Here is a 450,304-nt window from a genome sequence, read left to right as displayed (position 1 = left end):
CCCGCACAGCGGACAACACCCCACACCGCCAGGCGAAACAACGCCGCAGGCGAAACAACAAGAACCCCCACGGCGGGAAAGCCAAAAACGTGGGAAGCCAGCCAAGCGCAGCGAACCCGTTAGCGCCCCATCTCCTCGTGGATCGCTTTCAGGAAGGCGTCGATGTCGTCCTCGGTCGTGTCGAAGGCGCACATCCAGCGGACCACGCCGGCGCGCTCGTCCCAGAAGTAGAAGCGGAACCGCTTCTGGAGGCGTTCGGTGACGTCGTGCGGGAGGCGGGCGAAGACGCCGTTGGATTGGACGGGGTAGAGGATCTCGACGCCGGGGATCTCGCGGACGCCGGTGGCCAGGCGTTGGGCCATGGCGTTGGCGTGGCGGGCGTTGCGGAGCCAGAGGTCCTTGGCCAGGAGCGCCTCCAGTTGGACGGAGACGAAGCGCATTTTGGACGCCAGCTGCATGGAGAGCTTGCGCAGGTGCTTGATGGCGCGGACCGCGTCGGGGTTGAGGACGACGACGGCCTCGCCGAAGACCGCGCCGTTCTTGGTGCCGCCGTAGGAGAGGATGTCGACGCCCACGGCGTTGGTGAAGGCGCGCATGGGGACGTCGAGGGTGGCGGCGGCGTTGGCTATGCGGGAGCCGTCGAGGTGCACCAGCATGTTGCGTTCGTGGGCGTGGTCGCAGATGGCGCGGATCTCGTCCGGGGTGTAGACGGTGCCGAGTTCGGTGCTCTGGGTGATCGAGACGACCTGCGGCATGGCGCGGTGTTCGTCGTCCCAGCCGTACGCCTCGCGGTCGATGAGTTCGGGGGTGAGTTTGCCGTCCGGGGTGGGGACGGTGAGGAGTTTGAGGCCGCCGACCCGCTCGGGGGCGCCGCACTCGTCGACGTTGATGTGTGCGGATTCGGCGGTGATCACCGCGCCCCAGCGGTCGGTGACGGCCTGGAGCGCGACGACGTTGGCGCCGGTGCCGTTGAACACCGGGAATGCCTGGGCGCGCTGCCCGAAGTGGCTGCGGAAGACGCGCTGGAGGTGCTCGGTGTAGTCGTCCTCGCCGTAGGCGACCTGGTGGCCGCCGTTGGCGAGGGCGAGCGCGGCGAGCACTTCGGGGTGCGCACCGGCGTAGTTGTCGCTGGCGAAGCCGCGGATCTGCGGGTCGTGGTGCTGCCGGGCGTCGGTCTTCGCCCGGTTCACGGCGTGGGGGTCAGCCACAGACGCTGTCCATTCACTTCCTGGGCGGGCCGGTTCCAGACTCCGGCGATGGCCTCGGCCAGCTCCGTGACGTCGGTGAAGCCCGCGAACTTTGCGTTGGGTCGCTCGGCGCGCATCTGGTCGTTGACGAGCGCCTTCACGATCAGGATGGCAGCCGCGGCGCGCGGCCCTTCCTCGCCTCCCGACTTGCGGAAGCCGTCTGCCATGGCCAGGGTCCACGCCTCGGCGGCCGCCTTGGACGCGGCGTAGGCGGCGTTGCCGGCGGTGGGATTGCTCGCGCCGGCCGCGCTGATCAGGACGTAGCGGCCGTTGCCGCTGCGTTCGAGGGCGTCGTAGAAGGCGAGGGAGGTGTGCTGGACGGTGCGGATCAGGAGTTTGTGCAGGGTGTCCCAGTCCGCCAGGTCGGTCTCGGTGAACGTGGAGCAGCCGCGCCAGCCGCCGACGAGGTGGACGACACCGTCGACCCGGCCGAATTCCTTCTCCGTACGGGCGGCCCATTCGCGGGTCTGGTCGAGGTCGAGGAGGTCGACGGTCTCTCCGATGACGGTGGCACCGCCGTGGGCGTAGCGGGCCGCGTCGACGGCCTCCGCCAGCCGCTCGGGGTGGGAGTCGGAGCCGACCACGACCGCGCCGGCCTCGGCCAGTCGCAGCAGGGTGGCCCGGCCTGCCGGGCCGGCCGCTCCGGCCACCGCGATGACCGCACCGTCCAGCGGCCCCTTGCCGCCCGTCGAAGTACCCATCTCCGTCGCCTCCTCGTCCTGCCCCTGGACGGCCATTGGCCGGGTGTTCCGGTCGGTTCGCACGCTCTGCTGTCCGTTCTGTTCCTGGTCGGTCCGCATGTTCGTCACGCCGCCGCCGGCACGTCGCTGTGGGCGGTGATGCCCTTGGTCGAGGCGATCACGGTACGCAGCTTCTTGGCGAGCGCCTCGTAGAACATGCTCAGCGGGAACTCGTCGGGAAGCACGTCGTCCACGAGCTTGCGCGGCGGCTGGTCCAGGTTGAGGGCGTCCGGACCCTTGGCCCAGACCGAGCCGGGGTGCGGGGCGAGGTAGGTCGAGACGAGGTCGTAGGCGGCGAACCAGTGGACCAGCTTCGGTCGGTCGATGCCGTCGCGGTAGAGCTGTTCGATCTCGCCGCAGAGCTGGTTGGTGACCCTGGGCGCCCGCTCCCAGTCGATGTGCAGTGTGTTGTCCGTCCAGCGTACGACGTCGTGCTTGTGGAGGTACGCGAAGAGCAGCTGGCCGCCGAGGCCGTCATAATTGCGCACCCGGTCGCCGGTGACCGGGAAGCGGAACATCCGGTCGAAGATCACCGCGAACTGTACGTCGCGGGCCTGCGGGTAGCCCTCGGCCTCCAGTTTCACGGCCTCCTTGAAGGCGGTGAGGTCGCAGCGCAGCTCCTCCAGGCCGTACATCCAAAACGGCTGGCGCTGCTTGATCATGAACGGGTCGAACGGCAGGTCACCGTGGCTGTGGGTGCGGTCGTGGATCATGTCCCAGAGGACGAACGCCTGCTGGCAGCGCTGCTGGTCGTCGAGCATGGCCTCGACGTCCGGGGGGAGTTCGACGCCGAGGAGGTCCACGGCGGCCTCGCTGACCCGGCGGAAGCGGGCGGCCTCGCGGTCGCAGAAGATGCCGCCCCAGCTGAACCGCTCGGGGGCCTGGCGGACCGCGATGGTCTCGGGGAAGAGGACGGCCGAGTTGGTGTCGTAGCCGGCGGTGAAGTCCTCGAAGGTGATCCCGCAGAAGAGGGGGTTGTCGTAGCGGGTGCGCTCCAGGTCGGCGAGCCAGTCCGGCCAGACCATGCGCAGGACGACGGCCTCGAAGTTGCGGTCCGGGTTGCCGTTCTGCGTGTACATGGGGAACACGACGAGGTGCTGGAGGCCGTCGGCGCGCTGCTGGGCGGGCTGGAAGGCGAGCAGCGAGTCGAGGAAGTCGGGGACGCCGAAGCCGTCGTCGGCCCAGCGGCGCAGGTCGGCGGCGAGCGCCTGGTGGTAGGCGGCATTGTGCGGAAGCAGCGGGGCGAGTTCGCCGATGGCGGCCGTCGCCCGCTCGACCTCGTGGCGGACGGCCGCGGCGGTCGGTGCGCCGTCCGCTGCGAGGTCGATCGAGCCGTCCTTGGCCTGCCACGGGCGGATGGTCTCGATGGCGTCCTTCAGTACGAGCCAGGCGGGGTGCGCAACCACGGACTCGTCGGACAGGGTGCCACCCCGGACACCCACAGGCGAAAGAATTTCCGTCATGACTGCCCTCCGGCGGTAGATCGTCCTGTGAGGACACCGTAACCAGCCAAGGATCGCCCATTCAAGTGGGGTCGGTGAAAATTATTCTGCCCACCCCCCGTGGTCACGACTGTTTTTCCTGTGAGGTACGGGTTCGGCCTCACTTCCTGGCATACAGGGCGCCGGATTCCGCGTTTTCTCCGGAGCGCGGCGGGGTAGGCGTTGGAGTCACGGCCCGGCCTGGCGGGTGACGGGCGCCGGGCGGACGCGGTCCCCGGCGAAGTGCGGAATGACCCTTTCACCCCATTGGCGGATGGTCTCCAGACAGGCTTCCTGCGGCACGGTGCCCATCTGGATCAGGCACATCACCTCGTCGGCGCCGGCCGCCCGGAGCCGCTCCACGTAGGCGATGGCGTCCTCGGCCGTCCCGTAGGCGTGGTCGGCCCGGAACGTCGCGGTGGCGTTCGGGCGGACCGGGATGCGCTGCTCTTGGAGGTGGGCGACGACCGCCTCGGCGGCCCGCCGCAGTTCGGCCGCCTCGTCCGCGCCGTCCACCACGGCCTCGTCGGGGATTCCCGCCCCGCCGTACCAGTGCGCGATGGCCTGGGCGAAGAAACGCTGGCCGCGCAGGCCGACGGCGCGGGCCCGCTCGCGGTCGGCCAGGACGATGGTCGGGCAGAGCACCCCGCGAAGTGGTCGTTGATCCGCCCGGAGACCAGCCGGTCGCCGGTGCGGGCGGTGCGCGCGGCGTCGTACGCGGTGCGCAACTCGGCGACCGCCTCCGGGCCGGCGAAGCCCATGACGAGGGCGCCCACGCCCAGTTCGGCCGCCTGCCGGAGGGTCTCGGTGCGGCTACAGGCGAGGAACAGCGGCGGGTGCGGCATCTGGTGCGGCCGGGGCAGGATCGGGTGCGGCGGGATGTCGATCAACTCGCCGTGGTAGGAGAGCTGTTCGCCCTGCCAGGCACGGCCGATGATGCGCAGCGCCTCCTCCACCTCCTGGGTCGTGCGGTCCCGGTCGACGCCGCACAGTGAGGTCTCTTGTGCGGTGCCGCCGCGGCCGGCGCCGAGGTCGAGTCGGCCGCCGGAGAGCAGGTCGAGGGTGGCGGCGCGCTCGGCGACCCGGGCCGGGTGGTTGAAGGCGAACGGCATGCAGACCACGCCGTGGCCGACGCGGATGGTGCGGGTCCGGGCGGCGACCCAGGTCAGGAAGACCTCCGGGGCGCTCATGTGCGCGTACCACTTCAGACAGTGGTGCTCGACGGCCCAGATCCGGTCGAAGCCCATCTGCTCGGCGAGCACGGCCTGTTCGACGCAGTCGTGGAACAGCTGGTGCTCGTGCCCGACGGTCGGATCGGCGAGCTGGGCCTCGAAGATGATCGAGAACTGCATGGCGTCTCCTGGCTTGTCCGGCGGCCAACTCACTATTTCAATCAGCTATATGACTAATCGTCAGAGGTTGGAAGGGGCGGAACTGCCGGACCTCCCGCCGACCGCGTGGGCGGTGCTCGGACTGCTCTCCTTCCGCGGTGCGCGCACCGGCTACGAGCTGAAGAAGTGGGCCGACTCCTCACTGCGGTTCTTCTGGGCGGACGGCACCGACGACCCGGGTCCGCCGGTCCTCAGGCACCCGCTGGTGCTGCGCCTGTGGCTCGGCCACCTCGCCGCCCCGGAGACCCTGCGCGCCCTGGTGGAGCGGCACCTCGCGCGGACCCGGGACGCATTGGCCGAGGTCCGCGGCGCCCTGCGGCGCGCCGAACAGGTCCCCAAATGGGCGTTCCCCCGCGTCGCGCTGGCCTGGAGCGAGCGTCAGCACCTCGCGGAACTGGCGCTGGCCGAGGCGATGCTGGCGGATCTGGCGCGGATGGCGGCATCCGGTTCGGCCGACGGTGCGTAGACGGCGCGGCACGGGGGCACTCGTACGGGCTAGAGGGCACTTGTCCCTACGGCGCTGCCGCTGTTGCGCGGATTAGGCTGTGGGCCATTTCGGGCAGCAGTGCGCCGGCGGCCGACATGTGCGCGGAGCCGATAGCAACCGAGCCGACAGAAGCGAGGCAGCCTTGTCCTTTCTCACCATCGGGCACCGCGGAATGATGGGTGTGGAGCCGGAGAACACCCTGCGCTCCTTCGTACGGGCCGAACGTGAGGGCGTCGACGTCATCGAACTGGACCTGCACCTGAGCAAGGACGGCGCGCTGGTGGTGATGCACGATCCGGACGTCGACCGGACCACCGACGGCACCGGCACGATCGCCGAGCGCACCCTCGCCGAACTGCGGGAGCTGGACGCCGGGCAGGGCGAGCGGATCCCGGTGTTCGAGGAGGTGGTGGACGCGGTGCGGCTGCCGCTCCAGGCGGAGATCAAGGACATCGCGGCGGCCCAGGCACTGGCCGAGGTGGTGCGCTCGCGCGATCTGACCGGCCGGGTGGAGGTGATCTCGTTCCACGACGAGGCACTGGCGGCGATCCGCACGCTGCTGCCGGAGGTGCGGACCGGGCTGGTGGGCGAGCGGTACGGGGCCGATGTCATCGACCGCGCCAAGGCGGTGGGCGCGGAGCTGGTGTCGCTCGACATCCGGCGGCTCACCCTCGAACTCGTCGAGCAGGCGCACGCCGCGCAGTTGAGGGTGCTGGGCTGGACGGTGAACACCCACGATCAGCTGCGGCTGGCGCGCGGGTTGGGGCTGGACGGGGTGGTGACCGACCAGCCGGAGATCCGGCGGGCGGTGCGCTTCACCGCGTAGCCGGCGAGTCGGCGAGTCGACGGGCGGGCCGGCCGAGCCTGGCACACGGGGGCCGCCCGGCGGGAAACCCGCAGTTCACAGCGGCGCAACGGACTTCCAGCATGTGGACGTTCGCCCCGGTGATCTCGACAGGGAGGCCGGTGCGCTGCCACTCTCCCGACATGTACCTGTCGCCACGCCCCGTACGTCGCACCGTCTGCGCCACCGCCGTGCTGCTCGTCACCGCGGTCGGCTGCGCTCCGCAGGACGCGTCCCCCAGCGGCTCGCAGGCCGCCGAGCAGGGGAAGCAGAGCTGTACGCCCGGCAAACTGACCACCGTGGCGCCCGGGAAGATCACGGTCGGCACCGACAAACCCGCCTACGCACCCTGGTTCAGCGACGACGACCCGGCCAACGGCAAGGGCTACGAGTCGGCGGTGGCCTATGCCGTCGCCAAGGAGCTGGGGTACGGCAAGGATGCGGTGCGCTGGCAGACCGTGCCGTTCAACAGCGCCTTCGCGCCCGGTGCGAAGTCCTTCGACTTCGACGTCAACCAGGTGTCGATCAGCGCCTCCCGCAAGCAGGCGGTGGCGTTCTCCTCCGGCTACTACGACGTGCGGCAGGCGGTCGTCGCGGTCAAGGGCTCCAAGGCGGCCGGTGCCAAGAGCATCGCCGACCTCAAGGACGTCAAGCTCGGCGCCCAGGTCGGCAGCACCAGTCTCGACGTCGTCAACGACACCATCCGCCCCCACCAGGCCGTCGCGGTCTTCCAGAAGAACGATCTAGCCAAGTCCGCCCTGAAGAACGGTCAGGTGGACGCGATCCTGGTCGATCTGCCGACCGCCTTCTACATCACCGCAGCGGAGCTCAAGGACGCCGTGGTCGTCGGCCAGTTCGCCCAACAGGGGCCGGCCAAGGAGCAGTTCGGGCTGGTGCTGGACAAGGAGAGCACGATCACCGGCTGCGTCACAGCGGCGGTGGACGCGCTGCGCCGCAAGGGCACCCTGGCCGCGCTGGAGAAGCAGTGGCTGGCCGACGCCGTCAACGTGCCGGTGCTGAAGTGACGTCCGGGACGGCGAAGGTGGCGGAGAAGGGGACGGGGAGAAAGAAGGGGAGGGGGAAGGGGACCGTGCCGGACGGGGTGGGTGGATCCGCCGACGACGACGGGTACGTGCCGTCCCGGCGGCGGATCGAACGGGAGCGGTACAAGCGCACCCGGGCGCGCCGGGCCACCGCCCTCGCGGCGCTGAGCACGCTGGTCACCGGCGCGGTGCTGTACTTCGTGGTCACCGCCGCGCCCGGCTGGCCGCGCACCCGGGAGACGTTCTTCAGTGCCGCCTACGCACGGATCGCGCTGCCGAAGGTGCTGGAGGGGCTGCTGCTGAACCTGCGGCTGCTGGTGGTGTGCGGGGCCGCGGTGCTGGTGCTCGGCCTGCTGCTGGCGGTGGTGCGGACACTGCGCGGACCGGTGTTCTTCCCCCTGCGGCTGCTGGCCACCGCTTACACCGACTTCTTCCGCGGCATGCCGTTGATCATCTGCCTGCTGATGGTGGTGTTCGGGGTGCCGGCGCTGCGGCTCCAGGGCGTCACCACCGATCCGGTGACCCTCGGCGGCGCAGCGCTGGTCCTGACGTACTCGGCGTACGTGGCGGAGGTCTTCCGGGCCGGCATCGAGTCGGTGCACCCCTCGCAGCGGGCCGCGGCCCGGTCGCTGGGGCTCTCCGGCGGGCAGACGCTGCGCTTCGTGGTGCTGCCGCAGGCGGTGCGGCGGGTGGTGCCGCCGCTGCTGAACGACCTGGTGTCGCTCCAGAAGGACACCGGGTTGGTGTCGATCGCGGGCGCGGTGGACGCCGTCTACGCGGCGCAGATCATCGCCAGCAAGGACTTCAACTACACGCCGTACGTGGTGGCCGGGCTGGTCTTCGTGGCGCTGACGATCCCGATGACCCGGTTCACGGACTGGGTCACCGCCCGGATGGACCGCCGGCGCGCCCAGGGAGGGACGGTATGAGCACGACGGACGGGACCGCGACGGCGGGGGCGGCGGCCGGGGACGGCGGGCCGGTGCTGCGGATGGAGTCGGTGCGCAAGACCTACGAGCGCGGTGGCACCGTCGTCCTGCGGGACGTGGACCTGGAGGTCGCCCCGCACAGCGTGACCGTGCTGATCGGGGCCTCCGGGTCCGGCAAGTCCACGCTGCTGCGCTGCACCAACCTGCTGGAGGAGATCGACGACGGGGCGATCTTCCTGGACGGCGAGGAGATCACCGACCCGCGGGCCGACGCGGACGCGGTACGCCGCCGGATCGGGGTGGTCTTCCAGGCGTACAACCTCTTCCCGCACATGAGCGTGCTGGACAACATCACGCTGGCACCGCGCCGGGTGCACCAGGTGGCGCGCGCCGAGGCCGAGGACCGCGCCCGTGAGCTGCTGGAGCGGCTGGGGCTCGGCGGGCGGGCCGGCGAGTATCCGGACCGGCTCAGCGGGGGCCAGCAGCAGCGGGTGGCGATCGCCCGGGCGCTGGCCGGGCGGCCGCGGTTGCTGCTGCTCGACGAGATCACCGCGGCGCTCGACCCGGAGCTGGTCGGCGAGGTCCTCCGGGTCGTCCGGGACCTCAAGGAGGACGGTATGACGATGGTCATCGCCACCCATGAGATGGGCTTCGCCCGGGAGGTCGCCGACCAGGTGTGCTTCCTGGAGGGCGGGGTGGTGCTGGAGCGCGGGGCGCCCGGTGAGGTCTTCGGCGCGCCCCGGCACGCCCGGACCCGGCAGTTCCTCCAGCGGATCATCGAGGCCGGGCGGCTGTAGGGCCGGCCGCCGCGGCCGGCCCGGCGGTCAGCCCAACGGCTTGATCAGCAGCTCGAACTCCAGGTCGGCGCGCTGCGGGATGCCGAACCGCTCGTCGCCGTACGGGAACGGGGTGAACTCGCCGGTGCGGCGGTAGCCCCGGCGCTCGTACCAGGCGATCAGTTCCTCGCGCTGCCGGATGACGGTCATCCGCATCTCCGGGGTGCCCCAGGTGGTCAGTGCGGTGCGTTCGGCCTCGGCGATGATCACCTTGCCCAGGCCGCTGCCCTGGAGGTCCGGGCGGACCGCGAACATCCCGAAGTAGGCGTGGTCCCCGCGGTGCTCCAGCTGGCAGCAGGCGACCAGCTCGCCGTCCCGCTCGGCGACCAGCAGGCGGCCGCTCTCGTTGCGCACCACCGCGGCGACGCCGTCCGGGTCGGTCCGCTGGCCCTCCAGCAGGTCCGCCTCGGTGGTCCACCCGGCCCGACTGGCGTCCCCGCGGTAGGCCGATTCGACCAGTGCGACGAGCCCGGGGACATCGGCGTCGGTGGCGGTGCGGAAGGTCAGCGAGGTGGTGGGCATGGTGCGCGGGATCCTCTCGGGCCGTAAGGATGGCTGTCAGCGAGGCTAACAAGAGGCGGCAGCCGGCGGCAGGGCCGGAAGGCCCGGAGGCCCGAAGGCCCGGAAGGCCCGAAGGCCCGGCGGTGCGCCGTGTCCGGCCCGTCGGGGCGGTCCGGCGGCGTAGGGTCCGTGCCATGGTGCAGGTACTGAGCAGCAGGGTGCTGGTGCGGCCGGCCGATCCGGAGCGGTCGCGGAAGTTCTACGGCGAGGCACTGGGGCTGGCGATCTACCGGGAGTTCGGTACGGGGCCGGAGCGCGGCACGGTGTACTTCCTCGGCGGCGGGTTCCTGGAGGTCTCCGGGCGGGCCACGGACGCCCCGACGCCGACCCTCCAACTGTGGCTCCAAGTGGCCGACGCGGCGCGGGCGCACGAGGAGCTGGTGGACCGGGGGGTGGCGGTGCTGCGGCCACCGGTCCGCGAGCCGTGGGGGCTGATCGAGATGTGGATCGCCGACCCGGACGGGCACCGGATCGTGGTGACCGAGGTGCCCGCCGACCATCCGTTGCGCTACCGGCCCTGACCTGGCGGGCCGGCGTACGGCCGGGGGGCGGCCCGCTGCCGGGGGGGCGGCCCGCGCTGTCCGGCCGTACGCCCGGGGAGTGCGTCCGGTGCAACTCTGGCCTGCACAGCGGTAACTGGTGATGGGTGCCCGCGGTCGCTAGCGTCGCGGGCATGACCACTACTGAACAGCCCCTCGGCGGGGAGCACTTCGACGTCGTCATCGCGGGCGGCGGGCCGGTCGGCATGATGCTGGCCGCGGAACTGCGACTGCACGGCGTCGCGACCCTCGTCCTGGAGCAGGGGCGGCGCGGGCAGGGTGAACCGCGCACGCTGACGCTGCACTCCCGGACGCTGGAGACCCTGGACCGGCGGGGCCTGCTGGCGGAGTTCACCCGCGCCCAGGAGAGCCTGCCGGGCCTGGCGGACTACCGGCGGCTGCTCGCCGACCAGGCCACCCGCGGCCACTTCGCCGGGTTGTACCAGCTCGGCCAGCACTCGGCGGAGCCGGCCGAGCAGCCGCACGGCCTGACCCTCCCCCACCACGTCCTGACGGAGCTGCTCGCGCGGCGGGCCGACGGCCTCGGCGCGGTGGTCCGCTACGACCGGGAGGTGACCGGCCTAGCGCAGGACGCGGACGGCGTCACCGTCCACGTGCGGACCGCGGACGGCGACTCCGCGGTGCGCGCCGACTTCGTGGTCGGGTGCGACGGCGGGCGCAGCGTGGTCCGCAAGAGTGCCGGGATCGACTTCCCCGGCACCGACCCGTCGCTGGTGTCCCGGATGGGGCGCGGCGCCATCGAGGTCCACGGGGGCGGGGAACTGCCGGCCGGCTGGCGGCGCACCGACGGGGGCTGGTTCATGCGGATGCCCGACGGGCGGATAGCCGTCACCGAATGGGAGGTGCCGGAGGACCTGGAGAGCCCGGCGACCGCTGACGAACTGGCCCGGAGCATCGAGCGGGTGACCGGGCGGCGGATCACCCTGACCGACGTGGACTTCGTGAGCCGCTTCACCGACAGTGCCCGCCAGGCGAGCCGGTACCGCGCGGGCCGGGTGCTGCTGGCCGGGGACGCGGCGCACATCCACTTCCCGGCCGGTGGGCAGGGCGTCAACCTCGGCCTTCAGGACGCCTTCAACCTGGGGTGGAAGCTGGCCGCGCAGTGCCGGGGCTGGGCGCCGGAGGGGCTGTTGGACAGCTACCAGGCGGAGCGGCATCCGGTCGCCGCGGAGGTGCTGGAGAACACCCGGGCCCAGGTGGCGCTGATGGCGCCCGGCCCGCAGGTGGACGCGTTGCGGGCGTTGTTCACCCGGCTGATGGCGATGGAGGAGGTCAACAAGTACCTCAGCGACGTCATCTACGGCACCGGCATCCGCTACGCCGCACCCCCCGCTGCCGCCGGGGGTCTCCCCGAGCCGGGCGGGCATCCGCTGGCGGGGGCGTTCGCCCGTGATCTGCCGGTGGCGACGGCGGGCGGGCCGGCCCGGCTGGCGGAACTGCTGTGCCCGGGGCGGCCGTTGCTGTTGGGGCTGGACGGTTCGGGTGCCGGTGGTGCCCTCAAGGCCGCGGCGGGCTGGAGCGACCGGGTCGAGGTCGTCCCGGCCACCGCCCAACGCCCCTACGCGGCGGCCCTGCTGGTGCGGCCGGACGGCTATCTCGCCTGGGCGACCGACGGGCCGGTGGCGGAGGACGCGCTGCGCGCGGCGCTGACCACCTGGTGCGGGCCGGAGCGGCCGGCGGCCGGCTGACCGCACCCCACCGCGGCGCGCGGTACGGGGCTCCACCGGCGCCCGAGTCGGCCGGCCGGGCCGCGCCCTAGCCTGGCGCCGACATCCGACCCGGCGGCGAGGGGGTTGTGCGATGACGGCGGACGCGGCGGCGGTACTGGCGCGGTTGCGGGAGCTGGTGCGGGAGGGCGGCGGGTACGGCGAGGTGCGGGCGGCGCTGGACGAACTCGCCGGCGGTCCGGGCGGGTTCGCGGACCTGGCGCGGGCTGGGCGGCTGCTGGCCCGCCACGCCCCCTCCCGCACCGCCCCGGACGCCCCGGAGGAGATCGGGATCGCGGTCACCGGGCACGGCACGCTGGCCGCGCTGGTGCCGTCGCTGACCGCGGAGTGCGCCCGGCACGGCCTGTGGGCGCGGGTGGCGCTGAGCGACTTCGACGCGTACGTGCGGGACCTGCGGGACCCGTCGAGCGCGGTCTACGACGCCGGGCACCGGCTGGTGCTGTGCGTCCTGGATCCGTACGTGGTGCTCGACGAGCTGCCGGTGGCGTGGCGGGTCGGCGAGGTGCGGGCGGCCGCGGACCGGGCGCTGGCCGGGATCGGGGGGTTGGCGGAGCGGTACGCGGCGCACGGCTGCGGCACCCTAGTGCTCAACACCGTTCCGTTGCCGCGGAGTTGGTCGCAGCAGCTGGTGGATCTGGCGTCCCGGGCCGAACTCGGTGTGGTGTGGCGGGAGTTCAATGCCCAACTGCTGCGGCTGGCGGCGCGGTATCCGCGGGTGGTGGTGCTGGACCTGGATCCGCTGGTGGCCGCCGGTGGGCCCGCCGAGGATCCGCGGCTGGCGGTCTACGCCAAGGCGCATCTGAGCGAGGAGCTGTTGGCCCGGTACGCGCGGGAGGTCGGGCACCTGGCCCGGGCGCTGTCCGGGCGGACGAAGAAGGTGCTGGTGGTCGACCTCGATCACACCCTGTGGGACGGGGTGCTGGGGGACGACGGGCCGGACGGGATCGCGGCGGCCGGCACCTTGCGGGGTGAGGCGTTCGGGCGGTTCCAGCGGGTGGTCAAACAGCTGGGGAGTCAGGGCGTGGTGCTGGCGGTCAGCAGCAAGAACGAGGCCGCGGCGGTGGCGGCGGTGCTGCGGGACCACCCGGACATGGTGCTGCGGGAGGCCGACTTCGCCTGCGTGCGGGCCAACTGGGCGCCCAAGGAGGGGAACCTGCGGGAGATCGCCGCACGGTTGAACCTGGGGGTGGACAGCCTGGTCTTCGCCGACGACTCGGCGTTCGAGACCGGGCTGGTGGCCGGGACCCTGCCCGAGGTGGCCGTGGTCCGGCTCGGCGACGAACCGGCCGTGCACGGTCATCTGCTGCTCGCCGACGGCTGGTTCGACACGCTGGACCTGACCGAGGAGGACCGGGTCCGGGGTGCCCACTACCGGACCGAGGCGGCCCGTGCGGAGCTGCGCGCGGACACCGACTCGTACGCGGAGTACCTGCGGCGGCTGGACGTGCGGGTCGGGATCCGGACGGCGACCGGCGGCGACCTGGCGCGGGTGGCCCAACTCACCCGACGGACCAACCAGTTCAACCTGACGACGCTGCGGATGGGGCCGGCGGAGGTGGCGGCGTACGCCGCGGCGCCCGGGCGGGCGGTGCTGGTGGTCACGGCCGCCGACCGGTTCGGGGACGCCGGGGTGGTGGGGGCGGTCTTCGCGCGGTGCGCGGACGGGGTCCTGGAACTGGACAATGCGCTGCTGAGCTGCCGGGTGTTCGGCCGGGGGATCGCGGCGGCCACGGTGGGCCGCGTGCTGGGGCGGGCCCGGGAGTGCGGGCTGGTGGCGGTGCGCGGACGGTACCGGGAGACCGCGAAGAACGGGCGGTTCAGGGAGTTCTATCCGTCGCTGGGGTTCGAGCGGGAGGGCGGGGACGAGGCGGCGCCGGTGTTCCGGCACGGCCTCGACCCGCTGCCCCCGGTGCCCGGCCATCTGCGGGTGACCGCGGCGTTCGACGCCGGGCCGCTCAGCGGCCGGCCGGGGTGACGGCGCCGGCGTGCGGCCGGTCCGCCGGGGCGGTGTGCCGGGGCGCGTAGTGCAGGCGCGGCACGCCCGGCAGGGTGATGCCGGCGAACAGGTCGGTCTCCGGCAGGTGGGTGTCGACCAGGGAGCGCGCCAGGGCGTAGTCCTCGGTCGGCCAGATCTCCTGCTGGAGGGCGAGCGGCACCGCGAACCACGGGCCGTCCGGGTCGATCTGGGAGGCGTGCGCGATCAGCGCCCGGTCGCGCACCGGGAAGTACGCGGCGCACGGGACCCGGGTGGTGATCGGCGGCTGGTGCCGCAGGTCCCGCCAGATCGGCGCGTACGGGGAGGGCAGGCCGCGGTCGCGGAGGGCGCGGTGCAGGGCGGCGCGGCGGGCCGGGTGGGAGCCGTGGTTGTAGTAGAGCTTGAGCGGCTGCCAGGGCGGGCCGGTCTCGGGGCAGACGTCCGGGTCGGCGGCGGCGTCGAAGGCCGCGACCGTGACCCGGTGGGTCATGACGTGGTCCGGGTGCGGATAGCCGCCGTCCGCCGCGTAGGTGGTGACCACGTGCGGCCGGAACTCCCGGATGACGCGGAGGAGTTCGCTGGCCGCGTCGGCGACGTCCAGGCGGGCGAAGCAGCCCAGGGGCAGCGGCGGGGCGGGGTTGCCCTCGGGCAGGCCGGAGTCGACGAAGCCGAGCCATTCCTGGCGGACGCCGAGGATCCGTCGTGCCGCCTCCATTTCGCGGGCGCGGACCTCGGGCATCCGGGCGGCGAGTTCCGGGGCGCCGCGCAGCGCGGGGTTGAGGACGGAGCCCCGTTCGCCGCCGGTGCAGGTCGCCACCAGGACGTCGGTGCCCTCGGCGGCGTACTTGGCCATGGTGGCCGCGCCCTTGCTGGATTCGTCGTCGGGGTGGGCGTGCACGGCCAGCAGCCGCGGCCGGACCCGGTCGTGGTGGGGTTGACTGGTCTGGGTCACCGGTTCTCCTCGGACGTGGCTCACCGGCCCGCCACCGGTACCAGCCGGTCGGCGAACTGCTCGAGCCGTTGCGCCTCCCAGTCCAGGAGCCGCAGCAGGTAGTCGCCGTAGCCGCTCTTGCACAGGGGTTCGGCCAGGCGCCGCAGTTGCCCCTCGTCGATCAGGCCGGCGCGCCAGGCGGCCTCCTCGACACAGCCGATCTTCAGGCTCTGCCGCTCCTCGATGACCCGGACGAACTCGGCGGCCTGGACCAGGGAGTCGAAGGTCCCGGTGTCGAGCCAGGCGGTGCCGCGGTCGAGGAGGGTCGCGTGCAGTTGGCCGCGCTCCAGGTAGGCGGTGTTGACGTCGCTGATCTCCAGTTCGCCGCGGGCGCTGGGGCGCAGGCCGCGGGCGATGTCGACGACCGCGCCGTCGTAGAAGTAGAGGCCCGGTACGGCGTAGCGGGAGCGCGGCACGGCGGGCTTCTCCTCTATGGAGAGCACCCGGCCGGCCGGGTCGAACTCCACGACGCCGTAGGCGGTGGGGTCGGCGACCGGGTAGGCGAAGATCCGCCCGCCGGTGACCGTGCCGCGCTCGCGCAGGCGGCGGCCCAGGCCGACGCCGTGGAAGATGTTGTCGCCCAGGATCAGTGCGGCGGGCGCCCCGGCGAGGAAGTCCTCGGCGATCAGGAACGCCTGGGCGATGCCGCGGGGTTCGGGCTGGACCGCGTATTCCAGGCGCAGGCCCCAGGGGTGCCCGTCGCCCAGCAGCCGCTGGAACTGCGGGCGGTCCTCGGGTGTGGTGATCACCAGCACCTCGCTGACGCCCGCCATCACCAGGGTGCTGAGCGGGTAGTAGACCATCGGTTTGTCGAAGACCGGCATGAGTTGTTTGGACACCGCCCGGGTGATCGGCCAGAGCCGGGAGCCGGTGCCACCGGCCAGAAGGATTCCACGCACAAGAGCCACCTCCGGGGGCCGATGTTCCCGGCCCGCCCGGTGGCGCTCCGCTCATAACTGAGCATGGGGGCGGTACGGGATGCCGAGGCGGCCGGTCGGTGCCGGTCGGTGCCGGTCGGTGCCGGTCGGGCGTGCAATGTTGAGCAGACGGCCGATGGCGGGACGCCCAGTCTCGGGGGATCCGTCCCCCGTGTCCGAGGAGCCGAACTGCCATGTCCCCGGTTTCCGGCGTCGCCCGACGCCGTTTCTTGCAATGGACCGCGGCCGCCGCGGGAGCCACCGCGGGCGCCGGTGCGCTGTCGGCGTGCAGCGGGGCGCGGGGCGGCGGCTCGGCGTCGGTGGCGGCCGACGGGGCGCTGCTGCGGGTCGGGGCCGGTGACGCCACCGGCAGCACCGGGCTGGATCCGCGCGATGCGGGGTTCGGCGCCAGTTATGTGGCGCTCTACCACGTCTACGACTCGCTGATGTACCTCCAGGGCGGCCGGTACGTGACGGGGCTGGCCCGGTCGGTGGAGCCGAACGCGGACGCCACCGAGTGGACCATCCGCCTGCACGAGCACGCGGTCTTCCACAACGGGGCGCCGGTGCGGGCCGCCGACGTGGCGTACTCACTGCGGACGCTGGCGGCCCCACCGTCCAAGCGGGCTTCGGTCTTCGCCGATCTGGATCCGACGCGGATCAAGGTGGTGGACGCGACCACGCTGCGGGTGGGGCTGACCCGGCCGCGGGGGGACTTCCGGGAGTCGGTACTGGTGGTGTTCTCGCCGGTGTTCCCCGAGGGGACCCGGGACTTCGCCAAGGGCATCGGCTCGGGCCCGTACCGGCTGGAGGAGAACGACGGGAAGAACCTGCGGCTGGTGGCGCATCGCGGCTACTGGGGCGGGCGGCCGTCGTTCGAGCGGATCGAGCTGGTGCGGATCGCCGATCCGGCGGCCCGGCTGAACGCGCTGAAGAGTGGTCAGATCGACTATGCGATGGGGATCTCGGCGACCGGGGCGCGGGCCGAGCGGGCCAACCCGGGGGTGCGGATCCTGCGTGGCGGCGCCGCCAACTCCAATGCGCTGTCGTTCGCGATGAACGCGCGACTGGCGCCGTTCGACGATCCGGACGTGCGGCGCGCGGTGCGCCTGGCGGCCGACCGGGACGCGCTGGTCGAGCGGGTGTTGATGGGGTGGGGCACGCGGGGCGACGACCTGGTGGGCAAGCAGTTGCCCGGTTACGCCACAGGGGCGGGGCCGCGGCAGCGGGAGGTCGCCGAGGCGCGGCGGTTGTTCGCCCGAGCGGGGGTGCGCGAACTGACCCTGCGGGCGGCGGACACAGTGCCCGGCTTCGTCACCGCGGCCCGGCTGTTCGGGCAGCAACTACGGGATGTCGGCGTCGAGTTGCACGTCGAGCAGGTTCCGGCGGACACCTACTACGCGGATCTTCCCGGGCTGACCCGGGCGCCGTTCCAGACCTTCTACTACACCAACCGGCCGGCCGCGGTGCACCTGTCGGCGACCACCGCCAAGGGTGCGTTCTTCAACGTCACGGGCCTGGCCGAGGACCATTGGAAGCGGCTCGCGGCGGCCCAGGCGACGGTGGACGACGACCGGCGGGCGGCGCGGTTCGCGGCGATCCAGCAGGGGTTGTACGCCTCCGGCGGGGATCTGCTGTGGGGGTTCCAGGAGCAGGTGGACGCCGCGGTGCCCGGGCTGTCGGGGGTGGCGGTCAGCCAGTCGGTGCCGTTGTTCGCGCGGGCGACGGTGCGCGGGTAGACGGGGTGCGGGTGAGCGGGATGCGGGTGCGTGGGATGTGGGTGCGCGGGGTGCGGCGGTGGCCGCTGGTGCCGCTGGCGGTGGCGTGCGGGCGGCGGCTGGCCGGTGCCGCGGTGACCCTGCTGGCCGCGTCGGCGGTGCTGTTCGCGGCGGCGGAGGTACTGCCTGGGGACGCCGCGACGGCGGCACTCGGAGGGTCCGCGACAGCCGACCAACTCGCCCGATTGCATGCCCAGTTGGGCCTGGACCGCCCCCTGGTGGTGCGGTACGCGGACTGGATCGGGGCGGCGCTCGGCGGGGACCTGGGGCGGAGCACCGCGGACGGGCGTCCGGTGCGCGCGATCATCGCCGGGCCGCTGGCGGACACCCTGCTGCTGGTGGGGGTGTGCGCGGTGCTGACGGTGCTGCTGGCGCTGGCGGTCGGACTGGCCGCCGGGCTTCGGCCGGGCGGGCGGCTGGACCGGGTGCTGTCGGGCGGGGCGGTGGTGCTGGTGTCGCTCCCCCAGTTCGTCACCGCGGGGCTCCTGGTGCTGGTGTGCGCGTCGTGGCTGGGGGTGCTGCCCGCGGTGTCACTGGTGCCGTTCGGGGCGTCGCCGCTGGCCCGGCCGGAGGTGCTGGTGCTGCCGGTCGCCGCGCTGACGCTGTTCTCGGCCGCGTGGGCGAGCCGGATGGTGCGGGCGGCGGTGGCCGATGCCGCGGCGGCCCCGCACGTGGCGGCGGCGCGGCTGGCCGGGCTGAGCGAGCGGCGGGTGGTGTGGCGGCATCTGCTGCCGACCGCGGCGGGGCCCTGTGTGCAGGTCTTCGGCTGGCTGGCGGGCGCCCTGGTCGGCGGCACCGCGGTGGTCGAGCAGGTCTTCAACTATCCGGGATTGTCAAGGGAGTTGGTGGCGTCGGTGGAGCACCATGACACTGCGGTGCTGGAGGGTGTCGGGCTGCTGATGGCGGCCGCGGTGGTCGGTGGGCTGGTACTGGCCGACCTGGTGGGGATGGCGGTCGATCCGCGGTTGCGGAGGGCGCGATGAGCGCGGTGCAGGCATCGCGGTCGGGTGCGCAGGGTCCGCCGAAGCCGGACCCGGCGCGCCCGCACCGGACGGGGCGGCGCCGGCCGGCCGGTGCGGTGCGGGCGCTGCTGCCGCTCCTTCCGCTGCTGGCGGTGGTGGTGTTGGCGGTGGCCGGCCCGTGGTTGGCGCCGCTGGACCCCGGGCGGATCGTCGCGGCCCCGTACGAGGCGCACGGCGCGGGGCTGCTGGGGACGGACGGCGCGGGCCGGGACGTGTGGGCGCGGTTCCTGGCCGGTGGGCGGCCGTTGGTGCTGATCCCGTTGCTGGCGACCGCGGTCACCACGGTGGTGGGGACGGCGATCGGGGTGCTGGCGGCCTATGCCGGGCGCCGGCCGGCGGCGCTGGTAGCGCGGCTGGACACGCTGCTGTTGGCGCTGCCGCCGGTGTTGGTGCTGCTGGTGCTGCTGCACGGCTGGGGCTACCACACCGGGACGCTGGTGACCGCGGTGGCGGTGACCGGGGTGCCGTTCGTGTCCCGGGTGGCGCGGGCCGCCACCGCGCAGGTCCTGCACGCCGGTTACGTGGACCAGGCGGTGGCCCTCGGGGACGGGCCGGTGGCGGTGATGGCGCGGGAGATCGTGCCGAACATCGTGCGTCCGGTGCTCGCCGACGCCGGCACCCGGCTGGCCGTCGCGGTGGCCCTCACCGCCTCGGCGGGCTTCCTCGGCTTCGGACCGGACAGTCCCAACTGGGGCGCGATGATCAGCCAGAACATGGAGGGCGTGACGCTGGCGCCCTGGGGCGTGGCGGCCCCGGCGGCCGGGCTGGCCGTCCTCACCGTCTCCGTCAACCTCGGCCTGGACCGACTGACCGCGAGGATCGCACCGTGAGCACTGTGAGCACCACGAGCGCCACGAGCGCCACGAGCACTGCGAGCACTGTTCGCGCCGCGAGCACTGTTCGCGCCGTGGACGGGGAACGCACCCGGCCCGACGGCCACCGGGACGCACCGCTGCTCGACGTCGAGGCGCTGACCGTCGCCGATCCCCGGGGGCGGACCGTGCTCGACGGTCTGTCCCTGCGGGTGCGGGCCGGGGAGGCGCTGGGCGTGGTGGGTGAGTCCGGGTCTGGGAAGACCACGCTGGCGATGGCGCTGCTCGGCGCCCTGCGGCCGGCCGCCGGCGGTGCCGCGGCCGGCCTGCGGATCACCGCGGGCCGGGTCCGGGTGGCCGGGCGGGACGTGGCGGCGCTGTCCGGGCGGGAGCTGCGGGCGGTACGGCGGCACACGGTCGGGTATCTGCCGCAGGACCCGGCGGGGGCGCTCACTCCCACGATGCGGGTGGCTGCGCTGGTCGGCGAGCTGGCCCCGGATCGGTCCGCACGGGCGGTGGCCGGGACGTTGGAGAGCGTCGGGCTGCCTGCCGGACGGGACTTCCTGCGGCGTTTTCCGCACGAGTTGTCCGGTGGTCAGCAGCAACGACTGGCGCTGGGACGGCTGTTGGCGGCCGAGCCGGCCGTGGCGGTGCTCGACGAGCCGACCACCGGTCTGGACGTGCTGACGCGGCGACTGGTGCTCGACGAGATCGGCCGGCTGGCCTCGGAGCGCGGTCTGACGCTGGTGTTCATCACCCACGACCTGCCCGCCGCGGCCCGGCTCACCGACCGGTTGGCGGTGCTGCGCGGCGGCCGGTTGGTGGAGGACGGCCCGGTGGGCGAGGTGCTGCACCGGCCGCGGGCGGCGTACACGGCGGAGCTCGTGCGGGCGGTACCGGACGTCACGGAGGCGACGCGCGACCGGCCGGACCGCTCCCCCACCGGCGGGCCGCCGGCTGTGACGGCCGGTGGGCCGGCGGGTGCCGGTCCGGTGCTGGCGGTCCGCGGGCTACGGGCCGGGCACGGCCGCGGCGCCCGCCGGGTGACCACCGCCGAGGGAGTGTCCTTCGCCGTCGCGCGGGGCGAGTGCGTGGCACTGCTGGGGGCCTCGGGGACCGGGAAGACGACGCTGGTGCGGTGTCTGAGCGGGCACCACCGGCCGGATCAGGGCGTGGTGGAGCTGGCCGGTGCGCCGGTGGCCCCGCGGCTGCGGGACCGGTCGGTCGCACAGCGGCGGTGGGTGCAGCTGATCGCGCAGGACGCGACCGGTTCGCTCAATCCGCGGCGCACGGTGGCTGCGGCGCTCGCCCGTCCGCTGCGGGTGCTGCGCGGCCTGGATCGGGACGCGGCGGCCGACGAGACCCGGCGGCTGCTGGGGCTGGTCGGGCTGTCGTCGGAGTGCGCGGACCGGTTGCCGGGCGGGCTGTCCGGCGGCCAGCGGCAGCGGGTGGCGTTGGCCCGGGCGCTGGCGGCCGGGCCCGAGGTGCTGCTGTGCGACGAGATCACGGCGAGCCTGGACGTGCGGGTCCAGGCGGAGATCCTGCGGCTGTTGGCGGAGCTGCGCCGGGACCTGGGCCTGGGGCTGCTGCTGGTCAGCCATGATCTGGGCGTGGTGGCGCGGCTGGCGGACCGGGTGTTGGTGCTGGACGGGGGCGGGGTGGTCGAGGACGGTCCGGCGGCCGAGGTGCTGGGCGCGCCCCGCCATGCCTGGACGCGGGAGGTGGTGGCGGCGGCCCCCCGCCTCACCCTGACCTGAGCCAAGCCAAGCCGAGCCGAGCCGAATTGCAGTGAATTGAATTGAACTGAACCGAGCTGCTTGCCGAGCTGACGACGCGTCATATTCGTTGTACGTACGCACCAGTGGGGCGGACCGGAACTTCCGGTCCGCCCCGCGCCGCGTTCCTCAGATCCGGTCGGCGGCCTCCTCGCGCAGGCGGAGCCGGTCGGTCTTGCCGTTCGGGTTGAGCGGCGGGTCGGGCCGCGCCCACAGGTGCTTGGGGAGCATGTACGGCGGCAGGAGTTCGGCGAGCCGTTTGGCGAGTGCGGTCAGGTCCGGGGTGTCCTCGCCGAGGACGAACGCGACCAGCACCGGGCCGGCCGGGCCGGGGACGGCGAAGGCGGCGGCCTCGGTCTGCGGGGCGGCGGTGCGCACCGCCCGTTCCACCTCGGAGAGTTCGATGCGGTAGCCCTGGATCTTGACCTGGCCGTCGCTGCGGCCGAGGTGGGCCAGGCCGCCGTCGGCGGTGCGGCGGGCCCGGTCGCCGGTGCGGTACCAGCGCTGGCCGTCGTGGTCGAGGAAGCGGCCGGCGTCGTTGGCGGGATCGAGGTAGCCGTCGAACATCTGGGGCCCGGTGACGCAGAGTTCGCCGGTGGTGGCGTCGGTGCGGCCGTCCTCGTCGAGGAGGAGGCCGCGCAGGCCGGGGTTGAGCCGGCCGATCGGGACGGTGCCGGTGGTCGCGTCGGTGGCCGGGTCCCAGCGGTGGCCGGTGCAGGCGACGGTGAGTTCGGTGGGGCCGTAGAGGTTGTCGAGGACGGTGTGCGGGGCGACCGTGCACCAGTACGCGGCGTTCTCGGCCGGTAGTGGCTCGCCACAGAAGACCGTGTGGCGCAGGCCGGGCAGGTCCCCGGGGCGGAGCAGGTCGCGGGTGCGCACCGCGGCGACCAGGCTCGGGGTGGAGGTCCACACCGTGATGCCGTGGTCGCGGAGGTAGCGGCGGGGGTTGAGGGCCTGGAGGCGGTTGAGGACGGTCAGGCAGGCGCCGGACGCCCAGGCGGCCCAGACCTCGAACATCGAGAGGTCAAAGGTGAGTTCGTAGACCTGGCCGAAGGTGTCGTCGGGGCCGAAGGTGAAGCGCGGCAGGGTCGCGGTGAGGAAGGCGGAGATGTTCCCGTGCCGGATCGGTACGCCCTTGGGGCGGCCGGTGGAGCCGGAGGTGAACAGGATGTAGGCCAGGCCGTCGTCGGGGCCGGTGGCCGGCGGGTGGTCGGCGGCGGGGTCGGGGACGCGGACGGGGGTACCGGCCGCGGCGGGGGCCCACAGGTCGTGGCGGGGGGCGAGGACGACGGCGGGGTGGACGGCGGCGGCCAGGGCGTCGAGTTGCGCGGCGCCGGCCGGGTCGACGATGAGGGCGTCGAGGGCGGCGGCCGCGGCGATGTCCTGGTTGCGGGCGACCGGGTACTCGGGGTTGAGGGGGACGGCGGTGGCGCCCGCGTACAGGGCGGCGAGGAAACCGAGGTAGCTCTCCTCGGACTTGGCGGCGAGGATGCCGACGCGGCGGGGCGGGCGGGGCCCGGTGTGCAGGGCCGCTGCCCAGGAGCGGGCGGTGCGGTCGGCCTCGTCGTAGGTCCAGCGGCGGTCGTTGAGGCGCAGTGCGGTGCCGTGCGGGTTGCGGGCCAGGCCGTCGAGGAACCAGTGGTGGAGGCGTTTGACCGGGGTGTCCGGGGCGACCGCGGTCATCGGCCGACTCCGCTGCCGGCGGCGGTGATCAGCGGCCGCAGGGCCGTCCAGATGGCGCCGGGGGTGGCGAAGATGGCGGGGGCGATGACGGTCTCGGGCAGGGCGAGGCCGTAGGTCTCCTCCAGGGCGACGATCAGGCCGACGGTGGCCATGGAGTCGAGGCCGAAGGCGGGCAGCGAGAGGTCCGCGGTGAGCGGGGTGCCGGGGTCGAGGCCGGGCAGGCGGTCCCGGACGAGCTGCTCGAACTGCTGGTCCCACATGGGGTTGTCACCTCGTGATGGCTGGGTGGGTGGGGCGGGGCCGGGGCCGCCGGGTCAGGCGGTGGCGAACCGGACGAGGTCGGGGACGAGGTCCGCCGGGCCGGGCAGGGTCTCGGTCTCGGAGCGGACCTCGGCGGCGGCGTGGGCCAGCTTGTCGTCCTCGGTCAGGCGGCGCAGCAGGTCGGGGGTGAGGTCTTCGGGCGCCGCGGCCAGGGCCAGGCCGCGGGCGGTGGCGGCGTCGGCGTTGATGTGGCGGTCGGCGCCGTCGGGGAGCATCAGTTGCGGGACGCCGGCGCCGGCCGCCGTCATGGTGGTGCCGGCGCCGCCGTGGTGGACAATGCCGGCGCAGGTGGGCAGCAGGGCGCCGAGCGGCAGCCAACCGCAGGGGCGGACGTTGGGCGGGAGGTCGCCGAGGGAGCTGAGGTCGATGTCGCCCAGGGCGAGGACGAACTCGGCGTCGACGTCGGGGGCGTGGCGGAGCAGGTGCTCGACCGGGCCGAGGCCGGTGAGCTTGGGCGCCATGGTGCCCAGGGTGACCGCGATGCGGGGGCGGCCGGGGTTCTCCAGCAGCCAGGGCGGGAGGACGCCGCCGCCGTTGTAGGGGACGTAGCGCACGGTGCGGCCGCCGGGCTCGGGGGTGACCATGCTGGGCGGTGCCACGTCCAGGACCAGGCGGGCGGGGAGTCGGCCGGCGGCGTGCCGTTCCCGGGCGTCGGCCATGTGGTCGGTGAACTGGGCGGTCTCCAGGGCGCCGCTGCGGGCGAAGCCGTAACCGTGGCTGACCGCGGGGACGCCCAGCGCGGCGGCGGCCAGGGTGCCGGCGCTCCACATCTGGGAGTGGACGACGAGGTCGGGCCGCCAGTCCCGGGCCACTTTGACGGTGCCGTCGCCGAGTTCGCCGGCGGCCATCCGGGCCCACATCACGGACATCAGGCTGAGGTCGCGGGGCGGGTTCTCGGTGAGCTGGCGGACGATGTCGGGGCATTCGGCGGCGATCGTGGTGCGGAGTGCGGCCATGTCGCAGTCGGGGGCGACGTCGGCGACCTGGAGTCCGGCGCCGGCCGCGGTCAGCCCGTCGCCGGTGGTGGCGAGCAGGACCTCGTGCCCGGCGGAGCGCAGCGCCCAGGCCAGCGCGATGGTCGGAAAGGTGTGGCCGATGTGCGGGTTGGTGGCGAAGAGGACGCGCATGGTTGCTCCTGTCTAGGCGGACGGGGTCTCTGGGCGGACGACATCTCTGGGCGGACCGGGTCTCTAGGCGGACCGGGTCTCCAGGTAGGCGGCGAGCCGGCGTTGGTCGACGACCAGGTGGGATTCGGCGGTGACCTCGACCAGGCCGACGTCACGGAAGTGCTTGAGGAAGTGGCCGACGCGGGAGCGGGTGGTGCCGACCATGCCGGACAGCTCCTCGTGGGTGATCCGCTCCTCTATGCGGGGCCGCTGCCGGTCGCCCTTGCCGAGCTTGCGGGCGAGGTCCAGCAGGATCTCGCCCAGGCGCTGTTCGCTGTCGACGGTGACGAGGTGGGTGATGGACTGCTGCTGTTCGGCCAGCCGTCGGGTGAGGTGGTTGATGAACGCGTCGACCAGGCCCTCCTCGGTGAGGGCGGTGAGGAACTGCCCGTAGGGCACTCTGCGGACGATGCTGTCGCGCATCGCGGTGGCGGATTCCGCGCGGACACCGCCGAGCGAACACAGCTCCCCGAAGAGGTCCCCGGGGGTGTAGATCCGCAGCAGGCATTCCTTGCCGGAGCGGGAGAACATCACGGTCTTTATCTGGCCGCTCTCCACGTAGTAGACGTTGCGGTCCTGGTCGCCGCAGCTGTAGGCGTTCTGGTTGCGGTCGACCGTCACAGTGGAGGCCCGCACCGAGTCCTTGTAGAGCACGCCGTGCATCCGGGCGCGGAATCCGGCGGGAGCGGAGACGTGCGACGACGGGTTCATGTGGCCTCCCCAGGGCGATCGACCCGAAGCTCAGGTCCCGACCGTACGAAGGGGTCGTTGAGCGGTGGTCGATTCCCGGTGCACCGTGGACAGGGCGGTGCGGAGGGCGGTCATCAGGCCGTCGGGGGCCTCCTTGAGGTAGAAGTGGTCACCGGGGAAGACCCGTAGCAGGAAGTCGCCGCTGGTCACCTCGCGCCAGCGGGCCACCTGGTGGGGCGAGGCGAGCGGGTCGGCGTCGCCGGTGTAGGCGAAGACCGGGCAGGTGAGGGCGGGCGCGGGCGGCGGGACGGGCCGGTAGGTCTCGTTCAGTTCGTAGTCGGCGCGCAGGGCGGGCAGGAACAGTCGCAACAGCTCGCGCTGGCGCAGGACCTGCGGCGGGGTGCCGCCGAGCCCGGTGACCTCGGCGAGGAACTCCTCGTCGGGCAGGTGGTGGACGGCGGGCCGGTCGGTGGGGGCGTACGGGCCGCGGCGGCCGGAGACCAGTAGGGCGGCCGGGCCGGTGGCGCCGCGGTCGCGCAGCAGGCGGGCGGTCTCGTAGGCGACGATCGAGCCGAGGCTGTGCCCGAAGAAGGCGTAGGGGCGGTCCAGGTGGGGTGCCAGGCCGTCGGCGAGGTCCTCGATGAGCGGTCCCATCCGGGTGTAGGGGGTCTCCCGGCCGCGGCTCTCGCGGCCGGGCAGGACGACCGGGCAGACCTCGACGTGCGGGCGCAGTGCGGTGCGCCAGGGGTGGAAGAAGGCGCCGCCGCCGCCGGCGTGGGCGAAGCAGAAGAGTCGCGGGGCGGAGCCGGTGGGGTCGGCCCGTCCCGCTATCCATGAGCCGGACAAGGTGAATCTCCTTACGCGCAGGGTGAGTTCAGCGCCAGGCGTACTGGCGGTGGTAGTCCTTGACGCCGGTGAACGTCAGGATCTCCTTGCGGTCGGTGACCCGGGCGAGGATCGGCTCCCAGGGCTCGGGGTCGATGGTGCGGTGCGGGACCGGCTCCAGGCAGCGGAGGTTGTGGTCGAGCATCCGCAGGTACTCGTCGAAGGTGATCCGGGCGCGGTGGTCCAGGTGGGCCTTGATGCCCTGGGCGGCGACCGTGGCGGCGGAGCGCTCGTCGGCGACGCCGCTGAAGAATTCCGAGGAGCAGCCGGATCCGTAGGAGAACAGGCCGATCCGGCGCGGGCCGGTGAGGGCGCCGGAGTCCAGCAGGCTGGCGAGGGCGAGGTAGACCGAGCCGGAGCAGAGGTTGCCGACGACGCTGGGGTAGACCAGGGACGGGGCGACCCGGCGGGTGAAGTCCGCGTCGATGGTGTGCGGTGCGGCGCCGTGCTCCCGCATCAGCTTGCGGTGGCCGGCCTTGACCAGCCCGGCGAACGGGGTGTGCATGACGAGGTGGTCGAAGTCGGTGGCGACGTCGACGTCCACGACGCGGGAGGCGTAGTCGGCGTAAGAGTGCTTGAGACAGTCGAGGTAGGCGAAGAGGGAGCGGTCGACGTCGGCGATGTCGAAGCGGGGCGAGGGGCGGGCGGAGTCGAGGGTTTCGTAGCTGTAGTTGCCGAAGGCGCCCAGGTCGAGGGCGAGGACGCGCGGGTCGTCGCCGAGGAGGAGTGCGACGGCGCCGTGTCCGGCGGCCGGTTCGGAGTACTCGGCCTTCTCGTCGACCACCGCCACGTCGGTGGCGATGACCAGGGCCTTGGCGCCGGGTGAGATACCGGACGCCAGGTAGCCGACGGCCGTCTGGAGCGCGGCGGTGGCGCCGAAGCACGCCTGTTTGACCTCCAGGAGGCGGCAGTGGCGGTTCAGGCCGAGGTGTTCGTGGACGTAGGAGGTGAGCGATTTGCTGTAGTCGACGCCGGATTCGGTGGAGGTGACGACCAGTTCGATGCGGTCGCGTTCCTCGGGTGGGAGGGCGTCGACGAGCGGGCGGGCGGCGTTGACGGCGTTGGTGACCGGGTCCTCGATCGGCAGGCCGATGGAGCGTTCGGTCATCATCAGGTTGTCGAGGCGGGCCGGGTCGAGGCCGCGGCCGGCGAAGAGGTCGGCGGTGGTGATCCGGGCGAGGCCGCACCAGGCGTTGAGCGCCTCGATGCCGTAGGCCGTTCGGTCGGTGGCGCCAGCGGCGGCGGTGGCGGTCATCGCTGCGCTCCGCTCAGGAAGTCGATCAGGCTGTCGATGTCGGGCAGCTCGCTGAAGGCGGACATCGGGGCGTCGGTGCCGGTGCGCGCCATCAGCTCCGAGATGATCTCCACCCGATCCACGGAGTCCGCTCCCAGGTCCTTCAAGTGACGTTGTCCGCCCACGAGTTCGGGGTCGAGGCCGGGCAGGATGGCGGTGACGACCGCGCGGACCAGTTCCGCCGTCGCGGCCCTGTGGGCGGTCGGTGCCTGGGTCATGCTGCTTCCCCCTCGGGGTCATGGACGGTGTGCAGGGTGCTGACGGCGATCACGCGTTGGGTGCCGCGGTCGCGGATGACGACGTCGGTGAGTTCGTCGCCGGGGTCGGTGGTGCTGACCCGCGAGGTGGCGCTGAGCACCAGCACGGAGTCGAGGTCGGCGTTGCCGAGGTAGCAGATCTTCTGGTCGAGGACGGTGCGCCGCAGGAACGCGGCGTCGGACCGGTCGCGCTGTCGCCACAGGGCGAGGGCCGCCTTGTCGGCGAGGGCGAAGTACGAGGCGAAGTAGAGCAGTCCGACACCGTTGACGTCCCGGGTGAGGTCGACCGGGTGCTCGACCAGGCCGATGCCGGGCAGTGGCCGGTAGCCGCGGTCGGTGCGGTCGCGGAAGGTGTGCTCACTGCGGGCCCGGCGGTAGACGGCGCGCGGCGAGTAGCGGACCGGCAGGGCCGGCAGCCCCTCGTGGCGGAAGTCGGGCGGCGACGCCTTGACCAGGTCCTGGTTGCTGCCGGGGGTGCTGCGGGTGACCCAGCGGTTGAAGTTCTCTACGTAGAGGGAGCCTTCGCGGGGCTGCGCGTAGAACTCGGCGAGGTCCAGCGGTCGGTCGGCGCCGGGGGTGCCGGTACGGTCCAACCGGTGCAGGGTGAGCACCGATTCGCTGCCCTGGTCGTAGCAGCCGGAGGTGACGGTCAGCCGGTCGCCGAAGGTGAGCGCGCCCTGGTGCAGGGTGCGGCTGCCGTGCACCCGGAAGTAGTAGAACGCCAGGTAGGTGGGGTTGCCGGCGGTGTCCCGGGCGGCGAAGACGTCGGTGCCGCACAGGGCGCTGACGGTCTCCCAGGTCCAGTCGCCGAGCTGGCCCTGGAACAGGGAGTTGGGGCCGCACATCCCCGGGCGGACGGTGATGGTCCGCTTGACCTCCTGCCGGATGTCGAGGGCCGGCGTGGTGAGCGTGGGTGTGGGTGTGGCTGTGGCTGCGTCTTTGTCTGTGGCTATGCCTGTGGCTGTGCCTGTGCCTGTGGCTGTGGCTGTGGCTGTGCCTGTGGCCGTGGCCGTGGCTATGCCTGTGGCTATGGCTGTGGCTGTCGCTTCGTCTGTGCGTGTGGTGGTCATGCCGGGTCTCCGTCCAGTCATGCCGGGTGCCGCTCCAGGTGGGCGGCGAGGGTCGCGTTGAACTCGTCGGCGCTGGTCAGGCTCGGGAAGTGCCCGGCGTCGGGGATCTCCTGGTAGGTGGCGTCGGGGATGGCACCGTGGAGCAGATGGGCGGTCTTCAACGGGATCACGGTGTCGTACCGGCCCTGGACGAGCAGGGTGGGCGCGGTGATGTCGCCGAGCCGGGCGAGCAGGTTCGGGGCGGCCGCGAAGACGTCGAGGTAGCGCAGCCCGGTCTGCGGGTCCATGCTTTCGCAGCGCAGCAGATGCCGCTCGTAGCGGGCCCGTTCGCGCACCAGCCGGTCCGATCCGCTGTGCGCGACGACGTGGTCGAAGTCCTCGGTGGCGACCACCGCGAGCCGGTTGACCTCGCCGGACCGGTTGCCGAGCTTGTACGAGCTGCCGATCAGGGTGAGCGAGGCGGTCGCGTCGGGGTGGCGCAGCGCGAAGGTCTGGGCGGTGAGCCCACCGAAGGAGGCCCCGGCGACGTGTACCCGGCCGCGGACCCCGAGCCGGTCCAGGGTCCGGCGGCACAGGTCGGCGATGCCGTCGTAGGTCAGGTCCTCACAGGCGGTGGTGGCGCCTACGCCCGGGTGGTGCACGACGGTGACCCGGTAGCGGTCGGCGAGCGCCGCGAACTGCGGCCCGTAGATCCCGGCGCCGATGTTGAAGGGCAGCATCAGCAGCAGCGTCGGCCCGTCCCCGGCGGTAAACACCTCGACATCGCCGCCGCCGGCGCCCTGCGGCAGCCGGACGAGGTGCCGTTCGGTGGCCGGCTGGTGCTCGCGGAGCACCGTCCAGTTGTCGTTCTCGGCCTGGTGGCCCTCGACCATGGCCTCCCGGATGTCGTCGGGGACCCGGTCGAGTGGGTGGTACCAGGCCAGCGCGGCGGGCCCGTCGCCGGGCGCCGGCAGGAGGTCGGGGACGTCGTGGGCGGCTGGGCCGGTGAACAGGTCGGTGAGCCGGGTGATGATCTCGTCGGTCGCGGCGTCGGTGAGGCCGACCGGGACGGCCAGTCGGATCAGGGCCGGGCCCTCCGTGCGGTCGTCGAGGTGGGCGGCGGCCCGGATGCCGGTGTGCCGGTAGAGCCAGGCGAGGGCGGCCGGAACTGGGTGGGCGTGGCCGTCGAGGGCGGGCATCCGCCGGGTGTCGAGCAGGACGCAGTGGGTGGCGGTGCCGGCGGTCACCGGGGCACCGGCCGCGGCCAGCGCCCGCTGGATCCGGGCGACCCGGTGCACCCGGTCGCGGACCGCCGGGACCGCCCAGGCGGTGTCGGCGAGCGCGGCGGCGGCCAGCGCCCGGCCGGAGCGGCTGATCTCCGGACCGCGCAGGGTGATCCGTTCGCGCAGGTGGTGGGCGACGGTCGGGTCGTCGGTGGCGACGATGCCGCCGGTGTCCACGCCGAAGTCCTTGGAGAGGCTGATCGTGACGGCGTCGGCGAGCGCGAGCAGGTCGCGCGCCACGTCCAGCACTTCGCGGTCGCGGTGGTCGTCCTCGTGCTCGGTGATCAGTACGGCGTTGTCGAGGACCCGGGTGGCGTCCAGGACGAGCGGGACGCCGTGCCGGTCGGCGGTCTCGCGGACCGCGGCGAGGTTCTCGTAGGAGAGCGCTGCGCCGCCGTCGGCGTTGTTGCTGACCTCGATGCACAGGAAGGCGATCCGGCCGGCGTCCTTGGCCAGCAGTTCGTCCAGGTGGGGCAGGTCGAGGTCGCCGCGGAAGACGGGGTCGGGGTCCGCGGCGCGGCGTACCGCGCTCGGGGTGAAGCCGTGGTCGAGGTGGCTGAAGTACCAGGTGGGGAAGAGGGAGTTGTGCAGGACGACGGGTCCGCGGTGCGGCCAGGCGCGGCACAGCGCGGCCTCGGCGGCCCGGCCGGACGGGGTGGGCACCACGCACGAGAACGGCAGCAGGTCCAGGCCGTCGAGGGTCTGGCCGGTGGGGCGGTGCTCGGCCGCGGCGCGCAGGGCGGCGGTGTGGGCGGCGATGTCCGGCCGGTCCAGCTCGGCCCAGGAGTCGCTGAGCAGGTCGAAGTCGACGGCGGAGGCCGGGAGGTGGAGGGGGTTCCAGCCGTGTGCGGCGAGGTGGCGGTCGCGGGGGGCGGCGGGCGCGGGGCGGTCGGCGGCGGGCGCGGGGCCGTCGGCGGCGGGCGCGGCGTCGGCTACGGCAACGGCTGCGTCGTAGGCAACGACTTCGTCGTAGGCAACGGCTGCGTCGTGGGCAGTGGCTCCGTCCGCGCTAACGGCTGCGTCGGCAGTGACGGCTTCGTCGGCGGCAGCGGCTTCCCCCTGGGTCGCCACCTCCGGGTTGGCGATCATCAGGATCAGCCGGGAGACGTCCGTGCGGGCCGTGTCGGCGGGCTGGCAGAGGTAGAGCGGCAGGTTCTCGGTGCGGAACTTGTTCTTGAAGCGGAGGTTGCCGTCGCCGGTGAAGATCCCGCGGGAGCGCAGTTCCTCCAGTGCGGCTTCGGCCTCCGGTGCCGCGTTCGGCGACTCGCAGACCTTGGCGCCGAAGCTGCCGCCGAAGCTGAAGACCGTGCAGCCCTCGGCCGCGGTCTGCTCGATGATCTTCACCACGGTGTGGTCGAGGCCGCCCAGCGGGGCGTCCTTGGGGTAGAACTCCAGGTCCAGCAGGTAGCCGTCCTCGGACGGGATCTTGGTGACGATGACCGCGTTGACCAACCGGTCGTCCACGTAGGTCAGGAACATCCGGTGGCGCGGGGCGAGGATGCCCCGGCCGATCTCGTCCCGCACGGTGTGCACGTACGGGTTGACCATGTCCTTGGCCTCGCACCACCGGTCGATCAGCTCGGTGATCGACCGGTCGGTGTCAGGATCGGAGCCCACCGGGTACTCGACCGTGCGGCACTCCCCCGCCTTCTCGAACTTCCGGATCATGTAGCGCAGTCGCTGCATCCGGCCGCCTTCGAGGGTGAAGTCCCCGATCCCTTCGAGGCGTTGCAGGGCGCCGAAGGGAGTGGCGGTGAACCGCACCCCGTCCGCCTCCTCCAGGCGGATCAGGGAGACGATGTTGGGGCCGATGCCGTGCGCCTGCCCGTAGCGGACGTACTCGGCGGCCAGCGCCGGCATGTCCTCGGTGGGCCCGACGTAGCTCCAGGTGAGCATGGCGTCGCCGCGGCGGGAGAAGTTGAAGTAGGCGTTGCGGGCCGCGCCCAGGAAGATCAACGGGGCGATGTCGCGGCCCGGTAGCCCGCCCTCGCGGCCGTGGCGGCGCTCCAGGTCGGCCACGGTGGCGGCGAGTTCCGGGTGGTCCGGCAGGTCGGTCTTGGCGATGACCAGGGCGCCGTCGTCGTACCGCAACGGGTCGGTGGCGGCGGGCGCGGCCGGGGCTGCAGCGTCGGTGGTCGAGGCGGTCGCCAACAGGCGGGCGGCGTCCGGGCCGTGGGTCTCGGTGAGGTGGGCGGCCAGCCGGCCGAGCGTGGGGTGGTCGAAGAGCAGGGTCTTGCGGAGCGCGCCGAAGCCGCGTTCCAGGGCGGCGACCACCCGCAGCATGTCGAACGAGCTGAAGTCGTTGTCGGTGAAGGTCTCGCGGGGGTCGAAGGGGCGGCCCAGTTCGGCGGCGATGGCGTCCTGGAGGAGGTCTTCGAAAGAGCGCTCTTCGGGGGCCGGGGCGGGGGCCGGGGAGTGAGCCGGGACCGGGACCGCAGTGGTCACGGGCGTGGGCGTGGGGGCGGTGGCGGTGGCGGTGGCGGTGGCCTGACCGTGCGGGCCTGCGCACAGCGGGGCGACGAACCTGCTCAGCAGGCCGACCGTGTCGTAGTCGTAGAGTTCCGCCGCCTTCAGCTCCAGGCCGAAGGTCTCGTTGAGCGTACGGACCAGGTCCATCCGGTAGATCGAGTCCAGCCCCAGCTCGCCGAACGGCGCGTCGTCGTCGATCTCGTCGATGCCCATGCCCAACAGGTGGGAGAGCTGGCCGCGCAGCAGGGCCGCGATGTCAGGCCCACCGACGGCGGGAGCGGGGTCGTGGACGGGGGTGGGGGTGGGGGTGGAGGCGGAGGCAGGTACGACCGGGGTGGACGGGGCCGGGGCGGACGGGGCCGGCTCGGGTGCGGCCTGGGCGGGCGCGACCGGGGCGGGCGCGACCGGGGAGGGTCGGGCGCCGCCTGGGGCCGCCAGCCGGACCTTGGGCCCGCGCCGCACCGGGTGCGGGGGGCGGATCGGGGTGGGGGTTTCCATCACGGTCTCCTCAAGGGCCGGTCGAGGCGGGCGGGCCGGGCGGGCCAGTTGGTCCGGTTGAGCCAGTTGGGCCGGGCGGGCCAGTTGGTCCGGGCGGTGTGGTTGGTCCGGGCGGTGTGGTTGGTCGGGTTGATCTGGTTGGGCCGGTGCGTCGGTGGTCTGCGGTTCGGCGGCCGGTGCCGCGAACCAGTGGCGGGTACGGGCGAACGGCGCGGCCGGCAGCGGGATCCGTCCCGGCACCGACGTCCACAGCCGGTGCCAGGGCACCTCGGCGCCCTCGCACCACAGCTTCATCAGCAGCTCGCGGTCCTCGTCCCCGCCGGCCGCCGGGGCGCCGCGCCGGGCGGTGCCGGTCAGTGCGCCGTCCGGCAACTCCCCGGCGGCGCACGTCTCCAGTGCCCGCACCAGCTCCGTCCGGTCGCGGACCGTCACCGCGAACCGCTGCCGGTGCTCGGTGCGCCCGGTCTGGAGGGTGTAGGCGACCCGGGCCGGATCGGCCTCCGGGAAGCGGCGCAGATGCCGGGCGAGCCGTCCGGCGTAACTCCGCAACCGGTCGTCGTCGCCGGCGGAGAGCGTGACGACCCGCGGCGTGAACTCGTCTACAGGTGGCGGCAGTTGACCGTCATACGCCTCAAGGACCAGGTGGGCGTTGGACCCGCCGAAGCCGAAGGAGCTGATCCCGGCGCGCCACACCGGACGCCCATCGGCGGTGTGGGCCGGCTCCCAGGTGCGGTGCCGGTCGTTGACCCGGAACGGCGTCCCGTCCAGCCGCAGGTACGGGCTGAGCTCCCGCACGTGCAGGCTGGCGGGGAGCTCGCGGTGGCGCATGCACTGCACCACCTTGAGGACACCGGCGATCCCGGCCGCGGTCTCCAGGTGGCCGATGTTGGTCTTCACCGCGCCGAGGGCGATCCGCCCGGTGTCGGGCAGCGGTTCGCCGCGCTCCTCGTGGAGGGTGCGGAACGCCTTCTTCAGGCCCTCGGTCTCGATCGGGTCGCCGAGCCGGGTGCCGGTGCCGTGCGCCTCGACGTAGCCGATGGTGCCGGGCTCGATGCCCGCCGCACGGACCGCGGCGGCGATCACCCGGGCCTGGGAGTCGGGGTTGGGCGCGGTGAGGGAGTTGCTGCGGCCGCCGTGGTTGACCGCGCTGCCCTTGATCACCGCGTAGATGTGGTCGCCGTCCGCCGCGGCCCGGGCCAGCGGTTTGAGCAGCACCGCACCGACGCCCTCGCCGCGTACGTAGCCGTCGGCGGACGCGTCGAAGGTCTTGCAGCGGCCGTCCGGGCTGAGCATCCCCGACTGGCTGAAGGACTCCAGCAGTCCCGGGGTGAGGATGACGTTCACCCCGCCCGCGACGGCCAGTTCGCACTCACCGTCCTGGATGGCGCGCACCGACCGGTGGATGGCCACCAGCGAACTGGAGCAGGCGGTGTCCACGGCCTCGCTGGGCCCGTTGAGGTCCAGCAGGTACGAGACGCGGTTGGCCAGGACGGAGTGCGCGATGCCGGTGGCGGTGTGCGCCTGGACCGGGATGCCGCTCTCCTTGAGCAGGTCGTCGTAGTCGTGGGTGGCGACACCGACGAACAGTCCGCACGAGGAGCCCGCCAGGTCGGCCGGGCGGTACCCGGCGTCCTCGAAGACCCGCCAGGCGGTCTGGAGGAACAGCCGCTGCTGCGGGTCCATCAGCGCGGCCTCGTTGGGCGAGATGCCGAAGAGGCGGGCGTCGAAGGCGTCGACGGAGTCCAGGAAGCCGCCGCGCAGGTCGCGGGTGGCCGGGTTGGCGCGGATCGCGGTGCGGTCCTCAGGCACCGGGCCGACCAGGTCGTCCCCGGCTGCCAGGTGCTCCCAGAAGGCGTCGGGATCGTTGGACCCGGGGAGGGTGCCGGCGATGCCGATGATGGCGATCTCGGTACGGGCCGGAACGGGAACGGGAACGGGAACGGGAACGGCAAGGGGGGTGGCGGCGGGTGCCGGGGTGGGGAGGGGGAGGGCGGTGGGGGCGGGGACGGTGGGCGGCTCGGGCCCGACGGCCGGGGCCGTGGTTACTGTCGCCGTCGCTGTCACTACCGCCGCGTGCGCTGTCGTCCCCGCCTCCGTCTCTGTCGTCGCCTCTGCGGTCGCCTCTGCCGTCACGTCTGCGATCGCCTCCGCCTCCGCCTCCATCTCCGTCTCTGCCGTCACCTCCGTCTCCGGAAGTCCGGTGCCCCCGTAGTGTCGGGACAGCTCGGCAGCGTGCTGCGCCACCAAGTAGTCGGCGAACGAGGCCAGATCGGGGCATTCGAAGAGGACGGTGGGCAGGAGATCGAGGCCGAACCGCTCGTTGACCTTGTTGACCAGTTCGGTGAGCGTGATCGAGTCGAAGCCCAGCTCCAGCAACTCGGCCCGGACGTCCACGTCCGTCTCGTCGACGAGCAGGAACCCGGAGGCCAGCACCCGGGCCTCGCGCTCCACGAGGTCGCGGAGCCGCGCGCCGTCGAGGGAGGGTGCCGCGACCGGCCGTTCCGGGGCGGCGGGCTCCGGAGCGGCGACGGCCGGTTCCGCGTCCGGTGCGTCGTCGCGGACCAGCCCCTCCACCACGCACAGCGCCGGCAGCTCCGACGCCAGCCCCCGGACGAACGCCAGCAGGCCGGCGCGGGTGGGCAGCGGCACCATGTTCCAGGTGCGGGCGAAGAGTTCGCGGGTGGCGTCGTCGACGGTCATGCCGCCGTCGGCCCACAGCGGCCAGCCGATCGACAGGCTGCGGCCGGCCCGCCGGCCGGTGGCGCGCAGGGCCTCGCGGCGCACCGCGAAGGCGTTGAGGAAGGCGTTGGCGTAGGCGTAGTCGGCCTGGCCCGGGTTGCCGGACTCGCCCGACATGGAGGAGAAGAGGACAAAGAAGTCCAGCGGCTGGTTCGCCGTGGCCGCGTCGAGGTGCAGGGTGCCCTGCACCTTGGGCCCGAGCACCGCGGTGACCTGGTCCGGCGTCTTGGCGACCGCGCGGGCGTCGTGGGTGACACCGGCCGCGTGGATCACCCCGTTCAGCGGGCCGTACTCGGCGGTGACGGAGTCCACCAACTCCCTTACGGCGGCCGGGCCGCGCAGGTCCGCGCGCCGGTGGACGACCCGTACGCCGTCCTCGGTCAGCTCGTCCAGGCGCCGGACAGTGGCCGCGTCGGGCCGGGAGCGGCCGGTGAGCACGAGGGTGGCGGTGCGGGCGCGATCGGCGAGGAAGGCGGCGAAGTGCAGCCCGAGGGCGCCGGCCCCGCCGGTGATCAGATAGGTGCCGCCGTCCCGGAGCGGGAAGTCGCACAACCGGACGTCCGGCGGGGTGCAGGGCGCCAGGTGCTTCTCGGTGCGGGTGCCGTCGAGGGCGTAGGCGGTCTCGACGACGCCGGGGGTGGCGGCGGCCAGCTCCGCCACGATCGGCCGCGCCGCCAACTCCCCTTGTTCTGACGATAGTTCGACTCGGACCGCGGCGAACTTGTGGTGTTCCAGGGCGAGGGTGCGCAGGGTGCCGCCGATGGCGGTGTGCCGGGGGTCGGCGGTGCCGGGGCCGTCGGGGCCTGCGGGGTGGACGTACACCAGGCGGAGGGCGGGCCGTTCGGGCCGGGCGAGGACCGCCACCGCGGACCAGAGGACGGGCGGCAGCTCACGGCCGACCACCGCGGCGTCGTAGGTGCCGGTGTCGATGCCGATGCCGATGCCGGTATCACTGCCGGTGCCGGTGCCGGTGCCGGCGTCACTGTTGCGGCCAGTGGGGCGGTGGCTGTGGCCGGCGTCGGGGGCGGCCAGGTGGACTATGGCCTCGGGGAGTTGCCCTCGGTCGGCCAGTTCGGTCATCAGCCGGGTGTGGTGGGTGGGGTCGGCGGTGCGGAGGGTGTAGGTGGGGTGCGGGTGTCCGTCGTTCTCGGGAGCCGTGAAGTCCGGGCCGTCGGTGGCGTGCAGGACGGTACTGCCGTGGTCCGTCAGCTGGCGGGCCAGGGCGCGGCGGGTCGGTGTGTCGGCACCGAAGACGAGGACGGTGCGCGGCGGGCGGTCCGCGGCAGTACGGAGGGTGGCCGGGGTCCAGGTGGCCCGGAGGTAGCGGGTTTCGGTGGGCTCGGGTGCGGCGTCGCGCGGGGCGATCTCCAGCCCGTCGACGGCCTGGAGCACCCGGCCCTCCCCGTCGGTCAGCCGGAGGTCGAAGCGGCGGTGTCCAGTGGTCCGGTCGTCGGGCGTGACCTCACGCACGTACGCCCAACTGTCCGCGGGCAGCGGCCCATAGGCCCGCAACTCGGCCATGCCGACCGGTAGATAGCTCCGTTCGCCGGTACACAGTGCCGAGACGGCCTGGAGGGCGCCGTCCAGCAGGGCGGGGTGCAGGGCGAAGACCGGGCCGATCCGGCGCAGCACCCGGCTCAGGCTCAGCCGGGCCAGGCACTCCCGGTCACCAGACCACAGCCCAGCGACGGTGCGCAGCGGACGGCCGTACTCCAGGCCGCTGTCGGCGAAGGCGTCGTAGAACTCGCAGAGGTCCTGCTGGGTGGGGCAGCGGCGGCGGAGCGCGGCCAGGTCGAGGCGCCCGGGGGGCTCCGGCGAGACGTCCGGGCCGCCCGCGGCGAGGATGCCGCGGGCGAGGGTGCGGCCGCCGGCGTCCGGGTCGGTGATCTGGAAGGTCGTACCGGTCCCGGCGCGGTCGGTGTAGGCGAGGGCGATCCGACGGGTGCCGGCGTCGAGGTCGGCCGGCGCCAGCCAGCGCACCGATTCGATGCGGAAGGGGAAGTCGAGGCCGCCTTCCGGACCCGCCTCGCGGGCGGCCTCCAGCAGGGCCACTCCGGGCACCCAGCGGGCTCCGGCGATGCGGTGGTGATCGGCGAAGGCGAGGGCGGGGTGGTTGGCGCGGCGCTCGACGACGCCGGGCGGGAGGGGGGCGGGCGCGGGCCGTGGCTCCGGGGCGGGGTCCTCCTGCGGGGCCTGGGCGATGCCTTGGGGCGGAACGTGCCCGGGGTGCGTGACCGCCGTCGCCCGCGGGACCGGCGGCTGCTCCTGATGCGGAGCCGCCTCCTGATGCGGAGCCACCGTCGCATCACCGGCCGCCGTCGCGTCACCGGCTGCCGTCGCCGGGACCGTTCGGACCGCCCCCGATGCCAGGTGCCGGGGGTCGTCGGTCACCCAGTGGCGGCTGCGGCGGAACGGGTACGTCGGGAACGCCACCCGCCGGCGGGCCGCCGCACCAGGCGCCTCGCGCCAGTCGACCCGGCCGCCGCGCACCCAGTACGCGGCCGGTCCGGCCCATTGACGTCCAGCCAGCGCGGCGGCGAGGGCGTCGCCGTCCGGGCCGTCCACGGGTCCACCCTTGACGGCCGTGCCCACGCACACCGCCCCCGGCGCCGAGGAGACTTCCCCGTTCCGCGTGAACTCCCGTAGCAGTGCCGAGAGTTGGGTGTGCGACGAGGCCGTCACCGCGAGGCGTTCCGGCAGTTCCCGGCGGCCGAGCCGGCTGGTGTGCGCGAGGTCGGCGAGCGGGGTGGCCGCGCCCTGGGGGCCGTCGAGGAAGTCGGCAACCCGTCCGGCGTGCACCGCGAGGGTGTCACGGTCGAGGGCGGACAGCACGAACAGTTCCGATTCTCCGGTGGCGGTGGTCGGTTCGGCGACCGCCACCGGGGTGGCAGCCGGGTCCGGGCCGGGGCCGCGGTATTCCTCCAGCACCATGTGCACGTTGGCTCCTCCCGCTCCGAACGAGCTGATTCCGGCGCGGCGCGGCCAGACCCGGGCGCCGGTGCCGAGGTCGGCGACCGGTCGCTCCCAGGGCTCCGCGGTGCGCTGCGGCCGGAACGGCGAACCCGCGAAGTCGATCTTCGGGTTGAGGGTGTCGAGGTTGATGGTGGGCACGAGGGTGCGGTGCTTGAGCTGGAGCAGCACCTTGGTCACCGCGGCGATCCCGGCCGCGCCCTCCAGGTGGCCGATGTTGGACTTCACCGAACCGACGGCGCAGTGGCCGGTGGCGGCCGCGACCGACCCGGCCGGGCCGGCGGTCTCGGCGGACCCGGCGGACCCGGCGGTCTCGGCGGACCCGGCGGACCCGGCGGTTTCGAGGGTTTCGGCGGTTTCGGCGGACCGGAACGCCTTGGTCAGCCCGCCGATCTCGATCGGGTCGCCGAGCGCGGTGCCGGTTCCGTGCGCCTCTACGTAGGAGACCGTGCGCGGGTGCACGCCCGCGCGCCGGAGCGCCTCCGCGACCAGCTTGGCCTGGGCGTTGGGGTTGGGCACGGTGTAGCCGCTGACCTTGCCGCCAGCGTTGCTGACCGCGCCCTTGATGACGCCCCAGATGGTGTCGCCGTCGGCCTCGGCCCGGTCCAGCGGCTTGAGCAGCACCGCACCGGCGCCCTCGCCGGGCACGAAGCCGTCGGCGCCGGCGTCGAAGACCCGGCACCCGTCGCCGGCGGACAGCATGGTGCGGGCGCACAGGGCGGCGTAGTGGGCGGGGTGCAGGATCAGGTTGGTGCCGCCGGCGATGGCCATGCGGCACTCGCCGCGCCGCAGGCTCTCGCACGCCAGCTGGATGGCGCTGAGCGCGGAGGAGCAGGCGGAGTCGACGGCGAGACTGGGGCCCTGGAGGTCGAAGGTGTAGGAGACCCGGTTGGCCATCGACCAGAAGGCGGAGTGGCCGGTGGCGTAGCGGCCCTCGGGCCAGTCGGTGGCCGCCGAGAGCAGCCCGTACTCGCCGTACATCAGCCCGGCGAAGACCCCGGTCTCCGGCTCGTGGGTGTGGGTGCCGAGGTGGCCGGTGGTCTCCAGCAGTTCCCAACAGGTCTCCAGGAAGAGGCGTTCCTGCGGGTCGAGGTCGGCGGCGTCGCGCGGCAGGACGCCGAAGAGCGGCGCATCGAACATCTCGATGTCGCGCAGGAAGCCGCCCCAACGGCTGTAGCTGCGGTGCTTCTTGCCCTTCTCGGGGTCGAAGTGGTCGCGCCAGTCCCAGCGTTCGGCGGGGATCTCGGTGATGCAGCTACGGCCCTCGGCGAGGTTGCGCCAGAAGGCATCGAGGTCGGGTGACTGGGGATAACGGCCGGTGACGCCGATGACGGCGATGTCCTGGGATGCGGTGACGTCCTGGGGTGCGGAGACGGGCAGGGGTGCGGTCACGGCCGAGGGTGCGGAGACGGGTGGGGGTGTGGTGACAGCCGAGGGTGCGGTGACGGGTGGGGGCGCGGGTGCGGCCGTGGGGGTCGGCGTCGCCGTCGGTCCCTCGGCTGTTCTCGTCGGTTCCCCGGCCGGAGTCGTCGGTTCCTCGGCCCTTGTCGACGGAGGACGACTGGTTGCCGTCGTCGAGAGTCGGGGCTCCGGCGCCAGCACTGTTGCCAGCCGCTCCGCCCGCTCCGCCGCCAGGTACTCCGCCAGCCGGTCGATCGTCGGGTACTCGAAGAGCAGGGTCGCGGGCAGGTCCCCAAGGTCCTGTTCGAAGCGGTCGATGAGGTTGAGGCCGACGAGCGAGTCCACTCCGAAGTTCTCGAAGGTCGCCGCCGGGTCCAGTTCGGCCGCACCGTATTTGAGTACCTCCGCGAACACCCCGCTCACATAGGCGCGGACGGACTCCGCGGACGGATCGCCCCCGCCGGTCGGGTCCTCGGCCGGGCGCTCGGCGATCACCAGCGACTGCTCCAGCTCGTCGACCGGGATGCCGGGTAGGCCGCGGGTGCGGACGGTCCGCAGCCCGGCCGCCGCCGCGGTGTCCCGCCACTGGGCCGGGGCCAGCAGCGGCGAGTGCGGCAGACGTCGGGTGGCGTCCTCGTACATCCACCAGCCGGTGGTCAGCCCGAAGGTGAGGGTGAGAAAGTCGGAGAACCGGGTGATCTCGTTGACCAGGAGCAGGCCGCCGGGGCGGAGCAGGGTGCGGATGTTGCGCAGGGTGCGGTCCATGTCCGGTGTGGCGTGCAGGACGTGGGTGCCGAAGATGACGTCGAAGCTGCCCGGGTCGAAGCCCTGTTCGCGCGGGTCGCGCGAGATGTCCAGCGTCCGGAAGGACATGAACGGATGGCCGGCGCCGAACTCCCGCTCACCGTGCCGCAGGAACGCCGGGGAGATGTCGGTGTACCAGTAGTGGGCGGTGTCCGGGGCGGCGGCCAGGGCGGGCAGCACGGTCTGCGAGCTGGCGCCGGTACCGGCGCCGATCTCCAGGATCCGGGCCGGCCGGCCGGTCTCGGCGTGGATCCGGCGGGCGGCGTCGGCGATCTCCTCCGCCAGCAGCTGGTTGTAGTGGTCGGCGATCGGTTGGCCCTTGTAGATCGGCTCGACCAGTGCCACCGATCCCTTGGGGAACAGCACATCCATCGGGTTGCGGCGGCCGGCCAGCACCTCGGCGAGGGCGGCGGCGGTGCGTTCGACGAGCGTCACGTGGCCGCGCATCTCGGGGTAGCGGGCGGCGACCTGAGCGCCGTCCACCCGGGCGGCGGGCGAGGCGGCGTCCGCGGCCAGCCCGAAGGCGGCCCGTTCGTCGGTGCCGATGCCGGTGCCGATGGCAGTGCCGACTTCGCTGCCGATGGCGGGCTCCGGGCCGGTCGCCGCGCCCGACCGGCGCAGGATGCTCAGCGCCGCGTCGAAGAGCCGCCGGTGCCGGTCCACCACGCCGAGGCGGGAGCGCAGCTCACCGACGGTCGTGTACTCCCCCGGGCGCGGAACCGCGTCCCAGCCGAGGACCGTGCGCCGCAGCAGGTCCCGGCTGTACGCCTCGACCTCGGCGAACGCCTCCTGGGCACGGGTGAAGACGGCGGGGGTGGTGTCGGCGGCGGTGGTGTCGGCGTCGTCCGTCGAGGGCGTGCCCCGGGTCGGAGACGGGGACGGGGAAGGGCTCGTGGTCAGGCTCGGGGACGGGGCGGCGATTGAAGCTGACGTAGCGTCACCTCCACTACCCAGCAGGGTGGTCAGTGGTTCCGCGTAGGTCTCCCGGAAGTGGTCCGTCAGCTGGTCGATCGTCATGTGCTCGAAGAGCAGGGTGGACGGCAGGTCGCCTAGGTCGCGTTCGAAGCGGTTGACGATGTTGAGGCTGACGAGGGAGTCGACGCCGAAGTTCTCGAAGGTCGCGGCGGTGTCCAGGGCGGTCGCGCCGTACTTGAGCACCTCGGCGAAGACCCCGGTGACGTAGTCCCGGACGGCGTCGACGGAGAGCGTGGTGGGGGTGGAGGTGGAGGTGGGGATGGTGGTGCCGGCCGGGGCTTCCGGGGCCGGCGCGGGCGCCGTCGGGCTCGCTGTGGGGGTGTCGGCGCCCGCCACTCGGATGCCCATCGCGGGCAGTGCGGCCGGATCCGCCTTCATGGCGAGGGTCTGCGGTAGCCCGGCGCTGATGATGCGGCGCAGCACGGCCATGCCTTCGGCGGGTTCGATGGAGCCGATGCCGAGCTTGGCGAAGGCGTCCCGCATCCGGTCGGTGGCCACCGCGCCGACGCTGCCCCAGAAGCCCCAGTTGACGACCGCGACGGGGTACGGCCGCTGCCGGTCCAGCCACTGGGCGTAGGCGTCCTCGAAGGTGCTGGCCGCCGCGTAGTTGGCCTGTCCGCCGGCCTCGACGAAGGAGACCGCCGAGGAGAAGATCAGCAGGAAGTCCAGCGGTTCGGCGCCGAAGACCCGGCCGAAGGCGGTGACGCCGGCGACCTTGGGGGCGAGTCCGGCGCGGAAGGTCTCCTCGTCCATGTGGGCGAGGGTGCGGTCACGCAGGTCGAGGGCGGCGTGCAGGGCGCCGTTGACCGGGCCGAACTCCGTGTGGACGGTGGCCAGCGCGGCCCGCAGCGCCGACTCGTCGGCGACGTCCGCCTGGAGGTAGCGGACCTGACCGCCCAGGGCCGCGATCTCGGCGGCCTTGGCCCGGTGTTCGGGGTCCTCCGGGCGGCGGCCGAGCCAGACCAGTCGGGCGCGGGCGATCCGGGCGAGCAGCCGGCTGAGGGCGAAGCCGATGCCGCCGGCGCCGCCGGCGATCACGTACACGCCGCCCTCCCGGAACGGCTCGACGCCCTGCGGCGCGGGCACCCGCACCGGCGCGAAGACCCGCTCCAGGCGGCGGGCGCCGCGCAGCAGCACCACGGGTTCGGTGCCCGGCTCGGCGGTGATCCGCTCGGCGGTACGGGCCGGGTCGGTGTCCGGGCCGGCGCCGACGTCGAGGCAACTGACGCTCCAGCGGGGGCATTCGGATGCGATCGCCCGGGCCAGGCCGAGCAGCCCGGCGGCGTCCGGGCGGACCGGGTCGGCGGCGTCGGCCGGGACCGCGCCGCCGAGCACGAGGCGCAGGGCGAGCCGGTCCCGGGTCCGGCCGGTCGTGATCAGGTGCTTGACGAGCCGGAAGAGCTCCAGGGCGGAGCGGTCGGACTCGGGGGCGGTCCGGTCCCCGTCGTCCGCGGTCGCCACGAAGTAGAGGGTGTCCAGGGGCTGTTGGAGGGCGGGGCGGTCGGTGGTCCGGTCGGTGTCGGCGGAGTCGGTCAGCGGGACCAGGGCCGCTCCGGTGCGGGCCGCGAGGGCGGTGGCGAGCCGGGACGCGGCGGCGGTGTGCACGACGGCGGTGCGGCCGGTGTCGGGTGCGGGGACGGGTGCGGAGCGGGTCGCGTCCTGCCAGACGGGCCGGTGCATCATCGCGTCGACGGGGTTGCGGCGGGCCCGCAGGGCGAGGCCGTGGTAGCGGACGCAGACCCGCCCGTCGGCGTCGGCGAGGCGCACGGTGTAGCGGTGCTGTCCGGCGCGCTGCACGTGGGCGTGGGCCGGCCGGGCGCGGTCGTCGAGGATCTCCACCCGCTCGACGGAGAACGGCACGAGGGTGGCGTCGTTGCCGGCCTCCAGCGCCGCGATGGTCTGCTGGGCGCCGTCGAGCAGTGCGGGGTGCAGGGCGAAGCCTTCGGCGCCGGGCGGGGTGCGGAGGGCGCCCAGGACGTCGTCCGCGCCGAAGGCGATCGCCTCCAGGACCTGGAAGGTCGGGCCGTAGGCGATGCCGCCGGCGCGGAAGTCCGCGTAGAAGCGGGCGGCCGGGATCGTGTGCGGACAGCGGGCGGCGAGCGCGCGCAGGTCGAGGGTTTCGGGGGTCGGGGGCGGGCCGTCGGGCGCGGCGGTGAGCTGTCCGCGGGTGCACAGGGTCTCGCCGTGTTCGCCGGTGGTGAGGGTGAAGCGGTAGGTGCCGGCGGTGGTTCCGTCGCGGGTAAGAGTCAGGCGCAGCGAACCGGCGGCCTCGGCGTCGATCAGCCGGAGCCACTGGACGCCGTGCAGGGTGAGCGGGCCGGACAGGCCGCAGCGGGCCGCGGCGGCCACCGCCAGGTCGAGTCCGGCGGCGCCGGGGAGGACCGGGGCGTCGCCGATCCGGTGGTGGTCCAGCACCCAGTGGTCGGCGGGGACGGCGGCCGGCAGGGCGGCGCCGTCGGGGTCGTCGGGCGAGCCGGCCGGGATGCCGAGGAACGGGTGCGGGGCCGGGCCGGTGGCCTCCGGGTGGGTGCCGCCGGTGGCTGCCGAGAGTTCCACCCAGTGCCGGTCCGCGGCGAACGGATAGGTCGGCAGCGGTGTGCGGCGCGGGTGCGGCCCGTGCGGCAGGGTGCGCCAGTCGACGTCGTGGCCGGCGGTGTAGGCGGCGGCCAGGGTTTCCAGGGCGGTGCGGCGGACGTCGGGGTCGGCGGCGCCGGTGCGGGTGGTGAGGTCCTGGCCGCTGGTCTCCTCCGGTGTGGCGGTGGCCGCGGGGCTGTCCGATCCGGTGCGGTAGCAGCCGGGCGCGGTCGAACCGACGGCCAGCAGCCGGAGTTTGCGGCGGAGTTCGGGGGTGTCTCGGGCGATGACCGCGGCGCGTACGGGGAGGTGGGCGCGGCCGACGCCGAGGGTGAAGGCGAGGTCGGCGGGGTGGGCGTCGTCCGGGATGGCGTCGGCGAGGGCGCCGAGCAGTCGGCCCAGCGCGGCCTGGTCGCGGGCGGAGACCGGGAACAGTCGTTCCCCGTCGGGCCCTTCGGGGCGGGCGGTCGGCCGTGGGGCCTCGGCGAGCACCGCATGGGCGTTGGTGCCGCTGAAGCCGAAGCTGCTGACGGTGGCGATCCGGGTGCCGCCGGGGCCGGGCTCCCAGGGCCGGCGGTCCGGGACGACGTAGAAGGGGCTGGTCGGCAGGTCGGTCTTGGGGTTGGGGGTGTCGAAGGCGGGTGCGGGCGGGAGTTCGCGGTGGCGCAGGGCCAGCAGGACCTTGAGCAGGCCGGCGATTCCGGCGGCCATCGTGGTGTGCCCGATGTTGGCCTTGACGGTGCCCAGGCCGCAGTAGCCGACCCGGTCGGTGTGCCGGCGGAAGACCTCGGTGAGCGCCTTGACCTCGATCGGGTCGCCGAGGGCGGTGCCGGTGCCGTGCGCCTCGACGTAGCCGATGTCGGCGGGGTGCACGCCGGCCCGGTCGTGGACGTCGGCGATCAGGGCGGCCTGGGACGCGGCGCTGGGCGCGGTGATGCCGTTGGTGCGGCCGTCGCCGTTGACGCCGGTGGCCTTGATGACGCCGTGGATGTGGTCGCCGTCGGCCAGGGCGCGGTCGAGGCGTTTGAGGACGACGGCGCCGACGCCCTCGCCGAGCACCGTGCCGTCGGCCGCGGCGTCGAACGGTATGCAGCGTCCGCGCGGGGAGAGCATGCCGACCTTGCTGCCGCGGATGTGGAGTTGGGGGGTGACCATCAGGGCGACCCCGCCGGCGACGGCCATCGCGCATTCGCCGCGCCGGATGCTGTCGGCGGCCAGGTGCACCGCGACCAGGGACGACGAGCAGGCGGTGTCGACGGCCATGGTGGGGCCGTCGAGGTTGAGGAAGTAGCCGATCCGGGCCGGCAGGAGGGAACTGGTGGTGCCGAGGAAGGCGTGGCCGGTGTCGGCCTTGCCCGCCCGGTCGAGCAGCAGCGAGTAGTCGCCGGGGGCGCAGCCGACGAAGACCCCGCAGTGGGTGCGTTCGGGGCCGCCGACCGCGTATCCGGCGTGTTCCAGGGCGGCGTGCGACTGCTGGAGGAAGAGCCGCTGTTGTGGGTCCATGACCTCCGCCTCCAGCGGCGAGAGGTGGAAGAACGCGGCGTCGAACCGGTCGACGTCGGGCAGCATGGCGGCCCATTTGCTGTAGGTGCGGCCGGGCGCGAGCCGGTCGGGGTCGAAGACGTGGTCGACCGCCCAGCGGTGGGCGGGCACCTCGGTGAAGCTGTCGCGGCCGGCGGCGATGTTCGCCCAGAAGGCGTCGAGGTCCTCGGCGCCGGGGAAGCGGGCGGACATGCCGATGACGGCGATGTCGGAGGTATCGGAGACGTTGGCTGGGGCAGTGGAGGCGGGGGCTTCGGTGGTGGGCGCCGCCGCGGGGGCGTCGTCGGTCCCTTGGGGCCCGTCGGGCGCCGTGGGCTCCGTACGGGCCGGGGTGCGCTGCCACAGGTCTTTGATGTGGTCGGCCAGACGGGCCACGGTCGGGTGGTCGAACAGCGCGACCGGGTCGATCTCCACGGCGAAGCGCTCGCCCAGACCGCGGACGATCTCCACCGCACCGACCGAGTCCACGCCCATCTCCTGGAAGCTCAACCGGGCGTCGATCTCGTGACGTTCGAGGTAGAGGCGGGCGCAGACGGCGTCCTCGACGGCCCGGACGACCTCGGCGCGGTCGAGGGCGGGGCGGCCGGGGGCGGCAGAGGGCGTCGGGGCCGGTGTCGGCCGGGCGGTGACCGGTGCGGTCGGTGCGGCCGGGGTGCCGGTGTCCGGGGCGACCGCGGGGTGTCGGCGCTCGGCTCGGGCCCGCTGCCAGCGGCCGATCCAGTACGGCCGCTCGTCGAGCGGGTGGGCGGGCAGCGGGACCCGGCGCGGACGCGGGCCGTCGGCGGGCCGGCACTCCTCCCAGGGCACGTCGGTGCCGGCGGCCCAGAGCCGGGCCAGGCCGTGCAGCCGCCCCTGCCGGAACAGCTCGACGGCGCGCCCGCCGGCCGCGGCCCGCGCGTCAGCGCCCTGCGGTCGGTCCGCGCCCCCGGCCGGCTCCGCGACGCCGGTGAAGACGTCGTCGCCGAGCGCCCCGCCCGCCAGGAAGGCCGTCAACGTGGCGTGCAGTGTGGGGAGTTCGGAGGCGACGACGGCCAGGCGGGCGGGTAGTTGGGCGCGGCCCACCTGGAGGGTGTAGGCGATGTCGGCCAGGGGGACGGTGCGCGGGTCCGCGGCGGCCCGGGCGGCCAGTTCGGCGATCGAGGCGTCGAGGGCGATCGAGGCTTCGAGGACGGCCGGTGCGCCGCCGGAGCGGCGGTGCTCCAGCCGGCGGCGGAGATCGGTGGCCGCGACCGGGTCGAGGCCCAGGTCGGCGAGGGGTTCGCGGGGGTCGACCGCGGCGCGGGGCACGTCCAGGACGGCGGCGACCTCTTCGGTGAGCAGGGCCACCGCGGCCTCCTCGACCGTACCGGCGCCGTCGGCACCCTCGGCGGCCAGCCGGTCGAGGTGGGCCAGCTGGCGCCGGACGACCTCGCGCAGCCGCGCCTCGTCCGGCGCCGAGTACACGAACAGCTGGGGTCCCGCGGGGGTGGCGTCGGCCGGTTCCGGCGGTGGGCTCTCCAGTAGGACATGGGCGTTGGAGCCGCCCGCGCCGAACGCGCTGATCCCGGCGCGGAGCACGCTGCCGCCGGCCGGGGGCCGCCAGGGTGCGCGGTCCCGCTGGACACGGAAGGGCGAGGCGGCGAAGTCGATGTACGGGTTGAGCCGTTCGGCGTGGAGCGAGGGGGCGAGTTCGCGGTGCCGCATCTGGAGCAGCACCTTGGTCACCGCGGCGATCCCGGCCGCGCTCTCCAGGTGGCCGATGTTCGACTTCACCGAGCCGATCGGACAACTACCGGGCTGCACACCGGAGTTGGCGTATGCCTGGGTGAGTCCGGCGATCTCGATCGGGTCGCCGAGCGAGGTGCCGGTGCCGTGCGCCTCGATGTAGCCGATGCTGTCCGGCGCCAGGCCGGAGCGGGCCAGGGTCTCGCCGATCAGGGCGGCCTGGGCGGCGGGGCTGGGGACGGTGAAGCCGCTGGTGCGGCCGGAGTGGTTGAGGAACGAGCCGCGGATCACGCCGTGCACGGTGTCACCGTCGGCCTGCGCCCGCGCCAGCGGTTTGAGCAGGACGGCGCCGACGCCCTCGCCGGGCACGTAGCCGTCACCGTCGGCGCCGAAACTGCGGCAGCGGCCGTCGGTGGACAGGAAGCGGCCCTGGGCGAGTTGGAGGTACTTCTGCGGGTGGACGGAGAGGTTGACGCCGCCGGCCACGGCCATGGTGCACTCGCCGCGGCGCAGGCTCTCGACGGCCAGGTGGAGGGCGGTGAGTGAGGAGGAGCAGGCGGTGTCGACGGCCATGCTGGGGCCCGCGAGGCCCAGGCAGTAGGAGAGGCGGTTGGCGACCGCGCAGTGCAGCGCGGTGGGTGCCACGCCGCGATCCGCGCCGCCGTCGGGGTCGGGGTCGGGGTCGGGGTCCGCGTCGGTGAAGAGCTGGTAGTGGTTCCACATCACGCCGGCGAAGACACCGACGCGGGAGCCCACCAGGGCGTCCGGCCGGTAGCCGGCGTGCTCGACGGCCTGCCGGCCGATGGTGAGGAAGAGGCGTTCCTGCGGGTCCATCCGCTCGGCCTCGCGGCGGGAGATGCCGAACGCGGCCGCGTCGAAGCGGTCCACGCCGTCGAGGAAGCCGCCCCAACGGCCGTAGGTGCGGCCGTCCTTGCCGGGTTCGGGGTCGTGGATCGCCTCGTGGTCCCAGCGGTCGGCCGGGACCTCGGTGACGCAGTCGCGGCCCTCGGCGAGGTTGCGCCAGAAGGCGTCCAGGTCGTCGGCGTGCGGGTAGCGGCCGGCGAGGCCGATGACGGCGATGGCGACGGCGTCCGACTGGTCGGTGGGGGCGTCCCCGGCAGAGCCTGACGAGGCGGAGGAAGCCGAGGTAGCGGAGGAAGCCGAGCCGGATGCGGACATCGGCCGGTCATCGGACCGGGCCGGCTCGGGGGTCGACTCTTGGGCCGGCTCGTGGGCCGACTCGGGGGCCGGCAGCAGGTCCTCGATGCGCCGCTGGTCCCCGTAGGTGACCACGGTCCGCGCGCCCCGGTCGTCGCCCAGCAGCGCGAACAGGGTGTCCAGGCCGGCGTCGGTGGGCAGGGCGTGCAGTCCGGTCCCGGCGGCCGAGCGGTGCCGGGCGTCGTCGGAGACCCGCATCCCGCCGTCGGCCCACAGCGGCCAGCCGACGGCCACCGTGGTGCCCCGGCGGTCGGTGCGGGCGGCGCGCCGCTCGGCGAAGTGCTCCATGAAGGCGTTGCCGTAGGCGTAGTCGGCCTGGCCGGGGTTGCCGACGGAGGCCGAGACGGAGGAGAACAGCGCGAAGAACGCCAGGTCGTCGTCGGCGGTGGCGGCGTCCAGGTGGCGGGTGCCGGCGGTCTTGGCGGCCAGCACGGCCGCGGTCTGCGCCGGGTCCTTGCGGAAGAACATGCCGTCCTTGACGGTGCCGGCGCAGTGGAACACCCCGTCGATCCGGCCGTACAGCTCGCGGGCCCGGGCGGCGACCGCGTAGGCGTCGTCGAGGTTGCCGATGTCGCCGCGGACGTAGTGCACGGCGGCGCCGCGGTCCTGCCAGTCGCGGATCCGTCCGGTCAGGTCGGGGCCGGGCGCGCTGCGGCCGGTGAGGAGCAGCCGGACCGGTCCGCGGCCCACCAGCCGCTCGGCGATCAGCGCGGCGAGCCCGCCGCCGCCTCCGGTGATCAGGTACACGCCGTCCGGACGCAGCGCGTCGCCGCCGGTGGGGGCGGGCCCGGACGCGTACCGGACCGCCTGGCGGACGTCGTCGGCGTACCGGACCTCGGACTCGGCGGAGAGGTCGGCGGTTTCGTCGGCGAGGAGCCGCGCCAGCCGGTCGGGGGGCAGGTCCGCCGGGTGGCCGACGGCGCGGGCGCGCAGTACCGGCGCCTCGACGGCGACGGTGCGGGCCAGCGCGCCCAGCGCGGCGTCCTCCGGGTGCGGGCCGGTGGGGGTGGTGTCGTGCGGGTGGAGGAAGAGCAGGGCGGTGGGGTGCAGCGGTCGAGTGTCGGTGACGGCGGCGGCCAGCGCCCAGCATTCGCGGTACGCCTCGGGCACCGGGGCGGTGTCGTCGGCGCGGGCCGGGACCCGGGCGAGCCGGGCGTAGCCGGCCGGAGTGGTGCCCTCGTCCCGCAACGAGCCCAGCATCCGGCCGAGTTGGTCACGGTCGGTGGGGTCGAGGCGGTAGTGGTCGGGGCCCAGTCGCTGGTAGCCGGAGGCGCGTTCGGCGCGGATGACGCGGGTGCCGGGGCCGGCGGCGGTGCGCAGTGCCGCGGCGGTGGTGGCGGCGGCGCCGATCAGGACGAGGGCGCGGTCCGCGGGCGTCCCGTCGGCCGGGGGGCGGGTGGCCGCCGGGGACCAGACGGGACGGTGGCAGCGGAGGGTCAGTTCGGCGGTGTCGTCGGGCGCGGGCGGGGCGTCCGGTGCGGCGGGCTCCGGTGCCGGGTCGCGGTCGGGGGCCGGGCGGAGCCGGGGCGCGTACTCGGTGTGCAGGTGCGCGGCGAGCGAGTCGATGTCGGAGAACTCGAAGAGCAGTGTCGGGTACAGCGGGGCGCAGACGTACTTCTCCAGTTCGCGGCTGATGTCGAGCATGTGGCCGGAGTCCAGGCCCAGTTCGTAGAAGCCGGTGCTGGTGGAGAGGACGGCCGGGTCCTTGCCGAGGATCCGGGCGATCATGCCGCGCAGGTGGCCGGTGACCTCGGTGGGGTCGGCGGTCCGCTCGTCGTCGATACCGGGGTCCGCGCAGCCGGCGGTGCGGACCGCGGTGGGGCGGCGGACGGCGTCGACCGAGCCGTCGTCGGCCCCGTCCGGGCCGTCCTCGGTGACCAGCCGGGTGATCAGCCCGGCGTGCCGGATGCGCTTGCACATCAGCTTGGTGAAGCCGGCGAGGAAGCGGCCGTCGGCGTCGTAGAGCGCGCAGTCGTTGTGCATCACGTCGCCGGACTGGGCGAGCGTCTCGGGGTGCGGCATGTAGGCGTAGGCGGTGCCGGTGAGCGGGCGCGGGGCGCGGAACGACTCGATGAAGACCGGGATGAACGGGTCGTCGCTCTCCGGCGGGACCTGGGCGAAGGCGGCGATGGTGGTGCAGTCCATCTTGGCCGGGTGCAGGTGGAAGTGGTCGTCGAGTTCGGCGGCCTCGGGGTCCAGGCCCAGTTCGGCGAGCAGCCGCCCGTCGCCGTAGTAGAGCCGGCCGAAACAGCGCATCGCGGAGCCGTGCCGGATCTCCTCGGCGCGGGCCCGGGCGTACATCTCGTCGAGGTCGACGACGCGCAGGGCGGTGGTGCGCAGGGTGTCGAGGTCGAGCGGCGGCGGTTCGGGGGCGTCGCGGAAGACCAGTTCGCCGCGGAAGTTCTCGCGGTAGGTGGTGACCGGGGCGCCGTTCTCGCGGCGGCGGCTCTCGGCGGTGATCCAGCGGCTGCCGTCGGTGGGGACGGACACCGAGACCCGGATGTCGCAGTCGAAGCCCTCGGCGGTGGCGATGGCCTCGTGGAAGAGGACGTTGCGGAGTTCGGCGTGGGCGGTGTCGAAGCCGCGGTCGCGCAGGATGCGGAAGACGATGTCGAGGAAGGTGACGCCCGGCATCACGGACACCCCGTGCACCCGGTGGTTCTGCATGATGAAGTCGGAGTGCGCAAGGACCAGGTGGCAGACCAGTTCGTGGCCGGGGTCCGGTGCGGAAGGGGAGTTCAACACGGCTGTCCTTCCTGCGTGGCCGCTGCGGTGTCGAGGGCCGGGACGGTGGTGGTGGGTGCGGGGCCGGCCGGGGCGGGGGCGAAGTTCAGGCCGAGGATGGAGGCGCTGAGGCGGCGGCGGGGCGCGGTGGCCCGGGCGGTCCGGGCGACCGGTTCCGGCGGCGGGCCGGCCGGCCGGGCATCCGCCGGCTTCTCCAGCCACAGGCGGCGGCGCCGGAAGTGCGGATCGGGCAGTGCCGGCCGCGGGGTGTGCCGGGCCGCCAGCGCCGGGTCCAACTGGCTGGTGATCACATGGGCGTTGGTGCCGCCGAGGCCGAACGCGCTGACGCCGGCGGCGCGGATCCGGCCGTCGTCGGGGGCCCATTCCTGGACGGTGCGGGCGGGCCGGAACGGCGAGGTGGCGAAGTCGAAGCGGGGGTTGGGCCGGTCGCAGAAGAGCGTCGGCGGGATCCGGCCCTCGCGCACCGCGAGGACGGCCTTGAGGAAGCCGGCCATGCCGGCGGCGCTCAGCAGGTGCCCGACGTTGCTCTTGACGCTGCCGATGGCGCAGAAGCCGGTGCGGTCGGTGGCCTCGCGGAACACCTCGGTCAGGGCGCGCAGTTCGATCGGGTCGCCGATCATGGTGCCGGTGCCGTGCGCCTCGATCAGCCCGATGTCCTCGGGGCTGCGGCCGCCGGCGGCCAGCGCCCGGCGGACGACCTTGGCCTGGGCGGCCGGGTTGGGGGTGGTCAGGCCCATGGTGCGGCCGTCGTTGTTGACCGCCACCGCGTCGATGACGGCGTGGATCCGGTCGCCGTCGCGCAACGCCCCGGCCAGCGGTTTGAGCAGGACGACGCCGCAGCCCTCGCCCGGTACGAAGCCGTCGGCGCGCTCGTCGAAGGTGGCGCAGCGGCCCCGCCGGGAGAGTGCCCGGGCGGCGCTGAAGTCGAGGTAGGGCTCCTCGTCGAGGAGGATGTCCACCCCGCCGGCCAGGGCCAGTTCGGATTCGCCGTCGCGCAGGCTGCGGCAGGCGAGTTGGAGGGCGACGAGCGAGGAGGAGCAGGCGCTGTCGACGACGAGGTTGGGGCCGTGCAGGTCGTAGTGGTGGGCGACCCGGGCGGCGATGAAGTTCTGGTCGGAGCCCATGCCCACGGCGTCCCGGCGGTCGCCGGCGCGCCGTCCGTAGCCGGACATCCGCGCCCCGGCGAAGACCCCCACGTCGCGGCCGGCCAGCTCCGTCTCGCGGTAGCCGGCGTCCGCGAGGCACTGCGCGGTGCCTTCCAGGAAGAGCCGGACGGCGGGGTCCAGGCAGCGCGCCTCGTCGTCGGCCATCCGGAAGTACTCCGGGTCGAACTCCTCGATGCCGTCGAGGAATCCGCCCCATTTGCTGATGCTGCGGCCCGGTGCGTGGTCGGGGCTGTAGAGCGCGGCGGTGTCCCAGCGGGCGACCGGCACCTCGTCGACGGCGCACGCCCCGGCAAGCAGGTTCTCCCAGTACGCGGCCGCATCCGGGGCGCCCGGGAAGCGGCCGGCCAGACCGATGACGGCGATCTTGTCGGGGCCCACGGCGGGGGGCTCGGGGGCCGGTGCCGGGGCGACTGCCGGGGCGACTGCCGGGGCGGGGGTGGCGGGTGCCTCCCAGCCGGACGGGGCCGGAGCGGCGTCGGTGGCCGGAGCGGCGTCGGTGGCCGGAGCGGCGTCGGTGGCCGGGCCGGTGGTCATCGGGGCGCCGAGGGCGGCCAGGTGCGGGCCGAGCTGGTCGAGGGTGGGGTGGTCCAGGAGGGTTCCGGGGTCCAGTGGGCGGCCCATCTTCTCCTCGATGCGTTCGAGGAGTTCGCCCAGCATCACGGACTCCACGCCCAGGTCGCCGAAGAGCTCGGTGGGGTCGAGGTCGTCCTCCGGGATCGCCAGCAGCTCGCTGAACAGGGGGGCGAGCCAGGGCGGCGCGGCAGGTGACGGCAGCCCGTGGTCCGGGGTGGTCCGCACGGCGGTCTCCTCCTCAGAGGTGGTGGGGTCGGTGGCGGGGGCCGGCTCCGCCGGGTGCCCCAGGAGCGCCCGGGGGTCGGCCGGTACGCCGTCCAGCGGTGGGCAGGGCACCACCCGTACGTGCTCGGGCGGCAGTTGCAGCACCCGTTCCAGGACGCGCAGCCCGTCCACGTCGGTGAGCGGTCCGACGCCGGCCGCGGCGCAGCCGTCCGGCTTGGCGGCGCCCATGCCGGCCTCGCTCCAGGTCGGCCAGAGCACCGACCGGAACCACGGCCGTCCGGACCGTGCCTGGTGTTCGGCGAAGGCGTCGAGGAAGGCGTTGGCGGCGGAGTAGTCGCTGACGCCGGCGGCGAGGGCGGGGGCGAGCGCCGACAGCGAGGAGAACAGCACGAAGAACTCCGGCCGGTCGGCGGCGCACAGCTCGGCCAGGGTCTCCAGCCCGGTCGTCTTGGGTTCGAGGACCGGGGCGAAGTCGGCGAGGTCCTTGCCGACGAACGAGGGGCGGCCCAGCGGTCCGCGGCCGGCGCAGTGCACGACCCCGCCGAGCGGCCCGAGGGTGCGGCGCACCTCCGTCAGGAAGTCCGCGGTGCGGTCCCGGTCGCTGAGCGGCCCGGAGTGCAGCAGGACGTGGGTGCCCGCGGCCTCCAACTCGGTGACCAGGGCGGCGGTGGCGCCCTCGGGCGTCCGGGGGTCGAGAGCGGCCCATTGGGTGCGCGGCGGCAGGGTGCGGCCGCCGGTCAGGGCGATCCGTCGGGCGCCGCGCCGGACCAGGAGCCGGGCCACCAGGGCGCCGATGCCGCGGGTGCCGCCGGTGACGAGGTAGGACCGGTCGCCGGCGCAGCGCAGCGGGCCCGGGTCGGTGGCGGGCAGTGCGGTGAGGGCGGGGCGGTGGCGTACGCCGTCCCGGAGGCAGACCTGGTGCGGGGCGTCCGGTGCGGCGCGTTCGGCGAGGATCTGCCGGGCGGTGTCGGTCGGGCCGGCGGCGGCCGGGTCCAGGTCCAGTACGGTGGCGGCGACCTTGCCGTACTCGGCGCCCAGCATCCGTACGAAGCCGGCCAGTCGCGCGCCGGCGAGGGTCGGTGCGGGGCCCGGCAGGCCGTACAGTCCGCCGGTCACCTGGAGGATTCGGCAGCCGGTGCGGCGGAGTTGGCGCACCAGTCGTTGGAGCATCAGGAGCCGGCAGGTCCAGGGGCCGGGGCCGTCGAGGGCCGGTCGGCCGAGGTCGGTCAGGTCGAGCCAGTGGGTGAGGTCGGGGTGCTGGGCCAGGGCCCGGTTGATGATCCGGGCGGCCTCCCGCTCGGAGGCGAAGGCGGGCACGCCGTCGCCGGCGTCGGCGCCCTCCCGGACCAGCAACACCCTTTCCGGGCCGAGGAGTTGGGCGAGCGTGCGGGCCAGTACCTCGCTGTGTTCGGCGAAGAGGCACAGGGTCCGGCCGCGCACTTCCCCGGCCGGATGCGGGCCCGGTACGGGCTCCCAGCCGCAGGCGTACAGCGGGATCCCGGGGCGGGCGGGGGCGGCCGACGGGGCGTGCGGCTGCCGGGGTTCGGGCAGCCAGTAGCGGTGCCCGGCGAACGGGTACGACGGGAGGGCGATCAGCCGGGGGCGCGCCGGGTGCAGGGCGGACCAGTCGACCGCGCCGCCGCGGGTCCAGTGCCGGGCCAGTCGCCACAGCTCGGCGACCGGGTCGGCGCCGGGTTCCGGGGCGGCGATCGGGCCCTCGGGGTGCGCGGCCCCCGGGGTGCGGTCGTGGACCGCACCGTCCGCCGCGCCGGCCGCGAACCGGTCCAGGTGCCCGACGAGTTCCGGCAGGTCGTGCACGACCACGGCGAGGCGCTCGCGCAGCGGTTCCCGGCCGCTCTGGAGCGTGTGGGCGACGTCGGCGAGTGCGGGCGGCGGGACGGTGGCGGGGTCCTGGGTGAGGTGGTCGCGGAGTCGGGCCGCCAGGGCGCGCAACCGTTCCGCGTCGTGGGCGGACAGCACGAGCAGCTGCGGTCCGGAGGCGGCGGGCACCGGGGCCGCCGGGGCCGGCAGGTACTCCTCCACCACCACGTGGGCGTTGGCGCCGCCCGCCCCGAAGGAACTGATCCCGGCCCGGCGCGGCAGTGCGGTGCCGTCGGAGCCGCGGCGGGCGTCCCAGGGCCGGGACTCCTGGGGGACGTGGAAGGGCGAACCGGCCCAGTCCACGGCCGGGTTGAGGTCGCGGGAGTGCAGTGACGGCACCAGGGTGCGGTGGCGCAGCTGGAGGACGACCTTGGCGAGACCGGCCATACCGGCGGCGGCCTCGGCGTGACCGATGTTGGACTTCACCGAGCCGATCGCGCAGCTGCCGCGGGCCGGCATCGCCCCGTCGAAGGCCCGGGTCAGACCGTTGATCTCGACCGGGTCGCCGAGTTCGGTGCCGGTGCCGTGCGCCTCCAGGTAGCCGAGGTCGGACGGTTCGACGCCGGCCCTTCGCAGCGCGGTGCGCACCAACTCGCCCTGGGCGACGGGGTTGGGGACCATGTAGCCGTTGGTCTTGCCGCCGTGGTTGACGGCGGTGGCCCGGATGACGGCGTGGATCCGGTCGCCGTCGGCGCGGGCGGCGGAGAGCGGTTTGAGCAGTACCGCGCCGACGCCCTCGGCGGGGACGAAGCCGTCGCCGCCCGCCCCGAAGCTGCGGCAGCGGTGGTCGGCGGAGGCCATCTTCAGCCGGGCCTGCTGGCGGAACTTGTGCGGGTGCAGCGAGAGGTTGACCCCGCCCACCAGGGCCGCGGCGCACTCCCCGCGGCGCAGGCTCGCCACCGCCAGGTGCAGTGCGGTCAGCGACGACGAGCACATGGTGTCCACGGCCAGGCTGGGGCCGTGCAGGTCGAGGAAGTACGAGACGCGGTTGGCGATGCCGGCCACCGCGGATCCGGTGTCGGCCGGCTCGCCGAGCAGGGAGCGCTCCACGCCGAAGAACGGGTACTCGTTGTACATCGTCCCGACGAACACCCCGACCCGGGAGTCGAGTCGGTCACGGATCTTGGCCCGGGTGCAGCCGGCGTCCTCCAGCGTCTCCCAGGCCACCTCCAGGAACTGCCGTTCCTGAGGGTCCATCAGCTGGGCGTCCCGCGGGGAGATCCCGAACAGCAGCGGGTCGAACCGGTCCACGTTGTCGAGGAAGCCGCCCCACATCAACTCGGTCGGCCAGCCCTCGCGGGCCCGCTCGGCGGGCAGCGGTCCGACGCAGTCCCGGCCGTCGACCAGGTTGCGCCAGAAGCGGTCCAGGTCGGGGGCCTGGGGGTAGCGGCCGGCGAGGCCGATGACGGCGATGGGGTCGTCGGTGCCGGGGTCCTGCATGCCGGAGTCCGCGGTGCCGGGTGCCGGTTCCTGGTGCGATGCGGCGGTCGGGGGCTCCGGCTCCGTCCACGGTCCGCGGTGGTGGCGGACCAGATGGCCCGCGACGCCGGCGAGGTCCGGGTACTCGTAGAGGACGGTGGGTGAGACCCCGCCGATCTCCCGCTCGAAGCGGTCGTTGAGCAGGGAGACCAGGTGGGAGCTGAGCCCGTAGTTCTCCAGCGGGACGCGGGGGTGCAGCCGGTCGGTCGGGATGCCGCTGGCCTCGGCGTAGCGGTCGAGGAGGTAGCGCTCGGCGGAGGCCGGGACGGCCGGGGCTGTGGGGGGCGTCGGGGCGGCGATCGGGGTGGGCACCGGGGTGGTGACTGGGGTGGTGACCGGCTCCGGCGCCCCCGGGGTCGGCTGCTGCGGCTCCGCCGGCCGCTCGGGCGCCAGCCGGTGGCGTTCGCCGCCCAGGGCGCCGACCGGCAGCGGGATGCGGCGGGCGGGGACGGTCCACAGCCGGGCGAAGTCGACCGGGTGGCCGCGCCGCCAGTCCGCGGCCGCGGTGGCGGGGTCCGGGGCGGCGACCGGCGGGGCGGCGGCCAGGGCCGGGTCGGCGGTGCCGGTGGCCAGGCCGGGGTGGCGCCGGCCGTCGAGGAAGGCGGTCAGCCCGGCACGGACGCCGTCCAGGCCGTCGGCGTCCAAGGTCAGCCGGGCGGCGAGCGGGACCCGGCCGGTCTGGAGCGTCCAGGCCAGGTCGTCCGGGTCGGTGTGGCGGCCGGTGGTGGCCAGGTGGTCGCGGAGCCGGCGAGCGGCGTCGGTGAGCCCTTCCGGGGACTCGGCGGAGAGCACGACGGTGCGGGGGCCGCGCGGTGCCGCGGGGTGCGGCGCGGCCTCCCGGGCCCGGTCCGCGCGGTCGCCGGCCGGGACGTCCCGGTGGGGTGCCCGGATCAGCGCGTGTCCGTACGAGCCGGTGGCGCCGACCGCGTTGACCAGGGCCGTGGCGCGGCCGTCGGCGGCCCGGACCGGCCATGCCCGGGGCCGGTCGACCACCTCCACGGGGAGGCCCGGCCAGTCCACCAGCGGGCTGCGGTCGGCGGCGACCAGGGTCGGGGCGAGGGTGCCGTGCCGCATCTGGAGCAGCACCTTGATGAGCTGCGAGATGCCCGAAGCGGCCTCCAGGTGGCCGATGTTGGGCTTGAGGGTGCCGATCGGCACCGGCGGGACGTCGGCGCCGCGGGCCAGGACGGAACCGAGGGCCTCCAGTTCCGCGGCGTCCGCGATGCCCGCGCCGGCCGCCGCGCACTCCACGTAGTCGAGGTCGTCGGGGGTCACCCCCGCGTCGGCGAGCGCCCTGGCCAGGGAGTCGGTGAGGGCCTCGGTGCGCGGGGCACCGTAGCGCGGGGCGCGGCCGGCGTGGGCGATCCGGGTGCCCTCGATCAGGCCGTGCACGGTGTCCCGGGCGCGTTCGGCGGCGGCCGCCGGCCGCAGCAGCAGCACCCCGGCGCCCTCCCCCGGGCGCCAGCCGCTGCCGTCCGCGGCGTACGCGCCGCGCGGGGCACCGGTGGCGAGCAGTTCCATGCCGTCAAGCAGGCCCCAGTGGTACGGGTGGCCGAAGAGGTTGACCGCGCCGACCACCGCGGCCCCGCACTCGCCGCGGCGCAGGCTCGCCACCGCCAGGTGCAGCGCGGCCAGCGACGACGAGCAGGAGGTGTCCACGGCGAGGCTGGGGCCGCGGAAGTCGAAGAAGTGCGAGACGCGGTTGGCGATGTCGGAGGCGGTGGCGGGGGTGTGCGCGGGGCCGCCGTCGGCCCAGTGGTCGGCGCCCTGCTGCCGGTGGTCGTGCCACATCGCGCCGATGAACACCCCGACCCGGCCGGCCGACTCGCGCAGCGACCGGGCGGTGTGTCCGGCGTCCTCCAGGCACTGCCAGACGGTGTGCAGCATCAGCCGGGCCTGCGGGTCGACGGTGCCCGCCTCCTGCGGCGCGACGTGGAAGCGCAGGCTGTCGAAGCGGTCGATGTCGTCCAGGAAGCCGCCGGTGGCGGGGGCGCCGGGCGGGGCCGCCTCGGTGCGGGTGGCGGGCAGTGGGCGGACCGCGTCCCGGCCGGCCAGCAGGTCCTCCCAGAAGGCGTCCAGGTCGTCGGCGCCGGGGAAGCGGCCGGCCATCCCGATGACGGCGGTGGGGGTGGCGGCCGTGGGCTCCGCCGCCGGGGCTGCCGGGCCGGTCGGCTCGGGGTCGGCGAACACCGGACGGGTGCCGGCCGCCGAGCGCTCCGGGTGTGCGGCGGCGCCGCCCAGGAACGCCTGGAGGAAGACGTGTCCCTCGTCCAGTCCCAGTCGGTCGCGCAGCCGGTCGGTGTTGAGGGCGCCGATCGGGCACAGTCCGATACCGCAGGCGGCCTGCCCCATCAGCAGCAGCTGCCCCATGTAGCCGGATTCCAGGGTGAGGTAGCGCAGGCTCTCGTCCCCGTACAGCGGCTCGATGCCGTGCCGCTGGCCGAAGAGGTAGACGCCGAACCGCGAGCGTTCGAAGACCGGGCGGTTGTAGTAGAAGTGGCTGCGGCCGTCGAGCCGGCCGTCGGCGTCGAGGAGCCGCAGGGCGTGCCGGTCCGGGTCGTAGTAGTAGAGCCCGGCGCCGAGGCCGTCGACGGCGTCCGGGGTGAGGTGGAGGTAGACCTGGACGGCGTAGGTGTCGCCGGCCGAGGGGTACAGAGCGCGGGCGGTCCCGTCGGCCGGTGCCGCGCGCAGCAGGCTCAGCAGCCGGCAGAAGTCGGCGTACGGGACGGGACCCGCACCGAAGTCCCGGCGGCTGGCCCGCCAGGCGTACAGCTCGGCCTCGAACTCCACGGTGTCCAGGGCGGTTTGGGAGGTGGCCGGCTCCTCCGGGCGCCGGTTCCAGTGCTGCTGTTTGAAGCGGTCCCGGTCCTCCGGGGAGAAGAAGTCGACGGAGGCGGGGGCAGGGGTGGGCGTGGGAGCGGGGGCGGGAGCTGGGGTGGGCGTGGGCGCCGGTTCGGGCGTGGGCCCGGGCTCGGGCTCCGGTTCGGGCTCGGCCGCTCCCAGGAGATGGGTCCGCACCCACCGCGCGATACCGCTCACCGTCGGCTCGTCCAGCAGCGCCGATACCGGTACCCGCTGCCGGTGGGCGCGTTGGAGGGCACCGGAGACCCGGACCATGGTGAACGAGGTCGCGCCCTGGTCCCAGAGGTCGGCCTCGGCGTCCACCGACGGCACTCCCAGCGCCTCCGCGAACAGCCGGGCGATCTCCGCGCACAGCTCGGCGTGCGAGGGCCCGGTGGGCCGGGGCGCCGGAGCCTCGCCCGGTCCGCCGGCCGGCGCGGCGGCGACCTCGGGGGTCCCGGCGCTCTCGGCGGTCGGCCCGGTCAGCTGGTCCTTGGTCAGCGGCCAGGGCAGCGCCGACCGGTCCAACTTGCCGTTGGCGGTGGCCGGGAAGGCGGTCAGGAAGCCGAGGAAGTTGGGGATCATGTACTCCGGCAGGGCCTGGGCCGCGAAGGCCCGCAGGTCCCGTCCGGTGCACGCGGCGCCGGGGCGCGGGACGACGTAGCCGACCAGTTTGCGGTCGCCGCAGCCGTCCTCGCGGGCCAGTACCACGGCTTCCTTGACGGCCTCGTGGGCGCGCAACCGGTGTTCGATCTCGGCGAGTTCCACCCGGAAGCCGCGGATCTTGACCTGGCCGTCGGCCCGGCCCAGGAAGCAGAGGTTGCCGTCGGGGAAGTAGCAGGCGCGGTCGCCGGTCTTGTACAGCCGCTCGTCGGGGTCGTCCCGGAAGCGGAAGGGGTCGGGCAGGAAGCGTTCGGCGGTGAGCGTGGGCTGGTTGACGTATCCCAGCGCCAGGCACTCACCGCCGATGTAGAGGTCGCCCTCGACGCCGACGGGACAGGGGCGCAGCTGGGCGTCGAGCACGTGGTAGCGGCAGTTGTCGAGGGGCTTGCCGTAGGGGATGCTGCGCCACTCCGGGTCGATGGCGCCGATCCGGAACCAGTTGGACCAGACGGTGGCCTCGGTCGCACCGCCCAGGCTGATCAGATCGGCGCGGGGGAAGACCGCGCGGATCTCGTCGGGCAGGGACAGCGGGGTGTAGTCGCCGCTGAGGAAGACCAGTCGCAGGTCGCCGGTGCCGGGGGCGTCCTGCCGGCCGTCGAGCAGCGGGCCGATCTGGGCGAGGGTGGTGGGCGCGGAGTTCCAGAAGGTGACCGGTTCGTCGAGCAGGACGTCCAGGAGGAGCGCCGGGTCGCGCTGCTGCTCCTCGTCGGCGAGGTAGAGGGCGGCGCCGCGGCCCAGCAGCCCGAAGACGTCGAAGACCGAGAGGTCGAAGCCGAGCGAGGTGACGCACAGGCCCATGTCGTGCGGGCCGAAGTCGAAGGTGCGGTAGCACCAGTTGAGGAGGTTGAGGACCGGGCGGTGGGCGACCGCGACGCCTTTGGGGCGGCCGGTGCTGCCGGAGGTGAAGATGATGTAGGCGGTGTGCTGGGGCCCGGTCGTCGGGTCGGGGTCGTCGTCGGCGTCGGCGGGGTGCGGGCCCCGGGTCGCGGCGGTGGCGCAGAGCCGGCCGACGCCGTCGGGGACGGGCCAGCCGTTGCGGTCCTCGGTGGTAACGACCAGGGCGGCGTCCGCCTCCTCCAGGATGACCGCGGCGCGTTCGGCGGGCAGGTACGGCTCCATCGGGAGGTAGACGCCGCCGGCCTTGAGGACGCCGAGGACCGCGGCGATCATCATTGGGCCGCGCGGCACGCTGACCGCGACCACGGTCTCAGGGCCGACGCCGCGGGTGCGCAGTTCCCGGGCGAGGCGGTTGGCGCGCCGGTTGAGTTCCCGGTAGGTCATGGTGCCGCCGCGCCAGCGCAGCGCCTCGGCGTCCGGCCGCTGGGCGGCCTGCTCCTCGAAGGGCTGGTGCATCAGGCGGTCGGCGGGGAAGTCGTGGGCGGTGTCGTTCCAGGTGTGGAGGAGGGTGTGGAGTTCGGCGTCGGTGAGGGCGCCGGCGGCCGGGGCCTTCGCCGCAAGCGGCTGCGGGGCGTCCGGCGCGGACCCGTCCCATGCCGCGTCGTCCGTCGCCAACCGCCGTACGGCCGCGGTGTACGCCGCGAACGCCTCGTCCCAGCCGTCCTCCGGGGCTTCCGGCTCGACCGCGTCCCAGGCGAGGTGGAGCAGTCCGGCGTCCACGGTGGTGATGCAGTCCAGGGTGACGTCGGGGGTGCAGCTCAGCCAGGGGCCGGCGGTGCTGCCGGGAGGCAGTGGCCGGTCGGTGAGGTCCAGGAGGGAGGTGTAGACGACTCGGTGGCCGGCGGTGCCGGTGCGGGCGGCGGTGCGCCGTAGCTCGGGCAGGCCGCTGGTGGGGACCGTCCGGTCCTGGTCGAGGGTGTGCTGGCAGTGGCGGGCGCGGTCGGTGAACGGCAGCGCGGGCGGGGCGCAGGGCAGCCAGCTGAGGGCGGTGTGTTCGGCCGGCCGGTGCTGGTCGCCGATGTGGTCCCAGCGGACGACGGGCAGTGCGAAGCCGGTGCCGTGGCGGCGGGCCAGCGCCTCGCAGAAGGCAGTGAACAGGACGGCGTCCGGGGACAGTCCGTGGGCGGCACAGCGGTCGGCGAACGGCTGCCAGGCCAGCGGGACGGCCTGGAGGCGGATCCGGCGCGGCGGGGTGTCGTCGGGGGCGGTGCGGGCGGCGGGGATGCCGGGCGGGAGGTCGCGCAGCCGCCGCGGCCAGTGGTCGGGGTCGGCGGGCGGTGCGGTGCCCTCCTCGGGGCGGGGTTCGACGGGGCGCGGGGTGGCGGCCGGGTCGGCGTACAGCCGCATCAGTTCGCGGCCGATGAGGTGGATGCTGCGGGCGTCGGCGAGGGTGAGGTCGACGGCCAGGTGGACGGTGTCGGTGCCGGTGCCGGTCGCGGCCGGGCCGGTCGCCTCGGTGGGGGGCGTCGCGGCGCCGCGGGTGACGCGCACCTCGAACTGCGGGTGGCGGCCGAGCGGGAAGGGCGCGGCGGCCATCGCCTCACGGACGGCGTCCGGGCAGGGGGCGGCGCCGTCGGGGCCGGGGCCGATGACGGGTACCGTCCACTGCTCGGGCGCCCGGGCGCACACCTCGATGGTGCCGTCGTGGGTGACCGCGCTGCGCAGGACGTCGTAGGCCGCGGCCAGCTTGGTCACGGCGGCGGACAGCCGGACCGGGTCGATCCGCTCCTCGCTGTCGTAGGAGGTGACGACCTGGCAGCCGCGCCAGGGGCCGGGGTCGGCGGTGGCGCGGGGCACGAAGTACGCCTGTTGGAGGTCGTTGAGCGGACGGGGGGTGGGGTCGGTGGCGAGGGCGGTGGCGCGCAGGCCGTTGCAGAGGGCGGCGAACGCGGCGTCCGCGGTGCCGGGGGTGAAGCGGGCGTCGGCGGTGTCCCAGCGCAGGTGGAGCGCGCCGTCCTGTTCCCACATCTGGTGGTCGAGCCAGATGCCGGTGGTCTGGCTGACGGCGTAGCCGGGGCGGGCGGCGAAGCCGCGCTCGCGCGGGCGGCCGGCGATGTCGAGCATGCTGGTGAAGACGACCGGCAGCGGCGCGGGGCCGCGGCCCCGGTCGCGGGCGCGCAGTTCGCGCCCGGCGGCGACCGCGCAGGCCCCGGAGTGCTCCAGTGCGTCCCACAGTTCGCGGTGGGTCAGCCGGGCCGCCTCGTCGAACGGGTGCGGGTACGGCGGGACCGCCTCGACGAGCGCGGTACCGGTGAACGGGCCCACCAACTGGTCCGCTTCGGGCGGGAGGTGGGGCCGGCGGCTGGTGGTGACGACGAGCGCGTACGGGCGGTGGGCACCGTGCCGGGCGAGTGCCTCGGTGAAGACGGTGAGCACCAGGGCGGTCGGCGAGACCTCCAGTGCCGCCGCGCGGTCCTGGAGTGCCTGCCACACGGCGGGCGGGAGGGCGGCGGTGCGGGTGGTCCGGCGCAGGCACGGCAGGCCGTCGGGGCGCTCTTCCGGGGCGTCGGTGAACAGGGCCGGGGCGCCGGGGAGTCGGCGGATCCGGTCCACCCAGTGGTCGAGGTCGCGGCGGTGGCCGGGGGTGTGCCGGGCGGCGTCCAGGGCGGTGACGCAGTCCCGGACGGTGAGTCCGGTGGCGGGGGCGGGGAGGGTGTGCCGCGGGTCGTCGTAGCACGCCTGCCACTGGGCGGTGAGCAGGTCCAGGCCCTGGCCGTCGGTGATCAGCGCGTCGATGCTGAGGTGGATCCGGCCGCCGCCGTCGGCGCGGCGGGTGGCTTCGACGGTGAAGGGGGGCCACTGCCCGGCCGGGTAGTGGCGGTGCGCGAGTCGCCCGCGGACCTCGGCGGCCCGGGCGGTGAACGCGGCGCGGTCCGCGGCCTCGTGGACGCTCAGGGTCCAGGGCGGGGCGGTGGCGCGGATCTGCTGGCGGCCGTCGTCGGTGAGGACGGCGCGCAGCATGTCGTGGTGGTCGACGAGGCGCTGCCAGGCGGTGCGCAGCCGCTCGGCGTCGAGGGCCGGGAGGTCGAACTCGCGGTAGAGGTGGCAGCCGATGGCGTCGGCGGTGAGTTCGGGCTCCTTGCCGCTGAGGTACGCCTCCTGAAGGGGCGTCAGGGGGAACGGCTCGTGGCGGGCGGCCGGGTCGGAGGTGGCGGACGGGGCGCCGGGGCCGGGCTCCGGTCGGGTGTCGTCGGCGGCGAGGGCGGCGACCCGCCGAGCGTAGTCGGCGAGGGTCGGGGCCTCGGCGAGCCAGCGGAGCGGGACGTCGAGGCGGTGCTCGTGCTGGACGGCGAGCCAGAGCCGGGCCGCGGTCATCGAGTCCAGGCCCAGCCGCCGCAGTGCGGTGTCCGGGGCGGCCGGCGGGTCGCCGGGCCGGGCCTCGGCGAGGACGCGGGTGAGCGTCCGGGCGATGCGCGCGGCGAGTGCGTCGCCGGTGGTGGCCGGCGCTCCCGCAGGGCTGGTTCCAGGCTCCATGTGCTTGCTCCCCCAGGTGTGGGACCGGTGGACGGCCAGGTGAGCGGCCGCGCGGTGCCGGGTGCGAGGCCGGTGTGCGGCGCCGGTGTGAACCCTAGGAACAGCGCGCCCGCGGGCCCGCTCAGAAGTGAGCAGGCCCGCGGGCGTCGGGGCGGGGGGCGAGTGCGGCTCTAGTGGGCCTCCGCCAGGGGTGCGAAGGCGATGTCGGTCATGGTGTCCTCGACGAAGAGCCGGTTCCAGGTGCCGCCGCCCTTCTCGGGGGCGATGATCTCGTCGAGGTAGATGGCGCGGGTCTCGTCGTCCAGCCGCATGTGCATGTCGATCAGGTCGTAGTAGGCGTCGACGCTCTTCATGTGGATCAGCCAGTGGACCCGGTCGGCGGGGCCGAACGCCTCCTCGTAGAGGAAGGAGGAGGCGATGCCGGGCAGTCGGGTGGTGATGGAGGCGGTGATCCGGCGGGCGAAGAGCCGGGCCTCGGCGCGGAAGGCGTATTTGGGCTGCGCGGTGCGGTGGATGATCAGGCCGGAGTTGGCGGAGTGTTGGGTCCGTGCCGGGCTGATCGAGGTTTGCCGTTGGGCGGGCGGGACCCGCAGGTCGGGGGCGGCCGCGTCGATGACGGTGCCCTCGGGCAGCGCCTCGTCGGTGCCGTACATGCCCCAGTGCTGCGGGATCAGCGCGGTCTCGTGGAACGAGCCGTCGGTGAACCAGCCGTGCCAGTCGGCGGCGGCGGCCGGGCCCTCGTCGCCGTCGAGGAGTGGGGCGAGGGCGCGGTAGCCGCCGAGGGCGGGGAGGTGGATCAGCCAGTGCAGTCGGTCGCGGGTGCCGAAGGCTTCTTCGTGCACGGTGACGGTGGCCTGTCCGGCGTGTTTGGCGTTGAGGAAGGCGGCCTGTTCCAGGGCGAGCCGGCGGCCTTCGGTGCGGTGGGCCTGCTTGAGCTGGGCGGTGCGCTGCACGATCACACCGCTGTTGGTGGAGTGGAAAACCGGGGGTGCCGGGGCGGCTTGGGTGGTCACCTGGTGCTCCTGTGGTGAGGGAACGTCATGACGGGCTGTGCGAGGGCGAGTTCAGGACGGGAGGCGGCGGGCCAGGACGTCGGCGGCGCCGGTCATCAGACAGGCGGCGATGGCGTCCACGTGACGGTTGCGCCAGTCCTCCAGCGGGGTGCCGCGGACGACGTGGTTGAAGGCGCCGATCGCCGGGCCGCACTGGATCTGGAAGTTGACCTTCTGGGCCGGGTCGCCCTCCAGTGCCCAGCGGACCGAGCGGGCGAAGTACCAGCGGAAGGCGAGGGCCATCTTGTGCTTGGGCGAACGCTCGGCCTTGTCGATCTCGGCGGCGCGTCCGCGGCCGAGGTGGTAGGCGCGGGTCTCGGCCCACACGTCGTCGAAGGTCCGCTTGAAGTAGGTCTCCTCGACGGAGCGCCGGGTGGCGGGGTCGATGGACTCCCAGCCGTCGTGGGCACGGTAGAGCTGGTGGAGCTTGTTGCCGCGGGCGGCGAACAGGGTGCCCTTGCGGACGACCTGGACCCGGGCGCCGATCTCGAACATGTCGCCGGCGGGGGCGTAGGCGGTGTCCTGGACGTCGAGCCCGGCGAGGATGTCCTTGACCGCGTCGGAGGTGCCGGCCTGGGGCGAGCACTGGTTGACGGTGCCGGTCAGCACGAAGTCAGCGCCGAGGACGAAGGCGGCGGCGACGGCTTCGGGGGCGCCGATGCCGCCGGCCGCGCCGACCCGGATCGGCTTGCGGTACCCGTGCCGGGCCATCGCCGCGTCGCGGTGCCGGAGCATGGCGGGGAGCAGGGTGAGCGCGGCGCCGCCGTCGGTGTGCCCGCCGGAGTCGGCCTCCACGCAGAGGTCCTCGCTGACCGGCAGTTCGGCGGCGATCCGGGCCTCCTCGGCGGTGAGCCGGCCGGCGGCGCGGAGCTTCGTCACGATCGGCTCGGGGGCCGGGCCCATGAACGCGGTGGCGACCTCGGGCCGGGAGACCTTGGCGAGTACGTGGCGGACGGCGATCGGGCGGCCGTCGGGGTCGCGGTGGGCTCCGGTGTAGCGGAACTGGACCACGGCGGGGGTCAGTTGGGTGAATCCGGCGGCCTCGACGTGCCGGACGCCGTGCCGGAGGCAGCACGCGACCACCGCGTCCTCGTAGGCCGGGTCGTCGATCGCGTGCAGGAGGTTCATGCCGAAGCGGCCGTCCGGGCCCAGGGCGCGGGTGAGGGTGGTCAACGCCTCCTCCACCCGCTCCAGCGCGAGGCCGCCCGCGCCGAAGAAGCCCATCAGGCCGGCCCGGGCCATCCGGATGACGAGGTCGGTGGAGGCGATCCCGCGGAACATCGCACCGGCGAGGTAGGCGTAGCGGATGCCGTAGTCGCGCCGGAACGCGGCGCTGCCGAGGTCCTCGGCACGGACCGGGGCGGACCGGGGCGGCGGGGCGGCGGGGGGTGCGGGGGCGGCCGGTGGCGCGGATGGGGCCACCGTCGCGGGTCCCGGCGAGGCCACGGGTCCTGGCGAGACCGCGGGTCCCGGCGAGGCCGCGGGCGCGGGTGGGATGGGTGCCCGGCGGTCGTACGTAACCGGACGGTCACCCGTTGCCGGACGGTCACCCGTTGCCGGGCGGTCATCCGTTGCCCGGCGGTCGTCCGTAACCGGACGGTCCTCCGTGGCCGAGTGGCGGCCCGCGGTGGCCCGTTCCCGCACCGGCCGCCACAGCCCGGTCAGCACCCGCCCCGGCCCGACCTCCTCGATCTCCCGCACCCCGTCCGCGACGAGCCGGTCCATGATGCCGGTCCAGCGCACCGGATGGTCGATCTGCCGGGCGAGCAGCTCCGCGACCTGCCCGGGGCCGTACGGCCGGGCCGTGACGTTGGAGAGCACCGGCAGCCGCGGATCGCGGAAGGCGAACCCTTCGAGGAACCGGGCGAACTCCTGGGCGGCCGGGCGCATATGTCGGGAGTGGAAGGCGGCGCTGACCCGCAGCGGCACACACCGCACGCCGGCCCGCCCGGACAGCTCTGCGGCCACCTCGCGCAGGGCGTCCAACGGCCCCGACAGCACGGTCTGTGCGGGCCCGTTGTAGTTGGCGATGTCCACGCCGCCCACGCCGCCCACACCTGCCGCACCTGCCACGCCGTTGTCGGCGAGCAGCCCGGCCAGCGCATCGCCGTCCGCGCCCAGCACCGCCAGCATCCCGCCGCCCTCGGCACGGCCCATCAGCGCGCCGCGCGCCTGGACCAGCCGCACCCCGGTCGCGAAGTCGAAACAGCCGGCCGCGAACAGTGCGTTGTACTCCCCCAGGCTGTGCCCGGCCAGGTGGCTGGGCTCGGGCAGCCCGGTCTCCCGGGCCAGGTAGGACAGCGCGTTGACGATGAACAGGGCGGGCTGGGAGAACTGGGTGCGGTCCAGCTTCCCGTCGCCGCCGGTGCGGCACAGCTCCTCGACGGAGTAGCCGAGGAGGGCGTCCGCCCGCTCGGTCAGGTCGGGGAAGCGGCCGAACAACTCCCCGCCCATGCCCTTGCGTTGGGATCCCTGGCCCGGAAAAACCAGTGCCACCATCGCGTCGTCCCTCACTTGTCCGGGGCTACTCCCAGGGGAGCTGCCGTGCCGTGGTGTAGTCGGTGATCCGGCGCCGGGCCACCGGGGAGGCGACGGCCCGGGTGAACTCCGCCAGCGCGAAGGCGTCGGTCTCCTCGTCGGTGAACCACAAGGACCGGGCGTACCGCTTGAGTTCGCCGATGGTCCGCGGGTCCAGGCGGGTCAGCCGGACCAGCAGCCGGCGCACCGCCGCGTCCGGGTCCGGGACCACCTCGTCCACCAGCCGGAACGCCTCGGCCCGCCGGGCGGACACCGGCTGGGTGCACAGCGCCATCGCATACGCGGGCTGGAAGCCGGTGCGGCGCATCAGCGCGGGCAGCACACAGCACGGCAGCAGCCCCCACAGCGCCTCGGGCAGGCTGAACTGGCTGCGCTCGGTGGCCAGTACGAGGTCCGCGGCGGCGGCCAGCCCCACCCCGCCGCCGGCGACCCGGCCGTCGACGGACGCCACCACCGCGACCGGGGCGGTGCCGAACCTTCGCATCAGGGCGAGGAAGGCGGCGCCGCCCTGGCCGGCACCGGTGGCCGGGCCGCCGTCGGCCAGGTCCGCACCGGCCTCGTCGAAGTCGAGTCCGGTGCAGAAGGTGCCGCCGGAGCCCTCGATGAGCAGCACCCGGCACTCCGGGTCGGCCACCGCCCGGTCGAGCGCCGCGGCCAGGGCGTCCAGCACCGGGCCGCTGAGGCTGTTCTGCCGGTCCGGACGGCTGAGCGTGACGCGCAGGACGTGCGGTTCGGCGGTGAGGCGGACCGGCGGCCCGTCGGCGGGGCGGGTACCGGTCCTGGGCGGGCGGCGGGTGTCCACCGTCAGAAGCCGATCGGGGCGCCGCCGTGCAGCGGGGTGAGTACGGTGTCGTGGATCGAGGCCGGGACGAAGGTCTGCTCCCAGCCCCCACCGCCCTTGTGCGCGGGCACGAACTCCCGCCCGAACAGGGCCCGGTAGGCGGCGTCGGTGCGGCTCAGCTCGGTGAGCTTGCGGTACACATCGAGGTTGTCGAGGTGGATCATCCAGTGGATCCGGTCCTGCTGCCCGAAGGTCTCCTCGTAGAGGTAGACGGTCAGCTCGCCGCCGAGCGCCCGGTTGACCTCGGAGGCCCAGGCGAAGGCGAACTCCCGGGCCTCGTTGCGGAAGCGGTAGAAGGTCTGGGCGGTGCGGATGACGGTCAGCCCGCTGTCGGCGGAGCTGCGCAGGCGGCTGTCGGGGAGACCGGTCTGGTGACGGGCCGGCGGCACGAAGGTCGTGGCGTCCGCGTCGTGGTCGTGGCCGTGGCCACCGTGGGCGTCATCGTGGCCACCGTGGGCGGCGCCACGGTCGTCGTGGGCGGCACCACGGTCGTCGTGGTCGGTGTCGTGGTCATCGTGGTCGGTGTCATGGTCGTCGAGGCCGTGCTGCGGGACGTACACCCGCTCCCGGAAGGATCCCTCGACGAACATCCGCTCCCAGTTGCCGCCCTGTCGCTGCGTCAGTCGGTCGGCCTCGGTGATCTCCTTGAAGGAGCGGTCGTGGTCGGCGATCTCCAGGAACCGGCGGTAGTCGTCGGGCTTCTTCATGTGGATCAGCCAGTGCAGCCGGTCCACGGCACCGAGCACCTCCTCGTGGACGAGGACGGTGGCGGTGCCCGCCATCACCTTGTTGAGGTGCTCGACGAGGTCCGCGGCGAACGCCCGGCCCTCGGTGCGGTAGGCGTGGTCGAGCTGGCCGGCCCGGTGGATGATGAATCCCGCGTTGCCGGAGTGCAGCAGGTCGCCGTCGGCCCCGGCGGGTCCCGTCAGCGCCGCGCGGAACGCTCCCGTTGCCGCGCTCACCGTGTCGGTCATCGGTCAGTCCCCTTCTTCGTGCGACGGGCCGTGCGCGGCCCCGTATCGGATGACGCTAGGGAGGGGCGCCCCGCGGTGCCGCTCACAATTGAGCGGGGGTGCGGGGCGCCCCGGTGGGCTCGACCGCCCTTAGGAAGGCGGTCAGCAGTCCGGCGATCTCGCGCGGCCGGTCGTGCATCGAGTGGTGGGTGGCGCCGGCGAGGTGCCGGTAGCGGGCGTCCGGGAAGCGGTCCACCGCCGCCGCCAGCCGCTCCGGCGACGCGATCCGGTCGTAGGCGGCGCCCACGCACAGCACCGGGACCCGCACCTGTGGGGCGTGCGCCAGGGCGTCGTCGGCCCAGTAGTCGAGGAGTTGGCGGGCGTAGGCGACGAGGACCGGGCCGGTGGCGAACGGGCGGCGCAGTTCCTCGTCGAGGGCGCGGGCCGGGCGGGCCAGCACCTCTTCGGCGAAGCGGTACGGATCGGTCTCGGGGGCGGTGTCGGTCTCGGGGGTGGTGTCGGAGCCGGCCCCGGTGCTGGCGGCGGGGTCGGCGGCGGGGTCGGTTCCGCCCCCGCCGTCGAATATCCGGCGGAGGGTGTCGGCCATGGTCGGCCGGGCCGCCACCGCCCGGCACAGTTCCTCCAGATTGCGCTCGTAGGGGGTGTCCGGTTCCCGGCCGCCGGCGTCGTCGGTGCGGCGGAACGAACCGTGCAGCCAGACCATCGACCGCACCGCGTCCGGGCGGCGGCGGTGGAAGGCCATCGCGACCTTGGGGCCGGTGCACCAACCGACGAGGTGGCAGGCGGTGGCGCCCTCGGCGACCAGTACCGCTTCGAGGTCGGCGGCATGGTCCTGCACCCGCAGCGGCCGGGAACCAGGGGCGGTGCCCCGCGGCGCCCACGTCACCACCCGGTGCTCCTCGGCGAGTTGCCCCATCAGCGGGTACCACAGGGCGGGGCCCATGCCGAGGGCGTTGAGGAGGACGACGGGCGGGGCGTCCTCCCGGCGGGGGCCGGCCGCGGCGTAGTGGAGCACGCCGCCCATGACGCCGGTCCGCTCCGGGGGGCGGGCGGCGATCCGTTCGGCCGCCGCCCGGTCCAGGCGGTCGCGCTGCTGCTGAGCGGTGGCCACCGAGCGCAGCACGGCGGCCAGTTCGGATTCCGGCGGAACGGCGGCCAGTTCGGGTTCCGGCGGGACGGCGGCGGGAGCGCCGGCCGCACCGGGTCCGCCGGCCGCACGGGGTCCGCCGGCCGCGCGCTCCGCGACCAGCCGGTCCACGGCGGTCAGCGCCTCCGGGCCGTCGGCCGGCTCGACGGTCAGGCCGTAGGTCTCCCCGATGAGCCGGGCCAGGGTCCCGCCGGCCATGCCGCCATAGCGCCCCAGGAGGTCCCGGTCGAGGCGCAGTGGCTGGTCGGCGAAGTAGTCGGGGCATTTGCCCCGGACCTCCGCGGCGGTGTCGTGCACCGCGTCCAGCAGCGGACGCAGGCGGTTCGCGGCGTCCACCGGCTCAGCGGTTGAGGAGTTCGAAGGAGGCCGCCGGCCGGCCGCCGAACCGCTCGCCGATCTGCCGGGCGAACCCGGTGATCGGCGCGCGGACGTCCCCGATCCCGGCCCCGTCCAGATAGACCCGGTGTGCCTCCAGGGAGGCCACCGCGGTGTCCAGGGTGGCGGTGAGGTCGACGGCGTGGGTGGGTTGCGCGGAGGAGGCGATGGCTACGTGCCGGACGCCGCTCCAGGGTTCCAGGCCCTGTTCCAGCAGTTCGGGGAAGACCCAGCGGTTGGCGGCGTCGGCCACCGCGTCCAGCGCGGCCCGCCCGGTGTTGCGGTGGTCGGGCATGTTCCAGCGGTGGTTCACCCAGGCGAGGTCGCGGTGGTTGTAGGTGAGGACGAGGTCGGGGCGGTGACGGCGGATCGCCGCGGCGATGTCCCGGCGCAGCGGCAGCCCGTACTCGATGACGCCGTCCCGGTGGTCGAGGAACTCGACCTCCTTGACGCCGACGATCTGGGCACTGTCGCGCTGCTCCGCCTCGCGGACCGCCCGGGCCTCCTCCGGTGCCATCCCGTCGATGCCCGCCTCGCCACGGCTGGCCAGCAGGTAGACGACCTCCTTGCCGGCGGCGGTCCAGGCGGCGATCGCGCCCGCGGAACCGAACTCCAGGTCGTCGGGGTGGGCGACGACGGCCAGCGCCCGCGCCCAGTCCTCGGGGAAGGGCGCCAGCTGGCCCTCGGTGGTGGATGTCGCGTCGGTCATGGTGCGCGGCCTCTCCTTCGGTCCGTCTCCGGCCGGCCCGCGGACCCTCGCAGGTGCGGGCCGGCCTGCCACCATGCGGCCGGCCGCGGCGCCGCGTCTGCTCAGGAGTGAGCGGCCCCGGATCCGGCCCTCCAGCCGGCCTCGACCGGCGCTGTGGACCGCCGGGCGATGCTCACTGCGGCCGCCCGCAGCCGCCCGGCCCACCCTTCCCGGCCGCCCCTCCCTCCCTCCCTCCTCCCTCCCGTGCACCGCCGCAGCCCCGGAGGCACCATGACCGACCGCGCCCCTGCCGCCGCCCCCGTGCGCGACTACCCCTTCACCCGCCCCTCGGCATCCGAAGTACCCCCGGTCTACGTCGAGTTGACGGAACGGGAACCGGTCTGCCCGGCCCGGTTCCCCAGCGGCGACGAGGGCTACGTGGTCTCCCGTTACGAGGACGTCCGCACCGTACTGGGAGATCCCCGGTTCAGCCGGGCGGCCACCGTGGCGCCCGGCGCGCCCCGGCTGACCACGGTGGCGTTCGAGCAGGGCGGGCTGTTCACCATGGACCCGCCCGAACACACCCGGCTGCGGTCCCTGGTCGCCCTGGAGTTCACTCCGCGCCGGGTCGCGGCCCTCACCCCACGGATCGCGGAACTCGCCGGCGGACTACTGGACGCCATGGCGCGGCACGGCGGCCCGGTGGACGTCCTGGAGGCGCTGGCCCAGCCGCTGCCGGTGGCGGTGATCTGCGAATTGCTCGGGGTGCCGCCGGCCGACCGGGCGGACTTCCGCGACTGGTCGGAGGCGGTGCTGTCGATCACCGCACTGGACCGCGAGGAGGCACTGGCCCGGCGCGCCGCCCTGCTGGAATACCTGGGCTCGCTGGTCGCCGCCAAACGGGCGGAGCCCGGTGACGATCTGCTGAGTGCGTTGATCGCGGCCCGTGACGAGCGGGGCCGGCTCGCCGAGCGCGAACTGCTGACGATGGTCCTCACCCTGCTCGTCGCCGGCTACGAGACCACCGCCTCCGTGCTGGGCACCGCCGTCTTCACCCTGCTGCGCCACCCAGGCGCGCTGGCCGCGCTGCGGTCCGCGCCGGACCAACTGGACGCGACCGTCGAGGAGTTGCTGCGCATCAACCCCATCGGGGACGGCGGGCCGCTGCGCGTCACCCTGGAGGACGTGGAGCTGGCCGGGTGCCGGATCCCGGCCGGCAGTGCGGTGATCGCCGCGGTCTGCGCCGCCAACCGCGACCCGGCCCGCTTCCCGGACCCCGCCGCCTACCGCCCGGACCGCCGGGACGGTGCCCATCTCGCCTTCGGCCACGGCCCGCACTTCTGCCTGGGCGCGCCGCTGGCCCGCGCCGAACTGCGGATCGCCCTGGGCGCGTTGGCCGACCGCTTCCCCGGCCTCCGGCTCGCCGTCCCCGAGGACCGGGTACGGATGCGGTCCGGATTGATGCTCAACCGCCTGGAGGCCCTACCGGTCACCTGGTGACACCCCCGGAGCAACGCCCCGCGTCCGCCCCACCGACCATCACCACGGCCTCGCCCCAGCGAACGAGGTGGGCTCGAAGTCGCCCGAGCGCTGCCCATGGGTGTGCGAGTCGCCGTAGCAACGCACCGTGTGCGCGGCCGGGTTGGTCATCGTCTTGTGGACGTTACTGGGGCCCGACTGGGGGTCAGGGTCGGCGAGGTCCTGGGGCGGCCAGACCCGGCCGGGCGGTTCCCGCCCGGTCCGCCCGGAACCCGCCCTCACCGGCGCGCTCGCGGCCCGCGACGAATCCGTCCGCGTCCCGTGGTCCGTAGCCCCAGGCCCGGTCCCAGCCCAGGTGTCCGAACCAGGCCAGGCCGGCCACCAGCAGTGAGCGGTGGCGGGTCAGTGCGGCCGCGGTGAGCAGGGCGGCGGGCACGGCCGGGGAGTGCAGGGCGTTGTAGGGGCCGATGGCGTACCGCGGGAGTTGGCGCCAGGTCGGGGCCGCGGACGCGCCGAGGAGCAGTGCGGTGTCGGGGGCCAGGGCGGCCGTCCACAGCACCTTGTTGCGCGGGCCGGCGATGCGGGCGCCGGCCAGGAGTGCCGCGATTCCCAGGGTCCCGCTCAGCGCCCGGCCGGCGGGGGCGGTCCAGGTCCAGGTCATGGGCGTCATGCGGTACCGCCGGGCAGGGCGCGGCGGGCCCGGGCGGTTGCGGCCAGGCCGCCGAACAGTGCGCGCCGGGCCGGATGGGCCCGGGCGGCGCGCACCGCGTGGGCGAGCAGATAGGGGCGGACGACCGCCAGGTGCGCGGGGGCGCCGTGGACGTCGTCGAGGACCAGTGCCCGGCTGCGGGCGACGGTCCGGCGGAGCAGCCCCACCTCGGTGAGCGGCACGATCTCGTCGCGGAGGCTGGCGACGTAGGCCACGTCCACGTCCAGGCTGCGTAACTGGGCGCCGGTGAGGGCCAGTTCGGGTAGGACGTGGTCGGTGGTGCCGTCGGTGAGGTGGTCCAGGGTGCGGCGGGTGGTCTGCGGGACGTGGCGGCGCCAGGCCGGGTCGCGGAAGAAGGGGCCGAGCGGGGCGCCGACCGTGGCGACCGAGCGGATCCGCGGGTCGTCGAGGGCGCAGCGCAGCGCCAGGTGGCCGCTGAAACTGAGCGCGAGGGCGTGCGTGCGGGTGGTGTCGGCACGGCCGGTGAGCGTGTCGAGCAGGGCGGTGAACGCGAGGTGGGCGTCGGGTCCGTAGCGGGCGGTGTGCTCGCCGACGCCGGGCAGTTCGGCGGCCACCACAGCCATGCCGAGGACGGGTGCCAGGCGCAGCAGGGGCGCCCACTGTTCCTTGACGCTGACGATCCCGCCGGTGATCAGCAGCAGGGGCCGGGCCGGGTCGCCCAGTCCGGCGGCCCAGGCGGTCTGGGTACCGGCGGGGTGGGTGACGGTGAGCCGCTCCACGTGGATCCGGCGGCCGCCGGATCCGCGGCGCCAGCGGTCGAAGGCGGCGGTGCAGGCGCCCTGGGCGCGCTGCCGCCCGGGCCCGTCGACGTACGGGAAGCGGCCCAGGGCGTAGTGCCGGCAGGCGTCCAGCAGGCGGCCGCGGGCGGCGAGCCGGTCGCCGGCCGCGCACCACTCCCCCGCCCAGGAGCCGGGCCCGTCGCTGTCCCCGTCGGGGGTGCGGATCCGGGAGAGCAGGGTCCGGCAGGGGTCCGGGGGCAGGCCCTGGGCGCGGGCGTGCAGCATGACCAGGTCGCGCAGTTCGTCGAGGTAACCGGCGCTTGCGGTGGCGGCGGTGGTCACGGGGTCTCCAGGGGGCGGGCCGGGCGGCGGAGGCGCTGCCGGCCGGGGAAGTAGACGGGTTCCAGGACGCGGCGGCGCAGGGCGGGGGTGTGGTGCAGGACGCGGTAGGCGCCGCGGCGGAGGGCGACGGCGAGCGGAGCGGCGAAGGTGAAGATCCGCTCCTGGCGGAGTTGGAGGGCGCGGGCGCGGCGCACCACGGGTGCCCGGTGGGCCTGGTAACGGGCCAGCGCCGCATCCAGGGCGGGCAGGTCGCGGTGGTGCAGGGCGGGTGCGGTGTGGGCGGCGAGGGCGACGGCGTCGGCCAGTGCGTGGTTGACGCCCTGGCCGAGGACCGGGGAGAGGGTGTGGGCGGCGTCGCCGACGAGGGCCAGGCCGGGGGCGTGCCAGCGCGGGACGTCGGTCGAGAAGATGTCCAGGAGGGCGGTGCCGGACCAGCCGGTGAGGGTGTGGCAGGCGGTGTCGGCGAGTTCCGGGGCCAGCTCGGCGAGACGGCGGTGGAGGGCGGCTACGCCCTGGGCGCGCAGCTGCTTGAAGCCGCCCTTGGGGATGTTGAGGCCGACCCGGAGCCGGCCATCGGCGCTGGGGAGGAAGAGGCCGTGCCGGTTGCCGCGGATCCGGACCTGGTACGCGTGGCGGTCCCAATTGCCGTGCGGGAAGGGGAGTTTGAGCCAGATGACGTCGCGGTCGAGGGGGGTGCTGTGCCAGGGCAGCGCCGCGAGGTCACGGACCGTGCTGTGCCGGCCGTCGGCGCCGACGGTGAGGGCGGCGCGCACTTCGACGGTGCCGTCGGGGGTGGTGGCGGCCACCCCGCGGATCCGGCCGGTGTCGTCCCGTACCAGCGCGGTGACCGTGGCCCGTTCGAGGGTGGTGACCGTGCCGGTCCGGTGCGCGGCGGCGGCGAGGGCGGCGGTCAGGGTGGGTTGGGGGATTTCCAGCGGGGTGCGGTAGGCGTACGGGAAGGAGTCGAAGTCGACGGCGAGGACGGTGCGTCCGCCGTCGGCGACGGTCAGCCGGCGTACCGGCAGGGCGGCCGCGCGCAGGTCGTCGAGGACGCCGAGGCCGGCCAGCAGCCGTACCGCGTCGGGGGCGACGGACTCTCCGCGGAAGGCCCGGCGGGCGGCGCCGTTCTTCTCCAGGAGGACGGTGGAGCGGCCGTGCCGGGCCAGCGCGAGGGCGAGCGCCCGGCCGGCGGGACCACCACCCACGACGCAGACGTCCGCGGTCAATTGACGCTCCGTCATGCCAGTCCTCGCCTGCTTCGTCGCTTCCGGTCCGGTCATCGCCCCTCCTGTTCGGTCGATTGAGTCGGTTCGTGTGGTTCGGTCGGTTGGGTCGCTTCCTTCGGTTCGTACGGTTCCTTCGGTTCATGCGGTTCATGGGGTTCATGGGGTTCGTTCCGCAGCACCGGCCGACGTCGTCACCGTCCGGCCCAGTCACCCCCCGGCACAGCCCCCCGGCGCAGTCACCCCCCGGCCCAGTCACCGTTCCGTGTCCGCGATCTCCATTAGGGCCTGCATCAGGCCCTCGTCGAGCATGGTTCCGGCGGCGGTGTCGCCGGTGTCGCCGAAGCCGGCGTCGTACCGCGCGATGCTGATGGTGTAGTCGCCGGACACGGTGTGGGTGGCGAACGACCACTCCTCTCCGGTGCCCGGCGCGCCGTCGGGGCACAGCACGGTGACCGGGCGGTCGCCGGGCCCGAAGCCGAACTCGGTGAACGGGAAGCGCATGCCCTGCCCGATCGCCTTGCTGTACGCCTCCTTGAGGGTCCACAGCCGGATCAGTGCGGCATTGCGGTCGGCTTCGGGGACGGCGTCCAGCATGCGCCGCTCGGCGGGGGTGCAGACCTGCCGTTCGATGCCGGTACGGGCCATCCGGCGGTCGGAGAGTTCGGCGTCCACCCCGATCCAGCCGCGCCGGGTGAGGCCGACCAGCAGCAGGTCGTCGGTGTGGCTGAGGCTGATGTCGATCTGGTCGAGACCGCGCAAGTAGGGCCGGCCGCCGGGTTTGTAGGCCAGTTCGACGGAGTGCGGCGCGGCGTGGATGACCGAGCAGGCGGCGTACTTGAGCAGCAGTCGCGAGGCGACGAACCGGCCGCGGACCTGCGGGTGCGACATCTTGCGGTAGCGCGGGTAGTCGCGGCCGAGCAGGGGGCGCAGCCGGGGGTCGTCGGGGTCGGCGGGCAGCCAGCCGGCGGGCCGGGCGTGCACCACCACCGAGCCGCTGCCCGCGAGGGCGTCACGCACCGGCTGCCAGGGACCGTCCGGTCCCGGTGTGTGCAGGACGGCGACCGCCGGCCCGGCCGGGCCGACCGTCGGGAGCCCCGGAAGGACCGGCATCCCATTCCTCCAAGCGGCGCACCAGATCGTCCAGGAGTTCCGCGGCCGCGGCGCCGTCCAGCACACGGTGGTCGAAGGTGAGGCCCAGCCGCATGACGGGGGCCGGGACGATCCGGCCGTCCCGGACCACCGGGCGCGGGGCGGTGCGTCCCGCGCAGAGGGTGACGGCGGTGCCTCCGTAGGAGTGGAAGGTGTCCACCCGGCGGTGCCCGAGGGAGCTGACGGCGAACGTGCCGAGGAGCGCCGCCCGCCGGTCCGGGGCGCGGACCGCGGCGCGGAAGGCGAGCCGTCCCAGGGGCGGTGGCAGTCGGCGCAGCAGCCGCAGGCCGGCCGCGCCGGGCAGGCTCGCCGGGTCGTCGTCGCGGCAGTGTGCGACCCACTCCTGGAGGGCGTCCAGGTCGAGCCGGTCGGCGTCCGGGAGGACGGCGGTGCGGACGGTGCGGCGGCCTTCGTGGGTGCGGTCGAGGGCGAGTTTGGCGTTGACGGTGCGGTAGTGGGCCAGGCGGGGGCGGGCGGTGCCCAGGGCCGCGGCGTTGGCCTCCGGGTGGGCGGCGAGCGTACGCGCCCCGGCGAACAGCAGGTAGCTGACGACGGAGTAGCGGTGGCCCGCCTCTCGGGCGGCGGCCCGGTGGGCCTCGACCGCCGACATGTCGACCTCGGCGGCCAGGTGGACCGGGGCGGCGGTGCGGGCCCAGTCGAGGAAGTAGCGGGTGTGGCGGCGGGCCCGGTCGGGGTGCCGGGTGGCGGTGCCGGGGATACGGCGGGCGCGGCGGGCGGTCACGGGCGCACCGCCAGGTCGAAGAGGGCGGTGAGGCTGGCGGCGCCGAGGACCTCGGCGACCGGTACGGGCCCGCCGAGCGCGTCCTCCAGGGCGGTCACCAGGCGCAGCAGGTGGACGGAGTCCCACTCCGGCAGGTCATCGAAGGCGGTGCCGGCGTCCTCCGGGCGCAGGTGCAGTCCGAGTTCGTCGTTGGCCAGCTCGATCAGGTCCAGGACGGTGCGCACGGTCGTGCCTCCCCTCTCATGCCGCTTCCAGGGCGAATGCGGCTTCGATCCACTTGCTCGACTCGATGGCGACGGCCAGTGCCCGGTCGCCGGGGGCCATCTTGGGCAGCAGCCGGGCCAGTTGCAGGAACGGCAGGGCGTTGCCGGTGTTGCCGGTCTCGGTGACGCAGGAGACCGCGGTGCAGTCCGCCCGCAGTCCGACGGCCTCGCGCAGTGTGGCGTCGAGGGCGGCGGTCATCTTGCCGCCGAGCTGCGGCGGCAGCAGGAAGTCCACAGTGGCGGGGGGCCAGCCGGTGGCGTCCAGCAGTCCGGCCAGTGCGGTGCGGGCCATCGGCGGGACGTGTTCCTCGACGGCCTTGTAGTCCTCGCTGACGCCGGGGGCGGTGCGGTCCCGGTCGGCGCTGCCGAACCATTCGACGATCTGGCCGGGCTCGCGGTCCCGGCCGTGCATGCGGTGGGTGGCGTGCCGCAGTTCCACGGCGTGGCCGAGTGGGTCGCCGGTGAGGACGGCGGCGCCGGCGCCGTCCCCGAACAGTGCGTAGTTGACCAGCGCGCGGGGCGGGAGGCGGTGCAGCGGGCGGCCGAGGTCGAGGTGTTTGGTGCAGACGTCGCCGCCGAGGACCAGGACGGCGGGGGCCCGGTCCGGCGGGGGTGGGGTCTGCCCGAGCAGGGCGGCGGCGAGGGCCAGGGCCTGGACGGCGCCGGCGCAGCCGGACTGGAGCTGGTAGCCGGGGACGCCGTCGATGCCGAGCCGGTCGGCGACGGTGGCGGCGGTGGTCGGCATCAGGGTGTCGGGGGTGGCGGTGGCCAGTACCACCGCGTCGATCTCGTGCGGGCCGATGCCGGCGGTGTCCATCGCCTGTCGGGCGGCGGCGGTGCACAGGTCGGCGAGGGTGTGCCGGATCCGGCCGTCGGTGAGGTCCACCGCGAAGTGCCGGGTGCGGGTCCCGATGAAGGACTCCACCCATGCGGGCAGCAGGCCCAGGCGCTCCCCCAGGGTGGCGTTGTCGACGGGCGGCCCGGGGAGCGCGGTGCCGGCGGCGGCCACGTACACCGGGGCGGTCATGCGCGTACCCCTGAGCAGCGCAGCCAGAGGTGTTCCGCCAGGCCGCGCGGGTCGGTGACGCCGTCGAGGAGTTCGGAGAGCGGCACCGCGGCCAGGGCGGGGAAGCGCTGTTCGATGCGGTGCCGCAACTCCATGATCATCACGGAGTCGAAGCCGAGGTCCTCGTAGAAGCGGGCACCGACCGGTACGTCGGAGGGCTCCCGCCCCAGGACGGCGGCGGTGGTCGCGAGGACGGTGTCGAGCATCGCCTCGGGCCCCTTTGGCGGTGCGGCGGCCGGCGTCGGGGTGGGCGCGACGGGCCGGGGGGTGGTCTCCGGGCGGGCCCAGAAGCGGGCGGCCGTGGCGAAGGCGTGCGGGCGGAGGCGGTGGGGGGTGCGCTCGGCCGGTGCGTAGAGCGCCGTCCAGTCCGGGTCGAGTCCGCAGCGGTAGAGCGCGGCGGCCAGTTCCGCGGCCTCCCCGCCGGTCGATTCCGGGCCCTGGCAGGCGGTGCGGCACGCGTCCTTCGGTAGCGGCACCAGCCGGTGCGCGAGCGGGGCGAGGACCGGGCGCGGCCCGATCTCGACGAGGTGGGTGGGGCGGTGCTCGCGGTACAACCCGCGCAGGGCGTCCGCGAACCGTACGGGGGCGGTGAGGTGATCGGCCCAGTAGGCGCCGTCGAGCGCTTCCCCGTCGCCGCAGCGCCGGCCGTGGACGGTCGAGTGGAACGGCACGGCGGGCACCCCGCCCGACACCTCCGCCGCGGCCCGCGCGAACGGCTCCCGCATCGGCTCGACCAGCGGCGAGTGCGCGGCGTGCGAGACCGGCAGCCATCGGCTCCCAATCTTCCTCTCCGTCAACTCCCTTTGGATGAAGGTGAGTTCAGTGTGGGAGCCGGACAGGACCACGGCGCGGGGGCCGTTGATGGCGGCCAGCGCCACCGTCGCGGTGTCGCGCACCAGTTCCCGGGCGTCCTCCGGTCGGCAGTGGGCGGCGAGCATCGCGCCGCCGGGTGGCAGTGCGCCCATCAGCCGGGCTCGCCGGACGACCAGCCGAGCCGCGTCCGGCAGCGACAGCGCCCCGGCGGCGCAGGCCGCGGCGAACTCCCCGCTGCTGTGGCCGAGCACCGCGACCGGGCGGACCCCGAGGTCGGTGACCATCCCGGCCAGCGCGTACCCGACGGCGAAGAGGGCGGGCTGGGCGCACTCCGTACGGGCCACCCGTTCGTCCCCCGAGAGCACCAACTCCCCTATGGAATAGTCCAGATGGCGGTCGAGGACGGCGGCCGCGGCGTCGAAGTGGCGCCGGTAGGACGGTACGGCGGCGTACAGCCCGGCGCCCATGGCGGGGTACTGGGAGCCCTGCCCGGTGAAGAGGAGGGCGACGGACGGCGGGCCGTCCGGGCGGGCGAACCGGTCGGAGTGCCCGAACACGTCCGCGTCCAGCGCCGCCGCCCGCAGCTCCCGGGCAACGGCGGCCGGGTCGTTGGCCACCGCCGCGAAACGGTACGGCAGGCGGGTGCGGACGGTGTTGCTGGTCCAGCAGGCGGCGGCGAAGGCGGACCGGGGGACGTCCGGCAGCGCCTCCGACTGGACCAGCAGGTTCCGCTGGAGCCCGGCGGCACTGTCCGCACTGAGCGTGAACACCCTGGGGACGGCACCCGAAGCGGGTGGCGTCGAGGGCCCCTCCGGCGCGGTGCCCAGCACCACGTGGGCGTTGCTGCCGCCCATCCCGAAGCTCGATACGCCGGCCAGCACCTGCCCCTCCGGCGGCAGCGGCACCGGCCGGTCCGGGAGGCACAGCCCGGCCCGTTCGGGCCCGGGACCCGGGGCGTCGTCCCCCACCGCGTAGCCGGGCGGCAGCGTCCGGTGGTGCAGCGCCAGCACCGCCTTGATCAGCCCGGCGATGCCCGCCGCGCCCTCGGCGTGCCCGATGTTCCCCTTCAACGAGCCGATGTGACAGGGCAGTTCACGCCCCTCGGCGCCGTAGGTGTCCGCGAGGGCGCCCAGCTCGATGAGGTCGCCCAGGCGGGTGCCGGTGCCGTGCGCCTCGACGAAGGCGACCTCGGCGGGGCGGACCCCGGCGCGGTGGCAGGCCGCGGTGATTACCTCACGCTGGGCACCCCGGCTGGGGGCGGTCATGCCGTTGCTGCGGCCGTCCTGGTTGATGGCGCTGCCGCGGATCACGGCGTAGACGGGGCGGCCCTCGGCCAGGGCGTCCTCCAGGCGGCGCAGCACCACCGCGCCCACCCCTTCCGCCCGGCCGATGCCGTCGGCCGCGGAACTGAACGGTTTGCAGCGGCCGTCCGGAGCGGCCAGCCCGGAGCGCGCGTAGACCGCGTCGAGCGCGGCGGTGAGCAGGACGTTCACCCCGGCGGCCACCGCGTGGTCGCACTCCCCGGCCAGCAGCGCGGTGCAGGCGAGGTGCACCGCGACCAGGGAGGAGGAGCAGGCGGTGTCGACGGTGAGGCTGGGGCCGCGCAGATCGAGCTGGTAGGAGAGGCGGTTGGCGAGCATGGCGTGGCCGGTGCCGGTGCCGGTGCGGGCCGAGACGGTGGCGGGGTCGGCGAGTTGGAGGGCGGCCCAGTCGTCGGTCATGGTGCCGGTGTAGACGCCGACCTGGGTGCCGGCCAGGGCCGCGGGCGGCGTACCGGCGTCCTCCAGGGCCCGCCAGACGCATTGGAGCAGCAGCCGCTGACGCGGGTCCATGACCTGGGCCTCGGCGGCGTCGATCCCGAAGAAGGCGTGGTCGAAGGCGTCCGCGTCGTCGAGGTAGCCGGCTGGCTGCTCGCCGCGGCGGCCGTCGCCGCGGGCGGGCGGCGGCGGGCCCACCGCCTGCCGGCCGTGGCCGAGCAGCCGCCAGAACTCCTCGGGGTCGGCGGCGCCGGGGAAGGCGCAGTCCAGGCCGGTGACGGCGATGCCGAGCATCAGTGGGCCCCGGGGGCGGGGCGGGCGGCGACCGCGGCGCAGGCACACAGGTGACGGGAGAGGGCGGCGACCGTGGGGTGGTCCCAGACCACGGTCGGCTCCAGGACCAGCCCGTAGGCGTCCTCGATGTCGCCGCACAGGCTCAGCGCCGCCACCGAGTCCAGGCCGCTCTCGGCGAACGGCACCGCGGTGTCCAGGTCTTCGACGGGGCGCTCCAGGTATTCGCCGAGGCGGGCCAGCAGCCAGGCCCGGAACTCCGCCTCGTCGGGCCGGTTCTCCATGGTGAACTCCTTTTGCAGCGGGGGCCCTTCGCGGACCCGGGCGGGGGCCGCGCGGGGCGGCCGGGTCCGGTTCAGCCGGCGAGCGGGGTGTCGTACAGGTCGTAGCTGCGGGCGTCGCGGTGGCGGGCCAGGACCTCCTCGACGACCCGCGCCTCGCAGCCGTCGGGGCGTTCGGGGGTGTCCAGGCCCAGGCGCCGGGCGATCCGGTGCAGCGCCCCGGCGAGCCAGCCCGGATCGCCGAGGAACGCCTGGTCGGGGCCGCCGGCGGGCACGGTGTGGTGCAGCCAGACGCCCAGGCAGGCGGCGCCGGCCAGGACCAGGGCGTAGCGGTCGGCGAGGGCGTAGGCGTGCGGACTGGCCAGCGCGGTGCGGTCCTTGGGCGAGAGCCGGCCGCAGGCGTCCTGGAGGCGGTGGAGTTCATCGACGAGGGAGGTGGCGAGGGCGGTCAGGGCGGGCCGGTAGGCGCCGAGGTCGGTGCGGGCGGTGAGCGCGTCGGCGTGCGCGACGAGGGAGGCGGCGAGCGAGTCGCGGGGGCCGGCCAGCGCCAGGCGCTGGAAGTCGACCGGTGGCAGGCCCTCGCCGGGCCGGAACAGGGTGGCCGGCGCCGGCTCGTCGTGCAGCCACGAGCGGCGGGCCAGGCGGGGCAACTGCGGGATGATGGTGGCCTGGCAGGCGGCGGTCCCGGCGTGCCCGAGGCTGATCACCGGCAGGTCGCGGACGTGCTTCTGGAACATCCCGTAGCGCCCGTCGCGCACGTAGAAGCTGGCGCCGAGCACGGTGGACAGGTCGTAGGTGCTCTCCCCCAGCATCTTCGGCACCAGGTACTTCACCACCGCGGCCAGCACGCTGGTCTCGGCGGGCAGTACGTGCACCGCGCGGGTGGCGGCCAGCGCGAGGCTGTCGCAGATCAGCAGGTCGAGGAAGGCGCCGGCCAGGGTGGACCGGGCGTGCGGGATGTCCAGGACGGGCCGGGAGTGCAACTGCCGGTCCAGGGCGAAGCCGACGACGGTGCGCAGCGCGGAGTCGGCGCCGCCGAGCAGCATGGAGGGCACCGCGCTGCGGGTGAGTTGGAAGGAGCGCAGGGCCAGTTCGACGCCGTCGCCCTCGCCGCCGACCAGGGCGTCCCCGGGCACCGGGCAGTCGGTGAAGTCCAGGCCGCCGAGCTGGCAGCCGCGCATCCCGACGCTGGGGTAGGCCGGGAGGTACGCCAGTCCGTTGGGCGGCAGGAGTTCCTTGTCGACCAGCAGCACGGAGTGGCTGCGGCTGCCCGGCTCCGGGCTGGTGCGGGTGAACAGCACCAGGGCCTCGGCGCGTTCGGCGTTGTTGATGACCTCCTTGCGGCCGTTGAGGAGGTAGCCGTCCTCGTGCCGGTCGGCGCGGAACTCGTTGCGCACGAAGTCGTTGCCGTGGGCGAGTTCGTGGTAGGCGACGGCCAGTCGCCCGCCGCCCATCAGCAGGTCGGCGGTCCACTGCTGCTGACGGGGGGTGCCGGCGGCCCAGACGGCGACCGCGGCGAGGAAGGAGGAGGCGCCGTAGCCGAGGCCGAGCGCGCCGTCCCGGCGGAAGACCGTGCGCAGCACCCGGGCGAGGGTGTCGACCTGCACGAACCGGCCGCCGAGGGCGGTGGGCACGAACTCGGCGTTGAGCCGGTACTCGGCGAGCATCCGCTCGGCGGCGGGCAGGAGTTCGGCCCGCTCGTCGGCGTCCAGCAGCGCGGTGTCGCGCAGCGGGTTGGCCAGGTCGGTCCGACTGCCGAAGCGCTTCTCCAGTGAGGCGATCCGGGCCCGTACGGCGCCCTCCTCCGATACGGAAGGGGGGCGGGTGCCCTGGGCCGGTGACAGGTTCATCGCAATCTCCTTGCGTGGATGCCCCGGCCTGCGGGCAGAGGAGGAACAGCGTCTCCGGCACGGGACCGCGCGGCGATGTGCTGCTCTTCGAGCCTGCGACGGTGGGGAGTTCGCTCCTCGGAATTCGGCACGGTAATCTGCGGAAAATGTCCGTCCGCCCGGTGAAGCGCGCCTTCAAGTACCGCTTCTATCCCTCCGATGCGCAGGCAGCTGAGTTGTCGCGCACGTTCGGGTGCGTGCGGAAGGTCTACAACCTGGCACTGGCCGTCCGCACCGAGGCGTGGGCACGGCGGGAGCGCACTACCTACGCGCAGACGTCGGCCCTGCTGACAGCGTGGAAGAAGACGGAGGAACTGGCCTTTCTCTCCGACGTGTCCTCGGTCCCTCTCCAGCAAGCGCTCCGGCACCTCCAGAGCGCATTCGTCTCGTTCTGGGAACGGCGCAGCAACCATCCGCGCTTCAAGTCCCGTAAAAGGTCCCGGGCGAGTGCGGAGTACACCCGCTCGGGATTCGGCTTCCGCGACGGGAGGCTGACGCTTGCGAAGATGCGCGAACCACTGGCGATCGTGTGGTCGAGGCCGCTGCCCGAGGGAGCACGCCCCACGACCGTGACGGTGTCGCGGGACGGAGCCGGGCGATGGTTCGTCTCTCTCCTGTGCGAGGACACGCCGGTCCCGATGCCGGCAAGCAGGCGGGCAGTGGGCATTGACGCCGGGATCACGGCACTGGTCACGCTCTCCACCGGGGAGAAGGTCGCCAACCCGCGTCACGAACGTCGGGACCGGAGCCGCCTGGTGCGTGCGCAGCGCCGACTTTCTCGCAAGGCCAAGGGGTCCAAGAACCGGGAGAAGGCCCGTCGCAAGGTGGCCGGTATCCATGCCCGGATCGCTGACCGCCGGCGCGACCATCTGCACCAATTGACCACTCGACTCGTGCGTGAGAACCAAACGCTCGTGATCGAGGACTTGGCCGTACGCACCATGGTCAAGAACCACCGGCTGGCCCGCGCCATCTCCGATGCCGGTTGGTCCGAGCTGCGGGCCATACTGGAATACAAGTGCGCCTGGTACGGGCGGGAACTGATCATCGTGGACCGGTGGTTTCCCAGTACGAAGTCGTGCAACGCCTGTGGGGCTCTCGCTTCGGCGATGCCCCTGGACGTACGGACCTGGACATGCAGCTGCGGGGCGACCCACGACCGGGACGTGAACGCAGCGAAGAACATTCTGGCCGCCGGGCTGGCGGTGTCGGCCTGTGGAGCGGGTGTAAGACCTCAACGGGAGTCCTCCCGGTCGGGGCGGCGCGCGGTGAAGCAGGAAGCCTCACCTGCGAAGGTCGGGGTTCCTTCCTCGTAGGGAAGGGAGGAAGTCAACTGGGGGCTCCTTCGGCCGTCGTTGACGGCAGCAGTGAGAAGACCTCGCCGCGGAGGTACTGGTCGGTCAGCCGGTCGGTGAGCGGGCCGAAGACCGCGTCGTCCGCGGCGGCCCGGGAGGCGGTCCGGTCCCCGGTGGTGAGGCCGGTGGGGCCGGTGGCGTCCAGCCGGGCCAGCAGGCGGCGCAGGGCGGGTTCCAGCCAGGTGGCGGCGGGCCAGTGGCGGCCGATCCGGGGGGCGTGGCGCCAGACGCCGAGGCAGGCGGCGCCGGCCGTGCACAGGGCGAGGGCGGCGGCCCGGTCGAAGCTCTCCGGTGGGGTGCCGGTGACGGTGTGGGCGGCCTTGGGGAGTGCGGTGAGCAGGTGGGCGGCGCGGGCGGTGAGCAGGTGGGCGGCGCGGGCGGCGCCGGCCAGGGCGGGGTCGGCGGCGGCCGCGGCGGTCAGTGCCGCGGTGTGGTCGGGCAGGGCGCCGAGGATGCTGCTGCCGTGGCGGGAGATCAGTGCCAGGTCCGTCAGGCGGGCCGGCGGCAGGGGGGCGTCGGGGTCGTAGAGGTCCGGGTCGGGCAGCCGGTCGGGGGTGGCCGGGTGGTGCCGGGCCAGGGCGCGGAACTGGGAGATCAGGCCGTAGAGGTTGACCATGGTGTTGCCGTCGAAGACGGCCACGATGCGGTGGTCGCGCTCGGTCTTCTGGAAGCGGCCGTCGGCGAATTCGGCGGTGAGGTAGGAGCGGGCGCCGAGGAGGCCGCCGAGCCGGGTGAGGACGTCGTCGACGACGGTGGGCACCAGGTACTTGGCGACGGCGGAGGTCAGGCTGAGTTCCTGGGGCAGCAGGTGGATGCTGCGGGCGGCGACGGTGCTGAGCGCCTCCATGGCCAGCAGGTCGGCGTAGATCTCGCCCAAAGTGCGGCGGGTCAGCGGAAGTTCGGCGAGGGTGCGGCCGTAGAGGCGGCGTTCGCGGGTGAAGCGGACGGCGAGGCGGAGGGCCTGGTCGGCGGCGCCGAGGGACAGGGCGGGGCACAGGGTGCGGGAGATCTGGAGGGACTTGAGGACGATCTCGGCGCCGGCGCCGGTCTCACCGACCAGGCTGTGGGCGGGCAGTACCGCATCGTCGAAGGTGATGCCACTGATGTCGGCGCCGCGGATGCCGTGGGTGGGGATCTTGGGCAGTTCGCGGTAGGCGGGGGCGGGCAGGTCGCGTTTGTCGGCGAGCAGGATGCTGAAGGCGCGCGGGCCGGGGTCCGGTCCGGTGCGGGCGAGGAGGCAGACCAGTCGGGCCCTGGTGGCGTTGTTGATCAGCCATTTCTCGCCGTTGAGGAGGTAGCCGGCGGCCACCGGCCAGGCGGTCACCTCGCCGGCCATCAGATCGCTGCCGTGGTAGCGCTCGGTCAGGCCCAGGGCGACCGCGTCGCCGGCGTGCACCCGGTCGGCCAGCCGGCGGGCGGCCACCCGGTCGCCGGAGACCCAGACACAGACCGAGCCGAGGAAGGTCTTGGCGTGTGCGACGGCGACGGTGAGGTCGCGCCGGGCGAGGGTGCGGACCAGGCCCAGCAGTTCCTGGTAGCTGCGGAGTCGGCCGCCGTGTTCGGCCGGGACGTAGTGGTCGGGGAGGCCCCACAGGTCCAGCAGGGCGCAGGCTTCGGCGGGGAAGGTCTCGGTGGCGTCGGTGGCGGCGGCGCGGGCGTAGGACAGCATGCCCGCGGGGTCCTCGGGGTCGCCGAGGTAGCTTTCCAGGCGCTCGGCGGGGGTGCGGCGGGGTGTGGTGTCCTCGTCGGGCGGGGTCCACAGGTGGCTCATGGTGCGCGGCATCGGCGGCGTCCCTTCAGTTCTGTCCGGGCTGGCCGGCGGGCCGGTCGGGGTCGCGGGCGAGCGGGCCCAGCAGGCGGTCCAGTTCGGGGCCGGCGACGCGGTGCAGGGCCTGGAGTTCGCCGGCGAGGAAGAGGGCGCGCATCGCGCCGCGTTGGACCTTGCCGCTGGTGGTGCGGCGCACGGTGCCCTGGGGGACGAGCAGCACGCAGTCGGCGCCGACCTCGAATTCGGTGGTGACGCGGTGGCGGACGGCGGAGGCCAGGGCCGGCATGTCGGTGCCGTAGGTGCCGCGGTCGCGGAGTTCCTGGACGACCACGACGTGGTCGCGGTCGTCGCCGACGCCGAAGACGGTGCAGCAGCCGAAGAGGGAGCTGACCTTTTGGACGGTGCGTTCGATGTCCTGCGGGTAGATGTTGCGGCCGGAGACGATCAGCATGTCTTTGAGGCGTCCGGTGACGTACAGCTCGCCGTCGTGGAGCGCGCCGAGGTCGCCGGTGCGGAGGTAGCCGCCCTCGCCGTCGGCGCGGGCGCAGCGGAAGACCTCCTGGGTCTCGTCGGGCCGGTTCCAGTAGCCGTGGGCGACGCTGCCGCCGCGCAGCCAGATCTCGCCGACCCGGCCGTCGGGCAGTTCCCGGCGGGTCTCGGGGTCGACGATGCACACCTCGATGTCCTGGGGCCGTCCGCTGCTGACGAGTTCGCGGGTGGGGCGGTCGTCCTCGGGGGCGGTGAGGCGGTGGTCTTCCAGGGCCGCGGCGTCCACGGTGCGGGTGACGGCGCCGGTGTCGGGGGTGGCGCCGCTGACGATGAGGGTGGCCTCGGCCATGCCGTAGCAGGGGTAGCACGCCTGGGGGCGGAGTCCGACGGGCCCGAACCGGTGGGCGAAGGCGCGCAGGGTGTCGGCGCGGACGGGTTCGGCGCCGTTGACGGCCCGTTCCCAGTGGGAGAGGTCGAGGCCGTCGAGTTGGTCGTCGCGGATCCGGCGCAGGCACAGGTCGTAGGCGAAGTTGGGGCCGCCGCCGGCGGTGATGCCGTGGTCGGTGACGGCCTGGAGCCAGCGGACGGGGCGGCGGACGAAGGTCGCGGCGGGCATCAGGACGCCGGTGCCGCCGAGCCAGAGCGGGTGCAGCAGGTGGCCGATGAGGCCCATGTCGTGGTGGAAGGGGAGCCAGCTGCCCATCCGGGTCTCCTGGTGGGTGCCCAGGGCTCGTGAGATGGCGAGTTGATTGGACATCAGGTTGCGGTGGGAGACCATGACGCCCTTGGGGTCGCTGGTGGACCCGGAGGTGTACTGGAGGAAGGCGATGTCGTCCTCGGAGACGTCGGGGTGGGCCCAGGCGTCCGGGTCGGCGTCCTCGGGGTCCATGGCGTCGGTGGCCAGGCAGGGCAGGCTGCCCTGGCCGTGGGCGGCGAGGAGCCGGGAGATGTCGGGGGCGCCGGCGCTGTCGGTGAGCACGCTGTGCGCGGCGGTGTCCTTGATGATCCCGAGCAGTCGGTCGACGTTGTGGTGGGCGCCGCCGGGCAGCGGTGCGGGGACCGCCATCGCCCCGGCGTAGAGGCAGCCGAGGAAGGCCGCGGCGAACAGTCGGCCCTGGCTCTGGATGACGATGACCGGGCGGCCGGAGGCGCCGTGGCGTTGCAGCCAGCAGGCCACCGCGCGGGCCGCACGGTCGAGTTGGGCGTAGTCGAGGCGTTCCGGGGTGAGTGCGGTGCCGTCCTCGGTCAGGAAGACCAGGGCGTCCTGGGTGGGCCGTTCGGCGGCCCGGTCGGTCACGAGCTCGATGAAGTTCCGGTGCTGTGGCACGGCCGGCCCCCTCGCCGTCTTCGTATGTGCGGGCGATTCCGAGGATGGGCGGGGGCGCTCGACCTCCGCTTGAGCAGCGGTCGTCCGGCGGCCGGCACGCTGGGCGGGTCGACTGCCGTCGGGATGGGGTGATGCGGGTGCGTCCGCTGGGGATCGAGGGTGTGTGGCTGTGGGAGCCGAGGGTGTTCCCGGACGAGCGGGGCACGTTCCACGAGTGGTTCGCGGAGGCCGGGTTGCGGGGTGCGGTCGGGCACGGGCTGCACCTGGCGCAGGCGAACGTGTCGGTGTCCCGGCGCGGGGTGGTGCGTGGTGTCCATTTCGCGCAACTCCCGCCGGGTCAGGCCAAGTACGTGACGTGTGTGCGGGGCGCGGTGTTGGACGTCGCGGTCGATGTGCGCACCGGGTCGCCGACGTTCGGGCGGTGGGAGGCGGTGCGGTTGGACGACCGGAACCGGCGTGCGGTGTATCTGGCGGAGGGCCTGGGGCATGCGTTCATGGCGCTGGCAGAGGACAGCACGGTGATGTATCTGTGCTCGGCGCCGTACGCGCCGCGGCGGGAGTTCGGGGTGGATCCGTGCGATCCGGCGCTGGGCATCGCCTGGCCGCGCGGTATCGCGCCGGTGCGGTCGGCGAAGGACGCCGGGGCGCCGTCGCTCGCGGCGGCGGCGCGGGCCGGGCTGCTGCCGTCGTACGCGGCGTGCCGGGAGTGGTACGCGGGCCTGCGGGGCTCAGCCGACGGTGTCGTGGAGTGAGCGGGCCAGCGCGTCGTGCCAGTGGGGCAGGGCGGGGAGTCCGGCGGCCCGCCAGCGGTCGTGGCCGAGGACGCCGTAGGCGGGCCGGGGTGCGGGCTGGGCGAGGTGGGCGGTGCCGGTCGGGTGGACCCGGTCGGGGTCGGCGCCGGTGAGGGCGAAGACCGCGCGGGCGAGTCCGTACCAGGTCGTGGCGCCGGCCGAGGTGGCGTGGTAGATGCCGGCGGGCGCCCGGCCGGTGCGGGCGGCTCGGCCCAGCAGGAGCAGTTGCCGGGCCAGGTCGCGGGCCCATGTGGGCTGGCCGTGTTGGTCGTCGACGACGTCGACGTGGTCGCGTTCGGCCTGGAGGCGGCGCATGGTGCGGACGAAGTTGTGGCCGTGGCCGGCGTGCAGCCAGGTGGTGCGGACGACGTAGCCGGTGTCGGGGAGCCGTTCGAGGACGGCGCGTTCCCCGGCGAGCTTGCCGCGTCCGTAGGCGTTGACTGGGGCGGTCGGGGCGTCTTCGGCGTAGGGCGTGGTGGCGTCGCCGGGGAAGACGTAGTCGGTGGAGAGGTGGAGCAGTCGGGCGCCGTGGTGGTGGCAGGCGTCGGCGAGGTGGGCGGGGCCGTCGCCGTTGATGCGCCGGGCGCGGGCCTCGTGTCGTTCGGCGGCGTCGACGGCCGTCCAGGCGGCGCAGTTGAGGACGACGGCGGGGCGGTTGGCCTGGACGGCGGTGTGCACGCTGTCGGGGTCGGTGACGTCGAGGGCGGTGCGGTCCAGGCCGGTGACGTGCTGGCCGGCGGCCCGCAGTACCGTCAGGCACTCCCGGCCGAGCATGCCGCCCGCGCCGGTGACCAGCCAGCCGGTGGGGCGGCCGGTCACGGCAGTGCGGCGCGCTTCAGCAGCGGTTGCCACCAGTCGCGGTGGGCGGTGTACCAGGCGACGGTTTCGGCGAGGCCGGTGGTGAAGTCGTGGCGCGGGGCGTAGCCCAACTCCTTGCCGATCTTGGTGTGGTCGACCGAGTAGCGGCGGTCGTGGCCCTGTCGGTCGGCGACGTACTCGACGCTTTCCCAGCCGGCGCCGCAGGCGTCCAGCAGCAGTCCGGTCAGTTCCTTGTTGGTCAGTTCGGTGCCGCCGCCGATGTTGTAGATCTCGCCGGGGCGGCCGGCGGTGCGGACCGCTTCGATGCCCTGGACGTGGTCGTCGACGTGCAACCAGTCGCGGACGTTGAGGCCGTCGCCGTAGAGCGGGACGGTGCCGCCGTCCAGGAGGCGGGTGATGAACAGCGGGATGACCTTCTCGGGGAACTGGTACGGGCCGTAGTTGTTGGAGCAGCGGGTGACCCGCACGTCGAGGCCGTGGGTGCGGTGGTAGGCGAGGGCCAGCAGGTCGCTGGACGCCTTGGAGGCCGCGTAGGGCGAGTTGGGGTCGAGCCGGTCGGTCTCCAGGGAGGAGCCGGTCGGCACCGAGCCGTAGACCTCGTCGGTGGAGACGTGGACGAAGCGGCGGCCGCCGGCCCGCAGTGCGGCGTCGAGGAGCACCTGGGTGCCGAGCACGTTGGTGCGGACGAAGTCGCCGGCGCTGCTGATGGAGCGGTCCACGTGCGATTCGGCGGCGAAGTGCACGACGGTGCCGTGGGCCGCGACCAGCTCGTCGACCAGGGCGGTGTCGGCGATGTCGCCGCGGACGAAGCGGTAACGGGGGTGGTCCTCGACCGGCCGGAGATTGGCCGGATTTCCGGCATAGGTGAGCTTGTCGAGCACGGTGAGGGTGATGTCGGCCGTTTCGGGGCCGGCGAGGAGCGTGCGGACGTAATGGGATCCGATGAATCCCGCGCCGCCGGTCACCAGAATTGCGTTGTCGGTCATCGTTACGTCCTTCTCCTGGGGTCGGCCCGCGAGGCCGGGGCCGCGCGGTGGCGCGGCACCCGGCGCGTCTGCGGGACGCAGACGATGCGGTGGCTATTCGGCCGCCCAAACGGGCCGTACCTCTAGCGTTTCGGGCGTCGGCCAGGTCTTGGCGATCTCGACGGCGGCGGCCCGGTCGGCCGCCTCGACGAGGATGTATCCGCCGAGGGTCTCGTCGCCGTCGGCGAACGGCCCCTCGGTGGCCTCGCGGGTGCCGTCGGCGGACCGGCGGACCGTCACCGGAGCCACGGTGGCGGTCTCGAACGCCTCACCGCCGACGAGGGTACCGGCCTGCGCCTGCTCCCCCATCCACCCCTCGATCTGCTTGCGGTAGGCGAGGTGGTCGTCGTCCAGCAGCTTCCTGGACTCGGTGTTCTCCAGCATGACGATCGCGAACTTCATTCGTGCTCTCCTTGTCACAACGTTCCGGAGCAGACCGGAATTCAAGCATTCTGCAATTCCGGAATCCCATCCTCCAGGAATCCCGGAACCCAGGAATCCTGGGGAATACTCAGCGATGCGACGAAGTCGTGTCAAGCCGCACCGAATTTTTCGCGCCCGCGGGCGGCGAAGGAAATTGGGCAGGCCGGCAGAATACCTGGCGGCGGGAGGTTTCCTTGACTTCCCACACTCTCACCGCGGGCAATTCGCGCGTATTTCCGTATTCGGTTTCACCGGCCCGATTCACCGGCTCGATTCACCGGCCGGCCGTGGTCATTTCTCGGCGACCGTCACGCAACAGCGCCAGCACTGTTCGCGCGCCCGGTCCTGGCCGGGCAGGGCACGCACCGCCGTCAGTACCGGTTCCACCACCTCCTCCCACTCCGGTTCACCCAGTCCCATCAGGTACGAGAACTGCCGCCCGGTGATCGCCCGGGCCAGGTCCCGGGGCGACATCCGGGCCCACTGCTCGACGGCCCGGCGCTGGACGACGAGCGGGGCGCCCAGTCCGCCCAGGGCCGCGGCGACCTCGGCCGGTCCGTCGGGCCGGCGCTGGAGGACGTCGAGCCCGGCCGCCGCGGCCATCAGGTCGGTGGGTTCCGGTTCCGGGCGGCCGTGCAGCGCGACCAGCCGCCCGCCGGGGCGCAGCACCCGCACCGCCTCGGCGAGGGTGCCGCCCACGTCCCCGGTCAGGTGCAGGACGTTGACCAGGACGACGTTGTCCACCGCGGCGTCGGCCAGCGGCAGCGCCCGGGCGTCACCGACCGCGACCACGTCGCCGAGCCGCTGCCGGGCGCGGGCCAGCATCGGCACCGCGAGGTCGATCCCGGCGACGGTCCGGCCGCGTTCGGCGAACGCGGCGGCCACCAGGCCGGTGCCGATGCCCGGTTCGAAGACCGCGCCGGGGGCCAGCCACGGCTCCAGCGCGTCGGCGATCCGGCGGCCGTGCGGCAGCCCGCCGAGCGCGGTGTCGTACCGTTCGGCGGCCGCGTCGAAGGCCACCGGCGCGGAGGTCATCCGTCCGACCCGTCCGGTGCGGGGCCGGCGAAGTCGTAGGTCAGGACGAAGGGGTGGCTGCCGTCGGCCGCGTCGAGGACCCGGCCGGTCCCCCGGATGCCGCGCAGTTCGCCGGTGCCGGAGTCGGGCAGGATGTCGATCTGCGCCTCCCGGCCGGCGGCCGAGGCGCGGGCGCTGTGCCGCAGCACGAAGGTGCCGGTGCGGTCGTGGACGCGGCCGGTGAAGCGTTCGAAGCCGACGTAGGCGGCGGAGGTCTCCACCTGCCCCTTGGCCATCAGCATCTCGCCGGTGCTGGCGCCCTCCAGTTCGCCCCAGAACTTCTTGGTCATGCTGGTGCGGGTCAGGCGTGCCCCCTCGGCCTCGTCGTACGGGGTCTCCTCCCAGGTCTCGCCGCGGAAGTTCCCGGTCGCGGTCAGGCTCACTGTGTTTCTCCTCGTCTGTGCCGTGGTCGTCGGTGGGGTCAGCGGCGTTCCTCGGCCGAGGCCACCGGGCCGGTGTGGTGCAGCAGTCCGCGGTGGGCGGCCCAGCCGGCGGCGGTGTCGGCCTCCAGTTGGCTGAGCCGGGCGGTCACCGCCTGGTCGAAGCCGTCCAGGAAGAATTCGTCGCCCTGGGCGGGGACGATGTGCGGGTCCTCGGCGAGGTACTTGCCGATCACCTCGCGCAGCCCGGTCTGCGGGCTGACCCGGCCGGCGATGTAACGGTCCGCCCCGGGGAGTCCGGGGAAGCCGGCCTCCCGGTAGAGGTAGACGTCGCCGAGGACGTCCACCTGGACGGCGACCTGTGGGTGGGCGGCCGGCCGCATGGTCTGCGGGGTGATCCGCAGCAGCTTGGTCTCCCGGCCCTGGCGGAGGCTGTTGAGGGCGTAGCCGTAGTCGACGTTGAGGGTCGGGGTGCGGCGGCGGGCGTACTCCTCGAAGGCGAGCAGGGTGTCCTGGAGTTCGGCGCGCTCGGCGGGGCTGATCCGTCCGTCGGGCTCGCCGCTGTAGTCCTCGCGGAGGGTGAGGAAGTCGACCGGGCGGTCCGGGGCGGCCTCGTTGATCTCGGCGAACAGGTCGATCAGGCGGCGCAGGCGGGCGACCTGGCCGGGCAGGACGACGTAGTTGAAGCCGACGCGGAGGTCCGAGCCGCGTTCCCGTCGCATCCGGAGCAGGTTCTTGATGTTGTTCTTGACCCGCTCGTAGGCGCCCTTCTTGGTGGTGGTGGCCTGGTATTCCGCCTCGTCCGTGCCGTAGAGGGAGGTGCGCAGGGCGTGCAGGTCCCACAGGCCGGGCTGGCGGGTGAGGGCCTGCTCGGTGAGGGCGAAGGAGTTGCTGTAGCAGGAGAGTTTGAAGCCGCGCCCGGCGGCGTGGGTGATCAGTTCGCCCAGGCCGGGGTTGGTCAGCGGCTCCAGGCCGCCGGAGAGGTAGAAGCGGTAGGGGTCGTCGGTGGGGGCCTCGTCGATCAGCGCGGCGAACATCTCGTTGCCGGGCGTCACGGCCCCGGCCTGGTAGCGGGCGCCTGTGACGCGGATGCAGAAGCTGCACCGGAACATGCAGGTCGGGCCGGGGTAGAGGCCGACCCGGTGCGGGAAGGCAGCGCGGCCGGTGAGGACCGCGTCGATCGCGCCGGACGCCTCCAGCGGCAGGAAGGTGTTGTCCCAGTACTTGCCGGTCGGCCCCTGGGTGACGGCCCGGCGCAACTCCGGTACGGCGTCGAAGAGTTCCAGGTGTCGGGCGAACTCCGCGCGGTCCAGGCCGAGGTGGGCGCGGGCGGTCTCCAGGTGGGTGAAGGGGTCGTCGATGTAGAGCTGGGCGAGTGCGGCCAGCCGGCCGGCGGCGGCTCGTTCTCCCTCGGGCAGTCGCGCCCCGACGGCGTCCTCCAGTTCCGTCGCGGCCACACGGGTCGAGTCCAGTGCCATGTCCGGTTCCTCACTCATCGGGGGTGTCCGTCGGGGGCGTGCGCCGGGGTGGCGGCCGCGCGCCGCTCGCGGACCCGGTGGGCGGTCAGCGGCCCGTGGTCCACCGCGACGCGCAGGATGTCGCAGATCACCCGGGCGTCGTCCGGGCCGAGTTGGGTCCCCGTGGGGAGGGCGAGGACCTTCGCCGCCAGGGCCTCGGTGTGCGGGAGGACCGGCACCGCGGTGCCGGGCGTGCGGTAGGGGCGCATCTGGTGGCAGCCGGGGGCGAAGTAGCGGCGGCCGATGACGCCTTCGGCGCGCAGCACCTCCAGCAGGTCGTCCGGGCTCAGGCCGCAGGCCGCCGGATCGGCCTCGACGATCGCGTACTGGTAGTTGTTGGTCTCCCGCTCGTCGAAGCCGGCCAGCCGTAGTGCGGGGACGCCGGCCAGGCCGGCCCGGTAGGCGTGGTGCAGCATTCGGTTGTGGGCCACGGTGCGGGGCATCGCCTCCAGGGAGGTCAGGCCCATCGCGGCGGAGCTCTCGGCCATCTTGCCGTTGGTGCCCGCCCACTGGACCTCGCGGGCGTCGTCGAAGCCGAAGTTGCGCAGGCTGCGGACCCGTTCGGCCAGGGCGTCGTCGTCGGTGAGGACGGCGCCGCCCTCGAAGGCGTTGACGACCTTGGTGGCGTGGAAGCTGAAGACCTCGGCGCTGCCGAAGCCGCCGACCGGCCGGCCGGCGCTGGTGACGCCGATGGCGTGCGCCGAGTCGAACAGCAGGGTCAGTCCGCGGGCCGCGGCGAGCGCCTCCAGCTCCCGCACCGGGCAGGGCCGTCCCCAAAGGTGCACGCCGATGATGCCGGTGGTGCGCGGGGTGAGGACGGCTTCGACGGCGGCCGGGGCGAGGTTGCCGGTGGCCGGGTCCACGTCGCAGAAGACCGGGTCGAGGCCGAGCCAGCGGACCGCGTGCGCGGTGGCCGCGAAGGTCATCGCGGGAACGATCACCTCGCCCGTCAACTCGGCCGACCGGATGGCGAGTTGGAGTCCGATGGTGGCGTTGTTGGTGGCCACGGCGTGCCGGACGCCGGCGACCTCGGCGACCCGTCGTTCGAACTCCCGGACCAGCGGCCCGTCGTTGCTGAGCCACCGCCGGTCCAGGGCCTCGCCGATCCGGGCGAGGAGCCGGGCGCGGTCGCCGATGGTGGGGCGGCCGACGCTCAGCTCCTCCCGGAAGGCGGCCGGCCCGCCGAATACGGCCAGGTCCGTGACGGTGCGCTTGGCCCGGCCGGCGCGCGCCGTTGCCGGTGGCCGCTCCGCGAGCCGGCCGCCTGTCGTCAGCATGTCGGCCTCCTCAGACCGCCGAGGCGGGAGCGTCCTGGGCCGGGCCGCCCAGGGTGGCGGTACCGGGCACTTCGGCCGTACCGGGCGCTTCGGCCGTGCTGCGTTGCCGGCCGATCAGCACCCCGGCCAGCGCCCCTCCGACCAGCAGCGCCGCGGAGGCGACCAGCAGGCTCAGCGACATCCCGGAGGTGAAGGCGTGCTGCACCTTCGCCAGGACGCCGGCGTCACCCCGGCGGTGTGCGGCGTCCAACGCCGCCGGCAGTGAGCGGTCCGCCGCGGCGGACACCGAGGACGGCACGAGGGACACGAAGCGGCCCATCAGGATCGCGCCGAGCACCGCGACACCGAGGCCGGTGCCGAGCTCCTGGAGGGCGCTGTTGACGCCCGAGCCGGTGCCGGCCCGCTCCGGCGGGATGGCGCTCATCAACGCGTTGGCGGTGACCGGGATGGCGATGCCGAGGCCGGCGCCGATCAGGACGAGGGCCAGCAGCATCCCGCCGTAGCCGATGCCGTCCGCGGCGACCCAGGCGAGGACCGCGAGCCCGACGCCCGAGACCGCGAGGCCGGTCGCCGCGGTGCGCGGTGCGCCGAGCCCGGCGACCACCTTGGGGCTGACCACGCTGCTGCACACGAACACCGAAACGGCCATCGGCGCGACCCGCAGGCCGGCCTCCAGCGCGCTGTAGCCCAGCACCAGTTGGAGGTGCTGGGTGAGCAGGAAGAGCGCGCCGCCCATGCCGAGCGCGGCCAGCACCCCGCCGGCCACCGCGCCGCTGAACCGCGGGTCGCGGAAGAGCGCCACGTCCAGCATCGGGTAGGCCGCCTTGCGCGACCAGACGCCGAAGCCGACCGCGGCCACCGCGCCGACCAGCGCGGACAGCAGGACCTGTGCGGAGGTCCAGCCGTACTCGGGGATGGCGGTCACCGCGTAGAGCAGGCCGACGGTCGCCACGATCGACAGCAGTCCGCCAAGCAGGTCGGGCCGCTCGCCCTCCGGGTCGCGGGTCTCGGGCACGAGCACCGCCACCGCGATCGCCCCCAGCAGCGCGATCGGCACGTTGACCAGGAAGACCGAGCCCCACCAGAAGTTGGTCAGCAGGAAGCCGCCGACCAGCGGGCCGATGGCGATGCCCAGTGCGGCGGTGGCCGCCCAGGCGCCGAACGCCTTGGGCCGCTCGGCGTCGTCGAAGACCCGGACCAGGACGGCGAGCGAGCTGGCCATCAGGAAGGCCGCGCCGACGCCCATCGCCGCGCGGGAGGCGATCAGCTGCGCCGCGGTGCCGGACAGCGCCGCGCCCAGTGAGCCGGCGCCGAACAGCGCGAGGCCGCCGGCCAGTGCCCGCTTGCGGCCGTAGCGGTCACCGAGGCCACCGGCCGCGACCAGCAGCCCGGCCTGGACGAGCGAGTAGGCGTTGAGGATCCACTGGAGCTGGGTGGTGGTGGCGCCGAGCTCGGACGACATCGACGGGATGGCGACGTTGAGCACGGTGTTGTCGAGTACCGCGGTGAGTACGGAGATGCAGATGACGGCGAGAATCCACCACCGCTTGGGGTGGCGCTGATCGGCCACGATGTCCCCTCTTTCTGTCCGTGATGGTCCGGCGGGTGGTCCGGTGGTCGGGTGGACGGGTCTGGTGGTCAGGTGGACCGTCCGGTGATCGGGTGGACCGTCCGGTGGTCGGGTGGACCGTCCGGTGGGTGGTGCGGCGGACGGTCCGGTGTCGGCGGGTACGGGTACGGGTGCGGGTGCGGGTGCCGGCCCGGGTCAGGCACCGGCCAGGTCGGCCAGGCGCGGGACGAGTTCGGCGGGGCTGGGCATGGCGGCGATCTCGGCGCGCACCTCGCCGGCCGCCTCGTACAGCGACCGGTCCGTGAGGAGCCGCCCGATCAGCGCGGTGTCCAGGCCACTCGCCGGCGAGACCAGGCCGACGCCGCGGCGCGCCATGGCGTTCGCGTAGATGCTGCGGTAGCCGCCGCCGGGCAGGGCGACCTGCGGGAGTCCGGTGTGCAGTGCGGTCAGGGTGCTGGCGGCGCCGCCGTGGTGGAGGGCGGCGGTGCAGGTGTCGAGCAGGGCGTTGAGCGGCAGCCAGCTCGCGGTGCGGACGTTGTCCGGCAGGGTGCCCAGGCCCTCGATCTCGGCCTCGGTGAGCGCGCAGACGAACTCCGCGTCGAACTCCGGCGCGGCCTCGATCACCTGCTGGAGCGGGCCGAGCCCGTTCGTCAGGGACGACACGGTGCCGAACGTGACGCCGATCCGGGGGCGTTCGGGCCGCCGGGTGAGCCACTCCGGCAGCACTCCACCGCCGTTGTAGGGCACGCAGCGCATCGTCCAGCCGCCGCTGCCGGCCGCCATGCTGGGCGGGGTCACCTCGATCGTGGCGCGGCGCTCGGGGAGCCCGGTGACGCCGTGCCGGTCCGCGGCGTCGGTCATGTGCTCGGCGAGCAGTTCCGGGATGCCGGTGGCGTCGGCGAAGCCGAAGCCCTGCTCGACGGCGGGGACGCCGAGCTTGGCCGCGGCGATCAGGGCGGCACCGTTCATCTCCGAGTGCAGGATCAGATCCGGCCGGAACGCCTCTGCGGCGGCGACCGTGCCGTCGGTCAACTGCGAGCAGAGGTAGGCGAATCCGGGCACCGCGCCCTTGAGGTCGGGGATGCCCTGCTCGATCTCCCGCATCAGGTCGGGGCGTTCCTGCGCGAACTTGCCGAACAGTTCGGCCATCGTCAGGTGCGGCAGGACGTCGATGACCGGGAAGCCGGCCGAACGGGCGACCAGGCCGTCCTGCGCGGCCGCGTACGCCACTTCATGGCCGGCGGCCCGCAGGGCCCAGGCCAGACTCACGGTCGGGAAGACATGACTGACGGCGTGGGTGCAGCAGACGAGTATCCGCATGACGGCTCTCCGGTCGCAGGCTTCAGGTCCGCGACCACGCTAGAAACCGCGCGTCGAGGGTGACTTGAGTCCCGCCGGAAGCGCCTCCAGCCCCGGGTCCCCGGCGAGGACCGCGCGTTGCAGCCGCTGGAGCCGGGCCGAGGGCTCCAGCCCCAGTTCCTCCACCAGTCCGGCGCGCAGCCGCTGGTACGCCTCCAGGGCGCGCCAGGCACTGCCGGAGCGGTAATGCGCGATCATCAGCTGCGCGCAGAAGCTCTCATGCATGGGGTGACGGGCCATCAGGACGCGGAGTTCCGGGACGAGTTCGGCATGTCGGCCGAGCATCAGATTGGCCTCGATGCACAGTTCCTGGACGGCCAGCCGGTCCTCGTCCATCCTCAGCACCTCCAGTTCGAGGACGCTGCCGGCGCGGACGTCGACCAGTGCGGGCCCGCGCCACAGGTCGAGGGCCCGGCGCAGCACCTCGGCGGCGTCGGTGTGGTCGCCGGCCTCGAAGGCGGCCCGGCCGTGGGCGGCGAGCCGGCCGAACTCCTGGGTGTCGACCGTGCCGGGCCGGACCCGCAGCAGGTAGCCGCCGTGCTGGGTGACCAGCACGTCCTTTGCCTCCCGGGACGGATCGCCGGCCAGCGCGGCGCTGATCAACCGGCGGAGCTGGAGGATGTAGGTCTGCAGGGTGGTGGCCGCGCTGCGCGGTACGGCCTGGCCCCAGATCTCCTCCATCAGCGTCGACACGGTCACCATGCGGTCGGCGTTCAGCGCCAGCAGCGCGAGTACCTGGCGCGGTTTGCCCGCGGTCGGGACCACGCAGGCGCCGCGTTCGTGGGCCGCGAGCGGCCCCAGCAATGAGATGTCCACTTCCAGCTCTCCCCCTTCGTCGTCCCCGGCAGCGCGGGGCTTAGCGGAGCATGTCCGGAGAGTCGCATTACCGGAGGTCGCGGGCCCAGTGAGCGGCACACGAGGGCGGGCGTGAATTTTTCATGCCGGAGAGGTGAGCCCGGCACTGTCCGCACCCCGGGGGCCTCCGCAGAATCCTTCCCCAACGGCTCCACGGCGACGGCCGCACACCCGCATCCCGGAACGGCCCCGTGGCCACCGCCCCACGGCTCGGGCACGACCTGCACCGGTACCACCGCACAGCCATCGCACAGTCACCGCATGTCCGGCGCGCCCGGCTCACGTGGCGCGCCCGGCGCATCCGTCTCATTCGACACAGGGGGATCCACCGATGAGCTCTACGGCCGGCTACACCTCGCAGGACTGGCGCTTCGCGGTACTGGCCGCGCGCAGCGGACTAGAAGCGGAGCTGGGCGCGCGGTTCGGCGTCGACCCGGTGGCGGTACTGGCCGAGTTCGGCCTGGCGGAGCACGCCCCGGCGGAGCTGCCGGCGCTCTGCACGGGCCTGGTGATCGAGGACCTGGACCGGCCGGCCCCGGCCGGCGCCCTGACCGCCAGCAACGTCTGCATCACGGGCAACTTCGCCGAGTACGCCGAGTACGCCGGGCACACCGAGTACGCCGGGTACACCGGGGACATCGAGTGCGCCGGGTACGCCGGGGACCGCGGGGACGCCACCCCGTTCCCCGTCGCGCTCGCCACCGCCCGGCCGGTCGCGTGTTGACGGCCGCCGACGGGCCCCGGGTCGGCTTCAAGCGCCACCTGCGGACCGACATCGTCGCCGGCGAGGCCGTCTACCTCCGCTCCGAACAGGGCGTGACGGCGCTGCACAGCCCGCACATGGCCGAGCTGGCCCGGCTGCTCGACGGCACCCGCACCCTGCCCGACCTGCTGCGCGAGGCGTCCACCGCGATGCCGGCGCTGGAGGCCGGCCGGGTCATCGGCCGGCTCGCCCAGTCGGGTCTGGTCGGCTACCGCGACCCGGCCGCCGAAGAGACCTGCGACGCAGCCGCGTTGGCGTACTGGGACCTGCTGGGCCTGCACGGCGACACCGCGGGCCGCGGGGTGGCCGGCACCCCCGTCGCCCTGCTGGCCCTGGGCCGGGCCGACCTCGGCGCGGCCCGCGCCGCCTGCCTCGCCTCCGGGCTGACCCTCGTCGCCCCCGAGGCCGAACGGACCGCCGGCCTCTCCCTCGTGCTGTGCGACGACTACCTGCACCCGGGCCTGCGCGGTATCGACGCCGCCCACCGGCAGGCCGGCCGCCCCTGGTTGCTGGCCAAACCGTGCGGCCCGAACCCGTGGGTGGGCCCGGTCTTCGGCGCCCCCGACGGCCCGTGCTGGTCGTGTCTGGCGCACCGGCTGCGCGGCCATCGCACCGCCGAGGTCCCCGTCCAACGGGCGCTCGGCTGCGCGGGACCGGTCGCCGTCCCCGAAGCGTCGCTGGCGGCGAGCCGGGCGATGGCGCTGCACACCGCCGCGCTGGAGGCCGCGAAGTGGCTGGCCGGGGTGCGGACCGACGGCCAACACGCGGTGTGCGCGCTGGACACCCTGACCCTGCGCACCGAGCACCACCCGGTCACCCGCCGCCCGCAGTGCCCCGACTGCGGCGACCCGGGGCTGCTCGGCGCGCGGCTGCGGCGCCCGCTCACCCTCACCTCCCGCCCCAAGGTGGACGGCGGCGCCAACCACCGCGCGCTGCGCCCCGAGGAGGTGCTCGACCGCCACCGCCACCTGATCGGCCCGGTGACCGGGATCGTGGCCGAGAACCGGCCCGACGAGCGCGCCCCCGACGGCATCAACTGCTTTGTGTCCGGCCACAATCTGGCGCTCACCGGCCGCAGCCTCGCCGGGGTCCGCAGCTGTCTGCGCAGCCGGAGCGGCGGCAAGGGCGTGACCCGCGTCGAGGCCGAGGTGAGCGCGTTGTGCGAAGCGGTCGAGCGGTACAGCGGCACCCGCCAGGGCGATGAGCCGGCCGTCCGCGACACCCTGACCGGCCTCGGCCCGGCCGCGCTGCACCCCAACGCCTGCCAGCTCTTCGACGCCCGCCAGTTCCGGGACCGTGCGCGGTGGAACGCCCGGCACTCCGCCTTCCAGCAGGTCTGCCCGCCCTTCGATCCGGACCGTCCCACGGAGTGGACGCCGGTCTGGTCGGTCACCGGACGCACCCACCGCCTGCTGCCGACCTCGATGCTCTACTACTCCCCGCACTGCGCCGAGGCGGTGCCCGATCTGCCCTGGGCCGACTCCAACGGCAACGCGGCGGGCGCCAGCCTGGAGGACGCGGTCGTCCAGGGCTTCCTGGAGCTGGTCGAACGCGATGCGGTGGCCCTGTGGTGGTACAACCGCACCCGTCAACCGGCCGTCGACCTCGGCGCGTTCGACGAGCCCTGGATCAGCGCACTGGCCGAGGTCTACGGCCGGCTGCACCGCCGCGTCTGGGTCCTGGACCTCACCGCCGACCTCGGCATCCCCGTCATGGCCGCGCTGTCCCGGCGCACCGACGGCCCGGCCGAGGAGATCGCGTTCGGTTTCGGTGCGCACTTCGACCCGCGGCTGGCACTGCGCCGGGCGCTGACCGAGATGGGCCAGCTGCTGCCCACGGTCGTAGACGCCCCCGCGCCGGGCAGCACCCCGTCGGCGGCCGAACGCGAGCTGCGTGCCTGGTGGTCCGGTGCCACCACCGCCAACCAGCCGCATCTGCTGCCGGATCCGGCGCAGACCCCGCGCACCCCCGGCGGGTACGGCTACACCCCTCGCCCCGACCTGCGCGACGACCTCGACGCGATCGAGGACCTGGTCCGCGCCCACGGCATGGAGTTGCTGGTCCTCGACCAGACCCGGCCCGACATCGGCCTCCCGGTCGCGAAGGTGCTGGTGCCCGGCCTGCGGCACTTCTGGGCCCGGTTCGCGCCGGGCCGGCTCTTCGACGTCCCGGCGGCGCTGGGCCGGACCGACCGTCCCACCGCCTACGCGCAGTTGAACCCGATCCCGATGTTCATTTAGGGCCTGCTGTTCAGGTGGACGGCGGCACGCCCCACGATCGGCGCCCGGCGTCGCCGAGAACGGGCACTCCGAACACATACCTGACGAACCGGCATCCCGCTCACGCGCCTTCAGGAGATAGATTCGGGCAACCACTCTGCCGCAGGCCGTGAAGGGGGATCCGAGGGTGGCCCATTTACGCATGCCCACACCCTTCGCCGGAGACGAGGACCAGGACGGGGAACCGGCCGGTGCGACGCCCGGCCGGCCGGGCCAGCGGCTGCCCGAGCGGCACATCCCGCCGCCCCGCCTGGCCCGGGCCGTCACCGTCACCGTGCTGGTCGGCTACGGCGCGGTGACCCTGCTCAACGTGCTGCGCGGCCACCCCCGACCCCAGGAGACGCTGGCCTGCCTCGCCTCGGTCGCCGCCGTCTTCACCGTTCAGTTCGTGCACTCCGCCCCGGCCACCCGCCACTGGCCGCCCCGCCGCAAGGCGCTCACCCTGGGCCTCCAGGCGCTGCTCACCTACCTCCCCTTCTTCTGGTTCGGGATCAACTGGGGCAGCATGGCCGGTCCGTTGGCAGGATCGATTCTGCTCATGCTGCCGGGGCTGCTGGGCTGGTCGCTGTACGCCCTGGTCTGCGTCAGCATGCTGACCTACTCGCTCTCCCTGGGCCTGTCCGTCCTGGACGTCTGCTACTTCACCATCGCCAGCGTGCTGACGGGCCTGGTCATCTTCGGGCTGACCCGACTCACCGACCTCGTCCAGGAAGTGCACGCGGCCCGCAGCGAACTCGCGCACCTGGCCGTCGCCAACGAGCGGCTGCGCTTCGCCCGCGATCTGCACGACCTCCTCGGCTACAGCCTCTCCGCGATCACGCTCAAGAGCGAACTGACCCACCGCCTGGTGCTGGTCCGCCCCACTCAGGCCCGCGAGGAGATCACCTCGATCCTGGAGATCTCCCGCCAGGCACTGTCGGACGTCCGGGTCGTCGCCAGCGGCTACCGCGAGATGTCCCTGGAGGCCGAAGTGGCCTCCGCGGAGTCGATGTTGGCCGCGGCGGGCATCGAGGCGGAGGTCTCGGTCGGCGGCGGCCGGCTGCACCCGGTCGTCGGCACGGTCCTGGCCACCGCCCTGCGCGAGGGCATCACCAACATCCTCCGACACAGCAAGGTTCAGCACTGCTGGATCACGGTGACCTACGTGGGGGACGACGGGACCGAGGGGGACGCGCAGGACGCGGCCGGAACGGTGCGGTTGACGCTGGTCAACGACGGTGTCCCGGAACGACTTTCCTCCCGCGAGGAGCTCAACGACGGCAGCGGACTGGGCAATCTGTCCACCCGACTCACCGAGATCGGCGGCCGCCTGACCGCCGGCCCGGAAGACGACGGCCGCTTCCGGCTGGTCGCCACGGCCCCGCAGACGCCGCTTCGACGGCCGGATGCCGCGCACCCAGGAAAGGAAACTTCCCCCCACAATGAACAGCACCACGGACAGCACCACGGACAGCAGCCCGCAGATCGGTCCGGAGCGGAATCCGGACACCAGGACGGACAGGGGGAATCGCAGCGATGTTAGAACTCAAGGTTCTGCTCGCGGAAGACGTTCACATGATCCGCGGCGCCCTCGTGGCTCTGCTCGAACTGGAGCCTGACCTCTCGGTCGTGGCCGCCGTCGACCGCGGGGACGCCATCCTCCCCGCCGCGCTGGAACACCGGCCCGACGTCGCCATCATCGATATCGACCTACCCGGCATCAGCGGCCTCACCGCCGCCGCCCAGCTCCACGAGGAACTGCCCAGCTGCCACACCCTGATCCTCACCAGCCTCGGCCGACCCGGCACCCTGCGCCGGGCGCTGACCGCCCGGGTCTCCGGCTTCCTCCTCAAGGACGCCCCGCCCGACCAGCTCGCCGAGGCGGTCCGCGGGGTCGCCGCCGGCCGTCGGGTGATCGACCCCCAACTCGCCCTGACCGCCTGGGACTCCCAGGAGAGTCCGCTCTCGCCGCGCGAGCTGGAGGTACTGCGGCTGGCCGCCCAGGGCGCCGACGCCGCCGAGATCGCGGGCCTGCTCTACCTCTCGAAGGGCACCGTCCGCAACTATCTGACGGCCATCGTCAGCAAGCTCAACGCCCGCAACCGGATCGACGCGATGCGGATCGCCGAGGACGCCGGCTGGATCCCCTGAACCGCGCGGCCGACCGGTCGGCGGCTCAGCCGACCCCGCCGCCGGATTCCCGGGGCCCCGGTGCCGACACGGTGGAGACCAGCCGCGTCTCGGTGGTGCGGACCCCCGCCAGCCCCGGCAGCCACGGCTCGTGGGCGAGGTAGGTGGCGCCGTCCATCGCGGTGCGCGCCACCTCCCGATCGGTCCACCAGATCGCCTCCAGGTACCGCTCCGGCGAAACGGTGGAGCGCAGCAGCTCCACGGCGCGGATCCCCTCGACACCGGTCAGCGCGTCCGCCCGGACCGCCAACCGCTGCTCGAACTCCTCCGGGTCGTCCACCTCGTAGTCGACGAGCACCACCACACCGCGGCCCGCCCCGCCCGCCGTCCGACCGACGCCGCGCCGCAACACCGCGGCCATCTTGTCGCCCTGGGTCTCCACCAGGGCGCCCAGCCGTCGCACCTGGTCCAGGAACTCCTCGTTCCGGGTCACCTTGACGAAGGCGTCGTCGTCCTCCCAGGAGTTGAGGTGCACATAGCTGCGCGGGTTGCCGGTGTGCCGGACGAGGGTCGAGGCGACGAAGCCGGCACGGGCGCCGAGGAACTCCGCATGGCCGCGGAAGCAGCGTTCGAAGCGGTCCGTGTTCCCTTTGACGGAGAAGCGGTTGACCACCGTCAGCGCCCCGTGCGGATCGTGGGCGAAGCCAGGCATCGGGCAGCCTCCCTCTGCAATTCGGGTACCCCACTGTGCCAGCGCACTCTCGATTCCCGCTTGAGTCCGACTCTCCCGCCGCCCGCGCCCTGCGCTCCCGGATTGCGTCCGTGCGCTCCCGTGTGCCGCGCCGTGGCCGGGCATCCTGCCGATGCTCACCGTCCCCCCGTACGGGAGGTGTCCCCGTGCACACACCACCGCTGGTCGGCTGGCTACTGGTACTGCTGTGCGCCGCCACCGGCGGCTACTGCCTGACCCGTGCCCGCACCGGCCCCCCGGCACAACAGGTGACGGCCCGCGGCGAGGCCCTGATGGCGCTGGGCATGGCGGTGATGGCGGTGCCGGCGTCCGCGGTGGCGCCGCCCGCGTGGGCGCCCTGGGTGTTCACCGCGGTGTTCGGCGCGGTCGCGCTGTGGGGGCTGGTGCGACGCCATCTGCACCACGCGGTGGGCGCGCTGGCGATGGTCTACATGGCGCTCGTCATGGTCGGCATGCCCGGGATGTCCGAGACGCACGGCATGCCGGGCGGCGGGCACACGACGGCCGGGATGAGCGGCATGAGCGGCATGACGGAAACAGCCGGTGGACCACACACCACCCCGGCCGGCATCCCCCTGCTGACCGGCCTGTTGCTCGCCTACTACGCGATCTACGTGCTCACCGCCGGGACCCGACTGGCCCCGGCGGGCACCGCTACCGGCGGAGCCCGCTCCGCGTGCGCCGGCCCGCCCACGGTCCTGCGGGCCTGTCAGGTGGCCATGGGGCTGGGCATGCTCGCCATGCTGCTGGCACTCTGAGACCCGGCATCCGTCCCGGGTCCGCACCCGCCCCGCGCACCACACCTGCCCGGGGCGTGGTGTACGTCACTTCCGCCGCAGGACCGTACCAACCGGTAGTGGGGCGCTCATAGGCTGACGCCATGATGGTCCCCCTCACGCTGATGATCCTCGGCGTGCTGGCCGCGGCGATGGCGCCGCGCCTGATGGCCCGTTCGGACTGGCCCGACCGCGAGCCGGTCCTGGCCCTGTGGGTGTGGCAGTGCGTGGTGTCCGGCGTCCTGCTGTGCTGTGCGCTGGCCATGTCACTGAGCGCGGCCGCCGCCTGGGACGCGGTCCGCAGCCCGGTTTTCCGCTTCGCACCGCGGGTGGTCGTCGAGGCGTACGCGCTCAATACGTACGGGCCGTGGGCCGGTGTGTTGGCACTGTTGCTGGCCGGCGGCGGCGCGTGGACGGCGGTGGCGCTGACCCGGGAGGTGCGGGCGGCGCGGGCCCGCCGGCGGCGGCGCCGGACCGAACTGCGGCGCCGCTCACCGCTGCTGCCCGGCGAGGACCCGCGCGGCGGCCGCCTGGTGGTCCTGGAGGGCGACCGGCCGGGAGCGTTCTGGCTGCACCACCCCTCGCGGCAACTGGTCATCACCACTGCGGCGTTGCAGCGCCTGAAGGGTCGTCAGGTCGATGCGTTGATCGCCCACGAGCAGGGCCACCTCCGGGCCCGCCACGACGTCCTGCTGCACTGCGCATCGGCGTTGGCCGGCGGCTTCCCGCAGATCCCGGTCTTCGCCGCGTTCCGGGACCAGGTCCACCGGCTGGTCGAGATGGCCGCCGACGACGTCGCCTCGCGCCGCTTCGGCCGCCTGACCATCGCCCTGGCACTGGTCGAACTCAACGAGGACAGCGGGGTGTTCGGGCCCTGCCCGCCCCAGCTCGCCCAGGTACCCCAACGGGTCGACCGGCTACTGGCCCCGGCCGCCCGGTTCACCCCCGGCCGCCGCCTGCGGATGACCGCGTACGCCCTGCTGCTCCCCGCCGTCCCGCTCCTGGTCGCGTTCGGGCCCGGACTCAGCGCGCTCACCTGACCGGCCACCGAAGAACCGTCACCATGGTCACCATGACGACCACCAACGGCGCACCCGGCGGTACGGCCGGCGGCGGCATCGACGGCGTGCTGTTCGACTTCTCCGGGACTCTGCTGCGCATCGAGCCGACCGAATCCTGGCTCCGCGCCTCCCTCGCCGCCTTCCACGCCGCACCCGGCACCGCGCCCTGCCCGCTCACCGAGGCCGAGATCGCCCAGTTGGCCGCCGCCCTGGAACAGGCCGGCGCCCTCCCCGGCGGCGCGACGCCGGCCACGATCCCCGACGCGCTGACCGCCCTCTGGGACGTCCGGGACCGCGACGCCCACCACCACCGCGCGCTCTACACCGGCCTCGCCCGCCAAGTCCCCCTTCCGTTCCCCGAGTTGTACGACTCGCCGGGCGCCACCCGGTCGCTCTACGACGTCCTCTACGAGCGCCACCGGACCCCGGAAGCCTGGCTGCCCTACCCCGACGCCGCCGAGGTGCTGACCGCGCTCCACCACCGCGGCATCCGCACCGGCGTCCTCAGCAACATCGGCTGGGACCTCCGCCCGGTCCTGCGGGCCCACGGCCTCGACCACCACCTCACCGCCTGCGTCCTCTCCTACGAGCACGCCCTGCAGAAGCCCGATCCGCGCCTCTTCGCGCTCGCCTGCCGGGAGTTGGGGGTGGCACCGCCACGGGTCCTGATGGTCGGCGACGACCGCACCGCCGACGGCGGCGCCACCGCCGTCGGCTGCGCCTACTTCCCGGTCGATCACCTCCCCGTCCACCGCCGCCCCGGCGGCCTGCGCCCGGTCCTGGACCTGATCGACTGAACGGACGGGCACGGGGCACCTCGGAACGGGGCACCTCGGAACGGGCCACGGAACACCGCGGTACGGGGCACGGGGCAGGGGGAAACGCGGGCATGAGGCCGTCGCTGTCCGGAAGGAGTGGCGCGGCACAGGGCGGTATGTGATCGTCGAGGAGCCCGACGCCCTGCCGCACCACACCGACGCGCGGCGTTCCGTCCGACCAGGAGGCCGATCCCGTGCCCACCCCGTACCTCGACGCGCTGTTCTCGCTCGCCGGCCGCCGGGCCCTGGTGACCGGGGGCAGTTCCGGGATCGGGCGGGCCATCGCCGAGGCGCTGGGCCGTGCCGGGGCCACCGTCGTCCTGATGGCGCGCCGCCCGGACCCGTTGCGGTCCGCCGCCGAGGAGTTGCGGGCGGCGGGCTGCACCGCGGACTGGGTCGCCGCCGACCTGGGTGACCGGGCGGCGGTCCGGGCGGGCGCCGACGAGGTGGCACACCGGTTCGGCGGGCCGGACATCCTCGTCAACGCCGCCGGAGTCAACCCCCGGCCGCCCATGGACGAGTTGAACACCGAGGAGTGGGACCGCACGATGGCGGTCAACTTGGACGCCCCGTTCCTCTTGGGCCAGCGCTTCGGGCCCGGTATGGCGGAGCGGGGCTGGGGGCGGATCCTCCACATCGCCTCCCAGCAGTCGATCCGGGCGTTCGGCAACAGCGGCGCCTACGGGGTGTCCAAGGCAGGGCTGGCGGCGCTGACCCGCTCCCAGGCCGAGGCGTGGTCCCGGCACGGGGTGAGCGTCAACGCCCTCGCCCCTGGCTTCGTACGCACCCCGCTCAACGCGGCGGTCTTCGCCGATCCGGTGCGCACCGAGGCGATGGCGCGCCGGACGATGGCCGGTCGCAACGGCGAGCTGGCCGACTTCGCGGGCGCCGCGGTGTTCCTCGCCGGCCCCGGTGCGGCGTACGTGACCGGCCAGACGGTGTTCGTCGACGGCGGCTTCTCGGTGACCTGAGGCCCCGCCCACCGCGCCTTCCGCCCCCCTCCAGCCTTCCTCCCCGGCCTTGGACCTGTCCGACCCTGATCCACCGGACAGGCCCTAACTCCCCTCCACCACCAGGGAGTTCAGGATGCCGTCGACCGTCTCCTCGCTGATGCCCGGGTGCAGGAACGCCAGCCGGGCGACGGTCTCGCCCTCCCACACGCTGGGGGTCACGAAGGCCACCCCGGAGGCCAGCAGCCGCTTGGACCAGGCGTAGTAGTCCTCGGGCCGCCACCCGGTGCGGCGCACCAGGACCACGGTCAACTCCGGCTCGCGCAGCAGCTCCAAGCCGTCGGTCGCCCGTACCCGGTCGGCGGTCCAGCGGGCGATGCCGGCGCCCCGGGCGATGGCGTCGCGGTAGGCGTCGGTGCCGTGGACGGCCAGCGAGAACCACAGCGGCAGTCCGCGCGGGCGGCGGGTGAGGTGGTAGGCGTAGTCGCTGGGGTTCCACTCTCCCGGGGTGTCGCCGTCGGCGCCGTGGATGGCGTCGAGGTAGGAGGCGTCCTGGGTGTGCACCGCGCGGGCCAAGTGCGGTGCGCGGTAGAGCAGGGCGCCGCAGTCGAAGGGCGCGAACATCCACTTGTGCGGGTCCATGACCAGCGAGTCGGCGTGCTCGATGCCGCGCAGCCGGTCGCGCAGTTCGGGGACGAAGAGCGCGGCGCCGCCGTAGGCCGCGTCGATGCGGCCACCGCGCCGGACGCCTCCAGCCAGGACACGCCGTGCAGCGAGGACGCGGAGAGCACCATGTCGAAGAGGGCCGCGGCCTTGGTGGGCGCACCGGGGATGAACGCCAGGAAGGCGGGGTGGTCGCAGGAGGCGACGGTGGGTTCGAGGTCCTCGGCGTAGGTGCGCAGCACGTCGGCCACCGGGCGCGGGCCGGTGCCTATCGCGTCCTTGAGGGCGACGGAGAGCTCGCCGGCCTCGCCGAGGCGGCCCAGCGGCGGCGGGTCGAGCCGGAGCCGGTGCCGCAGGTGGTCCATGACCTGCTGGGCGAGTTCCTCGTCGTAAGCGTGCACGGGCGTCTCTCCTGTCGCGTAGCGGGATCCCCACACTCCGGATCCAATGGATCTCAACCAGGCCCATTTTCGGGAGCGTAAGCGGCCACGGTACGGAGCGTCAATCAAGGCCCGCCGAGGACGGCGAGGAACGACAGGGGACGACAGGGGACGACAGGGGACGGCATCACGTCGGCCGCGGCCCATCCGACCTCACCCCACCGCCCGGACCCTGGGGCGGGTCCGGTGGGTCATGGCCGGGTCCGCGGCCTATCCGACCCTGACCCACCGGACGGGCCCTATTCGTGCGCGGCGAACTGGTCCAGCACGGCGAGGAACTGCCGGTGCGCGTCCCGCAGATGCTCCCGCATGGCCGCCTCCGCGGCCGCGCCGTCCCCGGCCAGTACCGCGAACGCGATCGCCTCGTGCTCCTCGCGGATGGCCAGCCCGAAATCCCGGTCCGTGGGATAGACCCGGCTCCAGTCCGAGCCCAGCCAGAGCGCGTTGCCGGCCACGAACATCTCGGCCCGCGCCCGGGTCACCGCCGCCGCCAGCACCTCGTTACCGCCCGCGGAGGCCAGGCCGAGGTGGAAGCGGGTGTCGATCCGGTGGTACGCGCCCAGGTCCGCGACCTTGGCGTCGAGCAGCGCCACCAGTTCCCGACGCGCCGCACCGCCCCCGCGCTCGGCGGCCAGCCGGGCCGCGTACGGCTCGATGGCCTGCCGGTATTCCATGTAGTCGCGCAGCGACGCCCGGATCCCGGCGGTGACCGCGGCGCGCGCACTGTCGCCGCCCGGCCGGGCCGGGGCGATCCGGGTGCCGCCCGAGCGCCCGAGGGTGGTGTGCACCAGCCCCTCGTCCGCCAGCTCGCGCAGCGCCTGCCGCACGGTGTTGCGCCCCACGCCGAACGCGGCGGCCAACTCCCGCTCCGGCGGCAGCCGGTCGCCCGGCCCGAAGCCGCCGAGCGCGATCCGCTGCCGCAGCGCCTCGGCCACCACCGCCCGCGAGGACTGCTGCCCCGCCCCGTTCATCCGCTCGCCGTCGCCACCGCGGCCCGGCCCGTCGGAACCCTCGTCACGCACGCCCTCACTCACACCCCCAGCTTATTGGACTTCCCCGGGAACCTATTGACAGGCGCCCAGCCCCCTCCTACGGTCACCTCATCATTTTTGGATCCCAGGTAAACCCATTGGATTGACCGGCCGGACCGGGCACCGCCCCACCTCACCCCGCAGCGGTCCACCGTCCCGTGGGACCGCCGTGAGGAGCGTCATCATGAGCACAACCGCAGGTGCCCCACCGAGCTCCGCCCCAGAGCCGAGCACCAGCAACAGCAGCGGCACCGGTCCCGCGCAACCGTCCAGCCCGTGGAAGATCGCCACCGCCTCACTGATCGGCACCAGCGTCGAGTGGTACGACTTCGGCATCTACGCCACGGCGGCCGCGCTGGTCTTCCCCGAACTCTTCTTCCCCGAGATGAACCGCGCCCTGGGCACCCTGATGTCCTTCGCCACGCTGTTCGTCGGCGCGCTCGGCCGCCCGCTCGGCGCGATCGCCTTCGGGCACATCGGCGACCTCCCCCACGCCTTAAGGGCAATGCCGTTGCTTTAGTGGTCGTGTCACCGGTGGTTCAGGGTGACGACGACCGGTGAACGACGGTGGCTGGCGGGTTCTCCGGGGGCCTTGCTGCCGTAGCCGGTGATGCACGAGCGGATTTTGCGGGGGCAGTCACGGGGGCGGCGGCGGGGCAGCAGGCTCTGTCCGATCTCGTTGAGGCCCAGGCGGCGGTCACGTCTGCGGGCGGAGGGGGGAAAAGCCGCTCGGTGCGATCACCGTGCGGCGGACGACGTGCAGGGCCCGGGTGAACGAGGTCCGCTCGGCGACGCTCTCGTGCAGCCTGGCTGCCTCGTCCAGCAGACCCCGGGGGGCATGGTGGACGATCAGGTGCGCGTAGATTTCCTGCCGCACCCCGTCCGGCGTCTGTGATCTCAGGCGCAACGCCTGGCGGACCTGGCTGTTGGCCTCCGGCGCGTTCCTGATCACCGTCGGCGGCTACTACATCGTGGTCACCTTCATGTCGACCTACGCCGTCGACGATCTGGGCTTCACCGACGCGCAGACCGCCGGCGCCGGCACCGCCGCCTCCCTCGTGGTCATCGTCTGCACCCCGCTCGCCGCCCTGGCCGCCGACCGGTTCGGCCTGCGCCGGATCACCCCGATCGGCATCCTGCTCCACGTCGTGGTCGCCTTCCCGATGTTCTGGCTCGCCGAGACCCGTTCCGTCCCCGGCCTCTGGCTCGCCATGTGCCTGCCCATGCTGGCCAGCACCATCGCCTACGCCGCGATCGGAACCCTGGTGTCCGGATGGTTCGCCCCCCGCACCCGGTACACGGGCCTGTCCATGAGCTTCCAGACCGCCGGGCCTGGCCGGCACCCTGGCCCCGGCCGCCACCACCTGGCTGTTCACCGCGTCCGGCAATTCCTGGACCCCGGTCGCCCTCGCGTTCGCCGCCATGGCCCTGCTCAGCGCGGTCTGTCTGGTCACCCAGGGACGGCGAAGCACCCGCGGAGAGTCCGGCTGACACCGAGCGGAACGAAAAACCAACGGAACGGTCGGAAAGGAAGGGTCGGAAAGGAAGGGTCGGAACGGGAACGTTTCAACGGTTTCGGAAGGGGACGGTCCGCGGGATACCGCCTGCGGGCCACCGGCCCGTCCGGCTCGCGACCGGCGCCCGTTACCTCCGAGGTAATCGCCGCATCCGCCCGCCCCCGCCAGGATGAGGACACCCCGGCAACACGGGCAAACCGCCCCCGCCGCACCGCATCGACCAACCGACCGACCGATCCACCAGCCGAAGGGGCACCCCCACCATGACCACGACCGCACCGACGGCCACCACCCGCACCATCGTGGAAGAGCTGCTGCGCCGTATCGGCGAGGGTGATCCCGAGCGCATCGCGGAGCTGTACGCCGACCACGCCGACTGGAAGCTGGACTGGCCCGAGGCCGAGCACGGCCGCGCCGCCACCCCCTGGATCCGCCACCGCACCACCCGCGCCGACGCCGCCGCCCACTACCGCGAACTGGCCGAGCACCACGTCGCCGGGGCCGCGGCCACCCAGATCGAGCGGATCCTCGTGGACGGCCCGGACGCCGTCGTGCTCGGCGAGATCCGCCAGACCGCCCGGGCCACCGGGCGCGCCTACCGCGCCCGCTTCGCCTTCCACCTCACCGTCGAGAACGGCGCGGTCACCCGACACCACATCTACGAGGACAGCCTCGCCGTGGCCCGGGCGTTCGCACCGGCGGACCAGGACCCCGGGCGCTGACCGGAATCACCCGCGCCCGAGAAGAACGGGAAGCCGCCGACCCCACTCATCGCGCGGCGCCGCTGCCCCCTTGGTTGCCCGCCGAACTCCCCACCGAGGGCAGATACCGCGGCGCCCGCCAGGCGTGCAGGCGGTTTTCCACCGCGGCCCCCAGCGACAGCAGTTCGCCATCCTGGCGATCACCGGCCATCAGCAGGAGCCCCACGGGGAGTTCGTTCACGAATCCGGCCGGCACCGACAACGACGGGTATCCGGCCACGGCCGCGGGCGTGGAGGACGGAATGACGTCGTTGTCGCCCCGTGCGCAGTCGGTCGTCCAGGCGGGCGGGTTCGTCGGCGCGGCGATGGCGTCCAGCCGGTGCGCGGCCATGGTCTCGTCGATGGAGCGCCGGGCGAGATCCGTCAACTCCGCGCGTACGGCCCGGTACTTCGGATCGGTGGTGGACGGCGCGGCAAGTGCCCGCTCGAACAGTTCCTGGCCCGCGAAGCAGGTGCGTTCGGCCGGGTGGGCGCGGTTGAACGCGATGAGCGCGGCGAGGTTCTGCGGCCCGCCCCGGGTGGGGAGGTAGGCGTCGATGTCCCGGTGGAACTCGCTCAACAGCGCCGGGAATTCGAGGTCCGCCAGGCGCTTCTGGTACGGCGGGGTCACCTCGACGACCTCGGCTCCCGCAGTACGCAGCCGCTCCGCGGTCCGGGTCAGTACGGCGTCCACCTCCGGCCCGAGCTCGGGCAGCCGCCACAGGCCGATCCGTTTGCCTCGCAGACCGTCCGGGCGCAGCAGCCCCGCCGGGCGGCCGCCGGATCCGCCGTGGCGCGCGGCCTCCCCACCGCTGAGCACCGCAAAGGTGAGCGCGGCGTCGATCACGTTGCGCGCCATGGGCCCCGCAGTGTCCTGCTCGGCGGAGATCGGGACCACTCCGGCCTGGCTGACCAGGCCGAGAGTGGGCTTGTGGCCGACCACCCCGTTCATCCCGGCCGGGCACACGATGGAACCGTCCGTCTCGGTCCCGATCGCCACCTGCGCCAACGACGCGGCGACCGCGGCGGCCGAACCCGCGGAGGACCCGCACGGATTCCGGTCCAGTACGTAGGGGTTGTGGGTCTGCCCGCCCACCGCCGACCACCCCGAAGTCGGTTTCTCCGCGCGGAAGTTGGCCCACTCGGACAGATTGGTCTTACCGAGGATCACCGCTCCCGCCTCGCGCAGACGGGTCACCAGGGCGGCGTCGCGGTCCGGCGGGCTGCCGGCGAGCGCCAGCGAACCGGCCGTGGTGGGCAGGTCACGGGTGTCGATGTTGTCCTTGAGCAGAACGGGGATGCCGTCGAGCGGGCCGCGGGGTTCGCCGCGCCGGTGCCGGGCATCGCTGGCGGCCGCCTGGCGCAGGGCCGTCGGGTCGGTGCGCAACAGGGCCCGGATCTTGGGGTCGATGGCCTTGATCCGCCGCAGGTAGGCAGTGGTCAGCGCCGACGAGGTCAGGGAACCGTGCGCCATGCGCGCCTGGAGTTCCGGAATGGTCACGGTGTCGAGGTCGACGCCGATGTCGGCATCCTGGTCGTAGCGGTCGGCATCGTGGTCGGCGTGGCGGTCGGCGTCGGTGCCTGGCGTCGCCGACCCACCGCCCAACGCCGACCCACCGCCCGACGGCGACCCTCCGCCGCCGCGGTACCCAGCGGCTTCAGCGGCGCCCGCACGCGGCGTCGGTACGCCCGCGCACAAGGACCCCACCACCAGCGCACCGATCAACGTGGCGATGCTCCGCTTCCTCCTGCTCCTCATGAAACCCAGCGGACTACAGGCCGACGCCCCCGCACAAGAGCCTTTCGCGCCGCGTCCGGTGGCCGGGCCCAGGGACGTCGGGCCCCGCGGAACGCCGCCCCACAGAGGAGAACTGCTCCCCCACAGCCACCCGTTGGCCTCAGCGTGTTCCAACGTGCCCGAGACCGCGGCCAGTCGCTCGGCCGGGCCGTCCAGCCCGTGACCGGTCCTCGCCCCGGAGGTAGCCGTGCCGTTGTCGATGACCTCCACCCGGTCACGTCCAGTCGAATGGAGCACTGCTCGGCGTTGGAGTGCCGCAGCACGTTGGTGACCGCGTGCGTGGCGCTAGCCCATCGCCCCCGCCGACCCCGCCGCGCCCTTCTCCCCCTTCTCCTCCTTCGCACCCGTCGTCCCCTTGCGGGAGACCACGGTCTGGGCCATGCCGGGCAGGAAGTCGGTGAACAGTTCGTGCACCTCGTGCACCAGGGGCCGCAGCACCCGGAAGCGGGCCAGTGACACCCCGCGCGCCGTCAGCCGGGCGCCACGACCGGCCAGCCGGCGGCTGCGCTCGCGCCCCTCGGAACGGTCGAACACCCAGTACAGCACCAGGCCCATCTGGGACAGCCACATCAGCTCGGGCAGAATTTCGGCGAGTTCGGCCGGCACCTTCGCCTTCGACCCCGCCAACACTTCGCGGTGCACGGCGATGGCCGCCTCGCGGGCGTGCTCGGACTCGGCCGAGAAGGGGCTGAGCGGGCTCTCCGGGTCCGCGGCGTTCTTGAAGAACTGGGCCGCGAACTCGTGGTACGGCGCGGCAATGTCCAGCCACACCCGCAACACCCCGGTCAGCCGCTCCTCCAGGTCCGTCTCCCGGTCCAGTACGTCACGGACCGCCGCCTGGTGCTCGGCGGCGATCCGGTCGTAGAAGCCCTGGATCAGGTGCTCCTTGCCCGCGAAGTAGTAGTACGCGTTCCCGACGGAGACCCCGGCCTCCTTGGCGATGGCCCGCATCGTGGTCTTGTCGTAGCCCAGCTCCTGGAACAGCCGCATCGCCGTCTCCAGGATCAGGGTGCGGGTCTGCTCGCTCTTGGCCGGTCGGGGCTGGTTCTCTGCTGGCACGGTCAGAGCCTAATCGCGCACCGCGCAACCGCTGCGGCAGCCCTGCGGAGCGGCCGAACCCGTCGGGGCCGCACCCCTCGGGTGGGATACCTCCCCCTCAACGGGCCGGGGGCGCCGGTGCGTCTCGCGGTACTGCGCCGCGGCGAGCACCGCCCCGCGGGCAAACCGGAGCCCGGAGCGGGTACTGAGCCGGTGGGCCAGCGGCCGGTACTTCGCCAAGGCCCACAGGCACACCACCCAGGCGGCGGCACCCCGGTACACCTGCCCGCCGTCCCCGACCACGGTGATCTCCTCCAGCGTGCTGGCGTGGTCCAGCTCCGGCAGCCGCTGCCGGGCCTCCGGCGTACCGGCCGGCACCAGGTCCAGCGGCACCAGCTGATGCTGCCGGACGAGCCAGTCGCGCACGAAGGCGCACAGCGGACAGTGCGCGTCGTACAGCACGGTCAGTCGGCGGACCGGGGCGCTCGCGGCACCCCGGTCCCCCAAGACGGTGGTCACCGTCACGCCTGCGCCGGCCCGGCGGCCACGGGCTGGGTGTACCCCTGCGGCAGCACCGGCGGGGTCTGCTCCCGGTCCATCATCCCGCGCCGACGGAACTTGTTGAGCGCGAAGACGTTCCCGAGGTGCATCAGCCCGAGCACCAGCAGTACGACACCGAGCTTCGTCGACAGCGCCTCGAACACCTGCCGCGAGGTGGCGATAGTGGCGTCGTCCTGGAGGTACAGCGCGACGAACCCGAGGTTCACGAGGTAGAAGCCGACCACGAGCAGGTGGTTGACGGCGTCCGCCAACTTCTCGTTCCCGCGCAGGACGTCCGCGAGGAAGACCCGCCCGTTCCGGCTGAGGGTGCGGGCCACCCAGACGGTGAGATCCACGCCCCGACTCCTTCTTGAACGTGTTCAAAACTCTTACCGAAAGCGACTGTAGCCCCGTTTTTGAACGCGTTCAAGTGAGGGTGGAGGGCGGCGGGGGTGGATGAATGGATGGGTGGATGAATGGATGGGTGGGTGGGTGGATGGACGAATGGACAGATGACCTACGGACCCACCGACCATTGCCCGCGGGTGAGACGGGGCACGACGACACCCCAAAATCACAGCGGCGCGACCCCTGACCACCACACCGGCAAGTCAGGAACCGCGCCACGCCGGGGGCCACGCCCCGCCGGAGAACGCTCCGCACCAGGAACCGCGCCCTACTCAGACCACCGCTGGCGCCGCCCAGCTGGCCAGGAGCTTCAAGCGTTCCTCCGTCTGCGAGCCCGGCTCCGGCGTGTAGACCACCAGCATCTGCCCCGACTCCCCCGGCACCGTCAACGTCTCATACGGCATGTCGAGTTCGCCGACCACCGAGTGCATCAGGCGCTTCGCGCCGTACGACTTCTCCTTGACCTGGTGGTCCGCCCACAGACGACGGAAGTCCTCGCTCCCCAGCGACAACTCACCCACCAATGCGCCCAGTTGCTCGTCCTGCGGGTGGTTGCCCGCGTACAGCCGCAGATGGGCAACCGTTTCCGCGGCCACCGCCGACCAGTCCAGGTACAGCTCACGCGCCCGCGGTTCGAGGAACACCTGCCGCGGCATGTTGCGGTCCTCGGGGGCCATCTGCGAGAAGCCGACGACGGCGTCGGCCAGGCCGTTCCACGCGAGCACGTCCATACGGCGGCCGAGCACGAACGCCGGGGCCTTGTCGATGGTGTCCAGGAGGAGCCGCAGGCCGGGGCGGACCTTCTGGACCGCGGGACCGCCGGCGGACTCGCGGCGGCCGGCGGACGCCCGCCGGGCGGCGGGCCTGGCCACCCGCCGCAGGTATTCCTGCTCGGTGTCGTCGAGACGCAGCACCCGCCCGATGGCGTCGAGGACGGCGTCCGAGACCGAGGGGCCGCGGCCCTGTTCCAGGCGGATGTAGTAGTCGACGCTGACGCCGGCGAGCTGGGCGACCTCCTCGCGGCGCAGGCCCGGCACCCGCCGCCTGCCGTGACCCGGCAGTCCGACCTCCTCGGGCTGGATACGGGCGCGCCGGGAGCGCAGGAAGTCGCCGAGTTCCCGGCCGATGGCTATGTCCATGTCGGCGATCCTAGGCCCCGCCCCCTCCGTTCCTGGTACTGCCAGACCCAGGAAAAAGGCCACCCTGGGTAAGCCCGGCGACAGAGCGCAAGGTGGGTGTCGTCACCGGGAAACGCCCGACGACGACACCCACCGCACCAGGAGTTCCCATGTCGTACGACACCCTCACCGGCCGCACCGCCGTCATCACCGGAGCCGCCAGCGGCATGGGCGAGGCCACCGCCCGGTTGCTCGCCTCGCACGGGGTGCGGGTGGCGCTGCTCGCCCGCCGGGCCGAGCGGCTGACCGGGCTGGCCGCCACGATCGAGGCGGACGGCGGGCAGGCCCTCGCGGTCGCCACCGACGTCACCGACACGGCCTCCGTGGATGCGGCGGTGGAGCGGGTGCACGCGGCGTACGGCGAAGTCGACCTGGTGGTCAACGCGGCCGGCGTGATGCTGCCGAACCCCGTCACCGAGGGCCGCGCCGACGAGTGGCAGCGCATGCTCGACACGAACGTGGCCGGCGCACTGCACGTCATCCGCGCCTTCACCCAGGACCTGATCGCGGTGGCCGCGGCGGGCCGGACGGCGGACCTGGTGAACATCTCGTCCATCGGCGCACACATCCCGTTCCCGAACTACGCGGTGTACGGCGCGACGAAGGCCGCGCTGACCTACCTCTCGCAGTCCCTCCGCACCGAGCTGGGCCCGCGCGACGTCCGCGTCACCAACATCGAACCGGGCCTCACCGACACGGAGTTGGGCGGCCACATCGACAACGCGGAGCTGTCCGACCAACTGGACGGCATGTTCGACGCACTGGTCGGCCTGTCGGCGGACGACATCGCGGACCTGATCGCCTACACCACGAGCCGCGCCCGCCATGTGAACCTGCGCCAGGCGATCGTGCTGCCGACGCGGCAGGCATGACCGGTGAGCCGGGGCCGCCCGGCGATTCACACGCCCGGCGGAGCACCGGCAGGCAAGGCCGCCCACCTAGTCGAGTGCGGTACCCGTGCCCTGCTGACGGCCGCCTTCGGCCCCGAGCAGGAGGGCGAACTCGCCTACACCCGCCGTCTGCTGCACGCGCTGGACGACTCGATGCTGCTGCTCGCCGACTGCGCCTTCGACGCCGGCCGCTTCCTGGCCGGCATACGCGAGCGCGGCGCGCAGTTCCTGGTACGCTCCTCCGCCCGCCGCGTCCCCACCCCGTCCAGCGCCTGGCCGACGGCTCCTACCTCGCCCGCATCGGCTACGGCGTCCTGCCCAAACTGCTGACCGTCCGCGTCGTCGAGGCCGAGGTGACCCGCACCCTGGCCGACGGCTCGACCACCTGCGAGCAGTGGCGGCTGGTCACCAGCCTGACGGACCACCACCGCTACCCGGCGAGCGAGCTGGTCGAGCTATATCACGAGCGGTGGCAGGCGGAGACCACCTACTTCTCGATCAAGGCGACGCTGCTGGACGGCCGGGTCCTGCGCTCCCGCAGCCTGGACGGCCTGGACCAGGAGGTCTACGCCCTCCTCACCGTCTACCAGGCCCTCATCCACGCCGCCGCGGACGCCGCACACGACCGGCCCGCCCTCGACCTGGACCGCATCAGCTTCACCGTGCTCCTCACCACCGCCCGCGAGCAGGCCGTGCTCGCCCAGGGCATCGTCCCCGCCCCAGGCCCGACAGCCCTCGTCGGAACGATCGGCCGCGTTGCCCTGAACGCGCTCCAGCCCGCCCGACGACGACTCCGCGCCAAGGCTCGCCCCCGCAAGAACCCCGGCAGCAAATACAGTCCCAACACCGGACAGCACCCCCAGCACGCCCAGACCTACACGATCAGCACGAAGATCACCTACTTCGAAAAGGGACTTGCAACCCGCCCCAGAAGGTGAACGCAACGGTGTTGACGCGATGGCCGCCTCCGAGGCGTCGCAGAGGTCGGCGATGGCCCGGCTCCGGTCGTCGGAGAAGGTGATCGAGTGCTGCTGGAGCAGGGAAAGAGCTCGCGGGGGCCCAGACGCACCGACGTCAACTCGGTGAAGACCTGTACGGCGCGTTATTTTCGCTCTTGCCCGGAGCCGTGCTGCGGACTGCACGTACCACCTCCCTCGCCTCGCCGTTGTCGGTGTGGTTGGCGAGGTCGCCCACAGCTAGTGACACCCGGACAACAGGCGACGGGCGACGGGCGACGGGTCGCAGATGACTCCAGACCTGGAGCGCATTCGCGTGACCCGTCCGGCTGGTGGCCAGCCTCGCACCCGGCCGGACCACTTGAGCGGCGACACCGCGTGCTCGTCTCGCCGCACTCACCGGTACCTGCGGCGCCGGCAGATCAAGCACACCATCCCCGAACGCCGTGCCAAGCAGGCCCACCCCCAGTCCTCTGGCCGGGAAGGTTCGCCGGGGTGGCGGCTCCGGGGGTTGGAGTGCGGTGACGTCCTCTCCGAATGCTTGGGGCGTGGTGGCTGAACTTGTTCGTGTGCGCAGGCTGACCGACCAGGAGGGGCAGAAGCTGCAGCAGATCGTGCGCTGGGGTAGCACGAGTTCGGTGCGGTTCCGGCGCGCGATGGTGCTGCCGACCTCGGCTGCCTCGGCGCGGGCGGGACCTTCGCCGTGCCCGCAAGCCGCGACAGGAACTCGACGCGCATCAGCGGTCTGTCAACCAGGCCCATGCCGGGCTGCGCTACCCGGTCGAGCGAGGGGTCGCCCGGCTGAAGACCTGGAGGATCTGCCGACATGCCCGCTGCAGCACCGCCTGGCTCACCACCGTCACCAAAGCCGTCCTGGGTTTCCTACTCGGACGGGGGGAGGGAGCGGATGAGGTGGGTGGCCATGCGGGTGATGTTGGCCAAGTTGGTCTCGACGGCGTTCGTGTAGAAGTGGACGCCGCGGGTAAGGGGGCCGACGAAGTAGATGTGGGTATCGGGCTGTCCGCCGGCGGTGTGGGCCTGCAGTGTGTCGAAGTCGACGTCGACTCCGCCGTGAGGATGTGCGGTCAGTACTCCGCGGTCGAGGAGCGCGCCGAGCAGTGGGTGCGCGGCGAGCCAGGGTTGGAATCCCGTGCCGATGGCGTTGACGAGGTGGTCGACGTGCCACTGGGAATATCGTCCCTCGTGGCGGCAACGGACTTCGAAGCCGCCGTTCCGGGTCGCCCTCACGGTTTTGATTCCGGGGTGCCAGTGGAGTTGCCCGGTCTTGATGAGATTGTGCAGGCGTCGGGCGTTGGGTAGGGGCATGGGGTGCCGCCAGGTGGCCCACAGGCCCTGATGGTGTGCCAGGAACTCGGTCTTGGCCCGAGGATGTAGGGCGCGCCACAGGCTGGGTGCCAGGGGCGAGGTTGCGTCCAGGGCTTCGTACCAGTTGGTGCTGTGGGATTGGGCCTCTTCGATGTCGGTGGCGAGGTCGTCGTGTCTGCGGGCGCGGGATACCAGCCGTGCTGCGCCGATCTGGCCCCGGGTGGCGTCGCGGATTTCCTCGATGATCAAGTCGGCGACCTGGACGAGTGTGAGGCGAAGGTGCGATGCGGTGAGGTGGGCGATGCGTTCTTCGGTCAGGTGGCGCAGGGTGTAAGGGTGTATGTCGGGGGGTTGGACCATGGGAAACGGACGGGTGCGGGAGAAGCAATGTATGGGGCTTGTGTGTCCAGTGGCGTGGAGGTGGGCCAGGGCGTCTACGGCGGACAGTGAGGTGCCGAGTATCCCGACTGTGGCAGCGTGGGGAATGGAGTCGTCCAGTCGCCATGGGTCCTGGTGGTAACGGGGGTGGCCGACGAACTCACGATGAGTGGGTCCGGGAAGATCGCCCAGGCACAGGACCGCCCGGTCGGCGCTGGGGAGTTGGAGGGCCCGGTCGCATTCCAGGGTGAGCCGCTGGCCCCAGGGGTGGCAGTCGAGGACCTCCGCCTGATGCACCTCCAGGCGGACGCCGGCCTGCCCCGCGGCCCGGACGGTCTCGGAGAAGCGATGCCGGAGATAGGCGGCGAAGCGGTGGCGCGGGAAATAGGCGTGGTGCAAGGTTGGGTCGTCTGCGGTACGTGTCGTGCTCGGCACGGCGGATGCTCTCGCGTCGTACGGAGCCGCCGCGTAGGCCGCCTGGTGCGGCGTGCTGTTGTTGGTGGCGGGACCGCCGGCCCGCGCCGTGGGGGCGTGGTCGCTGCCCTGGAGCCACGTGACGAAGTCGTCGGGGGCGTTGGGGCAGATGCTCATGGTGGCAGCCTGCATGTTGAGAAGGTGCCAGTCGTAGGGGCTTGCGTAGGCAATGCCGTCGCCGAGGCGTTGCTGTTTCTCCACCAGGTGCAGTTCCAGGCGGGTGCGACCGGTGGCAGCCGCTTCACGGACCAGGGCGGCGCAGGTCGCGATCCCGCAGGCGCCGCCGCCCACGACCGTCACCACCGGCGTGCGCGTAGCGTTCACGTCGTCAGCCCAGGAGCTGACGGTGACAGTCCAGCAGGGAGGTAGCAGCCTGCCGTACGTCCTCTTCCGTGGTGGCCCAGTTGATCAGGCAGAAGCGCAGTACGGTCTGCCCACGCCAATGGCTGCTGGAAGCCCAGCTTCGGCCTTGCGTACGGAAGAGATCTGCGACCCGGGCCGTATGTGCGTCAGCGGCGATATCAGGGGCTTCCTCCGCGTTGCAGGACACATGCGGTCGGAAGCGGACCAGGACCTGGTTGAGGGACACCTCGTTGACCACCTCGACCATTGAATCCTGGGCAAGAAGCTCGGCGAACAGGCGGGCGTTGGCGCAGCAGCGGTCCACCAGTTCGGCCACGCCCGTCCGGCCCAGGGTCCGAAGGACCGCCCACAGCGGGAAGACGCGGGATCGGCGAGAGATCTCCAGACCCCACTGGGCTGGATGGCGACGGCCGTCGTCGGTGTTGAGGTAGTCGGCGGCGAGTGGCACGGCTGCCCGGTGCGCCGCCGGATCGGCGATGATGGCCACCCCACAGTCGTAAGGAGTGTTCAGCCACTTGTGGGCATCGGCGGCCCACGAGTCAGCGCGTTCGATCCCCTTGAGCACGTCCGCGCGCAAGGTGGGCGAGGAGGCCGCCCACATGCCGATCGCCGCATCCAGGTGTACCCAGCCCCCTTTCTCGTGGACGCGGTCGCACAGGTTCCCCAACCGGTCGATCCCACCAGTGTTGATCTCGCCGACTTGACCGCATACGATCAGCGGCCCGCCGGTGTGGGCGTCCAGGGCCCGCTGCAGCGCCTCCGGTCGGATCCTTGCCTCGTCGTCGGTGGCCAGATACTCGATGTTGCCGCCGAGGCCCAGGATCTGCAGGCAGCGCAGCACTGCTGAATGTGTGTCAGCGTTGGCCAGCACACGCACATAAGGGGCGTTCTGGAGGCCCTGCGTGGTGACGTCCCAGCCGTGTTTGGCCAGTTCCCGGTGCCGGGCCGCGGCCAGGCAAAGCAACTCACCGTGGGTACAGGCGGGTACGTACGCTACCGACGCACCCCTGGGCAGATCGAGGAGGTCCAGCAGCCAGTCGGCGCACACCTCCTCGGCCACCGCCGTGGCCGGTGAGCCGTCGTGCACAATGCAGTTCTGATCCCACGCGGATGTCAGCCAGTCTGCGGCCATGCCCACCGGCAGTGTGCCACCCACAACGTAGCCGTAGTAGCGCCCGTTCCCGGACGGAACCAACCCGCGCTCCACACCCTTGACAAGGGCCTGCAGCACGGTGCCGGCGTCGCCCGGTTCCTCGGGCAGCGGCCCGCCCATCAGCTCGCGCAGTTCGTCGTCTTCCGCGAGCAACCGCACCGGCCGCTCGTCCAGCCCCCTCAGGTACTCCAGGGCGTGCCCGGCTGCCTGGTCCAGCAGCGCAGTGTACGGATCGGGCTCCATGTGTAAATCTCTCTTGTCCGGCACGGGATCTCCAGGGCTTGCGATGTCGCCGCTTGCGCGCGGGGTGAGGCTTGCGTGTTGTCGTCGTGGTGAGATGCCGGGCTGTACCGGCCAGCGGATGCCAGGCAGGGTGATCAGGCGGAGGAAAGTCTTCAGGAGACCTGTGTCCCCAAGGCATTCAGGGACCTCGGCACGGGGCAGTCCCTCGGCAGGACAGCGCTCGCACCTCAGCCCGTCCATGAAGTCAGCAATTCAGCTCCAGCAGAACTGCCTACCTGTCGGTAACTGGGTGAACGTGTTGAACGGCAGCCCCAGACATCCACACAATTTCGCGATGCGCCGTCAGCTTTACCTTCATCTGTTCCGACCGGCTTGACGGCCGGAACAGTGTTGCTCTTCTTGGGAGTTGGGCATCATTTGCCTGTCGATTGGTGGGCAAGGCTGCCGCAGAGTCCGATCGGTCGAGCGGAGTTGCTGGGCACAGCGTGGTGACGATGTTGTGAGGACCGGTGGGAGGTGCAGGTACAAGACAGGTCAGGTGCTCCACGCAAGATCCCCTCCCCCACAAGGAGGGGCCTTTCCCCTTGCCCGGACGTCGGCACGGCGGCGGACGCGCTCGTGCACCTCACCGGCGATCCACACCTCGACTGGGATGTCTACAGCGGCCTGGAGTTCACGCACGACGCCCAGCCGTCCGCGGTCCGCTGGCAGCGCACCCGGCTGGACCACGCCGAGCTCGCCCGCGCTCTCGGCGAAGGCGCGGTCGCCGCATGGGTGCAGGGGCGCTGGGAGATCGGCCCATGCGCGCTCGGCCACCGCTCCCTGCTCGCGAGCCGTTTCGGGCCAGCACCCGGGAACGACTCAACGCCATCAAGGCGCGCGAGAGCTACCGCCCCATCGCAGGCGGATTCGAGGACCCCTACATGCTCTACTTCCGAAAGGTGCGCTGGACCGGACGGCTTCGCGGGGCGCTCGTCGTACGGGAGTTCGTGCCGGACCGCGACCAGGCCAGCCGCTACGTCCTGTACGCGGGGCAGGAACTGGCACGCTCCGGGCACCGGGTTCACCTGGTGTCAGAGCGCGGCGAGTTCGAGATCGCGCAGCGACACGGCTTGGAGCCTATGCCCCTGCCCGAGCCCCCGACGGGCACGAATTCCTGACCCCGGCGCATGCCCACGCGCACCGCGTGTACACAGCACTGCGAGCCCTCCACGCGCAGAGCCCGCTGGATGCAGTGGAGTTCCCCGACCGTGACGGCTAGGGGTTGACCGCGATTCGCGCCAAGCGGCTCCTCGGCGAGTTCGAGAACACCGCGCTTGCGGTGCGCCTGCACGCACCGGCCGCGCTGGTCGGCCCGCTCTCGGGTGACCACCCCGGTGACACGGACTGGACGATGGCCGCGCATGCGGAGGAGTACTGCACTCGCCATGCCGACCTGCTGCTCGCGCCTTCGGACCGTGTCACCGCGTATGCCCGCGAGCGCAACGGCCGGGTCCGGACTGCCCCTTATCCAGTTCCGTCCACCGACCCAGCACCAGACGCGTCCGGATCGGCCGCCCGGCATGTCGTGTACGCGGGCCCGCTGGATCCCCTCGGCGGCGCCGACGTGTTCCTGACCGCCGCGCTGCGGCTGGCCCGCACCAACCCCGACCTGCGCTTCACGCTCTTCGGCCCGCGCACGGACCGTCACCGCCTCGGGCTGCCATACGTTGATCGCCTCCTGCGCCGCATCCCCACTCGCCTGCGCGACCGCATCCTCGTGCGGGAGCCGGCCGACATGCCCGATCGTAAGTGCCTGGTCAGCACAGTGGCCAGGCATTTTTCGCTGTGTGTCCGAGGTCCGAGTTGAACCTCACTCACATGCCGGTGATGCAGGGCCGATTCCTCTTGCCATAGCTGTCGCGCCATACCTGTCGTAGGCGAGGCGCACCCGAGGCAGGGGATCGTGCGCCGTGGCGGCTCGGCCACAGCCACAGCCACAGCCACAAGAGGAGACCTCGAAAGTCACCCGAACGGGGTGTTGGAGCAGGGGCCCCAACCAGCGCTCGCGGTCGCCAGCGTCCGTGGCGGTTCCGTCGACGTCCACGCCAATGGTCAGCGTTCGTAAGTGCCCACGAGCATGCCGCTCGCCAGCTCCCTGCCTTTTACGGCGCGATGCACCGCGTCGACTGTTGGTTTTCCGTGCAAGGGAAGCGATTCCGTCACGGCCCACAGGCGGAAGAAGTAGCGGTGCGCCCCGTGCCCCGGAGGAGGCATGGGACCGCCCCAGCCCAGCCGACCAAATCCGTTGGGCCACTCGTGCCCGCCGGGAGGCGTCTCACCCTCCGCCGCGCCAGAACTCCGCGGATCAATACCGGTGACCAGCCAGTGCAGAAACGACCCGCCTGGGGCATCAGGGTCCTCGCAGAGCAGGACCAACTCCAACGTACTGTCCGGCACCACCGACCAGGTCAGCGGTGGCGAGACGTCGTCGCCCTCCCCGCTGTGGCGTCGAGGGATCGCCCCGTGATCACGGAACGCCGCGCTCCTGAGTTCAACACCCGTCATACGCACGGCTTTACCCACAACAGACCTGCCGGCACCGGTCCAGATGGACACAACACCTGACTGGCCCGCGTACGCCGCCGGGTGCAGTGGAAACCTCGTAGAACGGACCTGATACGGAGCGCGAGATGCCTACGCGAATCCTGCTTGAGGGACGACCAGCCGTGGGCAAGACAACGGTTGTCCGCAGATTGGCCATGCTGCTGCACACCCGTAAGACTGTCGGCTTCACCACGGAGGAGATCCGGCAAGGCGGCACCCGGACCGGATTCGCGCTGGAGACGCTGACGGGCGGTCTGCGAGCCGTGCTCGCCCATGTCGACTTCACAGGTACACCCCGGGTGGGCCGGTACGGCGTCGACCTGGGCGTCATGGAACGGCTCGCACTGCCGCCGCTCAGGTCAGCGGCGACGGAACCGGTTCCTGGGACGCTCGTGCTGATCGACGAGCTCGGGCGTATGGAGCTGGCGTGCACCGCGTTCCAGGACACGGTCCGGCGCCTGTTCGAGACTGAGATCGACATCGTCGCCACGGTCCACGCGAAGAGTGACCCGTTCACCGACGCTCTGAAGCAGCGTGCCGGCGTCGAACTCGTCCAGGTGACCCGAGCGAACCGGGACGCCCTTCCCGAGACTCTGGCAGCCCGGTTGGAAAGTCCGTGATGACCGTCAACCGACACAGTCATGGCTTCATCAGAGCCGCTCATCGTCCCGGCCCTGTCCTTGGCGATAACCTCATCCGCCCAGGTCAGAGCCGATTCGCCACGGTCGATGCGCTGTCGGCACCGTCGCTGGCATCGGTGCGGCAGGGCTGACGAGCTCTGCGCCGTGATCACCGAGGGTGCTGCTGCGTGGAACGCGACGCGATGCTGCGACTGCTACCGATGAGCGACCGGCTGTTCAGTTCGCAGCGAGCGACCGGGCCGGAGACCTCGACGGTGACGACGAGGAAGTCGAGGAGCGCGGCGAGGAGGGCGAGGCGGGAGGCCGGTACCCCGTCGAGGAGGTGGGCCCGCAAGACGATGCCGCCGCCGATGTCGTGCCCGACGAGCACGGGTGCGGTAAGGCCCCAGTCGTCGACGAGCTCGGCAAGGGTACGGGCCTGCTGGGCGATGGAGGGGGTGCCTCCCGGAGTGATGCGGGAGGCGTCGAGGCCGAGGAGGTCCCAGACATGGACGGTGTGGTGGCGGGGCGAGTGTGGCCGGCTACGAACTCAAGAGCCCCAGCTTGCGGTGGAGGCGGCGCAGAGGAGGTGGCGCCCACCAGTTCGCCCGCCCGGCAAGTCTCATCACGGCCGGTACGAGCACGCCTCGCACCAGCGTGGCATCCAGCAGCACGGCCAGGGCCAGGCCCACGCCCAGCAGCTTCAGGAAAGTGATCCCCGACGTGGCCAGCGCGAGCATGACGACGGCGAAGAGTACGGCCGCAGCGCTGACCAGGCGTCCCGTGCGCTCCAACCCGGCGGCGACGGCCCGGGTGTTGTCCCCGGTCTCGGTGTACACCTCCTTGATCCGTGAGAGCAGGAACACTTCGTAGTCCATGGAAAGTCCGAATGCGACGCAGAACATCAGTACCGGAATGGAGATATCCACCGAGCCGGTGACCGTGAAGTCGCCAACCAGGGAGCGTAGATGGCCTTCCTGGAAGACGTACACCATCGCGCCGAAGGTTGCGGTCAGGCTGAGCAGGTTGAGCAGTACGGCCTTGAACGGGACCAGCACACTGCCGGTGAACAGAAACAGCAGCACCACCGTCGTGGCACCGATGATCAGCGCTACCTCGGGCAGCCGGGCGGCGAGCGCGTCACGTGTGTCCGCGAGTTCCGCACCGTCGCCTCCGACGAGCACCGGGCCCGGTGCGCTGTCCGCCCGCAACCGCTCCGCCAGTTTGACGCCGGCGGAGGAGTCCGGCTCGACCGAGGGCACCACGGACAGCCAGCTGGCATCACCCGCGGCGAAGGAGGCTGCGGACACGGCCACCACCTGCCGTCCTGCGGCGTAGGAGCCTGTGACGGTGTCCACCCGGGCCACGTCCGGCAGAGTCGACAGGCGGGCGGCGTAGGCGGCGATCCGCTCGAGGTCGGCGGAGCCACTGACGGTGGGCAGTACTACGGACAGGGCGGAAGTCTCGCGACTGGAGAACTCCTCCCGCACGGACTGTGCCGTACGGTGCGCGGGCGCGCTGGTGGGCAGGACCCGGTCGTCAATGAGGCCGAAGGAGATCCGGGTGAACGGCAGGCCGAGCAGCACCAGCAAGGTGATCACCCCAGCCGCACACAGCACCGGTCGCCGCATGACGGCAGTGGCGAGCCGGTGCCAGAATCCGCCTGTCGCGGTCCCGGCGGCCGGCCCGGCCAACGTGTCATGGTCGGCGCCTGGTTGCGGTCCGCGGCGGAACAGCCGCCGCACGTCCAACGCGTCGATCCGTGGGCCGAGCAGGCCGAGCACCGCGGGCAGTACCACCAGGGCTGCGATGGCCGAGAGCGCCACCACTGCCACGCCCGCGTAGGCGAAGGAGCGCAGGAAGTACAGCGGGAAGACCAGCAGAGCCGACAGCGCGAGCGCCACTGTCAGCGCGGAGAACAGCACGGTGCGCCCGGCCGTGCGGACGCTCTGTGCGACCGCCTCAGTGGTGTCCAGGCCACGCGCCCTCTCCTCCCGGTAACGGGTGACGATGAACAGGCTGTAGTCGATGGCCAGGCCCAGGCCCAGCGCGGTGGTGATGTTGATGGCGTATACGGACACCGAGGTCAGCTCGGACAGGACCCTCAATACGACGAAAGTTCCCACGATGGAACACACGCCGATGAGCAGGGGCAGGACGGCCGCCACCGCACTGCCGAACACAAAGAGCAGGATCAGCAGCATGACCGGGGCCGCGTACGCTTCGGCCCGGAAGAGATCCTGGTCGCTCTGCTTCTGGACTTCCACATACACCTGCGCAGTCCCGGTCGCAGAGAGCCTCAGCACCCCCTGACGGCCGGTGAAACGGGGGACCAGTTCCTTCGCGATGTCCCGTACCCGGTCCTCGTCGCCTCCCAGCCGCAGGAGCACCAGCGCTGAGCGCCCGTCACGGGCCCTCAGCGGCGACGCCAACTCGTGCGGGGTCGTCCAATACGACGCGACCGACAGCACGCCCGGCTCCTGGGCGAGCCGGCGGCTGAGGTCTCGACCGTCGGTCGCGGCCCGCGGGTCATCGACCGAACCTGAGGTGCGGGCCAGTAACACGAGATTGGGCGCACCCGATCCGAAGCGGTCGGCGAGGAACTTCGCGGCCTTCGACGACTCCGCCGCCGGGTCGGTGAAGCCACCGCCGGACAGCCGGTCGGCGACACCTCCGCCGATCGGGACGGCGGCTGCCACGGCCAGCAGCACGGCAACCAGTACGAGTACGCGGCGGCGGACCAGGAGGCGTCCGAGAGCGGCGAGCCGGGAACGGTCGGCCCGCTTCCCGAGCCCGGGTCCGGGGGGCGGGCTTCCGGCGGTGGTGGTTCTGGTGGCGTTGGACACGGTGAAGTCCTGTGGTTCCACTAGAAGTTCGGTTCCCTTCGCGCGATCAGAAGCCCAGGCTCCGCCTACTGCTGGTCCCGTACTGCGTCCTCCCTCGCTTCCACCAGCCCTTCTCCCCCTGTCACCCAGGGAGCCGGAAAGGCCGACCAGCGGATGTGACCGACGTGCCGTCGTCATCGGCGCCCACTCTGATCCTGCGGCGGAGGCCGGTTGATCCGGGGTAACCCGGTGGCAACGGCCTAGGCCGAGCGTCTGGGTGGGACAGAGTGGACGGCCTCGACCCTGCACCCGCCGCTGAATGCGGCGGTCCGTCACGTCCCCACTCCACCACACAGCCGAGAGCATCGCCATCGAGCCATGCCTGTCGCGCGCGAGGCAGGGGCGGGAGGAGCCCCTGTCGCCCTGCCGTTCTTGGCTTCCCGGGTGGGGTGCGTCCCGTGACCGCTTGCTTGGCACCGAGACTGGCCCAGTCGAGCGGATGTCTGAGAAGGGATCGTGAGACCCAAGTCGGCACGTGCAGGTGGGACGCTCGTCTCCGCACCGGAGTCGTCCGATGCGCTCATTCCCCTGCAAACACCAAGACGGTGTTGTGCCCGCCGAAGCCGAAGGAGTTGCTGACGGCGGCGTTGATGGCCGCGGCTCGGGGAGCCTGGGTGACGATGTCCAGTTCCCAGTCGGGATCTTGGCGGTGGAGGTTGGCAGTCGGGGGAATGAGCTGGTGCTGCTGGGTGAGGACGGTGAGGGCCGCCTCGATGGCACCGGCCGCTCCGAGAGAGTGGCCCAGAATGCTCTTCGGTGCGGTGACGGGGGGCGGCACCGGGCCGAAGACGCGATGCAGGGCACGTGCCTCGACTGTGTCGCCAACTGAGGTGGAGGTGCCGTGGGCATTGACATGCCCGATGTCGCGGGAATCGAGGCCCGACTCCTTCAACGCGGTACGCAGAGCGTGTTCGACGCCAATGCCCTCAGGATGCGGGACCACCGGATGGTAGGCATCGCAGGTGCAGGCATGCCCACAGAGCAGTGCACGCTGGTCGGCACCGCGACGTAGGGCGTGTTGAGGGCTCTCAAGGACGAGGACCGCAGCGCCCTCTGCTAGGACGAAGCCGTCGCGGTCGACGTCGAACGGACGTGAAGCGAGTCGAGGAGCGTCGGTGCGCCGTGAGAGGGCGTGCATCTGGTGGAAGCCAGTGACGGTCATCCGCGAGAGTCCGGATTCGGCGCCGCCCGCGAGAGCGACGTCGCAGGCGCCCGAGGTGACCATGCTGGCGGCGACCGCCAGGGCGGTGGCACCGGAGGCACACGCGCTGGAAACAGTGAAGTTCGGGCCGCGGGCCCCCAGGGCGATGGCGACCTCGGCGGCAGCCATGTTCGGAACGCTGCGCGGCAGCGCGAGGGGGGAAACCAGTTCCGGGTGACCTTGGCTCAAGAGTTCGAACTCGCGGAAGTAGGTGCTCATGCTGTTGCCACCGACGCCGAGGACGACGGCCACGCGGGGAGCGTTCCAGGCGCCCGGTTCGAGTTTGGCGTCCCTGACTGCCTGCTGGGCCGCGGCGAGAGCGAGGTGGGTGAAGCGGTCCAGGCGTCGGGCCAACCGCCTGCCGTGAACGGCGTCGGCGTCGAACCCGTCGACCCGGCAGGTGATGTCCACGGGGAGCCCGGCCAGGTCGGGATCGGTGCGAGCCAGGCTTTGTCCCTGGCACACCGTGGCCCAGGTGGCTTCCGTGGTGAGTCCGCCGGGGGTGATCATCCCTATGCCGGTGACAGCAGCCTTGCATCGCATGTCCGCTCCCTTCGGTAGGGCGTGGCGACGTGGTGGCAGAGCGGCGGGTCGCCAATGCTCTTAGGGCGACCGCGATGGCACGTACCAGTGCCGACAGCTCGCTACCGGGCGAGCATGTGGGCCGCGTGGTTCGGAACGGCGGTCAGGACTTCGTGGACTTCGCCGCTTCTTCCCTGACGGTCCGGTGGGCGGCAGCGCCGGTGGTGCGGACGGAGCGAAGCTCGGCGGAATCGGCCGCATCGGATCACGGCGGCAGGAGCTGTCCGACAACCTCAAGGATCCGGTCAACCTGCTGCGGGGTGTGCGCGGCCGTGACCGAAAGGCGGACGACGAGCCGGTCCCCCGCCACGCTGGGGGGCAGAAATGCCCCTGTATAGACACCCGCTTCGAGCAACGCCCGCCATGTCTTCAGGCCCTCTTCCAAGGTCTTTAGACCCTGTTCGGGCTTCCCCGCCGGCAGGGCGACCGCGGGGCCCGGCCAGGACGGCAAACGGTGCCCTTGCTGCGCCAGGCCGCGGTGCAGACGTCGAGCCGACTCCCACAATGCGGCGCGGAGCTCGGGCCGGGCGCGAGCCGTCCGTACGGCCGCCAACGCGGCGGCCGCGGACGCAGGTGCCATCGACGCCGAATACACCGCCGCATTTCCGAAGTGGCGCAGGCTACGGATGGCCTTCACGGAGCCCGCGACGAACCCGCCGACGGAGCCGAACGCCTTGCAGAGGGTACCGGTGATGAGGTCGATCCCCTCCTCCACGTCGAAGTGCTCGCTGACGCCTCGCCCGTTGGTTCCGAGCACACCGATGTCGTGCGCACCGTCGATGATCAGGCCGCCGCCGTAGCGCTTGACGAGTGCGGCGAGTTCCGGAACCGGGCAGAGGTCTCCGCCGAGGGAGAACGCGCCCTCAGTGACAATTACGGGGACCTTTCCCTTATCGGCAGAGATCCGCATGAGCCTTTCGGCATGGGCGACGTCATTGTGCCCGAACCGGCGACACTCAGCTCGTCCGAGGCGGACGGATTCCAGCAGGGAGGCGTGGATGTGCTGGTCCGCGATCACCATGTGACCGGTGCCGAAAAGGGAGGACAGAGTCAGGTTGGCCTGGAATCCCGTTACGGTCAGCATGACCGCGGGGCGGCGGAGAAAGTCGGCCAGCTCCTCTTCCAGCTCATGATGGAGTCCGACAGTGCCGAGCATCGGAGATCCTGTCCAACAGGTACCGTACTTAGCGGCGGCATGTGAGGCCGCCGCGCGCACGCTGGCGTCGGCGGTGAGCCCGAGGTAATCCGTCGAGGCTGCGTTGACCGCGCGTATGCCGTCGACGACGACCTCGCCCGGCGTCGGCCGGTCCTCGATGACGTGGTAGTAGGGATAGATGTCGCGACGGGAGGTGAACTCGTCGAGCAAAGGAGCATCAGCGATCCAGTCAGTCATGGTCATCCTGTCGATATGGTTCGATACCTCTTCACGGACCGGGTGGTCGCCCGCAGCCCACGAATGCGGTGAAGAAACTTCCTACTGGGACACAGACTGCGAACTCCGAAATTTCCATGGAGTCTGTCACTACAGCCGCTGCGCCGTGTAGAACACGGCTCGGATGCCACGTCGCCGTTCCTTTTCTCACTGAATGCCGAGCAGTAAGCGGCGCACTCACACACTCCGACAATACCTGTCCCGCGACTGTCGGGCCAGCCATTCACGTTCAATTCGGCGCCCGGAGGGCTGAGAGCGTCTGCCCGATCAGCCGGCCGCGGCGCTCCCTCAAGTGTTCCCAAATGACCGGGTGTTCAGGATGCCGCAGCGGCACCCAGCCGCGCCTAATCCAGGACGGAATGCATGGAATCCCCGGGTGGAGCGGCCCCTTCGTCGGACGGGACGAAGTGCGTGGCAATCTCTTCGAGCGTACTGTCGAGCGTCACACCATCCTCGTCGAACCGTAGTCCCGTCCTTTCCGTGATCATCACTGTTAGCTCCGCCAACGACAGTGAGTCGATTTCGAGCGCTCGGGCCGTTGATTGAGGATGGACCAGATCTGACGATATCCCGAACTCCTGGACCAACAGGCGGGAGAGTGTCTCGTACATGAGGGAACACCCTTCTCGTACCGATGTCTTCGCGTGCAACACAGACCACGGACTTACCATGGACTCCGAGCCTTCAGTGGAGTCTGCCACCGCGGCCCTTGCGTTTGCGCGGCGCAGTTCAGGTTCAGGTGGCACGTCGCTTTCTTTCTTGAATTCTGCGCGGGGAGTGACGCGCTCATGCACGCCGACAATGCCTGTCCCGCGAGCGACTCCGGCCAGCCGCCTTATTGATTCTGCACCCGGAAGGCGGTGGCCGCCCGCCCGATCGGCCAAACGGGATAGTCCCTCAACTGGCCTTGTTGAGTTGCTTGGGCGCAAATTCATGCTCCGCGCCACTGCGCATGCTCTGTCGTTGCGGTCGAGGATCGTGCTTGAGTGCGCCGAGGACTTGTCCATCTTGGAGGTGCCGCGTCGGCTGCGGATCGCTGCGGATACCGTCCGCAAGTGGCGTCGGCGTTTCCTGGAAAGTGGCCTGGATGGCCTGTGTGACGAACCTCGGCCCGGTGGTCCGCGGAAGATCACCGATACCGACGTCGAGCGGGTCATCGTCAAGACGCAGGAAGAGAAACCGTCGAACGCCACCCGCTGGTCGACGCGATCGATGGCCGCGGCAACGGGAATGTCACAGTCGGCGATCTCGCGGATCTGGCGGGCTTTTGCCCTGACCCCGCACCATCGCAGACATTCAAGCTCCCCACCGCTCCTTTGTTCATCGACAAGGTCCGTGACGTTGTTGGCCTCTACCTCGCCCCGCCGGAGAAGGCTCTGGTGCTGTGCGTGGATGAGTCGAGTACGTCAAGCGCCCGGTGACCGGAGCCACCGGCGGCCGCATGAACCTCATCAACGACAGCGACCGCCACATGGCCCGCATGATGTGCGTGATGGCGCTGAAGCCCTCCGAGGACACCGCGCGCCGCGTCGCCCGTTGGCGGCGACCGACTCGCTGCTCGGCTACGCAATCGAGCCGGATCCCGACCCTCTGACGGTATCCACAGCCAAGGACCCGGTGAACGGCCGGCTGAACATCACGGTCAGCCCCGGGAATTCAGGCCCGACCTACTGCCAGAAGGTCACAGTCCGGATCCTGATCGGCGCGGACGCCTCAGCGCTCACCGAGAACCGCGCACAGCTCACCTCGTCCGTCGACGCGAGCAACTGGACCCCACGCCCCAAATTCTCCGAAGGCACCTGGGAGGTATTCGAGTTCGTGCCGGACCGCCCGGTGCAGGTCACAGAGGGCGCCGTCACCCTGATCGTCTCGCAGATCGAGGTGAACAAAACGGTTGGCGAGGCGGGCATCGAGATCATCGAGGAGACCTCCCCGACCAACGGATCCTTCACCCCGAAAACGACCGAAGCCCAAGTGACGAAGTTCCCGGCGGAGTTCGTGTTCCGCAACCTCCGCCCGACCAAGGTCATGGTCGCCAACGGCGAGAAAGCGGTCCTGAAATGGGACGGCAGCACGGACGCCGCCTACATGATGTTCTGGGACAGCAACTCCCAGGACGTCGCGAAGGTCCGCGAGTGCCCCCCCAATCACTGACCGACCCAACCGGATTCATGCTCCAGGCGACGGTGACCGCCGGCGGCCAGACACTGACGCACACGCTGACCACCGTCGTGATGGTCGAACGGCCCGACCTTAAGATCGGCCGCCTCGACATCGCCGGGCGCACCACCTTCCGCGGCGGACCTCTGGAAGGACTGATCCAGACTCCCGTGGAGCTTCATGTCGCAAAGCCGGAAGACACTGAAAAACTGCCCGTCTTCCAGACGCGGGGCCCGGGGATCGTTCGGTATGCGTGAGGATGAGCAGGGGCCCGCAGGAGAGTGGTCGCGTAGCTGGGTGACAGGCGGAGCTTGGTCAAGATCCGCCAGTTCTTCAGGTGGGCGAAGGCATTGTGACGCCGCACGAGCACCTCTCCAACGGTGACACCGTGACGATCGAGATTGAAGACGCTCACCCTGGCGAGACGTACTACGCCGCAGAGTGTGCGCACCTGGGGGGCCACACCATGGTGTGCGACCCGTCCACCCTCGTCACGTTCGTCCCGGATGGGCATGGCACGGCCACGTTCACGATGACGGTGCACAAGGACTTCCAGATCACCGCGCCCGACGGCAGCGCCGAGGGCTCTGTGGACTGCGGTTCCGCCATGTGCTTCATCGGTGCTGGCCACGCCGGCGCGGACCTCGGCAACGTGGAGATCTCCTTCAGGGGGGGACGAGTAGCAGTAGTTGCGCCGGCGCGGATGTGCCGACCGTACCGGGCCGCTGCCGGCGGCCCGGTACAGCCATGCCCGCAGGTTCGGCCCGGAGCGCGAGGGTCAGGCGACCGTCTCCACCCGGGCACGGCCACCGACCGCGAGGCGGTGACGGCTTCGCCGCTCTGGGTCGGCGTCACGGTGGCACAGCGGCCAATGATCGAGCGGTACAGCCGGTGGCCGCGAAGATCGGCCCTCAAACGGAGCCTTCCGATGCACAGTCGGGCCCGCGACCAAGCCCAGCTCGTGGCAGAAACCCGTATGTTCTTCCACCGCCGCCAACGCCAGCCGCACATGGTCCGCGGCTACTTCGGCGGCCCCACACATCCGCAACACCCTCGAATAGAACCCTTTGAGTTTCGGGTCAATACTCGTCCGTTACACCACTACCGCCCCCACCCTGCGGCCTCACCGACGCTGGGGAGCGCTTGGATGACACGCTTCGGCACCCCATCGTCCATGACGTAACTCAGGGCTCTCTCCCAAGTTGCCGCGTAGCCAAAACCTCAGCCCAAGCCTGCATTTGGCGCGGCCGGAATTCCGAGCTACAACAACACACTCTGGTGGGAAGACCCGTCGGTGCCGCTCGGACGGATTGGCACGGAGTTGGCGACGGTAGTAGACAAAGGTGTTGGTGCGCCCGGCAAGCGGTGGCTCGTAAGGTACCGGGAGCCCGGCGGGCGTAGCGCCCGGCAGCGTGAGAAGTCGTTCAACCGCAAGAAGGACGCGGTGGATTTCGCCACCAAGATGGAGAACGATAAGCGGGAGAACAGCTACGTCGATCCTTCTGCCGGTAAGGTGTCGATGCGGCGCTATGCAGCCGACTGGCTCGCTCTGAAGCCCATGGCGGCCGGCACGGAGGAGTCCTACGAGCGCATCATGCGTCTTCACGTCCTCCCACAACTGGGGGAGAAGACCATCTCCCGGGTCACTGCGGCCGACGTGGAGGAGCTGTACGCGCTCTGGCGCCGGCGGGGCGCGATGCCCAACACCATAGATTCCCGCCGCATTGCTCTGTCGGGCATGTTCTCTCACGCGGTTCGCCACAAGAGGATCCGCGAGAATCCGGTCAAGCAGGCTGAGAAGCCTGCCAACCCCATCATGCAAGTGGATGAGAGGACACTTCCCAGCTTCGATGAGATTTCAGCCCTGGCCAAAGAGATTGGCCCACGCCTGGAGCCTGCTGTGTGGTTCATGGCGTGCTGCGGATTGCGTATCGGAGAGTCGCTGGGAGTCTTTCCAGAGGACATCGTCGGCGGCACGTTGCGTTGCCGGCGGCAGGTTGTGCGTATCAAGGATTCCTCAGGTAAGTACGTTGCCCTCTACGCCCCGTTGAAGCATCGGAGAGAGGGAGAATGGCGCGATATACCGGCGCCCGCCGCCCTGGAGCCGATTGCCGAGAGGCTGCCCATTCAGAATCAGGCCGGAGGTATGAGCTACCCCGACCTTGTCCGTAAGTCCTGGGACCGGGCACTGAAACGCCTCGGCCTTCCCAACTACAACCCGCACGACCTGCGGCACAAATGGGCCACCGTAGCCCTGAGCAACGGCGTACCCATCCACGAGGTGTCCCGGTGGATGGGCCACAGCTCGATCAAGATCACGGTGGACCGGTATGGCCACCTCACCCTCGACGGCAGCGAGCGCTGCCGTCAGGTCATCGAGGCCACCTTCGGGAAGCACATGCTCAGCGGATTCCCAGCTCCGCGAGTACCCGGTGCTGAGTTGGTGCTGGCTTAGCCGGGAAGTAGAGGTAGCAGACACCCCCGGAACCACTCTTGACCTGCCCTTTGTCGTCGTGGCGCTTCGTCCTGAGCCAGATGTTCTCGAACTGGCGCCGCTTGTAGACGCGGCGGACGGCGGGGTCGTCGGGGGAGGCCGGGTCGTTGGCGATGACGTCGCCGGTCCGGGTGAAGCCGATGACGGTCATCAGGTGGCCGGCGGTGCCGTAGCCAGCGCCGTCGAGTTCGGACTTGAGGAAGGACTGGGAGGTGATGACGGGGATGCCGGCGTGGACGAGGTGTTCGACGTCGGTGAGGGAGGCGAGACGGGTGACGATGCCTTGCAGGTCCCGGTAGGTGGCGGCGTAGGCGGCGTTGAAGGGCCAGTTGCCGCAGCCGTTGTACTGGTAGTCGAAGGTGTAGCGGGCGGCGTGGCAGACCTGGGGGTCGGCGTAGGAGGGGTCGACCCAGGAGAGTTGCTGCTGGGTGGGGCGGCGGCCCCAGTGCTCGATGATCATCTGGGAGGAGGTGGGGCTGCACCACGCCTCTCCCCCGTTGTCGTACTCGGGGTACTGGCCCTTGTGGATCTCCTGCGAGTAGCGCGGGACGTGCAGTTCGTGGCCTACGAGGCTGGGGGTGGAGGCCGGGACCTCGAAGCGGTCGGGGAGGTCGGAGGCCATCGCGCCGAGGCGCCAGACGGTGGGGGTGAGGGTGCTGCCGGGCCGGCGGTAGAGGGTGAGGCGGAGTTCGTAGGCGGCCAGCCGGAGGCCGCTCGACGGGTCGTCGACGGCGAAGGTGTCGGTGGAGACGGCGCTCCGGCCGTCCTTCTGGTCGTCGACGGAGGTCCGCCGGATGTCGGTCTCGCCGTCGCCGGCGGTCCAGCGGCCCATGACGTACCAGGGGGTGTGGCCGCCGTCGGAGTACGTGCCGCGCAGTTCGACGGCGATCCAGGTGCCGGCGGGGGTGTGCGCGTTCCAGGAGGCGACGGCCTCGGTGGCCGGGACCGGGAGGCGGTGCGCCGGACTGGTCCAGGTGGCGTACTCCCAGGTGGCCGCCTTGCCGGTGTGCGGGTCGTGGTAGTCGGTGGTGCCGGCGGGGCGGGCGAGGGCGATGCCGGGGCGGGGACCGGACAGCACCCGGGTGCCGTGGCCGGTGCCCTGACGCCAGTCGGCGGCGGTGGTCCAGGCGTGGTATTCCACGGGGCTCTTCGATCGGGGGGTGGCGGGAACCGGCGGGGCGGGGCGCCGGCCGGGCTCGCCGGCGGCCGCGGCCAAGGGGGTGGCGGCACCGGCTGCGGCGGCGAGCGCGGCGGCCAGGACGGTGCGCCGGGGCGCGGAGCTGGTCATATGGGGTCCCCCAGTCGGTGCGGATGGGTGGCGGTGCGAACTGGTGCGGGTGGGCTCAACTATCTCCGCTACGGGCGGGCTTAGGAAGGCGGTCCGACGCGCGTCGCGCCACGAATATTGGTGTGGACCACTGGCGTACGCTGGTGGGATGACCCCCGCCCCGGACCCCGTACTGACCTCGCTGGCCGCCCGGCTGCGCACCCTGGCGCCCTCTTGCGGCCCGGTGCGGCTGATCGCGGTGGACGGGCACGCCGGCTCCGGCAAGAGCACGTTCGCCGGGCGGCTGGCCGAGGCGCTCGGCGACGCCCCGGTGGTGCACACCGATGACCTCGCGACCCATGAGGAGCTGTTCGCCTGGAGCGGCCGGTTCCAGGAGCAGGTGCTGGCGCCGCTGACCCGGGGCGAGACGGCGCGCTACGAGGTGTACGACTGGGTGCGTCGGAAGTTCACCGAGGTACGGGAGTTGGCGCCGGCGCCGGTGGTGCTGGTCGAGGGCGTGGGCACCGGGCGGCGCGCGCTGCGGCCGTACACCGCGTGCCTGCTGTGGATGGAACTGGCGAGCGAGCGTTCATGGGAACGGGGCCAACTCCGGGACGGGCCCGGGCTCTCCACGTTCTGGGATGGCTGGATTCCGGCGGAGCGCGCGCACTTCGCGGCGGATCCGTCCCGTCCGCACGCCGATCTCCTGGTGCACCAGGGGCAGATGGGGTACGAGGTGCACGTGGGACCGGCCGACATGCCGTGACCGGGCCCGGATTTCACCCTGCGTAGCCGACCATGGCTGACACGCCGACGGTTGCCGAACGGGTCCCGCCGAGTGCGCCAACTCGGCTTGACCTAGGGGGCGTACAGGACTTACGTTCTCAATGTGCGGTTCAACGGACCGCCCGCAGACGCGAAGCCCCCGGTTGTTCCCCCGTGATCGGGGGCTTCGTTCTGTGCGAAAGCACCTTCCGCGGCACTCGCCGCACACCACTTCCCTCACCCAGGGTCACCACCTTCTTCGCGCCGATGCGCCCCCTCGCCCGCCCCCGCTTCCACCTCGTGCCGCCCTCTACGGCCTGCACCGACAGCGCAGGTACGATGCGAGTCTGTGCCACCGCAGGATCCGGACCCGGGTGCGTGGCAGGGCAACTCCCGCCCGCCGCACGCCGGTTCGGCCAGGGCCGGCCAGGCCCTGGGACCCACGGCCCGGCACACGTCCGGTGGTACACCACGGGGGGACGTTTTGTGGGGGGACGGGATGGATGTCGGCGCTCAGGGTTCGCCCGCCCCGGCCGAACTCGCCTGGCTGCGCGCGGTCGACGCCTACACCATGGGGGCCTACCCCCAGGCCGAGGAGGAGTTCCGGTCCGCGGTACGCCTCGACCCGTCGATGGCCGACGCCTGGCTCGGGCTGCACGCGCTGCGCGCCGACACGGCCATGGCGCTGCTGCGGATGCACCAGCACCGGGACCGCTTCGGTGAACAGCGCGCCCGGCACCGACGCGCCCTCAACTCCTGGTACTGGCTCGGTTGGTGGGTCCAACCCGTCCTGGAGACCAGCCGCGACCTACTGCTCGCGCACGCCTCCCATTGGCTCGACGGCCGCCACGTCGCCGAACTGGACCAGGCGTTGGCCGGCTGCCCACCGGTGGAGACCGATCCCCAGGTGCGCTTCCTACACGCCTGCCGCTCCTATCTCGTCAAGGACTGGGACCAGCTCGTCCGGCACACCGAACCGCTGCTCGGCGATCCGGTGCTGGGCATCGAGGCGGGGCTGTTCGGCGGGATGGCCCGGGTGCGGCTGGAGATGTACGGGCAGGCCGAGCCGCTGCTGGCCGCGGCGCTGATGCGCTGCCGCAGCGAGCAACCGCAGCGCAAGGAGTTGCGCTACTGGCTCGCCCGCGCCTACGAGGGCACCGGCCGCAGCGCCGCCGCGCTCCCTCTGTACCGCGCGGTGCACCGGGTCGACCCGACTTTCATGGACACCGCGGCCCGGCTGGCCGCCATCGCCGAGGCGGACGGCCTGGACGAGGGCGCCGGCCTCGCGACGGTCTCCGCCCAGGGCCCGGTCCAGGAGGCCGGCGGCGACCTCGACCCGCTGGCGCCGCTGGACCCGATGGACGGCCGGGAACTGCTACTGGCCGACGAGCCGGCCGGCCCTCCCACCGAACCGCCGGGCCCGCCCACCGGGGACGGCGGCGCGGCCCGCATCAAGACCACCGCACCGGGCCGGCGCGGCGGCGAACTCCTGCCCACCGGGCCGGCCGACCCGGTGCTGCTGGAGAAGGCACTGGCGGAACTGGAGCGGATGGTCGGCATGGAGCCGGTCAAACGGCACGTACGGGCACTCTCCGCGCAGCTGCGGATGGCCAGGCTGCGCGCGAGCCAGGGCCTGCCGGTGGCGCCCCCCAAGCGGCACTTCGTCTTCTCCGGCCCCTCGGGGACCGGCAAGACCACGGTGGCCCGGATACTCGGCCGGGTCTTCTACGCGCTGGGGCTGCTGGGCGGCGACCATCTCGTGGAGGCCCAACGGGCGGATCTGGTCGGCGAGTTCCTGGGCCAGACCGCGGTCAAGGCGAACGAACTGATCGACTCGGCGCTGGGCGGGGTGCTCTTCGTCGACGAGGCGTACAGCCTGTCCAACTCCGGCTACAGCAAGGGCGACGCATACGGCGACGAGGCACTCCAGGTGCTGCTCAAGCGCGCCGAGGACAACCGCGACCGGCTGGTGGTCATCCTGGCCGGCTACCCCGAGGGCATGGACCGGCTGCTGGCCACCAACCCCGGCCTGTCCTCGCGGTTCACCAGCCGGGTCGACTTCCCCAGCTACCGGCCGCTGGAACTCACCAAGATCGGCGAGGTGCTGGCCGCGGAGAACGGCGACCGCTGGGACGAGGAGGCCCGCGACGAACTGTGCAGCATCAACGGCCACGTCGTCGAGCAGGGCTGGATCGACGAGCTGGGCAACGGCCGCTTCCTACGCACCCTGTACGAGAAGAGCTGCGCCTACCGCGACCTGCGGCTGTCCACCTGGCAGGGCATCCCGACCCGGGACGACCTCGCCACCCTCCGCCTGCCGGACCTGATGCAGGCCTACGGCGAGGTGCTCTCGGGGCGCGGACCGGATCCGCAGACACCGCCGAAGGGGTTCGACTTCTAGGGCCTGCCCGGCGGATCAGGATCGGCCCCGGCCGTGATCCACCCGGCAGGCCCCAGGGCCGAAGACGCGTGGGGGCGCGCCGGTGGTCCGGCGCGCCCCCAGGCGGCGTGATCGTCCGGCGGTCAGCCGGCCAGCGCGGGGTCCTCGGTCGCCAGCGGCGCCCCCTCGTGCTGCCCGCCGACCCGTTCGGTCCCCTTCCAGGGCGCCGAACCGGCCTTCGGCTCCGTCCGGTGCGCCGGATCGCGGACCTCGCCGACCAGCATTTCCAAGACGTCCTCCAACGCGACCAGGCCGAGCACCCGGCCGGTGGCGTCGGAGACCGCGGCCAGGTGGGAGGCGGCCCGGCGCATCGCCGTCAGGGCGTCGTCCAGGGGCAGTTCGGCGCGCAGCGTGGCCATCGGGTGCCAGATCCGCTGCGGCACCGCCCGGTCCCGGTCCTCCAGGTCCAGGACGTCCTTGACGTGCAGATAGCCCATGTAGGCGCCGCCCGGTGCGCAGACCGGGAAGCGGGAGTAGCCGGTCCGCACGGTCATCGCCTCCACCTGACGGGGCGTCACCGTCGGCTCGACGGTGATCAGCCCGGCGGGGTCGAGGAGCACATCGGTGACCGGGCGGCTGCCGAGCTCCAGGGCGTCGGAGAGCTGCTCCTGCTCGGCCGGGTCGAGCAGGCCCGCCTGGCCGGAGTCCTCGACGAGGTGGGTGAGCTGCTCACTGGTGAAGACCGCCTCGACCTCGTCCTTGGGCTCGACCCCGAAGAGCCGCAGCACACCACGGGCCAGCGCGCCGAGCAGCGCGGTGACCGGGCGGCACAGTCGGGCGAAGGCGACCAGTCCGGGGCTGAACCACAGGGCGGTCTTCTCGGGTGCGGCCATCGCCAGGTTCTTGGGGACCATCTCGCCGATGACCAGGTGGAGGAAGACCACCAGGGCGAGGGCGAGGGCGTAGCCCAGCGGGTGCACCAGGGCCGCGGGCAGCCGGACGGCCGCGAAGACCGGCTCCAGCAGGTGGGCGACGGTCGGTTCGGCGACCGCGCCGAGGGTCAGGGAGCAGATGGTGATGCCGAACTGGGCGGCGGCCATCATCTGCGGCAGGTTCTCCAGGCCGTGCAGGACCCGGCGGGCCCGTTTGGAGCCCATCGTGGCGAGCGGTTCGATCTGGCTGCGGCGGACCGAGACCAGGGCGAACTCGGCGCCGACGAAGAAGCCGTTGGCGAGCACGAGCAGGACCGCGAAGAGGAGCTGAGCCATGGTCATCGGGCCACCTCCGCACCGGCCGCGACCCGCTCGCGGGCGGCCTCGGGGACGACGGGGGCCAGCCGGACCAGTCGTATCCGCTCGGCACGGTGGTGCGTGACCAGCCGTACCCGCAGCCGCCAGCCGTCGAGTTCCGCGGTGTCGCCGGGTGCCGGGATCCGGCCGAGTATGTGGGCGACCAGCCCCGCGACCGTCTCGTACGGGCCCTCGGGGGCGTCCAGGCCGATCCGGCGCAGGGTGTCGACCCGGCAACCGCCGTCGGCGTCCCACGCGGGGCGGCCGTCCTCGGGCGGGGCCTGGCCCAGTTCGGGCAGGTCCACCCGGTCGTGCTCGTCGCGGACCTCGCCGACGAGTTCCTCGATGATGTCCTCCAGGGTCACCACGCCGGCGGTGCCGCCGTACTCGTCGACGACCACGGCGATCGGCTGCTCGCTGCGCAGCCGCTCCAGCAGCGGCTGCACCGGCAGCGTCTCGGGCACCAGCAGCGGCGACACCGCGATCCGGGCCGCCGGAATGCGCAACCGCTCCTCCGCGGGGACCGCCAGCGCGTCCTTGAGGTGCACCATGCCGACGACCTCGTCGAGCCGGGTGCGGTAGACGGGGAAGCGGGAGAGCCCGGTGGCCCGGGTGAGGTTCACGACGTCCTCGGCGGTGGCGTTCGCCTGGAGGGCGCTGACCCGCACGCGGGGCGTCATGACGTTCTCCGCGGTGAGGTCGGCGAGCGAGAGGGTGCGGACGAAGAGGTCCGCGGTGTCCTGCTCGATCGCCCCGGCCCGGGCGGAGTGCCGGGCCAGCGAGACCAGCTCGCCCGGGGTGCGGGCGGAGGCCAGTTCATCGGCCGGTTCCACGCCCAGGGCGCGGACCAGCCGGTTGGCGACGGTGTTCAGCAGGGTGATCACCGGCCGGAAGAAGCGGGAGAAGGCGTCCTGCGGGCCGGCGACGAAGCGGGCGACCTGGAGCGGCTTGGAGACCGCCCAGTTCTTGGGCACCAGCTCGCCGATGACCATCTGGACGGCGGCGGCCACCAGCATGCCGATGACCACCGCGATGCCCGGGACGGCGCCCCGCGGCAGGCCCAGGGCGAGCAGCGGGCCGGACAGCAGCTCGGCCAGCGCCGGCTCGGCGAGCATGCCGACCACCAAGGAGGTGATGGTGATGCCGAGTTGGGTGCCGGAGAGCTGGAAGGAGAGTTCACGCAGCGCGGCGACCACGGTGCCGGCCCGGTGGTCGCCGTCGGCGGCGGCCCGTTCGGCGTCCGCCTTCTCGACGGTGATGAGGCCGAACTCGGCGGCCACGAAGAAGCCGTTGGCCAAGATCAGTACGAGTGCCGCAAGGAGGAGCAGCAGGGGGCCGGTCATGCCGCCGCCTCCGTCGTATGCGGGGGTTCGGGAGGGGCGGCGCAGGTACTACAGGACGATCCGTCCATTGCCGGAGGGAGTCACTCCTCGGGTCGTTGGGTCCCATTCAAGGGGCGGGGCGCGGGCGCACCCCGGAGAACAGAGTAAACAGCGGGGCCCGCGTTAGGGCAGGCTCATCGGGCCGTGTGGTCGACGGCACCGTGGGTCTCGACGAGGTCGCGCAGTGCGCGGGCATCGCGGATGGCCTGGTCCCGGGCGATGCCGGGCTGGATGCCCATGGCGGGCAAGCTGGTGCCGTCGGCGAGGTCCAGATGGACCCAGGGGTCGCCGGCACGGAGGTTGACGCGGAGGACCTGGGCCCAGGCCAGGTCGCGCCGGGTGGTGAGGTTGACGACCGTGACGCCCTCCTGCCGCGCGACCACCTTGGGGCGGCCGAGCAGCAGGAGGACGGCGCCCACCAGCACTCCCGTGCCGACGAAGCTGATCCGCTCGCCGCCGCTCAGCTCCGGCAGCAGCACCGCGATCGCGGTGAGGGCTACGAGCTGGGCGATGCCCACGGTGTACAGGACGGCCCGGGTGCGGGTCGGCCGGAAAGTCACCGGGAGGCCGGGCAGGGAGGGAGCAGGGGACGCGGGCGCGGACACGTGTCGTCTTCCGTCGGGGGGGGTGTGGGAGTGCTGATTGTGGTCCGTGTCCGTCAGAGCCGGCAGGCGTGGATGCCGGTGGTGAGGATCGCGCGGGCGCCGAGGTCGTAGAGCTCGTCCATGATGCGCTGGGCGTCCTTGGCCGGAACCATGGAGCGGACCGCGACCCAGCCTTCGTGGTGCAGCGGGGAGACGGTCGGGGATTCCAGGCCGGGGGTGAGCGCCACGGCCTTCTCGACCTGGTCGACGCGGATGTCGTAGTCCATCATCACGTACCGGCGGGCCACCAGGACGCCCTGCATACGGCGGAGGAACTGGCGGACCTTCGGGTCGTCGTCCGGGGCTCCGGTGCCGCGGATGACCACGGCCTCGGACTTCAGGATCGGCTCGCCGATGATCTCCAGGCCGGCGTTGCGCAGGGTGGTGCCGGTCTCCACGACGTCGGCGATGATCTCGGCGACGCCGAGCTGGATGGCGGTCTCCACCGCACCGTCGAGGTGGACGACGGAGGCGTTCACCCCGTTCTCGGCGAGGTGCTTGGTGACCAGGCCGGAGAAGGAGGTGGCGATGGTCATCCCACCGAACTCGCTGACGTCCTGGGCGGTGCCGGGACGGGTGGCGTAGCGGAACGTGGAGCCGGCGAAGCCGAGCTGGAGGATCTCCTCGGCCGGCGAGCCGGAGTCCAGCAGCAGGTCGCGGCCGGTGATGCCGATGTCGAGCTTCCCGGAGCCGACGTAGACCGCGATGTCGCGGGGGCGCAGGAAGAAGAACTCGACCTCGTTGTCGGCGTCGACCAGGACCAGTTCGCGGCGGTCCTTGCGCTGGCGGTAGCCGGCCTCATGGAGCATCGCCGACGCAGGCTCGGACAGTGAACCCTTGTTGGGGACAGCGATGCGCAGCATGAGAGCGATTTCCTTTGCAGCTCAGGGAGTTGGGGAAGTGCGGAGGGGGCTGGATCAGAGGTGCGCGTAGACGTCGTCGAGGGAGATCCCCTTGGCGACCATCATCACCTGGAGGTGGTAGAGGAGCTGGGAGATCTCCTCGGCGGCGGCGTCGTGGGACTCGTGCTCCGCGGCCATCCACACCTCCGCGGCCTCTTCGACGATCTTCTTGCCGATCGTATGGACACCGGCCTGCACCAGCTCGGCGGTGCGGGAGGTGGCGGGGTCGCCGGTGGCGGCCTTCTGCTGGAGCTCGGTGAAGAGCTCCTCGAACGTCTTCTTGGACATGATGCCGCCTACCCTACGCGGTGATGCCACAGCGACGTGCAGCGCCTCGTAGGAAGGACGGTGGTGGGCGACGGGTCGGCTCAGCGCCAGGGCTCCGCGACGGTGCGGAGCGTGGTGGCGGTGGCGACCGCGGCGGTGACCGCCTCGTGGCCCTTGTCCTCGGCGGATCCGGGCAGCCCGGCGCGGTCCAGCGCCTGCGCCTCGGTGTCGCAGGTCAACACGCCGAAGCCGACCGGTACGCCGGTGTCCACCGCGACCTTGGTCAGGCCCTGGGTGACGCCCTGGCAGACGTAGTCGAAGTGCGGGGTGCCGCCCCGGATGACCACGCCGAGCGCGACCACCGCGTCGTAGCCGCGGTCGGCCAGGACCTTGGCGACCACCGGCAGCTCGAAGGTGCCGGGCACCCGCAGCAGCGTCGGTTCGTCGATGCCCAGCTCGCCCAGGGCCCGCAGCGCGCCCTCCACCAGGCCGTCCATGACCTGCTGGTGCCACTGTGCGGCGATCACGGCCACCCGCAGGTCGCCACAGTTCTTCACGGTCAGTTCGGGTGCGCCCTTGCCGCTCATGCTTCTCCTCGTACGGGGAATGGTGCCGGTGACTGGTTGACGGGGTGGTCGGGGGTTACTGGTTGCCGCAGGTGGTGGGCGCGCCGTCCAGCCAGGGCAGGTCGTGCCCCATTCGGTCGCGCTTGGTGCGCAGGTACCGCAGGTTGTGCTCGCCGGCCTGGACGGGCATCGGCTCGCGACCGGTGACGGTGAGGCCGTGGCGCACCAGGGCGGCGGTCTTCTCGGGGTTGTTGGTCATCAGGCGCAGCGAGCGGACGCCGAGGTCCCGGAGCATCTGGGCGCCGGCGCCGTAGTCCCGGGAGTCGGCCGGCAGCCCCAGTTCGAGGTTGGCGTCGAGGGTGTCCCGGCCGCGCTCCTGGAGTTCGTAGGCGCGGAGCTTGGACAGCAGTCCGATGCCGCGTCCTTCGTGGCCGCGGAGGTAGACCACCACCCCGCGGCCGGCCTCGGCGATCCGGCGCAGCGACTCCTCCAGCTGGGGGCCGCAGTCGCAGCGCAGCGAGTGGAAGACGTCGCCGGTCAGGCACTCGGAGTGGATCCGGACCAGGACGTCCTCGCCGTTGCCGAGCTCCCCGGCGACGAGTGCGATGTGCTCGACGCCGTCGACCGTGGAGCGGTAGCCGTACGCGGTGAACTCGCCGTGTGCGGTGGGCAGCCGGGTGGTGGCCTCGCGGCGGACGGTGGGTTCGGCGGACCGGCGGTAGGCGATCAGGTCCTCGATGGAGATGATCGCCAGGCCGTGCTTGCGGGCGAACGGGACCAGCTCGGGCAGCCGCAGCATGGTGCCGTCCTCGCCGGCGATCTCGACGATGGCGGCGGCCGGGCGCAGTCCGGCCAGCCGGGCGAGGTCCACCCCGGCCTCGGTGTGGCCGTTGCGGACCAGGACGCCGCCGGGCTTGGCGCGCAGCGGGAAGACGTGGCCCGGTCGGACGAAGTCGCCGGGGGCCGAGCCGCCGGCGGCCAGCAGCCGGAGGGTGGCGGCGCGGTCGGCGGCGGAGATGCCGGTGGAGACGCCGTGCGCGGCGGTGGCGTCGACCGAGACGGTGAAGGCGGTGCCCATCGACTCGGTGTTCCGCTCGACCATCTGCGGGAGGTCCAGCCGGTCCAGGTCGGTGCCCTCCATAGGAGCGCAGATCAGGCCGCGGCACTCGCTCATCATGAACGCGACGATCTCCGGGGTGGCCTTCTCGGCCGCGATGATCAGGTCGCCCTCGTTCTCCCGGCTCTCGTCGTCCACCACGACGACCGGCCGGCCGGCGGCGATGTCGGCGATGGCCCGTTCGACCGGGTCCAGCGTGAGGTCGCCGGTCTCGGTCTCGCCGTACCAGCTCTGTAGTGCGGTCATGCCGCGGCTCCTTCCAGTGCGGGGCGCTCAGCGGTGGCGGTCCGCGAGCGGAGCCACCAGTCGCGCATGCCCCAGGCGACCAGGGCGAGGTAGACGACGTAGACGAGGCCGGAGAAGGCCAGGCCGCTGCTGAAGGCGAGTGGTACGCCGACCACGTCGACCAGCAGCCAGGCGAACCAGAACTCGACCAGCCCGCGAGCCTGGGCGACCATCGCGGCGAGCGTGCCGACGAAGATGTAGGCGTCCGGCCAGGGGTTCCAGGACAGCTGCGGGACCAGGGTGAACAGGCCGCCGACGGCCAGGGTGCCCAGCGCGGTGCCGCCGATCAGCAGCCCACGCTCGCGCCAGCTGGCGAACCGGACGGCGATCGAGCCGTCCTGGGCCTGCTGGCGGCCGCGCTGCCACTGCCGCCAGCCCCACAGCGCCACCCCGATGACCAGCAGTTGTTTGCCGACCCCACCGCTGAGGTGGGCGGAGGCGTAGGCGGCGACGAGGATGACACCGGACAGGAACTGGGTGGGCCAGCTCCATATCGAGCGCCGCCAGCCGAGCGCCAGGGCGGCCAGGCCGACGGTGTTGCCGATCATGTCGGACCAGATGACGCGCTGTCCGAAGGCCGTGAACGCCGGCCCGTTGAGCCAGTCCAGGACGCTCACCGGTCCATCTCCTTGATCTCCGTGAGGTCGTCGGTGTCCTTGTCGCCCCGGCCGAGCAGTCGCTCGACGTACTTGGCGAGCACGTCCACCTCCAGGTTGACCGGGTCGCCGGGCTGCTTGATGCCGAGGGTGGTCAGGGCGAGGGTGGTGGGGATGAGGCTGATGGTGAAGTAGTCGTCGGCGGCCTCGACGACGGTGAGGCTGACGCCGTCGACCGTGATGGAGCCCTTCTCGACGACGTAGCGGGCGAGTTGGGCGGGCAGCGCGACCTTCACCAACTCCCAGTGTTCGCCGGGGGTGCGCTCGACGATCGTGCCGGTGCCGTCGACGTGGCCCTGGACGAGGTGTCCGCCGAGCCGCCCGCCGAGGGCCATCGGGCGCTCCAGGTTGACCCGGGAGCCGGTGGTCAGCGCGCCGAGGCTGGAGCGGTGCAGGGTCTCGGCCATCACATCGGCGGTGAACTCGCCGGCCTCGGTTTCCACGACGGTCAGACAGACGCCGTTGACCGCGATCGAGTCGCCGTGCTTGGCGCCTTCGGTGACGACGGGGCCGCGGAGCCGGAAACGGGCGGCGTCACCGAGGTCCTCGATGGCAGCGACCTCACCCAGTTCTTCGACGATTCCGGTGAACACTTCAGTTCTCCTCGGGACGAGAGGCAGAGGCGGGCGCGGAGTGCCTCGTTGCAGGGGTGGTGGTGGGCGACGGGTGGGCAGGGGTGGCGGTGATCCGCAGATCGGAGCCGAGCCGGGCGGTGTCGGTCACATCGAGCCGCAACGCCTGGGTGATGGTGGAGATTCCGGCGTCACCGACGGCGGCCGGGCCGGCGCCGAGCAGCACCGGCGCGAGGTAGCCGACGACCTTGTCGACGGCCCCGGCGGCGAGGAAGGCCCCGGCGAGCGTGGGCCCGCCTTCGAGCAGGACGGACCGCACGTCGCGGGCGTACAGGGCCTGGAGCAGGGCGGGGATGGACAGGCCGCGCCCTTGGGGGGCGCGGGGCAGCCGGACGAGCGGGGCGAGCCCTTCGAGGTGGGCGGCGTCCGCGTCCTCGGCGACCGCGATCAGGGTCGGCGCGGTGCCGTCCAGGACCCGGGCACCGGCCTTGACGGCACTGGCGCCGGAGTCGACGACCACCCGCAGCGGCTGGCTGACCTCGTCGCCGGCGAGCCCGGCGATCCGCGCGCCGAGCTGCGGGTCGTCGGCCCGGGCGGTGCCGGAGCCGACGATCACGGCGTCCGCTGCGGCGCGCAACCGGTGCACGTCGGCGCGGGACTCGGGCGAGGAGATCCAGCGGCTGGTGCCGTCGGCGGCGGCGATCCGGCCGTCCAGGGTGGCGGCGTACTTCCAGAGCACGAACGGGCGGCCGCGCAGCACCGAGGTCAGCCAGGCTTCGTTGCCGGCCGCCGCCTCATCGGCGAGCAGTCCGCCCTCGACGTCGATCCCGACCGCGGCCAGGGTGAGCGCGCCGCCGGTGGCGGAGGGGGTGGGGTCGGCGACGGCGTAGACGACCCGGGCGATCCCGGCGTCGATCAGCGCCTGGGCGCAGGGACCGGTGCGACCGGTGTGGTTGCAGGGTTCCAGGGTGACCACCGCGGTGCCGCCCCGGGCGCGTTCGCCGGCGGCGTGCAGGGCGTGGACCTCGGCGTGCGGCCCGCCGGCCCGCCGGTGCCAGCCCTCGCCCGCGGTACGGCCCGCGGAGTCCAGGACGACACAGCCGACGACCGGGTTCGGGCTGGTGTGACCGAGGCCGCGGGCGGCGAGCTCGATGGCTCGGCGCATCGCCGCGGTCTCTACGGGGGCTGGGGTGGCCACCGGGTCCTCCTGCCTCTTCGGGCACGGACTCCGGGGCTGTCTGGACGACAGGAGCGGACGCTGAAGCCACCGCACACCAGGTCGGCACCACACGACCCGACCGGAAAAAACGTCCGGACGCGCCGCCGACGGCGGTGTACGTCAAGCTCGCCCGCCGCGCACTGCCTCCCATCCGGACTTTCACCGTCGGTGCAGGAATTTCACCTGCTCAACCGGCCGCTGGCTGCGGACGGGTCGCGGACTATTACCGCCGGTTCGGAATTACACCGACCCCGGAGTGCGCTGCTGCTTATGTCAGTACAGCCTCAGTCTGCCACGGCCGCTCGTCGCCCATGCGAGCGAAGCCCTGTGGGCTGCCTCACAGGATGCGGGCGCGCCGCATGTCACGGCCGTGCCTGGTGCTCCGTCATAGGGCGGTACCCCTCTCCTCACTTCAAGGACGGATCCGCGATGACGGAAAAGACGGAAATCCTCGTCACCGGCGGCACAGGCACCCTCGGGCACGCGGTGGTCGGCCGGCTACTGGACGGCGGCCACGGCGTCCGGTCGCTGAGCCGGCACCCGCACACCGGCACCGGGCGGCCCCGCCCCCGGTCGTACGCGGTCGACCTGCGGGACGGCACCGGGCTGGCGGAGGCGGTGGCGGGCGTGGACACGGTCGTGCACTGCGCCTCCACGCCCGCCGGCGGCGACACGGAGGCGGCCGGGCGGCTGATCGAGGCGGCGCGCCGGGCCGGGGTCCGGCACCTGGTCTACATCTCGATCGTCGGTGTGGACCGGATCCCGCTGCGCTACTACCGCACCAAGCTCGCCGTGGAGCGCCTGGTGGCGGGGGCCGGGATCGGCTGGACGGTGCTACGGGCGACGCAGTTCCACGACCTGCTGCTCGAATTGGTCAAGACGGGCGCCCGTTCGCCCGTGATCCCGGTACCGGCCGGGATCCGCTTCCAGCCGGTGGACTCCGGTGAAGTGGCCGACCGGCTGGCCGAGTTGGCGCTCGGACGGCCGGCCGGGCGGGTCGCCGACATGGGTGGGCCCGAGGTGCTGACGGCGGACGAGGTGGTCCGGATGACGCTGACGGCGGGCCGGCGGCGGCGACTGCCGCTGCCGGTGTGGCTGCCCGGCGCGACCGGGGCGGCGCTGCGGCGCGGGGAGAACCTCGCCCAGGAGGACGCGGTGGGCCGGCGCACCTACGCGGAGTTCCTGGCGGCACGGGCGGGCGGGTGAGCCCGGTGGCCGGTACGGGGCGGTGACACGTCGGGCCCGGCCGAGGCCGAGGTCGGCCACGGGTCGGCTCAGCCCGTGGCGCCGAACAGGTCGTTCTGCGCGGCGTCCCGGGCGGCGAGCACCGCGCCGCGCAGCACCGCCCGGCCACCGACCGTCCCGGCCCGGACGTCCGTGCGCAGCGGGGAGAGCCGGGCGAGGTGGCCGGCGACGCGCTCGGCCAGCGGGTCGCCGCCGGCCCGGCCGATCTCGCCGCCGAGCACGACACACCCGGGGTCGAGCACTGCGCACACCCCCGACACGCCGAGCGCGATCCGGGCGGCCAGGGCGTCGAGGAAGGCGGCACCGCCGGCGCCCGCGGCCACCGCGTCCCGGACCAGTGCCTCGGCGGGCGGCGCCTCGGTGCGTTCGGTTCCGTCGGCGGTGTCGTCGGCGGCGGCGGTCGGCGCGCGACCGTGTTCCGCGGCGAGCCGGCTGATCGCGGCGGAGCCGGCGAGGGAGTGGAAGCCGCCGTCGCAGCCGTTGGCGGAGGGCAGGCCGCCGGTGCCGGGGACCGGCAGGAAGCCGATCTCGCCGGCGCCGCCGGAGGCGCCGCGCCGCACCGCCCCGTCCAGGACCACGGCGGCGCCCGTGCCGTGACCGAGCCAGAGCAGGACGAAGGTGTCGCGGTCGCGGGCGGCACCGTCCCGCTGTTCGGCGAGGGCGGCGAGGTTGACCTCGTTCTCCAGCAGGAGAGTGCCGGTCCTGCGGTCGCGCAGCGCACCGATCAGCGCGTCGTGCCAGGTGGGGGCGGAGCCTCCGAGCCGCCCGGTGGCCGGGTCGACCAGGCCGGGCGCGCCGATGGCGAGGGTGTGCGGGCCGGCGACCCCGGCCTCCGTGAGCGTCCCGTCGACGGCGGCGAGTGCGCTGGTGAGGGCCGCCGCGGTGGTGTCGGGCGGGTCGGCGGCGGGCCCGCCCGCGGTGCCGGGCGCGCCGGGCAGGCCGATGGGGACGGTGCGTTCGGCCCGTACCTGCCCGAGGAGGTCGGCGACCGCGACGGTGAGGGTGTGGGTGCGCAGGTCGAGGCCGAGCAGATGGGCGCGGTCGGCGACGATCCCATAGAGCCGGGCGTTGGGTCCGCGCCGCTGGGCGCCGCTCTCGCCGACCACGGCGATCAGTCCGGCCTCCTGGAGGCGGTCGACCAGGTCCGCGACGGTGGGGCGGGACAATCCGGTCAGCTGCTTGAGCTGACCCGCCGTCAAGGAGCCCTCGGACTGCAGGAGTTCGAGGGCCAGCCGGTCGTTGATCAGCCGGGCGGTGGCCGGCGAGGCGGTACGGCCGGCGGCTGCCGCGAGCGGTGCATGCATGGCTGGATCCTTCCATCCTCACGAACCGTCACCCTTATTATCAGGCAGGGTCCCTGATAATTTGCCGGCCATGGCTGGCAACGGCGTTCCCGACGCCACTCCCCGTGCCCCGCTCCCCCGACTTCCCGACCACCGACTGCGCCGCGCCCGCTGGGCGATCGCCGCGGTGTTCCTCGTCCACGGCTCGGTCAGCGGCAACTTCGCCACCCGCATCCCCTGGATCCAGGACCACACCCAGATCCCGCCGAGCCAGCTCGGCCTGGCCCTCGCCTTCCCGGCGATCGGCGCGTCGCTGGCGATGCCACTGGCCGGCCGGATCAGCCACCGCTTCGGTGCCCGCGCCGCGCTGCGCGCCCTGCTCGCACTGTGGACGCTGTCGCTGGCCCTGCCCGCCCTCTCCCCCAACGTGTTCGTGCTCTGCGGCACGCTGCTGATCTACGGCAGCGTCTCGGGCATGGCGGACGTGACGATGAACGCGCTGGGCGTGGAGACCGAGGACCGCCTGGGCCGGCCGATCATGTCCGGGCTGCACGGCATGTGGAGCGTGGGCGCGCTCCTCGGATCGGCGGCCGGCACCGTCGCCGCGCACACCGGCACCGATGCCCGACTCCATCTCGCCGGTGCCGCCCTGGTGATAACCCTGCTCGGGGCGCTCGTCTGCCGGGGCGTACTGGATCTGCGCAGCGCCCCCGAGGAACATCCGCCGCCGCGCTTCGCGCTCCCGCCCCGGTCGGCGCTGCTCATCGGCGCCATAGGGTTCTGCGCGGTGTTCGCCGAGGGCTCCTCGCTGGACTGGTCGGCGGTCTACCTCCGTGACCGGCTGGGCACGGACGCGGGGCTGGCGGCCGCCTCCACCACCGCGTTCGCCTGCACGATGGCGGCCGCCCGGCTGGCCGGGGACAAGGTGGTGGCCCGCTTCGGCCCGGTGCGCACGGTCCGGGCGGGCGGGCTGCTGGCCACCGTCGGCGGGCTGCTGGTCGTCACCGCGGGCCACCCGGCGCTGGCGATGGCCGGCTTCGGTCTGGTCGGTCTGGGGATCGCGATGGTGGTCCCGCTGGCGTTCGCCGCGGCCGGCCGCAGCGGCCCGGCGCCCAGCCAGGCCATCGCGGGGGTGGCCACGATCACCTACACCTCGGGGCTGATCGCCCCCTCGGCGATCGGCGGCATCGCCCAGGCGACCTCGTTGACCGGCTCGTTCGCCCTGGTCACGGTGCTGACGTTCGGCCTGGTGGCGGGGGCGCGGGTACTGCGGGTGCCGTCCCGGACGGCCTCGACGGGCGCGCCGGCCGCCGCCGACAGCAGTAGCAGCAGCGGCCTGGAACGCTCCTGACCTCGGCGGCTCAGGCCGCTTCGACCCCGGCGGCCGACACCTCGGCCGCCGGCTCCGGCCGCAGCAGGTCCGCGGCGATCGTCCGGCCCCGGTCCGACCACGGGGTGGGCCGCAGCGTCTGCGGGTCGACGCGGACCAGGACGCGGTGGCCGCGGGCGTGGGTCTCGGTGCCGTCGGCGGAGCAGAGCCGGAAGCCGTAGGTGAGGCCGGTGCGGCCGAGGCGTTCGACCCACAGGTGCACGGCGATGGGGGTCCCCCCACGCCGTTCAGGCGTGGGGGACGCCGGCGCGGGTGACCGGGCGCTCGTAGGAGACCTTCATCTCCTTGACGACGTTGCACATGTCGCCCGCGGCGGCCCAGTCACCGTCGAAACCGAAGCCGAACCCGTGCCAGTACTCGGCCCAGGCCCGCTCGGCCAGCAGCGGGTAGCGGGAGTTGTGGAGCATGCCGAGCGCGTCGAGGTCGTCGAAGTGGACGGTGACGGGGACCAGTTGCCCGTAGGCGACGGGGTCGGCGACCTGGAGGGGTTCGACGCTCACGGGTGGTGCTCCTGGGGAATTCGAGGGGGTGGTCCGGTGCTCGCGGCACCGGTCGGGGCCGGCGCGACAAGCCCGAGCCATCCTAAGCGGCCGCTTAAAAGGCGTTTCACTCGGTAAGCCGGTGACACCAGCCGCCGGAACGGCACCCACGACTCGCCCCGGCGGCGACGCCGGGGCGACCGAGGTGTGAAGAGGGTGAGAACGGGTCCGTCCGCAGCGGACCAGAAGGGCGAGGGGGCAACAGCCGCTCCTCGCCACTTTCAACGTATAGCGCACCAGGGGGCTTGCGGCAAGGCCCCGGTCGTACCGCAGAATCGCTGGCCGAAGCCCCGGACCTGCGGAAAGAGGAGATTCACAAGGTGTGTGCGGTGTTGTCAGTTCAGGCGGTGTGCGGCGCCGTCGAGCCGGTGGTGGAACGCGCGCTGCGGGTGCGGGCCCTCGGTGCCGACGTGCCGGTGTGCGCGTGGTCGGACTTCGCGGGCGCGACCTCGGATCGGAGCTGATGACATGAACCCCCACCTGACCACCAGCGCGTTCGACCTTCCCGACCAACTCTCGCCCAAGGCCGACCCGCTGCTGATCGCCGGCGACGAAGCGCACTTCGCGGCCATCGCGGAGAGCCTGGAGCAGACGATCGCCGAACTGTCCGACCGCCTCGATGCCGAACGCAGGGCACCCGGTGGCCTGGGCCGGGCGGCGATGGAGCGGGACGCCGAGATCCACCGGCTGACCGGTCGGCTGCGCGCCCTGCGTCGCTTCGGTTGGGACTTGTGCCTCGGACACACCGTCAGCGCGGACGGCTCCGAGCCCGTGTACATCGGACGGCTCGGCCTCACCGACAGCACGGGGCGTCGGCTGCTGATCGACTGGCGCTCCCCCGCGGCCGAGCCGTTCTTCGCGGCGACCCACGCCAACCCGATGGGTCTGGCAAGCCGCCGCAGATACCGCTGGACCCGCGGCCGGATCAGCGACTACTGGGACGAAGTGTTCACCGCCGACGGGCTTGAAGGGCACGCCGCGCTCGACGACCAGTCCGCCTTCATCGCCAGCCTGGGCAGCACCCGGTCGACCCGGATGCGCGACGTACTCGCCACCATCCAGGCCGACCAGGACGCCATCGTCCGGGCGGGATCGCGCGGCGCTCTCGTCGTCGACGGCGGCCCGGGGACGGGCAAGACCGTCGTCGCGCTGCACCGCACCGCCCACCTCCTCTACTCCGACCCCCGGCTCGGTCACCGTCGGGGCGGCGTGCTGTTCGTCGGTCCGCACCAGCCCTACCTGGCCTACGTCGAGGACGTCCTCCCCAGCCTCGGCGAGGAGGGCGTGCAGACCTGCACCCTGCGGGACCTCGTGTCCGAGGGTCCTGGCGCAGCGGACGAGACCGACCCGGACGTGGCCCTCCTGAAGTCGTCAGTGAACATGGTGAAGGCGATCGAGAAGGCCGTCAGGTTCTACGAAGAGCCGCCCACCGAGGGGATGACGGTCGCCACCTCCTGGTCCGACGTCTGGCTGAGCGCCGACGACTGGGCCGAGGCGTTCGAGGCGCCGGACCCGGGCACTCCGCACAACGAGGCGCGCGAGCAGATCTGGGACGAGCTGGCCGCGATCCTGCTGGACAAACTCGACGGTGACGTCGCGCCCGACCTGTTCCGGAGGTCGCTACAGCACGACGAAGAGCTGGTCACCACCCTCAACCGCGCCTGGCCGCTGCTCGAAGCCGCCGACCTCGTCGGAGACCTCTGGTCGGTATCCGCCTACCTGCGGATGTGCGCTCCCTGGCTCAGCCGCGACGAGGTGCAAAAGCTTCAGCGCAAGGAGGCTCCCCAGGCGTGGACGGTGTCCGACCTGCCGCTCCTGGACGCGGCCCGGCAGCGGCTCGGCGACCCCGCGGCGGCACGGCTGAAGCGTCGGCAGCGAGCCGCCGTCGCCGCCGAGCGGGCGCGCATGGCCGACGTCATCGACACCGTGCTCGCGGCCGATGACGACGGCGAAGGTGCGGTGACGATGCTGCGCGGAAAGGATCTACAGGACAGCCTGGTCGACGAGACCGCGCTGCCCGGCACCGACCCCGCACCGCTGGCCGGCCCGTTCGCGCACATCGTCGTGGACGAGGCCCAGGAACTGACCGACGCCGAGTGGCAGATGCTGTTGCTCCGCTGCCCGTCCCGGAGCTTCACCATCGTCGGGGACCGCGCCCAGGCCAGGTACGGGTTCACGGAGTCGTGGCAGGAGCGGCTGGAGCGGATCGGGCTGGACCGGATCGACGTGGCCTCCCTGAGCGTCAACTACCGGACGCCGGAGGAGGTCATGGCGGAAGCCGAGCCGGTCATCCGGGCCGAACTCCCGGACGCCAATGTGCCGACCTCCGTCCGCAGCAGCGGCGTCCCCGTCGTCCACGGATCCGTTGCGGATCTGGACTCGGTCCTCGACGCCTGGCTCGGTGCGCATGCCGACGGGGTCGCCTGCGTCATCGGCACCGGTGACAGCGGAGCGGGCACGTTCCGGGCGACGTCCCGCGTCCGGTCGCTGACCCCGGGGCTGTCGAAGGGGCTTGAGTTCGACCTGGTCGTCCTGATCGACCCGGAGGCGTTCGGCGAGGGCGTCGAAGGAGCGGTCGACCGCTACGTCGCGATGACCCGGGCGACCCAGCAGCTGGTCATCCTCACCGGCTCCTGACGTCGGCCGCAGGGTGTCGACCGCGCGGAGCAGCGGAGGGCCTCGGTCGTTGCGGTCAGACGTTCGTCGCGGTCAGTCGTTGCGGTCAGCGGATCCGTCGTAGTCGCTGGTTCCGGCGTCGAGGAGCGGCATGTGGCGCTGGCCGGCTGCCTGCGAGAGCCAGCGCAGGGAGTGGTATCCGGTGAGCACGATCAGCGTCCCGAGGGCGATTCCGCTGAGTTCGAAGTGTTCCGTGAACTTCAGCGAGACGCCGCCGATGGCGATGATGATGCCGGCCGCGGCGGGGATGAGGTTCAGCGGCAGGGTGAAGTCCACCTTGTTGCGAATCCAGATCTGGGCGCCCAGCAGGCCGATCATGCCGTAGAGGATGACCGTGATGCCGCCCAGCACCCCGCCGGGGATCGCGGCCACCACCGCGCCGAATTTCGGGCACAGTCCGAAGAGCAACGCGAAGGCGGCTGCCGCGGAATAGGCGGCGGTGGAATAGACCCGGGTCGCCGCCATCACGCCGATGTTCTCGGCGTACGTCGTGGTGGCGGGGCCGCCGACCGCGGTCGAGAGGACCGTTGCCGTGCCGTCGGCGACGATGGCCATGCCCATCTTGTCTTCGAGGGGGTCACCGGTCATCTCCCCGACCGCCTTGACGTGACCGGCGTTCTCCGCGACCAGTGCCACCAGGACGGGAAGCGCCACGAGGATCGCCGAGGCCGAGAAGTTCGGTGCGTGGAACGTCGGGAGGCCGATCCAGTCGGCCTTCTCGACGGCGGAGAAGTCGATGCGCCAGTGGTCGGTCACCTTCCCCGCGCCGTCGGCCGCATGAATCATTCCCGTGGTGCGGTCGAGAACCCAGGACAGTACGTACCCGAAGACCAGACCCAAGAAGATGGCGATCCGCGACCAGAAGCCTCGCAGGACGACGAGGGCCAGGCCGGTGAACAGCATGGTCGCCAGGGCCGTCCACTGATCCTGCGGCCAGTACGTGGAGGCCGTCACCGGGGCGAGGTTGAAGCCGATGAGCATGACGACCGCGCCGGTCACCACGGGCGGCAGAACCGCGTGGATCACGCGGGCGCCGAGAACGTGAATGACGATCCCGCAGCCCGCCAGACAAGCACCCACGACGAGCATCGCGCCCGTCAGCGTGCCGGCATCACCCCCCTGACCTGCGATCACGGCGGATACGCCGACGAAGGAGAGCGACGAGCCCAAGTAGCTGGGGATGCGCCCGCGGGTCATCACCAGGAAGAGGACCGTGGCCACGCCGGATGCCATGAGGGCCAGGCTGGGGTCCAGGCCCATCAGCACCGGAGCGACGAAGCACGCGCCGATCATCGAGACGACGTGCTGGGCTCCGAGCGCGATGGTGCGGCCCCACGTCAGACGTTCACCGGGTTTGACCACCTCCCCCGGCTTCAGATGCCGCCCGTCTCCATGAAGCTTCCACCCGAAGCCCGCCATGATCACTCTCCACTTCTGCGACGCCCTGCACGCCACAGAGCCGAAGTGATTCATAGTCGAACCACCGCGTCAGGACAAACGAGGCACCATCGTGGTGCGCACCCGCCCCCACCTGCTGCGCGCCCCGGCTCCCCCGCACGCCAAGCAGCGACGGCCACCACCGCCGACGGTCCGTGGGCGCGGGCGGTCCGTGGGTGCGGGCGGTGGCCGCGCCGCGCCGCGGACCGTCGTCGGGCGTCACTTACCGAGCTTCTTGACGGCCTCGTAATACGTCCAGGCCAGCCCGTTGCAGGAGGTCTTCTTCGCGCCTGAATAGCGGGCGCAGACCCGCTTCAGGTCCGCATAGAGGGCACTGTCCAAACGCGCCTTGTTGGCGGAGAAAGTGCCCGCTTTCTTGTAGTTGCGGTAGCCGAAGTCGTGTCGGGCGCAGGAGAGTTTGAACGGGAAGCCGAAGGGGTTGTCCGGCGACTTGGAGCAATAGTCGGTGGACCAGTCGAAAGCGTAGGCGGCCCATCTCCCCTGATTGTTGCGGGCCGCCAGCCAGTTGCCGTAGCTGGCCGCGCTGGTTTGCGTGAAGCCCATCATCACCTGCGGCTTGTCGGCGGGGGCGGCCTGGGCCGGGGCGGCGGCCACCGCCAGTGCGGAGACGGTCAGCAGCGGCGTGACCGCCATGGCGGCAAGTCTTCGGGACACGGATCAACCTCCGGAATTCTGCGCCGTGTTCATACGGCGTTTCCTGGGATGCCGAATGGATCAGTCCGTATGGACCTGGGTGTTCTCACGGGCTTTCGCGGGGACAGCACCGCTGCTTGCGTGCACCGCTGCTTGCGGCCCGACCGGAAATGCGCGGCACAAATCGACGCGGTAGGGGCACCACGGGAGCTGAACGGCGCGGGACGGTAGGAAGGGCCTCAAGACGGCGCGCCGATTATTACCCCGTTCCGGTCAACTCGCCACAGTCATCGGCATATTTAGGGGTACCGCGATGTCACGCTGAGCGGATGACGACCCTTCAGCAGCACGGCCGAAACGGCCCGCAGCACACCGTCGCAGAACCCGCCGCCCGGTCCGTCGACCGCTCCGGACCTGCGGCGACGGCCGAGGTGACGCACGTACTGGCGCGGATGCGGGCGCTGGACCGGGCGCTGCCCGCCGACGACGGGGTGGCCGTCTTCAACCGGGTCTACCTGGCCGTCACCGAGGCCGTCGTCCAACGGGTAGGGAGTGGCGCCTTCGAGGACCCGGAGGCCGCCGGCGCATTGGACGTCCAGTTCGCCCGCCGCTACTTCACCGCGGTGGACGCCGACGCCACCGGGCTGCGGCCGCCGGCCTGCTGGCGGCCGCTGTTCCAGCTGCGCCGGCACCCCAGGGTCCGCCCGCTGCAGTTCGCGCTGGCCGGCATCAACGCGCACATCGGCCACGACCTCGCGCTGGCCGTCGTGGACACCTGCCGGGCGCTGGACTGCGAACCGCCCGCCCTGGAGGGCGACTTCGACCGCATCGGCACGCTCCTGACCGGCCTGGAGGAGGGTATCCGGGAGACCTTGATGCCCGGCCCCGACCTCCTGGACATCGCCGATCCGCTCACCCACCTCGTCGGCTCCTGGAGCCTGGAGATGGCCCGCGACGGTGCCTGGGCCGCGGCCCGCATGATGTGGGGCGTCCGCCGGCTCCCGGAGGTCGCGGAGGAGTTCGCCGACCGCCTGGACGCGAGCGTGGGCCTGATCGGCCGCTGTCTGCTGACCCCGCTGGGATAGTCCGCGGCGCGGCGGCCGGCCGACGGCGGCGCGCCACGGCCGCCGCCGGCTTCGTTCCGCTGCCGGGCGCCCCGCCGTAGGGTGCCGCCCATGACGTTACGACTGGGACTGGGGCTGCCCCAGATGCCGCAGTACGACCCGCGGCGCGCGGTGCGGGACGTGGCCCGCGCCGCGGAGGAGATCGGTTTCGACAGCGTCTGGGTCTTCGAGCGGACGGTGTTCCCGCGCGAACCCCTCGACGGGCTCTACGGCGTGCCGGGCCTGCCCTGGCCCGACTTCTACCGCCGGTGCGCCGACCCGCTGGTCACCCTCGCGCTGGCCGCCGCCGTCACCGACCGGGTCCGGCTGGGCAGCAGTGTGCTGGTCTCCGGGCTGCACGCGCCGTTCCCGTTCGCCCGGACGCTGGCGACGCTGGACGCGGCCAGCGGCGGGCGGGTGCTGGCGGGCCTCGGCACCGGCTGGTCCCAGGACGAGTACCGGGCGGCCGGGGTCACCGCGTATGCCGACCGCGGCGCCCAGTTGGACGAACTGCTCGACGTCTGCGCGGCGGTCTGGGGCCCCGACCCGGTCGCGTACCGGGGCCGCTGGACGGAGATCGCACCGGCCTCGGTCGGGCCCAAGCCGGCCCGTCCGATCCCGGTCTACCTGGCCGCGGGCGGCGGCCGGGCCCTGGACCGGGTGGCGCGGCGCGCCGACGGCTGGCTGCCCGCCCACCTGACGGGTGAGCAGCTCGCCCCGCTGCTGGCGCGGCTGGCCCGGGCGGCCGAGCGGCACGGCCGCGACGCCGGGGAGTTGGACGTCGTCCTGCGGGTCGGGGTCGAGCTGACCGGGGCGCCCCTGCCGGAGGCCGAACGCCGCCCGTACACCGGCAGCCACGACCAGGTGCTGGCGGATCTGGCCGGCGCCGCCGAAGCCGGGGTCCAGGAGGTTCTGGTGGATCTCCAGGTGCACTGCCGGGACGGCAAGGAGCTGGCCGACCGGGCCGCCGAACTGCACGGCCGGGTCCGGGCGGCCGGCCTGTAGCACCGCGCCGGCGGGACCGCCCGGGCTCCCGGACCCGGCCCGTACGCGGACGTGCGGAGGGCCCCGGATCAACCGGGGCCCTCCGCACGTCAGTTGGCGCGCACGCGAGCGGAACGTTCAGGACCCGACGCGCCCGCGCCTGCGCAGCGCTGCGGAAGCACTCAGTCCTCCGGGAGCTCCACCGGCGCGATCTCGTCGTAGACGTCGCCGGGGCCCGGGTTGGTCCCGTCGGTGCCGCCGCCGAGGTGGTGCATCACGCCCCACACCGCGTTCAGTGCGGTCTGGATGGCGCCCTCGGCCCAACCGGCCGTCCAGGAGATGTCGTCACCGGCGAGGAAGATGGCGCGCTTGTCCTCGGGGAGCAGTTCCTGCATGAAGTGGGTGAACAGGCGCCGCTGGTAGCGGTAGTGGCCGGGGAGGTTGGCCTTGAACGCGCCCATGAAGTAGGGCTCGTTCTCCCAGGACACGGTCACCGGGTTGCCGATGATGTGCTTCCGGATGTCGACCTTCGGGTAGATCTCGCCGAGCGACTTGAGCATGACCTCCATGCGCTCGTTCGCCGACAGCGGCAGCCACTTCAGACTGTCGTCGCACCAGGTGTAGGAGAGGCAGATGACGGCCGGCTGGTCCGGGCCGTTGTCCAGCAGGTAGGTGCCGCGGGTCATCCGGTCGGTGAGCGTCATCGACATCACGTCGCGGCCCGTCTCCTCGTCCTTGTCCAGCCAGAACGGCCGGTCCACCGGGACGAAGAGCTTGCTGGACTCCATGTAGTGGGTGCGCTCGATCGCCGTCCAGTGGTCGATCGGGAACAGGTCGTCATCGCAGTCGATCTTCGACAGCAGCATCCAGCTCTGCGCGGTGAAGACCACCGCCTTGTACGAGCGGATGTCGCCGGAGGCGTCGGTGACGGTGATGCGGTTGCCGGCGGTGCGGTGCAGCCGGGTCACGGCCGGCCGCGGCGCGCCGTCGTGCAGCGACGACAGCGAGGTGCCCTGGGCCCAGTGCACGATCTTCTGCGGCGCGCGCTCCCACAGGCGCAGCGGCAGCTGCTGGGAGCCGCCGACGATGCCGCGGTGGTGGTCGTCGGCCTCGGTGTAGACGACCCGCAGGATCTCCAGGATGGAGTTGGGGAAGTCGGTGTCCCAGCCGCCGGTGCCGAAGCCGACCTGGCCGAAGATCTCGCGGTGCCGGAAGGACGTGAACGCCTTGGAGTCGCAGAGGAAGCCGTAGAAGGTCTGGTTGTCGAGCTTCTCGACGAGCTGCGCCCAGATCTCGCGGATCCGCGGCACGTCGCGCTCGCGCATCGCCTGGTTCATGTCGGAGAAGTCGGCGCCCTCCTCCAGGCAGGCGTTCCACGCCTCGGCGACCTGGCGGTAGACCGCGGGCAGGTCGTCGACGGTCTCGGCGTAGTGCGACTCGCCCTTGAGGTCGACGACGGTCGACGGGGTGGCCTCGGCGAGCGGGTTGGGGAACGGCGCGGTTTCCAGGCCCACCAGGTCGATGTAGTGCTGGAGCGCCGTCGAGGACGGCGGGAAGCGCATCGCGCCCAGTTCGCAGTTGACGGACTCGTCGCAGCCGTCGAAGCCGACGGTGCGCAGCCGGCCGCCTATCTGGTCCGCCTCGTAGACGACGGGCTTGAGGCCCATCTTCATCAGCTCGTACGCGGTGACGATGCCGGAGAGGCCGCCACCGACGATGGCCACCTCGGTGCCGTGCTCGGTCGCCGGGATCTGGCCGAGGCCCGCCGGGTGCGCGAGGTAGTCGTCGTACGCGTAGGGGAAGTCCGGGCCGAACATGGTGATCGGCGGCTGCACGGCGGTGTGCGGGACGGCGGGGGGCACCGTGGACGTCATCGGGGCGGACTCCTTGCGGGCGGGGGCGGGGCGGGGCGGATCAGGGCGTATCGGGCACGGGCGGGCGCGGCGGGGCGCGCTCGGGCGCGGTGGGGCGGTGCGGGCGCGGCGGGGCGCTACGGCGGACCGGGGAACGGCACTGCGGCGGGCGGATCCACCGGCCGCGGTGGGGCGCCGGTCAGGCGAGGTCGGTGTAGAGCTCCGGCCTCCGGTCGTGCAGGTAGGGGTTGTTCTCCCGGGCTTCCTTCAGGAACGCCGGGTCGACCGCGGCCTGCACCAGCTGCTCGGAGCGTCCGGCGCGGGTGCGGACGACGCCGTCCGGTCCGGCCAGGCAACTGAGGCCGACGAACTCGAACTCGCCCTCCGCGCCGACCCGGTTGACGTACCCGACGTACATCTGGTTCTCGAAGGCGCGCACCGGGATCATCTGCTCCGGCACGATCTGGAACGGGTGCATCTGCGCGGTGGGCACCAGCAGCAGATCCGTCCCGGCCAGCGCGTGCGCCCGGACGTTCTCCGGGAACTCCACGTCGTAGCAGATCAGCAGGCCGATCCGGATCCCGTCCAGCTCCGCCTGGACGACCGCCCGGTCGCCCGGGGTGAACCACTCGCGCTCGAAGCAGCCGAAGAGGTGGGTCTTGCGGTAGTTGGCGAGCGCCGTGCCGTCGGGGCCGATCAGCTGGGCGGAGTTGTAGACCACGCCGGTCTCTTCGGGGGCGCGCTCCGGGTAGCCGTAGAGCACCGCGATGCCGTGCTCGGCGGCGATCCGGGCGACGGCCCGGGCGCTGGCACCGTCGGCCGGCTCGGCGAGGCGGTGCACGTCACCGCCGATCGCGTAGCCGGTGAGGAACAGCTCGGGGCAGGCGAGCAGCCGGGCGCCGGTCGCGGCCGCCTCGCGGGCCGCGTCGGCGAGCACCGTCAGGTTGTGCGCGACGTCGCCGGGCCGTCCCGAACTCTGGAGCAGGGCGGTGTGCAGCGGCGGCATGGGACCCCTCGGCGGTGGCGGTTCGGGTGGGACGCAATGACGGTACGGTCCGTCGACGATCCGGGACAAGGCGCCACCGTTGCGTGGCGACGGACGATTCGTTGCGCGTTCAAGGGTCACCGCGGCGATTCGTTGCACGCGGCATGCGGCCAGGTCGGGCGGGTGCCGGCGGGGTGACTCAGGCCACCGCGGCGGCCACCGTCTCGCGCACCACGCGGCGCAGCCACCGGTGGCCCGGGTCGGCCTCCTGCCGCGGGTGCCAGGCCATCGCCATCGGCATCGGCGGCAGGTCGAACGGGATGGGCAGGGTGCACAGGCCCAGCCCGCGCACCATCGGTGCCGCGGTCCGCTCCGGGGCCATGCCCACCACGTCGGTGTCCCGCACCATCATCAGCGCGGCCGCGACGGTCGGCACGGTGGCGATCACCCGGCGGCGCAGCCCGCGTTCGGCCAGCGCGGTGTCGATGGGGCCGGCCAGCCGGCCGCGCCGGGAGAAGCTGAGGTGCTGGGCGGCGGCGTACCGGCGGGCGGTGAGCGGCCAGGTGGTCAGCGGGTGGCCCTCCCGGACGACGGCGACCGCGCGGTCCTCGAACAGCCGCTCCGTACGGATCTCCGGCTCCGGGCTGTCGATCATGCCCAGCTCCACGTCGGCCACCCCGTCCCGGAGCAGCGGCAGATCGACATGGCTCTCGCCGAGGAAGCGCAGCACCACCCCCGGCGCCTCCCGGGCGACCCGGGCGACCAGTGCGGGCCCGAGAGTGGTGACGAACAGGTCGCTGGCGTTCAGGGCGAAGATCCGGGTGAGCTGGGCCGGATCGGCGGGGGCGGACGGGGCCAGCACCCCGTGCGCGGCCTCGACCAGCCGCCGCACCTCGGCCTTGATTTCCAGCGCGCGGGGGGTCGGCACCATGTGCCGGCCGGCGCGGACCAGCACCGGATCGCCGAGGGTCCGCCGGATCCGGCCGAGCGCCCGGCTCATGGCAGGCGCGGAGAGCCCGATCCGGTCGGCGGCCGCGGTCACGCTCTCCTCTTCCAGCAGCGCATCCAGGGCGATCAGCAGGTTGAAGTCGATGTTTGCGTTTCGCGCAATCATGGCGTGCACACCTTGCATTTGAGATCAACTGAACGGGACTCTAGCGTCCCCGCCATGACCACGTCAGCACCGCCGTCGGCCGACGGCACCTCGCCCCCGCGCGCCGGCCGGCGCTCCGTCACCGCCGTGATGTGCGCCTGCGTCCTGGTGGCACAGTCCCTCGTGGCCGCCATGAACCTGGCCATCCCGAAGATCGCCGCGAGCGACCTCCACCCCACCCCCGCCCAACTGCTGTGGATCGTCGACACCTACGTACTGGTCTTCGCCGGTCTGCTGATCCCGGCCGGCGCACTCGGCGACCGCTACGGCCGGAAGGGCACCCTGCTCACCGGGCTCGCGGTCTTCGGCACCGGCGCGCTGCTCAGCGCGCTGGCCCCGACCCTCCCGGTACTGCTGGGCGGCCGCGCCGTCTCGGGCGCCGGGGCCGCACTCCTGGTGCCGGCCACCCTGTCCGTACTCCTCCACGCATCCCCGCCCGGACGCAAGGCGGCGGCGATCGCGGCGTGGAGCACCGCGATGGGCGTCGGCGGAATGGTGGGGAACGCGGGCGGCGCACTGATCCTCCAATACCTGCCCTGGCAGGGGCTGTTCTGGGGGTACGTGCCGCTGGCGCTGCTCCTGTTCGGTTGGGTGGCGCGGTCCGCGCCCGCGGTGCCACGGCAGACCGCGACGCTGGACCTGCCGGGCTCGGCGCTGCTGATCCTCGGGTCCTTCGCCCTGCTCTTCGGCATCATCGAGGGCCCCGGCCTGGGCTGGGCCTCGACGCCGGTCCTCGGCGCCTTCGCCCTGGCCCTGCTGCTGTTCGCGCTCTTCGTCCGGCACGGCCTGCGGGTCGCGCACCCGGTACTGGACCCCCGGCTGTTCCGGCTGCCGCGGCTGCGCGCCGGCAGCGCCGGGATCGCCGTCGGCTTCTTCGGGATGTTCGCCCTGTTCTACGTCAACGCGCAGTTCCTCCAGTACGTGAAGGGCTATACGCCACTGCGGACGGGCTTCGCGATCGTGCCGCTGGCCTTCGGGATGCTGGCGGTGACGCGGTACGGGCTGCGCCTGGCACAGCGGATCGGCGAGGCCAAGACGTCCGGCGCCGCACTGCTCCTGGTGGCCACCGGCCTGCTGCTGCTCTCCACCGCCGACGTCGAAACCCCTTACCCGCGCTACCTGGCGTACCTGCTGCTGATGGCGGCCGGCGCGGGCCTGGCGATGCCGACGCTGTCGCACGCGATCGTGACGTCGGTGCCGGCTCACCAGGCCGGCATGGGCTCCGGACTCCAGGGCGCGGCACGGGAGTTGGGCGCGGCACTGGGCATCGCGGTGGTCGGCACCGCACTGTCGGTCCGTTACGCCGCGGGCACCGGGCACGGGACGGCCGCGGCGGCCGCGTTCACCGACGCCGCCGCGCTGGGTTACCGGATCGCGGCGGCCGTGGTGCTGGTGGTGGGCGCCGCGGTGACGGTCGGTCTACGCTCCCGGCGCCCCGCCGGCACGACACCCGTGGAGGCCCCCGCCTCCCCCACCCTTGACCTCAAGTCCACCTGAGGTCGCAGGATCACCGCATGACCACGCACGAGGCCACAGCCACCGACCCCACCCCGCCGACCGCCGAGCCCGCCCACCTCCGGACCGCGCGGCAGCTCCAGCACCTCACCGACCGCGCCGACATCGCCGACCTGTTGGACCGCTACCTGCGCTCCCTGGACGAGGGGGTGTTCGACGAGGCGTGGGGCCGCGCCTTCTACGCCGAGGACGCCACGGCCGAGATGCCCCTCGGCACCGTCCGCGGCCGGGACGCCGTGGTGGCCCGGATCCGGGAGGGGATGGCCCTGTTCGACCGGACCGTGCACCTGGGCGGCAACGCCGTCATCGAGATCGACGGCGACCGGGCCACCGCCCGCGGGGCCCAGCTCAGCACCCACGTGCTGGCCGACGGGTCCGAGGCGCTCTTCGTCTCCGGCGGCCACGCCGACACCGAGCTGGTACGGACCCCGGACGGCTGGCGGATCGCCGCCTCCGCGCTCCGCATCGTGTGGACCGGGGGCACCCCGCCGCACCTGCCGGCGGGAATGGGCCCGGCGCACGCCGCGTAGCGGCCCGGCCCGGACAGGCCCTAGCCGGGCGCGCCCGACCCGTAGCGGCGCAGCAGCGGGGAGAGGACCAGCACGGACTTGGTGCGCTCGACGAAGGGTTCGCCGGCGATCCGCTCCAGGACCCGCTCGAAGTGCCGCATGTCGGACGCGAAGACCTGCACCAGGGCGTCCGCCTCACCGGTGACGGTGGAGGCGGACGCCACTTCCGGGTAGCGCGACAGACCGCGGTGGATCGCTTCGGGCGAGGTGTTGCGGCGACAGAAGATCTCGATGAACCCCTCGGTCTCCCAGCCGAGGGCGGCCGGGTCGACGCGCACCGTGAACCCGGTGATCGCGCCGTCCGCCCGCAGCCGGTCCACCCGGCGTTTGACCGCCGGTGCGGACAGTCCGACTTCCTGGCCGATGTCCGCGTAGCTGCGGCGGGCGTCCTCGGCGAGGGCGTGGACGATGCGTTCGTCGAGATCGTTCAGTCGCACTGCGGGTGGGTCACTTCTCTGCGGTGGCCAATCGGGAGCGGCGCATGCCGTATCCGAAGTAGATCACAAGGCCGACCGCCATCCAGACACCGAAGACCACCCAGGTCACCAGGCCGAGACGGGTCATCATGAAGGCGCAGAGCAGGAAACCGATCGCGGGGAAGATCGGGGAGAACGGGGTACGGAACGCCCGCGGCATGTCCGGCCGGGTCTTGCGCAGCACGATCACGGCCACGTTGACCAGCGCGAACGCGAAGAGCGTGCCGATGCTGGTGGCGTCGGCCAGCTCGCCGAGCGGCACCGCGGCGGCGAGCACCCCGCAGAACAGGGAGACGATCACAGTGTTCACCCGGGGCACGCCGCTCTTGGGGTGAACCTTGGAGAACGTCTTGGGCACCAGCCCGTCCCGGGACATCGCGAAGAGGATCCGGGTCTGGCCGTAGAGCACGGTCAGCACGACGCTGGCGATGGCGACGACGGCGCCGAAGGCCAGCAGCACCGACCAGTAGTCGTGCCCGGTGACGGTCTTGAGGATCCCGGCGAGCGCCGCCTCCGAGCCCTTGAACTCCTGCCACGGCAGGGCGCCCACCGCGATGGCCGCGACCAGGCAGTACAGGGCGGTGACGATCACCAACGACAGCATGATCGCGCGGGGCAGGTCGCGCTGCGGGTTCTTGGCCTCCTCGCCCGCCGTGGAGGCGGCGTCGAAGCCGATGTAGGAGAAGAACAGGGTGGCGCCGGCGGCACTGACCCCCGCCATACCCATCGGCATGAAGTTGGCGAAGTTGCCGGACTTCACGCCCTGGATCGCGACGCCGCAGAAGAGCAGCAGCGTGGCGATCTTGACGACCACCATGATGGTGTTGGCCCGGGCGCTCTCCCTGGCGCCGCCCAGCAGGAACACCATCGCCAGCACCACGACCAGCAGGGCCGGCAGGTTGAAGTAGCCGCCCTGGCCCGGAGGGGCGGAGAGCGCGTCGGGGATGGTGAAGCCCAGCGTGCCGCCGAGGAACTCGTTGAGGTACTGGCCCCAGCCGACCGCGACGGCCGCCACCGAGACGCCGTACTCCAGGATCAGGCACCAGCCGCAGACCCAGGCGATCAGCTCACCGAGGGTGGCGTAGGCGTAGGAGTACGACGAGCCGGAGACCGGGATGGTGCCGGCCAGCTCGGCGTAGGAGAGCGCGGAGAACAGCGCCGTGACGCCGGCGATGACGAACGAGAGCACGACCGCCGGCCCGGCGACCGGGACGGCCTGGCCGAGGACCACGAAGATGCCGGTGCCGAGCGTGGCACCGATGCTGATCATGGTCAGCTGCCAGACGCCCATCGAGCGGCGGAGCGTGCCCCCCTCGCCCTGGCCGCCCTCGGCGACCAACCGCTCGACCGGCTTGCGGCGCATCAGCCGAGTGCCGAGTCCGCCGCCGACGGGCGGCGGGGAATAGCTGTCCCCTGGGGGCGGGACGGCGCCGTTCTCCAACACTGGGGGCTCCTTCGTCGCTGCCGGTCAGACTGACACATTCCGGCACATTCCGGTGACTAGACCGCAGCGGCCAGGCAGGCAGGACGAACCACCCTGCAGCAGGAGACCGCCGAGCAGGCGGTCTCCGCCACTCCACGTACAGCGCATGACACTACGGCCCCTCGTTGACCTGCCGTAATGCAGGATCCTTGCGCAACTACGGTGGTTCGTTGCGCACGGCGGCGAAGGGCAGCGGAACGTTGCGCTCCACCGCAGTCAATCACGGTCGTACCCGGAGAACGCCACCGGCCCCGCACCAGGTCGGTGCGGGGCCGGTGGGCGGCGCGTCGGAGCCGTCAGCGGGCTCCGGAGGTCAGCTCCAGCTGTCGTGCAGCGGCTTTCCCTCGGCGTAGCCGGCGGCGCTCTGCACGCCGACCACGGCCTTCTCCGTGAACTCCGCCAGGGAGGCGGCGCCGGCGTACGTGCAAGAGCTGCGGACGCCCGCGATGATCGAGTCGATCAGGTCCTCGACGCCGGGACGGGCCTGGTCGACGAACATCCGGGAGGTGGAGATGCCCTCCTCGAACAGCGCCTTGCGGGCGCGGTCGTAGGCCGACTCGTCGCTGGTGCGGTTGCGCACCGCACGCGCCGAGGCCATCCCGAAGCTCTCCTTGTACGGCCGGCCCTCGGCGGTGTGCTGGAGGTCGCCCGGCGACTCCAGCGTGCCGGCGAACCACGAGCCGATCATGACGTTGGACGCGCCCGCGGCCAGCGCCATGGCCACGTCGCGGGGGTGGCGGACACCGCCGTCGGCCCAGACGTGCTTCCCGTACTTCTTCGCCTCGGCGGCGCACTCCAGCACCGCGGAGAACTGCGGCCGGCCCACACCGGTCATCATGCGGGTGGTGCACATCGCGCCCGGCCCGACACCGACCTTGATGATGTCCGCGCCGGCCTCGATGAGGTCGCGCACACCGGAGGCGGCGACGATGTTGCCCGCGACGATCGGGACGTGCGGGTCCAGCGCCCGGACCGCCTTGATCGCGCTGATCATCGACTCCTGGTGGCCGTGCGCGGTGTCCACGACGAGGGTGTCCACACCCGCGTCCAGCAGCGCCTTGGCCTTGCCGGCCACATCGCCGTTGATGCCGACGGCGGCCGCGATCCGTAGCTTGCCGCCCGCGTCCGTGGCGGGGGTGTACAGGGTGGCGCGCAGCGCGCCCTTGCGGGTCAGGATGCCGACCAGCCTGCCGTCCGCGTCGACCGCGGGGGCCAGCTTGCGGTTGGCGGCGTCGAGGCGGTTGAACGCCTCGCGGGGGTCGATGTCCGCATCCAGGACCAGCAGGTCCTTGGACATGACCTCGGACACCTGGGTGAAGCGGTCCACTCCGGCCAGGTCGTGCTCGGTGACGACGCCGACCGGCCGGCCGCCCTCGACGACGATGCCCGCGCCGTGCGCCCGCTTCGGCAGCAGCGACAGCGCGTCCGCCACGGTCGAGACCGGGGAGAGCACTATCGGGGTGTCCAGCACCAGGTGGCGCTGCTTGACCCAGGTGATGACGTCGGTCACGACGTCGTTCGGGATGTCCTGGGGGATGACGACCAGACCACCGCGGCGGGCCACGGTCTCGGCCATACGGCGGCCGGCGATCGCCGTCATGTTGGCGACCACGAGCGGGATGGTCGTGCCGGAGCCGTCGCGCGAGGCGAGGTCCACGGCCTGGCGGGAGCCCACCGCCGAGCGGCTGGGCACCATGAACACATCGTCGTAGGTCAGGTCGTAGGGCACCGAAGAACTCTCTTCGAGGGCGCCGTTCTTCGGATTGAGGAATCGCATACTGCCAGGATACGGGCCCTGACCAGGACTCATGTGATAGTCCTACGGCCTCGTGGGCCGTGTGTGTGATCCGCCAATCCGGTGTCCACACACCGGGACGCCGGCTCACGGGACGCACGCGTAAGGTCGCGGAACGGCGCCCACGGGGGCCGGCTCCCCGGGCTACGCCCCCTGCCGGCCGCGCCCGCCGGCCATGATCACCGCAAGCCCAGTGTCGGTGTCCCGCCAGTACCCCACGGAGTCCGCCAACACCCCCTCCACCACACTCCAGTCCTCCGGCGCGGCGGCCGCGTACTCCTGCCAGCCGGTGATGACCAGCAGCCGACCGCGCGACGGAGGGCACCAGGACAGGTCGGTGAGGCAGTCGACCAAGGCGTCCCAGTTGTGGCCGAAGTACGCCGGGAATTCCAGGGCGGCGGCGCACCGGTCCAGGAACCCGGCCTTGTCCGCGACCCCGGCGAGGTCCAGCGCGGCACCGTCCCACCCCGCGTCCCGGGCCGCGGCCAGGGCGTCCGCGACCGGGCGGTCGGCCGGCCAGGGCAGCACCCCGGCGGGCGTCCGCCCGTCGAGCACCGCGGCCAGCGCCCGGGGCACCTCGGCGCTCACCGCAGCACCGCCTTGAAGCTCTTGTAGTGATCGTCGGTGTAGAAGAACTCGTGGTGCTTGCCGGTGATCAGGCGGCGGGCGCCGCGGGTCCGGGAACCCGGGGTGTCGACCGTGTACTCGTGGTAGTAGCCGCGCGGCTCTTTGGGCAGCTGCTTCTCGTAGTTGCCGAAGACGGTGCCGTCCTTGGGGTACGGGAACGGCCCACCGGCGTCGATCAGCTTGAGGGTGCGCTGCGCCTGCGCGGGCAGCCGGTCCGCCGGCACGGTCGGCAGGCCCTTCGCCCAGCCCGGTGCGGCGCCGCCGCCGGGCGACCGGGTGCCGGCCGTGGCGGTCGCGGCCGGCCGGTGCGTGCCGGCCGAACTCCCTTTGCCGTCACCGCCGGTGGAACAGCCGGTCAGGACGAGAAGCAGCGCGGCGAGCAGCGCGCCGACGACGGCGGCGGCCCGGCGCGGGGCGGTGTGGATCAGCATGCGCCGATGCTGTCACAGCCACGCGCCGGCTGCCCGCCGGCGGGCGCGCCGGGCCCGCTCACTTCCCGTCGGGATCCGCCCGGTCCAGGGCCGGCCGCGGGCCCGGACCGGTCTCCAGCAACAGGTGGTCGGCGGCCGCGGTGTCGGTCACCAGGCTTGTCACCAGTCCGGAGCGCAGCACCGCGCCGATGGCCGCGGCCTTGCGGCGGCCGCCGGCGATCGCCACCACCTCCGGGATGCGGCGCAGCCGGTCCGCCTCGACGGTGATGCACCGCTCGCCCAGGTCACGGCCGATGCGCCGCCCCTCGCCGTCGAAGAGGTGCGCGGACATTTCGGCGGCCGCGCCCAGCGAGGCGTAGTGCTCCCGCTCCTCCTCCGACAGCATGTCGTAGACGGTCGAGACGCCCGGCTCCCAGGAACCGATGGAGACGCAGGCGACGGTGACCTTGTCGAAGTACTCGAAGGCGCGGGCGATGCCGGTCTGGCCGCGCAGCGCGGCGGCGGTGGCCGAGTCGGGCAGCAGCATCGGCGCGTAGATCGGGTGCGCCTCGCCGCCGGAGACGTCGGCCGCGCGGCGGACCGCCTCGACCGAACCGCGGTCGGCGGTGCCGGCGTCGTAGACCCCGGTCAACTGGACGACCGTGCACGGCGGCAACCGGTGCAGGGCGGCCGCCATGTGGATCGTCGAGCGGCCCCAGGCGAGCCCCAGCACGTCGCCCTCGGCGACGAGCTCGCCGAGCAGGTCGGCGGCAACCTCACCGAGGTTCTCCGGGTCGGCGGCGTCCTCGGAAGCGTCCGCGGGCGATTCGACGACGACCGCGTGCCGCAGGCCGTAGCGGGCGCGCAGGGCGTCGGAGCGCTCCGCGTCGAGTTCGGAGGGCACCCGGATCTCGATCCGTACGAGATCACGCTCCAGGGCCGTCTCCAGCACGCGGGCGACCTTGAAGCGGCTGACGCCGAACTCCTCCGCGATCTGGATCTTGGACTTGCCCTCAAGATAGAAGCGGCGGGCCATGGCCGCAGCCTGCACCAGCTCGGCGGGGCCCATTCCGGACTGTGGGCGGCTGGCTACCACGAAATTCTCCCCTTTTGCGCATCTGATCGAGTCTTTGCTCATCCTTTCAGAAACCCGAGGTGTACGGGGACCACGAGCGGCACGACAGGCATGAACGCTCGGTTGCCACCAGGTCAACCGATGGCGCGGACCACACCGGACGGACCGGCTCCGGGCCCCGTACGGGCCGGGCCGACTCGATCAATGCGCGCAGCCCCAGCTACCGGCCGTCGCCGCCTCGGCCTTCTCCCGCAGGTCACGGACGGCCTTGGCCGGATCGTCCGCCCCGTACACCGCGGAACCCGCGACGAACACGTCGGCGCCGGCCTCCGCGCACCGCTCGATGGTCTCCGCCGAGACGCCGCCGTCCACCTGGAGCCACATCTGAAGGCCGTGCCGCGAGATCAGCTCACGGGTGCGACGGATCTTCGGCAGCATGATGTCCAGGAACGCCTGACCGCCGAAGCCGGGCTCGACGGTCATGATCAGCACCATGTCCAGTTCGGGCAGCAGGTCCTCGAAGGGCTCGATCGGGGTGGCCGGCTTGAGCGCCATCGACGCCCGCGCACCCTTGGCCCGGATCTCCCGCGCCAGCCGCACCGGCGCCCCGGCCGCCTCCGCGTGGAAGGTGACCGAACCGGCCCCGGCCTCCACGTACTGCGGCGCCCAGCGGTCCGGGTCCTCGATCATCAGGTGCAGGTCGAGGGGGGTGTCCGTCGCCTTGCTCAGCGCCTCGACGATCGGCACGCCGAGGGTGAGGTTGGGGACGAAGTGGTTGTCCATCACGTCGACGTGGAGCCAGTCGGCGCCCTCGACGGCCTTCGCCTCCTGGGCGAGGCGGGCGAAGTCGGCGGACAGGATGCTGGGGTTGATCAAGGCCATGCCCCCAGTATGGCGGTCCCTGCGCGGCCGGACCCCGCCGGGCGGGGAGAGCCCCGTCACCCCGCGGCCCGGTGCGCACCGGGCCGCCCCGGCCAGACGCGCGGCCCGGCCGGGGCGGACGAGGTGGTGCTGCGGCGATCAGCCCTTCAGGGCCGCCAGCGCCTGGTTCAGCGTCTGCGACGGACGCATCACCGCGGACGCCTTGGCCGGGTCGGGGCGGTAGTAGCCACCGATGTCGACCGGGGAGCCCTGCACCGCGATCAGTTCGTCGACGATGGTCTGCTCCTGCTCGGACAGCGTCTTGGCCAGCGGCCCGAACGCCTCCGCGAGCTGCGCGTCGTCGGTCTGCTTGGCCAGCTCCTGGGCCCAGTAGAGCGCCAGGTAGAAGTGGCTGCCGCGGTTGTCGATGCCACCCAGCTTGCGGCTCGGCGACTTGTTCTCGTTGAGGAACGAACCGGTCGCGCGGTCCAGGGTCTCGGCGAGGACCTTGGCACGGGCGTTGTCGGTGGTCGTCGCGAGGTGCTCGAAGCTGACCGCGAGCGCGAGGAACTCGCCCAGGCTGTCCCAGCGCAGGTAGTTCTCCTTGACCAGCTGCTGGACGTGCTTGGGGGCGGAACCACCAGCACCGGTCTCGAACAGGCCACCGCCGTTCATCAGCGGGACGACCGAGAGCATCTTGGCGCTGGTGCCCAGCTCCAGGATCGGGAACAGGTCGGTCAGGTAGTCACGCAGGACGTTGCCGGTGACCGAGATGGTGTCCTCGCCGCGGCGGATCCGCTCCAGGGAGAAGGTGATCGCCTCGACCGGGGCCAGGATCTTGATCTCCAGGCCCTCGGTGTCGTGCTCCGGCAGGTACGCCTTGATCTTCTCGATCAGCTGGGCGTCGTGCGCACGGGTCGCGTCGAGCCAGAACACCGCCGGGTCGCCGGTGGCGCGGGCACGGGTGACGGCCAGCTTGACCCAGTCCTTGATCGGCGCGTCCTTGGTCTGGCACATCCGGAAGATGTCGCCGGCGCCCACGGTCTGCTCCAGGACGACATTGCCTGCGCCGTCGAGGACCCGCACCGTACCGGTGGTCGGGATCTCGAAGGTCTTGTCGTGGCTGCCGTACTCCTCGGCCTTCTGCGCCATCAGACCGACGTTCGGCACCGAGCCCATGGTGGCCGGGTCGAGCGCGCCGTGCGCCCGGCAGTCGTCGATGACGGCCTGGTAGATGCCGGCGTAGCTGCTGTCGGGGAGCACCGCGAGGGTGTCGGCCTCCTGACCGTCCGGGCCCCACATGTGGCCGGAGGTGCGGATCATGGCCGGCATCGAGGCGTCCACGATGACGTCGCTGGGCACGTGCAAGTTGGTGATGCCGCGGTCGGAGTCGACCATCGCCAGCTCCGGGCCCGCGGCCAGCTCGGCGTCGAAGGACGCCTTGATCTCGGCGCCGTTGGGCAGCGCCGCAAGGCCCTTGTAGATGCCGCCGAGGCCGTCGTTCGGGGTCAGCCCGGCGGTCGCCAGCGCCTCGCCGTACTGGGCGAAGGTCTTGGGGAAGAAGGCCCGCACGACGTGGCCGAAGATGATCGGGTCGGAGACCTTCATCATCGTGGCCTTCAGGTGCACGGAGAACAGCACGCCCTCGGCCTTGGCCCGGGCGACCTGCGCGGCCAGGAACTCCCGCAGCGGACCGACCCGCATCGCGGAGGCGTCCACGACCTCACCGGCCAAGACCGGAACCGACTCGCGCAGCACGGTGGTGGAGCCGTCGTCGCCGGCCAGCTCGATGCGGAGCGCGCCGTCCTCGGCGATCACCGCGGACTTCTCGGTGGAGCGGAAGTCATCGGCGCCCATGGTCGCCACGTTGGTCTTGGAGTCGCCGGTCCAGGCACCCATGCGGTGCGGGTGGGCCTTGGCGTAGTTCTTGACCGACGCGGGCGCCCGGCGGTCCGAGTTGCCCTCGCGCAGCACCGGGTTGACGGCGCTGCCCTTGACCTTGTCGTAGCGGGCGCGGATCTCGCGCTCCTCGTCGGTCTGCGGGTCGTCCGGGTAGTCCGGAAGCGCGTAGCCCTGCTCCTGGAGCTCGGCGACGGCCGCCTTCAGCTGCGGGATGGAGGCCGAGATGTTCGGCAGCTTGATGATGTTCGCGCCGGGCGTCTTGGCCAGCTCGCCGAGCTCCGCGAGGGCGTCGGCGATCCGCTGGTCCTCCTTCAGGTACTCCGGGAAGCTGGCGATGATCCGACCCGACAGCGAGATATCGCGGGTCTCCAACGTCACCCCGGCCGTCGAGGCGTACGCCTCGACCACCGGCAGGAACGAGTACGTCGCCAGGGCCGGGGCCTCGTCAGTGTGGGTGTAAATGATGGTCGAGTCAGTCACCGGGTACTCCGCTCCATCCACGTCTCAAATATTGCTCGACATCAAGATATCAACATTGCTCGACATCAAGATATCTCGGGCATCGACCCGCTCCCCCGGTGGCCGGTTCCCCTCATGAGGAGGGGGAAACCAGCCACCGCGGCCGCGGACCCGTCAGGCGGTCCGGCGCAGCAGCGCCAGATACATCGCGTCGGTCCCGTGCAGATGCGGCCACAGCTGGACGTCCGGCCCGTCACCGAGCTCCGGCACGCCCGGCATCAGCGGCCGGGCGTCGATCCACTCGGCCTCGGCAGCCGGGCCGCCGCGCCCCTTGAGGACGTCCTCCACCACGGCCCGGGTCTCCGCCGGATGCGGCGAACAGGTCGCATAGCCCACCACGCCCCCGATCCGCACGGCCGCCAGCGCCTGCCGCAGCAACTCCCGCTGGAGCGGCGCGAAACCGTCCAGATCCTCGGGGCGCCGCCGCCACCGCGCCTCGGGCCGGCGGCGCAACGCCCCCAGGCCGGTGCACGGCACGTCCACCAGCACCCGGTCGAAGACCCCGGGCCGCCACGCCGGACGGGTGCCGTCGGCGGCGATCACCGCGTACGGGCCCGGATTGCCGTCCAGCGCCCGGGCCACCAACCGCGCCCGGTGCGGCTGCTTCTCCGACGCCACCAGTGCCGCACCCCGCTGCGCCGCCAACGCGCCCAGCAGCGCCGCCTTGCCGCCCGGTCCCGCGCAGCCGTCCAGCCAGATGCGGTCCGGGCCGTCCAGCGGCGCGGCGGCCAACGCCAGCGCCACCAGCTGACTGCCCTCGTCCTGCACGCCGGCGCGCCCCTCGCGCACCGCGTCCAGCGCACCCGGCTCCCCACCCTCGGCGAGCCGGACCGCGTACGGCGACCACCGGCCCGGCACCGCGCCGTCCTCGCCCGTAGCCGCCAGCAGTTCCTCGGCGGTAGACCGGCCCGGCCGCGCCACCAGCGTCACCTCGGGACGCTCGTTGTCCGCCGCCAGCAGCTCCTCGATGCCCGCGCGGCCGCCGCCGAGGGCGTCCCAGAGCGCGGAGACGACCCAGCGCGGATGGGCGTGCACGATCCCCAGATGGTCCTCCGGGTCCTCGTCGTACTCCGGGGCCACCCGCTCCAGCCAGCCGTCCAGATCGTGCGCGGTGAGCTTGCGCAGCACCGCGTTGACGAACTTCGCCCGGCCGTCGCCCAACACCACCCGGGCCAGTTCGACGGTGGCGCTGACCGCGGCGTGCGGGGGGATCCGGGTGCCGAGCAACTGGTGCGCACCGAGCGTCAGCACGTCCAGCACCGGCGGGTCGACCTCGCGCAGCGGCCGGTCGACACAGTTGGCCAGGATCGCGTCGTAGGTGCCCTGGCGGCGGAGCGACCCGTAGACCAGCTCGGTGGCCAACGCCGCGTCCCGGGCGTCGAAGTCACCGGCGTCCCGCGCCTTGCGCAGCAGCGGCGGCAGGACCAGGTTCGCGTACGCGTCCCGCTCGTCCACGGCCCGCAACGCTTCGAACGCGAGGATCCGGACCGGGTCCTTCTTCGGGCGGCGGTAGGGCTTGCGGGTGCCATGGCGGCGCGGCGGCTGCTGACTCACAGAAAAGGTGCTCCGGTATTACGAGACGGGGGTTCGCCCCAGCCTACGCGGGCCCGAAGCCGGCGGCGCGCGGACGGCCCCTTCGAACGCGCCCCGCCCCGGTCAGCCGCTCAACTGCTCCCCGGTCGCGATCCGGACCCCGCGCGCCCAGTCCGCCGCCTGCATCGGCTTCTTGCCCTGCGGCTGGACCCAGAGCAGCTGGACGGGGTGGCTGCCGGTGCCCACGTGCACCGCCTTCTTGGTGACGGCCAGTTCGCCCGCCGGCAGGGCCGCTCCGTCGTACTCGGCGGCGGGGGCGGCCGACATCACCTTGAGCCGCTCCCCGCGGAAGACCGTCCAGGCACCGGGCGCCGGCGCGCAACCCCGCACCACCCGATCCACCCGCAGCGCCGGGGCGGTCCAGTCGATCCGGGCGTCCTCCACCTCGATCTTCGGGGCCAGCGTGACCCCCTCCTCCGGCTGCGGCACCGCATTGAGGGTGCCGTCCTCGATGCCGTCCATCGTGGCGACGAGCAGACCGGAGCCGGCGAACGCCAGCCGGGTCAGCAGATCCCCGCTGGTGTCGGTCGGCCGGATCTCCTCGGTGAGCACCCCGTACACCGGGCCGGAGTCCAGCCCCCGTTCGATCTGGAAGGTGGTGGCACCGGTGATCTCGTCACCGGCGAGCACCGCGTGCTGTACGGGCGCCGCCCCCCGCCACGCGGGCAACAGCGAGAAGTGCAGGTTGACCCAGCCGTGGGCCGGGATGTCCAGCGCGACCTGGGGCAGCAGCGCGCCGTAGGCGACCACCGGGCAGCAGTCCGGCGCGATCTCCCGCAGCCGGGCGAGGAAGTCCTCGTCGCGCGGCTTGGCGGGCTTGAGCACCTCGATGCCGGCCTCCTCCGCGCGCTCCGCGACCGGGCTGGCCACCAGCCGGCGGCCCCGCCCGGCCGGCGCGTCGGGCCGGGTCACGACGGCCACCACCTCATGCCGGTCCGAGGCGATCAGGGCATCGAGGGCGGGTACGGCAACCTCGGGGGTACCTGCGAAGACAAGCCTCATGGGTGACGGACTACCTCTCACACGCTGCGGAACGACGCACCAGTCTAGGGGCCTTGACGCAGGTCATGGGCCGGAACGCCGGGGGGCGTGCGAAGTCATCCGCGCCCCGCGCACACGCTCATACGCCCCTGCACCGTGACCAGAGCCGCTCCTGGCGCGTTGGTCAAACAGCATTGACCGATTCCGGGCCGCTTTGGCGGCCCGAACGCTTTCACCCATCCTTTCCACGCCGGTTCGAGAGGCTTGCTCATGGCCGACCACGCAACCCACGACGCCCAGGCGCGCGCCAGCCTGCATCTCCTGGTGCGGGACATCGAGCGGGTCCGCCGGCAGGTGGACGCCCTGCGCACGCTCACCGCGCAGCTCGGCAACGTCTACCGGCCGCGACGCACGGGCCCCTCGGCGGGCTTCGTCGTCTACGGACGGGCGCCCGCCCCCACCGTGCGTCTCGCCCAGGAACTCCGCGACAGCATCGAAACGCTCGTCACCGCGGCGGTCGACTTCGACCGCTCGCTGGGCTTCTCCTGGGACGCGGTGGGCTCCGCACTCGGCGTCACCAAGCAGGCGGTGCACCGCCGTTACGGCGCCCGACGGGCCACCGCCCAGCCGTCCGGCGACGGCGGCGAGACCGCGGTGCGCCCCTCCGACGCCTCCGCGGCCCGCGCGATCAGCATGGCCGGCGGCCTGACCGGGAGCCCGGCCGCCCGCTCCCTGCCCACTCAGCCCTCCGCCTCCTCCCGCGACGAGGCACGCCCCGGCGCCTTCCCCGGCCCCCGCAACGGCTGACTCCCCCCTCCGACTTCCCCCACGGACGCCCCGCACCGGAACCCGGGACCGCCCGCCGACCACGGTCCCGGGCGACGTGCGGCACGAACGGAGCCTGGAGACGGGGCCTGGAGACCGGACCCGCGCACCCGGCTCAGCCCAGATCCGGCGGATCGATCCGCACCCGGACCGGCTCGCCCTCCCGCTTGACCAGCCGGGCCGCCCGCGCGGCCTTCAGCGCCGCCGCCAGTGCCGCGCCCTGCCCCGGGCGGACCCGGACCAGCGCACGCTCCCAGACCTCGCCCGACGGAGGATCGCCCGGCCGCCGCGGCCGCCCGGGATCCGGCACCGGCAGCGGCACCGGGCCCAGCACCTCGGCCCCCTCGGGGAGTTCGGCCGCCCGCAACAGACCGGCCACGTCCTCGGCACGGCCCGCCACCGCAGCCATCCGCGACACCGGCGGGAACCCCAGCTCCGCCCGCTCGGCCAACTCGCGCACCGCATGGCCGACCGGGTCCCAGCGCACCAGCGCCTGGACCGGCCGCAGCGTCGGTTCCGCGATCACCGCGACCGTGCCGCCCTCCGCCTGACCGCGGACCAACGCGGCCGCACCCAGCCAGCGGCGCAGCGCCTCCTCGCCGGCCCGCAGGTCCGGCCGCCCCAGCAGTGCCCAGCCGTCCAGCAGCAGCGCGGCGGCGTAACCCCCGCCCTCGGCGACCGGTTCGGCGCCGGGCGTGCTCACCACCAGCGCGGGGGCGGCGGGCACCGACGCCAGGACGTGATCACGCCCCGACGTACGCACCGGAACCGCCGGGAACGCTCGGCCCAGCTCCTCCGCCGTACGCCGCGCCCCGACGATCTGCGCCCGCAGCCGGGTCCCGCCGCACTCGGCGCAGTGCCAGTCCGACTCCTCGCGGCCGCACCAGGCGCAGGCCAACTCGCCCGCCTCGCGCGCCTCCAACGGGCCGGCACACGCCCGGCAGCGGGCTGCTTCCCGACACCGCTCGCACGCCAACCGGGGGGCATAGCCCCGCCGCGGCACCTGCACCAGCACCGGACCGCGGGTGAGCCCGTCCCGCACTATCTGCCAGGCCATCGACGGCAGCCGGGCGGCGCGCGCCGCGGAGTCCCGGGCCTCGTCGCCGTCCCCGACCGTACGCACCAAGGGGGCGGCGGCCCGCACCCGCTCCCGGTCGGCGGCCAGTGGCCGCGCCCAGCCGGTCTCCACCAGTTGGGCCGCCTCGACCGTGCAGCTCAGCCCGCCGACCAGGAAGCCGGCCCGCTCGCCGACCGCACGCTGGAGGAGCACTTCCCGGGCGTGCGGCTGGGGGGCGTGCGGATCGCTGTGGCTGGCGTCCCCGTCGTCCCAGAGCGCGACCAGCCCCAGCCCGGCGACCGGCGCGAACATCGCGGCGCGCGTCCCGATCACCGCGCGCACCGAGCCCCGGCTGACCGCCAGCCAGCGCCGGTACCGCTCCTCGGGCCCGCACTCGGCCGTCAGCACCACATGCCGGCCGGCCCCGATCAACTCACCGAGCGCCGCGTCCACCCGGGCCGCGGCCCGCCCGTCGGGCACCACCACCAGCGCCCCGCGCCCGCCGGCTAGCGCCGCGGCCGCCGCCCGCGCCAGTTCCTCCGGCCAGCTCGGTCCGGGCAGTGCCGTCCACACCGCCCGCGGCGCGTCCCCTCGCGCCAGCGCCGCCAGGAACCCCGGACCGGCCCCGTACCGCTCCCAACTCCCGGGAGCCGGCGGGGCGTTGGGCGGCAGGGGCGCGGGCGACGGCTCGGCCTCGACCTGCGCCCGGCGCGGCGGCACCGCCAGCTGCACCACATCCGCCAGCGACCCGGCATAGCGGTCGGCGACCGCCCGGCACAGCCCCAGCAGCTCCGGGGTCAGCACCCGCTCCGGCGAGAGCACCTGGGCGATCGGCGCCAGCACTCCGCGGAACTCACTCTCCGCCACCCGCTCCACGATGAAGCCGCTGACCAACCGGCCGCCCTCGCGCCGGCCGCCCTTCTCCCCCGCCCCGAACCGCACCCGTACCCGCACCCCGGGCTGCGCCTCGGCGTCCAGCGCGGCCGGCACCGCGTAGTCGAAGAACCGGTCGAGGTGCACCAGCCCCTTGTCCACCAGCACCCGCGCCACCGGCAGCTCCGCCGCCAGGGCAGCCCCCCGCCACGTGCGCGGCTTGGCCCGCTCCGCCTTCGTCTCCCGTACGGCCTCCCGGATCAGGGCCAGCTGCTCGCCCTGCTCCCCCGGATCCCGCCCGTTCTCCCTGCTCACAGCAACCAGTCTTAGCAGACCCCACCGACAGTGGCCGGAGCTCACGAACGGCCGAGGGCCCGGACCGTCCAGCGGTCCGGGGCCCTCGGGGGAAACCCTGGTGGTACGGAGCCCTTTAGAGGCCCGCGGCCTTGCGGAGGGCGTCCACCCGATCGGTGCGCTCCCAGGTGAAGTCCTCCAGCTCACGGCCGAAGTGGCCGTAGGCGGCGGTCTGGGAGTAGATCGGGCGGAGCAGGTCGAGGTCGCGGATGATCGCGGCCGGGCGGAGGTCGAAGACCTCACCGATGGCAGCCTCGATCTTGTCGATGTCGACCGTGTTGGTACCGAAGGTCTCGACGAAGAGACCGACCGGCTCGGCCTTGCCGATCGCGTAGGCGACCTGAACCTCGCAGCGCGAGGCGAGGCCGGCGGCGACCACGTTCTTGGCGACCCAGCGCATGGCGTACGCGGCGGAGCGGTCGACCTTGGACGGGTCCTTGCCGGAGAAGGCACCGCCACCGTGGCGGGCCATACCGCCGTAGGTGTCGATGATGATCTTGCGGCCGGTCAGGCCGGCGTCGCCCATCGGGCCACCGATCTCGAACCGCCCGGTCGGGTTGACCAGCAGGCGGTAGTCGTCGGTGTCCAGCTTGATGCCGTCCTCGACGAGCTGGTTGAGAACGTGCTCGACGACGAACTCGCGGATGTCGGGCGCGAGCAGCGAGTCCAGGTCGATGTCGCTGGCGTGCTGGGAGGAGACCACCACGGTGTCGAGGCGGACGGCCTTGTTGCCGTCGTACTCGATGGTGACCTGGGTCTTGCCGTCGGGGCGGAGGTAGGGGATGGTCCCGTTCTTGCGGACCTCCGACAGGCGCCGCGAGAGGCGGTGCGCCAGGTAGATCGGGAGCGGCATGAGCTCGGGGGTCTCGTCGCAGGCGAACCCGAACATCAGGCCCTGGTCGCCGGCGCCCTGCCGGTCCAGCTCGTCGTCGTCGCCTTCGACGCGGTTCTCGTAGGCGGTGTCGACGCCCTGGGCGATGTCCGGCGACTGCGCACCGATGGACACCGAGACGCCGCAGGAGGCGCCGTCGAAGCCCTTCTTGGACGAGTCGTAGCCAATCTCCAGGATCTTGTTCCGGACGAGATTGGGGATGTCGGCGTACGCCTTGGTCGTCACCTCGCCGGCCACGTGCACCAGGCCGGTGGTGATCAACGTCTCCACGGCGACCCGAGAGGTCGGGTCCTCCTTGAGGAGCGCGTCGAGAATGGTGTCGCTGATCTGGTCAGCGATCTTGTCGGGGTGGCCCTCGGTGACGGACTCCGAGGTAAACAGGCGGCGGGACACATCGCTCCCTGGGGTTGCAGCGGCTGCTGGCTGATCATTTAGCGGAACGGCCGAGAGCTGCGCTCGGCCAAATCCACTGCCAGTTTATCGGTCGAATGTGGCGCTTGGGCACGCAGTCTCGATTTATGGAACCCCCGTGACCTGGGACACCACTGACTCACGGTAGTGACGATCACCTTGAGAATCAGTCGGGTCAAGAGGACACGCCGATTTTCATGGCTCGATAAGGGCCCTCGACGGCCCGCTCCGGGGGTTACCCGCAGGAGTGACCGTCAGGGGCGCGGATCGGCCAGACGGGCGATGACCAGGTCCCAAACGGTGTCGGCGAGGGCTTCCTTCGGACCGTAGGGGACGGGGGTCTCGGTGCCGTCCGTGGCCAGGATCACGGCCTCGTTCTCGGCCGAACCGAAGGTCTTGTGTTCGCCGACCTCGTTGACGACCAGGAGATCGCAGCCCTTGCGGGCGAGCTTGGCGCGACCGTTGGCGAGGACGTCGTCGGTCTCGGCGGCGAAGCCGACGACCAGCTGACCGGGGCGGGCCCGGTCGGCGGAGAGCTCGGCAAGGATGTCCGGATTCCGTACCAGCGTGACGGGTTCCGGCTCCTGGCCCTCCCGCTTCTTGATCTTGCCGGTGGCGTAAACAGCAGGGCGGAAATCGGCCACCGCGGCGGCCATCACCACCGCGTCGGCGTCCGCCGCGGCCTTCAGCACGGCCTCGCGCAGCTGCCGGGCGGTGCCGATCCGGATCACGTGCACGCCGGCCGGGTCGGGCAGCTCGGTGTTGCCGGCGACCAGGGTGACCCGGGCACCGCGGGCCGCGGCAGTGCGGGCGAGGGCGTAGCCCTGCTTGCCGGACGAGCGGTTGCCCAGGTAGCGCACCGGGTCCAGCGGCTCCCGGGTGCCGCCCGCGCTGACCACGACGTGGCGACCCACGAGGTCCTGCGGCAGACCCTCGGCGCCGCGGGCCAGCACCTGGCGGCACAGGTCGAAGATCTCCACCGGGTCCGGGAAGCGGCCCTTGCCGGTGTCGACGCCGGTGAGCCGGCCCACGGCGGGCTCGATGACGAGCGCACCGCGGCGCCGCAGCGTGGCGACGTTCTCCTGGGTGGCGGGGTTCTCCCACATCTCGGTGTGCATCGCGGGCGCGAAGATCACCGGACAGCGGGCGGTGAGCAGGGTGTTGGTCAATAGGTCGTCCGCGAGGCCGTGGGCGGCCTTGGCCAGCATGTCGGCGGTGGCCGGGGCGACCACGACGAGGTCGGCGGCCTGCCCGATGCGGACGTGCGGGACCTCGTGGACGGACTCCCAGACCTCGGTGGTGGCCGGGTTGCCGGACAGTGCCGACCAGGTGGCCTCGCCGACGAAGTGCAGCGCCGAGGCGGTCGGCACCACCCGTACGTCGTGACCGGACTCCGTGAGTCGGCGTAGCAGCTCGCACGCCTTGTACGCGGCGATCCCGCCACTGACCCCCAGGACGACCCTGGGCCGCTCCCGCTTGTCCATCGATTCCCCGCTCCCCGAGCCTAGGTCCGCACGCATGTCCCTCAACCTATGCCCTCATGACACACCAAGGGCCCGGCAGGTCCCCCCGGCCACCTGCCGAGAGGGCCCCTGCCGGGCCCTTGCTGAGGAATGCGGTGCCGCCTACTGGCCGGCCGGACCCTCGATGGCCTCCGAGGTCAGCAGACCGGCGTTGATCTCGCGGAGCGCGATCGACAGCGGCTTCTCGTGCACGTGGGTGTCGACCAGCGGGCCGACGTACTCCAGCAGGCCCTCGCCGAGCTGGGAGTAGTACGCGTTGATCTGGCGCGCGCGCTTGGCGGCGTAGATCACGAGGCTGTACTTCGAGTCGGTGGCCTCGAGAAGCTCATCAATGGGCGGGTTGATGATGCCCTCGGGTGCAGTGATGGAAGAGGACACTCTCTGACCTTCCGAAAGGGGATGAAGCAGGTGATGGCGCACAGGCGCCGAAATCCGTGGCGCCGCGAGCGGGACCGGAGTCAGTCGCCGGTGGTCCGGTCTCCAGGGCGGCGCAGCATCAAGGCTAGCAGCTCACGGCTGACGTCCTCGACGGAGGTGTTGACGAGCGTCACGTCGAACTCCTTCTCCGCCGCGAGCTCGATCCGGGCCGCCTCCAGGCGCCGCTCGATGACCTCCGGCGCCTCCGTGCCGCGGCCGGTGAGCCGGCGGACCAGCTCGTCCCAGCTCGGCGGTGCCAGGAAGACCAGGTCGGCGTCCGACATGGACTCGCGCACCTGGCGGGCGCCCTGCAGGTCGATCTCCAGGAGGACCGGCTCGCCGGCCGCCAGCCGGTCCAGCACCGCCTTGCGCGGGGTCCCGTAGCGGTTGCCGGCGAACGCGGCCCATTCCAGCAGCTCACCGTTGGCGATCAGCTTGTCGAATTCCTCGTCCTCGACGAAGAAGTACTGGACGCCGTGGCGCTCCCCGGGGCGCGGCTTGCGGGTGGTGGCCGAGACCGAGAGCCAGATTTCGGGATGGACCTTGCGCAGATGCGCGACGACCGTGCTCTTGCCGACCCCCGAAGGGCCGGAGAGCACGGTCAGGCGCGGTTGTCTGGCCGGGGGTACGGGGGCGGACCCCCGGGAGACTGCTGAACTCATGCAGCGATTATTCCAGCAACCCGGCAGTGCCGAGAAACTCAGGAACCCGTGCTGCCGAACTCACGCTCCAGTGAGGCGATCTGGTTGGAGCCCAGACCGCGCACCCGGCGGCTCTCGGAGATCCCGAGTCGCTCCATGATCTGCTTCGCGCGGACCTTGCCCACGCCCGGCAGGGACTCCAGGAGGGCGGAGACCTTCATCTTGCCGATGACATCGTTTTTCTGGCCCTGCTGAATGACCTCGTGCAGGGAGGCCCCGGAGTGCTTGAGCCGATTCTTGACCTCGGCGCGCTCCCGGCGAGCCGCGGCGGCCTTTTCGAGCGCGGCAGCGCGCTGTTCAGGGGTAAGGGGCGGAAGAGCCACGCCTACGTCACCTCGGATGTCGAACTGTCGGATACGGACCGGTGTGGAACCTAGTCGCCCCGCAACAGCGGAGCAACGAGCAACGCGCTTACGTGCAGTGCTCTCGACGGAGACTAGCGGCCGATGGCGCTGGAGTCAGCGAGAACAGACGAAAAGTCCTGGTCAGACTCAGCTGACCAGGACATTTCGGGACCAAATAACCGCGTTATGCGACCGCCGCGCGCACTTCGTCGGCGCAGCGGGTCGCCGCCGCGCGCAGTGCGCCGGTGTCCGGGCCATGCTTCAGCACTCCCCGGCTGACGCTCGGCACCACGTTGCGGACCGCCTTGCCGAAGACGGTGGGCAGGTCGGCGGGGGTGGCGCCCTGCGCCCCGATGCCGGGTGCCAGCAGCGGGCCGTTGATCGCCAGGTCGAAGGTGGAGAGATCGCCGAGAGTGGCACCGACGACCGCGCCGAAGGACCCCAGCGGCTCCGCCCCGGCGTTCTCGGCGGCCAGGTGGCCGAGCATGGTGGCGGCGACCGTGCGGCCGTCCTCGCGGACCGCCCGCTGGACCTCCGCGCCCTCCGGGTTGGAGGTCAGGCCGAGCACGAAGAGGCCGGCACCGCTCTCCCGCGCCAGCTCCACGGCGGGCTTCAGCGAGCCGAAGCCGAGGTACGGGGAGACCGTCAGCGCGTCCGAGAACAGCGGCGAGTCCGGGCGCAGGAACGCCTCGGCGTAGGCGCTCATGGTGGAACCGATGTCGCCGCGCTTGGCGTCCATGAGGATCAGTGCACCGCGCTCCCGCGCCTCCTCGACGGCGGTCTCCAGGACGGCGATGCCGCGCGAGCCGAACCGCTCGAAGAAGGCCGACTGCGGCTTGAAGACCGCGACCTGCTCGCCGAGCGCCTCCACCACGGTCCGGGTGAACCGGGCCAGGCCCGCCACGTCGTCGTTCAGGCCCCAGTCGGCCAGCAGCGAGGCGTGCGGGTCGATGCCGACGCAGAGCGGGCCGCGCTCGTCCATGGCACGGCGGAGACGGGCACCGAAGGGTTCGAGGCTCATCCGGTCACCTTCTTGTGGTCGGCGCCGACCGCGTCGGCGAGGGTGGCGTACGGGCTGTTGCGCAGGCGCGCGGCGAGGCCCTTGTGGATCGCGCGGCACCAGAACGGGCCCTGGTAGATGAAGGCGCTGTAGCCCTGGACGAGGGTGGCGCCGGCGAGGATGCGCTGCCAGGCGTCCTCGGCGGTCTCGATGCCGCCGACCCCGACCAGGGTGATCCGGTCGCCCACGCGGGCGTACAGGCGGCTCAGGACCTCCAAGGAGCGCTCCTTGAGGGGGGCGCCGGAGAGGCCACCGGTCTCGGCGATCAGCTTCGGGTCGGAGGCCAGTCCCAGGCCCTCACGGGCGATGGTGGTGTTGGTGGCGATGATGCCGTCCAGGCCCAGTTCCAGGGCGAGGTCGGCGACCGCGTCCACGTCCTCGTCGGCGAGGTCGGGGGCGATCTTGACCAGCAGCGGGACCCGGCGGTCGGTGACCGTGCGGTCGGCGGCCTCGCGGACCGCGGTGAGCAGCGGGCGCAGGTGGTCGACGGCCTGGAGGTTGCGCAGCCCCGGCGTGTTCGGCGAGGAGACGTTGACGACCAGGTAGTCGGCGTGCCGGGCCAGGCGCTCGGTGGAGGTGACGTAGTCGGCGACCGCCTCGGCCTCCGGAACGATCTTGGTCTTGCCGATGTTGACGCCGACCGTGGTCCGGAAGACGGGGTTGCGGGCGGCCAGGCGGGCGGCGACCGCAGCCGAGCCGTCGTTGTTGAAGCCCATCCGGTTGATCAGCGCGCGGTCCGGCACCAGCCGGAACAGTCGCTTCTTGGGGTTTCCGGGCTGCGGCTGGGCGGTGACGGTGCCGATCTCGACGTGGTCGAAGCCGAGCATGGCCATGCCGTCGATAGCCACGGCGTTCTTGTCGAAGCCGGCGGCCAGGCCGAAGGGGCCGTGCATCCGGCGGCCCAGGGCCTCGGTGCGCAGTTCCTTGTAGCGGGGGGCGAGGGCGGCCGCGGCGAAGGTGCGCAGCACGGGGAGGCGCGCGGCCAGGCGGATCCAGCGGAAGGCCAGGTGGTGGGCCTTCTCGGGGTCCATGCGCTGGAAGATCAGCTGGAAGAACAGGCGGTACATGGTGGGCGGGCCTTTTCGCGAGGAGGGTCGGTGGGCTCATGAAGAGGGGGACACCATCTGGTGTCCCCCTCTCGGGCCTACTCCTCGCGGGCCGAGGTCAGATGTCGGGCGTGCTCCTGGAGGGAGCGCACCCCGACGTCGCCGCGGGACATCGCCTCGATGCCCTGGACGGCGGCGGCCAGCGCCTGGACCGTGGTCAGGCAGGGGATGCCGCGGGCCACGGAGGCGGTGCGGATGTCGTAGCCGTCGAGCCGGCCGCCGGTCCCGTAGGGGGTGTTGACGATCAGGTCGACCTGGCCGTCGTGGATCAGCTGGACGATGGTCTTCTCGCCGTTGGGGCCCTCGCCCTCGGACTGCTTGCGCACCACGGTGGCCTTGATGCCGTTGCGGCGCAGCACCTCGGCGGTGCCGGAGGTGGCCAGCAGCTCGAAGCCGTGGGCGACCAGCTCACGGGCCGGGAAGATCATCGAGCGCTTGTCGCGGTTGGCGACGGAGACGAACGCGCGGCCCTTGGTGGGCAGCGCACCGTAGGCGCCGGCCTGCGACTTGGCGTACGCCGTGCCGAAGACCGAGTCGATGCCCATGACCTCGCCGGTGGAGCGCATCTCCGGGCCGAGGATGGTGTCCACGCCGTGGCCCGAGGCGTCCCGGAACCGCGACCAGGGCATGACCGCCTCCTTGACGGAGATCGGCGCGTCCAGCGGCAGCGTGCCGCCGTCCCCGGTCTTGGGGAGCATGCCCTCGGTGCGCAGCTCGGCGATGGTGGCGCCCAGCGAGATCCGGGCGGCGGCCTTGGCCAGCGGGACGGCGGTGGCCTTCGAGGTGAAGGGCACGGTCCGCGAGGCGCGCGGGTTGGCTTCGAGGACGTAGAGGATGTCCCCGGCCATCGCGAACTGGATGTTGATCAGCCCGCGGACGCCGACGCCCTTGGCGATGGCCTCGGTGGAGGCGCGCAGCCGCTTGATGTCGAAGCCGCCGAGGGTGATCGGGGGCAGCGCACAGGCGGAGTCGCCGGAGTGGATGCCGGCCTCCTCGATGTGCTCCATGACGCCGCCGAGGTAGAGCTCGTGACCGTCGTAGAGCGCGTCCACGTCGATCTCGATGGCGTCGTCGAGGAACCGGTCGATGAGGACCGGGTGCTGGTCGATCAGGCCGGCGTGCCGCTCCAGGTACTCGGCCAGCGAGGGCTCGTCGTAGACGATCTCCATACCGCGGCCGCCGAGCACGTACGAGGGGCGGACCATCACCGGGTAGCCGATCTCGGCGGCGATGTCCTTGGCCTCGACGAAGGAGAAGGCGGTGCCGTACTTGGGGGCCGGCAGGCCGGCCTCGGTCAGCACCCGGCCGAACGCGCCGCGCTCCTCGGCGAGGTCGATGGCCTCGGGCGAGGTGCCGACGATCGGCACGCCGTTGTCCTTGAGTGCCTGCGCCAGGCCCAGCGGGGTCTGCCCGCCGAGCTGAACGATGACCCCGGCGACCGGGCCCGCCTGGGATTCGGCGTGCACGATCTCCAGCACGTCCTCCAGGGTGAGCGGCTCGAAGTAGAGCCGGTCGGAGGTGTCGTAGTCGGTGGAGACGGTCTCCGGGTTGCAGTTGACCATCACGGTCTCGTAGCCGGCGTCGCTGAGCGCGAACGAGGCGTGGACGCAGGAGTAGTCGAACTCGATGCCCTGGCCGATGCGGTTGGGGCCGGAGCCGAGGATGATCACCGCGGGCTTCTCGCGGGGCGCGACCTCGGTCTCCTCGTCGTAGGACGAGTAGAAGTACGGGGTCCGTGCCGCGAACTCGGCCGCGCAGGTGTCGACCGTCTTGTAGACCGGGCGGAGGCCGAGCGCGTGCCGCACCTCGCGGACGACGTCCTCGCGCAGACCGCGGAGGTCCGCGATCTGGGTGTCCGAGAAGCCGTGCCGCTTTGCTTCCGCAAGGATTTCCGGGTCGAGCGTGTCGGCGGCCTGGACCTCGTCCGCGACCTCCTTGATCAGGAAGAGCTGGTCGACGAACCACGGGTCGATCTTCGTGGCGTCGAAGACCTCCTGCGGGGTGGCGCCGGCCCGGATCGCCGCCATGACGGTGTTGATCCGGCCGTCGGTGGGGACCTTGGCCCGCTCCAGCAGCTCAGCCTTGTCGCCGGGCTCGCCCGTGAAGGCGAACTGGCTGCCCTTCTTCTCCAGCGAGCGCAGCGCCTTGTTGAGCGCCTCGGTGAAGTTACGGCCGATGGCCATCGCCTCGCCGACCGACTTCATGGTGGTGGTGAGGGTGGCGTCGGCGGCCGGGAACTTCTCGAAGGCGAACCGCGGCACCTTGACGACGACGTAGTCGAGGGTCGGCTCGAACGACGCCGGGGTCTCCCGGGTGATGTCGTTGGGGATCTCGTCCAGGGTGTAGCCCACGGCCAGCTTCGCGGCGATCTTCGCGATCGGGAAGCCGGTGGCCTTGGAGGCCAGGGCCGAGGAGCGGGAGACCCGGGGGTTCATCTCGATGACGATGACCCGGCCGTCCTCGGGGTTGACCGCGAACTGGATGTTGCAGCCGCCGGTGTCCACCCCGACCTCGCGGATCACGGCGATGCCGATGTCGCGCAGGACCTGGTACTCGCGGTCGGTGAGCGTCATCGCCGGGGCCACGGTGATCGAGTCACCGGTGTGCACGCCCATCGGGTCGAAGTTCTCGATGGAGCAGACGACCACGACGTTGTCGTGCTTGTCGCGCATCAGCTCCAGCTCGTACTCCTTCCAGCCGAGGATGGACTCCTCCAGGAGCACCTCGGTGGTCGGGGAGAGCGTCAGGCCCTGGCCGGCGATCCGGCGCAGTTCCTCCTCGTTGTGGGCGAAGCCGGAGCCGGCGCCGCCCATGGTGAAGGACGGGCGGACGACGACCGGGTAGCCGCCGAGCTCCTCGACGCCGTTGAGGACGTCGTCCATGGAGTGGCAGATGACCGAGCGGGCGGACTCGCCGTAACCGATCTTGGCGTTGACCGCCTCGACGACGTCCTTGAAGAGGTCGCGGTCCTCACCCTTGTTGATCGCCTCGACGTTGGCGCCGATCAGCTCGACGCCGTACTTGTCGAGGGTGCCGGCCTCGTGCAGCGAGATGGCGGTGTTGAGCGCCGTCTGGCCGCCGAGGGTCGGCAGCAGCGCGTCCGGACGCTCCTTGGCGATGATCTTCTCGACGAACTCCGGGGTGATCGGCTCGACGTACGTGGCGTCGGCGATCTCCGGGTCGGTCATGATCGTGGCCGGGTTGGAGTTGACCAGGATGACGCGCAGGCCCTCGGTCTTGAGGACCCGGCAAGCCTGGGTGCCGGAGTAGTCGAACTCGGCGGCCTGACCGATGACGATCGGGCCGGAGCCGATGACCAGGACGGACTGGATATCGGTGCGCTTAGGCACGCTGGCCCTCCATCAGAGAAACGCTGTGCTGATTGTTGTCTCGCATGAGCTCGACGAAGCGATCGAAGAGGTACGCGGCGTCGTGCGGGCCGGCGGCCGCCTCGGGGTGGTACTGGACGCTGAAGGCCGGCTGGTCGAGGAGCTGGAGCCCCTCCACCACGTTGTCATTCAGGCAGACGTGGGAGACCTCGGCGCGACCGAAGGGCGTGTCGGAAACCTTGTCGAGCGGCGCGTCCACGGCGAACCCGTGGTTGTGCGCGGTGACCTCGACCTTGCCGGTCGTACGGTCCTGCACCGGCTGGTTGATGCCGCGGTGCCCGTACTTGAGCTTGTACGTGCCGAAGCCCAGCGCTCGGCCCAGGATCTGGTTGCCGAAGCAGATGCCGAACAGCGGGGTCTTCCGGGAGAGCACCTCGCGCATCACGCCGACCGCGTGGTCGGCGGTGGCCGGGTCGCCGGGCCCGTTGGAGAAGAACACGCCGTCGGGGTCGACCGCGTAGATGTCCTCGGCGGTCGCGGTGGCCGGCAGCACGTGCACCTCGATGCCGCGCTCGGCCATCCGGTGCGGGGTCATGCCCTTGATGCCGAGGTCGACGGCGGCCACGGTGAACTTCTTCGTGCCGATCGCCGGGACGACGTACGTCTCCTTGGTGGCGACCTGCGCGGAGAGGTCGGCGCCCTGCATCTCGGGGTGCTGGCGTACCTCGGCGAGCATCGTGCCCTCGTCGGGCAGCGCGTTGCCGGAGAAGATGCCGACCCGCATCGCACCGCGCTCGCGCAGGTGGCGGGTGAGCGCACGGGTGTCGATGCCGCGGATGCCGACGACGCCCTGGTGACGCAGTTCGTCGTCCAGGGAGCGCCGGGAGCGCCAGTTGGACGGCATCCGGGCGGGGTCCCGGACGACGTAGCCGGCGACCCAGATCCGCGCGGACTCGGGGTCCTCGTCGTTCACGCCGGTGTTGCCGACGTGCGGGGCGGTCATGACGACGACCTGACGGTGGTACGAGGGGTCGGTCAGGGTCTCCTGGTAGCCGGTCATGCCGGTGGAGAACACCGCTTCACCGAAGGTCTCCCCCACGGCCCCGTAGGCGCGGCCGCGGAAGGTGCGGCCGTCCTCCAGGACGAGTACGGCGGGGATTTTGGCGGTCCCCTTGGTGGAGGTCGTCATCGTGCGCCTTCCGTTTCACTGTGCTCGGTGGTGTGCTCGGTGCTGAGCCGGTCGATGGCCTCGACCCAGGCCGGGTGCTCGCCGGCCCGGTCGGAGCGGAAGCCGGAGTCGATCTGCTTGCCGCCGTGTTCCCAGATGACGACCAGCAGGCCGCCCTCAGGGAGGACCTTGCCTGCGATGCCCGCCTCAAGGCGGGCGCCACGCAGGGCGGTGACCGGTACGAAGAAGTCCGTGGCGCCCGGCCGTACGACGGCAAGACCCTGGTCGGTCAAGGTCAGTTCGACCCGGCTACGGGTGCCCAGGCCGTGGGCGACGATCCGGTCCAGCCACTGCCCGGCGGTGGTCGAGCCGTGGTAGCGGCCGCTGAGGGTCAGCCGGGGCTCGCCGGCGTCGGCCGGGGCGGTCGGCAGCTCGGGCAGATCGCCCTGGAGGGTGCCGCGCCACTTCCAGCCCTGGCGCATCAGCCAGTAGACGAAGACGACGAACACCAGGAGACCGACCACCCAGGCGATGCGTCCGGCCCAGTCGGTGACCGGGGCGGAGTGCGGTGCCGCGGCCAGATGGATGAGTGCAGGAGTCACGCGAGCTTCCCGTCGACGAGCGTTGCGCGGCCCCGCAGGAAGGTGTGGGTGACGCGTCCCGGCAGCTCACGGCCCTCGTAGGGGGTGTTGCGGCTGCGGGAGGCGAAACCCGCGGGGTCCACCTCTCCACGGTAAGCGGAATCGACCAGGGTGAGGTTGGCGGGCTCACCGGCTGAGATCGGGCGTCCGTGGCCGGCCTGCCGGCCGATCCGCGCCGGGGTGACGGACATCCGGTCGGCGACGCCGGCCCAGTCCAGCAGCCCGGTCTCGACCATGGTGTGCTGGACGACGGACAGCGCGGTTTCCAGGCCCACCATGCCCATCGCGGCCGCGGCCCACTCACAGTCCTTGTCCTCGTGCGGGTGCGGGGCGTGGTCGGTGGCGACGATGTCGATCGTGCCGTCGGCGAGGGCCTCGCGCAGGGCCAGCACGTCGCGCTCGGTGCGCAGCGGCGGGTTGACCTTGTAGACCGGGTTGTAGCTGCGCACCAGCTCGTCGGTGAGGAGCAGGTGGTGCGGGGTGACCTCGGCGGTCACGTCGATCCCACGGGACTTGGCCCACCGGACGATCTCGACGCTGCCGGCGGTCGAGAGGTGGCAGATGTGGACCCGGGAGCCCACGTGCTCGGCGAGCAGCACGTCCCGGGCGATGATCGACTCCTCGGCGACGGCCGGCCAGCCGCCGAGCCCCAGCTCGGCCGAGACGATGCCCTCGTTCATCTGGGCGCCCTCGGTCAGCCGCGGCTCCTGGGCGTGCTGGGCGACGACCCCGCCGAACGCCTTCACGTACTCCAGGGCCCGCCGCATGATCACCGCGTCGTCGACGCACTTGCCGTCGTCGGAGAAGACCGTGACGCCGGCCGCGGACTCGTGCATCGCGCCGAGCTCGGCGAGCTTCTTGCCCTCCAGCCCGACGGTGACGGCGCCGATGGGCTGTACGTCGCAGTAGCCGCTCTCCTTGCCCAGCCGGTAGACCTGCTCGACGACGCCGGCGGTGTCGGCGACCGGGAAGGTGTTGGCCATGGCGAACACCGCGGTGTAGCCGCCGCTGGCCGCGGCCCGGGTACCGGTCAGGACGGTCTCGGAGTCCTCCCGGCCGGGCTCGCGTAGATGGGTGTGCAGGTCGACCAGGCCCGGCAGGAGGACCTTGCCGTCGGCTTCGACGACGTCGGCGCCCTCGGCGGACAGGCCGTTGCCCACCGCCTCGATGAACTCCCCGTCGATCAGCACGTCCTGCGGAGCGCCACCGAGCACCTTCGCACCGCGGATCAGAATCTTGCTCATGGTCTTACTTCTCCTCGGAACGGGGGTGGGTGACGGCGGGCTCGTTGCCGCCGAGCAGCAAGTAGAGGACGGCCATGCGGATGGAGACGCCGTTGGCGACCTGTTCGATGACCGTGCAGCGGTCGGAGTCGGCGACCTCGGCGGTGATCTCCATACCGCGGACCATCGGGCCGGGGTGCATCACGATGGCGTGCTCGGGCATCCGCGCCATCCGGTCGCCGTCCAGGCCGTAGCGCCGCGAGTACTCGCGCTCGGTCGGGAAGAAGGCGGCGTTCATCCGCTCGCGCTGCACCCGCAGCATCATCACGGCATCGGACTTGGGCAGCACGCTGTCGAGGTCGTAGGACACCTCGCACGGCCAGGTCTCGACGCCGACCGGCACCAGGGTCGGCGGCGCGACGAGGGTGACCTCGGCGCCGAGGGTGTGCAGGAGGTCGACGTTGGAGCGGGCGACGCGGCTGTGCAGCACGTCACCGACGAGGGTGATGCGCTTCCCGTCGAGGTCCCGGCCGAGCCCGGCATCCGGGCCGATGAGCCGGCGCCGCATGGTGAAGGCGTCCAGCAGGGCCTGGGTGGGGTGCTGGTGGGTGCCGTCGCCGGCGTTGATGACGGGGGCGTCGATCCAGCCGGACGTGGCCAGCCGGTACGGGGCGCCGGAGGCGCTGTGCCGGATGACGACGGCGTCGACGCCCATCGCCTCCAGGGTCTGGGCGGTGTCCTTGAGCGATTCGCCCTTGGAGACGCTGGAGCCCTTGGCGGCGAAGTTGATGACGTCCGCGGAGAGCCGCTTCTCGGCGGCCTCGAAGGAGATCCGGGTCCGGGTCGAGTCCTCGAAGAAGAGGTTGCAGACGGTACGCCCGCGCAGGGCGGGGAGTTTCTTGATCGGCCGGTCGGCGACCCGGGCCATTTCCTCGGCGGTGTCGAGGATCAGTACGGCGTCGTCCCGCGTGAGATCGGCGGCCGAGATGAGGTGGCGCTTCATCCGGTTTACTCCGGGAGTGAGGGAGGTGTACGGGAATGTCCGTTGAGCGGGCATGGGTGCGGGCCCGGGGTCACCGGGTCCGCACGCGCGTGCGCTAGCGCTCGCCGGCTGGGGCGGTCGGCTCGGCCGCCGGGGACTCACCATCGGAGCCGGGGCGGGACGGAGCCGAGCGCAGGCCGAGCAGCACGGCGTCGCGACCGTCCTCCTCGGTCAGCTGGACCTTGACCGCCTCCCGCAGCGACGTGGGGAGGTTCTTTCCCACGTAGTCGGCGCGGATGGGCAGCTCGCGGTGGCCGCGGTCGACCAGGACCGCGAGCTGTACGGCGCGCGGGCGCCCGATGTCACCCAGGGCGTCCAGGGCGGCGCGGATGGTGCGTCCGGAGAAGAGCACGTCGTCGACGAGGAGGACGAGGCGCCCCTCGATGCCGTCGGTGGGGATCTCCGTACGAGCCAGCGTGCGGGCCGGACCCAGGCGCAGGTCATCGCGGTACATCGTGATGTCGAGCGAGCCGACCGGAATGGCACGACCGGTGATCTCTTCGAGCTTGGCGGCCAACCGCCGGGCGAGGAAGACACCGCGGGTGGGGATTCCCAGCAGCACCACGTCGTCCGCGCCCTTGGCGCGCTCGACGATTTCGTGGGCGATGCGGGTGAGCATCCGCGCGATGTCGGGGCCCTCTAGCACCGGCCGGGCCGGGGTTTGAGTTCTCGATGCGGAACTGCGTGCGTCCATACGAAACGGACCTCCTTCTCCGCCTCACGGGACGGACTTTAAAGGACGTCGGAATTACGAGATTCAGGCTATCAGGAGCCCCTCTCGGCCCCGTACGCCCCCCTGACGGGTGATGGTCTGCCCCATTCGGCTTGACGAAGTCAGATTACGCTGCGTAACCTCACAGTGAGTTACCAGCCACGCGGCGGAGCCGCATGTCGATACAGCCGTCTGGGGAGCTTTATGTCCAGCGAATACGCTAAACAGCTCGGGGCCAAGCTCCGCGCCATCCGTACCCAGCAGGGCCTCTCTCTCCATGGCGTCGAGGAGAAGTCCCAGGGCCGCTGGAAGGCCGTGGTGGTGGGGTCGTACGAGCGCGGCGACCGTGCCGTGACCGTACAGCGCCTCGCCGAGCTGGCGGACTTCTACGGCGTGCCGGTGCAGGAGCTGCTGCCGGGCACGACGCCGGGCGGCGCCGCCGAGCCGCCGCCGAAGCTGGTGCTGGACCTGGAGCGTCTGGCCCACGTCCCGCAGGAGAAGGCCGGCCCGCTCCAGCGCTACGCCGCCACGATCCAGAGTCAGCGCGGTGACTACAACGGCAAGGTCCTCTCGATCCGTCAGGACGACCTGCGCACCCTCGCGGTGATCTACGACCAGTCGCCCTCAGTGCTCACCGAGCAGCTGATCAGCTGGGGCGTGCTGGACGCGGACGCCCGCCGGGCCGTGCAGCACGACGAGATCTGACCGGCCCGAAGCCCCGCGCTTCACACGCAGAAACGTACCGCCGCCCTGGGCTTCCCAGGGCGGCGGTACGCGTTTCCCGCGCGGCTGCGGCCACGGGTCGACCTACGGGCCGTTGGACGGGCGATCGGGCGCACAGAGGGACGACGACGGGCCCGGAGCGATGTCGCATCGCTCCGGGCCCGTTCCGTGCCTCGGTTCTCAGCCGATCAGCGGCCGCGCGGCCGGATCAGCGCGTCTCCTCGCGGCGCAGCCCCGGCTTCAGCTCCTTGAGCCGGGCGAGCAGGCCGTTGACGAACGACGGTGAGTCGTCGGTGGAGAACTCCTTGGCCAGCTGCACGGCCTCGTCGATCGCCACCGCGTCCGGCGTGCCGTCCACCCAGAGCAGTTCGTAGGCACCGAGCCGGAGGATGGAGCGGTCGGCCGCCGGCATCCGGTCCAGGTCCCAGTCCACGGAGTAGGTGGAAATGAGCTCGTCGATGCGGGCGACGTGCTCCGCGTACCCCTCGACCAGTTCCAGGGTGTACTCGTGCACCGGCGGCTGGCGGGAGTCGGTCCGGGCATGGCGCATCCAGTCCGCGAGCACGGACTGCACATCGGCACCGCGCTGGTCGGCCTCGAAGAGGATCTGGAAGGCGCGCTTACGGGCCTTGGTGCGGGCAGCCACGGTTAGCTGTTCACCCGGCCGAGGTAGTCGCCGGTACGGGTGTCGACCTTGATCTTCTCACCGGTGGTGATGAAGAGCGGGACCTGGATCTCGTAGCCGGTCTCCAGCGTGGCGGGCTTGGTGCCGCCGGTGGAACGGTCGCCCTGGACGCCCGGCTCGGTCTCCTTGATAACCAGCTCGACGGCGGCCGGCAGCTCGACGTAGAGGACCTGGCCCTCGTTCTGCGCGACGACGGCCTCGAAGCCCTCCAACAGGAAGTTGGCGGCCTCACCGACGGTCTTGCGGTCGATGTGCAGCTGGTCGTAGGTGTCCATGTCCATGAAGACGAAGTAGTCGCCGTCCATGTACGAGAACTGCATGCCGCGCTTGTCGACGGTCGCCGTCTCGACCTTGGTGCCGGCGTTGAAGGTCTTGTCCACCACCTTGCCGGAGAGCACGTGCTTGAGCTTGGTACGGACGAAGGCCGGGCCCTTACCGGGCTTGACGTGCTGGAACTCGACGACGGACCAGAGCTGGCCGCCTTCGAGCTTGAGCACCATGCCGTTCTTGAGGTCGTTCGTGGAAGCCACGGTTGCGGAATCTCCTGGACTACAGGTGGTGGGTACCTCGAAACCGCCCGCAGCGAGCTCGGTGGCTCACAGGGCGAGCAGCTCCTTGGTCGTGATCGTGAGTAGCTCGGGTCCGCCGTCCGCCTCGGGGCGGACGACGAGGGTGTCGTCGATCCGGACACCACCACGGCCCGGGATGTGGACCCCTGGCTCGACGGTGACCGGCACGCAAGCGTCCAGTTTACCCATGGCGCCGGGTGACAATTGAGGGTCCTCGTCGATTTCCAGTCCGACACCGTGTCCGGTCCACGGCCCGACCCCCTCACCGTGCCCCGCCCGCTCCAGGATCTGGCGGGTCACCCGGTCCACCTCATGGCACTCCACGCCCGGCGTCAGCGCCTCCCGACCGGCCTTCTGGGCTGCGAAGACCAGGTCGTACAGGTCGATCTGCCAGTCCGCCGGGGTGGTGCCGATGACGAAGGTCCGGCCGATCTCGCAGCGGTAGCCGCGGTAGTTCGCGCCCAGGCCGACGGTCAGGAAGTCGCCCTCCTCGACCCGGCGGTCGGTCGGCAGATGGCCGGCGCGCCCGGAGTTCGGGCCGGTGGCGACGGAGGTGGGGAAGGCCGGGCCGTCCGCGCCGTGGTCGACCAGGCGGCGCTCCAGTTCGAGCGCGAGGTGGCGTTCGGTGCGGCCGACCAGGATCGACTCCAGGAGTTCGCCCAGTGCCTGGTCGCTAATCTCGGCGGCGATCCGCAGGCAGGCGATCTCGTCGTCGTCCTTGACCAGCCGCTGCGCCTCGACGGCGCAGGCCAGGTCGGCGAGGCGCATCCGGGGCGCGATCTGGGACAGCGCCCGGTGGCGGGTGACGGTGAGGTGGTGCTCCTCCACGGCGAGGATCTCCGCGCCCGCCTTGGCGGCCAGACCGGCGGCGGCCACCACGGGGTCACTGCCGCGGGCGGGCAGCACCGAGACCCGTACGTCGTCGGCGGGATGCCCCTCGGTGGGATCACCGGTGAGCGGCCGGCCGCAGACCAGAACATCGTCCCCGGGGTCGCCGGGGCCCAGCAGCAGGGCCGCGCCGGGTGGGGTGCAGCCGGTGAGATAGCGGACGTTGGCGGGACGCGAGATCAGTGCGGCGGTACTTCCGGTTGCGGCGCAGCGGTCGCGCAGCTGCGCGCGTCGGACCGCGTACAACTCGGACATATCGTCAGCGTACGACCGCTCTCCCGGACCGGCCGTTCGAGACGGCCGGCCGGGGGACGGCCGGCTACCAGCTGGGGGGACTGGCGATGCTGCGGGCGACGACCTCGTCGAGCGCCCGCACGGTGGTGGCGACGTCGTGCTGGGAGTTGTCGATGATCGGCAGCCCGGAGCCGTACCAGCCGGCCATCCGGCCGTGGATGCGGGCCACCTCCTCGTCGGAGAGGCGGCGGTTGCCGGTGCGCCGGGCGTTGCGCTCCAGGACGACCTCCAGGCCCGGGAGCAGCACGATCGGCAGCAGTCCGGGGCCGACGTGACGCTTCCAGCCGCCGAGGCCGACGACCGGGCGGTCCGGGAAGACCGCGTCGTCGAGGATGCAGGAGATGCCGTTGGCGAGGAAGTTGCGCGCGGCGAAACCGCAGGTGCGGCGGGCGAGGCGGTACTGCGCCTCGGAGTGGTCGTTCCAGCCGGACTGCGGGTCGGCGAAACCGGACCGGACCCATTCGCGGACGTCGTCCAGGCTGATGTGCGCGGTCGGCACCCGCCGGGTGTCGGCCCAGTGGCGGGCGACGCTGGTCTTGCCGGCGCCGGCCGGGCCGATCAGCAGCACCGCCACGGCGGCGTGCGCGGCATCCGGGGCGGCGTTGCCGGGCGGCGTGCTGGGCAGCGGGACGGGGGCACCGGAGGGCAGCTGGACGTGGCCGGTGATGTCGTTGCTGTGCGGGGTGGGCGGGGCCTGGTGGGGCGCGGGGGCGTGCCAGCCCTGACCCGGGGCGGTGTGCGCCGGCGGGGCGGGGGGTGGCGGTGCCGCGGGGGTGTGCGGCACGCCGGGCGGGTGGGGCTGGCCGGGGTGCGGCGTCCAGTTCATGGTCATGCCGGCGCCTTGGGGGTGAAGTGGACCGCGGGGCGGTGGCAGCGGAGCCCCCACTGCGTACTGCATCCGGTGGCTCTCCGTCTCGTGCGGTCGACGTGGTGCGGGGCGGCGCACCGGGCGGGGTGGCCAGGTGCGCCGTGGCGGCAACTGCGGGGCGGGTACGGGCCGTTGCCGCCCCACCGCCGGGTGGTGCTGCGGTGAACCGTACTCCCCCGGCAACTGCCAGGAGGGTTCCCTACCCCCGGCGTCCGTCGAATGAACGGCCGAGGGCACGGGTGTATGGACGACGCACCGGTCAGCCGGTCAGTTCCTCGGCGAGGGCGCGCAGCGCCAGGCGGTACGAGCCGATGCCGAAACCGGCGATGGTGCCGCTGGCGACGGCCGCGATGACCGAGGTGTGGCGGAACTCCTCGCGGGCGTACGGGTTGGAGATGTGCACCTCGATCAGCGGGGCGGTGCGCTGGGCCGCCGCGTCCCGCATCGCGTACGAGTAGTGCGTGAACGCACCGGGGTTGATGACGACCGGGACGGCACCGTCGGCGGCCTCGTGCAGCCAACGGACCATCTCGCCCTCGTCGTTGGTCTCCCGCACCTCGGCCTCGAAGCCGAGTTCCTTGCCGAGCCGGGCGCACTCGGCGACCAGCCCGGCGTAGGAGGTGGCGCCGTAGACGTCGGGCTCGCGGGAGCCCAGCCGGCCGAGGTTGGGGCCGTTGAGGACCAGCACGCGGCGGCTCACCGGGCTCACGCCGCGATCTCGGCGTGCGCCGCGAGCAGCATCGCTGGGTCCGGGCCCTCCAGGACGGTCGGCTTGGCCAGGCCGTCCAGGACGATGAAGCGGAGCCGGTCGCCGCGGGACTTCTTGTCGACCTTCATGGTCTCCAGCAGCTTGGGCCACTGGTCGCCGCGGTAGGTCAGGGGCAGTCCGACGGAGGCCAGGACGGCGCGGTGCCGGTCGGCGGTGGCGTCGTCCAACCGGCCGGCGATCCGGCCGAGTTCGGCGGCGAAGACCATGCCGACGGAGACCGCGGCGCCGTGCCGCCAGTTGTAGCGCTCGTTCTTCTCGATGGCGTGGGCCAGGGTGTGGCCGTAGTTGAGGATCTCCCGCAGACCGGACTCCTTGAGGTCGGCGGAGACCACCTCGGCCTTGACCCGGATCGCCCGCTCGATCAGCTCGGAGGTGTGCGGGCCGTCGGGACGCTTGGCGCCCTCCGGGTCCGCCTCGATCAGGTCGAGGATCGCCGGGTCGGCGATGAAACCGGCCTTGATGACCTCGGCCAGCCCGGAGACGTAGTCGTGGACCGGGAGGCTGTCCAGCGCGGCCAGGTCGCAGAGCACCCCGGCCGGCGGGTGGAAGGCGCCGACGAGGTTCTTGCCCTCGGCGGTGTTGATGCCGGTCTTGCCGCCTACCGCGGCGTCCACCATGCCCAGGACGGTGGTCGGTACGGCGATCCAGCGCACCCCGCGCAGCCAGGTCGCGGCGACGAAACCGGCCAGGTCGGTGGTGGCGCCGCCGCCCACGCCGACGATCACGTCGGTGCGGGTGAAGCCGGTCTGGCCGAGCGCCTTCCAGCAGTAGGCGGCGACCTCGGCGGTCTTGGCCTCCTCGGCGTTGGGCAGCTGGATGGCGATCGCCTCGTAGCCCTGCCCGGCCAGGTCCTCGCGCAGCGCCTCACCGGTGGTGGCCAGCGCCTCGGGGTGCAGCACGGCGACGCGCTTGGCCGCATCGCCGATCAGGCCGGGGAGTTCGCCCAGCAGCTGCCGCCCGACGAGGACCTCGTAGGGGTCGGTGCCGGCGGTACCGCCGACCTGAATGCGGGTGGCGTGCTCCGTCATGCCTGTTCCTCCCTGCCGGCGGACCGCGCGGCGTCGGCGGCCGGCCGTAGCTCCAAAGCGTCCACGATCGCGTCGGCGGCGTCCTCGGGGGTGCGGCCCCCGGTGGCGATCACGGCCTGTGCGACCTCGGTGTAGAGCGGGCGGCGCCGCTCCATCAGCTCGCGCCACTGCTTGCGCGGGTTGACCGCGAGCAGCGGGCGGGGGGCGTCCAGTCCCACCCGCTTGACGGCGTCGGCGAGTTCGACGTCCAGGAAGACCACCGGCAGGCCGGTCAGCAGCTTCCGGGTGCCGTCGTCCATGATCGCGCCGCCGCCGAGGGAGAGCACACCGGGGTGGCCGTCGAGGGCGGTACGGACCGCCGCCCGCTCCAGCTCGCGGAAGTGCGGCTCGCCGTCCTCGATGAAGATCTCGGCGATCGGCTTGCCGGCGGTGGCGACGATGTCGGCGTCGGTGTCGCGGTAACCGACACCCAGCCGCTCGGCCAGCAGCGCGCCCACGGTGGACTTGCCGGCCCCGGGCGGACCGACCAGTACGACGACGGGCGCGGTCACTTGATCGCCAGGTTGTCGAGGAAGCTCCGGACGTTGCGGCGGGTCTCCGGCACGCTGTCGCCGCCGAACTTCTCCAGCACCGCGTCGGCCAGCACCAGCGCCACCATCGCCTCGGCGACGATGCCGGCGGCCGGGACCGCGCAGACGTCGGAGCGCTGGTGGTGCGCCTTGGCCGCCTCGCCGGTGGCCACGTCGATCGTCGCCAGCGCCCGCGGCACGGTCGCGATCGGCTTCATCGCGGCCCGGACGCGCAGGAGTTCACCGGTGGTCAGGCCGCCCTCGGTGCCGCCGGAGCGGCCGGAGGCGCGCTTGATGCCGTCGTCGGTGGCGAGGATCTCGTCGTGTGCCTTCGAGCCGGGCACCCGCGCCAGCTCGAAGCCGTCGCCGACCTCGACGCCCTTGATGGCCTGGATGCCCATCAGGGCGGCGGCCAGCCGGGCGTCCAGGCGGCGGTCCCAGTGGACGTGCGAGCCGAGGCCGACCGGCACGCCGTAGGCCAGCACCTCGACGACGCCGCCGAGCGTGTCGCCGTCCTTGTGGGCCTGGTCGATCTCGGCGACCATCGCCTTCGACGCGTCGGCATCCAGGCAGCGCACCGGGTCGGCGTCCAGCTTCTCGACGTCGGCGGGCGTGGGGTAGACGCCGTAGGGAGCCTTGGCCGAGGCCAGCTCGACGACGTGCGAGACGATCTCGATGCCGGCCGTCTCCTTCAGGAAGGAGCGGGCGACGGCGCCCAGGGCGACCCGGGCCGCGGTCTCGCGGGCGGAGGCGCGCTCCAGGATCGGGCGGGCCTCGTCGAAGCCGTACTTCTGCATGCCGGCGAGGTCGGCGTGGCCGGGGCGGGGCCGGGTCAGCGGGGCGTTACGGGCCTGCTCGGCCAGCACGGTCTCGTCCACCGGGTCGGCGGCCATGACCTGCTCCCACTTGGGCCACTCGGTGTTGCCGACCATGACCGCGACGGGGGAGCCCAGCGAACGGCCGTGCCGCACGCCGCCGAGGAAGGTGACCTCGTCCTGCTCGAACTTCATCCGGGCACCGCGGCCATAGCCGAGCCGGCGGCGGGCCAGGGCGTCCGCCACCATCTCCGTGGTGATCGGCACGCCGGCGGGAAGGCCCTCCAGCGTCGCCACGAGTGCGGGGCCGTGCGACTCCCCCGCCGTCAGCCAGCGCAACCTGCTCAACGGTGCTCCTCAGTTACTGCTCATGTGCTGCTCATCCGCGTACGGTCTCCTCTGATCCTCCCACGTCGGGCGGGGCGCGCGGCGCGCCGTCCAGGGTGCGGACCGCAGGGACCACTCAGCGGGCGGCGAGTGCCGCCTCGCCGGCCCGGCGCATCGCGGCCAGCGGCGCCGGCGCCCGACCGGTCATCTGCTCGACCTGGAGAACGGCCTGGTGGACCAGGAGGTCCAGCCCGCCGACGACGGCGCCGCCGCGGTCGGCCCAGGCGCCGGCCAGCGCGGTCGGCCAGGGCTCGTAGAGCACGTCGAAGAGGGTGCTGGGCCGGTCGGGTACGGCGGCGGCGAGCGGGTCGGTGCTGCCCGCCGGGGTGGTCGCGATGACCAGTGGTGCCTCGAAGGCCGCGGCGGCGTCGTCCCAAGGGGCGGTGCGGACCGGGACGCCGAGCCGTTCGCCCCAGCCGCGCATCTCGTCGGCGCGCGCCGCGCTGCGCACGTACGCGGTGACCTCACCGGTGCAGATCCGGGCGAGCGCGGCCAGCGCCGAGGAGGCGGTGGCGCCGGCGCCCAGGACGGCGGCCCGCTCAACCTGCTGGACACCGCGCTCGCGCAGCGCGGCGAGCATGCCGGGGATGTCGGTGTTGTCGCCGCGCCGGCGCCCGTCGGGGGTGAACACGACGGTGTTGACCGCCTCGACCGAGGACGCGGTGGGGCTGATCTCGTCCAGCAGCGGGATCACCGCGCGCTTGAGCGGCATGGTCAGCGACAGTCCCGCCCACTCGGGGCCGAGCTTCTCCAGGAACGCGGGGAGCCCGGCCTCGTCGACCTCGTGGCGGCCGTATTCCCAGCCGGTCAGCCCGAGTTCGTCGTAGGCCGCGCGGTGCAGCACCGGCGAGAGGGAGTGCGCGATGGGCGATCCGAGGACCGCCGCCTTCTTGTGCTCAGGACTGTGGGACACCGGCCGGCCTTCAGTTTCCGTTCTTCTGCTCTTGCTGCCGCTTGTTGAATTCCTGGACGAGCTTCTCGTGGGCGGCGTAATTGGTGGTGAAGTCCGTCTTCTTGCCGTCCACCGAGATGAAGTAGAGCCACTTATCGGAGTTGTCCGGGTTGATCGTGGCCTTGAGCGCGTCCCCGCCGGGATTTCCGATCGGACCGGGCGGGAGCCCCCGGTAGAAGTACGTGTTGTAGGGATCGTCGTAGTGCCGGATCTCCTGCGTACTGATATTGATCTTGCTCTGGTTCTTGAGGTAGTTGAACGTCGAGTCGAATTCCAACTTCTGGTTCGTGGCCGTGTTGGTCGGGGCCAGTCGGTTGTAGACGACGGCCGCCATCTTCCGGAAGTCATCGTGCGTCATGCCTTCGGCCTGGGTGAGGCTCGCGACGGTGATGAGCTGGAGCGGAGAATCCAGATGGAATTTCTTCGCATTCGATTCGAGATCGTACTTCTGGTATTCCTGGGTGGCCCGCGAGACCATTTGCCGGAGCACGTCGGCGGGTTTGGCGTGATCACCGACGCTGTACGTCGAGGGGTAGAGGAAGCCTTCCAGCGGGTCCTTGATCTTCTGAGAGTCGTCGGCCCACGACGGAAGTCCGAGGTTCTTCGCCTGGCTGTGCGCGATGTCCTTGGTGGTGCCCGCCGCGAGCTTGAGCTTCTTGTCGATCAGCGTGTAGACGGCGCCGGCCCGTAGCCCCTCTTGGATCGTCAGGCCGTTGCGACTGCGCGGATCCGACATCAGGGCCACGGCCGAGGCCGCGGACATCTGCTTGCGCAGCGAGTACGAACCGGGCTGGAGGACCTTGTCCTTCTTGCTGTCGACCGCCGCTTCGGAGAACGCGTCGGCGCTCTTGACCACGCCCTCGCGCTTCAGGATCAGGCCCATCTGCAAGATGGTGGAGCCGTCGGGGATGTCGACCTGCACGGCCCCGCTGCCCTCGCCCTCGTAGTCGGGAGCCGAGCCGAAGTGGCGCATGAGGAAGTCGTAGCCGAAGTACCCGACGCCGCCGACGACACCGGCCAGCGCCAGGGTCACGACCAGACAGGCGGTACCACTGCGGCGCTTGGTCTTCTTGTTCTTGTTCTTCCGGCCCCGGCGCTCGCGGCCCGATCGGCCGTCGTCCTCGTCGTCGTAGCCGTCGTCCTCGGCGTCCGGTTCGTCGGCGAAGAACGGGTGGTCCGGTTCCCGCTTGCGCGGCCCCGGTTCGTCGGCGTCCGGCGTCGCCCGCCAGTCGTCGCCCTCGGCGGCCGGCTCCTCGAACGGCGCCCCGGCCGGCGGGTGCTGCTGCGGACCGGGTCCCGGCGGGTAGTCGCCCGGCCGCTGAGGGTGCGGGGCGTGACCGTACTGCTGCTGGTGCGGGTCGGCCAGCGCCTGCTCCGACATCCCGTGGTACTGCGGGGCCGGCGGCTGGGCGGGCAGCTGCTGGGTCCCGTGGAGTCCGTAGCCGTCCTGCCCGCCGTAGTAGTCGTGACCCGGGAAGTTCTGGCCGGTCTGGTGCGGGGCCGGGTATTCCTGGCCCGGCTGGAGGTACGGGTCGGCCGGCTGGTGCTGCCCGTAGGGGTCGTACGGGTCGTACGTCGGCTGGCCGCCCGGCGGCTGGGTGCCGTCCCAGCCGCCGTGGCCCGCCGGGTACTGCTGCTGCGGGTGCTGGAGGTGCTGCTCGTGCGGCGGGTGCTGCGGGTGCTGCTCGTGCTGGGGGTAGTGCTGTGGGGGATACCCGGTGGGCTGCTGTCCGGCCCACTGCGGCTGCTGCTCCTGGCCTCCGTAAGGACCCCGATCTCCGTAGAGCGGGTCGTCCGGATGCCACGGTTCGGAGCCGTAGCCCCGGCCATACTCGGTCATCGATCCCCTAGAGCCGAGAGGCGGGGCGCTCCATCCGGGTAGCGCCTGTCGTACCGATCCGCCTCTACTTGCACGCGCGGCTGTTCGAACCGCCGCCACAACGCGCGGAACGTTACCGTACCGCGATCAGATGACCACTTCGACGTGCTCCCCGGGCGGCCGCCCGGAAGTGCGTTCGGTTTCCAACGCGCTCTGCAGGATGACCACCGCGGCGGCCTGATCGACCACCGAGCGGCCCTTCTTGCTGCGGACTCCGGAGGCCCGCAGCCCGTGGGTCGCGGTGACCGTCGACATCCGCTCGTCGACCAACCGGACCCCAACGGGGGCGATGTTCCTGGCGAGTTCCTGGGCGAAGGCCCGGACCTTGGCCGCGGCCGGCCCCTCTCCCCCACTGAGGGAGCGGGGCAGACCGACCACGACTTCGAGCGGCTCGTACTCCTCGACGATCGCCTTGAGCCGTCGGTGCGCCGCCGGGACGTCACGCCCCGGCACGGTCTCGACGGGGGTGGCGAGGACCCCGTCGGGGTCGCACGAGGCGACCCCGATCCGGGCGTCCCCAACATCCACGGCGATGCGGCGGCCGCGTCGCATCTCACTCACGTCGGTCAGGCCGCCTCGACCACGAGGCGCTCGACGGCCTCGATGGCCTCGGGCACCGCAGCGGCGTTCTGGCCACCGCCCTGGGCGACGTCCGGCTTGCCGCCGCCCCCGCCGCCAAGCGTCTTGGCGGCGGTGCGGACCAGGTCGCCGGCCTTGATGCCGCGCTCGCGGGCAGCCTCGTTGGTGGCGATGACGGTCAGCGGGCGGCCGTTGGCGACAGTGAAGAGGGCCACCACGGCGGGGCGGTCACCGTGGATCCGGCCGCGCACGTCGAGGACCAGCTTGCGCAGGTCGTCGGCGCCGGTGCCGTCCTGGACCTGGGCGGCGACCAGGGCCACGCCACGGACGTCCTTGGCGCCCCCGGCCAGCCCGGCCGCGGCCTGCAACACCTTCTCCGCGCGGAACTTCTCGATCTCCTTCTCGGCGTCCTTCAGCTTGGCCAGGACACCGGAGATCTTCTCCGGCAGCTCTTCCGGACGCCCCTTGACCAGCTCGGTGAGCTGCGAGACGACGGTGTGCTCACGCGCCAGGAACCGGTAGGCGTCCACGCCGACCAGCGCCTCGACACGGCGCACGCCGGAGCCGATGGAGGACTCGCCGAGCAGCTTCACCAAGCCCAGCTGTGCGGTGTTGTGGACGTGCGTACCGCCGCACAGCTCCTTGGAGAAGTCGCCGATGGTGACCACCCGGACCCGCTCGCCGTACTTCTCGCCGAACTCGGCGATGGCGCCCTGCTTCTTGGCCTCGTCCATGCTCATGACCTCGGCGTGCACGTCGAGCTCACGGGCCAGGACGTCGTTGATCTTCTGCTCGACGTCGGTGAGGACCGAGCCGGGCACGGCGGCCGGCGAACCGAAGTCGAAGCGGAAGCGGCCCGGGGAGTTCTCCGAACCGGCCTGGGCGGCCGTCGGGCCCAGCGCGTCGCGCAGCGCCTGGTGGGTGAGGTGGGTGGCGCTGTGAGCGCGGGCGATGGCCCGGCGGCGCTGGATGTCGATGGCGGCGTACGCGGCGGAGCCGAGCAGCACCTCGCCGACCTGCACCACGCCCTTGTGGACGATGACGCCGGGGACCGGCTGCTGGACGTCGCGCACCTCGATGACGGCGCCGTTGTCCAGCTTGATGCGGCCGGTGTCGGCGAGCTGGCCGCCGCCCTCGGCGTAGAACGGGGTGCGGTCCAGTACGACCTCGACCTCGTCGCCCTCGTGGGCGGCCGGCGCGGAGACGCCGTTGACCACGAGGCCGGCGACGGTGGACTCGCCCTCGGTGTCGGTGTAGCCGGTGAAGATCGAGGAGCCGGACTTGTCGGCGATCTCGCGGTACGCCGACATGTCGGCGTGGCCGTGCTTCTTGGCCTGGGCGTCGGCCTTGGCGCGCTCCCGCTGCTCCTTCATCAGGCGGCGGAAGCCGTCCTCGTCCACCGACAGGCCCTGCTCGGCGGCCATTTCGAGGGTGAGGTCGATCGGGAAGCCCCAGGTGTCGTGGAGCAGGAACGCCTTGTCGCCGGCGAGCACCGTGCCGCCGGCGGCCTTGGTGTCGGTGACGGCGGTGTCGAGGATGTTGGTGCCGGCCTTGAGGGTCTTGAGGAAGGCGGCCTCCTCGGCAAGGGCGACCGTCTCGATCCGCTTGCGGTCCTCCAGGAGCTCCGGGTACTGCTGGCCCATCGCCCGGATGACCACGTCGAGCAGGTCGGCGACGACCAGGCCGGTGGCGCCCAGCAGCCGCATGTTGCGGATGGCGCGGCGCATGATGCGGCGCAGGACGTAGCCGCGGCCCTCGTTGCCGGGGGTGACCCCGTCGCCGATGAGCATCGTCGAGGTGCGCATGTGGTCGGCGACCACGCGCAGCGAGACGTCGGAGTCCTCGGCGGCGCCGTAGCGGACGCCGGTCAGCTCACCGGCCTTGTCGATGACCACCCGGAGGGTGTCGGTCTCGTACATGTTCTGGACGCCTTGCAGGATCATGGCGAGGCGTTCGAGACCGAGGCCCGTGTCGATGTTCTTCGACGGCAGGTCGCCGAGGATCTCGAAGTCCTCCTTGCCGGTGCCGGCGCCGCGCTCGTACTGCATGAAGACCAGGTTCCAGATCTCCACGTAGCGCTCGTCGTTGACGGCCGGGCCGCCCTCGACACCGAAGGCGGGGCCCCGGTCGTAGTTGATCTCCGAGCACGGGCCGCACGGGCCCGGGACGCCCATGGACCAGTAGTTCTCCTTCTTGCCCAGGCGCTGGATGCGCTCCTTGGGCACCCCGACGACCTCGTGCCAGATGCGCTCGGCCTCGTCGTCGTCGAGGTAGACGGTGATCCAGAGCTTCTCGGGCTCCAGGCCGTAGCCGCCCTCCGCCATGGGAGTCGTCAGCAACTCCCAGGCGTACTTGATGGCGCCTTCCTTGAAGTAGTCGCCGAAGGAGAAGTTGCCGCACATCTGGAAGAACGTGCCGTGCCGGGTGGTCTTGCCGACCTCTTCGATGTCCGGCGTACGGACGCACTTCTGGACGCTGGTGGCGGTCTTGAACGGGGCCTTGACCTCGCCGAGGAAGTACGGCTTGAAGGGGACCATGCCCGCCGGAACCAAGAGCAGCGTCGGGTCGTCCGCGATGAGCGACGCCGACGGCACGACGGTGTGCCCGCGCTCCTCGAAGAAGCGCAGCCAGCGGCGGCGGATTTCAGCCGACTCCATCAGTGGTCCTCTTTTCCGGTCGGTCCGGTCAGCCCGGGTGTTCTCGTGGTTCGGTACGACGTTTCGAGCACCGCACGGCGCGGTGCGGGCAGCTCGCGCGCCTCGGTGGACTCCGCGAGCCCAAGGGCGTCGTGCAGTTGCTCTTCACGGTCCGCCATTCCGGCCCGTACGTCCAATGCAAATTGACGCAGCCGGTGTCCGGTCTCGACGGCCTTGTCCGCGGCCTGCGCGGCGAGGCTGTCGGGCTGCAACTTGCGCAGCTTTTGGTGGACCTTGTTGGTGGCCCACACTCCGGCGGCGGCGCCGGTGGTGAACCAGAATGCGCGGCGGAACATCGCGGTGATCAGTCCTTGGAGCGACGGGAGCGGCGCCCGCCGCGGCGGGCGCCGGGCAGGGTGCGGCCGACGACGGTGCGGTCCGGTTCGGGCAGGCCCTTCTTGCCGATCGCGCGCCGTACGCCGTAGCCGAACGCGGCGACCTTGACCAACGGCCCGCCGAAGGCGGTGGAGACGGTCGAGGAGAGCGCGGAGGCGTTGGCGGTGACCTCTTGGACGTCGGCGGCGATGGCGTCGACGCGGGCGAGCTGGGTGTGTGCGGAGCGGACGGTCGCGGACGCGTCGGCCAGGAGCGGAACGGCCTGCTCGGACACCTCGGTCACCATCTTGGTGGTCGCCTTGAGCGTCTGTGCGAGCCTCACCAGCACGAGGGCGAGGAAGGACACGAGGATCGCCCAGAAGACGGCCACGAGGATCCCGGCCACCTCTCCACCGGACACGCTGGCACCACTCTCCGACTGGTCTGCTCTGGTCTGGTCTCGTCCTGCTCGAACGGCAACCTTGACCTTATCGCGCCGTGACTGTCCGTCCGTACCGCGTTCCCGGTCCCGTCCGGCCACCGGAAGGGGTGATTGTACGGTCCGCATCGCCGCGAGTACGCTCCGTGTGCCATGCGACGCCTCAAGCGCCCTGGCCCCCCTTCCCGCCGCTCCCCCGCCCGCCCGCGGACCCGCGGGAACCTCCCCGCGGAGCTGAACCGCTTCGTCGGCCGCGCGGACGAACTCGCCGCGCTCGATCGGCACCTGTCCGCCGACCGCCTCGTCACCCTCATCGGCCTGGGCGGCGTGGGAAAGTCCCGGCTCGCCCGGCACAGCGCAGCGATCTTGCAGGATCGCTTCTGCGACGGGGTGTGGCTGGTCGAGGTGTCCGCACTGCGCGAGGGGCACCTGCTGGACCACGCGGTCGCCGAGGCCCTGGCGCTGGCCGACCACTCCGGCCGGCCGGTGCGCACGGCGCTCGGCGACCATCTCACCGATCGCGAGTTGCTGCTCGTCCTCGACGGCTACGAGCACCTGGTCGACGACTGCGCCGAGTTGACCGCCGAACTGCTGCGGCGCGCCCCCCGGCTGCACGTACTGGCCGCCGGCCGCCGGCCACTGGACCTGCCGGGCGAGCAGACCCTGCCGGTGCCCCCGATGGGCGATGTCGACGCCGCCGCGCTGTTCGCCGACCGGGCCGCCGCCGTGCTGCCCGGTTTCGCCGTCGGGCCCGGCAACGAACCGGCCGTCACCGAGCTGTGCCGCCGCCTGGACGGCATCCCGCTGGCGCTGGAACTGGCCGCCGGTCGGCTGCGGGCGCTCTCCCTGGAACAGGTGCTGCACCGGCTCGACGACCGTTTCCGACTGCTGGCCGGCACCGTCCGCGGGACGCCGGTGCGCCACCGGACGCTGCGCACCGCGATCGGCTGGAGCCACGAGCTGTGCACCCCCGAGGAGCGGCTGCTGTGGGCCCGACTGTCGGTGTTCGCCGGGCAGTTCGACCTGGAGGCGGCCGAGTACGTCTGCTCGGGACCGGAGCTGCCCATCGAGGAACTCCTCGACGTCATCGGGGAGTTGGTCGCCCAATCGGTGCTCGTCCGGGAGGAGACCGCGGCCGGGGTGCGCTACCGGATGCTGGACACCGTAGGGGCCTACGGCGCGGACTGGCTGGCGGCGACGGGGGACGGCGAGCGGCTGCGGCGCCGGCACCGCGACTGGTACCTGGGGCTCGCGACCTGGTGCGAGCTGGACTGGTTCAGCCCCCGACAGGCCGAGATCGCGGCCCGGATCGACGCCGAGCTGCCCAATCTGCGGGTGGCGCTGGAGCACAGCCTGGAAAGCCCCCGGGACACCCACCTCGGCCAATACCTGGCCGGCACGCTGTGGTTCTACTGGGTGGGCTGCGGACGCCTGTCGGAGGGCCGGCACTGGCTCGACCGGGCACTGGAGCTGGACGGCGGCCACGACGAGGCCCGACTGAAGGCGCTGTGGGTGGCGGGCTACGTGGCGGTGCTCCAGGGGGACACGGTGGGGGCGTTGGGGATGCTCCAGGAGTGCCGCGAGGAGGCCGAGCGGACCGGTAACGCCACGGCCGCCGCGTACGCACTGCACCGCACCGGCTGCCTGGCACTGGTCTGCGACGACATGCCGCGCGCCGAGAAGCTGCTGCGCGGGGCGCTGCACCACTACCGCGAGATCGGCGAGCTCAACAGCAACGTGCTGATGGGACAGGTCGAACTGGCGCTGGCGGTGGCCTTCCAGGGCGAGCTGGACGACGCGGTGCGGCTGTGCGAGGACGTCCGGGAGGTGTGCGGGGACCACGGGGAGCGCTGGACGCTGGCGTACGCCCTGTTCGTGCTGGGGTTCGCGGCGTGGTCGCGCGGGGAGGGAGGCCGGGCCCGGGCACTGCTGGAGGAGGCGCTGGCGATCGACCATTCCTTCCACGACCTGCTGGGCGCGGTGCTGGCGATCGAGCTGCTGGCCCTGGTCACGCTGAGCGAGGGCGATGTGGAGGAGGCGGCGGTGCTCCAGGGCGCGGCGGGGCGGATCTGGCCCGCGGTGGGGCTTCCGCTGTTCGGCTCGCGCCATTTCAACCAGCCGCACGCGCTGTGCGAGCGACAGGCCCGCGAACGACTGGGCGCGGCGCGCTACGAGCACTGCCTGCGGGCCGGCGGGCGGCTGAACCTGGACGCGGCGGTGGCGCGGATCCTCAAGCCCGCGGACGGCGTACCGGGCCCGCGCGGGGAGCTGCGGATCGCCGCGCCGGCTCCGCACCGGCCCGCCGCCTCCCCGTCCGCGAGCGGAGGGGAGTCGGCGGGCTGAGCGGTGCGCCGGCCGAGTGGATCAGCGAGCGTAGTACTCGACGACGAGCTGCTCGTCGCAGATCACCGGGATCTCCTTGCGGTTGGGGTCCCGGTCCAGGCGGAACGCCAGGGCCTGGAGGTTGACCTCCAGGTAGCGCGGGGTCTCGCCGTCGGGGGCGTAACCACCCTCGCGGGCCACCTGGAAGGGGTGCTTGTCACGGCTGCGCTCGCGGACCATCACGACGTCGCCGGGGCGGACGCGGAAGGACGGCTTGTCGACCTTGCGGTCGTTGACCGAGATGTGGCCGTGGACCACCATCTGGCGGGCCTGGTAGATCGTCCGGGCCAGGCCCGAACGCAGGACGAGCGCGTCCAGACGGCGCTCAAGCTCGATGATCAGGGCCTCGCCCGTCTTGCCTTCGACCTTCCGAGCGCGGTCGTAGGCGCGAGCCATCTGGCGCTCGCTGATGTCGTACTGGGCGCGCAGACGCTGCTTCTCCAGCAGTCGGACCTTGTAGTCACTGCTCTGCTTGCGGCCGCGGCCGTGCTCGCCGGGCGGGTAGGGACGGGCCTCGAAGTACTTGACGGCCTTCGGCGTCAGCGCGATGCCGAGCGCACGGGACTTCTTGACCTTGGGACGCGACTGGTTCACGTGGAACGTTCCTCCATGTAAGTTAGGTGAGGCTTACCTTAGCGCGAGGAGAACGCATGTTTCGACCTGGGATCCCCCTGCCCGGCGCAGACCGCACCGGGACGGGTCAGCCGCGTCCCGTGGAAGACGCCCAGCGGCCCTCGGCGGCTGAGCGCGTACGAACTCTCGTCGAGTCCCATGGTATGGCGTCACTGGACATCCCCGGAGTCGAGGATCCCGACGAGACCGGCCTCTCGGCGCCCGTCTGCCGGACCGTGACGCCCGAAGGAGACGTGCTGCTCCTGGCTCCTGGGGACTCCTCGGCCGCCCGGGCGGCCGCACACGCCCAGGACGACGACCTGCCGGTCGTGATGGAGATCACGGATGTGGCGCCGGTTTCGGTGCCCCATCGGATCCGCGGTCGCGCCTGGGTGGCCGGTTGGCTCACCCCCGTGCGCAACGAGCAGCGCGCCCGGGCCGCGATGCTGCTCGCCGAGCGACACCCGGTCGGCGAGCTGCTGGGCATCGGCGAGGCACTGGCACCGGACCCGGCCCCGAGCGCCTACGGGCGCCCCGCCTGGATGCTGCTGCGCCTGGAGGTCGGCGAGGGCGCGGTGGACGACCTGTGGGGCGCGGAGTCCTTCGAGCCGGAGGAGTTCGCCGCCGCGGCACCCGACCCGCTGGTCACCCACGAGGCGGAACTGCTCCAACACCTGCACGCGGCCCACGCCGAGCAGGTGCGCGGGCTGTGCGCACTGCTCGGCGACCGCGAGGAGGTCTGCGGGCTGCGGGACCAGGCCGTTCCGGTGGGCCTGGACCGCTTCGGACTGCGGGTCCGCTTCACCGACGGCGACCGGCGGACCTTCGACGCCCGCTTCGACTTCCCCGAGCCGGTCCGGGACGTCGCCGAGCTGCGCCGGGCGATGCACGTGCTCTTCGAGGCCGCGGCCAGCTGACCGGCCGCCCCGGCCCCGCCGGCCGCGCCCCGGTCAGTCGCCGTGCTCGCCGCGCAACCGGGCCCGGACCCGCTCGGCGACATCGGCGTAGCGCGCCTCGGCGCCGTGCCGGGTGGGGGTGTAGTAGCGCGTGCCGTGCACCTCGTCCGGGGCGTACTGCTGGGCCGCGATACCGCCCGGCAGATCGTGCGGGTACTGGTAGCCCTGGCCGTGGCCGAGCTTCTGGGCGCCCTGGTAGTGGCTGTCGCGCAGGTGCGGGGGGACCGGCCCGGCCTTGCCGGCCCGGATGTCCGCCAGGGCGGCGTCTATCGCCACGTACGCGGCGTTCGACTTCGGGGCGAGGGCCAGCGCGATGGTGGCCTGGCTCAGCGTGATCCGGGCCTCGGGGAAGCCGATCAGCGCCACCGCCTGGGCGGCGGCCACCGCGGTCTGCAGCGCCGACGGATCGGCCAGACCGATGTCCTCACTGGCCGAGATCATCAGCCGGCGGGCGATGAACCGCGGGTCCTCCCCCGCCTCGATCATCCGCGCCAGATAGTGCAGCGCGGCATCGACGTCGGAGCCGCGGATGGACTTGATCAGGGCGCTGGCGACGTCGTAGTGCTGGTCGCCGGCCCGGTCGTACTTCACCGCCGCACGGTCCACCGCCTCCTCCAGGGTCTGGAGGGTGATCTCCTGCTCCCCCTTGGCCAGCGCGGAACCGGCACCCGCCTCCAGCGCCGTCAGCGCCCGCCGGGCGTCGCCACCCGCGATCCGCAACAGATGGGCCGCGGTGTCCTCGGGGAGGGTGACCGCCCCGCCGAGCCCGCGCTCGGCGGTCAACGCGCGGTGCAGCAGGCCCCGCAGGTCGTCGTCGGTGAGCGGTTCCAGGGTCAGCAGCAGCGAGCGGGAGAGCAGCGGGGAGATCACCGAGAAGTACGGATTCTCGGTCGTGGCGGCGATCAGCGTCACCCAGCGGTTCTCCACCGCGGGCAGCAGGGAATCCTGCTGGGCCTTGCTGAAGCGGTGGATCTCGTCGAGGAAGAGGACGGTGTCCTTGCCGTAGCCGCCCGAGGCGCGGCGGGCGCCGTCGATGACCGCCCGGACCTCCTTGACGCCGGCCGTGATCGCGGAGAGCTCGACGAAGCGCTTGTTGGTCGCCTGGCTGACGACGTACGCCAGGGTCGTCTTGCCGATGCCGGGCGGCCCCCACAGGAACACCGACGAGGGCCCCGCCGGGCCGCCGGCGCCCTCGCCGACCAGCCGCCGCAGCGGCGAACCGGGCTTGAGCAGATGCTGCTGGCCGACGACTTCGTCGAGGGTGCGGGGGCGCATGCGTACGGCGAGAGGGGACCCCGCGGGGTCCTTCTCCTGACGGTCTTCTGCGGCGGCGGTGAACAGGTCGGGCTCCACGTCTACGGAGCCTATGCCACCGCACTGACAACGCCCCGGCCGCCGGGGTCGGCGGGCCGGGGCGCGGAAGCGGTTCCGGAGGCGTCCGGGACGACTCCGGGGGACGGCTCAGAGCAGGCTGCTCCAGTACGACCACCAGCGGGTCAGGATCAGCAGCGCGATCACGCCGTACCAGAGCACCGGGACCACCCAGTGGAACTCCACGACCGCGTCGCGCAGCCCTCGGGGCGCCGGGATGATGCCGTGCTTGAGGTTGTGCACGGTGGTGTACCAGAACATCAGGAGGGTCACGCACCAGGTCAGCGTGCACCACAGGCAGAGCGCGTTGATGTCGTACAGCGACTGGGTCATCAGCCACATGCAGAAGACCGTGGCCAGCAGCGTGCCCACGTTCAGACCGAGCCAGTACCAGCGGCGGAAGCGGGCACCTGCCAGCAGGGCCATGCCGATCGCGATGACCACCGCGAAACCGATCAGCCCGGCCATCGGGTTGGGGAAGCCGAAGACCTCCGCCTGCTTGCTCTGCATGACGCTGCCGCAGGAGATGATCGGGTTCAGGCTGCAGGCCGGCTTGAAGTTCGGGTCCTTCAGCAGCTCGAACTTGTCCAGGGTGATGATCCAGGCGGCCAGTCCGCCGAGCGCGCCGGTGATCACCAGGAGCAGGGCGAAGCCTCGACCGGAGCCGATGGTTTCCGCGGCGCTCGCGTGGTCGTCGTCGGTGGACACGTCGTCAAGCGCTGTCGTCGTCATATGGCCGTTCCGTCGGTCCCGTGGGGAGGTGGGGCTCGGCCGGCGCTTCCCGGCCGCGTCCTTCATTGTGCCGCACCTCCCTGTGAACCAGGGGTGCCCTGGGCGGATCCGGGGTGATTCGGCACCACCCGGCGTTGACGCGAGGGGGCCCGGACGGCGCACTGCCGTCCGGGCCCCCTCGGGGTCGGTGCCGCCCGGCTCAGGCCAGCGCCCGCCGGACCTCGTCGACCACCGCGTCCAGCGCGATCGGGGTCTGCTCACCGCTCTGCAGGTCCTTGAGCTGGACCACGCCCTCGGCCAGGTCCCGCTCGCCGGCCACCAGGGCCAGCCGCGCGCCGGAGCGGTTGGCGGACTTCATGGCGTTCTTCAGGCCCTTGCCGCCGTAGGCGAAGTCCGTGGCCACCCCGGCCCGGCGCAGTTCGGTGACCTTGCCGAAGAGCACCCGACGGGCCTCCTCGCCGAGCGGGACCGCGTAGACGGAGGTGGCGGCCGGCAGGTCGAGGGTGATGCCCTCGGCCTCCAGGGCCAGCACCGTGCGGTCGACGCCCAGCGCCCAGCCGACGGACGGCAGCGCGGGACCGCCGATCATCTCCGAGAGGCCGTCGTAACGGCCACCGCCGCCCACCGCGGACTGCGAACCGAGACCGTCGTGGACGAACTCGAAGGTGGTGCGGGTGTAGTAGTCCAGGCCGCGGACCAGCTTCAGGTCGTCCTCGAAGGCCACACCCGCCGCGGTCAGCAGCTCGCGCACCTGCTCGTGGTAGCTCTTGCACGCCTCGCAGAGGTAGTCGCGCAGCATCGGCGCACCGGCCAGCTGCTTCTGGACCGCCTCGCGCTTGTCGTCCAGGACGCGCAGCGGGTTGATGTCGACCCGGCGCCGGGTGTCCTCGTCCAGGTCCAGCCCGCGCAGGAAGTCCTGGAGCGCGGCGCGGTAGACCGGACGGCACTCCTTGTCGCCCAGCGAGTTGAGCAGGATGCGGAAGTTCCGCAGGCCGAGCGCACGGTAGGACTGGTTGGCCAGGATGATCAGCTCGGCGTCCAGCGCCGGGTCCTCGACCCCGATCGCCTCGGCGCCGACCTGCGAGAAGTGCCGGTAACGGCCCTTCTGCGGGCGCTCGTAGCGGTAGTACGAGCCGGAGTACCAGAGCTTGACCGGGAGGTTGCCGCCCTTGTGGAGGTTGGCCTCCAGCGCGGCGCGCAGCGTGGACGCGGTGCCCTCGGGCCGCAGGGCGAGCTGGTCGCCGCCCTTGGTCTCGAAGGCGTACATCTCCTTGGTGACGATGTCGGTGGACTCACCGACACCGCGGGCGAACAGCTCGACGTTCTCGAAGCCGGGCGTCTCGATGTAGCCGTATCCGGAGTTCTTCAGCGGTGCGGAGATCGCCTCGCGCACCGCGAGGTACGTCGCGGAATTCGGCGGGATCAGGTCGTAGGTGCCCTTGGGTGCCTGAAAGGTGCTCACGGAAGGTTCTCGTCACATTCCTCGTCGCGGAGCGGCGGTCGGGGTGCCGTCTCCGAGGCCGGCGGCCACCTGCCGGAGGAAGGGGTTGGTGGCGCGCTCGTGGCCGATGGTGGTCTGGGGGCCGTGGCCGGACAAGACGACGGTGGAGTCCTCCAGGGGCAGGCACACACGTGCCAGCGACCGGAGGATCTCGGCGTGGTCGCCGCCCGGCAGGTCGGTGCGTCCGATGGAGCCGGCGAACAGCAGGTCGCCCGAGAAGAAGACCGGCGGAACGTCGGCCTGCTCGGGCATCCGGAAGGTCACCGACCCCTTGGTATGGCCCGGGGCGTGTGCGACCGAGAACTCCATCCCGGCCAGCTCCAGCGCACTCCCGTCGGCCAGCTCCTTGACGTCGTCCGGCTCACCCACGGTCAGCTCGCCCATGAGCTGCTGCCCGATGGAGCGGCCGAGCGCCTTCTCCGGATCGCTCATCATGAAGCGGTCCTCGGGGTGGATCCAGGCGGGGACGTCGTGCGCGCCGCACACCGGGACGACCGACGCGACGTGGTCGATGTGGCCGTGGGTCAGGATCACCGCTACGGGCTTGAGCCGATGCTTCCTGAGCGCGTCCTCGACTCCTGGGGCCGCCTGGTGGCCCGGGTCGATGATCACGCACTCCTCGCCGGCGGCGGGGGCGACCAAGTAGCAGTTGGTCCCCCAGGCCCCGGCGGGGAACCCGGCAATCAGCACGTTCGTCCTTAAAGATCGGGGGGGGCGGCCTGCGGGACCGCGCCCGGAACATCTCGGCAGCTCCAGAGCCTACCGGCGGGACTCCCGGCAGGGCGAACCCGTATACGGTACGGCCACGGCTGGGCCCTGCCGTCAGACTCCCCTCGTCCGCCCGGAGGGCGGGCCGGACGTCGAACGGCAGGCGGGAGTCCGACGGCAGGGCCCAGCGGCAGCGATCGACGCTCAGGACAAGGAGACGACCGGTGGCCAGCAAGGACCGGCGGCGGCGCGAGCTCGCCCGGCAGAAGTACGCGCGCCAGCACGAGCGGCGGGTCGAGTCCGTACGGCGCACCAAGCGCCGCAACGTGATCATCGCGGGCGTCGTGGCCGTCGCGCTGGCCGCCGGTGCCACCGCATACGCCTCGGTCACGCTGATCGGCGGCGATCGGAAGACCACCGACGACGCGGCCGCCCCGACCGGCGACCCGTGCGCCCGGCCCGTCAAGGGCACGCCGTCGAAGAAGACCTGGCCGAAGGAGCCGGCGATGACGGTCGACACCTCGGCGTCGTACACCTCCGAGCTGGCCACCACCTGCGGGCGGATCACCTTCACCATGGACGCGGCCAAGGCGCCGCACACCGTGAACTCGTTCGCCTTCCTGGCGGGCCAGGGCTACTTCGACCACAGTCGCTGCCACCGCCTGGTCGACCAGCGGATCTACGTCCTGCAGTGCGGCGACCCGAAGGGCACCGGCGAGGGCACGCCCGGCTACACCCTCCCGGACGAGAACCTCAAGGACCCGCACCTCAAGGGCGACGTCTACCCGGCGGGCACGGTCGCCATGGCCAACCGCTACGACGGCAGCAACCCCAAGACCCGCAACTCCGGCGGCAGTCAGTTCTTCCTCGTCTACCAGGACAGCCAGCTGCCCGCGAACTACACGCCGTTCGGGCGGATCACCGGCGGGATGGACGTCCTGAAGAAGATCGCCGACGCCGGTTCGCACCCCGACCCGGCGACCGGCAGCACCGCGCCCAACGCCACGGTCGTCATCAATGAGGCGGTGGTCAAAAAGTCCTGATCGGGGGCGGCAGGTGGGGGACGCGTTCCGTCGTCCTCGCTGGAATTTCGGTCGTGCTGGATGCGGACAGCCGACCGCCGGTCGCCTAGATTGGCGTTGTGTAGGGTGCCTGCTCCGACGGCCTGCCACCCTCACCGCAATTCAGCCCGTCGGACCGGCCGGGGCGCTGCCCCGCCGGACAGAAACTGTGGACGATGCCGGGGGGCCACGGGCCCGCGTCGGCATCATGTGGAGGAGGCGCTGTGAGCAGCGACCCATGGGGCCGCGTCGATGAGACGGGGACCGTGTACGTGCGTACCGCCGACGGCGAGCAGGTCGTCGGATCGTGGCAGGCGGGCACTCCCGAAGAGGCCCTCGCCTACTTCGAGCGCAAGTATGAGGGCCTGGTCGTGGAAATCGACCTCCTGGAGCGACGGGTCAGGACCACCGACCTCTCGGCGAAGGACGCCCAGGCCGCGATCGACCACCTGCGCCAGCAGGTCGACGAGCACCACGCGGTGGGCGATCTGGAGGCACTGAAGAAGCGACTGGACACGCTGGTCAGCGCGGTCGAGTCGCGGCGCGAGGAGCGCCGGGTGGCGAAGGCCCGGCAGAGCGACGAGGCCCGGCAGTCCAAGGAGAAGCTGGTCGTCGAGGCCGAGGAGTTGGCCGCCAGCGAGCAGTGGCGGGTGGCGGGCGAGCGGCTGCGGGCGCTGGTCGACACCTGGAAGGGCCTGCCGCGGCTGGACCGCAAGACCGACGACGAGCTGTGGCACCGCTTCTCGCACGCCCGGTCGGCGTTCTCCAAGCGGCGCAAGGCGCACTTCGCCTCGCTGGACGCGCAGCGCGAGGAGGCCCGCAAGGCCAAGGAGAAGCTGGTCGCCGAGGCCGAGGCGCTGTCCGGCTCCACGGACTGGGGGACCACCGCCGCCCGTTACCGCGAGCTGATGCAGGACTGGAAGGCCGCCGGCCGTGCCCAGCGCGAGCACGAGGACGACCTGTGGAACCGCTTCCGCGGCGCGCAGGACGTCTTCTTCCAGGCGCGCAGCGAGATCTTCGCGGAGCGCGACGCCGAGCAGCAGGAGAACCTGACCCGCAAGGAGGAGCTGGCCGCCGAGGCGGAGAAGCTGCTCCCGGTCACCGACCTGAAGGCGGCCCGGGCCGCGTTCCGGGCGGTCAACGAGCGGTGGGAGGCCATCGGTCACGTGCCGCGCGACGCCCGTCCCAAGATCGAGGGCCGGATGCACGCGGTCGAGCGGGCCATCCAGGAGGCCGAGGAGACCGAGTGGCGGCGGACCAACCCTGAGGCGCGGGCGCGCGCCGCGGGGCTGACCGGTCAGCTCCAGGACGCCGTCGACAAGCTCCAGAAGCAGATCGACGCGGCCCGGGCGGCCGGCAACACCGCCAAGGCCGACAAGCTCGGCCGGGAGCTGGAGGGCCGCAAGGCGCTGCTGGACCAGGCGCTGAAGGGCCTGGAGGAGTTCGGCGGCTGAGGCGCCGCGCTCGTCCGTGACGGCCCGCCGGGGTTTCCCGGCGGGCCGTTTCGCGCGGTCGGGGCGGTTCACCGCCGGCTGCGGCTGCCGGTCTCCATCAGGTCCAGGGCGTGTTTGAGCACCTCGCACGCCTGGATGTGGTTGCCGGACTCCTGGAGCAGGTCGGCCAGCCGCCGGCAGACCAGCACGGCCTCCGGGCCGTAGACCTGACGGGCCCGGTGGAACGCCTGCTCCAGGACCTCGATGGACTCCTTGATCTGCCCGGTCTCGGCGAGGAGTTCGGAGAGCTCCAGTTGTACGGGCAACAGGTCGCCCCCGCCGTCCGGGCCGCGCTCCCTCAGGGCGAGCCGGAGCACCGGCAGCGCATCGCGGCTGTTGCCGGCCGCCCGCAGCATCCGCGCGAGGCTGAGGCCGGACGCCACCATGGCGGCGCGGACCTCGGCGTCGAGCACCGGCCCGGCGGGCGCGCGGCGCTGCGCCAGCGCGCGGTTGCGGGCCAGCGGCAGCCGTCCCACGCCGTTCTCCTGGGCGCGCTGCGGCAGCGGCCGGTTCTTGGCCCCCAGCCGCTCCTCCAGGGCCCGGTAGAGGGTGTCGAGGTCGATCAGCTCGGGGCCGTCGGTGATGCCGTACCGGAGGATGCCGAGCAGTTCGCCGGTGAAGGCGGTGTGCCGCTCGCCGTCCGGGGCCAGCGCCACCCGGTCCCGCGGGGAGGCGGTCAGCACGTAGGCGCCGTCCACCGCGGCCTGGGCGGCCAGGACGTCCTGGCGGCCGGCGAGCGTGCGGACGGCCCGGCCGCTGAAGCAGCAGTCCAGGACGACGACCTTGCGGCGGGCGCGGGCGGCCCGGATGGCGCCGCGCAGGTGCTGGTAGGCGACCGCGGTGTAGCCGACGCTGTCCCGGGAGCCGGTCAGGCCGAGGTAGAGGTCGGCCGACTCGGTGTCGCGCATGCCGTGGCCCGCGTAGTAGACGACGAGGGTGTCGGTGGCCTCGTCGCCCGCGCGGTGGACGGGATCGAGCATCGCATCGGCGCTCCCCGGGTCGAGCACCACCTCGCAGTGCGACTCCGGCAGCCCCCAGACCGTGGCGTCGCCGAGGGTCCCGGCCAGGTCGCGGAGGTTGGTCCCGACGGCCGGGAGCGCGTCGAGGTGGCGGTAGGAGGCGGTGCCGAGCAGCACGGCCCGGGAGGCGGCCGGATCAGGCAGTCCGGTCATCGCCCCCGGGCTCCTGGGCCTCGTCGAGCAGGGCGACGATCCGGCGTACGGTCTCCGGGTCGGCGGCCGCACCGCGCGGGATGCGGACCTCGATCTCCCCGGCGCGCAGGGTGAGTTCGGGGGCGCGGCGGCGCGCGTCGCGCCACTGGAGGACCGACACCGCGAGCGAGCCGCCGGACACCGCGGTGCCGAGGGCCAGCTGGAGCAGGTCGAAGCCGAGGCCCATCTCGCCGGGCCGGGGCCCGCGGGAGGCGGTGAGGCTGCCGCGCACCTGGCGGTGCAGTTCCTCGTCGTCGTGCAACCAGCGCATCAGGGAGCGGAGTTCCTCCTCCGCGTCGCCGCCCGGCTCCGGTACCGCCCGTACTTCGAGATCAGTCACGATCCCGCCCCCTCCGCTGCTCGGTTGCTGCATTGACCCGTGAGAACAGTTCCAGTGCCTCGGCGCCCGCGCCCAGCCGCGCCAGGCACACCGCCTGCCAGTACTGGCTGGTCAAGGTGGTCGGATGATCCGGTCCCAGGGCCGAGGCGCAGACCTGGGCGACCGCGGTGAGCATCCGCACCGCTTCTTGGATGTCGCCGCGCAGGACGAGATTGACCGCCTCGCGCTGGCGGGACCGGGCGTTGTCCGCCGTCATGCTGCTGAGCAGCAACTGGCGGGTGCCGTCGCTGAGCGTCAGCGGCCGGTGGACGTCCTGTGCGGCCGGCTCCGTCTGCGGGATCGCCGCCCAGTCCAGCAGCTCGGGGGCCGAGGAGTCCTGGGCCGGCGGGCTGTAGACGAACTCCACGGCCTGCTCGCGGACGCGGTCGGCCACCAGCCGGCGTAACGCGCGCTCGTCGTCCGCGCTCGGCAGCGAGGCCAACAACGCATCGACATCGGTGGTGGACGGCCGGTGGCCGGGTTCCTGCCCGCAGAGCGCGTCCACGAGGTGTGCCAGGGCATGCGGAACACCGCTGCCGATCCGCCCGGCCAGCTTCGGGATGCCCGGCCCGACCGCCCGTTCCACCAGCACGCCGACGTCGACCGGGTCGGTGCCCAGCGGCGGGGTGCCGATGAGCATCAAATACAGGCAGGCGCCGAGCCCGTACATGTCGGCTTCGGGGCCCGGGAGTTCACCGCGGATCAGCTCCGGGGCCATGTACTGCGGGGTGCCGATCAGCACACCGGCCTGGGTGATCGCCGGCTCCTCGACGATCCGGGCGAGCCCGAAGTCCTGGAGCACCACCCGGCCGGCAGCGGTGACCATGACGTTGGTCGGTTTGACGTCGCGGTGCAGCACGCCCGCGGTGTGGGCGGCGGCCAACGCCCGGCACATCCCCAGGCCGATCGCCGCCGCCACCGACGGCGGCAGCGGGCCGTGCGCCTCCACCAGCTTCGCGAGGTCCACCCCGTCCAACAGCTCCATCACGAGGTACGGACGGTCCTCGTGACGGCCGCTGTCGTGGACCTGTACGACGCCAGGGTGGCTGATCCGGGCCAGCGCCTGAGCCTCCCGGCGAAGGCGCGTCAGGGCCAGCGCGGCGGCGTCCCGCCCGCCCGCGCCCCGCAGTTGCTTGACCGCCACCCGACGGTCGAGCTCGGTGTCCACCGCTTCGTGGACGGCCCCCATCCCGCCCCGCCCGATCAGCCGGACGAGGCGGTACCGCCCGCCGAGCACGTCCTCCCCCATCGTCTCCCCCTCGCCCCGGTCAGGGCCGTCGTGCCGAGGTCACCCGGTAGACGTCGTAGACCCCCTCCACGCCCCGGACCGCCTTCAGGACGTGCCCCAGGTGCTTGGGGTCGCCCATCTCGAAGGTGAAGCGGGAGGTGGCGACCCGGTCGCGGGAGGTCTGCACCGCCGCGGAGAGGATGTTGACGTGCTGGTCGGACAGGACGCGGGTGACGTCCGACAGCAGCCGGGAGCGGTCCAGCGCCTCCACCTGGATGGCGACGAGGAAGACCGACGACTGGGTCGGCGCCCACTCGACCTCCAGGATCCGCTCGGGTTGCCGGGAGAGCGAGTCCACGTTCACGCAGTCGGCGCGGTGCACCGAGACGCCGCTGCCTCGGGTGACGAACCCGATGATGGGGTCGCCCGGCACCGGCGTACAACAGCGGGCCAGCTTCACCCACACGTCGTCCACGCCCTTGACGACCACGCCCGGGTCCGCGCTGGACCGGCGCTTGGAACGCGGCCGGATCGGCGTCGACTCGGCGATGTCCTCGGTGGCCTCGTCCTGTCCGCCGAGCGCCTGCACCAGCTTCTGGACGACGCCCTGCGCGGCGACGTGGCCCTCGCCGATGGCGGCGTAGAGCGAGGAGATGTCCGGGTAGCGCATCTCGTGCGCGAGGGTCACCAGGGAGTCGCCGGTCAGGATCCGCTGGATCGGCAGGTTCTGCTTGCGCATCGCCCGCGCGATGGCGTCCTTGCCCTGCTCGATGGCCTCGTCGCGGCGCTCCTTGGAGAACCACGCGCGGATCTTGTTGCGGGCCCGCGGGGACTTCACGAAGCTCAGCCAGTCGCGGGACGGGCCCGCGCCGGTCGCCTTGGAGGTGAAGACCTCCACCAAGTCGCCGTTGTCCAGCGTCGATTCGAGCGGCACCAGACGGCCGTTGACCCGCGCCCCTATCGTGCGGTGGCCGACCTCGGTGTGCACCGCGTAGGCGAAGTCGACCGGGGTGGCGCCGGCCGGCAGTGCTATCACGTCGCCCTTGGGCGTGAAGACGAAGACCTCGTTGCGGGAGAGGTCGAAGCGCAGCGACTCCAGGAACTCGCCCGGGTCCTCGGTCTCCTTCTGCCAGTCCAGCAACTGCCGCAGCCAGGCCATGTCGTTGACGGTGTCCTGGCCGACGCCCTTGCCGCTGCCCTTGGGCGCGTCGGTGCGCACCTTGGAGGCACCGGCGACCGCCTCCTGCTTGTACTTCCAGTGCGCGGCGATGCCGTATTCGGCACGCCGGTGCATGTCGAAGGTGCGGATCTGGAGTTCAACGGGCTTGCCGCTGGGGCCGATCACCGTCGTGTGCAGCGACTGGTACATGTTGAACTTGGGCATCGCGATGTAGTCCTTGAACCGGCCGGGGACCGGATTCCACCGCGCGTGGATGGTGCCCAGGGCCGCGTAGCAGTCCCGGACGGTGTCGACGAGGACACGGATGCCCACCAGGTCGTAGATCTCGGCGAAGTCGCGGCCGCGCACGATCATCTTCTGGTAGACGCTGTAGTAGTGCTTCGGCCGGCCGGTGACGGTGGCCTTGATGCGGGCGGCCCGCAGATCGGCCTGGACCTCGTCGGTCACCACCGCCAGGTACTCGTCGCGTTTGGGCGCGCGCTCGGCGACCAGCCGGACGATCTCGTCGTACATCTTGGGGTAGAGGATCGCGAAGGCGAGGTCCTCCAGCTCCCACTTGATGGTGTTCATGCCCAGCCGGTGCGCCAGCGGGGCGTAGATCTCCAGCGTCTCGCGGGCCTTCTTCTCCTGCTTCTCCCGCTTGAGGTAGCGCATGGTGCGCATGTTGTGGAGGCGGTCGGCGAGCTTGATGACCAGCACCCGCGGGTCCTTGGCCATCGCCACGACCATCTTGCGGACCGTCTCGGCCTGCGCGGCCTCGCCGAACTTGACCTTGTCCAGCTTGGTGACGCCGTCGACGAGCAGCGCGACCTGGTCGCCGAAGTCCCGGCGCAGGGTGTCGAGTCCGTACTCGGTGTCCTCGACGGTGTCGTGCAGCAGCCCCGCCATCAGCGTCGCCGGGTCCATGCCGAGCTCGGCGAGGATGGTGGTGACCGCGAGCGGGTGGGTGATGTACGGGTCGCCGCTCTTGCGCTTCTGACCGCGGTGCCAGCGCTCGGCGACCTGGTAGGCCCGCTCGACCTGGCGCAGCGTGGCGGTCTCGATCTTGGGGTCGTTGCTGCGGACGGCCCGCAGCAACGGTTCCAGGACCGGGTTGTAAGGGCTGGAGCGCTGCACACCCAGCCGGGCGAGGCGGGCCCGGACGCGGTTGGGCGAGCCCGAGCGGCCGGCCGACGCGGTCGACACCGACTTGCCCGGCAGCTGCGGCACGGGGGCCTGGCGGGACCGCCCGGCGGGGGCCTGGGGCGCGGTGGGCGCGGCGGTGCCGTCGGCCGCGTCCTGCCGCTCGGGCTTCGACGCGTCGGAGGAAACCGCGGGCTGCGGCTTCGGCTCATCCGGGCGCACGGCGGGGGTTTCCGCCGGACGCGGTCCGGGGGAGAGCGGCTGGGCCTCGTCTGGCAAGGGCACTCCTCATGCGGGTACGGACCCCAGGGCCTCGAAGCGGCCGGGGTGCCATGGTATCCAGCCCATGGCCATGGCTGCCGCGCGGCCATGGGTCTGCACATGACACAGCAGCGGGGGCACCCGGAATGTTCCGGATGCCCCCGCTGCTCAGGCAGCTGCCGGACGGTGCCGGCGGCGGCTCAGGTCGTGATCTCAGACCGTGATCAGGGCCTCCAGCGGAGCGCCCTTCAGACCCGACTCCAGCCGCTGTCGGCCGTCCAGGAAGCCCAGCTCCAGCAGCACCGCAAGGCCGGCCACCTCTGCCCCGGCCCGACGGATGAGCTGCATCGACGCGTCCGCGGTGCCGCCGGTCGCCAGCACGTCGTCGATCACCAGGACCCGGTCGCCGGGCGTCAGCGCATCGGCGTGGATCTCGATCTCGGCGGTGCCGTACTCCAGCTCGTACGCCTGGCCGAGGGTCGCGCCGGGCAGCTTGCCGGCCTTGCGGACCGGGACGAAGCCGACCCCGGCGGCCACCGCGACCGGCGCGGCGAGGATGAAGCCGCGGGCCTCCAGGCCCACCACCTTGTCCACCCGGAAGCGCTCACACAGGTCGACGAAGGCGCCGGTCAGGGCACGGAACGCGGTCGGATCGGCGAGCAGCGGGGTGATGTCCTTGAACACCACGCCCGGCTGCGGATAGTCCGGCACGTCCGAGATCCGGCTGAGGAGCAGCTCGCGCAGCTCGGCGGGGGCGCTCATCGACGCCCTCCCGACGGGCGGCCGCGACCGCGGTTGCGAGACGACGCCGACTGGGGGCGCGGGCCGACGACCGCGGCGCCCTCGCCGTCGTCCTCGGCACCGTCGTCCGCCCCGGCGTCGGTCCCCTCCTGGCGGGCCGCCTCCTTGGCGGCGGCCGAGGCACGCTTGGCGGCGACCCGCGTGGCCAGCGCCTTCATCTGCGGCTCGCCGTTCTTCAGGTCGGCGACCAGCGGCGTCGCGATGAAGATCGACGAGTAGGCACCGGCGGCCAGACCCACGAACAGGGCCAGCGAGATGTCGTTGAGCATGCCCGCGCCCAGCACACCGCCGCCGACGAACAGCAGGCCGGCGACCGGGAGCAGTGCCACGACCGTGGTGTTGATCGACCGCACCAGGGTGCCGTTGATGCTGCGGTTGGCGATCTCGCTGTAGGTGAAGCGGCTCTGCTTGGTGATGTCCTTGGAGGCTTCCTTCAGGCTGTCGAAGACGACGACCGTGTCGTACAGCGAGTAGCCGAGGATCGTCAGCAGACCGATGACCGTGCCCGGGGTGACCTCGAAGCCGACCAGGGCGTAGACGCCGACCGTGATCGTCAGGTCGTGGATCAGGGCGACCAGTGCGGCGACCGCCATCCGCCACTCGAAGGCGACGGCCAGGTAGAGCACCACGAGGATCATGAAGATCCCCAGGCCCAGCCACGCCTTGTCGGCGATCTGCTCGCCCCAACTCGGGCCGACCAGCTGGGTGTTGACGTCCTTGACCGGGACCTTGAGGTCCTTGGCGATCTCCTCCTGGACGGGCAGCGACTGCTTGGTGTCCAGACCGCTGATCTGGATGCGCAGCGCGCCGCCGCCGCCCAACTGCTGCACCGTCGCCTGGTGGCCGGGGGCGGCCGACTCGGCGTGGTGCTGGGCCTCCGCGGTGGAGACCGAGGTCTTCGGGGTGGTGAAGACCGCACCGCCGGAGAACTCGATGCCCATGTTCAGACCGCGCACCGCCAGGCCGACGATGGCCGTGATGGTGATGAGGATCGAGACGCCGTACCAGATCTTCCGCTTGCCGATGAAGTCGTAGCCGACCTCACCGCGGTAGAGCCGGGCGCCGAGGTTGCCGAGCTTGGACATCTCACGCCTCCTTCGTCTGGGTGGGGGCGGTGCGACGACGGCGCAGCGGGGGCTTGGCGCCCAGGCGCTTGGGGTCGAGGCCGGACCAGGAGTGACCCTCGGAGAAGAACTTCCGCCGGGCCAGCAGCGTCATCAGGGGCTTGGTGAAGAGGAACACCACGACCACGTCGAGGACGGTGGTCAGACCGAGCGTGAACGCGAAGCCCTGCACCTTGCCGACGGTGACGATGAACAGCACCGCGGCGGCCAGGAACGACACGAAGTCGGAGACCAGGATCGTGCGGCGGGCCCGCGGCCAGCCGCGCTCGACGGCCGGACGCAGGGTGCGGCCCTCCCGGATCTCGTCCCGGATGCGCTCGAAGTAGACGATGAACGAGTCGGCGGTGATACCGATGGCGACGATGGCGCCACAGACCGCCGGGAGGTTCAACGCGAACCCGATGGCCGGCCCGAGCAACGTCATGATCGTGTACGTCAGGACCGCCGAGACCCCCAGGCTCGCCAGCGCGACCAGCGCCAGCCCCCGGTAGTAGGCGACCAGGTAGAGGACGACAAGCGCGAGGCCGATGGCACCGGCGATCAGACCGGCGTGCAACTGCTCGCCACCGAGCGCCGCGGTGACCGTGGTCTCGTCGTCGATCTTGAAGGAGAGCGGCAGCGCGCCGTAGGACAGCATGTTGCCGAGGTCCTCGGCGGTCTGCTGGGTGAAGCCGCCGGAGATCGTGGCGTTACCGCCGTTGAGCCGCTCGGTGACGCGCGGGTCGGAGACCACCGCGCCGTCCAGCACGATCGCGAACTGGTTCTGCGGCGGCGTCTTGGCGGCGAGCGTGCCGGTGACGTCCGCGAACTTCTTGCCGCCGTCGGAGGTGAAGTCCATCTGGACGATCCAGCCCTGGCCCTGCTGGGAGTCGAAGACCGCCTTGGCGTCCTTGACGTCCTGACCCTCGACGCCGACCGGGCCGAGCACGTACTTCTGGGAGCCGTCGTTCTTACAGGCCACGACCGGGTCGCTGGGCTTGGCACCGGCGGCCTGCTCATTGGCCTGGGACAGGCTCTGCTTCGTGGAGCAGTCCAGCGCCGCGAACTGCTTCTGCAGGGCGGCCGGGACGTCCGCGCCACCGGGGGCGGGCGGCTTCGGCTGCGCCGAGGGCTTGTCCGAGGCGGAGGCCGAGGGCGGGGCGGACGGCTTCTTCAGCGCGTCCGTGACCGCGCGGCCCTTGGTGGAGGCGCTGGCGCTCGGCGTCGGCGAGGAGCTCTGCTGGGAGCCCTTGCCGCCGGTGGCCTTCTCACCGTCCTTGCCGCCGCCCTGACCGCTCTTGGAAGGGCTGGGCGAGGGCTGGGGGGTCTTGGCGCCCGCGGCGGTGGTCAGCACCGGCCGGAAGGCGAGCTGGGCGGTGGTGCCGACCTGCTGCCGGGCCTGCTTCGCGTCCGTCCCCTTGGGGATGTTCACGATGATGTGGTCGCTGCCCTGCGTCTGGACCTCGGACTCGGTCACACCGAGACCGTTGACCCGTCGCTCCATGATGCCGGCGGCAGTGTTCATGTTGGTCTCGTTGATCGCGTTGGGCTTGCCCGGCTGGTTCTGCGCCGCCAGCGTGAAGCTGGTGCCGCCCGCCAGGTCGATGCCCAGTCGGGGGGTCAGCGTGCCGGAGTAGAACATGCCTCCGATCAGCGCCACCATCGCGATCAGGACCAGGATCAGGGTGCGCCCTGGATGCCCCTGGTTCGCGGGCGCCCTGCGGCCCTTCTTCGGTGCTGCCACCTTGTCGTTTCTCCCTGTCCAACCCCTCGGCCTGGGATGTCTGCCGAGCGGCCACGAAGTGTTGTGGGGACGTGCCCCCGCCGGAGCCTAGACCGTCCGGGAACCGCGGTGCGCCCGATCGGGGACGTGCCGCGGCTCCCCACTACGGAACGGACTACTTCGCGTCGGCGTCGCCGGCCTTCTTGTCGTCCTTGGCGGCGTCGTCCTTGGCGACCGACTCGTCGGCCTTGTCGGCCTTGTCGGCCTTATCAGCCTCGGCGTCCTTGGCCTTGTCGGCGGCGGGCTCGGCGTCGTCGCCGGCCTCGGCCTTGCCCAGGTCGATCTTGCCGGCCTTCTCACCCTTTTCGGTGGCCTCGTCGGCAACGGTCAGCGACGAGACATCGTCCGGAACGACCGGGTTGTCCTCGCCGGTGATCGGGTCGGCACCGTCCAGAATGCGGTTGTACTCCTCATCCGCGAGCACCGCGCCGATGGCGTTCTTGGCGTAGATGGCGTGCACGCCGGGAGCGACCTCGAGGAGGACGGTTTCCTCGTGGATTTCCTTGACGGTGGCGTACATGCCACCGATCGTGCGGACACCGGTGCCGGGCTGCATCTCGTTGCGCATCTGCTGCGCCGCCTGCTGCTTCTTCTTGGCGGACCGCGTCATCAGGAACATGGCCCCGATGAGAACGATGAAGGGGAGGAGAGTCATGATACTCACGGGACGGAAATCCTTCGCACGACCGCATCTCCGCGGTCTCATATACAGAGGTGGAAATACCGTCCATACGGACGGCATCGGCGGAGTCTAAGCGAGTCCGCACCAGTGGAACAACGCCCAGCATCGCACCGCAGTTCCTGACCGGGCGAGTCTCCGCGCCGTCATGCCGTGAACAGTCCCGCCTGTCCGCTTCCGCCCGCTTGCTGCGGCGGCACCAGCCCGAGGTGGGCCCACGCCGCGGGGGTCGCGATCCGGCCGCGCGGCGTACGGGCCAGCAGACCCTCGCGCACCAGGAAGGGCTCGGCGACCTCCTCGACCGTCTCCCGCTCCTCCCCCACCGCGACCGCGAGGGTGGACAGTCCCACCGGGCCGCCGCCGAACAGCTTGAGCAGGGCGGTGAGCACCGCCCGGTCGAGCCGGTCCAGCCCGCGACTGTCGACCTCGTAGACCCCCAGGGCCTGCGCGGCGACCTCGCGGGTGATCACGCCGTCGGCCTTGACCTGGGCGTAGTCGCGGACCCGCCGCAGCAGGCGGTTGGCGATCCGGGGCGTGCCACGGGAGCGGCCGGCGATCTCTGCGGCGCCGTCCGGCTCTATTTCCACGTCGAGCAGGCCGGCGGAGCGGTGGATGACGCGCTGTAGCTCGACGGGTGCGTAGAACTCCATGTGGCCGGTGAAGCCGAACCGGTCGCGCAGCGGCGGCGGCAGCAGGCCGGCCCGGGTGGTGGCCCCGACCAGTGTGAACGGCGGGAGCTCCAGCGGGATCGCGGTCGCGCCCGGCCCCTTGCCGACGATCACGTCGACCCGGAAGTCCTCCATCGCCATGTAGAGCATCTCCTCGGCGGGCCGGGACATCCGGTGGATCTCGTCGAGGAAGAGGACCTCGCCCTCCTGGAGGGAGGAGAGGATCGCCGCCAGATCGCCGGCGTGCTGGATGGCGGGACCGGAGGTGATCCGGATCGGGGCACCCATCTCGGCCGCGATGATCATGGAGAGGGTGGTCTTGCCCAGCCCTGGCGCGCCGGAGAGGAGGACGTGGTCGGCGGTGGCACCTCGGGCGCGGGCCGCCTTCAGCACCAGGTCGAGCTGTTCGCGGACCCGCTCCTGGCCGACGAACTCGGCCAGGTCCTTGGGCCGCAGTGCGGCCTCGACGGCGTTCTCCTCGCCGTCGGCGTCGGCCGCCACCAGCCGGTCGGCCGGGCCGTCGACGCCCTCCTCGGCGGTGGACGGTGCGGTGTCGTCCCAGTTCACTGCGGATTGCCTCGCGGAGTCGGGGCGGCCGGGCCGCCTACGTGGTCGTACGGTCGGGGGCGCCCGGGCGCAGCGCCGGTCATCGGGCCCGGTTGAGGGTCTGCAGCGCCGCCTTCAGCAGCTGCGGCACCTGCGGCGTACCGCCCGCGGCGGCGGCCGCCTCGGCCTGCGGGGCCACCGCGGCGACCGCCTCGTCGGCCTCCCGGGCGGCGTAGCCCAGACCGACCAGCGCGGCCTGCAGCTGATCGCGCCAGCCGGCCGGCGCCGCGGCCCCGGCCACCGGCCGGGCGGTGCCGACCGGCGCGCCGAGCCGGTCCTTGAACTCCAGCAACAGCTTCTGCGCGCCCTTCTTGCCGATGCCCGGCACGGCCGTCAGCGCCTTCTCGTCGCCCGTGGACACCGCGAGCCGCAGGGCGTCCGGAGAGTGCACCGCGAGCATCGCCTGGGCGAGCCGCGGGCCGACGCCACTGGCGGTCTGGAGCAGCTCGAAGGTCTGCCGTTCGTCGTCGTCGGCGAAGCCGTAGAGGGTGAGCGAGTCCTCGCGGACGACGAGGGAGGTGGCGAGCTTGGCCTGTGCGCCGACCCGCAGCCCGGACAGGGTGTTCGGCGTGCACTGGACGGCCATGCCGATGCCGCCGACCTCGATGACGGCGGTGTCCGGCGCGAGGGCCGCGACCGGGCCGGAGACAAAGGCGATCATCGGGTGCCCTTCAGCGTGCGTACGGGAGCGGGGGTGCGGCGGGCCGCGGCCTGGGCCTGGGCCTGCTGGAGGCGGTTGACCGCGGGGGCGCGCCAGATGTGGCAGATGGCCAGGGCGAGGGCGTCGGCGGCGTCGGCCGGCTTGGGCGGTGCGTCCAGCCGCAGCAGGCGGGTGACCATCGCGCCGACCTGCGCCTTGTCGGCCCGGCCGGAGCCGGTGACCGCGGCCTTGACCTCGCTGGGGGTGTGCAGCGCGACCGGCAGCCCGCGGCGGGCGGCGCACAGCATGGCGACCGCGCTGGCCTGGGCGGTGCCCATGACCGTACGGACGTTGTGCTGGCTGAAGACCCGCTCCACGGCGACACATTCGGGGCGGTGGGTGTCGAGCCACTCCTCTATGCCGCGCTCGATCAGCACCAGGCGGTGCGCGATGTCCGCGTCCGCCGGGGTCCGGACGACGCCGACGTCGACCATGGCCAGTGGCCGCCCGGCGACCCCGTCCACCACGCCGACCCCGCACCGCGTCAACCCCGGGTCCACCCCCAGCACCTTCATCGGGCCCCGCCCCTCGCCGTCGTTCGGTCGTCTGTTCCTGTGTTCCTGCAGGTTAGTAGCTGCCACTGACAAACCGACGGGCCGGCGGGGTGTGTCCCCGCCGGCCCGTCGTACGACCGGTAAGTCCGCGACCGTCAGGCGTCGACCTTGGCCATGACCTCGTCGGACACGTCGAAGTTGGCGAAGACGTTCTGCACGTCGTCGCTGTCCTCCAGCGCGTCGATCAGCTTGAAGATCTTGCGCGCGGCCTCTTCCTCCAGCTCGACCTGCATGGTCGGGATGAAGTTGGCCTCGGCCGAGTCGTAGTCGATCCCGGCCTCCTGGAGCGCGGTACGCACCGCGACCAGGTCGGTGGCCTCGCTGAGCACCTCGAAGGACTCACCGAGGTCGTTGACCTCCTCGGCACCGGCGTCCAGGACCGCGCCGAGCACGTCGTCCTCGCTCAGCTCGCCCTTGGGGACGATCACCACGCCCTTGCGGTTGAAGAGGTACGACACCGAGCCCGGGTCGGCCATCGAGCCGCCGTTGCGGGTCATCGCGACCCGGACGTCGGACGCGGCACGGTTGCGGTTGTCGGTGAGGCACTCGATGAGGACCGCGACGCCGTTGGGGCCGTAGCCCTCGTACATGATCGTCTCGTAGTCGGCGCCACCGGCCTCGAGACCGCCACCGCGCTTGATCGCGGAGTCGATGTTCTTGTTCGGAACCGACTGCTTCTTCGCCTTCTGCACGGCGTCGTACAGCGTCGGGTTACCTTCCAGGTCGACGCCGCCCATGCGCGCCGCGACCTCGACGTTCTTGATCAGCTTCGCGAAGAGCTTGCCGCGCTTTGCATCGATCACGGCCTTCTTGTGCTTCGTCGTAGCCCATTTAGAGTGGCCGGACATCCGCCTGTCTCCTTCGCGTAACCAATTTCAGAAACGATCGCCCCAGATCCTACCGGGAGGGCCGCCGGTCTCCCGAACTCCACCCCTCACGGCGCACTTACGCGCGCTCCCCTTGAGGGGCCACCGCACGCACCATGTCCACGAAGAACCCGTGGATCCGGTGGTCGCCGGTCAACTCCGGGTGGAACGACGTGGCGAGGACGTTACCCTGCCGCACCGCCACCGTATGTCCACCGTACGTCGCGAGGACCTCGGCCGAGGCGCCGACCGACTCGACCCAGGGCGCCCGGATGAAGACGCCCTCCACCGGGCCGCCGTCGATCCCGGCGACCTCGACGGCCGCCTCGAACGACTCGTTCTGCCGCCCGAAGGCGTTACGACGCACGATCATGTCGATGCCGCCGAGCGTCTCCTGGTCCTCCCGGGCGTCCAGCAGCTTGTCGGCGACCATGATCATGCCGGCACAGGTGCCGTAGACCGGCCGGCCCGCCCGCACGAACGCGCGCAGCGGCTCCAACATGCCGAACGAGACCGCCAGTTTGGACATGGTGGTGGACTCGCCGCCGGGTATGACCAGGCCGTCGATCCCGGCGAGTTCCTCAGGACGGCGGACCGGAAGCCCCTGGGCGCCGGCGTCCGCGAGCGCCTTGAGGTGCTCGCGGACGTCGCCCTGGAGCGCCAGCACACCGATGGTGGGAGTGGTGCTCATCAGTTTCTGCGTCCTTACCAGCCGCGGTTGGCGTAGCGCTCGGCCTCGGGGAGGGTGTCGCAGTTGATGCCGACCATGGCCTCGCCCAGGTTGCGGGAGACGTCCGCGATGACCTTCGGGTCGTCGTAGAAGGTGGTGGCCTTCACGATCGCGGCGGCGCGCTTGGCCGGGTCGCCGGACTTGAAGATCCCGGAGCCGACGAAGACGCCCTCGGCGCCGAGCTGGCGCATCAGCGCGGCGTCGGCGGGGGTGGCGACACCACCGGCGGAGAACAGGACGACGGGCAGCTTGCCGAGCTCGGCGACCTCCTTGACCAGCTCGAACGGGGCGCGCAGCTCCTTGGCGGCGGCGTACAGCTCGTTGTTGTCGCAGCCGCGCAGCTTGGCGATCTCGCCCTTGATCTGGCGCAGGTGGCGGACCGCCTCGACGACGTTGCCGGTGCCGGCCTCGCCCTTGGAGCGGATCATGGCCGCGCCCTCGGCGATACGGCGCAGGGCCTCGCCCAGGTTGGTCGCACCGCAGACGAAGGGGGTGGTGAAGGCCCACTTGTCGGAGTGGTTGACCTCGTCGGCGGGCGTGAGGACCTCGGACTCGTCGATGTAGTCCACGCCGAGCGACTGGAGGACCTGGGCCTCGACGAAGTGGCCGATACGGGACTTGGCCATGACCGGAATCGAGACGGCGTCGATGATGCCGTCGATCATGTCGGGGTCGGACATACGGGCCACGCCGCCGTCCTTGCGGATGTCGGCCGGCACCCGCTCCAGGGCCATGACGGCGACGGCACCGGCGTCCTCGGCGATCTTCGCCTCTTCCGGCGTGACGACGTCCATGATCACGCCGCCCTTGAGCTGCTCGGCCATACCGCGCTTGACGCGCGCGGTTCCGGTCTCGGGGTTCTGGGGCGTGGTGGGCGTGCTGGACACGTTGACCTCACTCAGTGCGGGTGGTTGTGCTTCGGCGCCTACACAACCGTGGGTCAGTGACCTGGGAAAAGGGCCAATTAGAGGTCAGTGGCTTGCGGCATCTGCCGTCTCAGCATCCGGAAGGTCCACTTCCGCTTCGTGGCCGGTCAGTTCCCTACCGAGCGGTCGTCCAAAACGGCCGGCGGCTCGTCGTCCATCTCAAAGGCCATCGGGAACGGCGCATGGCCGGCCAACCGCAGATAACGGACCACCCGATGCCGGCGGACCGCCCGCGCGGCCCGCACGGCGTCGTTGTGGAACCGGCGCGCCATCGGCACCCGACGCGCCGCCGCGGTCAACTCCGCGACCGTCCGCTCGCCGCCCGGAGCCTCCCGCACCGCCTCCAGCTGCGCCTCGTCCTCGAAGACGGCCCGCAACGCCTGGCTGAGCTCGCTCTCCGCGACCTCGCGGTGGTCCTCCGCCGCCTGCCGGGCCTCGTGCGCCGCCTGATAGAGCACGATCGACGCGGCCGGATCCAACACACCCGACGTCCCCACCTCCTGCGCGACCGAGGCCCGCCGGAGCAACTGGGCGTCCAACGCCGCTCGAGCCGCATCGATGCGCGCGTGCAGCCGGTCGAGCCGTCCGGCCGTCCAGCTCAGGTAGACGCCAACGAGGACGATTGCGGCGGCAATCCAAATAAACGTGGTCACGCGGGGTCACGTTACCCGTCCGCTGCGCTTGGCTGGCTTCCCACGTTTTTGGCTGCCTCGCCGTTGCGCCTGACGGCGCGGGGTCCTCGTACGTTGCCGGGTGCGGCGCCGTTGCGCCTGGCGGCGCGGGGTCCTCGTACGTTGCCGAGTGCGGCGCCGTTGCGCCTGCGGCGGGCCGGTCCGCTGCGCGGGGCTGTTGGGTGCGGTGCCGGGGGTGTGGGGTTGGGGTGTGCCGGACTGCTTCGCTTTACGTCCGGCACACCCCAACCCCACACCCCCGCCCCCTCCCGTGAGTGGGTGGGAAGGAGGGAAGGTGGGGTGCGCGTAGGTGGGACAGTGCCGGCCCGTAGGTATCAGAAGCGGGCTCGAAGAGGCACGGGCTCACGGAGCGCGAGCTCATGAAGGCGCAAGCTCACGGGGGCCCGAGCTTACGGGGATGGAAAGAAACCCGCACCGGACCACTCACCCTGACCCCCACCCACCATTCCTCCCCACCACCACCGGGAGGTGGGGGGTCGGAGGGGTCGGTGTTCAGGACGTAAAGCGCAGCAGTCCTGAACACCGACCCCTCCGCCCCGCCACCGCACCCAACAGCCCCGCGCAGCGGACCGGCCCGCCGCAGGCGAAACAACAAGAACCCCCACGGCGGGAAAGCCAAAAACGTGGGAAGCCCAGCCAAGCGCAGCGAACCGGTTAATCCTTGGCAAGCCAGCGGCGCCCCCGTAGGCCCACCCGTTCGTCGGTTGCCACGGCGGACGCGCCGGCGGCCACCGTCTCGTAGACGGCGAGGATGTCCGCCCCGACGGTGGTCCAGTCGAAGCGGCGGACGTGCTTGCTGCCGCGTTCGCTGAGCTCGACGAGTCGCTCGGGGGCGTTCAGCAGCCGTACCGCCGCAGCGGCGAGCGCCTCGGCGTCTTCGTTGGCGAAGAGTTCGCCGGCCTCGCCCTGGTCCAGAACCTGGGCGAACGCGTCGAGGTCGCTGGCCAGTACGGGCGCCGCGGCGGACATCGCCTCCACGAGGATGATGCCGAAGGACTCGCCGCCCGTATTGGGCGCGACGTAGACGTCCACGCTGCGCAGCAGTCGCGCCTTGTCCTCGTCGGAGACCATGCCGAGGAACTCGACCCGGGAGCGCAGCTCGGCGGGCAGGCTGGCGACCGCTTCTTCCTGGTCGCCGCGGCCGGCGACCAGGAGCCTGGCGTCGGGGACTGCGGCGAGGATCGCGGGCAGCGCCTTCATCAGGACCGGCAGGCCCTTGCGGGGCTCGTCGATCCGGCCGATGAAGCCGATGGTGCGGCCCTGCCATTCGGGCCGCGGCTCGGCCCGGGCGAAGAAGTCGACGTCCACGCCATTGGGGATGACCACGGCGTCGCCGCCGAGGTGCTCGACCAGGGTCCGGCGGGCGAACTCGCTGACCGCGATCCGGGCGCTGATCTTCTCCAGGGCGGGCTGGAGGATCGGATACGCGGCGATCATGGCGCGGGAGCGCGGGTTGGAGGTGTGGAAGGTCGCCACGATCGGGCCCTGCGCCGCCCAGCAGGCGAGCAGGCCCAGGGACGGCGAGGCGGGCTCGTGGATGTGGATGACGTCGAAGGCGCCGTTCTGCAGCCAGCGGCGGACCCGTGCGGCGGAGAGGAAGCCGAAGTTGAGGCGGGCGACCGAGCCGTTGTACGGCACGGGGACGGCGCGGCCGGCCGGGACGACGTAGGGGGGCAGCGGGGTCTCGTCGTCGGCGGGGGCCAGTACGGAGACCTCGTGGCCGAGGCGGATCAGGTGCTCGGCCAGGTCGCGGATGTGGAACTGCACGCCGCCGGGGACGTCCCAGGAGTACGGGCAGACGATGCCGATCTTCACGCGGGCTCCGTTCCGGGGGCGTCGTCGCGCGGTGTCAGGTCGGCGAGCCACAGGCGCTGGAGCATGTGCCAGTCCTCGGGGTGGTCGGCGATGCCGGAGGCGAAGGTGTCGGCGAGCGCCTGGGTCATGTGGGCCGCCTTCTCGGTGCGGGTGCCGTTCTCGGGCACTTCGATCTCCGGGTGGACCCGACCGCGCATGATGGGGGTGTCGTCGTACCAGAGGGTGACCGGCAGCAGCATCGCGCCGGTCTGGACGGCGAGCATCGCGGGCCCGGCCGGCATCTTCGTTTCCTCGCCGAAGAACTTCACCGGTATCCCGGAGCTGGACAGGTCGCGGTCGGCGACCAGGCAGACCAGGCCGCCGGCCCGCAGCCGCCGGGCCAGCGTGCCGAACGCGGCGCCGCCGGTGTGCGGCAGCACCTCCATGCCCAGGCCCTCGCGGTAGGCGACGAACCGGTCGTAGAGGGACTCCGGCTTGAGGCGCTCGGCGACGGTGGTGAACGGGACACCGAGCTTGGTGGTGACCCAGACGCCGGCCAGGTCGTAGTTGCCCATGTGGGGCAGCGCCAGGATCACCCCGCGGTCGCTCTTGAGGCCGTCCTCCAGGTGGTGCACGTCCTCGGGGGTGAAACCGGCCTTTATCCGCTCCGTGCTCCACGCCGGTAGCCGGAAGGACTCCATCCAGTACCGCATGTACGAGCGCATCCCGGCCCGGGAGAGGGCGGCGAGCCGCTGCGGGGAGGCGTCCGGGACGACCCGGGCGAGGTTGGACTCCAGGCGCTGGACGCCCTTGCCGCGGCGCCGCCAGGCGAGGTCCGCGAGCTGCCGCCCGAGCTGCACCGCGACCCCTTCGGGGAGCCGCTTGACGGCGCTCCAGCCCAGGCCGTACAGCCCGTCCGTCAGCTTTTCCGTGTCGATCAGCGTCCGACTTCCCATCAGCCGTTCCCCCCTTGAGCAATGGCGTCAGCCTCGGCCGACTCCCGGCGTACCGTCACCACGCGCTGGCCGAGGGTGACGGCGCTGCCGATGGCGACCACCCACAGGGCGATCGGCAGCAGGACCTCGACGCCCGGCACGCCGAACTTGTGCAACCCGGACAGGCCGCAGGCGACCAGCGAGATGACCAGCCGCTCGGCCCGCTCCACCAGGCCGTTCACGTCCACCGGCAGCCCGATGGCCTCACCGCGCGCCTTGGTGTACGAGACGACCTGGCCGCTGGCGAGGCAGAAGATGGCGACCGCGCAGAGCGCCAGGCTGTCGCCGCGTCCCGCGTACCAGAGGGCCAGCCCGCCGAAGATCGCCGAGTCCGCGACCCGGTCGAGGGTGGAGTCCAGGAAGGCGCCCCACCGGCTGGAGCGGCCCAACTGGCGCGCCATGTTGCCGTCGACCAGATCGGAGAAGACGAACAGCGTGATCACGACCGTGCCCCAGAAGAACTCACCCTGGGGATAGAAGATCAGGGCGCCGGCCACCACACCGCTGGTCCCGACGAGGGTGACCGCGTCCGGGCTGACCCCCAGACGGATGAGCAGGGCGGCGAACGGTGTGAGAACACGCGTGAAGAACGCACGCGCGTACTTGTTCAGCATGACCTTCCCGGAAGTCGATACGGGCCGCGCGGTCAAGGGGCCACCGGCTGGCCCATCGTAGCCACGCGGCCATGGGGCACCGCGAACGCATCGCGGCGCGGGGCGCATCCCACGGCTCGGGCCGGCCGCCGCGCGCCCGCCCACACGCCCGCGGGCTCCGCCGGGCGGCCGGGCGGTGCCTTGCCAGCAGCGGGCTCGTGTGCCACGTATGGACGCATCCTGAACCCGGTGGAAAGCTCGAATCACCGCAAAGTGTCGACCTGGAGGCGAGACACATGAGCGAGAAGTCGAGTACACACCCAGGAGCCGCCGGAAGGGCACCAGCGGCCGACCGGCCCGCTGCCCTGCGCAATGTGGTGCTGGTCGGCCACAGCGGCTCGGGAAAGACCACCCTGGTCGAGGCACTCGCGCTGGCGTCCGGCGCGGTCAATCGGGCGGGCCGCGTCGAGGACGGTGGCAGCCTCTCCGACTACGACGAGATCGAGCACCGGCAGCAACGCTCCGTACAGCTGTCCCTGGTCCCGGTCGACTGGGGCGGCATCAAGATCAATCTTTTGGACACCCCCGGATACGCCGACTTCGTGGGGGAGCTCAGGGCCGGTCTGCGCGCAGCGGACGCGGCCCTCTTCGTTGTCTCGGCGGCCGATGGCGTGGCCGGCCCGACCCGGATGGTCTGGGACGAGTGCGCGGCCGTCGGGATGCCGCGCGCCCTGGTCGTCACCCACCTGGAGGCCGCCCGAGCCGACTTCGACGAGATGACCCGGCGCTGCGCGGTCACCCTCGGCGGCGAGGACCCGGACGCCGTCCTCCCCCTGTACCTCCCCTTGTACGGGACCCCCGGCGCCGACGGCCACGCCCCCGTCGAGGGCCTGATCGGCCTGCTCTCCCAGCGCGTTTTCGACTATTCCTCGGGGACCCGCACCGAGCGCGCGCCCACCGAGGACGAGCTCCCGCTGATCGAGGCGGCCCGCAACCGCCTCATCGAGGGGATCATCGCCGAGAGCGAGGACGAGACCCTCATGGACCGCTACCTCGCGGGCGAGGAGATCGACGTCAAGACGCTCATCGGCGACCTGGAGACCGCGGTCGCCCGGGGCGCCTTCCACCCCGTCCTGGCCGCGGCCCCGGCCACCGACGGTGCCAAGCAGGGGCTGGGCACCGTCGAACTGCTGGAACTGATCACCGGCGGCTTCCCCACCCCGGCGGAGCGCGAGGCCCCCGCCGTGACCAGCCCCGACGGCTCTCCGCGGCCGAGCCTGGGCTGCGACCCACAGGGCCCGCTCGCCGCCGAGGTGGTCAAGACCTCCTCCGACCCGTACGTAGGCCGGCTCTCCCTCGTCCGGGTCTTCTCCGGCACCCTGCGCCCCGACGAGACCGTGCACGTCTCCGGCCACGGCCTCACGGACCGGGGCCACGAGGACCACGACGTCGACGAGCGGGTCGGCGCGCTGTCCGCGCCGTTCGGCAAACAGCAGCGCCCACTCCCCCAGGCCATCGCCGGCGACCTGGCCTGTGTGGCCAAGCTGACCCGCGCCGAGACCGGCGACACCCTCTCCGGCAAGGACGGCCCGCTGCTGATGGAACCGTGGGCGATGCCGGACCCCCTGCTGCCGGTCGCCATCCGGGCGCACAGCAAGGCCGACGAGGACAAGCTGTCCCAGGGGCTGGCCCGGCTCGTCGCCGAGGACCCCACGATGCGCCTGGAGCACAACCAGGACACCCGCCAGGTGGTCCTGTGGTGCATGGGCGAGGCGCACGCCGACGTGGCCCTGGAGCGGCTGCGCTCCCGCTACGGCGTCCAGGTCGACACCGTCGACCACAGGGTCGCGCTGCGGGAGACGTTCGGCGGCCCCGCCGCGGGCCGCGGCCGGCACGTCAAACAGTCCGGCGGCCACGGCCAGTTCGCGATCTGCGAGATCCAGGTCGAACCGCTACCGGGCGGCTCCGGCATCGAGTTCGTCGACAAGGTCGTCGGCGGTGCGGTCCCCCGGCAGTTCATCCCGTCCGTCGAGAAGGGCGTCCGCGCCCAGGCCGCCCGCGGTATCGCCGCCGGACATCCGCTCGTCGACATCCGGGTCACGCTGCTCGACGGCAAGTCCCACTCGGTCGACTCCTCGGACGCGGCGTTCCAGACGGCGGGCGCGCTGGCCCTGCGGGAGGCCGCCGCGCAGATCACGGTCGACCTCCTGGAACCGGTCGCCGACGTGAGCGTCCTGGTGCCGGACGAATACGTCGGCCAGGTGCTCAGCGACCTCTCCGGCCGCCGCGGCCGGGTCGTGGGCACCGAGCAGTCCGGCGCCGGCCGCACCCTGATCCGCGCCGAGGTGCCGGAGATCGAGATCGGGCGCTACGCCGTCGACCTGCGCTCGCTCTCCCACGGCACCGGCCGCTTCAGTCGCGGGTACCTGCGGCACGAGGCGATGCCCGGGCAGCTCGCCGCCAAAATGCGGGAACAGGCCGAGAACGGCGCATAGTTAACGGCCGGTCAGCCGCCGTCCTTTATGGCCCTGTTGGGCCGGGCCGGCGGCTGTACGCTGGGGCTTCGGCCGCTGAGCCGCGCGTTCCGGGCCAACCTTCCGGCACGCCGGCCCAGCAGGTGTGCGTGGAAGCGCAGTCGGGTAGAGCGCATCAGCGGATACGCGCGTGATGGGGGCGGTAGTGGCAGACGGCTTTGACTTCAGTCCGGGGGCGCAGGTCCCCATCTCGGGCGGCGCCGGGCAGACGGCGGCCACCCAGGCCCTGGCCTCGGCTGCCTACCGGGACAGCCCGCTGGCCGACATCTCCAAGGCCGACTCCGACTCCGGCACCTCCGAGATCAAGAAGCCCAAGCTGTCGCTGTTCGCACCCAACCTCGGCGAGGCGTTCGCCCGCGCCGTCCAGGTGCGCATGCTCGGCGGCGGCCGCAAACCACTGATCCAATCCTTCGGCACGGAGCCGCAGACGGTCGTCGAGCACTGTCTTTCGGCCACCCGCATCCGCAAGCAGCGCGACTCCCAGCTGACGATCCTGATGGTGGTGTGCGGGCTGCTCTTCCTGCCCGGGGTGCTGCTCTGGCTGGGCGCCTTCCAGCTCCGCAAGATGTTCTCCAAGGACGGCGAGGGCAACGGCCTCTCCCTGTTGGGCGGTGCGCTGCTGGTCCTGCTCGCCGGCGTCGGCCTGTTCTTCATGGTCAAGCTGCCGCTCAACGGCTTCTGGCCGCTGTACGCCCGAGGCATGATCCTCGCCCCGGTGGTGGGCTGGTGGCTGGCCAAGCAGATCTGCGAGCGGACCGCGGTGACCCTGCGGGAGGCGTGGAAGGGGCTCCTGGACGGCGGCGGCGTCGCCGCGAAGATCCCCGAGGCGGTGCCGCAGGACCCCAATCACACCTCCGCCGAGACCCTCCGCCAAAACCTCGCCAAGGTCTCCGCCGAGCAGCGCAGCAACGTCGTCTTCTACGCCGGCCCCAAGGGCATACTCGGCATGGGCACCCGATGGGGCAGCTGGCAGCTCGCCGAGGAGCTCCGGCCGGCCCAAGAGGGCACCGACATCCACCCCTTCCGCAGCTGGGACGTGATCCGCGCGATCCACGACCGGCTGCGCCTGCTGGAGCGCAGCCCATTGCACACCGGCGGATTCCAGCAGCCGCCGTCGGTCCGCCACTGGATCGTCTCCCCCGTGGGCGAGAAGGCCAAGGCCGTCTCCCGCCCCGAGGGCACCCACATCGACGGGTACGAGGTCCGCGACCACGAGATAGCGCGGATCTGCAACGAGCAGCAGTTCGGCAGCGGCGACCGGCACTACCTCGGCGTCCAGTTCGTCCTGTGGGACGGCCAGTTGGTGATCACGCTGATGATCACCGTCACGGTGCTCCACGAGACGCTGCGCATCGAGGTCAGCGGCCACGCCCTCGGCCCGGTCAACTCCCTGTTCACCGGCAAGCCGGAGCCGAAGACCAAGGAGGTCGCCAAGGTCGTCCGGTTCTGGGAGACCAAGACCCACACGCTGCCGCTGATCGAGCCGTCGGAGGTGGTCCGGCTGGCCGCCCGCGCCCCGCTGACGTGGTTCCCGCCGGTGCTGGACTTCCTCGGCGGCAAACTCGCCCTCCCCGAGCCGTTCGGCCTGCGTCACGTCTGGGCCGACAAGCCCTGGCGCCACCGCTTCATGGCCGACGACGCGCTGCGCACCACGACCCCGGTCCTGCGGGCCGTGCACGCCGCCGCGCTGAGCGTCCTCAAGGAGAACGGCGTCAACGTCGAGCGCTTCGACAACCGTTCGTTGGTGCTCAGCGGCATGGTCCAGAGCGCCGAACCGCACAAGGCCGACGAGTACAACGCGTAGGCACCACCCGCGCACCGCATGGACGGGCGCGCGCACGGCTTCCCGCCGGGCGCGCGCCCGTTCCGCATTCCGGCCGAGGACCCGGCCATGACCCACCGGACAGGCCCTAGCGGAAGATCCCCGTGTGCCCCAGCGAGTACCGCCCCGGCTGCGGATAGACCGCCAGCCCGTGCGGCCCCTCGCCGACCCGGATCTTCGCCAGGGTCTTCCCCGTGTGGGTGTCGAGCGCGTAGACCTCGGAGTTGTACCGCCCGGACAGCCACAGCACGTTGCCGTCCGCCGAGACCCCGCCCATGTCCGGGCTGCCGCCGCCGCGGATGTGCCACTTGTCGACCAGTTCCCCGGTCTTGAAGTCCAGCAGCGAGATGGACCCCTCGCCCCGGTTGGAGATGTACATGTGGCGGGAGTCGCGGCTGATGTAGAGCCCGTGCGTCCCCTTGCCGGTCGGCAGCAGCTTCGGCCGGCCGAAGGAGTCGCCGTTCAGGATCCAGACGCCGTCGGCCATCATGTCGGCGATGTACCAGGTCTTGCCGTCCGGCGAGATCTTCACGTCCTGCGGCATCGCCCCCTCGAACGGCAGCTTCTGCTGGCCGATCACCTCCATCTTCGCGGTGTCGACCTTGAGTAGCTCACCGGAGAACTCGCAGGAGACGATGAAGTACTTCCCGTCCGGCGAGAAGTCGGCGTGGTTGACGCCCGCGCACCTGACCGGGAGGGTCTTGCGGATCTCCATCGTGTGCGGGTCCCGGAACACCAGCTGTCGGTCCATCGACGCCATCACCACCGCGTACTTCCCGTCCGGCGTGAAGTACAGGTTGTACGGGTCGTGGACCTTGACCGGCTTGCTGGACTTGCCGGTGGCCGGGTCGATCGGGGTGAGGTCGTGCCCCCGGTTGTTGTTGACCCACAGCGTCTTCATGTCCCAGGACGGCACCACGTGCTGCGGTTGCACGCCCACCGGGATCGTCTCGATCACCTTGTACGTCTTGGGGTCGATGACGCTCACCGTGTCGGACCCGGTGTTGGGCACGTACACCCGCGACGGGAAGTGCTTGACCTGCGGCGCCAGCTGGTTGGGCCGGTCCGCGGCGTACAGGTCGTGCGCGTCCAGCACCGGCGGCATCCCCGGCAGGCCCTGCGTGACGGCCTTGTGCGGCGAGGGCCCGGCGGACTGCGAGGCGGGGGCGGACTGTTCCCCTCCGCCGGCGCAGCCCGCCGCCACCAGGGCACAGGCCACGACGAGCAGCGCGGCCCGGCGGGTGGGACGGGAGCCGGTCGGGCGGGGGTGGGTACGGTTCCGGTCAGCCATCAGGTCACTAGCTCCGTTGTCGTCACCGCGCGCAGACCGCGTCGGCGGAGGCCGTCGAGGATCGGGGGCAGCGCGGCCACCGTGCCGGCGTGCCCGAGGTGGAGACTGACGACCGAGCCCGGCCGGACGCCGTCCAGGACCGTGCGCTGGATGGCCGGGCCACCGGGATCGTTCGCGTCGAGGGAGTCCACGTCGTACGACAGGACGTGCGGATAGCCCGCCTGACGGGCCAGCCGGATCACCTGCCCGGTGGCCCGCCGGGTCTGCGAGGGGCGGAACCAACTGCCGATGCTGCCGGTGAGCTTCCGCAACCGGTCGGCACACTGGCTGATCTCGGCGTACGCGGCATCGGCGGGCAGCGCACAGATGTTGCGGTGGTGCATGGTGTGGTTGCCCAGCTCATGACCGCCGTCCAGGATCCGGCGGGCCATCGCGGGCTGCTCGTCGAGCCAGTCGCCGACGGCGAGCACGGTGACCCGGGCGCCGGCCCGCTCGACCTCGCCCAGCAGTGCCTTGGCCAGCTTGGGGTCGCCCCTGCCGTGGAAGGTCAACGCCACCGCGTGGCCGTCCCGCGACCCGTGTTCGATCTCCGCGGGAAGGCCGGGCGCGCGGGTCGGGGGCCGGGCGGCGGGGTGCCGGGCGGGGGCGGACCGGCCCGTCCCTTGGGGGCTCGGTCCGCCGGCGGCCGGTACGGAGGAGGAGGCGTCCGCCGATCGCTTCGGGTCGCAGCCCGCCGCGAGCGCACCGGCGGCCGCGGCCGAGGCGGCCGCGCGCAGCACGGAGCGACGATCTAGGGAAGTCACCACCCCATTAGAGGGGCAAGAATTCCCAATCGCAGTGATATGTACGATTCATGCGGGCGCGTGTCGCCCCGTTCACCCGACGCGCAGCGCGCCTACGCCGGCCAGGCAGCGGCCAGCATCGCCCGGGTGTCGGCGAGGAGTTGGGGCAGCACCTTGGTGTGCCCGACCACCGGCATGAAGTTGGTGTCGCCGCCCCAGCGGGGGACGACGTGCTGGTGGAGGTGGGCGGCGATGCCGGCACCGGCGACCGAGCCCTGATTCATCCCGATGTTGAACCCGTGCGCCCCGGAGGCGGTGCGCAGCGCCACCATCGCCCGCTTGGTGAAGTCCGCGAGCTCCGCGGTCTCCGCCTCGTCGAGGTCGGTGTAGTCGGCGACGTGGCGGAACGGGACGACCATGAGGTGCCCGCCGTTGTACGGGTAGAGGTTCAGCACCGCGTACACCCGCTCACCGCGGGCGACCACCAGACCGTCCTCGTCTGACTTCGAGGGAATGGCGCAGAACGGACAGCCGTCCTCGGCCCCCGGGCCGCTCGGCTTGTTCTCCCCCTGGATGTACGCCATCCGGTGGGGCGTCCACAGGCGCTGGAAGGCGTCCTGCGTCCCGACTCCGATCTGCTGTTCCGGCTCACTCGTCATGTTGCGAAGCATATTCTCCCGGGCCGGCGGGGGAAGCGGCGAGGGGCGATCCCGGTGGGACCGCCCCTCGGACATCCGCTGCCTCAGACCTGGACGCGGCGCTCCACCACGTCCAGGAGCTTGGCCAGCGCCTGGTCACGCGGGATGCCGTTCTCCTGCGACCCGTCGCGGTAGCGGAACGACACCGCCCCGGCGGCCATGTCCTCGTCACCGGCGAGGATCATGAACGGCACCTTGGCCTTCTGCGCGTTCCGGATCTTCTTCTGCATCCGGTCCGAGGAGGAGTCCACCTCGACCCGCAGCCCCTTAGCCTTCGCCTCCGCGGCGAACTCCTCCAGGTACGGGACGTGAGCGTCACCGATCGGGATGCAGGTGGCCTGCACCGGGGCCAGCCAGGCCGGGAAGGCGCCCGCGTAGTGCTCCAGCAGCACCGCGAAGAACCGCTCGATCGAGCCGAAGAGCGCGCGGTGGATCATGACCGGGCGCTGCTTGGTGCCGTCGGCCGCGGTGTACTCCAGCTCGAACCGCTTCGGCTGCTGGAAGTCGACCTGGATCGTCGACATCTGCCAGGTCCGGCCGATGGCGTCGCGCGCCTGCACCGAGATCTTCGGGCCGTAGTACGCGGCACCGCCCGGGTCCATGACGAGCTCCAGGCCCTGCTTCTCGGCGGCCTGGCGCAGCGTCTCGGTGGCCTCCGCCCACTCCTCCGGCTCGCCGATGAACTTCTCGGAGTCGTCGCGGGTCGACAGCTCCAGGTAGAAGTCGCTCAGGCCGTAGTCGCGCAGCAGGTCGAGCACGAAGGTCAGGAGCGAGTCCAGCTCCTGCGGCATCTGCTCCTTGGCGCAGTAGATGTGCGAGTCGTCCTGGGTGAAGCCGCGGGCGCGGGTCAGGCCGTGCACCACACCGGACTTCTCGTAGCGGTAGACCGTGCCGAACTCGAAGAGCCGCATGGGCAGTTCGCGGTACGAGCGGCCGCGCGCCTGGAAGATCAGGTTGTGCATCGGGCAGTTCATCGCCTTGAGGCGGTAGTCCTGGCCCTCGAACTGCACCGGCGGGAACATGGCGTCCGAGTAGCTCGGCAGGTGACCGGAGATCTCGAAGAGCTTCTGCTTCGAGATGTGCGGGGTGTTGACGAACTCGTAGCCGGCCTGCTCGTGGCGCCGGCGGGCGTAGTCCTCCATCACCTTGCGGACCACGCCGCCCTTGGGGTGGAAGACGGCCAGACCCGAACCCAGCACCTCCGGGATGGAGAACAGGTCCAGCTCGGCACCGAGCTTGCGGTGGTCGCGCTTCTCGGCCTCGACGAGGAAGTCCAGATACGCCTTGAGCTCGTCCTTGGTCGGCCAGGCGGTGCCGTAGATGCGCTGGAGCTGCGGGTTCTTCTCGCTGCCGCGCCAGTAGGCGGCGGCCGACCGCATCAGTTTGAAGACCGGGATGGCCCGGGTGCTGGGCAGGTGCGGACCGCGGCACAGGTCCTTCCAGCACAGCTCGCCGGTCTTGGCGTCGAGGTTGTCGTAGATGCTCAGCTCACCGGCGCCGACCTCGGCGGAGGCGCCCTCGGCGGCGTCCGCGGCGGAGCCCTTGAGGCCGATCAGCTCCAGCTTGTACGGCTCGTCCGCCAGCTCCGCGCGGGCCTCGTCGTCGGACACCACGCGGCGGGAGAACTTCTGTCCGCGCTTCTGGATCTCCTGCATCTTCTTCTCGATGCGCTTGAGATCGTCCGGGTGGAAGGGCTTCTCGACGTCGAAGTCGTAGTAGAAGCCGTCCTTGATCGGCGGGCCGATGCCGAGCTTGGCCTCCGGGAAGAGCTCCTGCACGGCCTGGGCCATCACGTGCGCGGCGGAGTGCCGCAGGATGTTCAGGCCGTCCTCGGAGGTGATCTCGACGGGCTCGACCTCGTCGCCGTCGGCCAGCTCGTACGCGAGGTCCTTCAGCTCGCCGCCCACCCGTGCGGCCACGATGCTGCGCTCGCCCTGGAAGAGGTCGGCGGCCGTAGTGCCCGTGGTCACCACGCGTTCTTCCCGCTCGGAATCGCGTGGGACGGTCACACGGACGTCTGACACCGGTCTCTCCTGACTCATGTCTTACTCACGTCAGCGTTTGCTGCGCCCCCGAATCGTACCGAGCCGCAGGACCGCACCGCGAAACGGTGCCGGCCGCCCGCTCAGGCGTCCGCCGGCGACCCGTCGCACGCCGCGTCACCCTCGTCGAATCCGCCACCCCCGGACTCCTCCCGGAGCGCCTTCAACAGCCGGTCCCGATCGGCCGGATCGAGCTGTACGGGGGTGACGTCCCGGCCGCCGGTGATCCGCCGGAAGCCGCCCCTGCTCTCCAGCCGGCCGCTGACCCGGATCGGCAGCCCGGCCAGGTGCGCGTGCCCGGCGATCCGGTAGTCCTCCGCCGCCAGGGCCGCCCGCACCTGTCCCACGTCCGCCCCGGTGATCACCCGCAGCCGCACCGACCCCGGGCCGTCCGGCCGCTCCCGGCGCAGCCGTACGACGGTGCCGGTCACCCGCACCGGCAGCGACGGCTCGGTACGGACGTAGCGCTGCGCGGCCTGCTGGAGCGCGGGCAGGTCACCGGGCGAGAACTCGACCGGTTCGGGGCGGGCCGCGAAGCCGGCCGGGGCGCCTGCCTCGGGCGACCAGGCGATGGCGATCCGCACCCCCTCCGCATCCCGCACCAGCGCGATCAGCGCCTGCACCAGCTCGTGGCAGACGCCCAACCCGACCGCCGCGTCGAACGCCTCCATGCCGCCGGTGGCCCGCTGGTAGTCGGTGGCGTCCCGGGCCGCGTGCAGCGCCCGCTGGAGCCCGGCGACCACTCCCCGCCCGGCCCGTACGGGGACGAACGCGGCCAGGTGCCGACCGACCGGGACCGGGCCGACCAGCACCTGGCCCAGGAACCCCTCGGCCCGCCGCTGGTGCCGGGCCCCGTAATAGCCGGCCCGGGCGTAGCTGCCCAGCGCGCCGGCGGTCAACAGGGCGCGGGCCGCCGCGCGCAACTGCTCCTGCGCCACCCAGTGCGCGGTGCCGGGGCCGCCGTCGGGCACCTCGCGCTCCCAGCGGACCTCGTCGCTGGGCACCGCGAGGCCGACCAGCACCTCACGGGCCGAGGGCGCGGCACTCCGTTCCAGCGCGGCCAGCGCCTCGGCCAGCAGCTCGGAGCTGTCCGGGAATCGACGGTCGTGGGGCACCAACAGGCTGGTGCCGCCCGACCCGTCCGGCGGGGTCCAGCGGGCGTAACGGCCGGCCGCGCCGCTCCGGTGCCGCCAGCCGTGCCGGGCCAGCAGGGCGCCGAGCACCCCCGGATCGAGCCGCGCGGGGTCCGGTGGCCGCGCACCGTAGTCATCGGTCGGCCGGTCCATCAGGGTCTCCCTCCCGCCCCGACCCGCGTCATGATCTCGCGGAGCGCGCGGTCGTCGAAGATCCGCGTGGTCGGGATCCGCACAGTGGTCCTGCGCCGGCCGGTCACCGGATGGCCGGCGAGGTTGATCCAGTAGCAGCAGTGCCGCAGTTCGAGGTGGTCGTGTCCGGCCCGCAGCCAGTCGTCCGGGTCCCGGGGGACGAGCATCACGACGAGGATCTTGTGCACCGCCACCGGTGTGCGGGCCAGCTTCACCAGGTGGTCGTTGTCGAGCGTGAAGGCGAAGGTGGGCCCCGGCGGGCGCGGGGCCGTCTGGTAGGTGCACTTGAGCTGCACCTTGATGGTCACCTCGTCGTCGACGGTGTGACCGGGCGCGGCATGGCTGACGTGCCAGTCGATGCCGTTGTCCGGGAAGGGCTGCGCCAGCGAGCACCCGGCAGCGGCGGCGACCGCGTGCAGGTAGCCCACCTGGAGGGTTTCCATGCAGGCCGTGGTGGCGAGGCCACCGCGCTGCGGTGTGAGGGAGGGCCGGGGGTACCGCCCGCTTGCGGGGGACAGCCCGCCCGGTTCGGGCTGCGCGAGGGTCATCGCGGGTGCCTTCCGGGCCGTGCCGAATCGATGCGCCGGGGTGGCGGAGCGAGGTCCGGCGCACGGGAGCCGCCGGACCGCGCGGTGTGCGCCGACCCGTCCCTGTGGTTGTCTCCGCGTCAAGCGGGCCGCAAACAAGGGCGGTTCGAGCCGACCGTGACTCGGGTATCACCAGCTCGGGTGACGTGCACCGTCATCCCCCGTACGACCGCGAGGAGTTGCATGATGCCGCGCTGGTATGACGGTCCACTTGCCGCCTTCGACACCGAGACGACGGGCATCGACGTCGAGCGTGATCGCATCGTCTCCGCCGCCCTGGTAGTCCAGGAAACCCCGCGCGCCGCCCCGCGCGTCACCCGCTGGCTGATCAACCCGGGCGTGGAGATACCGGAGGCCGCGACGGCGGTGCACGGCCTGACGGCCGATCATCTCGCACTGCACGGCCGTTGGCCGGCGCCGGTGCTGGAGGAGGTGGCCCGCGCACTGGCCGCCCAGGCGGTGGCCGGCCGCCCTCTGGTGGTGATGAACGCGCCGTTCGATCTCACGCTCCTGGACCGGGAGTTGAAACGCCACCGCGCCAGCTCACTCGACGCCTATCTGGGGGCGCATCCGCTGCACGTCCTCGACCCGCGCGTCCTGGACAAGCACCTGGACCGCTACCGCAAGGGCCGCCGCACCCTCACCGACCTGTGCGTGCACTACGAGGTCGAGTTGACCGACGCCCACGAGGCGGCCGCGGACGCCCTGGCCGCGCTGCGAGTCGTCCGGGAGGTGGGCCTGCGCTTCGCCGAGCGACTGGAGGGACTACAGCCGGCCGAGCTGCACACCCGACAGGCGGTCTGGTACGCGGCACAGGCGCGCGGCCTCCAGGCGTGGTTCGCCCGCAGCGGTTCCCCGGAGGCGGTCGACCCGCATTGGCCGTTGCGGCCGGAACTCCCCGCCGCGGCCTGATTCCCGGTCAGAATTCCGGCGGGAATTCCCCGGCAGACCACCACCATCGAAACGGAATTACCGTTCCGCGGATCACGGTCGCACCCGACCAATAAAAAGAACCAGGCCGCCTCTTGGCGGCCCGGTTCATGATCCCGGTGGGCGATACTGGGTTCGAACCAGTGACCTCTTCGGTGTGAACGAAGCGCTCTCCCACTGAGCTAATCGCCCGGGTTCCCGCGAGGTTTCCCTCGCGAACGACCTGAACGATACAGGCCGCCACGCCCTTCCATCAAATTCCTCTGCCGGCACCCCTCACCCGTGGGCCAGCCAGGCCGCCAGTCCGCGCCGCCCGGCCCGCATCATCAGCGCGTGATTGATCCGGAACAACGGCCGCCCCAGCAGCGCCCAGCGCCGCAGCATCGGCTTGCGGACCTCCACGTCCTGCTCGAAGACGGCCCGGGTGCCGCCCACTCCGGGCACGATCGTCCACCGCGCCCAGCCGGCCAGGTCCCCGCGCATCGCTATCTCCAGCACCCCGGCCCCCGGGTCCCGCAGGGCCTCAGCCGCTACCACGGTCAGCTCGTACGGCAGGAAGGACCGGAACCGCGCGGTCCCGCTGCGGTCGTCGAGCGGGACCACCTCGCGCACCTGCGGCCACCAGCGGGGATACGCCTCGATCCGCTCCAGCACCGCATAGACGACAGTGGGCGGGGCGTTCAGCAGCCACACGCTGCGGAAGCGGTAGCGATGCAGTCGGCACGACGGGCCTGACGAGTCGGGCATGATCCCAGTGTGCGCCCCGCGGCCCGATGAAACGCCCAACAAACGCGACGGCCCGGAGACTTGAGTCTCCGGGCCGTCGTCCGGGGTGGGCGATACTGGGTTCGAACCAGTGACCTCTTCGGTGTGAACGAAGCGCTCTCCCACTGAGCTAATCGCCCGGGCGCATCGCCAACATTACCGCACGTCGGGGGCACCCCTGACCACGATGACGGCACCGTCGATCCCCTCAAGGCCCGGGCGGCACGCCCCCACCCTTTCGACATGCCGCTCGCGGCGCCCGGCACGCCGAACCGACGGAGATCATCGCAAAGCACTCCCCGTTCCGTTACTCTGCGTATTCGTATCATCTACGCAACGGATGGGTGACCTTGGCGAAATTACCGCCGGGGACGATCACGCAATCCGCCGTAAGAGGTACCTGAAGCCACCCAAAACCGTCAGAGGGGTTTACAACGGCACCGTAGGTGGCATGTCGATTTCGCCGACGTGCGAATCCCCGAGCGCACACTGAGCGAAAGGCCCTGGCGCTTATGAACACCACGGTCAGCTGCGAGCTGCACCTGCGCCTCGTTGTGTCGAGCGAGTCCTCACTGCCTGTACCCGCGGGCCTGCGGTATGACACGGCCGATCCGTATGCCGTGCACGCCACCTTCCACACCGGAGCCGAGGAAACGGTTGAGTGGGTTTTCGCCCGCGACCTCCTCGCCGAGGGCCTGCACCGGCCCACGGGCACCGGAGACGTCCGCGTCTGGCCGTCCCGGAGCCACGGGCAGGGTGTCGTCTGCATCGCCCTGAGCTCCCCGGAGGGGGAAGCCCTGCTGGAAGCCCCGGCGCGTGCGCTGGAATCCTTCCTGAAGCGAACGGATGCCGCCGTACCGCCCGGTACGGAGCATCGGCATTTCGATCTCGACACCGAGCTCTCCCACATCCTGGCGGAGAGCTGAGACGCAGCACGCACACCCACCGCATCCACCCGCTCCCACTTGCGACCGTCCGACTCGGGGCGACGGCGCAGGACCGAAAAGTTCACACGGCACACATCGGCGCCGTCACCGCGGACCCACCGCGGGGACGGCGCCGAAGCTTGTCCCAGGCGCTAGAGTCGGCGACCATTCGCCAACGACACCGGGGCGGCACCGGCCGACCCCACCCGGCCAGGGAGCGGAACCGTGCTGATCACCCATGACACCCGGTGCGCGCTGGACGCGGTCGTCGATCTCCTGAACACCGCTCCCGAGGGCGACTCCCCTGGCGCCCCGGACAGCCTGACCGACCTCGCGACCCTTGCGGAGTTCGTCCGGCGCAACGACGTCAGCGACGTGGGGTCTCTCGGGCCGGACGACCTGGCGGCCGTAAGGGCCGTGCGGGCGCGGTTCGCGGAGATCTTCGCGGCCGACGACGACCACGCTGCGGCCGCACGGTTGAACGCGCTGGTCGCGTCCGCGGGCACCACCCCGCAGCTGACTGATCACGACGGTTACGACTGGCACGTCCACTACTTCGCGCCGGGTGCCACGGTCGCCGACCATCTGGCCGCGGACGGCGGGATGGCGCTGGCCTTCATCCTCGTCGCCGGGGAGCGCGAGCGGCTGCGGCGCTGCGAGGCGCCGGATTGCCGGCACGCCTTCGTGGACCTCTCCCGCAACCGCTCGCGGCGCTACTGCGACAGCCGGACCTGCGGGAACCGGCTGCACGTCGCGGCGTACCGCGCACGGCGGCGGGAAGCGGCGGGCTGAGCGGCCGCAGTGTCGCGGCCCACCCGCCGTACGGTGCTCGTCGGGGCTTCACAGGATGTAGAGGTCGTGTACCGCACCTAGCAGGAGCAGCAGGCCGATAACGGCTAGGAAGAGCATCAGCGGCGGCTGGGACAGCGCGAACAGGCAACCGCGCGGTTCGGCGGACAGGGCGTCGTCTTGGGCGAGGGCGCACTCATCGTTCATCTCGCGCGCATCATCGCGCAGATGATCGTCCCGGAGACCGCAATGGGCCCCTCAGCAGCGGGAGTTCATCAGATCCCGTGCTTTTTCAGGATCGCTTCAATGTCCGAGAAGTCATCCTTGGGGGCGCTGCCCTTGGCCGGGGCCGCGGCGCTCTTCGGTGCCTTCCGGCCGGGGCCGAGGGAGGGCGCGGAGGCGGCCGGTGCCACCACCGGTGCTTCGGAACCCGCCGCGGCCCGGCGCTCCTTGCGGCCGGATATCCCGCGGCGCCGCTCCGCCAACCTGCTGATCGCGAACAGCCCCGCGGAGAGCGCGAGCACCCCGAACCCGGCCCAGACCGTGGGCTTGAGGACGATGCTGGCGACCCAGTCGATGACGCCCGTCATGACCAGGCCGATCGGAATCAGGGCGAAGGCGGCGATCCGGGTCGCGGCCAGGAAACGCTTGCGGTAAGCGGTCAGCGCGGCGATGCCCAAGCCCGCTGCCGACACCGCGGCACAGACTGTCGAGGTCAGCATCCGGTCCTCCTGCCGGTCGAAGGGGCGAGCGGGCGTTCCGCGCGCTCTTCCATCCTGCCCTCTCCGACCGCGCACAGGCCATGTTCCGACCAGGACCTCAGGGAGATCTCCGGGTCGCTCTCCTCCGCAGGTCCGGGTTCCTCCCTAGGGCGGTGGGCTGGAAGACTGACCCCATGAACGACGCCGCCGCCTCCGGCCCCACCAGTCCCGTCAGCCCCACCCGCCCCGTCCTCGACATGTGGTGCGATCTGCAGTGCCCGGACTGTGCCACCGCCCTGGCGGACGTACGGGCGCTGCGCGAGCGCTTCGGTGACCGGTTGGAGATCCGGCTGCGCCACTTCCCGCTGGCGAAGCACAAGCACGCCTACGCGGCCGCCCAGGCCGTCGAGGAGGCCACCGAGCAGGGCCGGGGCTGGCCGTACATCGAGGCGGTGCTGGCGCGGACCGACGACCTCGGCAAGCGCGGCGAGAAGGTGCTGCTGGACGTCGCCGGGGAACTGGGGCTGGACGCCGAGGAGATCGACACCGCGCTGGTCGACGGGCGGCACCTGCTGGCCGTGGACGCGGACCAGGCCGAGGGCAAGGCGATCGGCGTGACCGGCACCCCGACGTACGAGATCGGTGGCGAGCGGCTGGACGGTGGCAAGAGCCAGGAGGGGCTGCGGGCCCGGATCGAGGAGATCGCCGAGCGGCTGCTGGCCGAGCAGGACACCGCGGCGGGCTGACGCACCGGGACAGCGGGGCCCCGGCCGGTCCGGCACGGGCGCCGAGGGCCGAGTGCCGAATGCCGAGTGCCGAGTGCCGGTCAGAGGATCGGCTTCCACATGCGGTACGCGGTGGTCCGGTAGCCGAGCGAGCGGTAGAGGCCGAGCGCGGATGCGTTGTCCGGGTAGACATTGAGCGCCAGCGAGGCACGGCCCGCGGCCAGGGTCTCCCGCTCGGCGACGAGCATCAGGCTGCGGCCGTGGCCCTCGCCGCGGTGCTCGGGCGCCACCCGCACGTCCATCACGTAGCCGCCGGCCTGCCCGGGGAGCCGCAGGGCGAGCCAGAGGGTGCCGACGTCGCTGCCCTCGTGGGCGAGGACCCGCAGCACCTGGCCGGGCGTGGCCGCCCCCTCGGGGAACAGCGCGTCGTGCTCGGCGGGCGCGGTCCGCTCGGCGCGTTCGCGGGGCACCCCCTGAGCGGTCTCCGACCGGATGTGCTCGGCGACCGCGGCGTCCCGCCAGGCCGGGTACTCGGCCTCGGTCATCGGCCGGTCACTGCTGCCGTCGGGGAGCCCGCCGGGGCGGGTCAGGGCCCGCGCCAAGGTACGGCTGCGTTCGGTGTAACCCAGGGCCGCCGACAGTCGCACCGCGGCCTCGGCCGCCGCGGGCACGGTCAGTTCGATCTGCCGGCAGCCCCAGCCGCGCAGCACCTCCTCGGCGGCCAGCGCGGCGACCGTGGCCCGACCGCGGTGCCGGTCGGGGGCGTCGACGCGCAGGGCCTCGATGCGGCCGGCGGTGGGCCCGAACCGGGCGTCCGTGGCCAGCTGGATCCCGCCGACCCGGCGGCTGTTGACGCAGATGTCGTAGGGGCGGGACCGGCGGCCGTCGTCGTGTCGTACTTCGGGGCCCGCGGGGCGCAGCGTAGTGGTCACGAGGACTTTTCTACTCGCCCATGTGCGGGCCCGTCACCCTCAGCGCGGGTCGGAGTCCGCGGCCGACTCCCGGTCGAAGATCCGCATCGCCTCGGCGGTCACCGGGCCCGGCCCGTCGGCGAGTTGGCGGCCGTCGATCCGGGTCACGGCCTGGACGTCGCGCAGCGTGGAGGTCAGGAAGATCTCCTCGGCGCTCTCCAGGACGTCCAGCGGCAGATCCGTCTCCTTGGCACCTGCCCAGGCCACGGTCAGCGCGCGGGTGATACCGGCCAGGCAGCCGGAGGCCAGCGGCGGGGTGTGCAGTTCACCGTCGAGCACGACGAAGACGTTGGAGCCGGTGCCTTCGCAGAGCGCACCGACGGTGTTGGCGAACAGCGCCTCGGAGGCGCCCCGTTCACGGGCGCGGGCGAGGGCGACGACGTTCTCGCCGTACGAGGTGGTCTTCAGTCCGGCGAGGGCGCCGCGCTCGTTGCGCGTCCAGGGGACGGTGACCGCGGCGGTGGTGTCGGGCCGGCGGCTGGTCTCGGAGACCGCGATGACCAGGGTCGGGCCGTCCTCGCCGCGGTCCGAGCCGAGCGGGGAGAGGCCGCCGGTGTAGGTGATCCGCAGTCGGCCCAGCGCCATCGGGTTGGCGTCCAGGACCGCCGCGCAGCCGCGCCGCACCTCGTCGAGGTCGGGGGCGGGCAGGCCGAGCCCGCGGGCGGAGGTGGCCAGGCGCTCCAGGTGGCGGGTGAGGGCGAAGGACCGTCCCCGTTCGGCCTTGATCGTCTCGAAGACCCCGTCGCCGACCGTCAGGCCGTGGTCGAAGACCGAGACGCGGGCCGCTTCGGCGTCCAGCAGTTCTCCGTCGAGCCAGATCTTCATCGCTTGGGTCCTCCACTCACTTCGTGCTCGCCGGACGCTACCGCGAGCAGTCGGCGCGCCTTCAACTCGGTCTCTGCCCACTCCCGCTCCGGATCCGAGTCCCAGATGATCCCGGCCCCCGCGCCGAATCGGAGCACCGGGCCGTCGGGGCCGGCGCGGTCGATCCAGAACGTGCGGATGCCGACGTTGAGCCAGCCGGTGCGACGGTCGGCGTCCACCCAGCCGATGCCGCCGCAGTACGGGCCGCGCGGGGCGGTCTCCAACTCGTCGATGATCCGCAGGGCGCTGGACTTGGGGGCACCGGTGACCGACCCGGGCGGGAAGGTGGCGCCGAGCAGATCCGCCCACGCGGTCTTCTCGTGGGTCTCGGCCAGTTCACCGCGCACCGTGGAGACGAGGTGGACCAGGCCGGGGTGCTCCTCCACGGCGCACAGGGCGGGCACGGTGACCGACCCGGTGGCGCAGACCCGTCCGAGGTCGTTGCGGACCAGGTCCACGATCATCACGTTCTCCGCGCGGTCCTTCGGTGAGAGGTCCGCAGCGGTGCGACCGGTGCCCTTGATGGGGCCGGACTCGACGGTGCGGCCGTCCCGACGCAGGAAGAGCTCCGGGGAGGCGGTGGCGATCTCGACGCCGTGCTCGGGCAGGCGAATCGTTCCGGCGTACGGCGCCGGGTTGCCGCGGGCCAAGACGGCGGAGAGCGCGTCCACGTCGGCGCACTCGAGGTCGGGCAGCGGTGCGGTCAAGACCCGGCAGAGGTTCACTTGATAGACCGTGCCGGCCGCGATGTGGGCCCTGATCCGCCGGACGCCCTCCGTATAGGCGGCGCGGTCCAGGGAACTGCGCCAGTCGGCCGGGGCGGGGCCGCGCCAAGCGCCGGGCGCGGGGGTGTCCGCGGCCGTGGCGGGGCGTACGTCGGCGAAGCGGGCGCAGACCACGCCCCCCTCGAAGTCAGCGGTCACCGCCCACCAGCCCGCGGAATCCAGTGCTGCGGGATCGCTGGTCACATCGCGCAGGTCGGTGGCTATCAGGCCGCCGAAGCGGGCCATCGGAGCGAAATCGTGCACGTCAGTGAGTCTATGGCGGGGCAGCGTCGCTCGCCCGGGCCGAGCGAGCAGCGCAGCACGCTGCACAAACGCGTTTTTGTACTGGCCCAGGAATCCGCTAGAGTTCAACACGTCGCCGGGACGCGGAAGCGCCCCGGAGGCCAGGTAGCTTCCCGACGTAGTCTGGGAGAGCCACCCGCGGACGTAGCTCAGTTGGTAGAGCACCACCTTGCCAAGGTGGATGTCGCGAGTTCGAGTCTCGTCGTCCGCTCGATGTGGGGGATCATCCCAGCCCCCCGCACACTCCTGGTGGAGTGGCCGAGAGGCGAGGCAACGGCCTGCAAAGCCGTCTACACGGGTTCAAATCCCGTCTCCACCTCCAAGGACGATTAGCTCAGCGGGAGAGCGCTTCCCTGACACGGAAGAGGTCACTGGTTCAATCCCAGTATCGTCCACTGACCCGGTATCGCCGGGTTCCCGCGCGATTAGCTCAGCGGGAGAGCGCTTCCCTGACACGGAAGAGGTCACTGGTTCAATCCCAGTATCGCGCACGCAATACCCGCGGTGATCTTTGAGATCGATCCGCGGTCCCGAGGACGATTAGCTCAGCGGGAGAGCGCTTCCCTGACACGGAAGAGGTCACTGGTTCAATCCCAGTATCGTCCACATCGAGAGTCGAGGGCCGGAGCAGCTGCTCCGGCCCTCGGTCGTTGTACCGGGTCCGTTGCGGCGGCCAACTCCCCCCGCTGGACCGATAGTTCCCGAAAAAGCCCGATGGCCGGGCATCTCCCCAGATGCCCGGCCACTCGTGCCGTCCGCCGCACCCCCGTCCCCACGGGGTTTCGGCCGGAAGTGCCCGTCCCGGACCGCTCTCCCGGGACCGGGGCGCCCGCTCAGCGCCCCAGCATTCCGGCCACGGACGACGCCTGTGTGACGACGGCCTCCCAGCCGCCGAAGACCACGGCCAGGAGGAACGCCAGCGGCAACACCATGGCAACCGCTATGAGGGGATGGCGGGTGCCCGTGGGCCGGCTGCCACCGAGCGCGGCGGTGGCCCTGCGGCCCCGCGCCAGGAGGGCCGTCCGCCCCGTACTCTCCGCCATCGATCTGCTCCCGTCGTGATCCAGGGCGGCGGGCGTCTGACCTCGGGGGACGAGTGGTACGCCCGCCGCTTGACCTCAAGCCTAGGCGCGTGGGCGGGTGCCGGACGTCATGCCGTCGTACCGCTTGGCGGGCCTCCAGGAGGATGACGGGAGGGTGCCCGGCGTACTCCCCTGGGTGGAGAGATCGCGGGGTGGCCCCGGAGGCATCCCTGAGAGGGGCGCGCGGCGTGGGAACCCGGCGTATGGCGGGAGCGAGGGGTTTACCTTGCACGAGGGTGACAAAACGGTGACTTCGATCACTTGGGGCGCTGCCCCGCTGACGATCGCCCTGCCCGTGGTCCGGGGCCCGTGGGACCCTGGCCCCTTTCCGTCCCCGTACCTTTCGTGCCGTCAAACTCCGTTGAGAAAGGGATCATTGGGGCCCGGTGCGGGTAGCGGAGTCGGGGGCCGGACGGATTTCCTTCCGTGCGGCGGGGATCGGAACGGCCGCGGGTAATCCGGTTGCCGACGCATGCGCGGCCTCTCAGCACAGTGAGCCGGCAATCCGTAAGCTGTGCCACGTCAGACGGTTGAGCGGAGTGGGGCCTCCCCACCGCAGGCAGGGGACGGACATGGCGATGATGCGGCTCCGACGCGAGGACCCGCGTGTCGTCGGATCGTTCCGACTGCACCGCCGGCTCGGCGCGGGCGGGATGGGCGTGGTCTACCTCGGCTCGGACAAGCGCGGGCAGCGGGTCGCGTTGAAGGTGATCCGGCCGGATCTGGCGGAGGATCAGGAGTTCCGATCGCGGTTCGCACGCGAGGTGTCGGCCGCCCGGCGGATCCGCGGCGGCTGCACGGCGCGGCTGGTGGCGGCCGATCTGGACGCCGACCGCCCGTGGTTCGCGACCCAGTACGTCCCCGGTCCCTCGCTGCACGACAAGGTGAACGACGAGGGGCAGCTCTCACCGGCGCAGGTCGCTGCCATCGGGGCGGCGCTGTCCGAGGGGCTGCTGGCCGTCCACGACGCGGGCGTGGTGCACCGGGACCTGAAGCCGTCCAACATCCTGCTGTCGCCCAAGGGCCCGCGGATCATCGACTTCGGGATCGCCTGGGCGACCGGCGCCAGCACCCTGACGCACGTCGGGACGGCCGTCGGCTCACCCGGCTTCCTGGCGCCGGAGCAGGTGCGCGGCGCCGCGGTGACGCCGGCCACCGACATCTTCTCGCTGGGCGCCACCCTCGCGTACGCCTGCACCGCGGACTCGCCGTTCGGGCAGGGCAGTTCGGAGGTCATGCTCTACCGCGTGGTCCACGAGGAGGCGCAGCTGGCCGGGGTGCCGGACGCGCTGGCGCCGCTGCTCGCGGCGTGCCTGGCCAAGGATCCGGCGGACCGGCCCAGCACCCTGTCGCTGTCGCTGCGGCTGAAGGAGATCGCGGCCCGGGAGGCGCACGGGCTGTCGGGCGGGGCGTGGGAGAACGGTTCCGGTGCCGGGGACGGCTGGGAGCGCGCCGAGCGGCGGCCGTCGGACCGTCCGGTCGGGCAGCGGGCCGAGGAGTACGCGCGCCAGCGGACCGAGCGGCGTACGGGGGGCACTCCCGCACCGCGGCCCCGGCCGGCCCGACCGGCGGCGCCCCGGGATGCGGCACCCCGCGACTCGGCGGCCCGGGCGCAGGGCCCGGCGTCGGGGACCAATTCGCGGACCGGCGGGCGGAACACGGGACGGGGGCCGGCCTCCCGTCCTACGGGGCGAAACGGTTCGCGTGCTCCGGTGCGCACCGGTTCGGGCGGCCGCCGGCCGGGCCCCGACCGGCGGCTGCTGCGGCAGCGGGTGGTGGTGTTCGTCGTGGTGACGCTGCTGGTGGCGCTGGGGATCGCGGCGGCCCAGGGGTGCCAGGGGCCGACCCGCGGGCTGGGCGTGGAACGGCCGGTGAGCGTCGCGTCGTACGAGGGCGGGCACGCGGCCGGTGGAGTGGCGCAGCAGCGCTGAGGAGTGCGGGGCAGCGCTGCGGTGCGCCCCTGGACCGGGCTTGCTCCCGGACTGTCGCTGGCCTATTCCTGGGTCGGGCGGGACGTGGAGACCGCGTAGAAGGCGACTGCCGCCGCGGCGCCGACGTTGAGGGAGTCCACGCCGTGGGCCATCGGGATGCGGACCCATTCGTCGGCGGCGCGGAGCGCGCCCGGCGTCAGGCCGCCGCCCTCGGCGCCGAGCATCAGGGCGGCGCGTCCGAGGGTGGGTGGGAGGGCCTCGTCGAGGGCGACGGCCCCCTCTGCCGGGGTCAGTGCGAGCAGTTTGAAGCCCGCTTCCCGTACGACGGCCAGGTCGCGCGGCCAGCTCTCCAGGCGGGCGTAGGGGACGGAGAACACCGCGCCCATGGAGACCTTCACCGAGCGGCGGTAGAGGGGGTCGGCGCAGTCCGGGGAGAGCAGGACCGCGTCCATCCCTAGGGCCGCGGCGCTGCGGAAGATGGCGCCGATGTTGGTGTGGTCGTTGACCGCCTCCATGACCGCGATCCGGCGGGTGCCGGCGAGGAGTTCGGTGGCGGTGGGCAGCGGCTTGCGCTGCATGGAGGCGAGTGCGCCGCGGTGCACGTGATAGCCCGTCACCCGCTCGGCGAGGTCCGGGCTGACGGCGTAGACCGGGGCCGGGACCTCGTCGATGACGTCACGCATGACGTCGACCCACTTGGCCGAGAGCAGCATCGAGCGCATCTCGTACCCGGCGTGCCGGGCTCGGCGGATGACCTTCTCGCCTTCGGCGATGAAGAGTCCTTCGGCTGGTTCGCGCCGGCGTCGCAGCTCGACGTCGGTGAGGCCGGTGTAGTCGCGCAGCCGCGGGTCGTCCGGGTCATCGACGGTGATGATTTCTGCCACGGGAAGAGAGTGCCTTGTCGGTGTCGAGGAGTCTGTGCCGGGGAGCGGATCGGCTACCGGGAGGGGGCGGCGGGGGCGAGGGTGACCACGTCGCCGATGACGATGACGGCCGGCGGGCGGATGGCTTCGGCCCGTACGGTCGCGCCGAGGGTGGCGAGGGTGGCGTCCACGCGCCGCTGGGCGGCGGTGGTGCCCTCCTGGACGACGGCGGCCGGGGTGTCCGCGGGGCGGCCGCACTCTATGAGCTTGGCGGCGATGGCGCCGCTGTTCTCCACGCCCATCAGGACGACGAGGGTGCCGCGCAGCTTGGCGAGCGCGGCCCAGTCGACCAGCGAACGCTCGTCTTCGGGGGCGACATGGCCGCTGACCACGGTGAACTCGTGGGCGACCCCGCGGTGGGTGACTGGGATGCCGGCGGCGCCGGGGACCGAGATGGTGCTGGAGATGCCGGGGACGACGGTGCAGGGGATGCCGACTTCGGCGAGCGCCTGGGCTTCCTCCATGCCGCGGCCGAAGACGAACGGGTCGCCGCCCTTGAGGCGCACCACGGCCTTGCCGGCCTTGGCGTGCTCGATCAGGGCGTTGTTGATCGCCTCCTGCGCCATGAACCTCCCGTAGGGGATCTTGGCGGCGTCGATGACCTCGACGTGCGGCGGGAGTTCGGCGAGCAGATCGCGCGGGCCGAGCCGGTCGGCGATGACCACGTCCGCCTCGGCCAGCAGCCGGCGGCCGCGGACGGTGATCAGGTCGGGGTCGCCGGGTCCGCCGCCGACCAGCGCCACGCCGGGGGTGTGCGGGCGGCGGTGGTGCGGGGCGGCGATGCTGCCGTCGCGCAGGCCCTCAACGATGGCATCGCGGACGGCGGCGGAGCGGCGCGGGTCGCGGCCGGTGAGGACCGCCACGGTGACGCCCTCGCTGCGGCCGGTGGCCGGGGTCCAGGCGGTGGCGGCCTCGGCGTCGTCGGCGCGGACCGCCCAGACGCGGCGCTCCTCGGCTTCCTGGGAGGCGGCGGCGTTGGCCTCGGGGTCGTCGGTGGAGATCAGCGCGTACCAGGCACCGTCGAGGTCGCCGGGCTGGTAGCGGCGGCGCTCCCAGCGGAGCTCGCCGGTGTCGGCCATCGCCTCGACGGAGGGGGTGGCGGACGGGGAGACCAGCAGGACGTCGGCGCCTGCGGCAAGGAGGGCGGGCAGGCGGCGCTGGGCGACCTGGCCGGCGCCCAGCACGACCACACGGCGGCCGGACAGCCGCAGTCCGACGGGGTAGGCGGCGTGTTCGGCGACGGGCTCGGCCATGGTGGTGTGGGCTCCTCGTGCGGTGGTGCGAGTTCGACGACCGTTCAGTCGCTGCGGCGCCGGAGCGGCTGAGGGGGGTGCGGCCTGGGGACGTACGGCCCCGGCCCACAGCCTATGGGGCTGCGGGCCGGGGGTCATGCGGGGGCCGGGCGGCCCCCGGTGTCAGCCCTTCTCGGTGACTCCGGCGGAGTCGAAGGTGGCGACCTCGTGCATGGCGCGGGCGGCGCTCTGTACGACGGGCAGCGCCAGCAGGGCACCGGTGCCCTCGCCCAGTCGCAGGTCGAGGTCGACCAGCGGGCGCAGGCCCAGCTTGTTGAGGGCCGCGACGTGGCCTGGTTCGGCGCTGCGGTGGCCGGCGATGCAGGCGGCCAGCGCTTCGGGGGCGATGGCCCGGGCCACCAGGGCGGCGGCTCCGGCGCTGACGCCGTCCAGGATCACCGGCGTGCGCAGTGAGGCGCCGCCGAGGATCAGGCCGATCATGGCCGCGTGCTCCAGGCCGCCGAGGGCGGCGAGGACGGTGATCGGGTCGGCCGGGTCGGGCTGGTGGAGTTCCAGGGCGCGGCGGACCACGTCGACCTTGCGGGCGTGCGTCTCGTCGTTGATGCCGGTGCCGCGGCCGGTGACCTCGACCGGGTCGACGCCGGTGTAGACGGCGATCAGGGCGGCCGAGGCGGTGGTGTTGGCAATGCCCATCTCACCGGTGAGCAGCGCCTTGTTGCCGGCCGCTACGAGGTCGCGGGCGGTCTCGATGCCGACCTCGATGGCCTTGAGGGCCTCCTCCTGGGTCATCGCCGGGCCCTGGGTGAAGTCGGCAGTGCCGGGGCGGACCTTGCGGGGCAGCAGTCCGGGGGTGGCGGGGAGGTCGCCGGCCACGCCGACGTCGACCACGCAGACCTCGGCGCCGACCTGGTTGGCGAAGGCGTTGCAGACCGCGCCGCCGCCCAGGAAGTTGGCGACCATCTGGCCGGTGACCTCCTGGGGCCAGGGGGTCACGCCCTGGGCGTGCACACCGTGGTCACCGGCGAAGATGGCGACCGCGGCTGGTTCCGGGATGGGCGGCGGGCACTTGCGGGACAGGCCGCTGAGCTGGGCGGAGATGATCTCCAGCATGCCGAGCGCGCCGGCCGGCTTGGTCATCCGCTTCTGCCGTTCCCACGCCTCGCCGAGCGCCTTGGCGTCCAGCGGGCGGATGCCGGCGAGGGTCTCCTGGAGGAGGTCGTGCGGGGCCTCACCGGGCAGCGCGCGGCGGCCGTAGGTCTCCTCGTGGACGACCCAGGACAGCGGGCGGCGCTTGGACCAGCCGGCCTGGAGGAGTTCGGGCTCGTCCGGGAACTCGTCGACGTAGCCGACGCAGAGGTAGGCGACGACTTCGAGGTGTTCGGGCAGGCCCAGTTCGCGGACCATCTCCCGCTCGTCGAAGAAGCTGACCCAGCCGACGCCCAGGCCCTCGGCGCGGGCGGCGAGCCAGAGGTTCTCGACGGCGAGCGCGGAGGAGTACGGCGCCATCTGCGGCTGAGTGTGCCGGCCGAGGGTGTGCCGGCCGCCGCGGGTGGGGTCGGCGGTGACGACGATGTTCACCGGCGTTTCGAGGATGGCCTCGATCTTCAGCTCGCGGAACTGCTTGGCCCGGGCCTTGGGCAGCGACTTGGCGTAGGCGTCGCGCTGCCGCATGGCGAGCTCGTGCATCTTGGCGCGGGTGTCGTCGGACCGGATGACGACGAAGTCCCAGGGCTGGGAGTGGCCGACACTGGGGGCGGTGTGGGCCGCTTCCAGGACGCGCAGCAGGACCTCGTTGGGGATCGGGTCGGAACGGAAGCCGTTGCGGATGTCGCGGCGCTCGCGGATGACGCGGTGGACGGCGGCGCGCTCGGAGTCGTCGTAGGCGGGCGCGGGGGCCGTCGCGGGCGCCGGCTCGGCGGCGGGGATGCCGGCCGGGTGAGCGTCGTCGCCCTCGGCGTGTTCGACGAACTGGGCGTCGTCCTGCTCGTGCGGGCGGACTTCGGCTGTGGCTTCGGCTTCGGCTTCGGCGACATCGTCGGCCGGTGCGGGCTGGGCCGGAACGGCGTCGGCGGCGGCCGCGGGGTCCTGCGGTGCCTGGTCGACGGCGGGCTCCTGCGGGGCGTCGGCGGTGGCCGGCTCGGCGGTGGCCGGGGCCGGGGTCTGCGGGGCGACGGGCTGCGGCCCGGCGGCGGGCTGGGGTGCCGGCCCGGCCGCTTGCTGGGCGGGGGCCTCGGCCGGGTCGGCGGCGGGCTCCGGAGTGTCGGCGGCCGGCACGGGCTGCTCGTCCTCAGGGGTGGGCTGCGGTACCACCGCCTCTACGGCGGGCTGCTGGCCCTCCGCATCCTCGGGGGCGGCGGGCTGCGACTGTCCGGCGTCCTGCGACTGCGGCTCGGCCGCCTCTATGACGGGCTGCTGGGCGGCCTCCTCCGGGGCCGGCGCGGCGTCGGGGGCCTGGGTGGCGGCCTCCGCGGGGGCCGGCTGGCCTTCGGCGGCGGAACCGTCCTCGGCGGGCTGCGGCTCGGCGGCCTGCTCCGCAACCGGCTCCGGGGCCTCGGCGGCGGGGTGCTCGGGCTGCGCCGTGGAGGCCGCTCCGGCCGAGGCTGCCTCAGCCGGGGCGGCCTCCACCGGGACCTCGGGGGCGGGCTGCGGCGCCGGGGCCTCGGCCTGCGGCTGGTCCGTGGCCACAGCCTGCTCCGGGGCACCGACCGGCGGCTGCTCGGCGGGCTGGGCCGCGTCCTGCGGAGCCTGGGCCACCTCGGCGGGGGCCTGCACAGGCTCGGCGACCGGCGGCTGCTCGGCGGCCTCGGGCTGCGCCGCCGCGTCCGGGGTCGCCGCCGGCTCGGGCGCGGCCTGCTGCGGCGCGGCCTCCGGGGCGTCCTGGGCCGCGGCGGTGGCGTCGGCGGGCGGCTGCTGGACCGCGGCGGCCGGCGCCTCGGCCTGCTCGGGCGCGGTCTGCTGGGCGGTGGCGTCCGCGGCGGTGGCCGCCTCGGCCTGTGCGTCCACGGCCGGCGGCTGCTCGGCAACGGTCTCCGCCGCCTCCACCGGGGCGCCCTGCGCGGCTTCGGGCGTCTCCGCGACGACGGGGGCGGGGGCGCCGTCCTCAGCGGCCGCCATGCCCTCGGCGGGCACCGGCACCGGCTGTTCCTGCGGCTGCTCGACCGGCATCGACACGGCCTGCGCCTGCTCCGCCGGTACCTGTTCAACGGGCGGTTGCTCGGCGGGCAGCTGCTCGGCGGGCAACGCACCGTCCTGGACGGGCGGCTGTGCCTCGGGCGCGACCGTCGCCGCGCCGGCCGGGTCGACGGGGGCGGGCGTCGGCTCCGCGACGGGCATCGCCGCGGCCTGGGCGGACGCCTCTCCCCATGGCTGCACCTGGACCGGTGCGTGGGACGGGATCTCGCCCAGCTGCGGTCCCGGCAACGGGCCTTGGCCGGCGGCCCCGTAGGACTGCTCGGCGTACAACTGGCCTTCGTAGGGCTGCTGGCCGTACGTCGGGAGGGCCGCGGCCTGCTGCTCCTGAGAGGCGGCGTCCGTGGGGGCGGCCGGCTCCGGGAACGGTGGGGCGGGCACTGCCTGGGCCTGCGCGGCCGCCGACCCGTCGTCAACCGGCTGTGCGGCGGCGGGCTGCGGTTCAACGGGCTGCGCGGCGGCGGGCTGCTCCACTACGGGCAGCGGCGCGGCCTGGAGTGCCTCGGCCGGAACGTCGAGGTATTCGGGGTCAGCGGCCGGGCCGGCGGTCTGTCGGGGGGCCGGCTGGGGTGCCCCGGCGGGTCCCCGGTCGGCCAGCGAACGGACCACGCCGCCGGTCGCGTCCGGGACCGGCGGGCCCATGTGGAGCGGACGGCGGGGCGCGGCGGCGGCACTTTCCCCGCCACCGACCCCGGCGTGGGCGTATGCCTGCTGCTGGGGGGCGGCGGGCTGCGGGACGCGGACCGCACCGAGGTCGACGGAACCGGAGTCCCGGCCGCCGCTCTCGTGGTCGCCGATCGCGGCGGCCGCCGGCGCCTGGCCGGTGGCGGGCTCGAACGGGGCGGCCGGCTGCGGCGGTACCGCCTGCGGCTGCGGGAGCGGTTGGGCGGGCTGCGGCGCCTGTTGGGCGCCCTGCTCGCTCCAGGCGCCCTGGGCGCCCGGCATCAGCAGGTCGTCGTCCTCGACCGTGCCGTCGGCCGGGCCGAGGTAGGGATAGTCGCCCGAGTGCTGGGTGGGACCGGGGTCGGCAGGGGTGGGAACGGCCTGCGGCTGCCCGCGATGTCCGCCTGCGTTCTCCGGCTGTCCCTGGCCCGGGACCTGGCCGGTGTCGGTCATGCGTACCCCTCGCCCACTGCTAGTGCTCCTTCCAACCGCCCGTGCGACGCGCCGACCGGTGCGCACCGACGCCCCGATAGCGAGAACGAGCGAGCGCGCCTCCCGGCACGTCCGCCCTCAAGTGCTTCATTTTCGTCCAAAACCACGGCAATTTCCGGATATTGGCGTACGAAGCTGAAAGCGGAACGGCGGCGCAACGATCCGCCAGCCTACCCCGCGCGGGTGCTCTTCCTGGTCACGGGTGAGGAACGCGATAGCCGCTCAGCAAAAACACCACAGAGCGTTCACGTTCGACCCAAACGGAAGTGTCCAGTTCCACGGACTGGAGGAGGGCGCATTCGACTTCGTAGCCGCCGTCGGCGAGAGCCCGGCCGAGTGCCTCGGCCTGGTCGCGGGTCGCGGCGTGGGTGACGATCCGTTCGGGGCGGCGGGCCGCACAGGCGGTGACCACGGCCGCTCCCCCGGCGCCGATGCGCACCACGTCGGGCTCCGGGAGCTCCTCCAGGATCTGCGGTGCGCGGCCCTGGACGGCCTGGAGTTGGACGCCGTACCGGCGGGCGAGGGCGGCGGCGCGGGCGCAGGCGTCCGGGTCGGCGTCGACCGCGATGACCGCGGCGCCGAACCGCGCGGCCTCGACCGCGGCCGCTCCGCCGCCGGACCCGATGTCCCAGACCAGGTCGCCCACCCGTGGCCCGAGGCGGGCGAGTTGGGCGGTGCGCAGTTGGACGGACTCGCCCTCGCCCAGCGCCCCGCCATAGGCGCGGTCCGGAAGTCCCCAGCCGCGCGGGCCGGTCGGGTGGCCCACCTCCTGACCGGCGATCCAGCCGGTGCCCTGGGCGGCGGCGCCGGACGGCGAACCGCCCACGACGATGACGACGTTGGGGTCGCGCCAGACGTGGTCGGCGACCTTGTCGGATGTGAGGACCGTCACCCGCTCCCGTGCGGTGCCCAGGTCCTCGCAGATGACGAAGGTGCGGTGCACACCGTCCAGGAGGAGGGCGAGTTCGGCGGGGCCGGCGCCGGGTGAGGTGAGCACCGCGACCTTGGGGTGGGCGCGGCAGACGTTGACCGCGCGGCGCAGGTCGCGGCTGTGGGCGACGACGACCTGGGCGTCGTCCCAGGGCATGCCGGCCCGGGCGAAGGCGGCGGCGACGGAGGAGACGGCCGGTACCACCTCGACCTCCAGCCCGTATTCGGGGGCGCGCAGGGTGCGGACCACGCCGAAGAAGCCGGGGTCGCCGTCGGCGAGGACGACGGCGGTGCCGCGGTGCTGGGCGATGCGGCGGGCGGCGAGGGTGACGCTGCCGAGCCGGATCCGTTCGGCGGTCGGCGGGACCTCGGGCAGCGCGAGGTGGTGGGCGGCGCCGGCGACCAGGGTCGCGGCGGCGAGGGCGGAGCGGGCGGCGGCGGTCGGCGGAGAGCCGTCCCATCCGATCACCGTGACCCGGTCGGCCATGCTCGTCAGTCTCCTGGGGGCTGGTTAAGGGTTCCCGGGTGGGCGGCGGGGGTGGTGGCCGCGTCCGGGGAGGGTGCTGAGGGGTGCCGGTGCGCGCTGGTCGGGGCGGGCCCGGCCGCCGTCCGGCAGGCCGAGGGTACCCCGGCGGCCGCAGGCGGGAGGTGGTGCGGGGTCAGTTCCACTCGGGGTAGGCGAAGCCGTTGGCGTCGACCATCCGGCCGGGGAGCCCGTCGAGGTCCTCGGGGAGCAGGCTCCAGACGATCTGATCCGTGCGGAGGTCGGTCCAGGTGCCGTCGTCCGCACGGGTACGGGCTATGCAGGCGTTGCGCAGCACTCCCTCGCTGATGCAGCCGATCTTCTGGGCGACCTGCTGGGAGGCGGTGTTGCCGGCGGCGGTGCGCAGCTCCAGGCGCTCGAACTTCTGGTCCTGGAAGAGCCAGCGGGCGGTGGCCAGGGCCGCCTCGGACGCGTAGCCCTCACCGCGGGCCCAGGACGCGACGATGTACGAGATCTCGGTGGACCGCACCCGCCAGTTGGTGTTGCCGAGTTGGACGATGCCAACCAGGCGCTGGGTGAGGAACTCGGTGACCGCGAGGTCGATGCCGCGTCCCGCGATGCGTTCGGTGGGCGCGTAGGCGGTGACCCAGGTGCGGGCGGCGTCCTGGGTGTAGGGCTGGGGCGCCGAGGTCCAGGAGGCGACCAGTTCGTCGTTCATCATCTCGGCCAGGGCGGGAATGTCGTCCTCGTCGAGCGCGCGCAGCACCAACCGGTCCGTGCTGAGGGAGATGTCCGGAAAGGTGGATGTCATGCCGATGCTCCAACGCCGTTGACTGAGGTGCTCCGGGACATCACGGGCCGTGTACGCCGTGCGACCGGGGCCGTCCTGACCGTCTTGAATGCACCAGCATGCAGCATCGGCCCGCGGGCGTGCCACGCGCCCGGGCCCCGGCTGCGCGGGCGGACGCGGTCGGGGCCCGTGACCACACCCGCCCACCCCCCGAAGGGGGGTGGGCGGCGGGGAAAAACAAGAGGCGCGGGTGGGCGGCGGGCTATATAGGAGCGCACCCACCACCCCCGTTACGAAGGACGTGCTCGCCGCTCTTCGATAAGAGCCGCGAGCACCGCTGCCGCAAAAGGGCGAGCACCGCGATAGGGCGAGCAACTCTCCCTTAAGAGGGCGCGTAGAGCCCCTCCCCTAAACAAAGGGGAGGGGCTTCGCCAGGGAGACGGCTCCCCCGAAAAGACACTTCCCGTAGGAGAAACCCCTCCAGGAAGGAAGGGCGACTCCTTGGCAAGTGGGCTCTCGTGGGGCACGACTGCGGTACGAGGACGGATCCGCCGGGAGGACGGCTCCCCGAGCGGACGGCTGCCCTACGGGAGCGAGGCGTCAGCTCTTGACCGGACCGAAGGCCGGGATGACCGAACCGTCCTTGTACTTTTCCTCGATGAACTTCTTGACCTCGTCGGAGTTGAGGAGCTTGGCGAGCTTCTGGACCCGCGGGTCGTTCTCGTTGCCCTTCTTGACGGCGAGGAAGTTGGCGTAGGGGTTGCCCTGCGCCTTCTCCAGGGCCAGCGCGTCGGTGGACGGCTTGAGCTTGGCGCCGACGGCGAAGTTGCCGTTGATGACGGCGGCGTCGACGTCCGCGAGGCGCGGCGCGGTCTGAGCGGCCTCCAGCTCGGTGATCTTGATGCCCTTGTTGTCCTTGACGTCGGTCAGCGTGGCGTCGGAGCCGACGCCGGGCTTGAGGGTGATCAGACCGTTGTCGGCGAGCAGCTTGAGCGCGCGGCCCTCGTTGGACGGGTCGTTGGGGACCGAGACGCTGGAGCCGGCCTTGAGGTCGGAGAGCTTGTGGATCTTCTTGGAGTAGACGCCCAGCGGCTCGATCTCGACGTTGACGACCGGGACGATGTGGGTGCCGTTCTCCTTGTTGTAGGTGTCCAGGAACGGCTTGTGCTGGAAGAAGTTGGCGTCGACCTGGCCGTCGTCGGTGACCTTGTTGGGCAGCTTGTAGTCGTCGAAGGTCTTGACGACCAGCTTGAGGCCCACCTGGGGCGCCAGCTTGTCCTTGACGTAGTCGAGGATCGTGGCGTGCGGGGTGGGGCTGGCGGCGATGACCAGCGGGGCGTTCTTGTCGCCCTTGTCGGCACTGGCCGTGACGTCGGAGGGGGCGCTGCAGGCGCTGGCGCCGAGGGCGACGGCGGAGGCGGCGGCCACCGCCACGGTGATCTTGATGGTGTTACGCACGAAGAGTGCCTCTTTCTTGTGCACACGGGGGTCCGTGTGAGCTGCGCCCGGCAAAGGGTCCGGGCTTACGGGATGCGGGTGACGCGGGTGGTTCGTGGGGTCAGGCGGCCTCGGTGACCGGGGCCGGCTCCTCGGTGCGGACCCGGCGCAGGCCGACCCTCAGGGAGGAAGGACGGGTGCCGCGGCCGGCGAGCCGTCGGACGATCAGGTCTCCCAGCAGCTGGGCGACGGTGACGATGGCGATCAGCTCGACGACGGTGATGACCATGAGCCTGGTTTCGTACCGCAGGTAGCCGTAGGTGTAGGCGATGTTGCCCAGGCCGCCGCCGCCGACCGCGCCGGCGATCGCCGAGTAGCCGATCAGCGTGATGACGGTGGTGGTGACGGCGGCGATCAGGGCCGGCAGTGCCTGCGGGAGCAGCACCTTGAAGATGACCGTCCAGGTGCCGCCGCCCATCGCCTGCGCCGCCTCCACCAGCCCGTGGTCGACCTCGCGCAGCGCGGCCTCCACGAGGCGGGCGAAGAACGGGATGGCGGCGATGGCGAGCGGGACCACAGCGCCGGTCGGACCGATGGAGACACCGACCAGGAGGCGGGTGACGGGCATCAGCACGACGATCAGGATCAGGAACGGGAAGGACCGCCCGATGTTCGCGATCGCGCCGAGGACCTTGTTCACCACGACGTTCTGGAGCAGGGCCCCGCGGGCGGTCAGGTGCAGCAGCACGCCGACGGGGATGCCGATGAGGACCGCGTAGAACGTGGACCACCACACCATGAAGAGGGTGTCGAGGGTGGCGTCGGACAGCAGCGGCTGCATGTCGTTCCAGCTCACTGGGCATCTTCCTTCTGGAGCGTGGTGGTCGTCGGGGCGTCGTCGGCAGCGGCGCCGTCGACGACGTCGACCTGCAGACCCTGCTCGCGCAGGAAGCCGATGGGGACGACGTTGTCGTCGAAGCGGCCGGGCAGCTCGATGCGCATCCGGCCGACCTGATTCCCGCCGACGGTGTCCATGGCGGCGCCGAGGATCGAGACGTCGACGTTGTAGGTGCGGGCCAGCTCGGAGACCACCGGGCGGGTGGCGGCCGCACCGTGGAAGGTGACGTCGACGACGGTGCGGTCCTCGGCGGAGGGCTCGCCGCCGACCGGGAACAGCTCCCGGGCGAGTTCGGAGCCGGGGGTGGCGAGGAGTTCGGCGACGGTGCCCTGTTCGACGACCCGGCCGCCCTTCATCAGCGCGGCGGAGTCGCAGATGGTCTTGACGACGTCCATCTCGTGCGTGATGAGGACGACGGTCAGGCCCAGCTGCTGGTTGAGGTCGCGCAGCAGCCGCAGGATGGAGCGGGTGGTCTCCGGGTCCAGGGCGCTGGTGGCCTCGTCGGAGAGGAGCACCTTGGGGTCGCCGGCCAGGGCGCGGGCGATGCCGACGCGCTGCTTCTGGCCGCCGGAGAGCTGGGCGGGGTACGCCTTGGCCTTGTCGGCGAGGCCGACCAGGTCGAGGAGTTCCAGGGCTTTGCGGGTGCGGTCGCGGCGTCCGACCTTGAGGATCTCCAGCGGCAGTTCGACGTTGTCCTGGACGGTGCGTGAGGACAGCAGGTTGAAGTGCTGGAAGACCATGCCGATGTGGCTGCGGGCGGCGCGCAGTGCGGCGTTGGCGCGCTGACCGCGTCCGCCGAGGGCGGTGAGGTCCTGGCCGGCCACGGTGACCGTGCCGGAGGTGGGACGCTCCAGGAGGTTGAGGCAGCGGATGAGGGTGGACTTGCCGGCGCCGCTCTGGCCGATGACGCCGTACACCTCGCCCTCTCGGACGTGCAGGTCGACGCCGTCCAGGGCGGTGACCTCACGGCCTCCCGATCGGTAGACCTTGGTCAGGCCCGTTGTGGTGATCACAGGGAATTCCGTCACTGTCGAGTGCTCGGCGGCTGGCCGGGCACGGGGCATGCTGTGCGAGTGCGGCAGGGGGAAACGGGGAGCGGCGGTGGGCGCGGGGCCCGGCTCCGGGTTCCGGTGACGCGGGGCGGCCGATGGCGCGGGGTTCTCGGCGTGCGGCTCATGGTGGGGTCCCCTGCTCCTTCGGAGCGCGGGGGCAGGTCTCGCTTCGGGGCGCGAGGCTCAGACGGGGGCCCTCAGCGGTCACACATTCGACACATGCAACGAGCACCGGGCGTGGGGTACGCCTCGGTCGCGGGGGTGCGGCGGCTCGTCGTGGTCATGGCGGTCAGTAAACCAGACAGCGGTACGGCGCGATCAACCCCGTCCGCATAGCGGACAGTGGTGCCCGACCCGTGGACGGCGCCCCGCCCGGCCCGGACGATCTTGCCGGTCCGCCCGTGGCCTGCGCGGATACCGCCGGCGGCGCGGAGGCGCACCGGCCGGCCGCCCGGCCGGTGCCAGGCGGGCTGTGGCCAACGCCACGACCGCCGGGCCGCCCCCGCCCCCCGACGCCGGTCCGGCGGGCCACGGCGGGGCCGGACGCGGTGATCCGTCCGGCGCCGATTAGCATCGGGCCCATGCTCCACAACCCCACAGCGCGCGGCCGTCTCGTCCGGAGGCCGCGGTGATCGACGCGCTGACGATCGCGGTCGGCGTGGCCGCTCTCGCGCTGGCCGCCTGGTGCGGCTTCGCCGCGTACCGCAACGAACCCACCAAGGACTGGCACTTCATCGGCATGATCGTCGTGTCGCTGCTGTGCATCGTCCAACTGGTCATCGCCATCGTGCAGTTGGCGCGCGGACACTCCCCCGAGAAGGGCACCGTGCTCTTCCTGGCGTATCTGCTCGGGGCGGTCGCGTGCGTCCCGGCGACCGGGTTCATGTCGCTCTCCGAGCGGACCCGATGGGGTTCGGCCACCGTCGCCGCGGGCTCCGTGGTGCTGGCTGTTCTGGAAGTACGGCTCTTCGACATCTGGGGAGGCGGCAGTGTCTGAGACTGCCCCGAAGACCGCGGCGACCGGTGCCGCGGAGGAGACCACTGTCCGGGATCCGGCCACGAGGCTGGGCGCGGGCCCGGGGCGGCTGCTGGTCACCCTCTACGGCGTCTTCACCGTGGCCGCCGCGTCCCGTTCGCTCTACCAGCTGATCGCCCAGTTCGACCGCGCCCCACTGGCGTACCTGCTGTCGGCGGTCTCCGCGCTGGTCTACGGCTTCATCACCTTCTCGCTGGTGCGCGGCGGCGAGGGGGCCCGCCGGGCGGCGGTCGTCTGCTGTGGCCTGGAGCTGCTCGGCGTGGTCGGCATCGGCACCTGGACGCTGGTGGACCCGGCGGCGTTCGCGGACTCCACGGTCTGGTCGTACTTCGGCATGGACTACCTCTTCATCCCGGTCGCCCTGCCGGTCACCGGGCTGATGTGGCTGCGCCGGGCCCGTACGGCGACGGCGTAGCGCACAGGGGGATGTCCGGGCCCGCCGTCGCGGGCCCGGTCCGGCGTCACTGCGCTGCGGCGGGCTCCTTCTCCAGCCTGACCAGGCTCAGCCGGTGGGTCAGCTGCTCGGTGCCGACCGGGGCGTAGCCGTGGCTGCGGTAGAGCCGGAGGTTGCCCTCGCTGCGGTGGCCGGTGAAGAGGCGGTAGCGCTTGGCGGAGCGTTCCTCGGCCAGTCGCCGCTCGACGGCGGCCAGCAGCCGGCCGCCGATGCCGTGCCGCTGGAGCCGGGGGTGCACGATCAGCTTGGCGATCTTCGCCGTGCCGTCGGCGTCGACCGTGCCGCGCACCGAGCCGACGACCTCCTCGCCCAGTCTGGCCACCACGACGCAGCCGGAGGTCAGTTCGGCGCGCAGGGAGTCCAGCGTCTGGGTCAGCGGCTCGATTCCGTAGTCGTCGTAGAGCGCGGCCTCGGTCTGGTAACAGAGGTATTGGAGTTTGAGGATCTGCTCGGCGTCGTCGTCGGTCGCCGTCGAGATGGTCACGCTCGTGCCCATGCGCGTTTGCCTCCCCTTTTCGGTTCGCTGTCCGCTTCCGGACTCCCCGGCATTCGGCAGCGGCAATCTCCGCCGGAGGCATTCTGCGCGGGCATACGGGACAAGCGGAACGGACCGGCGCCAAGCTCCCCTGTGACATTGCCAACTCAGATGAGTACGCGGGCCAGTGGGGCGGGGCGCCGGTCCGGGAGGCGCGGCGCGGGTCAGTGCCGGCGGAACTCCTCGGCGGCGAGCACCGCGGTGTCCGGGTTGTCGGAGAACAGGCCGTCGATGCCGGTGGCGAAGAGCGCCTTGAAGTACGCGAGCGAGTTGCCGTAGTCGCCCGGGTTCTTGCCGACCTGGAAGTCCAGCGGCAGGAAGCTGTTCTCGTTCCGCACGGTGTACGGGTGGACGACCAGTCCGGCGGCGTGCGCGTCGCGGACCAGGGCGGTGGGCTTGCCGAGCTTGCCCTTGTCGTCCTGCGCGATGATCTGCGGCAGCCAGGGGCCGATGCCCTGGGCGAAGCCGGCGATCCACCTGAGCCCCTCGGGCTTGAGCAGGTCGGCGGTGGTGCGCGGGTCACCGGACTCGACGAAGTCCCAGGGCCGGACGGACGGCTCGTCGAGCAGGACGACCTTCGGGCACTTCACGCCCAGCTCGCCGAGCCGCCGCAGGCTGCTGGGCTCGAAGGACTGCAGGAAGTTCGGGGCGTGTGCGGTGTGCCGGCCGTAGCGACGCAGCAGGTGGGCGAGCCGCTCCTCCAGGCCCAGGCCCAGCTTGCGGAAGTAGGTGGGGTGCTTGGTCTCAATGTGCAGCCAGACCGGACGGCCGCGCTCGCGCCCCTTCTTCTCGGCCCACTGCAGGGCCTCTTCGAAGGTGAGGATCGGCCAGACGCCGTTGTAGAGGGTGTTGTGCTGGCGGACGTCCGGTATGCGCTCCTTGGCGCGCAGCGTCTTGATCTCGGCGAGCGTGAAGTCCTCGGTGAACCAGCCGGTGATCTTCTTGCCGTCGATGGTCTTGGTCGTCCTGCGGCCGGCGAACTCCGGGTGCTGTGCGACATCGCTGGTGGCGCTGATGTCGGGCTCGTGGCGCAGGATCAGGTGGCCGTCCTTGGTGGGGACGAGGTCACCGGCCTCGATGACGTCCGCGCCCATGTCGAGGGCGAGTTGGTAGGAGCCCAGGGTGTGCTCTGGGCGGTAGCCGCTGGCGCCCCGGTGGCCGACGACCAGCGGGACCGGCAGCTTGCCGGGCCGGCCGGCCGGTGCCGGCCGGTTCGCCGGGGCGGCGGCGTGCTCCGCCGGGCCGGCGGCCTGCGCCTGTCCCGCACCGGCCATTACTGCCGCCCCCGCGCTCAGGGCCGCGGCGCCCAGTACCGTCCGTCGTCCCGGCTCGTGCCGCTTCTCCATGCCCGCGCTCCTCGTTCTGCGTCGTGTCCCGGTCCGACCCGGTGGCATTCCGGATGTTCCGGGGTATTCCGGTGTATCCAGGGGTCCGGAAGGTGTCTGTGGACTCCTTCCGGAAGCCCCATGATCGTAAGCACGGACGGGTGATGTCGGGGAGACGCCCGCAAGGACTGCGGGGAACATGGACGTAACGCACGTCAACTCTGCGTATCGGCCCCGTGAACCCGATGTGCGCACGGGAGTGACCCGCGAGTATGGTCCTGGGCTGCAGAGCGCTGCGTCCCCTGCTACTGACCACCACCGACCCGGAGGGCCCGTTGTCCCGCATTGTGCTGAAGGCGATCCTCGGACTGATGATGCGTGTCCTGTTCCGCCCGAAGGTCGAGGGCATGGAGCGGATTCCGGAGACCGGACCGGTGATCATGGCCGGCAACCACGTCACGTTCATCGACTCGCTGTTCCTGAGCCTGGTGGTCAAGCGCCCGGTGTTCTTCATCGGCAAGGACGAGTACGTCACCGGCAAGGGGATCAAGGGCCGGCTGATGGCCTGGTTCTTCACCACCGCCGGGATGATCCCCGTGGACCGCGACGGCGGGCACGGCGGGGTCGCAGCGCTGATGACCGGCCGCCGGATCCTGGAGGAGGGCCACGCCTTCGGCATCTACCCGGAGGGCACCCGCTCGCCCGACGGCCGCCTGTACCGCGGCCGCACCGGCGTCGCGCGGCTCGCGCTGATGACCGGCGCCCCGGTCGTCCCGTTCGCCATGGTCGGCACGGACAAGGTGCAGCCCGGCGGCACGGGCCGTCCGCACCTCGCCCCGGTGACCGTGCGCTTCGGCGAGCCGCTGGACTTCTCCCGGTACGAGGGCATGGACCGGGACCGCTACGTCCTGCGGGCGGTCACCGACGAGGTGATGAGCGACGTCATGGAGCTGTCCGGCCAGGAGTACGTCGACGTGTACGCCACCAAGGCCCGCGCCGCCGCCTGATCCCGCCCCCCCCACGCCACGAAGGGCCCCGTCTTCGGACGGGGCCCTTGGCGTGCGTGGCCGCTCGGTGCGGCGGTCCGACCGGACCGCGGCTACCGGGCGCTCAGCAGGGGACCTGGAAGCCGTCGGGTGCCCGCTGGCCCTCGGCGTCGCCGGCGAGCGCCTTGCGCAGCGCCTCCTCGGGGCGCGGGATACGGCTGCCGTCGGCCTGGAGGAGCTGCTGGTGCACGGCGACGGAGCCGACGCGGGCGCCGGGGAGGTGGGCGTTCTTGGCCGTGACGCGATTCAGTTCGGTCGGGGACAGTCGGCGCCGGGTGCGGACGTAGGCGATGAAGCTCTCGAAGTCCCGGGTGTGCCGGACGGGTTCGGTGAACCCGGTGAAGGCGCTGAAGCCGTCCTGGTTGATGAGGGTGTACGAGGGTGCGGCGAGGCGGTAGCGGCGGGCCGGGGCGAGCGGCTCATCGTCGATGAGGACCTCGGCGGGGTCGATCCGGTGCCCGGCCCGGCCGGCGGCGTCGAAGGTGTAGCGGACGTTGCTGGAGACGGCCAGCGGGGCGAAGGACAGGCCGCCGCCGGCGGAGGACGCCCACTGTTGCTCCAGGGCGTCGTGGATCTGCCGGCCGGTGACCGTGACGGTCATGATCGGGTCGCCGAAGCCGACCGCGTTCCACGCCTGCCCGTAGGTCACCACGCCGTCTGATGCTTCGTCGCGCACCAGGTCGGCGGCGATGATGGCGGCCCCGACCCGCGGGGCCACCGCGATGACGGCGAGTTCGGCGGGGACGTTGCGGTGGCCGCCGGGGTCGTCCATCGGGCCGTGCGGCTGGCTGCCCGCCCACAGCGCCCAGTCGGCGACGAGGTTGCCCATGGAGGACTCCCCCACCTCGTTGCGCCGGCGGGTGAAGGAGGCGGTCTGGGTGCCGATCCGGGTGCGGGCACGGCGGGCGCCGTAACCCGCCCAGTAGTCGGCGATCGACTTCAGCTCCGGATCCGGTGTCACGTCGCGGGTGTTGGGGTGGTTGACGGAGGTGGTCAGCGCCCGGATCACCTTGCCGGTCACCGGGTCGAGCCGCAGGTTGATCTCGTTGATGATCTGGCCGTAGCAGCCGGCCTCGACGAACGGGCGGGGCACGCCCTTCGGGTCCGGCAGCATCATGGTGAAGGCGCAGTGCCAGTGGCCGGTGACGATGGCGTCGATGTCCGGCGAGACCCGCAGCGCCAGTTCGTAGGCCGGGCCGGAGGGGTTGCTGCCGCTTTGGAAGTCGCTGCCGGCGACCGCGCCGTCGTGCATGCTGAGGATGATCGCGTTGACGCCCCGGCGCTTCAGCGCCGCCGCGCAGCGGTTGGCGGTCTCCAGTTCGTCCAGGGTGCGCAGCCCGGGCTGGTAGGAGCCGGGGAACGACTCGGTGCCGATGGCGGTCAGGTGGATGAAGCCGATCGGCAGCCGGCGGCCGCGGCCGCTGTCCACGTGCACGATGTTGTACGGCGGCAGCACCCGCCGGCCGGTGTCGTGCCACACCATGTTGGCGCTGTAGTAGGGGAAGTTCGCGCCGCGGAAGCGGTGGCCGGTGGAGTCGGTGAAGGAGTCGTCGCGGCCGACCACCGGGAACGGGCGGCCGCGTTCCATGTGCTCCTGGAGGAAGACCGTCGACTTGTCGAACTCGTGGTTGCCGGCCGAGGCGAAGTCCATCCGTAGGGCGTTGAGGGCTTCGATGGTGGGTTCGTCGGCGAAGGAGGCGGCGTCGAACTCCCAGCCGGAGAAGAGGTCACCGGGGGCGAAGAAGAGGGAGTTGCGCCGTCCGGCGCGCAGCCGCTCCAGGTGGGCGGCCATGTAGGCGACGCCACCGACGGTGTAGCGCTTGCCGCCGGCGCCGGTGATGACGGAGTTGGCGCCCGGGGCGCCCTGTAGATATCCGTGCAGATCGGTGATGTTGAGCAGTTGGACGTCGACGTACTCGTCGGCCGTGGCGGCGTCGCGGGCGTGGCCGGTGGCGTAGGCGTTGCTGCCGATCGCGCTGACGGTGGCCATCGCCCCCGCGGCGGTTACGAAGGACCGTCGTCCGATGTCGCGCACTGCGTCACTCTCCTGAGCGGGTCCGACCGTTGGGGGGACGACGCGAGAGTCAAACGAGCCGCGCGGGACAACCGGCCACCAGGACGCGTACCGGGCGTGAACGGCAGGGGACGGTCGCCCCCAGGGGCGTGTCCTGTGGATCATGGCCGGTGCGTGCGGTCACGTTCCACGGGACACGCCTGTGCGGGGGCAGGGGGCGGGGCGCTGTCCCTCGTTCGCCCGCCGGGTGGGCCCTTACGGGTGCCCGGTCGGGGGTGGGGTGCGGACTGCCGGTGGGCCGGTCACGGGAGTTAGGACGGGCCTCCGGCGGCGGAGCCGGAGCCGGCCACCGGTGCGGCCTCGGTGCCCACCGCGGGCTGCGGGGTGGGCGCACTGTCGCCCAGCCGCTGGCCGCGGAGCAGGAACCACGCGGCCACCGCGGCGCCCAGCAGCACCACCGCGCCCACTCCGGCGGCGGTGTCCACGCCGCTGACGAAGGAGTCCTGAGCGGCCTTCAGCAGGGCGGCGCTCTGGTCGGCGGGGAGGTGGGCGGCGGCGTCCACGGCACCGCCGAGCGAGGAGCGGGCGGCGTCGGCGACGTGTTCGGACACGCCGGCGGGGGTGGCGAAGCCCTGGTAGATGCTGGTCACGATGGAGCCCAGCAGGGCGATGCCGAGCGCGGCACCCAGTTCGTACGCGGTCTCGGAGACCGCGGAGGCGGCGCCGGCCTCTTCCTTGGGCACGCTGGAGAGGATGACGTCGGCGGTGACCGTGAAGGCGAAGCCGGCGCCGACGCCCACGACGAAGAGGATGCTGCACAGCGCGAAGGTGCCGGTGTCGCCGTGCAGGGTGATGCAGCCGGCGAGCGAGAGACCGACCACCGCCAGACCGCCGGCCACCACCAGCCGTACCGACAGCCGCCGGGCGACCCAGCCCGCCGCCAGACCGGCACCCACCGCGCCGATCGCGGCCGGGAGTTCGATCAGGCCGGCGTTGAACGGCGAGCGCATCTGCACCATCTGGAGGAACTGGGAGAGGAAGAAGACCAGCCCGGACAGGCCGAGGATGGTCAGCAGGTTGGCCAGGACCGCGCCGGAGAAGCCCCGGTGGTGGAAGAGCTTCATGTCCAGCAGCGGCGAGGCGAGGGTGAGCTGGCGTCGGACGAACAGCAGCAGGGCGAGCACGCCGATGACGGCGGCCGGCCCGATGTCCCACCGGAGGCCGTGCACCGCCGCTTCCTTGATGGCGTAGACGACGCCGATGACGCCCACGAGGGACAGCAGGACGCTGGGGACGTCCCACGGGCCCGGGTCGGGGTTGCGGGACTCCGGGATCACCTTGGCGCCGACGACGACCAGCAGCGCCATCACCGGCAGGTTGATCAGGAAGACCGAGCCCCACCAGAAGTGGCCCAGCAGGAAGCCGCCGAGGACCGGCCCGACCGCCGTACCGGCCGAGGCCATCGCGCCCCAGATGCCGACCGCCAGGCTGCGTTCCTTCGGGTCGTGGAAGAGGTTGCGGATGAGGGCGAGGGTGGAGGGCATCAGCGTCGCACCGGCCACGCCCTGGAGGGCCCGGGCGATGATCATCATCGACGGGGTGGCGGCGTAGGCGGCGAGCACCGACAGCGCACCGAACGCCACCGAGCCGATCAGCAGCAGCTTCTTCCGGCCGACCCGGTCGCCGAGGCTGCCCATGGAGACCAGCAGACCGGCGATGACGAACGAGTAGATGTCACCGATCCACAGCAACTGGGTGCCGGTCGGCCGCAGATCCTCGCTGAGGAAGGGGGTGGCGAGGCCGAGCACGGTGGCGTCGACGCCGACCAGCAGGACCGCCAGGACCAGGACCGAGAGTGCGAGCCAGCGGCCCGGCCGGGGCTGCTCGTCCGCATGGGCCGATCCGGCCCGCCCTGAGGCCGAACCAGCCCGCTCTGCGGCTATGGGATCGCTCATTTCTCCATGCTCCGTCGGATGCCGCCGAGCAGCAGCTCGGCGATCGAGTGGTTGAGGTCGTTCTTGGCGACGCGGCCTTCGTGCACCGCCCAGGCGCCGGCACCGAGGAGGCCGTAGAACGCCTCGGTCAGCCAGGCCGTACTGAGGTCGACCCGGAAGTCGCCCTCCTCCTGGCCGCGGCGGAACAGTGCGGCGAGCCGGGCGTCGAGCCGGGCCCAGCCGGCGTTGACGGGCCCGCTCTCGAAGAGCTGGTTCTCGGTGAAGAGGAAGGCCAGCACGCCGGCGACGGGTTCGGCCTCGCGGATCAGGCGGCGCAGCGCCCCGGCGGCGTCCCCCTCGTCGAGCCGGGCGGCGTCCATCGCCCGCGCGAACCTCGCTATGCCGTGCTCCTCCAGGGCGCGGATCAGCGCGTCGCGGCCCGCGAAGTGCCGGTGCAGGGTCGCCCGGCTGATGCCCGCGGCGCGGGCGATCTCGTCCATCGAGGTCGTCGCGCGGCGGGTGAGCAGTGCGGCGGCTTCGGTGAGTACGCGTTCTCGATCCACGGCCATGAGACGAAGAGTAGCCGAATGAGACACCAATGTCTCAATGAATTCTCCGGGGCCACCCGCGCCGTCGCCCACCGGAGCCCCGCCGCCGGACACGGCCACAACGCGAGGCGGCCCCCACCCGATCGGGTGGGGGCCGCCTCACCGGCCGGCGCGCGGCACCGGCCGTGCTCCCGTCACTTCTTGGCCGCAGCCCACTCCTGCTGCTGCACCAGGTCCGCCCGCACCTCGGCCAGCTGCACCGCCACCGCCGACGGCGCGGTGCCGCCGCGGCCGTTGCGCGCCGCGAGCGCACCGGGGACGTTGAGGACGCCCCGGACCTCGGGCGTCAGGTGCGGCGAGATCTTGGCGAACTGCTCGTCGGTGAGCTGGTCCAGCTCGATGCCCTGCGCCTCGCACTCCTTGACGCACTCACCGGCCACCTCGTGCGCCACCCGGAACGGCACGCCCTGCTTGACCAGCCACTCCGCGATGTCGGTGGCGAGCGAGAAACCGGCCGGTGCCAGCTCCTCCATCCGCGCGCGGTTGACGGTCAGGGTCGCCATCATCCCGGTGAACGCCGGGAGCAGCACCTCCAGTTGGTCGCAGGAGTCGAAGACCGGCTCCTTGTCCTCCTGGAGGTCGCGGTTGTACGCGAGCGGCAACGCCTTCAGCGTCGCCAGCAGCCCCGTCAGGTTGCCGATCAGACGCCCCGACTTGCCCCGCGCCAGCTCCGCGATGTCCGGGTTCTTCTTCTGCGGCATGATCGACGAGCCCGTGGAGAAGGCGTCGTGCAGGGTCACGAAGGAGAACTCCTTGGTGTTCCAGATGATCACCTCCTCGGCGATCCGGGACAGGTTGACCCCGATCATCGCGGTGATGAAGGCAAACTCCGCGACGAAGTCCCGCGCGGCGGTGCCGTCGATGGAGTTGCCCACCGAACCGTGCTCGAAGCCGAGGTCCGCGGCGACCGCCTCCGGGTCGAGCCCGAGGCTGCTGCCGGCCAGCGCACCAGAGCCGTACGGCGAGACCGCGGTCCGCTCGTCCCACTGCCGCAGCCGCTCCGCGTCCCGGGACAGCGGCTGCACATGGGCGAGCACGTGGTGGGCGAAGAGCACCGGCTGGGCGTGCTGGAGGTGGGTACGGCCCGGCATCGCGACGTCCGGGTGCGCCTCGGCGAGGCCGATCAGCGCCTCCTGGAGGTCGGCGAGCAGCCCGCCGATGATCCGGGCGTGGTCGCGCAGGTACATCCGGAAGAGCGTGGCGACCTGGTCGTTGCGGGACCGGCCGGCGCGCAGCTTGCCGCCGAGGTCCGGGCCGAGCCGCTCCAGCAGCCCGCGCTCCAGGGCGGTGTGCACGTCCTCGTCGGCGATGGTGCCGGTGAACGAGCCGTCGGCGACGTCGCGTTCGAGCCGGTCCAACCCCTCGATCATGCGGGCCAGTTCGTCGGCGGTGAGCAGGTGGGCCTTGTGGAGCACACGGGCGTGCGCGCGGGAGCCGGCGATGTCGTAGGGGGCCAGCCGCCAGTCGAAGTGGACGGAGGCGGAGAGTTTGGCGAGCGCCTCGGCCGGCCCGTCGGCGAAACGGCCGCCCCAGAGCCGGACGTCGCCGTTGTTGCTGCTCACTAGCTGTGCTCCTCGTGGATGGTGGTTCGCGGCGAGCGCCGGACGGGCTGGCGGTCAGCCCGTTCGGCGCTCGAACGGCGGGCGGGTCGGACCCGTGCGCCGGGTCCCGGAAGGGTCAGCCTGTCAGGTCACGCCGTGCGGCGATCTTGCTCGACATGCCGAAGAGCTCGATGAAGCCCTTGGAGAGCGACTGGTCGAACGTGTCGCCGGTGTCGTAGGTGGCGAGGTTGAAGTCGTACAGCGACTGTGCGGACCGCCGGCCGGTGACCACCGCGCGGCCGCCGTGCAGGGTCATCCGGATGTCGCCGGAGACGGCCTGGTTGGCCTCATTGAGGAAGCCGTCCAGGGCCCGCTTGAGCGGCGAGAACCACAGGCCGTCGTAGACCAGCTCGCCCCAGCGCTGCTCGACCTGCCGCTTGTAGCGGGCCAGTTCGCGCTCGACGGTGACGTTCTCCAGCTCCTGGTGCGCGGTGATCAGCGCGATCGCACCCGGCGCCTCGTACACCTCACGGGACTTGATGCCGACCAGCCGGTCCTCGACCATGTCGATCCGGCCGACGCCCTGGAGACCGGCCCGCGCGTTGAGCTGCTGGATGGCCTGGAGGACGGTGACCGGCTGGCCGTCGAGGGCGACCGGCACCCCCTCCTTGAAGGTGATGACGACCTCGTCGGCCTCGCGGGCGGCGGCCGGGTCCTGGGTGTACGCGTACACGTCCTCGGTCGGCGCGTTCCAGATGTCCTCCAGGAAGCCGGTCTCCACGGCCCGCCCGAAGACGTTCTGATCGATGGAGTACGGCGACTTCTTGGTGGTGGCGATCGGCAGGTCGGCCTTCTCGGCGAAGGCGATCGCCTTGTCCCGGGTCATCGCGTAGTCCCGGACCGGCGCGATGCACGTGAGGTCGGGGGCGAGGGACGAGATACCGGCCTCGAACCGGACCTGGTCGTTGCCCTTGCCGGTGCAGCCGTGCGCAACCGTGGTCGCGCCGTGCTTCGCGGCGGCGGCGACCAGGTGCTTGACGATGACCGGTCGGGACAACGCGGAGACCAGCGGGTAGCGGTCCATGTAGAGGGCGTTGGCCTTGATCGCCGGGAGGCAGTACTCGTCGGCGAATTCGTCCTTGGCGTCGGCGACCTCGGCCTCCACGGCACCGCAGGCGAGTGCCCGCTTGCGGATGACGTCCAGGTCTTCGCCGCCCTGACCGACGTCCACCGCCACGGCGATGACCTCGGCGCCCGTCTCCTCGGCGATCCAGCCGATGCAGACGGAGGTGTCCAAACCGCCCGAGTAGGCGAGTACGACGCGCTCAGTCACGGGCTTCTCCTTACGGTGGTGCATACGCTGATAGGCATAAGTATGCACTCGGCCGTATGTTTCGTCAACGGATTTGGAAAACCGCAGGTCAGCAGCGCCTCATCGCGACGGCGCCACTAGGGCACAGGCACGGCATCGGCGTGCCATCGCCGTAACGGGGCCGTGACGGGGACACCGGAGCACCGCATTTCACCCCCTTCAGCCCCCCTTCAGCCCACTCAGCCCTCCCCGAGCACCTCCCGCAGCACCGCCGCATGGCTGAGCGGCACCGCCTTCGTCGATGTCAGCAGCGTCAGCGGACCGTCCGCCACCAGTTCCCGCAGGTGTGCCAGCGCCTCCCCCGCCGCGCCCTCGGCCAGCTCGGCCCGGTAGCGCTCGACGAACTCATCGAACCGCTCCTCGTCGTGCCCGTACCACTTGCGCAGCTCCGACGACGGCGCCACGTCCTTGCACCACTCGACGCCGGCGATCCGCTCGTCCCCCTTCGCCATCCCCCGGGGCCACAGCCGGTCCACCAGGACCCGCGCCCCGTCCACCGGCTCCGGCGGGTCGTACACCCGGCGGACCTCGACCTCGTGCGACGCCTTCGACTTCTTCGCTTTGGACGGCTTTGCGGGCATATATCCATCGAATCACGGCTGCCGCGGGCCCGCCCGGAGGCCCGGGAACGCCCCGAAGGGGACCCGCTTTGGATTCATCGGCCAAGACAGGGTATTTTTCTGTCTGCACGCCCCGACCGGGACTCCCGGTCGGAACGAGCACCGGGACGTGGCGCAGCTTGGTAGCGCACTTGACTGGGGGTCAAGGGGTCGCAGGTTCAAATCCTGTCGTCCCGACGGTGCAAAACACAGGCCGGAGGCCGCCTTCGCAGAGATGCGAAGGCGGCCTCCGGTCGTTTTATGCGGCGGCGTTGCGGGGCCGGCGCGGCACCGCCCGGTGGGCGGGGCCCAGCAACCGCCCCGTCAGCCCTACCGCGCCCCCTCCGCCAATTGGAGGAGGTGGTCGGCGAGCTGCTGGCCGCCCGTCGGCTCGCGGCTGATCAGCAGCAGGGTGTCGTCGCCGGCGATGGTGCCGAGGATGTCGTGCAGCTCCGCCTGGTCGATGGCGGAGGCCAGGAACTGGGCGGCACCCGGCGGGGTGCGCAGGACAACGAGGTTGGCGGACGCCTCGGCGGAGATGAGGAGTTCGCCGGAGAGGCGGCGCATCCGCTCCTCCTTGGCGGACTCCCCCAGCGGCGCCCGCGGCTTGCGGTCGCCGCCCTCGCTCGGTACCGCGTAGATCAGCTCGCCGCCGGTGTTGCGGATCTTGACCGCGCCCAGTTCGTCCAGGTCGCGGGAGAGCGTCGCCTGGGTGACGGAGAGCCCGTCGTCGGCGAGCAGCTTGGCGAGCTGGCTCTGGGAGCGGACCGGCTGCCGGTTGAGGATGTCCACGATCCGGCGGTGGCGGGCGGTGCGGGTCTGCGGTACGGCCGGGCCGCTGTTCTGCGACTCGTTGCCCTGCGGCTCGGTCATCGTTGCGTCAGTCTCCGGATCATCGTTCCCCGTTGGCCGGTTGCTCGGCCGTCTTGAGGACGCCGGGGAGCTTCTGGAGGAAGGTCTCCACTTGCTCGTCGGAGACGATCAGCGGCGGGGCGAGCCGGATGACGTCCGGCGCGACCGCGTTGACCAGAAGTCCCGCGTCCTGGGCCGCCTGTTGCACCTGTGGCGCGAGGGGCCCGGTCAAGACGATACCGAGGAGCAGGCCGGCACCGCGGACTTGGCCGACCAACGGGTGCCCCAGGGCCTCGATCCCGGAGCGCAGCCGCTCGCCGACCCGCTTGACGTGGTCGAGGAGGCCGTCCGCCTCGATGGTGTCCAGGACGGCGAGGGCGCCGGCGCAGACCACCGGGTTGCCGCTGAACGTCGAACCGTGCGAGCCGGGGGTGAGCAGCTCGGCGGCCGGCCCGAAGGCGAGGGTGGCGCCGATCGGGAGACCGCCGCCGAGGCCCTTGGCGAGGGTGATGACGTCCGCTTCGACGCCCTGCGCCAGGGACTCCAGCCAGTGTCCGGTGCGGCCGATGCCGGTCTGGATCTCGTCGAGTACCAGCAGGGTGCCGGTGGCGGCGGTGATCTCGCGGGCCGCCTTGAGGTAGCCGGGCGGCGGGACGACCACGCCGTTCTCGCCCTGGACGGGCTCCAGGATGACGAAGGCGGTGTCGGTGGTGACGGCGGCCCGGAGGACCTCCACGTCGCCGTACGGGACGTAGTCCACGTCGCCGGGCAGCGGGCGGAACGGGCCCTGTTTGGCAGGCTGGCCGGTGAGGGCCAGGGCGCCCATGGTGCGGCCGTGGAAACCGCCGGTGGTGGAGACCATGTGGGTGCGGCCGGTCAGTCGGCCGATCTTGAAGGCGGCCTCGTTGGCCTCGGCGCCGGAGTTGGAGAAGTAGACCCGGCCGGGCCGCCCGGCGAGCGCCAGCAGCCGCTCGGCGAGGGTCACGGTGGGCCCGCTGACGAAGAAGTTCGACACATGGCCGAGGGTGGCGATCTGGTCGGAGACCGCGCGGACCACCGCGGGGTGGGCGTGGCCGAGCGCATTGACCGCGATCCCGCCGAGGAAGTCGAGGTAGGCGTTGCCGTCGGCGTCCCATACGGTGGCGCCCTCGCCCCGGACGAGCGGGACGCGGGGGGTGCCGAAGTTCTCCATCATGGCGCCCTGCCAGCGCCGGGTCAGTGCCTCGTTGGTGACCGGGCCGTGGTCGGTCTCCGTGCCCCGGGTGGCCGGGGTCTGTACCGTCTCGCTCATGCCGCCCCCTCCGCGGTGTGGTGTGGTGTGCTGCCCTGCGGTTCGGTGGCCGGTGCGGGGTCCGGGACCACCATCGTGCCGATGCCCTCGTCGGTGAAGATCTCCAGCAGGATCGAGTGCTGGACCCGCCCGTCGATCACCCGGGCGTTGCGCACCCCGTTGCGCACCGCGTGCAGGCAGCCCTGCATCTTCGGGACCATGCCGCTGGCCAGGTCGGGCAGCAGCTTCTCCAGCTGGCTCGCAGTGAGCCGGGAGATCACCTCGTCGCTGTGCGGCCAGTCCTCGTAGAGGCCCTCGACATCGGTGAGCACCATCAGCGTCTCCGCGCCGAGCGCCGCCGCCAGGGCGGCGGCCGCGGTGTCGGCGTTGACGTTGAAGACGCCGGCGGTGTCGTCCACGTCGCTGCTGCGGGCGATGGACGAGATCACCGGGATCCGGCCGTCGTCCAGCAGTGCCTGCACCGCCCCGGCGTCGATCGCGGTGATCTCGCCGACCCGGCCGATGTCGACCTGCTCGCCGTCGACGTCCGCGTAGTGCTTGGTGGCGGACATCAGTCGGGCGTCCTCGCCGGTCATGCCGACGGCGAGCGGGCCGTGCTCGTTGAGCAGGCCGACCAGCTCGCGCTGGACCTGGCCGGCCAGCACCATCCGGACGACGTTCATCGCCTCGGGCGAGGTGACCCGCAGTCCGCCCTTGAACTCCGACTCAAGGCCGAGGAGTTCGAGCTGGGCACTGATCTGCGGGCCGCCGCCGTGGACCACGACCGGGCGCAGTCCGGCGTGCCGCAGGAAGACCACGTCCTGGGCGAAGGCGCGCTTGAGTTCGTCGTCCACCATCGCGTTGCCGCCGAACTTGATCACTACGGTCTTGCCGTGGTGCCGGGTCAGCCAGGGCAACGCCTCGATGAGCGTGCGGGCCTTGGGGAGCGCGTTGTGTTTGCGGGTGGTCATGCGGCGGCCTCGTTCCGCTCCGTGGGGTGTCCGTCCGGGGCGCGCCGGTGCGCGGCGGGTCCGGTCATGAGGAGTACGCGCTGTTCTCGTGGACGTAGTCGGCGGTGAGGTCGTTGGCCCAGATCACCGCGGACTCCGTGCCGGCGGCGAGGTCGGCGGTGATCCGCACCTCGCGGTAGCGCATGTCCACCAGCTCCCGGTCCTCGCCCACCGAGCCGTTCTTGCAGACCCAGACGTCGTTGATCGCGACGTTGAGGCGGTCCGGGTCGAAGGTGGCGGAGGTGGTGCCGATGGCGGAGAGCACCCGGCCCCAGTTGGGGTCCTCGCCGTGGATGGCGCACTTGAGCAGGTTGTTGCGGGCGATGGAACGGCCGACCTCGACCGCGTCGTCCTCGGTGGCGGCACCCACGACCTCGATGCGGATGTCCTTGCTGGCGCCCTCGGCGTCGCCGATCAGCTGCCGGGCCAGGTCGGCGCAGACCTCCCGGACCGCCTCGGCGAAGGCGTCCGGGTCCGGGACGACGCCGGAGGCCCCGGAGGCCAGCAGCAGCACCGTGTCGTTGGTGGACATGCAGCCGTCGGAGTCGACCCGGTCGAAGGTGGTGCGGGTGGCGGCGCGCAGCGCGGCGTCCAGTTGCTCGGCCGGTACGTCGGCGTCGGTGGTCAGCACGACGAGCATGGTGGCCAGGCCGGGTGCGAGCATGCCGGCGCCCTTGGCCATCCCGCCGACGGTCCAGTCGCCCTGGGTGACCTGGGCGGTCTTGTGGACGCTGTCGGTGGTCTTGATGGCGATCGCGGCCTTCTCGCCGCCGTGGTCGGTGAGTTCGGCGGCGGCCTTCTCGACCCCGGGCAGCAGCTGGTCCATGGGGAGCCGCACGCCGATCAGGCCGGTGGAGGCCACCGCGACCTCTGCGGCGCTGTGCCCGTTCAGCACCTCGGCGACCTTCTCCGCGGTCGCGTGGGTGTCCTGGAAGCCGAGCGGGCCCGTACAGGCGTTGGCGCCGCCGGAGTTGAGGATCACCGCGGAGACCCGGCCGCCCTTGAGGACTTGCTCGGACCAGACGACCGGCGCGGCCTTGACGCGGTTCGAGGTGAACACGCCGGCGGCGGCCAGGCGCGGCCCGCTGTTGACCACCAGGGCGAGGTCGGGGTTCCCGTTCTCCTTGATCCCAGCGGCGATGCCCGTCGCGAGGAAGCCTTGCGCTGCCGTCACACTCACGGCGCGACTCCAATCTTGGAAAGTCCCAGCTCCTCGGGGAGGCCGAGGGCGATGTTCATGCTCTGGACCGCGCCGCCCGCGGTGCCCTTGGTCAGGTTGTCGATGGCGCTGATCGCGATGATCCGGCCGGCCGCCGGGTCGAGGGCCACCTGGATCTGCACCGCGTTGGAGCCCTGCACGGAGCCGGTGACGGGCCACTGCCCCTCGGGCAGCAGTCGGACGAACGGTTCACCGGCCAGCGCCTTCTCGTACGCGGTGCGGACCGTTTCGGCGTCCACGCCGGGCCGGGTCTTGGCCGAGCAGGTGGCGAGGATGCCGCGGGGCATCGGCGCCAGGGTCGGGGTGAAGGACACCGCGACCCGCTCGCCGGCCGCCGCGCTGAGGTTCTGGATCATCTCCGGGGTGTGCCGGTGTCCGCCGCCCACACCGTACGGGCTCATCGAGCCCATCACCTCGGAGCCGAGCAGGTGCGGTTTGAGGGCCTTGCCCGCGCCGGAGGTGCCGGACGCCGCGACGATCACGGCCTCCGGCTCGGCGAGGCCGGCAGCGTAGGCAGGGAAGAGCGCGAGCGAGACGGCGGTGGGGTAGCAGCCGGGGACCGCGACGCGCTTGGCCCCCGCCAGCGCCGCGCGGCCGCCGGGCAGCTCCGGGAGGCCGTACGGCCAGGTGCCGGCGTGGGCCGAACCGTAGAACGCCTCCCAGTCGGCGGCGTCCTTCAGGCGGAAGTCCGCGCCACAGTCCACGACCAGGACGTCGGGGCCGAGCTCTTCGGCGACCGCCGCGGACTGGCCGTGCGGCAGCGCGAGGAACACCACGTCGTGGCCGGCCAGCACCTCGGGCGTGGTCGGCGCCAGCTCCCGATCGGCCAGCGGGCCAAGATGCGGCTGTAGTGCGCCCAGGCGCTGCCCCGCGTTGGAATGCCCGGTGACCGCCCCGATCTCGACCTCCGGGTGCCCCAGGAGCAGGCGCAGGAGCTCACCCCCCGCGTATCCGCTCGCACCGGCGACTGCTGCTCGTACCGTCATGGCCCCTGGACCCTCCTCATCGATGGCATGACTATACGGACTGCGGCAGTTTTATACAATGGCTGGCAACTTTATGCATCCGCCCGCTGGTGGCTGAGCGGCTCAGTCGGCCCGTTGGCGCCCGAGACGTGGGGCGAGTGCCGCGGAAACCGGGCCGGGAGGTCCGCTGCCCCTTCGGTGGACGGTGATCAGTCCAGGCTCCCTTTGGCCCGCGGGCCGCGGACGCGGCGCCCCACGAGAGGCCCGTCACCGTGCGCCGCGCAGCTGAAGAAGGTACGCCGCCGTCAGCGCAACGGCACGGTCCACGTCATCCGACAGCTCCACGAGGGCACTTGACGCCCTCGTCCCCGGGATGCCCGCCAGCGCCTGGGTCAGCCGTCCGCGTGCAGGCGCATTGGTGGTGTCGTGGGAGAGGCGGTCGACGAGCCTGGTCGCGATCTGATCCGCCGTCGTGGTGTCGCTCGCCAGCGCGCTCAGTGCATCGGCTGCATCGGTGTCGTTCCTTCCCTCCACGATCATGTCGATGAGCATCGGGACCGCATCGGTCACACCACGGGTCCCGAGTGCCAAAGCCGCATACCCACGGACCCCGACGTCGGGGTTGGCGAGGGCATCCCGCAGCTGCGCGGTGGCCTCACCACCGGGCATTTCGGCGAGGGATCGAACGGCGCGTTCCCGCACCGCGGCCACCGGTGAGCCGAGGCCCTCCGCCAGCAGTGCCGGGCCGCCCTCGCCCGATCGCGCCAGCGCCCATCGCAGGGCCCCGGCGACGTTCGGCTCCGTCTCGCTCAGTGCCGCCTCGACCAGGGCCTCCACCGGCACCGGAACCTCGTCGACCGCGGAAAGGGCCGCGCGCTGGCGCATGTCGGCGCTCTTCGACTCCAGTGCTTGGAGGAGCGCAACGACCTGGAGGACGTCCTCCCAGCCGGCGGGGTCCGCGGCATCGATCCGGCGGAGCCGCGTGAGCAGCTCGGTTTCCGCCGCGATGCGTTCGCGCGTCTGACGGATGAGGTCGTCGACGAGCGCCGCGGGCGTGAAGCTGGGATCGTCGAGCGCGCGTCCGATCTCACGCAGCGACAGCCCCAGCGACCGCAGGCTCTCGATATGGAAGATCCGCTGGATGTCCTCCCCGGAATACTCCCGATAGCCGGAGCCGGTGCGCCCCGAAGGACGCACCAGACCGAGCGACTCATAATGCCGGAGCATGCGGGCACTGACCCCGGACCGTCGCGCCACCTCACCGATCAACACGCCCTATCGTCCCTCCTGGCCGGACCCGCCGAGGGCCACGACGCGCTTCGCCTCCTCAATCGCGAACTCGAATCCGGCGTCCGGGTCGCGCAGCAGCCGTTGGGTGGCGAGCGCGTGGGTGCGCACGCGCGGGTCAGGGACCGTTGTCGCAGCAAGCAGAGCCGGCACGATCACTTCGCCCAGCGCGACCAGCGCCCGGCTGAGACTGAGCTGCGTCTCCCGCCCGCCGCGCCCGAGCTGCGTCGCCAACACCGTGGCCAACGCGGACTCCTCACCTTCCGGCACGAGCACGACCGCGGCCCGCCAGGCGCTCCGCGCCACCTCGTCGTCGGCGTCGGACAGGAGCGCCCGTGTGATCGCCGGCCACGCCTGCCGGTCCCCGATCTTGGACAGCGTGTGCAGCGCCTGGCTCCGTGCCTGCACACGCTCCGAGCGGACTTCACGCAGCAGCTCGGGAAGCGTCATGGACACCGGGTGGCGGGTGAGCGCCCAGGTCAGCATGTCGCGGACGAAGAACTCGGGCTCGATCGCGCATCGCTCGATGAGCTTGTCGACGAAGCGTCGGTCAGGCGTCGTGCCGACCGCCAGAGCTGCCCGCAGCCGCACGGACGAACGGTCGTCCGCCAACCCCTGGAGCGCCCGTATCGCATCCGTGTCCTGCCTCGTGATCGTCATCGAGACCACCTCCTCGGCAAGCAGTGAAGGCCCTGTCACCGTGTCAAGGTCAACCCGGGCCCCTGGCGCGAGCACCAGTCACCTAAGCCACACCGCTGAGACCGAGCGCTTCACTTGGCGGGTGAGTCGTTGACTTGGCGGGTGAGTCGTCGACTTGGCGGGCTGAGTGCTTGAGTTGGCGGGCAGGATCGGCCCGGCTTCTCACCTGCGGGGTCTTCGCGGAAGCCGGTACGAGGGTCCTGCCTCCTTCGCCAGGGGCGCGTCGGCCCGGCGTCGACGACGCGCACCCGGTCCCGGGCGTTCGCGTCCCTCAGGCCAATCGCCTCGGGCAAATCGCCTCGGGCCGGTGGACCGGAGGGGGCACGGAGACCCGCACCGCGGGTGCCGGCGCCGGCTGCCGTCCGCGGCGGACGGCATAAGAAAAGGCAAGGAGTTCCGCTCCTTGCCACTCTCAAGATATAGCTCACCGGGGGCCTTGCGGCAAGGCCCGGGGCCTGTTGCAGAATCTCCAGCCGAAGCCAGGACCTGCGGAAATCGGGGATTCGCGAAGTGCGTGCGCTGGGTTGAGTTGGCGCAGGGGTACCACGGGACGTCGGACCGCCGGTGGGACTCGCGGTGCGGTTGCGGGGACTCGGCGCGGAAGTGCGGGTGTGCCTGCCGTCGACTGCGCGGAGCGGCTGGCCGGAATCCAATCTCGTTGAATGGGCGTAGTGATGATTGACGTGATCGTGGTCGGCGGCGGACCGACCGGCTTGATGCTCGCCGGCGAGTTGCGGCTGCACGGCGTGCACGTGGTCGTGCTGGAGAGGTTGACCGAACCGACCGAGCAGTCCCGCGGGCAGGGCCTGCACGCGCGCAGCGTCGAGATGATGGACCAGCGTGGCCTGCTGGACCGGTTCCTCGCGACCAGTGAGAAGTACAGCGTCGGCGGTCTCTTCGGCGGCATCATGAAGCCGTGGCCGGACCGGCTGGACACCGCGCACCCGTACGGCGTCGCCACCCCGCAGCCGGTCACCGAGCGGCTGCTCAACGCCCGTGCCCTCGAACTCGGTACCGAGATCCGGCGCGGCTGCGAAGTGATCGGACTGAGCCAGGACGAGGACGGGGTGACCGTCGAGCTGGCCGGTGCGGGCACCCCCGCCGAGGGGGGCGTAGCCGGCGAGGGAGGCACGCGGCTGCGCTCGCGCTACGTCGTCGGCTGCGACGGCGGCCGCAGTGCGGTGCGCAAGCTGCTCGGTGTCGGTTTCCCCGGCGAGCCGGCCACGGTCGAGACGCTGCTGGGCGAGATGACGGTGACCGAGGATCCTGCGACGATCGCCGCCGTCGTCGAGGAAGTCCGCAAGACCCAGCTGCGGTTCGGTGTCACCCCCGGGGAGAACGGGGTGTACCGCATTGTCGTGCCCGCCGACGGGGTGGCCGAGGACCGTGCGACCGAGCCGACCCTCGACGACTTCAAGCGGCAGCTGCGGGCGTTCGCCGGCACCGACTTCGGCGTGCACTCGCCGCGCTGGCTGTCCCGGTTCGGCGACGCCACCCGGCAGGCCGAGCGCTACCGGGTCGGCCGGGTGCTGCTGGCCGGCGACGCGGCGCACATCCACCCGCCGACCGGCGGGCAGGGGCTCAACCTCAGCGTGCAGGACGCGTTCAACCTCGGCTGGAAGCTGGCCGCCGCGGTCAACGGATGGGCACCGGAGGGGCTCCTGGACAGCTACCACGCCGAACGGCACCCGGTGGGCGCCGCCGTGCTGTCCAACACCCGCGCGCAGATCACGATGTTGGGGACCGGTCCGGGAGCGACCGCGCTGCGGGAGCTGTTCTCGAAGCTGATGGACTTCGAGGAGGTGAACCGGTACGTCACCGGGATCATCACCGCGGTCGACGTCCGCTACGACTTCGGCGAGGGCCACGAACTGCTCGGCCGGCGGATGCGGGACGTGAAGCTGAAGCAGGGGCGCCTCTACGAGCGGATGCACGGCGGCCGCGGGCTGCTGCTCGACCAGACCGGCGGGCTTTCGGTGGCGGGGTGGGCGGATCGGGTCGACCACGTCGTCGACGTCAGCGAGGAACTGGACGCGCCCGCGGTGCTGCTGCGGCCGGACGGCCATGTGGCCTGGGTAGGTGAAGATCAGCGGGATCTGCTCAGCCGGTTGCCCACGTGGTTCGGCGCTGCCGTGAGCTGAGCGGGCAGTTGCGGTGCGCGCGGAGTGACGGGTGCCCCGGCTGCGTGCGGCGCGGTCGGGGCCGCACCTTGGGCTCCGTACCGCGCCACCGGGCCGACCGGGCCGACCACGGTGCTCAGCGAGGCCGGGGCACGCGCTGAAGGGCCGACTGCAACGCCGTGCCACGCCGCGTGTGACGGGGTGGCTGCGGTTGGGGGCGAGCGCTTGCGGTGGCGGTGGCGGTGGCGGTGGCGGGTCCGCACGTCGGAGTGGGCGAGCGGGGTAGCCCGCGGCGCTGCCGACACGTCGGGGCGTCCGCGCTCAGCGCGTTGAGAGGTCCACGAGGCGCTGGATCAGGTCAGGGTAGGTCCAGCCTGCCCCGGCCGCCGCGCGCGGCACCAGGCTCCCCGCCGTCAGGCCCGGGAGCGCGTTCGTCTCCAGACACATCGGCTCGCCGCTCGGGTCGCAGCGGAAGTCGGTACGCGAGTACGCGGCGCTGCCGAACCCCAGGGCCTGGTGCGCGCGCCGGGCCAACTCCTGCATCCGGCCGGCGAATTCGGCCGGGATCCGCGCCGGGCACACTTCACTGACCGCCCCGGGCTGGTACTTGGCCGCGTAGTCGAACACCGGCGTCGTCAGCTCGATCTCGACCACGGGGAGCACCTCGTCGCCGATCACGGCCACGGTGAACTCCCGCCCCGGGAGGAACGGTTCCACCAGCATCTCCACCTCGCCGGAGCGCACCTCGGCTGCCAGCTGTGCCAACTGCGGGAGCGAGTCGACCCGGTGGACCGACACACTCGAACCGTCCGCAACCGGCTTGGCCACCACCGGTCCCGCCGCCACCAGCCGTTTCACGCCCTGCGGCACCTCATCCGCCGCGGGCCGCCACAACACCCGCTCGGCCACCGGCACACCTGCCGCACCCAGCACCGCCTGCGCCCGCCCCTTGTGCCACGCCGCCGCACATGCCGCGCTGCCCGCACCGGTGAACCGCACGCCCGCCATCTCCAGCAGCGCCTGCACGTGCCCGTCCTCGCCCCAGCCGCCGTGCAACGCCAGGAACACCAACTCCGCGCCACGCAGCAGCTCCAGGACCGGTCCCCCGGTCAGGGCGGCGTGCATACGTGACCTCAACCGCTCCCGGCCCGAGGATGACGGCGGTTCCTTCCCGACCGCGATCCGGTCGACCACGTCGCCGGGTCGCAGCGGCCCGGCCAGGACCGGTACTGCGGCGGCCGGGTCGACCAGCACCACGTCGTGCCCCCGCTCCAGCAGGGCCCTGGCCACCGACGAGCCCGAGGCCAGGGAGACGTCTCGCTCCGAGCTCTCGCCACCGCACAAGATCACCACACGCATAGCGGAATTCCGATCAGTTGACTGTGGGCCCGGTGGCCCTGTCAGCCCCGTGACGTACCGATTCCGATGCACGGCACCACGGCACCACGACACCGGGGCCAAGATCGCCTTCGATCATGGTGAGGCAGCCTAGCGACCGTAGTTGGATTTTCCAAGTGGGTGCTTTGAAAAGCAAAGTTGTGGCGTCGCGCGGGAGGTCTCCCGTTGCCGCCCGGCTCAGGACCCGTACACCCGGTCGGTGTTCCGTTCCGGTGCCGGGCGGAGCCGTGCCGCCGGGCCCGCGGCGAAGGCGCGCAGCAGGTTCTCCGTGGTCCGGGTGACGAAGGCGCCGGTGCGGCGGTCCAGGCCGTGGTTGCGGCCGTTGTCCCGGCCGCCTGCCATGAGGGCCTCGACCCAGCGCATGGTGCCGGTGGCGAAGACCCCGGCACCGCCCGGCACGGTGTAGTAGGCGGAGTCGGCGTGACTGGCGCGGCCCCCGCAGACCAGCGGGGAGTGCGCGACGATCTCCAGGTCGGCGGGGGTGGGGGCAGCGGGCGTGACCCGGTCGTACTCCACGCCGACCAGGTGCGCGAAGGCGTCGCCGGCCCGGACGCCGGTGCCCTCGAAGAGCCAGTGGTCGGCGCCGTGGACGACGTAGGGCGCGTCCGTCGGGTAGCCCTCGTAGAAGACGCCGGTCAGGGACGACTCCAGGTCGGCGGCGGGTGGCGCGCGGAAGTCGTGGGTGGGCGGCTCCTGGTGGGTGGCGAACCGGGGGTCGTCGCGGTAGGCGGTCTTGTAGCAGGTCACGGTGCGCAGCGGGCCGCCCGGGCCGGCGTCCAGGCGGACCCGGCGGAAGCAGGCGTTGGCGCCGAGGAAGGCGACGTTGGTGCCGGTGTCGCGGGCCCGGGTGACCCGGTCGCGCTGCTGCGGCGTCCAGTATTCGTCGTGGCCGAGGGAGAGCACGGCGGTGGCGCCGCGCAGTGCGGACGGGTCGCGGTGGACGTCCACCGAGGTGGTGTAGGCCAGCGGCAGGCCGAGGCGTTCCGCCAGCACCACCAGGGCGCGCTCGTAGACCAGGAACTTCTCGGCGCCGGTGGCGTCGTAGGGGCGGTCGAAGCTGACGGCGAGCGAGCGGGTGGCGTAGGAGCCGTCCCGGCCCCGGTAGAGGCTGTGGCCACCCCAGGCGTTGTACGCCTGCCAGGTCGTCACCGCGTGCATCAGGACGGTGCGGGCGGCGGCGCCGGCCGTGCGGACCACCAGCGGGACGTACCGCTGGTGGCCGTGGTCCGCGTCGAGGCGCAGCAGGTAGGCGCCCGGTGGCCAGCCGTCGGTGCGGACGGTGGTGGTGCGCGGCCAGCCGGCTTCCACGGTGCGGGTCCCGGCCACCCACCGCGGGGCGGGACCGCGCCGCCCGGCGAGCCGGTCCGAGCGCCACACCAGCCGGGCCTGGGCGCCGCCGTACCAGCCGACCCGGTAGGCGGAGATGCGGAAGCCGGGCGCAGTGGTGGAGACGTGCAGGCCGAACTCCTCGCCGGGCAGCACGCTCACCCGGTCCGGGTAGCCCTCGATCGCGTCCGGCGGCCCGGTGGCACGCAGGCGCCAGTCCGGGCTGCCGGGGCGGGTGCGCTCGACGTCGAGCGGGTCCGTGGGCCGCCGGCCGCTGGCGGCGCCGCCCGGGGAACCGCAGCCGGTCAGGCCGGTGGCGAGCGCCGCGAACCCGGTGGCGGCGCCGAGGAAGTGCCGGCGGTCCAGGCCGGCGCGCGGCCGGTCAGTGATGGGCCGGTCCGCGGTGGGCCGGTCCGCGGTAGACCCACCCCCGGTGGGCCGGCCCGCGACGGTCGGGTCCGCAATGTGCCGCTCCCCCGCGCCGTGCGCCGGTCCGTCCGCCATCGGCCCGCTCCCGTCCGTGCGTTCCCGGTCTCGTCCCGGTCGTCCCGGTGACCGTGGCCGTAGCCGTAGCCGTGGCCGCTGGCCGTGTCCGTACCGTGAGGTGGCCGTACCGCGGCGCGGCGGCCCGGGACGCGAGCGGTCGGTGCACCGTCCCAGGACGATCCTGCGCCGGGTGGCGCGGCCGGACGACCGCAGCGGGCCCGAACGCGGGTACCGGGCCCACCCCGGACACGAAGGACCCGGCCGCCCCAGGGGGACGGCCGGGCTCGGTCCACCGCTCCGCCGGCGGCTCACGCGGGCTGCGGCATCTCGTTCCTGAGGGACTTGCGGAGTTGCTCGCGCAGTTCGGGGCTGTCCGTGTGACCGTGCACGGCGATCGCGTGCTCGGTGGCGGCGCGGAGCACTTCCTCCTCCTCGCCGATGAGGACGAGGGTGCACTTCGTCTCACTGGGGTGTTCCCGGCAGTCGATCATCTTGCGCATCACCCACCACCTCCTCACCTCCAGTGTCCGCGTCCCACACCCGCCCGGCCCCGCGTATACGGGGAACCGCGTATGGCGCACAGGCCGCCGGAGCTGGTGCAGTGGAGGCAGTGAGGCGAGGAGGTGACGGCCATGGCGGTTTCCGCCCCGGCCGCACCGGGCGCCGCCGGGAACGGCGGGACCACCCGGGAGGACCGGGTGGGCGCGTTCCTGGAACGGGTGATCACCGACGGCGGGGCCGCGGTCGCGGGCCTGTGCACCTCCCTCGGCGACCGGCTCGGGCTGTACCGGGCGATGGCCGGCGCCGGCCCGCTCACCTCCGCGCAGCTCGCCGCCCGCACCGGGCTGGTCGAGCGGTACGTCCGGGAGTGGCTGGCGGCCCAGGTCGCCGGCGAGTACGTGATGTACGCACCGGACCGCGGCACCTACCTGCTGCCGGACGAGCACGCCGCGGTCCTCGCCGACCCCGGACTCCCCAGCTACGCGGCCGGCTTCTTCACCATGCTGCAAGCGCTGTACGCCACCGAGAACAGCCTGATGGACGCGTTCCGCACCGGCGAGGGCATCGGCTGGGAGGAGCACGGACCGGCGCTGTTCGAGGGCACCGCGAAGTTCTTCCGCCCCGGCTACACGGCCGCGCTGGTGCCGGAGTGGCTGGCCGCGCTGGACGGAGTGGTGGAGAAACTGGAGCGCGGCGGCACGGTGGCGGACATCGGATGCGGCTACGGCTACTCGACGGCGCTGATGGCACGGGCGTTCCCCAACTCCCGCTTCACCGGCTACGACTTCCACCGCCCGTCCGTCGAGACGGCCCGCGGGATCGCGGCCGAGCAGGGCGTGGCCGACCGGGTGTCCTTCGAGGTGGCGGCCGCCGACGACTTCCCCGGCGAGGGCTTCGACCTGATCACCTACTTCGACTGCCTGCACGACATCGGCGACCCGGGCGCCGCCCTCCGGCACGCCGAGCACGCCCTGGCCGAGGACGGCACCTGCATGATCGTGGAGCCGAACGCCTCCCCGCGCGCCGAGGAGAACGCCAACCCGGTCGGCCGGGTGCTGACCGCCGCCTCGGTGGCCGTCTGCCTGCCCTCCGCGCTGGCCCAACACGGTCCGCAGGCCCTAGGGAACCACGCGGGCGAGCGGGCCCTACAGGAACTTGCCGACGCGGCCGGGCTGCACCACTGGCGACTGGCGGCCCAGAGCCCGGTCAACCGCGTCTATGCCGTCGGGCGCTAACGCGCCCGACGCCCCCGGCCGGTCTTCCCCCGGCCGGCCGGGTGGCCCCGCTCGGGGCGGCTCCCGGGGCGTCCCGGGAGCCGTCCCGAGCGGCCTTGACCTGTGCCGGGAGGCTCGGCACGCTGGACGTATGAGCGCGGCCGCGGAGGCCGGCCTGCGGCGCATCCTCTCCGTCGTGGACCTCCTGATCGACGCCGTGGACGAGGACGCCCTCGTTCCGGCGCTGCTGCCCCTGCTGCTCGGCGCGCTGCCCGGCGACAGCATCATCTGGTCGCCCCGCCCGGACCCGGACCATCCGTTGCGCACCCTCCCGGACGGCCTGCTGAGCCAGGACGTGCTGGACGCGTTCGACCGCGGGTGGTGGTGCGACTCCTTCGTCCGGCACACCCGGATCGGCAGCGGCACCCCGCTGCGCCGCTCCGCCCTACAGACCACCGGCGAGTTCCACGCGCTGCCCGTCTACGGCGACGTCTACCGCCCGTTCGGCGCCGAGCGGCAGCTGGCGATGTCCTTCCCCGCCGGGTACGCCGCGGGCATCCCGCGGCGGGTCTCGGTGGTGGTCAGCCGCGACCGTCTCGGCAGCGACTTCAGCGACGCCGACGTGGCCGCGGCCGCTCTGCTGCGCACCCGCCTCAGCCGGGTCCTGGGCCGCCTGGCCCCACCGACCCCGGCCCCGGCACCGGCCCGGGACCTGGTCACCCGCCGCGAATCGGCCGTACTGGGCCTGCTCGCCGACGGTCTGACGAACCAACAGATCGCGCACCGGCTGGCGATCAGCCCGCGGACCGTCGACAAGCACCTGGAGCACGCCTACGCCAAGCTGCGGGTGGCCGGCCGGGTCGCGGCGGCCAACGCCTGGCTGATGCGGGAGGCGGGACCACCGGACCACGGGCCGAAGGGCGCGGCGTGACCCACCGGGGCGCCCCTGGGGCCGGTCCGGTGGTACCGGACGCTCGGCCATGAGGGGACGTCCGGCGTCAAGGGCCGACCGGGCCCGGGTCGAGCAGCCCCAGCGTCATCCACTCGTCGGGGGCCGTCAGCGGCCGGAAGCCGATCTTCGCGTAGACGCCGTGCGCGTCCTTGGTGGCCAGGGTGATCCTGGCCAGCCCGTGCGGGGTCAGGTGTTCGGCGACCGCCTCGACCAGGGCGGTGCCCAGCCCCTTGCCGCGGTCGTCGCGGGAGACGTAGACGTCGCAGAGCCAGGCAAAGGTGACGTAGTCGGTGACGATCCGGGCGTAGGCGACCTGGCGCCCCGAACCGGCTTCGTACAGACCGAAGTTGAGCGAGCCGGCGAGGGCCCGGTCGTGGTGCTCGCGGGTGCGGCCGAGGGCCCAGTAGGAGTCGGTGGCCAACCAGTGGTGGACCAGGTCGGAGTCGAGGCGGTCCGGGTCAGTGGAGACCTCGTAGCCGTCGAGGGCGCGGGCAGTCATGCCGGGAGACTGGCAGAAGGGGCGGGCCCGCGTCGAACGGGCCCCCGACCCGGCCCTTCCGCCTGGTCACGCCACGGGGACGCGCAGTTCGTCGCAGGCGACCCGGAGTCGGTGGATCCCCTCGGCCAATTCGCCGGCGCTGGCCGCCGAGGCGAAGCTCAGCCGGAGGTGGGCGGCCGGCGGCTCGGCGGGGAAGTAGGGGCGGCCGGGCGCCACCGCGACGCCGGCCCGCAGCGCGGCGCCGGTCAGCGCCGCCTCGTCGGTGCCACCCGGCAGCCGCAGCCAAAGGTGGTAGCCGCCGAGCGTCGTACGCTGCCCGGGGCCCTGGGCACCCAACGCCGGCAGCTCGCGCTGCAGGGCGGACCGCAGGGCCTGCCGACGCACCGTCAACTCCCCTGCAATAAACCGGAGATGGCGGCCCCAGGCAGGCGAGCCGACGAGTTCCAGCGCGGCTTCCTGGAGCGGACCGGGCACGAAGAAGCTGTCGACGACCTGGATGGCGCGCAGCCGGTCGAGCACCGGGCCGCGGGCCGCCAGGGCACCCACCCGCAGGCTCGGCGAGGTCGCCTTGGTCAGCGACCGGACGTGGACCACAGTGCCGTCCGGATCGTCGGCGATCAGGGACGGCGGCAGCGGGGGCGTATCGGCGTGGCACAGCAATCGGGCGAAGTCGTCCTCGACCACGAAGGCGCCGGCCGCGCGGGCCACCCGCAGCACCTCCCGGCGGCGCTCGGCGGCCAGCACCGCGCCGGACGGGTTCTGGAACAGCGGCTGGCAGATGAAGAGCCGGGCGCCGCTGGCCCGGAAGGCATCGGCGAGCAGATCGGTGCGGACGCCGTCGGCGTCCACCGGGACCGGGACCGGACGGAGCCCGGAGGCGCGGGCGACGGCCAGCATGCCGGGGTAGGTCGGCGACTCGACGAGGACCGGGGCGCCGGGCGCGGCGAGGGCGCGCACCGCCGCGGTCAGGGCGCTCTGGCCGCCCGCGGTGATCAGGACGTCACTGGCGACGAGCGGTCCGCCGGGGCCGCCGATCTCCCGGGCGAACCAGGCCCGCAGCTCCGGCACCCCGCCCAACGGCGGGCGGCTCCAGGCACCGGGCCGCCGGCCGGCCCGGGCCAGTGCGGCGGCCAGGGCGCGTTCCGGCTGGAGGGTGGCGTGCAGATAGCCGCCGTTGAGTTCGATGACGCCGGGTGCGGGGGCGGCGAGCGTGGCCACGACACCGGAGGCGTCCACGCTGCGCGGCACCTGGTCGCCGGCCGGTTCGGCGCTCAGTGCGATCTCCTGCCAGGAGGTGTCAGCCCGGCGCGGTGCCGCGCGGCGCGGCTCGGCGCGGAACGCCCCGGCGCCGGGGCGGGTGACGACCAGCCCTTCGGCGACCAGCTCGGCCAGTGCCCGGGAGACCGTCACCGGGCTGACCCGGTGCCGCTCGACCAAGGCGCGACTCGACGGCAGCTTCTCACCCGGAGAGTAGCGCTTCAGCTCTTCTCGCAGGATCGCGGCCAGTTCAGCACCACTGCTACGCTCTTGCATGAGAGCTAACGATAGCGCTATCACCGCCTCGCCGATAGCGGTCACCACCCCGGCCCCCGCCGCAGCGCGCCCGGCGCCGCCGGCCCGCGCGTCCGGCGCCGGCGCCCTCCTCGCCGCCCTCGGCGTCGCGACCTTTTCGCTGACGTTCCCGGCGACCGCCTGGGCGCTGGAGGGCATGGGCCCCTGGGCGGTGGTGATGCTGCGCAGCGTGCTGGCCGCCGCGCTGGCCGGCTCGTGCCTGATGATCTGCCGGGTCCGGGTGCCCGAACGCCGCCACTGGGCCGGTATCGCGGTGGTCGCGGGCGGCGTCGTCCTGGGTTTCCCGTTGCTGACCACCCTCGCGCTACAGACCTCCACCACCTCGCACGCCGCCGTGGTCATCGGCCTGCTGCCACTGGCCACCGCCGCCTTCTCGGCGGTACGCACCGGGGCCCGGCCCTCCCGTACGTTCTGGGGCGCCGCGCTGGTCGGTGCCGCCGCCGTCATCGCCTTCGCGGTGCAGCAGAGCGGCGGCGCACCGGACACCAGTGATCTGTTCCTCTTCGCGGCGCTGCTGGTGTGCGCGGCGGGTTACGCCGAGGGCGGCCGGCTGGCCCGCCATATGCCGGGGTGGCAGGTGATCGGTTGGGCGCTGGTGCTGGCGCTGCCGGTGACCGTGCCGGGCGCGGTGTGGGCGCTGGCCAGCGAGCCGTTGCACCTGACGGGCCACGCGGTGGCCGGGCTGCTGTGGCTGGCGGTCGGCTCGACGTTCCTCGGGATGGTGGTCTGGTACCGCGGAATGGCCGCCATCGGCGTCTCCCGGGCCAGCCAACTCCAGCTCGCCCAGCCGCTGCTGACCCTGATCTGGTCGGTGGTACTGCTCGGCGAGCGGCTGCCGCCGGCCGCGCCCGTGACGGCGTTCGCGGTGCTGGGGTGCATCGTGGTCACCCAGCGGGCGCGGAGCTGACGGCCATGGGCCGGGCCGGGGCGGGTCCGCCTCACCGGGTGCGCTCCGGGCCCGCGGACATAAACTGGCGGCGATGGCAGGACTGCCGTCCGGGCCGATCCCGGGCCCGCAATCCATTGGCCGTTCAACCGCCCGGTCGTCGTGCGCGTCGGCCGCCCCGGTAGGCGGCCGCCCGACGCGGGAGGAGCCCAGATGCATGCGAGCAAGGGCGACCGGCTGCTGGTGCATGGCAGAACCGTTGGTCAAGCCGACCACGTGGTCGAGATCGTGGAAGTGCTGGGTACCAACGGTGACCCGCCCTTCCGCGTCCGTGCCGAGGACGGCCACGAGACGATCATGTGGCCCGGCCCGGACTGCGTCGTCCAGCACCCCAAGTCCACCCAACCCCACACCATCCGCTGACGGACCTCGCGGCGGTGGCGGGCCCCCGCCACCGCCGCGAGCATGGCGCCGCAGGGACCGCGCGACCGTCACCGCCGGGCCACAGCACCCCCGTAGTGGTCCTTGACGACCCGGGCCAGCGCGCCCAGCGGATCCCTCACCACGTCCTTGGCCGAGAAGTACACATGCCCGCCGACCTGGGGAAAGCGGTGGGCGAAGGTGAGGTGGCGGGAGAGCTCGGCCGGGTCCCGCCAGGCTTCGGGTTGCGCGGCCGGGCCCGCCTTGTAGAGGGCCTCGCCGATGTAGAGGTCCGCCCGCGTGCCCGCCACGGTCCGGGCCCACCAGGCCACCAGCTCCGCGTAGTCGGCGGCGGCGAAGCCCAGCGGCCAGTACACCTGCGGCACGATGTAGTCGAGCCAGCCCTCCCGCACCCAGCGGCGGGTGTCGGCGTAGAGGTCGTCGTAGGTCTGCACCCCGGCCTCGGTCCGGGAACCGTGCGGATCGGTCGCGGCATTGCGCCAGACCGCGAACGGGCTGACGCCGAAGCGCACCCGCCGGCCCGTCCCGGCGATCCGCTCCCGCATCTCCCGGATCAGCAGGTCGATGTTGTCCCGCCGCCAGTCGCCGCGGCTGGCGAAGACCGCGCCGTACGCCTCGTAGGCCGCGTCGTCGTGGAACGCCTGGCCGGCGACCGGGTACGGGTAGAAGTAGTCGTCGAAGTGCACCCCGTCGACGGGATAGCGGTGCACGGCGTCCAGCATCGCGTCCTGGACGAAGCGACGGACCTCGGGCAGCCCCGGGTTGTAGTAGAGCTTGCCGCCGTACGGGAGGACCCACCCCGGATGCCGGCGGGCGGGGTGGCTGGGCGCCAGCCGGCCGGGGTCGGTGTGGTTGGCCACCCGGTACGGGTTGAACCAGGCGTGCAGCTCCAGCCCGCGCCGGTGGGCCTCGCGGACCGCGAAGTCCAGTGGGTCCCAGCCCGGATCGCGGCCCTGGACACCGGTCAGGTACTGCGCCCAGGGCTCGTACGGCGACGGCCACAGCGCGTCGGCCGTCGGCCGCACCTGGAAGAACACCGTGTTCAGCCGCCGCTCGACCGCCGCGTCGAAGAGCGCGGCCAGTTCCCGCTGCTGGGCCGCGCGGTCCGGGCCGGGCCGGGACGGCCAGTCCACGTTGGCCACCGTCGCCAGCCACATCCCGCGCAGATCGCGCCCGGCCGGGGCGCCCCGACCCTCCGGGGCACCCGCGCCCAGCAACCAGGAGGCGGCACCCAGTGCCGCCGCGCCGAACCCTCGGCGTGTGATCCCTCGCATGAAAAGCCCCCATCTTGTCCGTTTCGTCCCATGTGGCAGCCTCAGAATGCCCGCCCCGGCGCCGTCCTCCCAGCACCTCGCGGAGTAACGTCGGGGGCGAGGCGGGCGTCGGACCCTTACGGCGTACCGCCAGTCCTGAAGATCAGCGAAAGGCACGAGGTGACGGACTCATTCGCCGACATTGCACGCGTCGGAGTGGTCGGCTGCGGCCAGATGGGCGCTGGCATCGCCGAGGTGTGCGCCCGCGCCGGGCTGGACGTCAAGGTTGCGGAGACCACCGGCGAGGCACTGGAGCTGGGGCGCACCCGGCTGACCAACTCGCTCGGCAAGGCCGCCGAGCGCGGCAAGATCACCGTGGCCGAGCGCGATGCGACGCTCGGCCGGCTCAGCTTCACCACCGACCTCGGTGAGTTCGCCGACCGAGACCTCGTCATCGAGGCCGTGGTGGAGAACGAGCAGGTCAAGACGGAGATCTTCCAGGTACTCGACCAGGTGGTGGTGCGCTCGGACGCGATCCTGGCCTCCAACACCTCGTCCATCCCCCTGGTGAAGTTGGCGGTGGCCACCTCCCGGCCCGACCACGTCATCGGCATCCACTTCTTCAACCCGGCACCGGTGCAGAAGCTCGTCGAGCTGATCCCCGCCCTCACCACCGGCGAGGAGACCCTCAAGCGCGCCGAGTCGCTGGTCGAGGACGTCCTCGGCAAGCACGCCATCCGCGCCCAGGACCGCTCGGGCTTCGTGGTGAACGCCCTGCTCATCCCGTACCTGCTCTCCGCGATCCGGATGTTCGAGTCCGGCATGGCCAGCCGCGAGGACATCGACAACGGCATGGAGATGGGCTGCGCCCACCCGATGGGCCCGCTCAAGCTCTCCGACCTGATCGGCCTGGACACCGTCACCTCGGTCGCGGCCTCCATGTACGAGGAGTACAAGGAACCGCTGTACGCCGCTCCGCCGCTGCTGCAGCGGATGGTGGACGCGGGACGCCTCGGTCGCAAGAGCGGGTCGGGGTTCTACTCGTACTAGGGAGTACGGCAACACCACCAACTTCCAGTATTCAAGGGCGAGTTCGTCGAGCGCAGCGCTGGCAGCGGTGCTGCGCTCGGACGGCTCTCAGAGCTCTCACCGGCCCTCGTTCACGCAGTCGCGCCCGGTCAACGGGGTCTCCGCGAGTTCGCGGTCTGCCGAGCATCGTCGGCTGGTAGGAAACTGGTTCTGACCTGGGGCTTTGCGTCTTACAGAGCTGTCGGGGCCTTTCCTGCTTACTCAGCGAAAAGTCCCTGCAAAGTCCCTGGGACAGAGCAGAAAGTCCCTGAAAAATCCCTGGGAAGTCCCTGGCTCCGAGCAGCCCGACCTGCGGTTTCGAGCCCTGTATCGCGGCAAGCGACGTCGGTGGGAGCGACTGCCCTTCCCTTGGGCCCGGGCATCCTTGGTGACGCCTTGTCGTAACCGCTTGTCAGTGAACGGGGCGAACCCCTGCTCGGCTCATTTGGGCCAGCGGCGAGCGAGTTGGGAGCGGATGTGATGGCTTTGGGGCACCCCCGCCGGGTGTGTCTGTCTCCATCACGCAGCGGCCGAGTTGCCAGCATTAGCCCTTAACGTCCCAGGCGGCGAGATGGGCAGCACTGCTCCCTCGCCGGGAGGAGGTGTCGATGGCTCGGCGCCCGAGTCATGCGAAGGTCCAGGCCATGGCCTGAACCTGAGCTGCAGGGCACGACGCAGACGATGTGTTGTCAGTGGGCCCCTGCATCATCGTTCCCATGACACAGAGCACCACCGACACTCTCCACGCACTGGCCCACAAGCACCTGCCCGCCGAGATCGCCGAGCGATGGTTCAGCCTGCTTCGGCCTGGCCTTCGCCTGGAAAAGGCCACGGATACGGGCGTGGATACGGCCACGGATCCACTCGTCGGCCGACTCGGCGGCCTGCCGGAGCTACCGGAGAACGAGGAATGGCCCGTGTGGCAGGGGCACGGCCCGCTCTCCTTTATCGCCTCACTCGACTGCGCCGCGCTCCCCACCTCCTCCCTCGACATCCCCCTGCCGGCAGACGGCACGCTGGCCTTCTTCTACTTCGACGGGCAACTGGACGACGGCTGCGCGGTGGTCCTGCCCGATGAGCCGGACAGCTGGGCGAGAGCACGCGTGCTGTACATACCGACGAGCGCCCCTGTCACAGAGCGGGCGACGCCGGAAGGGATTCAGCCCTATCCCAAGGTCCCGCTGACGGCGAGCGTGGAGGCTACGGAACCCTACCTCTGGCACCCGGTGGTCTACCGGGAGTTCGCCCCGATGCCCGACGACCACCCGCTGTGGAACGAGGACTTCCAGGAGATCCTGTGGGACCACCACGAGGGTACCGAGCACCGCATCGGCGGCCACGCGCACCCGGTGCAGGACGAGGTGGAGTCCGAGGTCGCCCGCGGCGCTCTGGGCAATCCGCCGTGGGACGACCCGCGCATCAAGGAGGAGGCCCTGCGCTGGGTACTGCTCGCACAGTTCGACACGGACGACGACGCCGACATGATGTGGGGCGACTGCGGTGCCCTCTACTGGCTCATACGCCCAGAAGACCTGGCCGAACGACGCTTCGACCGCGCGATGTTCACCTGGCAGTGCGGCTGACCAAGAGTTCCATCTGCTCTGTAGCAGAGAGTGGGGAATTTCCCCTGGACGCATAGCTCGACAGCTAGGTCGGGCTATGCGTCTCCGTGACCGCTTCAGCGATATCCCGACCTCGCCCGTTTCGCACCGCCGATAGCAGGTAGTGGCACGCACCGTACGAGGTCGACAGCGGCCACATAATGCATAGAGAGCTACGTCCGTCAGGAAGGGCGATCCTCCGTGCGGTAAACCGCCATAGCAAGCGAGCCCGAGCAGTCGGAGTCGCTATGCAGAATGCCCGCTATCTGTTCCAGGGGCCGCTCCCGCAGTTCAGGAAGATTACGCACCCGGCAGAAGTGACAGCGACGCCGTCGAGTCAGCCCACATGGGCTCTATTGTGCGGATTTTCGATTCACGCCCTCTTGGAGCAAGCTCCTGTGAATCTCCGCATGACGGAATTGGTAGGCAGGTCCGACTTTACGCAACACGCCAAGACGGTGAGCATCTTCAAGGAAGGACATGAGGCGCAACGGCGTACCCGTGAGAAGCGCCCTGGCTAGTCGTGTGATTAGAAACAGGCCCCAAGCGGTGTCTTTGAACGCCATGAATAGTCCGACCCAGATGCCGATGAACGAGCCAGCGACGGCAGAGATCGCCGTCCCGGCCGTGATCCACGTTGTTGCGTCAATGTTCGGAACAGGTGGATTGTACATGAGGATTCCGAGGACGAGCGTGATAATCAGGACTGTCGAGGATCCAAACCATGCAATGAAGACCTTGACGAAGGTCTTTCGATCGATGCGGAGACTTTCCATTGGACCTATTGGCTGGCTCTCCTCGATGATTCGCGGAACCCATCCACATGTGGAGACCGAGATTGCTGCCCCACCAAGAGCCCAGGCGATCGACATGGTTAATGTTGGATGTACATGCGTCTCGAATATTCCGCCAGGCGGGTATCCTTCGGCCGCCGCATAGCGCATGGCTAATATTCCGTAACCGCTTCCCGCACCGAATATCGTCGGATAAAGCCTCCATTTCCATCGAAGCCCTGAGGTGAGGTCCCTGCGAGACCCTTTAAGGGCTCCACGCACAGAGGCATACGTCATGAGGCCAAAGAATGCGGGAATGGCTACCGTTGAACCTGTCTCTGCATTGCGAGCGGGGAGGAATAGCAGAAGGAAGCTAAGCCCACCGAGCGCAAGGCTGATCGTATTGGCCGTGCGACTCGAGACGCGGTGAAAGTTCCACCACCGAAACTCTCTCGAGCCTCCTGTTGTGTTGCTCACGTGTTGGGCGATGGCCCGGTGAGCGCGTAGAGCCTTCCCGGGAGGCATCTTCTTCTTTTTCGTGTTCACGGAAGACGAGACCTCGGCCTGATAAACAGCGGGTATATAGGCGCGAGACAAATGCTCCTTTACGACCTCAGCAGAAGGGAACCGGATTGGATCACAAAGCTCATTGGGAGCTGGAACAATATCCAGACTACCGGCCGGCCTGGCGTTGTAGATGGTCCGACAAAGGAAAAGGTACAGGGGCGTCCGAAGGGATTCCCCAACCGGTGTCGCTGTCCCCAAAAGGTCGAGAACCGATTTCCAGCGTTCTGCGGATTTCGTTGCGGCACCCCCTGCGTCGCGCAAAAGGTACGATCGGGCATCGTCTGCCGCCATGGGCTGCATCTCAATGCCAGCCGCTCCGTTGAGGCGAACCTCTGCTCCGCTTCCAGCCGACAGGGCGCTACGGAAGCCCTCCGTTTGACTGGACATGACTAGAGGTTTCCCCATCGAGAACGATCTATTTATCGTTTCGAGTGCCTCATATCTATGTTCGCGCGGAATTTCATCGAATCCGTCAAGGATCGGAGTTACTAGTCCCGCGTTCAGCAAGGCCCTTGCCTTTGTCGATCGCCCCTCTGGCTCATCGTGGGGATATCTTGTGACGCGATAATCGCGCATCAGCCTGTCAGCCATCCACGATTCAAGGCTTTGAAGACCGGGGCTCCAGTCACCCAGAGGGAAGATAACGGGAACGGGCTCCCCTTCTTTTCTCTTTTCCAGTAGGTCCCACTGGAGGCGAGAGAGCAGGATCGTCTTCCCTGCGCCAGCTTCCCCGAGGACCAGCAGGCGCTTGGTAGGACAGCGCAATAGGAGGTTGGTGAGGTCGTTCCCTCGCCCATCTAGCTCAGCAGGGGTTGATAGCCATTGGGCCGCTTCCCCACCCGTGAAGCCGGGGAAGCCCTCAGCGACTTCACGCTGCATCTGCAGGTCATCAACCAGATCGCCTGGGGCCGCGATCCAGGGCACTGGTAGGGCGTAAGGGTCACCGATGCGGAACCGGTGTTCCACCGCCTTTCGCTCTCGCTTCAGGCTTTCAGCCAGCTTGTCGGCGGCATCGTTGAGGGTCTTGCCCCCTGTGAATTCAAGGTGGGTGGCCCTGCCGCTGTTCCAGTTGTGAAGGAGGTTTGCCAGTGCCGCCAGAGCGGCAACAAAAGCAGCTGCGAGCACTACGAATGGACTCGCGCCTGAAATCCACTGCCAGAGCAGCACAACAAGGACCAGCACAAGGGCTGCGGCCACGGTTATGTACGAGAACCCCCTGCGATTCATGCAGTGAGTATGCCTCAACGTGGGGCCATTCCCTGGCGGTTGGCAGGGAAAGATCGCTACTTTGCGTCTTGCTCGTCACGCCAGAGATGGCGCTGTAGCGGCGCTACCGGAAGGACTCTTCGCCCGCTCAGTGGAGTTGACACATCGCTCAGACGCCGGATCGCTGTACTTGCACCCTCCGTCTGGCCCCGATCTAGCCAGGGAAGCCATCTCTACAGCCATAGGATCCGTCGTGACGCCTTCGAGAACGCGCTGATGAAGTCGCCCATCGGCCTGTACAAGGCGTACGCGCAGCATGTGACGGTGTTCAACGTGTCGGCTGCACAGCGGCAGACGCAGCAGTGCGCCATCATGCGGGAGGGCCTTAGTAGTTGATGTCTTTCCGATCTTGAGAGATGCGCGTCGAACGGGAGTCTCGATCGGGTGGCCGCGGGGTGCTTGCCGCATACGAGTAGGGCCTCCTGGAGTGTGACTGTCTGGCTCACCGGTTCGGAAACGCCGCGGACAACGGGATGCGGCAGGCGCGTTACCCGACGGACATGACGGATGTGGAGTGGGCGGCCATCCGGCCGCTGCTGCCGGTGCCGGGTTGGCTGCGCGGCCGGGGTGGGCAGCCGGAGGCGTACTGCCACCGGGTGATACTCGATGCGATCCGGTATCTCGTGGACAATGGCATCAAGTGGCGGGCGATGCCTGTCGACTTTCCTCCGTGGGACCGTGTCTACTCGTTCTTCCGCCGCTGGCGCGACCACGGCTTGGTCCGGGAGTTCCACGACTGGCTTCGCGGCCGGGTCCGTGAAAGGCTGGGCCGGGACGTGGAGCCGACGGCCGGGGTGATCGACTCGCAGTCCGTCAAGGCGGACGCTGTCGTCGGCACCGACAGCCGCGGCTTCGACGGCGGCAAACAGATCAACGGACGCAAGCGGCACGTCGTGGTCGACACCCTCGGCCTGCTGCTGGGGGTAATGGTCACCGCCGCGGACACCGGCGACCGCACAGCCGCCCAGGTCCTGCTGCGGCAAGTCGCTGACGCGCACCACCTGCTGGAACTGGTCTGGGCCGACGGCGGCTACACCGGCAGCCTCGTCGAGTACTGCCTGGCCGCTCTCGCGCTGGTGGTGGCGATCGTCAAGCGCAGGCATGACCAGAGAGGGTTCGTGGTGCTGCCCAAGCGGTGGATCGTCGAGCGGTTCTTCGCCCACCTGATGCGCACCCGCCGCCTGGTGCGTGACTTCGAGCGCCGCACCACCAGCGCCGAGGCGATGGTCTACTGGTCCATGGCGCTGCTTATGACCCGTCGTCTGGCCCGATCACATCCTTCGCGAGCATGAACCGGCCCGGCGCCGGTTCGGCCAGCCAGCCGCGCGCGACCAGGCGTTTCGCCTTCGACCGCAGTGTCTCCACCGCGCCGGCACCACATCCATGCCGAACCCTGCGGCCAACTCCTGGCAGGTCAGGGTCCCTTGATGAAGCCGGTGCCGGTCCGCGAGCGCCTGCAAGATGCGCTGGTAGTCCACCGACAGCACCGAGCAGGCCAGCCCTTCACGCCACACCGGCACCTGCGCCTTCGGCTTCGCCCCGTCCCGGGGCGTCGGCTGTCCGTCCGCATCCCGCGGATCCCGGGTGACCCCTGTGTCGGCGGTGGTGTCGCCGTCCGGAGCCAGCACCGTATCGACCCGCCTGCGGGCGATCGCCCACTCCTGCCATTCCTGCTCGGCCGCGGCCAGCTCGGCCTGGACGCGGTCGGCCTCCTCGCGTAGTTCGTCGACTCGACGGCGAGCGGCGACCTCGTGCTGTTCCAGCAGTCCGACAACCGACGGCATCCGCGACCTCCCAGGGAACGGCGACCCGACAGGCCACGACTCCCACGGAATCAGCGCCCCTATGTCTAACTAGCGAAAACGCCGTCCCCAGGTTCGGTACGCCAACAGCTACTTACGTCAGCGACTCCATCTGGGAACCCCTCGCGCCACCCACGCGCCAGGACGCCCCCGACGCTGCCGTGGGGACCGCCGCGGAGGCCCTCGTCGAACTTCTGAGCGCCCTGGCCCGGCGTCAGCACGAACACCGCCGTCGCACCGCCGACCGCCTCACTGCCGTCCTCGCCACCGGTCTGCTGCCCGAGGACCTGACGGACATGGCCACCTACTACCGCGCCAAGGCCCACCGCGACCTCGGCGAGGCCGCTGCCTCCCGGCGCGGGATGCAGCACGTCGCCGACGGCGGCGGCCGCCTGGCCCCCGCAGCCCTCCGCGGCCTGGCCCATCTCGCCCGCATCGCCGGCGACTTCCCCACCGCCCTCGACGCTGTCCACGGTCTGGGCTGGAAAGGCCGACATCACCGCGTCATGGGCGACCTGAGGTGGCCCCACGGCGCGATCGACTAGGCCCTGACCTCCTACACGGCGGCACGCACCGAGGCCGAGGACCACGGTGTCGCCGGCGAACGTGCCACCTCCCAGGCCCACCTGGCCCTGGCTGCTGCATTCGCCGACCCCGCTCGGGCCGACGACGAGATCGCCCTCGCCCAGCAGCTGCTCGACGGCCTTGACCTGCGCGCCACCGCCCTCTCCGCCCAGATCGCCGCCCTCGTCCGCGCCGCCGGTGCGCAAGGTGTCGATGACCGCGCCCGCGTCCTGCGCACCGAGGTCGAGGTAGCCGGTGTTGTCTCCCTGTGCGCCACCCTCGAACTCGCCCTCTGCTTCCACCACGCCGTCCTCGACGCCACGGAGCAGCTGACCACGGCGCTCGCCCGACTGCAGCAGGCCACCAGCGACGGCGACTACGCCTACTACAGTGACATCGCTCACTTCATGGCCGGCCGCCTTCTCGATGGTCCCTCCGCGGCGCGATGGCTTGATGGCGAGCAGCAGACCCGCAGCCGCTGGCGTGCGCTGGTCACCACTCGACGCCAGTACCTGCTCACCGCCCGCTGAACGCACCGGACCCGACATGGCAGGCTCCGCTGGGGTGCGCCAAGGGCCGGGAGCGCCAACAGTGGAAGTCATGAACGACAACGTCCTCTTCCTGAATGTCGACGACCCGCAGGCCGGCCACCGGGCACTCGACGCGCTGCGGCAGGCGCACGCCGACGGTGAGGTGAAACTGCGCGAGGCAGCGGTCGTCGCACGCGATGCTGGCGGCGTCCTGGACTTCCCCGACGCCGTCGACAGCACCGGCACTGCCCGCGCCTTCACCGCCGGCGGGCTGATCGGCGGGCTCCTGGGGATCCTCGGCGGTCCGCTCGGCGTCATGATCGGCTTTGGCGCGGGCGGGCTGATCGGCGGTGCCCATGACGCGCGCGAGGCGACCGCGATCAACGCGGCGCTGGAGATGCTGGCGGCGGAAGTGCCGCCGGGGAGCACCGTGCTGGTAGCCGAGCTGGTGGAGGACGATTCATCACTCGTCGACGGACTGCTCGTCCCGTACGGGTCAGCCGTGCGCTATCCCGCGAGGGAGATCCGCAAGGAAGTGGAGGAGGCCATCGCCCAGAGTCATTAAGCCGGACTCAGCTCTGCTGTGCCCCATTCAGCCCAGTAGCCCTCGAGGGCGGCGTGGTCCGGGCTGATCCAGGGCGGATAGGCGCAGTGCCGATCCGGCTGTACGCGGCTGCCGAGCCTGCGGCGCGGTTGAGCTGGCGGATGCCGTGGACCAGGTCTTCGTGGTCGGGCAAGGAGATGCACTCGGGGCAGCAGACGTAGCCGATGTAGCGACACGGTGGGACCTGGGCCTGCCTACGACCGGAATGTAAAGCCGCCGACGATGCTCAGGTGGGGCAGGCGGGTTCGGGCGTACATTCGGCAGATGGGTCTGACGATGCGTGTGGTCGAGCTTGAGTGCACAGATCCGCTCAAGCTGGGTGAGTTCTGGAGTGCCGTCTTAGATGCCCCCGTCGGGCCTGGGACGGACGGGGTGAATATCGTTCCGCGCGGCGAGCAGGAGATGCGGCTCTACCTGGTGGAGGAACGAGCTCCAGCGCGGCCGCGAAGCCGGATGCGACTGTGGCTGAACCCTGTTGACGGAGCACTGGAAGTCGAGGTCGCCCGGCTCACTGCCCTGGGAGCGAAGGTCATCGAGAGGCGCTGGACGAACCGGAGTTGCGGTCTGGCGGTGGTGGTGCTGGCTGACCCGGAGGGCAATGAATTCTGCGTCGAATCCAGCGACCAGGAGGTCGCTGAGGCTGTGCGACGCTTCGAAGACGCTGATCTCGACGGGCTGGGGCCAGAACCGGAGTCCAGTGCATCCGTCCGCGTCGATATTCCCTAGACGCCGGTGGGCGCCGGGCCTGCGGACAGCAGGCCCGGCGCCGAGGACGGTCAGCCGCAGAAGAGCGAGACTGACGGGCTGTGAAGGATCTTGGGGGCGTACTGTCCGCGCCACTCGATCTGCATCACGGACTCGGTGTAGAACGTGCGCTTGTGCACCTGGTCAGCGCACTTGTAGACGAGCTTGTTGTTGCCCTTGCACTGGCCCCATCCGGTGTCCTTGTGCGCGATGGTGCTCACCGGGCCGAGCATGATGGCCGTCTGTAGCCGGCACTTGTCCGGCACCGGGCCGCACGCACCGATCTTCCCCGACGCGGCGATCTTCCCCGATGTCAGATAGCCCGGCGTCTCCGCCGTGAAGGCGCACGTCGCGAAGTCGTTGATCTTCACGTCCTTCACCTTCACCGTCGCCGCGGCGCCACCGGCGGCACCCGCTACGGGGCCGGGCAGTGCGGTGGCCGGCGAGGCGACTAAGCCCAGGACGCTGAGCGCAGCGACACCGGCTAACGACAGTTTCACTCGCGTACGAATAACTTCCCCCTCTTGGAAGCCCCGGCCACGTCCTGCGGCCGGGTGGTCACATGCAGCTAAGAGGGTCCCGGTAAACGATCGACCAATGTCCCAAAATGAACAAAATTGCCGCGCGAACCCACGGCACGTAGCCGGTACCGACCGTCGCATGCCTGCGGTCCGCTGACGGTCATCTGGCTGCGAGGGGCACGCCCGCCCGGTAATGCGCCGGTCCTGGCGCGCGGAAGTTGCGCCCAGCCCGTGTGCTGCGGCTGTGACTGAGCGCTATAGGTGTCCCGATTGAGCGTTTAGGCGGTCCGCAGAGGGGTGGCTGCGGTTGCCCCTGGGGGAGGAACGGCGTTCGGCGTCCCAGCTCCGCATTCCAGGCAGCTTGCGACTGCCCTGGTCAAAGGGCACTTCCGCGTTCCTGCGTCCCAAAGTGCCTGGATTTTGTGGCGGGACGGACGGGGCGCCCGGCACGCTCGGGTCGTTCAAGTGCCGCGCCCACCGGACTGCCGGGGGCGGGGCCGACGGTTCGGATCAAGGGAGATGTGCATGAAGCGTCTTGCCACCACACTCGGAGTACTCGGCGCGAGCGTCGCGCTCACGCTCGGTGTGACTCAATCGGCCTCTGCCGCGGACGGGACCCTGTTACTCAACGGTCGCATCATTCAGAACCCCACCGGCTGCAACCGGAGCGATGCTCCCGGCGGCGTGGTCGCCAACTACACCGACAGCATCGCGTACGTGTACTCGGACCCGTTCTGCCAGGAGTTCATCAACGTTGTGATGCCGTTCTCGAACGTGGAGGATTCGAACGCATGGTCTGTCCGCTACTGAGCGGCACCCAGGCGGGCCGGACGCCGCTGCCGGTCAGCTTCAGGCCGGTGAGGTGACCGCCCGGCCGAAGCGCCGGGCGAAGAACCGGGTCGCGCTGTTGGCCTCCAGCAGGAGCGATGCCGAAGGCTGCGGCAGTTATCCCGGGCCCGGCCGCCAGCAGCGGCACCCCGATCACGATGCCCAGGCCGACGCTGACATAGCCGAGCGACCCCTCGGCGCCGATCTCCGATTTCCTAGAGGGCGTCGAGGGTCGCCCGGTACTCGGGCACGGCGAGTTCCGCCGCGCGCTGCATGGGACGATGACCCGGCCTTCCCGTTCGCCCGCCGCTCGCGGATCGAGCGCCGGGGCGCTTTGGCACCTGGTCCTCACCCGACTTCAGTCCCAGGCTGACGCGAAGGGCTGGATTACGTGGGACCTGAGCGTCGATTCCACAGTGTGTCGCGCCCATCAGCATGCGGCAGGGGCCAGGAAGCATGGGGACCTACAGAAGGAACCGCCGGGCGGAGTTGTGGCCGAGCCCTGTGATCACGGGCTGGGCCGCTCACGTGGCGGGTTCACCACCAAGCTGCACGTGGCTGTCGAGCAGGGTCAAAAGCCCATGTCGATCGTGGTGACGGCCGGGCAGCGCGGCGACTCGCCGCAATTCGAGCCCGTGCTGGAGAATGTCCGCCTACCCCGCATCGGATCGGGCCGGCCACGCGTCCGCCCCGATCGAGTACGCGCCGATCGGGCGTACTCCTCCCGCAAGAACCGCGCCTACCTGCGCCGCCGTGGAATCCGCTGCACCATCCCATACAAGGCTGACCAGGCCCGCAACCGCAGGAAGCTGGGCTCCCGTGGCGGCCGACCGCCGCGTTTCGACGCGGTGGATTACCGCGAGCGCCATGCGGTCGAGTGCGGGATCAACCGACTTAAAAGACACCGGGCAGTGGCCACGAGGTACGACAAGTTCTCCGTCCGCTACGAGGCGACTGTGCTGGTCGCAGCCGTGAACGAGTGGCTGTGACCAGCGCCGTCGCAACGGCCCTCAGACGACGTCGAATTCGTTGCCCTCGGGGTCCTGCATGGCGGCGGCGTAGAGCCCCATGTCCAGCTCATCCTTAATCCGCAGCACGGTGGCACCAGCTTTGACCAGCCGTTCCACCGTAGCCTTGACCCGCTGTATGCGGACCTCCAGTGGGACGTCACGGCCCCCACCGACCTTCAGGTCGAAGTGCCACCGGTTCTTGGCGACCTTCGGCTCCGGAACCTGCTGGAACCACACCCTCGGTCCACGTCCCGCAGGATCGATGATCGACTCAGGAATATCCCCGGCACCGGCCGGCAACTCTGCCTCGGGCACCCCCCATGGCCGCCCAGTAGGCACGCCAGGTGGCGTGCCCGCCCGGCGGAGGCTCAGGCACGTAGTCCAGGGCCCCGGCCCAGAAAGTCACCATTCTCTGCGGATCGGAGCAGTCGATCGTCAGCTGCACTGTCATCTCCATGCTCAGAGCATCCCAGGCAGGTCTGACAGAAGATCCACTTTCGCAACAGGCCCTAGGTTCACCTCACGGTTCAGGCGGCTTGGCCGAGACCGGCGGTAGTCAGGTCCTGCTCGCGCAGCGGGGTGAAGTCGACGTCGTTCGGGGTCGGGGGCGTCCGGCGTCTCAACGGCGTCATCTCGGTTCACCCTGCGACTCTACGAGGCGACGATCTTCACGTCCGGTCCGTCCTCGCAAAGCCACAGCTCCGGAGTACCGGAGGCGTCGTACCGTGGCCCTGTGGGGAACGTATTTGGTGGTGGGGACAAGAGTCTGTACCTGTCCAACAGCGGCACCGAGGTGTTCATCGACCTGCTGATGCTGGCGGTATCTGATCTTGCTGATGACGTGTGGGACTACCGCTTCGCGGCTCTTCTGACACTTCAGGACCAGAACGTGATGGGGCGCGGGGCTGTCGGATTCGACCTACAGGACATCGCGTGGGGCACCACTCCACGAGGACGTGCCCGGTCGAAGGACTTCGTGCTGCGCGCCACCACACTCGCGTTGAGCCGCCACCGCTGGAGCGAGCTGGGTTACGACCCTCCCTTCGCTCGTGACCACCTGTACCAGTTCAAAGCCATGGTGGAGTCGTTCGCGCCGGCCGACGACATTCATCTCGTCGGAGACTTCCCCGGACCGGACGAGCGTGCGATGGCCTCATGCTCACAACACCAGATCCTTAGTGCGCTCCCGTACTGGGAGGGGTGTTTCCTGTGCACCAAGCCAAGACAATCTTGAGCATTCGAGTTGGCGAAAGCCGCCAACTACGGCGCTGTGGCCAGGCGTTGAGGTCCAGAGCGCGGACCGTCTCGCCGTCTCAGCGCTTCGGCGCGGTGGTGGCAACGATCGCCCCGTCAGGGCGGTCCGGGGTGGGCTGGGCCGTGCACTGGCTGTGGGCCGCGGCCCAGGTCTCCCGCTGCGCCACGGCCAGGGTGGCAGGTTCAGGTCCAGGCCCAGGACGGTGATGCCGAGCAGGGCTGCGAGGTGCTGGCGGTACCGGGCCGGGCGCGGTCGGCCTCGACGAACGCACACGTCGGTGCGTAGAGGTGAGATGCCAGCCGGCTTCGGCGTGGGCGCGGTGGATGAGGCGGGAGGCGAGGACATGGCCCTGGCCGGCCGCGGTCATCGCGGTGTCGTCCAGGACGATGTGCATGGCGTCGTTCACCGCCCGGTCACCTGAGCCAGACGCTGGTCGAGCTCACTGTCCAGGTCCTTCTGCTGGGCCGCGGTGGGGACGTAGCCGTTCCGCTTGTTCAGCGCGGCGAGGGCCTTCTCCGCGCGCTCGGCCGGGATGAGTAGGGTCTCGGCCAGGCGCGCCAGGTATGAAGAAGACGCTGGAGAGCTGCCCGGCACAGAAGCTCCCGACGGAGTCGTCGCCTGACGTCGTGCTCAAGCCGTGAACCCGGCTGGCGCATGCCGATCAAGAAGGGGGCACGGAGAAACGACAGCGAATTCGCCGAAGGCCCTCCACTGACACCCCAACAGAACTCGGCCTCGTGACAGCCCACATGCGCCTCCAGCACGTCGACGGCCCCGTCGAGGAATCCGCCGCGGAGCGCATCACGACGCCGGCCAGGCTGGCTCCGGACACCTCGCCGCCGCTCACGTTTCCTCCCAGGGCATGTAGCCGAGGTTCAGGTGCCCGAGGTCGGAGAGACGGTGCACCGTCGCGACGAACGCCCGGGTGAACCGGCGCTGTGCTGAGTGCTCGCCGTACCGGGCGATGTGGTCGTGGACGACCTGGTGGTCGGCAGCGGCGTGGTTATGCCAGTCCAGGACCTGCTCGCGGGTCAGGTCCTCAAGGACCAGCTCCTGGTCGTCGTCGACGTCCTCCAACTCCGTCTCTGGGGCTGGAGCGGCGGCGGCCAGACGGGGCGCGGGCAACACGACCGGGGCCGGCGGGACGGCCGAGACGTTGCCTCGGGCTGCGACCACCGCCTTCCAGGCACGGACCCGCTCCCACTCAAGCTCACGTGACCACGCCCTGGTCATCACACCTCTGTGCGACTGCCGGCCGGCAACCGCCCACCACTCCGCTTCGGTAGCCCTCGGCATCGCGAGGGCTACCGCGATCGCGCGGCGCTGCACATGTCGGTCGAGCTGCCGGTCCTCGTACCGCGGGCAGTCCCGGTCGAACATCGCCCTGCCAGCTCGCGGTCCGCCGCGACGCTGACCTCCACCAGGTCACCAGAGCCCTCATTTGCGCTCGGCCCCGGCGAAGACACCCGCTGATGCTGTACGACATCGCACGGTCGGCACTCGTCATCCCGCAGGCCCAGCGAGAGTCCGGACCGGGCTGGATCAGCGCAGTCCGGCGAAAAGGTCGTTCTCGGGCACGGCCGCGCCGGTGGTGTCTTGGACGCGTACGAAGGTCTCGACGCCCATCAACTCAGTGAACTTCTCCTGGCCCATCCCGAGGAAGAAGATGTTCTCCCCTTGGCTGGCGTGCGCGGCCAGTGCATCGAACTTCTGACCGCCGAAGTCGGTGGTGTCCACCCAGGTGGTGATCTCCTCGTCGGGGAGCCCGATCTCGGCTAGCGCGGCGGCCTCGGCGGGATCCGGCTCCTGGCCGTCCGCACCGAACTCGCGCATGATCTCCCCGAACCGCTGCATCATCGAGCGAGGCGCTGTCGTCCAGTACACCTTAGGTGTCAGCGCGGCCTTCGCCAGCGCCGCCATCGTGATGCGGTTGGCCTGGATGTGGTCAGGGTGGCCGTAGAAGCCGTTGTCGTCGTAGGTGACGACCACATTAGGTTGGTAGCGTCGCATGAGCTCAGCGAGTCGGGCAGCGCCCTCCTCCACAGGTGTCTGCCAGAAAGATCTAGGGGCGTCGTTGGTCGGCCAGCCCATCATCCCGGAGTCGGTATAGTCCAACATCTCCAGGTGACTGACTTTGAGGATGTCGCAGCTCGCCTTGAGTTCTTGACGTCGCATCAAGGCGACGGCCGCCGGATCGTGTCCGGGGTCACCCGGCTTGACGCCGCCTGGTCCGTCACCGCAACTACCGTCGGTACACGTCACCAGGACGGTGCGGATGCCCTCCGCCGCGTACCGCGCGAGGACACCCCCCGTTCCAGTGGCCTCATCGTCGGGGTGGGCGTGTACCGCCATGAGCGTCAAGGGCCAGTCATTCATGAAACAGTCCTCCTGGGTGAAAAAGCATAGGCATGAGTCCGCAGTGGGCGTATGAGCAGGCGCCCCTCAGTACCAGATGACCGCGCGTATCGCGGCGCCGGGGGCCGCGATCTCTTGGTCCCTGTGCTCCCGCCTCGCGGCGCCGGTTCCTCAGCCGGTGCAACAGCACTGGCTGGACCGGTGTTCCCGCCGTGCACAGAAACCCCCTTGGCCGATCGCTCCGTGCACCCGTGGGCCGGAGCGGCATACCCGTATCGGGCCGCTGACATGCTCCGTCAGCGGGCCCGAGTCACGGGGCGAGGCAGCAGGTTTCGTAGGAGCTCGACGGTCTCGGCCTCCATGTCGACCCCACCCAGCAGCTGCTCGTTGATGCGCGAGAGGCGGGCGGCGGCTTCGCGTAGCGCCTCGATGTCTCCGGCGGCGTGGTGGGCGAGGAAGACCTGTCGGTGCAGGATCTCGCTCTCCTCGGCCGCGAGGAGACCAGGTGAGTCTCGGTGGTCGTGTCACCGAAACCCTCGATCACGCTCTGCGACTACAGCACGTCGCGCCAACGGCCGATGAACTGGCCATGATCACTGCCGACCCCGCCTTGGCACCTGCCCCACGCTCCCTGTTCGTCCCTGTAGAACTTCGATACTTGCGAAGAGAGGGCTACCTCGACCCGGATTACATGCTGGTCAGCGTCACCAAGGGACCGCACTTCACCGACTATGACGAGCTCGTCCACGACATCGTCGGCCACGCTGTGACGGATGGGAGGAAGTGCCGCATCGTCCGCCAAGAGTGCGCGCCGGCGCTGACGCAGGAGTTCACCCGACACGGCATTCTCAAACGGCTCGACTTGAGACGACTGCCCACCTTCGACGAAGCGCGGGGCGTGCAACCCAGGACAGGCGAAGGCGAGGCTGCGCCACGCCCCTGCTGGTGCAGCAGCTGCGGGCACGGCGAGACCAAGGACGCCAAAGCGGCATGGCACACGCGCACCGGGCCGCTGCCGGAACTGCGCGCCCGCTACCGCGACCCCAACTTCGATATCGGACGCTGGACAGACCACACCTACCGTGTCCGGTTCGACGGACAGTGATACCACGTGGCCGAACCCGAGGAGCTAGACGCACCGCGCATGGCTGACCTTGCCTATCTTGGCGGCCGCGGGTTCCATGTGCTGGTCCGTGCCGATCTGGCTCGTCACGCGCCTGGGCGCACCACCGCGGTGGTCATCGGCTGCGGTTCCACCGAGGAGTTCGAGCCGTTCGCGGCACTCGCCTGAGTAGCTGTTGTCTTTTCGATCTTGAGCAGTGCTGGTCGAACTCGGGTTCCCGGTTGGGTGATCCTGCCGTGGCGAGAGCATGAAGGTAGGGCCTCCTGAACAGCTCGTGGGTGTCGAATCCATAGAGCATCAGGAGGCCCCGGTGCCGCAGTCTTCCGTGTCGTTGGCCGGGCAGTCCAACTCGGCTGCTCTGTCGTGTGATTGCCTCGCGCACGTGTACGGCAACGCGGCTGACCGATCCGAGCGGCGGCGCCGGTATCCGACGGACATGACGGACGCGGAGTGGGCGGCCATCCGGCCACTGCTGCCGGTGCCGGGCTGGATGCGTGGCCGGGGCGGTCGGCCAGAGGCGTACTGTCATAGGACGATGCTGGACGCGGTTCGCTATCTCGTGGACAACGGCATCAAGTGGCGCGCGATGCCGGCCGACTTCCCGCCGTGGGACCGTGTGTATGCGTTCTTCCGTCGCTGGCGCGACCACGTGCTGGTCACGGAGTTCCACGACCGGCTGCGGGATCGCCTGCGCGAGACATTGGGCCGGGATGCCGAGCCGACCGCCGGGGTGATCGACTCGCAGTCGGTCAAGGCGGACGCTGTCGTCGGCTCGGACAGTCGCGGCTTTGACGGCGGGAAGCTGATCAACGGGCGCAAGCGGCACGTCGTGGTCGACACGCTCGGGCTTGTGCTCGGCGTGATGGTCACCGCCGCGGACACCGGCGACCGCGCCGCCGCCCAGGTGCTGCTTGAGCAGGTGACCGCCGCGCACCACCGGCTGGCCCTGGTCTGGGCTGACGGCGGCTACACCGGCAGCCTCGTCGAGTACTGCCTGGCCGCGCTGGCCCTGGTGCTGGCGATCGTCAAGCGCAGCGATGACATGCGTGGCTTCGTGGTGTTGCCCAAGCGGTGGATCGTCGAGCGCCTCTTCGCCCACCTGATGCGCACCCGCCGCCTGGTGCGCGACTTCGAGCGGCGCACCACCAGCGCCGAGGCGATGGTCTACTGGTCGATGATCCTGCTCATGACCCGTCGCCTGGCGAGGCCACGCCCTGCGCGAGGGTGAAGCGGCCCGGCGCCGGCTCGGCCAGCCAGCCGCGCGCGACCAGGCGTTTCGCCTTCGACCGTAGTGCCTCCACCCGCGCCGGCACCACGTCCATGCCGAACGCTTGGGTCATCTCCTGGCAGGTCAGCGGCCCTTGGCCGAGCCGGTGCCGGTCCGTGAGAGTCTGCAGGATGCGCTGGTAGTCCACGGACAGCGCCGACCAGGCCAGCCCTTGGTGCCACACCGGCACCTGCGACTTTGCCTTCGCCGCATCCCGGGGCGTCGGCGGCGCGTCCGCATTCTGTGGATCCGGGGTGACCTCCATGCCGGCGATGCTGCCGCCATCCGGAGCCAGCACCGTATCGACCCGCCTGCGAGCGATCACCCACTCCTGCCATTCCACTTCGGCCGCGGCGAGTTCGGCCTGGATGCGGTCGGCCTCCTCACGCAGCCCGTCGACTCGACGGCGAGCGGCGGCCTCTTGCTGTTCCAGCAGTCCGACGACCGACGGCATCCACAACCTCCCAAGGAGCAATGACACGACACGCCACCACTCCCACCGGACCGCCACTGCTATGCCCGACCAGCGAAAACGCCGTCCTCAAGCGCGAAAAGACAACAGCTTCTGATGGCACACATCTCAGCGCTGCACAGTGTGGAGCTGCGGGTGCCGACGGTCGGCTGATGAGCTCTGGCTGCCAGCAGCCATCACGGCTCGTCTGGCCGGCACACCTTGCAGAGACGGTACTCCCGCCCGCCGCGCGATCCGATGTAGCCGGTCTTCCACTCGCGGGCTTCAGCCGGAGTCATGATCTCAAGCAGCAAATGGCGGTTGTACCGCGCCGCGCCCGCTTTGCTGCGGTAGTCGTGGTGTTCGTGTGCCCACCGCCGAAACGCCAGATCGTATGTCTCGCCGATCGGCCGCGCGTTCTCAGTGGGCATCGCGCGTCGAATGCAGGCACACGTCGTGCGATGTAGCCAATGGCCGTTGACGGTGTAACTGAACTGCGCGGGATTTTCGAATCGACACCAAAGCCCGTCGGCGATGTCCAAGAGCCAGTCGAAGTACGACTGCGCCTCTTGGCAAAACTCGCAGCCTCCGCATGGGGCTTCGAGCTCCTGCTCCGTTGGTTCACGATACTGAGCGCTCCACCGGGCCAACTGATCGGTCACGTGCGTCTCGACGACTTCCGGCATACGGGCCCCCTGGACAACGGCAGGAAGCGGCACTGTTCAGCACAGTGTCCCGGGCACGCACCTCAGAATCGCCTGCGCAGCTCACGACACGCGCCATGCCACCCAGGCGAGCGACTCAGGGGTTGAGGTCGAGGACGCGTACGGGTTGCCCGTGCCAGCGCTGCGGGTCAGTGGTGGCGACGACGGCGCCCTCGGGCCGGTCCGGTGTGGGCTGGGCCGCGTGCTGGCAGTGAGCCGCTGCCCACGACGCCTGCTGAGCCACCGCGAGTGCGGCGGGCAGGTCGAGGTCCAGGACGGTGATGCCGGGGAGCGCCGCCAGGTGCTCGGCAGTACCGGGGCGAGCACGGTCGGCTTCGACTAACGCACAGGTCGGCGCGTACAGGTACCAGCCTGCTTCGGCGTGGGCGCGGTGGATCAGCCGGGAGGCCAGCACGTTGCCTTTGCCGGTGGCGGCCATCGCGGTCTCGTCCAGGATGATGTGCATCGCGTCGCTCACCGGCCGGCCGCCTTGGCCAGGCGCCGGTCGAGCTCCTTGTCGAGGTCCTGCTCCTCGGCCGCGGAGGGGGCGTAGCCGCTCCACTTCTGGAGCACGGCCTTGGCCTGTTGCGCCCGCTCGGCGCGTTCGGTCGGGGTGAGCAGGGTTTCAGCGAGGCGTGCCAGGTAGGCCCGTAGCGACAGGCCCTCGGCGGCGGCGATGGCAGCGAGGCGGTCTTTGGCTTCGTCCGCTCCGCGCTCGCGGAGATGCACCGGTGTGGTCTCCAGTTCGGGAACGGGGGAGGGAGTCCGCTCCGCGCTCGCGGAGATGCACCGGGGCGTCAGACCATGGGCCACATCAAGGACGGGTCCGCTCCGCGCACGCGGAGATGCTCCGTAGCCGATCTCCTTGCGGCGCAGGTCGCGTTCGTCTGCTCCGCATCCGCGGAGATGTTCCGGCGACGATGGCACGATCGATATCGCTGTGGAGGCCCGCTCCGCTCAGGCGGAGGTCGTGCCAACAGACCTATCCACCCCGCGCTCCCACAGGGGCAGCGCCTTGGGCGGCACGCCACTACATCATCAGCATGTGTACCTCCGTGTAGCGGCTGCTCAGACGCCTCCAGTGAACGCCCACCTCTGGGATTTTTCAGGGACTTTCAGCTCTGTCAGAGGGACATGCGAAGGACTTTCGGCTGCCCAAGCGGCAAGCACGTGAAAGGTCGAAAAGAGCCTCCGATGCCGGTCAGAGGCCATTTCCGAAGTGAAGTCCCAGGTAGGGGCGGACGAGTCGGCCTGTACGCCGGGGACACCGGGCGCTTTTACCGAAAGCCGGCGTGACCTGCGCGGATACCGTCCCCTGGCGCACCGCAGTGCACATCCCGTGCACGATATATGTGACGACTCGACACATACCGGTCGGTGGTTCCTGCGGCATCACCCCTGGGCTTCACCCCGAACCGTGGGCACCGCTTGCCATGCGGCAGCGGCCAACGAAAGCCCTCTCCAAGCCCCCATCGGCCGCGTCCACACTGTGTCAGCGGGACGAGAGGAGAGCCATGATGCTGTCGTACACGGTGGTGTTCGACAGCAGCATGAAACCCGCGAGAGCGATGAGCCACGCTGTGTTCTCCTGGGCGTTGTCCCTGAGCCAGTTGTCGATCCTGCGCAGTGGCGAGTGGACGAGACCTTTCGCGACGAGGCGGACCACGGTGACCAGCAATGCGGGGGTGACCATCACCAGGCAGTAGAACGCCAGGACGGTGGCCTGGGACAGCCACGGCAGGCCGCTGCGGCTCACGGCGCCGATCGCCACCAAGTAGGGGAACATGGCCGGCACTTCCAAGACAACGGCCAGCACGGCGACGGTGATCAGGCCGCGGGCCGTCCCGGACCGGCCGACCGCCTGCTCCCGCCAGCGGGTGAGCCGGCCGGAGGCGGATTTCTCGGTGCGCAGCATTCCGTACCAGATGGCGACCAGGAGCAGAGCCACGCCTGCCGTGGCCATCGCCCTGTCGCCGACCGGCGATTTCAGCGCGGAACGGAGGTCCTCGCGTATCGCCACGAGCGTGCCCAGCAGCAGCAGGCCGAGCAGCAGGCACCCGACCGCTACAAGGAAGAGGTAGCCGAACACGCGGCCGATCCGTAGGCCCGACGGCATGAGCAGGAACCAGATGGGAATGGCGATGGTGGACACGCCGAGGGTGTCGAGCAGGGCCAGAGGCAGGACTTCGCCCAGTACGTCACCCATTACCTGACTCCGGGGAGCCAGCTGTCGCGGCGGTGCTCTGCGAAGGCGATGCCCGTGAGCACCCCGGCGCTGCCGGTCCGCAGGTCGCTGGAGAGCTTGTAGTTACGGGTGCCGGGGTAGTGCAGCTCGGCCTCCGTCGGCCGGATCTCGTGCAGGCCGAGCTGGCCCATGTGGCGATCGATGAACGACCGGGCCGGCTGCTCGTATCCGTCGCGGGCGAGGGAGGCCAGGCCGGCGATGAATCCCGACCGGCCGCGGAAGAGCCCGCTCTGGACCATCAGCTCGGGTCCGTTCGCACGTATCAGGTCGGGGATGCCGGCACCGGTCGGAGCCCAGTCCTCGTGCCGGGCGAGCTCCGAGAGGACCAGCGCCGTGCCGAGAGAACCGACTTCGACGTAGGCGAGGCTCCTGCGTTCGGCGTCGTTGAACTGCAAGGAGCCGTCCGCGCACCGTACGTACCCGGTCAGTTCGAACTCCAGCAGTTCCCGGGCCAGGTCCAGCGCCGCAGAGTCGTCCAATAGCAGGCCATAGCGGTGGACGGCGAGACCGATGCCCGCGACGCCGTGCAGGAGGCCGAAATGAGCGACGTCGGGTGTCGTGCTTTCCTTCAGCCGGGCCAGGAACCGCCGGGCGCGGTCGGCGAGTTCCGCGCCGAGCTTCTCGACCGCGGCCGTCGTGACGAGCGGGTTCGGACCAGCCGCCATCTCGGTGACGGCCAGGAACACTCCCGCGAGGCCGCTGAACACGCCGAGTCCGCTGCCGTCGCGTTCCTTCGCCATGGCGGCGTCCACCAGCCACTGGGCGTGCTCCGGGTAACCGTGCCGCCAGAGGGTGTAGCCGGCGCCCAGTTCGCTGTCGTACAGGCCGCATTCGAGGCGGTCGGCGGATTCTCGGCCGCGGACGACGATCCAGTCGATCACCCGCTCCACGAGGTCGGGAGCTTCAAGGCCACGCGTTCCCAGCAGGGACCACAGCACCCCGGACGCGCCCGTGGCCAAGCAGACCGGGGACAGCGTGAATCCCGAGAAGTCGTTCCGGAAGAGCCGATCCGTGCGCTCCGGAGTCATGGTTGCCGCGAGACCGGCGACGATCTGGGCGGACCACTCCTCGAAGCCAAGTGCGTCGTCGAGATGGCTGGACGCTGTGCGCAGGCCGGGGCGCGGGGCAGGGGCATCGTCGGGGGTGGAGAGCCGCGCCACCCGCTCGGCCCACTCGGCCGGCAGGTCGTAGCGTTCCACGCTGGCGTGCAGGAGTTGGTGGAACTTCGCGCCCTCCATGCGTACGAGGTGGGTGAGCGGCAGGTAGCAGGACAGCTCCAGCATGCCGAGGGCGTACTCGTCCGCGGCCCGCCCGGTGCGGGTGTAGTCGTTGAACCCGGGAGCGCCGGGGAAGGGGCGGGGGGCGTCCTCCTCGATGCATGCCTCCAGGTCGATGAACCTGACGTCCAGGCCGGGTGTCACGATGACGTTGCCCGGGTGGATGTCGCCGAAGACGTGGCCCCGTTCCCACAGGGCCGACAGGAAGTCGCGGACCTGCGCGAGGATGGTGTCGACCTGTTCGCGGTACGTCCTGATGTCGTCCCTCGTGGGCGGCCGGAACGGGTCGGGGCGCAGCAGGTAGGGCTGCTTGGCGGCGCACCACTCCAGGAGCGTGGTGCCCCGGACGTACTCCATCACCGTGAAGAGATGCCCCTGCCAGGTGAACTGCTCGTGCACCGCGGGCACGGCGGGCAGGTCGGCGAACCTGCGCAGGGCCTCGTACTCCCGCTCGGCGCGTTGGACTGCGTCGCCGCCGATCAAGTCGTAGCCGGCCGAGGGCCGCGCCTCCTTCAGGACGACCTGGCTGCCAGTGGCTGTGTTCGTCGCGAGGTAGACACCGCCGCTGTTGGAGAAGTGCAGCGTCTTGTCGATCCGGTAGGGAGGCACCGGACCTCCGGCCTCCGGGGACCGCGGAGCGAACGCCTCGGGCACGGCGACGAACGACGGTGCACGGAAGGGAACGGACCTGCGGTCCGGGACGAGGCGCCCTTCCGGGTCCTCCAGTGCGAAGGTGACCTTGCCTTCGGCGTTTCGGCAGTACCGGCGGGTGTAGGCCCCGTACCGGACGTGGACGACGCCGTCGTCGATCCGCAGGTCGGACAGGATGCGCGGGCCCTGCCACGCCTTCAGCACGCCGGCCAGCTCTGACGCGAGGGCGATCGACTGCTGCTCGTCGGCCGGGTAGAGGACGATTCCCTTGCCGCTGACCGGGCGCGGCGCGTACTTGGCGTTGACCAGCCACGCGTACTCGTGGCGCGCCAGGAACTTGAAGGGCACGCCGAGGTCGAAGCAGAACGCGGAGACGGTGTCGAGAAGCGGCGCGAAAGTCTCGGGGGTGACCGCGACATGGATCTTCCAGCCCTGGCCGCGCACCGGGTCGCGACCCGGTCGGCAGACGGTCCAGATCCCGTGCTGGGCGTAATGCCATCCGTCGGCGTGGGGGACGGCGGTCAGGCCGCAGCGAATCCGGTCGAACCGCGGGTCGTGCCGGTCCGCCCTCCAGCGCCCGATGTCGTCGTACGCATCGGGATCGGTGAAGGTGTAGAAGAAATAGTCCATGTGCCGGGCCTCTTGTCGAGAGTTGCTGTCCAGAGCGGCCTGCTCACCGATGGGTGTCAGGCATGTGCGGGTTCCGATGCGCCCGTGGTACCGCCCGGGTCGCCGGCCGCCGCCTCGAAGACCCCGATCACGTCCCACATGGGCGCGGTCACATCCGTTTCGGCTCCGGTCGAACGGCTCGTTCCCTTATGAGATTTGACGATGTGGTAGTTCGGTACGCCGTCGATCCTGTGGAGCACGTCCACGACGAGCGGATTGTCTGCGACCCCGGGCGGAAAGGTGGGAGCGAGGATGACAGGTGCTGCCGTGCCCAGGGCGGCAAGGTGGAACGGAGAGCTGCCGGAGGCCGCGGCAAGTGCGGAGAGGAAGGCGACGGATGCCGGGAACACGACGAGGCCGTCGTAGTCGGCCGCGATGCGGGTGTGAATCGGCTCCACCCCTCCGGTGGTGTCCCACGTGTTGCGGACCACCGGCGTACCGGTGAGTGCGGTCAGCGCCGAGGGGCTCACGAAGTTCCGGGCCGAGTCGGTGACCCCGACCGTGACCTTGTAGTGAGGGCGGTTGACTGACAGCCAGTTGAGCCAAAAGGGCAGGTGTGCCGTGGACAGGGTTCCTGTGGCCACAAGGAAGAGGTTCGCCCGCCTCGACCGGGTCTCTTCGCTCTTGTCGAACTCCACCATCGCTCCGTGTACTCCTCGTCCTTCTTCTTCCGGCGGGAGCCGGCGATCCGGGTGGTCACGGCGTTCTCGTGCTGCACGTGCCGGCCGCCCGGCCCAACTCCCGCCCACACTCACCTGTCCCGGTCGCGGTCGCGGTTACGCGACGAGCCGATACCGAAGTCGTCACGCAGTTCCTCGACGATTCCCTTGGACTTCCGGCCGCGCAGGCTCTCCAGCAGTTCGATTCCGCCCAGGATCGCGAGGATCACACCGAACGGACGACCTTTGAACCATCCGAATTCGAGATCCGGGAAGAAAATGGCGAGCACCGCACCCGCAATGATTGCCGCCAGCCCAAAAATCCGCTTCACGTCTATCGCCCCTTGGGGTATGCCTACCGGTCGGTAAAGAAACGTTCAACTCGGCCTCACGGTACGCTATATGGCGGGTTCGGCATGAGGAGATGGCCGAATATCGGATGCGAGGCCGAAAACCGACTGCCGGAGCAGGCCGATGTCCTCGGAGACCAGGAAATGACCACCGCAGAGGACCCGCACCTCGACGTCGCCTCCGAGCTCCGACCACCTGCGCGCGGCCTCGACGGGGACCAGCGGGTCGCGATCACCGACGAAGACCCGGACGGGCACGGCCAACGGGCCACCTTGCGGCTCGAAGCGGAAATCGGCACACCTGCGGGCATCCTCCCGCAGTCGGCCCAGGTAGGGCACGACCCATTCGGGACGCTCCACAACCCAATCGGGGATACTGCCGATTCTGTGCAGATATCGCACGAGGGCTTGATCGTCTTCATAGCCGTCGGTGAAATTCCGCCACGGGACGTGCGGCGCCCCGAAACTTGCCACGGCCAGGGCTTTCGGCGTCGCGTCGCCGCATTCGCCGAAATGCCGGGTGAGCAGATAGGCGAGAAGGCCGCCCATGCTCTTCCCGAAGAGGACGAAATCCTCGTCGCCGACCTCCTTCCGGACCAGATCCGCAAGGGCGGGCACCAGCGCGCCGATACTGCCGGGCCGTGTTCTCCCGCCCTCCGCCCGGTCCCCCGGGAGGGAGAGCGGGACGACGTCGATTCCGGGCGGTGCGTACGACTGCCACGGACGGAACACCGAGGCGCTTCCCCCGGCATGGTGCAGGCACACCAGCTTCGTCATCGCACGTCGCCCCCGTCTCCGATGAGTTCCCCCACGTGGTCCGCCAGCGCCTCGACGGTGGGGTGGTCGTACACCGCCGACTGCCCCAGTCGGCACTCCAGGGTGCGCTGCAGGTTCCGCCTGAGTTCGATGGCCGTCAACGAGTCCAGTCCCCGGGCGAAGACGTCCAGGTCGTCCGCCGCCTGCCGCGCCGTCTCACCGAGCACCCGGCCCATCTGCTCCCGGACGTGGGACAGCAGCAGTTCCCTGCGCCGCTCGCGGGACACCCCGGCCAGCGTCACCCGGAGACCGCCGGGCTCCGCCGGCCGCTGCCCGGCACCGGGCATGGCGGACAGAAAACCGTGCAGTACGGGGGCGTTCCGGTCCGCGAAACGCGACCAGTCCGCGGGAAGCACAGCGACGGTTCCGTCGTCGGGCCGCGTCGTCAGCAGCGCCCGCAACGCGGCGAGTCCCTCCGCGACCGGGATGACTCCTTCCCCCCGGGCCTCCAGCTTCGCGTTGACCCCGGCCCGTGCACTCATCCCCGTGTCCGCCCACGAGCCCCATTGGACTGCCAGAGCGGTCAGTCCGAGTCCGCGGCGGAATGCGGCGAGCCCGTCGAGAAAGGCGTTGGCCGCCGCATAGGTCGCCTGCCCCGGTGTGCCCAACAGCCCCGATACCGAGGAGAACAGAACGAAGAAGTCCAACTGCTCGTCGAGGGTGAGGGCATGGAGGTTCCACGCTCCGCGTGCCTTGGGGGCCATGACGCGGGAGAACCGTTCCGGCGACTGCAGCAGCAGCACGCCGTCGTCGAGTACCCCGGCCAGGTGCAGCACGCCCGCCAGCGGCGGTTGCTGCGGGCCGCCGGACGGTGGCGCCAGGGCCCGGGCGAGCTGGTCCCGGTCGGCGACATCCGCCGTGACCACGCGGACGGCGCAGCCCTCGGCCCGCAGCGCCTCGATCTCCCGCAGGGCCGTCCCGCCCGGCGGGGTGCGGCCCAGGAGAACGAGGTGTCGGGCTCCGGCCTCGCTCAGCATCCGGGCCGCGGCCAGGCCCAGCCCGCCGAGACCGCCGGTGATCAGATAGGTGGCGTCGGGGCGGAGCCTGACACCGTTCTCCGGCCGCGGCGGGGCCGTGCCGGGGGTGAGTGACTCGACATGCCTGAGGTGGCCGTCGTAGCCGATGCGGTAATGCTCGGACTGCTCCCTCGACGCACAAGCCTGGGCGAGTTCGGCGTACAGGAGGGCGGCCTGGGCATCGGCGGGGGTTGCGGGGTCGAGGTCCACCAAAAGGGGGCGCACCTCGGAGTGCTCGGCCGCCGCCACCCGGCCCAGTCCCCACGCTGCCGCCCCGGCGGGCGCGGTGACGCTCCGACCGCCCACGGGCCGGGCGCCGCGGGTGACCAGGCACAGCCGCGGTGTGCCCTCCGTCTGGGCGGCCAGTCGCTGGATGAGCCGGAGCAGCCGGGCTCCCTCGGACAGGGCGTCCGCCGCGGCGTCCTCGTCCTCCGACGCCGTGGCGGACGGGCACCAGACCACCTGGTCGTACTTCTCGGTCTCGGTCCCCTCCGCCGCTTCACGGGAAACGACGTCGCAGTCCACGCCGTGGAGGCGGGCGAAGTCACCGAGAGCAGCGCCCAGCCGGCCGTCCGACACGACCAGCCATCGGCCGGCGGCCGGCGCCGGGGTCGGCAGGCCGGTGGGCGACCAGCGGGTCTCGTACAGCCAGTCCCGCCAGCGTTCGCGGGCCTCCGGAATCATCGCCTGGCGAGCCGCGCGCTTGAGCAGCACTCCTTCCAGTGCGAGGAGGAGCGTCCCGTCCGGGGCCCACAGGTCTATGTCGGCGCGGAGGGTCTCGGGGTCCTCCCGGTCGGTGGGCCGGATGCGGGCGTGGCACCAAGCCTCGTCGCCTGCGGCGTGGCCCTCGATCCGGATGCGGTCCACACCGAGCGGCACATAGGTCCGCCGGCCCAGCTTCTCCGGGTAGGTGACGGTCAGCGCGAGGAAGCATGCCTCCAGCAGCACCGGGTGCACCCGGTGTCGGCCCGTCTCCGCGCGCATGGCGGGACCGAGGGCGATGTGGGACAGCGCCTCGGAGTCGCGGTGCCAGAGCCCTTCGGTCACGTGGAAGAGCGGGCCGAGGTCGATGTCCCGTTCCCTTTCCCGCTGGTAGATCTCCTCGGGAGACAGCGGATGGTCCGCGAACGCCTTCCGCAGCGTGTCGAGGGTGCCGGGCGGCGGGAGGGGCGCGGGGTCGTCCGCGCCCACAGGCAGGAGCTGCCCCGAGGCATGCAGCGTCCAGTCGGGCCGCGGCAGTCCGGCGTCGGAGTCGGTCGGCAGGCGACTGGAGTGGACCTCGAAGGAGTACCCGCCGTCCCCGTCCGGCGCCAGGGCGACCTGCATGCGGCGTTGGGATGTGTCGTCCGGGAACACCAGGGCCCGGTGGATGTGGAAGTCGCGCACCCGGGCGGGGGCGGGCCCGAAGGCTTCGAGGGCCGCGGCGCAGGCGAGTTCCTGGTAGGCGACGCCGGGCATGACGACGGACCCGAACACGCGGTGGTCCCGCAGCCAGGACAGGGTGGGCACCCCGACCGTGGAGGTGAACCGCACACCACCACCGGCGAGATCGAGCGGAGAACCGAGGAAGGTCCCGGTGTCCGGCGACGCGTCCCCCGCGGGCGGTGGAGCGTCGATCCAGTACCGCTCGCGCTGCCAAGGGTACGTGGGCAGGGCGACGCGTCGTAGGTCCCGGTCGCCGAAGACCGCGTCCCACTCGGGGTCGAGACCCGCCTCGTACAGCGCACCGAGGGCGCCGAGCAGATGGTCGTGGCCGCCGTCGGCCCGCATGCTGGGGACGAGCGCGGCCTCGCCGTCGTCGAAGAGGTCTTCGACGAGTTGGAGCAGCGTCGGTCTGGGAGAGACCTCCAGCAGCTTGCGGGCACCGATGGACCGCAGGGTCGTCGCCGCGTCGTGGAAGCGCACCGGCCGGGTGATCTGGTCGACCCAGTAGCGCCAGTCGGCGATCTCGTTGCCGATCCGCTCGCCGGTGACGGTGGAGACGATCTCGATGGACGGCTCGTGGTATCGCACGGACCGGGCGACGGTCTCGAACTCCGCCAGCATCGGCTGCATCAGCGGTGAGTGCGACGCGATGGAGATGTCCAGCCTGCGGTGCCTCACCCCGCGCTCGGCCAGTGCGGCACAGGTGGCGGCGATCTCGTCCTCGCGACCGGAAATTACCGTGGACTGGGGACCGTTGACCACGGCGACGGAGCTGTGGGAACCCAGCAGCCCGGCCACCATGGCCTCGTCCGCGGCGACGGCGACCATGGCGCCGGACTCCGGCAGGGCCTGCATCAGCCGCCCGCGGGCGTGGACGAGGGTCAAGGCGTCCTCCAGGGAGAGGACACCGGCGAGGCAGGCCGCGGCGTACTCGCCGTGGCTGTGCCCGAGCAGAATCTCGGGCCGCACTCCCCAGGAGAGCCACAGCTGCGCCAGCGCGTACTCGAAGGCGAACAGCGCGGGCTGGGCGTAGCGCGTCTCGCTGATCGGGGAGGACTCGTCCTCCGACGCGAACATGACGGACAGCAGGGGGTGTTCGAGGCGGTCCCGGAGCAGTGCGTCACACCGGTCCAGGGCAGCCCGGAACACCGGCTCCCGGTCGTACAGCTCGCGCCCCATCCCCGCGTACTGGGGGCCTTGACCAGGGAAGAGGAAAGCGAGGCGGCCCGGCGGGATGGTCACCCCGCCGGGCGCCTCCCTCAACCGTGCTGCGGCGTCGGCGGGGGATCCGGCGACCACGGCACGGCGGTAGGGGAAGTGTCGACGGCCGGTGGCCGCAGTGAAGCAGGCATCCGCGAGGGAGAAGTCCGCGGGGGCTGCGTCCAGATGGTCGGCGTATCGGTGGGACAGCTCCGCGAGCGCGGATGCGCCGCGGGCGCTCACCACGAGCAGCCGCGCATCCAGCCGAGGGGCGGGGTGGGACGGGCCGGCCTCGGTATCCGGTGCCTGCTGGACGACAACGTGCGCGTTGGTGCCGCCCACACCGAGCGAGGTGACGCCGGCGGTGCGCGGGGCACCACCGGTATCCCACGCGGTGGTCTCGGTGCTCACCTGGAATCGCGAACGGGCGAAACCGATCTCGGGGTTGGGCGCGCGGTAGTGCAGGCTGGGCACGAGGATGCCGTGCTGGACACACAGGGCGGCCTTGATGAGACCGGCCACACCGGCGGCCTCATCAAGGTGCCCGATGTTGGTCTTGACCGAACCGACGGAGGTGGCCGGGCCCCCCGTGCCCTCGCCGAAAACGCGGGTTAGGGCCGCCACTTCAATGGGGTCGCCCAGCGCCGTACCGGTGCCATGGGCCTCGACGTAGCCCACCTCCGAGGGCTCGACGCCGCCGCGCGAGAGCGCGGTGCGGACCACGTCGGCCTGCCCGTCGATGCTCGGGGCGGTGAAGCTGATCTTCTCGCTGCCATCGTTGTTGACGGCGGACCCCTTGATGACGGCGATCACCCGGTCGCCGTCGGCCCGGGCCCGGGCCAGCCGTTTGAGAGCGACGATGCCGCAGCCGTTGCCGAAGAGCGTGCCGGTGGCGTCGGCGTCGAAGGCCCGGGTGTGGCCGTCGGCGGACATGATCATGCCCTCTTCGTGGAGGTAACCGGCCTCCTGGGGCACGACCACATGCACGCCTCCGGCCAGCGCCATGTCGCTGTCGCCGTCGAGCAGGCTGCGGCAAGCCAGGTGAACCGCGACCAGGGAGGTCGAACAGGCCGACTGCACACCCACACTCGGGCCGCGCAGGTTCAGGGCGTACGACACCCGGGTGGCGAGGTAGTTGCCGTCGTTGCCGAGCTTCAGCTGGAACTGCTCCAGATCGGATTCGGTGAGGGCCTTGCCCCGCCCGTAGCCGAAATGCGGCGCGAGGTTGTTGAGGAGGTAGGTGCTCATCCCGGCGCCCGCGAAGACGCCGACCCGGCCCACCGCCGCGCCGCCCGGCGAGTAGCCGGAGGACTCCATCGCCTCCCAGGAGCATTCCAGGAAAAGGCGCTGCTGCGGGTCGAGGAGTTCCGCCTCCTTGCGGCTCAGTTGGAAGAACTCGGCGTCGAACCCCTCGATACCGGTCAGGACCGCGCCGGCGGAGACGAAGTCCGGATGTGCGGCGATACCGCGGTCGCGCTGTCCGGTGGCACCGCGGGGCAGCGGGCCGACGGATTCGATTCCGTGGCGGAGGTTGTGCCAGAACGTCTCCACGTCCGGCGCACCGGGGAAGCGGCCCGCCATGCCGATGATGGCGATGTCCTCCGTACGGTCCTCGGTGTGCTCCGCCATCCGGGCCCCGTGGCCGTGTCGCCGGGTGCCGTCGCGCGAGCCGGCCGCGCCGGACCGGTCGAGATGGGCGGCGTGCGCCCGGATCGTCGGATACTGGAGCAGGTCCACCATCGGTACGTCGTGCCCCAGCCTGCGGACCAGTTCGTGCCGCACCTGGACCAGCAGCAGGGAGGTGCCGCCGAGGTCGAAGAACCGGTCGTCGACGGAAATCTCCGCCAGCCGCAGCGCCGTTTGCCACACTTCTGCCAAGACCTGCTCGGTGGTGTTCTGGGGGGTGACGACCTTCTCCGCGGAGAGCCGTTCGAAGGTCTCGGGCGGGTGCAGTCGGGCCCGGTCGGTCTTGCCGCTCGCGGTCAGCGGCAACTCGGGCAGCAGACGGTACGCCTCGGGCAGCATCGGCCGCGGAAGCTTCGGCGCGAGGAAGGCGTCCAGCAAACGGGGGGCTGCGCCGTCGTTCAGCGACGGCGTGGGGACCACGTGGGCGACGAGGCGGGTGTGGCCGTCGATCTCGTGCGCGAGCACGGCCACGTCGCGGACGCCGGGGTGCTCCAGCAGGAGGGCCTCGATCTCGCCTGCCTCGACCCGTACGCCGTGCGCCTTGATCTGGGTGTCGATCCTGCCACGCAGCTCGATCACGCCGTTCTGCCCGAGGCGGGCCAGGTCACCGGTCCGGTAGAGCCTGCCTTCTCCGGAGGGGGCGGTCATGAAGCTGCGTGCCGTGAGGTCGGGCCGGCCGACATAGCCGGGGGACAATCCGGCTCCCAGGATGCAGAGTTCGCCCTCCTCGCCCACCGGCACCTCGGCGAGGTCCGCGTCGAGAATCCGGACCTGGACGCCGTCGATCGGGAGCCCGACGGGGACGACGGCGGGCCAGGCGGTCGGGTCGCCGTCCAGCGTGTGGGCGGTGGCGTCCTGGAACTCCGTTGCGCCGTAGTGGTTGTGCAGCCGCGCGCCGGTGCGGCGGAAAAGGTCCCGGATGTGCGGCGTCGTGCGCAGCTGCTGGCCGGTCGTGACGACCTCGCGCAGCGGGGGAAGCCCGCCGCTCTCCTCGGCGGCGGCCTGGGCCACCTGGTCGAGCAGCGGCACCGGGAGGAACAGCCGCGCCACCCGCTGCCGGCTCAGGTGGGCGAGGAGGGCGAACGGGTTCCGCCGCACCTCGTCGTCCGCGAACACCAGGGTGCCGCCGAAGCCCAGAGTGGAGAAGATCTCGTGGAACGAGAAGTCGAAACTGAGGGAGCACACCTGGGCGGTGCGCAGGCGGCAGCTGCCCGGCCGGGCCCGGTCGTGCCAGGTCAGCAGGTTCACCAGCGCACCGTGCGTCATCAGGGCGCCCTTGGGGGCCCCGGTGGAGCCGGAGGTGAAGAGGGCGTAGGCGATGTCCTCGCCGGTGAGCTCCGCGGTGTCCGGTGCGCCGGGCGTCGCCCGGCGGGCGCGCGGAGCAGGGCCGAGAGGCCGGCAGTCCTCGTCGACCGGGAGCGCCGGTACGCGGAGACCACCGGGCAGCGATCCGTCGCCGGTGACCACCAGGGAGACGCCGGCCGTGCCGGTCACGTGCCGGACCCGTTCCACGGGGTCGGCGAGGTCGATCGGTACGTACGCGGCTCCAGCCCGCAGGACGCCCAGCATGGCCGCCACGGCCTGGGGCGACCGCGCCAGGCGAATGCCGACGAAGTCACCCCGCCCGACACCCGCACGGCCCAGGGCGTCGGCCATCCGCAGCGTCATGGCGTCCAGCTCGCGGTAGGTCACCTGCCGGGTGCCGTGCACCATCGCGGTGGTGTCGCCCTCCGGGCCGTCGGCGTGCCGCCGGACCAACTCGTGGACGGTGGCCGGTGGAAGCGCAGGGGCATGGTTCGGCATCAGGCGACCGCGCGGTACGAGAGGGCGGGGAAGTAGTCCTCGCGGGTGCTGTCCCTGCGGATGTCCCAGGTGGCGCAGTGCAGGGAACCCCCGTATTCGAAGACGTCGCGGAACGGCACGGTGAGCACCTCGAAGCCGAGCGAGTACAGCAGGTCCTGGAGCGGCTTCTCCTGCTCCTCGCAGATCACCTTCTCCGGGGAGACGCTGAGAACGTTCATGGAGAGCCACTTGGAGGACTGGCAGTACGGCGGCATGTCGTCGTTGGTGAGCACCGGTTGCGGCGCGTCGACCAGTCTCCAGCCGTTGTCGGTGAACATCTGCCGCTCGGTCTCACGGATGGGCCGCTCGGGGTTGGTCAGGACGAGCCCCGGGCGCAGGGGGACGAAGGTGCAGTCGATGTGGGACGGGAAGTAGTCGAGCGGGAAGTGCACGGGGTGTACCCGGAAGCCCCTGGGCTCCAGCGTCCGCTTGAGCCAGCGGATGCCGGCGCGGTTGGTGGTCATGGACTCCTGGACGAGGATGTCCCGTCCGAACCGGCTCATGTCGGCGGCGTCGAAGACGACTTCGTCCTGGGTGACGCAGAACTCGGAGTCGTGCATACGGGCGTGACGCTCCTCAAGGGGCCACTCCCAGAAGTCCTGCCGGTACATGGCATCGGCCATGGTGGGCTTGGGCGCCACGGTCCAGGTGACCCGCGGGTCCGCGTCCCAGTACTCGTACACCAGCTTCCGGTAGGGCTCGTACTCGAAATAGCGGGCCCTGCGGGACATCGTGGCTTCGAGGATCTCGTTCCCAAGAGTGATCATCACGTCCCGGGGGCACACCGCGCAGTACTGGTTCTCGACCTCGAAGGCGGGGGTCCGCAACGGCTGGGAGAAGTCGTGCGGCGCCGGGCGCCGTACCGTCACGCCCTGCGCGGTGAGCAGGGCCGCCAGGCCCGCCAACTGCTCGTTGGCGCGGTCCACGGCCTCGGCGGGCTTAGGCCCGGTCGGGAAGGGCGCGCCACCCGCGCCGCGGGTCTGGGGGCGGTTGCCCGGTTCCGTGGGCTCGAAGCACGCTCCCGTGGCGGAGCCGACTACGACCTCCTGCAGCGTGTCCCACTCGTTCCATGCGTTCACCACGGGTATGGCCCCGCTTCTTTCGATCACCTGCGTGTCCCTTGCTTATCCCGCGATGGTCAGGAGTTGGTGGTCGGCCCTGCCCGCCGTCAGCGCGCGAACGCGGGGGACGTAGACCGATTTCGCCGGACCGACGAGGTCGACGGCGGCAACGGAGTCGACGGCGCACAGCCCGTCGACGAGCCGCGGCAGACTCGCCGTGTCGAACCACTGCTCGGTGAGCATCCGCCGGTACGCCTCGGGGGTGTCGTCCACCTGCTTGCCGGTGAGCGGTGAGACGACGGCGGACGTGGCCGGGTGGAACTCGGCACCGGCGAGGAGCTCCGCGAACGCGTCCTGCTCCGGGAGCGCCCATGGGCAGTGCTCGGCCCGGTCGATGCGGTCGAGTACGGCCGTACCGAAGGAGCCGAGGCGGCGTGTGAGGGCTTCGGCGTCGCTGCCGCGGAAGCTGAGAGCGATCAGCCCGCCGCCGAGGTCGACCGAGAGCCACGGCGCGTCGTCCGCCGTCGCCATCACCTCCAGGAGCCGTTCCGCGTCGCCCTCGGACGACGGCAGCAGGGCGAGGGTGATGCCGTTGGGGTGGGCTTCCTTCGCCGCGATCTGGGTTTCGTTGATGTCCCGGATCAGCCGGAAGCAGGTCTCCTCGGTGATCACTCCGGCGGCGAGCAGGCTGGTTATGCAGCCGGCACTCATGCCTCCGAAGGCGGTCCACCGGGGCTCTTCGTCCGCGATGCGGCGCAGCAGTGCCACGGCGAGCAGTGCCTCGTGCACGGTCGAGGACAGCCGCGTGTGGCCGTCCGTCACATCGAGGCTCCCCGGGTCGAACCCGCAGATCTCAACAGCCAGGTCGAGCAGCGCGTCTCGGGTGTCCAGGACCGCGGTCAGCTCGCCGCGTGTGAGCGGCACCAGGCCCGGGAAGATGAGCGCGCGGTCACTCGGCACGGGCGACACCGCCCGTCTCCGGTTCGATGGCGCACTCCGGGTCCAGCTGCATCGACTTCACGATGAAGGCCGAGGGTTCGAGGACGATGTGGGTGTCCAGCCGCAGGCTCTCGACGTAGCGCAGGATTCCGCGCCAGTCGAGGATGGTGGTGTACTGCTCGACCGCCAGCCGCCAGACCGCGTTAGCGCTCGTGTAGGGGCGAGCGTCGTGGCTGACCAGGGGGATGTCGAGGTTGCGGTGCGGGTCGTTGAAGCGCCACTCGTCGGCGAAGGTCTTGCGGACCCCTTCCATCAGGTCGCAGTGACCGGGGTAGCTGTGCGGAATGGCCTTGTACAGGGCGCCCGCCTTCATCAGGGCCGGCTTCATGGCGTCCAGGTCCGAGGTGCGGCAGGCCGCCAGGAACTGGTTGCTGGAGACGTAGCCCGACATGTGCAGCAGATGGTCGACGCCGAGGGCGCGCAGTTCCCGGAAGACCACCTCGTGGTCGCCGTTGTAGAAGAAAACGCTGACGTAGTCGGTGCCCTCGAACACCTCGGTCTCGACGGCGGCCATGGTGTACGACATGCGCACCATGTCCTCCAGCGACACCCACCCGACGGCGGCCGCGGCGCTGATGAAGCCGAGGCTCATCCCCGTCACGCACACCGGCTGCACGTCACGTCGGCGGAGGTCCTGCTGGTAGCCGGCGACACCCATGAGGTTGATCAGCGGGCGGCGGAACCGGCCGTCGTTCAGCTGGTCTTCGTCGCCGTTGCGCAGCACGTCCCGGAAGTCCATCGACAGGGTGTCGCTGGCCAGGTCGAGCATGAGCTGCATGGGCTTGGACTCCAGGCACCGCTGCCGGATGTCGGCGTCGAGGTGGACCTGCGAAGGGAAGATGTAGATGCCGGTGGCAGTCACAGCGAGGCCCCCTCGTCGACCACGACGACCTCACCGTTCATGGCGGCAAAGTCCCGGCCGGTGATCCGGCGGATGACCGCGGCCACCTTCTCCGGCGGCATCAGCCGCTCCTCGAAGTCGGGGCCCATGACCTCGGCCACCACCTCGCGCGGCACGGTGTTCAGCAGTCTGGTGTCGCGGATCGGGCCGGGCGAGACCGTGTTGAAGCGCACGCCGAGCCGTCCCCACTCGCGGGCGAAACCGCGCGTCATCATCTCGATGGCCGCTTTGCTCGTGATGTAGCCGATCGCGCCCGTGATGTAGCGCCGGGTGAGGATCGAGGAGACGTTCACCACGCTGCCGCCGCCCGTGGCGGCGAGGGTCTGCGCGCTGATCGAGTTGATCTGGTACGTGCCGAACACGTTGGCGTCGATGACGGACTTGAAGGCCGCGGCGTTGGAGACGGTGGCTACGGCGGCCTCGTTGGTGACAGCGCAGTTCACCACGACATCACAGGGGGTGGCTTCGAGGAGCAGCTCACGGATACGCGCGCCGCCGATGTCCGTCGTGGGCAGGGACAGCTGCCGTATCTCCGCGGTACCGCCGGCCTCCTGGACGGCAGCGGCCGCCTTCTCAGCCTCGTCCTGCCGTCCGTGGTAGGTGATGAAGACCTTCTGCGCCAGGGGGGCGAACTGCTGCGCCACCTCCTGGCCGAGGCCGCTCGTACCGCCGATGACCAGGACGTTGCGGTACTCCGTCGTCTGTTCTTCACTCATGGTTCTTCCCCTCGGGAGTTCCGGGATCGACTGCTGCGCGCCGCATCAGGCCGTCGGCGAGGGCCCGTACGCGGTCCTTGTCGACGCGCCGTCCCACACGAGGCTGGTAGTGCGGGTAGGGACGGCGGTACTCCTCGCGGGTCAGGGAGGACTTCACCGCTGGGAGCGTGCCGTCGGGCGTCTGGAAGTAGTCTTCGCAGACCGCCTCCAGGGACAGTCCGTCGGTCACCGCCAGGTTGAGGGTGGCGTCGTTGTGGAGTCCGGTGGTGAATTCGACGCGGCGGCAGTTCAGCACCTCGAAGAGGTAGTCGACGAGGAGCATCGCCGCCTCGATGCCGATACCCGTGCGCCACAGCCGCTCGTCCCCCGTGGCGCCGCCGACCTCGTAGACACCCTCGCCGAGCCGCCAGAAGTGCGCGACCCCAACGAGGGTTCCCTGGCGGTCGGTGATCAGGGCCGCCCGTCGGTCGTCGCCTTCCAGCGCCTGGTAACGGGAGCGGCGTACCAGGTGGCTCGTTGTGCCCCGCAACAGGGTTTCGCACTCGGTACCGCTCAGCCACTTCGTCACTGTCTCCAGTGAGTCGGCGGAGAACGGGACCAGTTCGCACAGGAGCCCCTTCACCGGTGCACCTAGGCGGCCAGCTGGTCGTGGACGCTGCGCAGCGAGCTCACATCCTCGACCTTGAGGTCGTAGACCTTGTCGCCGAAGGCCGGCAGGAGGGCGGAGGCGAACCTGAGGGTGTCCATCGACTCCAGGCCGTAGAGGCTGTCGCGGCCGAAGACCACGGCGTCGTCGTCGGGGACTTCGCCACCCGTGCGCTCGCCGAAGAGACCGAGGAAGATTTCACGCAGTTGATCCATGGTTGTCATGCCTCCACTCGTAGGTCGTAGGGCAGCCGGAAGCAGAGGGAGCCCCAGAGGAATCCGGCTCCGATGGCTCCCACCGCGATGACGTCGCCGGCCGCGGCCCGGCCGTTCTGGGCGAGGCGCCACAGCGCGGTCAGCGGTGACGCGCCGCCGGTGTTGCCGAGGGTGTCCACGGTGACGGCGACCTTGGCCATGTCCACTCCGGCGGAGTCCGCGATGTGCTCGATGAGCCGCAGGTTGGCCTGGTGCAGGGCGAACCCCGCGACCTCTCCGGCTTCGACGCCGGCCGCGTCGAGCGCTGCGGCGAGCGACTTGGGGACCCGGGTGGTTGCCTCCTGCCACACCGTGGGGCCGTCCATGGTGAGGTAGGGCCCGACCACCGGATCCGCTCCGGCTTTCTGCCGGTTCAGCAGCGCGTTGGCCGCCAGGGCGACTTCCGGCGAGGGGGAGTTCCCCAGGTCGTAGCTGAGAAGGCCGTCGGAGCCGGGCGTCTTGGTGAGGACCATGGCCCCTGCCGCGTCCCCGAAGAAGATGCGCACCAGGCGGTCCGCCGGATCGGTGACGCGTGAAGGCCCCTCGGCGCACACGACAAGGGCGTTCTGAACATCCGGTTCCTGGAGCAGGCAGGACGCGCTGTAGACGGCGTAGACGACGGAGGCGCAGGCATGCTGGGTGATGTCGATGATGCGAGGGGTCTCGATGCCGAGACGGTCGGCGAGCATGACGCCGAGGGACGGCATGGTCCACTCCGGACTGCTGCAGGTGACGACCAGTACGTCGATGTCCCGCATGCTCAGGCCGGCCTGCCGGACCGCCTTCCGCGCGCTCGCCACGGCCAGGTCCGTGATGGTCTCGCCGTCGGAGAGGAAGCGTCGCTCCCGGATGCCGGTCTTCCGCTCGATCCATCCGGGTGAGGTGTTCAGCGTCTCGCAGAGCTCTTCGTTCGTGACGACCCGGTCCGGTAGGGCAATGCCGACGCTGAGCGGACTGGTCGGGGTGAGTCGCCATCTGGGCACGCGGCCTCCTCCAGTGTGGGACGGGTCAGGTACGGGACGGGCGAAGCCGGCGGGCCGACCGCTTCCGCGGGATGCGCGAGGCGATCGGCCCGCCCGCGCGTCAGCAGCCGTCGCTCGAGCCGCTGGCGGGCAGCTCGACGCCGTCGGCGACGATCTCGGTGCCCTGCAGGTCGATCACGTTGGTGAGATCCATGACTGTTCCTCCTTTCTCGGTATCGGATTTCGTGGGTCACATCGCCAGCGAAGGCGATGGGCTTCGGGTGGACGCGAGAACTGAGGTCACGCACTCCACGACGTTCCGTCGTGAGCGGCCTTCAGATCTTCCAGCGTCTTCTTACGTAGCACGGAGAGGAGTTCGGCCCGGTTTTCCGGAAGCCACTCCCCTCGCCGTGCGAATGTAGCGAGATCAGCCCGGCACATGATTCCCGGCCAAAACTCGCCGTCGATGAAGAAGCGGTCCCGGAGCACACCTTCGATGATGAATCCCGAATACTGCGTGAGATATTCGAGCAATACCTCGTTGTAGGTGGCGACGAGCAGTTCGACCCGCTTCACCTCGGCGGCCCGCAGGAGCATGGACAGGGCTGCGCGGACAGCCTCGTCGGCCGTTCCCGGCGTCCATGCCTTGTCGGAGCTGGAGGTCAGGACCAGCCGGAAGTAACCCGGAGTCTGCCCCGCAGACCAGCTGACAGCGCCGATGATCTGCGACTCTCGGCGGACGAGGACGTGGGACTTCCGCTCGTCCTCGATGATCAGCCGGCGCATCGCCACCGTGCGCCACACCGGCCCCTCCGTGGAAACGTAGGAGAAAGGGGCGGCGAGCACGCCGTCAAGCAAATTCTCCTCGTCCTCCGTGAGGACCGGAATGAATTCTATCGACGTACTTCCCTTGCCGTCCATTCTCCCCCGATTCCCCCACCGCGGGGCGTGTGATTTCCCCCGCGGTTCTGAGACGAAGTTAGAACGACGCCAATTGGGTGTCAACGGAAGTCCGGGTCAGGCTCGAACAGTCCGATCTTTGTCCCGTACTGCTTTCCCTTTCCGGAGAGCGGAGGGCAAAGCAATACCTCGGAATCCCGCAACGGGAAGAGCGGCTCGACCGGTCAGGACGCATCCTGCACCCCGCCGCGCTGCTCAAGGGCGGCGGCGAACGCCATCCACGCCTGGGTGTTGGTCCGGATCAGCTCGGCCACGGCACTGGCCCGATGCGGGGGCACGTGGTCGACGATGCGTTCCAGGCTCCCCTGCTCCACCGAACTGTGGTTGAGCAGGCGCAGCAGCTCCCGACCGGACTGATTCAACCTGATCGACGGGTCGTTACGCAGACTCTCCAGCGTCGCCTGCGGGTCCAAGCCCCTTGAAGCGGTACGGGCGGCGGCCGAGCGCCCTTTGGCGGGCCCTCCCTTCGCAGGAGGCTCCGCCGACTGCGTGCAGCTCCGCTGATGCGGCACCACGTCCTCGCCGGCGAGTAGCCGGTCCCGTACGTCCCGAACAGTTGAAGGCGCCACTCCGGCGAGTTTCGCCACCTGACGCAGCGACAGTTCGGGCTGTTCGGTGAGTACTTGGCCGGCTACGCGCCGGCCGGAGGCACTGTCCAGGGGCCGCACCCGGCCGTCGCTCCCCGTGCGAGTGTCCAAGTGTCCGTTCTGGACGGTCACCCGCTTCCGCAGGGACCCCACCGTGGTGGGAGACAGGCCCGTCACGCGCGCTATCCGCCGGTCCGACCACGCTGCATGGGTGGCGAGTATGCGGTGGGCGGCCGCGGTGCGGTCCCCGAGCGACAGAGGCAGGCCGTGTGAGGAGTTGAGTTCGACGGCAAGGACGAACGCGTCCTCGTCCGTGCCCTCGAAGAACCGCGCCTCGATCGTGTCGCGTCCGAGGCGCTGTGCCGCCTTGACGCGGTGGACACCGTCGATGACATGCAGCGTGTCGCGCTGGACGACGATCGGCGGAGACGCGGTGGCCGATTCGGCCAGCAGCCGCACATGGCCGATGTCCAGTCCCGCTCGTCGCGGTGAGTGCTCGATGTTCAGCGAGTTGATGGGGACGGTTTCGGGCGTGCGACCAACCCTGTCAAGTAGAGCCGCACGACACGAGACGTCAGCCATTGTGCTTCCCCCTGGTAACTACCGTAACGCTGGTCACAAACATTCTTTGCTACCCCACGAAAAGGTCAAGAGCGAGCAAACGGCATGAGTCAGAACGCTCCACAACGAGCCTTGATGCGTCGAAAGATGGCCGAAATATTTCGAGCCCTCTTGCGCCTCCGGATCGCCGGCAGCGTTTGCCCGCAGATTCACCTCCGACGGATGCAGCGGCCAGGGCCACAAGATGCCACCCCGGCGCCGCGCTTGAACCGCCAACCGCATGAGAGAACAGCGAGCTTGACAGCCCCATAGAGGCAAAGCACAGTGATCGACATCGCTCTCCCGGCAGTGGCCCGAGGGCGAACCACGAGTGGGCCTGGCACAAGACACCCTCTTTTGTCGTGTGCACACAAAGAGCGCCGAATCACTTCGCTCACCACCGACCTCATAGGGGATATGGTCCCCCGCTTCCCTCCTCACGAGAGTTGGCTCGTGGGAGGAATTGCGCACACGTCGCAGTGAAAAATGCCGACTTCACCGGGAGGGTACGGCGATGGCAGCAGTGCTCATGGGCCTCGGGGGGTACCTCCCGCCGAAGGTGGTCTCCAACGAGGACCTCTCCGCGACGCTGGACACCACCGACGAATGGATCAGCACCAGAACTGGCATCAGGCAGAGACACACCGTCATCGACGGTCTTGCGACCGGAGACCTGGCAGTCGAGGCCGGGGCCAAGGCACTCAAGTCCGCCGGGCACTCGGTCATCGACGCGGTCGTGGTGGCCACCACCTCGCCGGACCGGCTCTGCCCGGCGGTGGCACCCGAGGTGGCCGAGCGGCTCGGCCTGGGAACGGTGGCCGCCTTCGATCTGACCTCGGCGTGCAGCGGGTTCGTCTACGGACTCGCCACCGCTGCGGGACTGATCGCCTCCGAAGCGGCCGACACGGTGCTGTTCATCGGCGCGGAGGCGTTCACCACCCTGGTGAACCCGGCTGACCGGACCACGTCACCGATCTTCGGCGACGGAGCCGGGGCCGTCGTCCTACGGCGGGGCGAGCCGGAGGAACCGGGCGCTCTCGGCCCCTTCGACCTGGGAAGCGACGGATCCCGGGCCGACCTGCTGGCAATTCCGGCGGGGGGCTCGCGGCAGAGGTCCGCGAACGGCGGGCCGGGCCACGACGCGGTGCCCACCGAGGACTGGTACCTGCGGATGATGGGCCGCCCCCTCTACCAGCAGGCCGTCGAGCGCATGACCAGGTCGGCGGACACAGCACTCAAGAAAGCCGGCTGGACCGTGGACGACGTGGACTGGTTCGTCGGCCATCAGGCCAACGTACGTATCGTGCGGGCCGTGGCCGAGGAGCTTGCGATGCCCGAAGAGCGGACGGCGGTCAACATCGACCGCGTGGGCAACACGCTCGCCGCTTCCATCCCGCTCCTGCTCAACGACCTTGCGGCCGACGGCGCCCTGAGGCCCGGCGCCAGGGTCCTGCTCTCCGCCTTCGGCGCCGGGCTCTCGTGGGGCTCGACGGTATTGGAGTGGCCAGACCTTTCCGTCGAAAGCGTCCACTGAGCGCCGGCACAGCTTCCCACCCGCCCGCGCGCATCATCGGCGTCCGCCGATACCAGTCAGTCCTTCACCGCCCACCACACAGATCATGGGAGAAGAAATGAGCAGAATGCACGACTCCGTCTCCGAGGTCATGGCCAACCGCTTCGGCATGGACCGGAACATCGTCGTCGCCGAGGCGACCTTCGACGACCTGGGCCTCGACTCGCTCTCCCAGATCGAGCTGGCCACCGCTCTGACCAAGCAGCTCGGAGTGGAGGTCAGCGACGAGGAGATGGCGGAGCTCTCGACGGTCGGAGAGATCGTGGCCTTGCTGGAGAGCAAGGACGCCAACGCCCGATGAGCGGCTTCGCGGCACTCGTCACGGGAGTAGGGCTCATCACCTCTGCCGGAACGGGGGTGGAGCCGAACTGGGAGAAGGTGCTCGCGGGCGAGCCCACGGCCGCCTCTCTGCCGGAACTGGACGGCCTTCCCGTCACGATTGCCTGTCGCGTACCCGATTTCTCGCCGCAGGACCTGGGGCACGGCTCCTGGCAGTGGGACCGCTTCACCCAGTTCGCCGTCGTGGCCGCACGCGAAGCGCTGGAGCACGCGGGGCTGGTCCCGGGCGACTGGGCGGAAAGCTCCCGAGTCGCTGTGATCATCGGTTCCGGGGCCGGCGGCACGGCCACCCTGGAGGCCCAGCACCGGGTCCTATTGGAAGAAGGCCCCGGCGCGGTGTCCCCGCTGACCCTACCGATGGGCCTCGTCAACATGGCGGCCGGCCAGGTGGCCATCGACATCTCGGCGAACGGCCCCTGTCTTGCCCCGTGTACCGCCTGTGCAGCCGGCGCGAGCGCCCTCGGCATCGGCCGAGAACTCCTGCGGCAGGGCGTCGCGGACGTCGTCGTCGCGGGCGGAGCCGAGGCCCCCATCACCCCGCTGTATGTCTCCTCCTTCGCCCGCATGCGTGCGCTGTCCAGGCACTCCGACGACCCGGCAACCGCATCCCGGCCTTTCGATGCGGGCCGGGACGGGTTCGTGCTGGGCGAGGGCGCCGGGATCCTGGTGCTGGAGACCGAGGAACACGCGGCCGCTCGCGGTGCTCGTCCGCTGGCCCGGCTGACCGGCTACGGAGCCTCGTCGGACGCGCACCACGTCACCTCACCGCACCCGGAGGGGCAGGGTGCCGAGCTGGCGATGCGGGCGGCGCTCGACGACGCCGGCCTGACCGGCCAGGACGTGGATTACGTCAACGCCCATGGGACTTCGACCCCGCTCAATGACGTGACCGAGGCCGCGGTCATCAGCCGGCTGCTCGGAAACGAGGTGGCGGTGAGCTCCACGAAGGGGGTGACCGGCCACCCGCTGGGCGCCGCGGGCGCGATCGAGGCGGCCTATTGCGCGCTCGCCCTCCGCGACGGGCTGATCCCGCCGACGGCCGGGCTGTCCGAACCAGACCCTCGGGTCCAGGTCGATCTCGTCCGCGGCGCTGCCCGCCCCGGCCCCGTCCGCGCGGCCATGAGCAACTCATTCGGATTCGGCGGCCAGAACGCCACGCTCGTCTTCACGCTCTGACCCGCGCCAACGACCGATGCCAGACGTGACGGAGGTATTGATGGGGAACCCACAGGCCGCGCCCCCTTATGGCGATGACGACTTCCTCACCCCCAGTCTTTCCGACCTCCTCTTCGACGGGGAGTACGAGGAGACCCATCGCGACATCCGGGCGACTCTCTTTGATCCGGTGTTCGACCCTCACGAGGGCCTGGCCCCGAGAGAGTCCGGGAAGCTGACGTACGAACGCTCCAGAGCCCTGCACGGACAACTGGAGCGTCCGCTGAGCATGCTGCGTCGGCCGCGCCGACTGTTCGCCCTGGCGGAGTGGTCGGCCCTTCTGGACCCCGCGATCTTCTCGCTGCTCCTCGTCCACCACAACCTCTGCCTCGGTACGATCCTCGACCACGGCGCAGAACGGGACGACATCAAGCACCACGTCGAGGAACTCGACCGGCTCGATTCCTTCGGCCCCTACATGGCCACCGAGTTCGGGTACGGGAACAACGTCGCCGCGCTCCGCACCGAAGCGGTCTACGACGCGGAAACACAGACATTCGTCCTCAACACCCCGGACTCCAGTGCACAGAAGTTCATGTCCTCCACCGGGTTTGAGGACATTCCCAAACTCGCAGTGGTGCTGGCCCGGCTCAAGGCCGACGGAAAGAATCACGGGGTCTACCCGTTCCTGGTGCGGATCAGCGACGGCAAGCAGCTGTGCGAGGGCGTGCGCGTCGCTCCCTGTCCCGAACAGCCGGTCCAAGGGCTGGACCACGCATTGACCTGGTTCGACCATGTCACCGTTCCGCGGCTCAACCTCCTCCACGGCGAGATGGGGGGATTCTCGCCCGACGGTGCGTTCCAGCCCGGCGGTGGAAACATGCGCCGGCGCTTTCTCCGTACGATGAGCCGCATCCAGCCGGGCCGCCTGTGCGTGGCGAGCGCCGCGGTCGGAGCCGGAAAAGCGAGCATCTACACGGCCTTGCGTTACGCGGAGAGCAGACTGACCAACGGCCCCGGCCGCAACGACGTGCCCGTGCTGGAATACCGGAGCCACCAGCGGGACCTTTTCGCCGCACTGGCCAAGGTCTATGCGATGAATCTCCTCCTGAACCACGCCAAGCGGGAGTTCGTGGCCCACTCCGGCACGGTGTCGGACGAGCTGAACCACCTGATCTCCCTCACGAAGGCCCTCGCCACATCGGAGATGAACGACGTCGCCGGGATCTGCCGCGAACGCTGCGGAGCACAAGGCATATTCCGCGTCAACCGGATCACCGACTACGGCTCGCTGCTCCAAGGACTCGTCACAGCCGAGGGCGACAACCAGGTACTGCTGGCGACGACGGCAGGCCAGCTGATCGCCCGGGCCGACCCGGATCGGCATCCGGAACCACCTGACCCGCACGCAGAGAACGGCGCCGCGGATCCGCACGTCCATGTGCAGCTGCTGCGCTACCGGGAGGAATTCCTGCGCCGGGCGGCGCGAGCGGCCATGGCGGAATCGCAGAGCACGTACTTCGACGCCTGGAACGGCGTCGTGAACACCGCCCTGGACATGGCACGGGCGCGGGGAGTCCGTATCGCCCTGGAGCAACTCTGCACGGCGGTACCTCGCCTGGCCGACGAGCAGGACCGGGCGGCCCTGCGCCTGCTGGCGTCACTGTACGGACTCGTCGAGATCCAGCGGGACGCGGGCTGGTATCTGGCCAAGAGCCTCCTACTCCCTGAGCAGGTCGAAGAAATACCCGCCACTGTGGACCGACTCTGCGAGTTGCTCCGGCCGCACGCGCGACGCCTGACCGACGCGTTCCGGCTCTCGCCGGAACTGCTCCGCGCCCCGATCGCCTTCGAGGACTACGAAGTCGCCTTCCAGCGACAGGTCGGCGCGTCCGCCCCCGACGCGGCCCGTCCACGCACTCCCGGGAAGTGACGATGACACGGCACACCTACCCCTGCCCGGTCCGCTGGTCGGACATGGACGCCTACGGAGTCGTCAACAACGTCTCGCTGCTGCGCTATCTGGAAGAAGCCCGGCTCGACTTCATCTCCCTCATGGCACCGACGCGGGGTGACGCCTTCTTCCGAGGCGGTTCGGTAGTCGTTGCCCATCGGATCCGCTATCGGAAGCGGCTGGTGCACCGGCGCGAACCGGTCGACATCGAAACGTGGGTGTCCGAGCTCCAGTCGGCCACTGTCACCGTCGCCTACCTGATCAAGGACGACGAGAGCGTCTACGCCAGCGCCTCCACGACCATGGCACCGTTCGACTACGCGGAGGGCCGTCCTCGTCGGATCAGCGACGCCGAGCACGCTTTCCTCGAAAAGTACCTCGAACCGACCCACAACTCCGCGGGTACAGACATCGGCTGCTGCCACGGTTCCGTCGGCCGCTGACTCCCATGAGTGGTTCTTGCAGCCGGGGTAGGGGCACAGCGCGAAGCGGGACTGCTGAGCGAGCTGGCCCGCCAGGCCGTGGCACGGACCGGTGTGGACGTCGAACTGCGGGTGCGCTGCGATGCGGAGGTGGCGACCGACCCCCGCCGGGTCGAGCGCATCCTGGCCAACCTGCTTAGAGGTCACGCGGATAGGGCGGGTGGGGCCAAGCGGCAGACGGGACAGGCACAGCTTCGGTGATCACAGAGTTGCGACGCTCTGTGACTGCCCGATCCCGTGGATACGGCGGTTCCCGCGGTCGCGAGCGGACTCCACGCTCGCGTCACTTAGCGAGGGATGCCAGGCCGTGCTACTCCGGGGCGCTCGGGTGGGAGTGGCGGTGACAGGCGGCGGGAGGGGAAGACCGACAGGCGGCTGCGCGAGCACATCGGCCCCGAACAACGCGCCCGACGCCTCGCGCAAGTCAACCTCGCCGCCGGAGAACTTGGCCCCGTGGAAGGAGCCGCCGCCGAAGGCAAGGCGCGTCCTGGGGCTGTTCGATCAACGACCAATCCTGGACGTGCCGATGACTATGGTAGCGGCCGTGCAAATGGGCGACCGGCTGTCGGCCGACACCTGAACGTCCGTACGCCGGGCATCGGTCATAGTCGGCATCGAGGACGTGTATCCCAGCCGTGGGTGGTCCAGGCTCGGCGGATCAGGCTGCGGACGGTGATGATCGCGTCGGTGAGGTCGAAGAAGGCTTCGATGACGGTGACCCGCCGTTCGAAGCAGCGTGCGAGCCGGTGGAAGGAGTTCTGCCAGGCGTGGGTGCGCTCTGGAATCCCTGCACACGTCAGAAGGACGCCCCGCACAGGGCCGCCCGGCATCATCCCGCAGGGCTGTTTCCCCGGCGTGCTGGTGCCGCCCGTCGATGTCGTGCTCGTGCTCAGGTCGGCGCCGTCCCCGTGGCCGCGTCGAGGGCCACGACACGGCCATTGACGGAGGCGTACACGAATCCGTAGGCGGCCGCCATGTCGCTGCCCAGCTTCTCCAGAATCCCGGTGGACCAGCGCTGGGAGCCGTCACCGGTGTCGACGGCGTAGACGGTACCGTCCTTGTCCTCGGTGCTGGCGACGAAGAGCAGGTCACCCGCCAGTGCGAGCTGCGTGGGCGACAGCTGACTGGAGTTCACCTTGTGGCCCCACTTCCTCTTCCCCGTCGACGAGTCGAGCGCGTGGACTATGCCGTTTCCCACATCGTCGCCGCCGGTGACGTAGAGCATGTCGCCCGCGGCGCGGAGGCTCTGCCCGTTGAACTTGAGCCACCACTTCCTGGTGCCCTCGGCGGCGTGGAGCGCGTGGAGGTTCGTGACATCGTCGAGGACGTACACGAGTCCGCCGGACACGACGGGTGGCTGGTTGAGGCGTGCTCCGTAGTCGAGAGGGAAGGCCCACTTCCTGGCGCCGCTGGCCGCGTCCAGCGCGTACAGGGCTTTGCCGCCGCTGACGTACACGGTGCCGTCGGCCACCGCCAGACCGCCGGAGTCCTTGTCCCCCAGCGGATGGCTCCACAGCTTCCGCCCGTTGTCCGCATGCACGGCGTACACATGGCCGTCCGCCGTGATGTAGACGATTCCGTCGGTCACGACCGGTCTGTGGCCGGAGTCGGCGAAGGAGCAGAACCACTTCTTCCTCCCGTCCGCGTCCAGTGCGCACAGGCCATACGTGGTGCCGATCTGGCCGGACGCGTACACCGCCCCGTCGGCGGCCATGAGGGGGTACCTGAACCTGTACTCCCGGGAGAAGTCGGAGGGGCCTTTCCAGCGCTTGTGTCCGGTGCGCGCGTCCAGGGCGACGATGGTCTCCTCGGTGGAGACGTACAGGGCGCCGTCGGCCACGGCGAACGGAGGCGGATTACCGTCATAGTGCGGGCCCTCGACTGCGTATTCCCACGGGTCCACCTTTTTTTTGGGCTTCGGTGGGGTGTGGTCGCCGGTCTTCAGGGCGATCCCGATGCCGCCGGCCACCACAGCGGCCCCGCCCAGGCCGAGCCACAGGACGCTGCGCCGCCCGAGAGTCCTGGGCGCCCCGGAAGCCGGGGTCCCGCCGGACCCCGGGGAGACGGGCGGTGCGAACGGGGTGCCCGTCTGGGTCGGCAGCTGGTGTGCCGCGTGCGGCCCCGGCGACGGCGCGGACTCGACCTGAGTGGGAATCGGAACGGGAACGGCCGCTCCTGTCCGTTCCACCTGCTCCAGCGCGGCCTGCGCTTGCGCGGCCGTGGCACGTTGCGCCGGATCCTTCGTCAGCAGGGCCGCAAGAACCGGCCCCAGGCCCCCTGCACGCAGGGCAGGGCGCGGGTCCTCGGTGATCACGGCGAGTACCAGTGCGGTGAAGGTCTCGGCACTGAAGGGGGGTTGACCCTCGACGGCGCTGTAGAGCGTGGCGCCCAACGCCCACAGGTCGGTGGCGGCTGAGGGAGTCTTGCCCGCCAACTGCTCGGGCGCCATGTAGGCCGGTGTGCCGATGATCGTGCCTGTGTGGGTGAGCGCCGTGGTCGAGTCCGCCATGTGCGCGATGCCGAAATCGGTGATGATGACCCGGTCGTCCATCCGCAGGACGTTGTCCGGTTTGAGGTCGCGATGGACGATGCCGGAGGCGTGGGCGCGGTTCAATGCCTGCAGCATCTTCGTGCCGATCTCGGCGACTGTGCGGACCGGCAGCCCTCCGCTCTGCGCGATCGACGAGGCCAGGGAGATGCCGGTCACGTATTCCATGACGATCACGGGCGCGCCCTGGTGTTCGACCACGTCGTGCACCGTGATGATCCCGGGATGGTTGAGCCGTGCTGCGGCGCGCGCCTCCCGTGTCACACGCTGGAGCAGGACGTCTCGCTGCTCGGCGGTGATGCCCTGCGGGAACATCACTTCCTTGATAGCGACGTCCCGCCCGAGCGTCTCGTCCCGACCCCGCCAGACGCGGCCCATGCCGCCCTGACCTATCAGCTCGATCCGTCGGTACCGGCCGCCGATCAATTCCCCGTTCGCTTCTGTCACGTCGAACACCTTAGTGCTGCACGGTAGTTGCCAGGCAGGGCTTGCAGGCCAGGGCGCCTGCTGGGGGACCGTGTCAGTTGCTCCTCATAGCGGCGGCGATTCCGGACAGCAAGGCGACGTTCCAGTTCTTCCGTCCGATCCGCAGCACTGGCCTGTTCTAGAGGTCACAAATGAGACATCCGGCGCCTTCCGGTCGGATGACCGAGGTCTCAGACCAGGGGTAGTAACGGGCGGAGGTCCGCAGCCCTGATGGCTCCGCGCTCATCGGGGAGAGCGGCACGGGCCTGCCGTCTCGTAGACGTGCGACGGTCTTTGCCACGAGTCAATCCGCCAGCACGAACGAGAACCAGTGAGAACCTGACTGCTTCAACGCGACAAGATGCCAGCGTTTGTCTCACATGGGTGTCCTATGGGCCGGACACGGGCCACCGGCAATGAGAAAGGGACATCTGTATTACGAACCTACATTGCCCCACTGGCCGTCCGGGCGCCGCACTTTGACCGACACCAACGCGTGCTCGTGCAGCAGGGGCTGGCCGACCGTGATTCGTAGTGGGTGAACGCGGCGGCGGCCAGGCCGTCCTTCACCAGAGCGCGGTGAAGGCCATCGCTCCCCCATCGCACCGTGGCTGCAAATTCCTCCAACCATTCCACTCCCGGGCGATTTGCTGGCACAGCTCCAGCACGCGTCGGGTGTCGTCGTCACCCAGGGCCCACGCGATCTGTGCGGTCGGCGGCGCGCGGAACACCAGGTCCAGCGCGAGCACCGGGGATTCAATGTGCTCGACCGGCCGCCCCAAGACGGTCGCCCGCCTCGCGGCCTGCGGGCTCAGCCCCGCCGCCCGGAGCTCGCCTTCGATGCGGTCGGCGTCCGGATGCCGACCTTTCCCCAGCAGCAGTTCGGTCTGCCGCTCGGTCACGACGCCGTCCGCCACGAGTCCGAATGCGGGCAGGCTCCGGCCCTTCCAGCACCCGGCCGGGACATCGGCCTCCATCTGAGCGGCGTGCAGCGGCTTCGCCGCCGGACGGCAACCGTCACCGACCATGACCCCGCGGAAGTAGTAACGCCAGCCCGAGGTGGCGCCCACCCTACGGCCCGTATTCCGGTAGCCCCGCACGTTACCGTGGCCGTTCCCACCGCCCGCTCGATCAACTCGGTCACCGGCACCAACTGGGAAGGGGTCGGCGTCGAGCCCGACCTGGCCGTCACGGCCGGGGACGCGCTGGGGCACCTGCGCACACGGATCCGCTGAGCAGTCGTACGACGCTTTGCAGATAAGCGGCGGGCAGGCTGGGGGCGGATGCGGCAGGTACAGGTGCCGTGATCATGTAGTTGCGACGCTCTGTGATCACTGGAGAAATCTGTGCCTGCGCTGCCTTCATGGCTGATCGAACCGCTGTGGGACCAATTCGCCGCCCTGCTGCCGCAGCGACCACAGTTCGAACCAGCCCACCCGCTGGGCTGCCACCGACGCCGAATCAATGACCGGATCGTGTTCGACAAGCTGCTCCAGGTCCTGCGATTCGGCTGCTCATACGAGGCAATCGCGGACTCCACCTGTTCTGCCACGACCATCCGCAACTGACGCGACGAGTGGATACGCCTGGGTCTGTTCGCGCGATTGAAGCAGATCGGGCTGGACGCCTACGACCGCGTCGTCGGTCTCGTCCTGGACCAGATCGCCATCGACGGCGCCATAACCAAGGCCCCCGGAGGCGGCGAAGCGGCCGGACGATCCCCGGTCGACCGAGGCAAGCAGGGCATGAAACGTTCGAACTTGACCGACGGCTACGGCATCCCGCTCGGCCGCGTCCTGGCCGGCGCTAATCAGCACGATTCACCCCTTCTGGCCCCAACTCTCGCTCTTCTGGAGGTTCTTGGACCGCTGCCCGACGAGATCACCGTGCACCTGGATGCCGGCTACGACTCCGCCAAGACCCGTACTGTGCTTGGCAAGCGGAGGCTGCACGGTCAGATCGCCTGCAAGGGGACCAAGGCGCCCGTCCAAGCGGCCCAGCGTTGGCACATCGAGCGCACCCATGCCTGGCAGAACGCCTTCCATCGGCTCGCCCGCTGTTACGAACGCCGGATCGCGGTCATCGAAGCCTTCTTCGACCTCGCCGATACAATCATCACCGTTCGTAGCCTGATCCGCCGGGCGTGGACCACCCACCGCTGGGATGTGCGCCCTCAACGCCGACCATGAGTGGCCGCCTATCTGCGCGGCCTCTAAGGAGTGCGAACTCGCGCTGGCCCATCCACCGCTTCGCTTCGGTGAGCGGACCAGCGGCACCCGGGGGACCGGAATCCCGTTAAACGTTGAGGCCGTCGACGCCCGGTCCCAGCTGATGGGTGTACTCGCCTCTTGGGCCGCATTGGTCGCGAGTGAGCGTGGCATCGACAGTCCGCAGCGAACACCCCAGGCGCTCGCCGACTTCCTGCGCACTCACTTGGTCTGGCTCGTCGCCCACTCCACAGCCGCGGACTTCACCCACGAGGTCACAGCGTTGGCGCGGTCGGCCAGGAGAGCCGCCCGCCCCAACCCCGTACTGCGCGTCGAACTAGGCCCGTGTGTGTACCCGGGCTGCGACAGTGTGATGTATTCACCGGTCCGCGCAGCTGATGCGAAGCTATCCAAGGACGTTCAGTGCGAGGCTGGGCATGCTTGGCCACCGCACCAGTGGCTGCTTCTGGCGCATCGGCTCAAGCAACTCGAGCAGTCCGCGCAATCCGAGAGTCCGGTGGAACACTCGGGGAAGCAGGAGAACGCAGCATGAGTGGCGGCAACGTGGACAAGCCTGTGACGGTCCCCACGCAGTTGGCTGCTATGGCGGCCGGAGTGACAGAGGCGACCATCCGGAAATGGGCCAGCCGGGGAAAGCTGACCCGCTACGGCAGTCCAGGCCGAGCCGAGTACGCAATCGATGAGCTGATGGCTCTCGCTGGCGTCCTCGGTGAGACGTCCTAATACGTCCCCGAGGCTACCTAGCCGAGGTGCGCCATACATATAAGTGCTCGCCCTGGGAGTTCAGGGCGAGCACTTTCGGCATTCAACGCCCTGGCAGAGCTGGCCGTCACACGACGAGTCGGCCACCACGGCACCTACTCAGCGGCGCTCTTCCCCTCCACATTTACGGATCGGCTTCGGGACGTGCGAGCTCGGCGTCGCAATTCGGCCAGCGTGGCTGTGTGACTTCGCCCAAGGGATCTACAAGGAACCCGGAGATGGGCAGTGGGCCGCGCAGGTGAGCCACAGCACGCAGCAGTCAGAGGACGCCACGATCAGGCGCACTCTTCTGGCCCAGCCCAATGCACCAGAGCTGCGGCGACCGTGGCACAGGGGCAACATGTCACCACACCGTCTCTTGATCTGCGGGGACCTGACGGTGCGGAACAGGACATCCCCTACGGAGCCACCGGCGCAAGCCGAGACCGCCCCTCGACTCTCACCGTGGCGCAAATCCGCAGCTCAGCGCCCCGTGCACGACCAGCCAAGTTTTGTGGCTCCCGCCGGGGGCTCGAACCTGCGGCCACCGTGCGGAGGTCCTGCCTCGCGGTCCCCGTCGCTCACCACAGACGTGCTCGCCTTCCGTCGGGCGGCATCGCACCGAGCCCGTGTTCCGCGCCGGTCCCAGCCGCACAGGTGCGCCAGCAATCCCCCGTGAACGGCAGCCGTGGCGCCCTGGCACGGGTACACACCCGCGTGCACAACCAGTGCACATTCACGCGGGAACTCGCGGGAAACCGCAGGTCAGGGAGGGAAGCCCGACGGGACACAGAAAGGCCCCGACCGGGGCGTTTCGCCTGGTCAGGGGCGGGAAAGCGGACGAGTCGGCCTATACGCCGGGTTTTGACTCACGGCAGTTCGCCTACGGCAGACGCCCCCGACTGGAGACCTGCTCGGACACCATGCCAACGTACGGGTGCTGGGAAAACCACAGCTCAACGGAGGATTCATTCAGCGCCATGGACTGCTACGCCCGAGAACAACAGCCACACTTCCTCACCCCCTGAGAGCCCAGCGGGCCCGCTACCAAAATTTTCCGGCCTCACCAAACCGGAACTTCTCCGGATCCTATGTGCAGCGACACTTCTCACCCTGGAGACCGGAGATGCACGACCAGATCACGTCTACGCATGAAACCGCGTTCTTGAACCTGGCCAAAGCAGCGGAATACCTCGGCATTTCACCGAACACCCTGTACGTCTGGCGTCACCGACGGCAGGGACCGCCGAGCTTCCGCATGGGAGGGCGCGTCATGTACAGGATCTCGGCGCTCAATGAGTGGATCACCGCGCAGGAGCAGGCGGATTCACGTTCCAATGCTGCTCTCAGTCCCCTCGGCCAGAGGCCGATGAAGCGCGCAGCACGGACCTCGTGAGGGCTGCCCGGAAGCCGAAGGTAGTGCCTCGATCTTTCGAAACCTGGCGCGCGGTTTCCCATCATTCCATGCACGTATGCAGTTGAGTTCGTAGGAGCGTTTTCCCTTGGCGGGGTACATAGAAGACCGCTGGCTCAAGAAGAAGGTCAACAAGGACACCGGCAAGCGGGAGCGAACTGCCCTGTGGGGCAAGGGCAAACGCTATCGGGTGAAGGGCATCCCGGGCGTGCGGGATCGCTCCTTCGACACGAGCGAGGACGCGAAGCAGTAGCTGGCGAGCACACAGACCGACGCCACACGTGGTGAGTTTGCCGACCCCCGCGACGGTGCGATCCCCCTCACCGAGTACATCGAGAAGCACTGGTGGCCGAGCCGGTCAGACGAACCGTCGACCGCCGCCCCCATGCGCAGCAAGATCTGGAACCACATCATCCCGTTCCTGGGCGAGACGGCGCTCCGGGACATCGACGCTGCCGCGCTGCGCGCCTGGAAGGCCCAGCTGCTCACGCGTGTCGAGGCATCCACGGCCCAGGTGATCTGGATCCACCTCTCCACCATCCTCGAAGCCGCCGTCGACGACGGCCGCCTCGTCAAGAACCCCTGCAGGGCACGCCGGACGGTCAAGGCGCCCAAACCCGCAAAGAGGAAAGCCAAGGCGTGGGCCAGGGCGACCGTGGAGGCCGTCCGGGCAGGACTTCAGGAGCGGTACCGCATCGCGGTGGACCTCGGAGTGGGTGTCGGTCCGCGGCAAGGCGAAGCGTTCGGTCTCGGCGAGGAGGACTTCGACTTCGATGTCGGCCTCGTGCACATCCGCCGGCAGCTGCGGTGGGACTCCAAGGGAAGGCCGTACTTCTGCCTGCCGAAGGGAGGCAAAACGCGAACCGTTCCCGTCTCCCCCAACCTCGCCAAGCGTGTCCAGAACCATCTGCATCACTTCCCTTCGGTCGCCTGCACACTCCCATGGCGCAATCCCGAGCCACCGACGACCGAGCTGGAGGCGCGGCAGCGCAAACCGATCACCGTCCGGCTGATCCTGAGCACCTCTCAGGGCAATCGGATCAACTACTCGAGGTGGAACAAGCAGAGCTGGCGGCCCGCGCTCGCGGCGGCCGGAATCCTGAAGAAGATCGGCGAGAAGGTCAGGACGTGCGGAGGCCGCACCCGTCGGTACCCCATCTACGAGCTCTCCCGCGCGGACATGTTCCATGTCCTCCGGCACACGTGCGTAAGCACCCAGCTTGAGGCGGGCGAGTCGATCGTGAGCCTGTCGGAGTGGCTCGGGCACGCGTCGCCGCAGACCACGCTGAAGTACTACGCTCACTTCATGCCCGGGGCGGGCAAGCGGGGCCTTGCCGCGATGGACGCGTGGTTCGATCAAGAGCCGTCATCGGGTCAAGATCCGCAATCGAATGTCCCTGAGAAATCCCTGGGCGTCCCGCAAGCCCCAGACGAGCCCGGAAACTGCAGGTCAGGGCGGTAGTCGCCCTCATCGTCAGCGTGTACGAGGAGTACAAGGAACCGCTCTACGCCGCTCCGCCGCTGCTGCAGCGGATGGTCGACGCAGGCCGACTGGGCCGCAAGTCCGGATCCGGCTTCTACTCCTACTGAGGGCGCCGGCCCGCGGGCGGTGGAACGGGGGCCGTCCGCCCGCCGCTCGGGGGATGGTTCGGCGGGCGGATCAGGCCGGCGGGCGCCCGACCGCCGGCTTCGGCCCCCGTGCCTAAGAGTCAACTCCTCTCCGGCCGTTGATGACAGTGTGTGAATGCGCCATCTCGGTGCGCCCGCTCCACACCCCGTGCGAATCGCTCACGCCGCGTCACTTCGCACGGGGTGTGAACCGCTGACCCGTATCTCCCCGCCGCACACGCTCCCGCCTTTCCTCCCAGCGCAGTTGACTGGTGCCGGTAACCACCCGACCGCCACCAGGAGAAGGAAAGAGGAGCGGAACGTGACCGCCCACCGGGACCCCGATCCGATCGCCGCCGACTTAGCGGAGCTCAGACGCCTACTCGACGTACGCACCGCCACCGTCGACGGCCAGCTCAGGTTGCAGGCCCAGCGCTGCGAGCAGAACACGCGTGATGCGGACGAACTCCAGGCCCGCATCACGCGGTTAGAGAGCCGCCGCTGGCCGCTCCCCTCGCTCGCCGCGCTCACGGGGCTCGCGGCGCTGGCGGCCGCCTTGTGGCAGGCGTCCGGGCGCTGACGCCGGCCGGCCTCAGCCGAGGCGGATGTGGTGGAGCATCAGCAGCGCCGCGGCCATGTTCGCGGCCGGCACCTCCCCCCTCAACACCATGTCGGGCACCAGCTTGAGGTCCACCCACTCCCGTCGGTCCGACTCGAAGTCGTCCTCCGGAGCGCCGAGGTACTCGGCGCGGTCGGACCAGTAGATGTGGTGCCGCGCATCGGTGAGGCCGTTGGACGGCTCCACCGTGAGGAGGTGGTGGAGGGGCCCGGGTCGCCACCCGGTTTCCTCCTCCATCTCCCGCGCGGCCGCGGCGGCCGGTTCCTCCCCGTCCTCCACGACGCCGGCGGCCAGCTCCCAGCCCCAGCTGTCGGTGATGAACCGGTGCCGCCACAGCAGCAGCACCTCATTGGCCTCGTTGACCGTGGTGGCCACCGCGACCGGCCGCATCCGGATCAGGAAGTGATCCAGATGCCGGCCGTCGGGGAGGGCCACATCGGCCAGGTTGACCCGGAACCAGGGATTCGCGTAGACCGGCTTTTCGCTGAGATTGTTCCAACGCACGTAACTGCCACCTTCCGCTGTTGGGCCGGCAAGGTGACACGAGCCCGGTCACAGCGGAACGCGCAGCACCTCGTCGATGAGATCGGCAGCCTCGTCCGTCGCGGAACTCCCGGTCTCCGCCAGATGCTCGCGCACCGCTCGCAGCCGGTCCCGCAGGCGTTGCGACTCCATGCCCCGAGCCTGCTCCGTCATCTCCGCGGCATTGGCCACGGCCCGGTCCGCGTCCCCTTGGCGCAGCTCGATATGGGTGAGCATGGCCAGCCGGTGCACCCGACCGCGGTCATGTGCGGGGGTGTCCACGGCGGCGTCCGCCTGCTCCCGGGCGGCCCGCAGGTCCCCGAGGCTGAGCAGCGCCTCCGCCACTTGTACGTTCACCAGGCCCGGCTGCACGTAGCCCGTCTCAGCGGGCTCCAGCCCGGGGCGGATCCGCTCCGCCGCCGCCTCGGCCCGCCGAATGCAGTCCAGCGCGCCGGTGCCGTCGCCCAGTCGCGCGTACGCCTTGGCCTGCATGGCGTAGAGGTCGGCGGAGAGCGCCGCGGTGAGCTGTCCGCCCGCGGTGCGCAGCGCCGCCTCCGCGAAGGCGACCGCCTGGCGGTATTCCCGTACGAAGAGGGACTGGTTGACCAGCAGCGCGATGATGTACGCGCCGAGTCCGCGGTCCCCGCTGGCCTTTGCCAGCCGCAGCGCCTGATGGAAGTAGCGCTGGGCCAGCCCGAGAGCGTCCGAGTCGTACGCGCAGATGCCCGCGACGGCCACCAGCCCACCGGTCGCCCGGTGCAGCTGACGCCCCGTCGCATCGCTGTAGCTGCCCCGCAGCAGCGGCGCCGCCTCGGTGTTGAGGAATCCGACGATGCGTCCTCTGGTAGCGATACCACCCGCCTTCCGGTACATCTGCTCGTAGTGGGCCCGCGCGGCCCGCAGCATCTCGATGTCGGCCATCCCGACCCGGGTCACCCCATCGCGCGAGACGTCGAAGTCCTCCGGCGGGTTCTCCCACTCCCACACGGGGATGATCGCCGACGTCCCGGTGAGCGCGGGCGCCGCGACCACGTGCGGCCGCTGCTGCTCGTCGGACCGCCACAGCGCGGTGGCCCGCTCGACGAACCCCGACAGCGGGGTGCCCGGATCCTGGCTCGTGCCCGGTCCGCTGAACCCGATGTCGGCCAGGCCCACCGGCCGGTGCAGCCGTTCGCCGAGGATCTCGCAGATCAGGTCCGGGACCTGCCCGCGCGGCCGCTGCCCCTTGAGCCACCGCGCCACCGCGGTGTGCTCGTAGCGCAGCGCGAGCCCGCGCCGCCGCCCGAGGTGGTTGATCCGCGCCGCGAGCCCGGCGTGTGAGATACCGGCCTCGTCCAGGATCGCGTCGAGCAGCGTGTTGGGCTCCATGCCTCGCCCCCCAGGGACGTACGGACTCCGTAAGTCCAGCGTAATCAGGGGGAGTTCACACGGGGTGCGAACGGGACGCGGTGCACGGGCGCGCCCGCCCGCGGGAAACGCGACGGGCCCCCGCCCACCACCGTGGACAGGGGCCCGCACCAGGCACGAGGCCGGCGGCCAGGGGCGTCAGCCGCGCAGGGCCGCGCCGACCCGCTCGACCGCGACGGCGACCGCCGCGTCCCGGGCCGCGGTGGCCTCCTCGGCCGTCAGCGTCCGGTCGTCCGCCCGGAACCGCAGCGCGTAGGCCAGCGACTTCTTGCCGGCACCCACCTGCTCACCGGTGAAGACGTCGAACAGCCGCACCGACTCCAGCAGTTCGCCGGCGCCGTCCCGGAGGGCGGTCTCGACGTCCGCCGCGGCCACCGAGGCGTCGACGATCAGCGCGACGTCCTGCGTGGCGACCGGGAACGTGGAGATCCGCGGCGCCTGCAGCGCACCGGACGCGGCCCGCTCCAGCCGGTCCAGGTCGATCTCCATCGCGCTGGTGCGCTCCGGCAGACCCAGGGTCTTGACCACCCGCGGGTGCAGCTCACCTGCGTTGCCGACGAGCACCTCCTCGCCGTCGACCAGGGCGAGCAGCGCCGCGCACCGGCCGGGGTGCCACGGGGCGTGCTGGTCCTGGCGGACGATCAGCTCGACGCCCGCCTCCCGGGCGACGGTGCGGCCCGCCTCGATGGCGTCGGCCCACCCGGCCGGGTAACCAGAACCCCACCAGCCGGCCTGCTCGCGGGCGCCGGCCAGGACCACCGCGGCCCGGCGCGGCTGCTGCGGCAGCGAGGCGTCCAGCGAGGCGATCTCGTCGTCGGTCGGCCGGCGGTCCACCACCAGGCGGCGGGCCGGCCGCTCCTGTCCGGTCGCCCGGAACACCGGACCGGTCTCGAAGAGCGCCAGGTCGTGGTTGCCCCGCCCGTAGTTGCGGCGCAGCGAGGCCAGCAGCCCGGGGATCAGGGTCGTGCGGAGGTCCGGCTCCTCGTCCGACAGCGGGTTCACCAGGGTGACCGCGTCCCGCCGCGGGTCGTCCGGCTCGATGCCGAGCTGGTCGAGGACGGCCGAGCCGGTGAACGGGTAGTTCAGCGCCTCGACGTACCCGGCGCCGGCCAGCACGCGGCCGACCCGGCGGTGCAGTCGCTGACGCTCCGTCAGCCCACGGCCGGCGGGCGGCAGCGGCAGCGTGGAGGGCAGGTTCTCGTAGCCCTCCAGCCGGATGACCTCCTCGGCCAGGTCGTTCGGGTCGCTGAGGTCCGGGCGCCAGGACGGCACGGTGACCACCAGCTCGTCCTGCCCGTAGACGTCACAGCCCACCTGCTGGAGGCGGCGGACGACGGACTCCCGCCCGTAGGTCACACCGGCGACCTTGTCCGGGTGGTTCGCCGGGATGGTGATCGTCCGCGGCCCGCGCGGCGAGACGACCCCCGTGACACCCTCCTCCGCGGTGCCACCGGCGAGCAGCACCAGCAGGTCCACGGTCCGCTGCGCCGCCGCGGCGGCCGCCTCCGGGTCCACCCCGCGCTCGAAGCGCTTGGCGGCCTCCGACGACAGCTTGTGGCGGCGGGCGGTGCGGGCGATGGAGATCGCGTCGAAGTGCGCGGCCTCGATCACCACGTCGGTGGTGCCGCGCAGCCGCCCGGTCTCCGGGTCGGTGACCGGCGCGGCGATCTCGGTGTTGGCGCCGCCCATCACACCGGCCAGCCCGATGGGGCCGCGGTTGTCGGTGATGACCAGGTCCTCGCCGGTCAGCACCCGCTTGGTGCCGTCCAGGGTGACCAGTTCCTCGCCCGGGGTGGCGCGGCGGACGCCGATCGGACCGTCGACGGTCGTCCGGTCGTAGGCGTGCAGCGGCTGGCCCAGCTCCAACATCACGTAGTTGGTGATGTCCACGGCGAGCGAGAGCGGCCGCATCCCGGCCTTCTGCAGCCGGCGCTGCATCCAGATCGGGGTACGGGCCTCCGGCTCCAGCCCGGTCACCGTGCGCGCGGTGAAGCGGTCGCAGCCGATGGGGTCGGCGACCTGGACCGGGTAGCCGCCGGCGTTCGGCGGCGGCACGTCCAGCAGCGCCGGGTCGCGCAGCGGCAGCCCGAAGGCGATGGCCGCCTCACGGGCCACCCCGCGCATCGACAGGCAGTAGCCACGATCCGGGGTGACGGCGATGTCCAGCACCTCGTCGACGAGCTCCAGCAGCTCGATCGCGTCGGTGCCGACCTCGGTCTCGGGCGGCAGCACGATGATGCCGTGCGAACCGTCGTCGCCCATGCCCAGCTCGTCGCCGGAGCAGATCATGCCGTGCGACTTCCGGCCGTACGTCTTGCGCGCGGCGATCTTGAAGTCACCGGGCAGCACGGCGCCGGGGAGGACGACCACGACCTTGTCGCCGATCGCGAAGTTCCGCGCACCGCAGACGATCTCCTGCGGCTCACCGGTCCCTCCCCCAGACTCCGTCTGGGAGGTGCCCCCAGCCCGGCCGACGTCCACCGTGCAGAAGCGGATCGGCTTCTTGAAGCCCTCCAGCTCCTCGATGGTCAGCACCTGGCCGACGACCAGCGGGCCCGTCAGGCCCTCGCCGAGCCGCTCGACGGTCTCGACCTCCAGGCCGACCGTGATGAGCTTCTCCTGTACCTCGCGGCCGGTCGTCGTCGCCGGCAGGTCGACGTACTCCCGCAGCCAAGAAAGCGGGACCCGCATCAGATCTCCATCCCGAACGGCCGGGTGAACCGGACGTCGCCCTCGAACATGTCGCGCATGTCTTCCACGTTGTGCCGGAACATCAGCATCCGGTCGATTCCGAACCCGAAGGCGAAGCCGCTGTACTTCTCGGGGTCGACACCGCAGGCGACGAGCACCTTGGGGTTGACCATGCCGCAGCCGCCCAGCTCGATCCAGCCCTCGCTGGAGCAGGTACGGCAGGGCCGGTCGGGGTTGCCCACGGACTCGCCACGGCACACGTAGCAGACCATGTCCATCTCGGCGGACGGCTCGGTGAACGGGAAGTAATTGGGCCGCAGCCGGGTCTTCATGTCCGGGCCGAACAGCGCCCGGACCATGTGGTCCAGGGTGCCCTTGAGGTCCGCCATGGTCAGGCCCTCGTCGACGGCGAGCAGCTCGATCTGGTGGAAGACCGGGGAGTGCGTGGCGTCCAGCTCGTCGGTGCGGTAGACCCGCCCCGGGCAGACGACGTACACCGGCGGCTCGCGGTCGACGAGCGTACGGGCCTGCACCGGCGAGGTGTGGGTGCGCAGCACCACGCCCGACTCATCGCCTTCGGTGCCGTTGCCCCGGACGAAGAAGGTGTCCTGCATCTGGCGCGCCGGGTGGTCCGGCACGAAGTTCAGGGCGTCGAAGTTGAACCACTCGGCCTCGACCTCGGGACCCTCGGCGACCTCGTAGCCCATGGCCACGAAGACGTCGGCGACCCGCTCCATGAAGGTGGTCAGCGGGTGCCGGGCGCCGGCCGGGACCCGGTCGTACGGCAGCGTGACGTCCACCGCCTCCTCGACCAGGACGCGGGCGTCGCGTTCCGCCTCCAGCTCTTCCTGGCGGGTCTTGAGCGCCTGGTTGACCCGGCCGCGGGCCTGGCCGACGCGCTTGCCGGCGTCCGCCTTGGCGTGCGGGGGAAGGGCGCCAATCTCGCGGTTGGCCAGGGCCAGCGGCGAGCGGTCGCCGGCGTGCGCGATCCTCGCCTCGCGCAGCGCCTCCAGATCGTCCGCGGCGGCGATGGCGGCCAGCGCCTCGTCGACCCGTCGGGCGATCTCTTCCGGTTTCAGGGCTTCGACCTCGACAGGGTCGTACGACTTATTGGGTGCGGACATCTCTTCCCGTGCTTCCGGTGGTGTGGCTTGGCGCGGCTCGCTTCGCCTCGGCTCTGCGCCCGCGTGTCCGCGATGCCTGTGCGCCAAAGGTGCCAAAGGTCAAGTCTAAGGGGCGGGCCGCCGGCGGCCCGTCCGCCCCTGGGTGCGGGGCGCCCGCCGTCCGCCCGTCGCCCGGCCACCGCCCCTGTCCGACGCTTCGCGGCCCCCCTTTCAGGCCAGGAAGGCCGGGGCCGCGACGGGCAGGCTGAATCGGAACTGGGCGCCGCCGGCCGGAGCCCGGCCGACCGTGATCGTGCCGCCGTGCGCCTCGACGATGCCCTTGACGATGTAGAGGCCCAGCCCGGTGCCACCGCGCTTGCTGCCCCGCCAGAAACGGGTGAACACGCGGCTCATCGACTCCTCGGGGATGCCGGGGCCCTCGTCGCTCACGGTGACGCTCGTCCCCTCTCCGCCACTGGTGTCCTTCGCCGGTCCGACCTCGATGGTGACCGTTCCCTCGCCGTGGCGCACCGCGTTTTCCAGGAGATTGCCCAGCACCTGGTCCACCTTGTCCGGGTCTGCCCACAGATCGGGCAGCGGTTCCCTCATCCGGATCAGGAAGCGGTCCGGCCGCTGGCCCGCGGTGGCCTGCGCCTGTACGTGCCGCCGGACCGCGGCGAGCATGTCGACCCGCTGCCGGCGGACCTCCAGCCGCCCGGAGTCGATCCGGGAGATGTCCAGCAGCTCGGCGATCAACCGGGTGACGCGGTTGGCGTCGGCGTCCACCGTCTCCAGCATCAGCCGCTTCTGGTCGTCGGTGAAGCGTTCCCACTTCTGGAGGAGGGTGGCGGTGAACCCCTTGACGGAGGTCAGCGGCGAGCGCAGCTCGTGGGCGACGGTGGCGATCAGCTCGGCATGGCTCAGCTCGGTGCGCCGCCGGGCCTCGGTGCCGCGCAGCGCAATCACCAGCCGCCATACCGGACCGGTGGGCACGCTGCGGACGTAGCGGGCGGAGACCAGCACCTCGCGGCCGCCCAGCAGCAGGTTCCGCTCCGGCTGGCCCCGGCGGATGGCAAGTCCCCCGTACGGGTCGGTTAGCTCCCACCAGCGGCGGCCTTCGAGGTCCTGCAACGGCAGGGCGTCCCCGACCGGGCGGCCCAGCGCGGCCGGCGGTTCGATACCGGTGATCCGGGCGGCGGCGGCGTTGAAACAGATCACCCGGCCGTGCTCGTCGGCGACGACCAGACCGTCGGGGAGGTCGTCGGGGGTCAGTCCGAGGTCCGCGCCGGATCCCTCGGGCGGGCAGCCGTCAGCGGCGGCAGTCCTGGCCGAAGTCCTCGCCGTCATCGCCGTGTTACCCCCTTCCGGGCCGGAGCTGGCAAGACTACTAGCTCGGCCCGGCCCGGCCGGCGGGATCGCGACTACGCCCCTCCGGCGGGTGACGTCGCGCGACAACCTCCGGTGGTGCGCTGGGCGCGCGCGGAGGCGTACAGGCACACCGCGGCGGCGGTCGCGAGGTTGAGGCTCTCGGCCTTGCCGTGGATGGGCACCCGCACGACGGCGTCGGCCAGCGCCCGGGTCTCCTCGGGCAGCCCCCACGCCTCGTTGCCGAAGACCCAGGCGGTCGGCCCGCCCATGACGCCGGCGTCCAGCTCCGCGTCCAGGTCGCGGTCGCCGGCCCCGTCGGCCGCCAGGATCCGCACCCCGACGCCCTGCAACCCGGTCACCACCTGCTCCACCGGCACGCCCACCGCGACCGGCAGGTGGAACAGCGAACCCACCGACGCCCGCACCGACTTGGGGTTGTAGAGATCCACGGAGGCGTCGGTCAGCACCACCGCGTCGGCGCCCGCGGCGTCCGCGCAGCGCAGCACCGTACCGGCGTTGCCGGGGTCCCGGACGTTTGCCAACACCGCGACCAGCTGCGGGCGGGCGGCCAGGATCTCCTCGAACGGCGAGTCCAGGAACCTACAGACGCCCACCAGCCCCTGCGGGGTGACCGTCTGGGAGACGTCCGCGACGGTCCTGTCGTCGGCGAAGTGCACCGGCACCCCCGCCGCCCGGGCCGACTCGACGATCTCGGCGTGCCGCTCCGCGGCCTCGACGGTGGCGAACAGCTCGATGAGGGTGGGCGCTCCGCCGGCACGGTGCGCGACGGCCTCCCGGACGGCCTGCGGCCCCTCGGCGATGAACCGGCGTTCCTTGCCCCGGAAGTGGCGCCGGGCCAGCCGCCGGGCGGCGGCGACTCGCGGGGAACGCGGGGAGATCAGCTCGGGGGTGCCCATGGGCGGCGGCTCGCTTCTTTCGTTCGGTGCAGGAACCCGGTGCGGACGAATGGGGTCTCCCCGGCTCGAACGAAGTCGAGAGCTCGGGGAAGGGCCCGGAAACGCGGCGGACCCGCAGGCCGGGGCCCGCGGGTCCGCAATCACAACGTCGTCACGACGTCACAACGCTGTCAGGCTGGGATTCAGGCAGCAGCCTTGGGGGCGTTGACGTCGCTCGGCAGCGCCTTCTGCGCAACCTCGATCAGCGCGGCGAACGCACCGGCGTCGGTGACCGCGAGGTCGGCGAGGATCTTGCGGTCCACCTCGATGTTGGCGGCCTTCAGACCCTGGATGAAGCGGTTGTAGGTCATGCCGTTGGCGCGGGCAGCGGCGTTGATGCGCTGGATCCACAGCTGACGGAAGTCGCCCTTGCGCTTCTTGCGGTCGTTGTAGTTGTAGACGAAGGAGTGGGTCACCTGCTCCTTGGCCTTGCGGTACAGGCGGGAGCGCTGGCCGCGGTAGCCGCTGGCCTGCTCCAGGATCGCCCGGCGCTTCTTGTGAGCGTTGACTGCCCGCTTGACGCGTGCCACTTGTTAACTCCTTGTAGCGGGGCCGTGGTTGTTCGTCACACGGCCCGATTCGACGTGGGGTCCCGGTCGGGTCGGTGCGCTCCGCCCGTGCGGCGGGGCGCCCCGGCTCACTTGCCGAGAAGCTTCTTGATCTTCGCGGCGTCGCCCGGGGCCATCTCGGCGTTGCCGGTGAGGCGACGCGTCACGCGGGACGACTTGTGCTCGAGCAGGTGGCGCTTGCCGGCGCGCTCGCGCAGCACCTTGCCGGAGCCGGTGACCTTGAAGCGCTTGCTGGCACCGCTGTGCGTCTTGTTCTTCGGCATGCGCCGTTCTCTCCTCGTCAGTGGCGCTCCCACCGGCGAAGACCGGCATGCGGGAGCGTCAGATGTATCGGTTGTTCCGGGGCTGGCGCCCCGGCCTGAATCCGGGGCAGCTCACCCAAGAGCTCACGCCTCGGCGTGCTCCTCGGCGGGCTCCACGACGGACTCCTCAGCGGACTCCACGGGAGCACCACCCTGACGCTCCGCCTTGCGGGCGGCCTGCGCCTCACGGGCCTCGGCCATCGCCTCGGTCTTCTTCTTGTGCGGACCGAGGACCATGATCATGTTCCGGCCGTCCTGCTTCGGGTTCGACTCGATGAAGCCGAGGTCCTGGACGTCCTCCGCGAGCCGCTGGAGCAGTCGGAAGCCCAGCTCGGGGCGGGACTGCTCGCGACCACGGAACATGATCGTGATCTTGACCTTGTCACCCTGCTTGAGGAACCGGACGACATGACCCTTTTTGGTGTCGTAGTCGTGCGGGTCGATCTTCGGCCGGAGCTTCATCTCCTTGATGACCGTGTGCGCCTGGTTCTTGCGCGCCTCACGGGCCTTCATAGCCGACTCGTACTTGAACTTTCCGTAGTCCATGAGCTTGCAGACCGGCGGACGGGCGTTCGCCGCCACCTCGACGAGGTCGAGGTCGTACTCCTGCGCAAGCTCCAGGGCCTTGGCAAGCGGCACAATGCCGACCTGCTCGCCACTGGGACCGACGAGTCGCACCTCGGGGACGCGAATCCGGTCGTTGATGCGGGGCTCGGCGCTGATGGATCCTCCTCGGTAGCACCACGCGACGGCCTGGCGGACTGCCGCGTAACGTCTGTTCGGTGTGACCAACCGTGCCGGTACATCAAAAAATGCCCCGACGGGACACAGGCGGGGCTCCACGTGGATCAGGAACACCGCCGCGAAATCTCCGCGGGGCGCAGCCGGACCGTTGACCCGCCAACCTGAGATCGGTCGGGTGGGAGATCGGAGCCTCCACTTGTGGGCCGGTCACTGAGGTGTCCGGCCGGTCGCAGCAACCAGAATACACGAGTCAAGGGGTGACCCCCACTCTTGTGCTGACGCATCGAGGTCTCCCGCCCGCACTCCGGCGCCCGACGTGCCCCGATGCCACCCCGCCTCGGCCCCGAGGCACTCCGGGGCACGGGGCCATCGGACGGGGTCATAGGCTGGAGGGCGACCCCTCCAGCAGGAAGTGAAGCCCCAGCACATGAGCGAGCAGACCCCCCAGCAGCCGGCGACGCCGGAGACCGCCGGCCCGGCGCAGCCCGACTTCGAGACCATGACCCGGGACATCGCGGAGGTGCCGGCGGTGGAGGTGATCACCACGGTCGCGGTGCACCTGATGAGCTCGGCGGCGGTCAATCTCGGACTCGCCGAGGACGGCGCGGACCACAAGGACCTGGACGAGGCCCGCAAGCTCATCCACGCGCTGGCCGGGCTGGTCACCGCCAGCGCCACCGAGATCGGCTCCTACCACGCGGCGCCGCTGCGGGACGGTCTGAAGTCGCTCCAGCTCGCCTTCCGCGAGGCGTCGGTGGTGCCCGACCAGCCGGGCGAGGGCCCCGGCGAGAAGTACACCGGGCCGGTCTACGGCTGAGCCCGGCGGGCGGCCCCGCACATCGACGACGAGCCCCGGCCCGGTGCGGCCGGGGCTCGTCGTCCTATGCGGGCCAGTATGAGCGCCTCAGACGCGGTCGCCGGGGGCCGGTTCGTCCGGCGTGGTCGGCTCGCCGCGGGCGGTCCGGTCGGCGATCACGACGGGCTCCTGCGGCGGGTGGGTGATCTGGTGCACCACCGCCGCCAGCGCGCCGCCGATCAGGGGCGCGAGGATGAACAGCCACACCTGGGTGATGGCCGCACCACCCGCGAAGAGGGCCGGGCCGAGGCTCCGCGCCGGGTTCACCGAGGTGCCGTCCAGCGGGATGCCGATGAGGTGGACGGTGGCCAGGGCCAGACCAATCGCCAGACCGCCGAAGCCCAGCACCGCCACTTTGTGGGTGACGCCGAGCACCACGAAGACGAACAGGAACGTCATCACGATCTCGGCCACGAACGCGCCACCGAGGTTGATGTGCACCGCCGAGCGGTCGCCCCAGCCGTTCGTGCCGAAGGCCGCGTGGGTCTGGAGTCCCGGTACCTGCTTGGCGACCAGGAAGAGCAGGGCGGCACCGACGATGCCGCCGAGGATCTGCGCGATCCAGTACTCGACGGCCGTACGGACCTTGATGCGCTTGGCCAACAGCATGCCGAGCGTCACCGCGGGGTTGATGTGGCAGCCCGAGATCGGGCCGAGGGCGTAGGCAAGCGCCAGCATGACGAAGCCGAAGGCCAGGGCGATGCCGAAGGTACCGATGTATTCGCCGGCCAGCACTGCCGCGCCGACGGCGAAGAACACCAGGAGCAGCGTGCCGAGGAATTCGGATACGACCGTGCGGGTCTCCGTGGTCTCCATGGGCTCTCCTCGCGTGGATCTTGAGCTCTCCTCGCATTGTGCGGCCCGGAGGACGAAGCCGCCCGTTGGGCGCGGGCGCTGCCCGGCCCCCGGAGAGTCCCGCGAAGACCGCCCCAGCGGCCCGGCTCCCGGCGGATCAGCACTGGTAGAGGAGCTCCCCGGAGGCTTCGGCGCCGGGCGGGAGGAGGGCCAGGTCCAGGCCGCGGACCAGCCGGGCGCGGAGGGTCTCGTCGGTGGCCAGCGCCTGTGCCAGCCGCTGGGCGGCCTCGGCGGGGACGGCACCGGCGGCGAGGCCGAGGGCGAGGGTGCCGTCGGTGTCCGCGGACGGCGTCAGCCGCGCGAGGACGACCGCGGGCTCGGCGGCGAGGAGGGCGCGCAGCGCCTCGGTGACGGCCGGGTCGGCGAGCGGGTCGGCGGTGGTGCGGCCCTCTGCGAGGGCCCGTAGGGCGGAGCCGGTGAGCTGGTAGGTGACCGGTCCGGCCAGGTCGATGACGACGGTGTCGGCCTGTTCGTGCGCGGCGGCCAGCAGGGCCTGCCGGAGCGGCACGGCAACCGGGCGGGCGTCCGGGCGCCAGCGCTGGAGGGTCTCCATGGAGGTGAAGGCGGGGAGCGCGCGGCGACCGTCGGGGGCGGTGAGGGTGGGCACCGCCATATCGCTGGTCTTCTCCCGGCGCAGCCCGTCGGGGCCGGTCTCGACCTCACCGAGGACCGCCACGACCGGGACCAGGAGGCGGGCGTCGGCCAGAGCGGCCAGCAGGGCGGGTTCGGTGCCGGGGTCCGTCGCGTACGCCGCGAGCGCCGCGGCGAGCGCGGGGGCGGCCGAGCCGTCGTCGTCGGCGAAGCCGGGATTGGGGATGTTCTTTTGCACCCCGCGAGACTATCCACGCCTCTTGCCCCGAACCACGCCCGCCCCCACCGCCTCCCCCCTCACCCGCCACCGCACCCAACAGCCCCGCGCAGCGGCCCCGCCCGCCGCAGGCGAAACGGCCCCGCACCGCGCAGCGGCCCCGCACCCGGCACCGTACGAGGCGGCCCCGCGCAGCGGACAACGTACGAGCAATCCCCGCGCCGTCCGGCGCAACGGCAAGAACTCCCCACGGCGGGACGGCCGACAACGTGGGAGGTCAACCCACCCCGGTGGACCGCCGCCAGATGAAGACGGCGGCCGTGGTGAGGGCCAGGCCGGTGGCGCCGAGGGTCCAGGGGAGCCAGTTGACGGGGGTGTCGTCGGCGGGGTCGGTGACGGGGCCAGGACCGAAGTAGCGGTGGGGGTAGGCGACGGGGACCGGTTTCTGGGGGGTGGGGGTGAGGTTCGCGGCGGCTTTCAGGGCGGCGGCGGGGTCGATGAGGCCGGCGCCGAAGTCGTCGTCGCGGCCGCCCTGGGGGCGGTGCTGGGCGGTGCTGGTGAGCAGGGTGCGGATCTGGGCGGGGCTGAGGTCGCGGTGGGCGGAGCGGATCAGGGCGATGGCGCCGGAGACGAAGGCGGCGGCGGGGCTGGTGCCCAGGCCGGAGAGGTAGCCGGTGCCGTGGTCGGCCATGAGGATGTCGTAGCCGGGCGCGGAGACCGTGGCGTACCAGTGGCGGGTGGAGAAGGAGGCGCGGGCGTCCAGGTGGGTGACGGCCGTGGCGGCGATGACGCCGGGATAGGCGGCGGGGTACGAGACGTGGTCGCCCTTCTGGCCGCCGTTGCCGGCCGAGGCGACCACGGGGATGCCCTTGTTGAGGGCGTACTGGATGGCGGCGTCCTCGCGGGGGTCGGGGTGGGCGGTCTCACTGTCGTCGCCCAGGGACATGTTGATCACGTCGGCGCCGTGGTCGGCGGCCCAGCGGATGCCGTCGGCGAGGGCGCCGGGCCGCTCGTCGCGGGCCCGCCGGCGGTCGGGGTCGTGGTCCTCCAGGATCACCCGGATCGGCAGGATCTTGGCCTCGAGGGCGACGCCGAGGATGCCGTCGGAGCCGCCGGCGCCGTGGCCGTGGCCGGCGATGACGCTGGCCATGCCGGTGCCGTGCTGGGCCCAGGTGTCGTCGCCGGTGCGGGCGCCGAAGCCGATCAGGTCCTTCTCGGGCAGCACCTGGCCCTTGAGGTCGGGGTGGTTCGCGTCCACACCGGTGTCCAGGACGGCGACGGTGATCCCGGCGCCCTTGGTGGTCTGCCAGGCGTCCTGGGCGTGGATGGCCTGAAGGCCCCATTGCTGGGCGCGGATGGCGTCCGCGTGGGCGGGCAGTGCGGGCAGGACGGTCAGTGCGGCGGAGGTCAGGGCGACGGTCGCGGCCCGCAGAGCGGACTTGATCATGGCGCTACCTCCGTGGGCTGCGCGGGGATGCCGGACGCCGTGCGGAAGGTCGTGGTGACCTTGTCCGCCAGGCCCTTGGCGTCGTGGCCGAGTCCGGATTCGGCGGGGGCGGTGGTGACTCCGGGCTGGACCGCGGCGTCGGCGGGCTGCGGGTCGGTGATCTCGCGGCCGTCGGCGAACCCGGAGACGGCGTAGATCACGACCGGGATGTCGGTGAGTATCCGCACGGTCCAACTGGCGCGCTGGTCGGGGCCGAAGTCCTCGGCCGGGGTGCCCTTGGCCGCCAGCGGCAGGGGCATCAGGGCCTTGCGGTTGGCCAGGTCCTTGGTGCTGAAGCGGGCGTTGAGGTCCATCATCCCGGACCGGTCGGCCTTGGTGGTCTGGGCGCCGACGGTGATGACGCCAGTGCGGGTGGCGTCGACGTAGGTGGCGCGCAGCAGGCGGGCGCAGCCGGCCGGGGCGAGTTCCTTGGCGAGCGGGCCCTCGTAGGTGGTGGTGCAGTCGCTGTCGGGGGCGACGGCGATGCGGATCCAGGTGCGGTCGGCGCCGCCGGGGCCGGCGGCCAGTCCCTCGACGGTGCGCGGGAAGAGGGTGTCGACGGGGGTGTCGCGCCAGGCGTCCTGGCCCTTGGCGAAGGCGGCCTCGGGCGTCGGGGTGCCCTTGGCGGGGGCGGCGGTGAGCCAGCTGCCGGCCGCCGCGCCAGCCATGAGGCCGATGCCGAGGACCAGGCTGGCGGCCGCGGCGACGACCCGGGTGCTGGGCAGCCGGTCGGCCAACGAGCGGCGCGGGGCGGGCTCGACTCCCGTGGGGTGGGCGGGAGTTGTCGGCCAGGCCGGGGCAGGTGGGGACCCGGGGGCGGGGGGCGGCGGGGGGCTCGCGGGGCGGTCGCCCGCCTCGTCCCACAGGGCGGCGCTGTTGGCCAGGTGGAAGGCCGCGGTGTCGCGGAACGAGGGGGCGCCGGTGGGCGGCGGCGCGGCGGCGGGCGACTCGGCGCGCGGGCCGGGCGGGGCGGTCGGCGGGGCCGACGGGCGGGGCGGGGCGGTGGGGGCCGGTGGTGCAGTGGGGGCCGCGGGCGGGGCGGAGGGGGGCGGCGGCGCGGCCGGTGGTGCGGGGGCCGGGGCTGCGGGGGCCGGGGCGGACTCGGCGGGGAGCGGCTGCCGGGCGGCCGGGGCCGGGGCCGCGGGCGGCGGGATGGTCGGGTCGGCGGGGACCGGGCGCAGGATGGTGGTCTTGGGGTCCTCGTCGGCGGGCGGCTCGGCGGGACGGTGCGGCGGTCGCGGGGGTATGGGTGGGATGCGTGGAGCATCGGCGTAATCGGCGTCGGCGCTCACCAGCGCTCCCCCTCGCACGGTGTGCCCCGGACCCGACAAGCAATCGGGGCAGGGTGGTTCGTATCCGGACATCACGCCGCTGACCTGCTGGTTGCGGTGTCGAGCCACTGTAAGGGCTGGCCCGGCCGCCGCTCCAACCCCTGGACGCGCCGACGTCACTTCCGGCGTGGTTCGTCCCCCTACCCAGTGGTAGCGGGGTCTGGCAGGCTGCGGGCCATGTCCCAGCACCCCGCCGCCGCGTATGCCGACAAAGCCTGTTACGACCGGGCCACCGCCCACCTCGATGCGCCGTTGGCCGTCGTCGATCTGGCGGCCTTCGACGCCAACGCCGCCGATCTGGTGCGCCGTTCGAAGGGGAAGCCGATCCGGGTGGCGAGCAAATCGGTGCGCTGCCGAGCACTGTTGGAGCGGGTGCTGGCGCGCGACGGCTTCGCGGGGATCATGAGCTTCACGCTCGCCGAGTCGCTGTGGCTGGCGCGGTCAGGCTTCCCGGACGTACTGCTGGCGTACCCCTCGGCGGACCGGGCCGGCTTCGCCGAGCTGGCCGGGGACCCCAAGCTCGCGGCGGCGGTGACGGTGATGGTCGACGACCCCGCGCAGCTGGACCTGATCGACGCCGCGCGTCCGGCCGGTCCGGGCCGCGGCGAGGAGCTCCGCGTCTGCTTGGAACTGGACACCTCGTACCGGCTGCTGGGCGGGAAGGTGCGGGTCGGGGCCCGGCGGTCGCCGCTGCGGGATCCGCAGGCGCTCGCCGCGCTGGCCCGGACCGTGGTCCGGCGCCCCGGGTTCCGGCTGGTGGGGCTGATGGCCTACGAGGGGCACGTGGCGGGGGTGGGCGACGAGGTCGCCGGGAAGCCGGTGTTCTCGCGGACCATACGGCTGATGCAGGCGGCGGCCCGGAAGGAACTGGCGCAGCGGCGCTGGGAGGCCGTGCGGGCGGTGCGGGCGGTGGCGCCGCGGCTGGAGTTCGTCAACGGCGGCGGGACGGGAAGCGTGCAGCACACCGCGGCGGAGGCGGCGGTGACCGAGATAGCGGCCGGTTCGGGGCTGTACGTGCCGCGGCTGTTCGACAACTTCCGCTCGTTCCGCGGGCGTCCGGCGGCGCTGTTCGCGCAGCCGGTGGTGCGCCGGCCGGGGCCCGGTGTCGTCACGGTGCTGGGCGGCGGCTATCCGGCGTCGGGGGTGGCCGGTGCGGACCGGCTGCCGGAGCCGTATCTGCCGGCGGGGCTGCGCTACGACCCGCAGGAGGGGCCGGGCGAGGTGCAGACGCCGCTACTGGGGGCGGCGGCGGACGGGCTGGCGGTCGGCGACAAGGTGTGGTTCCGACACGCCAAGGCCGGGGAGCTGTGCGAGCGGTTCGCGGAGCTGCACCTGATCGAGGGGGGCCGGGTGGTGGGAACGGTGCCGACGTACCGGGGCGAGGGCCACACGTTCCTGTGACGCTGCGGGCGATGTGCGTGATGCGCGACAGGGGCGATGCAGTGGCGATGGGGGCGGTAGGGCGGTAGGGCGGTAGGGGCGATGGAGGCGGTGTAACGGTGTCACAGCGGGCGAGGGCTGCTCGGATCGGCATCGCAAGGGGCCGCCTGTAACGGTGTCACAGGCAGCCCCGGTGCAGCCCCCGCCTGGCGGGACGGCGCCCCTTGCTCCTTCACTCCTTTATTCCTTGGGAGGTCGGGGAGGTCGGGGAGGTCGGGGAGGTCGGGGAGGTCGGGGAGGTCGGGGAGGTCGGGGAGGGTCGGGGCGGGTCGGATCAGCCGTGGATGCGGTCCTGCTGGTCGGCGACGACGGTGCCGTCGGGGCGGCGGACCGGGCCGAGGGTGCCGTCGGTGTTGGTGTAGCCCTTGGTGGCGCAGGGGTAGGCGCCGGACTTGCGGGGCAGCGGGTCGATGAACATCGGGTTGACCACCCAGCGGCCGTCGGTGTTGTCGTAGCCGCGGCACATCAGCTCGGCCTTGTTGCGGTTGATGGCCAGGTGGGCGCCGGTGGCGTCGTTGACGAAGGTGACGTCGGTGTTGGCGTCGCCGCCGCCCAGGGCGATGCGGTGCGCGGGGTCCTGCTTCCGCCATGCCTCGGCGCCCTTGATCCCGTAGATCTCCTGGTTGATCCAGCAGCGCTTGCCGTCGACGTACGGGATGACCGCGCCGGGGCCGTCCTTGACGTCGCCGCAGCCGGCGATGGTGGTGGTGAGACGGCCGTCGCGGACGCGGTTCCGTATGCCGATGGTGTGCCGGGCGTCCACCCCGACGCCGCCGGACCACGCCTCGGCGACCGTCTCCGACGACGCGGAGACGATGTAGACGTCGAAGCCGGCCGCCTTGAGCGTGCGGATCAGGTCCTTCTGCTGGTCGTAGTAGCGGATGTAGCCGGCCAGCTTGTGGGTGCCCACGGTCTGCACGGTGCCGATCGGCGCGGCGAGGTTCTCGGCGCGGGCCCGCTTGGCGTAGGCGGTGAGGGTGGCGGGCTTCAGGCCGGCGAACAGCTGGGGGACCCAGGCGTATTCGGGGACCGTGTGGCGGTGGTTCCACTCGCCGGCGAAGGCCGGGGCGCCGCTCATGGTCTTCGCCTCGCCGCGGATCTCCATGATCTCGTCGGCGCAGGCGGTGCGGGTGGAGGTGGGCAGCGGGCGGCCGGGGGTGCCGGTGCCGCAGGCCCGGGTCAGCGCCCGGTCGGCGGCGGCGGTGAGCCAGGGGCTGGTGTCCCGCCAGCTCTTGGGCCGGGGCACCTTGTCGTGCCGGACCATCCAGGCCAGGGTGGCGTCGGAGATGTCGTTCTTGACGACGGTGTTGTCCCAGTCGAAGGCGGCGACCGGGCGGGGCCCGTCGTGGTGTCCGGAACAGGTGCCGCGCTCGTCGATCATCTTCTGGAGTTTGGCGCGGTTGTCGCCGTACCAGGGGAGGTCCTTGGAGAGCTGCGGGCAGTGAGCGCGGGCCGGGGCCTTGGCGGGGGTGGCGGCGGTGGCCGGCACGGTGGCCGTAACGGCGGCGAGCGCGGCGGTGCCGGCCAGGCCCAGGGCGAGCAGCCGTCGGGTGAGTGCGGTCATGTGTCCTCCGTGGTCAAGGGGGGAAGCACGCCGGGACCGGCACGCGGAGGCGCCGGTCCCGATGTTGATCATGGAGACTACAGGGCGGCTACAGGGGGGTGACGTACGCGCCCGCGATGCCTCCGTCGACGAGGAATTCGGCGGCGTTGACGAACGAGGAGTCGTCGCTGGCGAGGAAGGCGACCGCGGACGCGATCTCCTCGGGCTCGGCGAACCGGCCGACCGGGACGTGCACCAGGCGGCGCGCGGCGCGCTCGGGGTCCTTGGCGAACAGCTCCTTGAGCAACGGGGTGTTGACCGGCCCCGGGCAGAGCGCGTTGACGCGGATGCCCTCGCGGGCGAACTGCACGCCCAGTTCGCGGGACATGGCCAGCACGCCGCCCTTGGAGGCGGTGTAACTGATCTGCGAGGTGGCGGCGCCCATCACGGCCACGAAGGACGCGGTGTTGATGATGGAGCCGCCGCGCCCGGTCTGCTCGAACTGGCGCTGCATGTAGGGCAGGGCGTGCTTGCAGCAGAGGTAGACGGAGGTGAGGTTGACCTCCTGGACGCGCTTCCAGGCGTCGAGTCCGGTGGTGAGGATCGAGTCGTCGTCGGGCGGCGAGATCCCGGCGTTGTTGAAGGTGATGTCCACCGAGCCGTAGGTGTCGAAGGCGGTCTTGTAGAGCGCCTCGACCTGTTCCGCGTCGGTGACGTCGACCTGGACGAAGGTGCCGCCGACCTCTTCGGCGGCGGCCTTGCCGGCCGTCTCGTCGATATCGGCGCAGACGACGTTGGCGCCTTCGGAGGCCAGTCGGCGGGCGGTGGCCAGGCCGATGCCGCTGCCGGCTCCGGTGATCACGGCGGTGCGGCCGACGAGGCGGCGGCACACGGCGGTCTGGTCGGTCACTTGCTCTCCTCGTGGGTGATGGCGGTGCTGATTTGCGGTGCCGGTCACGAGCCGGCCGGCTCGGTGGCGATGAAGACGTTCTTGGTCTCGGTGAAGGCGGCCAGCGCATCCGGGCCGAGCTCGCGGCCGAGTCCGGACTGCTTGAATCCGCCGAACGGGGTCCAGTAGCGCACGCTGCTGTGGGAGTTGACGGAGAGGTTGCCGGCCGCGACGGCGCGCGAGACGCGCAGTGCCCGGCCGACGTCGCGGGTCCACAGCGAACCGGAGAGGCCGTAGTCGGTGGCGTTGGCGAGCCGGATCGCGTCGGCCTCGTCGTCGAAGGGGAGGACGACGGCGACCGGGCCGAAGATCTCCTCGACGGCGGTGCGGTCCTCGGGGCGGCCTTCCAGGACGGTGGCCGGGTACCAGAAGCCCTTGCCGGCCGGGGCCTCGCCGCGGATGGCGGCCGGTGCGTCCTCGGGGACGTAGGAGCGGACCCGGTCGCGCTGGGCGGCGGAGATCAGCGGGCCCATCTGGGTGGCCGGATCGGCGGGGTCGCCGACCGTGAACGCCTTGACGGCGGGCTCCAGCAGTTCGAGGAAGCGGTCGTAGACGCTGCGCTGGACCAGGATGCGGCTGCGGGCGCAGCAGTCCTGGCCGGTGTTGTCGAGGAAGGAGCCGGGGGTGGCGGCCGCGGCGGCCTCGACGTCGGCGTCGGCGAAGACGATGTTGGGGCTCTTGCCGCCGAGTTCGAGGGTGAGCCGTTTGGTCTGCGCGGCGCACTGGGCGGCGATCCGGCGGCCGGTGGCGGTGGAGCCGGTGAAGACGACCTTGGCGACGCCGGGGTGGTCGACCAGCGCGCTGCCGGTGACCGGTCCCTCGCCGGGCAGGACCTGGAAGAGGCCCTCGGGGAGCCCGGCCTCCAGGGCGAGTTCGGCGAGCCGGAGCGCGGTGAGCGGGGTGGTCTCGGCGGGCTTGAGGAGGACGGCGTTGCCGGCCGCGAGGGCGGGGGCGGTGCCCCAGGCGGCGATCGGCATCGGGAAGTTCCAGGGGGCGATGACGGCGACCACGCCGAGCGGTTCCTGGAGGGTGATGTTCAGGCCGCCGGCCACCGGGATCTGGGTGCCGGTCAGGCGCTCCACTCCCCCGGCGGCGTAGTGCAGCAGGTCGCGGACGTTGCCGGCCTCCCAGCGGGCGTTGCCCAGGGGGTGGCCGGCCTCGCGCAGCTCCAGTTGGGCCAGCGGCTCGATCTGGGCGTCGACGACGTCGGCGAACCGGCGCAGCAGGCGGGCCCGGTCGCCGGGGGCCACCGCGGCCCAGGCTTCCTGGGCGACGGCGGCCCGGCGGACGGCCGCGTCGACCTCGGCGGGCGAGGTGGTGGGGACGGTGGCCACCACCTCCTCGGTCGCCGGGTTGAGGATGGTCAGCTCTTGCAGCACGGCGTTCCTTACATGCGCTCGAAGGAGCGGAAGCGCTCCCAGTCCGTGACGGCGGCGTCGTAGGCGTCCTGCTCGACGCGGGCCATGTGGCGGTAGTGGTCGACGACCTCGTCGCCGAAGGCCGCGCGGGCGATCGGGCTGTGCTCCCACAGCTCGGCGGCCTCGCGCAGGGTGGTGGGGACGTGCGCGGCGTCGCCGTTGTAGGCGTTGCCGGTGGTGGCGTCGGGGAGTTCGAGCTCGTGCTCGATGCCGTACAGGCCGGCCGCGACCATGCCCGCGACCGCGAGGTAGGGGTTCACATCGCCGCCGGGCAGGCGGTTCTCCAGGCGGTGCGAGCGGCCGTGGCCGACCACCCGCAGGGCGCAGGTGCGGTTGTCCGGGCCCCAGGCGACGGCGGTGGGCGCGAAGGAGCCGGGGCGGAACCGCTTGTAGGAGTTGATGTTGGGGGCGTAGAGGAGCGTGAAGTCGCGCATCGCGGCGAGCTGGCCGGCGAGGAAGTGCCGCATGGTCTGCGACATGCCGTAGGGGCCGCGGTCGTCGGCCAGCACCGGCCGGCCCTGCTCGTCCTGGAGCGAGAGGTGGATGTGGCAGGAGTTGCCCTCGCGCTCGTCGTACTTGGCCATGAAGGTGAGCGCCGTGCCCTCCTGGGCGGCGATCTCCTTCGCGCCGGTCTTGTAGATGCTGTGCTGGTCGCAGGTGGTGAGCGCCTCGTCGTAGACGAACACGATCTCGTGCTGGCCGAGGTTGCACTCGCCCTTGGCGGACTCGACGGTCATCCCGGCCGCGCCCATCTCGTTGCGGATCCGGCGCAGCAGGGGTTCGACGCGGCCGGTGCCCAGGACGGAGTAGTCGGCGTTGTACTGGTTGGCCGGGGTCATCTGGCGGTAGCCGCGTGACCAGGCGTCCTCGTAGGTGTCCTTGAAGACCATGAACTCCAGCTCGGTGCCGGCGTACGCGCGCCAGCCGCGCTCGGCCAGCCGGTCGAGCTGGCGGCGGAGGACCTGCCGGGGGGAGGCGACGACCGGGGAGCCGTCGTGCCAGGAGAGATCGGCGGTGATCAGGGCGGTGCCGGGGTTCCAGGGGGTGCGGCGGAGGGTGGCGGGGTCGCCGTGCATGGCGAAGTCGCCGTAGCCGCGTTCCCACGAGGACATCGCGTAGCCGTCGACGGTGTTCAGGTCGACGTCGACGGCGAGGAGGTAGTTGCAGCCCTCCGTACCGTGTTCGAGGACGGTGTCGAGGAAGTAGCGGGCGGCGAACCGCTTGCCCTGGAGCCTGCCTTGCATATCGGTGAAGGCGAGGACGACAGTGTCGATCTCCCCGTTGTCGACGAGGACGCTGAGCTCCTCTACGGAGAGCGGGGGCCTGCGGTCTGCCACGGTGGTGCCTCCTGTCGGTGCATCCGGAGGTCATAAGGTAGGCACACGAACCATTGATTGGGAAGGGGTTCAGATGGACGATGCGGCCGATCGGCTGGCGCCGGTGCTGCGGCCGGTCCGGGCGGGCAACGGTTTCGAAGAGGCGCTGGAGCAGATACTCCAGATCGTCCGGCTCGGGCTGGTCCCGCAGGGCGAACGACTTCCCGCCGAACGGGAGTTGGCGGAGCGGCTCCAGATCAGCCGGGTCACCCTGCGCGAGGTACTGAAGGTCCTCCAGGACGAGGGTCTGGTGGAGAGTCGGCGCGGCCGGTACGGCGGGACCTTCGTGCGGGCGCGCACCGAGAACCCGGGCGAGGCGGAGCTGCGGCGCCGGATCGACAAGACCGACGTGGAGGACATCCTCCGTTTCCGGGAGGTGCTGGAGGTCGGCGCGGCCGGGCTGTGCGCGGCGCACGGGCTGTCGGAGGCACAGGCGGAGCGGCTGCGCGAGGCGCTGGCCGCGACCCAGGACGCGCCGCTGGCCGACTACCGCCGGCGCGACACGCTGCTCCACCTGACCCTGGCGGAGCTGTCCGGGTCGCCGTCGCTGGCCGCCCAGTACGCCGCGGTCCGGGCCGGCGTCAACGACCTGCTGGACTGCATCCCGCTGCTGGTGCGGAATCTGGAGCACTCGCAGACGCAGCACGCCGCGCTGGTGGAGGCGGTGTTGGAGGGCGACGCGGACGGCGCCCGCGAGGTGATGCGGGAGCACTGCTGCGGCACCGCGGCGCTGCTGCGCGGCTTCCTGGCCGGGCCGGTCCGCTAGGGCGCTGCTGGTCGATCACGGCCAGACAGGCCCGGTCCCGCCTACCACCCGCGCTCCGTCGCCTCGTAACCAGTCTTTTACGCACGGGTCTTGCGCTGAGCCCCCCGGACGACAAAGGTATGCGGCTAAACCTTTACTCCGGTTGTCCCCGCAAGGCAGGAGCGGCTCATGGCCGACAGCACCCGTGCGCAGACCGCAGCGACCGCCGCCTCCCCGGGCGGCGGACCCCCGGGCGGCGACGGCGACGCCTACCTGGAGCGGCGGACCCTGCGCCGCGGCAGCGCCGGCCCGCTGCTGCTGACCGGCCTGGGGGTGGCCTACGTCGTCTCCGGCGACTTCTCCGGCTGGAACAACGGGTTGGCACAGGGCGGCTTCGGCGGTCTGGCGATCGCCGCGGTCCTGATGGGCCTGATGTACACCTGCCTGGTCTTCGCGCTGGCCGAGCTGGCCTCGATCCTGCCCACCGCGGGCGGCGGCTACGGCTTCGCCCGCCGTGCGCTGGGCACCTGGGGCGGCTTCCTGACCGGCACCGCGATCCTGATCGAGTACGTCCTGGCGCCCGCCGCGATCTCCATCTTCATCGGTGACTACGTCGAATCGCTGGGCCTGTTCGGACTGCACTCCAGCTGGCCCGTCTACCTCGCCTGTTTCGTCATTTTCATCGGGATCCACCTGTGGGGCGTGGGCGAGGCGCTGCGGTTCAGCCTGATCGTCACCGCGATCGCGGTCGCCGCACTGCTGGTCTTCGCGGTCGCCGCGCTCAGCAACTTCCACGTGGACACGCTCAACGACATCCCGGTGAAGTCCGGTGCCTTCGGGGCGAGTTCCTGGCTGCCGTTCGGCGTGCTGGGCATCTGGGCGGCGTTCCCGTTCGGGATGTGGTTCTTCCTGGGCGTGGAGGGCGTTCCGCTGGCGGCCGAGGAGACCAAGGACCCGGTCCGCTCGCTGCCCCGGGCGATGGCGGCCGCGATGGGCGTGCTGCTGCTCCTCGCGGTGGTCACCTTCACCGCGGCGACCGGGGCGCGCGGCTCGGCCGCGATCCAGTCCGTCGGCGACCCGCTGGTCCAGGCGCTCCAGCCGCACGGCACCCCGACCACGGTCAGCCGGATCGTCAACTACGCCGGTCTGGCCGGGCTGGTGGCGTCCTTCTTCTCCCTGATCTTCGCCGGGTCCCGGCAGCTCTTCGCCCTCTCCCGGGCCGGCTACCTGCCCCGCTTCCTCTCCCTGACCAGCCGCCGCAAGGCGCCCTACCTGGGGCTACTGGTCCCCGGCGCACTGGGTTTCGCGCTCGCCGCGGCCACCGGCGACGGTGCCCGGATGCTCAACGTCGCGGTCTTCGGCGCCACCATCTCCTATGCGCTGATGGCCCTTTCGCACCTCGTGCTGCGCCGCCGCGAGCCCGGTCTGCACCGCCCGTACCGCACCCCGGGCGGCATGCTGACCTCCGCCGTCGCCTTCGTCCTGGCATGCTCGGCGCTGGTGGCGACGTTCCTGGTCGACAAGGAGGCCGCGTTCATCGCGCTCGGCGTCTACGGGGTCGCCCTGGCCTACTTCGCCTTCTACTCCCGCCACCGACTGGTGGCCGCCGCGCCCGAAGAGGAGTTCGCGGCGCTGGCCGCAGCCGAGGCCGAACTCGAACGCGACTGACCCACGGCTCTGCACCGCGCCGCACCGCACCGCCCGAGCGCAGCACCGCACAAGCACCGCACAACACCGCACAGCACAGCACAGCACCGTACGGAGGATCCGCCCGATGTCCCAGCCGCAGCCGCCCCTCATCGGCATCAGCACCTATCAGGAAGAGGCCCGGTGGGGGGTGTGGACGCTGCCGGCCGCGCTGGTGCCCGCCGGGTACCCCCGCTTGGTGCGGCGCGCCGGCGGGCTGGCGGCGCTGCTGCCGCCCGGCGACCCGGAGACCGCCGCAGCGACCGTCGCCCGGTTGGACGGGCTGGTGATCGCCGGCGGCGCGGACATCGCCCCGGCCCGCTACGGTGCGGAGCCGCACCCCCGCACCGGCCCGCCCGCGCTGGACCGGGACGCCTGGGAACTGGCCCTGATCGAGGCGGCGTTGGACGCCCGGGTGCCACTGCTGGGCATCTGCCGCGGGCTCCAGCTGCTGAACGTGGCGCTCGGCGGCACCCTCGTCCAGCACCTGGACGGCCACTCCGGCCCGCCCGGGGCCTTCGGCCGGCACGAGGTCACTCCGGTGCCCGGCACGCTACTGGGCGCTGCGCTGCCCCAGCCGGTGGCCGTACCGACCTACCACCACCAGGCCGTGGACCGGCTCGGCCGCGGGCTGACGGTCTCGGCCTACGCGGAGGACGGCACCATCGAGGCGGTGGAGCTGCCGGACGCGCCGGCCTTCACGCTGGCGGTGCAGTGGCATCCGGAGGCCGGCGAGGACACCCGGGTGATGGACGCGCTGGTCGCAGCGGCCCGCGGGACGGCCCCGGCCGGGGTGTGACCGCCTGGCGGCACGCCCCCTTGACCGGCACGCCCCCTGACCGCGTGGGCGGCCGGCCGCGTGGACGGCCGGCCCCAGCGGGCCCCCAGGGCCCGTCCGACCCTGACCCACCGGACAGGCCCGGCCATGACGGTGCGTCAGCCATCATCGCGACCGTCGCAACGGCCACGATCAACGTTTCGCAACCGTAGCGCGCGGGTCTGACAACGCCCGCCACCAGCGACGATCACCCCCGGCCGACCGGCCCACCGACCGGCACCTCAGCCCCGGAAGTCGTCCGACACCCCCACCAACAGCACCCGGGTCGCCGGGGCCAACGACCGCCAGCGGTGGGTGATCCCGCCGGCGCAGTAGAGGGTGTCGCCGGGCCCGAGTTCGTAGCGCCGGCCGTCCGCCTCGGCCTCCACCGCGCCCTCGACGACGTACATCACCTCGTCGTGCGGGTGCCGGAACGCGCGCTGCCAGTCGTGCCGGCCGGTGAACTCCAGCGCGTGCAACTGCTGGTGGCCGCGGACCAGCGGGCGCACCCGGCCCGCCTCGTCGCCCTCGGGGACGGCGGCGGAGTCGGCCCGCACCACGTCGACCGTGCGCGGCCCGTCGGCGGCGGCCAACAGCCGGACCGCGGTGGTCTCCAGGGCGTCGGCGATCAGCTGGAGCGAGCGCATGCTGGGCCGGGCCCGGTCGTTCTCGACCTGGCTGAGGAAGGGCGCGGAGAGCCCGGTGGCGCGGGCGAGGTCGGCCAGCGTCAACTCCCGTGCGCGGCGCCGCCGGCGGACCGCCGCCCCCACCCGCGGGACCTCTCCCGCGGTCTCGGTCCCGCTCATCGCTCACTCCTCACCGGCACCATCGCGCACTCCTCGTCGAGCCCCCGTCGAGCCCCTCATCGCGCTCCTTATTGAGCTCCTTATTGAGCCGTTCACAGACCTGCAACACACCGGTCCTAGCGTCTACGCTGTTTGATCCCATCAAACAAAGTTTGACAAGGCGTAGTTTGACGAGGGGAATTCGGCATGACACCCGGCCTGACCACTGTCGATCAAAACACACGCCGTCGCCGCGGCACCGGCCTGATCGCGCTCGACGCCACCGCCGCCCACGACGGCTACACGCTCTACGCCCCGCTCACCGGCGGCGGCCAAGTCCTGCTGATCGACCTGCACGGCACCGTCGTCCACCGCTGGCACCTGCCGCACCGCCCCGGCCGCCACGCCCGCATCCTCCCCAACGGCAACCTCGCCTACAACGCCACCCTCCCCGACCAGGACGCGCTCTTCCCGATGTGGCACAAGTACCGCGGCGGGCTGATGCAGGAGATCGCCCCCGACGGCACGGTGCTGCGGTCCTTCACCGATCCGCTCCAGCACCACGACGCCCACCACCACGGCGACGGGCGGATCCTGTACTGCGCACTGGAGCCGCTGACCGGCGACCGGGCCGCGGCGATCCGCGGCGGCGTCCCCGGCTCCGAGCCGAACGGCACGGTCCACGCCGACACCCTCCGCGAGGTCGACGCGGACGGGCGACTGCGGTGGTCCTGGAACGCCGCCGACCACCTCGACCCGGACGCCTACGCCCTGCACCCCGCCTACTCCCGCGAGCACTGGCCGCTGATCAACTCCGTGCTGCCGCTGGCCGACGGTGACATCCTGGCCAGCCTGCGCAGCTCCTCGGCGGTGATCGTCATCAGCCGGGCGACCGGCGAGGTCCGCTGGCGGACCGAGCCGGGGCTGGTCTCCCAGCAGCACCACCCCACCGAACTGCCGAACGGCAACTTCCTCATCTTCGACAACGGCGTCTTCCGGCCCGGTTGCGACGTCCCCTACTCCCGCGTCATCGAGGTGGATCGGGCGACCGGCACGGTCGTCTGGGAGTACCACGACCCCGCCCGGGAGGCGTTCTTCGCGCCCTTCATGGGCAGCGCCCAGCGGCTGCCCAACGGCAACACGCTGGTCACCGACTCCCCCGCCGGCCGGCTCTTCGAGGTCACCGCCGAGGGCAAGCTGTGCTGGGAGTACGTCGTCCCGGAGTTCGGCGGCTACCGCGAACCGGAGGTCGGCGAGCTGTTCCCCACCCAGAACAACGCGGTCTTCCGCGCCTACCGCTACGCCGCCGGGGAACTCCCTTGGCTGAAGCGGCAGGTGTGAGCGATGGCCGCCCCCGGGCCCGCCGTGGCGCCGGTGGACGAGCGGGTGCCGCTGCCCCGGCTGGTCCCGCTCGCCGCCCAGCACGTCCTGGCGATGATCGCCGCCCCGGTCTCCACCGTCTTCCTGCTGGCCGGCGGGTTGCACCTGCCGGCCGACCGCACCGCCGCCCTGTTCAGCGCCACCCTCGTACTGTGCGGTGCCGGGGCCCTGCTGCAGTCCTTCGGGGTGCTGCGGATCGGCGCCCGGCTGCCGTTCATGATGCTGCCCGGGGGCGCGGCGGCCGCCCTCTTCCTCCAGATCGCCCGGGAGCACGGCGCGGCCACCGCCTCCGGTGCGGTGCTGCTCGCGGCCGCGCTGCTGCTGGCCGTACTGCCGCTGTACGGGCGGATCGTGCGGTTCTTCCCGCCGCTGGTGATGGGCACGACGGTGCTGGTCATCGGCGTCAACATGGTGGCCGTGGCGGCCCCAATGGCGGCCGCCGGCAGCGGGCCGGCGCTGGTCACCGTCGCCGCCACCGCACTGGGCTTCCTGCTGCTGCGCGGCGTCTGGCGGCAGTTGTCGGTGCTGCTCGGCATGGCGGTGGGCACCGTCACGGCGGCGCTGGCCGGCGCCCCGTTCCGCACCGTACCGGGGGACGCGGTGCTGGCCCTCCCCCGTCTCCTCCCCTACGGCGTCCCGCACTTCGACCTGCTCGCCGCGCTGCCGCTGCTGGTCTTCGCGCTCGCCTCACTCGCCGAGGCGACCGGTCAGACGGTGCTCAACAGCGAGGCGGTGGGCCGGATCCCGGAACCGTCCCGCGATGTGCCGCGCACCGCCCGCGCGGACGCGGTGACCTCGCTCGCCGCCGGGCTGTTCGGCGGCGCGACGATGGTGACCAGCGCGGAGAACATCGGCATCGTCCGACTCACCGGCGTCCGCAGCCGGTTCGTGACCGCGGCGGCCGGGGCGCTGCTGGTGCTCGGCGGTCTACTGGCCCCAGTCACCCGGCTGCTGGCCGCGCTGCCGGTGCCGGTCGTCGGCGGCGCCGCCCTGGTGATCTACGCGGTGGTCGCCGCCATGGGCATCGACATGCTGCGCCGCACCGACCTCGCCGACCGCGCCGCCTCCACCGTCGTCGCCCTCACCCTCCTCGCCGGTCTGCTCCCCGTGCTGGCCCCGCGGCTGTACGCGCCGCTGCCCGGTTGGGCGCACACCCTCTTCGGCAGCGGTGTGCCGGCCGCCGCACTCACCGCCGCGGTGCTGTCGGCGCTCTTCCGCCGGCTGGACACGGGCACCCGTACGGCACCGGCCGGGGCGGGCTGAGAGCGGCGGGCCGGAACCCCGGCCGGGTCAGGGCGCCCCTCGGGTCAGCCCCAGCAGGTCGCGGGCCGGGCCCACCGGACGCTGGCCGGCCCGCCACACCGCGCGCAGCTCGCGGCCCAGCCGCAGCCCACACACCGGGACCTCCACCAGCCGGCGCGCGGTCAGTTCCTCACGGACCGCCAGCTCGCTCAGCACGGACGGGGCCGCTTCGCTGACCACCGCGGACTTCACCGCGGTGGTCGAGGCGAGTTCGAGCAGCGGCTCGGCCAGCCCGCCTACCCCGGCCAGCCCCGCGTCCAGCACCTGACGGGTGCCCGAGCCACGTTCCCGCAGGATCAGTGGGGTCGCGGCGAGTTCAGCGGGGGCCAGTTCGGTGCGCCGCCGGGTCCAGGGGTGGGACGGGGCGGCCACCACGACCAGCCGGTCGTGACCGATCACCGTGCCGTCCAGGCCCGCCGGCACGTCCAGCCCCTCCACGAAGCCCAGGTCCGCCTCGCCGGCCAACAGCCGCTCGGCGACCACGCGGGTGTTCCCGGCCAGCAGCGACACCGCCGTCCCCGGGCGCTGGGCGCGCAGCGCGATCAACCAACCCGGCAGCAGGTACTCGGCGATGGTCATGCTGGCCGCGACCCGCAGCCGGGAGTCACGCTGCCCGCGCAGCGCCTGGGCGCCCGCGTCGAACGCCTCGGCGGCCTCCACCACCCGGCGCGCCCAGTCGGTGACCAGCGCCCCGGCGTCGGTCAGCCGGGAACCGCGCGGCGACCGCTCGACCAGCGCCACCCCCAACTGCCGCTCCATGGACCGGATCCGACTGCTGGCGGCGGGCTGGGTGATGCCCTGCGCCCGGGCGGCCCGCCCCAGGCTGCCGAGCCGGGCGACGGCCAGCAGCAGTTCCAGCGCCCCGAGGTCCGGCACCCGGTGGTGCAACGGCACACCGACCTCGTCGCCCGCGTCCGGCGGCCCGGACCACCCATCGTTCTCGCCGCTCATAACCCCAGCTTATGCCCTCATAGAGACAAGGTCCCTGGTGGGCCCCGCCCGCGGCGGCGACGCTGGTGACATGCCAACGCTCGCCCCCGCACCGTCCAAGAATCCCGCCGCCACCAGCGGCAACGCCCCCGCCACCGGCCCCTCGGTCCGTTACCTCGGCCCCAACTGGTACGCCGCCGTCATGGGCACCGCGATCGTCGCCAACGCCGGGGCGACGCTGCCGCTCACCGCGCCCGGCCTCCGCGTGGCGTACCGGGTGGTCTGGGCGCTGTCGGCACTGATGCTGCTCGCGCTGCTGGCCGCGCGCACCGTCCACTGGGTCCGGCACCGCGACCAGGCCCGCCGCCACCTGCTCGAACCCACCGTCGCCCCGTTCTACGGATGCCTGGCCATGGCGCTGCTGGCGGTCGGCGGCGGCACCCTCGCGGTCGGCAAGGACGTGCTCGGCGAGCCCGCCGCGGTGGCCGCCGACGCCGTGCTGTGGACCGTCGGGACCCTGGTCGGCCTGGCCGCCGCCGCAGGCATCCCATACCTGATGGTGGTCCGGCACCGGATCACCGAGGGCAGCGCCTCGCCGGTGTGGCTGCTGCCGCTGGTCGCCCCGATGGTCTCGGCGGCGCTGGGCCCCGCGCTGGTGCCGCACCTGCCGCCCGGGCAGGCACAGGAGGCGCTGCTGCTGTCCTGCTACGCACTGTTCGGGATGTCGCTGCTGATGACCGTGATCGTGCTACCGCTGCTGGTCAGCCGACTGTTCCACCACGGCCCGCTACCGCTCGCCCTCACCCCCACCCTCTTCCTCGTCCTCGGTCCGCTGGGCCAGTCCACCACTGCCGTGAACAACCTCGCCGACGCCGCCCCCGGCGTCGTCACCCCGTCGTACGCACACGCCATGGGCGCCTTCGCGGTGCTCTACGGGGTGCCGGTGCTGGGTTTCGCACTGTTGTGGCTGGTGCTGGCGGCGGCGCTGGTGCTGCGCGCCGCCCGCCGCGGGATGGGCTTCGCGATGACCTGGTGGGGCTTCACCTTCCCGGTCGGGACCTGCGGCACCGGCGCCGCGGGCCTGACCCGGCACACCGGACTGGCGGCCTACGGCTGGCTCGCGGTGGCGCTGTACGCGTTCCTCGTGGCCGCGGTCGCGGTGGCCGGGACGCGCACCGCGCAGGGGCTGCTGCGCGGCACCCTGCTGGCCCCGCCGCCGCAGCCCGGCGAGCCGCTCCGGCAACCGGTCGCGGCGTAACGGCTCACGGTCCGGTGCGGCGGAGCAGCGCCGGACCGTCCAGTGCCGCCGCCAGCACCTCCGGGGCTTCCGCCAACGAGGGCCCGTACCAGGTCAGATGGCGCCCGCTGACCAGCGCGGCGGGCAGCCGGGGGAACGCCTCGGGTCCGTCCCCGGCCGTGAAGTGGTACGGCTCGTCCGGCAGCACGACCAGGTCCGCCGGGCCGGCGTTCAGGTCGTCGAGCGGGATCCGCGGGTACCGGTCGGCGTGGTCGCCGTGGACATTGCGCACCCCGAGCCGAGCCAACAGGTCCCCGGCGAAGGTGTCCCGGCCCAACACCATCCACGGCCGCCGCCAGATCGGCACCACCGCGGCCCGTTCCGGCGGCCGGGGTGGCAGCGCCCGCCAGGCGGCCTCGGCGGCGTCCAGCCAGCCGGGCCGGGTCAGCCCGCAGCCGTCCACCAGCACCCGGGCCAGCTCCCGGAACGCCTGGTCCAGGGTGCGGACCTCGGTGACCATGACGGCCAGCCCGGCGGCCCGCAGCGCGTCGAGGTCCTGCGGGCGGTTCTCCTCCTCGTTGGCGATCACCAGGTCCGGGGCCAGGGCGACGATCCGGGCCGTATCGGGGTTCTTGGTGCCGCCGATCCGGACGACGTCGAGTCCGGCCGGATGACTGCACCAGTCCGTCGCCGCGACCAACAGCCCCGGCGCACTCACGGCCACCGCCTCGGTCAACGACGGCACCAGGGACACCACCCGCCGATCAGCGATGCGCACGCTCATCCCCCCACCGTACGCGCCCACCCGAAACCTCAGAACGCCCCAACCCCTCCACCACACCACCTGTTTGACACCCGCCACCACAGCCCACCACGACCTCCCCACACCCACCCACGGGAGGTGCCGGGCAGCGGACAAAGGCCCGCCGCAGGCGAAACGGCGCCGCACCCGGCAACGTACGCCTCAGCCCCGCTCGGCGGCCCCGCGTTCACGGCCCGCCCGGCGCAGCCGATACGCCGCCCCGCCCGCCACCGCCAGCAGAGCCAGCCCCCCAACCGCCTGGGCCACGCCGACCCCCGCCGACCGCCCGTCGGTCACCATGAAGATCTCGACGCGCCGGGCCCCGCCGCGCCCGCACTCGATGGTCACCCGGTAGCGGCCGGGCTCCGCGTCCTCGCCGACCCGAACCTCGGCGGCCATCCCCTCGACGGCGGGCCGCAGCGCCACCGCCCCGAACAGTTCCGAGGCCGCGGTGGCCTCCTGGACCGGGCCGCACCACCCGCCGTCGCTGATGCTGACCCGCTCACCGGCCACCACCGGGACGGGCTCGGCCGCGGCCCGGGCGGCGGGTGCGGCCGCGCTGACCATGAGGAGGCCGAGCAGCACGGCGGCGGTCGGACGCGCAGGGTTCACGGTCGGCTCCCGGGCCGGCCGCGGCCGCCACGGCCGCCGTGGACGGACACCGGCACAGGGCGAGCGAACCACCGGCCGGCCCGCCCGGCCAGGCAGGCGCGCCCAGTGGGGTGGCCGCCCGCCGCCACCGCGCCCGCGAACGACGGCGCGCCCCGCCCCCGGCCGTTGCCGGGGCGGGGCGCGCCGCCATGTGCCCGTGGTCCGGGGCTACTTCACCGGTGCCATCTTGTCCACGATGCCCGGGTGGTCGTCGATCCACTTCTCGACGCCCTTGTCCTCGTGGCCCTTTCCGGCGTCCTGGATGTCCTGCTCCAGGCTGCCGAGCTCGTCGGGGGTCATCTTCCAGTTCTTCAGCCAGCCGGAGAACTCCGGGAACTTCTTCGGGAAGTTCTTGTTGCCGAGCGTCTTGATCTGGTTGTTGGCGCCCCAGGTGCCCTTGGGGTCGGCGAGCTTGGTGAGCTGGTACTTGCTGTACGCCCAGTGCGGCGACCACAGGACGACCGCGATCGGCTCCTGCTTGTGGTACGCCCGGTCCAGTTCGGCGAGCATCGCGCTGGTGCCGGCCGAGGTGACCTCGAAGTCCGTCAGGCCGTAGGCGGGCAGGACGGTGCTCTTCAGGCGCTGCATCTCACCGGTGCCCGGTTCGATGCCGATGATCTTGCCCTTGAACTCGTCCTTGTGGGCCCGCAGGTCGTCCATGGACTTGACGTCCTTGACGTACGACGGGACGGCGATCTCCAGGGAGGTCTTGTCGTACCAGGCGCCGACGTCGGTGAGGTCGTCCTTGTACTTGTCCCAGTACTGCTTCTGGGCGACCGGTAGCCAGCCGTCGGTCTCCACGTCGATCTGGCCGGTGGACAGGCCGGTCCACATCGGTCCGACGTCGAGGTTGCGCAGGTTGGGGTGGTAGCCGCGCTTCTCCAGGACGCTCTTCCACAGGTAGGCGGTGGCGATGCCCTCGTCCCACGCGGGGTAGCCGATGTTGGGGGCCTTGCCGGCGTCCGTGCCCTTGGCGTAGGTGGCGTGCGCGGACGGGGCGATCTTCTCGACGAGGCCGGGGTTCTTCTTCAGCCAGGTGCGGACGCCGTCCTGCTCATGGCCCTCACCGGCCGACTTGATGTCGTTCTCCAGGCTGGTGAGCTGCTTCTCGTCGAGGTGGAAGTTCTTCATCCACTTCGCGACCTCGGGCATGTCCTTGCTGAAGCCCTTGCGGCCGATCAGGTGCAGCCCGTCACCGGAGCCGAAGGAGCCCTTGGGGTCCTTGAGCTTGGTGAGCGGGTACTTGTCGTACGCCCAGTGCGGGGACCACAGGGTGACCGCGATCGGCTTCTTCTTGTGGATGGCGCGGTCCAGCTCGCTCAGCATGGAGGCGGTGCTGGACTCCTGCACCTGGTACTCGCCGCCGAGACCGTAGTCCTTGAGGACCTTGTCCTTGAGGATCTTCATCTCGCCGGCGCCCGGCTCGATGCCGGTGATCTTGCCGCCGAACTCGGCGCTCTTGCCCTTGAGGTCGTCGAGCGTCTTGACGTCCTTCACGTACGACGGGACCGCGATCTCCAGGGAGGTCTTGTCGTACCAGGTGCCGAGGTCCTCCAGCTTGTCGTGGTACTTCTTCCAGTACTCGGCGTGGGTGGTCGGCAGCCAGGCGTTGGTCTGGACGTCGATGTCGCCGCGGGCCTGCCCGGCGAAGAGCGGACCGGCCTCCAGGGCCTGGACCTTGGGCTTGTAGCCGCGCTCCTCCAGGATTTCCTTCCAGAGGTAGGTGGTGGCCTTGCCCTCGTCCCAGTTGACGTAGCCGAGGGTGATCGGCTTGCCGTTGGCGCCGGACGCGCCGTCGCCGCTCTTGCCCAGGAAGCTCATCCCGCCGGCGAGCAGCGCCAGGACGACGACGCCGACCATGGCCACCGAGGTCGCCGGCCGCCACTGCAGGAACTTCCAGCGGCCCAGCGCCGCCTGTGCCTTGGCCAGCGCCCGCCGGCCGAGCGGCGACACCCGCTGGTTGAGCGCACCGGTCATCCGGTCCAGGTACATGGCGAGGATGACCACGGCGAGGCCGGCCTCCGCGCCCAGGGCCACGTTGACCGAGCTGATGGCGTTGTAGACGGACGCGCCGAGGCCACCGCCGCCGACCATGCCGGCGATCACGACCATGGACAGCGCGAGCATGATGACCTGGTTGATACCGGCCATGATCGTGGGCAGCGCCAGCGGCAGCTGGACCCGCAGGAGAGTGCGCCGCGGGTGCGTACCGAACGCCTCGGCCGCCTCGACCAGCTCCTCGTCGACCTGCCGGATGCCCAGCTCGGTCATCCGCACCGCGGGCGGCATGGAGAAGATGATGGTGGCGACGATGCCGGGGACGACACCGAGGCCGAAGAAGAGGATGCCGGGGATGAGGTAGACCATCGCCGGCATGGTCTGCATCAGGTCCAGCACCGGGCGCAGGATCCCGCCGACGACCCGACTGCGGGCCGCCCAGATGCCCAGCGGCACCGCGACCACCACGGTGATCAGGCAGGCCACCAGCACCAGCGAGAGCGACTCGATGGTCGGGCTCCACTGCTGGATGGAGTCGATCAGTGCGAAGCCGAGGAAGGTCAGCACCGCGGCCGGCAGGCCGCGCAGCCACCAGGCGAGCACCGCCAGGATGCCCGCGAGGAGCAGCGGCTCGGGGGCCGCGAGGACCGCGTGGATGGCGTTGTACAGGCCGTTCAGGACCGTGGTGATGAGGTTGAACAGCCAGTCGAGGTTGTCCCGCAGCCAGTTGACGGCGTCATTGGCCCAGCTGCCTATCTGGATCCTAGGCATCGGCGGCCACCGTCCCCTCGGTCTCGTCGGAGGATCCCGACCCGGCGGCCGACCCGCCGGCGGGCGCGGCGTCAGCCGCTCCGGTGGAGCCGGTGCGCGCACCGGGCAGCACCGCGGCCGGTGCGGCCGGCCGGCCCGGCTCGCCCAGGACGGCGAGCAGCCGGTCCCCGGTGACCGCGCCGGCCAGTTCGCCGTGCTCGTCGGTGACCGCGACCGGTACGTCGCTGGCCGAACAAGCGGCGAACAGGTCGGCGAGCGGGGTGTCCGGGCCGACGGTGGCGGGCGCGGCGGCCCGGAAGTCGGCGGCGGTGGTGAGTTCGGTCCCGTCCTGGGTGGTCATGCCGAGGACGCTGTCGACGTCCGTCATGACCGCACCGGCGGTCAGCACCCGGCTGCGGTCCACGTCCTGGATGAAGGAGGCGACGTAGTCGTTGGCGGGCCGGATGAGGATGTCCTCGGCGGTGCCGGTCTGGACGATCTGGCCGTCGCGCATCACCGCGATCCGGTCGCCGAGCCGCATCGCCTCGTTGAGGTCGTGGGTGATGAAGACGATGGTCTTCTTCAGCGTCTTCTGGAGCTCCAGCAGCTGGTCCTGCATATCGCGGCGGATCAGCGGGTCGAGCGCACTGAAGGACTCGTCCATCAGCAGCAGATCGGCGTCGGTCGCCAGTGCGCGGGCCAGGCCGACCCGCTGCTGCATACCGCCGGAGAGCTCGTCCGGCCAGGACTTCTCCCAGCCCTTGAGTCCGGCGAGCTCCAGCGCCTCGGTCGCGCGCCGCTCCCGCTCGGCGCGCGCCACGCCCTGGACCTCCAGACCGTAGGCGGCGTTCTCCAGCACGCTGCGGTGCGGGAAGAGCGCGAAGTGCTGGAAGACCATGGAGATCTTCCGGGAGCGGACGGCGCGCAGCTCCTTGTCGCTGAGCGAGGTCAGGTCCTGGCCGTCGAAGCGGACGGTGCCCGCGGTCGGCTCCAGCAGTCCGTTCAGCATGCGCAGCAGCGTGGACTTGCCGGATCCGGACAGACCCATGACGACGAAGATCTGGCCCTCGCCCACCTCGATGGAGGCGTCGATCACCGCGGCGGTGGTGCCTTCGGCCCGCAATTCGTCCCGGCCGGCGCCGGCCTGGAGTTTGCGGACCGCGTCCTCGGGTCGTCTGCCGAACACCTTGTACAGGTGCTCGGCTTGCAGCCTGGACACATATACCTCTCTTGTCGCACGAGAAACGACCTGCCACCCCCGTAGGCAGGTCGTGGTGCGGGACGAGTTCCGCTCGTCTTCACCGATGACAGGTTGAAACCGCAACCGGGTCCGCTCCGGCTGCGCGCCTGCCCGCCTTTATGGGGCGCAAACACATCGGTGATTCAGCTCACAACGGAGTCGCGATTGGGGCATACGGCATCATGCGGGGTGTGACTCGACGCCTGATGCTCCTCGACACCGCCTCCCTCTACTTCCGCGCCTATTTCGGGGTACCGGAATCAGTCAAAGCCCCGGACGGCACCCCGGTGAACGCGGTGCGCGGACTGTTGGACTTCATCGCCCGGCTCGTCCAGGACCACCACCCCGACGAGCTGGTCGCCTGCATGGACTTCGACTGGCGCCCCCAGTGGCGGGTCGACCTCATCCCCTCCTACAAGGCACACCGAGTCGCCGAGGAGGCCCCCGCAGGGTCCGCCGCCCCCGACGAGGAAGAGATCCCGGACACCCTCTCGCCGCAGGTCCCGGTGATCGAGGAGGTGCTCGACGCGCTGGGCATCGCCCGGATCGGCGCCGCGGGCTACGAGGCCGACGACGTCATCGGCACCCTGAGCGCGCGGGCGAAGGGCCCAGTCGACATCGTCACCGGCGACCGCGACCTCTTCCAGCTCGTCGACGACGCCCGTGGCATCCGCGTCCTCTATCCCCTCAAGGGCGTCGGCACCCTCCAGATCACCGACGGGGCGCTGCTGCGCGAGAAGTACGGGGTGGACGGCCCCGGCTACGCGGATCTGGCGCTGCTGCGCGGCGACCCCAGCGACGGCCTGCCGGGCGTCCCGGGCGTCGGCGAGAAGACCGCCGCGAAGCTGTTGGACGCCTACGGCAACCTGGCCGGGATCATCGCCGCCGCCGAGGACCCGGCATCCAAGATCACCCCGGCACAGCGCAAGCGGCTCACCGAGGCGCGCCCCTATCTGGCCGTCGCCCCGAAGGTGGTCCAGGTGGCGACCGACGTCCCGGTCCCGGAGATCGACCACGCCCTGCCGGACGAACCGGCCGACCCGGAGCGACTGGAGGCGCTGGCCGACCAGTGGGGCCTGGGTGGCGCATTGCAGCGGTTGCTGGTCACGCTCCGACGGTGACCTGTTAGGTTAGGTATACCTAACTGGCGGCGTTCGCCCGCAGGCACGCCCGCCCTCGACCGCGTCAGGGGAGAAAAGCCGTGGCAGCAGAGCGACCGGCCCGCAGCACACCGACACTGCACCGCGCCCGGGTGCGGCGCACCGAGCGGCTCACCCCGCACATGGTGCGCGTCGTCCTGGGCGGCGAGGGACTGGCAGCGTTCGACGCGGGCGAGCACGCCGACCACTACGTCAAGCTGGTCTTCCCGCTGCCGCACGTCACCTACCCCGAGCCGTTCGACATGGGCCGCATCCGGGCCGAGCTGCCGCGCGACCAGTGGCCCCGGACGCGCACCTACACCGTGCGCGCCTGGGACCCGGAGGCGCGCGAGCTGACCGTGGACTTCGTCGTCCACGGCGACACCGGGCTGGCCGGACCGTGGGCGGCCGCCGCCCGGCCGGGCGACGAGATCACCTTCCTCGGCCCGGGTGGCGCCTACACCCCGGACCCGACGGCCGACTGGCACCTGCTGGCCGGTGACGAGAGCGCCCTGCCGGCCATCGCCGCCGCGCTGGCCCGGATGCCGGCGGACGCCACGGTGCACGCCTTCATCGAGGTCGCCGACCCCAAGGAGAGCCAGGAACTGACCGCCCCGCCCGGTACGAAGGTCACCTGGCTGTATCGCGGCACCGCCCCGGTCGGCCGCGAACTGGTCGCCGCGGTACGGGCGTTGGAGTTCCCCTCGGGCCGGGTCCAGGCGTTCGTCCACGGCGAGGCGGGCTGCGTGAAGGAGCTGCGCCGCCTGCTCCGCGTCGAGCACGCCCTGCCGCGCGAGGCGCTGTCGATCTCCGGCTACTGGCGCACCGGCCACGACGAGGACGGCTGGCAGGCCGGCAAGCGTGCCTGGAACCAGCAGGTGGAGGCCGAGCAGGAGCCCGCGGCCGCCGCCTGACCCATCACCACACCCCAAGGGCGGCGCGACTCAGGACGGTCCGCGCCGCCCTTCGCCCGTCTTACCTGCCTTGCCCGCCTTACCTGCCTTGCCCGTCTTCCCCCGGCGCGCCCGGCGCCACCCGCTCCCCTTCCCTCCCCTGCTCGTACCGCCGCGCCGAGCGGTCGACGTGCGCCAGCCGCCGCAGCGCGGTGAGCACCGCGTCCCCCAGGACGGTCCCCACCACCACGCTCTCCACCAGCGCCTCCACGTCCGCATGGCGCCCCACGTACGCCAGGTCGGCGTCGGCGATCCGCTCGCACGCCTCGGCGTAGTCGTCGAGCACCTCCAGGAACGCCCCCTGCCCGAGGTCCTGGAAGGCGGCCAGCGCGACCGCCATCGCCTCGGCGGCCGGGTGGTCCTCCTCGGCCCGCCAGCCGCGCCGACGGATCAGGTCCGCGACCGTGCGGCGGGCATCCGACAACCCTTCCGGGCGGGCGGCCGGCACCGGCGTGATCGCGTCGTGCGCCGCGCCGAGCACCTTGTGCACCGATCCCCCCGGGGCGTCCACGGCGGACAGCACCTCGCGGACCGTCGCCACCGAGAGCCCGCCGACGTCGATCAGCCCGCGGATCAGCCGTAGTCGGCGGACATGGCCCTCGTCGTAGCTGGCCTGGTTGGGGCTGGTGAGCCGGCCCGCGGGCAGCAGCCCCTCGCGGACGTAGAACTTGATCGTCGGGACCGCCACGCCCGTCTCGCGGCTCAGCTCACCGATGCGCATCTGACGCCCTCTCCTCCCCGGATCCACGTCGGGAATCCGCGCTTTCCGGATCTTCCGGGCACCCCGCCCTCGCCCGGCCTTGCCATCAACCTTGCCAATCGGCTCCCCATGATAGATAGTCCCGCTATCAGATAGCGGCAAGCGCCACTATCCATATCTTCACTATCCATTCAGGGGGGTTGCCTTCGCATGTCCAGATACCGTTCGCTGCTCGGTTTCTCGTGGGCGATGGCCGGGCTGGCTGTGGTCTCCGCGGTCGGGATGATCGTCGACGACCGGGTGTTGGTCGGCGCGCCGATCTGGTTCAAACCGCTGAAGTTCGCGGTGTCATTCGCCGCCTATGGACTGACGCTGGCCTGGATGCTGTCCCGCCGGCCCGCTCCGAGCCGGGCCGGCACCTGGGCCGCACACACCATCGTGGTCACCGGACTGGTCGAGATGTCGATCATCGTCGGCCAGACGGTGCGCGGCCGGCGCAGCCACTTCAACGTCGAAACCCCGCTGGACCGGGGCCTGTTCCTCACCATGGGCGGCACCATCGGCATCCTCTGGGTCGCCACCCTGGTCATCGCGGTACTGCTCTTCCGGGCCCGCCTGGGCGACCGGCCCACGACCTGGGCCATCCGGCTCGGCGCACTGATCGCGCTGGCCGGGCTGCTGCTCGGCGGCCTGATGCTGATGCCCACCCCGGAGCAGCAGGCCCGGCAGGCCGCGGGCCTGGTGTCCACCCTCGTCGGCGCACACGGCGTCGGCGTCCCCGACGGCGGCCCGGCCATGCCACTGACCGGCTGGAACACCACCGGCGGCGACCTGCGCATCCCGCACTTCGTCGGCATGCACGCCCTCCAGGCCCTCCCGCTCCTCCTCTACGGGATCGAGGCGCTGGCCCGCCGCCGCGCCCGGCTGCGCGACGAGCGGGTGCGGCTGCGCCTGGTCGTCACCGCGGCCGGCTTCCTCGCCGGACTGCTCGTCCTGGTCACCTGGCAGGCGCTGCGCGGCCAGGCCCTGCTCCGCCCCGACCCGGCCACCCTCCTCACGCTGGCCGCCCTCGTCACCGCCACCGCCGTCGGCGGATACGCGGCGCTCCGCACCCCGCGCACTCCCGACGCCGACGTCCACCAGCCCACCCGCACCCCGGAGTTGACCGGATGACCGACCACACCCTCTTCAGTCTCGCGTTCGCCCTCGCGGCCCCGTTCTGGGCCCTGCTGATCCTGGCGCCCGGCTGGCGCTGGACCGACCGGATCGCCGCCTCACCGCTGCCGATGCTGCCGGTCATCGGGGTCTACCTCGCCCTGGCGATACCGGTGTTCCCGCAGCTGTGGGCCGCGGTGAGCCATCCGGACCTGGTCGGCTTCCAGAAGCTGCTGGCGCTCGGCGGCGGCGCCGGGGCGATCTGGGCACAGCTGATCGCCTGGGACCTCTTCCTCGGCCAGTGGATGTACCGCGAGGCCCGCAGCCTGGGCATCCACCCCCTGGTGATGGGCCCGCTCCTGGTCCTGACGATCCTGCTCTCCCCCATCGGCGTCCTGCTCTTCCTGTGCCTGCGCAGCGCGGTCCGCCTACGGTCCCGGCGCAGTGGGCCGGCAGAACGCACAACCACCGCCGAGGCCGGCGCCACCCCCCGCCCGTAACGGCGTTACCCCGCCGTCTCGTCCACCTGTAACGGCGTTACCGCGCCCCCTCGTTCACCTGTAACGCCGTTATGGACGACCACCGCGGCGCCCCTGCCCGGCCCCGTCCGCCGCCGGCGCGCTACCGTCCCCGCATGCACCACCCCGGCTGCCCCGATCGTCCCGGCTGTCCTGATCGCCCCTCCCATCCCGATCGCCCCTCCCGTACCGACCGCGCCCTCGGTGCCGTCCTCGGGTCGGCGGCCGGCGACGCGTTGGGCGCACCCTTCGAGTTCGGCCCGCCCGGCGCGTACACCGCCCGCTTCCCGGACGGCCGGGCCACGATGCACGCGGGCGGCGGCTGGGACCGGGGCGAGGCGACCGACGACACCCAGATGGCGGTGCTCATCGCCCGGTCCCTGCTCGCCCGCGGCGGCCTCGACCTGCCCGACGTCTTCCGCCGCTTCCAGCGCTGGGCCGCCGCCGAGCCGAAGGACATCGGATTGCAGACCGAGGTCGTACTCGGCAGCGGACTGCCCTGGGACCGGGCGGCCGCCGCGCATTTCGAGGTCAACGGCCGGGCGGCGGGCAACGGTTCGCTGATGCGGGCGGCGCCCTCGGCGGTGTACTTCGCCGGGCGGAGCCGTACCGCGACGATGGACGCCGCCCGCCGGCTGGCGGCACTCACCCACGGCGACCCGGCTGCCTGGGAGGGCACCGCCGTGCTGCACGAGCTGATCCGGGTCGCCCTGGACGGCGGCGATCCGCTCCACGCGGTCCCGGCCGCACTGGCCGAGGTGCACCCCGCAGAGCGCGACCGCTGGGCGGCCGTACTGGCCCCCGACTGGCATCCGGAACTGGCCACCGAGTTCAACGGCGCCGCCTGGCCCTGCCTCGGTTCCGCGGTATGGGCACTGCGCACCACCGACACCTACGAGGCGGCGGTGGGCGCCGCGATCGACCTGGGCGGGGACACCGACACCGTGGCGGCCGTCACCGGCGCGCTGGCCGGTGCGGTGCACGGCGTCGCGGCGATCCCGAACCGCTGGCTCGCGCCGCTGCACGTACCGCTGCCCGGATCGGGCGACGAGGTGCTGCGGGCCCACGAACTAGCCCTGATGGCACGCGAGTTGACACCGACGGTCATCTGAACACGAAGAAGTGCGCAGCACGCCGGGGAACTTACTTCCCCAAGCAATGGTTGACGGCGCATACATCTGCCTGTTCCACTGACCCCATGCGCCCTCAGCAACGGCTGGTCACCCGGGACCACATCGACTTCGGTCGTGTGTGGTCCGCCTCCTGTTGCCTCTGACGTCCCGGTGCCGCGTCGGGCGCCCCGCCCCGCGCGCACCCGCATGCCGCCCCGCCGGAATTCCCGCGCACCGCGCATGCCCTCGCATGCCCACTCACGCATGATCGACGAGAAGACGAGGCCGCCCCCATGCCTGTCGAGTTCCTCGGCATCGCCGCCACCAACGACGGCTCCGAAGTCACCCCGCGCTCCGGTGTCTCCTTCGACAAGGAGTACACCCTCAAACTCGCCCGCGCCCACGAGGAGTACGGCTGGGACCGGGTCCTGTTCGCCTACGGCTCTGGCTCCCCCGACCCCTCACCGGCCGCCGCCTACATAGCGGCCCGCACCGAGCGGCTCCAACTCCTGGTGGCGCACCGCCCCAACGTCTCCTACCCGACGTTCGCCGCGAAGACCTTCGCCACGCTGGACCGGATCAGCGACGGCCGGCTCGCGGTGCACTTCATCACCGGTGGCAACGACCACGAACAGCGCCGCGAGGGCGACACCCTCACCAAGGACGAGCGCTACGCCCGCACCCGCGAGTACATCCAGATCGTCAAGAAGATCTGGACGAGCCACGAAGCCTTCGACCACGAGGGCACGCACTACAGCTTCCAGGACTTCGTCTCCGACACCTTCCCCGTTCAGCAGCCGCATCCGCAGGTGTCGTTCGGCGGCTCGTCGCCCGCGGCGTACGCGGCGGGCGGCGCCGAGGCGGACATCTACTGCCTGTGGGGCGAGCCGCTGGCGCAGACCGCCGAGCAGATCGCCTCGGTCAAGGCGGCCGCCGCGGCGGCCGGCCGCGCCAACGCGCCCAGGATCCAGGTGGCCTTCCGGCCGATCATCGCCCCCACCGAGGAGCTGGCCTGGGAGAAGGCGCACCGCACCCTGGCCCGCATCAGGGCCCGTAAGGCGGGCGGGGCGCTCAGCCGCCGACACCCCCTGACGAGTCCTCAGAACTCGGGCTCACAACGGCTGTTGGCGGTCGCCGCGCAGGGCGAACGGCATGACCGGGCGCTGTGGACACCGACCGCCGCGGAGACCGGCGGCGCCGGCAACTCCACCGCCCTGGTCGGCACGCCGGAGACCGTCGCCCAGGCCCTCCTGGACTACTACGACCTGGGCGTGACCATCCTCTCCGCACGCGGCTACGACCTGCTCGACGACGCCATCGACTTCGGCCGGTACGTCATCCCGCTCGTCCGCGAGGAGGTCGCCAAGCGCGACGCCGAACGCGACGCCGAACAGACGGCGGAACGCACGGCGTCCTGACCACTGCCCCTACGGACCCGCCGGGCCGCACCGTCGCGGAACATCCCGCCACGACGGCGCGGCCCGTCGGCCCGTCAGCCCGTCAGCCCGTCAGCCCGTCAGCCGACCGACGAGTACGCCACGACCCCGCGCAGCACCCCGTCCATCGCCTTGCGCGCGGACCGCGCCACCGTGCTCTCGGCCGGGGCCGCCGCCGCGATCTGCCCGAGGACGTCCACCAGCTGCTTGCACCAGCGGACGAAGTCGCCGGCCGGCATGTCCGCCTCGCCCAGCACCTCGTCGAGGCCGAAGCCGGAGGCCCAGCGGTACGCCGCCCAGGCGAAGCCCAGATCGGGCTCGCGCTGGCCCACGCCCTCGGCCTGGCTGATCTTGTGGTCCTCCTCCAGGGCGTCCAGCCGACCCCAGATGTGCACCATCTCCGCCAACGCGTCCCGCGCCTTGCCGGCCGGCAGCTTGGGCGCCACCGCGTCGTCCGCCTGCCGCGCCTCGTAGACCAGCGCCGAGGCGCAGGCCGCCAGCTCCGCGGGGGTGAGGTCTTCCCAGACACCCTCCCGCAGGCATTCGCTGGCCAGCAGGTCCAGTTCGCCGTAGAGCCGGGCCAGCCGGCGGCCCTCGTCGGTGACGGTGTCGCCTTCGAGGTAGTCCAGCTCGGTCAGCAGCGCGCAGATCCGGTCGAAGGTCCGGGCGATGGTGTTCGTCCGGCCCTCGATCCGGCGCTCCAGCTGGCCGGTGTCCCGCCGCAGCCGGTGGTAGCGCTCCGCCCAGCGGGCGTGGTCCTCCCGCTCGTCGCAACCGTGGCAGGGATGGGCGCGGATGTCCTTGCGCAGCCGGGCGATCTCACGGTCGTCGGCCGCCTCGGAACGGGGCTTGCGGTGCCGCGAAGGCTCCAGGTGGCCGGCCTTGGTGCGCAGCGCGGACGCCAGATCGCGGCGCGACTGCGGACTGCGGGCATTGAAGGTGCGCGGGATCCGCATCCGCTCCAGGGCCGTCACCGGCACCGGGAAGTCGATCGACGCGAGCCGCTTGACCTGCCGCTCGGCGGTCAACACCAGTGGCCGGGGGCCGTCCTGGGCGTCCAGGCCGCGGTGGCCGTTGGTCCGCCCGGAGGGCATGCCCGGGTCCAGCACCAGCGCCAGCCCGGCGTACTTGCCCGTCGGCACGTGGATGACATCGCCCGGCCTGAGCTTCTCCAACGCCGCCGCGGCCTCGGCCCGCCGCTGGACCGCGCCCTGCTTGGCGAGATCGGTCTCGCGGTCCTTCAACTCCCGCCGCAGCCTGGAGTATTCCTCGAAGTCGCCGAGGTGACAGACCATCGCCTCGCGGTAACCGGCCAGGCCCTCCTCGTTGCGCTGCACCTGGCGGGTGATCCCGACCACCGACTTGTCGGCCTGGAACTGCGCGAAGGACATCTCCAGCAGCTCCCGCGAACGGTGCCGCCCGAACTGCGAAACGAGATTGACGGCCATGTTGTACGACGGCTTGAAGGAGGACCGCAGCGGGTACGTCCGGGTCCCGGCGAGACCGGCCAGCGCGGCCGGGTTCATCCCGCGCTGCCACAGCACCACCGCATGGCCCTCGACGTCGATCCCGCGCCGTCCGGCCCGGCCGGTCAGCTGGGTGTACTCGCCGGGGGTGATGTCGGCGTGCTGTTCGCCGTTCCACTTGACGAGCTTCTCCAGCACCACCGACCGCGCCGGCATGTTGATGCCCAGCGCCAGCGTCTCGGTCGCGAAGACGGCCTTGACCAGGCCCTTGACGAACAGCTCCTCGACGACCTCCTTGAACGTGGGCAGCATCCCGGCGTGGTGCGCCGCGATGCCCCGCTCCAGGCCCTCCAGCCACTCGAAGTAGCCGAGCACGTGCAGGTCGTCGTCCGGGATGCCGGCCGTCCGGGCCTCGACTATCCGACGGACCTTCTCCCGGCCCTCCGCGTCGTTGAGCCGCAGGCCGGAGTGCAGGCACTGCTGGACGGCCGCCTCGCAGCCGGCGCGGCTGAAGATGAAGGTGATCGCCGGCAGCAGCCCCTCGTTGTTCAGCCGCTCGATCACCTCGGGCCGGCTCGGCGTCCAGATCCGGGCGCGCTGCCGCCGCTCCCGCTCCCGGTCGGCCTCGCGCAGGTTGCGGCCGCGCCGCTTGTCCCGGCCGAACGTCGGCCGGCTGTTCTCCATCCGTGCCAGCCGCTCCAGGTCGGGGTTGACCTCCCGGCGGCCGCCGGCACCACCGCTCCGTTCCTCGAAGAGGTCATAGATCCGGCGGCCCGCCAGGACGTGCTGCCACAGCGGCACCGGACGGTGCTCGGAGACGATCACCTCGGTGTCGCCCCGGACCGTGTCCAGCCAGTCGCCGAACTCCTCGGCGTTGGACACCGTCGCCGACAGGGACACCAGCGTCACGGAATCCGGCAGGTGGATGATCACCTCTTCCCAGACGGCGCCGCGGAACCGGTCGGAGAGGTAGTGCACCTCGTCCATGACCACGTAGCCCAGGCCGGTCAGTGACTGCGAGCCGGCGTAGAGCATGTTCCGCAGTACCTCGGTGGTCATCACGATCACCGGGGCGTCGCCGTTGACGCTGTTGTCGCCGGTCAGCAGACCGACTTTCTCGGGGCCGTAGCGTTTGACCAGGTCCTGGAACTTCTGGTTGGACAACGCCTTGATGGGCGTGGTGTAGAAGCATTTGCGGCCCTGTGCGAGGGCCAGGTGGACGGCGAATTCGCCGACGATCGTCTTGCCGGATCCGGTGGGAGCGGCGACCAGCACACCCTTTCCGGCCTCCAGGGCCTGGCACGCCTCGACCTGGTACGGATCCAGATCGAAGTCGTAGAGCTCCCGGAACGGCGCGAGTGCGGTGGCCTGCTCGACCGCGCGGATTTTGGCGGCGGCATAGCGCTCAGCAGGGGACATGTCCTCGGTCATCGTGCTTACGAGACTACCGGCCACCTCTGACAACGACCGGATCTTTATGGCGGCCCTTTACCCGGACCGCCCGCCGCCGGCCCCGGGAACGCCCGCGGCCCCCGGCTCGGAGAGCTCGGGGGCCGCGAAATCCGGTCCGCGGTAGGTCACTTCGGGTGACCCACCGCGACTACCGGTCACCTCACGTCACGTCGTCGTAACCGCGCCGGCCGGTGTCGGCACCGTCCCCACCGGTCTGCTCCGGCAGCATCCGGCTGGGCGCGACCGGCTCGATCGCGCCGACCTCGGACGGGGTCAGGTCGAGTTCGGACGCCTCGTCGTCGGCCAGGTCCCCGTCGGGGTTGGCCCGCCGCCGGCGGCGGTCGTTGAACAGGCAGATGGCGACGGCGCCGAAGTACAGCAGCACGATCGGCGCGGCCAGCAGCGACATGGTCAGCGGGTCACCGGTCGGGGTGGCGACCGCCGAGAAGATCGTGATCCCCAGCACCATGAACCGCCACCAGCTCAGCACCCGCTTGCCGGTGAGCACCCCACCGAAGTTCAGCAGCACCAGCAGCAGCGGCAGCTCGAAGGAGAAGCCGAAGACCATCACCATCCGCGTGACGATGTCGAGGAAGTCGTCGGCGGGGAAGAGGTTGGCCCAGTCGCTGGGCGTCAGCCCGACCAGCGCGCCCGCGGTGGTTGGCAGCACCGCGTAGGCGAGGTAGGCACCGCCGAGGAAAAGCGGTACGCCGGCGCCCACGAAGCTCAGCGCGTACTTCTTCTCGTGCTTGTGCAGACCGGGCGCGAGGAACGCCCAGAGCTGGTAGAGCCACAGCGGGCTGGCGGCGACCAGACCCACCGTCAGCGACAGCTTGAGCATGATCGTGAACGGTGCCAGCAGACCGTTGGCGGTGATCTCCGCGCACGGGTGCGACTTCCCACCGGTCGGCAACGCGCCCTTGGGGCAGCCGACCGCGTCGATGACCGGCCCGGTGATGAAGTGGGCGATCGCCTTGTACTGCCACATGGCGATGATGGTGACCACGAGGATCGCCAGCACCGATTTCAGCAGCCGATTGCGCAGCTCACGCAGATGAGCCGCGAGGGGCATCCGCCCCTCGGGGTCCTTCTGCTGCTTGCGGGCAGACTTGGGCAACCCACTTCCTCGTCTCGTACGTCAGCCGCACCGACGGCGTCGGCGCGGCCGGGATCGGCTCGGTCAGCTCTGGTTGGCGCGGTTCGGCTCGGCCACGGGGCGCGAGCTGGCCACGTCACCGGGCGCAGCCTGAATCGTACGAGCCGCCTGCTGGGCGGCGTCGGCCGGAGCCTGCGACGCGGTGCCACTGTCAGCCGTCCGCTCCGCCTCGCTCTCCTTCTTCATCGCCTTGGCCTCGCTCTTGAGGATGCGGGCCGACTTGCCGAGCGAACGCGCCATGTCCGGGAGCTTCTTCGCGCCGAACAGCAGAAAGACCACGGCGACGATCAGCAGAATCTCGGGGAGCCTCAGGTTGGCTAGCATGTGCGACTACCTTCTCGCCTTAGGCGGCGTCTCCTGTGGTGCCTGCCGATGGGGTCGGACTGGCGTCCGGATGGTGCCTCGATCGTAACGGTCGGTGGTGAACGTCCGGCAATCCCCGTGCATACTCCGGATTGCTTGCACCACCGCACGGTCGGAACCGCAAAGCAGCCTACCTTCCGGACGTCCGGGACAGCAGAGCGCCGCCCTCACGTCCGGTCGCGTCCCAGGTCGTGCATCCGCGAGGCGAGCGGCACCGCGGCCCGCTCCAGGTCCTCGGTGGCCCGCTGGATCCGCTCGGTCGCCGTACCGACCTCCCGGGCGAGCCGCCGCACCTCCGCGAAGACGCGGACGGCGAGGACGCCGAGGACGGCGATCCCCAGGAACCCGAGGGCGATAGCGATCATGGGCCAGAGCATGCCGCGAGCCTATCCGTTCGCCCCGGTCAGCCGGTGTGCAGCCGCAGCGTGCGCACCCCGCCGCCGGTGAGCAGCTCCACGATCCGCTCCCCGGCCGGCCTGCGCACCGCGCGGCCGCAGTCGGGACAGGTGAAGGAGTAGAAGGTGGTGCGGCGGCTGGCGCCGATCGCCAGCCGGAAGGCGTCCGAGGCCAGTTCGAAACGCCCCCGGCACTCCGGGCAGGCCGCCTTGAAGAGCACCGGAGCGGTCATGTCCGCCAGAGTGGTCGTCACCATCGTGGTCGTCATCCTTCGCTGCCTCCTCCTACGGTCATCGGTGCGCCGGCCCGCCTCCTGGGCGGGCCGGTCTCACTCGCCGTACGCCGCAAGCGCCTGCCGGGCCGCCTCCCGGGCGCTCGTCGCGAGCGCCGGCGGCGACACGATCCGGCCGTCCCGGCCCAACCGCAGCGCCAACCGTCGCAACGACGCCGGGTCCGGGGTGCGCAGGGTGATCCGCAGCCCCCCGTCGGGGAGTTCCTCGGCACTGTCGTGCGGGTAGTACTCGGCGACCCACCGGCCGCCGGGCCCGACCTCGATGGCGACCTCGGGATCCTCGGCCGCGGGCTGCACCAGCCCTTCCGACAGGTCGCGCAGCTCGACCGGCGGCGGGTCGGCCGGCGCGTCCAGCAGCTTGATCTCAGCGACCCGGTCGAGCCGGAAGGTGCGCCGGGCCTCGGAGAGTCGGCACCACGCCTCCATGTAGGTGTGGCCGACGGCGAAGAGCCGGATCGGGTCCACCTCGCGCTCGGTCAGTTCGTCGCGGGCCGGGGAGTAGTAGCGCAGCCACAGCCGGCGCCGCTCGGCGATGGCGCGGTCCACGTCGGCGAAGACCCCGCCCTCGGACTCGAAGGTCACCGACAGTCGGGAGCTGGCCCCGGCCGCCTCCCCGGCCGCCGCCTCCAGCTTGGCGGTGGCCCGCAGCAGCGCCTGCCGGTCGCCCTCGCGCAGCCCCGGAAGGGTGGCCACCGCACGGGCCGCGACCAGCAGGGCGGTGGCCTCGTCGGCGGCCAGCCGGAGCGGCTCGGCGACGTCGTCGGGGTTGTGCCACCAGATCCGGTCGCCGTCGGTGTCGATGTCCATCAGGTCGCCGCCGCGGAAGCTCGTCCCGCACATCGGCAGCACGTCGAGGTCGGCGATCAGCTCGTCCTCGGTGATGCCGAAGGCGCGGGCGACGTCGCTGACGTGGGCGCCGGGGCGCTCGCGCAGATACGTCACCAGCGACAGCATCCGGCGGGTTTGGTCGATCGCGTTCGCAGCCATGGTCCCGTCCCCTCTCAGCCCTTGGCCACCGCGCGCAGCCGGTCGATGACCTCGGCCCGCAGCTCCGCCGGCTCCAGTACGACCACATCGGGCCCGAACTCCACCAGCCAGGCGTCCAGTCCGTGCCCGGAGGGGATCTCCAACTCGTCCCAGTCACCGTCCACTTCATGGACGGCCAGGGCGCGGGCCCGCAGCGGATAGCCGTGCCCGGCACGGAGCTTGATCCGGGCGGTGCCGGTGGCGGTCTCCCCCGCCCAGCGCTCGACGGTCTCGCGGACGGTGACGTGGTCGGGCACCGGCGCGGTGAACTTCCCCTGCCGGGAACGGACCTTGCCGGTGATCCGGGAGAGCCGGAAGACCCGCTCGGCACTGCGGTCCCGGTCCCAGCCGGCCACGTACCAGTGGCCGCGCCAGCACTCCAGGATCCACGGTTCGAGGTGCCGCGGCTCGGGCCGGGCCGCGTTGGACTTGCGGTAGTCGAAGATCACCGGGCGGCGGTCCCGGCAGGCCAGCATCAGCGGTTCGAAGGCCGCCTCGTGGGTGGGGATCCGGGGTTCCAGCGCGCTGTGCGGCTGCCCGGCGTCCTGCTCGTCCGGCTCACCCGCCAACGGCATCCCGGCCGCCCGCAGCTTCTGCAACGCGCCGCTGGCCGCGCCGGCCAGCCGGGCCTGCTGCCAGACCTTGGCGGCGAGCCCGAGGGCCGCGGACTCCTCGGCGTCCAGAGTGATCGGGGGCAGCCGGTTGCTGTCGCGGCGGGCGAGGTAGCCGACCTCGCCGTCGATGCCGTCCACGGTCTCGATGACCAGGCCCAGCTCGCGCAGGTCGTCCTTGTCCCGCTCGAACATCCGGTTGAAGGAGTCGTCGCCGGCGGAGTGCCCCGCCCCGAAGCCCGCCCCCGCGCCCGGCCCGAAGGCTTCGACGTATGCCTCGATGGACGACCGCAGCTCGTGCTTGGTCAGCGGGCGTCGCGTCCCCAGCAGGCACAGCGCCAGATTCATCAGCCGCTCGGCCTTGGCAATCGCCATCGACGCCCTCTCTCGTTAGCTCCCAACGGGTGACCGTACCGCCCTGGGTGCGTACGGCAAAGCCGAGGGCCCATGCCGTCAAGCATGGGCCCTCGGAACGCCGTACGGGTCTCAGACGGAGACCAGGTCGCAGACGAAGATCAGCGTCTCGTCGGGCGCGATCAGGCCACCGCCGGCGCCGCGCTCACCGTAGGCGAGGTGCGACGGGATGGTCAGCCGGCGCCGGCCGCCCACCTTCATGCCCTCCACGCCCTTGTCCCAGCCCTGGATGACCTGGCCGGCGCCCAGCTGGAACTGGAGCGGCTTGCCGCGGTTCCAGCTGGCGTCGAACTCCTCACCGGTGCTGAAGGAGACGCCGACGTAGTGCACGGAGACCGTGTCCCCGACCTTGGCGACCGGCCCGTCACCCTCCCACAGGTCCACGATCTCCAGGTCGGTGGGAGCCGGGCCCTCGGGGAAGTCGATCTCGGGCTTGTCGATGTTCACGTATGCGCTCCTACCTGGGAATCTTTTCGATTACCGGGTCAGTCTTGCAGATCCCCCGGGGCCGCCAGGTCAGACCGTGCCGACGATGTCGACCACGAAGACCAGGGTGTTCTTCGCCAGCTCGTGCTGCGGGCTGGCGCCGTAGCCCAGCTTCGGCGGGATCACGATTTCCACCCGGTCCCCGACGTGCTTGCCGACCAGTGCCTGGTCCCAGCCCTGGACGACCTGCCCGGTGCCGATCTGGAAGGCCGTCGCGCCACCGTGGTCCCACGACGAGTCGAACTTCTTCCCGTCCTCCCACTTCACGCCGGTGTACTGGGCGATCAGGCCGTCACCGGCCTTCACCTCCGGGCCCTTGCCCTTGATCAGCACCTGCTGCTTGAGGTCGGTGGGCGCCTTCTCGCCCTCGGGAATGGTGATCGTCGCGGCCTTGTCGTCCGCGGCCTTCACCTCCGGCATCCCGCTCTCCGGCGCCGCCTGGGTGCCCTCGGCCTTCGCCTTCTTGTCCATCTTCTGGGCGCCGACCACGTCGACGACCCAGACCAGGCCGTCCTCCGGCTTGATCCCCGACTGCGGGTTGAGGCCCTCGCCGATCAGCGCCTTGGCGGTGCCCTCGACCTCGAACCGGCTGCCGACCTTCTGCCCGGCCGCCGCGGTCAGCACCTTCGGCGGCAGCATCTGCTGCGTCATCTGGTCGGTGACCTCGGTGACCACCTGGCTACGCGCCGCACCCGGCTTGGCGCCCGGCTGCGGCGTCCAGCTGCTGCCCAGGTTCTGGCCCTTCATGGTCTGCGCGGTGAAGTCCAGGCGGACCAGGTCCCCCTTCTTGACGACCGCGCCCTTGCCCTCGGCCACGGTCGTGGTGACGACCTTGTCGGCCGGCTTGGCGTCCTTGGGCACGGAGATGGTGGGCTTCGCACCGGGCTTGCCCGTCACCTTGGCCACCGCGGCGTCGGAGGTCTTGCCGTCATCGGACCCGCAGGCGGCGGTGAGGAGCAGAACGGGCACCGCCAGCGCGACAGCGGCGGCGCGACGGGCGTGCGTGGCGAACGGGCGGGGGAAGCGCCCCCCGGGAGAATTCAGCATCTGTCCAACTCGGGCTCGTGGGGAAGATGGGCAATGCCCGCCACTCTACGACCTGTCGCTGTGGCCGCTTCCTGTTAACACAGCAGCCCGTCGCGGCACGGCAATGCGCCGAGAGCATTCACGCTCCCGGCGCACCCTGTGCATTCCTGACGTCACATCCCGGCGATCAGCTTCTCCACGCGGTCGTCGACGGAACGGAACGGGTCCTTGCACAGCACCGTGCGCTGCGCCTGGTCATTGAGCTTCAGATGCACCCAGTCGACCGTGAAATCACGACGCTGCTCCTGAGCCCGACGAATGAAGTCGCCACGCAACCGCGCACGCGTGGTCTGCGGCGGAACCGACTTGCCCTCGAAGATCTTCAGGTCGTTGCAGATCCGTGCCGCTTGGCCCTTCCGCTCCAGGAGGTAGTAAAGACCCCGGCGGCGGTGAATGTCGTGATACGCGAGGTCTATCTGCGCCACGCGCGGATGGGACATGCTGAGGTTGTTCTTTGCGCGGTACCGCTCGATGAGCTGATGTTTCATCACCCAGTCGATCTCGGTGGAGATACGGTCCAGTTCCTCGTCCCGGATCGCCTCCAGCGTCCGGCCCCACAACTCCAGGACCCGCTCGACGGTGCCCGTCCGGATTCCCCGGCGCTCGCAGAAATCGACGGCCTTTTCGTAGTACTCCTGCTGCACTTCGAGCGCGGACGCCTCGCGACCGCTGGCCAATCGCACCTTGCGCTGACCGGTGATGTCGTGACTGACCTCACGGATCGCCCGGATTGGGTTCTCCAGCGTCAGATCACGCATGACGGTGCCCGCCTCGATCATCCGCAGCACCAGGTCCGTGGCCCCGACCTTGAGCATCATCGTGGTCTCGGACATGTTGGAGTCGCCGACGATGACGTGCAGCCGGCGGTAGCGCTCGGCGTCCGCGTGCGGTTCGTCCCGGGTGTTGATGATCGGCCGGGAGCGGGTGGTCGCCGAGGAGACGCCCTCCCAGATGTGCTCGGCACGCTGGCTGACGCAGTAGACCGCGCCGCGCGGCGTCTGCAGCACCTTGCCGGCGCCGCACAACAACTGCCGGGTGACGAGGAACGGAATGAGGATGTCCGCGAGCCGGGAGAACTCACCGTGCCGGGCCACGAGATAGTTCTCGTGACAGCCGTAGGAGTTTCCCGCCGAATCGGTGTTGTTTTTGAAGAGATAGACGTCGCCCGCGATTCCCTCCTCGTGCAGGCGGCGTTCGGCGTCGACGAGCAGACCTTCGAGAATGCGTTCGCCAGCCTTGTCGTGGGTGACCAGCTCGGTCACGTTGTCGCACTCGGGAGTTGCGTATTCCGGGTGTGAACCCACGTCCAAGTACAGGCGGGCGCCGTTCCGCAGGAAGACGTTGCTGCTGCGGCCCCATGACACGACACGGCGGAAGAGGTACCGAGCCACTTCGTCAGGTGACAGTCGGCGCTGTCCCCTGAACGTGCACGTGACGCCGTACTCGTTCTCCAGCCCGAAAATGCGGCGGTCCATGACTGAACATTACGCCTGATGGCCTGCTCTGAAACCGGGTTCGACGGCCCCGTTTCGATCATTTTCCGCCCGGACCGCTTCCTCGGCGGGCAGCACCGGATCCCCCAGGAATCGCTTCATCGACAAAAGCACCAGCAGACCGGCGACCCCGGAGACACCGGCGACCGCGAACCCCGCGGCCGGTCCGCCCCCTTCCAGCGCCGGGCCGGCCACCGAGGCGCCCGCGGCCGAACCGACCCCGAACGCCGTCACCAGCCAGGAGAACGCCTCCGTCACCGTCCCCTTGGGCGCATGCCGGTCCACCACCACGAACGCGCAGGCCAGCGCCGGCGCCAGGAACACCCCGGCGAGACCGGTGAGTGCCGTCATCCCGGCCACCCCGGGCACCAGGAACAGCGGCAGGTAGCCCAGCGCCAGCAGCACCACGAGCAGGCGCAGTCGCGACTCCGGGCGCCCCGGCCACTGCCGGGCCCCGTAGACCAACCCCCCGGCCAACGCGCCCACGCCGAGCGAGGAGAGCAGATAGCTGGAGACCATCCCGCCGCCGTGCAGGTCGGCGTACGCCACCGCCGCCACCGCGATCGACCCCAGCGCCAGCCCGACGAAGAAGAAGGCGCCGATCAGCACCAACAGCCCGGGCGAGCGCAGCGCCCCCAGCCAGTGCGCCTCCCGGGGCGCGCTGCGCCACTGGCGCGACGGCGGGGAGACCACGACGGAGAGCGCCCCGAGCACCCCGATCGCGTTGATCACCAGCAGCGCCGCCGCGGCCGACCAGGCCGCCACGCAGAGGGTGACCAGCAACGGCCCGACCGCGAACATGACTTCCTGCGCCACCGCGTCGAGCGCATACGCGGCGTGCACCCGGTCCGCCCGCTGGAGCACCCCCGGCCACAGCGCCCGCAGCCCGCCCTCCAGCGGCGGGGTGAAGAACCCGGCGATCACCATGGCGACGTAGGCGGGCCACCGCGGCTCCACCCCGACGGCGGCGAGCAGCGCCATGCCGAGCGCGGAGAGCACCGAGGCCGGCAGCATCACCCGGGGCTGCCCGTGGACGTCCACGGCGCGGCCGAGCAGCGGTTGACCGATGGCGTTGCAGACACCGTAGATCGCCGAGAGCGCGCCGGCCAGGGCGTAGCTGCCCCCCTGGCCCCGGACGAAGAGGACCACCGCCAGCGGCGCGGTGGCGTTCGGCAGCCGGCCGACCAGGGTCCCGGTCAGCAGCCGGGCGGCATGCCGAGTCTTGAGCAAATCCGCATATCCCGCAGCCATACCTGCCCCTCTCCGCCCGGTCCGAGCCGGGAGTGTTACGTATAACGTGCGGCGTCATAAGTACCATGACGGCAACCCGCGGGTCCACCCCCGCAGTACCGGACCCAAGGAGTGACGCGCCCGGTGACCAGCCACGAGGCCGCACCCGACGCCCCCCAGCCACCACAGGGCGGTGCCACCGGCCGGGCCGCCGCCCGGGTCACCAGCCGCGACGTCGCACGCGCCGCCGGCGTCTCCCAGGCGGCGGTCTCGCTGGTCCTCGGCGACAAATGGCACGGCCGGGTCTCCTCCGGCAAGGCCGAGGTGGTCCGGGCCGCCGCCCGCGAGCTGGGCTACCGCCCCAACCTCGCCGCCCGCAGCCTGCGCACCGGCCGCACCCGCACCGCACTGCTGGTCGTCCCGGCGCTCACCACCGAGTTCTTCGCGCGGGTCTATACGGGCGCCGCCCGGATCGCCGCCGACCACGATTTCGGCGTGGTGCTCTACCCCTCCCCCGAGGGCACCGGCCCGGCCCCTGACCCCTTCGACTCCGCCTCCGCCGCCCTGGACGGCGTCATCGCCTCGTCGATGGCGGCCGACGCCCTCACCGCGCTGCGCAGTGCCGGGCTGCCGCTGGTGATGCTCGACAGCGACCCCGACGACCGCACCGCCTCCGCCGCCGTCAACCTCGACATCGCCGACGGCGTACGGCAGTTGGCCACCCACCTCACCGACCTGGGCCACCGCCGGATCACCCACCTCGCGGCCGATGTGGACTCCTGGACGTTCGCCGTGCGCGCCCGGGCCCTCACCGACGCCCTGGCCGACGTCCCCGGCACGGTCCTGCGCCGGCAGCCGGCCACCCTGAGCGTCGACGCCGGCCTGCGGGCCGCGCACACCGCACTGACGGCCCCCGGTCCCCGCCCCACCGCGCTGCTGTGCGACGACGACATCATCGCCGCCGGCGCCTGCAAGGCGGTCCGCCGCCTCGGCCTGCGGATCCCCGAGGACGTCTCGGTCACCGGCTTCGACGACCTGGCCCTCGCGGTCGCCGTGGAGCCGGAACTGACGACCGTACGCCTCCCCGCGGAAGAGTTCGGCGAGGCCGGTATGCGGGCGCTGATGGCCGTTCTGGACGGCGCCCCGGCTGACGCCACCACCCTCCCGGTCGCCCTCGTCCCGCGCGGCTCCACGGCGCCGCCACCGGACGCCCCGCACAACACCGCGCGCCCCGGCGGGTGATGACCCACCGGGGCGCGCGGTCCGGACCGTCGGCCCGGAAGTGGAGTGTCGCGGTCCTCAGTCGTCCGAGGGGCCCGACTCCGACTCGCCGCCGTCCGTCTCCGCGGCGGTGTCCTTGCCGGTTCCCTTGCCCGCTCCCTTGCCGTTCCCGCCGGACGCGGCACCGTCCGAGGACTCCCCCGCGTCCGCCGCGGGCTTGCCCTTTCCCTTCTCCTTCTCCGCGGCGGCGTGCTCGTCCAGCAGTCGGGACAGCTGCCGCCCCAGGATCCGCTTGAACTTCCGCTTCTGCGGGCGGGTGCGGTCCAGCACCGCGACCTCAAGGTGCTCGGCGGTCAGCGTCCGCTCGCCGCCGTTGGTGTCCCGGGAGAGCGAGTCGACCGCCAGCCGGAGCGCCTCCGCCAGGGACATCCCGTCGCGGTGGCGCTGGTCGAGGTAGCTGCTGATCTGGTCGGCGTTGCCGCCCACCGCGACCGAGCCGTGCTCGTCCACGATCGAGCCGTCGTGCGGCAGTCGGTAGATCTGGTCGTCCTCGGGGGCGTTGCCCACCTCGGCGACAATCAGTTCGACCTCGTAGGGCTTCTCGGCCGCGCTGGAGAAGATCGTGCCGAGCGTCTGGGCGTAGACGTTGGCCAGCCCGCGGGCGGTCACGTCCTCCCGGTGGTAGGTGTAACCGCGCAGGTCGGCGTAGCGGACGCCACCGATCCGCAGGTTCTCGAACTCGTTGTACTTGCCGACCGCCGCAAAGGCGATCCGGTCATAGATCTCGCTGACCTTGTGCAGGGCCCGGGAGGGATTCTCGGCGACGAAGAGCACGCCGTCGGTGTATTGCAGCACCACGACGCTGCGACCGCGCGCAATGCCCTTGCGGGCGTACTCGGCGCGGTCGGCCATGGCCTGCTGGGGTGAGACATAGAACGGCGTCGACACCGGCTATCCGTCCCTTCCTGTCAAAAGCTCTCTCGCTGTCTGGGGGCGCACCACGAATCATCCGTCCCGTCAGAGCAGCGCGGCGCGCGGGCCGTCGGGCTGTTCGAGTCGGCGCTCGTGCACGGCACGGGCGATCTCCGAGACCTCGGCCTCGGTCAGCTTCTTGAAGCCCTCTTCGGTGATCACCGTGACGATCGGGTAGATCCGCCGTGCCATGTCCGGCCCGGCGGTCGCCGAGTCGTCGTCGGCGGCGTCGTAGAGCGCCTGGACGACGGCGGTGGCGGCCTGATGCTCCGTGAAGTCCTCCCGGAAGAGCTTCTTGAGAGCACTGCGCGCGAAGACCGAGCCGGAGCCGGTCGCCGCGAAACCGTGCTCCTCCGAGCGCCCACCGGTGACGTCGTACGTGAAGATCCGGCCCTTCTCGCGGTCGAGGTCGTAGCCTGCGAACAGCGGCACCACGGCGAGGCCCTGCATGGCCATCCCGAGGTTGCTGCGGATCATCGTCGAGAGCCGGTTCGCCTTGCCCTCCAGGGAGAGTTGGGCCCCCTCGACCTTCTCGAAGTGCTCCAGCTCCAGCTGGAACAGCTTGACCATCTCGATCGCGAGCCCGGCCGTGCCCGCGACGCCGACCGCCGAGTACTCGTCGGCCGGGAAGACCTTCTCCATGTCGCGCTGCGCGATGACGTTGCCCATCGTCGCCCGGCGGTCACCGGCGAGCACCGCACCGCCGGGGAACGAGAGCGCCACGATGGTGGTGCCGTGCGGGGCCTCGATGACGCCCTGTACGGACGGCAGCGGGCGGTTGCCCGGCAGCAGCTCGGGCACGTGCTGCCCGAGGAAGTCCATGAACGACGAGGATCCAGGCGTCAGGAAGGCAGCTGGCAGACGCCCGGTGCTGGGAGTGTTGGCTTCCACACGTTTCCTTCCGGATACTCGGCCGCCCGCCTCGAAGCACGTCCGGCCGATCCATGAATTGATCCAAGGCTGCGTTGCAGCTGAAGCAGAGTACGTCTCGGACCCTACCCGCCCCGGAGCTGTGATCCACATGTCGGGATCCGGTATCGAACAGGCCGGGCAGAACCCGCCCGAAGCCGTGCACGCCGGCCGGGCACCATGCGCGGGAATTCCTCTTCGCACCGCGCACGGCACACCGGTCGGCGAGCGTCAGATATAAGCGCCCGATTTGCGCTTACTGTCCGCCTTTTTGAACGAAAGACCGCACGAAATCCTCGGCATTTTCTTCGAGGACATCGTCGATCTCGTCCAGGACGGAATCCACGTCGTCGGACAATTTCTCCTGGCGCTCCTTGAGGTCCCCCGACGCCTGCGCGTCCTGGGTCTGCTCCTCGACCTCTTCGGTGGACCGGGTGGCCCGCTGCTGTCCGCCGCCGCTGTCCTTGGTCGCCATATCCCTCACCCCGCTCGGTTCGCCCCGCTCGATGTGACCTTCAAGATCCGACCCTACAAGCAGGGTCCGACATCGGCCCTGCACTTGCTGCAACGCCCGGGAGTCACCTGAATGATTCCCGCACCGGGGCCGATTCAGCCGTCGATCGGCTACGGATCATGGCTTGTTTGCCATGAACCTGCCCCGCTTCAGCGTCCGGACAACGTCCTGACCAGCTCTTCTGCCGTACGGCAGCGGTCCAGGAGCTCCTTCACGTGCTTACGGGTCCCGCGCAGCGGTTCCAACGTGGGCACCCGTTGCAGAGAGTCACGACCGGGCAGGTCGAAAATGACCGAATCCCACGAGGCGGCGGCCACGTCGTCCGCGTACTGCTCCAGGCAGCGGCCGCGGAAATAGGCCCTGGTGTCCTCCGGAGGCTTCAGCTCGGCCCGCTCCACCGCCGACTCGTCCAACAGCCGCTTCATCTTGCCGCGCGCCGCCAGACGGTTGTACAGGCCCTTCTCGGCGCGTACGTCGGCGTACTGGAGGTCGATGAGGTGCAGCCGGGCGGCGTCCCAGTCCAGGCCGTCCCGGCGGCGGTAGCCCTCCATCAGCTCCCGCTTGGCGACCCAGTCCAACTCCCCCGACAGGCTCATCGGGTCGTTCTCCAGCCGGCCCAGCACGTCCTCCCACCGGGACAGCACATCGCGGGTCTGCTCGTCCGCGTCCGCGCCGTAGCGGTCCTCGACGTACTTGCGGGCCAGCTCGAAGTACTCCATCTGAAGCTGCACCGCGGTCAGCGTGCGCCCACTGCGAAGCGTGATCATATGGCGCAGCGACGGGTCGTGCGAGACCTGATGCAGGGTGCGGACCGGCTGGTCAACGGCGAGATCGACGGCGATGAAGCCGTCCTCGATCATGGACAGCACCAGCGCGGTGGTGCCCAGCTTCAGGTACGTCGAGATCTCGGAGAGGTTGGCGTCGCCGATGATCACGTGCAACCGGCGGTACTTCTCGGCGTCCGCGTGCGGTTCGTCCCGGGTGTTGATGATGGGCCGCTTGAGGGTCGTCTCCAGGCCCACCTCCACCTCGAAGTAGTCGGCGCGCTGGCTGAGCTGGAAGCCGTGCTCGTGCCCGTCCTGGCCGATGCCGACCCGTCCGGCGCCGGTGACCACCTGCCGGGAGACGAAGAACGGCGTCAGGTGGCGCACGATGTCCGAGAACGGGGTCTCCCGCTTCATCAGGTAGTTCTCGTGCGTCCCGTAGGAGGCGCCCTTGTTGTCGGTGTTGTTCTTGTAGAGGTGGATGGGCTGGGCGCCGGGGACCTGCGCCGCGCGCTCAGCGGCCTCAGCCATGATCCGCTCGCCGGCCTTGTCCCACAGGACCGCGTCACGCGGATTGGTGACCTCGGGAGCGCTGTACTCGGGGTGTGCGTGGTCGACGTAGAGCCTGGCCCCGTTGGTGAGGATCACATTGGCCAGACCGATGTCCTCGTCCGTGAGCTGGCTGGAGTCGGCGGCCTCGCGGGCGAGGTCGAAGCCGCGGGCGTCCCGCAGCGGGTTCTCCTCCTCGAAGTCCCAGCGAGCACGTCGTGCCCGGTGCATCGCGGCCGCGTAGGCGTTGACGACCTGGGACGAGGTGAGCATGGCATTGGCGTTCGGGTGGCCCGGGACGGAGATCCCGTACTCCGTCTCGATTCCCATTACTCGCCGTACGGTCATGCGGCCCTCCTTGCCCGGCGGCGCCCCCGGATGGGGCAGGCGCTCAAAAACCGCTGCGCTTCCGGTCCCCGTACGTTCCCCGCGTCCGCACAGCGAGACGCAGCGGTACCGAAGAGCCTAGAACGCCTTTGCGGCGCTGGGGAGATCATTACAGTCATTGCTCCAGTCCGGTTTTCCCTGGTCCGTCGCCGGACCGCCGGGGCGGTCCGCGCGCCCCCGGAAAAGCGTCCGGCTGCGGACGCCCCGTGCAGGACATCCGCAGCCGGAGAGCGGTGTTACAGGTATTGGCCGGTATTCGCCACCGTGTCGATGGAGCGACCGGTGTCCGCGCCCTGCTTTCCAGTGACCAGGGTGCGGATGTAGACGATCCGCTCGCCCTTCTTTCCGGAGATCCGGGCCCAGTCGTCCGGGTTGGTGGTGTTGGGCAGGTCCTCGTTCTCCTTGAACTCGTCCACGCACGCCTGGAGGAGGTGGGAGACCCGCAGACCCTTCTGGTTGTGCTCAAGGAAAGCCTTGATGGCCATCTTCTTCGCACGTCCGACGATGTTTTCGATCATCGCGCCGGAGTTGAAGTCCTTGAAGTAAAGGACTTCCTTGTCACCATTGGCATAGGTGACCTCCAGGAAGCGGTTTTCCTCGGATTCCGCATACATCTGCTCGACGACCGACTGGATCATTCCGCTGACCGCCGCCTTACGGGAATTCCCGTGCTCAGCGAGATCGTCGGAGTGCAGCGGGAGCCTTTCCGTGAGGTACTTCGAGAAGATGTCCTTGGCGGCCTCCGCGTCCGGACGCTCGATCTTGATCTTCACGTCGAGGCGGCCGGGGCGCAGGATCGCCGGGTCGATCATGTCCTCGCGGTTCGAGGCACCGATCACGATGACGTTTTCCAGGCCCTCGACGCCGTCGATCTCGGAGAGCAACTGCGGGACGATGGTGTTCTCCACGTCCGAGCTGACCCCGGATCCACGGGTGCGGAAGAGGGAGTCCATCTCGTCGAAGAAGACGATGACGGGCGTCCCCTCGCTCGCCTTCTCCCTGGCGCGCTGGAAGACCAGGCGGATGTGCCGCTCGGTTTCGCCGACGTACTTGTTGAGCAGCTCGGGGCCCTTGATGTTCAGGAAGAAGCTCTTCCCGGCGGGCTGCCCGGTCACCTCGGCGACCTTTTTGGCAAGGGAGTTGGCGACCGCCTTGGCGATGAGGGTCTTGCCACAACCGGGCGGGCCGTAGAGCAAGACGCCCTTGGGCGGGCGGAGTTCGTGCTCCTTGAAGAGGTCCGGGTAGAGGTAGGGGAGCTCGACCGCGTCCCGGATCTGCTCGATCTGGCCGCTCAGACCACCGATCTTGGTGTAGTCGATGTCCGGGACCTCTTCGAGGACCAGTTCCTCGACCTCGCTCTTGGGGATGACCTCGTAGACGTAGCCGGAGCGGGTGTCGAGCAGCAGGGCGTCGCCGGGACGGATGGTGACGTCCAGCAGCGGCTCGGCGAGCCGCACCACCCGCTCCTCGTCGGTGTGCCCGATGACCAGCGCGCGCTCGCCGTCCTCAAGGACTTCCTTGAGGGTGACGATGTCGCCGGCGCTCTCGAACTCCATGGCCGCGACCACGTTGAGCGCTTCGTTGAGCATCACCTCTTGGCCGCGCCGGAGGTCTTCGGCCTCGACGCTGGGGCTGACGTTCACCCGGAGCTTGCGGCCCCCGGTGAAGATGTCGACGGTGCCGTCCTCATTGACCTGCAGGAAGACACCGAAGCCGGCCGGCGGCTGCGCGAGCCGGTCGACTTCCTCCTTGAGGGCGACAATCTGGTCGCGGGCCTCGCGGAGCGTATTGGCGAGGCGTTCATTCTGGGCGGAAACACCGGCCAGGTTGGTCTGCAGCTCGACGATCCGCTCTTCGAGAATCCTCGTGTGCCGCGGAGAGTCGGCGAGCTTACGTCGCAGGACGGCGATCTCCTGCTCAAGATAGGCAACCTGACCGGCTGGATCTTCAGACCCGCGCCCCGGCCGGATGCCGCGGTTGATGTCGTCGTCGTGGGCTGCCACGGTCCTCACCTCCTCCAAGGAGCTGGACGCTTCCAGACCCTACCTGGGCCGGTGCAGGTTGAAACCCCTAGATCGAAAAGACTGTCGGGGTGTGTCCGATCTTCACCCTTGCGCACGTCCTCACGCCAAGGGAATACCCACCCAACAACATCGGAAAGCGAGCGGTTGTATCGTCGAGTCGGTCAACACCCGTCAGGGCTGGCGCCACTTAGACAAAAACGGTTCACGTAAGTAGGAACGGCAGGCGAGATGACCGCGCAGGACGAAGCACCGGAGCTGGAAGTCTGGATCGACCAGGACCTGTGCACCGGGGACGGGATCTGCGCGCAGTACGCGCCGGAGGTCTTCGAGCTGGACATCGACGGCCTGGCCTATGTGAAGAGCGCGGACGACGAGCTGCTGCAGGACAAGGGCGCCACAACGCCCGTCCCGTTGCCGCTGCTCAACGACGTGCGGGACTCAGCCAAGGAGTGCCCGGGCGACTGCATCCACGTGCGCCGGGTCTCCGACCGCGTCGAGGTCTACGGGCCGGACGCGGAGTGACCGGCTGCGCGTACGCGCAGTGGACACCGCGCGTACGCGGCGTAGGCACCACGTAGCAGAACACCGCAGACACACGCGTCGTGTGACGGATCAGGCACCTGCGGTGGTCGATGAGGCGGGGAGTTCGCTCTGGACGAACTTCCCGCCTTGCCATTGCCACTTGACGGTCTTGTGCACGTCCGGCATGTAGCTAGGCACGTCCGGTGAGGAGTAGCCCTGGACGGTCGCGGAGACGGCCCGGCCCTGGAGGGTGATGTCCTGGACGGAGAGCCGTTGGGCGGGCGCCAGGAGGGTCGCCACGATGCGTGGTGGGGCCTTGGGGTCGGAGGGCTGGGCGAGGACGTAGACACCGCTGGGTGGGGTGCCTGCTTCGGTGTGGCAGCGGACCACGGCGACGGTCTGGGTGCTGCCGGCGCCGTCGAGGTCCCCGGAGACCTTCTGGACCACGTCGAGGCGGTTGGGTCCGCAGTTGACGGGGAAGGTCACGCGGCCCGGATCGGGTGCCGCGGTCACCGGGGCGTCCTTGGTGGTGGTGCCGGCGGCCGTGGCGGTGGCCCCGGAAGGCTGGAAGAGGGACGAGACCGCGATCACCGCCGAGAGGACGGTGGCGGTGGCGAGCCAGTGCATGGGGTGGGGCTGGGTGTGCAACAGGTCCTGGCCTGCCAAGGGCTGCACGCGGGGTAACTCCTGTGAGGTGCTGTGGCGGTGGGAGTGGCCAGCATCGTTCCACAGCAGGGGGCGGCAAGGAACCGGTGGGGGCGGAGTTTGCGGAGTTTTCCGTGCCGGTCCGGAGGGAGAACGAAACGGCGCCGCCGGCGGTTCCCGTTCGGGGGGAACTCGTCGGCGGCGCCGGTCGGTTCGGTGGCCTGCCGGGCGGCGTCAGTCGCGCTCGGGCGAACCGTCGGTGAGGTCGGCACTGAGGTCGGCCGCGGCGGCCCCGTCGGGCTTGTCGGCGGCGGCGCTCTTCTCCCGACCCGCGGCGGTGGCCTTCTCCCGCCCGGGCCCGGCGTAGTCCTCGCCGTAGGCGCCCTTCGCGGGCCGGCGGCGGCGCAGCGGGGGCTCGACGCCGTCGGCCAGCCGGCGGGCGGTCAGCAGGAAGCCGGTGTGGCCGATCATGCGGTGGTCGGGACGGACCGCGAGGCCCTCCACGTGCCAGGTGCGGACCATGGTTTCCCAGGCCGACGGCTCGTTGAAGGTGCCGTGTTCGCGGATCGCCTCCACGGTGCGGGCCAGCTGCGTGGTCGTGGCCACGTAGGCGCAGAGGATGCCGCCGGGCACCAGGGCCTTGGAGACGGCCTCCAGGCACTCCCAGGGGGCGAGCATGTCCAGGATGACGCGGTCGACGTCGGTGTCGGAGAGGTTGTCCTGGAGGTCGCCCACGGTGAGCGTCCAGGCGGGGTGCGGACCGCCGAAGTAGCGCTCCACGTTCTGGGTGGCGATCTCGGCGAAGTCGGCGCGGCGCTCGTAGGAGTGCAGCATGCCGTCGTCGCCGATGGCGCGCAGCAGGAAGCTGCTCAGCGAGCCGGATCCCACCCCCGCCTCGACGACGCGGGCGCCGGGGAAGATGTCGGCCATCGCCAGGATCTGCCCCGCGTCCTTGGGGTAGACCACGGCGGCACCGCGGGGCATGGACAGGACGTAGTCGGGGAGCAGGGGACGCAGCGCGAGGTAAGCGACGTTTCCGGTGGTACGGACAACACTGCCCTCGGGCGCGCCGATCAGCTCGTCGTGGGGGAAGGCTCCCTTGTGGGTGTGGAAGCTCTTGCCCTCTTCGAGCGTGAACGTGTAGTGGCGTCCCTTGGGGTCGGTGAGCTGGACCTGGTCCCCGACCTTGAAGGGCCCACGACGGCGGGCGGCACCGGTCGGTTCGGACATGTGACCAGCCTACCGGCCGTTCGGCGTCCGCCGTACCAGGGGCGTCGGGCCGGCCCTTGCGACCGGCTCGCCCCCGCCATCAGGCCCGTCGAACGGTACGGGGCCCCCGGCTGGGGGCTACCCAGGGGTGGCGGCGGGGAACCGCGCCCGGGCGGGCGGTCAGGAGGGGCGGGCCATGGCGGCGACGAAGGCGCGTTCCACGTCGGCGGTGGAAAGGACGCCGTAGATCGCGCCGGATTGTTCGACGACGAGGTACTCGGTGGCGGGGGTGGCGCGGAGGTGGTCCAGGAGGTCCTCGCCGGCGAGTTCGGCGGCGACCCGCATGCCGTCCTTGAGGTCCTGGGCGAGGGTGCCGACGGCGACCCACGGGCGGCGGTGTTCGGGGATGCCGACGAGGGCGGCCTCGCGGACCAGGGCGGTGGGGAGTCCCTGGCGGTCGACGACGACCAGGGCGCGGGCGCCGGCGTCGTTGGCGCGGCGCAGCGCCTCGGACAGCGGGGTGTCGGTCTCGACGGGGATGGCGCGCCGGGTGAGCGTACGGGCGGTGAGGTCGGGGAGGCGTTCGCGCAGCCGGGCCATGCGGAGGCTGTTGCCGGCGCCGGTCCAGATGATGGCGGCGAGGATCGCGGCGAGCAGGGCATCGGTCAGCGAGTCGGCGCCGCCGAGCTCCTCCGGGGCCCGACCGAGGGCGCCGGTGTGGGTGAGCAGTGGCAGGCCGATGAGGACGGTGACGGCCAGCGCGCGGCCGACCCAGGCGGCGGCGACGGTGCCGCTCATCGGCTTGCCGGTGATCTTCCAGACGACGGCGCGCAGCATCCGGCCGCCGTCCAAGGGGAGGCCGGGGAGCAGGTTGAAGATCGCGACGATGAGGTTGGAGACCATCAGGCCGGCGAGCAGGACGCCGGGGACCGTGCCCGGTTCGACCATCTGCATGCCCACGTAGAAGACGCCGGCAAGGACCAGGGAGAGGAGCGGGCCGACGAAGGCGAGGACGAACTCCCGCCCGGGGGTCTCGGTCTCCTTCTCTATCTCGGAGACGCCGCCGAAGAACTGGAGCTGGATCCGGCGGACCGGGAGCTTGAAGCGGAGCGCCGCGACGGTGTGCGCGAGTTCGTGGACGAGCACGGAGGCGTAGAAGGCGACCGCGAAGAAGAGGGAGACCAGGTAGCGGGCGGCGCCCAGCTCGGGCAGGACCCGCTCCAGTTGACCGCCGAAGACCCAGGTGATCAGGGCCGCGACCAGGAACCAACTGGGCGCGACGTAGACGGGCACGCCGAAGGGGCGGCCCATGAGGATGCCGCCGCCGGGGGCTTTCTGGCCGGTGTTCGCCCGGTCGGTGCCCCGTGGTGCGTCCGGCGGGCCCGGTGGCGCCGCCGGGGGCCCGTCGGGTGTCTGCACGGGCGGCTGGGGCGGCCGGTCCTGCCCGGACTCCTGGGGGTCCTGCGGCTTCCCGCTCTCGTCCACGGCGTCCCCTCGTCGAAATACGGCTTCGGCACCTGCACTGTCTGATAACTCGATCATGCAGGGCAAAGGTGCCCGACGTCGATGGTATGCGGAGCTTCCGGCCGTGATCCGCTGCGGGGCGGGCCGGACGGCGGGCTCACGGTCGGTGACCGTTCCGCGATTGTCAGTGGCGGGCCGTAGGGTTCTGTGACATGGGATGGAGCACGGAGAAGACCGAGGTGGACGCGCCGGGTGGCGGGCCGGAGCCGGCGGCGGTGCCCGCGCAGGTGTCGGCGCCGGCTGGGGTCGCGGCGCCGGCTCAGGGTGGGGCGCAGGCGCCGGTGGCGCTGTCGCCGTCGCGGGCGAGCGACTTCATGCAGTGCCCGCTGCTCTACCGCTTCCGCGTGATCGACAAGCTGCCGGAGAAGCCGAGCCCGGCGGCGACCCGCGGGACGGTGGTGCATGCGGTGCTGGAGCGGCTCTTCGACGCGCCCGCGGTGGAGCGCACGGCGGCCGGGGCCCGGGCGCTGGTGCCGGTGGAGTGGGAGAAGTTGCTGGCCAAGCGCCCGGAGTTGGTCGGGCTTTTCCCGGATGATGTGGACGGGGCGCGGCTGGGCCAGTGGCTGGCGGAGGCCGAGGGGCTGGTGGACCGCTGGTTCACGCTGGAGGATCCAACGCGGCTGGAGCCGGCCGACCGCGAGCTGTACGTGGAGACGGTGCTGGATTCCGGGCTGCGGCTGCGGGGGTTCATCGACCGGGTCGACGTGGCGCCGACGGGCGAGGTGCGGCTGGTCGACTACAAGACCGGTAAGGCGCCGCGGCCGCAGTTCGCCGAGGGCGCGCTGTTCCAGATGAAGTTCTACGCGCTGGTGATGTGGCGGCTGCGGGGTGTGGTGCCGCGCCGGCTCCAGCTGGTGTACCTGGGCAGCGGGGACGTGGTGACGTACGACCCGGGTGAAGCCGATCTGCGGTCCGTGGAGCGGAAGTTGCTGGCGCTGTGGGAGGCGATCCGGCTGGCGACGGAGACCGGTGACTGGCGGCCACGGCCGACGAAGCTGTGCGGCTGGTGCGACCACCAGGCGCACTGTCCGGAATTCGGCGGCACTCCCCCGGTGTATCCGCTGCAGGTGCGAGCGGGGGCGGGCGATCCGGCCGGGGGTCCGGGGGTTGCCCCCCGGGAGGCGCAGTCGCTGCAGGTGCGGGCGGGGGCGGCTGGTCCGGCCGGGGGGCCGGGGGTTGCTCCCCGGGAGACGCAGTCGCTGCCGGTGCGCCCGGCGGAGGACGGGAGCGGGCCGCAGGGCAGAATGGAGCAGATCGAGTAGATCGATCCCCGTCGAAGGAGAGCTTGTGGCCATCCGCGTCCTGCTGGTCGACGACCAGCCCCTGCTGCGTACGGGTTTCCGGATGATTCTGGAAGCCGAGCAGGATCTGGCGGTCGTCGGTGAGGCGGGCGACGGGCTTCAGGCGCTGGAGCAGGTGCGGGCGTTGCAGCCCGATGTGGTGCTGATGGACATCCGGATGCCGCGGATGGACGGCGTCGAGGCGACCCGTCAGATCACCGGCCCGGCGAAGGACGGTCCGGCGAAGGTGCTGGTACTGACCACGTTCGACCTGGACGAGTACGTCGTCGAGGCGCTGCGGGCCGGGGCCAGCGGCTTCCTGCTCAAGGACGCCCCAGCCAACGAACTGGTGCAGGCGATCCGGGTGGTGGCGGCGGGCGAGGCGATGCTCGCGCCGAGCATCACCCGGCGGCTGTTGGACAAGTACGCCGAGCATCTGCCGTCGGGTGAGGAGCCGGTGCCGGGCACCCTCCACACGCTCACCGAGCGGGAGGTGGAGGTGCTGAAGCTGGTGGCCCGCGGGTTGTCGAACGCGGAGATCGCCGCGGACCTGTTCGTCAGCGAGACGACGGTCAAGACGCACGTGGGGCACGTGCTGACGAAGCTGGGGCTGCGGGACCGGGTGCAGGCGGCGGTGTACGCGTACGAGAGCGGGCTGGTGCGGCCCGGCGCGCAGTAGTCGGGCAGTAGTTGCAGCGCAGACGGCGGCGGGGCCGGTCCGGGGTGTCCCGGTCCGGCCCCGCCGCCGTGGTGTTCCGGCGGGCCGGCTCAGGCGTCGGCCGACTTGCTGATCTCCCAGAAGCGGAAGACGGTCGTGGAGTCCAGGGTCCATTCCAGGCCGGAGACGCCCTGGCGGGCGACCGCGTACTGCTTGCCCTGCCAGATCGGGATGACCGGCAGGTCCTTGGCGACGATGTCCTGGAGCTCGCGGAAGGCGGCCTTGGTGGCGCCGCGGTTGGGCTGGTCGGCCGTCTCGGGCAGCAGCCGGCTGGTGATATCCGGCGAGCTGTAGTGGTTGGCCAGCACGCTGTCCTTGCCGAAGAACGGCTGGGTGAAGTTGTCCGGATCCGGGTAGTCGGGGATCCAGCCCTTGACGTAGGCGCCGAACCGGCCGGTGGCTATGCCCTCGTCGTAGTCCTTGGTGGGCACGCTGGTGACCTTGGCGTCGAACAGGCCGCTGGCGTTGAGTTGGGCGGCGATTTCCTGGACGGCGGCGACGGTGCCGGGGCCGAACCGGTCGGGGGTGGCCCACAGGGTGAGCGGGACCTTGCCCTGGATGCCGGCGTCGCGCAGCGCGGCGGTGGCCTTGTCGGGCGCCGGGCGGTCCCCGTAGGTGCTGAAGAAGGCGGTGTTGTGGCCGGTGATGCCGGCCGGGACGACCGAGTAGAGCGGTTCGGCGGTGCGCTGGTAGACGTCCCGGACGAGGGTCGAGCGGTCCAGGAGGTAGGCGACGGCCTTGCGGACGCCGAGTTTGCCGGCGACCGGGTCCTTGAGGTTGAAGACCAGGTGCATGACCTCGGCGCTGCCGCCCTCGACGACCTGGGTGCCGTGCTGCTGGTGCAGGGAGGCGCGGTCCAGTGCGGCGATGTCCTTCATGGCCAGGCCGCGGTAGGCGACGTCGACGCTGCCGCTCTGGACGGCCTTCTTGAGCTGGTCGGGGTTGCCGAAGAACTTCAGGGTCATCCCGGAGTTCTTGGCCTTGGCGGGGCCCTTGTAGGACGTGTTGACGGAGAACTTGGCCTGTTGGGGGCCGTAGGAGTCGAGGGCGTAGACGCCGGAGCCGACGGCCTTGCCGTCGGCGCGCAGCCGGTCGGCGGGGTAGGCGGTGTGGTCGACGATGGAGCCGGCGCCCGAGGCGATCTTCATGGGGAAGGTGGCGTCGGGCGTCTTGAGGTGGAAGACCACGGTCCGGGTGTCCGGGGTCTCGACGTTGTCCAGGGCGGCGAACATCACGGCGGGGCCGTTCTTGTCCTTGATGCGCCGGATGCGGTCGAAGGAGAACTTGACGTCCTGTGACGTGAGCTTGTCCCCGTTGCTGAAGGTCAGGCCGTCCTTGAGGGTGCAGCGGTAGACCTTGCTGTCGGAGCCGGTGAAGCCGCAGCTCTCGGCGGCCTCCGGCTCCGGGGTCGTCCCGCCCTTGGGGAAGCTGAGCAGCGACTGGAAGACGTTGTTGAACAGCAGCCAGGAGCCGGGGTCATAGCCCGAGGCTGGGTCGGTGGCCACGACCTTGTCGGTCATGCCCATGACGACGGGTTCGCCGTGGCCGGACGACTCCGAAGTGTCCGTGCCGCACCCGGCGACCGCGAGCAGGGCTGTCGCCAGCCCCGCTCGGATCGGGGCGGCCAGCCACTGGTCACGCTTCACTCGGTGGTTCCTCACGTTCTGGTGGTGCCGGTCGGGCCGCGGCGGGGCGCCGCGGCGGGGGACGGTGCGGAGCGGGCGGCGGTCAGCTGGAGACGCCGCGGCCCAGCTCCCAGATCTGCAGCGCCGAGGAGGAGTTGAGGGCCCATTCGACGCCGGTGATGTTGTCGCGGGCGGCGACGTACTGCTTGCCCTGCCACAGCGGGAGGTACGGGACGTCCTCGGCGAGGATGTCCTGGGCCTGCTTGAAGCCGGCCCCGGCGGCGTTGCGGTCGGTCTGCTGGCGGGTGGTGGGGATCAGCTGCGTCTCGATCGTGTCGTTGCGGTACGGGGAGTTGAGGAAGTTCCCCTTGCCCACGAACGGCGCGATGTAGTTGTCCGCATCCGGGATGTCGGCGAACCACCCCATGCCGAACGCGGCGTACTTGCCCTTCGACTCGTCGGTGCGGAACTGCTGCCAGCGGTCGATGCCCTTGATGCTGACGTCGAACAGCTTGGTGCTGTTGAGCTGCTGCTGGAGGGCGGCGAACTCCTTGGCCGTGTTGGGGCCGTAGTGGTACTTGCTGTAGGTCAGGGTGAACTTCACCGGGGTGGTGATGTTCGCCTGCTGGAGGGTCTGCCGGGCGGCGGCGACATTGGGGTCGCCGTACTTGTTGAAGAAGGCGTTGATGTGCCCGTTGAGACCGCTGGGGACGAGCGAGTAGAGCGGGTCACCGGTGTACGCGTAGACGTCGCGCACCAGCTGGGAGCGGTTGACGACCTGCGCCATCGCCTGGCGGACGGCCTTGTTGGAGACGGCCGGGTCCTTGGTGTTGAAGGCGATGTAGCGGATCTCCTGGCCGGGCATCTCCTGGAGCATGAGGTGCTTGTCGCTGGAGTTCTGCAGGCTCTTGACCTGGTCGGGCTTCAGACCGCGGCTCAGCAGGTCGATGTCGCCCTTGCGGAGCGCCGCCTCCATGTCCGCCGAGTCGTCGAAGAACCGCATCTCGACCTTGTCGTTCTTCACCTGCAGCCCGCCCTTGTACTCGGGGTTCTTGGTGAAGACGGCCTTGGTGAGGCGGTCGCCGCTGTGCTCGGTCTTGAGCTCGTACGGGCCCGAACCGACGGTCTCCCAGCCCTTGTAGAGGCTGTTCTTCGGGTACACCTGACTGTCGACGATGGCCGCGGCGGGGGTGGCGAGCTTCTGCGGGAAGGTGGCGTCCGGCTTGGTGAGGTGGAAGACCACCTCGCTGTCGCTGGGCGTCTCGACCCGGTCGATGTCGTCGAGCAGCGACACCGGACCGTTGGTGTAGTTGATGGTCCGCAGCCGGTCGATGGAGAACTTCACGTCCTGCGCCGTCAGCGCATGGCCGTTCGAGAACTTCAGGCCGCTGCGCAACGTACATCGGTACTGCTCGTTCTGGGTGTCCCGGAAGCCGCACGACTCGGCGGCCTCGGGCACTACGGCGGTGCCGGTCCGCGGCTGTCGCATCAGCGTCTGGAAGGTGCTGCGCAACACGTTCCAGGCGTCGACGTCGTACGCCTGCGCCGGATCGAACGGCGCGGGCGCCGCCTTGGTGGCCTCGATCTGCGAGGCGACGCCGACGACGATCGGCGAGCCGCTCGAGCCCGCGCCGTCGGTGTTGCCGCAAGCAGCGAGAGCCGGGGCGAGGAGACCGGCCAACGCCGGCAGCACCAAGGTCTTGCGATTCATCGTCGGCAGGTTCCTTATCAGCGCAGAGGTGTTGCTCGCGTCGAGATTAGTAGGCGCCGCCAGCGGGTCATCGACGCAAGGAAGTTACATCGATATGGCGGTCGGATAACGGGGACTGGGTGATCGATAACCGGACGGTGGAACGTATCGCACGTTGCCCCACCAATCCGGACACTTACCCCCGTAAAAACCACCGGTGAGACCCCCTGGAACAGCGGCCGGGCCCGCTGTCGACGGCCCGGCGCGTGAGAAACGTCACGCATCCTAGCGGTCGGGCCGCCGGGGGAATTCCCCCGGGTATTCGTCACGGAAAATAAGCGGTTCGCTGCCGTGAGTTCCGGAGCATTCCGCGCAGTACGCTCAGTGCACGGTTCCCCGGCTTTCCGTGATGAGCGTCCGCAGAAAAGGGAGATCGACTTCTTCGAGGGAGCGCACCACGGTCCGCCCCGGAGCGGGCGGAATGGGCGTCACGGACGGCACCGCGACCACCCGGCAGCCGGCCGCCTCCCCTGCCCGCACCCCGGTCAGGGTGTCCTCGACGACGGCGCACCGGGCCGGGTCGACGCCCAGCCGCGCGGCGGCGGTCAGATACGGGTCCGGGTGCGGCTTGGTCCGCATCAGGTCGTCGCCGGCGATGGTGAGCTCGAAGTTCTCCGGGCCGAGGGAGTGCAGCACCTTCTCGATGATGGTCCGGTGCGAGGCGGAGACCAGCGCGGTGGGCACCTCGTGCGCGGCCAGCTCGGACAGCAGTCGGCGGGCGCCCGGCATCAGCGGGACCCCGCGGCTGATCCGGGCCGCGAACGCCTCGTTGAGCAGGGTGCTCAGCTCCGGCAGGCCGATGGCGGCGCCGGTCGCCCGGAGCAGGTAGCCGGCACTGCGGGACATCGGGCCACCGACCACGACCTCCCGGTGGCACTCGTCGAGGGTGTGGCCGAGCCCGGCGAAGACCTCCGCCTCGGCCTCCCACCAGAAGCCCTCGGTGTCGACGAGCGTGCCGTCCAGATCGAGGAACACGGCCTGGAGGGTCGCGGCATCGGCCGTGCGGGTGCCGACTGCGGGGATGCTGCTGGTCATCCATCCACCTCCGTTGGGATGTCCCCGGAGGGACGAAAGGGCCGGCCGCCTCCCCCGGCGGGGGGAAACGATCGGCCACTACCGGACCGACCAGTGTACGACGGTGCCCGGCGGAACGCCCGGTGAGTGCGGCGGATCCGCTTCCCGGGCACCCAGCGCTACGGCGCGTCACCGGTCCGGGTCCCGGGAGCGTCCCCCGGACCCCGACCGGCCACCGCGCTACCGCGCGTTGAAGTACTTGGCCTCCGGGTGGTGGATGACGATGGCGTCGGTGGACTGCTCCGGGTGGAGTTGGAACTCTTCGGAGAGTTGGACACCGATCCGCTCGGGCTGGAGGAGGTCGGCGATCTTGGCGCGGTCCTCCAGGTCGGGGCAGGCACCGTAGCCGAGGGAGAAGCGCGCGCCGCGGTACTTCAGCGCGAACATGTCCTCGACGTCGGCGGGGTCCTCCCCGGCGAAGCCCAGCTCACCGCGGACCCGGGCGTGCCAGTATTCGGCCAGCGCTTCGGCCAACTGGACGGACAGACCGTGCAGTTCGAGGTAGTCGCGGTAGGAGTTGGCTTCGAAGAGTTCGGCGGTGGCTTCGCCGATCTTCGAGCCGACCGTGACGACCTGGAGGCCGACGACGTCGGTTTCGCCGGACTCTTCGGGTCGGAAGAAGTCGGCCAGGCACAGGCGGCGGCCGCGGCGTTGCCGGGGGAAGGTGAAGCGGGTGCGTTCGGTGCCGTCCTCGCCCAGCAGGATCAGGTCGTCGCCCTTGGACACGCACGGGAAGTAGCCGTAGACGACGGCCGCCTCCAGCAGGTTCTCGGTCTGGAGCCTCTCCAGCCAGCCCCGCAGCCGCGGCCGGCCCTCGCTCTCCACCAGCTCCTCGTAGGTGGGACCTTCGCCGGTGCGGGCCTGCTTGAGCCCCCACTGCCCCTTGAACAAAGCGCCCTCATCGAGCCAGGAGGCGTAGTCGGCGAGCTGGATGCCCTTGATGACCCGGGTGCCCCAAAACGGCGGGGTCGGCACCGGGTTGTCGACGGCGACGTCGGAGCGGACCGCGCCCTGCTCCGGCTCCGGCTCGGCGGCCTGCACGGCTCGCTGCGGCACCCGACGCTGCTTCAGCTCCGGCAGCGCCGCCCCCGGCACGCCGCGCTTGACGGCGATGAGCGCGTCCATCAGCCGCAGGCCCTCGAACGCGTCGCGGGCGTAGCGGACTTCGCCCTCGTAGATCTCGTGGAGGTCCTGCTCGACGTAGGCGCGGGTCAGGGCGGCGCCGCCGAGGATGACGGGGTAGTCGGCCGCCATCTTGCGCTGGTTGAGCTCCTCCAAGTTCTCCTTCATGATCACGGTGGACTTGACCAGGAGTCCGGACATGCCGATGACATCCGCCCGGTGCTCCTCGGCAGCCTCCAAGATCGCGGAGACGGGCTGCTTGATGCCGAGGTTGACGACGTTGTAGCCGTTGTTGGACAAGATGATGTCGACGAGGTTCTTACCGATGTCATGGACGTCACCGCGAACGGTGGCCAGCACGATCGTGCCCTTGCCCTCGTCATCGGACTTCTCCATGTGCGGCTCCAGATAGGCCACCGCACTCTTCATGACCTCGGCGGACTGCAACACGAACGGCAACTGCATCTGGCCGGAGCCGAACAGCTCGCCGACCACCTTCATGCCGTCCAGCAACGTCTCGTTGACGATCTGCAACGCCGGACGCTCGGCAAGCGCGGTCTCAAGGTCGGCCTCCAGGCCGTTCTTCTCACCATCGATGATGCGCCGCTTGAGCCGCTCCTCCAACGGCAGCGCCGCCAACTCCTCGGCCTTACCCGCCTTCAGCGACTTCGCGGTGGCGCCCTCGAACAGCTCCATCAGCCTCTGCAGCGGGTCATAACCCTCACTGCGCCGGTCGAAGACCAAGTCCCGCGCCACGGTGACCTGCTCCTCGTCGAAGCGCGCGATCGGCAGGATCTTCGAGGCGTGCACGATCGCCGAGTCCAGGCCGGCCTTGACGCACTCGTCCAAGAACACCGAGTTCAACACGATGCGCGCGGCCGGGTTCAAACCGAAGGAGATGTTCGACAACCCCAACGTCGTCTGAACGTCCGGATGGCGCCGCTTCAGCTCCCGGATGCCCTCGATGGTGGCGATCCCGTCCTTGCGCGACTCCTCCTGACCGGTGCAGATGGTGAACGTCAGGCAGTCGATGAGGATGTCCGACTCCCGCACCCCCCAGTTGCCCGTCAGGTCCGCGATCAGCCGCTCGGCGATCTCCACCTTCTTCTCGGCGGTGCGCGCCTGACCCTCCTCGTCGATGGTCAACGCGATCAACGCCGCACCGTGCTCGGTGGCCAGCCGCGTCACCTTCACAAAGCGCGAGTCCGGGCCGTCACCGTCCTCATAGTTGACGGAGTTGATCACCGCACGGCCGCCGAGCTTCTCCAGCCCCGCCTCGAGGACGTCAAGCTCGGTGGAGTCCAGCACGATCGGCAGGGTGGAGGCGGTGGCGAACCGGCCGGCCAGCTCCGCCATGTCCGCCACACCGTCACGGCCCACGTAGTCCACACACAGGTCGAGCAGGTGCGCGCCCTCGCGGATCTGGTCGCGGGCCATCTCCACACAGTCGTCCCAGCGGCCCTCCAACATCGCCTCACGGAACTTCTTCGACCCGTTGGCATTGGTCCGCTCGCCGATCGCCAGGTAGGAGGTGTCCTGGCGGAATGGGACGGTCTGGTAGAGGGAGGCCGCGCCGGGCTCGGGACGGACCTCACGGACGGTGGGGGCAACGCCTCGGACCCGCTCGACGACCTGCCGCAGGTGCTCGGGCGTGGTCCCACAGCAACCGCCCACCAGCGACAACCCGTACTCGCTGACGAACGTCTCCTGCGCATCGGCCAGCTCGGAGGCGGTCAGCGGGTAGTGCGCACCGTTCTTCCCCAGCACCGGCAGACCGGCATTGGGCATACACGACAACGGGATGCGGGAGTGACGCGCCAGATAGCGCAGGTGCTCACTCATCTCGGCCGGACCGGTCGCGCAGTTCAGGCCGATCATGTCGATACCCAACGGCTCCAACGCCGTCAGCGCCGCGCCGATCTCCGAACCCAGCAGCATCGTCCCGGTGGTCTCCACCGTGACCGAGCAGATGATCGGCAGGTCCGTACCCGTGACCGCGAGGGCCCGGCGGGCACCCAGCACGGCGGCCTTGGTCTGCAGCAGGTCCTGGGTGGTCTCCACCAACAACGCATCTGCGCCGCCGGCGATCATGCCCTCGGCGTTGCTCTGGTAGGCGTCGCGCAACGTGGCGTAATCAACGTGCCCCAGCGTGGGCAGCCTGGTGCCCGGACCCATCGAACCCAGGACGTAGCGCTGCTGGCCGGTGGAGGCGGTGAACTCGTCGGCGACCTCGCGAGCGATCGCGGCACCGGCCTGCGACAGCTCATGGACCCGATCCGCGATGTCGTACTCGGCCAGTGCAGCGAAATTCGCGCCGAAGGTATTGGTCTCCACGCAGTCCACGCCCACGGCGAAGTACTCCTCGTGCACCGACCGCACGATGTCGGGCCGAGTGAGGTTGAGGATCTCGTTGCAGCCCTCCAGCTGCTGGAAGTCCTCCATCGTCGGATCCTGCGCCTGGAGCATCGTGCCCATCGCACCATCGGCAACCACGACCCGCGAAGCAAGCGCTTCACGGAACGAGGAGACGCGGGACGAGCTGATGGACGAGGGCGTATTCGAGGCCATGGTGATGCTCCCGTGGTTGCGACGGCTGTCGGCTTTGCACCCCTCCCTGAAGAGGGCGCACCCGGCCAGCGTAGCTTCCGGGCCGGAACGAGTGTTCCCCATTCCACGGCGTGGACAGCGGTTCCCGAGCGCGGCTCCGTCCGTTATCCATGATCGTCGGTAGCCCGGCCCTCTCCCGACGGTCGGCATGGGCCGATATCGTTCAGCATTGTCGAACCAGATATTTCGGAGGTCGCCCGATGGCACGCACGATCCAGTCGCTGGAGCGAGCAGCCGCGATGCTGCGGCTGCTCGCAGGGGGAGAACGACGACTGGGCCTCTCCGACATCTCCTCCTCCCTGGGGCTGGCCAAGGGCACCGCCCACGGGATCCTGCGCACGCTCCAGCAAGAGGGCTTCGTGGAGCAGGACCAGACCTCGGGCCGCTACCAGCTCGGCGCCGAGCTGCTACGGCTCGGCAACAGCTACCTGGACGTCCACGAGCTGCGGGCGCGCGCCCTGGTGTGGACCGACGACCTGGCCCGCTCCAGCGGGGAGAGCGTCTACCTGGGTGTCCTGCACCAGCAGGGCGTACTGATCGTGCACCACGTCTTCCGCCCCGACGACAGCCGGCAGGTGCTGGAGGTCGGCGCGATGCAGCCGCTGCACAGCACGGCGCTGGGGAAGGTGCTGTCGGCCTACGACCCGGTGGCGCACAGCGAGGTCCTGGAGGGCGAGCGGGAGGCGTTCACGCCGCGGACCACGACCGGTCTGACGGACTTCGAGTCGGTGCTGGACCTGACGCGGGCGCGCGGCTGGGCCGCGGACGTGGAGGAGACCTGGGAGGGCGTGGCCTCGATCGCCGCGCCGATCCACGACCGGCGGCGGATGCCGGTGGGTGCGGTGGGGGTCACCGGGGCCGTGGAACGGGTCTGCCGGGACGGTGAGCTGCGGCCGGAAATCGTCGCTGCTGTGAGGGATTGCGCACGTGCGGTCTCCCGTGACCTGGGAGCAGGGCGATTCTGACCGCCTATGCCCTAAATGTTCACCTAAGTTTTTCGCCATAGAACCCTTGACGAGGTCTAGGAGGTAAATAAAACTGCCGTTCGTCGGTCGGCATTGCCGAACACCTGACGGCAATAAGCGTTAAGGTGTGGACTGCCGCGGGCCGACCAACGCCCTCTCGGAGGGCGCGGACCACCGGAGGGACCCGGGGTTCGCCTTCCCCTGGACGAAGGACAAAGGAGTCGCGGGTGTCCAGCTCCGACATCTTCATCAGCGAGACCATCGGTACCGCTGTTCTGATCTTGATGGGCGGTGGCGTGTGCGCCGCCGTCACCTTCAAGCGCTCCAAGGCGTTCAACGCCGGATGGGTCGCCATCGCCTTCGGGTGGGGCTTCGCCGTCCTCACGGGTGCCTACATCGCCGCCAAGTCCGGCGCGCACCTCAATCCGGCCGTCACCATCGGTCTCGCGATCAAGGGCGGCATCGAGTGGAGCCAGGTGCCGGTGTACTTCGCCGGTGAGTTCCTCGGCGCCATGATCGGTGCGGTCCTGGTGTGGCTCACGTACTACGGACAGTTCCGGGCGCACCTGACCGACCCGGAGGTGCTGGCCGGTCACAACGGCGAGGAGGGCATGGTCGACCCGGCCGCCGCTCCGAAGGCCGGCCCGGTGCTGGGCATCTTCTCCACCGGCCCGGAGATCCGGAACGTGGTGCAGAACCTCGTCACCGAGATCATCGCCACCATCGTGCTCGTGCTGGCGATCCTCACCCTCGGGCTGAGCGACAACGGCAAGGGCGTGGGCGCGATCGGCACCCTGCTGGTCGCCTTGGTCGTCACCGGTATCGGCCTGTCGCTGGGCGGTCCGACCGGGTACGCCATCAACCCGGTCCGCGACCTCGGTCCGCGCGTCGTGCACGCGCTGCTGCCGCTGCCGAACAAGGGGGGGTCCGACTGGGGCTACGCCTGGATCCCGGTCGTCGGCCCGCTGATCGGCGGAGCCATCGCTGGGGGCATCTACCAGTTGGCGTTCGCCTGAGCCGCCCCGTCCTCCCCTCCGCCCGCACCGAATCTTGGAGCACACCATGAGCGACACCCCCAGCACCTCCTCGCACGGCCACGGACCGTTCATCGCGGCGATCGACCAGGGCACCACGTCCAGCCGCTGCATCGTCTTCGACCGGGACGGCCGGATCGTCTCGGTCGACCAGAAGGAACACGAGCAGATCTTCCCCAAGCCGGGCTGGGTCGAACACGATGCGACCGAGATCTGGACCAACGTCCAGCAGGTCGTCGAGGGCGCCATCGAGAAGGCCGCGCAGAGCAACCCCGGCTTCACCTCGGCCGATGTCAAGGCGATCGGCATCACCAACCAGCGCGAGACCACCCTCCTCTGGGACAAGAACACCGGTGAGCCGGTCCACAACGCCATCGTCTGGCAGGACACCCGCACCGACGGGCTCTGCAAGGAGCTGGGCCGCAACGTCGGCCAGGACCGCTTCCGCCGGGAGACCGGTCTGCCGCTGGCCTCCTACTTCGCCGGCCCGAAGATCCGCTGGCTGCTGGACAACGTCGAGGGCCTGCGCGAGCGCGCCGAGCGCGGCGAGATCCTCTTCGGCACCATGGACTCCTGGGTCATCTGGAACCTCACCGGCGGGGTCAACGGCGGCCGGCACGTCACCGACGTCACCAACGCCTCGCGCACCCTCCTGATGAACCTGCACACCCTGCAGTGGGACGAGAAGATCCTCACGTCGATGGACATCCCGGCGGCCCTGCTGCCGGAGATCCGCTCCTCCGCCGAGGTCTACGGCACCACCGCCGCCGGTGTGCTTGAGGGCGTCCCGGTCGCCTCCGCGCTCGGCGACCAGCAGGCCGCGCTCTTCGGCCAGACCTGCTTCGCCGAGGGCGAGGCCAAGTCCACGTACGGCACCGGCACCTTCATGCTGATGAACACCGGCCACGAGCCGGTCAACTCGTACAACGGGCTGCTCACCACGGTCGGTTACCGCATCGGCGACCAGCAGCCGGTCTACGCGCTGGAAGGCTCCATCGCCGTCACCGGCTCGCTCGTCCAGTGGATGCGCGACCAGATGGGGCTCATCAACAGCGCGGCCGAGATCGAGACGCTGGCCAGCACCGTCGAGGACAACGGCGGCGCGTACTTCGTGCCGGCCTTCTCCGGTCTGTTCGCCCCCTACTGGCGCTCGGACGCCCGCGGCGTCATCGCCGGCCTGACCCGGTACGTCACCAAGGCGCACATCGCCCGTGCCGTGCTTGAGGCCACCGCCTGGCAGACCCGCGAGATCACCGACGCCATGACCAAGGACTCCGGCGTCGAGCTGACCGCGCTCAAGGTCGACGGCGGTATGACCTCCAACAACCTGCTGATGCAGACCATCTCGGACTTCCTGGACGCACCCGTGGTGCGCCCGATGGTCGCCGAGACCACCTGCCTCGGCGCTGCCTACGCGGCCGGACTGGCCGTCGGCTTCTGGTCCAGCACCGACGAACTGCGCGCCAACTGGCGCCGGGCCGCCGAATGGACCCCCCGCATGGACGCGGCCACCCGTGACCGCGAGTACAAGAACTGGCTCAAGGCCGTTGAGCGGACCATGGGCTGGCTCGACGACGAGAGCTGACGAGGAGCACATCATGAGCACCCTGCAGAGCGTCCCGGCCCTCGGGACGCACCCGGCCGCCGGTTCCACCCCGAGCCGCGCCGAAACCCGGGAGCAGCTGTCCAAGGCGACGTACGACCTCCTGGTGATCGGCGGCGGCATCCTGGGCATTTCCACCGCCTGGCATGCCGCGCAGGCCGGACTGCGGGTTGCCCTGGTGGACGCCGGTGACTTCGCCGGCGCCACCTCCTCCGCGTCCTCCAAGCTGCTGCACGGCGGTCTGCGCTACCTGCAGACCGGTGCGGTCAAGCTGGTCGCGGAGAACCACTTCGAGCGGCGCGCGGTCTCCCGCCAGGTGGCCCCGCACCTCGCCAACCCGCTCACCTTCTACCTGCCGGTCTACAAGGGCGGCCCGCACGGCGCGGCCAAGCTCGGCGCGGGCGTCTTCGCCTACTCCGCGCTCTCCGCGTTCGGCGACGGCGTCGGCCACGTCATAAGCCCGGCCAAGGCCCAGCGCGACGTCCCGGAGCTGCGCACCGAGAACCTCAAGGCCGTGGCCGTGTACGGCGACGACCAGATGAACGACTCCCGGATGGCGCTGATGACCGTCCGCGCGGCGGTCGCCGCCGGCGCCACGGTCCTCAACCACTCCGAGGTCACCGGTATGCGCTTCACCCAGGGCCGGGTGACCGGTGCGGAGCTCAAGGACCGCCTGGACGGCAGCGAGTTCGGCGTCAACGCCCGCCTGGTCCTCAACGCCACCGGCCCGTGGGTCGACCACCTGCGCAAGATGGAGGACCCCAACGCGGCCCCCTCCATCCGGCTGTCCAAGGGCGCGCACCTGGTCCTCAAGCGCACCTCCCCCTGGAAGGCCGCGCTGGCCACCCCGATCGACAAGTACCGCATCACCTTCGCCCTCCCCTGGGAGGACATGCTGCTGCTGGGCACCACCGACGAGGAGTACGAGGGCGACCCGGCGGACGTCGCGGTCACCGAGAAGGACACCGCCCAGATCCTGGACGAGGCCGCCTTCTCCGTCCGCGACCAGCAGCTCTCCCGCGACCTGATCACCTACTCGTTCGCCGGTCTGCGGGTGCTGCCCGGCGGCCCCGGCGACACCTCCAAGGCCAAGCGCGAGACGGTGGTCACCGAGGGCCGCGGCGGGATGCTGTCGGTGGCCGGCGGCAAGTGGACGACCTTCCGGCACATCGGCCGTACGGTGATGAACAAGCTCGCCGCGCTGCCCGGCCACCCGCTGGCCGAGGACATGGAGCCGATCTCGCAGCTGCCGAAGAAGCTCCCGCTGCCCGGTATCGCCAACCCCAACGCGGTCGCCCACCGCCTGCTGATCGACGGCGGCACCCCCGGCCCGCGGATGGCCGCCGACACCGCGCGGCACCTCGCCACGCACTACGGCTCGCTCTCCTTCGACATCGCCCGGATGGCGAACGAGGACCCGGCGCTGGCCGAGCGGATCCACCCGGACGCGCCGGAGATCTGGGCGCAGGTCGCCTACGCCCGGGACCACGAGTGGGCCGAGACCGTCGACGACGTGCTGCGCCGCCGGACCACGCTGACCATCCGCGGTCTGGACAACGAGGACGTGCGGGCCCGGGTCAAGGGCATGCTGGAGCGCTGACGCACGGCCAGTAGGCCGGTCGGTGAACGGTGGTGGGGCGGTCGGGGGGCCGCCCCACTCGCCTTTCCGGAGCACCTCACGGCGCGCGTCCCCGAGCGGGGCGCGCGCCGCGGTCATTTCCGTACCCCTGCCATGCGGCTGACACACCGCGGCAACGTCCGGCGCGCACAGTGAGAGGGGCGACCGTCGGAGGCCGGCAGCGCGCCCACCCGCCCGGGCGGAACTCCACGCCAGAAGGACACCATGAAATTCTCCGTGCTCTCCCTGATCGGCCATGCCCCGCACCCGCTGACCGGTCATCTCCCCTCCCCCGCCGACCGGTTCGCGCAGGTCGTCGAGACGGCCGTGGCGGCCGAGCGGCTCGGCTTCGACGCGTACGCCGTCGGTGAGCGGCACGCCGGGCCGTTCCTCTCCTCCAGCCCGTCGGTGGTGCTGGGGGCGCTGGCCGCCCGGACGTCCCGGATCCGGTTGCTGACCGGAGTGACCGTCGTGGCGATCCTCGACCCGGTCCGGGTCGCCGAGGACTACGCGACCCTCACCCAGCTCGCCCGCGGCCGGCTCGAACTCGTCATCGGCAAGGGCGCGGAGGCCGGGCACTTCGACCTGTTCGGGCTCGACGAGGAGCGGCAGTGGGACCTCCAGGCCGAGAAGTACGAGCTGCTGCGCCGGCTGTGGAGCGAGGAGAACGTCGATTGGGCGGGCGAGTTCCGGCCACCGTTGAAGGACGTGACGACGGTGCCGCGCCCGTACGGCGGTCCGCCGCGGATCTGGCACGGCTCGGCCACCAGCCGCAACTCCCCCGAACTCGCCGCGAAGCACGGCGATCCGCTGTTCACCGCCAACGCCATCCAACCGCGGGCCGCCTACGCCGAGTTGATCGCGCACTACCGCGAGCGGTTCGCCGCGTACGGCCACGATCCGGCGCGGGCCCGGGTGGCCGCCGGCTCCGGCGGGCTGTTGATCGCCGACACCGAACGGCAGGCGATCGCCCGCTACAAGGACCTCTACGAGGCGAAGGTCGCCCAGACCTTCCAACCGCACCTGGCGGGCAAGGCCGGCTACAACACCCCGTTCCGCACCATCGAGGACGCCATCGCGGACGGTCCGCAGCTGATCGGTTCGCCGCAGCAGATCATCGACAAGATCCTCGGCTACCACGCGGTGTACGGGCACGACCTCCAGTCGATCACCGTCGACGGCTTCGGTCTGGAGCACGGCGAACAGGTGGAGACCCTCCAGCGGTTCGCCGAGGAGATCGCCCCGGTGGTCCGCCGCGAGGCACCCAGCACGCTGTGGGAGGACCCGGCGGGCGAGGCCGGGGCGGGCGGGGAAGGACGCTGAGCGGGCCCGCGGGTCATAATGCCCCCAGACATCGGATGTCTGGGGGCGGTGCCCGCGGCGTCCGGGCGGGTCCGGACGGGGAGGGCAGCCATGGCGGTCACCGACGAGGCCATCGAGAAGATCAAGGGGATGATCGTCTCCGGTGCGCTGCGGCCGGGTGACCGGCTGCCCAAGGAGAGCGAACTCGCCGCCGAACTGGGGCTGTCGCGCAATTCCCTGCGGGAGGCGGTGCGGGCGCTGTCGCTGATCCGGATCCTCGACGTCCGCCAGGGCGACGGCACCTACGTCACCAGCCTGGACCCGCAACTCCTGCTGGAGGCGATGAGCTTCGTGGTGGACTTCCACCGCGACGACACGGTGCTGGAGTTCCTCGCCGTCCGCCGGATCCTGGAGCCGGCCGCCACCGGCATGGCGGCCGGCCGGCTCCCCTCAGCCGAACTGGACGCGCTCCAGGCCCAGTTGGATGCGTTGGGCCCCGCGCCATCGGTGGAGGACCTGGTCGCCGGCGACCTGGAGTTCCACCGCCGGATCGTCGCCGCGTCGGGGAACTCCGTGCTCTGCTCGCTGCTGGACGGCCTGTCCGGGCCGACCACCCGCGCCAGGATCTGGCGCGGGCTGACCCAGAAGGACGCGGTCGCCCGCACCCTCACCGAGCACCGGGCGATCCTCGGCGCGCTGCGCGACGGGGACGCCGAGGCGGCGCGGGCGTGGGCGACGGTGCACATCGCCAGCGTGGAGCAGTGGCTGCGGGCGTCGCTGTGAGGCCGCCCGCAGCCGGCGGTCAGGCCGCGAAGCCGCCGTCGACCGCGAGCGCGGCACCGGTGATGTACCGGCCGCCGTCGCCCGCCAGGTGGGCCACCGTCGCCGCCACGTCCGCCGGCTGCCCGTAGCTGCCGAGTGAGGTCAACTGGGCCTGGAATGCCGCGTTCTCGCCGTCCGCCGGGTTCATGTCGGTGTCGATGGGACCCGGGTGGACGAGGTTGACGGTGATGCCGCGCGGGCCGAGTTCCCGGGCCAGCGCCTTGGTCAGGCCGCCCAGCGCGGCCTTGCTGGTGACGTAGAGGGAACCGCCGGGGAAGGCCACCCGTTCGGCCATGCAGCTGCCGATGGAGATGATCCGGCCGCCGTCGGAGAGATGGGCGGCCGCGGCCTGGGCGGCCAGGAACGGGGCCCGGACGTTGATCGCCAGCACCCGGTCCACGTCGTCGAGCGAGATCCCCTCGAAGGGGCCCAGGACGCCCGCGCCCGCGTTGTTGACGAGGATGTCCAGCCGCCCGAACCGGTCGGCCGCGGCGGCGACCGAGGCCCGTACCGCGTCCGGGTCCGCGCCGTCGGCCCGGATCGCCCAGGCCCGTCCGCCGGTCCGCTCGATCTGCTGGACGACCTGGGCTGCCAGGTCGTCCCGGTTCTGGTACGTCAGCGCCACCGCCGCCCCGTCGGCCGCCAGTCGCGCCGCGATCGCCGCGCCGATGCCCCGGCTGCCGCCGGTCACCAGGGCCGCCTTGCCGGTCAGCGGGCGGGTGCCGGGCACGGGGGTTGCGGACGCCATGGCCGTCGTCATCGTCATCACCTTTGTCTCACGTTCCTCTTCGAGCCGTACGTACCGTATTAGGGGCATCCAGCAGGGTTTCTGCGCTTCCGGGTGCTTCCTCCGCGGTACGGCTCGATCCTCCGACACCGCGGCGGGCGGCGCTGGCGGAATCCGGACGCCTAGTAGGGCTTGGTCAGGTTCGGTTGCTGGTGGCGTGTCCTGGTGATCAGTTGTTCCGTTGATCGGGTGTGACGCCTGAGGAGCTGGCTGTGGTCCGGTGTGATCTGGAGGAATTCGCGGCGGATGTGTTCGAGCCGTTCGCGCGGGCGGACCAGCGCCGGTGGGGCGGGGTGTATCTGCGAGGGTTGTTGCTGGACGGGCAGCGCAAGTCCGTGGAGCCGATGGCGGCTCGACTGGGGCAAGAGGGCAA

General features: G+C 71.7%; 369 protein-coding genes, 8 tRNA genes, 16 pseudogenes and 1 riboswitch (1 of these 394 only partly in view). Of the genes and pseudogenes, 127 read left to right on the top strand and 266 right to left on the bottom strand.

Going from position 1 to position 450,304, the window contains the following annotated elements; all coding sequences use genetic code 11:
- Positions 1 to 119: 119 nt before the first annotated feature.
- The 4 genes and pseudogenes from ACO0M4_RS28670 to ACO0M4_RS28655 form a co-directional block, all read right to left on the bottom strand.
- A complete protein-coding gene (locus ACO0M4_RS28670; protein WP_430373969.1) occupies positions 120 to 1,190 on the bottom strand; it encodes a threonine aldolase family protein in 1,071 nt (356 codons plus the stop codon).
- Positions 1,187 to 1,984, bottom strand: a complete 798-nt coding sequence (locus ACO0M4_RS28665) for an SDR family NAD(P)-dependent oxidoreductase (RefSeq protein WP_430373968.1) — start codon at positions 1,982 to 1,984, stop codon at positions 1,187 to 1,189. The genes ACO0M4_RS28670 and ACO0M4_RS28665 overlap by 4 nt, the downstream gene beginning before the upstream one ends.
- A 68-nt stretch (positions 1,985 to 2,052) precedes the next feature.
- On the bottom strand, positions 2,053 to 3,450 hold the full coding sequence (locus tag ACO0M4_RS28660) for a DUF6421 family protein (protein WP_430373823.1): 1,398 nt from the start codon (positions 3,448 to 3,450) through the stop codon (positions 2,053 to 2,055).
- A gap of 207 nt (positions 3,451 to 3,657) precedes the next feature.
- A pseudogene (locus ACO0M4_RS28655) lies at positions 3,658 to 4,820 on the bottom strand (LLM class flavin-dependent oxidoreductase).
- A gap of 49 nt (positions 4,821 to 4,869) precedes the next feature.
- Between ACO0M4_RS28655 and ACO0M4_RS28650 the strand changes: the two are divergent.
- From ACO0M4_RS28650 to ACO0M4_RS28630, 5 genes are all read left to right on the top strand, one after another.
- Positions 4,870 to 5,325 (top strand): PadR family transcriptional regulator, encoded by a 456-nt coding sequence (locus ACO0M4_RS28650; protein WP_430373822.1) that lies wholly within the window; start codon positions 4,870 to 4,872, stop codon positions 5,323 to 5,325.
- A gap of 163 nt (positions 5,326 to 5,488) precedes the next feature.
- Entirely contained in the window at positions 5,489 to 6,172 is a 684-nt protein-coding gene (locus tag ACO0M4_RS28645) for a glycerophosphodiester phosphodiesterase (protein WP_430373821.1), read from the top strand.
- A 161-nt stretch (positions 6,173 to 6,333) separates the two neighbouring features.
- Positions 6,334 to 7,215: an ABC transporter substrate-binding protein gene (locus ACO0M4_RS28640; RefSeq protein ID WP_430373819.1), complete on the top strand. Its 882-nt coding sequence runs from the start codon at positions 6,334 to 6,336 to the stop codon at positions 7,213 to 7,215.
- Between the two features lie 65 nt (positions 7,216 to 7,280).
- On the top strand, positions 7,281 to 8,162 hold the full coding sequence (locus tag ACO0M4_RS28635; protein WP_390023695.1) for an amino acid ABC transporter permease: 882 nt from the start codon (positions 7,281 to 7,283) through the stop codon (positions 8,160 to 8,162).
- Positions 8,159 to 8,959, top strand: coding sequence for an amino acid ABC transporter ATP-binding protein (locus ACO0M4_RS28630; protein ID WP_430373818.1), 801 nt, complete (start codon positions 8,159 to 8,161; stop codon positions 8,957 to 8,959). The genes ACO0M4_RS28635 and ACO0M4_RS28630 overlap by 4 nt, the downstream gene beginning before the upstream one ends.
- A gap of 27 nt (positions 8,960 to 8,986) precedes the next feature.
- Here the strand turns inward: ACO0M4_RS28630 and ACO0M4_RS28625 are convergent, their stop codons facing one another.
- Positions 8,987 to 9,520, bottom strand: coding sequence for a GNAT family N-acetyltransferase (locus tag ACO0M4_RS28625; protein ID WP_430373817.1), 534 nt, complete (start codon positions 9,518 to 9,520; stop codon positions 8,987 to 8,989).
- A gap of 173 nt (positions 9,521 to 9,693) precedes the next feature.
- On the opposite strand from ACO0M4_RS28625, the gene ACO0M4_RS28620 reads away from it, so the two are divergent.
- The 3 genes from ACO0M4_RS28620 (at position 9,694) to ACO0M4_RS28610 (ending at position 13,821) form a co-directional block, all read left to right on the top strand.
- Complete coding sequence (locus ACO0M4_RS28620; protein WP_430373816.1) at positions 9,694 to 10,080, top strand: VOC family protein; 387 nt, start codon at positions 9,694 to 9,696, stop codon at positions 10,078 to 10,080.
- A 152-nt stretch (positions 10,081 to 10,232) separates the two neighbouring features.
- Entirely contained in the window at positions 10,233 to 11,807 is a 1,575-nt protein-coding gene (locus ACO0M4_RS28615; protein WP_430373814.1) for an FAD-dependent monooxygenase, read from the top strand.
- A 112-nt stretch (positions 11,808 to 11,919) separates the two neighbouring features.
- Positions 11,920 to 13,821, top strand: a complete 1,902-nt coding sequence (locus ACO0M4_RS28610; RefSeq protein ID WP_430373812.1) for an HAD-IIIC family phosphatase — start codon at positions 11,920 to 11,922, stop codon at positions 13,819 to 13,821.
- Here the strand turns inward: ACO0M4_RS28610 and mca are convergent.
- A complete protein-coding gene (gene mca / locus ACO0M4_RS28605) occupies positions 13,802 to 14,773 on the bottom strand; it encodes a mycothiol conjugate amidase Mca (RefSeq protein WP_430373810.1) in 972 nt (323 codons plus the stop codon). The genes ACO0M4_RS28610 and mca overlap by 20 nt on opposite strands.
- A gap of 20 nt (positions 14,774 to 14,793) precedes the next feature.
- Positions 14,794 to 15,711 (bottom strand): glucose-1-phosphate thymidylyltransferase RfbA, encoded by a 918-nt coding sequence (rfbA, locus tag ACO0M4_RS28600; protein WP_430373808.1) that lies wholly within the window; start codon positions 15,709 to 15,711, stop codon positions 14,794 to 14,796.
- A 212-nt stretch (positions 15,712 to 15,923) separates the two neighbouring features.
- Between rfbA and ACO0M4_RS28595 the strand changes: the two genes are divergently transcribed.
- Genes ACO0M4_RS28595 through ACO0M4_RS28580 form a run of 4 tightly spaced genes read left to right on the top strand, consistent with a single transcriptional unit; the run spans position 15,924 to position 21,098 of the window.
- The gene (locus ACO0M4_RS28595) at positions 15,924 to 17,468 is read left to right on the top strand and encodes an ABC transporter substrate-binding protein (protein WP_430373806.1); all 1,545 of its coding nucleotides are present in this window, start codon (positions 15,924 to 15,926) and stop codon (positions 17,466 to 17,468) included.
- Between the two features lie 20 nt (positions 17,469 to 17,488).
- Positions 17,489 to 18,490, top strand: a complete 1,002-nt coding sequence (locus ACO0M4_RS28590) for an ABC transporter permease (protein WP_430373805.1) — start codon at positions 17,489 to 17,491, stop codon at positions 18,488 to 18,490.
- Entirely contained in the window at positions 18,487 to 19,359 is an 873-nt protein-coding gene (locus tag ACO0M4_RS28585; RefSeq protein ID WP_430373803.1) for an ABC transporter permease, read from the top strand. The genes ACO0M4_RS28590 and ACO0M4_RS28585 overlap by 4 nt, the downstream gene beginning before the upstream one ends.
- Positions 19,356 to 21,098 (top strand): ABC transporter ATP-binding protein, encoded by a 1,743-nt coding sequence (locus tag ACO0M4_RS28580; RefSeq protein WP_430373802.1) that lies wholly within the window; start codon positions 19,356 to 19,358, stop codon positions 21,096 to 21,098. The genes ACO0M4_RS28585 and ACO0M4_RS28580 overlap by 4 nt, the downstream gene beginning before the upstream one ends.
- Before the next feature lie 147 nt (positions 21,099 to 21,245).
- On the opposite strand, the gene ACO0M4_RS28575 is transcribed toward ACO0M4_RS28580, so the two are convergent.
- The 16 genes and pseudogenes from ACO0M4_RS28575 to ACO0M4_RS28500 form a co-directional block, all read right to left on the bottom strand.
- Complete coding sequence (locus ACO0M4_RS28575) at positions 21,246 to 22,799, bottom strand: amino acid adenylation domain-containing protein (protein WP_430373801.1); 1,554 nt, start codon at positions 22,797 to 22,799, stop codon at positions 21,246 to 21,248.
- Complete coding sequence (locus tag ACO0M4_RS28570) at positions 22,796 to 23,059, bottom strand: acyl carrier protein (RefSeq protein WP_430373800.1); 264 nt, start codon at positions 23,057 to 23,059, stop codon at positions 22,796 to 22,798. The genes ACO0M4_RS28575 and ACO0M4_RS28570 overlap by 4 nt, the downstream gene beginning before the upstream one ends.
- A gap of 54 nt (positions 23,060 to 23,113) precedes the next feature.
- Positions 23,114 to 24,247, bottom strand: a complete 1,134-nt coding sequence (locus ACO0M4_RS28565; RefSeq protein ID WP_430373799.1) for a nucleotide disphospho-sugar-binding domain-containing protein — start codon at positions 24,245 to 24,247, stop codon at positions 23,114 to 23,116.
- A gap of 63 nt (positions 24,248 to 24,310) precedes the next feature.
- Positions 24,311 to 24,997, bottom strand: a complete 687-nt coding sequence (locus ACO0M4_RS28560) for a Crp/Fnr family transcriptional regulator (protein ID WP_430373798.1) — start codon at positions 24,995 to 24,997, stop codon at positions 24,311 to 24,313.
- Between the two features lie 30 nt (positions 24,998 to 25,027).
- Positions 25,028 to 25,822 (bottom strand): thioesterase II family protein, encoded by a 795-nt coding sequence (locus ACO0M4_RS28555; RefSeq protein WP_430373797.1) that lies wholly within the window; start codon positions 25,820 to 25,822, stop codon positions 25,028 to 25,030.
- 28 nt (positions 25,823 to 25,850) lie between these two features.
- Positions 25,851 to 27,116: a hydroxymethylglutaryl-CoA synthase family protein gene (locus ACO0M4_RS28550; protein ID WP_430373796.1), complete on the bottom strand. Its 1,266-nt coding sequence runs from the start codon at positions 27,114 to 27,116 to the stop codon at positions 25,851 to 25,853.
- Complete coding sequence (locus ACO0M4_RS28545; RefSeq protein WP_430373795.1) at positions 27,113 to 27,373, bottom strand: acyl carrier protein; 261 nt, start codon at positions 27,371 to 27,373, stop codon at positions 27,113 to 27,115. The genes ACO0M4_RS28550 and ACO0M4_RS28545 overlap by 4 nt, the downstream gene beginning before the upstream one ends.
- Positions 27,370 to 28,482 (bottom strand): LnmK family bifunctional acyltransferase/decarboxylase, encoded by a 1,113-nt coding sequence (locus tag ACO0M4_RS28540; RefSeq protein WP_430373794.1) that lies wholly within the window; start codon positions 28,480 to 28,482, stop codon positions 27,370 to 27,372. The genes ACO0M4_RS28545 and ACO0M4_RS28540 overlap by 4 nt, the downstream gene beginning before the upstream one ends.
- Before the next feature lie 17 nt (positions 28,483 to 28,499).
- Entirely contained in the window at positions 28,500 to 51,380 is a 22,881-nt protein-coding gene (locus tag ACO0M4_RS28535) for an SDR family NAD(P)-dependent oxidoreductase (protein ID WP_430373792.1), read from the bottom strand.
- Positions 51,377 to 64,582, bottom strand: coding sequence for an amino acid adenylation domain-containing protein (locus tag ACO0M4_RS28530; protein ID WP_430373791.1), 13,206 nt, complete (start codon positions 64,580 to 64,582; stop codon positions 51,377 to 51,379). The genes ACO0M4_RS28535 and ACO0M4_RS28530 overlap by 4 nt, the downstream gene beginning before the upstream one ends.
- A 170-nt stretch (positions 64,583 to 64,752) precedes the next feature.
- Positions 64,753 to 65,598 (bottom strand): annotated as a pseudogene (locus tag ACO0M4_RS28525) (DUF6039 family protein); the annotation flags it as partial.
- A gap of 48 nt (positions 65,599 to 65,646) precedes the next feature.
- Complete coding sequence (gene fabD, locus ACO0M4_RS28520; protein WP_430373789.1) at positions 65,647 to 68,148, bottom strand: ACP S-malonyltransferase; 2,502 nt, start codon at positions 68,146 to 68,148, stop codon at positions 65,647 to 65,649.
- A gap of 10 nt (positions 68,149 to 68,158) precedes the next feature.
- On the bottom strand, positions 68,159 to 68,974 hold the full coding sequence (locus ACO0M4_RS28515) for an enoyl-CoA hydratase-related protein (RefSeq protein WP_430373788.1): 816 nt from the start codon (positions 68,972 to 68,974) through the stop codon (positions 68,159 to 68,161).
- Between the two features lie 2 nt (positions 68,975 to 68,976).
- A complete protein-coding gene (locus tag ACO0M4_RS28510) occupies positions 68,977 to 69,987 on the bottom strand; it encodes a DUF6039 family protein (RefSeq protein WP_430373787.1) in 1,011 nt (336 codons plus the stop codon).
- 82 nt (positions 69,988 to 70,069) lie between these two features.
- Complete coding sequence (locus ACO0M4_RS28505) at positions 70,070 to 71,470, bottom strand: alpha/beta fold hydrolase (protein WP_430373786.1); 1,401 nt, start codon at positions 71,468 to 71,470, stop codon at positions 70,070 to 70,072.
- Positions 71,471 to 71,474: 4 nt separating this feature from the next.
- Positions 71,475 to 72,218 (bottom strand): PIG-L deacetylase family protein, encoded by a 744-nt coding sequence (locus ACO0M4_RS28500; RefSeq protein WP_430373784.1) that lies wholly within the window; start codon positions 72,216 to 72,218, stop codon positions 71,475 to 71,477.
- Positions 72,219 to 72,488: 270 nt separating this feature from the next.
- On the opposite strand from ACO0M4_RS28500, the gene ACO0M4_RS28495 reads away from it, so the two are divergent.
- Complete coding sequence (locus ACO0M4_RS28495; protein WP_430373783.1) at positions 72,489 to 73,697, top strand: cytochrome P450; 1,209 nt, start codon at positions 72,489 to 72,491, stop codon at positions 73,695 to 73,697.
- Between the two features lie 184 nt (positions 73,698 to 73,881).
- Here ACO0M4_RS28495 and ACO0M4_RS28490 read toward each other — a convergent pair whose 3' ends face one another.
- From ACO0M4_RS28490 to ACO0M4_RS28445, 10 genes are all read right to left on the bottom strand, one after another.
- Positions 73,882 to 74,337, bottom strand: a complete 456-nt coding sequence (locus ACO0M4_RS28490) for a DUF4260 family protein (RefSeq protein ID WP_430373782.1) — start codon at positions 74,335 to 74,337, stop codon at positions 73,882 to 73,884.
- A 5-nt stretch (positions 74,338 to 74,342) separates the two neighbouring features.
- Positions 74,343 to 75,467, bottom strand: coding sequence for an alpha/beta hydrolase (locus ACO0M4_RS28485; protein WP_430373781.1), 1,125 nt, complete (start codon positions 75,465 to 75,467; stop codon positions 74,343 to 74,345).
- Positions 75,464 to 76,747 (bottom strand): FAD-dependent oxidoreductase, encoded by a 1,284-nt coding sequence (locus ACO0M4_RS28480; RefSeq protein ID WP_430373780.1) that lies wholly within the window; start codon positions 76,745 to 76,747, stop codon positions 75,464 to 75,466. The genes ACO0M4_RS28485 and ACO0M4_RS28480 overlap by 4 nt, the downstream gene beginning before the upstream one ends.
- A gap of 198 nt (positions 76,748 to 76,945) precedes the next feature.
- The gene (locus ACO0M4_RS28475; RefSeq protein ID WP_430373779.1) at positions 76,946 to 77,710 is read right to left on the bottom strand and encodes a 4'-phosphopantetheinyl transferase family protein; all 765 of its coding nucleotides are present in this window, start codon (positions 77,708 to 77,710) and stop codon (positions 76,946 to 76,948) included.
- Positions 77,703 to 78,584, bottom strand: a complete 882-nt coding sequence (locus ACO0M4_RS28470; RefSeq protein ID WP_430373778.1) for a 2-oxo acid dehydrogenase subunit E2 — start codon at positions 78,582 to 78,584, stop codon at positions 77,703 to 77,705. The genes ACO0M4_RS28475 and ACO0M4_RS28470 overlap by 8 nt, the downstream gene beginning before the upstream one ends.
- Positions 78,581 to 78,808, bottom strand: coding sequence for a phosphopantetheine-binding protein (locus tag ACO0M4_RS28465; RefSeq protein WP_146022089.1), 228 nt, complete (start codon positions 78,806 to 78,808; stop codon positions 78,581 to 78,583). The genes ACO0M4_RS28470 and ACO0M4_RS28465 overlap by 4 nt, the downstream gene beginning before the upstream one ends.
- A gap of 16 nt (positions 78,809 to 78,824) precedes the next feature.
- Entirely contained in the window at positions 78,825 to 79,874 is a 1,050-nt protein-coding gene (locus tag ACO0M4_RS28460) for a 3-oxoacyl-ACP synthase III family protein (protein WP_430373777.1), read from the bottom strand.
- Positions 79,871 to 82,777 (bottom strand): type I polyketide synthase, encoded by a 2,907-nt coding sequence (locus ACO0M4_RS28455; RefSeq protein ID WP_430373776.1) that lies wholly within the window; start codon positions 82,775 to 82,777, stop codon positions 79,871 to 79,873. The genes ACO0M4_RS28460 and ACO0M4_RS28455 overlap by 4 nt, the downstream gene beginning before the upstream one ends.
- Entirely contained in the window at positions 82,777 to 83,058 is a 282-nt protein-coding gene (locus ACO0M4_RS28450; protein WP_100602357.1) for an acyl carrier protein, read from the bottom strand. The genes ACO0M4_RS28455 and ACO0M4_RS28450 overlap by 1 nt, the downstream gene beginning before the upstream one ends.
- A 71-nt stretch (positions 83,059 to 83,129) precedes the next feature.
- Positions 83,130 to 84,905 (bottom strand): acyl-CoA dehydrogenase family protein, encoded by a 1,776-nt coding sequence (locus tag ACO0M4_RS28445; RefSeq protein WP_430373774.1) that lies wholly within the window; start codon positions 84,903 to 84,905, stop codon positions 83,130 to 83,132.
- A gap of 146 nt (positions 84,906 to 85,051) precedes the next feature.
- On the opposite strand from ACO0M4_RS28445, the gene ACO0M4_RS28440 reads away from it, so the two are divergent.
- The gene (locus ACO0M4_RS28440) at positions 85,052 to 86,260 is read left to right on the top strand and encodes an RNA-guided endonuclease InsQ/TnpB family protein (protein WP_430373772.1); all 1,209 of its coding nucleotides are present in this window, start codon (positions 85,052 to 85,054) and stop codon (positions 86,258 to 86,260) included.
- A gap of 13 nt (positions 86,261 to 86,273) precedes the next feature.
- Here the strand turns inward: ACO0M4_RS28440 and ACO0M4_RS28435 are convergent, their stop codons facing one another.
- Both ACO0M4_RS28435 and ACO0M4_RS28430 read right to left on the bottom strand, forming a co-directional pair.
- Positions 86,274 to 88,082 (bottom strand): acyl-CoA dehydrogenase family protein, encoded by a 1,809-nt coding sequence (locus ACO0M4_RS28435; protein ID WP_430373771.1) that lies wholly within the window; start codon positions 88,080 to 88,082, stop codon positions 86,274 to 86,276.
- Positions 88,083 to 88,095: 13 nt separating this feature from the next.
- The gene (locus ACO0M4_RS28430) at positions 88,096 to 89,883 is read right to left on the bottom strand and encodes a fatty acyl-AMP ligase (protein WP_430373770.1); all 1,788 of its coding nucleotides are present in this window, start codon (positions 89,881 to 89,883) and stop codon (positions 88,096 to 88,098) included.
- A 131-nt stretch (positions 89,884 to 90,014) separates the two neighbouring features.
- Between ACO0M4_RS28430 and rfbC the strand changes: the two genes are divergently transcribed.
- Complete coding sequence (rfbC, locus tag ACO0M4_RS28425; protein WP_430373769.1) at positions 90,015 to 90,635, top strand: dTDP-4-dehydrorhamnose 3,5-epimerase; 621 nt, start codon at positions 90,015 to 90,017, stop codon at positions 90,633 to 90,635.
- On the opposite strand, the gene rfbD is transcribed toward rfbC, so the two are convergent.
- From rfbD to ACO0M4_RS28375, 10 genes are all read right to left on the bottom strand, one after another.
- Positions 90,612 to 91,448, bottom strand: a complete 837-nt coding sequence (gene rfbD / locus ACO0M4_RS28420) for a dTDP-4-dehydrorhamnose reductase (protein WP_430373966.1) — start codon at positions 91,446 to 91,448, stop codon at positions 90,612 to 90,614. The genes rfbC and rfbD overlap by 24 nt on opposite strands.
- A 41-nt stretch (positions 91,449 to 91,489) precedes the next feature.
- A complete protein-coding gene (gene rfbB / locus ACO0M4_RS28415; protein WP_430373768.1) occupies positions 91,490 to 92,479 on the bottom strand; it encodes a dTDP-glucose 4,6-dehydratase in 990 nt (329 codons plus the stop codon).
- Between the two features lie 93 nt (positions 92,480 to 92,572).
- A complete protein-coding gene (locus ACO0M4_RS28410) occupies positions 92,573 to 92,920 on the bottom strand; it encodes a YciI family protein (protein ID WP_430373766.1) in 348 nt (115 codons plus the stop codon).
- 312 nt (positions 92,921 to 93,232) lie between these two features.
- On the bottom strand, positions 93,233 to 93,976 hold the full coding sequence (locus ACO0M4_RS28405) for a class I SAM-dependent methyltransferase (RefSeq protein WP_430373764.1): 744 nt from the start codon (positions 93,974 to 93,976) through the stop codon (positions 93,233 to 93,235).
- A complete protein-coding gene (locus ACO0M4_RS28400; protein ID WP_430373762.1) occupies positions 93,973 to 94,398 on the bottom strand; it encodes a DUF3224 domain-containing protein in 426 nt (141 codons plus the stop codon). The genes ACO0M4_RS28405 and ACO0M4_RS28400 overlap by 4 nt, the downstream gene beginning before the upstream one ends.
- 38 nt (positions 94,399 to 94,436) lie before the next feature.
- Positions 94,437 to 95,891: a dTDP-4-amino-4,6-dideoxy-D-glucose ammonia-lyase gene (gene desII, locus ACO0M4_RS28395; protein WP_430373761.1), complete on the bottom strand. Its 1,455-nt coding sequence runs from the start codon at positions 95,889 to 95,891 to the stop codon at positions 94,437 to 94,439.
- Positions 95,888 to 97,189, bottom strand: a complete 1,302-nt coding sequence (locus ACO0M4_RS28390) for an aminotransferase class I/II-fold pyridoxal phosphate-dependent enzyme (RefSeq protein WP_430373759.1) — start codon at positions 97,187 to 97,189, stop codon at positions 95,888 to 95,890. The genes desII and ACO0M4_RS28390 overlap by 4 nt, the downstream gene beginning before the upstream one ends.
- 10 nt (positions 97,190 to 97,199) lie before the next feature.
- A complete protein-coding gene (locus ACO0M4_RS28385) occupies positions 97,200 to 98,759 on the bottom strand; it encodes an MFS transporter (RefSeq protein ID WP_430373758.1) in 1,560 nt (519 codons plus the stop codon).
- 195 nt (positions 98,760 to 98,954) lie between these two features.
- Positions 98,955 to 100,079 (bottom strand): nucleotide disphospho-sugar-binding domain-containing protein, encoded by a 1,125-nt coding sequence (locus ACO0M4_RS28380; RefSeq protein ID WP_430373757.1) that lies wholly within the window; start codon positions 100,077 to 100,079, stop codon positions 98,955 to 98,957.
- 39 nt (positions 100,080 to 100,118) lie between these two features.
- A complete protein-coding gene (locus ACO0M4_RS28375; RefSeq protein WP_430373756.1) occupies positions 100,119 to 100,934 on the bottom strand; it encodes an AfsR/SARP family transcriptional regulator in 816 nt (271 codons plus the stop codon).
- 370 nt (positions 100,935 to 101,304) lie between these two features.
- Between ACO0M4_RS28375 and ACO0M4_RS28370 the strand changes: the two genes are divergently transcribed.
- The 4 genes from ACO0M4_RS28370 (at position 101,305) to ACO0M4_RS28355 (ending at position 106,145) form a co-directional block, all read left to right on the top strand.
- On the top strand, positions 101,305 to 101,697 hold the full coding sequence (locus ACO0M4_RS28370; protein ID WP_430373755.1) for a hypothetical protein: 393 nt from the start codon (positions 101,305 to 101,307) through the stop codon (positions 101,695 to 101,697).
- Positions 101,691 to 103,976, top strand: a complete 2,286-nt coding sequence (locus tag ACO0M4_RS28365; protein ID WP_430373753.1) for a TOMM precursor leader peptide-binding protein — start codon at positions 101,691 to 101,693, stop codon at positions 103,974 to 103,976. Before ACO0M4_RS28370 ends, ACO0M4_RS28365 begins: the two co-directional genes overlap by 7 nt.
- 181 nt (positions 103,977 to 104,157) lie before the next feature.
- Positions 104,158 to 105,537, top strand: a complete 1,380-nt coding sequence (locus tag ACO0M4_RS28360; protein ID WP_430373752.1) for a sensor histidine kinase — start codon at positions 104,158 to 104,160, stop codon at positions 105,535 to 105,537.
- Complete coding sequence (locus tag ACO0M4_RS28355) at positions 105,531 to 106,145, top strand: response regulator transcription factor (protein WP_430373751.1); 615 nt, start codon at positions 105,531 to 105,533, stop codon at positions 106,143 to 106,145. Before ACO0M4_RS28360 ends, ACO0M4_RS28355 begins: the two co-directional genes overlap by 7 nt.
- 25 nt (positions 106,146 to 106,170) lie before the next feature.
- Here the strand turns inward: ACO0M4_RS28355 and ACO0M4_RS28350 are convergent, their stop codons facing one another.
- Positions 106,171 to 106,836 (bottom strand): antibiotic biosynthesis monooxygenase, encoded by a 666-nt coding sequence (locus ACO0M4_RS28350; RefSeq protein WP_430373749.1) that lies wholly within the window; start codon positions 106,834 to 106,836, stop codon positions 106,171 to 106,173.
- 185 nt (positions 106,837 to 107,021) lie between these two features.
- On the opposite strand from ACO0M4_RS28350, the gene ACO0M4_RS28345 reads away from it, so the two are divergent.
- The 4 genes from ACO0M4_RS28345 to ACO0M4_RS28330 all read left to right on the top strand — a co-directional run bounded on the left by ACO0M4_RS28345 (position 107,022) and on the right by ACO0M4_RS28330 (position 110,501).
- Complete coding sequence (locus ACO0M4_RS28345) at positions 107,022 to 107,633, top strand: DUF5134 domain-containing protein (protein ID WP_430373747.1); 612 nt, start codon at positions 107,022 to 107,024, stop codon at positions 107,631 to 107,633.
- 122 nt (positions 107,634 to 107,755) lie between these two features.
- The gene (locus ACO0M4_RS28340) at positions 107,756 to 108,691 is read left to right on the top strand and encodes a M56 family metallopeptidase (protein ID WP_430373746.1); all 936 of its coding nucleotides are present in this window, start codon (positions 107,756 to 107,758) and stop codon (positions 108,689 to 108,691) included.
- Between the two features lie 23 nt (positions 108,692 to 108,714).
- Positions 108,715 to 109,509 (top strand): HAD family hydrolase, encoded by a 795-nt coding sequence (locus ACO0M4_RS28335; protein ID WP_430373744.1) that lies wholly within the window; start codon positions 108,715 to 108,717, stop codon positions 109,507 to 109,509.
- 215 nt (positions 109,510 to 109,724) lie between these two features.
- The gene (locus ACO0M4_RS28330) at positions 109,725 to 110,501 is read left to right on the top strand and encodes an SDR family NAD(P)-dependent oxidoreductase (protein ID WP_430373743.1); all 777 of its coding nucleotides are present in this window, start codon (positions 109,725 to 109,727) and stop codon (positions 110,499 to 110,501) included.
- 84 nt (positions 110,502 to 110,585) lie between these two features.
- On the opposite strand, the gene ACO0M4_RS28325 is transcribed toward ACO0M4_RS28330, so the two are convergent.
- Complete coding sequence (locus ACO0M4_RS28325; protein ID WP_430373964.1) at positions 110,586 to 111,155, bottom strand: pyridoxal phosphate-dependent decarboxylase family protein; 570 nt, start codon at positions 111,153 to 111,155, stop codon at positions 110,586 to 110,588.
- Between ACO0M4_RS28325 and ACO0M4_RS28320 the strand changes: the two genes are divergently transcribed.
- Positions 111,138 to 111,374 (top strand): hypothetical protein, encoded by a 237-nt coding sequence (locus ACO0M4_RS28320; protein ID WP_430373982.1) that lies wholly within the window; start codon positions 111,138 to 111,140, stop codon positions 111,372 to 111,374. The two genes, ACO0M4_RS28325 and ACO0M4_RS28320, sit on opposite strands and share 18 nt — an antisense overlap.
- Before the next feature lie 448 nt (positions 111,375 to 111,822).
- Here ACO0M4_RS28320 and ACO0M4_RS28315 read toward each other — a convergent pair whose 3' ends face one another.
- Entirely contained in the window at positions 111,823 to 112,617 is a 795-nt protein-coding gene (locus ACO0M4_RS28315) for a FadR/GntR family transcriptional regulator (protein ID WP_430373741.1), read from the bottom strand.
- A 181-nt stretch (positions 112,618 to 112,798) separates the two neighbouring features.
- Between ACO0M4_RS28315 and ACO0M4_RS28310 the strand changes: the two genes are divergently transcribed.
- Positions 112,799 to 113,134 carry a hypothetical protein gene (locus ACO0M4_RS28310; protein ID WP_430373740.1) on the top strand — a complete coding sequence of 112 codons (336 nt, stop codon included), beginning with the start codon at positions 112,799 to 112,801 and terminating at the stop codon, positions 113,132 to 113,134.
- Between the two features lie 177 nt (positions 113,135 to 113,311).
- Here the strand turns inward: ACO0M4_RS28310 and ACO0M4_RS28305 are convergent, their stop codons facing one another.
- Positions 113,312 to 113,566, bottom strand: coding sequence for a hypothetical protein (locus ACO0M4_RS28305; protein ID WP_430373739.1), 255 nt, complete (start codon positions 113,564 to 113,566; stop codon positions 113,312 to 113,314).
- Here ACO0M4_RS28305 and ACO0M4_RS28300 point away from each other — a divergent pair.
- Positions 113,541 to 114,398 (top strand): MFS transporter, encoded by an 858-nt coding sequence (locus tag ACO0M4_RS28300; protein WP_430373738.1) that lies wholly within the window; start codon positions 113,541 to 113,543, stop codon positions 114,396 to 114,398. The genes ACO0M4_RS28305 and ACO0M4_RS28300 overlap by 26 nt on opposite strands.
- The gene (locus ACO0M4_RS28295; RefSeq protein WP_430373737.1) at positions 114,395 to 114,853 is read left to right on the top strand and encodes a nuclear transport factor 2 family protein; all 459 of its coding nucleotides are present in this window, start codon (positions 114,395 to 114,397) and stop codon (positions 114,851 to 114,853) included. Before ACO0M4_RS28300 ends, ACO0M4_RS28295 begins: the two co-directional genes overlap by 4 nt.
- Positions 114,854 to 114,899: 46 nt before the next feature.
- On the opposite strand, the gene ACO0M4_RS28290 is transcribed toward ACO0M4_RS28295, so the two are convergent.
- The 5 genes from ACO0M4_RS28290 to ACO0M4_RS28270 all read right to left on the bottom strand — a co-directional run bounded on the left by ACO0M4_RS28290 (position 114,900) and on the right by ACO0M4_RS28270 (position 119,794).
- A complete protein-coding gene (locus ACO0M4_RS28290; RefSeq protein ID WP_430373736.1) occupies positions 114,900 to 116,630 on the bottom strand; it encodes an amidase in 1,731 nt (576 codons plus the stop codon).
- 324 nt (positions 116,631 to 116,954) lie between these two features.
- Positions 116,955 to 117,659 carry a TetR family transcriptional regulator gene (locus ACO0M4_RS28285; protein ID WP_430373962.1) on the bottom strand — a complete coding sequence of 235 codons (705 nt, stop codon included), beginning with the start codon at positions 117,657 to 117,659 and terminating at the stop codon, positions 116,955 to 116,957.
- Between the two features lie 78 nt (positions 117,660 to 117,737).
- Entirely contained in the window at positions 117,738 to 118,226 is a 489-nt protein-coding gene (locus ACO0M4_RS28280; RefSeq protein ID WP_430373735.1) for a thiol-disulfide oxidoreductase DCC family protein, read from the bottom strand.
- Positions 118,227 to 118,228: 2 nt separating this feature from the next.
- A complete protein-coding gene (locus ACO0M4_RS28275) occupies positions 118,229 to 118,603 on the bottom strand; it encodes a hypothetical protein (protein WP_430373734.1) in 375 nt (124 codons plus the stop codon).
- A 324-nt stretch (positions 118,604 to 118,927) separates the two neighbouring features.
- The gene (locus ACO0M4_RS28270; RefSeq protein WP_430373733.1) at positions 118,928 to 119,794 is read right to left on the bottom strand and encodes a helix-turn-helix transcriptional regulator; all 867 of its coding nucleotides are present in this window, start codon (positions 119,792 to 119,794) and stop codon (positions 118,928 to 118,930) included.
- A 149-nt stretch (positions 119,795 to 119,943) separates the two neighbouring features.
- Between ACO0M4_RS28270 and ACO0M4_RS28265 the strand changes: the two genes are divergently transcribed.
- The 5 genes and pseudogenes from ACO0M4_RS28265 to ACO0M4_RS28245 form a co-directional block, all read left to right on the top strand.
- Positions 119,944 to 120,705, top strand: coding sequence for an SDR family oxidoreductase (locus tag ACO0M4_RS28265; RefSeq protein ID WP_430373732.1), 762 nt, complete (start codon positions 119,944 to 119,946; stop codon positions 120,703 to 120,705).
- Positions 120,706 to 120,708: 3 nt separating this feature from the next.
- Positions 120,709 to 121,053, top strand: a complete 345-nt coding sequence (locus ACO0M4_RS28260) for a hypothetical protein (protein ID WP_430373730.1) — start codon at positions 120,709 to 120,711, stop codon at positions 121,051 to 121,053.
- A gap of 23 nt (positions 121,054 to 121,076) precedes the next feature.
- Positions 121,077 to 121,661 carry a transposase gene (locus ACO0M4_RS28255; protein ID WP_430373729.1) on the top strand — a complete coding sequence of 195 codons (585 nt, stop codon included), beginning with the start codon at positions 121,077 to 121,079 and terminating at the stop codon, positions 121,659 to 121,661.
- 292 nt (positions 121,662 to 121,953) lie between these two features.
- A pseudogene (locus tag ACO0M4_RS28250) lies at positions 121,954 to 122,196 on the top strand (IS5/IS1182 family transposase); the annotation flags it as partial.
- Positions 122,197 to 122,230: 34 nt separating this feature from the next.
- A pseudogene (locus tag ACO0M4_RS28245) lies at positions 122,231 to 122,368 on the top strand (IS630 family transposase); the annotation flags it as partial.
- Between the two features lie 193 nt (positions 122,369 to 122,561).
- Here ACO0M4_RS28245 and ACO0M4_RS28240 read toward each other — a convergent pair.
- Positions 122,562 to 124,181, bottom strand: coding sequence for an FAD/NAD(P)-binding protein (locus tag ACO0M4_RS28240; RefSeq protein ID WP_430373727.1), 1,620 nt, complete (start codon positions 124,179 to 124,181; stop codon positions 122,562 to 122,564).
- A gap of 4 nt (positions 124,182 to 124,185) precedes the next feature.
- Positions 124,186 to 125,640, bottom strand: coding sequence for a pyridoxal phosphate-dependent decarboxylase family protein (locus tag ACO0M4_RS28235; RefSeq protein WP_430373725.1), 1,455 nt, complete (start codon positions 125,638 to 125,640; stop codon positions 124,186 to 124,188).
- A 492-nt stretch (positions 125,641 to 126,132) separates the two neighbouring features.
- On the opposite strand from ACO0M4_RS28235, the pseudogene ACO0M4_RS28230 reads away from it, so the two are divergent.
- From ACO0M4_RS28230 to ACO0M4_RS28220, 3 genes and pseudogenes are all read left to right on the top strand, one after another.
- Positions 126,133 to 126,405: pseudogene (locus tag ACO0M4_RS28230) on the top strand (hypothetical protein); the annotation flags it as partial.
- A gap of 11 nt (positions 126,406 to 126,416) precedes the next feature.
- A complete protein-coding gene (locus ACO0M4_RS28225) occupies positions 126,417 to 126,776 on the top strand; it encodes a hypothetical protein (RefSeq protein WP_430373980.1) in 360 nt (119 codons plus the stop codon).
- A 104-nt stretch (positions 126,777 to 126,880) separates the two neighbouring features.
- Positions 126,881 to 127,465, top strand: coding sequence for a hypothetical protein (locus ACO0M4_RS28220; protein WP_430373724.1), 585 nt, complete (start codon positions 126,881 to 126,883; stop codon positions 127,463 to 127,465).
- 245 nt (positions 127,466 to 127,710) lie between these two features.
- Here ACO0M4_RS28220 and ACO0M4_RS28215 read toward each other — a convergent pair whose 3' ends face one another.
- Positions 127,711 to 128,163, bottom strand: coding sequence for a YbhB/YbcL family Raf kinase inhibitor-like protein (locus ACO0M4_RS28215; RefSeq protein ID WP_430373960.1), 453 nt, complete (start codon positions 128,161 to 128,163; stop codon positions 127,711 to 127,713).
- 125 nt (positions 128,164 to 128,288) lie between these two features.
- Between ACO0M4_RS28215 and ACO0M4_RS28210 the strand changes: the two genes are divergently transcribed.
- Positions 128,289 to 128,822 (top strand): nucleoside-triphosphatase, encoded by a 534-nt coding sequence (locus ACO0M4_RS28210; protein WP_430373723.1) that lies wholly within the window; start codon positions 128,289 to 128,291, stop codon positions 128,820 to 128,822.
- Between the two features lie 169 nt (positions 128,823 to 128,991).
- Here ACO0M4_RS28210 and ACO0M4_RS28205 read toward each other — a convergent pair whose 3' ends face one another.
- From ACO0M4_RS28205 to ACO0M4_RS28185, 5 genes are all read right to left on the bottom strand, one after another.
- Positions 128,992 to 129,213, bottom strand: a complete 222-nt coding sequence (locus ACO0M4_RS28205) for a hypothetical protein (protein WP_430373722.1) — start codon at positions 129,211 to 129,213, stop codon at positions 128,992 to 128,994.
- Between the two features lie 151 nt (positions 129,214 to 129,364).
- Entirely contained in the window at positions 129,365 to 131,668 is a 2,304-nt protein-coding gene (locus tag ACO0M4_RS28200; protein ID WP_430373721.1) for an MMPL family transporter, read from the bottom strand.
- A gap of 559 nt (positions 131,669 to 132,227) precedes the next feature.
- Positions 132,228 to 133,451: a beta-ketoacyl-[acyl-carrier-protein] synthase family protein gene (locus tag ACO0M4_RS28195; RefSeq protein WP_430373719.1), complete on the bottom strand. Its 1,224-nt coding sequence runs from the start codon at positions 133,449 to 133,451 to the stop codon at positions 132,228 to 132,230.
- Positions 133,452 to 133,695: 244 nt separating this feature from the next.
- Positions 133,696 to 134,856, bottom strand: a complete 1,161-nt coding sequence (locus ACO0M4_RS28190; protein ID WP_430373717.1) for an aminotransferase class I/II-fold pyridoxal phosphate-dependent enzyme — start codon at positions 134,854 to 134,856, stop codon at positions 133,696 to 133,698.
- A 410-nt stretch (positions 134,857 to 135,266) separates the two neighbouring features.
- On the bottom strand, positions 135,267 to 135,533 hold the full coding sequence (locus tag ACO0M4_RS28185; RefSeq protein ID WP_430373716.1) for a phosphopantetheine-binding protein: 267 nt from the start codon (positions 135,531 to 135,533) through the stop codon (positions 135,267 to 135,269).
- Between ACO0M4_RS28185 and ACO0M4_RS28180 the strand changes: the two are divergent.
- The 5 genes and pseudogenes from ACO0M4_RS28180 to ACO0M4_RS28160 form a co-directional block, all read left to right on the top strand.
- A pseudogene (locus tag ACO0M4_RS28180) lies at positions 135,532 to 136,122 on the top strand (helix-turn-helix domain-containing protein); the annotation flags it as partial. The gene ACO0M4_RS28185 and the pseudogene ACO0M4_RS28180 overlap by 2 nt on opposite strands.
- 336 nt (positions 136,123 to 136,458) lie before the next feature.
- Positions 136,459 to 137,076 (top strand): hypothetical protein, encoded by a 618-nt coding sequence (locus ACO0M4_RS28175; protein WP_430373979.1) that lies wholly within the window; start codon positions 136,459 to 136,461, stop codon positions 137,074 to 137,076.
- A 17-nt stretch (positions 137,077 to 137,093) separates the two neighbouring features.
- A complete protein-coding gene (locus ACO0M4_RS28170; RefSeq protein WP_430373714.1) occupies positions 137,094 to 137,339 on the top strand; it encodes a hypothetical protein in 246 nt (81 codons plus the stop codon).
- 80 nt (positions 137,340 to 137,419) lie between these two features.
- Complete coding sequence (locus ACO0M4_RS28165) at positions 137,420 to 138,265, top strand: enediyne antibiotic chromoprotein (protein WP_430373713.1); 846 nt, start codon at positions 137,420 to 137,422, stop codon at positions 138,263 to 138,265.
- A 138-nt stretch (positions 138,266 to 138,403) separates the two neighbouring features.
- Positions 138,404 to 139,537 carry a tyrosine-type recombinase/integrase gene (locus ACO0M4_RS28160; RefSeq protein WP_430373712.1) on the top strand — a complete coding sequence of 378 codons (1,134 nt, stop codon included), beginning with the start codon at positions 138,404 to 138,406 and terminating at the stop codon, positions 139,535 to 139,537.
- On the opposite strand, the gene ACO0M4_RS28155 is transcribed toward ACO0M4_RS28160, so the two are convergent.
- The gene (locus tag ACO0M4_RS28155; protein WP_430373710.1) at positions 139,485 to 140,864 is read right to left on the bottom strand and encodes a peptidase C39 family protein; all 1,380 of its coding nucleotides are present in this window, start codon (positions 140,862 to 140,864) and stop codon (positions 139,485 to 139,487) included. The two genes, ACO0M4_RS28160 and ACO0M4_RS28155, sit on opposite strands and share 53 nt — an antisense overlap.
- A 148-nt stretch (positions 140,865 to 141,012) precedes the next feature.
- Here ACO0M4_RS28155 and ACO0M4_RS28150 point away from each other — a divergent pair, with 148 nt between their 5' ends.
- Together ACO0M4_RS28150 and ACO0M4_RS28145 are read left to right on the top strand one after the other, a co-directional pair.
- Complete coding sequence (locus tag ACO0M4_RS28150; protein ID WP_430373709.1) at positions 141,013 to 141,609, top strand: uridine kinase family protein; 597 nt, start codon at positions 141,013 to 141,015, stop codon at positions 141,607 to 141,609.
- 498 nt (positions 141,610 to 142,107) lie between these two features.
- Positions 142,108 to 144,009: an AAA family ATPase gene (locus ACO0M4_RS28145; RefSeq protein WP_430373708.1), complete on the top strand. Its 1,902-nt coding sequence runs from the start codon at positions 142,108 to 142,110 to the stop codon at positions 144,007 to 144,009.
- 122 nt (positions 144,010 to 144,131) lie between these two features.
- Here the strand turns inward: ACO0M4_RS28145 and ACO0M4_RS28140 are convergent, their stop codons facing one another.
- The 10 genes from ACO0M4_RS28140 to ribD all read right to left on the bottom strand — a co-directional run bounded on the left by ACO0M4_RS28140 (position 144,132) and on the right by ribD (position 152,833).
- Positions 144,132 to 145,262: a hemolysin family protein gene (locus tag ACO0M4_RS28140; protein WP_430373707.1), complete on the bottom strand. Its 1,131-nt coding sequence runs from the start codon at positions 145,260 to 145,262 to the stop codon at positions 144,132 to 144,134.
- Positions 145,259 to 146,620: a hemolysin family protein gene (locus ACO0M4_RS28135; RefSeq protein ID WP_430373705.1), complete on the bottom strand. Its 1,362-nt coding sequence runs from the start codon at positions 146,618 to 146,620 to the stop codon at positions 145,259 to 145,261. The genes ACO0M4_RS28140 and ACO0M4_RS28135 overlap by 4 nt, the downstream gene beginning before the upstream one ends.
- A 173-nt stretch (positions 146,621 to 146,793) precedes the next feature.
- A complete protein-coding gene (locus tag ACO0M4_RS28130) occupies positions 146,794 to 147,264 on the bottom strand; it encodes a PH domain-containing protein (protein ID WP_430373704.1) in 471 nt (156 codons plus the stop codon).
- A 53-nt stretch (positions 147,265 to 147,317) separates the two neighbouring features.
- Positions 147,318 to 148,166, bottom strand: coding sequence for an ATP phosphoribosyltransferase (gene hisG, locus ACO0M4_RS28125; protein ID WP_430373703.1), 849 nt, complete (start codon positions 148,164 to 148,166; stop codon positions 147,318 to 147,320).
- A 54-nt stretch (positions 148,167 to 148,220) separates the two neighbouring features.
- Positions 148,221 to 148,493, bottom strand: coding sequence for a phosphoribosyl-ATP diphosphatase (locus ACO0M4_RS28120; protein ID WP_100602326.1), 273 nt, complete (start codon positions 148,491 to 148,493; stop codon positions 148,221 to 148,223).
- Positions 148,494 to 148,573: 80 nt separating this feature from the next.
- Positions 148,574 to 149,059 (bottom strand): 6,7-dimethyl-8-ribityllumazine synthase, encoded by a 486-nt coding sequence (gene ribH, locus ACO0M4_RS28115; RefSeq protein ID WP_390015216.1) that lies wholly within the window; start codon positions 149,057 to 149,059, stop codon positions 148,574 to 148,576.
- A gap of 55 nt (positions 149,060 to 149,114) precedes the next feature.
- A complete protein-coding gene (locus ACO0M4_RS28110; RefSeq protein WP_430373701.1) occupies positions 149,115 to 150,401 on the bottom strand; it encodes a bifunctional 3,4-dihydroxy-2-butanone-4-phosphate synthase/GTP cyclohydrolase II in 1,287 nt (428 codons plus the stop codon).
- Positions 150,398 to 151,057 carry a nicotinamide mononucleotide transporter family protein gene (locus ACO0M4_RS28105; RefSeq protein ID WP_430373700.1) on the bottom strand — a complete coding sequence of 220 codons (660 nt, stop codon included), beginning with the start codon at positions 151,055 to 151,057 and terminating at the stop codon, positions 150,398 to 150,400. The genes ACO0M4_RS28110 and ACO0M4_RS28105 overlap by 4 nt, the downstream gene beginning before the upstream one ends.
- Positions 151,054 to 151,689, bottom strand: a complete 636-nt coding sequence (locus ACO0M4_RS28100; RefSeq protein ID WP_430373699.1) for a riboflavin synthase — start codon at positions 151,687 to 151,689, stop codon at positions 151,054 to 151,056. The genes ACO0M4_RS28105 and ACO0M4_RS28100 overlap by 4 nt, the downstream gene beginning before the upstream one ends.
- A 1-nt stretch (position 151,690) precedes the next feature.
- Positions 151,691 to 152,833, bottom strand: coding sequence for a bifunctional diaminohydroxyphosphoribosylaminopyrimidine deaminase/5-amino-6-(5-phosphoribosylamino)uracil reductase RibD (gene ribD, locus ACO0M4_RS28095; RefSeq protein WP_430373959.1), 1,143 nt, complete (start codon positions 152,831 to 152,833; stop codon positions 151,691 to 151,693).
- Positions 152,834 to 153,020: 187 nt separating this feature from the next.
- Positions 153,021 to 153,151: riboswitch (FMN riboswitch) on the bottom strand.
- 165 nt (positions 153,152 to 153,316) lie between these two features.
- Here ribD and ACO0M4_RS28090 point away from each other — a divergent pair.
- Complete coding sequence (locus ACO0M4_RS28090; RefSeq protein ID WP_430373698.1) at positions 153,317 to 154,093, top strand: SDR family oxidoreductase; 777 nt, start codon at positions 153,317 to 153,319, stop codon at positions 154,091 to 154,093.
- Between the two features lie 68 nt (positions 154,094 to 154,161).
- Here ACO0M4_RS28090 and ACO0M4_RS28085 read toward each other — a convergent pair whose 3' ends face one another.
- On the bottom strand, positions 154,162 to 155,436 hold the full coding sequence (locus ACO0M4_RS28085; RefSeq protein ID WP_430373697.1) for an ROK family transcriptional regulator: 1,275 nt from the start codon (positions 155,434 to 155,436) through the stop codon (positions 154,162 to 154,164).
- Between the two features lie 70 nt (positions 155,437 to 155,506).
- On the opposite strand from ACO0M4_RS28085, the gene ACO0M4_RS28080 reads away from it, so the two are divergent.
- Positions 155,507 to 156,766 (top strand): MFS transporter, encoded by a 1,260-nt coding sequence (locus ACO0M4_RS28080; RefSeq protein ID WP_430373695.1) that lies wholly within the window; start codon positions 155,507 to 155,509, stop codon positions 156,764 to 156,766.
- A 10-nt stretch (positions 156,767 to 156,776) separates the two neighbouring features.
- Here the strand turns inward: ACO0M4_RS28080 and ACO0M4_RS28075 are convergent.
- Positions 156,777 to 157,305, bottom strand: a pseudogene (locus ACO0M4_RS28075) (acyl-CoA thioesterase).
- Between the two features lie 368 nt (positions 157,306 to 157,673).
- On the opposite strand from ACO0M4_RS28075, the gene ACO0M4_RS28070 reads away from it, so the two are divergent.
- Together ACO0M4_RS28070 and helR are read left to right on the top strand one after the other, a co-directional pair.
- A complete protein-coding gene (locus ACO0M4_RS28070; RefSeq protein ID WP_430373694.1) occupies positions 157,674 to 157,808 on the top strand; it encodes a hypothetical protein in 135 nt (44 codons plus the stop codon).
- 4 nt (positions 157,809 to 157,812) lie between these two features.
- Positions 157,813 to 159,981, top strand: coding sequence for an RNA polymerase recycling motor ATPase HelR (helR, locus tag ACO0M4_RS28065; protein WP_430373693.1), 2,169 nt, complete (start codon positions 157,813 to 157,815; stop codon positions 159,979 to 159,981).
- A 72-nt stretch (positions 159,982 to 160,053) separates the two neighbouring features.
- Here the strand turns inward: helR and ACO0M4_RS28060 are convergent, their stop codons facing one another.
- On the bottom strand, positions 160,054 to 161,439 hold the full coding sequence (locus tag ACO0M4_RS28060) for a uracil-xanthine permease family protein (protein WP_430373692.1): 1,386 nt from the start codon (positions 161,437 to 161,439) through the stop codon (positions 160,054 to 160,056).
- A gap of 237 nt (positions 161,440 to 161,676) precedes the next feature.
- On the bottom strand, positions 161,677 to 162,111 hold the full coding sequence (locus ACO0M4_RS28055) for a phospholipase (protein WP_430373957.1): 435 nt from the start codon (positions 162,109 to 162,111) through the stop codon (positions 161,677 to 161,679).
- A 329-nt stretch (positions 162,112 to 162,440) separates the two neighbouring features.
- Here ACO0M4_RS28055 and ACO0M4_RS28050 point away from each other — a divergent pair, with 329 nt between their 5' ends.
- Together ACO0M4_RS28050 and ACO0M4_RS28045 are read left to right on the top strand one after the other, a co-directional pair.
- Positions 162,441 to 163,196, top strand: coding sequence for a DUF5995 family protein (locus ACO0M4_RS28050; RefSeq protein ID WP_430373691.1), 756 nt, complete (start codon positions 162,441 to 162,443; stop codon positions 163,194 to 163,196).
- Between the two features lie 90 nt (positions 163,197 to 163,286).
- Positions 163,287 to 164,219: a TIGR03619 family F420-dependent LLM class oxidoreductase gene (locus tag ACO0M4_RS28045; RefSeq protein WP_430373690.1), complete on the top strand. Its 933-nt coding sequence runs from the start codon at positions 163,287 to 163,289 to the stop codon at positions 164,217 to 164,219.
- A gap of 161 nt (positions 164,220 to 164,380) precedes the next feature.
- Here the strand turns inward: ACO0M4_RS28045 and ACO0M4_RS28040 are convergent, their stop codons facing one another.
- The 3 genes from ACO0M4_RS28040 to ACO0M4_RS28030 form a co-directional block, all read right to left on the bottom strand.
- Complete coding sequence (locus ACO0M4_RS28040) at positions 164,381 to 166,072, bottom strand: flavin monoamine oxidase family protein (RefSeq protein WP_430373688.1); 1,692 nt, start codon at positions 166,070 to 166,072, stop codon at positions 164,381 to 164,383.
- A gap of 178 nt (positions 166,073 to 166,250) precedes the next feature.
- Entirely contained in the window at positions 166,251 to 167,057 is an 807-nt protein-coding gene (locus ACO0M4_RS28035; RefSeq protein WP_430373687.1) for a carbon-nitrogen hydrolase family protein, read from the bottom strand.
- Between the two features lie 178 nt (positions 167,058 to 167,235).
- The gene (locus ACO0M4_RS28030; protein WP_430373685.1) at positions 167,236 to 168,150 is read right to left on the bottom strand and encodes a LysR family transcriptional regulator; all 915 of its coding nucleotides are present in this window, start codon (positions 168,148 to 168,150) and stop codon (positions 167,236 to 167,238) included.
- Positions 168,151 to 168,204: 54 nt separating this feature from the next.
- Here ACO0M4_RS28030 and ACO0M4_RS28025 point away from each other — a divergent pair, with 54 nt between their 5' ends.
- Both ACO0M4_RS28025 and ACO0M4_RS28020 read left to right on the top strand, forming a co-directional pair.
- On the top strand, positions 168,205 to 169,686 hold the full coding sequence (locus tag ACO0M4_RS28025; protein WP_430373684.1) for an MFS transporter: 1,482 nt from the start codon (positions 168,205 to 168,207) through the stop codon (positions 169,684 to 169,686).
- A 17-nt stretch (positions 169,687 to 169,703) separates the two neighbouring features.
- Positions 169,704 to 170,234 carry a nuclear transport factor 2 family protein gene (locus ACO0M4_RS28020; RefSeq protein WP_430373682.1) on the top strand — a complete coding sequence of 177 codons (531 nt, stop codon included), beginning with the start codon at positions 169,704 to 169,706 and terminating at the stop codon, positions 170,232 to 170,234.
- 20 nt (positions 170,235 to 170,254) lie between these two features.
- On the opposite strand, the gene ACO0M4_RS28015 is transcribed toward ACO0M4_RS28020, so the two are convergent.
- The 10 genes from ACO0M4_RS28015 to fmt all read right to left on the bottom strand — a co-directional run bounded on the left by ACO0M4_RS28015 (position 170,255) and on the right by fmt (position 182,016).
- Entirely contained in the window at positions 170,255 to 170,710 is a 456-nt protein-coding gene (locus ACO0M4_RS28015; RefSeq protein WP_248015300.1) for an Lrp/AsnC family transcriptional regulator, read from the bottom strand.
- 10 nt (positions 170,711 to 170,720) lie between these two features.
- Entirely contained in the window at positions 170,721 to 172,193 is a 1,473-nt protein-coding gene (locus ACO0M4_RS28010; protein ID WP_430373680.1) for an amino acid permease, read from the bottom strand.
- 352 nt (positions 172,194 to 172,545) lie between these two features.
- A complete protein-coding gene (locus tag ACO0M4_RS28005) occupies positions 172,546 to 174,009 on the bottom strand; it encodes a GuaB1 family IMP dehydrogenase-related protein (RefSeq protein WP_430373678.1) in 1,464 nt (487 codons plus the stop codon).
- 162 nt (positions 174,010 to 174,171) lie between these two features.
- Positions 174,172 to 174,615, bottom strand: coding sequence for a barstar family protein (locus ACO0M4_RS28000; protein WP_430373677.1), 444 nt, complete (start codon positions 174,613 to 174,615; stop codon positions 174,172 to 174,174).
- Positions 174,612 to 175,085 (bottom strand): ribonuclease domain-containing protein, encoded by a 474-nt coding sequence (locus ACO0M4_RS27995; protein ID WP_430373676.1) that lies wholly within the window; start codon positions 175,083 to 175,085, stop codon positions 174,612 to 174,614. Before ACO0M4_RS27995 ends, ACO0M4_RS28000 begins: the two co-directional genes overlap by 4 nt.
- Before the next feature lie 58 nt (positions 175,086 to 175,143).
- A complete protein-coding gene (locus ACO0M4_RS27990; protein WP_390015433.1) occupies positions 175,144 to 176,133 on the bottom strand; it encodes a sugar-binding transcriptional regulator in 990 nt (329 codons plus the stop codon).
- Between the two features lie 207 nt (positions 176,134 to 176,340).
- Positions 176,341 to 177,021, bottom strand: a complete 681-nt coding sequence (rpe, locus tag ACO0M4_RS27985; protein WP_430373675.1) for a ribulose-phosphate 3-epimerase — start codon at positions 177,019 to 177,021, stop codon at positions 176,341 to 176,343.
- 138 nt (positions 177,022 to 177,159) lie between these two features.
- Complete coding sequence (locus ACO0M4_RS27980) at positions 177,160 to 179,382, bottom strand: NADP-dependent isocitrate dehydrogenase (protein WP_430373674.1); 2,223 nt, start codon at positions 179,380 to 179,382, stop codon at positions 177,160 to 177,162.
- A 153-nt stretch (positions 179,383 to 179,535) separates the two neighbouring features.
- Positions 179,536 to 180,975 carry an RsmB/NOP family class I SAM-dependent RNA methyltransferase gene (locus ACO0M4_RS27975; RefSeq protein ID WP_430373673.1) on the bottom strand — a complete coding sequence of 480 codons (1,440 nt, stop codon included), beginning with the start codon at positions 180,973 to 180,975 and terminating at the stop codon, positions 179,536 to 179,538.
- Positions 180,976 to 181,077: 102 nt separating this feature from the next.
- A complete protein-coding gene (gene fmt, locus ACO0M4_RS27970; protein ID WP_430373671.1) occupies positions 181,078 to 182,016 on the bottom strand; it encodes a methionyl-tRNA formyltransferase in 939 nt (312 codons plus the stop codon).
- 249 nt (positions 182,017 to 182,265) lie between these two features.
- Here fmt and ACO0M4_RS27965 point away from each other — a divergent pair, with 249 nt between their 5' ends.
- Positions 182,266 to 182,802: a hypothetical protein gene (locus ACO0M4_RS27965; protein WP_430373670.1), complete on the top strand. Its 537-nt coding sequence runs from the start codon at positions 182,266 to 182,268 to the stop codon at positions 182,800 to 182,802.
- Positions 182,803 to 182,935: 133 nt separating this feature from the next.
- On the opposite strand, the gene ACO0M4_RS27960 is transcribed toward ACO0M4_RS27965, so the two are convergent.
- From ACO0M4_RS27960 to pyrR, 14 genes are all read right to left on the bottom strand, one after another.
- Complete coding sequence (locus ACO0M4_RS27960) at positions 182,936 to 185,065, bottom strand: primosomal protein N' (protein WP_430373669.1); 2,130 nt, start codon at positions 185,063 to 185,065, stop codon at positions 182,936 to 182,938.
- Between the two features lie 115 nt (positions 185,066 to 185,180).
- Positions 185,181 to 186,389 (bottom strand): methionine adenosyltransferase, encoded by a 1,209-nt coding sequence (gene metK, locus ACO0M4_RS27955; protein ID WP_430373668.1) that lies wholly within the window; start codon positions 186,387 to 186,389, stop codon positions 185,181 to 185,183.
- A gap of 272 nt (positions 186,390 to 186,661) precedes the next feature.
- On the bottom strand, positions 186,662 to 187,891 hold the full coding sequence (gene coaBC, locus ACO0M4_RS27950) for a bifunctional phosphopantothenoylcysteine decarboxylase/phosphopantothenate--cysteine ligase CoaBC (RefSeq protein ID WP_430373956.1): 1,230 nt from the start codon (positions 187,889 to 187,891) through the stop codon (positions 186,662 to 186,664).
- Positions 187,892 to 188,032: 141 nt separating this feature from the next.
- Complete coding sequence (gene rpoZ / locus ACO0M4_RS27945; protein ID WP_039638039.1) at positions 188,033 to 188,308, bottom strand: DNA-directed RNA polymerase subunit omega; 276 nt, start codon at positions 188,306 to 188,308, stop codon at positions 188,033 to 188,035.
- An 80-nt stretch (positions 188,309 to 188,388) separates the two neighbouring features.
- Entirely contained in the window at positions 188,389 to 189,009 is a 621-nt protein-coding gene (gmk, locus tag ACO0M4_RS27940; protein ID WP_430373667.1) for a guanylate kinase, read from the bottom strand.
- A gap of 38 nt (positions 189,010 to 189,047) precedes the next feature.
- On the bottom strand, positions 189,048 to 189,371 hold the full coding sequence (locus ACO0M4_RS27935; protein WP_016572363.1) for an integration host factor: 324 nt from the start codon (positions 189,369 to 189,371) through the stop codon (positions 189,048 to 189,050).
- 205 nt (positions 189,372 to 189,576) lie between these two features.
- Positions 189,577 to 190,413, bottom strand: a complete 837-nt coding sequence (gene pyrF / locus ACO0M4_RS27930; RefSeq protein ID WP_430373666.1) for an orotidine-5'-phosphate decarboxylase — start codon at positions 190,411 to 190,413, stop codon at positions 189,577 to 189,579.
- A complete protein-coding gene (locus ACO0M4_RS27925; protein ID WP_430373664.1) occupies positions 190,410 to 191,519 on the bottom strand; it encodes a quinone-dependent dihydroorotate dehydrogenase in 1,110 nt (369 codons plus the stop codon). Before ACO0M4_RS27925 ends, pyrF begins: the two co-directional genes overlap by 4 nt.
- Before the next feature lie 77 nt (positions 191,520 to 191,596).
- A complete protein-coding gene (gene carB / locus ACO0M4_RS27920) occupies positions 191,597 to 194,908 on the bottom strand; it encodes a carbamoyl-phosphate synthase large subunit (RefSeq protein ID WP_430373663.1) in 3,312 nt (1,103 codons plus the stop codon).
- Positions 194,901 to 196,076, bottom strand: coding sequence for a glutamine-hydrolyzing carbamoyl-phosphate synthase small subunit (gene carA, locus ACO0M4_RS27915; RefSeq protein ID WP_430373662.1), 1,176 nt, complete (start codon positions 196,074 to 196,076; stop codon positions 194,901 to 194,903). The genes carB and carA overlap by 8 nt, the downstream gene beginning before the upstream one ends.
- Positions 196,073 to 196,657 (bottom strand): hypothetical protein, encoded by a 585-nt coding sequence (locus ACO0M4_RS27910; RefSeq protein ID WP_430373660.1) that lies wholly within the window; start codon positions 196,655 to 196,657, stop codon positions 196,073 to 196,075. Before ACO0M4_RS27910 ends, carA begins: the two co-directional genes overlap by 4 nt.
- The gene (locus ACO0M4_RS27905; RefSeq protein ID WP_430373659.1) at positions 196,654 to 197,940 is read right to left on the bottom strand and encodes a dihydroorotase; all 1,287 of its coding nucleotides are present in this window, start codon (positions 197,938 to 197,940) and stop codon (positions 196,654 to 196,656) included. Before ACO0M4_RS27905 ends, ACO0M4_RS27910 begins: the two co-directional genes overlap by 4 nt.
- 4 nt (positions 197,941 to 197,944) lie before the next feature.
- Positions 197,945 to 198,922, bottom strand: coding sequence for an aspartate carbamoyltransferase catalytic subunit (locus ACO0M4_RS27900; RefSeq protein WP_430373657.1), 978 nt, complete (start codon positions 198,920 to 198,922; stop codon positions 197,945 to 197,947).
- Between the two features lie 94 nt (positions 198,923 to 199,016).
- On the bottom strand, positions 199,017 to 199,655 hold the full coding sequence (gene pyrR / locus ACO0M4_RS27895; protein WP_430373655.1) for a bifunctional pyr operon transcriptional regulator/uracil phosphoribosyltransferase PyrR: 639 nt from the start codon (positions 199,653 to 199,655) through the stop codon (positions 199,017 to 199,019).
- Positions 199,656 to 199,877: 222 nt separating this feature from the next.
- Here pyrR and ACO0M4_RS27890 point away from each other — a divergent pair, with 222 nt between their 5' ends.
- Complete coding sequence (locus ACO0M4_RS27890) at positions 199,878 to 200,378, top strand: transcriptional regulator BldD (RefSeq protein WP_016572354.1); 501 nt, start codon at positions 199,878 to 199,880, stop codon at positions 200,376 to 200,378.
- 226 nt (positions 200,379 to 200,604) lie between these two features.
- Here the strand turns inward: ACO0M4_RS27890 and nusB are convergent, their stop codons facing one another.
- The 14 genes from nusB to ACO0M4_RS27820 all read right to left on the bottom strand — a co-directional run bounded on the left by nusB (position 200,605) and on the right by ACO0M4_RS27820 (position 214,110).
- Positions 200,605 to 201,042 (bottom strand): transcription antitermination factor NusB, encoded by a 438-nt coding sequence (nusB, locus tag ACO0M4_RS27885; RefSeq protein WP_390015317.1) that lies wholly within the window; start codon positions 201,040 to 201,042, stop codon positions 200,605 to 200,607.
- 2 nt (positions 201,043 to 201,044) lie between these two features.
- Positions 201,045 to 201,611, bottom strand: coding sequence for an elongation factor P (gene efp / locus ACO0M4_RS27880; protein WP_430373653.1), 567 nt, complete (start codon positions 201,609 to 201,611; stop codon positions 201,045 to 201,047).
- A 66-nt stretch (positions 201,612 to 201,677) separates the two neighbouring features.
- Positions 201,678 to 202,793, bottom strand: coding sequence for an aminopeptidase P family protein (locus ACO0M4_RS27875; RefSeq protein WP_430373652.1), 1,116 nt, complete (start codon positions 202,791 to 202,793; stop codon positions 201,678 to 201,680).
- A 64-nt stretch (positions 202,794 to 202,857) separates the two neighbouring features.
- On the bottom strand, positions 202,858 to 203,730 hold the full coding sequence (locus tag ACO0M4_RS27870) for a Pro-rich N-terminal domain-containing protein (RefSeq protein ID WP_430373651.1): 873 nt from the start codon (positions 203,728 to 203,730) through the stop codon (positions 202,858 to 202,860).
- 229 nt (positions 203,731 to 203,959) lie between these two features.
- On the bottom strand, positions 203,960 to 204,400 hold the full coding sequence (gene aroQ / locus ACO0M4_RS27865) for a type II 3-dehydroquinate dehydratase (protein WP_430373954.1): 441 nt from the start codon (positions 204,398 to 204,400) through the stop codon (positions 203,960 to 203,962).
- Between the two features lie 5 nt (positions 204,401 to 204,405).
- Entirely contained in the window at positions 204,406 to 205,497 is a 1,092-nt protein-coding gene (gene aroB / locus ACO0M4_RS27860) for a 3-dehydroquinate synthase (RefSeq protein WP_430373649.1), read from the bottom strand.
- Positions 205,494 to 206,048 (bottom strand): shikimate kinase, encoded by a 555-nt coding sequence (locus ACO0M4_RS27855; protein WP_390015333.1) that lies wholly within the window; start codon positions 206,046 to 206,048, stop codon positions 205,494 to 205,496. The genes aroB and ACO0M4_RS27855 overlap by 4 nt, the downstream gene beginning before the upstream one ends.
- Positions 206,045 to 207,229, bottom strand: a complete 1,185-nt coding sequence (aroC, locus tag ACO0M4_RS27850) for a chorismate synthase (RefSeq protein WP_430373647.1) — start codon at positions 207,227 to 207,229, stop codon at positions 206,045 to 206,047. Before aroC ends, ACO0M4_RS27855 begins: the two co-directional genes overlap by 4 nt.
- A 115-nt stretch (positions 207,230 to 207,344) precedes the next feature.
- Entirely contained in the window at positions 207,345 to 208,181 is an 837-nt protein-coding gene (locus ACO0M4_RS27845) for a shikimate dehydrogenase (RefSeq protein WP_430373646.1), read from the bottom strand.
- 10 nt (positions 208,182 to 208,191) lie between these two features.
- Complete coding sequence (gene mltG / locus ACO0M4_RS27840; protein WP_430373645.1) at positions 208,192 to 210,060, bottom strand: endolytic transglycosylase MltG; 1,869 nt, start codon at positions 210,058 to 210,060, stop codon at positions 208,192 to 208,194.
- A 126-nt stretch (positions 210,061 to 210,186) separates the two neighbouring features.
- Positions 210,187 to 210,651, bottom strand: a complete 465-nt coding sequence (gene ruvX / locus ACO0M4_RS27835; RefSeq protein ID WP_073450312.1) for a Holliday junction resolvase RuvX — start codon at positions 210,649 to 210,651, stop codon at positions 210,187 to 210,189.
- Positions 210,652 to 210,665: 14 nt separating this feature from the next.
- Positions 210,666 to 213,335 (bottom strand): alanine--tRNA ligase, encoded by a 2,670-nt coding sequence (alaS, locus tag ACO0M4_RS27830; protein ID WP_430373643.1) that lies wholly within the window; start codon positions 213,333 to 213,335, stop codon positions 210,666 to 210,668.
- A complete protein-coding gene (locus ACO0M4_RS27825; protein ID WP_430373641.1) occupies positions 213,335 to 213,670 on the bottom strand; it encodes a DUF6167 family protein in 336 nt (111 codons plus the stop codon). The genes alaS and ACO0M4_RS27825 overlap by 1 nt, the downstream gene beginning before the upstream one ends.
- A gap of 8 nt (positions 213,671 to 213,678) precedes the next feature.
- Entirely contained in the window at positions 213,679 to 214,110 is a 432-nt protein-coding gene (locus tag ACO0M4_RS27820) for a DUF948 domain-containing protein (protein WP_257980435.1), read from the bottom strand.
- Between the two features lie 171 nt (positions 214,111 to 214,281).
- On the opposite strand from ACO0M4_RS27820, the gene ACO0M4_RS27815 reads away from it, so the two are divergent.
- A complete protein-coding gene (locus ACO0M4_RS27815) occupies positions 214,282 to 216,471 on the top strand; it encodes an ATP-binding protein (RefSeq protein ID WP_430373640.1) in 2,190 nt (729 codons plus the stop codon).
- Positions 216,472 to 216,492: 21 nt separating this feature from the next.
- Here the strand turns inward: ACO0M4_RS27815 and rpsD are convergent, their stop codons facing one another.
- Positions 216,493 to 217,104, bottom strand: coding sequence for a 30S ribosomal protein S4 (gene rpsD / locus ACO0M4_RS27810; protein WP_100602274.1), 612 nt, complete (start codon positions 217,102 to 217,104; stop codon positions 216,493 to 216,495).
- Between the two features lie 182 nt (positions 217,105 to 217,286).
- Here rpsD and ACO0M4_RS27805 point away from each other — a divergent pair, with 182 nt between their 5' ends.
- Positions 217,287 to 218,039, top strand: a complete 753-nt coding sequence (locus ACO0M4_RS27805; protein WP_430373639.1) for a DUF2470 domain-containing protein — start codon at positions 217,287 to 217,289, stop codon at positions 218,037 to 218,039.
- A 33-nt stretch (positions 218,040 to 218,072) separates the two neighbouring features.
- On the opposite strand, the gene ACO0M4_RS27800 is transcribed toward ACO0M4_RS27805, so the two are convergent.
- The 4 genes from ACO0M4_RS27800 to ACO0M4_RS27785 all read right to left on the bottom strand — a co-directional run bounded on the left by ACO0M4_RS27800 (position 218,073) and on the right by ACO0M4_RS27785 (position 222,372).
- Positions 218,073 to 219,431, bottom strand: coding sequence for a replication-associated recombination protein A (locus tag ACO0M4_RS27800; protein ID WP_430373638.1), 1,359 nt, complete (start codon positions 219,429 to 219,431; stop codon positions 218,073 to 218,075).
- 108 nt (positions 219,432 to 219,539) lie between these two features.
- A complete protein-coding gene (locus ACO0M4_RS27795; protein WP_430373637.1) occupies positions 219,540 to 220,181 on the bottom strand; it encodes a vitamin K epoxide reductase family protein in 642 nt (213 codons plus the stop codon).
- Between the two features lie 199 nt (positions 220,182 to 220,380).
- Entirely contained in the window at positions 220,381 to 221,643 is a 1,263-nt protein-coding gene (hisS, locus tag ACO0M4_RS27790) for a histidine--tRNA ligase (protein ID WP_430373636.1), read from the bottom strand.
- Positions 221,644 to 221,655: 12 nt separating this feature from the next.
- A complete protein-coding gene (locus ACO0M4_RS27785; protein WP_430373635.1) occupies positions 221,656 to 222,372 on the bottom strand; it encodes an MBL fold metallo-hydrolase in 717 nt (238 codons plus the stop codon).
- A gap of 242 nt (positions 222,373 to 222,614) precedes the next feature.
- On the opposite strand from ACO0M4_RS27785, the gene ACO0M4_RS27780 reads away from it, so the two are divergent.
- Together ACO0M4_RS27780 and ACO0M4_RS27775 are read left to right on the top strand one after the other, a co-directional pair.
- Positions 222,615 to 223,433, top strand: a complete 819-nt coding sequence (locus tag ACO0M4_RS27780; RefSeq protein ID WP_430373634.1) for a peptidylprolyl isomerase — start codon at positions 222,615 to 222,617, stop codon at positions 223,431 to 223,433.
- A gap of 242 nt (positions 223,434 to 223,675) precedes the next feature.
- A complete protein-coding gene (locus tag ACO0M4_RS27775) occupies positions 223,676 to 224,905 on the top strand; it encodes a DUF349 domain-containing protein (protein ID WP_430373633.1) in 1,230 nt (409 codons plus the stop codon).
- A gap of 68 nt (positions 224,906 to 224,973) precedes the next feature.
- Here the strand turns inward: ACO0M4_RS27775 and ACO0M4_RS27770 are convergent, their stop codons facing one another.
- The 18 genes from ACO0M4_RS27770 to pgsA all read right to left on the bottom strand — a co-directional run bounded on the left by ACO0M4_RS27770 (position 224,974) and on the right by pgsA (position 243,836).
- Positions 224,974 to 226,116 carry a caspase, EACC1-associated type gene (locus ACO0M4_RS27770; RefSeq protein WP_430373632.1) on the bottom strand — a complete coding sequence of 381 codons (1,143 nt, stop codon included), beginning with the start codon at positions 226,114 to 226,116 and terminating at the stop codon, positions 224,974 to 224,976.
- Positions 226,100 to 226,495 carry an effector-associated constant component EACC1 gene (locus ACO0M4_RS27765; RefSeq protein WP_430373630.1) on the bottom strand — a complete coding sequence of 132 codons (396 nt, stop codon included), beginning with the start codon at positions 226,493 to 226,495 and terminating at the stop codon, positions 226,100 to 226,102. The genes ACO0M4_RS27770 and ACO0M4_RS27765 overlap by 17 nt, the downstream gene beginning before the upstream one ends.
- Positions 226,488 to 227,783 (bottom strand): protein kinase domain-containing protein, encoded by a 1,296-nt coding sequence (locus tag ACO0M4_RS27760; protein WP_430373629.1) that lies wholly within the window; start codon positions 227,781 to 227,783, stop codon positions 226,488 to 226,490. The genes ACO0M4_RS27765 and ACO0M4_RS27760 overlap by 8 nt, the downstream gene beginning before the upstream one ends.
- A gap of 19 nt (positions 227,784 to 227,802) precedes the next feature.
- A complete protein-coding gene (locus ACO0M4_RS27755; protein WP_430373628.1) occupies positions 227,803 to 230,343 on the bottom strand; it encodes a RelA/SpoT family protein in 2,541 nt (846 codons plus the stop codon).
- Between the two features lie 195 nt (positions 230,344 to 230,538).
- Positions 230,539 to 231,087, bottom strand: a complete 549-nt coding sequence (locus ACO0M4_RS27750; RefSeq protein WP_430373626.1) for an adenine phosphoribosyltransferase — start codon at positions 231,085 to 231,087, stop codon at positions 230,539 to 230,541.
- On the bottom strand, positions 231,084 to 232,211 hold the full coding sequence (secF, locus tag ACO0M4_RS27745) for a protein translocase subunit SecF (protein WP_430373625.1): 1,128 nt from the start codon (positions 232,209 to 232,211) through the stop codon (positions 231,084 to 231,086). The genes ACO0M4_RS27750 and secF overlap by 4 nt, the downstream gene beginning before the upstream one ends.
- 1 nt (position 232,212) lies before the next feature.
- Positions 232,213 to 233,973: a protein translocase subunit SecD gene (gene secD, locus ACO0M4_RS27740; protein WP_430373624.1), complete on the bottom strand. Its 1,761-nt coding sequence runs from the start codon at positions 233,971 to 233,973 to the stop codon at positions 232,213 to 232,215.
- Between the two features lie 154 nt (positions 233,974 to 234,127).
- Positions 234,128 to 234,676, bottom strand: coding sequence for a preprotein translocase subunit YajC (gene yajC / locus ACO0M4_RS27735; RefSeq protein ID WP_430373622.1), 549 nt, complete (start codon positions 234,674 to 234,676; stop codon positions 234,128 to 234,130).
- A 161-nt stretch (positions 234,677 to 234,837) separates the two neighbouring features.
- Positions 234,838 to 235,926 carry a Holliday junction branch migration DNA helicase RuvB gene (gene ruvB / locus ACO0M4_RS27730; protein ID WP_430373621.1) on the bottom strand — a complete coding sequence of 363 codons (1,089 nt, stop codon included), beginning with the start codon at positions 235,924 to 235,926 and terminating at the stop codon, positions 234,838 to 234,840.
- Between the two features lie 79 nt (positions 235,927 to 236,005).
- A complete protein-coding gene (gene ruvA / locus ACO0M4_RS27725; RefSeq protein WP_430373620.1) occupies positions 236,006 to 236,626 on the bottom strand; it encodes a Holliday junction branch migration protein RuvA in 621 nt (206 codons plus the stop codon).
- Complete coding sequence (gene ruvC, locus ACO0M4_RS27720) at positions 236,623 to 237,180, bottom strand: crossover junction endodeoxyribonuclease RuvC (RefSeq protein ID WP_430373619.1); 558 nt, start codon at positions 237,178 to 237,180, stop codon at positions 236,623 to 236,625. The genes ruvA and ruvC overlap by 4 nt, the downstream gene beginning before the upstream one ends.
- Before the next feature lie 134 nt (positions 237,181 to 237,314).
- Entirely contained in the window at positions 237,315 to 238,067 is a 753-nt protein-coding gene (locus ACO0M4_RS27715) for a YebC/PmpR family DNA-binding transcriptional regulator (protein ID WP_390015407.1), read from the bottom strand.
- A 97-nt stretch (positions 238,068 to 238,164) separates the two neighbouring features.
- The gene (gene pdxT, locus ACO0M4_RS27710) at positions 238,165 to 238,776 is read right to left on the bottom strand and encodes a pyridoxal 5'-phosphate synthase glutaminase subunit PdxT (protein ID WP_430373617.1); all 612 of its coding nucleotides are present in this window, start codon (positions 238,774 to 238,776) and stop codon (positions 238,165 to 238,167) included.
- A gap of 14 nt (positions 238,777 to 238,790) precedes the next feature.
- Complete coding sequence (gene pdxS, locus ACO0M4_RS27705; RefSeq protein WP_030067142.1) at positions 238,791 to 239,702, bottom strand: pyridoxal 5'-phosphate synthase lyase subunit PdxS; 912 nt, start codon at positions 239,700 to 239,702, stop codon at positions 238,791 to 238,793.
- A 146-nt stretch (positions 239,703 to 239,848) separates the two neighbouring features.
- A complete protein-coding gene (locus ACO0M4_RS27700) occupies positions 239,849 to 240,394 on the bottom strand; it encodes a hypothetical protein (RefSeq protein ID WP_430373616.1) in 546 nt (181 codons plus the stop codon).
- A gap of 693 nt (positions 240,395 to 241,087) precedes the next feature.
- Positions 241,088 to 242,248 (bottom strand): glycosyltransferase family 4 protein, encoded by a 1,161-nt coding sequence (locus ACO0M4_RS27695; protein WP_430373615.1) that lies wholly within the window; start codon positions 242,246 to 242,248, stop codon positions 241,088 to 241,090.
- Positions 242,245 to 243,183 carry a phosphatidylinositol mannoside acyltransferase gene (locus ACO0M4_RS27690; protein WP_430373614.1) on the bottom strand — a complete coding sequence of 313 codons (939 nt, stop codon included), beginning with the start codon at positions 243,181 to 243,183 and terminating at the stop codon, positions 242,245 to 242,247. Before ACO0M4_RS27690 ends, ACO0M4_RS27695 begins: the two co-directional genes overlap by 4 nt.
- Positions 243,183 to 243,836, bottom strand: coding sequence for a phosphatidylinositol phosphate synthase (pgsA, locus tag ACO0M4_RS27685; RefSeq protein ID WP_430373613.1), 654 nt, complete (start codon positions 243,834 to 243,836; stop codon positions 243,183 to 243,185). Before pgsA ends, ACO0M4_RS27690 begins: the two co-directional genes overlap by 1 nt.
- A 275-nt stretch (positions 243,837 to 244,111) precedes the next feature.
- Here pgsA and ACO0M4_RS27680 point away from each other — a divergent pair, with 275 nt between their 5' ends.
- Both ACO0M4_RS27680 and ACO0M4_RS27675 read left to right on the top strand, forming a co-directional pair.
- Positions 244,112 to 246,310, top strand: a complete 2,199-nt coding sequence (locus ACO0M4_RS27680) for an elongation factor G-like protein EF-G2 (RefSeq protein WP_430373612.1) — start codon at positions 244,112 to 244,114, stop codon at positions 246,308 to 246,310.
- Between the two features lie 172 nt (positions 246,311 to 246,482).
- Positions 246,483 to 248,153, top strand: coding sequence for a hypothetical protein (locus ACO0M4_RS27675; RefSeq protein WP_430373610.1), 1,671 nt, complete (start codon positions 246,483 to 246,485; stop codon positions 248,151 to 248,153).
- A 106-nt stretch (positions 248,154 to 248,259) separates the two neighbouring features.
- Here the strand turns inward: ACO0M4_RS27675 and ACO0M4_RS27670 are convergent, their stop codons facing one another.
- The 6 genes from ACO0M4_RS27670 to ACO0M4_RS27645 all read right to left on the bottom strand — a co-directional run bounded on the left by ACO0M4_RS27670 (position 248,260) and on the right by ACO0M4_RS27645 (position 254,857).
- On the bottom strand, positions 248,260 to 249,462 hold the full coding sequence (locus ACO0M4_RS27670) for a YncE family protein (protein ID WP_430373609.1): 1,203 nt from the start codon (positions 249,460 to 249,462) through the stop codon (positions 248,260 to 248,262).
- Positions 249,462 to 250,241 (bottom strand): polysaccharide deacetylase family protein, encoded by a 780-nt coding sequence (locus tag ACO0M4_RS27665; RefSeq protein ID WP_430373952.1) that lies wholly within the window; start codon positions 250,239 to 250,241, stop codon positions 249,462 to 249,464. The genes ACO0M4_RS27670 and ACO0M4_RS27665 overlap by 1 nt, the downstream gene beginning before the upstream one ends.
- A gap of 116 nt (positions 250,242 to 250,357) precedes the next feature.
- On the bottom strand, positions 250,358 to 250,915 hold the full coding sequence (locus ACO0M4_RS27660) for an HIT family protein (protein WP_430373607.1): 558 nt from the start codon (positions 250,913 to 250,915) through the stop codon (positions 250,358 to 250,360).
- Positions 250,916 to 250,986: 71 nt separating this feature from the next.
- Positions 250,987 to 252,966, bottom strand: coding sequence for a threonine--tRNA ligase (gene thrS / locus ACO0M4_RS27655; RefSeq protein WP_430373606.1), 1,980 nt, complete (start codon positions 252,964 to 252,966; stop codon positions 250,987 to 250,989).
- Positions 252,967 to 253,067: 101 nt separating this feature from the next.
- Positions 253,068 to 254,270: a hypothetical protein gene (locus ACO0M4_RS27650; protein ID WP_430373605.1), complete on the bottom strand. Its 1,203-nt coding sequence runs from the start codon at positions 254,268 to 254,270 to the stop codon at positions 253,068 to 253,070.
- Positions 254,270 to 254,857, bottom strand: coding sequence for a DUF4365 domain-containing protein (locus ACO0M4_RS27645; protein WP_430373604.1), 588 nt, complete (start codon positions 254,855 to 254,857; stop codon positions 254,270 to 254,272). The genes ACO0M4_RS27650 and ACO0M4_RS27645 overlap by 1 nt, the downstream gene beginning before the upstream one ends.
- 225 nt (positions 254,858 to 255,082) lie before the next feature.
- Here ACO0M4_RS27645 and ACO0M4_RS27640 point away from each other — a divergent pair, with 225 nt between their 5' ends.
- The gene (locus ACO0M4_RS27640) at positions 255,083 to 255,808 is read left to right on the top strand and encodes an exonuclease domain-containing protein (RefSeq protein ID WP_430373603.1); all 726 of its coding nucleotides are present in this window, start codon (positions 255,083 to 255,085) and stop codon (positions 255,806 to 255,808) included.
- A 138-nt stretch (positions 255,809 to 255,946) separates the two neighbouring features.
- On the opposite strand, the gene ACO0M4_RS27635 is transcribed toward ACO0M4_RS27640, so the two are convergent.
- From ACO0M4_RS27635 to ACO0M4_RS27625, 3 genes are all read right to left on the bottom strand, one after another.
- Positions 255,947 to 256,018: transfer RNA gene (locus ACO0M4_RS27635), tRNA-Val, on the bottom strand.
- Between the two features lie 84 nt (positions 256,019 to 256,102).
- Positions 256,103 to 256,573: an SRPBCC family protein gene (locus ACO0M4_RS27630; protein ID WP_430373602.1), complete on the bottom strand. Its 471-nt coding sequence runs from the start codon at positions 256,571 to 256,573 to the stop codon at positions 256,103 to 256,105.
- A gap of 86 nt (positions 256,574 to 256,659) precedes the next feature.
- Positions 256,660 to 256,731 (bottom strand) — tRNA-Val (locus ACO0M4_RS27625).
- A 372-nt stretch (positions 256,732 to 257,103) separates the two neighbouring features.
- Here ACO0M4_RS27625 and ACO0M4_RS27620 point away from each other — a divergent pair.
- Both ACO0M4_RS27620 and ACO0M4_RS27615 read left to right on the top strand, forming a co-directional pair.
- A complete protein-coding gene (locus ACO0M4_RS27620; protein ID WP_003959770.1) occupies positions 257,104 to 257,517 on the top strand; it encodes an SsgA family sporulation/cell division regulator in 414 nt (137 codons plus the stop codon).
- 225 nt (positions 257,518 to 257,742) lie between these two features.
- Positions 257,743 to 258,309 carry a CGNR zinc finger domain-containing protein gene (locus ACO0M4_RS27615; RefSeq protein WP_430373596.1) on the top strand — a complete coding sequence of 189 codons (567 nt, stop codon included), beginning with the start codon at positions 257,743 to 257,745 and terminating at the stop codon, positions 258,307 to 258,309.
- Between the two features lie 48 nt (positions 258,310 to 258,357).
- Here ACO0M4_RS27615 and ACO0M4_RS27610 read toward each other — a convergent pair whose 3' ends face one another.
- Both ACO0M4_RS27610 and ACO0M4_RS27605 read right to left on the bottom strand, forming a co-directional pair.
- The gene (locus ACO0M4_RS27610; protein ID WP_390025641.1) at positions 258,358 to 258,513 is read right to left on the bottom strand and encodes a hypothetical protein; all 156 of its coding nucleotides are present in this window, start codon (positions 258,511 to 258,513) and stop codon (positions 258,358 to 258,360) included.
- Between the two features lie 68 nt (positions 258,514 to 258,581).
- The gene (locus ACO0M4_RS27605) at positions 258,582 to 259,028 is read right to left on the bottom strand and encodes a hypothetical protein (RefSeq protein ID WP_430373594.1); all 447 of its coding nucleotides are present in this window, start codon (positions 259,026 to 259,028) and stop codon (positions 258,582 to 258,584) included.
- A gap of 173 nt (positions 259,029 to 259,201) precedes the next feature.
- On the opposite strand from ACO0M4_RS27605, the gene ACO0M4_RS27600 reads away from it, so the two are divergent.
- Positions 259,202 to 259,753: a DsbA family protein gene (locus ACO0M4_RS27600; RefSeq protein ID WP_430373592.1), complete on the top strand. Its 552-nt coding sequence runs from the start codon at positions 259,202 to 259,204 to the stop codon at positions 259,751 to 259,753.
- 80 nt (positions 259,754 to 259,833) lie between these two features.
- On the opposite strand, the gene ACO0M4_RS27595 is transcribed toward ACO0M4_RS27600, so the two are convergent.
- The 3 genes from ACO0M4_RS27595 to ACO0M4_RS27585 are packed head-to-tail and all read right to left on the bottom strand — an operon-like array spanning position 259,834 to position 262,595.
- Positions 259,834 to 260,664, bottom strand: coding sequence for a GNAT family N-acetyltransferase (locus ACO0M4_RS27595; protein ID WP_430373591.1), 831 nt, complete (start codon positions 260,662 to 260,664; stop codon positions 259,834 to 259,836).
- A gap of 39 nt (positions 260,665 to 260,703) precedes the next feature.
- Positions 260,704 to 261,528, bottom strand: coding sequence for an aminotransferase class IV (locus tag ACO0M4_RS27590; RefSeq protein WP_430373590.1), 825 nt, complete (start codon positions 261,526 to 261,528; stop codon positions 260,704 to 260,706).
- Complete coding sequence (locus ACO0M4_RS27585; RefSeq protein WP_430373589.1) at positions 261,525 to 262,595, bottom strand: chorismate-binding protein; 1,071 nt, start codon at positions 262,593 to 262,595, stop codon at positions 261,525 to 261,527. Before ACO0M4_RS27585 ends, ACO0M4_RS27590 begins: the two co-directional genes overlap by 4 nt.
- Before the next feature lie 177 nt (positions 262,596 to 262,772).
- Between ACO0M4_RS27585 and ACO0M4_RS27580 the strand changes: the two genes are divergently transcribed.
- From ACO0M4_RS27580 to ACO0M4_RS27560, 5 genes are all read left to right on the top strand, one after another.
- Positions 262,773 to 262,845 (top strand) — tRNA-Gly (locus ACO0M4_RS27580).
- 37 nt (positions 262,846 to 262,882) lie between these two features.
- Positions 262,883 to 262,956, top strand: a tRNA-Cys gene (locus ACO0M4_RS27575).
- Between the two features lies 1 nt (position 262,957).
- A tRNA-Val gene (locus tag ACO0M4_RS27570) sits at positions 262,958 to 263,029 on the top strand.
- Between the two features lie 24 nt (positions 263,030 to 263,053).
- Positions 263,054 to 263,125, top strand: a tRNA-Val gene (locus ACO0M4_RS27565).
- Between the two features lie 43 nt (positions 263,126 to 263,168).
- Positions 263,169 to 263,240 (top strand) — tRNA-Val (locus ACO0M4_RS27560).
- 227 nt (positions 263,241 to 263,467) lie between these two features.
- Here the strand turns inward: ACO0M4_RS27560 and ACO0M4_RS27555 are convergent.
- The gene (locus tag ACO0M4_RS27555; protein WP_430373588.1) at positions 263,468 to 263,677 is read right to left on the bottom strand and encodes a hypothetical protein; all 210 of its coding nucleotides are present in this window, start codon (positions 263,675 to 263,677) and stop codon (positions 263,468 to 263,470) included.
- Between the two features lie 611 nt (positions 263,678 to 264,288).
- Between ACO0M4_RS27555 and ACO0M4_RS27550 the strand changes: the two genes are divergently transcribed.
- Complete coding sequence (locus tag ACO0M4_RS27550) at positions 264,289 to 265,647, top strand: serine/threonine-protein kinase (RefSeq protein ID WP_430373587.1); 1,359 nt, start codon at positions 264,289 to 264,291, stop codon at positions 265,645 to 265,647.
- A 62-nt stretch (positions 265,648 to 265,709) separates the two neighbouring features.
- Here ACO0M4_RS27550 and ACO0M4_RS27545 read toward each other — a convergent pair whose 3' ends face one another.
- The 8 genes from ACO0M4_RS27545 to ACO0M4_RS27510 form a co-directional block, all read right to left on the bottom strand.
- Positions 265,710 to 266,531 carry a TrmH family RNA methyltransferase gene (locus ACO0M4_RS27545; RefSeq protein ID WP_430373586.1) on the bottom strand — a complete coding sequence of 274 codons (822 nt, stop codon included), beginning with the start codon at positions 266,529 to 266,531 and terminating at the stop codon, positions 265,710 to 265,712.
- A gap of 53 nt (positions 266,532 to 266,584) precedes the next feature.
- Positions 266,585 to 267,823, bottom strand: coding sequence for a uroporphyrinogen-III C-methyltransferase (gene cobA, locus ACO0M4_RS27540; RefSeq protein ID WP_430373585.1), 1,239 nt, complete (start codon positions 267,821 to 267,823; stop codon positions 266,585 to 266,587).
- Positions 267,824 to 267,985: 162 nt separating this feature from the next.
- Complete coding sequence (gene cobT / locus ACO0M4_RS27535) at positions 267,986 to 272,128, bottom strand: nicotinate-nucleotide--dimethylbenzimidazole phosphoribosyltransferase (protein ID WP_430373584.1); 4,143 nt, start codon at positions 272,126 to 272,128, stop codon at positions 267,986 to 267,988.
- 235 nt (positions 272,129 to 272,363) lie between these two features.
- Positions 272,364 to 273,584: a precorrin-6y C5,15-methyltransferase (decarboxylating) subunit CbiE gene (gene cbiE, locus ACO0M4_RS27530; protein ID WP_430373583.1), complete on the bottom strand. Its 1,221-nt coding sequence runs from the start codon at positions 273,582 to 273,584 to the stop codon at positions 272,364 to 272,366.
- 172 nt (positions 273,585 to 273,756) lie between these two features.
- Positions 273,757 to 274,392, bottom strand: coding sequence for a GNAT family N-acetyltransferase (locus tag ACO0M4_RS27525; protein WP_390025611.1), 636 nt, complete (start codon positions 274,390 to 274,392; stop codon positions 273,757 to 273,759).
- Between the two features lie 579 nt (positions 274,393 to 274,971).
- The gene (locus ACO0M4_RS27520; RefSeq protein ID WP_430373582.1) at positions 274,972 to 275,829 is read right to left on the bottom strand and encodes a MetQ/NlpA family ABC transporter substrate-binding protein; all 858 of its coding nucleotides are present in this window, start codon (positions 275,827 to 275,829) and stop codon (positions 274,972 to 274,974) included.
- 100 nt (positions 275,830 to 275,929) lie between these two features.
- Positions 275,930 to 276,664, bottom strand: coding sequence for a methionine ABC transporter permease (locus ACO0M4_RS27515; RefSeq protein ID WP_430373581.1), 735 nt, complete (start codon positions 276,662 to 276,664; stop codon positions 275,930 to 275,932).
- Entirely contained in the window at positions 276,661 to 277,719 is a 1,059-nt protein-coding gene (locus tag ACO0M4_RS27510; RefSeq protein ID WP_430373580.1) for a methionine ABC transporter ATP-binding protein, read from the bottom strand. Before ACO0M4_RS27510 ends, ACO0M4_RS27515 begins: the two co-directional genes overlap by 4 nt.
- Positions 277,720 to 278,386: 667 nt before the next feature.
- Here ACO0M4_RS27510 and ACO0M4_RS27505 point away from each other — a divergent pair.
- A complete protein-coding gene (locus ACO0M4_RS27505) occupies positions 278,387 to 278,755 on the top strand; it encodes a hypothetical protein (RefSeq protein ID WP_430373579.1) in 369 nt (122 codons plus the stop codon).
- Complete coding sequence (locus tag ACO0M4_RS27500; RefSeq protein WP_390021181.1) at positions 278,748 to 279,209, top strand: hypothetical protein; 462 nt, start codon at positions 278,748 to 278,750, stop codon at positions 279,207 to 279,209. Before ACO0M4_RS27505 ends, ACO0M4_RS27500 begins: the two co-directional genes overlap by 8 nt.
- Before the next feature lie 46 nt (positions 279,210 to 279,255).
- Here ACO0M4_RS27500 and ACO0M4_RS27495 read toward each other — a convergent pair whose 3' ends face one another.
- A complete protein-coding gene (locus ACO0M4_RS27495; protein ID WP_430373578.1) occupies positions 279,256 to 279,744 on the bottom strand; it encodes a GNAT family N-acetyltransferase in 489 nt (162 codons plus the stop codon).
- A 203-nt stretch (positions 279,745 to 279,947) separates the two neighbouring features.
- On the bottom strand, positions 279,948 to 281,129 hold the full coding sequence (locus ACO0M4_RS27490; RefSeq protein ID WP_430373577.1) for a glycerophosphodiester phosphodiesterase: 1,182 nt from the start codon (positions 281,127 to 281,129) through the stop codon (positions 279,948 to 279,950).
- 314 nt (positions 281,130 to 281,443) lie between these two features.
- Here ACO0M4_RS27490 and ACO0M4_RS27485 point away from each other — a divergent pair, with 314 nt between their 5' ends.
- Complete coding sequence (locus tag ACO0M4_RS27485) at positions 281,444 to 282,115, top strand: lysophospholipid acyltransferase family protein (protein ID WP_390021186.1); 672 nt, start codon at positions 281,444 to 281,446, stop codon at positions 282,113 to 282,115.
- A gap of 103 nt (positions 282,116 to 282,218) precedes the next feature.
- Here ACO0M4_RS27485 and ACO0M4_RS27480 read toward each other — a convergent pair whose 3' ends face one another.
- The 6 genes from ACO0M4_RS27480 to ACO0M4_RS27455 all read right to left on the bottom strand — a co-directional run bounded on the left by ACO0M4_RS27480 (position 282,219) and on the right by ACO0M4_RS27455 (position 290,204).
- Entirely contained in the window at positions 282,219 to 284,189 is a 1,971-nt protein-coding gene (locus ACO0M4_RS27480) for a bifunctional metallophosphatase/5'-nucleotidase (RefSeq protein ID WP_430373576.1), read from the bottom strand.
- Positions 284,190 to 284,479: 290 nt separating this feature from the next.
- Positions 284,480 to 286,123 (bottom strand): MFS transporter, encoded by a 1,644-nt coding sequence (locus ACO0M4_RS27475; protein WP_430373575.1) that lies wholly within the window; start codon positions 286,121 to 286,123, stop codon positions 284,480 to 284,482.
- Positions 286,120 to 286,671, bottom strand: coding sequence for a TetR/AcrR family transcriptional regulator (locus ACO0M4_RS27470; protein ID WP_390021190.1), 552 nt, complete (start codon positions 286,669 to 286,671; stop codon positions 286,120 to 286,122). Before ACO0M4_RS27470 ends, ACO0M4_RS27475 begins: the two co-directional genes overlap by 4 nt.
- A gap of 173 nt (positions 286,672 to 286,844) precedes the next feature.
- Complete coding sequence (argH, locus tag ACO0M4_RS27465) at positions 286,845 to 288,272, bottom strand: argininosuccinate lyase (protein ID WP_430373574.1); 1,428 nt, start codon at positions 288,270 to 288,272, stop codon at positions 286,845 to 286,847.
- A gap of 115 nt (positions 288,273 to 288,387) precedes the next feature.
- Positions 288,388 to 289,584 carry an argininosuccinate synthase gene (locus ACO0M4_RS27460; RefSeq protein WP_430373573.1) on the bottom strand — a complete coding sequence of 399 codons (1,197 nt, stop codon included), beginning with the start codon at positions 289,582 to 289,584 and terminating at the stop codon, positions 288,388 to 288,390.
- 218 nt (positions 289,585 to 289,802) lie between these two features.
- A complete protein-coding gene (locus ACO0M4_RS27455; protein WP_430373572.1) occupies positions 289,803 to 290,204 on the bottom strand; it encodes a DUF488 domain-containing protein in 402 nt (133 codons plus the stop codon).
- Between the two features lie 142 nt (positions 290,205 to 290,346).
- On the opposite strand from ACO0M4_RS27455, the gene ACO0M4_RS27450 reads away from it, so the two are divergent.
- Positions 290,347 to 290,420, top strand: a tRNA-Pro gene (locus tag ACO0M4_RS27450).
- Between the two features lie 132 nt (positions 290,421 to 290,552).
- On the opposite strand, the gene ACO0M4_RS27445 is transcribed toward ACO0M4_RS27450, so the two are convergent.
- The 7 genes from ACO0M4_RS27445 to ACO0M4_RS27415 form a co-directional block, all read right to left on the bottom strand.
- Complete coding sequence (locus ACO0M4_RS27445; protein WP_100602218.1) at positions 290,553 to 291,095, bottom strand: arginine repressor; 543 nt, start codon at positions 291,093 to 291,095, stop codon at positions 290,553 to 290,555.
- A gap of 19 nt (positions 291,096 to 291,114) precedes the next feature.
- Positions 291,115 to 292,365: an acetylornithine transaminase gene (locus tag ACO0M4_RS27440; protein WP_430373571.1), complete on the bottom strand. Its 1,251-nt coding sequence runs from the start codon at positions 292,363 to 292,365 to the stop codon at positions 291,115 to 291,117.
- Positions 292,362 to 293,315: an acetylglutamate kinase gene (argB, locus tag ACO0M4_RS27435; protein ID WP_430373570.1), complete on the bottom strand. Its 954-nt coding sequence runs from the start codon at positions 293,313 to 293,315 to the stop codon at positions 292,362 to 292,364. The genes ACO0M4_RS27440 and argB overlap by 4 nt, the downstream gene beginning before the upstream one ends.
- A gap of 64 nt (positions 293,316 to 293,379) precedes the next feature.
- The gene (gene argJ / locus ACO0M4_RS27430) at positions 293,380 to 294,534 is read right to left on the bottom strand and encodes a bifunctional glutamate N-acetyltransferase/amino-acid acetyltransferase ArgJ (RefSeq protein ID WP_430373569.1); all 1,155 of its coding nucleotides are present in this window, start codon (positions 294,532 to 294,534) and stop codon (positions 293,380 to 293,382) included.
- Complete coding sequence (gene argC, locus ACO0M4_RS27425; protein WP_430373568.1) at positions 294,531 to 295,559, bottom strand: N-acetyl-gamma-glutamyl-phosphate reductase; 1,029 nt, start codon at positions 295,557 to 295,559, stop codon at positions 294,531 to 294,533. The genes argJ and argC overlap by 4 nt, the downstream gene beginning before the upstream one ends.
- Positions 295,560 to 295,805: 246 nt before the next feature.
- Positions 295,806 to 296,810: a MerR family transcriptional regulator gene (locus ACO0M4_RS27420; RefSeq protein ID WP_430373567.1), complete on the bottom strand. Its 1,005-nt coding sequence runs from the start codon at positions 296,808 to 296,810 to the stop codon at positions 295,806 to 295,808.
- A 3-nt stretch (positions 296,811 to 296,813) separates the two neighbouring features.
- Positions 296,814 to 297,485 (bottom strand): HEAT repeat domain-containing protein, encoded by a 672-nt coding sequence (locus ACO0M4_RS27415; RefSeq protein WP_430373566.1) that lies wholly within the window; start codon positions 297,483 to 297,485, stop codon positions 296,814 to 296,816.
- Between the two features lie 713 nt (positions 297,486 to 298,198).
- Between ACO0M4_RS27415 and rox the strand changes: the two genes are divergently transcribed.
- Entirely contained in the window at positions 298,199 to 299,665 is a 1,467-nt protein-coding gene (gene rox, locus ACO0M4_RS27410) for a rifampin monooxygenase (RefSeq protein WP_430373565.1), read from the top strand.
- 300 nt (positions 299,666 to 299,965) lie between these two features.
- Here rox and ACO0M4_RS27405 read toward each other — a convergent pair whose 3' ends face one another.
- The 3 genes from ACO0M4_RS27405 to ACO0M4_RS27395 all read right to left on the bottom strand — a co-directional run bounded on the left by ACO0M4_RS27405 (position 299,966) and on the right by ACO0M4_RS27395 (position 303,354).
- Positions 299,966 to 301,003, bottom strand: coding sequence for a D-alanine--D-alanine ligase family protein (locus ACO0M4_RS27405; RefSeq protein ID WP_430373564.1), 1,038 nt, complete (start codon positions 301,001 to 301,003; stop codon positions 299,966 to 299,968).
- 216 nt (positions 301,004 to 301,219) lie between these two features.
- Positions 301,220 to 302,872, bottom strand: a complete 1,653-nt coding sequence (locus tag ACO0M4_RS27400) for a N,N-dimethylformamidase beta subunit family domain-containing protein (protein WP_430373563.1) — start codon at positions 302,870 to 302,872, stop codon at positions 301,220 to 301,222.
- Positions 302,873 to 303,162: 290 nt separating this feature from the next.
- Entirely contained in the window at positions 303,163 to 303,354 is a 192-nt protein-coding gene (locus tag ACO0M4_RS27395; RefSeq protein WP_430373562.1) for a DUF1059 domain-containing protein, read from the bottom strand.
- Between the two features lie 132 nt (positions 303,355 to 303,486).
- On the opposite strand from ACO0M4_RS27395, the gene ACO0M4_RS27390 reads away from it, so the two are divergent.
- Positions 303,487 to 304,590, top strand: a complete 1,104-nt coding sequence (locus ACO0M4_RS27390) for a class I SAM-dependent methyltransferase (protein ID WP_430373561.1) — start codon at positions 303,487 to 303,489, stop codon at positions 304,588 to 304,590.
- Between the two features lie 130 nt (positions 304,591 to 304,720).
- Positions 304,721 to 305,500, top strand: a complete 780-nt coding sequence (locus tag ACO0M4_RS27385) for a LuxR C-terminal-related transcriptional regulator (protein ID WP_430373560.1) — start codon at positions 304,721 to 304,723, stop codon at positions 305,498 to 305,500.
- Between the two features lie 67 nt (positions 305,501 to 305,567).
- On the opposite strand, the gene ACO0M4_RS27380 is transcribed toward ACO0M4_RS27385, so the two are convergent.
- Positions 305,568 to 306,020 carry a GNAT family N-acetyltransferase gene (locus ACO0M4_RS27380; RefSeq protein WP_430373559.1) on the bottom strand — a complete coding sequence of 151 codons (453 nt, stop codon included), beginning with the start codon at positions 306,018 to 306,020 and terminating at the stop codon, positions 305,568 to 305,570.
- Positions 306,021 to 306,086: 66 nt separating this feature from the next.
- The gene (locus tag ACO0M4_RS27375) at positions 306,087 to 307,553 is read right to left on the bottom strand and encodes a PLP-dependent aminotransferase family protein (RefSeq protein WP_430373558.1); all 1,467 of its coding nucleotides are present in this window, start codon (positions 307,551 to 307,553) and stop codon (positions 306,087 to 306,089) included.
- Here ACO0M4_RS27375 and ACO0M4_RS27370 point away from each other — a divergent pair.
- Together ACO0M4_RS27370 and ACO0M4_RS27365 are read left to right on the top strand one after the other, a co-directional pair.
- Positions 307,552 to 308,499: a DMT family transporter gene (locus tag ACO0M4_RS27370; RefSeq protein ID WP_430373557.1), complete on the top strand. Its 948-nt coding sequence runs from the start codon at positions 307,552 to 307,554 to the stop codon at positions 308,497 to 308,499. The two genes, ACO0M4_RS27375 and ACO0M4_RS27370, sit on opposite strands and share 2 nt — an antisense overlap.
- 192 nt (positions 308,500 to 308,691) lie before the next feature.
- On the top strand, positions 308,692 to 308,901 hold the full coding sequence (locus tag ACO0M4_RS27365; RefSeq protein ID WP_430373556.1) for a DUF1918 domain-containing protein: 210 nt from the start codon (positions 308,692 to 308,694) through the stop codon (positions 308,899 to 308,901).
- A gap of 68 nt (positions 308,902 to 308,969) precedes the next feature.
- Here ACO0M4_RS27365 and ACO0M4_RS27360 read toward each other — a convergent pair whose 3' ends face one another.
- Complete coding sequence (locus ACO0M4_RS27360) at positions 308,970 to 310,193, bottom strand: glycoside hydrolase family 10 protein (protein ID WP_430373555.1); 1,224 nt, start codon at positions 310,191 to 310,193, stop codon at positions 308,970 to 308,972.
- 159 nt (positions 310,194 to 310,352) lie between these two features.
- On the opposite strand from ACO0M4_RS27360, the gene ACO0M4_RS27355 reads away from it, so the two are divergent.
- On the top strand, positions 310,353 to 311,222 hold the full coding sequence (locus ACO0M4_RS27355) for a 3-hydroxybutyryl-CoA dehydrogenase (protein WP_430373554.1): 870 nt from the start codon (positions 310,353 to 310,355) through the stop codon (positions 311,220 to 311,222).
- Positions 311,223 to 311,956: 734 nt separating this feature from the next.
- A complete protein-coding gene (locus ACO0M4_RS27350; protein ID WP_430373553.1) occupies positions 311,957 to 312,823 on the top strand; it encodes a YwqG family protein in 867 nt (288 codons plus the stop codon).
- 371 nt (positions 312,824 to 313,194) lie between these two features.
- Here ACO0M4_RS27350 and ACO0M4_RS27345 read toward each other — a convergent pair whose 3' ends face one another.
- Positions 313,195 to 315,408, bottom strand: a complete 2,214-nt coding sequence (locus ACO0M4_RS27345) for an NACHT domain-containing protein (protein ID WP_430373552.1) — start codon at positions 315,406 to 315,408, stop codon at positions 313,195 to 313,197.
- A gap of 539 nt (positions 315,409 to 315,947) precedes the next feature.
- Here ACO0M4_RS27345 and ACO0M4_RS27340 point away from each other — a divergent pair.
- Positions 315,948 to 316,739 carry an IS5 family transposase gene (locus ACO0M4_RS27340; RefSeq protein ID WP_430373551.1) on the top strand — a complete coding sequence of 264 codons (792 nt, stop codon included), beginning with the start codon at positions 315,948 to 315,950 and terminating at the stop codon, positions 316,737 to 316,739.
- Here ACO0M4_RS27340 and ACO0M4_RS27335 read toward each other — a convergent pair.
- Positions 316,696 to 317,231 (bottom strand): annotated as a pseudogene (locus tag ACO0M4_RS27335) (hypothetical protein). The gene ACO0M4_RS27340 and the pseudogene ACO0M4_RS27335 sit on opposite strands and share 44 nt — an antisense overlap.
- 65 nt (positions 317,232 to 317,296) lie before the next feature.
- On the bottom strand, positions 317,297 to 318,217 hold the full coding sequence (locus tag ACO0M4_RS27330) for a hypothetical protein (protein ID WP_430373550.1): 921 nt from the start codon (positions 318,215 to 318,217) through the stop codon (positions 317,297 to 317,299).
- 3 nt (positions 318,218 to 318,220) lie between these two features.
- On the opposite strand from ACO0M4_RS27330, the gene ACO0M4_RS27325 reads away from it, so the two are divergent.
- From ACO0M4_RS27325 to ACO0M4_RS27315, 3 genes are all read left to right on the top strand, one after another.
- Positions 318,221 to 318,343, top strand: coding sequence for a hypothetical protein (locus ACO0M4_RS27325; RefSeq protein ID WP_430373549.1), 123 nt, complete (start codon positions 318,221 to 318,223; stop codon positions 318,341 to 318,343).
- Between the two features lie 70 nt (positions 318,344 to 318,413).
- Positions 318,414 to 318,908, top strand: coding sequence for a DUF1269 domain-containing protein (locus ACO0M4_RS27320; protein WP_430373548.1), 495 nt, complete (start codon positions 318,414 to 318,416; stop codon positions 318,906 to 318,908).
- 303 nt (positions 318,909 to 319,211) lie between these two features.
- Positions 319,212 to 319,673, top strand: coding sequence for a VOC family protein (locus tag ACO0M4_RS27315; RefSeq protein WP_430373547.1), 462 nt, complete (start codon positions 319,212 to 319,214; stop codon positions 319,671 to 319,673).
- 50 nt (positions 319,674 to 319,723) lie between these two features.
- Here ACO0M4_RS27315 and ACO0M4_RS27310 read toward each other — a convergent pair whose 3' ends face one another.
- A complete protein-coding gene (locus ACO0M4_RS27310; RefSeq protein ID WP_430373546.1) occupies positions 319,724 to 320,191 on the bottom strand; it encodes a hypothetical protein in 468 nt (155 codons plus the stop codon).
- A gap of 546 nt (positions 320,192 to 320,737) precedes the next feature.
- On the opposite strand from ACO0M4_RS27310, the gene ACO0M4_RS27305 reads away from it, so the two are divergent.
- Together ACO0M4_RS27305 and ACO0M4_RS27300 are read left to right on the top strand one after the other, a co-directional pair.
- Complete coding sequence (locus ACO0M4_RS27305; RefSeq protein WP_430373545.1) at positions 320,738 to 321,022, top strand: hypothetical protein; 285 nt, start codon at positions 320,738 to 320,740, stop codon at positions 321,020 to 321,022.
- Positions 321,023 to 321,375: 353 nt separating this feature from the next.
- Positions 321,376 to 322,029: pseudogene (locus ACO0M4_RS27300) on the top strand (IS5 family transposase); the annotation flags it as partial.
- Positions 322,030 to 322,050: 21 nt separating this feature from the next.
- On the opposite strand, the pseudogene ACO0M4_RS27295 reads toward ACO0M4_RS27300, so the two are convergent.
- Positions 322,051 to 322,507: pseudogene (locus tag ACO0M4_RS27295) on the bottom strand (VOC family protein).
- Positions 322,508 to 322,783: 276 nt separating this feature from the next.
- Here ACO0M4_RS27295 and ACO0M4_RS27290 point away from each other — a divergent pair.
- A complete protein-coding gene (locus ACO0M4_RS27290) occupies positions 322,784 to 323,284 on the top strand; it encodes a hypothetical protein (protein ID WP_430373544.1) in 501 nt (166 codons plus the stop codon).
- Positions 323,285 to 323,363: 79 nt separating this feature from the next.
- On the opposite strand, the pseudogene ACO0M4_RS27285 reads toward ACO0M4_RS27290, so the two are convergent.
- From ACO0M4_RS27285 to ACO0M4_RS27270, 4 genes and pseudogenes are all read right to left on the bottom strand, one after another.
- A pseudogene (locus tag ACO0M4_RS27285) lies at positions 323,364 to 323,699 on the bottom strand (hypothetical protein).
- An 8-nt stretch (positions 323,700 to 323,707) separates the two neighbouring features.
- On the bottom strand, positions 323,708 to 323,899 hold the full coding sequence (locus ACO0M4_RS27280; protein ID WP_430373977.1) for a hypothetical protein: 192 nt from the start codon (positions 323,897 to 323,899) through the stop codon (positions 323,708 to 323,710).
- A gap of 249 nt (positions 323,900 to 324,148) precedes the next feature.
- Entirely contained in the window at positions 324,149 to 324,538 is a 390-nt protein-coding gene (locus tag ACO0M4_RS27275; protein WP_430373543.1) for a hypothetical protein, read from the bottom strand.
- Between the two features lie 309 nt (positions 324,539 to 324,847).
- Positions 324,848 to 325,681 (bottom strand): PIG-L family deacetylase, encoded by an 834-nt coding sequence (locus ACO0M4_RS27270; protein WP_430373542.1) that lies wholly within the window; start codon positions 325,679 to 325,681, stop codon positions 324,848 to 324,850.
- A 484-nt stretch (positions 325,682 to 326,165) separates the two neighbouring features.
- Here ACO0M4_RS27270 and ACO0M4_RS27265 point away from each other — a divergent pair, with 484 nt between their 5' ends.
- The 3 genes from ACO0M4_RS27265 (at position 326,166) to ACO0M4_RS27255 (ending at position 328,011) form a co-directional block, all read left to right on the top strand.
- Positions 326,166 to 326,765: a hypothetical protein gene (locus tag ACO0M4_RS27265; RefSeq protein WP_430373541.1), complete on the top strand. Its 600-nt coding sequence runs from the start codon at positions 326,166 to 326,168 to the stop codon at positions 326,763 to 326,765.
- 39 nt (positions 326,766 to 326,804) lie between these two features.
- The gene (locus ACO0M4_RS27260) at positions 326,805 to 326,951 is read left to right on the top strand and encodes a hypothetical protein (RefSeq protein WP_430373540.1); all 147 of its coding nucleotides are present in this window, start codon (positions 326,805 to 326,807) and stop codon (positions 326,949 to 326,951) included.
- Positions 326,952 to 327,219: 268 nt separating this feature from the next.
- On the top strand, positions 327,220 to 328,011 hold the full coding sequence (locus tag ACO0M4_RS27255) for an IS5 family transposase (RefSeq protein WP_430369028.1): 792 nt from the start codon (positions 327,220 to 327,222) through the stop codon (positions 328,009 to 328,011).
- On the opposite strand, the gene ACO0M4_RS27250 is transcribed toward ACO0M4_RS27255, so the two are convergent.
- The 19 genes from ACO0M4_RS27250 to ACO0M4_RS27160 form a co-directional block, all read right to left on the bottom strand.
- Positions 327,968 to 328,504 (bottom strand): hypothetical protein, encoded by a 537-nt coding sequence (locus ACO0M4_RS27250; protein WP_430369027.1) that lies wholly within the window; start codon positions 328,502 to 328,504, stop codon positions 327,968 to 327,970. The genes ACO0M4_RS27255 and ACO0M4_RS27250 overlap by 44 nt on opposite strands.
- Positions 328,505 to 328,698: 194 nt before the next feature.
- Complete coding sequence (locus tag ACO0M4_RS27245; protein ID WP_430373539.1) at positions 328,699 to 329,187, bottom strand: hypothetical protein; 489 nt, start codon at positions 329,185 to 329,187, stop codon at positions 328,699 to 328,701.
- Between the two features lie 115 nt (positions 329,188 to 329,302).
- The gene (locus ACO0M4_RS27240; RefSeq protein WP_430373951.1) at positions 329,303 to 329,671 is read right to left on the bottom strand and encodes a hypothetical protein; all 369 of its coding nucleotides are present in this window, start codon (positions 329,669 to 329,671) and stop codon (positions 329,303 to 329,305) included.
- Positions 329,672 to 329,679: 8 nt separating this feature from the next.
- The gene (locus ACO0M4_RS27235; RefSeq protein WP_430373538.1) at positions 329,680 to 329,934 is read right to left on the bottom strand and encodes a hypothetical protein; all 255 of its coding nucleotides are present in this window, start codon (positions 329,932 to 329,934) and stop codon (positions 329,680 to 329,682) included.
- A 763-nt stretch (positions 329,935 to 330,697) separates the two neighbouring features.
- The gene (locus ACO0M4_RS27230; protein ID WP_430373537.1) at positions 330,698 to 331,411 is read right to left on the bottom strand and encodes a GAP family protein; all 714 of its coding nucleotides are present in this window, start codon (positions 331,409 to 331,411) and stop codon (positions 330,698 to 330,700) included.
- Positions 331,411 to 334,008, bottom strand: coding sequence for a class III lanthionine synthetase LanKC (gene lanKC / locus ACO0M4_RS27225; protein ID WP_430373536.1), 2,598 nt, complete (start codon positions 334,006 to 334,008; stop codon positions 331,411 to 331,413). Before lanKC ends, ACO0M4_RS27230 begins: the two co-directional genes overlap by 1 nt.
- 56 nt (positions 334,009 to 334,064) lie before the next feature.
- Entirely contained in the window at positions 334,065 to 334,688 is a 624-nt protein-coding gene (locus ACO0M4_RS27220; RefSeq protein ID WP_430373535.1) for a flavoprotein, read from the bottom strand.
- Between the two features lie 110 nt (positions 334,689 to 334,798).
- The gene (locus ACO0M4_RS27215) at positions 334,799 to 335,038 is read right to left on the bottom strand and encodes a hypothetical protein (RefSeq protein ID WP_430373534.1); all 240 of its coding nucleotides are present in this window, start codon (positions 335,036 to 335,038) and stop codon (positions 334,799 to 334,801) included.
- Between the two features lie 66 nt (positions 335,039 to 335,104).
- Positions 335,105 to 335,833 (bottom strand): thioesterase II family protein, encoded by a 729-nt coding sequence (locus ACO0M4_RS27210; RefSeq protein WP_430373533.1) that lies wholly within the window; start codon positions 335,831 to 335,833, stop codon positions 335,105 to 335,107.
- On the bottom strand, positions 335,830 to 343,002 hold the full coding sequence (locus ACO0M4_RS27205; RefSeq protein WP_430373532.1) for a type I polyketide synthase: 7,173 nt from the start codon (positions 343,000 to 343,002) through the stop codon (positions 335,830 to 335,832). Before ACO0M4_RS27205 ends, ACO0M4_RS27210 begins: the two co-directional genes overlap by 4 nt.
- Positions 343,002 to 344,123 carry a glycine amidinotransferase gene (locus tag ACO0M4_RS27200; RefSeq protein ID WP_430373531.1) on the bottom strand — a complete coding sequence of 374 codons (1,122 nt, stop codon included), beginning with the start codon at positions 344,121 to 344,123 and terminating at the stop codon, positions 343,002 to 343,004. Before ACO0M4_RS27200 ends, ACO0M4_RS27205 begins: the two co-directional genes overlap by 1 nt.
- A gap of 42 nt (positions 344,124 to 344,165) precedes the next feature.
- The gene (locus ACO0M4_RS27195; RefSeq protein WP_430373530.1) at positions 344,166 to 345,062 is read right to left on the bottom strand and encodes a hypothetical protein; all 897 of its coding nucleotides are present in this window, start codon (positions 345,060 to 345,062) and stop codon (positions 344,166 to 344,168) included.
- Positions 345,052 to 345,963 carry an ACP S-malonyltransferase gene (locus ACO0M4_RS27190; protein WP_430373529.1) on the bottom strand — a complete coding sequence of 304 codons (912 nt, stop codon included), beginning with the start codon at positions 345,961 to 345,963 and terminating at the stop codon, positions 345,052 to 345,054. The genes ACO0M4_RS27195 and ACO0M4_RS27190 overlap by 11 nt, the downstream gene beginning before the upstream one ends.
- Positions 345,960 to 346,718, bottom strand: a complete 759-nt coding sequence (locus tag ACO0M4_RS27185) for an SDR family NAD(P)-dependent oxidoreductase (protein WP_430373528.1) — start codon at positions 346,716 to 346,718, stop codon at positions 345,960 to 345,962. Before ACO0M4_RS27185 ends, ACO0M4_RS27190 begins: the two co-directional genes overlap by 4 nt.
- On the bottom strand, positions 346,711 to 347,340 hold the full coding sequence (locus ACO0M4_RS27180; RefSeq protein WP_430373527.1) for a GNAT family N-acetyltransferase: 630 nt from the start codon (positions 347,338 to 347,340) through the stop codon (positions 346,711 to 346,713). The genes ACO0M4_RS27185 and ACO0M4_RS27180 overlap by 8 nt, the downstream gene beginning before the upstream one ends.
- 8 nt (positions 347,341 to 347,348) lie before the next feature.
- The gene (locus ACO0M4_RS27175) at positions 347,349 to 347,588 is read right to left on the bottom strand and encodes a hypothetical protein (protein ID WP_430373526.1); all 240 of its coding nucleotides are present in this window, start codon (positions 347,586 to 347,588) and stop codon (positions 347,349 to 347,351) included.
- Positions 347,585 to 348,601, bottom strand: a complete 1,017-nt coding sequence (locus ACO0M4_RS27170; protein WP_430373525.1) for a 3-oxoacyl-ACP synthase III family protein — start codon at positions 348,599 to 348,601, stop codon at positions 347,585 to 347,587. Before ACO0M4_RS27170 ends, ACO0M4_RS27175 begins: the two co-directional genes overlap by 4 nt.
- A 279-nt stretch (positions 348,602 to 348,880) precedes the next feature.
- Positions 348,881 to 349,501, bottom strand: a complete 621-nt coding sequence (locus ACO0M4_RS27165) for a GNAT family N-acetyltransferase (RefSeq protein ID WP_430373524.1) — start codon at positions 349,499 to 349,501, stop codon at positions 348,881 to 348,883.
- Positions 349,502 to 349,704: 203 nt separating this feature from the next.
- Entirely contained in the window at positions 349,705 to 350,709 is a 1,005-nt protein-coding gene (locus ACO0M4_RS27160; protein ID WP_430373523.1) for a ParB/RepB/Spo0J family partition protein, read from the bottom strand.
- Positions 350,710 to 351,241: 532 nt separating this feature from the next.
- Here ACO0M4_RS27160 and ACO0M4_RS27155 point away from each other — a divergent pair.
- The 5 genes from ACO0M4_RS27155 to ACO0M4_RS27135 all read left to right on the top strand — a co-directional run bounded on the left by ACO0M4_RS27155 (position 351,242) and on the right by ACO0M4_RS27135 (position 356,191).
- On the top strand, positions 351,242 to 352,261 hold the full coding sequence (locus ACO0M4_RS27155) for a beta-ketoacyl-ACP synthase III (protein WP_430373522.1): 1,020 nt from the start codon (positions 351,242 to 351,244) through the stop codon (positions 352,259 to 352,261).
- Positions 352,262 to 352,358: 97 nt separating this feature from the next.
- Positions 352,359 to 352,601: an acyl carrier protein gene (locus ACO0M4_RS27150; RefSeq protein WP_430373521.1), complete on the top strand. Its 243-nt coding sequence runs from the start codon at positions 352,359 to 352,361 to the stop codon at positions 352,599 to 352,601.
- Positions 352,598 to 353,815, top strand: a complete 1,218-nt coding sequence (locus ACO0M4_RS27145) for a beta-ketoacyl-[acyl-carrier-protein] synthase family protein (protein ID WP_430373520.1) — start codon at positions 352,598 to 352,600, stop codon at positions 353,813 to 353,815. The genes ACO0M4_RS27150 and ACO0M4_RS27145 overlap by 4 nt, the downstream gene beginning before the upstream one ends.
- A gap of 40 nt (positions 353,816 to 353,855) precedes the next feature.
- Complete coding sequence (locus ACO0M4_RS27140) at positions 353,856 to 355,727, top strand: acyl-CoA dehydrogenase (protein ID WP_430373519.1); 1,872 nt, start codon at positions 353,856 to 353,858, stop codon at positions 355,725 to 355,727.
- Positions 355,728 to 355,729: 2 nt separating this feature from the next.
- Complete coding sequence (locus ACO0M4_RS27135) at positions 355,730 to 356,191, top strand: acyl-CoA thioesterase (RefSeq protein ID WP_430373518.1); 462 nt, start codon at positions 355,730 to 355,732, stop codon at positions 356,189 to 356,191.
- Between the two features lie 641 nt (positions 356,192 to 356,832).
- On the opposite strand, the pseudogene ACO0M4_RS27130 reads toward ACO0M4_RS27135, so the two are convergent.
- The 4 genes and pseudogenes from ACO0M4_RS27130 to ACO0M4_RS27115 form a co-directional block, all read right to left on the bottom strand.
- Positions 356,833 to 357,009 (bottom strand): annotated as a pseudogene (locus ACO0M4_RS27130) (IS5/IS1182 family transposase); the annotation flags it as partial.
- Between the two features lie 110 nt (positions 357,010 to 357,119).
- Positions 357,120 to 359,225 carry a protein kinase domain-containing protein gene (locus ACO0M4_RS27125; protein ID WP_430373517.1) on the bottom strand — a complete coding sequence of 702 codons (2,106 nt, stop codon included), beginning with the start codon at positions 359,223 to 359,225 and terminating at the stop codon, positions 357,120 to 357,122.
- A 462-nt stretch (positions 359,226 to 359,687) separates the two neighbouring features.
- Entirely contained in the window at positions 359,688 to 359,849 is a 162-nt protein-coding gene (locus tag ACO0M4_RS27120) for a hypothetical protein (protein ID WP_430373516.1), read from the bottom strand.
- Positions 359,810 to 360,313 (bottom strand): relaxase domain-containing protein, encoded by a 504-nt coding sequence (locus ACO0M4_RS27115; protein WP_430373515.1) that lies wholly within the window; start codon positions 360,311 to 360,313, stop codon positions 359,810 to 359,812. The genes ACO0M4_RS27120 and ACO0M4_RS27115 overlap by 40 nt, the downstream gene beginning before the upstream one ends.
- A 36-nt stretch (positions 360,314 to 360,349) precedes the next feature.
- Here ACO0M4_RS27115 and ACO0M4_RS27110 point away from each other — a divergent pair, with 36 nt between their 5' ends.
- The 7 genes and pseudogenes from ACO0M4_RS27110 (at position 360,350) to ACO0M4_RS27080 (ending at position 365,814) form a co-directional block, all read left to right on the top strand.
- A complete protein-coding gene (locus tag ACO0M4_RS27110; RefSeq protein WP_430373514.1) occupies positions 360,350 to 360,478 on the top strand; it encodes a hypothetical protein in 129 nt (42 codons plus the stop codon).
- A gap of 111 nt (positions 360,479 to 360,589) precedes the next feature.
- Positions 360,590 to 361,432: pseudogene (locus ACO0M4_RS27105) on the top strand (IS5 family transposase).
- Between the two features lie 1,906 nt (positions 361,433 to 363,338).
- Complete coding sequence (locus ACO0M4_RS27100; protein ID WP_430373513.1) at positions 363,339 to 363,608, top strand: helix-turn-helix transcriptional regulator; 270 nt, start codon at positions 363,339 to 363,341, stop codon at positions 363,606 to 363,608.
- Positions 363,609 to 363,714: 106 nt separating this feature from the next.
- Positions 363,715 to 363,879, top strand: a complete 165-nt coding sequence (locus ACO0M4_RS27095; protein WP_430373512.1) for a hypothetical protein — start codon at positions 363,715 to 363,717, stop codon at positions 363,877 to 363,879.
- Between the two features lie 132 nt (positions 363,880 to 364,011).
- Positions 364,012 to 365,088 carry a tyrosine-type recombinase/integrase gene (locus tag ACO0M4_RS27090; protein ID WP_430373511.1) on the top strand — a complete coding sequence of 359 codons (1,077 nt, stop codon included), beginning with the start codon at positions 364,012 to 364,014 and terminating at the stop codon, positions 365,086 to 365,088.
- Positions 365,089 to 365,102: 14 nt separating this feature from the next.
- Positions 365,103 to 365,216, top strand: a pseudogene (locus tag ACO0M4_RS27085) (3-hydroxyacyl-CoA dehydrogenase family protein); the annotation flags it as partial.
- Between the two features lie 340 nt (positions 365,217 to 365,556).
- Positions 365,557 to 365,814 carry a hypothetical protein gene (locus ACO0M4_RS27080; RefSeq protein ID WP_390021266.1) on the top strand — a complete coding sequence of 86 codons (258 nt, stop codon included), beginning with the start codon at positions 365,557 to 365,559 and terminating at the stop codon, positions 365,812 to 365,814.
- A gap of 12 nt (positions 365,815 to 365,826) precedes the next feature.
- Here the strand turns inward: ACO0M4_RS27080 and ACO0M4_RS27075 are convergent, their stop codons facing one another.
- The 9 genes from ACO0M4_RS27075 to infC all read right to left on the bottom strand — a co-directional run bounded on the left by ACO0M4_RS27075 (position 365,827) and on the right by infC (position 375,563).
- Positions 365,827 to 366,357 carry an NUDIX domain-containing protein gene (locus tag ACO0M4_RS27075; RefSeq protein WP_430373510.1) on the bottom strand — a complete coding sequence of 177 codons (531 nt, stop codon included), beginning with the start codon at positions 366,355 to 366,357 and terminating at the stop codon, positions 365,827 to 365,829.
- A gap of 48 nt (positions 366,358 to 366,405) precedes the next feature.
- Complete coding sequence (locus tag ACO0M4_RS27070) at positions 366,406 to 367,743, bottom strand: transcriptional regulator (RefSeq protein ID WP_430373509.1); 1,338 nt, start codon at positions 367,741 to 367,743, stop codon at positions 366,406 to 366,408.
- Between the two features lie 177 nt (positions 367,744 to 367,920).
- Positions 367,921 to 370,473, bottom strand: coding sequence for a phenylalanine--tRNA ligase subunit beta (gene pheT, locus ACO0M4_RS27065; RefSeq protein ID WP_430373508.1), 2,553 nt, complete (start codon positions 370,471 to 370,473; stop codon positions 367,921 to 367,923).
- Positions 370,473 to 371,597 (bottom strand): phenylalanine--tRNA ligase subunit alpha, encoded by a 1,125-nt coding sequence (gene pheS, locus ACO0M4_RS27060; protein WP_430373507.1) that lies wholly within the window; start codon positions 371,595 to 371,597, stop codon positions 370,473 to 370,475. Before pheS ends, pheT begins: the two co-directional genes overlap by 1 nt.
- A gap of 210 nt (positions 371,598 to 371,807) precedes the next feature.
- Positions 371,808 to 372,923, bottom strand: coding sequence for an ATP-binding protein (locus ACO0M4_RS27055; RefSeq protein WP_430373506.1), 1,116 nt, complete (start codon positions 372,921 to 372,923; stop codon positions 371,808 to 371,810).
- Positions 372,924 to 372,997: 74 nt separating this feature from the next.
- Positions 372,998 to 373,861: a TrmH family RNA methyltransferase gene (locus tag ACO0M4_RS27050; protein WP_430373505.1), complete on the bottom strand. Its 864-nt coding sequence runs from the start codon at positions 373,859 to 373,861 to the stop codon at positions 372,998 to 373,000.
- A gap of 182 nt (positions 373,862 to 374,043) precedes the next feature.
- Positions 374,044 to 374,430, bottom strand: coding sequence for a 50S ribosomal protein L20 (gene rplT / locus ACO0M4_RS27045; RefSeq protein WP_430373504.1), 387 nt, complete (start codon positions 374,428 to 374,430; stop codon positions 374,044 to 374,046).
- 107 nt (positions 374,431 to 374,537) lie between these two features.
- Positions 374,538 to 374,732: a 50S ribosomal protein L35 gene (gene rpmI, locus ACO0M4_RS27040; RefSeq protein WP_016576627.1), complete on the bottom strand. Its 195-nt coding sequence runs from the start codon at positions 374,730 to 374,732 to the stop codon at positions 374,538 to 374,540.
- Positions 374,733 to 374,855: 123 nt separating this feature from the next.
- Positions 374,856 to 375,563, bottom strand: coding sequence for a translation initiation factor IF-3 (infC, locus tag ACO0M4_RS27035; RefSeq protein ID WP_430373503.1), 708 nt, complete (start codon positions 375,561 to 375,563; stop codon positions 374,856 to 374,858).
- Between the two features lie 379 nt (positions 375,564 to 375,942).
- On the opposite strand from infC, the gene ACO0M4_RS27030 reads away from it, so the two are divergent.
- The gene (locus ACO0M4_RS27030) at positions 375,943 to 376,332 is read left to right on the top strand and encodes a DUF1844 domain-containing protein (protein ID WP_430373502.1); all 390 of its coding nucleotides are present in this window, start codon (positions 375,943 to 375,945) and stop codon (positions 376,330 to 376,332) included.
- Positions 376,333 to 376,419: 87 nt separating this feature from the next.
- Here ACO0M4_RS27030 and ACO0M4_RS27025 read toward each other — a convergent pair whose 3' ends face one another.
- The 4 genes from ACO0M4_RS27025 to ACO0M4_RS27010 all read right to left on the bottom strand — a co-directional run bounded on the left by ACO0M4_RS27025 (position 376,420) and on the right by ACO0M4_RS27010 (position 380,812).
- A complete protein-coding gene (locus ACO0M4_RS27025; RefSeq protein ID WP_430373501.1) occupies positions 376,420 to 377,187 on the bottom strand; it encodes an MIP family channel protein in 768 nt (255 codons plus the stop codon).
- A gap of 136 nt (positions 377,188 to 377,323) precedes the next feature.
- Complete coding sequence (locus ACO0M4_RS27020) at positions 377,324 to 378,055, bottom strand: SseB family protein (RefSeq protein WP_430373500.1); 732 nt, start codon at positions 378,053 to 378,055, stop codon at positions 377,324 to 377,326.
- A 256-nt stretch (positions 378,056 to 378,311) separates the two neighbouring features.
- Positions 378,312 to 379,481: a type VII secretion-associated serine protease mycosin gene (mycP, locus tag ACO0M4_RS27015; RefSeq protein WP_430373499.1), complete on the bottom strand. Its 1,170-nt coding sequence runs from the start codon at positions 379,479 to 379,481 to the stop codon at positions 378,312 to 378,314.
- Positions 379,478 to 380,812 (bottom strand): hypothetical protein, encoded by a 1,335-nt coding sequence (locus tag ACO0M4_RS27010; RefSeq protein WP_430373498.1) that lies wholly within the window; start codon positions 380,810 to 380,812, stop codon positions 379,478 to 379,480. Before ACO0M4_RS27010 ends, mycP begins: the two co-directional genes overlap by 4 nt.
- A 216-nt stretch (positions 380,813 to 381,028) precedes the next feature.
- Between ACO0M4_RS27010 and ACO0M4_RS27005 the strand changes: the two genes are divergently transcribed.
- Entirely contained in the window at positions 381,029 to 382,252 is a 1,224-nt protein-coding gene (locus ACO0M4_RS27005) for an amino acid deaminase/aldolase (RefSeq protein ID WP_430373497.1), read from the top strand.
- Positions 382,253 to 382,565: 313 nt separating this feature from the next.
- Here the strand turns inward: ACO0M4_RS27005 and ACO0M4_RS27000 are convergent, their stop codons facing one another.
- From ACO0M4_RS27000 to ACO0M4_RS26985, 4 genes are all read right to left on the bottom strand, one after another.
- Positions 382,566 to 383,855, bottom strand: coding sequence for a haloacid dehalogenase-like hydrolase (locus ACO0M4_RS27000; RefSeq protein WP_430373496.1), 1,290 nt, complete (start codon positions 383,853 to 383,855; stop codon positions 382,566 to 382,568).
- 88 nt (positions 383,856 to 383,943) lie between these two features.
- Complete coding sequence (locus tag ACO0M4_RS26995) at positions 383,944 to 384,744, bottom strand: 3-oxoacyl-ACP reductase (RefSeq protein ID WP_430373495.1); 801 nt, start codon at positions 384,742 to 384,744, stop codon at positions 383,944 to 383,946.
- Between the two features lie 44 nt (positions 384,745 to 384,788).
- Positions 384,789 to 386,162, bottom strand: coding sequence for an aldehyde dehydrogenase family protein (locus ACO0M4_RS26990; RefSeq protein ID WP_430373494.1), 1,374 nt, complete (start codon positions 386,160 to 386,162; stop codon positions 384,789 to 384,791).
- Between the two features lie 8 nt (positions 386,163 to 386,170).
- Positions 386,171 to 387,538, bottom strand: coding sequence for a glutamine synthetase family protein (locus ACO0M4_RS26985; protein ID WP_430373493.1), 1,368 nt, complete (start codon positions 387,536 to 387,538; stop codon positions 386,171 to 386,173).
- 73 nt (positions 387,539 to 387,611) lie between these two features.
- Here ACO0M4_RS26985 and ACO0M4_RS26980 point away from each other — a divergent pair, with 73 nt between their 5' ends.
- From ACO0M4_RS26980 to ACO0M4_RS26970, 3 genes are all read left to right on the top strand, one after another.
- Entirely contained in the window at positions 387,612 to 388,343 is a 732-nt protein-coding gene (locus tag ACO0M4_RS26980; RefSeq protein ID WP_430373492.1) for a FadR/GntR family transcriptional regulator, read from the top strand.
- A gap of 168 nt (positions 388,344 to 388,511) precedes the next feature.
- A complete protein-coding gene (gene eat, locus ACO0M4_RS26975) occupies positions 388,512 to 389,990 on the top strand; it encodes an ethanolamine permease (protein WP_430373491.1) in 1,479 nt (492 codons plus the stop codon).
- Between the two features lie 106 nt (positions 389,991 to 390,096).
- Positions 390,097 to 390,807 carry a gamma-glutamyl-gamma-aminobutyrate hydrolase family protein gene (locus ACO0M4_RS26970; protein WP_430373490.1) on the top strand — a complete coding sequence of 237 codons (711 nt, stop codon included), beginning with the start codon at positions 390,097 to 390,099 and terminating at the stop codon, positions 390,805 to 390,807.
- A gap of 260 nt (positions 390,808 to 391,067) precedes the next feature.
- Here ACO0M4_RS26970 and ACO0M4_RS26965 read toward each other — a convergent pair whose 3' ends face one another.
- Positions 391,068 to 391,631: a helix-turn-helix domain-containing protein gene (locus tag ACO0M4_RS26965; RefSeq protein ID WP_430373489.1), complete on the bottom strand. Its 564-nt coding sequence runs from the start codon at positions 391,629 to 391,631 to the stop codon at positions 391,068 to 391,070.
- Positions 391,632 to 391,817: 186 nt separating this feature from the next.
- Here ACO0M4_RS26965 and ACO0M4_RS26960 point away from each other — a divergent pair, with 186 nt between their 5' ends.
- Complete coding sequence (locus ACO0M4_RS26960) at positions 391,818 to 392,951, top strand: aryl-sulfate sulfotransferase (RefSeq protein ID WP_430373488.1); 1,134 nt, start codon at positions 391,818 to 391,820, stop codon at positions 392,949 to 392,951.
- A 3-nt stretch (positions 392,952 to 392,954) separates the two neighbouring features.
- Positions 392,955 to 394,253 carry a uracil-xanthine permease family protein gene (locus ACO0M4_RS26955; RefSeq protein ID WP_430373487.1) on the top strand — a complete coding sequence of 433 codons (1,299 nt, stop codon included), beginning with the start codon at positions 392,955 to 392,957 and terminating at the stop codon, positions 394,251 to 394,253.
- 27 nt (positions 394,254 to 394,280) lie between these two features.
- Here ACO0M4_RS26955 and ACO0M4_RS26950 read toward each other — a convergent pair whose 3' ends face one another.
- Positions 394,281 to 395,243 carry a LysR family transcriptional regulator gene (locus tag ACO0M4_RS26950; protein WP_430373486.1) on the bottom strand — a complete coding sequence of 321 codons (963 nt, stop codon included), beginning with the start codon at positions 395,241 to 395,243 and terminating at the stop codon, positions 394,281 to 394,283.
- 70 nt (positions 395,244 to 395,313) lie between these two features.
- Here ACO0M4_RS26950 and ACO0M4_RS26945 point away from each other — a divergent pair, with 70 nt between their 5' ends.
- Positions 395,314 to 396,480: a TDT family transporter gene (locus tag ACO0M4_RS26945; RefSeq protein ID WP_430373485.1), complete on the top strand. Its 1,167-nt coding sequence runs from the start codon at positions 395,314 to 395,316 to the stop codon at positions 396,478 to 396,480.
- Positions 396,481 to 396,484: 4 nt separating this feature from the next.
- On the opposite strand, the gene ACO0M4_RS26940 is transcribed toward ACO0M4_RS26945, so the two are convergent.
- The 4 genes from ACO0M4_RS26940 to ACO0M4_RS26925 form a co-directional block, all read right to left on the bottom strand.
- Positions 396,485 to 397,243, bottom strand: a complete 759-nt coding sequence (locus tag ACO0M4_RS26940; RefSeq protein ID WP_430373484.1) for a helical backbone metal receptor — start codon at positions 397,241 to 397,243, stop codon at positions 396,485 to 396,487.
- Positions 397,244 to 397,423: 180 nt separating this feature from the next.
- A complete protein-coding gene (locus tag ACO0M4_RS26935) occupies positions 397,424 to 397,873 on the bottom strand; it encodes a hypothetical protein (protein ID WP_430373483.1) in 450 nt (149 codons plus the stop codon).
- Between the two features lie 207 nt (positions 397,874 to 398,080).
- Positions 398,081 to 400,681 (bottom strand): ABC transporter permease/substrate binding protein, encoded by a 2,601-nt coding sequence (locus ACO0M4_RS26930; protein ID WP_430373482.1) that lies wholly within the window; start codon positions 400,679 to 400,681, stop codon positions 398,081 to 398,083.
- Positions 400,674 to 401,879 carry a quaternary amine ABC transporter ATP-binding protein gene (locus ACO0M4_RS26925; RefSeq protein ID WP_430373481.1) on the bottom strand — a complete coding sequence of 402 codons (1,206 nt, stop codon included), beginning with the start codon at positions 401,877 to 401,879 and terminating at the stop codon, positions 400,674 to 400,676. Before ACO0M4_RS26925 ends, ACO0M4_RS26930 begins: the two co-directional genes overlap by 8 nt.
- A 227-nt stretch (positions 401,880 to 402,106) precedes the next feature.
- Between ACO0M4_RS26925 and ACO0M4_RS26920 the strand changes: the two genes are divergently transcribed.
- Together ACO0M4_RS26920 and ACO0M4_RS26915 are read left to right on the top strand one after the other, a co-directional pair.
- Entirely contained in the window at positions 402,107 to 403,021 is a 915-nt protein-coding gene (locus tag ACO0M4_RS26920; protein ID WP_430373950.1) for a 5'-3' exonuclease, read from the top strand.
- Between the two features lie 80 nt (positions 403,022 to 403,101).
- Positions 403,102 to 403,953: a siderophore-interacting protein gene (locus ACO0M4_RS26915; protein WP_430373480.1), complete on the top strand. Its 852-nt coding sequence runs from the start codon at positions 403,102 to 403,104 to the stop codon at positions 403,951 to 403,953.
- Positions 403,954 to 404,032: 79 nt separating this feature from the next.
- Here the strand turns inward: ACO0M4_RS26915 and ACO0M4_RS26910 are convergent, their stop codons facing one another.
- Positions 404,033 to 404,713, bottom strand: coding sequence for a MerR family transcriptional regulator (locus ACO0M4_RS26910; RefSeq protein WP_430373479.1), 681 nt, complete (start codon positions 404,711 to 404,713; stop codon positions 404,033 to 404,035).
- A 228-nt stretch (positions 404,714 to 404,941) separates the two neighbouring features.
- Here ACO0M4_RS26910 and ACO0M4_RS26905 point away from each other — a divergent pair, with 228 nt between their 5' ends.
- From ACO0M4_RS26905 to ACO0M4_RS26890, 4 genes are all read left to right on the top strand, one after another.
- Positions 404,942 to 405,865: a hypothetical protein gene (locus ACO0M4_RS26905; RefSeq protein ID WP_430373949.1), complete on the top strand. Its 924-nt coding sequence runs from the start codon at positions 404,942 to 404,944 to the stop codon at positions 405,863 to 405,865.
- Positions 405,862 to 406,347, top strand: a complete 486-nt coding sequence (locus ACO0M4_RS26900; protein WP_430373478.1) for an ABA4-like family protein — start codon at positions 405,862 to 405,864, stop codon at positions 406,345 to 406,347. The genes ACO0M4_RS26905 and ACO0M4_RS26900 overlap by 4 nt, the downstream gene beginning before the upstream one ends.
- A gap of 134 nt (positions 406,348 to 406,481) precedes the next feature.
- On the top strand, positions 406,482 to 407,477 hold the full coding sequence (locus ACO0M4_RS26895) for an ADP-ribosylglycohydrolase family protein (RefSeq protein ID WP_430373477.1): 996 nt from the start codon (positions 406,482 to 406,484) through the stop codon (positions 407,475 to 407,477).
- Between the two features lie 293 nt (positions 407,478 to 407,770).
- Positions 407,771 to 408,895, top strand: coding sequence for an LLM class flavin-dependent oxidoreductase (locus ACO0M4_RS26890; RefSeq protein ID WP_430373476.1), 1,125 nt, complete (start codon positions 407,771 to 407,773; stop codon positions 408,893 to 408,895).
- Between the two features lie 98 nt (positions 408,896 to 408,993).
- Here ACO0M4_RS26890 and ACO0M4_RS26885 read toward each other — a convergent pair whose 3' ends face one another.
- The 11 genes from ACO0M4_RS26885 to ACO0M4_RS26835 form a co-directional block, all read right to left on the bottom strand.
- On the bottom strand, positions 408,994 to 411,810 hold the full coding sequence (locus ACO0M4_RS26885; RefSeq protein ID WP_430373475.1) for a DEAD/DEAH box helicase: 2,817 nt from the start codon (positions 411,808 to 411,810) through the stop codon (positions 408,994 to 408,996).
- 181 nt (positions 411,811 to 411,991) lie between these two features.
- Positions 411,992 to 412,948 carry a twin-arginine translocase subunit TatC gene (gene tatC, locus ACO0M4_RS26880; RefSeq protein ID WP_430373474.1) on the bottom strand — a complete coding sequence of 319 codons (957 nt, stop codon included), beginning with the start codon at positions 412,946 to 412,948 and terminating at the stop codon, positions 411,992 to 411,994.
- Between the two features lie 63 nt (positions 412,949 to 413,011).
- The gene (tatA, locus tag ACO0M4_RS26875; protein ID WP_430373473.1) at positions 413,012 to 413,311 is read right to left on the bottom strand and encodes a Sec-independent protein translocase subunit TatA; all 300 of its coding nucleotides are present in this window, start codon (positions 413,309 to 413,311) and stop codon (positions 413,012 to 413,014) included.
- A 206-nt stretch (positions 413,312 to 413,517) separates the two neighbouring features.
- Entirely contained in the window at positions 413,518 to 413,727 is a 210-nt protein-coding gene (locus ACO0M4_RS26870) for a hypothetical protein (RefSeq protein ID WP_390026009.1), read from the bottom strand.
- A 26-nt stretch (positions 413,728 to 413,753) separates the two neighbouring features.
- Positions 413,754 to 414,014 carry a hypothetical protein gene (locus ACO0M4_RS26865; protein ID WP_430373472.1) on the bottom strand — a complete coding sequence of 87 codons (261 nt, stop codon included), beginning with the start codon at positions 414,012 to 414,014 and terminating at the stop codon, positions 413,754 to 413,756.
- A gap of 60 nt (positions 414,015 to 414,074) precedes the next feature.
- Complete coding sequence (locus tag ACO0M4_RS26860) at positions 414,075 to 415,025, bottom strand: helix-turn-helix transcriptional regulator (RefSeq protein ID WP_430373471.1); 951 nt, start codon at positions 415,023 to 415,025, stop codon at positions 414,075 to 414,077.
- A 14-nt stretch (positions 415,026 to 415,039) separates the two neighbouring features.
- On the bottom strand, positions 415,040 to 416,050 hold the full coding sequence (locus ACO0M4_RS26855) for a helix-turn-helix transcriptional regulator (RefSeq protein ID WP_430373470.1): 1,011 nt from the start codon (positions 416,048 to 416,050) through the stop codon (positions 415,040 to 415,042).
- Between the two features lie 111 nt (positions 416,051 to 416,161).
- Positions 416,162 to 416,536: an FKBP-type peptidyl-prolyl cis-trans isomerase gene (locus ACO0M4_RS26850; RefSeq protein ID WP_430373469.1), complete on the bottom strand. Its 375-nt coding sequence runs from the start codon at positions 416,534 to 416,536 to the stop codon at positions 416,162 to 416,164.
- A gap of 69 nt (positions 416,537 to 416,605) precedes the next feature.
- Positions 416,606 to 417,622 carry an FKBP-type peptidyl-prolyl cis-trans isomerase gene (locus tag ACO0M4_RS26845; protein WP_430373468.1) on the bottom strand — a complete coding sequence of 339 codons (1,017 nt, stop codon included), beginning with the start codon at positions 417,620 to 417,622 and terminating at the stop codon, positions 416,606 to 416,608.
- Between the two features lie 152 nt (positions 417,623 to 417,774).
- Positions 417,775 to 419,136: a Pup--protein ligase gene (gene pafA / locus ACO0M4_RS26840; RefSeq protein ID WP_430373467.1), complete on the bottom strand. Its 1,362-nt coding sequence runs from the start codon at positions 419,134 to 419,136 to the stop codon at positions 417,775 to 417,777.
- A gap of 9 nt (positions 419,137 to 419,145) precedes the next feature.
- Entirely contained in the window at positions 419,146 to 420,405 is a 1,260-nt protein-coding gene (locus ACO0M4_RS26835; protein WP_430373466.1) for an MFS transporter, read from the bottom strand.
- Positions 420,406 to 420,528: 123 nt separating this feature from the next.
- On the opposite strand from ACO0M4_RS26835, the gene ACO0M4_RS26830 reads away from it, so the two are divergent.
- The gene (locus tag ACO0M4_RS26830) at positions 420,529 to 421,626 is read left to right on the top strand and encodes a LacI family DNA-binding transcriptional regulator (RefSeq protein ID WP_430373465.1); all 1,098 of its coding nucleotides are present in this window, start codon (positions 420,529 to 420,531) and stop codon (positions 421,624 to 421,626) included.
- Between the two features lie 57 nt (positions 421,627 to 421,683).
- Here ACO0M4_RS26830 and prcA read toward each other — a convergent pair whose 3' ends face one another.
- From prcA to arc, 6 genes and pseudogenes are all read right to left on the bottom strand, one after another.
- A complete protein-coding gene (gene prcA, locus ACO0M4_RS26825) occupies positions 421,684 to 422,553 on the bottom strand; it encodes a proteasome subunit alpha (protein ID WP_430373464.1) in 870 nt (289 codons plus the stop codon).
- Positions 422,554 to 422,622: 69 nt separating this feature from the next.
- Positions 422,623 to 423,468 (bottom strand): proteasome subunit beta, encoded by an 846-nt coding sequence (prcB, locus tag ACO0M4_RS26820; protein ID WP_430373463.1) that lies wholly within the window; start codon positions 423,466 to 423,468, stop codon positions 422,623 to 422,625.
- 79 nt (positions 423,469 to 423,547) lie between these two features.
- A pseudogene (locus ACO0M4_RS26815) lies at positions 423,548 to 423,598 on the bottom strand (hypothetical protein); the annotation flags it as partial.
- Between the two features lie 144 nt (positions 423,599 to 423,742).
- On the bottom strand, positions 423,743 to 423,961 hold the full coding sequence (locus ACO0M4_RS26810; RefSeq protein ID WP_039642048.1) for a ubiquitin-like protein Pup: 219 nt from the start codon (positions 423,959 to 423,961) through the stop codon (positions 423,743 to 423,745).
- Positions 423,962 to 424,149: 188 nt separating this feature from the next.
- On the bottom strand, positions 424,150 to 425,661 hold the full coding sequence (gene dop / locus ACO0M4_RS26805; protein ID WP_430373462.1) for a depupylase/deamidase Dop: 1,512 nt from the start codon (positions 425,659 to 425,661) through the stop codon (positions 424,150 to 424,152).
- 275 nt (positions 425,662 to 425,936) lie between these two features.
- The gene (arc, locus tag ACO0M4_RS26800; protein ID WP_430373461.1) at positions 425,937 to 427,703 is read right to left on the bottom strand and encodes a proteasome ATPase; all 1,767 of its coding nucleotides are present in this window, start codon (positions 427,701 to 427,703) and stop codon (positions 425,937 to 425,939) included.
- Between the two features lie 249 nt (positions 427,704 to 427,952).
- Between arc and ACO0M4_RS26795 the strand changes: the two genes are divergently transcribed.
- On the top strand, positions 427,953 to 428,246 hold the full coding sequence (locus ACO0M4_RS26795; protein WP_430373460.1) for a ferredoxin: 294 nt from the start codon (positions 427,953 to 427,955) through the stop codon (positions 428,244 to 428,246).
- Between the two features lie 90 nt (positions 428,247 to 428,336).
- Here the strand turns inward: ACO0M4_RS26795 and ACO0M4_RS26790 are convergent, their stop codons facing one another.
- The 3 genes from ACO0M4_RS26790 to ACO0M4_RS26780 all read right to left on the bottom strand — a co-directional run bounded on the left by ACO0M4_RS26790 (position 428,337) and on the right by ACO0M4_RS26780 (position 431,585).
- Positions 428,337 to 428,921 (bottom strand): hypothetical protein, encoded by a 585-nt coding sequence (locus ACO0M4_RS26790; RefSeq protein ID WP_430373459.1) that lies wholly within the window; start codon positions 428,919 to 428,921, stop codon positions 428,337 to 428,339.
- Between the two features lie 204 nt (positions 428,922 to 429,125).
- Positions 429,126 to 430,121: a tRNA (adenine-N1)-methyltransferase gene (locus tag ACO0M4_RS26785; protein ID WP_430373458.1), complete on the bottom strand. Its 996-nt coding sequence runs from the start codon at positions 430,119 to 430,121 to the stop codon at positions 429,126 to 429,128.
- A gap of 159 nt (positions 430,122 to 430,280) precedes the next feature.
- The gene (locus tag ACO0M4_RS26780) at positions 430,281 to 431,585 is read right to left on the bottom strand and encodes a site-2 protease family protein (RefSeq protein ID WP_430373457.1); all 1,305 of its coding nucleotides are present in this window, start codon (positions 431,583 to 431,585) and stop codon (positions 430,281 to 430,283) included.
- A 191-nt stretch (positions 431,586 to 431,776) separates the two neighbouring features.
- Between ACO0M4_RS26780 and ACO0M4_RS26775 the strand changes: the two genes are divergently transcribed.
- Positions 431,777 to 432,886: a RecB family exonuclease gene (locus tag ACO0M4_RS26775; protein ID WP_430373456.1), complete on the top strand. Its 1,110-nt coding sequence runs from the start codon at positions 431,777 to 431,779 to the stop codon at positions 432,884 to 432,886.
- A gap of 25 nt (positions 432,887 to 432,911) precedes the next feature.
- Positions 432,912 to 433,583, top strand: coding sequence for a response regulator (locus ACO0M4_RS26770; RefSeq protein ID WP_430373455.1), 672 nt, complete (start codon positions 432,912 to 432,914; stop codon positions 433,581 to 433,583).
- 89 nt (positions 433,584 to 433,672) lie between these two features.
- Here ACO0M4_RS26770 and ACO0M4_RS26765 read toward each other — a convergent pair whose 3' ends face one another.
- The 4 genes from ACO0M4_RS26765 to metH all read right to left on the bottom strand — a co-directional run bounded on the left by ACO0M4_RS26765 (position 433,673) and on the right by metH (position 441,761).
- Positions 433,673 to 435,268, bottom strand: a complete 1,596-nt coding sequence (locus tag ACO0M4_RS26765) for an ABC transporter substrate-binding protein (protein WP_430373454.1) — start codon at positions 435,266 to 435,268, stop codon at positions 433,673 to 433,675.
- Between the two features lie 82 nt (positions 435,269 to 435,350).
- Positions 435,351 to 436,958 (bottom strand): ABC transporter substrate-binding protein, encoded by a 1,608-nt coding sequence (locus ACO0M4_RS26760; RefSeq protein ID WP_430373453.1) that lies wholly within the window; start codon positions 436,956 to 436,958, stop codon positions 435,351 to 435,353.
- Between the two features lie 360 nt (positions 436,959 to 437,318).
- A complete protein-coding gene (locus ACO0M4_RS26755) occupies positions 437,319 to 438,032 on the bottom strand; it encodes an HAD family hydrolase (RefSeq protein WP_430373452.1) in 714 nt (237 codons plus the stop codon).
- A gap of 219 nt (positions 438,033 to 438,251) precedes the next feature.
- Positions 438,252 to 441,761: a methionine synthase gene (gene metH / locus ACO0M4_RS26750; RefSeq protein WP_430373451.1), complete on the bottom strand. Its 3,510-nt coding sequence runs from the start codon at positions 441,759 to 441,761 to the stop codon at positions 438,252 to 438,254.
- A gap of 239 nt (positions 441,762 to 442,000) precedes the next feature.
- Between metH and ACO0M4_RS26745 the strand changes: the two genes are divergently transcribed.
- From ACO0M4_RS26745 to ACO0M4_RS26720, 6 genes are all read left to right on the top strand, one after another.
- Entirely contained in the window at positions 442,001 to 442,765 is a 765-nt protein-coding gene (locus tag ACO0M4_RS26745; protein ID WP_430373450.1) for an IclR family transcriptional regulator, read from the top strand.
- Between the two features lie 227 nt (positions 442,766 to 442,992).
- A complete protein-coding gene (locus ACO0M4_RS26740) occupies positions 442,993 to 443,781 on the top strand; it encodes an MIP/aquaporin family protein (protein WP_390026109.1) in 789 nt (262 codons plus the stop codon).
- Between the two features lie 46 nt (positions 443,782 to 443,827).
- Positions 443,828 to 445,384: a glycerol kinase GlpK gene (glpK, locus tag ACO0M4_RS26735; protein ID WP_430373449.1), complete on the top strand. Its 1,557-nt coding sequence runs from the start codon at positions 443,828 to 443,830 to the stop codon at positions 445,382 to 445,384.
- 13 nt (positions 445,385 to 445,397) lie between these two features.
- Entirely contained in the window at positions 445,398 to 447,002 is a 1,605-nt protein-coding gene (locus ACO0M4_RS26730) for an FAD-dependent oxidoreductase (protein ID WP_430373448.1), read from the top strand.
- A 243-nt stretch (positions 447,003 to 447,245) separates the two neighbouring features.
- Positions 447,246 to 448,343, top strand: coding sequence for an LLM class flavin-dependent oxidoreductase (locus ACO0M4_RS26725; protein ID WP_430373447.1), 1,098 nt, complete (start codon positions 447,246 to 447,248; stop codon positions 448,341 to 448,343).
- Between the two features lie 90 nt (positions 448,344 to 448,433).
- Entirely contained in the window at positions 448,434 to 449,105 is a 672-nt protein-coding gene (locus ACO0M4_RS26720; protein ID WP_430373446.1) for a FadR/GntR family transcriptional regulator, read from the top strand.
- Positions 449,106 to 449,124: 19 nt separating this feature from the next.
- On the opposite strand, the gene ACO0M4_RS26715 is transcribed toward ACO0M4_RS26720, so the two are convergent.
- Complete coding sequence (locus ACO0M4_RS26715; RefSeq protein ID WP_430373445.1) at positions 449,125 to 449,910, bottom strand: SDR family NAD(P)-dependent oxidoreductase; 786 nt, start codon at positions 449,908 to 449,910, stop codon at positions 449,125 to 449,127.
- A 212-nt stretch (positions 449,911 to 450,122) separates the two neighbouring features.
- On the opposite strand from ACO0M4_RS26715, the pseudogene ACO0M4_RS26710 reads away from it, so the two are divergent.
- Positions 450,123 to 450,304 (top strand): annotated as a pseudogene (locus ACO0M4_RS26710) (IS701 family transposase); it runs 1,082 nt beyond the window's last position.

The sequence above is a fragment of the Streptomyces sp. RGM 3693 genome, assembly GCF_050471125.1.
GTDB lineage: Bacteria > Actinomycetota > Actinomycetes > Streptomycetales > Streptomycetaceae > Streptomyces.
The sequence above is the reverse complement of the archived record's forward strand: the minus strand, read 5'-3'. Positions and strand labels throughout refer to the sequence as shown.

Excerpts from the sequence above, each read along its gene's own strand:
- ACO0M4_RS28575 (WP_430373801.1), bottom strand. The coding sequence starts at position 22,799 with ATGACCGCGGTCGCCCCGGACACCCCGGTCAAACGCCTCCACCACTGG.
- ACO0M4_RS27550 (WP_430373587.1), top strand. The coding sequence starts at position 264,289 with ATGGCGATGATGCGGCTCCGACGCGAGGACCCGCGTGTCGTCGGATCG.
- ACO0M4_RS27070 (WP_430373509.1), bottom strand. The coding sequence starts at position 367,743 with ATGGAGCCCAACACGCTGCTCGACGCGATCCTGGACGAGGCCGGTATC.
- ACO0M4_RS27815 (WP_430373640.1), top strand. The coding sequence starts at position 214,282 with ATGCGACGCCTCAAGCGCCCTGGCCCCCCTTCCCGCCGCTCCCCCGCC.
- ACO0M4_RS26755 (WP_430373452.1), bottom strand. The coding sequence starts at position 438,032 with ATGACCAGCAGCATCCCCGCAGTCGGCACCCGCACGGCCGATGCCGCG.
- ACO0M4_RS26895 (WP_430373477.1), top strand. The coding sequence starts at position 406,482 with ATGCACCACCCCGGCTGCCCCGATCGTCCCGGCTGTCCTGATCGCCCC.
- ACO0M4_RS27315 (WP_430373547.1), top strand. The coding sequence starts at position 319,212 with ATGGGTCTGACGATGCGTGTGGTCGAGCTTGAGTGCACAGATCCGCTC.
- ACO0M4_RS28005 (WP_430373678.1), bottom strand. The coding sequence starts at position 174,009 with ATGCGATTCCTCAATCCGAAGAACGGCGCCCTCGAAGAGAGTTCTTCG.
- ACO0M4_RS27805 (WP_430373639.1), top strand. The coding sequence starts at position 217,287 with ATGGCGTCACTGGACATCCCCGGAGTCGAGGATCCCGACGAGACCGGC.
- ACO0M4_RS28595 (WP_430373806.1), top strand. The coding sequence starts at position 15,924 with ATGTCCCCGGTTTCCGGCGTCGCCCGACGCCGTTTCTTGCAATGGACC.
- ACO0M4_RS28055 (WP_430373957.1), bottom strand. The coding sequence starts at position 162,111 with ATGGCGGTCACGCCGCTGCTGACCGTCTCCGCACTGGCGGTGGCCGCC.
- ACO0M4_RS28265 (WP_430373732.1), top strand. The coding sequence starts at position 119,944 with ATGTCGTACGACACCCTCACCGGCCGCACCGCCGTCATCACCGGAGCC.
- pyrR (WP_430373655.1), bottom strand. The coding sequence starts at position 199,655 with ATGGACGCACGCAGTTCCGCATCGAGAACTCAAACCCCGGCCCGGCCG.
- ACO0M4_RS27400 (WP_430373563.1), bottom strand. The coding sequence starts at position 302,872 with ATGGCGGACGGACCGGCGCACGGCGCGGGGGAGCGGCACATTGCGGAC.
- ACO0M4_RS27325 (WP_430373549.1), top strand. The coding sequence starts at position 318,221 with ATGGCCGGCCGCCTTCTCGATGGTCCCTCCGCGGCGCGATGGCTTGAT.
- ACO0M4_RS28530 (WP_430373791.1), bottom strand. The coding sequence starts at position 64,582 with ATGGAGCCTGGAACCAGCCCTGCGGGAGCGCCGGCCACCACCGGCGAC.
- fmt (WP_430373671.1), bottom strand. The coding sequence starts at position 182,016 with ATGAGGCTTGTCTTCGCAGGTACCCCCGAGGTTGCCGTACCCGCCCTC.
- ACO0M4_RS26980 (WP_430373492.1), top strand. The coding sequence starts at position 387,612 with ATGGACGATGCGGCCGATCGGCTGGCGCCGGTGCTGCGGCCGGTCCGG.
- ACO0M4_RS28350 (WP_430373749.1), bottom strand. The coding sequence starts at position 106,836 with ATGCCTGGCTTCGCCCACGATCCGCACGGGGCGCTGACGGTGGTCAAC.
- aroB (WP_430373649.1), bottom strand. The coding sequence starts at position 205,497 with ATGACGGAGCACGCCACCCGCATTCAGGTCGGCGGTACCGCCGGCACC.
- ACO0M4_RS27165 (WP_430373524.1), bottom strand. The coding sequence starts at position 349,501 with ATGGACGGCAAGGGAAGTACGTCGATAGAATTCATTCCGGTCCTCACG.
- ACO0M4_RS26720 (WP_430373446.1), top strand. The coding sequence starts at position 448,434 with ATGGCGGTCACCGACGAGGCCATCGAGAAGATCAAGGGGATGATCGTC.
- dop (WP_430373462.1), bottom strand. The coding sequence starts at position 425,661 with ATGACCGTACGGCGAGTAATGGGAATCGAGACGGAGTACGGGATCTCC.
- gmk (WP_430373667.1), bottom strand. The coding sequence starts at position 189,009 with ATGAGTTCAGCAGTCTCCCGGGGGTCCGCCCCCGTACCCCCGGCCAGA.
- ACO0M4_RS28210 (WP_430373723.1), top strand. The coding sequence starts at position 128,289 with ATGCCTACGCGAATCCTGCTTGAGGGACGACCAGCCGTGGGCAAGACA.
- rfbC (WP_430373769.1), top strand. The coding sequence starts at position 90,015 with ATGCGGGTGCGTCCGCTGGGGATCGAGGGTGTGTGGCTGTGGGAGCCG.
- ACO0M4_RS28495 (WP_430373783.1), top strand. The coding sequence starts at position 72,489 with ATGACCGACCGCGCCCCTGCCGCCGCCCCCGTGCGCGACTACCCCTTC.
- ACO0M4_RS27590 (WP_430373590.1), bottom strand. The coding sequence starts at position 261,528 with ATGAAGATCTGGCTCGACGGAGAACTGCTGGACGCCGAAGCGGCCCGC.
- ACO0M4_RS27135 (WP_430373518.1), top strand. The coding sequence starts at position 355,730 with ATGACACGGCACACCTACCCCTGCCCGGTCCGCTGGTCGGACATGGAC.
- ACO0M4_RS27185 (WP_430373528.1), bottom strand. The coding sequence starts at position 346,718 with ATGAGTGAAGAACAGACGACGGAGTACCGCAACGTCCTGGTCATCGGC.
- ACO0M4_RS27760 (WP_430373629.1), bottom strand. The coding sequence starts at position 227,783 with ATGGGGGAGGACGTGCTCGGCGGGCGGTACCGCCTCGTCCGGCTGATC.
- ACO0M4_RS28310 (WP_430373740.1), top strand. The coding sequence starts at position 112,799 with ATGAGCACAACCGCAGGTGCCCCACCGAGCTCCGCCCCAGAGCCGAGC.
- ACO0M4_RS27090 (WP_430373511.1), top strand. The coding sequence starts at position 364,012 with ATGCGCAGCAAGATCTGGAACCACATCATCCCGTTCCTGGGCGAGACG.
- metH (WP_430373451.1), bottom strand. The coding sequence starts at position 441,761 with ATGGCCTCGAATACGCCCTCGTCCATCAGCTCGTCCCGCGTCTCCTCG.
- ACO0M4_RS28150 (WP_430373709.1), top strand. The coding sequence starts at position 141,013 with ATGACCCCCGCCCCGGACCCCGTACTGACCTCGCTGGCCGCCCGGCTG.
- ACO0M4_RS27145 (WP_430373520.1), top strand. The coding sequence starts at position 352,598 with ATGAGCGGCTTCGCGGCACTCGTCACGGGAGTAGGGCTCATCACCTCT.
- ACO0M4_RS28040 (WP_430373688.1), bottom strand. The coding sequence starts at position 166,072 with ATGACGTCCACGGTGCCCCCCGCCGTCCCGCACACCGCCGTGCAGCCG.
- ACO0M4_RS27645 (WP_430373604.1), bottom strand. The coding sequence starts at position 254,857 with ATGACCCTCGCGCAGCCCGAACCGGGCGGGCTGTCCCCCGCAAGCGGG.
- ACO0M4_RS28270 (WP_430373733.1), bottom strand. The coding sequence starts at position 119,794 with ATGGACATAGCCATCGGCCGGGAACTCGGCGACTTCCTGCGCTCCCGG.
- ACO0M4_RS27210 (WP_430373533.1), bottom strand. The coding sequence starts at position 335,833 with ATGACGAAGCTGGTGTGCCTGCACCATGCCGGGGGAAGCGCCTCGGTG.
- ACO0M4_RS27890 (WP_016572354.1), top strand. The coding sequence starts at position 199,878 with ATGTCCAGCGAATACGCTAAACAGCTCGGGGCCAAGCTCCGCGCCATC.
- ACO0M4_RS28610 (WP_430373812.1), top strand. The coding sequence starts at position 11,920 with ATGACGGCGGACGCGGCGGCGGTACTGGCGCGGTTGCGGGAGCTGGTG.
- ACO0M4_RS27350 (WP_430373553.1), top strand. The coding sequence starts at position 311,957 with ATGACACAGAGCACCACCGACACTCTCCACGCACTGGCCCACAAGCAC.
- ACO0M4_RS28170 (WP_430373714.1), top strand. The coding sequence starts at position 137,094 with ATGCTCCAGGCGACGGTGACCGCCGGCGGCCAGACACTGACGCACACG.
- ACO0M4_RS27605 (WP_430373594.1), bottom strand. The coding sequence starts at position 259,028 with ATGCTGACCTCGACAGTCTGTGCCGCGGTGTCGGCAGCGGGCTTGGGC.
- ACO0M4_RS27965 (WP_430373670.1), top strand. The coding sequence starts at position 182,266 with ATGGCCGACCACGCAACCCACGACGCCCAGGCGCGCGCCAGCCTGCAT.
- mltG (WP_430373645.1), bottom strand. The coding sequence starts at position 210,060 with ATGACCGAGTATGGCCGGGGCTACGGCTCCGAACCGTGGCATCCGGAC.
- ACO0M4_RS28615 (WP_430373814.1), top strand. The coding sequence starts at position 10,233 with ATGACCACTACTGAACAGCCCCTCGGCGGGGAGCACTTCGACGTCGTC.
- pheT (WP_430373508.1), bottom strand. The coding sequence starts at position 370,473 with ATGCGGGTCCCGCTTTCTTGGCTGCGGGAGTACGTCGACCTGCCGGCG.
- ACO0M4_RS26865 (WP_430373472.1), bottom strand. The coding sequence starts at position 414,014 with ATGACGACCACGATGGTGACGACCACTCTGGCGGACATGACCGCTCCG.
- ACO0M4_RS28370 (WP_430373755.1), top strand. The coding sequence starts at position 101,305 with ATGAGCTCTACGGCCGGCTACACCTCGCAGGACTGGCGCTTCGCGGTA.
- ACO0M4_RS26890 (WP_430373476.1), top strand. The coding sequence starts at position 407,771 with ATGCCTGTCGAGTTCCTCGGCATCGCCGCCACCAACGACGGCTCCGAA.
- ruvC (WP_430373619.1), bottom strand. The coding sequence starts at position 237,180 with ATGAAGGTGCTGGGGGTGGACCCGGGGTTGACGCGGTGCGGGGTCGGC.
- ACO0M4_RS27660 (WP_430373607.1), bottom strand. The coding sequence starts at position 250,915 with ATGCTTCGCAACATGACGAGTGAGCCGGAACAGCAGATCGGAGTCGGG.
- rpe (WP_430373675.1), bottom strand. The coding sequence starts at position 177,021 with ATGGCCTTGATCAACCCCAGCATCCTGTCCGCCGACTTCGCCCGCCTC.
- ACO0M4_RS28550 (WP_430373796.1), bottom strand. The coding sequence starts at position 27,116 with ATGACCGCCACCGCCGCCGCTGGCGCCACCGACCGAACGGCCTACGGC.
- ACO0M4_RS28540 (WP_430373794.1), bottom strand. The coding sequence starts at position 28,482 with ATGACCACCACACGCACAGACGAAGCGACAGCCACAGCCATAGCCACA.
- pheS (WP_430373507.1), bottom strand. The coding sequence starts at position 371,597 with ATGTCCGCACCCAATAAGTCGTACGACCCTGTCGAGGTCGAAGCCCTG.
- ACO0M4_RS27405 (WP_430373564.1), bottom strand. The coding sequence starts at position 301,003 with ATGCGTGTGGTGATCTTGTGCGGTGGCGAGAGCTCGGAGCGAGACGTC.
- ACO0M4_RS26845 (WP_430373468.1), bottom strand. The coding sequence starts at position 417,622 with ATGCTGAATTCTCCCGGGGGGCGCTTCCCCCGCCCGTTCGCCACGCAC.
- ACO0M4_RS26745 (WP_430373450.1), top strand. The coding sequence starts at position 442,001 with ATGGCACGCACGATCCAGTCGCTGGAGCGAGCAGCCGCGATGCTGCGG.
- ACO0M4_RS27345 (WP_430373552.1), bottom strand. The coding sequence starts at position 315,408 with ATGAATCGCAGGGGGTTCTCGTACATAACCGTGGCCGCAGCCCTTGTG.
- ACO0M4_RS28360 (WP_430373752.1), top strand. The coding sequence starts at position 104,158 with ATGCCCACACCCTTCGCCGGAGACGAGGACCAGGACGGGGAACCGGCC.
- ACO0M4_RS27050 (WP_430373505.1), bottom strand. The coding sequence starts at position 373,861 with ATGGGCACCCCCGAGCTGATCTCCCCGCGTTCCCCGCGAGTCGCCGCC.
- ACO0M4_RS26760 (WP_430373453.1), bottom strand. The coding sequence starts at position 436,958 with ATGAATCGCAAGACCTTGGTGCTGCCGGCGTTGGCCGGTCTCCTCGCC.
- cobA (WP_430373585.1), bottom strand. The coding sequence starts at position 267,823 with ATGGCCGAGCCCGTCGCCGAACACGCCGCCTACCCCGTCGGACTGCGG.
- ACO0M4_RS27320 (WP_430373548.1), top strand. The coding sequence starts at position 318,414 with ATGAACGACAACGTCCTCTTCCTGAATGTCGACGACCCGCAGGCCGGC.
- ACO0M4_RS28660 (WP_430373823.1), bottom strand. The coding sequence starts at position 3,450 with ATGACGGAAATTCTTTCGCCTGTGGGTGTCCGGGGTGGCACCCTGTCC.
- cobT (WP_430373584.1), bottom strand. The coding sequence starts at position 272,128 with ATGACCGACACCGGCCAGGTCCCGGGCCAGGGACAGCCGGAGAACGCA.
- ACO0M4_RS26905 (WP_430373949.1), top strand. The coding sequence starts at position 404,942 with ATGGCCGGGCTGGCTGTGGTCTCCGCGGTCGGGATGATCGTCGACGAC.
- ACO0M4_RS28410 (WP_430373766.1), bottom strand. The coding sequence starts at position 92,920 with ATGAAGTTCGCGATCGTCATGCTGGAGAACACCGAGTCCAGGAAGCTG.
- alaS (WP_430373643.1), bottom strand. The coding sequence starts at position 213,335 with ATGGAGTCGGCTGAAATCCGCCGCCGCTGGCTGCGCTTCTTCGAGGAG.
- ACO0M4_RS28500 (WP_430373784.1), bottom strand. The coding sequence starts at position 72,218 with ATGACCGACGCGACATCCACCACCGAGGGCCAGCTGGCGCCCTTCCCC.
- ACO0M4_RS28120 (WP_100602326.1), bottom strand. The coding sequence starts at position 148,493 with ATGTCCAAGAAGACGTTCGAGGAGCTCTTCACCGAGCTCCAGCAGAAG.
- ACO0M4_RS27000 (WP_430373496.1), bottom strand. The coding sequence starts at position 383,855 with ATGACCGCACTCACCCGACGGCTGCTCGCCCTGGGCCTGGCCGGCACC.
- ACO0M4_RS27385 (WP_430373560.1), top strand. The coding sequence starts at position 304,721 with ATGAGCGCGGCCGCGGAGGCCGGCCTGCGGCGCATCCTCTCCGTCGTG.
- ACO0M4_RS27640 (WP_430373603.1), top strand. The coding sequence starts at position 255,083 with ATGCCGCGCTGGTATGACGGTCCACTTGCCGCCTTCGACACCGAGACG.
- ACO0M4_RS28355 (WP_430373751.1), top strand. The coding sequence starts at position 105,531 with ATGTTAGAACTCAAGGTTCTGCTCGCGGAAGACGTTCACATGATCCGC.
- ACO0M4_RS27990 (WP_390015433.1), bottom strand. The coding sequence starts at position 176,133 with ATGGGCCCCGCCGAGCTGGTGCAGGCTGCGGCCATGGCCCGCCGCTTC.
- ACO0M4_RS27905 (WP_430373659.1), bottom strand. The coding sequence starts at position 197,940 with ATGAGCAAGATTCTGATCCGCGGTGCGAAGGTGCTCGGTGGCGCTCCG.
- ACO0M4_RS28050 (WP_430373691.1), top strand. The coding sequence starts at position 162,441 with ATGACGACCCTTCAGCAGCACGGCCGAAACGGCCCGCAGCACACCGTC.
- pdxT (WP_430373617.1), bottom strand. The coding sequence starts at position 238,776 with ATGAGCACCACTCCCACCATCGGTGTGCTGGCGCTCCAGGGCGACGTC.
- ACO0M4_RS28445 (WP_430373774.1), bottom strand. The coding sequence starts at position 84,905 with ATGAACCTGTCACCGGCCCAGGGCACCCGCCCCCCTTCCGTATCGGAG.
- ACO0M4_RS28290 (WP_430373736.1), bottom strand. The coding sequence starts at position 116,630 with ATGAGGAGCAGGAGGAAGCGGAGCATCGCCACGTTGATCGGTGCGCTG.
- ACO0M4_RS27305 (WP_430373545.1), top strand. The coding sequence starts at position 320,738 with ATGAAGCGTCTTGCCACCACACTCGGAGTACTCGGCGCGAGCGTCGCG.
- ACO0M4_RS27670 (WP_430373609.1), bottom strand. The coding sequence starts at position 249,462 with ATGGCTGACCGGAACCGTACCCACCCCCGCCCGACCGGCTCCCGTCCC.
- pyrF (WP_430373666.1), bottom strand. The coding sequence starts at position 190,413 with ATGAGCCTCGAACCCTTCGGTGCCCGTCTCCGCCGTGCCATGGACGAG.
- ACO0M4_RS28560 (WP_430373798.1), bottom strand. The coding sequence starts at position 24,997 with ATGAACCCGTCGTCGCACGTCTCCGCTCCCGCCGGATTCCGCGCCCGG.
- ribH (WP_390015216.1), bottom strand. The coding sequence starts at position 149,059 with ATGAGCGGCAAGGGCGCACCCGAACTGACCGTGAAGAACTGTGGCGAC.
- pgsA (WP_430373613.1), bottom strand. The coding sequence starts at position 243,836 with ATGCTGAACAAGTACGCGCGTGCGTTCTTCACGCGTGTTCTCACACCG.
- ACO0M4_RS27275 (WP_430373543.1), bottom strand. The coding sequence starts at position 324,538 with ATGACCAGGGCGTGGTCACGTGAGCTTGAGTGGGAGCGGGTCCGTGCC.
- ACO0M4_RS27440 (WP_430373571.1), bottom strand. The coding sequence starts at position 292,365 with ATGAGCGAGACGGTACAGACCCCGGCCACCCGGGGCACGGAGACCGAC.
- ACO0M4_RS28140 (WP_430373707.1), bottom strand. The coding sequence starts at position 145,262 with ATGACCATGGCTCAGCTCCTCTTCGCGGTCCTGCTCGTGCTCGCCAAC.
- ACO0M4_RS27240 (WP_430373951.1), bottom strand. The coding sequence starts at position 329,671 with ATGCACATCATCCTGGACGAGACCGCGATGGCCGCCACCGGCAAAGGC.
- ACO0M4_RS28440 (WP_430373772.1), top strand. The coding sequence starts at position 85,052 with ATGTCCGTCCGCCCGGTGAAGCGCGCCTTCAAGTACCGCTTCTATCCC.
- helR (WP_430373693.1), top strand. The coding sequence starts at position 157,813 with ATGAACCCCCACCTGACCACCAGCGCGTTCGACCTTCCCGACCAACTC.
- ACO0M4_RS27675 (WP_430373610.1), top strand. The coding sequence starts at position 246,483 with ATGGGGGCGGTAGTGGCAGACGGCTTTGACTTCAGTCCGGGGGCGCAG.
- pafA (WP_430373467.1), bottom strand. The coding sequence starts at position 419,136 with ATGGACCGCCGCATTTTCGGGCTGGAGAACGAGTACGGCGTCACGTGC.
- ACO0M4_RS27650 (WP_430373605.1), bottom strand. The coding sequence starts at position 254,270 with ATGGACCGGCCGACCGATGACTACGGTGCGCGGCCACCGGACCCCGCG.
- ACO0M4_RS26775 (WP_430373456.1), top strand. The coding sequence starts at position 431,777 with ATGGGATGGAGCACGGAGAAGACCGAGGTGGACGCGCCGGGTGGCGGG.
- ACO0M4_RS27370 (WP_430373557.1), top strand. The coding sequence starts at position 307,552 with ATGAGAGCTAACGATAGCGCTATCACCGCCTCGCCGATAGCGGTCACC.
- ACO0M4_RS26785 (WP_430373458.1), bottom strand. The coding sequence starts at position 430,121 with ATGTCCGAACCGACCGGTGCCGCCCGCCGTCGTGGGCCCTTCAAGGTC.
- ACO0M4_RS28640 (WP_430373819.1), top strand. The coding sequence starts at position 6,334 with ATGTACCTGTCGCCACGCCCCGTACGTCGCACCGTCTGCGCCACCGCC.
- ACO0M4_RS27375 (WP_430373558.1), bottom strand. The coding sequence starts at position 307,553 with ATGCAAGAGCGTAGCAGTGGTGCTGAACTGGCCGCGATCCTGCGAGAA.
- ACO0M4_RS27455 (WP_430373572.1), bottom strand. The coding sequence starts at position 290,204 with ATGCCCGCAAAGCCGTCCAAAGCGAAGAAGTCGAAGGCGTCGCACGAG.
- ACO0M4_RS27690 (WP_430373614.1), bottom strand. The coding sequence starts at position 243,183 with ATGGGAAGTCGGACGCTGATCGACACGGAAAAGCTGACGGACGGGCTG.
- eat (WP_430373491.1), top strand. The coding sequence starts at position 388,512 with ATGGCCGACAGCACCCGTGCGCAGACCGCAGCGACCGCCGCCTCCCCG.
- ACO0M4_RS28080 (WP_430373695.1), top strand. The coding sequence starts at position 155,507 with ATGGCTGGCAACGGCGTTCCCGACGCCACTCCCCGTGCCCCGCTCCCC.
- ACO0M4_RS27340 (WP_430373551.1), top strand. The coding sequence starts at position 315,948 with ATGACGGATGTGGAGTGGGCGGCCATCCGGCCGCTGCTGCCGGTGCCG.
- ACO0M4_RS27030 (WP_430373502.1), top strand. The coding sequence starts at position 375,943 with ATGAGCGAGCAGACCCCCCAGCAGCCGGCGACGCCGGAGACCGCCGGC.
- ruvX (WP_073450312.1), bottom strand. The coding sequence starts at position 210,651 with ATGCGACGCGGCCGCCGCATCGCCGTGGATGTTGGGGACGCCCGGATC.
- ACO0M4_RS27220 (WP_430373535.1), bottom strand. The coding sequence starts at position 334,688 with ATGGTGGAGTTCGACAAGAGCGAAGAGACCCGGTCGAGGCGGGCGAAC.
- ACO0M4_RS26945 (WP_430373485.1), top strand. The coding sequence starts at position 395,314 with ATGCCAACGCTCGCCCCCGCACCGTCCAAGAATCCCGCCGCCACCAGC.
- ACO0M4_RS27870 (WP_430373651.1), bottom strand. The coding sequence starts at position 203,730 with ATGCAGTACGCAGTGGGGGCTCCGCTGCCACCGCCCCGCGGTCCACTT.
- ACO0M4_RS26730 (WP_430373448.1), top strand. The coding sequence starts at position 445,398 with ATGAGCACCCTGCAGAGCGTCCCGGCCCTCGGGACGCACCCGGCCGCC.
- ACO0M4_RS27205 (WP_430373532.1), bottom strand. The coding sequence starts at position 343,002 with ATGCCGAACCATGCCCCTGCGCTTCCACCGGCCACCGTCCACGAGTTG.
- ACO0M4_RS28570 (WP_430373800.1), bottom strand. The coding sequence starts at position 23,059 with ATGTGGGACCAGCAGTTCGAGCAGCTCGTCCGGGACCGCCTGCCCGGC.
- ACO0M4_RS27380 (WP_430373559.1), bottom strand. The coding sequence starts at position 306,020 with ATGACTGCCCGCGCCCTCGACGGCTACGAGGTCTCCACTGACCCGGAC.
- ACO0M4_RS28025 (WP_430373684.1), top strand. The coding sequence starts at position 168,205 with ATGACCACGTCAGCACCGCCGTCGGCCGACGGCACCTCGCCCCCGCGC.
- ACO0M4_RS28035 (WP_430373687.1), bottom strand. The coding sequence starts at position 167,057 with ATGCCGCCGCTGCACACCGCCCTGCTCCAGAGTTCGGGACGGCCCGGC.
- ACO0M4_RS27610 (WP_390025641.1), bottom strand. The coding sequence starts at position 258,513 with ATGAACGATGAGTGCGCCCTCGCCCAAGACGACGCCCTGTCCGCCGAA.
- ACO0M4_RS27555 (WP_430373588.1), bottom strand. The coding sequence starts at position 263,677 with ATGGCGGAGAGTACGGGGCGGACGGCCCTCCTGGCGCGGGGCCGCAGG.
- ACO0M4_RS27360 (WP_430373555.1), bottom strand. The coding sequence starts at position 310,193 with ATGCGAGGGATCACACGCCGAGGGTTCGGCGCGGCGGCACTGGGTGCC.
- ACO0M4_RS28225 (WP_430373980.1), top strand. The coding sequence starts at position 126,417 with ATGCGCGCTCGGCCACCGCTCCCTGCTCGCGAGCCGTTTCGGGCCAGC.
- rfbD (WP_430373966.1), bottom strand. The coding sequence starts at position 91,448 with ATGCTCGGCCGGGAGTGCCTGACGGTACTGCGGGCCGCCGGCCAGCAC.
- ACO0M4_RS28085 (WP_430373697.1), bottom strand. The coding sequence starts at position 155,436 with ATGCATGCACCGCTCGCGGCAGCCGCCGGCCGTACCGCCTCGCCGGCC.
- ACO0M4_RS28405 (WP_430373764.1), bottom strand. The coding sequence starts at position 93,976 with ATGACCTCCGCGCCGGTGGCCTTCGACGCGGCCGCCGAACGGTACGAC.
- ACO0M4_RS27795 (WP_430373637.1), bottom strand. The coding sequence starts at position 220,181 with ATGACGACGACAGCGCTTGACGACGTGTCCACCGACGACGACCACGCG.
- ACO0M4_RS26795 (WP_430373460.1), top strand. The coding sequence starts at position 427,953 with ATGACCGCGCAGGACGAAGCACCGGAGCTGGAAGTCTGGATCGACCAG.
- ACO0M4_RS27160 (WP_430373523.1), bottom strand. The coding sequence starts at position 350,709 with ATGGCTGACGTCTCGTGTCGTGCGGCTCTACTTGACAGGGTTGGTCGC.
- ACO0M4_RS26950 (WP_430373486.1), bottom strand. The coding sequence starts at position 395,243 with ATGAGCGGCGAGAACGATGGGTGGTCCGGGCCGCCGGACGCGGGCGAC.
- ACO0M4_RS27875 (WP_430373652.1), bottom strand. The coding sequence starts at position 202,793 with ATGTCCGAGTTGTACGCGGTCCGACGCGCGCAGCTGCGCGACCGCTGC.
- ACO0M4_RS28380 (WP_430373757.1), bottom strand. The coding sequence starts at position 100,079 with ATGCGGATACTCGTCTGCTGCACCCACGCCGTCAGTCATGTCTTCCCG.
- ACO0M4_RS26900 (WP_430373478.1), top strand. The coding sequence starts at position 405,862 with ATGACCGACCACACCCTCTTCAGTCTCGCGTTCGCCCTCGCGGCCCCG.
- ACO0M4_RS26940 (WP_430373484.1), bottom strand. The coding sequence starts at position 397,243 with ATGAGCGTGCGCATCGCTGATCGGCGGGTGGTGTCCCTGGTGCCGTCG.
- ACO0M4_RS28625 (WP_430373817.1), bottom strand. The coding sequence starts at position 9,520 with ATGCCCACCACCTCGCTGACCTTCCGCACCGCCACCGACGCCGATGTC.
- ACO0M4_RS27150 (WP_430373521.1), top strand. The coding sequence starts at position 352,359 with ATGAGCAGAATGCACGACTCCGTCTCCGAGGTCATGGCCAACCGCTTC.
- ACO0M4_RS26870 (WP_390026009.1), bottom strand. The coding sequence starts at position 413,727 with ATGCTCTGGCCCATGATCGCTATCGCCCTCGGGTTCCTGGGGATCGCC.
- ACO0M4_RS28060 (WP_430373692.1), bottom strand. The coding sequence starts at position 161,439 with ATGGCGGGCTTCGGGTGGAAGCTTCATGGAGACGGGCGGCATCTGAAG.
- ACO0M4_RS26960 (WP_430373488.1), top strand. The coding sequence starts at position 391,818 with ATGACACCCGGCCTGACCACTGTCGATCAAAACACACGCCGTCGCCGC.
- ACO0M4_RS28545 (WP_430373795.1), bottom strand. The coding sequence starts at position 27,373 with ATGACCCAGGCACCGACCGCCCACAGGGCCGCGACGGCGGAACTGGTC.
- ACO0M4_RS26885 (WP_430373475.1), bottom strand. The coding sequence starts at position 411,810 with ATGACCGAGGACATGTCCCCTGCTGAGCGCTATGCCGCCGCCAAAATC.
- coaBC (WP_430373956.1), bottom strand. The coding sequence starts at position 187,891 with ATGGACAAGCGGGAGCGGCCCAGGGTCGTCCTGGGGGTCAGTGGCGGG.
- ACO0M4_RS27005 (WP_430373497.1), top strand. The coding sequence starts at position 381,029 with ATGTCCCAGCACCCCGCCGCCGCGTATGCCGACAAAGCCTGTTACGAC.
- ribD (WP_430373959.1), bottom strand. The coding sequence starts at position 152,833 with ATGCGCCGAGCCATCGAGCTCGCCGCCCGCGGCCTCGGTCACACCAGC.
- ACO0M4_RS27750 (WP_430373626.1), bottom strand. The coding sequence starts at position 231,087 with ATGAGCGCCCCCGCCGAGCTGCGCGAGCTGCTCCTCAGCCGGATCTCG.
- ACO0M4_RS27995 (WP_430373676.1), bottom strand. The coding sequence starts at position 175,085 with ATGCTGATCCACACCGCCCCGCGCCGGGCCGCCGCCGTCGTCGGCGCG.
- ACO0M4_RS28650 (WP_430373822.1), top strand. The coding sequence starts at position 4,870 with ATGACTAATCGTCAGAGGTTGGAAGGGGCGGAACTGCCGGACCTCCCG.
- ACO0M4_RS27525 (WP_390025611.1), bottom strand. The coding sequence starts at position 274,392 with ATGACATCCACCTTTCCGGACATCTCCCTCAGCACGGACCGGTTGGTG.
- ACO0M4_RS27470 (WP_390021190.1), bottom strand. The coding sequence starts at position 286,671 with ATGGCCGTGGATCGAGAACGCGTACTCACCGAAGCCGCCGCACTGCTC.
- ACO0M4_RS27100 (WP_430373513.1), top strand. The coding sequence starts at position 363,339 with ATGCACGACCAGATCACGTCTACGCATGAAACCGCGTTCTTGAACCTG.
- ACO0M4_RS26860 (WP_430373471.1), bottom strand. The coding sequence starts at position 415,025 with ATGGCTGCGAACGCGATCGACCAAACCCGCCGGATGCTGTCGCTGGTG.
- ACO0M4_RS28090 (WP_430373698.1), top strand. The coding sequence starts at position 153,317 with ATGACGGAAAAGACGGAAATCCTCGTCACCGGCGGCACAGGCACCCTC.
- ACO0M4_RS27770 (WP_430373632.1), bottom strand. The coding sequence starts at position 226,116 with ATGACCGGACTGCCTGATCCGGCCGCCTCCCGGGCCGTGCTGCTCGGC.
- ACO0M4_RS27230 (WP_430373537.1), bottom strand. The coding sequence starts at position 331,411 with ATGGGTGACGTACTGGGCGAAGTCCTGCCTCTGGCCCTGCTCGACACC.
- ACO0M4_RS26810 (WP_039642048.1), bottom strand. The coding sequence starts at position 423,961 with ATGGCGACCAAGGACAGCGGCGGCGGACAGCAGCGGGCCACCCGGTCC.
- ACO0M4_RS27245 (WP_430373539.1), bottom strand. The coding sequence starts at position 329,187 with ATGCCGGAAGTCGTCGAGACGCACGTGACCGATCAGTTGGCCCGGTGG.
- ACO0M4_RS26725 (WP_430373447.1), top strand. The coding sequence starts at position 447,246 with ATGAAATTCTCCGTGCTCTCCCTGATCGGCCATGCCCCGCACCCGCTG.
- ACO0M4_RS27250 (WP_430369027.1), bottom strand. The coding sequence starts at position 328,504 with ATGCCGTCGGTCGTCGGACTGCTGGAACAGCAAGAGGCCGCCGCTCGC.
- carA (WP_430373662.1), bottom strand. The coding sequence starts at position 196,076 with ATGACGACCTCCACCAAGGGGACCGCCAAAATCCCCGCCGTACTCGTC.
- ACO0M4_RS27630 (WP_430373602.1), bottom strand. The coding sequence starts at position 256,573 with ATGCCCGACTCGTCAGGCCCGTCGTGCCGACTGCATCGCTACCGCTTC.
- ACO0M4_RS28630 (WP_430373818.1), top strand. The coding sequence starts at position 8,159 with ATGAGCACGACGGACGGGACCGCGACGGCGGGGGCGGCGGCCGGGGAC.
- ACO0M4_RS27680 (WP_430373612.1), top strand. The coding sequence starts at position 244,112 with ATGAGCGAGAAGTCGAGTACACACCCAGGAGCCGCCGGAAGGGCACCA.
- argB (WP_430373570.1), bottom strand. The coding sequence starts at position 293,315 with ATGACCACCCGCAAACACAACGCGCTCCCCAAGGCCCGCACGCTCATC.
- ACO0M4_RS26910 (WP_430373479.1), bottom strand. The coding sequence starts at position 404,713 with ATGCGCATCGGTGAGCTGAGCCGCGAGACGGGCGTGGCGGTCCCGACG.
- ACO0M4_RS27395 (WP_430373562.1), bottom strand. The coding sequence starts at position 303,354 with ATGCGCAAGATGATCGACTGCCGGGAACACCCCAGTGAGACGAAGTGC.
- ACO0M4_RS26965 (WP_430373489.1), bottom strand. The coding sequence starts at position 391,631 with ATGAGCGGGACCGAGACCGCGGGAGAGGTCCCGCGGGTGGGGGCGGCG.
- ACO0M4_RS27140 (WP_430373519.1), top strand. The coding sequence starts at position 353,856 with ATGGGGAACCCACAGGCCGCGCCCCCTTATGGCGATGACGACTTCCTC.
- ACO0M4_RS28340 (WP_430373746.1), top strand. The coding sequence starts at position 107,756 with ATGATGGTCCCCCTCACGCTGATGATCCTCGGCGTGCTGGCCGCGGCG.
- ACO0M4_RS28215 (WP_430373960.1), bottom strand. The coding sequence starts at position 128,163 with ATGACGGGTGTTGAACTCAGGAGCGCGGCGTTCCGTGATCACGGGGCG.
- lanKC (WP_430373536.1), bottom strand. The coding sequence starts at position 334,008 with ATGGACTATTTCTTCTACACCTTCACCGATCCCGATGCGTACGACGAC.
- ACO0M4_RS28665 (WP_430373968.1), bottom strand. The coding sequence starts at position 1,984 with ATGGCCGTCCAGGGGCAGGACGAGGAGGCGACGGAGATGGGTACTTCG.
- ruvA (WP_430373620.1), bottom strand. The coding sequence starts at position 236,626 with ATGATCGCCTTTGTCTCCGGCCCGGTCGCGGCCCTCGCGCCGGACACC.
- ACO0M4_RS28460 (WP_430373777.1), bottom strand. The coding sequence starts at position 79,874 with ATGACCGCCCCGGTGTACGTGGCCGCCGCCGGCACCGCGCTCCCCGGG.
- ACO0M4_RS28030 (WP_430373685.1), bottom strand. The coding sequence starts at position 168,150 with ATGATTGCGCGAAACGCAAACATCGACTTCAACCTGCTGATCGCCCTG.
- ACO0M4_RS26835 (WP_430373466.1), bottom strand. The coding sequence starts at position 420,405 with ATGGCTGCGGGATATGCGGATTTGCTCAAGACTCGGCATGCCGCCCGG.
- ACO0M4_RS27925 (WP_430373664.1), bottom strand. The coding sequence starts at position 191,519 with ATGTACCGCCTGTTCTTCCAGCTGATCTTCCAGCGCATGGACCCCGAG.
- ACO0M4_RS28335 (WP_430373744.1), top strand. The coding sequence starts at position 108,715 with ATGGTCACCATGACGACCACCAACGGCGCACCCGGCGGTACGGCCGGC.
- ACO0M4_RS27415 (WP_430373566.1), bottom strand. The coding sequence starts at position 297,485 with ATGACGATCACGAGGCAGGACACGGATGCGATACGGGCGCTCCAGGGG.
- ACO0M4_RS28135 (WP_430373705.1), bottom strand. The coding sequence starts at position 146,620 with ATGACCGGCCCCCTGCTGCTCCTCCTTGCGGCACTCGTACTGATCTTG.
- ACO0M4_RS28590 (WP_430373805.1), top strand. The coding sequence starts at position 17,489 with ATGCGGGTGCGTGGGATGTGGGTGCGCGGGGTGCGGCGGTGGCCGCTG.
- mycP (WP_430373499.1), bottom strand. The coding sequence starts at position 379,481 with ATGATCAAGTCCGCTCTGCGGGCCGCGACCGTCGCCCTGACCTCCGCC.
- ACO0M4_RS28295 (WP_430373737.1), top strand. The coding sequence starts at position 114,395 with ATGACCACGACCGCACCGACGGCCACCACCCGCACCATCGTGGAAGAG.
- ACO0M4_RS27475 (WP_430373575.1), bottom strand. The coding sequence starts at position 286,123 with ATGAGCGATCCCATAGCCGCAGAGCGGGCTGGTTCGGCCTCAGGGCGG.
- ACO0M4_RS28285 (WP_430373962.1), bottom strand. The coding sequence starts at position 117,659 with ATGCGGCTGTTCCAGGAGCTGGGCTACGACAAGACCACGATGCGGGCC.
- ACO0M4_RS26970 (WP_430373490.1), top strand. The coding sequence starts at position 390,097 with ATGTCCCAGCCGCAGCCGCCCCTCATCGGCATCAGCACCTATCAGGAA.
- ACO0M4_RS27270 (WP_430373542.1), bottom strand. The coding sequence starts at position 325,681 with ATGAATGACTGGCCCTTGACGCTCATGGCGGTACACGCCCACCCCGAC.
- ACO0M4_RS28490 (WP_430373782.1), bottom strand. The coding sequence starts at position 74,337 with ATGACCTGGACCTGGACCGCCCCCGCCGGCCGGGCGCTGAGCGGGACC.
- ACO0M4_RS28390 (WP_430373759.1), bottom strand. The coding sequence starts at position 97,189 with ATGCTGACGACAGGCGGCCGGCTCGCGGAGCGGCCACCGGCAACGGCG.
- ACO0M4_RS28435 (WP_430373771.1), bottom strand. The coding sequence starts at position 88,082 with ATGCCGCGCACCATGAGCCACCTGTGGACCCCGCCCGACGAGGACACC.
- ACO0M4_RS28145 (WP_430373708.1), top strand. The coding sequence starts at position 142,108 with ATGGATGTCGGCGCTCAGGGTTCGCCCGCCCCGGCCGAACTCGCCTGG.
- argC (WP_430373568.1), bottom strand. The coding sequence starts at position 295,559 with ATGACGGTACGAGCAGCAGTCGCCGGTGCGAGCGGATACGCGGGGGGT.
- ACO0M4_RS27600 (WP_430373592.1), top strand. The coding sequence starts at position 259,202 with ATGAACGACGCCGCCGCCTCCGGCCCCACCAGTCCCGTCAGCCCCACC.
- ACO0M4_RS27155 (WP_430373522.1), top strand. The coding sequence starts at position 351,242 with ATGGCAGCAGTGCTCATGGGCCTCGGGGGGTACCTCCCGCCGAAGGTG.
- ACO0M4_RS27445 (WP_100602218.1), bottom strand. The coding sequence starts at position 291,095 with ATGACCGAGCCGCAGGGCAACGAGTCGCAGAACAGCGGCCCGGCCGTA.
- hisG (WP_430373703.1), bottom strand. The coding sequence starts at position 148,166 with ATGCTGCGCATCGCTGTCCCCAACAAGGGTTCACTGTCCGAGCCTGCG.
- ACO0M4_RS27490 (WP_430373577.1), bottom strand. The coding sequence starts at position 281,129 with ATGGAGAAGCGGCACGAGCCGGGACGACGGACGGTACTGGGCGCCGCG.
- rox (WP_430373565.1), top strand. The coding sequence starts at position 298,199 with ATGATTGACGTGATCGTGGTCGGCGGCGGACCGACCGGCTTGATGCTC.
- ACO0M4_RS26920 (WP_430373950.1), top strand. The coding sequence starts at position 402,107 with ATGCTCCTCGACACCGCCTCCCTCTACTTCCGCGCCTATTTCGGGGTA.
- ACO0M4_RS28620 (WP_430373816.1), top strand. The coding sequence starts at position 9,694 with ATGGTGCAGGTACTGAGCAGCAGGGTGCTGGTGCGGCCGGCCGATCCG.
- ACO0M4_RS26930 (WP_430373482.1), bottom strand. The coding sequence starts at position 400,681 with ATGCCTAGGATCCAGATAGGCAGCTGGGCCAATGACGCCGTCAACTGG.
- ACO0M4_RS28020 (WP_430373682.1), top strand. The coding sequence starts at position 169,704 with ATGACCACGCACGAGGCCACAGCCACCGACCCCACCCCGCCGACCGCC.
- secF (WP_430373625.1), bottom strand. The coding sequence starts at position 232,211 with ATGTCCAAGCTCGGCAACCTCGGCGCCCGGCTCTACCGCGGTGAGGTC.
- ACO0M4_RS27495 (WP_430373578.1), bottom strand. The coding sequence starts at position 279,744 with ATGGGCACGAGCGTGACCATCTCGACGGCGACCGACGACGACGCCGAG.
- ACO0M4_RS28045 (WP_430373690.1), top strand. The coding sequence starts at position 163,287 with ATGACGTTACGACTGGGACTGGGGCTGCCCCAGATGCCGCAGTACGAC.
- ACO0M4_RS28185 (WP_430373716.1), bottom strand. The coding sequence starts at position 135,533 with ATGTACGAGACACTCTCCCGCCTGTTGGTCCAGGAGTTCGGGATATCG.
- ACO0M4_RS27390 (WP_430373561.1), top strand. The coding sequence starts at position 303,487 with ATGGCGGTTTCCGCCCCGGCCGCACCGGGCGCCGCCGGGAACGGCGGG.
- ACO0M4_RS26715 (WP_430373445.1), bottom strand. The coding sequence starts at position 449,910 with ATGACGATGACGACGGCCATGGCGTCCGCAACCCCCGTGCCCGGCACC.
- ACO0M4_RS27025 (WP_430373501.1), bottom strand. The coding sequence starts at position 377,187 with ATGGAGACCACGGAGACCCGCACGGTCGTATCCGAATTCCTCGGCACG.
- ACO0M4_RS28455 (WP_430373776.1), bottom strand. The coding sequence starts at position 82,777 with ATGCTCGGCATCGCCGTCACCGGCCTGGACTGCGCCTTCCCCGGCGCC.
- ACO0M4_RS27260 (WP_430373540.1), top strand. The coding sequence starts at position 326,805 with ATGGCTGACCTTGCCTATCTTGGCGGCCGCGGGTTCCATGTGCTGGTC.
- ACO0M4_RS27900 (WP_430373657.1), bottom strand. The coding sequence starts at position 198,922 with ATGAAGCGCCACCTCATCTCGGCCGCCGATCTCACGCGGGACGACGCC.
- ACO0M4_RS28155 (WP_430373710.1), bottom strand. The coding sequence starts at position 140,864 with ATGACCAGCTCCGCGCCCCGGCGCACCGTCCTGGCCGCCGCGCTCGCC.
- ACO0M4_RS27825 (WP_430373641.1), bottom strand. The coding sequence starts at position 213,670 with ATGTTCCGCCGCGCATTCTGGTTCACCACCGGCGCCGCCGCCGGAGTG.
- tatA (WP_430373473.1), bottom strand. The coding sequence starts at position 413,311 with ATGCTAGCCAACCTGAGGCTCCCCGAGATTCTGCTGATCGTCGCCGTG.
- ACO0M4_RS28510 (WP_430373787.1), bottom strand. The coding sequence starts at position 69,987 with ATGACCGACACGGTGAGCGCGGCAACGGGAGCGTTCCGCGCGGCGCTG.
- ACO0M4_RS26855 (WP_430373470.1), bottom strand. The coding sequence starts at position 416,050 with ATGGCGATTGCCAAGGCCGAGCGGCTGATGAATCTGGCGCTGTGCCTG.
- ACO0M4_RS28565 (WP_430373799.1), bottom strand. The coding sequence starts at position 24,247 with ATGCGCGTCCTCTTCGCCACCAACCCGCACATCGGCCACACCTTTCCG.
- desII (WP_430373761.1), bottom strand. The coding sequence starts at position 95,891 with ATGAGTGAGGAACCGGACATGGCACTGGACTCGACCCGTGTGGCCGCG.
- rfbB (WP_430373768.1), bottom strand. The coding sequence starts at position 92,479 with ATGACCGACAACGCAATTCTGGTGACCGGCGGCGCGGGATTCATCGGA.
- ACO0M4_RS27715 (WP_390015407.1), bottom strand. The coding sequence starts at position 238,067 with ATGTCCGGCCACTCTAAATGGGCTACGACGAAGCACAAGAAGGCCGTG.
- ACO0M4_RS28480 (WP_430373780.1), bottom strand. The coding sequence starts at position 76,747 with ATGACCGGACCGGAAGCGACGAAGCAGGCGAGGACTGGCATGACGGAG.
- ACO0M4_RS28110 (WP_430373701.1), bottom strand. The coding sequence starts at position 150,401 with ATGACCGCACTACAGAGCTGGTACGGCGAGACCGAGACCGGCGACCTC.
- ACO0M4_RS28585 (WP_430373803.1), top strand. The coding sequence starts at position 18,487 with ATGAGCGCGGTGCAGGCATCGCGGTCGGGTGCGCAGGGTCCGCCGAAG.
- ACO0M4_RS27175 (WP_430373526.1), bottom strand. The coding sequence starts at position 347,588 with ATGACAACCATGGATCAACTGCGTGAAATCTTCCTCGGTCTCTTCGGC.
- ACO0M4_RS27365 (WP_430373556.1), top strand. The coding sequence starts at position 308,692 with ATGCATGCGAGCAAGGGCGACCGGCTGCTGGTGCATGGCAGAACCGTT.
- ACO0M4_RS27255 (WP_430369028.1), top strand. The coding sequence starts at position 327,220 with ATGACGGACGCGGAGTGGGCGGCCATCCGGCCACTGCTGCCGGTGCCG.
- rpmI (WP_016576627.1), bottom strand. The coding sequence starts at position 374,732 with ATGCCGAAGAACAAGACGCACAGCGGTGCCAGCAAGCGCTTCAAGGTC.
- ACO0M4_RS28450 (WP_100602357.1), bottom strand. The coding sequence starts at position 83,058 with ATGGAGAACCGGCCCGACGAGGCGGAGTTCCGGGCCTGGCTGCTGGCC.
- ACO0M4_RS26955 (WP_430373487.1), top strand. The coding sequence starts at position 392,955 with ATGGCCGCCCCCGGGCCCGCCGTGGCGCCGGTGGACGAGCGGGTGCCG.
- ACO0M4_RS28195 (WP_430373719.1), bottom strand. The coding sequence starts at position 133,451 with ATGCGATGCAAGGCTGCTGTCACCGGCATAGGGATGATCACCCCCGGC.
- glpK (WP_430373449.1), top strand. The coding sequence starts at position 443,828 with ATGAGCGACACCCCCAGCACCTCCTCGCACGGCCACGGACCGTTCATC.
- cbiE (WP_430373583.1), bottom strand. The coding sequence starts at position 273,584 with ATGGCCGACCGGGTCACGGTGATCGGATGGGACGGCTCTCCGCCGACC.
- ACO0M4_RS27620 (WP_003959770.1), top strand. The coding sequence starts at position 257,104 with ATGAACACCACGGTCAGCTGCGAGCTGCACCTGCGCCTCGTTGTGTCG.
- ACO0M4_RS27055 (WP_430373506.1), bottom strand. The coding sequence starts at position 372,923 with ATGACGGCGAGGACTTCGGCCAGGACTGCCGCCGCTGACGGCTGCCCG.